We start from the raw sequence: 461,373 nt of genomic DNA on the forward strand, positions 1-461,373 counted from the left end.
TATAGCGTATTTGGGTTGAAATGCAAAGCAAACACGGTTGTCTACAGTGAATTTTGATTCATACTTGAATCGTCAATCAGAAAAGGCATTCATTTTATTTGCTATTTCAGATCTTTTGCCATTTACCTTTCCTGGCTTTTGAATTTATACTTTTGAATTTATTATCTTTGCAGCGTAAAATTTTAAAGTAAAAAATCAATGAATTCCTTTATAGAAGAATTAAAATGGCGTGGTCTGTTTGCTGATATGATGCCTGGAACCGATGAACAACTGAATAAAGAGGTAACAACTGCATATATCGGTTTTGATCCAACTGCCGATTCTTTACATATCGGAAGTCTTATTCAGATTAAAATTTTAGCTCACTTTCAGCAACATGGTCACAAACCCATTGCATTGGTAGGAGGAGCTACAGGGATGATCGGAGATCCATCCGGAAAATCAGCGGAGAGAAACCTTTTAGATGAGGAAACTCTTTTACACTATGTAGATTGTTTGAAAAATCAGCTTTCAAGATTTCTTGATTTTGCAGGGAATGAGCCTAACAAAGCGGAGCTGGTAAACAACTATGACTGGATGAAAAATATTTCTTTCCTTGATTTTGCTAAAAATGTCGGTAAGAACATCACAGTTAACTACATGATGGCTAAGGATTCCGTAAAGAAAAGATTCTCTGGTGAATCTGGTGCAGACGGAATGAGTTTTACTGAATTTACGTATCAGTTGATCCAGGGATATGATTTCCTTCACTTATATCAAAACAACAATGTGAAGCTTCAGATGGGAGGTTCGGATCAATGGGGAAATATCACTACCGGAACAGAATTGATCCGTAGAAAAGCGCAGGGTGAAGCATTTGCATTAACCGTTCCTTTGATTACAAAAGCTGATGGTTCTAAATTCGGAAAATCTGAAAGCGGAGAAAACTATTGGTTGGATAAAAAGAAAACGTCACCATACAAATTCTACCAATTCTGGCTGAATGCTACGGATGAAGACGCAGAAAGATTCATTAAATTCTATACCTTCCTTGGAAAAGAGGAAATTGAGGCATTAATTGAAGAGCATAAAACAGCTGCTCACGAAAGAAAGCTTCAGAAAAAATTGGCGGAAGAGGTTACAGTTTGGGTACACGGAAGAGAGGAATATGAAAAAGCGCTTAAAGCATCAGAAATTCTTTTTGGACGTTCTACAGCTGAAGATTTGGTAAGTCTTGATGAAGAAACTTTCCTTGAAGTTTTTGATGGAGTTCCACAAAAGGAAGTCGCAAAAGCTGATGTATTGGGAGTAAACATTATTGATCTTCTTTCTGAAAAATCAGAATTCCTGAAATCTAAGAGTGAGGCACAGAGAGAAATGAAAGGAAATTCAATTTCGGTGAACAAACAAAAAGTAAATGATACTTTTACTGCTAATGAAACGGATCTTATTGATGGCAAGTTTTTATTGCTTCAAAAAGGAAAGAAAAGTTATTTCATTGTAAAGGTTATTTAATTTTTAATACACTATAAAAAAACGGTGTTGGGTAAATTCCAGCACCGTTTTTCTTTTATCATAATTCTTAAGGTCATCTTATTTTGAAAATTCCCGGAAACGGTTAGCTCTTCTGAAAGTTCCCAGATCATTAAAGCGTACACCATATTTCCTTAATACATTCTGTGCCTGTTTTCTTCCTATGTGGCGCACATAAAATGTTTCGTTGACTACAAAATGATGAATACTGTGTGTCCATCCAAAAAAGAAACAAAATACCTGCATGGGAAAAGTCCACCATACATTCAAAACTTGTGTCTGTTCCATTACATTCCCTTCCTCCACATCGCCAAAATAATGCATATTGGAGGTTATAAAATGTAAACAGAATTGACGCAGCAGATTGGGAAGAAGAATCGTATAAATAACCACATGTAAGCTACTCAACAGATTTTCAATATAAGAGGAAAAACTGAAATGTGTTTTGAACCCTGTATTGATCAAGCTCAATAGCAAATCTGCAAAAAAGAGATACAAAACTACATGAGCAAAGATCGTTAAAGGTATTAAACTTAAAAATGTAATCCGTTTCAATGTTGCAGAAGTTTCTTGTTTTAGATTTCCGTTTTTCACTTCCTTATCCATGTCATTAAACATCTGATGAAGACGGAAAAGACCACCTAGAACAACGTCGGCCAGAGTCAATAACCGTTAACTGACCAGCGTTCACCATTCGTCACAGCACGCTCTTCCACGTCATGTAATGTTCCTGAAAATTTATGATGATGATAGTGTAATGTTCTTCTGATCCAGGGATTCACCGTTAAGGGACGTAGAATCCAAACACTTAGAAGCATAAAATGATGTATCGGTTTTTGTCTTTTAAAATAGAGCCAATGAATAAGATCATGTTCAATCTCATGAAGAACTCCCATAAAAAAAGCATTAACGATAATCATCAGCCAGGTTGGAATAATTGCCTTATACCAAGCTATAGATACAGCAACAATGACAATGATTGAAATTAAAAATATTGACAACCCGATGCTATCCTGCCTCTTCAAAAATGGGTAATCTTCTTTAAGCTGTTGATAAGATTGATTAATCTCTTTCCTGATCTGTCTGGATGTTTCCTGATGTTTCATCTTATTGTGATTTTATTATCAAAAATAATAATTTTTATTATTAACACACACATAAGTGAAAAATTTTAAATTAAATTTATCTAAAAATTAATATAGGTTTACTTTTCATTAATTCTCCCTCATAACAAATCCGGCGCTGAGACAAGTCTCAGCGCCGGATTTTATTTTGAAAGTATTAGTTTTTTTAAAATATATAACTTGCGGATGCAGATAAATACTGACCACTGGAAGTTCCTTCTTTTTTCAGTTCACCATCTACCCAAATCTGAACTTTTAAAGTAGAAGAAGCATCTACTCCAATTGCGTTTACCACCACATTAGCATTGTAAGCACCTGCTTCCGATGTTACTTCAGGGCTTGACCATGTTGTTCCGCTAAGACTTGTAGCAGATGTAGGATTACCATCAATTCCGTATACAGCGCCATCAATATTAGTTCCCGTGGAAGCAATTGCTTTAAAAACTACTTTATGGCTCTTTTTTGCACCGTTTACATTATCATCATCATCTTTACTACAAGAAGCTACAAACCCCATTAACATTGTTGCTAATACAACCACAAATGTGCCTCTCAAAAGTTGATTCATTCTCGTTTTTTTCATAATCTTTTTGTTTAAAATTTAGTTACTTTATATGATATTCTATGATTAGTGATTTGTATTTGCAAAGCTATCAGAGTCTCTATACTTTATCAATCCTGAATATTGTGTAATTTTTTCTACCTAAATTCAGGTATTTTTTATGCTAAAATTTTTAGTTAAATTGACCGTTTATAAAAAATATATCCTATTGAACTGATATCTGATGAAGAGATTATTGATCCTATTAAGCATATTATTGTCCTTTAGTGTACAATCGCAACAAATTATTCCACTTAATGAGAGGCCTTATTTAGACAGTTTACAAAACATTATAAGAAGTAATGAAACTCAGACGGCAAAAGCTAATGCGACTTTCCTTTTGTCTAATTATTACAGGAATATTGATTCTCTTTTAAGTAAAAAATATCTGGAAAACGGGAAGATATTCATCAAAGGAGATGATTTTCTCTCTGCTAAATATGATTTCTACGCGGCACAATATAATCTGGATCGTAATAAATCAAAAGCTGCCGCTTCTTATCAAAAAGCAATTAAAGCTTTATCAAAAATAAAAAATGAAGAATCTGATCTTCTTCAGGCATCGGCTTGGTACAGTTATGGAGTCACTCAAAAAGATAAAGAAGGGTATCCTTTTTTGGTAAAAATCATTCTTGAAAAGAGTATTCCACTGGCTAAAAAATATGAGAGCAGCAGAAATCTAGGTTTTTTATACACTCAGTTTGCCGTTATCCTTACCTACAATGCAGAATTTAAGAAAGCTCAGGAGTACAATACAAAAGCCCTGAACATTCTTGAAAAGAAATACCCCAATTCTACCGAATTGTTTTTCAATTATTTAAACTTATCCAATAATTTTTGCTATCAGGCTAAAAGTACGGAGGCTAAAAAGTTTTTAGATAAAGCCGAAGCCCTCATCAGTCCTTATCCTAATTCTTCCGTAAACGCATTTTATTATTACAGTAAAACCCTTTATTATATTACCACACAAAGAAACTCAGAAGCAGTATCTGTGATTGATAAAGGAATCTTCTATGCTAAAAGATTTAATCAGAATCTATTGGCACAGATGTTTTACTTCAACAAATATGATATTCTGAGAAAACTAAAGAAATACAATGAGGCAAAGGGTACTTTAGAAGATATTCTAACGGAGAAATCTCTCGCTCTTGACCTTAATAACAGAAAAACCATTTATAAACAACTGTCGTCTTTAACTGAAGAAATGGGAAATCTGAAGGAAGCTTTAATTTGGGAACAGAAATATTCTAAACTTAATGACAGTCTGAATACTGAAAATGTAAAGCTTGAAATCAATAAAATTGAGACTAAATTTAATACTGCAGAAAAGGAAAGGAAAATAGCCACGTTAAATACGGAAAAGAAACAAAAAGAACTGGAAGTCAATAAGAAGAACTCTTATTTATGGGGTTTAAGTCTTATTTTACTATTGGTGGTTAGTCTTCTGATATTCTTGTATATCATTTTTAGAAAGAATAAGAAAATATCCAAACAAAAGATCAATGAGATAAAGCAAAAGGAAGAACTTTCATTAACGAAAGCTATTCTTGATGGAGAAGAAAGAGAAAGAGAGCGTATTGCGAGGGATCTTCACGATGGCCTGGGAGGAATGCTCGCTGGAGTAAAGATCAATTTTTCAACATGGTCTGCCAGTCATTTAGATCCTGAAAAAGATAAAGGCTTTTATAAAATCCTGGGACAATTAGATAATTCCGTCAGTGAGCTTCGGCATGTCGCAAGAAACCTAATGCCTGAATCCCTGCTTAATTTCGGTTTAGAGACAGCTCTGAATGACCTTTGTGAATTTTACACCAGAAAGGATCTGGAAATAGATTTTCAAGCCATCAATATTGAAAAAAATCTTCCCCTTACCATCCAGCTCAATATCTATAGGATTGTACAGGAATTATTAGCCAATGCTATCAAACATGCTGAAGCCAGCAATATTTTACTCCAGTGTTCACAATCTGGAAAAGACTTTTTTATCACCATTGAAGATAATGGAAAAGGGTTTGAAAGTAATACACATCGAAAATCCAAAAGCATGGGTCTTAGCAATTTAAAGAACAGGGTTGATTATCTGAAAGGAAGTATGGAGATTAACTCTGACAATCAAGGAACAACAATTAATATAGAACTGAATATAGATGGAGAATGAAAAAATAAATATTGCCATCGTTGATGATCATCCTATCGTTATCGAAGGGCTGAAAATGATGCTGAACAGCCATCCTTCCTTCAATATTCCGGAGACATTTACTTCCGGCTCAGAAATCATAACTTTTGTGAATTCCAGCAAGGTAGATATCATTTTATTGGATATAACGCTACCCGATACCAATGGTACGGAACTATGCAGGGAAATCAAAAAAATATCACCAGATACTTCGGTAATTATGTTCAGTAACCGCTCTGAGAGAAGCATCATCATGCAATCTATCCAAACGGAGCCAGTGGCTATATTCTCAAGAACACATCCATTGATGAATTGGTCATTTGTATCAAGGGAGCTCTCTCCGGAGATATTGTTTTTTGCAGTGAAACTAAACAGATCATCCGTAAACCTCCTCAAAACGATCTGCCTATTCCCAGGCTGACCAAAAGGGAAAAACAGATTCTTCAGTTGGTAGCCCAAGGTAAAACAAGCAATAAGATTGCAGAAGAACTCTTTTTAAGCCCGCTTACTGTAGATACCCACCGTAAAAATCTTCTTCAAAAATTTCAAGCTAAAAATTCTACCGAACTCGTGAATCAAGCCATAGAATATAACTTGATTGAAAAATAAAAAAACCGCTCTGGGAGCGGTTTTTACTTTATATGGAATATTGTATTTATAGTTCAAGGAAACTGTATGCAACTTTTGCAACCTTGTTATCTCCTTTTCCTGTAACCTTCATCGTTTTGGCAACTTCTCCATCGATCAGAAGAGTAATGGTAAGATCAGAATTATCTTGTGGCAATACTGCATTAGCAGCAAAATTAATCTGTGCCTGGCTAGAATTCACCCACATCTCTCCACTCGTCCAACTTTCCTTCAAAGGAGCGGTAGGTTTATCGTATATAATATTCTGAGCAGTTCCTACCTGAGTTACTACAGAGATCAGCTGTCCTCCTGTAGAAGTTTTGGCTATGAATTGAACCACATGATCCTTAAATTCTTCATCCTCATCTTTTTTACATGAATTTACAACAGTAATCACTGAAAATAATAAAACGAATAAAGAAGAAAGCCTTAATAGACTTTTTAAATTGTAAAATTGCTTCATTTCTCCAAATAGATTTTTTAATGTTTCAAATATAAGTTTTTTATTAATATAAAAATATCTTTAATAAAAATTTTACAACATTTTTTTATAAAAAATATCAAATTAACAAAAATAGAATCCATATTAAAAAATCCAATAACACAACGTAATCCTCTAATCATTAAACATAAAACACTTTTATATTCAAAATTATTTTAATACTCATAAAAGCCTTAGCAAAAAATTCAAAAAAATGCCACTTATTTAAAGATCAGCCCCAAATTACCTCTCTCAAAATAATTTATTCAACTCCCTTACACGAATCATAAAAAGATAAGATTTACAATGTAATTTATTATTTATATTTGCTGTATGAATTTAGATTATTTAGTAAGAGAACCAGAAAATATTACCTCTACTACTCCTATACTTTTTATGCTTCATGGCTATGGCAGCAATGAACAAGACCTTTTCAGCTTTAGAGAAACGCTTCCAAAAGACTGGATCATTATCAGTTTCAGAGCTCCAAGAGCCACTCAATTTGAAGGGTATTCATGGTATGATATTAATTTCAATAATCCGGAAGAGTTCATTGATGTTCCCCAGGCTAAGGAATCTTTAAATGCTGTACTGGAAAGTATTTTAAAAATCATTAATAATTATGGTCTTACAGAAAGTAAAGTCCATTTATGTGGATTTAGTCAGGGAGGCGTATTATGCTATTCGCTGGCTTTAAAATATCCTGAATTGTTTACAAACATTGCTTGCCTAAGTTCATATACAGAAGAAAAAATTCTGGACGGAATTGTAAAGGATAAAAAGAAACTGGAAAAATTAAGGTTCTTTGTATCTCATGGTACAGATGATGCTGTTATCCCTATTGATTGGGGAAGAAAAGCGGCTGAGTTGCTTTATGACCTTAATTGCTATTTTACATTTAGAGAATATATGAGTGGGCATGGGGTCAATCAGAAAAATTATATGGATTTAATGGACTTTTTCTCGAAATAGCGCCCATTATCAATTAAATTCAACAAAATCCTACATTTCATTGTAGTTTATATAAACATTCCAGCATTTGGGATGTTTTTTTTATTATCATAAAGATAAATTCAGTAAATTCAGTAAATGAAACTAAAGCTTCTTTTATTGAGTTTATTATTAGGCATTCTTGTTCATGCCCAGAACTCTTTTCAACTCATAAATACTAAAAAAACAGTTATTCCTTTTAAGCTTATAAGTAATCTGATCTTTATTCCAGTCAATATTAATGGAGCTGAACTGACTTTTCTGTTGGATACAGGAGTAGCAGAAACTATTTTATTCAGCCTTGACAATAAGGAAATTAGATTGGGGAATGTTCAAAAGATAAAATTTTCCGGTCTTGGAGGAAGCTTAAGTATTGATGGTTTAAAGTCGGATCGTAATATTGGCAAAATTGGAGATAAGTTTATCAATTCAACGATGTCACTTTATGTAATTCTGAATGAAGAATTCAATATATCCTCCCACGTGGGAATTCCTGTAAACGGTGTTATTGGTTATCATTTTTTTAAAGATCATCCTATTGCTATTGACTATATTTCTAAAAAAATAACAGTCTACGAAAATATTGATGTCTTAAAAAATAAGACCAGAAGGTATGAAGAACTCCCAATAAGTATTGAAAAGGATAAACCTTATCTCAATGCTTATGTGGAAATGACCAATGAAAAGAAAGAATCAAAGCTTTTGATTGATCTTGGAAACAGTGATCCTATCTGGCTCTTCCCTACCCTTATTAAAGACTTTGTCTACAACAGACCCAATATTGATGATTTTCTGGGTCGCGGATTCAATGGAGATATTTATGGTAAAAGAAGTAGAATTCATAATTTTTATTTAGGTGATTTTAAGTTTGAAAAACCGCTTACAGCAATGCCTGATGAATTCTCTATTCAGCATGTTAATCTTGTAAAAGATCGAAAAGGTTCTATTGGCGGAGAAATCATGAGACGATTTTCCCTCATTTTTGATTATGCTAACAATAAGCTATATTTGAAAAAAAACAGAAGCTTTGACGATCCGTTCCATTTTAATATGAGTGGGCTGGATTTTAAACAAGATGGATTAGAATGGCAGGAAGACAGGGTAAGAATTGAAACCCAGGCTATGATTAATACAGGCAAAGTAAATGAAGTATTTGGAGAGTCATTTCAATATAAATTTAATCTAAAACCTATTTTTTCTATTGCAGGAGTAAGAAAAGATTCTCCATCTTATGGAGCAGGTTTAAAAACAGACGATAGAGTAATTAGTATCAACGGAAGTAAAACATCAGAAATGACACTGGAACGAATTTTAGAAATGATGAGATCATCTGAAGGAAAAACCATTACCATGACTGTTCAACGAAAAGGAGTAAACCTGACTTTCCAGTTTAATTTAGAAGACCCTATTCCCTATCAAGAATAAATATCATGACTACTGAAGAAACCACCTTAGACAGAATAAGAACCCGGCCAAGATTTAAGATGTTCACTCATCTTACTAAAGAAGAGTACGCCGAAAATCTGAAAAAATATCTCGCTGAGCATCAAAGTGAATTTTCCGGCAACATCAATAAAGAGGTTGCTACAATCTGGGTGGAAACAAAAGATAATAATTATTGGAAGCCCCACCTTGCTCTACGTGTTGAAATAGAAGATGATGAAACGGTGATACGCGGAGTTTTTGGTCCTAGCTCAGCAGTGTGGACATTCTTTATGTTCCTTTATTTTTCCTTCTCTATTTTTTGGATGACTTTCTTCACCATGTATTATGTAGAAAAACAAATAAAAAGCGCCGAATACCCTTGGGCACTGAGCGCTTCTTTTGTCATGTTATTTTTTATTCTTCTCACTTATATTGCTGCAAGATTTGGCCAGCATAAAGGAAAAGAAGAAATGCTTAAATTAAGACTATTTGCTGAAGAATCTACTTTACAGTTTGAAAAGAAGATTATTTAGACAAAGTATCGGTAGGTCTCTCATTCTGAATTGGAGGAGCCATTGCTCTTGCTGTTTTGATAGAATCAGCTACTTTTTCTCTGTTGGCTTGTTCCTTCAGCATTTTAGGCACATCCGGTTCTAACAATTTCGTGAGCTCTTCTACAGAAATATTATTGGCATTCGGATCATTCAGAAGTTTTTTCCATGGTCTTCTCCCGCCCCAGTTATAGTCTCCAAATACCATTACTGCGGTACCTCTTGCCTTTGTGGTAGCACCACCGGGATTCAAAATCCAGGTATCAGCATAAGAATACAGCCATTGAGCATCTTTTCTCAATAATCTTAAACAGGAATGTGAAGCCGGATATCCCGGAAGAGTATATTCATGCCAGCCAATCCCTCCTATATTGTGAATATTAAAGTTGTAAGGAAGTTTCCACTCACTGCTCACGGTAGAAATAGACAGTTTCTTTTTCCAATTGGCAAATGTAAGCCCTCTTGTAGTCTGCGCTGCTTTTTTACCCATACTCGTTGGTCCCCATTTAACAAGACCTCCGTTAGAGTATACTGCATAAGCTTGGATTGGATAAGAAAAGATTACGAATTTCTTCACCCCGCTTAATACATCAAGCTGCATAGGAAAAGGTGAATATGCCATTAAAGTAGTATCTATTTTAGCAGGAACTACCAATGTATCTGCATTCCATTTGCTTTTAGAATCCAATCGGTTTAAAGCTAAAATAGCAGTACGTTCCTTCTCATCATATTTTTTACTGAATTCTGCATATAGAGAATCCCGCATTTTTTTATCTTTTGGAAGGACAAAAGCATTATAAAAACCATTCTCCTGCATCATAGGCGGAGCTGATTCTTTTTTAACCACAGGCACTGAATCTTTCTTTATAGAATCTGTTTCTGCTTCCGGAGTTTCGGACGCAGAAACAGTATCTTTAAAAGTATCGCTTATCTTTTCTATTTCTTTCTTACAGGAAACAAGAAGCACTCCGCATAAGCAGGCGTATAGAAATGATTTTTTCACAGATATGTTCTTCATAAATAAAACAGGTCATTTAGTTTGGCTACCCAGTACAAATATCAGACCTAAAATTGAATCCTAAAAGACATTATAAAAAATACCGTAAAAAAACGGAGATTCAGTTTTTTTTTCTAAAGCAATTTGTTGCTTTTAGCATAAGATAAAGCCTCTGCAATATTATTGACTCCAATTTTTTCAAACAGCTTCTTACGGTGAAATTTTACAGTATCTGCCGTAATAAAAAGCTTATCCGCTATTTCACTGATCGTCAACCCACTCGCATACAAGCTTAGGATCTCATATTCTCTTGAAGATAATTTTATTTTTTCTCTTTTCTCCCATGTATCTTCTGTGAGATCATATTTCCAGATTTCATTAGACCCTTCTTTACTGAGGACTACATTTCCCGAAGAAGTGTTATTAGAAAGAGAAACAGCACACAAAGCTTTCCAGACCTGCCCATCTTCAGTAAGAAACATAGGAGCAAGTTTATGATTCACCAAAATCATATTCTTTTTACTATTGATAAGATAAAAATCATAAGAAATGGAATAGAGCTTTCTATCTTCTATTGGAATTTTATCATAGAATTTAAATCCTGCTTCATTGATCTTAATCAGCATTTCCACATCTTCTGGTTTCACATTCTGAAAATAGAACGCATAACCAAGGTTCTTTACTTCTTCTGAGGTTTTACCACATAGAAAAAGAGGATTTTCTGAAACATATTCAAAACCTTTAGTCTGATAGTTGATCACATAGAGACTCTGGTATGTAGTTCGGGCAAGAGCTTTTACAGCTTCCAAATAATCTCCGGCCTGGCTGAAATCAATGTCCGCATCTTTACTGACATCATTTTGTTCGTTAAAAAACCTTTTAATCTGTTCCATATTTTTTTAAAGCTTTCTCCAAAACTACACTAAAGTATAGTTTTTAGCTTCCATCCCACAAATCTACACAAAAGTGTAGCAATTCTCAAAATGCTGTGATATACATTTGCACATGATTTGCATGGTTGTACCATTTTTCAGAAAAAGCCATCAATAGGATGAGTCTGAAAAATATTGTACACAGGCTATCACCAAAAGCAAACCAACAATGTCATCAATAACCATGATATAGAAGTTGCCAAAAATTCGGTCCAAACAAAGTTGATTCGTCAAGTTTTTATCGTAAATAACTCAGACAATGACACCTAATTCAGACTAAATATTAAATAATTGACCGAATTAAAAAGCAACTCCAAAAGATCAGCCTTTTAAACAGCATAAATCTCTGCTTTAAATTACAAACTGATCAATCACCATATCACTGATTTTTACTATTACTGTCCTACAAGGCAGTAATTTTTTTGATCTATATATTTAATTATACAACTTCTGACTAGGCTATTGCTCTATTTTCTGACTAAAGTAAAGAGTATTGAATTTAGAATAATAAAATATCCAAAGGGCAAAATTTTGCGCATTTAATACCCCGATTTTTTTTAATACTCCACCAGTAAAATAAAGTAAGCCATCTTGTGGTAAATAAACAGATTAGTTATTACAATCTACATCTATTTTAAGATATTTATAAATAGAGAATGCTGTTGCAAAGTCTCCATAAAAAGATGATATTTTTATAAGATCTCCTATAATTTTTCTTTTAAATTCTTAATTAGGTTTTTGCCATAAAATCACTCGGAATAAGCTTTAGTAATCAATATTTTTATATTATATATTTGTATTGTACACATACAAATTATTATTGAGGAGCAATCCTTATTATTTAAATACTAATACAAAAACATATTAACAAAGCACCAAAACTTAGCGTATTAAATAAAAATTAAAGAGGCTATGTAAGAATGGTAAATCGGTAAAAATTTTAATAGGATAAATATGGTAAAACGAATGGAATTCTATGAGAATATTTTTGTTTTTACATGTAATTTTACTAAAATAAAAAACCTCAAAAAAATGATAAAAAAACAATTATAAATAAGAAAAATAATACATATGATGTATTAAATGAATTTTTCATCTACATAACAAATTTTAAGCCTCTCGCCCCTGAGAGACTTTTTTATATTAATATTTGTTATAGTTCTATAGAAAAATTTTTATATTTAAATTAATAAATCTCAAAAAACGATTTAAAAGCTAAATATTTAGAATATAAAAGAGACTGTCATTTAAGACAGTCTCTGGAATTTTAAATTAAAATATTTTACGCAGGACTACCATCCGCATATACCCAGTCTGCCAAGTTGTTTTTCTTAAAAATTGGTTTATTTAACTGTGTATCAAAATATACCAGACCAGTTATTGATTGATTAGGATCTTTTTCGGCAGTGCTTCCAAATCTTTTTACGCCGAATGCAGATCCGTCTCCATCTCTCCAAAAACTCCCATTCCATATGCCAACTTTACCATTTTTTACTAAAATATCATTTAGAAAAGGCTCAGATGGTTCATCTTGAATATATGGCCTTATCTGAGTGCGTCTATTTCTTTCAAATTTTTGATTACTAGAATCAGATAATGCAATTGGCATATGACTTATAAGATTATTAGCAATATAAATATTTTCAAAGTCATCCATATTGTCCTCAATAAATCTTTCCAGATATTCCTTAAGTAAAAACTTAAAAACATTATTTTTCGCCTGAGGATAAAATTTAAATCTAATAGGAGGTACTAAATTATTTGCTGTTAAATAAGTATTGGATTCAAATAAATTTTCTGAAGCAAAATCTTTAAATACTGCTATTCTGAATAATGGAAAATCAGGAGTAGTCTGATAAGAGCTTGCCCCTATAAAAAAACATCCTCGAACAATGTTTCCTGATACAAAATCATCAAAGACAATATTTTGTAAATCTCCTTCAAAATAACATTCGCTTATAGTAATATTTTTACAACCGGCACCTTCCAAAATTATACTGGAGGAAGATGTATTAAGGTAATTTAGAGGATTATTTATTGAAGGTTCATTTAAATATTTTGCTATGTTTTCTTCGAAAATACAGTTCTTCATCCAAATACTAAAGCTGTCTTTACAATGAATTCCTCGGGAATTCTTTCTAAACTCACAATTTTCAAACAAAACAGTAGTACACAATTCACGAGTTTCTACCCCAACAGCATTGCATGTAAAATAACAACTTCTCAGCGTTTGATAATATGTACTTTCATACAGTATACCATATCCTTCGAAACCCTTAATGAATAAATTATTTAATTCTACCCTCAACATTTTCGAAACTAATATTCCTATTTTATTAGGTTTAAAACCATTTGGTTTGTCAGGGAAGGCATCTGGTTCATCATCAAAATATTTTCCTCCAAAAGATAAATTAGTGATTACGGTTTTTCCTGCCTGCTCATAAATATCATTTGGATTTGTATTAGACTGTAAAATTTTTAACAGAGGCCCATCTATATCACCTATAATAACAGAGTTCAGTGAACTCTCGCCATATAAATGTCCACGTAAAGGAATATAGAAAGTATCGGTAATTTTATATCTTCCATTTGGAATATAAATTGATGAAATAGAAATCCCCTTTTCCCTTTGTTTAAAAACAAAATCTGATATTTTATTAAATGCTTGAGTATCATCTGAAATTCCATCTCCTTTTGCACCAAACCATTTTATATTAAGAGATGTTTTATTAAAAATTTCTTCTCGAGCATAATAAACGTTTGCAGCTTTTTTCCTGTAAATAGTACCGTCAAGATATGCAGATTCGTTGGATGAAATAGCCATATTATCAAGCCAGTTAGTTACTTTAACATAATTAACAATCTCATATGTAAAACTGTCTGTTAAAGTAACAACATCTGGATAAGTAGTTGAATTTGGACAACCAGATAAAAAAAATTCATCTGTTGTAAATAAATTTAAATTATAAACCATTTTTTTAATTTTAAATAATTAATGTTTTCTTTTAAAAATCTTGCAAGAAATTTATAGAGCAAATGTAAATGGCGATAACGACAAAATATGTCGTTTAATAATTATATTTATAATATATGTTTATTGAAATGAAAATGTTTTCTAATTATTAATATTTTATTATTTATCTTAGTAAGAATAAGAAAAGTCTTAAAAATGATAATATGAATCCATTTACTTTTAGAAAGCTTGAATTAAAATACGGAGATTTTATATTCTTAATAGATGAAAAGGGAGAAGGTTTTTCTGGTATGTATGAAGGAGAATATGATAATTCCACCGAAACTTTTAAATTTAATAATAGTTCAAAAGGAATTACAGAAACTATTTACATTGAAACCATTCAACATTTAGAACTAATTAAGTAGGAAAAATATAGATTTGATCTACAAAAAATAATAAAATTATGGCAGTAATTTTTTTGATCTATATATTTAATTATACAACTTCTGACTAGGCTATTGCTGTATTTTCTGACTAAAGTAAAGAGTATTGAATTTAGAATAATAAAATATCCAAAGGGCAAACCATGGCAGATTCGAAATAAAAAAAAGCAAAATCATTTCACCAGTGATTGTCAATTCTGCTATCAAAAAGAAAAAATATCCCAGAGAAAGTATCGGAAGAAGTAACCAACATAGACCAGACTTCATTTTAGTCTGAAATGGTTTTAAAAGCGACAGCAAACTACTGAATGACACCAGACTCATCAATACTATCCAAAATAAGGTAAGTCCATACACAATACCACTCATATCACAGTTTCTCGGATGCTCTCTCATCGGCTCTTTAGTCCAGATCATAAATAGAATAAGAAGAATCATAGAAACGACTGTTGAAATCAACCAGGTCTTCAATATGGATAATAAAATGTACTTCTTTTTCGACATCAAATTCAGCTTTAATTGCTAAAATAGTAATTACCATTCAATTTCACAAAAAGGTGACTCCGTTTATTTTCTGACTGATATTTAATAATTTGTTAAAGATACCATGCTCATATTATCGATAATTTTGACAAAATATCAGTTATCATGTTATACATCATTATGGTAGTTGTACTACAGGCACTTATCACTCTCACTTTATTACTTTATCTTATCAAAAACAGAGAATCTGTTCTGAATATGTTGTTATTGTATATTGGAGTGGTTGCATTGGACATGGGATATGAATATTTCATTATTCAACGATTTGGTTATGAGTCTGTACTCTATGAAATCCCGGGAAGTCTCAGGGTTTTCAAGGGACTCATTTTCTTATATATTGCTACTTACCTCATTCAAGCAAAATGGAGAGACAAGCTTAAGTATCTGATTGTTCCACTCGCATTAGTGGTTATTCATCATGTCATGGCTCTCACAGCAAAAATATTGGGCTTATCATGGGCAGATATGGCCATAAGATCTTATCAGTTCTATTTTAAATACTATAGCTATTATTGGATAATATGTCTTGTGACCTGTATTTACCTTCTGGCAAAATACCGTAAAAATATTACTCATCCGGTAGCTGATAACTTCCGTCATTTGGTTTGTTATGTATTAATAGGTGTATTGACTTTTTGGGCTGTTTATCAATTGGGTTGGAATACTCTTATCTATCAGAAGATTTATAGTCTTCTGTTCCTGTTCCAGTTTGGTTGGATTTTGTATGTTTATATTTTAACGTACCAGCACAGACTTCAGGAACAACAAAACGCCATTCATTTTTCAGCTCCTAAAGAAACCTATCAATACAAAGATCTTTCAAAAATAGATTTTAACGCCGTACAAAATGCTATTGTGTCTTTTTACAAGGAAAGCCATGTTTATCTGGATGAAGAGTTTACCTTGGATCAGCTTTCCAGCCATTTAAAAATAACTAAAGCCGATTTAAGTATTACCTTTAATAAGCACCTCAATACCAATTTTCATGAATACACCAACAGGAATCGTATTCAGCATTTTAAACAAATATTATCAGAAGATCCGTCTGTTAGTGTCATTGACCTTGCTTTTCAATGTGGTTTTAAATCTAAATCTACTTTTTATAAATATTTCAAGAAGGAATTTGATTGTCTGCCATCTCAGCTTGTTCACTAAGTTACAATTATTTAACATTAGTAATCAATTGATTTACAATAGAGTTCACTTCGAACTCAACAGAAGTGGTAGTCTGAAATTTAAATGAACTCATTCTTTTTTATGAGCTGACATCTTTGCATAAAATTTCACTAAGATGTCACGAGAAAGTCTTTTTCTAACAAAAGCCGCATTTTTTCTTTTGGGCCCATTGGCCTTTGCACAAACCTCAGTTCATGGAACCGTAGTAGACAACCAAGGAAACCTTCCTAATGCACTGGTATATATTGAAAACAGTGGACAAAAGGTTACTTCCAATACAGATGGATCCTTTGTTCTGAATACTGTTTATGATGGCAATTATAAACTTGTCGTAGAATACAAAGGGTATGATACCATCTACATTCCTTTCAACGTAATAGACAAAAAGGAAGTTGACTTTGGGTTGGTTAAATTTGGAACTAAACTTAAAGAAAACAGTATTCAGGAAGTGGTTGTTACCAGTGTATACAAAGCTTCACAAGCAAGAGCCATCACCATGAAAAAGAATTCCAATACCATCACAGAGGTACTTTCTGCTGATGCCATTGGAAAACTTCCGGATCGTAATGCAGCCGATGCGGTACAGCGTATGCAAGGAGTATCCATTGAGCGTGATATGGGAGAAGGACGCTTTGTTGCAGTAAGAGGAACACCTATACAATGGACAGCTTCTACTTTAAATGGCAACAGAATGCCCAGCGCGAGCGGTGACAATGCGAATCGTGGTGTGCAAATGGATATCTTTCCTTCGGAACTTATTCAGAACGTCCGCTTATCCAAAGCATTGACTCCGGATTTGGATGGAGATGCTATTGGCGGGAATGTAGATTTTATTACCAAAACATCTCCCAATAAAGAAACCTTAGCCATAAGCATGTCTTCCGGATACGTCAATATGTCTAAATCACCAACCTACAATTCTTCTATTGTTTACGGAAACAAGATTACCAATAAACTAAAATTCATCTCTTCTGCGGTAATATGGGAACGTTCTACGGCTATTGATCAGATGAGAAATATTTTCAATTATGGATTGAAAGACAAAACAGCCTCCTACTCTATCAATCAACTGCAGCTTCGCGATTATCTGGCTAACCGAAGAACACTTGGATTCAATTTAGGGCTGGATTATGAGATAAACAGCAGGAATAAACTATACTTTAAAGGCTTATACAGCCAATATAAGGACGGACAATCTGTAAGGGAAACCTATTTTAATTTTGATAATAAAAATGTAACCCTTCAGGCTCGTCATGCAGATTATCTTACAGATCTTTATTCTATGCAACTGGGTGGAAATCATCAGGTAGGACAGCGTTTGGAGGTGAATTGGTCATTATCTAAAGCCCGTTCAGAGTTTAGATTCAATTCTCCGGAAAACCTTGACAAAAATGAAAGAGGATATCCAATGGTTAATTTTGTACAGCCTATGACCTATGGCAATCTTTCTGCTGATGGAAGAAAATACATGGCTATGGATGCTCCTGATGGCATTGGAGATACCGGACGTTATACTCTGCCTTCTCATCAACAGGCAATAGCAGCCGATCAATTAAAATTAAATCAAATTATTCTCAGCCAAAATCACAATAGCGAAACAGACTTAAGAGGACAGGTAGATTTAAAATATAAAGTATCTGATACCTTTGAGCTTAAATTTGGGACAAAATATAACAATAAAAACAAAAACGTAGACAGTTCTTTACTGGTATGGATGCCTAAATCTTCTCTTGGAATTCCCGGAAATCCAGTCACCTATCTGAATCAGCTTAATCGTGAAGCATTTCCATACAGAGGAGGTTTTATGAATCCTCTTGGGAATCCTTACAATTCGGCGATCATTGATCAGATTACCAACGGACAGATTGATCAGATGTACAACCCAGCTACACAGAATCGGCTAGGTCTCATGCAGGTAAGCAGCAAAGACAGCAGTTCTAATATCACCAGTTCTTATCGTGGAACGGAAAATGTATGGGCAGCTTACGTGATGGGAACCTGGAAAGTGACTGATCAGCTTCAGGTATTGGGAGGTTTCAGAAATGAATATAATGATATTACATTTTGGGGCAAGAAAGTGGTTTCGGACAAGGATAATAAAACAGAAGATATTAAAGATACCAAAACCTACAACATTCTGCTTCCTATGGTGAACTTGAAATGGAATATCAGCAATGACCGCATTCTAAGGCTTGCCTACACCCGCTCTTTTGCAAGGCCAGACTTCAATGATCTGAACCCGGGAACCATTGTAAATGATATCACCAATACCATCACTCAGGGGAATACGAAACTGGATCCTACATTTCCAACAACTTTGATCTTATGTTTGAAAATTACTTTGGAAAACTGGATCTGATTACAGCGGGAGTATTTTACAAAGACATTACCAACCTCATTTATAAAGATCAGTCAGTAGCAGATATCGGCGGCAGAACTTATACCTTCACTGCTCCTAAAAATCTGGAAGGAGCAAAATTATTCGGTTTTGAATTGGGGGTCTCCAAACGTTTTGAAAATCTCCCTGGATTTTTGAAGAATTTAGGGTTTGAAGGAAATTACACTTACATCTCCTCTAAAATGAATATGCCCATCTATGAAAATGGCCAGCAGACAGGAACGATGTCCACTACTATTCCTAATCAGGCCAAACATATTTTCAATACCATCCTGTTTTATGAAACCAATAAACTGATGCTTCGGGTAGCCGGGAACTATAAAGGAAATTATGTAAGCGAGATCAGAGCTGCTGCAGGCGCAGATCACTATCAATATTTCGATAAAAACTTCACTGTGGATCTTTCTACCTCTTACAGCATTTCAAAGAAGGTTCGAGTGTTTTTAGAACTTAATAATATTTTCAATGAACCTAACCGCTATTATATGGGAACAAAAGACCGTGTAGAGAATATTTCCTACTCAGGAATGCGCGGGCAGCTAGGATTCACTTATAACTTCTAATTAAAAATTTATTTATCTATGAAAAAGTATATATACGGGGCTGCGTTTTGTATGACAGCATTATTACAGGCACAAAATCAATGTCAGAATCCCGCAATCAATCAACTGCAGATTGTAGGAACACATAATTCATATGCTCAACCGGCAGATCGCAAAGTGTTGGATATGGTAAGTCCTATCATTAACAAAATGATGCAAAAATATGACAGCATGATGTCTGAAGAACAGAAAGCTAAGTTTAAAGAATATCATCCATACGGAATGGAGATCAAAGAAGGACTAAACTACAACCATCCAGATTTTACAGAGCAGCTTAATGCTAATCTTCGTGGTCTCGAAATAGATGTTTATTATGATCCGGAAGGCAACAGATTCAGTCATCCTGCTACTTATGAAATTTTAAAAGCAAAAGGAGTAACAGATTTAGCACCCTTCAACACCAAAAGATTGGATCAGCCTGGATTTAAAGTATTACATATGGCGGATATTGATTTCAGAACCCATTATCCTACGTTAAAAGACGCCTTAGCAGCTCTTAAAACATGGTCGGACCAACACCCTGGGCACACTCCAGTCTTTATGATGATTGAAGCTAAAGATTCCGGATTCCCTATTCTTGAAAACAGTACAAAGGTTTTACCATTCGATAAAAAGGCTTATGATGATCTGGACGCTGAAATCATAAAATATTTAGGAAAAGATAAGATCATTACTCCCAAAGAGGTTCAAGGGAAATACAATACCTTAAAAGAAGCGGTAACCCATAATAACTGGCCTAAATTGAATGAGAGTAAAGGAAAGTTCATCTTCATGTTATTACCCGGAAGTGCAGGTACCTTATCTTCTAAAAACAATCCCTATCTTATTGATGGTTCATTAAAAGAACGAGTCATGTTTTTGAACAGTGAACCTGAGGATTCTTTCGCAGGTTTCATATTGCGGGATAACGCTATTGTAAGACAAAAAGAGATCCAGGATCTGGTAAAACAGGGGTATATCGTAAGAACAAGATCAGACATTGAAACTTATGAAGCCAAAGCCAATGATTTCAGCCGTTCTAAAGCAGCTTTTAGTAGTGGTGCTCAAGTAATCTCCACCGATTTTTTCCGTCCCGGAAATACCTATGGCACCCCTTACTTTGTACAACCTCCACAAGGGAAAGACTATCTTAATAATCCAATCAATACATCATGTAAGTAAAATAAAAACCCGGTTCTGAAAACAGAACCGGGTTTTTACATAATACTATTATGACTTGTTACACTCTTTACAGTAAATCACTTTTCCTTCTTTAATTGTTTGAAGTATTTTGATGTTTTTAATTTTCATCTTATCTTCTTTTAATAGATTTTCATCTATTTATAGAATTTTATTTATATGAATAAATTATCCATCATAAAAAATCACACTTATATAAAGCTAAAGAGAATAGAATATTGTTTGTAGTAATGGTTTTAAAGCAAACTCCGGAAACCAATCCTTATTCATTTTATACACGAGCAACTCCTGAGTTTGTATAAACAAAAAAAAGTCTTCTATTTCTAGAAGACTTTTTGCGATCCGGACGGGACTCGAACCCGCGACCTCCGCCGTGACAGGGCGGCATTCTAACCAGCTGAACTACCGGATCAATTTTTTTAAAAAGAAATTGAGAAAACTTCTGCGATCCGGACGGGACTCGAACCCGCGACCTCCGCCGTGACAGGGCGGCATTCTAACCAGCTGAACTACCGGATCAATTTTTTTAAAAAGAAATTGAGAAAACTTCTGCGATCCGGACGGGACTCGAACCCGCGACCTCCGCCGTGACAGGGCGGCATTCTAACCAGCTGAACTACCGGATCAATTTTTTTAAAAAAAGAAATTGAGAAAAACTTCTGCGATCCGGACGGGACTCGAACCCGCGACCTCCGCCGTGACAGGGCGGCATTCTAACCAGCTGAACTACCGGATCAATTTTTTTAAAAAAAGAAATTGAGAAAAACTTCTGCGATCCGGACGGGACTCGAACCCGCGACCTCCGCCGTGACAGGGCGGCATTCTAACCAGCTGAACTACCGGATCAATTTTTTTTAAAAGCAATTGAAAAACTTTTTGCGATCCGGACGGGACTCGAACCCGCGACCTCCGCCGTGACAGGGCGGCATTCTAACCAGCTGAACTACCGGATCATTGTTTTTTGTTAAAGAACTTCGTTTCTTTTTCGTGGTTGCAAAATTACACCTTTTTTTATTACCTGCAAATTATTTTTAAAAAAATGCCTCCCAATCGTGGAAGGCATTCATTATCAAACTTATTTTTTTATAAGTGAGCGCTTAATTTTTCAGCGATTACCTCTTTTGGAGCTACACCTACTAATTTATCTACTACTTCTCCGTTCTTAAAAATAAGAACTGTAGGGATATTTCTAATACCATACTGCATTGAAATCTCTTGGTTGTTGTCTACATCCACTTTCCCTACTACCGCTTTTCCTTCAAAATCTGATGCTACTTCTTCGATGATTGGTCCTAAAGTTCTGCAAGGTCCACACCATACTGCCCAAAAGTCTACTAAAACGGGTTTATCTGATTTTAAAACCGTATCCTGGAATGAGCTGTCCGTAATTTCTAAAGCCATTTTTTGTTTCTTTTATTTTAATTAATATTATTTTCTTGTTTTCAATTCTTTATTGAATGTTCAAAATTACGATTTTTACATCATAAGACTATCTATGCTCAACATTAGTTTTTTCTATAGCATAGTCTTTTGAAATCTCTTTTAAAGCATTCACCAATGCGTCTATATCCGCTTTTGTCGTTAAGTGACTGAAAGAGATACGCAATGGTGTACAATGATCCATTTCATCTTCAGAAAGAACCATCATCATCACCATAGAAGGTTTAGATGCACCAGAAGAGCATGCACTTCCCTGAGAAATTGCAATTCCTTTCATATCCAACTGAAGACCAATTAATGGGTTTTTATAAGGCAATAAAGCACTTAATACCGTATAAAGACTATTTTCCTTTTCAGCACTTCTTCCATTGAATTTTATCCCCTCAATTTCAGCAGATAGCCTTTCGATAGCATAGTCTTTAATATCTTGCATATAGTTGGTATATTCCTCTATATTATTCAAAGCAAGCTCCAATGCTTTTCCTAGTCCTACAATACCACAAACATTCTCAGTTCCTGCTCTAAGGCTTCTTTCCTGAGGTCCTCCTGTAATGATTCCTTTCAATCCTGTTGCCTTTCTGATGAAAGCAAAGCCGGAGCCTTTAGGTCCATGAAATTTATGGGCACTGCAAGAAGCAAAATCTACCGGGATATCAGATAAATCAAGCTGCATATGAGCCATCGTTTGCACCGTATCTGAATGGAAAGAGCATTATGCTCTTTACAAAGCACAGCTACCTTTTTAAGACCAATAAGATTTCCTATTTCGTTGTTGGCATGCATTAAGCTTACCAATGTTTTTTTATCTGAAGATTTTAATAACTCCTCTAATTTATTAAGATCAATATCTCCTTTTTCATTAGGGCGGATATAATTTACTTCTACTCCTTTTCTCGCTTTCATATCCAGAATACTTTCAGAAACACATTTATGTTCCAAAGGTGAACTGATGATTCTTTCTACTCCAAGATGCTCTACCGAGGATTTGATAATCATATTATTGGATTCTGTTCCACAAGAAGTGAAAATGATTTCAGCAGGAGTTACATGAAGATAGTCTGCAACCTGTCTTCTTACATTTTCAATAAGGATTTTGGCTTCCTGCCCAAAGCTATGAGTTGAAGACGGGTTTCCGAAGTTCATCTTCATCGTACCAACCATTGCATCTATAACTTCTTCTGCAAGCGGAGTGGTTGCGGCATTATCTAAATATATTTTATCCATTGTTATTTTGAATATTTTAATTCTACGGAGGTAAACTGGTAATCTGTGGGAACAGTAAAAATAAACCAAGGGTTGGAAAGAACCTGAATTTCCATGCCTCCAGGAGTAGACTCTCTACCCGGCACTTCTACATATAAAATATTGTTCTTTACAGACACCCCTTTAATTTCATTAATAGTGTGGCTGCCTGATCTGAAGCTTCCCAGATTGTATAAAACAACCTTTTTATCTTTTGGAAACTTTGGATAGTTAGTTGCAGGAGCTTTCCCTTCTTCTACAAGTTCAAAATCACTTTTTCCCAGAGCAACATATTCTTTTTCATCTTTTATGATCCTAAAGCCAGGCTGCTCAGTTCCTCCCTGAGAATTAGACACCAGAAGTTCTGCTTTTTGCTGCATCTCAGACGTTTTTTGTGAGGATGATGTTGTACTTGCGCAGCTCATCAGGATAGCTGTACATGCAATTAACAAACTTTTCATTTTTTACACTTTTATCACCCAAAATTAGTGAAAAAATTGGTAATGTCCCTCATTTGCCCATTTCAACATTGGCTTATCTCCGGATGTATCACCAAATGCAATAATTTTATCATACCTAGAATCGTGGATTTCTTCCTTTATTCTCACCAGTTTTTCTTTCCCGTTGCAATTTTTTCCGATGAAGTTTCCTGTGAAAATACCGTTCTTGAACTCGGCTTTGGTAGAAACGAGTTGCATTTTCAATACCTCGGCAAAAGGTTTTACCCAGATATCTAAAGAGGCTGTTACTAATAAACTTTGTGTATTATTCCTATCGATATTTTGAATAAAATCCAGGGCATTTTCCCTTACAATTTTAGGATAATGCAATTCAAAAAACTGTTTGGATTTCAATTCTATTTTTTCCTGAGTCTGTCCTTTTAAAATGGATCCGATAAAACTTTTCTTTACTTTTTCCGTTTCTGCCAGCTTCAGCTTCAGCAAAATAAAAAGCGGTACATGTCTTAAAAATTGTATTCTATATTTTGTAGAGTCGTAGAATTTAAGATACATAAACATAGTATCTTTATACGTTAGGGTTCCGTCAAAATCAAAACAATACAATTTTTTCATTTTTTAAAGCTTTAACTTTTTAAATATAAACTCAGGGATATTCCTGATAATCATCATAATAATATTCCAAATCGGCAAAACATATGCCACGTTCTTTTGTTTTTTGAACGCTTTATAAATACAAGCTGCTGCCTGTTTAGGAGTAGCCGTTAATTTTGGATTTAAAGGCAGACCTTCTGTCATTTTAGTTGCCATAAATCCAGGTTTTACCGTCAATACATGTACTTTTTTACTGAAAAGGTAATTTCTAAGTCCACTCAGGTAAGCTGTAAAAGCAGCTTTTGCACTTCCATAAATAAAATTACTCTGTCTTCCACGATCTCCTGCTACTGATGAAAGTCCGATGATCGTTCCAGACCTTCTGTTTTCAAATTTATGAGCAAAATAGTTCATTACCGGAATCAGTTTAGAATAATTGATATTAATAATACGTTCTGTATTCTTGTTATCATACAATCCTTCCTCCGTCCCTTCACCCAAATATCCTACGGCACAAATAATACATTTGAATTGATATAATCAAATCTGTTGTAATCTATTTCTTTCATCAGATCTAATTCTATTACTTCAGACTGTTGTAGAAATTTCACATCAATATGTTTTGCAAATCTTTCTGTCGTTTCTTTATTTGAGGTAAAAAGATAGATTTTTTCAAACTTTTCTCCTTCCTGAAGTGCTTTTTCCACAAAAGCCTGTGCTACTTCAGATGTACTTCCCAGGACTATCATTATGAATTGTTGTTTAAGATTCTTTTGTGCTGTAAAGACACAAATTTAGGACTTCGAATGTTTTTCAGGTAATTGGTTAATGAAGATCTGCTCATACTATCTTTAGTCAAATAAATCCTTCCTCCAAACTCCTGAACAATACTATCAAGCTGATCCACCAGCTTTTTCAGTTTTGAATTTACTTTAAAATCCAATGCCAATGTATACCCTTCCACAGGGAAAGAATTGTAAGCTTCCGGATTGTTTTTTCCAAAAAGTTTTAAAACTGCCAAGAACGAACCATTACCACTTTTGGCAATCGTTTCAAGAATTCTTTTCATTCCTTCTTTTCCTGCTTCTTTTGGAATCACCATTTGGTATTGTATAAAACCAGATTTTCCATAGATTTTATTCCACTCATTTATGGCATCTAAAGGATAGAAAAACGTTTCGTAATCGATAAAGCTTTTTACTTCTTTCTTAGATTGTTTTTTATAATAGAGCCAGTTGAAAATCTTTACTGTCAAAGCATTTAATACGAATCCCGGAAAGTAGAACGGAATAGTAGGCTGTAATTTACCCTTTAATCGTAAAGGTGATTTGGCCATATTCTGAGGCAATTCGTGCTGGAAAGCATGCTCTCCTCTCATCAGAATACTCCTTCCTATATTATTTCCTTTCTGAAGACAATCGATCCAGGCTACGGTATACGTCCAGCTTTCACTTTCGTCAAACAGTTTAAAGATTTCATCAAGATTCTCTGCTTTGATACTTTCCTGACGGATATAAGCAGATTCTATATTTTTAAGTTTAAATTTTGCAGTCAGAATGATTCCTGTAAGTCCCATACCACCAATAGTAGCCCAGAACTTTTCTGCATTTTCTTCTCTTGAACAGGTAATGATCTCTCCGTTTTCCACCATCAGCTTGAATTCCAATACATATTCTGAAAAACAGCCTTCTGCATGGTGGTTCTTCCCGTGTACATCTGAAGCAATAGCTCCACCTATGGAAACAAACTTTGTTCCCGGAGTTACGTACAGGAAATATCCTTGCGGAACTGATATTTCAAGCACATCCGAAAGCAATACTCCGGATTCGCATTCTATAATCCCGTTCAAACGGTCGAAACTGATGAATTTATTTAATTTCTTGGTGGAAAATATGGATTCCCCCAATGAAGCATCTCCATAACATCTTCCGTTTCCTCTTGCAATAACTTCATTGTGATTGAGTACGAATTCTTTTATGTTTTTGAAGCTGTCTTCAGATCTCATTTCTTTTTCTACAACCGGGTAGTTACCCCAGTTTGTAACTTTCTGTGTGAAATTTGGCTTCATTTCTTAAAGTAAATTTGAATTAAAAATGTGGCCACCCAAAGTAATAAAGTAACCTGTATATAACGGTCTCTGTACACAATTTTTGTGGGAGATTCTGTTCTATTGTACACTAATGTCTGCTGAAGATATCTTAAAAGAGCAAATACAACGAAAACTACTGTATAAAATACTCTTTCATGGAATCTTGCCTGAACTTCCGGTGAAAGGGTAAACATCAGATAACAAACAATAGCCAGTGTAATAGAAATAGATAAAGCAATATCTGCAAATTGTACATTATACCCATCCAAAGCTTTTCTTGTTTTTCCAGAAACCTGAGCATTGATAAGCTCTCCTCTCCTTTTTCCGATAGCGAGTACCAGTGCCAGTACAAAAGTCAGTAAGATCGCCCATTGTGAGATACTAATTCCTGTAATGTAACCGCCTGCCAGAACACGAAGTACAAATCCTATAGCAATAATAAAAATGTCAATAATTGGGACATGTTTGAGTCTGAATGTGTATGCAAGGTTCATCACCACATAAAAAGCAATAATGGTAGCAAATTTCCATAGTGGCTGATGAAAATACATTTGAGCAAAGCCTACAAAAGCAATATCTGCAATTACAAGCCCAATCAGAATTCCTATTGCTGTAGATTTTGAAATGGCACCACTTGCCAAAGGACGTTTTCTTTTTTCAGGATGTTGCCTATCTGCGTCAATATCATTATAATCATTAAGAATATAAACAACACTTGCAGCAAAAGAGAAAATGATAAAAGCAAAGATACTTTTGGTAAGTAAATCCAAATTGGTAATATTACCAGAGAAAAATAGGGGCACAAATACAAAAAGGTTTTTTACCCATTGCTCTACTCGAAGTAGTTTTAAATATTTCTTCATTTACGTTATTTCGATTACAAAAATAATAAATTAAAAATTGACAGGTATAAAAATACAAAAAAAACCGCCGGGGCGGTCTTTTACGAAAATATTTATATATTAAATTAATTACTGCCCTTGCTTGGCATCATTAATCATTTTTTCATTTGCAGTAATAGCGAATTCAACTCTTCTGTTTTTAGCTCTTCCTTCGTCTGTATCGTTGCTAGCAACCGGCATATTTTTACCTTCACCTTTAGTGAACATTCTGCTTCCTGCCAATCCTTTTCCTACTAAATAAGCCTTTACAGCATCTGCTCTTCTTTGAGAAAGCGCCACGTTATAAGCATCTTTACCTACGCTGTCTGTGTGACCATAGATATTGATATTGGTATCTGGATTATCAACCAATACTTTAGCTAATTTATCTAAATTATTTTGAGCAACAGAAGTAAGGTTTGAAGAGTCGAAAGCAAAGTTTACGATACTTTCATTCATCGTCACTTTAATACCGTCTCCTACTCTTTCAACCTGAGCACCTGGTAAAGTTTCTTTAATATCTTTTGCCTGCTTATCCATTTTGTTACCGATAACGTTACCTGCAACACCTCCGATAATACCACCTAATACAGCACCAATAGCACCGTTACCACCTCTTCCTACATTATTTCCAAGGATACCACCTAGTACAGCACCTGAAGCAACTCCTACAGCAGTACCTCTTTGTTGGTGATTTGAATTTTGAACTGCTTCACAACTTGTCAATAATAATGCTGATGACAAGAAAAGAGCTCCTACGTATGTTTTAGTAAATTTCATTTTTTTTATCTTTTATGTTATTTAATTATTTCATTCCAGTTCTTTCGAAATTGTAAACAACTTTTACATTTCCGCCTTCAAATGGAACGTCTTGCTGAAGTGAAAACTGATCTGTGTTTTGGTTGATTACCGATAAAGTATACCCCGCAGTATTCTGTTTTGCTTTTGTACCTGCAAGAACTTTCTTAAACATAAATGTATCACCGTTTTTTATTTCAAACTTGATAGGCTGTGTAATTGCCGGGCAGCTTCCGCCTCCGTTCAGAGTATAAGCCCCTGTCCAGTTGTTAGGAATTAATCTCCAATGACTTCCTACGAAGCACTGTGCATCTGCACCTTCGTCAAAAGGCTTAATTTTATACCCTTTATCGTAGTCTATGCTCACAATCTGCCAATCTCCTTTTAATTTAAGAAAATCAGCTCTTTGATTTTGAGATGTAGCTGCTTTATTCACAGAGGAACAAGACACTGCAAAAAGTGATGTTCCTAACATCCCTGCAAGTAGTAACTTTTTCATTTTGTTGTTTATTATTTTGTTACAATAAAGTTACAAAAAACCGTGCCAAAATTGTATTTAAAAAATAAAAAAGTCCGAAAAATTTCGGACTTTTTTATTAGCTATTTAAAAATGAATATTTTAACTATTTTTTTGAAAATAACAAAACAGTATGCAATCACGCTCTAACCGCTAGAGCACTGTACTCCATATTGATAAAACGGATATCATAATCATTTATGAATAATTATTTTTTAACTGCTTTTGTTGCTTTTTTTACAACAGGCGTTTTACTTCCTTTATAAAAGTTATTATAAGCATATTCTGCTGCTTTTTTCACATCAATCACTCCTCCTGCTGCAGAATAGTCTGTAAAACCGTTGGCTGTACTCAAATTACTTGATTTCTTCAACGATTCAATGATCTGGTCTGGCTTTAGCTCGGGCATATAAGCCAACAGAACTGCTGCTGCTCCTGATACTACCGGAGAAGCCATAGATGTTCCATCTAAATACTCATACTTACTTCCTTTAACTGTTGAATAGATTCTTTCTCCCGGAGCAAAAACATCTACCATTTTCTTATTGAAGTTGGAGAAGCTTGCTCTAAGCGCATTGTTGTCATTTGTACTTGCCCCTACTACTACTACGTTATTGACAAATGGTTTTTCATCATTCACATTTTTATAATTGGTAGGATATGCCAGGTGTTCTGCTACATCTTCATTTTCATTACCGGCTGCTTTCACTAAAAGTACTCCTTTGTCTTCAGCATATTTGAAGGCATCCCAAACCACATTCTTACCTGGAGAAACAGGTTTACCAAAACTCATATTCAGAATTTTAGCTCCATTATCTACGGCATATTTTATTGCATTAGCCACATCTTTATCTCTTTCATCACCATTAGGAACAGCTCTTACCGTCATAATTTTAGCTACTCTTGAGGCAATACCATGCTGTATTTCTTTTCCTTGTGGGAGTCCTGCAATGATTCCGGCAACGTGAGTTCCGTGTTCTGCATCAGGCCCTTCGTAGTGATTGTTTCCGTAATTCTTTTCAGAATAGTCGTCATAGTTATCTCCTACAATTTCTTTTCTTGGATCATATGAAAGATCATATTGTTTTGCTGCCGGTGCATAATGATCGATAGCTTCTTTCATATCCTTTTTCATTTTATTTTCGAAATCTGTTGCAGAAACTCCTTTAAAATCCGGACTTTGAGAAACCTGTCCTAAGATTTCCAAAGCAATTGCTTCCTTTTGATCCGCAGGTTTCTTAATCGCTGCAAGATTTTCTGCAGTCACTGATTTCCCACCCAATAGTTTAACCATAGTTGGAACCAGCTCATTAATCATAGAATAGGTTCTGAAGTTTTGCTGAGCCTCAACACTCTTCTTTGTGAAAAGATCCTTCGCTTTCATATACATCGCAAACTCCTCAGGCATTTTAGCTTGATTAGCTTTGTTCTTTGCAGAATCATCCCCTTCAAAGAGAGGCTTGTATTTGGCAACAACTCTTGTCACTTCCATATTATCGATGTCTATATCACCGTTTTTCCCTCCTATAAAGTTCCATCCGTGAATATCATCGATATATCCGTTTCCATCATCATCCTTTCCATTTCCAGGTATTTCATTGGGGTTAGTCCACATATTTTTCACCAATCCCGGATGATCTACCTGTACACCACTATCTAAAACTCCAACGATTACTGTTTTAGGTTTTAATCCTTTTGACTCTAAATATTTATATGCATTTTCAGTATTAACTCCATATATTTTTGAAGTTGCAAAATCTTTATGATACCACATCATCAGATTTTTATCTTCATTCGGGTCAATACTTTTAGCTTTTGATTCCTGTGCAAAAGAGAATCCAAAACCGGTCAAAAAAACTGCAGCTAATAATACCTTTTTCATATACTGATATTTGTTTTAAAGTCATATGCAATCGTCATCTGTTTTTATTTGCAATGAAATTCTGATCGTGACGATTTTATATTAATGTTTTATATTTTTTATGTAAACAAGTGATTCTGGGCCTTTGTTACAAATAAGATCCACAACCGATAAATCTTCCAAAAATCCTAATTTGTCTGAGAAAGTTTGGTAATAGCTTTCCATTTCAAACTCTGAAGGAAGTTTTGCAGAAAATTTCTCTCTGAAATTGATTCCTTCTGGATTTTTGATATATTCTTCATTCAAAGAGTGTGCCTTTTCTGTTTTTAATATCTGTTGGATGATTTCTAACCCTTTAAGGTTAAAATCCAAAAGAAACTTTTCTTTCAAATCAAAGATCTTTCTGAATTTATCTTCATAGTACTCGAAATAAGGTGAACTCTGATATGCTGTTTGAATAGATTTCCAGTGAAGTGTTCTCCAGTCTTCTCTGTAAGAAATCTCAATATCTTTAAATTCTCTTTTCCCATTATGATTAATAGGGATAATCAAAGATAATTTTCCGTTGGCTCCATAGATATTCGCTCTGTTTCTATAGGTTTGCTTTGGAAAGTTTTCAAACTGTTCAAATACAACTTCGCTTTCAGCATTTAAAAACACTGAAAACCATGAAACCGGTGGCATATAAAATACCGGCAATAAAACATTCTTCATATTCATAATACAAAAATGAAGTATTTTTTCAAATACTTCATTCTATTTTAAGTTTAATTTTATTTATAACTCGTCTTCTGTTTTTTTCTTTTTGAATAATTTCACAAAATACTCCCAACCGAAGAATAATATTAAAATCATTGCGGCAATCCACCAGTATGAAGTTTTATTAGCTTCTCCTGTATTGGTTGCCTTAAACATTCTGTCCCAACGGATCTTGAATGGTGCCTGATATGTAGAACTGCTGTCTGCAAAAGCTCCTTGAAGACTCATCCATGTAAACATTGGTTTTCCAACGATATTTTCTTCCGGAACGAAACCAAAAAATCTTGCATCTAATGAAGCATCTCTGTTATCCCCAACCATCATATAATAATCTTGCTGGATTGTATATTGATTGGCTTCTTTTCCGTTGATAAAGATCTTTCCGTTCTTTTTCTCTAAGCTGTTATGCTCATATTCGGAAATAATCCACTGGAACATTGGAAGCGTTTCATTGTTGATGGCTACCACATCACCCTTCTTAGGAATTCTTACAGGGCCATACCAGTCCTGATTCCATGGCTTATTTACTGGAAATATAGACTGTGTTGTATCAATTTTTGTTCTGGCATCATCTCTATAAGCGATTGCAGCTTCTCCTTTCACAGAAACATCTTCTTTCATGTCAACCACGTGAGGAAGTTCTTTGATATCTTTAGCAATTTTATCCGTTAGACCTTGGAAGCCATAAATAAATCCGCCGTTGTTCTGCTGTATTTCCTGTACCGGTAAAAATCCGTAAGCTTTATATAATGTAGGAATGTCTAACTGGCTGTCAGTGGTTACAATATATCTGTGTTGTACTTCCTGATCTCCTAAAACAACTTCCGGCTTTCCATTCACGAAAAGTCTTCCGGCTCTCATTTCAAAAGTATCTCCGGCAGTCGCTACGCATCTTTTTACATAAGGATCTTTTCTATCGATAGCAGCATGCACTGAATCCTGAGGATAGTTGAAAACAACTACATCATTTTTCTGTGGTTTATTGAATTGCAGGATTCTTGTATATGGTAATTTTACTCCGTCTACATAAGATTTAGGATCATCTTTTGGATTTCCTTTCTGTCCTGTATCCATAATCGTTCCCTGAAGGAAAGGTATTGCCAAAGGACGCATTGGAAGTCTATATCCATAGCTCCATTTATTTACGAAAAGGAAATCTCCTACCAATAATGTTCTTTCCATGGAACCTGTAGGAATTCCGAACGGCTGTGTTACAAAAACGTGGATAATGGTTGCAAATACTACGGCGAAAGTAATAGATCCCAAAAATGTATCTTTCTTTTTAGCCTCTTTTTCTTCATCTGTAAGATACAGATCATTAGCATTTTCATCTTCCAGTTCTACCTCTTTAGAATAGTTGATAGTTGCCATATAGATGAACGGAAGAATCACAGTAAGAATCTGATCCTTGAAAAGGGTTTTTCCGAACTTCTTCACTAAATAAAGATGGAAAACAGACATCATGATGGGGCCTACAATCGGAAGATAGGAAAGGATTGCCCACCATTTCGGATGTTTCGTTTCTTTCAGGATAATGAAATAGTTATAGAAAGGTATAAATGCAAATAAAGGGCTATACCCCATTTTTTTAAACAACTTCCATGTTGAAATCCCCATTAATACGGATAAAATGAGGACATACACTGTATACGTTAAAAAATAATTCATAATTTTTTTGTGCCTATTCTTATGATATAAACGATAAATGATGAGTAATAAACGAGAATAGCTGTTCTGCTATTAACAATTCACTATTCATCATTTTCATATTGGTCTGCAATTTACAGAATTTGTTACAATTAAAGTCCTAAAACATCCTTCATTCCGAAGTTTCCTTTTTTGTCTTTGATCCACTCAGCTGCAACTACCGCTCCTAATGCAAAGCCATTTCTGTTGAATGCAGTATGTTTGATCTCAATTTCATCCACTTCACTTCTATAGAAGACACTATGAGTTCCAGGTACTTCATCTTCGCGAATTGCGAAAATTCCAAGCTGAGTTCCTTCTGTTTCTTCCAGTTTCCACGCGTCAAATTTCGAATTGTTATTGATAATTCCTTCTGCGATAGAGATGGCAGTTCCGCTTGGGGCATCTTTTTTATGGATATGGTGAATTTCTTCCAGCTGACAAGAGTATTCATCTACATTCTTCATCAGACCAGCCAGTTTTTCGTTTAAAGCAAAAAATAAGTTAACGCCTAAACTAAAATTCGAACCATATAAAAATGCGGTATCATTATCTACCGCTAATTTTTCTATTTCAGCTTTTTTCTCCAGCCATCCTGTGGTTCCGCAAATTACCGGAGTTTTATTTTCAAGGCAAGCTTTGATATTGTCGTATGCAACTTCCGGTAAGGAAAATTCGATCACAACATCTGGATTGTTAAGATTTTCAGCAGTTGGGGTTTCCTTCAGGCGGGCAACAACTTCGTGACCTCTTTTCTGTGCGATCTCATCAATGATCTTACCCATTTTACCGTAACCAACTAATGCTATTTTCATGTAATCTTTTTTATTTATTGTTACATTCAACCTTTCGGTTCTCTGTATGTATTATATATTAAAATCTATAACTTAAAGCGAATCCTGTTTTTGGAGAATCAAAACCATATTGGTCCTGAATCACAGATGGCTTAAAAGTCAGATCAGGGTCATGGCGGCTTTCATAAAGATGAGCGTCCACTACTGCATCTACAATATTTAAAATATAGATCAGTCCTGTAATGGCAATAGCATAATCTCTTTGTCTTTTTGCCCTATCCTGCGCATTTCCTAACGCTTTCTTATCTAGCCAAGGGCGAGCATCCACGAATTCATTAGGTGTGCCATTTAATTTGGCCACATAATATTCGCGGTATTTCCTGTATTGATTATCATTCCATACAGCAATACCTACTCCAGCTCCTACTGCTCCCCAAACAATTGGGATCTTCCAGTATTTCTTGTTGTAGAACTGCCCTAATCCCGGCAATACTGCAGAATACAATCCTGCTCTGGTAGGATTAAGTTTATCGTTTTTTTGGTAGGCCCATTGGCTTTTTCCAGATCTTCGATAATCTTTGCTTCTGTTTTGGTTGGTTTTACCAAACGAAGTTCCTCTTTCGGAGGTGTCTGTACCCGAACAGTATCAATAGGCGCAACTTGTGAGTAAGCCAATACAGCAATACACAAGAAAAATGTGAAAAATATTTTCTTCATTTATTTAATATGGGATAAAATATATTCCAGTTCTTCTTCATTTTTGAAGTCCAGGACAATTTTACCTTTTTTACCATTTCCAGAAGCTTTGATCTCCACTTTTACATCCAGGATGTCAGCAATGGTCTTCTGAGCTCTTTTATAGTTATTGGATAACTCGGCACTTACTTTTTTAGCAGCCGGAGATTTTGGATTTTTAAATGCAGCCGCAGCTTGTTCAGCCTGACGTACATTCAGCTTTTCTTTAATGATCAGATCGAATAAAATCTGTTGGTTTTCTTCACTTTCAAGACTGATGATTGCTCTCCCATGTCCAGCAGAAATTTCACCGCTTCTGATAGCATTCTGAATATCCGGATTCAATCTTAACAATCTGATTGAATTGGTAATTGTACTTCTATCTTTCCCTATTCTCTGGCTAAGATTTCCTGAGTAAGACCTATTTCTTCTAAAAGCCTGTGATAAGTAAGAGCAATTTCAATAGCATCAAGATCTTCTCTCTGAATGTTTTCAACAAGAGCCATTTCAAGAAGCTCCTGATCATTTACTAAACGGATGTACGCAGGAACTGTCGTTAAACCAGCAATTTTACTTGCTCTGTAACGTCTTTCCCCGGATATGATCTCAAATTTCTCACCGTCTTTTCTTAAGGTAATTGGTTGGATGATCCCTAAGTTTTTAATAGACTGTGCTAATTCCTCTAATGCTTTTTCATCAAAATAAGTTCTCGGCTGCGTCGGGTTCGGATATATATCTTCAAGCGCAACTTCTACAATATTTCCCACGAACTTGTCTGCTCCCTCATCTGTAGCGGAGTTGACAGTTGCTTTGGATTCTGCACTTAAAATGGCGCCCAAGCCGCGTCCCATAGCTCTTTTTTTGTCCTTCATAGATATAATTGATAAATGATGTTTGTTAAGTGATGGCTACCATTCACCTATTGGCCATTATTATTAATTTAATTCTTTATTAAGTTTTCGTTCTTTAAAAGAACTTCTTCAGCTAACTGAATATACTGAACAGCCCCTTTACTTTCGGCATCATAGTTCAGGATACTTTCTCCGAAGCTCGGAGCTTCACTCAATCTTACATTTCTGCTGATGATGGTTTCAAAAACCATTTCCGGGAAGTGAAGATTTACTTCTTCTACTACCTGATTAGATAGTCTTAATCTGCTATCATACATGGTAAGAAGAAGACCTTCTATTCCAAGATCTTTGTTATGGATCTTCTGAACGTTTTTAACGGTGTTCAAAAGCTTCCCAAGCCCTTCTAATGCAAAGTACTCACACTGAATCGGAATAATTACCGAGTCTGCTGCTGTAAGGGCATTTACTGTAATCAAACCTAAACTCGGTGCACAGTCTATGATAATATAGTCATAATCATCCCTTACACTCGCTAATGCTTTTTTCAGCATATATTCACGATCTTCTTTGTCTACCAATTCGATTTCCGCTGCTACCAAGTCAATATGTGATGGAATAATATCCAGATTCGGCGTTGCCGTTCTTTGATACAAACCCTTGTATCCGCACTATGCTCCAGTAGATTATATGTGGAATACTGAACATCTTCTACTCCCAAACCAGATGTAGCATTGGCCTGAGGGTCAGCGTCAATGATCAATATTTTTTTTTCCAATACTCCTAATGCTGCTGCCAAGTTTACAGCGGTAGTAGTTTTTCCTACCCCACCTTTTTGATTAGCAATACCTATGATTTTTGCCATTATTAGAACTTTAAGTTTCAAAAATACACTTTTTTCTTTGCTCCCGATAGATGGAGAAAATCAAAATTGAGTTAAAATATTGTTAATAAGCAATTTAACGATAAAAAAAATTATCCACAAAAAAAATTCTTTGTGGATAACTATTAAAAATTGATTTTTGATATTAATTATCAAACTTCATGGAGATTGGAAACTTGAAGTAACTTCTTACAAATTCACCTTTTTTATTTTTGGCAGGAATCCAGATTCCTTTGTTTGAAATTGCCTTCACTGTTCTGATTGCCTCATTGTTAAAATCGGCATTGGTTCCGTTAGCTTTTACCCCTGAGATTGTTCCGTCCATTTCTACAATGAACGTAACCGTAGTTTTTATTAGTTCTTCTGATTCAATACTTGATCCATCGAAGTTGTTCATCACTTTGTTCTGAAAGAGTCTATACCGCCTTTAAAGCTGGCTTCTACCCCAAGATCGCCTGCGTCTACAATCTTAGTCTTATCTACAGGATCCTGAATGGCTGGCGGCGGAGTATTGATTACCGACCCAGTAGGTACAGTTGTCGTTACATGGGTATTCGGAGTCACCACCTCGCCTTTAAAATGATCTGTAAAGCCTGCTACAGCATCATCCGGAACAGGATCTTTTTCACATTGTCCTGAGCTGTACTTGATGGTGTTGGAACTGTGCTGTCAAATGTTTTTTTATCAGGCGCAGATGCTGGTTTTACAGGTGTAATGGTCACAGGTGGATCTTTCTCCGGTACATCAACCACATGAAAGATTCTCTTTCCGTCATCTCCGGTTCTCTGGACAGGTGCGTCTGTTTTAAAGGCAGAAATTACCGCTGGTGTTAGAGAGACTGCCGCCATTAGGCTTACTCCTATAAAAAGTGCTTTGGTTAATATTCTATCTGATTCGTTTCTTAATACATAGGCACCGTATTCTTTGTTTCGGTGCTCAAAAAGAACTTCGTTGAAGCGAAATTCCTGGTTTTGATTCTGGTGTTTCATCACTATTACTATTTAAACTGTTAAAAAATGTGATTATTAGTTTGATTAGTTCTTATCGATAAGCAATGTTTCAATATCAAAAGATCTGCCAGAATTTTATCAAAACAACATAATATTATAAAATTTTATGAAAATGTTTAAAATTTAACATTTTAAACATTGAAAATACACACCTAAAATCCATCAAAATATTGAGTTACGTAAAAATCATCAGTACCATTATCAATGGTATTAATAATCCCACCGCATTGATAATAATGAGAATTACTGAACTGATCTTTGTTTTTTTATAGCTTTTAGCGGCAAAATATATAGCAGCAACACTAAACAGCAAACTACAAACAACAAATAACATCAGCAGAAAATTACTGCGGATATTTATTGGGAATCCTAAATAAACACTTAGTAAAACAGCATATGCAATCGTAAAGTATAAGCTAATTACAATATTGTCCAGAAAACGCTGGGGTATTTTATTTTCTTCCATATATTTCATTTACGCTTTTTCTTAAAACAAAAGTATACAAAAATTCAAAACTGAAATTATTCCCTTACAGTTTAAATGTACTCTTAATAAATTGTAAATATTTAAAATAAAAGAGGATTATAAAATGAGTATTGCCAAGTAAAATCTCAGTACAACCATGTCAAGGTTTAAAACCTTGACATGGTTGGATAAGCAAAATAAAACGAAAGCTCATTCATTTTTAGACAAAAAAAGAGACCATCAAATCGGACAGTCTCTTTATACTTTATTATGTTCTAAGAATATTAGAATAATTCTTTTCTGATAATGTTCTGACTTCTTTCAGGACCTACAGAAACTAAATATACATTAATTCCTAAGTATTTTTCAATAAACTCGATGTACTTCTGAGCATTGTCTGGAAGTTCATCATAGCTTCTCGCTTTTGTGATATCTTCCGCCCAACCTGGTAAATCCTGATAGATTGGCTCATAGTTATACAACTTCTCTGTTGACGAAGTAAAGTAATCAATAATTTTTCCGTCTTCAGTTTTGTAGTGCGTAACGATTTTAAGGTTTTCAATTCCTGTAAGAACATCAAGCTTGGTAATAACAAGGTTATTGATTCCGTTGATCATACAAGCATGCTTCAAAGATACAAGGTCTAACCAACCTGTTCTTCTTGGTCTCCCTGTAGTAGCACCGAATTCACCTCCAATTTGTCTGATTTTCTCACCTAATTCATTATCTAATTCAGATGGGAAAGGCCCGTTTCCTACTCTTGTACAGTATGCTTTTGCCACACCGATCAGGTTTTGAAGTGACGTTGGTGGAACTCCTGCTCCTGAACAAACTCCTCCTGTAGATGGAGAAGATGAAGTTACGTATGGATAAGTACCGAAGTCAATATCAAGCATTAATGCTTGAGCTCCTTCAAATAAAACATTTTTACCGTCTCTGATCGCTTCGTTTAATTCTAATTCAGTATCAACGATTCTATCCTGAAGCTGTTTTCCGATTTCTAAATATTCATTATAGATCTCTTCAACATCTAAAGCTGGTTTTCCGTAATATTTTTCAAAAAGAGAGTTCTTAACTTTTAGGTTTTTCTCAATTTTATCTCTTAAAATCTCAGGGTTTAATAGGTCAACCATTCTGATTCCGACTCTTGCGATTTTATCTTCATAGCAAGGTCCGATTCCTTTTTTGGTTGTTCCGATCTGAGTTCCGCCGTGTTCCTCTTCACGGTAAGTATCCAAAAGGATGTGGTAAGGCATGATAACATGCGCTCTTCTGCTGATAAAAATGTGATCTGTTCTCAAGTTTTTGCTCTCGATCTGACCAACTTCTCTAATAAAAGACTTAGGGTTTACCACTACTCCGTTCGCAATGATACATTTCCCTTTGCATTGAAGAACTCCTGAAGGAAGAAGGTGTAGAACGAATTTTTCCTCACCAACATAAACCGTGTGACCTGCGTTGTCTCCCCCTTGGAAACGCACTACATAGTCTGATTTTGCAGATAAAACATCCGTGATTTTACCTTTACCTTCATCTCCATACTGAAGACCTACAACTACATAAGTTGACATATTTTACTTTTGTTTTAAGATTCGTGCAAAATTACTTTTAAAAAAAATGACAGCCAAATTATAGGGGATATTTATTTTGAGCCAGGGTGAAAATCATAGAATTGGAAGCCTAAGACACCTATACAAATTCATTGATTAACAATATTTTATAAATAAAAACCCATAAAACCATCACTCCTGAAGATCAATTCTGCTTTTATGTTTATTCCAAATGGTCTATATTTACTATACAATAAATTTACCTATATGAAATTTAAAATTCTGTTCCTATTTCTGATCATTCCTATATTTTGTTTAAAAGCACAAAATAAAAATAAGGTGGATGAATATTTAGGAATACCTAACCCTATCAATATAGGACAAAAGGTTTATAACCTGGTTTGGAGTTCACATCCTAATGAGGTCTACTTCAAACAGGAATATATAGAATCTAAGGACAATCTTAAAAAGTACAACAGCATGGTCTTGATTGACTTTATAAAAGGGGATTTTAACCTTAAAGAAGTTATTGACCACAAAATAACTGAACTTGACGAAATGAAAAAAATCAATCCGATTGTTAATTACCAAGTTCTTGAAAAGAATGGAGAATATATTTTAGATTTTCTGATCAGTGAAAATTCAAAAGATGGAAAGGAAATTCTAATTGCGGAAAGAAACGTCTACCGCTACAAACTTATCAGCAATAGTACCAACAATGGGCTTTTGCTTTTTGCAATAAGCCAGAGAGGATATAAAGAGAATATGGATCAGTTTTTTAAAAATCTGAAAGCGAATCCTAATCAATTGATTGAAGCTGTAGGAAGCTATAAACTTCCTGACATCAAGATAAAATAGTATAATATTTAAACACTTCTAATGACTACATCTCAAAAATCAGCATACCTGCCATCAAATATAAACAGTAAATCCCAGCTTTTCCATACTCTATTTTCTCCGGAAAACACAAAAGCCACCCTTCTCATCGTTCACGGCATGCAGGAACACAGTGGAAGATATACAGAAATAGCAGAGTATTTTGCAAACCATGGCATTGCAGTACTGACGTATGATCATCTGGGTCATGGAAAGTCTGTAAAAGATAAAAGCGAGATTGGTTTTTTTCAACTTGAAAAACCGGATGAAAGATTGATTGCTGATGTGGAAATGATGGCCGATCATCTTGCTGGGCAATATCCGAATGTTCCTCATTTTATTCTGGGACATTCTATGGGATCTTTTATTACTCGTTGTCTTCTTCAGAAAGCTAGTAATAAGTTTACAGGAGCCATTATTACCGGAACTGGTGGCCCTTTGCCTGGTATTGATCTATTAAGAAGTTATTTATCATTAGCCAATATGATCGCTCCAAAGCATCGTACTTTTTTAAATTCTATTTTTACAAAAGTAAATAATAAACAGTTTAAGAAAGATAAAGATTTTGGTGATACAAGCTGGCTCAGCATTAATCCTAAAAACAGAAAAGCTTTTGAACAGGATAAATTGTGTGGAATTCCTTTTACTCACAATGCTTTTTATACTTTATTTACAGTCTATAAAAGAGCTACATCTAAGAATTGGGCTGCTTCTATTTCGCCGTCATTTCCTTTTCTATTTGTAAGCGGGCAGAATGATCCTATTGGTGATTTCAGTAAGGGAGTTATGCTTACTGTTCACAATCTAAAATCTGATGGATTTCAGGATGTGGATGCAAATATTTATCCGGAAATGCGTCATGAGATTCTCAATGAGGAAATACGGGAACAGGTTCTGAATGAGATTTATGATTGGATATTGAAGCATTGTAAATAGACTCTCGCTGGTTTTGCTAATTATGCAGATTAAAATTATATGAAAAACATCTGCGAAATCTATGAGACTCTTTCTATATTGAGATTCTTCATTCCGTGCGCTCCATCTAAAATGACGGATATTGAGTTTACAAATTGAGCGGATTAGTATTTATACAAGTCTGTGAGAGATAAAAAATATTGCAACTGAATTTCTAAAGATTGCTTCGTAAGCAATGGCTGTCATATTCCTAATAATTTATATTTTTGAAACTCATGTTTTAAAATAATGAACAGAATTGACCGTCTGATTTCCATACTTACCACTTTACAATCTAAAAAGTTTGTAACTGCTGATTATATTGCTGATAAATATGAGATCAGTATCAGAACAGTTTACAGGGACATTAAAGCGCTAGGTGAAATTGGAGTTCCTATTGATTATGAGCCACAGAAAGGCTATACCGTCTTACAGGGTTTCTTTCTTCCTCCAGTTCTTCTGACCAGTGATGAAGCCAATGCTTTGATCATGATTTCCAAATTGGCTGAACGTTATACAGATAAAACAATACAGAAAAACGTCTTCAATGCAATAGACAAGATAAAATCTGTTTTACGATATTCTGAAAAGGAAAAAGCAGATCAACTACAGAAAAAGATTGGCATCTATGTTTCCCCTGAGACTGATCGCAGTAAAGATCATCTTACCATTATCCAGAATGCTATTGTTGATAAGCAGATTTTAAAAATAAGTTATCTCAATAACTCAAATGAAGCCAGTGAAAGGGAAATTGAACCCATCGGAATGAGCTTTTACACCAATCAATGGCATCTGATCGCATGGTGCTGGAAAAGAAATGAATACCGGGATTTTAAAGTTTTACAGATTCAGGATTTGAAGAATACAGAACAGTCATTTAAAAAAGAGGTGCATTTTACTCTTGAGGAGTATATTAGTTCTTTGACGTAGTTAGGATGGAAGCAGGAAGAGGGAGGCTGGAAGTTTCTGCTAGATAAATGTCTTCTGAAAATCTTTGTAATAACTATTTTTTAAAATTAAATGAATAAATAGACTATACACTCCTACTTCCAATATCCATAACTTCCCTCTTCCAGCCTCTAGCTTCCAAACTTTCGTATAAAAAAATCAGACTGACATAGGGTTGACAGTCGCCCTATTTACTTTTGTCCAAAATATCATACAATATGGATAAAGTATACAAAAATTGTCAGAGCTGCGGAATACCTCTGAAAAAATCACCTAATGGAGGCGGAACTAATACAGACGATTCTATAAGCACAATCTATTGCGATTATTGCTATGAAAAAGGACAGTTTAAACAGCCAGAGATCACAGCAATAGAGATGCAGGAATTTGTAAAAAATAAAATGAAAGATATGGGCTTTCCAGGTTTTCTGGCCGGTTTATTTTCAAAAGGAATTCCTAAATTAGAACGCTGGAAAAATTAAAATCAATACCATGACTATAGAAGACCTTTTTAAAGACAAAACCACCAAAGCCAAGGAAAAGACAGATATCATCAGTAAATGGATTATCGACAATTCACTTCCTACAGACGAATTAATAGCCTTTGCTGAAAAAGCAAAAGATCCAGTAAAAGGAAGCTGTATAGAAGCTATGGAATATGCTACCAAACAGAATCCTAACCTAGCCGATGAAACCGTATTCACATTTGTTACCCAAACTCTTACTGAAAAAGCACCCAGAATAAAATGGGAAAGTGCTAAAGTAATTGGCAATACCGCTCAATTGTTTCCCCAGAGCCTGAATCTGGCCATTACCAATTTGATTACAAATACTGAACATGAAGGAACGGTTGTCCGCTGGAGTGCCGCTTTTGCATTGGGAGAAATTTTGAAACTGAAAACACCACATAATACAACGCTTCTTCCGGCACTTGAGAATATCAGTGAAAAAGAGGAAAAGAACAGCATCAAGAAAATTTATCTGGATGCGATTAAGAAAACAAAAAAGTAATTTTTGAATCGACAGATATAAAATATCCTGGAAGCTATTTCCAGGATATTGTTTTTTATGTTTGGGCTAAAGCCCATTGAATTTGATCATTTATTTTATAGCGGGCTAAAGCCCGCTCCTATTGAATTTTCTTACAGCTTTTACAGATAAAAACACTCATAAAGTTCTGCCAGATCCATCAAATCTGCGAGAAATAAACTATTCCAGCACAACTTCCCAGCCAATTCCAATCTCTTCCAGAAAAACTTCATCATGTGAGATCACCAGCAATGTTCCAAGATAATCCTTAATAGAATTGGTCAGAATTTCAACATTTTGCAAGTCCAGATTATTCGTAGGTTCATCAAGAATAATCATATCAGGAGTTTTATTACTGATGGAAAGCCCGCACAAAAGTAACCTCAGACGTTCTCCTCCACTTAAAACCCCACATTTTTTATCCCATGTATCCTTATAGAACAGAAACCTGGACAACAAAGTCTTCACTTCTGATTCCGGTAATGCACTATCATTAAAGGTTTGTACAAAATCATCAACTGTCAGATTATTATTAATCAGGGAATATTCCTGATCAATATAAATACTATTGAATTCTGCTCTGTTAATATTTCCAATGGTAGGTTTAATATTCCCCAGTAACATTTTTATCAAGGTTGTTTTTCCTGAACCATTGGAGCCCTTAATGGAAATTCGGTCACCACTTCGCACTTCAAAATCAAGGTTTTCTTTCCATAATTTTTCATTTCCATAACTAAAATTAATACCTTCAGCTGTAATTAAGATTTTCCCGGAATGCAACCCGGAATCATTAAAATTGACCTTCATCTGATCAGAATTCTTTACAGAAGAACGCAAATCTCTCAATTCTCCTGAAATTCCACTGATCTTTTCTGTATGGACACTTTTCAGCTTTGAGGTATTTTTCTCTGCATTATTCCTAAGGGTATTCATCATAATTCTGGCAACACCTGATTTTTCCTGTTTTTGTTTGCCTCTGGCATCAAGCTTTTGCTTACGTTCTAGGGTTTCGCGTTCTTTTTCTTTTGCCTTTTTCAATGCCCGTTCCTTGGCATGAATGTCGTTTTGTAAAGCTTCATCTTCCACTTCTTTCTGTTCTGCATAGAAATCAAAGTTTCCTCCATATGTAGCAATTCCCTGATTACTTAGTTCAAAAATTGCATCTACCAGATTGAGCAATGTTTTGTCGTGACTCACCATTAAAACAGTAGCATTTACCTTTTCAATAAGGTCATACAATAGTTTTCTTCCTTCTAAATCCAGATGATTGGTCGGCTCATCCAAAATAATGACATCAGGTTGATTGATCTGGATTCCGGCAAGAAAGACTTTGGTCTTCTGGCCACCACTTAGCCCTTCTAGCTTTTGGTTTAAATCAAAATCCTGAAGATTCCAGTATTGTAATACGTTCTGGCAACGTTCTTCAATATCCCAATCGTCATTGAGGACTTCAAAATATTGCTCATGTACTTCCCCACTCGTAATTTTTTCAAGAGCAGCAAGCTTTTGATCTATATTCAGACACTCTGCGATGCTTAAATGATTAAAATTCCCAAACATTTGGGGAATATAAAAAATATCGCCCTGAATGTTTATCGTACCATTCAATGGCTGTATTTCGTTCGCTATGATCTTCAGCAAGGTAGATTTTCCCGTGCCGTTACTCCCTACCAAAGCTGATTTGGTATTAGATTGTATTGTTAAATTGATATGATTAAAAAGGAGATTTCCTCCCGGAAACCCAAAGGATATATTTTGCAGTAAAATCATGATTTCTTTCTTAATAAAGGTTAAACACCGGTAACTCATGGGTTACCGCTTCATTGAATCTGAAAGAAATTATATCCTACATGTCTGTATTTATGGGTTTTGAAAGAACAAATATAGTATAAATCTGTGATTAAACACAAAAAGATTTTAATGAAAAATCAAAAATCCGTAACTTTGCCGCCTACTAAAAATTTTTATGGAAAGTATTAAAGTTCACGACAAAACTTTCGTTCCTTATTTAAAGGATGCCGAAATTCAGGAAATTGTAAAAGAGACCGCATTAAGAATTTATGAAGATTACAAAGACGAAGTTCCTGTTTTCATTGGTGTTTTGAATGGAGTTATCATGTTCTTCTCAGATCTTTTAAAATATTATCCTGGGGAATGCGAAATCGCTTTCCTACAAATGAGTTCTTATGTAGGAACTGAATCTACAGGAATTGTTTACCAAAAAATGGAGCTTACAAAAGATGTAAAAGATCGTCACATCATCCTTGTAGAAGATATCGTTGATACAGGAAATACGGTTGAAAGTCTTTTCAAATATTTCCAGGAAACACAACGTCCTAAGTCTGTAAAACTAGCAAGTTTCTTATTGAAACCTGAAATTTACAAGAAGGATTTCAAACTGGACTATATTGGAAAAGAAATTCCAAATAAATTTGTTCTTGGTTATGGATTGGATTATGATGAATTAGGAAGAAACCTACCTAATTTGTATCAATTAGAAGACGGACAAATCAATCATTAAATGCCTATAGCTATTAGCTACTTGGCTTTTAGCTTTAAATATTAAATAAAGTAAAATATTAACTAAATAAAGCTAAAAGCAAGAAGCAGCCGCTCATTGCCGGAAGCGAAACAACATTATGATAAACATAGTTCTGTTCGGCCCTCCAGGAAGTGGAAAAGGAACACAAGCTCAGAATCTAATCGAGAAATTTAATCTAAAGCAGGTTTCAACAGGTGATCTTTTCAGATACAATATGAAAAATGACACTGAACTAGGAAAACTGGCTAAGTCATACATCGATAAGGGAGAATTGGTTCCGGATCAGGTAACAACAGATATGCTGATTGACGAGATCAGAAAACCTACCGACACTAATGGTTTTATCTTTGATGGTTATCCAAGAACGACTGCGCAAACAGAAGCACTGGAAAAAATCGTTAAAGAAGAACTTAACGACGAGATCGACATCTGTCTTTCATTGATCGTAGAGGATAAAATTTTGGTGGAAAGACTTCTGAAAAGAGGAGAAACCAGCGGTAGATCGGATGACAGCAATGTAGAGATCATTGAAAACAGAATTAAAGAATATTATACTAAAACAGCAGAAGTAGCCGAACTTTACAAACAACAAGGTAAATATGTTGAAGTAAACGGCGTAGGGGAAATTAACGAAATTTCCCAGAAACTTTTCGCTGAAGTAGAGAAAATTAAATAATCGAGGTTCGGGATACGGGATTCGTATTTTTATCCCGTAGCTCGCAACTCGTAACAAATACTATATGTCTAACTTTGTAGATTACGTAAAGATCCATTGTAAAAGCGGACACGGAGGTGCTGGTTCTGCCCACCTTCGCCGTGAAAAGTATATTCCTAAAGGTGGTCCCGATGGAGGCGACGGAGGTCGTGGAGGACACGTTATAATGAGAGGAAATGCTCAGGAATGGACTTTACTTCCGCTTCGATACACCCGTCACATAAAAGCAGAACGTGGTGAAAACGGAGCAAAAAACCAGCTTACCGGTGCTGACGGTTCTGATATTTATATTGATGTTCCTATCGGAACGATCGCTAAAAATGAAGAAGGAGAAATTATCGGCGAGATCCTTGAAGACAAACAGGAAATCATTTTGATGGAAGGTGGAAAAGGAGGACGAGGAAATGAATTCTTCAAATCTTCTACCAATCAAACCCCAAGATATGCTCAGCCTGGAATGGACGGACAGGAAGGCTATATAGTCTTCGAACTTAAAATTTTAGCCGACGTAGGACTGGTTGGATTTCCTAATGCTGGAAAATCTACACTTCTAGCTTCTGTTTCTGCAGCAAAACCTAAGATTGCCAACTACGCCTTTACAACCCTTACTCCTAACCTTGGGATCGTGGATTACAGAAATTACAAATCATTTGTAATGGCTGATATTCCAGGAATCATTGAAGGAGCAGCAGAAGGAAAAGGTTTAGGACACAGATTCCTTAGACATATCGAAAGAAACTCAATCCTGTTATTTTTAATTCCTGCAGATTCTGAAGATCACTTCCAGGAATTCAAGATTCTTGAAAATGAATTGAAGGAATATAACCCTGAGCTTTTAGATAAAGATTTCATTGTTTCTGTTTCAAAATCCGATCTTTTGGATGATGAGCTGAAAAAAGAGATCGCTGCTGAATTCCCAGAAAATAAACAGCCTTTATTCTTTTCTGGAGTTACCGGAGAAGGCCTTGTAGAACTGAAAGATGCTATCTGGAAACAACTGCATGGATAATATCAGATTTGAAATTTGATTTAACAATATAAATAAAGAGAAGTAAAATTACTTCTCTTTATTTTTTTATTCCAAGGGTTGAATTTTTATATTTCCAGTTGACAATTAATTTTCTTTTCAGCTTATTTTAAATTGGAACAATTATTGAAAGAGTGTCTATAAAATTGTAAGCTATGAAATATGTCCTAGGCCTTTGTGCTTTTATATTTATATTTTCCTGTACTTCTCAGAAAGTCAATTCAAAATATTCTAAAATTGAATACCAGGCAACTCCATGTTTCGGATTCTGTCCTGTATTTACAATGACGATCAATCCGGACAGAACAGCAGTCTTTGAAGCAGAACATTTTAATTTTAATGATAAGCCTTCAAAAGATGAATTTTCAAAACCTCGTGAGGGAACTTTTAAAGGAACCATTAAAGAGTCTGATTACAATAAACTCATCAGTTTACTGGATGGTTTAGAGGTAAAAAATCTAAATGACAAATACGGTAAAAAAAACATTACAGATCTACCTACCTCTTATTTACGAATCAACTTTACTGATGGTACTTCAAAAAATGTAGAAGATTATGGCAAACGTGGAAGCCAAAAGCTTTCTGAAGTCTATCAATTTTTTGAAAACTTAAGAAAGAATCAGAACTGGACTAAGGTACAATAGTACTTTTTAAAATATTTAATTTACTTTTGCATAATAATTCCTTTCTACAAGGAATTATTTTTTTATAAAACTATTAATCAAGAAACATGAAGAAAAACTTTTTTTTCATTTTATTATTGGCTGCTTCGGCCTTTAGTAATGCACAGAACTCTTCAAAATCCATAAGCTTTGGAGTAAAAGGAGGCTATTCGTTATCCAGTATGAAATTTTACGGAGAAAAACTGGATTCAAAATCTTATTTCTATGCTGGTATAGTTGCTGAAAAACCGATCTCATCTCAATTTAGTGTACAGGCAGAAGTATTATATACTCAATTAGGGGGCAGTATTTCATACCCATGGACCCAACTGGTAGGTAATGAAATTGTAGATGTAGGGGATATGAAATTTGATTATAAAATTAATCAGGTACAGGTTCCTATTTCAGCAAAATATTATTTTATTCCAAAATTTTCTGCTTCCGTGGGAATGAATATCGGATTTAATATTTCATCAAAAACAAAAATCAGCACTATGTTTGGTGAAGATACCGGAGAATCTGAAGGCTTAAAAACAGTAAATCTTTTCCCTTTCCTTGGTGCAGAGTATAAAATTACTGAAAAGTTCTTTGTGGATGCCCGATACAATTTCAATTTCTTTGAAATGAATAAAAGTAATACCGTGCCTACAAAAGTTGGTTTTCTACAAGCTGGTGTAGGATATCGATTTAAATAAAACATACATTTTCAATAATATACGACTGTTCCTGCCTGGAGCAGTCTTTTTTTGATAGATAAATGAGCTGAACTCTTTCCAAAAAACAGGTTATTGAAGCTTAAAATCAAATTCTTAAAATTTTAAACTACCTTTGCAGGATGTAATTCTTTCAAACCGAAGGAATTTTTATTTAAATTTTAAAATAATTCATTTGAATTTTACAGACTTAAACTTAATAGAACCTATTGCTAAGGCAATCCAGGAACAGGGATATACGACTCCAACACCCATTCAGGAAAGATCTATTCCTGAAATATTACAAGGCAGAGACTTTTTAGGCTGTGCACAAACCGGAACAGGAAAAACAGCAGCATTTGCTATTCCTATTTTGCAGAATCTATCTAAAAATAAAATACCGAACAAAAATATTAAAGCTTTAATCCTTACGCCTACCAGAGAGTTGGCAATCCAGATTGAAGAGAACATTAATGCTTACGGTAAATATCTTCCGTTAAAGGAACTTGTTATTTTCGGAGGAGTAAAACAAGGAAACCAGGAAGCTGCTCTAAAAAGAGGGGTTGATATTTTGGTGGCTACACCAGGAAGACTTCTTGACTTTATTGCTCAAGGAATTATCAGCTTAAGAAATCTTGAAATATTCGTTCTTGATGAAGCAGACAGAATGCTTGACATGGGATTTGTACATGATGTAAAAAGAATCATCAAGCTATTGCCACAGAAAAGGCAGACTTTATTCTTCTCTGCAACAATGCCGGGAGAAATTCAGAAACTGGCTAATTCTATCCTGAACAATCCTGTAAAGGTAGAAGTAACCCCTGTTTCTTCTACTGCAGATACTATTCAGCAATCTGTTTACTTTGTAGAAAAGGAAAACAAACTGAATCTTTTATCTCATATTCTTCAAAATGACATTGCAGATTCTGTATTGGTATTTTCGAGAACAAAACATGGTGCTGATAAAATTGCCAGAAAGCTTCAAAAAGATAATATCTCTGCAGAAGCGATCCATGGGAACAAATCTCAAAATGCGAGACAGAATGCCCTTAATAACTTCAAATCAGGGAAAACCAGAGTTCTTGTTGCTACCGATATTGCTGCAAGAGGAATTGATATTGATGAATTAAAATTCGTTATCAATTTTGAGCTCTCTGACGTTTCTGAAACTTATGTACACAGAATCGGAAGAACAGGAAGAGCCGGAGCTGAAGGATCTTCTATTTCTTTTGTAGATGGACTGGATCTTCTTAATCTGAAAAATACGGAGAAACTGATCGGAAAGAAGATTCCTGTTATCAAGAACCACCCATTCCATACGGATGATCTGGTAGCACAGAAAAGAGATTCTAATAACAAACCAGCTTCTGCAGGTTCTGAGAGACCACAAAGGCCTAGCAACAACTCAAGACCTAACAATAATAGAAATAAAAAGAAGCCAACATCTTCTGAAACTCCTTCTACCGGATTTAAAAAGCCTAAGAACAAAAATTTCACCAGAAAAAAATAAAAAGCAAACCCCTCTCATTTTGAAAGGGGTTTATTTTTTATTATAACTTATTAATTTCTATCCAATTCTTTTCGTTTGGTATAACAATATCCTATAATACAAAAAGGTAAACAGGCTGCCAGATAGGTAGTAGAAAAGAAATTACTCTGAAAATCAAAACCCAAGATCAAATATTTCTCGGTAACAAAACTTACCATGACTAAAAATGTAATATAAGCTGAAAAAGAAAATACAGTTTCTATTCTTTTAGCATAAAATGATGCCAGAATAGCCAACACAATAAAGAATAACATCACATATTTATTGCTTTGTCCCTGAAGAGTTAAAGGGTTATACTGTAACAAATGATCCATATTTTTGGCTGGTAGAAAAACAGTGGCTAATAATATGGCTACAGTGAGCAGATAACTTATTCCAAATTTAATTTTCTTTTCCCAACCAGTGTTCATAAAAGGTCTTAACAGGAAAATAATCAACGGAATAATGGCTACACTTCTGGTAAGACACAGAATACCGATGCCTATTCCAAGCAAAATCGGCTTTTGAAAATAATTATGTTTAAATTGACTATGCCAAAAGAGCATAAAGGCTGCTACGGCAATAAAAGAAGCAATAAAATCACTTTTACAGACTACATCGTAAATGTACGCTAAAGATACGCCTAGCATCAATATGCCAATAAACCTGATAAAATTATTTTTAAATTCAAGACAGATCGTGTATGAAAACAATAAAAATGCGGCTACCTGAAGGTATCCTACATTTCCTATAAAATAGAATATACTGGCCAGAAGCAACTGCCCCGGAAGATAGGAAGACAGATTCCCCATAAAATTCGGGGTATCATAAATATATTTTCCTTTGGTCCAATATTCTAAAGAAAACTCTAAAGTCTGCCATCGGTCTATATTCATTTTGTAAGGATCTTTCATCACATGACATAATGCAATATAAGCCACAGCTATTCCTCCAATCAGGATATATACCAACTTTCCCGATATTATTTTCTTAAGCCTTTCCCATTTTCCCGCTAAAAACAAAAATAAATTAGCTACAGAAAAAACAACAACTAAGATGCTGAGAGGAACAAAAGATTGCCTAATGCCATATTTTGTCAGGAATAAAAGATTAACAACAAAATAAACAGCAAACAGAAGAATACTGTTAAGCTGGTTACCTTTTACAAACTTTTGAATTCCGTTCATTATGAGTCGGCTTTAAAAAGATTTCGCGCATTTTCTGTAGTGATCCTATCTATTTCGGAGAAGTCCTTCCCGTAAATATTCACTAATTTTCCGGCAACAAGATCAAGATAAGAACTTTCATTTCTTTTTCCTCTGTGCGGCACCGGTGCTAAATAAGGTGAATCTGTTTCCAAGACAATTTTATCTAAAGAAATTTCGCTCAAGAACTGATCTATTTTTCCATTTTTAAAAGTCACTACTCCACCAATTCCTAAAATAAAGTTCAGGTCAATTGCATGCTGAGCCTGTTCCAGATTTCCGGAAAAGCAATGGAAAATTCCTCTTAACTTTGGATGTTTTTTTCTTTCCAGTACTTCGAACGTTTCATCAAAGCTTTCTCTGGTATGAATCACAATCGGCAGGTCTTTTTCTATTGCCCAGTCGATTTGCTGTTCAAAAGCTTTTACCTGAATGTCTAAAGTGGTCTTATCCCAATACAAATCAATTCCTATCTCTCCAATGGCTGGAAAATGTCTCTGGTCAAGATAATTTTTAACGATTTCTAATTCTTTTTCCCAAGACTCTGGCTTTACATAACAAGGGTGAAGTCCCATCATTGAAAGAATCTGTCCTGGATATTCAGTTTCCAGCTGCAGCATTTTCTCATGAGATTCGGAATCAATAGCAGGAAGGTAGAATTCTGTAATTCCTTTATGTAAAGCTCTTTGAATAGCTTCTTTTCTATCTTCATCAAATTCTTCCGCGTATAAATGGGTATGTGTATCAATCATTATATTTAAAATTTCAATAGATCTTCATAAGGATTTTCAAGTCCAAGCAGTATTCCAAATGCCGGTTCTGTTTTGATTCCCTGTTTTTTAAGCTCTATTATTTTTTGTTTAAACTCTTCTCCTTTTTCCTGTAATATTTTGTGTTCAGCAATCATATGAAGATAGGCGTTTTGCTGAGTGGTAGGTTTATTCTGTCCGAAAATTTCAATAGGAAATCCTTCTAACATAAAATTTAATGTAATACATTTTTCACCATTTACGATAGGATATTCCACTTCTACATCATGAGGAATAAACCGACTAAACATTAAATCATCTAGAAAATCTTCTTCAAATGCTAGATCCACCTCAAAAATAAGATCCAGATCACTTCCTTCTATATCAATTTCAATAGGAATAGTTCCTGCTAAAATGGGTGAATAATCTTTTAATTTTCCAAGAATACGATGCTTTGTAAGAACTTCATAAGCTCTTCTCTGCCTTTCGTTTCCATTTTTCAGATAATCAATTCTGGTAAAATCAGGCATTTAAAATATTTTATGTTTTACCTTTTTGCGTTGAATATCGATTCTCTGATCTAATTTTTCTCTGAATTCGATAAATTTCGGATCTTTTGTATCGTTCGTCCTATGCTCCAGTGCTCTCATGATCTTAAAATTTTCTTTAATGAATTCTTTAGTCTCTTCTGAAAAATAAGAGTCTCCAAACTTATCAAAAATATAATTAACAGCTTGAGTACTTGGATGGATCATATCTTCTTTATAAAAACGATAATCCCTAAGGTCGTCCATCAAAATCTCATAGACAGGCAAATAATGACAGTCTTCAAACAGTGATATGGACTCATGAATTGCGGTAATCAATTTGGATTTACTCAGCTGATTCTCCACCATTCCGTCTTTAGTATGTCTTACCGGAGAAACGGAAAACAAAATCTGAACGCCTTCTTTACATATATCCTTAAGTTCCAAAATAGTATTATAAATGGAGCCTGTAAGTTCCTGATGTGACAATAATCTCTTCTCAAAAAACTTCTGTGGAATTTTATGACAATTGGCGACTAGCTTGTTCTTGGGAACAAATTCATAGATGAAAGAAGATCCGTAAGTAATAATAATCCAGTCTGCTTCCTGGAGAAAGGCATTTCCCTCTTCAATTTCCTCATTGATCCTATCCAGTGTTTGATGAATATACCTTGTATCAAAACTGGTATGATGATCCAGAGAGATGTATTCTTCATTATAGGTAATCAGTTCTTCTTCCACATAAAAAGCAGAATCATGAAGTCTTTTTACTGCATTATTAATAGAAAAAGGATTAAAAATTGTTCCAAAAGGATTATTAAAGGTCTGAAGCTGTCCATTTTTAAGCAATTCTGTCATTTCAGAGGCAAAACAGGAACCGATTGAAAATATTCTATCTTCAATTTCTATCTTTTTCTCTGATTTTGGAATATCAACTTCTGTTCTGAATTTCATAATAACAGATATAGGATGGCAAATCATAGGAAGCAGGCAATTCTACTACCTGCTTCCTATCATCTGCAACCTCATTTAGCTTTCTCTTCTTAAAAGGTAATTTGCAAGCTCAATAAACGGCTTTTTCTTTTCTTCCGGAATATCAATTTTCTGAAGGTAGCTTTGACCAATCTCATTATGCTTTTCGATCAGACGAAGGGCTTTTTCATCTACTTTTGTTCTTCGGAAGATCTTTTCAACACCGTAGATCTTATCAACGTTGTCTGTCTTTTTTGAATACCAGTAATCAAGCTCTTTTCTTTCTTCTTCCGTAGCATGTTCTCTTGCTAATAGGTAAAGAACCGTTTTTTTGTTCTCATAGATATCTCCGGCGTGTTTTTTACCGAACTGAGCCTGATCTCCGAATACATCAAGATAATCATCCATAATCTGGAATGCAATTCCAATATGTTTTCCGAAATTGAAGATCGCTTTTGCATCTTTAAAATCAGCTTTAGCGATTAAAGCTCCGATCTCAAAGGAAGAAGCACTCAATACTCCTGTTTTATAGGTAATCATTCTGATATAATCATCAAAAGTTACATTTTCCTGAGTTTCGAAATTGATATCATACTGCTGGCCTTCACATAAAAGAAGTCCTGTATGCGTAAAGATTCTGATACAAGCCTTGAAAATTTCAGGTTCAAGGTCTTCAAAGAATTTATACGCCTTAAGCATTAATCCGTCTCCTGAAAGAATTCCAACATTGATCCCATGTAATGTATGAATTGTAGGTTTATTTCTTCTTAATGGAGCCTCATCCATAATATCATCATGAATCAGGGTGAAGTTATGGAAAAACTCGATAGCCAAAGCAGGTTTTATAGCCTGTTTAAGGTCACCCCCAAACAGATCACAAGCCATCAGCACCATAATGGGACGAAGACGTTTTCCACCGTGGGAAATAATATAATTCATCGGCTCATATAACTCCGTAGGTTTATCTTTAAAAGTGTACTTATTGATGGCTTCCCCAACAATCTGCTGGTATCTGTCTAAAAATTCCATAAAATCTTATAATTTGAACAAAAATACAATTTTTCAAGGCTTTATAAAACAAAAAACTTTGCCCAAATGGACAAAGTTTATATGATAATTGTGATTTTTAACTTATGAAAGGAAAGTTACAATCAGATAAGTGATACCTGCTACTATTGCTGAAATCGGAATGGTTAATACCCAAGCCCAAAGTAAGCTTACAGTAATTCCCCATCTTACTGCTGAAATTCTTTTCGTTAATCCTACCCCAATGATAGAACCTGTAATCGTATGTGTTGTAGATACAGGAATACCGAAGTGGTCTGTGATGAATAAAGTAATCGCTCCTGCAGTTTCTGCACTTACTCCTTCTAATGAAGTTACTTTAGTAATCTTTGTTCCCATTGTTTTGATGATCTTCCAACCCCCACTCATAGTACCTAGAGCAATGGCAATAAATGAAACTAAAGGAACCCAAATATAATGTTGTGCAAAGTAATCAAAACGTCCCGCAGAAGGAATATCCAAATACTGTGTATCCTGAAGCATATTAACGTGATAGTAAATTACCGCCGCTCCAATGATTCCCATTACTTTCTGAGCATCATTCAGACCATGTCCTAAACTAAACAGGGCTGAAGAAACCAGCTGCAATCTTTTGAAAGATTTGTCTGCTTTGTGTGGGTTTGATCTTTTATAAAGGTGAACAATAATTAATGTAATAATGATTGAAATAATCATCCCTATGATAGGTGCCATGAAAATGAACAAGAAGATAGGAATAACTTTATCAAACTTCACCACACCCTGGTGAGTTACCTGAATGAAAGCTTCTTTAATGGTCTCCCACATCCCAAGTCCTGGCTGTGCTGCCGCTACATCATGGTAGTCCATCATAAAAGCATGCGTTAAAGCGGCTCCCAGGAATCCTCCGATCAATGTATGCGATGATGAGGAAGGAATTCCAAACCACCATGTTAAAAGGTTCCAGGCAATAGCTGCCATCAGACCGGAAAATATTACTTCAAGCGTGATAAAATTCTCGTTAACTGTTTTGGCAATTGTATTACCAATTTTGAATTCTCCAATAATGTAAGCAGCAATAAAGAAAGCTGCAAAGTTCCAAAGTGCCGCCCAAAGTACAGCCTGGAATGGAGTTAAAACTTTTGTAGAAACTATAGTTGCAATTGAATTGGCAGCATCATGAAAACCATTGATATAATCAAAGATCAGCGCCAACGCAATAATAACTACAAGTAAAATCGGAAATTCCATTTTTTGCTATGTATTATTATCTTTTAGGCGTATTTAATCATGATGTTCTCAATTGTATTGGCAACATCTTCTGCTTTATCCGTTACGATTTCAAGATAGTTCAATACAGAAGAAACCTTAATGATGTTGATAGCATCGTTGGTTTCAAATAATTCTACCATTGAGTTAGAAAGCAGGTCATCTGCAATGTTCTCAATAGAGTTTACTTTAATACAAGCTTCTTTCACCTGCTCCATATTCTTAAACCCTTTAAGGTTTTTCATTGCATTCTGGATTTCAAGACATGCTTTGTGAATCAATAGAGAGAAATCTGAATACGCTTTCATCTCAGGAGATTTGTATAAGAAGATATATTTTGTAGAAGCATAGATATAGTCAGCGATATCATCTAGTCCTGTTGCCAATGTGTGAATATCCTCACGATCAAAAGGAGTAATGAAGTTTTTTCCTAGTTCTACGAAGATTTCGTGAGTAAGCTCATCATTTTTATGTTCGAAATCACTCATTTTTTTCAACATTGAATCGTCATTAAGATCGAAATCCTTGATCCCGGTGTTGAAATCTTCAGACATTGCAACTAGGTTTTCAGTTACCTTTTCAAAAAGTACAAAGAAGATTTTATCTTTTGGTTGAAAAGCGTGGAAAATATTACCAATTCCCATTTTTTAGTATTTATAATTCGAGTGCAAATTTCCTAAAAAAGGATTGCCCATGAAACTATATAACATTAAGTTTTGTTAACATTCGCTTACCTGCTGATTATCAAATAAAAAAACCGGCATTACTGCCGGTTTTGTATAGTATAAAAAGGGATTAGTTAGCTACTTCAGCTCTCATATCTTTTCCTTTAAATTTCATTGACTGAATGTTACTTAAAACATTGTCTTTGAATGATTTTTCAACTTCAAAGAAAGAGAATTTCTCTAAAATCTCAATATCACCGATTTCAGCTCTTTTCTTACTCTTTCCGTCAGCAGTAGCCTTATTGATAATATCTAAAACATCAAGCTTCTTCAAATGGTCTTTTTTACCAAGGTTGAAGAAGAATCTTACCATGTTTTCATCTCTTCTTCTTGGTTTTCCACCACGATCTCTATCTCTTCCACGATCTCTGTCTCTTCCGTCTCTGTCTCTTCCTCTATCTCGGTCTCTCTCACGTCCACGGTCTCTTCTTGAATAGTCATCATCTCTGCTGCTCAGTTTTTGCTCAGCAAGATCATGTTTATCCTTGTAGTATAAAGCAAGATCCTTCAATTGGAATTGTAACAACTGGTGTACTAATTCTTCTTTTGTGAAGTTGCTAAGATCTGGAATTAAGCTATCATCAAATTCGAAAAGATCTTCGTGTTCCGTCAATAATTTTTCGAAAACACCTCCAACCTGAGCTTTAATGATATCTTCTCCTGTAGGAATGAATTTTTCGTTAATTTCAATCTTAGTAGCAGATTTGATTTGCTTCAGTTTTCTGCTTTCTTCAGGCTTGATTAAAGCCATGGAAATACCGTCTTTTCCTGCTCTCCCTGTTCTTCCACTTCTGTGAACGAATACTTCAGGATCATCAGGTAAAGAGAAGTGAATAACGTGAGTCAGAGAGTTTACATCCAATCCTCTTGCCGCAACGTCTGTTGCTACAAGAATATCGATGTTTTTCAATCTGAATTTCTTCATTACCGTATCTCTTTGCGCTTGAGAAAGGTCTCCGTGAAGAGCATCAGCTGCATAACCGTTCTGCATTAAGAAATCTGCAACTTCCTGAGTTTCCATTCTTGTTCTACAGAAAATAATGGAATACTGATTCGGGTTAGCATCAATTAATCTCTTTAATGCTTCTTTTTTCTGACGGTATCCTACCACATAATATTCGTGCGTAATGTTCTTCTTCACTTCATTGATAGAACCTACTGAAATACGGTGTGGTTTTGTAAGATAGTTTTTGGAAATTCTTTCCACCTCTTTATTCATCGTAGCCGAGAATAAGAAAGTTTGTTTCGTTTCCGGAGTTTCGCTTAGAATGGTTTCCAATTCATCCTTGAATCCCATTGAAAGCATTTCATCAGCTTCGTCTAATACTAACCAATGAATCGCAGAAAAATCTAATGCTTTTCTGTTGATAAGGTCAATGACCCTACCTGGAGTTCCCACAATGATCTGTGGTTTGTCTTTTAAAGATCTCATTTGCTCTACAATACTGCTTCCACCGTAAACTGCTGTAGTTTTGATGTCTTTCATGTACTTAGAGTAATTCTTTATGTCTTTAGAAATCTGAAGACATAATTCCCGTGTCGGACAAAGCACCAATAATTGGATTTTGCGACTCGTATCGTCAATCATATCCAAAATCGGAAGCGAAAACGCTGCTGTTTTGCCTGTCCCTGTTTGCGCAAGTGCGATCAAGTCGCGAATATCTGAAAGAATAAAAGGGATAGTCTGTTTTTGGATTTCTGTTGGGCTTTCGTAACCCAGTTCGCCAATTGCCTTAAGGATATCAGGACTTAAATTGGTTTCCGTAAATAAATTCATTAACTATTTTAAAATTTTTGCAAAGATACAATAAATATTTGATTTGTTTTTGAATAAATTTTTAAATATCCAAACTTAAATTCAGAATCCTTTAATACTTTTTTAATATTTAAAAAATTTAATCTAAAAAAACAAGCTCTGGGTTAAAAATTTGTTAAACATTAGTTTTTTTTATTAAATTGGATTGATTTTTTCTGGATTATTTATGAATTTTCAAAAACAAAACTATGAAACGCAAATTTTTCTTTTTGATATTCTCATTGATAACGCTTGAAATATTTGCTCAGACTCACAATTATCCTACCCGTTGGACTCTGGATCATTGTATTGAATATGCAAAGGAAAATAATATTTCTATCAATTCATTAAGGCTTTCAAAAAATTCAGCTCAGCAAGATCTGCTTCAGGCCAAAGATGCAAGATACCCTAACCTTAACGGAACTGTTTCTCAAGGCCTTTTCGCACTAAATGGCAGTAATGGTCTTCATGTAACTGGTGCCCAAACCCAAAGTATTGGAGCTAACTCTTCCATGACACTTTACCACGCCAATTACATTAACAATAATGAAACTTCAAAAAATCTATTGGTTCAAATGGCTGATTTATCCGTACAGGAGTCTGAAAATAATATTACCCTGAGCATCACCCAGGCATATCTGAATATTCTAATGAATGAAGAAAATATTGTTTCTCTTGAAAATGTCTTAAAAACAACCCAGACCCAATTAAAACAAGGTGATCAGCTTTATAAAGCAGGAAGTCTTTCCAAGCTCAATTATCTTCAGATTCAATCACAGGTTGCCCAGGATCAATATAATCTGACCTCAACTCAAAATAACTTGCGGACTACGATTGTGAATCTAAAGCAAATCCTTCAATTGCCCACTAATTATGATTTCCAGATTGTAAAACCGGACAGTATTATTGTTGATGACCATCTAAAATCTTTACAGGATGTTCAAATCTGGCACAGAGCCAACGTCCGGAAGTCAAATACGGAGAACTTAATGTAGAAAATTCTAATACCAATCTTAAAATGTCCCAGGCTTCTATTCAGCCTACCTTAAGTGTAGTTGGAAATATTTCAACGAACTATTCTAATGGAAATGGAGATTATTTTAATCAATTAGGTAACAATTTTTATATGCCTATCGGTTTAAGCCTCGGAATTCCGATTTATAATAATAGAATTTATAAGACCCAGATTGAAAAATCAAAGATTGCCATCGAACAGGCTAATCTCGATCTCCAAAACACCAAAACTATTCTTAATCAACAGATTGAGCAATCTTACATCAACCTCCAGAATGCTTTAGCCCAATATGATTCTGCCTCTAAACAAATGGATATCAGCAAACAGAGCTATGACATCGTAAATGCACAGATGAAGATAGGCAGCATTGATTATGTACAACTTCAACAGCAGAGATTGCTTTACATTCAGTCTATTCAAAACTATCTGCAGGCCAAATATACTGCAGTTCTCAATAAACAGATTTACGAATTCTATGCAGGTAACCCTATAAATCTAAAATAAACTATGAAAACAAAGAATAAAAAATGGTTGTATTGGGTTGTGGGCGGCATCATTGTGATTGGTGCAGTCTGGTTTTTCTTCATTAGAGAGAAAGAAATAAAAATCCAACTGGAAACAGTGAAGCCTGAAATGGGAGAAATTTCCAATTCCATTACCGCTACGGGAACCATTCAGCCTGTGGATACTGTTGCAGTAGGTACTCAGGTTTCAGGAATCATTAAAAATATTTATGTAGATTTTAATTCTACCGTGAAAAAAGGACAGCTTTTGGCTACTTTGGATCCTGATCTCCTCAAATTTCAATCTGAACAATACCAGGCTAATCTACAAAATGCAAAAAGCAACCTTGCTTATAACGAAATTAATATCAATCGACAATCACAACTCTATAAAGTAGGAGCCATCAGCAAAGCAGACTATGACAATGCTACCAATCAATACAAAATAGCACAAGCACAAGTAGGTACTGTAACCGCTCAGCTTTCTACTGCAAATAAAAACCTGTCACTTACGAATATTTATTCCCCGATCGACGGCACGGTTCTCAACAGAAATGTGAGTGAAGGACAGACCGTAGCCTCTAGTTTCAGCACACCTACTCTATTCAGTATTGCAAAGGATCTGACGAAAATGAGAGTGCGTGCTTCTGTGGATGAAGCAGATATTGGAAATGTAAAAGTGGGACAAAAAGCCACCTTTACGGTAGATGCTTTCCCTGATGAAACATTTGATGGTGAAGTTTCTGAAGTTCGGCTTCACCCCACCGTTTCATCAAATGTCGTGAATTATACAACGATTATCAATGCTGATAATTCCGGTTTAAAATTAAAGCCAGGAATGACCGCTAATATTACAATTTACACGCAAGTTTTGAATAATGTAATGAAAATTCCAGTAGCTGCAACAAGCTTTAGACCAGATAGTCTGGTTATCCAAAAATACAAAGTCAATTCTCCGTTTGCTAATGGAAAAAAACACGAAAAAGGACAATGGAAAAAACAAAGCACAAAAGGAACAGACAAAAAAAGTGAAGCCGGAGTATGGGTTATTGCTAAAGACAGTACCCTATCGCGTAAAAAAATCAAAACAGGAATGGATAATGACACTGAAATACAAGTAATTTCCGGATTGGATAAAAATGACAATATCATTACCGGTTATAAAGTCTTATCTAAAAAAACATCTGGCGGACAGGCAAAAAGCCCATTCATGCCTCAAAGAAGGGGAGGCGGGAACAATAAAGGCGGCGGTGGCGGTGGGCCAAGATAATAGAAATATCTAGTCCACAATTTCATCTAATTAAAGCAACTAGCAAAACGAAAAGTCATGGCAGAAAAAATTCTTGATATCATGGATCTGAAAAGAGAATTCAGGATGGGTGAAGAAATTGTTCATGCATTGAAAGGGATTACTTTTTCTGTAGAGAGAGGAGAATTCGTGACCATCATGGGAAGTAGCGGCTCAGGAAAATCTACTCTACTTAATATCCTGGGATGTCTGGATAAGCCGTCCAGCGGAGATTATATTCTGGATGGGGTGAACGTTAAAGAGCTGGATCGTGATGAACTAGCAGTATTAAGAAATCAAAAAATAGGTTTCGTATTTCAATCCTACAATCTTCTTCCCAGAACGACTGCACGAGAAAATGTAGAACTTCCTCTTCTGTATAATTCTAAAGTTTCGACAGAAGAACGTCATAAAAGATCGTTGGAAGCGTTAACTGCTGTAAAACTTGAAAGCAGGGTTGATCATCTTCCTAATCAAATGTCCGGTGGGCAACAGCAAAGAGTAGCTATTGCCCGTGCTTTAGTGAATGAACCTGTTATGATTCTTGCGGATGAAGCTACCGGAAATCTTGATACCAGAACGTCTTATGAGATTATGGCACTTATGCAGGATTTAAACAAACAGGGACGTACCATCGTCTTTGTAACGCATGAACCTGACATTGCCACTTTAGCAGCAGAACGGTAACACTGCGAGACGGAAAAGTAATTAAAGATGTTAGAAATGACAATATCAAGTCTGCCAAAGAAGCCCTGGATAACCTTCCTACCAATGATGATTATCAATAGTTCAACTAAAAACCCATTGTTATGAATCTCTCGAACCTCTTCAGAATTGCCTGGAAAGCTCTTTTAAGAAATAAGCTGCGTGCATTTTTAACGATGCTCGGGATCATTATTGGTGTAGCATCGGTAATTGCGATGACCGCCATTGGTGAAGGTTCTAAAAAGAGTATCAGTGATCAGCTTTCTTCAATGGGCTCTAATATGATCACCATTCGTCCTTCAAGCAATGTGAATGTTTCGGGAGGAGCAAGAATAGGTGCATCCGGACTACAAACCCTGAAACCTCAGGATGCCGAAGCCATCTCTAAGGGAGCTCCCGATGTGGCATACGTTTCTCCTGCTGTACAGACCAATGGACAATCCATCAATGGTCCTAATAATTGGCCTACTCAATTACAAGGAGTGAATGAAGAATATTTTCAAATCAGAGATTGGAGTATATCCAGCGGCAACCTTTTTACTAGAAAAGATGTAACGTCTTCTAATAAAGTTTGTCTCCTTGGTCAAACTGTTTATACAAACCTATTTCCCAATGGAGAAGATCCGGTTGGCAGTATCATCAGATTCAATAAAGTTCCCATGAAAATTATTGGAATTCTTGCTCCAAAAGGCTCCAATGCTTTCGGACAAGATCAGGATGATGTCATTATTGCTCCTTTTAATACCGTTCAGCGAAGATTTTTAGGAATCACCTATGTTCAGACTATGTATGCTGCTTCTACCAATGCAAACACATCACAGCAGGCTACGGATCAGGTATCAGAGATTTTAAGGAAACAGCATAAACTTCCTGTTGATGGCAGCAATGATGATTTCAGTGTACGAACTCAGGCGGAGCTTATTTCTACCATGAGCTCTACCAGCCAGCTTCTCACGGTACTGCTTTCTGCTATTGCTGGGATCTCACTTATTGTAGGAGGAATTGGGATCATGAATATTATGTATGTTTCTGTCACCGAAAGAACTAAGGAAATTGGTTTAAGAATGTCTATTGGTGCCAGAGGAAAAGATATTCTATATCAATTTCTGATTGAGGCAATACTCATTAGCATTACAGGAGGAATTCTGGGGGTTATTTTAGGAATCCTCACTTCGGAACTGGTCACCTTCTTCTTATCATGGCCTACTTTCATTACAGAATCCTCGATCATTATTTCCTTCATTGTTTGTGCCGTTACCGGAGTGTTTTTCGGATACTACCCTGCCCTGAAAGCATCAAAACTTGATCCTATTGAGGCATTGAGATATGAATAGTTTTATGTAAATTTGAATAGCGTTGCTGATACGAGATGCAGGTTTGGAGTTTCGGGATAATGAAATATAAAATTTGGAATACCATAATCAGTAACCAGCAAAATTAACAAACACCAATACCTTATGTCAGTAAGCATTTCTTCCAAAACCTTTGATTTCCTAAAAAAATTAAGTAAAAATAACAATCGTGAGTGGTTCAATGAGAATAAAAATCTCTATACAGAATCTCAGGAAAATGTCATTGAATTTCTAGATGATCTGATAAAGGATATGTCCGGATTTGATGAAGAACTTGCTAAAATCGACAGTAAAAAGTCATTATTCAGAATTTACCGGGACACCCGATTTTCAAAGGATAAATCTCCGTATAAAACGAATTTTGGAGCTTCACTCGGAATGGGAAAAGGAAATCAAAAAGGAGGATATTACCTTCATATGGAACCTGGTAAATCTTTTCTGGCTGGAGGAATCTATATGCCTGAGTCTTCGGTATTGAAAGAAGTCCGAAAAGAGATTTCTCTGTATGGCGATGATTTTCTTACCATTCTAAACAATAAGGATTTCAAAAAGCATTTCCCGGAGCTGGATCAGGATGACAAATTAAAAAAAGTACCTCAAGGTTTTGAAAAGGAAGATCCTATGGCTGAGTACTTAAAACTCAAAAACTTTATTGTGGTATACTCCCTCAAAGATGAAGAGATCTTAGATAAAAATGCAGTAAAAAATATGAGTAAGATCTTTAAACTCATGAAACCGTTTAATGATTTCCTGAATACCCCTTTTCATTAATCCTAAAAGAACAAGTAACCAAAACAAATACCCTATTCAATTATTGAACAGGGTTATCACGATCTATCTCTTTAAAAAGGCTTTCTACCTGATCATTTCTTAATGCTTCAAAAACCTCTTTTATGTTTTTTAATATTGTTTCTTCATTATTGGCTTTCCAGATAAAATCTTCATACTTCTTAAATTTCATTTCTGAATTTTTAGAATACTCCATGACATAGTTATCATTTTTCCCCAATGGGCCATCTAAAAAATTAAAATACTTCTGTAGAAGATCGCACAACTTTCCTTTGTATTGTTTTTTTATTTTATCACCTGCTCCTTTCCATATTGTCAAACCAATTCCCCATTCATAAACTAACGCGATATCATTCCAGCCATTATTAAGATTAAACCTTAGATCACTATTACTTACGTTATAAAAATACCAATTTGAACCAGCCGCCAATGTATCAAGCTTTTTTATAAAATCATCACTCCAATTTTTAATCAAGCTATCTTTATATTGGCACATTTCTACAAAGCTATTCCATTTTTCTTCATTGTTATTCAACTCTTCTTTAAGTCCTTCCATAAAAAATTCGTTTTTAAAACGGGTGTTATCCCAAAATTGTAAATAATCTTCAATATAAAGTTTTAATCGATGCTTTTCATGTAAGGATTCTGCGTTGATACAGTCTTTAAGCCAGCTTTTTATCTCCTCAAAATAAGTCCAATTCGTAATGAATCCTTTTTCTTTATCCAGCATCGGATAGTCCAGATTGATAAAATCAGGTTTTCGGATTGAAATTTCAGAAACAAACTTATCTGTATAACCGCTTGTAAGGTAAATGATCCTGCATTTTGACCGATCCTGTGATTTCTTCAAATCATGATCAAACAAGTTATAAATATGTTCATACCAATATCTGTACAGCTGATTATCCTGATCAACAGCTTCATTAGATTTGTTTTCAATGACAATACTGATCTTTTCAGAACCGATGATACTGATTGCCTTAATAACAATATCTGCATTTCGATCTTCTGTAGTAACTCTCCATTTATATTGGTGAATAGGATCATTAAGTTGCAGCCCTTCTATCTTTTCCAAAAATTTATTTAAAAACAACTTTCCTTGTCCATGGGATTCTTCAGGGTCAAGAAAAAATGCTAAAAGTTTAGTGTGCTTTGTTTCGGAAATACCAAAAATTGAATGGATAAGGTTAAAAGAATTAAATTCAATTCCTTCTATCTTTTTACGATTAAAATCATCTTCAAGAGACTGATAGTGCTGCAGGAGCTGAATGCTTGTTTCAGAGTCTGAGTTTTCCATAGTGTATTAGCTAATAGCAAAGGTAATCCTTTCTCTAATTTTTCCTGTTTTCTCCTACATTTTCTTACTCAAATAAAAATTTAAGGTAATAAAAAAGCACACAAAATCTTTACAACATTCTATCTTACAAGGCGTTTCTGTGACAAATTCAAAATTCACTATCATTCAGCTTCTTATAAAACTAACTATAAAGTCTAGTAATTGAAAATCAATCTATTATATTTAACATTTTTTAAGACAAGTTTTACATTTTTGCTTATCTTTGCTGTTCGTCAAAAAGCTAAGGATGTCTTTATACCAAAAAATTGCAGAAAAACTACAATATATAAGTCCGGATTTTTATAAAAAAAGGTATTTTAAGAACTTAAACAATCTTAATAAAGATAATTTTTCGGAGCGCAATGTAGAACCGGAGCTGGTATGGATCAAAGAATACCTTCCTAAAAATGCTGTAATACTGGACATTGGTGCCAACGTAGGAACTTTCCTCTATCAATTGGAAAACAAATTGGATCATGAGCATATCTATGCCTTCGAGCCCAATAAAAAGCTTTACACCAGACTGAAAAGATTATTCCCTACGATGCGGGTACTTCCTTTGGCTCTTTCTGACGAAAACACGATAGCGGAATTCAAAGTTCCTATTATCAACGGAAAAACCATTGCTTCCCGTGGAACCTTAAACACTGCTTACAAAGAAAAAGGCGAAGAGAAAAGCTATACTGAGAAAGTAAAGGTCATCAAACTGGACGAATGGGCAGCTCTGGAACATTTCAACAGACTGGATTTCATCAAAATTGATGTTGAAGGTAATGAAATAAAAACGCTGTCGGGTGCCAAAGAAACCATCAAACAGTTTCTTCCAACCTTAATGGTTGAAATGGAACAAAGACACCACCAAACACCAATATGGAATGAGATCTCTGAAGTGCAAAGCTGGGGATATGAAGTAAACTATTTAAACAGAAATAGCTTCACCCTAGAAACCCTTACAGAGGAGATTCTTTTGCAAAATACAAACGACGAAAAAAATAAAACTCAGTACATTAACAATATTATTTTTATACCTAAAAACCCTTAAAACAACTTTATGAGTGTAGTAGCGAGACAAGGCTTCAAATATTCCATTATTGGCTATATTGGTTTTTTGCTGGGCACAGTTTCCGCAATATTCATTTTCCCGAATGATTTTGAATTTTATGGAAAACTTCGCTATAGTATGCAAACAGCAGAAATGCTTGTCCCTTTTGTGGTTTTTGGAATTTCTTATGCGAATGTAAAGTTTTTTCATTCTTTGCAGAAAGATGGTAAAAATCAGAATATGCTTTCGCTATCGCTAGTCACTATTTTAATCAACTTTCTTATCTTTTCCGTCGTCTTTTTTATCCTTCCTTATCTGTATCCAAAGTTTATTCACTCGGAAGCCTGGAAGATTAAAGGAATTATCTTACCTCTTATTTTAGTTTTATCTCTTTGTGCTATTTTCAATAAGTACACTTCCAATTACAAAAGAATTGTTGTTTCTAACATCTTTGATAATCTCCTGCCTAAAATAGCCAATTTAGGAGCCTTTTGTCTTTTCTTTTACTTCTCTCTATCACAGAATATAGCACTTGCATTTTTCTTTGGAGTATTTGCTCTAATGCTTTTCGGGTACATTTATTACACCAATAAACTTGAGAAGATCCATTTTGATATCAGCACGGATTATTTTAAGAAAGACAACTTCTGGAAAGAGTTTTTAAACTATAGCTTCTTTGGTTTTTTAGGAACATTTGGAAATTATCTTGCCATCAACAGCTTTATGATCGGAGAATTTATGGGAATGGAGGAAAATGGTATTTATTCCGTTCTGTATGCTCTTATTTCTTTAATTTCCATTCCACAATTAGGGCTGTTTAATATTTCTGCCCCTATTATTAGCAAACACCTTGCTGATGGGGATATTGAAGGGCTTGATAAATTTCACAAAAAGACGTCATTAACTTTATATTTTCTGGGAGCTGTTCTGTTCTCATGCATCATGGTAGGATTCCCTTATCTTACGCAATTCATGCCGAAAAACGGAACGATGCTTAGAGAATATGAGCCTGTAGTATGGATCTGGGGTTCTGCAGTTTTAATTGATTTAGCCACCGGATTTAACGGAAATATTATTTCCCTTTCAAAATATTACAGATTCAATATTATCGTTATGCTTCTATTAGCGGGATTAACGATTGGACTGAATTATTATTTTATCAAGAATACTTCTCTGAAGCTTATTGGAATTGCCATGTCTACCGCGATTTCCCTGATCGTTTTCAATGTTATTAAAATTGCATTTAACTACATCGTATTTAAGGTCTCTCCTTTAACGATTGAAATGATATTTGTTTCCATTATCTGTACATTGGCAATCACTGTAGCTATTGTTCTTCCTAATTTGACAGCAATTTTATCAATCTTATTTACAAACCTGCTGTAGTACTGGCATTGATCTTTGTTGGAAATTATTTCACAAAGATTTTCCCTATAGAAGATTACCTGAATATGAGATTTATTAAGAGTGTTTTTAAAATTAAATAAGGTTCACACAAATAAGACAAACACAGAAATAATTCCAGGATTATCTAAAGCAAATCTACTTCTGAATAAAGATAAGGCTATTAAGCAAATCTTCCAGTCTTCTTTGTACTTCTGCCTTACTATATTGATTTTGAAAATCAAAATGTATTTTTGAAAGCTCGTTTAACTGGTCAAAGATATTTTCTTTTTCCGGTAGAATAAAATTGAGTTTGGAGGAATAATTTCCAGGAAAAACAGCCAGTTTCCCATAGCCGATAGAATCACCTAAGTTTCCGGTCATTTTTGTTTTCCCATAGGTTTCTTTGATGCTGAAGAATTCTGTTTCCTGTTGAATCGGACACCAAAGAACATCTGCTTTTTCCATCCATTTTTCAAAGTCTTCAGTAGAAACTCTTTCAGAAAAATAAGTAATGGAAATAGGTTCTGGCAAGTTTGAAGATAAATGTTCAAGTTGCCTTAGCTCACTCCCCTTGGCTTTTCCAAGAAAAATAAATTCACATTTTTGATCTGTTTTGATCTCTTTAATCGTTTTAAAAATATGATTGTAATCTCTCCTCTTCTGCGAAACTCCTCCAGGAATAACGATCATTAGATTTTCATGGTGAACTTTGTCAAAATCTCTTGTATAAAAAAGGGGTAAAAACTGATGTTTATTGGAAATCAACGCTTCATCCAACACCACAAGAGCTTTTGAATTTTGATATACTTTTGTTGCATACAGCAATCCTTCCTTCCACCACAGTTTCATTCGGTACATAACATCTCCTTTGAATACACTCTTTATCAAATCTAGTTTTGAAGCTTTGGTAAAGTTGAGATTATGGGTAATAACAGCAGTATTATACCTATTTGTTATCGCTAAAAATGTATTGAAAAAACGATGGACTGTTCCAATAATAACCAGATCATATTTTTTAGTCTTCAGCTGATCTAAAATCATAGAACTATCTGACAGAAAAATTTCCGTCTCTGTTTCATTCACCTGATCTTTGATTTTTTTTGAAAAATAATAATCTACACTGAAATGTTCAGAACCTTCCATGACATTCATAAAAGCTTGTGCAATTTCTGCATGGGTATCAATTTCTATGTAGGCTATCTTTCTCACTGACCTATTGGAATTATTTTTAGGTTTTTGGCTAAAGCCAATTGAATTTTATTTTTTTTGTTAAACGGGCTAAAGCGCGTTCCTATTGATATATTTGAGTTACATTCTCAGCCATTTCTTTTTCAACATTTTCCAACGTTGATCATTGACTGCTTGTTGCTCTTCTTTTGTGATTTTAAGTTCTAATTTTTTGGATTTACAACCTTCATAGGACTTTATAATATCAAAGAAAAATGATGGAGATTTACTTTTCATCGCTTCCTTTGACGCAGCAATATAAGCCAGAAATCTGCTTAATCCTAAAAAATAGAAATAACGACCGTAATAATCTGCCGGTCTTATGGTATAGTCAGCTCCTTTTACCTTAATAAGCTTTACATGAAGTTCAGATAAGACAACTTCCTTCCAGCCTAAATGTTCCAATAAAATAGAATCGATGTTATCCCAACCTAATGTTTCCCTTAAACCTCCCATTTGAACAAAACATTCTTTTCGGTAAGCCTTCATTGGCCCTCTGACATGGTGCTTATTGGAATTACCTTCATAGACCCAAATTCCTTCTTTTTCCACATAAAGCAATCCTCCAACCAATCCATATTCAGAATTATTGACAAACGCTTGTTCTACCGTTTCCAGATAATTTTCAGGGAGGATAATATCAGCATCAAATTTACAGATGATATCAAATTCGTCTACAGATTGTGTCTGCAAACCCTTTTTAAAGGCATGAACCACCTTTGAACCAGGTTGATGTTCTGACTTCTGAAGATTTATAGTTTCAAAACGGGAATCAGTCTCTGTATATTTTCTGATCACTTCAGGAGTACGATCTGTGGATCCGTCATTAACGACGACCACTTTAAAGCCCTTACTAGTCTGCTGCTGTAAGGAATCAAGAGTGAATGAGAGGTTCTGCTCTTCGTTATGGGCAGGTATAATAATTAAAAACCTCACGGAGTATTGTATAAGTGATGAATGATAAGTGATAAATGATGAAAACACCATTTATCACTTATTGTTTTTTTGTTACTTGTTATGCGGCTTCAGCATATTTTTGGGATCAAGGATTTCATCAAGTTTTTCTTGTGAAAGAATTCCTCTTTCTAAAACAAGATTATATACACTTTTTCCGGTTTCTAATGCATCTTTTGCAATCTGTGTAGATTGTTTGTAACCGATATAAGGATTTAATGCCGTTACAATTCCGATGCTATGTTTTACCATATTCAGGCAAACCTCTTTATTGGCTGTAATTCCTACCACACATTTATCACGAAGGGTATCTAATGCATTGCAAAGGAAGTTGATATTTTCCATAATAGCATGAGAAAGTACCGGTTCCATTACATTAAGCTGTAATTGTCCTGCTTCTGCAGCAAAAGTTACAGTCAAATCATTTCCAATTACTTTAAAACAAACCTGGTTTACCACTTCAGGGATAACAGGGTTTACTTTACCAGGCATAATAGATGATCCTGGTTGCATGGGTGGAAGATTGATTTCAAAAAGCCCAGCTCTTGGCCCTGATGAAAGTAATCTTAAATCATTACAGATCTTTGATAATTTTACAGCAAGACGTTTCATAGCCGAAGAATAGATCACATAAGATCCGGTATCTGGTGTAGCTTCTACCAAGTTAGGTGCTGAGATGATTGGGAATCCCGTAATCTGAGCCAGATTTTTAGCACAAAGGGTTGCATATCCTACCGGAGCATTCAATCCTGTTCCGATAGCTGTTGCCCCCATATTTACTTCCACAAAAAGATTAGCATTATTATCCAGCTTGGAGATGTCTTCTTCCAATGTAGCGGCATATGCTTCAAATTCCTGGCCTAATGTCATAGGAACTGCATCTTGAAGCTGTGTACGTCCCATTTTGATAACATCATGGAATTCCTGCCCTTTTGCACGGAAGGCATCAATAATTTTCTTTAGTCTTTCTACCAATCCGATGTTCATATGCAATAGCCCCATTTTAATGGCCGTAGGATAAGCATCATTCGTTGATTGTGAAAGATTAATATGGTCGTTTGGTGAACAGAATTCGTATTCGCCTTTATTTTTTCCTAATTTTTCCAATACGACATTCGCAATCACTTCATTTGCGTTCATATTGATTGAAGTTCCTGCTCCGCCCTGGATCATATCTACCGGGAATTGCTCATGATATTTCCCTGCAACAATTTCATCACATGCTTCTGCGATCTTGAAATATAGGTTTTCATCAAGAAGTCCTAATTCATAATTGGTTTTTGCGGCTGCTTTTTTTACGAAAGCCAGTCCTTTAATAAAATCCGGGTATGAAGACAATAGCTGTCCCGAAATCTTGAAGTTGTTGATTGCTCGTTGCGTTTGCACTCCATAATAAGCGTCTAATGGTACGTTCAATTCGCCCAATAGATCACTTTCTTTTCTGAAATTTTCCATTACAGATATTTTACTGTTTTTGATCGTTTAAAGATAGCAAAAACGCATCGATTCGATGCGCTTTAATTTGAATTATTTTCCTGAATATTTTAAGTTTAAAGCTTGCAGTATTGCCCATGTCTCGGCATCCATAATTCCGTCATAATTTTGCGGACGGAAATGGTACTGAAGTGCTTCAATAGTCTTCTTTGTTGCATCATCCCATTTTCCACTAAGTTCTATTCCATAACCGAATTTTTGCAACGCAGTCTGTACCATAAAAATAAAAGTTGTATCACTATATCTTGTAGAAAGTTCTGTTTGTGCAAGGTCAAAATAATTTTGCTTAGCAGCTTCGTCATACCACATTCCTATTTGGTATTCATCATATAGTCTTTTCCATGGAAACATTGGCCCCGGATCTTGTTTTCTTGTAGGAGCAATATCAGCATGACCAATCACATTGGTTGCCGGAATCTGATATCTGGTCACAATATCTTTTGCCAACGCGGCTACTTTTCTTATCTGCGCTTCGCTGAAAGGAACAAAAACTCTTTTGCCTGTAGCATCAGTAGTAAACCCAGGATTAACAATTTCAATACCTATAGAAGTATCATTAAGATTCTTATCAGCTCTCCATGAACTTACTCCAGCATGATATGCTCTCTTATTTTCATCTACCAATTGGTAGATCTCATTGTCTCCGGTATTGTTTACCAGATAATGTGCGCTTACTCCCGGCTGAGTAAGAACAGTGATAGACTTGTCATCAGGTAACACGGTATAGTGCATGATCAGGTAACGTTGTCTGAAATTCTGTGCCATCGCAGGGAAATAAGTTTTCACGACTTTATATCCTGCAGGTTTTGCAGAGACAATAGAACCATAACTTGCCGTATTATCATTTTTTGCTGGGTCTGCTATATTAGTAGTAAAAAAGTCTACTCCATGATCACTTACAACTTTTGGTTTTGAGACTTCCGGAGTGGCGGTCTTAACAGCAGTTTTTGGCTGTACCACGGGGGTTTTCGATTGGTACGTATTTTTTTTCACATTTTTTTGGGAAGTACATGAAAAAACTAAAGTGCTTAATCCGATGATATATAATGTCTTACGCATCAGTTTGGTTTTTTATCAATTTATTACTTCAAAAATACACAAAAATTTCTTGAAATTTATTTGGTAAATAAGGAAATCTATTCTATATTTGCACTCGCAATAACGGAACAACGATCATTAAAAAATAAACAAAAAGGAGGGTTGCCAGAGTGGTTAATGGAGCAGTTTGCTAAACTGTCGACGCGAAAGTGTCGCAAGGGTTCGAATCCCTTACCCTCCGCACTCTATATATCTCGGGGCGTAGCGTAGTCCGGTCATCGCGCCTGGTTTGGGACCAGGAGGTCGCAGGTTCGAATCCTGCCGCCCCGACTTTTTTAATGTGCTTATCACTAAGCAAAAATCAACTTCTAAGGGTGCGTAGCTCAGCTGGATAGAGCATCTGCCTTCTAAGCAGACGGTCAAAGGTTCGAATCCTTTCGCGCTCACAAAAACCTCATCATTTTTATGGTGAGGTTTTTTGTTTTTTATCATCTCATTCTCCAATTCATAATTAGAACAATCAAAGTTTAAAACCTTCTCCTATTACAAAAACAACAGATTTTTATTTTATATTAGATCATGTGTTATTGTTATATACTTTATTCTGTGTCACTTGACAAATATTATATTGGGCATTCTTGTGAAGATTTGCAAGAAAGACTTAGAAGACACCTTTCAGACCACAAAGGATTTACATCAAAAAGTCAAAGACTGGATTATTATTTATACTGAAAGCTTCAATTCTAAAATTGATGCTTATAAAAGAGAGCGAGAAATAAAAGAATGGAAAAGTAAAGCTAAAATTACAGCGCTTATTAATAGTAGCAACCGGATAGAGCATCCCGATCGTTAATCGGGACGGTCAAAGGTTCGAATCCTTTCGCGCTCACAAAAACCTCATCATTTTTATGGTGAGGTTTTTTGTTTTTTATCATCTCATTCTCCAATTCATAATTAGAACAATCAAAGTTTAAAACCTTCTCCTATTACAAAAACAACAGATTTTTATTTTATATTAGATCATGTGTTATTGTTATATACTTTATTCTGTGTCACTTGACAAATATTATATTGGGCATTCTTGTGAAGATTTGCAAGAAAGACTTAGAAGACACCTTTCAGACCACAAAGGATTTACATCAAAAGTCAAAGACTGGATTATTATTTATACTGAAAGCTTCAATTCTAAAATTGATGCTTATAAAAGAGAGCGAGAAATAAAAGAATGGAAAAGTAAAGCTAAAATTACAGCGCTTATTAATAGTAGCAACCGGATAGAGCATCCCGATCGTTAATCGGGACGGTCAAAGGTTCGAATCCTTTCGCGCTCACAAAAACCTCATCATTTTTATGGTGAGGTTTTTTGTTTTTTATCATCTCATTCTCCAATTCATAATTAGAACAATCAAAGTTTAAAATCTTCTCCTATTACAAAAACAACAGATTTTTATTTTATATTAGATCATGTGTTATTGTTATATACTTTATTCTGTGTCACTTGACAAATATTATGTTGGGCATTCTTGTGAAGATTTGCAAGAAAGACTTAGAAAACACCTTTCAGACCACAAAGGATTTACATCAAAAGTCAAAGACTGGATTATTATTTATACTGAAAGCTTCAATTCTAAAAATTGATGCTTATAAAAAGAGAGCGAGAAATAAAAAGAATGGAAAAGTAAAGCTAAAATCACAGCGCTTATTAATAGTAGCAGCCGGATAGAGCATCCCGATCGTTAATCGGGACGGTCAAAGGTTCGAATCCTTTCGCGCTCACAAAAACCTCATCATTTTTATGGTGAGGTTTTTTGTTTTTTTATCATCTCATTCTTCAATTCATAATTAGAACAGTCAAAGTTTAAAATCTTCTCCTATTACAAGAACAACAGATTTTTATTTTATATTAGATCATGTGTTATTGTTATATACTTTATTCTGTGTCACTTGACAAATATTATATTGGACATTCTTGTGAAGATTTGCAAGAAAGACTTAGAAAACACCTTTCAGACCACAAAGGATTTACATCAAAAGTCAAAGACTGGATTATTATTTATACTGAAAGCTTCAATTCTAAAATTGATGCTTATAAAAGAGAGCGAGAAATAAAAGAATGGAAAAGTAAAGCTAAATCACAGCGCTTATTAATAGTAGCAGCCGGATAGAGCATCCCGATCGTTAATCGGGACGGTCAAAGGTTCGAATCCTTTCGCGCTCACAAAAACCTCATCATTTTTATGGTGAGGTTTTTTGTTTTTTTATCATCTCATTCTTCAATTCATAATTAGAACAGTCAAAGTTTAAAATCTTCTCCTATTACAAGAACAACAGATTTTTATTTTATATTAGATCATGTGTTATTGTTATATACTTTATTCTGTGTCACTTGACAAATATTATATTGGACATTCTTGTGAAGACTTGCAAGAAAGAATTAGAAAGCACCTATCAGACCACAAAGGATTTACCTCTAAAGGTAAGGATTGGAGTATTATAAATTCCAAAATATCATTTTAAGCTTTAAATTGTACTTTTATTATGACTTTTCTTGCAATAATTAGGGCGGTTAAAATTTGTTAATTTTAACCGCTGTATGATAATTAATATCAAATTTGTACAACAACATAAAATATTATTGATATGAAAAATTTAAAAAAACTTCAAAAAGCAGAATTAAAAGCCATTCTTGGAGGTGGGAATTGTATAAGGTTATGTTTTGTAAATGACAAATTAACCTGCGTTCCCTATAAGTCATGTGGTGATCTTGGACTCGAACCATAAAAAGAGCTTGAATAACATCTTGTAAAGCATCTCAGTAAGGACAAATCTAATCGTAACAGATCTGTCCTTACTCATTACAGACAAATACTACTATTTAATCAATGTATAATTACCAGTAGTTTCATTTTTCTTTATTGCATATCCGTCAGCCAGATCAAGAATCCAACCATCACCGGATATCTTTTTATCTTCCACTTGAACAGGATTAGATATTGAAATCTTATCCCAATTTGGACTCATTAATGCACCGTTTTCAACCGTCAAAATTCCCCATTTGTCCGTAACTCTTATATTAGGGTATACGGTTCCTTTATTTTCAATAGGCACTATATTTCTTGGATCAAAAGAAACATTCATCTTTTCAAATTTTATTTCAAAATGTGGGTTCTCTATAAATTTGAGTTTGTATTCAGCAATACGCTTTTTTGTTTTCTCTTCTCTTTTAGCTTCTTCTTCAAAGATAGTTTTTCCTTTGTAATGATCCGATATCTTTTTTACAACAGTATTTACATTATTAGGAATAATAATATTGAATGCTTTGATAAAATAATCAGTCAGGTCTGTTTTTGCTGTAATTTTTTTATTCCAGTTCTTATCCTTGTTATAGAGTAAATACCCATAAACAGGAATGGTATGATAAGGAAACGATCGAACAAATGTTGCATTCTTAAAAAAATCATTAATTCCATTGGCTAAAAAAGCAGTTGTTTGAGCTTTATTTCTGCCACTCACTACAACTCCGGTAAACTCTGCCATGCCTTCATTAAGTTCCAAAAGATTTTCATGGGAAGCAGAGCCTTCGTAAAGACTATGCCGGTATTTTCTAAAGGTAAGTGCATTGGTAAGATGTTTCTTCAACTCCTTTTCCGAATCTGATTTCACTGCTTTCTTCAAAGCTTCCAGCTCTAAACGAAGATAAATTCGCCCCTCTTTCTGATCCAGATGATTGCTCTCAACATTGTTTAATTCAAAACCTAACAATGGCTGTAAACGATGAAATGATTCATGAGCCAACAAACCGATCCTATCATATTTATTTTGCGGAAGTGGAAGCATAATCATCGCCCATTTTTTCCCATTCCAATTCAAGGCTGTATTGGCAATATTAATATCATTAGGAAAAAAGTCCATTTTATCAGATTCATTAGTGAAGAATTCTCGGGTTTTAGGATCAATTAAGATCATTGCTCCATACAAGTCCTGACCCCAAAGTCCAAAATTCTTCTTGGATGCAGTCTTTATCTCATCAAAATAAACAGCAATACTATCGTAAGAAATATTCTTTTTTTGACCACTTATATTTTGGATCAGCAAAACAAACAACAATATCGAAATGATGGATCTCTTCATGATTAAATAGTTTACTAGCATTCATTCCTCCTATCTACTTTAGTCTATCAATAACAAATAAGAACTAGAAATGTGAACATTACAAATATAACAATTTAGATCCCCTAACAAATCTTACATAAAAAAAGCCTTGAAAATATCATTTCAAGACTTTTTTTATTAAGCAGCTCCTTTTATTTTTAATTGAATTTTAGAAGCTTCATTTCTTTTATTTTTCGATTCTTCCCTTTTCATTTTACGGTACTCCCAAGGTGCAACAGCATGAATATCCTGCCAAAGCCCGATCTTATTTTGCTGAGCTTTTTCTTGCAGTTTCCCTAAAGAATCATCCTTAGAATAGGAGAAATACCACCATCCCATTCCAGCTTTTATCAGCTCTTTTGAGAGGTATTTATCTTTATCGTAATATACTTTAGCAATGGAACGTCCATAGCGATCCGTACTGGTTTCAGTGAATGTAACTATTTTCCCAAACACCTTGCCAGATGTGAATTGTTTGGCATTTTTACCGAAGGCCTGTCCACTTTCCGGGCAATCTACATCTGCCAATCTTAGTTTCTTCTGCTTATTACCTTTTAAAAGTACTGTAATGGTATCCCCATCCGAAATCTTTACTACTTTTCCGCTTGTCTGTGAAAACAAAATAACCGGAAAAAGCAAGCTCATCAACATTAATCGTTTCATGAGGCAAATATAGGGATTAACGAGAAATAAAGGAAGTTGGAGGATGAAAGCTGGAAGTAATGAAGTTTGAAAATAAAGTTCAGAGCTGTTTTAATTACATAGGATTGAATGTATTAAAATGACAAATAAAAGATTCTATAACAGGAAAAAAGCCATTATCTTTTAGCCAAACCCGGTAGTCCACAATAAATTATTTAAAATAAACCTATCCACTATAAAATCATCGGGATAATTTTTAAACCCCTCTTTCTTTTTACAATGATCAACAACCTCATTTGCCAGCTGTTCATCTAAAAAGATACCAATGATTCTCTCATCGTCTAAAAAGGTATGGATAGTATAAGTATGACTCACTTGAAAAATATACTGTAAGTTCAATTCTTTGATTGATTCACTTCCCTCACTCATTACATCTTCTTTATTTAAATAATCCCGTCCAATTTCTCCCACAACACTATTAAAACCATTTTGCCAATGGATTTTATTTAATTCATATTTCCTTGTAACAACTCCATCAGGATAAGTTCTAAATCCAGGAAGAGTCAATGCCTTTTCTTTTGCTTTTTCAAGCAGTTCTAAATCATCAAAATATCCCAGAAATTTACAAGCTGTGTGAGATTCATCTGTATAAATATGTTCTAGTGCATATACAAAATAGTTCATAGTATTTTATTTTGTTAGAAGTTGACCTCATCATTTTGAAGCGCTTTTTCCAAAGTGGGGAGGTCTATTTTATAAAAATCCTGAGTTTTCATATTTCTATTTTTAAAAAATTGTAAGGTCAAAATTCACTGATAGACCAAGGAGCTGCAAAAAAACTTAAAATTTTTCAGAAAGCCTAAATCCATGGTTATTAATCAAGTAAAGTTAACAAAAAAGTTTCCCAAAAATTTAATTAAAAATTATCCTTTAATTTATTTTTTTATTTCAAAAAGTATTGTACCTTTGCAACCGCAAAAACGAAGTAAAATTCGTTATTGATGACCTTTAATCGGGGCGTAGCGTAGTCCGGTCATCGCGCCTGGTTTGGGACCAGGAGGTCGCAGGTTCGAATCCTGCCGCCCCGACTTTTAAGATTTTCAAGGGTGCGTAGCTCAGCTGGATAGAGCATCTGCCTTCTAAGCAGACGGTCAAAGGTTCGAATCCTTTCGCGCTCACAAAAGTATCACTATTTAAGTGAAACTATATATTTAAATTTTGGAGGCTTTTTGCTTTTTAAAATTTAAATTATGAAGTCAAATTCATTAAGGATGACATCTCGGGGCGTAGCGTAGTCCGGTCATCGCGCCTGGTTTGGGACCAGGAGGTCGCAGGTTCGAATCCTGCCGCCCCGACTTTTAAGATTTTAAGGGTGCGTAGCTCAGCTGGATAGAGCATCTGCCTTCTAAGCAGACGGTCAAAGGTTCGAATCCTTTCGCGCTCACTGAAACCTCACAGTTTTTTACTGTGAGGTTTTTTGGTTTTTTAACCTTTATTATTAATTGTAAAAACTTAGAGGTACAGATAGAGCATCCCGATTTTCTATCGGGACGGTCAAAGGTTCGAATCCTTTCGCGCTCACTGAAACCTCATAGTTTTTTACTGTGAGGTTTTTTGGTTTTTAAACTTTATTTATTAATTGTAAAAACTTAGAGGCACAGTTAGAGCATCCCGATTTTCTATCGGGACGGTCAAAGGTTCGAATCCTTTCGCGCTCACTGAAACCTCACAGTTTTTTACTGTGAGGTTTTTTGGTTTTAAAATAAGTTGAATATTCTGAGCTCATTATAAATTGAGGAGAGTCAATCTGCATCGAAAATAGTTGTAATAAAAATCAAATTGTTATAATTTTGCTCTCTCTATTTTAATTCAATGAAAAATTTCAAGTTCATTATCGCAAGCTGTGCTTTTGCATTGACTCTTTCGTGTAAAACAGCTACTCCAGTTTCCCAAATATCTATTCAGGATGCACCTTATCAAAATCTTGGGCGTGACGGGAAAATATATGCAGCATTTTATCAGCAACGTTCTGCAGAATATGAAGCTCTTTGCCTTCAAGCTTACAATATCGCTAAACTTCGTTTGGATGAAGCTTTGGCTCAAAAATCAGAGAAGCCTTTGGCTATTATCTCAGACATTGATGAGACCTTTTTAGACAACTCTTATTATGCCGTTGAGCGTGCTAAGATGGGAAAAGATTACGATCAAAAAACATGGGAAGAATGGACGGCTAAAGGCATCGCCAAGCCATTGACTGGTTCTCAGGAGTTCTATCAGTATGCAGCAAGTAAAGGAATACAGGTTTTCTATGTGACCAACCGTTTGGAACAAGAGCGCACAGGAACTTTAAACAACTTAAAAAAATACAATTTCCCTATTCAAAAAGAGACTAATCTTATTGTTCGATTTAAAGAAAGCAGTAAGGAAAACCGTCGACTTGATATCGCTAAAAACTATAATATTGTTTTATTACTAGGCGATAATCTTGCCGATTTCTCTAACTTATTTGATAAAAAATCTGAAACTGAGCGATCAGCAGCAGTGAAAAACTCTGCTAATGAATTTGGTAAAAAATTCATTATTATTCCTAATGTAGGATATGGAGACTGGGAGGCTTCATTTTACAATTACAAATATGATTACACCCCTTCGAAAAAAGACTCTTTAATGTACAATGCTGTAAAGGCAACTCCTTAACAGATAATCTGACATTTATTATATTTTCAAAAATACAAAACCCTTGCAGCCTTTTACTGTAAGGGTTTTATTATTTCAGAACCAAATGATCCATCTTACTTATTTTCATCCAAACGATTCCATTTCATACTATCCTGCCAGTTGATAATATCAATAGAATCATCTGCCTCCAGGAAATGATTTCCATCTTCCAAAGCATCTTCATGGAGATGATATAATTCTTTATCCAAATCTATGATAAATTGGTGAACCAAATCACGTATAGAATCAGCGACCAACATCCCCACTTCATACTCATCATCAATAAAAATCACTTGTCCATAAGTTCCTCCAATACCTGGATCCAAATCAATATATAATCCAGTGTGTGCCCCATCAAACGCAAACCTGATCCAATCAGGATTACAAATATTATCTGGTTTAATTTCCTGATCGTTTTGTTGTAAAGACACTTGTTCTCGCTCTCCTCTATTTTCTTTATCCTGAAGCATTTCTTCTACAGTATAAAAACTCATTCCATAAAATAAACTTCCAAGATTTTCATCATCATTCATCCCATTATGCCATAAATAAAGTTGTTTAAAGTCATCCGGCAAATCTTTGCCTATGCTTTTGTTAAACTGACCCCACTGTTCTTCTGCAACAGGAGGCTGTAGAGAATTCGTTACAATTTTTGGAGCATTTTCGGAGAGCCATCGTTCAATTGTCCTGAAGGATTCTTTCATAGCAGATATATTTATCTCTAAAATAATCAATTGATTTTAAATCAAATAAGTCTATATTTACAATAATAATGAATAAAATCAGTCAACATCAATTTTCTTCTATATTGGGTGGTATCTCCATCTCTTGTCTGATTATAGTAATTGTTTCCTATTTTGGAGGCTTTAAGGGTGTTGATTTCTTATTAGGAATACTACTCCTTATCATATCTACTGTTTCTGTTTCAATAGCTATTATTTTAAACAAGCGTCATTCGCTATGGTGGATAATCCTTTTAATGAATATTACGGTCTTTATTCTCTTTATCTTTCTTTTTTATCATTTCTCACTTCCCAATTAGTATTATTTTCTAGTGCAGCAATAGTTCCATACGGTTCACCGCATGAAAATTACGTTTCATTGGTCTATTTTGCGGAATCAGATGAACTTTTATGCAGATGAACTTCAATTCGTGGTACTTTTACAGGGATAATCTTTAATCGGGAGACCGTTATAAAAGTTAGTTTTAATTAGTATTAAGGAAACATTGGTTAAGCATCAATAAAAATCTTTTTTGTGCAAATATTCCTTGTAGCCATTTATGGCTAAACTATACACTTAATCATGTTTGGGTAGGATTGGTTTATTCCAATCCTATTTTTGTTTTTGCATACCTATCGTTTAGCCTAAAACAAAGCCTTCACATTGATGTAAAGGCTCTTTTATTTTTAAAACTTAAATTCGTCTATGGCGGGATCATTCAATAGTATTTTTGTACAGATCTCATGATTTTTGGCAGCTCCCTGTACTCTCCACATTGCTGTATATTTTTCTCCACTTCTCATTTGTTTTCCTCTGATAGATTTTAACCCATTTTCTTTAAAAAGGGTTTCGTATCTTTCCATAACCCCATCTTCATAAGGAAGAGTGATCTGATAGATATATCGGGTACTGATCCTGTCAATAATACCCTGGATATATTTGAACATAATAAGCAATAAAAACACAACTATTGAACCGATTGTAGCTTCCTCATAATATCCAGCTCCTATTGTCATCCCCAATGCCGCGCAGATCCATATCGTAACAGCCGTTGTAAGCCCCGAAACTCGGTTATCTTCCTTAAAGATTACCCCAGCTCCCACAAAGCCTATTCCTGTAATAATATTGGCTGCAATACGATCCGGGCTTCCCGACTCACCGAGGTTCATAGAAAGCATGGTAAAGATACAAGCTCCCAAGGTCACTAATATCATGGTCCGCAACCCTGCCGATTTCAGTTGATATTCTCTTTCAATCCCAATTATACCTCCTACAACCACCGAAAACAAAATGGGAAGGATGTTATCTAACAAATTCATTTGCTTTGTTTTTTCTCTGGTTAAATGTATTTGATTTTTTTCAATTGAGAAATAGGTATTTTGATCAAAAAAACCGCTGTATAATGACAACGGTTTTATTTATTTTAAACAAAAAAGCTTACTTAAGTTTATAAGAACTTCCATTCCAAAGATAAGTTTTGGAAGAACGTTTTTTCTTCTCTCTATCTTTATCATCTGTTTCCATATCTTCTACCTTCAGGATAAATGCATTAGAAATGCCTCCTTTATCATTAGGAAAAACATATTCTTCACTGTGATAATATGCTCCGGCATCACCTACATTCATCAGTTGAGGTAGCGTAATAAGCTTTTTATCCTTATAAAGCACATATTGATCATAGGTTGCAATACCACAAGCCTCACCGGACACCATTGCCTTTAAGGTAAATTCTATATCCTGTAATTTATGGTTGCTTTCAATGCCAAAAGAAGCTGTACTTAATTCCTCTCCTTTCCGGTATCAAAATATACCTCATCAATGAGGGTATTACCTTCCATCACTTTTATTCCGGCAATGTTCTGTTTATCAATTTCATTCAAAGTCTTAGTTTTTCTATTTACAGTCTTTGAAAGTCCGAAAAGAAAGTCATATCCATTTTTATTGCGGTATCCCACACATAGGTTTCCACCCCAAATATAGCCGTCAGTCATCATCTCTCCTTTCTGATAAGAAATTTTATACCAGTGAGCTCTTCTTTCTCCCAATTGCAAGACGGGTAATGCCTCTTCTTTTTCAAGGATCATTATCTGTTGATTGCTCTGCAATGAATCCAAAATCTGTGCATTCACACCCGGTTCTTTTCTTACCCTTGTCCAATCTGTAAAAATCTTCTGGCTTTTATTTTCCGGAAAGTTGAAAACACCATCTGCATATACTTCATTTTCCTGTGCTGCAAACAGCTGCAACATCAATAAAAATAAAGCCGTTAATAAGGTTTTCATATTTGTATTTCGTTTTTTATTTACTTTTCAAGCAACAGGCTTACCCATTCTTCTCTCTGCAACTGCTTCTTCAATGTAAGACCACTTTCTTTGCATACTTCCAGAATATCATCCACATCAAAGAAACAAAGCCCCGAAAGCAATAATTTCCCACCATCGTTCAATACCGAAACATAGGTTGGAATGTCTGAGATCAGAATATTTCTATTGATATTAGCTAGAATGATATCGAAATTTTCACTTCCTAAATTATCTGCAGTTCCCTGCTCAATTTCCAGCTCAACATTGTTTCTTACTGCGTTTTCTTTCGAGTTTTCTACAGACCACTCATCGATATCAATAGCTTTTGTATCACCAGCTCCTTGTTGTTTTGCGTAGATTGCCAATACAGAAGTTCCACATCCCATGTCCAAGACTTTCTTACCCTTGAAATCAATATCCATCATCTGCTGGATCATCAGGTGTGTTGTAGGGTGATGCCCTGTTCCAAATGACATTTTAGGTTGAATGATAATTTCATGCATTCCTGGTACCGACTCATGGAATTCTGCTCTGATTAATACTTTATCATCAATGTTGATAGGTGAAAAGTTTTTTTCCCACTCTTCATTCCAGTTGATATTAGGCATTTCTTCAAAGGAATACTCAATTTTTACATTTTCATTTTCAAAGATCGGAAGTGCTTTAAGCTGATCTTCATTAAATAAATCAGTCTGGATATATCCTAAAATTCCGTGAATTTCTTCTGTGAAACTGTCAAAACCTATTTCAATAAGCTCTGCCATTAATATCTCGTTCCAAGGTTGCAATGGAGAAATCTTGAAATTGAATTCTAAATAATTTTGCATGTGAATAATTTGCTGCAAAAATACTAATGTTATCACGGTTAAAAAAATGGAAAAGGTAAGTTTTGAATAAAGCTGGAGGATTTTGTGTTCTATTGAATGGCTAAAACCTGATTCTATTGATTTTTTATCTCTCACGGATTATGCAGATGATGTGGATTGAAAACTGTATGGTATATTTAGGTTTTGGCTAAAGCCATTGGAATTGCATATTATAAAGAAAGCGGGCTAAATCCCGCTTCTATTGAATTTTTATCTCTCGCAGATTATGCTGATAACGCAGATTGGAAACTGTAGGTTGTGTTTAGGTTTTGGCTAAAGCCCATGGAATTTGATATCATAAAGAAAGCGAGCTAAAGCCCGCTCCTATTGAATTTTTATCTCTCGCAGATTATGCTGATAACGCAGATTGGAAACTGTATGGTCTATTTAGGTTTTGGCTAAAGCCATTGGAATTGCATATTATAAGGAAAGCGGGCTAAAGCCCGCTTCTATTGATTTTCTTTAGGTATCATTTAAAATAAAATTGGATGAGTTGTTTTACGACAACTTTAAACCTTGAATTTTAAACTTTAAACCTCTTATGGATTGGTAGAGAAAATAGAGCCGTTAGCAATTAATGCTCTTCTGTTCATTTTCAGGATATCTCTCACCCATTCTGCAAAATCTTCAGGTTGTAAAACTTTGTCAGGATTTCCGTCTGTAAGCCCACCTTGGATACTCATATCAGAAGCGATGGTACTTGGCGTAAGAGTGATTACACGGATGTTTTGCTTTCTCCATTCCGCCATCATTGACTGAGATAAAGAAACTACTGCTGCTTTTGAAGCTGCATATGCAGACATATTTGGTCCCCCTTTTAATCCTGCAGTAGAAGCAACGTTTACGATATCTCCTTCTCCTTTCGCCTTCATGAATGGATGAACTGCTTTAGCGGCATAGTATACTCCAAATAAATTGGTTTTGATTACCTGCTCCCAAGTTTCAGATGGCATCTCTTCAATTGTTCCGAAATCTCCGATTCCTGCATTGTTTACAAGAATATCAACCCCACCCAGTTTTTCAGCTAAAGTTTCAATTCCTGTTTTTACTGCTGCTTCATCATCAATTGTAAATACTGCATATGCAGAGTTTACTCCTAATTTTTGGATCTCGTCAACTGTATTTTTAAGATTTTCTTCGTTTCTTCCTGTAATGGCAACGTTCACACCTTCATTCGCCAGAGCTAATGCTACAGCTTTCCCTAATCCTCTTCCACCACCTGTTACAATGGCATTTTTTCCGTTTATATTCATAGTGTAATACTTTTCGTAAGACAAAGTTACGAAAGAACATTTTTATGGAATGGAAAGAAAGGATATTTAATAGTTTTTTAATGGTTTCTAGAGGAATATTGAAAACTTAGATTTTAATAAAACCACAAAAGGCACAAAAGTTTAAAACACTTTAGTAAAATAAAAGCTATCATAGATGCTGTTGAGAAGAGCACTTAAGTTTTATAAAAATCTATGATTTTATCTTATGTGAACTTTCATACAAATCTTTACTATTCTAAAAACAATACAATAATCTTTTGTCGCTTTTGTGGTTCATCATTTTTAAGCCCCAGCAAAAAATAAAACCGGCTCATGATGAGCCGGTTCCAAAATCTAAAAAAAGTATAGTAAAAAATGAAAAGCTTAAGGAATCTGAATGGCATTCTGTACTTCAAATTCTTCTGAAGCGGAGAATTGATTTCCATACATATCTACGGCTCTCACCTCAACTTTATGTTTTCCTAATGTCAGTTTCTTAGGAAAGTCTGCTTCCCAGATATGTTTTGACATTTCAGGGTTAGAAGGTCTTCTTCCTGGTAGGATTTTCTCAGTTGTATCCCATTTGAAAACGGAAAGCGCAAAGTTGGGATCTATGGTTTCGTCGTATTCCATTTGTTCCCATTTTCCATTATCTATTCTGTACTCCACTTTGTCTTTTTTGCTTCCCATAAAGAAGTTGGCCAACACTTTAGCAGAGGTTTTGGAAGGGAACGGAATTACTTTCGGAACATATAATTTGATCTGATAATCCTCCGGCTTTCCGGCTGTCTTGTATTTTACTTTGTATTGGTTATCGGTAAAGCTGATAAAAGAATAGCCTTTTGCTGTCCCATCTCTCATGGTTGAAGTAGGAAGCCCTTCTTCATCCGCTGTTCCGGAATACCAGTCGCCACAAGTGGTTCCAACGTTATATTCATGAAGTTCTTTACTCCCGTTCCAGCCTGCTTTTTACCATAGAAAATCTGCTGCTGAATGTGGGTATGTGCTGATAAAAGCAATACATTTTGGAAAGGATTCAGGAAATCAAATAATTTCTGACGATCTGCATTTCTGAAGCTATCTTCGTTATTATGCTCCAGCGGAATATGGAAAGACACTACGATCAGTTTGTTTTTATCAACCAATTTCAGGTCATTTTCAATAAACTGAAGCTGATCTTCACGGAATCCACCCCAATATCCTTTTCCGTCTCTCGGATCGGGATATAGGATATCATCCAGGATAATAAAGTGTACATTTCCGTAATTAAAAGAATAGTTGGCAGGACCAAAATTGGATTCAAAGGTTTCGTCTGAAAGCTGATCTTCTTTGGCATCATAGTTCATGTCATGATTTCCCATCACATTATACCAAGGCAATCCTACTTCTTTCATTACCTCAGCATAAGGTTTCTGAAGGCTTAGGTTATCGCCTACCAAATCTCCTAAACTGATTCCCAACACCGCATTTTTCTTGGTGTTTCTCACTTCGTTTACGATTCCTCTTTTGAAATAATCCAGCTCTTTCTCTGTATAAGGCTGTGGATCCCCGAAAACCAGAATATCAAAGTTTTTATTTTCATCCTGTTTGTAAAGCGGAAAGTTCAGTTCTTTGGGTAGCTCACCTGTTGGAGCAACGCCTTTGTATTTAAAATCAGCCGGAGAACCTTTTGGCTTATGATGATAATAAAATTGAGGCAAGTTATTGCTGTTTAAAGCTGTTTGGTATCCTGAGGGCTTGACGACAAAAATGGTCTGATCTTCCTGAATAGGTAAACTGTAACGTCCATTTTTATCCGTTAAGACTACCTGAACTCCATTAGAAACAGCTACTCCTTCAATTCCTTTTTCACGGTTTTCTTTCTTTTGATTCTTATTACTGTCTTCATATACATATCCTGAAACCGAAGACTGGGAAAAAGCCATTGCTGACACCAGCATACAAGGCATTAAAAATTTTATATTAATACTCATCTTTTATTTTTTTTATTGATTATACTTATTTACTCCACCAAACTTTTACATTGATATCATCACCGCCCATCTGCTGAACTGCTGCCTGATAATTCTCTTTGTTTAAAACTCTTGTATTAGGTGGATACATCAATCTTTGAGGAAGATTCCCGCCATTTAAGAGCCCGCCATTATTAGGAAGTACCGGCAACCCTGTTCTTCTCTTTCAAACCATTGCTGATGGTCTACAAAAAATAATGCAACATATTTCTGAAGCATAATTTTCTTCATATCTCCTGTTCCAAATGCTACCACGGGATTATCAAAATAATTAGCAGGAACTACAGCTCCCCATTGTTCTATAGCTGCTTTTACTCCATTTTCGTAAAACGTCTTTGCACTTCCCTGGATGATTCCTTTAAATGCCAATTCTGCTAATGTAAACTGAAGCTCAGCGTATGGATATACTAAAATTTTAAGAGGTGCCTTCGCCAGGTTTTGGTTAAGGTTTGATGGCTGATAGGTAAATACAGTACCTTGTGCATATCCTGATGGTGCTCCTAAATATCCTAAGTTAGCATTCGTTTTTGGGTCTTTTGCCTGCGAGAAAAACAATGCCATACGTGGATCATTATTGGCCTTCAATGTCTCTACAAAGAATTCTGAAGCGGCTCTACCTGTCGTAAAATCCTGAGGTCTTGCAATAGGCGGCATCAATGGGAAGATTCCAGTAAGATCAACTTTTGCTCCTTCTGCATTATTCTGGAAAATGGGATATGTTGTCGGGTTATTAATAATTTCCTGAATTCTTTCTCTAACATTTACTTCACCATCTTTATTTAAGATCCTGATCAAAAGTCTTAGAGAAAGAGCATTACAGAATTTTTTCCAGCCAATGATTCCATTAGGATCTGAATCTGCTTTAAAGAACAAATCTCCCCCGGTAAGTGTTTTATTGGTAATGAAAAGAGAATTGGCTGCTTTCAAATCATCCAATAATTTAATATAAATATCTTTTTGTCTATCGAACTTCGGATACATGACCTTATCATCCAGTTGTGACGCTTCAGAAAATGGAACATCTCCATAAGTATCGGTAAGATTGGAATAGATCCAGGCATTTAATACCATCGAAATGGCCTGATAATTTTTGTCCCCTTCAGAAATCGCTGCTTTTTTAAGGTCATCTACCTGTTTTAGCCATCGGTAGGAATTGTCCCAGAAGCCGTTTCCTGTTTTTTCTGTTAAATAATAGCGGCTCAAAGAGTTTCCTTCGTTCGGAAAATCCAAAGAAACCTGCATGATATCAAAGGTAAAATCGTTTGCTCTATTGTAGCCTACAGTTGCCATATTATATTGGATAGGAACCAACAATGCACTGGCAACAGGCACATTAATTCTACTGGTATCTTTATTGATCTCATCAAGGCTTCTGTCGCACGAAACAGTACTGCCCACAAGAGCTAGAAATGAACATATATAGATTAACTTTTTCATTTTTTTTGATTTTAAAATTTAACGTTTACCTGGAAACCAATAGTTCTGGCCTGAGGCATCTGCCCCATCTCAATTCCTGGTGTGATTGTAGAATCATCTAAAGTAGCGGCCTCCGGATCAAATAATGGGAATTTCGTCCACATCCAAAGGTTTCTTCCAAATACTGCAAGGGTAATATCTGTAACTTTTAAAGGTTCCACAATTGATTTTGGGAAAGAGTAAGAGATTCTGGCATCTCTTAACTTAAGGAATGAAGTATCAAATGAGTTGGTTTCCACATTGGCTCTTCTGTAATAATCTCCATAATAGGTAGCAACCGGAATTCCTTTTGTATTGGGAGAAAAAGTTCCGTCAGGATTTTGCACAACTCCCTGTCCAACGATCAACCCTCCAGGATTATCTCTTCCTACAAGGGTATGAGTAAGCTTCCCTTGCTCTGACATTTTGTGATGGGAATGAGAGTAAGCAATTCCTTTGTACTGCCCATCAAATGAGAAACTCACTGTAATATTTTTGTATCTGAATTCATTTTGAAGGCCTGCTCTCCATTTCGGATAAGCATTCCCTATCTTCTTCATTTCCGTTGATTTGGCCGTTAATCCATCTTTCGCGTCATAAATTACCTGTCCATCCGGTGAATACAATAATCCTGCACCATACATATCTCCAAGAGAACCTCCAACTACGGCATCATAGAAAACTACGCTTCCCACACTTGCCATTGTATAAGGTTTCCCCTGATATTCTTCCGGAAGGGAAAGGATCTTGTTTCTGTTCATGGACCAATTAGCACTTATATTCCATGAGAAGTCTTTATTCTTGATCGGATAGGCATTTAAGGTCATCTCAATCCCTCTGTTTCTCAGTTCACCGGCATTGATAATTCTCTTGTTATATCCTGTTTCAAGCAACATCGGAATAATAATAGACTGATCCTTGGAATTATTCTGATACGCTGTAAAATTGAATGTTAATCTGTTTTTAAGAAGAGTAAAATCCATACCGCCTTCAATATTGGTAATCATCTCCGGCTTCAGATTCGGATTCGGATATAATAACGGAGATTCTACAGATCCTACAAAACCACTATTTTCATAATACTTGTCCAACATATAGGTATAAGTATCATTTCCTACTTTAGACCATGATAATCTCAGCTTCCAGAAATTTAAATTGTCTGATTTTAGCTTAAAGATATCCGATAATATAAAGGATGATGATAAAGAGGGATAGAAATAAGATCTGTTATGAGCAGGAAGTGTGCTGCTCCAGTCATTTCTGGCTGTCACATCAAGGAAAATCATATCTTTATAACTGAAATTGGCCAATGCGTACACACTGTTCACCTGATTGTCATTAGGTTTTGGCAGCTTATACTCTACCTGAGTAGCATTAGACAGCTGATAAAGACCTGCTTTATTAAGTCCGTTTCCTCTGTAATCATTCATCGTATATTCATGATACCTGATATTTCCTCCGGCAGAGGCTGTTACCCCAAAGTTTCCGAATTTATTTTTATAGGTGAATAAAATATCATTATTCAGATCCATATATCGGATGTATTGTTCTCTATAATATCCCTTAGCATAGTTGGCAGAACTCCATGGTCTTCTTTGAGTACGAAATTCATTGTTCCATTCCAGCCCTGTTTTATAGGCTACATCAAGGTTTTTTGCCAGCTGGTAACTAAGATTAATATTTCCTGTAATTGTTTTTTTATTGGTACCATTCAGGTTTCGTACGCAATCAGGTAAGGATTGTCAATATAAGAACTGAAAGGATGAATCTGATCTACCTGATCCTGTCCTTTTTTCCAGATAGGTCTATACCAGGCAAGATCTACGTTTGGATTCTGGAAAATCATAAAATAGGAGATCGACTGATTGTTGTAACCTGTTGCAGGAAGATTATCACTTTTTGTCTGACTAAAATTGACCTTAGTTCCTATTTTCAATCTGCTGCTTAGTTTATGATCTAAGGATAACGCTGCACTAAATCGGTCTAAACCTGTATTCGGCATCATCCATTCATTTTTCAGGTAGGTAAGTGACGTTCTGAATGCTGTCGTTTCATTAGAATGTTCTATTGATAAACTGTTTGAATAATTGGATCCTACCTGCCAGAAGTCTTTAATGTTATTTTTATACGGTCTCCAAAGCTGTCTTTCCAGGCTTTGGCCTTCTATAGTTGGATCGTATTGGAAAAAATATTGTCCTGCAAACTTTGGTCCAAAGGCACTACTGGTAGAACCTGTATTTACCCCATCAGCAGAAGCTCCATAAGAATAATAGTAGTTCCCATTTTTATCTTTCTGTTGGGTTCCTTGCCCATATTCATACTGATAATCCGGCCATTTCAACACTGAATCATAGCTTGAATAAGAATTAAAAGCAACCTGAACTTTTCCTTTTTTATTTTTCCCTGATTTGGTGGTAATCATGATGGCTCCTCTGGAACCTCTGGAACCGTACAATGCTGATGCTGTAGGCCCTTTCAAAATAGAAATGGATTCAATATCATCAGGGTTAATGCTATTGAAGCTGTCTCCATAATCAATGGGTAAATCCCCCCCCGAACCGGCTCCATAAGCTGCTGTTCCGGTTCCTGTTTTTCTTCCACTCAAAGGAACGCCATCCACAACAATCAAAGCATCATTATTCCCCATACTCATAGAAATATCTCCACGAAGCGTGATTCGGCTTGTGCCTAAAGGCCCTGCTCCAGCGGTTTGAATCTTTAAACCAGCTACTTTACCTTCTAAAGCCTGCGCCCAGTTATTATTCTGAGTTCTTAAAACCTCATCAGAACTAATAGTCTGGGTAGAGTACCCTAAAGACTTGTCGTGCCTTTTGATTCCCAAAGCAGTCACCACTACTTCATCAAGTCCTTTAATCGTATCTTTTTTAGCTTTCTGCTGAGCTGTCAGATTAACGCTGAATAATCCTAACAGTGACAAAACCAACAACTTTTGTGTCTCTTTACGCATATCCTTTTGTTTGCGCAAAATTAAAACGACATTATGAGTATGATTTTAACAACCTTTTAACGTTTATTAAAGGTTTATTGAATAATATATTAAATATTCCTTAACAACATTAGATACAATATTGGCTAACAATCGTTTAAGAAATTAAGAATTTTTAACACTATTTCCAGATCTTGTTTATTTATGTATCTTTATTGTCTTGCCCTGAGATAATAATCAAGAAATCCTCTAACTTATTTTTGTAAGTGCAGATCCTTTATGAGCGGCAATATGCTCCGATTTATCACTTTTAATTTCATATTGTGGACTGCTTTCTGTAGCATGATGAGTATATCCTTTATAATTAAAGTCTTTTGTATGAATTCTGATGATGGTTCCGGATACTTTCCCCGCTTCTGAGTTCCAGCTCACTTTATCTCCTATTTTGAACTCTGTATCCATAACTTTTATGTTTTAACCGATGAGAATAAAGTTACGATAAATACTGTTGAAATTTTATGATCTGATAAGGCTCCAGAATTACTATAAAACAAAAGCCTACCCTTACAAGGATAGACTTTGAAAATTATTGGTTGCTGTTTTAGCTTCTATTATTTATTTTTCAGCTGCTCAGGAATGTTTGTTGTGACAAAGCCAATTCCCTGCTTTTTTAATTCATCATATATTGCCACATCATTCACCGTCCATGAATTGGTAATAAGTCCTAAAGCTTTTGCTTCAGCAATCCATGTTGGATTTTTCTGGAAAATACTGTAGTGATAATCCATCCCATCTAATCCTTCTTTTTTGATCTGCTCAGGTGATAATTCTCCGTTCAGATATTGTACTTTAAATGCTGGTGCCAGTTTTTTGATCTCTTTACAGATATTCAGGCTGAAAGAAATGAATTCACTTTGGGATTCCAGTTTCATATCCTTAATCATCTTGATGGTCTTCTGGGTGATTTCATTTTCGATTTCAGGAGTTTTAGCTGGTTTTATTTCTACAATCAGCTTTAGAGATTTATCTTTTTTCCCTTGCTTTAAATAATCTTTCAGTGTAGGAAATTTCTCTCCATTTGATAATTTTAAAGCTTCCAATTCTTTAAATGATGTTTCAGAGATTTCCATTTTACCGTGGTGCTCGTCATGGTTAATCACCAATACACCATCTTTTGTCATTCTCACATCGAATTCAGATCCATAAACCTTCAAATTCTGAGCATTCTCCAATGATTTAATCGAATTTTCAGTTGTAGGCGGTTGAGCCTGAAAATATCCTCTATGTGCGATAATCTGAGTTTGTGCTTTCATCAAAACTGTACTTAAAACTGCTAACCCTAAGATAAAATTTTTCATAATATAATTTAGATAATTAAAACAAAGTCCTGAAACTTTTGATAAAGGTAATTATTATTAGGACTTATTGAGAAATATAAACCACAAAAGAAAGGCCTTAATAAAGTATTTTAGAATACCATTCTTTAAGAAACCTGTCTTTTGTGGATACTAACTATTGATTAAAAACTATACTTTGCTCCAATCTGAATCTGATATGGATTTCCGGACAGAGGTGCTAATCCGTTACCACTCACATTTTTTGTATATTCAAATCTTTTGGTAACCGGATCAAAACTTTTGATTCTATACATAGAGGTATTTCCATAGGACTCATTCACGCCCCATTCCTTATTAAGCAGGTTGGCTACGTTGAAGATATCAACTGAAAGTTCAAATGCACCTACTTTATCAAATTTTATTTTCTTCGCGATACGCAAATCCCAAACTCCATAAAATCCATTCTTACCACCGTTACGTTCTGCAATTTTACCATTGTATTCACTCACATAATCTTTCAATGCTTTTCCTACATTAGGATCATCCAGGATAGATTGGGCTATATTCGGGAAGATATACGCAAGGTCATTGCTATCCACAAAATCTCCGTTAATGTTTCCTCCTGCCGTCATAGAGAAACGCGTTCCACCGATTCCAGAATATCTGATTCCGAGTGTAAATCCAGCAATAGTAGGTGAGTTACCATAGATAACCACCTTATTACGGAACTGGTTATCAGAATATGTCATTCTCAAATCTCTCGGATCTCCTTGAACCATTGTAGATAATGTGGCTGAATTCGCTACATTTCCGTTGTATGAAGTATTGTCTTTAATATCAGACCAGGTATAACTTGCAGTAATTTCTCCATCTTTCCAATAACGGTAACTGGTATCTACTACAAATGAAAACTGATTGACTTTACCATCACTTACCAGCTCCAATACTCTTCCGAAATTATTATTGATTCTTCCTTTTTTCCAGTCAATTTTTGCGCCGTCTATTGCAGAGGTAGGAACATACACTCCTCTTCCCCCTTCATTATCCAATGTAAAGAATGGGTTCGCAACCATATTTCTGTCATAGTAATAATAGTTATTTCTACCCAAGGCCATATAGGCTGCCAATCCTGCTCTGAATCTATCATTAAAGAAGTGGGTATAAGAGATATTCGCTTTGTAAACGATTGGGATTTTAGCATCTTTACCGGTATAGTTGATGGTTGGAACCTGATCCTTAGTAAGTGTAGGAACTGATCCGTAATTATTCCTATAGCTATTGAAATCCGGTGTCAGCCCAGCAACTGCAGGATCTACATCTACTGTTGCCAAGTGCTTTCCGTCAAATACCAGATTATTGATAATCATATAATTGTTGATATCTGAAGAGAATACCCCTGCTCCAAACTTCAGGAAGTCTTTATTTTGTTCGTTGATATTCCATTCAAACTGGAATCTTGGCTGAATGACGAAAGATTTGATCTTATTATCCGTTCTGATCCCCATTTCATCAAGCAATTTCTGATTGAGTTCTGCTTTTGGATATCCTCCATAATCTAATCTCAGACCAGCCATCAAATCTAAGCCTTTTGCAATTTTAGTCTGGAATTGTCCATAGACACCAATATTCCAGATATTAGATCTTACAGACGGATCATCCATTAAAGGTACTTCTCTATAAAACCTGTAAGGCTTAAGATTATCAAAATTATCAAGACTGCTTATTTTTTTATCCGGATCATCTTTAAAGTGGAATCTTCCGTTGACCTCACTTCCGTAAACAGATTTCGAAGTGGTATACATCAAATCTGCACCGAAGGTATATTTTACTTTATCTGTGTTGTAGTATAAATTATCTACAATCTGGAATACATTATTTCTAAAGCTTTCCTGAGCAAAACGATGTCCACCGATTTGGATATTCGTAGACCCGGCACTTGATGCTACTCCTTCAACAATAGCTCTTGGTACAGGTCTTCCTAATTCATCATTTTGATAACTATTCTGGAAAGTATATAAATACTGTGCTTTCAATTCATTCGTTAAATTAGGCTTTAAGTTTGATCTTAAAGTCAATAACAAGCTGTTGTCAAGGTTTTTATCATTTCCGTATGATTCAAAAAAATTGATACTGGTGTTATCACCAAGTCCATTTTTATTCAGATCGTAAGTAAAATTGTTTCTTAAAGTCAACAAATGTTTCTCATTAATCTGCCAGTCTAAACGTAGAAATGCAGCATCAGAGTTTCTTACTTTATCAAAGCTTCCGAACTGTGGAGTGTTTCCTACTCCATATTTAGATCTTGCAATGTCTAAAAATTTATTAAGCGTTTCAGTGGTGGTATTGAATCTTTTTTCATCATCTTTAGACCTGATATCTGCAATAATCAAAGGTCTTGAATCCAGCTGGTGATCCCATGCTGCAAAGAAGTGAAGTTTATTTTTGATGATTGGTCCCCCTAAAGAGAATCCGAACTGGGAAGTAGAAAAATCATTCTGTCTTTTATTTCCTCTGATGTCATAAGGACTAGAAAGCCAATTAGCTCTTAAGTATTCCCAGGCACTTCCGGAAAATTTATTGGTTCCTGATTTGGTAACAGCACTTACTGTACCACCACCACTTCTCCCCAGTGTCACATCATATTGGTTGGTGGTAATTTTAAATTCACGTACAGCTTCAATTGAGATAGAAAAAGGCGCACCACTTCGGCTGGTTGTAGATCCTGCAGATGTTGGGTTTTTAGCTGTCATCCCGTCAATGGTAAAGTTGGTAGAAGACCCCAGTTGTCCGGAAAGGTTTCCACCTTTGCCACTTAAGGGGGATAGCTCTGTAAGATTAGTAAAGTTTCTTCCGTTTACTGGTAAGATACCGATGTTCTTCGCAGAAATAGCTGTTGCGGCTCCCAGGTTTCCGATTTTGTTTTTCAGGTTTCCGGTAATCTTTACTTCTTCAATATGTTTTTCATTACCCAAATCCATGTTCACCGTTACCTGATCTCCGAAATTTACATTGTAGCCTTCTCTTTTATCATCATTTACGATCACCGTATAAGGTCCTCCCAAAGGAATCTCTTTAAAGATATATTCTCCTTTTGAGTTCGTTTCTGTTTCCGTTCTGAATCCTGTAGATTCATTCACAATGGTCACTTTCACTTTTTCCTGAGCAGAACTCCCCGGTCCGGTTACTTTTCCTACAATAGAAGCTTGCGTAGTCTGTGCATACGCTATTGTTCCAAATCCTAAAAACAACAGCCCCAGTACAATCTTTACTTTTTTCATTTCTTCAAATTAGATGTGCAAAGGTATTTTTACTTTAAGAGGCATCTGTTTAAGGGAGTTTTAACATTTTTTTAATTAAATTAAAACGATATGTTAAATTATTTTAAACAACTGTTTTATTTATTACAAAACCAGTTGATTGAAGCATATTACAGATTCTTAATTTTCCTATACTATTTAATTCTATTATTTTTTAAATGAAATTACTTTAGCTATTTTTGCTCAAAAGAGATAAACCCGATGTCTGAAAACATTCAACAAAAAATAGAACAGCTCCGTAAAGAGCTGCACCAGCATAACGAAAGCTACTACCTTTTGGATACTCCTACTGTTACAGATTACGAATTTGATATGTTATTGGAGGAACTTCAGGATCTGGAAGCCAAACATCCTGAGTTTTATGATGAAAACTCACCAACCATGCGTGTAGGTGGTGGTATTACAAAGGTATTCCCTACTATTCAGCATAAATTCAGAATGTATTCTCTGGATAATTCCTATGACTTTGATGATCTTGAAGATTGGGAAAAGAGAATTATCAAAACCATTGATGAACCTGTAGAATTTGTAGCCGAACTAAAGTATGATGGTGCTTCTATTTCTATTCTGTATGAAAACGGAAAGCTTACACAGGCTGTAACTCGTGGCGATGGTTTCCAGGGTGATGAGATCACTCCAAATGTGCGTACGATTTCTGATATTCCGTTGACATTGAAAGGTGATTTTCCTTCGCAATTCTTTATGCGTGGTGAAATTTATTTAACGAGAAAGAATTTTGACAAGCTTAATAAACTTCGTGAAGAGGAAGGATTAGATCCATTCATGAATCCTAGAAATACGGCAAGTGGAAGTTTGAAAATGCAGGACAGTGCTGAGGTAAGAAAACGTTCTCTTTCTTCTGTATTGTATCAATTTATTTCTGAAGATATTCCTGCTGAAACACACTGGGAATTGCTACAAAAGGCACAAGGCTGGGGATTCAAAACATCTCAACAGGCAAAGCTTTGTAAAACATTGGATGAGGTAAAAGAATTTATCACATTCTGGGATACAGAACGTCATAACCTACCATTCGAAATTGATGGAATTGTACTAAAAGTAAATTCTTTACAGCAACAAAGACAGCTTGGATACACAGCCAAATCCCCGCGTTGGGCTATGGCTTATAAGTTTAAAGCCGAAAAGGTAGAAACTGAGCTTCAAAGTGTTTCTTATCAGGTAGGAAGAACCGGAGCGATTACTCCCGTGGCTAATTTAAAGCCTGTTTTGTTGGCTGGAACGATTGTAAAAAGAGCATCTCTGCATAATGAAGACATCATCAAAAAGCTTGACCTTCATGAAAATGACTTCGTCTATGTAGAAAAAGGAGGCGAAATTATTCCAAAGATCGTTGGCGTAAATACGGATAAGAGAACGGATGAAAGCAGAGAGATAGAATATATCAAACACTGCCCGGAATGTGGAACGGAACTGGTAAAAATTGAAGACCAGGCGATTCATTTCTGCCCGAACGAACTTCACTGCCCGCCACAGGTTGTGGGAAGAATGATTCACTATGTTTCAAGAAAGGCTTTGAACATAGATAATCTGGGAAGCGAGACGATTGAACAGCTTTACAGAGAAAAACTGATTGAAAATCCTGCTGATTTCTATGTTTTAACGAAAGAACAACTTCTCCCACTGGAAAGGATGGCAGAAAAGTCTGCTCAGAATATCATCTCAGGGATTGAAAAGTCTAAGGAAATTCCATTTGAAAAAGTATTGTACGGAATCGGGATCAAGCATGTAGGTGAAACGGTTGCTAAAAAACTGGTTAAAAACTTCCCTACTATAGAGGAATTAAAAGCTGCTACTGTTGAAGAGCTTTGTCAGGTAGAAGATATTGGTGCTAAGATCGCTGTAAGTATTGTAGATTTCTTCCAGAATTCTGAAAATATACTGATGATTGAGCGTTTAAAATCTTATGGAGTACAACTTGAAAAAGGAGAAAGTACCAATGAGATTTTGTCTAACGTTCTTGAAGCAAAAACATTCCTTTTCACCGGGAAATTATCACTATTTACCAGAGAAGCTGCTGAGGAAATGGTAGAAAAACATGGCGGAAAGAATATTTCTGCCGTTTCTAAAAACCTCAACTATCTTGTGGTTGGAGAAAAAGCAGGAAGCAAACTGAAAAAAGCTCAGGATATAGGAACGATTGAAATTCTGGATGAGCAACAATTCCTGGATTTGATTGAGAAACAATAATAAAATTCAAATAATTATTAAATAAGCCACGAAATCTTTCGTGGCTTATTTATTTTCACAAAAAATACAATCGATTAGCAACTAAACCATAATAAAATTTTAAAAAAAATAAAATCAATTCATTAAAAGTTTATTTTTGTTAAAAATTAAACTAAACCATGAAAAAAATTTACTTAGTCTTTCTGATGACTATGTTCTCCGCCCTACAGGCACAAATCGTTACGATTCCTGATGTTAAATTAAAAAACAAACTTTTATCTTCAACGGCTACAAATAATATTGCAATAAATTCCACAGGAAGCAGTATTAAGATAGATGCCAATAATGATGGTGAAATTCAGCTGTCTGAAGCTCTCGCCGTTGAGAAACTGTACGTTGAGAATTCTACAATCGTTAATATAAGTGGTCTTGAAGCATTTTCAAATGTGAAAGAATTAAATTTAATGAGTAATAATTTAATCTCAGCATCTCTCAGTTTTCCTGAACTTAAATCTCTGAATATCTCTTATAACTATCTGACTTCTATAAATATTACTAATTGCCCTCTTCTCCAATCAATAGACATCACAAACAACAATCTTTCAACACAGGCTCTTACCAATAACTCTTTAGTCAATTTATATACCGGCGGTGATGAGTTGCATCATTTAAATCTACAAGGAATTCCAGCAGTAAAAAAAGTATCGATAAGCTATTCTAATCTTGAAACAATTAATGCCGCAAATATGCCTTTTTTGGAGGAACTTGAGATAGGCAATGCTCCAAATCTTTCACAATTTAATGTGAGCGGATCTTTAAAACTTAAGACTTTAAACATGAAATTTGTAGGTTTGAGTAATCTGGATCTGAGTAATCTTACAGGCCTTAAAACACTGGACTGTACCAATAATAAATTTCAGACAGCGATTCTTGACGGTTGTACTGCTCTTTCTTATGTCAAAATAGAAGACTGTTTCCTTACAACCATCAGCCTCAACAATGTTCCTTCGCTCAGTGTGGTGAGTCTTTCTAATAACAATCTTACTTCTGTAATTTAAATGACGTTTATTATCTTAATTTTTTAGAATGTAATAATAACCAACTTACGAATCTTACCATCAATAACGCACCTAATCTTTTAACACTGCATATTAATGTCAATAAGCTTTCGGCTCTTAATTTGTCTACAGCAACCAAGATCAAAAATTTAACATGCAGCACCAATAAACTATTAAGTCTGGATGTCAGCATGCTTACCAATCTTATTTCATTGCAATGTTCTGATAATCTACTTTCAGAGCTTGATTTCTCCAAAAATAAGGCAATGCAAGATGTAGCTTGTAACCACAACCCCAACCTCCAAAAAATCTCTTTAAAGAACGGGACATCTCAGGCGTCATATCTTACTTACTTATTTCCTAATCCAAAGCTTGCTTACATTTGTTGTGATGAAGATGAAATCAATTTTTTCAATATCTCTAATAATATTTACAATAATAATACAGAAATCAATTCATACTGTTCATTTACTCCTGGAGGAACATTTTACAACATCCAGGGAAACATAAAGGTAGATGGCAATAACAATGGCTGCGATGCCAATGATACCAACAAGGCTTCGCAAAAGTTTATCATCACAGGAAATGGTATTACAGGGACTGCGATTGCCAATACTTCCGGCAATTTTTCTATTCCGGTTCAGGCAGGCACTCATACGGTGACTCCGGTTCTTGAAAATCCTGCCTATTTCAATATTTCCCCTGCAAGTTTTACAGCAAGCTTCCCTCAACAGGTAAGCCCGTTTACTCAAAACATCTGTATAACTCCTAATGGTGTTCATAATGACTTGGAAACAGTCATTATACCTGTAACAGACGCTGCTCCGGGATTCGAATCAACCTATAAAATCATTTATAAAAACAAAGGAAATACCACACAATCAGGCAATCTGATATTTGCTTACAATGATAGTGTAATGGATTATATAAGTGCAACATTGTCACCATCTTCTCAATCTTTAGGAACATTGAACTGGAATTTCACCAATCTTCTTCCTTTTGAAACCAAAGAAATCGTCATTACAGTTAAGCTAAATACTCCAACACAAATCCCTGCTTTAAATGGTGGCGACATTCTGCATTATACAGCAAAAATCAATGGAGCAACAGATGAAACACCAACAAACAATAGTTTTACTTTAAATCAACTTGTGGTCAATTCTTTTGATCCTAATGATAAAACCTGTCTTGAAGGAACTTCTATTGCAAAAACCAAAGTGGGAGACTTTGTACATTATCTCATTCGATTTGAGAATACAGGAACAGCTAATGCCAGAAATATTGTAGTAAAAGATGAGATCGACACTTCGAAATTTGATATTTCTTCTTTAGTTACTTTGGATGGAAGTCACAGCTATGTCACAAGAATAACTGATCCTAATGTGGTAGAATTTATTTTCGAAAATATTCAATTACCTTTTGATGATGCTCATAATGAAGGATATATTTCATTTAAGATTAAAACAAAATCTACTTTAGCAGTGGGTAATAGTTTCAGTAATACAGCCAAGATCTATTTTGATTACAATTTTCCTATTGTCACCAATACTTATACAACATCTGTAATGGGTACATTGGCTACTGATGAGATCAAAAATGAGAAGAGTTTAATGAGTGTTTATCCTAATCCTGCAAAAGATATACTACACATCAATTCACCAACTGAAGTAATTAAAGCTGTAATCTACGATTCAGCCGGAAGAGTTGTTACTTCTATGGGTATAAAAGAAAACACTGTGAATATTTCGGAGTTGCCTAAAGGAAATTATCTGATTAAGATATTCTTAAAAGATAACGTTTCTGTTCAGAAGTTTATTAAAGAGTAACCCTTTAAAAATCGTTATTTATTAAAGATCAAAAGCTGTGAATTCTTCACGGCTTTTTTTAATTATTGCTACCATACCCATACTTTCTGTAAGTACAAATACCGGACTTAAATACTTTAAAATAAATACACTTAATTTTCAACAATAAGATTCAAATATTAAATTAAAATCAAACAAAATAGAATAATTTTAATTTAAAACATTAAAAATGAGTAAATTATTCATATATTTACATTAACCAACATCACTAAACCATGAAAAATATTTATTTTTTTGTGCTCTTACTAGCACAAGTATCTGCAGCTGCGCAGATCATTAATTTTCCAGATCCTGCATTCAAAGCAAAACTCGTCTCAGCAACTTCGGGGAATTATATTGCTTATAATCTCAATGGATCAGCGACTGCCATAGATACCAATAACGACGGAGAAATTCAGATAAGTGAAGCTCAAAACATCTCAAAGCTGTCATTTAGTGGTACTTCTATTACTGATATTATGGGAATACAGAGCTTTACTAACCTTACCTCTCTTAGTGTAATGGGAAATCCATTACTTACGACAGTGAATGTGAGTAATATGACCAATCTAAAGAGTTAGTTCTTTTCACCAACACCTTAAATGCGATCAATACACAAGGGTGTAACCAACTCGAAAGCTTCTCTTTTAGTGGCAATAGTGGTTCTATTTCGAATCTTAGTTTTTTACAAAACCCTTCTTTGAAAAAGCTTATCATGATGAAAAATACCAATTTGGACAATGTAGATCTTTCTAATCTTTCAGGGCTGGAAGATCTTTTTATTGGGGAAAGCACTAATGTGAACTTCACTAGCTTAAACCTATCTAATAATCTCAATCTAAAAAAGATTCACATTGACAAACCTAATCTAACTTCACTTATATTAGGTACATTAAACCAACTTCAACAAGTAATTATCAATAGAACCCAACTTACTTCTCTTGACTTTACCAATACTCCCCAGATCACAAATCTGACTCTTGATAAAAATCCAGCAATTAGTACACTTACGATTCAGAATAATAACAATTTAGAGTATGTACGAATTCAAAACAGTCCATTGCTTGCTTCAATCAGCGTTCAGAATAAGCCTACTTTACTAGGATTCACTCTATCCGCTACCAATGTATCTTCTTTAAATTTTTCAGGATCACCCAAAATATTCAGTATATCATTGGGCGATAATAAAATCTCCTCCTTAGATGTGTCACCCGTTACAGATCTTATCTTTCTCTCCCTAGGTGAAGATTTTCTTACAAGCATCGATGTAAGTCAAAATGCAAAACTGAGTTCTTTAAATGTAGCTGGTAATGCAATGACTACTGTAAATGTGAAAAATGGAAAACCTAATACGGAATTCAATGCCAGCCCGAAATCATTGACCCCGAATTTAGCTTATGTATGTTGTGACCCCAATAAAGTAAAATCAATCACCAATATGCTGCTTAGCTATGGACAAAATAATGTAGTTGTTAACAGCTATTGTTCTTTCGCTCCGGGAGGAACAACTTACCTTGTTCAAGGAAATACAAAACTTGATGTTGATAACAACGGTTGCGATATAACTGACCCTATTAAGGCATTCCAAAAATTCAATATTACCAATGGAAGCAATTCAGGCAGCTATATTGCCAATAACACAGGAAATTATTCTTTGCCTTTGCCAGCAGGTACACATACCATCACGCCTGTTGTTGAAAACCCTTCTTATTTTACGATCTCTCCTGCAAGTATTACAGCCAATTTTCCTACTCAGGCAAGCCCTTTATTACAAAACTTCTGTCTTGCTCCAAACGGAATTCACAACGATCTTGAAGTCGTGATTATCCCGACAACGTCTGCCATTCCAGGTTATCTTTCTCAATATAAGATGGTATATAAAAATAAAGGTAATTCGGTACAATCAGGAACGCTAACATTGAACTATAATAATAGCTTATCCAACTTTCAGTCTTCAACCCTTGCTCCAAGTACACAGTTACCGGGAGTTCTAAATTGGAACTTCACCAATCTTCTTCCTTTTGAAACGAAAGAGATTACAGTCACTTTAAAGTTGAATACCCCTACACAAACTCCTCCATTAAACAATGGTACTATTTTACAGTATAACGCTCAAATTAATGCAGGCACCGATGAAACCCCCAATGACAATATTTTCACACTGAACCAAAACGTTATCAATTCTTTTGATCCTAATGATAAGACTTGCCTTGAAGGAACTTCTATTGAAAAAATACAAGTGGGAGATTACGTTCATTACCTGATAAGATTTGAAAATACAGGAACAGCTAATGCTCGTAATATTGTGGTAAAAGATGAAATCGATGCCGCAAAATTTGATATTTCATCTGTGGTTGCATTAAGTGGAAGTCATAATTTTGTAACCCAAATCAGCCAACCTAATGTTATTGAGTTTATTTTCGAAAATATCCAGCTCCCTATTGATGATGCTAATAATGACGGATATGTTTCATTTAAGATTAAAACTAAATCTACATTGAATATTGGGGACAGCTTCAGTAATACCGCAAATATTTACTTTGATTATAATCACCCGATCATTACCAATACTTTCACTACAAGTGTTCTGAATAAAGAAATTCTCGCAACCTCTGAAACGAATGGAAAAATTGATCAGTTCATCATCTATCCAAATCCGGTAAAAGATATTCTCCATATAAAAACTAAAGAGGCAATCAACAAAATCGAAATTTATGATACTGCCGGAAGAGTTATTTCCTCTATAGGAACAAAAGAAAATTCAATTAATGTTTCGGAGCTGCCTAAAGGCAATTATCTGATTAAGCTATTCTTAAAAGATAAAGTTTCTGTACAGAAATTTGTAAAAGAGTAAACTTATCAAAACTACTGTATAATAAAGGCTGCGAATAGTTTTCACAGCCTTTTATATTTTAACAATGTATTTTAAAACACGAATGATAAAAGAACTCACTTAATTAGAGAACAAGCCGAATAAATGGCAGATTATATTTCTATTTAAGTTTATGGTCTTCCAGGAATTCTTCATACTCTTTTGCCTCTTTACCTAAAAAATCATTTTTTCTTTGGATAATTATGTTTATACATTTATTATAAATATCTGTATTATTAAGTATTTCAATCCCTTTTATCATAAAGCGTAAATCATTTATTTTTTTATTGACTTTCACTCTTTCAATCAAAACATCCTTATTATTGAGTATAACTGAATTATCTTTTAATTCCGAAATAAAAGAATCCAGATACAGACAATCAATGTTCTCAAGTGAATTTCTAACTGCTCTATCGTATAGAGTATCGGAAATTTTTTTCGTTTTCTCAAGGAGTTTAATTAATCTCAAAGTAGGGTCAAATGTAAGCTCATCGGTTAGATTATCCAGATTATCATCCAAATCATATTCATTAAAAGCTATAATTTCTGCTTCACCAGGTTTTAAAAATCCTTCTGACAGAAATTTTTCAACATCCTTTTTTGTATGCGTCTTTTCATAATATTCAAGGATATCAAAAGAAATTATCTTGTCTGTAAGCCACAGGTTTGCCAGCAATGGATAATACAATGTACATTTTTCCTTATATACCTGTTGATATATAGTAGAAAGGCATGCATTTCCACAATCGTTTTTCAAATTCTCTTTTTTATGATGTTCAATAGCTTTTATTACAATTTCCTTTGCCTCCTCACTACAGAAATTAGATAAAGCAAACATAAAAGGAAAATCCTTAGAGTCTTTTACATGTTCTTTCATAAATGGCAGAAATTGTGGATCTGGAAAAGCTTCTATAGCGAAATAAGCATCTTTTCCAAAGCTTTTTATAAGTTCAATATCTTGTGGTTTTTTATATCCTGCAATAATAGCCAACAGTACATCTGATCTCATCTCAACAACATGTTTTCTAAGTTTAGAATACATTTCTTCACTTTTCGGAGCGTCTACACTTATAGCTTCCAGTAATTCTCTATTTACAGGCTTGTGATCCAGAACATCAAAAAGCATTCTTCGCTTAAGGTTTTCTTTATCATCTTCGGAAAGCTTACTTCTGTTTAATATAGCTTCAAAAATATGAGTACTTAAAAGATAATCACTGGAAAGACAAGATGTCGTTCTAACAATCTTCTCTTCCGAATATATATGTTTATTAAAAATGTCTAAAAGTTTACTATTATCTTTTTCAGAAAGAACATTAATAGCAATAGCTTTTATATATGCATTAGATCCTTTTTCAGCTAAAAAATAAAGTTCCTTGATATCAGCTTCTTTATAGAGTTGTTCTTCAATATCTCTTATCTTTTCTTCATCAAGTATGGAAAAAGATTTTAATTTTTTAAGGGGCTTAATAAGAGAAGCAGTTCGATCTGAAACCTGTGCAAAGACAAGAAAAACGATTAAAAATGCTATAAGACTGAAAGTCCTTTTCATGATAGTTTTTGAATGTATAAATGTAAAGAAATTTGATTATTTAATTTTGATAAATCATAATGCCAATCATATCACTTAAAAACCAGAATAGCATACCGATTATTCACATCTTTAGGGGTAACCAATCTGATATGAAAATCCGTCAGTATTGCTTATGCTACTGGATCTATGCTTGTTTGTTCAAAGCTTTTTCAAAAAGTAAAATTTGTTCCTGGCTCAGATCATTCAAAGAAATTGTACGTTTTGCGTTCAGTAAATGATTAGGATAGCATATAAGCTCAAGAGAATTTGCATTCATTTGAAACTCTCTGAGGACTGTTGGATTTTTTGTATTCCTTGTATCCATTTTAAATCTTAGATTAATGCAAGCTTGGGGGAAAATATAATAGCTCCGAGGGAACAAAAACATGGAGTTCTGATTCAAAAGAATATCAAGACTAGCCCATTGGAAGCTTTTTTTATATTGCAACCCTCCTTTCGTTACGGTAGTTATAGTTCCATTAATATTTTTTATAATTACTGCATCCGGCTGTTTATACTTTTCAATAATCTTACTTTTCTGTATAAAAAAGAAAATTCCTGAGCCAATAAAAAATACGGGAACGGCTATAATAAAATAGAAAAAAAAATCTGTGGGCATTGAAAATTTTAATAGAGAATAAATCGAATATTTTAGTGGTCAAATATATAACAATAATCCTTATAAAACAGGCAATCTGAAGAAGAAAGTACTTCCATTATTCAAAGAACTTTTAACCCCAATTTCACCATTTTGTTTTTCTATAAAATTCTTTGAGATCGCCAGCCCAAGACCTGTTCCATTCTGGTGTTCACCCGGAACCTGAAAATAACGATCAAAGATCTGTCTGTGGTACTTTTCATCAATTCCACTTCCTGTGTCTATAATATTGAACTGAATGAATGACTCTACTTTTTCCACCATAATCTGAATTTCTTCGTCCTGAAAAGAATGTTTTACAGCATTGGTTAGGAAATTATTCATCACCCATACTGTTTTGTCAAAATCAGCAGCCACAAAATCTGTATCCGCCAGCAGATATTCTGCATGGATAGAGATATTTTTCTGCTCAGCCAGTTTTTCAACATTTTTCATAGCAGTCTGTACAATTTCCTTAGGTAAACATTTTTCAATGGTTAGCCGTATATTCCCGGATTCTACTTGCGAAAGGTTAAGAAGCTCACCTGTAATATCCAACAAACGCTGTCCATCTTCATTGATGCTTTTCAATAATTCCTGCTGTTGCTCATTCAGTTCACCGAATTTTTGATTTCCAAGCAGCTGTACTCCCATTTTAATAGCAGAAATCGGTGTTTTCAGTTCATGGGAAATGGTTGCAATAAAATTGGTTTTAGCAAAATCCAATTCTTTGAAAGGCGTAATATTTCTTAATAAAATCACCTTACCAATATATTTCTTCTCCTTCTCCCCTGTTTTTACAATATTGATCGGAACAATATCCTGTTCAAAATAATTTTCTTTATTATCTCTAACAATTTTGATGGGATCTTTTACCGGATGATCAATATTTTTCAGCAGCTCCCGCATCAAATCATTATTGACAGCCACTTCGTGAGCCGTTTTGCCTATAATTTCTTCTTTATGCAGGTTGGTAATCTTCAACGCTTCATCATTGATCATGTAGATAAATGGTTTTCATCCAGACCAATGACTGCATCATGCATATTGTTCACCAATGTTTCGATCCGTTTTTTCTCCATCAGCTGCTTAGACAGGTTACTGCTTTCATATTCCTGAAGCTTTTCTGCCATCACATTAAAAGAGTCTGCAAGGCTATTGAATTCTTCACTTCCTTTAAAATGAACTCTTTCATTATAGTTTTTATCTGCAATCTGCCGGATACTGAACGTAAGCTGGTTAATAGGTTCTGCAATGGTTTGAGGAAGGTTAAAAAGTAAAATAAAAGCAATCAGAAAGCACACTGTTCCGAGACTTACAATCCAGAAGGTTGCATTTCCCGCTGTAATGATCGCAATATCACTCTTACGTTCAATACCTTTCATATTCAAAGACATAATCTTGGCAAGATCTTCCCGGATCAGTTTCTCTTTATTAAAGGTAGGTTCTTTTAAATAGCTATTGAAATGCAGATTCAGATTCTGGGTAGCTTCCTTTTCTCCAAACTCTGTAAGGTTTTTCTCCTGAAGTCTGTTATTTTTCTGAAAATCAGCCACTGCAACGGCACTGTCTGTATCTATATGATCCAATGCCAGGAGCATATTTTTAGAGAATTCAAGGCTGTTATAATTGGCTGTAAGAATCTTTTCAGTATCCGATTTCAGTTTATTAATATATATAGAACCTATTACTGAAAGCAGAACAATCAGTAAAAATAAAAGGCCAACGCCTAAGGTGAGTTTCGTTTTAAGTTTCATATGAAGATACTTATTGTTTTTTAAAAGACATATGCAATCGCCTTATGATTTCATTACTTTTAAGATAAAATAATAATATCTATTTGTCTTTCATTCAGTCTGTTCATCAGCGTATAAATCCAGCTATATCCAAGCACGCGCTGCCAAAATTTGGCATGAGGTTTTCCGATACAAACCGTAGTGATATTATGGGCAATCACAAATTCAAGAATACCATTATGCACGCTGCTTTCTTTTATCCTGACAACCTTTGCCCCTAATTCCTGCGCTAAATTAAAATTATTAATCAAATACCGCTGCTTGTCTAACGCTATTTTTTCAGGAGTCTCTGAAGGTTTTTGAATGTAGAGAACCGTCCATGGACTGTTGTAATAGCTTGCCAGTCGGGCTGTTTTCCTGATGATGGTTTTTGCAATTTTCTCATTACTGCTGATACAGGCTAGAAATTTTATAGGTTTAAAATTCTCGGTTTTGATTTCAGTTTCCACTTTCCTTTCCACATGCGTCGCTACTTCTTTTAAAGCAAGTTCACGAAGCTGGAGAATATGTCCGCTTTGAAAGAAATGACTAAGTGCTGTCTGAATTTTTTCTTTTTTATAGATCTTCCCTTCTTTTAGTCGGGTAAGCAACTCATCAGCAGTAAGATCTATATTAACTACTTCATCTGCCAGTGCCAAAATTTTATCCGGAACTCTTTCGGCGACTTCAATACCGGTTATTTTCTTAACTTCTTCGTTCAGGCTTTCAATATGTTGGATATTCATCGCACTGATGACATTGATTCCGCTATCCAGAATCTCCAACACATCCTGCCATCTCTTTTTATTTTTAGAACCTTCCACATTGGTATGAGCCAATTCATCCACAAGTACCACTTCCGGATGTTCATTGATAATGGCCTGAAGATCCATTTCCTCCAGATTTTTACCTTTATAAAAGACCGATTTTCTTTCTATTTCCGGAATTCCTTCTGCAAGAGCTACCGTTTCTTCCCGATCATGGGTTTCTATATAGCCGATCTTTACATCAATTCCATTTCGAAAAAGAGCATGTGCTTCCTGAAGCATTCGGAAAGTTTTTCCGACACCTGCACTCATCCCGATATAAATTTTGAATTTCCCTTTTCGGGATTTCTGGATCAGTTCTAAAAAATGTTTCGCTGATGACATTGCTGATTACTTTTCAGTATTATGTTATTATTATTTTTAAACACTTAGTCATTCTAAGTTACTACTAACTTCTTTATAAGGTCACTTAAGTTATTTAAAATCGAAGAATTTCATCTTCTGTATACTTATAAAAGCAACTTTGTCAAATTACTTAAGTGATCTAAAGTGTTTTAAAATCTTTTATGACTTCTGTATTTTCCGCGTTCTAGTTTCTAGCCTCATTTTGATTAAAACCAAACTGCTAAACTTGTTGTCACAAAAAAATTCCCTTGTTTCACACCATCATTTTTCACAAAAATGGCATCTTTAGAGGTAAATCCTCTTGCTTCAGTACGGAAAACAACATTTTTGAAAACAGCATAATCTACATTCAATGAATATCCAAAGGTTTGAAAACCATTTGGAGTTCCGGTACTGATAATCACTCCATTTTTATCATTATAATATTCTAATCTGCCTGCCAGCGCCCATTTAGGATCAATCTGATATTTTGCCTGTATATTAGGACTATACCAGATATTGTACTGCTCACTTCCTTTTGATTTCTGTTCTGCTCCTATATCAAATCCCAACAATGCAGAAAATTGATCTGTCAGCTGAAAACTTCCATACAAATCATGGAAATAACGCATTCTTTTTTCATTCTTAGCTTTATCATTTCCAATAAATGAGCTGCTGTTCAGCGTAATCTTATCATTTGGCTTGTACGTTACCTGATGCCCAAAGGAAATACTCTGATTACCTTCTGCTTTAGTAATACGCTGCCAACCATTCAAAACCAATCCACTTAGAAACCATTTCCCATTGTCTGAGGTATACGAGATCTTGGCTCCTGTTTCAAAATAAGGCGAATTTTCTGCAGCAAAACTTCTTGTCAGATTGAGATTATCTTTCCCTATTGCACTTTCCCAACCAATATGAGAAGGCATGATTCCGGCATCAATCCATAGGTTTTTATTTTTTGAAATTTTGATTCCTATGTTGGCTTCATTGATGTATCGTAAAGCACCCTGTTCTGCTGCCATATTATCCTGTGCGTAGGTTCCGCCCATTAAAGCAAGGTTGGCTCGAAGGTTTTCACTTTGATAATTGGCTTTTACCAATCCCAGATTAAGGTTCAATTCATTGTGTCTGTTATAAGAGTATAAAAAATTTTGACGAAAATGGTTTCCCGGCTCATTAAAATCATAGGTATAAAAGAGTTCTGCATACGCAGAAAATGTAAGTTTATTTCCTGTTTTTAATGAGTCTGATGATTGTGCTTTTGAGAAAAATGTTCCCAACATGGCACCTATAAATAGATATTTTTTCACGTTAATTTAGGGGATGGTAACCCTGTCAAGGTTTAAAACCCTGACAGGGTTAATAGTTAGTTACTTTAATTGATCCAAAGCGATGTTAAGTTTTAAAACATTCACTTTCGATGGCCCGAATAGTCCTAAAAATGGCTTTTCAGTTTGATTTTTAATTAAATTATTGATTTGATCCACTGGAAGGTTTCTCATCTTAGCAATTCTCATTGCCTGATACAATGCGCCCTCTTCTGAAATATCAGGATCTAATCCGCTTCCGCTTGCAGTTACCAGCTCTACAGGAATTTTTACATTTTGCATTTCCGGATTCTGTAATTTCAAAGTATCCATTCTTTTCTGCACAGTCTCCAAATATTCTTTATTGCTTGGCCCTTTGTTACTTCCTCCACTTCCTGCTGCATTATAATTTATAGAAGAAGGCCGGCCATGAAAATACTTCTCAGATTTAAATTCCTGACCGATATTGGCATAGAACTTCTGTCCTTTATAATTAATGATCTCTGCATTTCCCTGGGTAGGCAATACTTTTGATCCTCCATAGACAATCCCCAAATAAATACCTACAACAACCAACATAATAAGAGTTAATCTGAATGCTGAAACAATATGATTTTTCATTTTTTTAATTTTAATAGAATAAACTAATCAGTAAGTCAATGATCTTAATTCCGATGAATGGAACTATCACCCCTCCTAAGCCATAGATCAAAAGGTTTCTTCTCAGTAGTGCACTCGCACCAATTGGTTTATAGGCCACTCCTTTTAAAGCTAATGGAATAAGGAAAGGAATAATCACTGCATTGAAAATAACCGCTGATAAAATGGCTGTTTCCGGGCTGTGAAGATTCATGATATTCAACTTCTGAAGGGATGGAATAAAGGTGATAAAGAGCGCTGGAATAATGGCAAAATACTTCGCAACATCATTGGCAATACTAAAAGTCGTTAATGTTCCACGGGTCATTAGCAACTGTTTCCCAATCTCTACAATTTCAATCAGTTTGGTAGGGTCATTATCAAGGTCTACCATGTTTCCTGCTTCTTTGCTGCCTGAGTACCACTGTTCATTGCTACCCCTACATCAGCTTGTGCCAGTGCCGGGGCATCATTTGTACCATCTCCCATCATGGCTACCAATTTTCCTTCCTGCTGTTCTTTTTTGATGTAGTTCATTTTATCTTCAGGCTTGGCTTCGGCAATAAAATCGTCTACCCCAGCTTTTTCGGCGATGAACTTAGCGGTTAAAGGATTATCTCCGGTTACCATGACCGTTTTCACGCCCATCTTTCTCAGTCTTTGGAATCGTTCCTGGATGCCTGTTTTGATAATATCCTGAAGCTCGATAACTCCCCATACTTTTTCATTAACGGCAACGACCAGAGGAGTTCCTCCATTTTCAGAAATTTTGGTAACGGCATCCTGCGTTTCCTGTGGGAAAAGATTCCCGGCTTTTTCAGTCAGTTTTTTTATCGTGTCGTAAGCCCCTTTTCTGATTCTTGTTTCTTCAAAATCAATTCCTGAAGTTCTGGTTTCAGCAGTAAAGTCGATATACGTTGGATTAGGAACCAGTAAGTCTTCGGATTTGAGATTACTCAATTCAATAATAGATTTACCTTCCGGTGTTTCATCAGCTACAGAGCTCAATGCAGAGGCTTTAATAAAGTCCTCAAGCTTAATTCCATCTGCAGGATGAAATTGAGTAGCTTTACGGTTTCCGATGGTAATTGTTCCGGTTTTATCAAGTAACAATACATCAATATCCCCTGCTGTTTCTACAGCTTTTCCACTTTTCGTGATGACATTTGCTCTCAGCGCTCTATCCATTCCTGCAATTCCGATGGCTGAAAGAAGCCCACCAATTGTCGTTGGAATAAGACAAACAAAAAGGGAAATAAATGCTGCAATGGTAATGGGAGTCTGTGCATAGTCTGCAAAAGGCTTTAAAGTGAGAGTTACAATGATAAAAGTTAAAGTAAATCCAGCTAATAATATGGTTAATGCGATTTCGTTAGGTGTTTTTTGTCTTGAAGCGCCTTCTACAAGAGCAATCATTTTATCCAGGAAAGATTCTCCCGGTTTGGTGGTCACTTTTACTTTAATTCTGTCTGAAAGTACTTTGGTACCTCCTGTTACCGAACTTTTATCTCCGCCTGCTTCACGGATTACAGGTGCACTTTCTCCTGTAATAGCCGATTCATCAATGGTGGCTAATCCTTCAATGATCTCTCCATCCATCGGAATCTGATCTCCGGCTTCACAAAGAAAGATATCACCGAGTTTCATTTCGGCTGACATTTTTAAGCTGGTTTCTATCTGAAATCCAGGTTTATTATCAGTAACTAGTTTAGCAGGAGTTTCTTCACGAGTTTTTCTCAAAGTATCAGCCTGAGCTTTTCCTCTGGCTTCTGCAATAGCTTCTGCAAAATTGGCAAACAACACTGTAAAAAACAGGATGATGAATACCAAGAAATTATAAGAGAAGCTTCCCTGAGTCTTATCACCAGCTAAACTGAACATGCTTACGATAAACATGACCACTGTTCCGATCTCCACCAGGAACATCACTGGATTTTTAAACATAATTTTCGGATTCAATTTTACGAAAGACTGTTTTATCGCTTCGTTGACTAAATCTTTTTGAAACAATGTTTGTGATTGATTTTTCATTTTCTTGAAAGAGTTTATATCATTAAATCAATAATAACCATCAAGGTAAACCAGTTATAAGGAGTAGGAATGGATAATATTATGAGTGAACGTTTCGGTAAGTTTTAGACTAGTTCCCTAAACTATTCGATTTCCTTAATGGTTGAATATTGATTTTAATTTTTAATGTTCACAATTTATTTAGAGAAATACTGTATTTGCTCTGCAATAGGCCCCAAAGTAAGTGCCGGGAAGAATGACAAAGCTGCGATAAGTAAGATGACCGCCAGGGTCATAAAACCAAAGGTTGCCGTATCTGTCTTCAGTGTTCCTGAGCTTTCCGGGATAAACTTTTTCTGAGCCAATAAACCTGCAATGGCTACAGGGCCAATGATGGGGATAAACCTTGATAATAGCAGTACGATCCCTGTTGAAATATTCCACCATGGTGTATTATCTCCCAATCCTTCAAATCCTGATCCGTTATTAGCCGATGAAGAAGTAAACTCGTATAGCATTTCACTAAATCCATGAAATCCAGGATTATTTAAGGTTTTGGCACCTAATTCTGGCATATAAGCCGTTAAAGCAGTTCCCACAAGAATTAAGAATGGATGGAATAAGGCTACAATCATTGCAATCTTCATTTCCTTGGCCTCTATCTTTTTTCCCATGAATTCCGGCGTTCTTCCTACCATTAACCCACTAATGAATACAGCGAGAATGATGAAGATAAAATAATTCAGAATCCCTACTCCACAACCACCATAAAAACAATTGATCATCATGGCAAGAAGTTCATTCATCCCTGAAAGAGGCATCGTACTATCATGCATTGAGTTTACCGAACCTGTAGAAATTACTGTTGTGGCAATACTCCAATATCCTGATGCAGCGCTTCCAAAACGAATTTCTTTACCTTCCATAGCACCAATACTGCTATCAGCACCCATTTTTGTAATCAAAGGATTACCTCCTGTTTCATTCACAATATTGGGAACAGCAAGAGCCAGAAAGCCAATCGTCATTACCGTGAAAATAACCCATGACAGTTTTCTTTTATTTAAATAGAATCCAAGTGCAAAAACCAATGCAAAAGGAATGATCATTTGAGTGACCATCTCTGTCATATTTGTCGTATAATTAGGGTTTTCAAGAGGATGAGCAGAATTAGCTCCAAAAAAACCACCTCCATTGGTTCCCAAGTGTTTGATCGCTACAAAAGCAGCTACAGGGCCTCTGGAAACATCAATTTTCTGACCTTCTAATGTTGTAATATGATCTTTACCCTCAAAAGTCATCGGACTTCCGTTGATAGAAAGAATTAATGCAACTACTACACTGATTGGAAGTAAGATTCTGATCATTGATTTGGTAAAATAATCATAAAAATTACCAAGTTCTGTAGCCGTTTTTTCTTTAAAAGCTTTAAAAAGAACCGCCATGGCAGCCATTCCTGTTGCAGCCGTTACAAACTGTAAAAACATCAGATAAAGCTGGCTCAAGTAGCTTACTCCTGTTTCTCCTGAGTAGTGCTGAAGATTACAATTTACTAAAAATGAAATGGTTGTATTAAAAGCCAGATCTGGAGACATATTTGGGTTTCCGTCAGGATTTAATGGTAGCCAGGCCTGAGTTAGGAGAAGGATAAATCCTATAACAAACCAAACCAGATTTATAGTCAGCATGGCATACATATTCTGTTTCCAGGTCATCTGACGATGGGGATTAATTCCCGATATTTTATAAATTAACTTTTCAATGGGGTTAAAAACCGGATCAAGAAAAGTTTTTTTGTATCCATAGACATTAGCAATATATTTACCTAAAAATATTCCGATAACTAATGTGATAGCAAACATTGCTATGATGCCTAAAATTTCTGTATTCATGATCTCTAAAATTTTTCAGGTTTCATTAAAACATAACAGATATACACAAAGGCAAGTATTGAAAGAAAAAATAAACTCCACATAATTTTATATTCTATCAAAAAATTCAACTGATTTATATAAAAGCCCGAACAATACTGCAAAGAGCAGAATTAAACTTATAAGCATCATATCTTTATTATTAAGGTTAAAAGAGTCAACAATACATACGATACAATCAGCAAACTAAAAGTGGAATGCTCCCGTTTTTTAAACGTTTTTCTTGAAATTGTCATTTTTAAATATTTTATTCAATGACTATATGCCAAAAGAAAGTCCAATTTGGAAATAAATAATTTAAAAAGCTGGTAAACAACATATTAACCCAAAAACAAAAGCTCTATAAAAACAGAAAAGCCTATCAAAATGATAGGCTCTTTATTAAAATGATAAAATATTTATTTTAATCCGTATTCTTCGAGTTTGCGATACAGCGTGGCAATTCCAATTTCAAGGAGCCTGGCCGCTTCTGCCTTATTACCTTTTGTATACTGTAAGACTTTTTGGATATGAATTTTTTCCAATGAACGCATACTTAGAGAATCACTTTCCTGAACCGTCTTATCTGCATAGTGCGGAAGGCTTTCTGCATCCAGGATATTATCATTCATTAAGATAAGGCTTCTTTCTATAGCATTTCTTAATTCTCTGATATTTCCTTTCCAGTCATTTTTCTCCAACATTTTGTAATAATCCGGGTTTATCTGAATGGATGATAAATGTAATTTATGGGAGAATAAATCAATAAAATTCTTAGTAAGCATTTTTAAATCCTCTTTTCTGTCTCTTAAGGAAGGAAGTGTAATTTCGAAAACATTCAATCTGAAATACAGATCTTCTCTGAAATTTCCCTGCTTTATTTCTTCTTCCAGATTTCTATTGGTGGCAGCAATCAACCTAAAATCAGATTTAGAAACTTTGGTTTCACCCATTTTGATAAATTCTCCGGTTTCCAAAACCCTAAGCAGCTTTGCTTGAAGCTCAATGGGCATTTCACCTATTTCATCCAAGAATAAAGTTCCGTCATTGGCTTCTTCAATCAATCCTTTCTTATCTTTTAGAGCCCCTGTAAAAGATCCTTGCTTATGCCCGAAAAGCTCACTTTCCAAGATCTCTTTACTAAAAGCAGAACAGTTAATGGCTACAAAGTTATTTTTCTTTCTTTCACTTCCCTCATGAATCGCATTAGCAAAGACTTCTTTTCCAGTCCCTGTTTCTCCCGTTAAAAGCACAGCTGCATCTGTTAATGCTACCTTTTCTGCTAATTTCTTAGCATGTAAAATCAAAGGAGAATTACCGATAATACGCTCAAAACCTTTTAATAAGCTAGTTGGTTGAACTGTTCTCGTTCTATTGTCCTTTACCTTATCAAGAGCTTTATATACCAAAGGAATTATTTTTTCATTGTCATCACCTTTCACCAGATAATCATACGCCCCATTCTTCATCGCCTGTACAGCGTCGGTAATATTTCCGAAGGCAGTCATTAGAATAATTTCCAAATGTGGGTATTTTGTTTTAATAGATTTTACCAGTTCTACCCCAAAGGCATCAGGAAGCCGGACATCGCTCAACACAACATCAAAATCATACTGCTCCAACATTGTCATAGCAGATCGTGCTGTTGAAGCTTCTTTTACATTAAAATTCTCTTGGGAAAGGATCATTCCTAATAACTTAAGGAGCTTGATCTCATCATCGATGATCAGAATGTTTCCTGACATTATAATTCTTTTTGGAAAACTGATACAAACTTATTGATTTTATTCGAGGAAATGAGAGAATAGGGAGAAAATAGTTTTTAAAAATGAATGATAAAGAATTGATGAATATTGATATTGATCTGTAAATTGAATAGGAACACTTTATGATAAGTAATAATAAGCAATTCGGAATTGTGGTAATAAAACTCTTTGTTACCTATTCACCACCTTGTCATCCCGTAGGGATCTAGAGTTAGACCTATCTATCTATCTATCTATCTATCTATCTATCTATCTATCTATCTATCTATCTATCTATCTATCTATCTATCTATCTATCTATCTATCTATCTATCTATCTATCTATCTATCTATCTATCTATCTATCTATCTATCTATGCAACATTCATTCAATAGAAGTGGGCTTTAGCCCGCTTTATCATTAATAACAATTCCAAAAGGCTTTAGCCAAAACCTAAATAACGAGGAGGAATAGGGCTAAGTATACAGTGATACCAGGAAATATTAGTGAGAAACAAGAATAAAGAATAAAGAACAAAGAGTAAAGACTTCCATGAAGAGCAAGTAGCAGGATGAGGATGAGAATCAAGAATCAGGAACGAGGAACTAAGCTTCGGATTGCTCACTGTTTATTATTGGTTAATGAGTACGTATTACTTATTGTGGGGGATTACAGAGGTAAGGTATATAACAAAAAAAATCCTTTATCTTGCGATAAAGGATTTTTAAAAATAAAATAAAAACTGGCGGCGGCCTACTCTCCCGCGTTAGCAGTACCATCGGCGCTGGTGGGCTTAACTTCTGTGTTCGGAATGGGAACAGGTGAGCCCCACCGCTAAAACCACCCTAAAGGTTGTATATAAGATGTCAGATGCAAGACATCAGATCTCAGACGAATTTGTCTGATATCTGAGATCTAATCTCTGATATCTGTTTTAAGCGATAAAAACTTTCACAAAGAGCTAACCTTGCTGCACTTTCGAGCGGCCATATCAGGCTATAAATCTACGGGTAATTAGTACTACTCGGCTATGACATTACTGTCTTTACACCTATAGCCTATCAACGTGGTCATCTCCCACGACCCTTAAAAGATGTCTCATCTTGAGGCGAGTTTCGCACTTATATGCTTTCAGTGCTTATCTCTTCCAAACGTAGCTACTCAGCAGTGCACCTGGCGGTACAACTGATACACCAGAGGTTTGTTCAATTCGGTCCTCTCGTACTAGAATCAAGCCCTCTCAAACATCTAACGCCCGCAATAGATAGAGACCGAACTGTCTCACGACGTTCTGAACCCAGCTCGCGTGCCACTTTAATGGGCGAACAGCCCAACCCTTGGGACCTTCTCCAGCCCCAGGATGTGACGAGCCGACATCGAGGTGCCGAACCTCCCCGTCGATGTGAGCTCTTGGGGGGAGACTAGCCTGTTATCCCCGGAGTACCTTTTATCCTATGAGCGATGGCCCTTCCATACGGAACCACCGGATCACTATGTCCTGCTTTCGCACCTGATCGACTTGTTGGTCTCACAGTCAAGCACCCTTATGCCATTACACTCTACGCACGGTTACCAAGCGTGCTGAGGGTACCTTTGAAAGCCTCCGTTACTCTTTTGGAGGCGACCACCCCAGTCAAACTACCCACCACGCAATGTCCTTCTAAAAGAAGTTAGGCTCCAAGTAAGTAAAGGGTGGTATTTCAACGTCGGCTCCACAGACACTAGCGTGCCCACTTCATAGCCTCCCACCTATCCTACACATTACTTACTCAAAGTCAATACGAAGTTATAGTAAAGGTTCACAGGGTCTTTTCGTCCCATTGCGGGTAATCGGCATCTTCACCGATACTACAATTTCACAGAGCTCATGGTTGAGACAGTGCCCAGATCGTTACACCATTCGTGCAGGTCGGAACTTACCCGACAAGGAATTTCGCTACCTTAGGACCGTTATAGTTACGGCCGCCGTTTACTGGGGCTTCAGTCAATGCCTTCGGTTTTAACCCTAAGCACCTTCCTTAACCTTCCAGCACCGGGCAGGTGTCAGACCCTATACTGCATCTTTCGATTTTTGCAGAGTCCTGTGTTTTTTTGATAAACAGTCGCCTGGGCCTCTTTACTGCGGCCACCATTGCTGATGGCGTCTCTTCTCCCGAAGTTACGAGACTATTTTTGCCTAGTTCCTTAACCATGATTCACTCTAGCACCTTAGGATTCTCTCCTCGACTACCTGTGTCGGTTTTTGGTACGGGTTGCTTCACTTCGGCTTTTTCTTGGAAGCACTTTTCCCTACAGCAGCTTCGCCCGAAGGCTAGGCCTTGACTATTCCGTCAGTCTCCAGTAAGTACGGCACTCCGTCCCCCTTTTTTTAGTGTGAGCAAGTATGGGAATATTAACCCATTGTCCATCCACTACCCCTTTCGGGTTCGCGTTAGGTCCCGACTAACCCTCAGCTGATTAGCATGGCTGAGGAAACCTTAGTCTTTCGGTGAGGGGGGTTTTCTCGCCCCCCTTTATCGTTACTTATGCCTACATTTTTCTTTTTCTATCCGCTCCACAATACCTCACAGTACTGCTTCGGCGCAAATAGAATGCTCTCCTACCAGATGTATCTAAAATACAAATCCATAGCTTCGGTAATATGTTTATGCCCGATTATTATCCATGCCGGACCGCTCGACTAGTGAGCTGTTACGCACTCTTTAAATGAATGGCTGCTTCCAAGCCAACATCCTAGCTGTCAATGCAGTCCAACCGCGTTGCTTCAACTTAACATATATTTTGGGACCTTAGCTGTTGGTCTGGGTTCTTTCCCTCTCGGACATGGACCTTAGCACCCATGCCCTCACTGCCGTAGAACATTTATTAGCATTCGGAGTTTGTCAGGAATTGGTAGGCGATGAAACCCCCGCATCCAATCAGTAGCTCTACCTCTAATAAACTTATATACGACGCTGCACCTAAATGCATTTCGGAGAGTACGAGCTATCTCCCAGTTTGATTGGCCTTTCACCCCTACCCACAGGTCATCCGAAGACTTTTCAACGTCAACCGGTTCGGTCCTCCACTCTGTGTTACCAGAGCTTCAACCTGCCCATGGGTAGATCACAAGGTTTCGCGTCTAATCCTACTAACTATACGCCCTATTCAGACTCGCTTTCGCTCCGGCTCCGGTACTTAATACCTTAACCTCGCTAGTAAAATTAACTCGTAGGCTCATTATGCAAAAAGGCACGCCGTCACAGCTTAATGCTGCTCCGACCGCTTGTAGGCGTACGGTTTTCAGGTTCTATTTCACCCTTCTATTCGAAGTGCTTTTTCACCTTTCCTTCACAGTACTTGTTCACTATCGGTCTTTCAGGAGTATTTAGCCTTGGAGGATGGTCCCCCCATATTCAGACAGGATTTCACGTGTCCCGCCATACTCATTTATCATCTTAATATACCTTTCGAATACCGGGCTATCACCGTCTATGGCCGTTCTTTCCAGAACGTTCTTCTAAATATATAAAGACTTTTTGGGCTAATCCGCTTTCGCTCGCCACTACTTACGGAATCTCTTCGATTTCTTTTCCTCCGGGTACTTAGATGTTTCAGTTCTCCGGGTTTGCTCTCCTTGCGGAGTGACATGTCTTCAACATGCCGGGTTGCCCCATTCGGACATCTGCGGATCAATTCGTGTGTGCCAATCCCCGCAGCTTTTCGCAGCTTACCACGTCCTTCGTCGCCTCTGAAAGCCTAGGCATCCGCCATACGCCCTTAACGATTTCTTTCCTAATATTATTATTAGTTCAGTATTTTTCTAGATAATTTAAATTATCAATATTTTTGTAAACTTCGCACTCGAAAGTGCTCGGTTATCTCTTTGTGATGTCTTTACCGTTAATGTCAATGATCGTTATGCTATTTCTGATCTAATTCGCAAATATTGTTTTTGGCTCTATCTGCTTATTTAATATTAAACCATCTATATGTGGAGAATAAGGGAGTCGAACCCTTGACCTCCTGCGTGCAAGGCAGGCGCTCTAGCCAGCTGAGCTAATTCCCCCTCTAGGTCAAGATTTAAATATTTAATGATTTTTATCATTTAAAAAAATTAAACGCTGCTAATTTTTAAATCTTTAAATTCTTCAATCTTTAAATCCCTTTAATTAGTAGTCTCGGGCAGGCTCGAACTGCCGACCTCTACATTATCAGTGTAGCGCTCTAACCAGCTGAGCTACGAGACTGTCTATTAGACGTAAAGATGATAGACTGATAGATAATAGACTAATTTCTTCGTCTTTCTCTCTCTGCTTTTTATCTTCTTTGTCTCTCTCAATCCCTTTACTAATTTCTAGTGGGTTTTGTATTTTTAATATAAATCAACCAAACAAAAAACTAAAGCTTTACTTTGAATAAGTACTTGTATCTCTCGATACTAATTTTGTTTATCGTCTAAAAGACGCTCTAAAATGAGATGTTCCAGCCGCACCTTCCGGTACGGCTACCTTGTTACGACTTAGCCCTAGTTACCTGTTTTACCCTAGGCAGCTCCTATTACGGTCACCGACTTCAGGTACCCCCAGACTTCCATGGCTTGACGGGCGGTGTGTACAAGGCCCGGGAACGTATTCACCGCGCCATGGCTGATGCGCGATTACTAGCGATTCCAGCTTCATAGAGTCGAGTTGCAGACTCCAATCCGAACTGAGACCAGCTTTCGAGATTTGCATCACATCGCTGTGTAGCTGCCCTCTGTACTGGCCATTGTATTACGTGTGTGGCCCAAGGCGTAAGGGCCGTGATGATTTGACGTCATCCCCACCTTCCTCTCTACTTGCGTAGGCAGTCTCACTAGAGTCCCCCAACTTAATGATGGCAACTAGTGACAGGGGTTGCGCTCGTTGCAGGACTTAACCTAACACCTCACGGCACGAGCTGACGACAACCATGCAGCACCTTGAAAAATGTCCGAAGAAAAGTCTATTTCTAAACCTGTCATTTCCCATTTAAGCCTTGGTAAGGTTCCTCGCGTATCATCGAATTAAACCACATAATCCACCGCTTGTGCGGGCCCCCGTCAATTCCTTTGAGTTTCAAACTTGCGTTCGTACTCCCCAGGTGGCTAACTTATCACTTTCGCTTAGTCTCTGAAGCCGAAGCCCCAAAAACGAGTTAGCATCGTTTACGGCGTGGACTACCAGGGTATCTAATCCTGTTCGCTCCCCACGCTTTCGTCCATCAGCGTCAGTTGTTGCTTAGTAACCTGCCTTCGCAATTGGTGTTCTAAGTAATATCTATGCATTTCACCGCTACACTACTTATTCCAGCTACTTCAATAACACTCAAGACCTGCAGTATCAATGGCAGTTTCACAGTTAAGCTGTGAGATTTCACCACTGACTTACAGATCCGCCTACGGACCCTTTTAAAACCCAATAAATCCGGATAACGCTTGCACCCTCCGTATTACCGCGGCTGCTGGCACGGAGTTAGCCGGTGCTTATTCGTATAGTACCTTCAGCTACTCTCACGAGAGTAGGTTTATCCCTATACAAAAGAAGTTTACAACCCATAGGGCCGTCGTCCTTCACGCGGGATGGCTGGATCAGGCTCTCACCCATTGTCCAATATTCCTCACTGCTGCCTCCCGTAGGAGTCTGGTCCGTGTCTCAGTACCAGTGTGGGGGGGATCACCCTCTCAGGCCCCCCTAAAGATCGCAGACTTGGTGAGCCGTTACCTCACCAACTATCTAATCTTGCGCGTGCCCATCTCTATCCACCGGAGTTTTCAATATCGAATGATGCCATTCAATATATTATGGGGTATTAATCTTCCTTTCGAAAGGCTATCCCCCAGATAAAGGCAGGTTGCACACGTGTTCCGCACCCGTACGCCGCTCTCTCTGTTCCGAAGAACAAATACCGCTCGGCTTGCATGTGTTAGGCCTCCCGCTAGCGTTCATCCTGAGCCAGGATCAAACTCTCCATTGTATGTTTGTCTGACTCACTCAAAGTTTTTTAACGCTTTAGTTTTTCCTTACTTGGTTGTTATATTGTATGTCAATGATCTTTTCTTCTTTCGCTTTGTAACGAAGCAATCTTTCTGTCAGTGTCGCTCCGTATTTGCGAGTGCAAAAAGTAAAAACTTTATTTCGTAATGACCAAATGTTTTCGAAAGAAAAATTTTTAAAGTTTTTTTAAGTAACCTTAATTCCTCCCTTAACCTCAATCTCTATACTCCTGCGCTCCCTTAATTGGGACTGCAAAGATACTAACTTTATTTTATCTCACAAGTTTTATTTACTAAAACTTATAAAGCTTTTTCGCTTATATCTTATCAAGTATCATATTGTTTTTGCTTATCTAAAAGCCCTTCTGCGCTTACCGAATCTCTTTCGTTTTTCAGTGGGGCAAAGATAACAACTTATTACCACGCAAAACAAACTTATTTAACATAAAATTCATATCTGTGTAACATTTTACTTCTAACCCCCTGATACCTTGAGAGAAAAATTTTAAACATTTGTTTGGAAATTACAATGAGAGGGTTTGGGAGTAGTGGAATTATAGGGAGATGGGCGTTATCACATACAAATGGGAGTAATAAATTTATACATATATACTATAAAGGTAGGTTTTCAGAATCATTTTGAAATAGGTTTGGGCTAAAGCCAAAGGAAAAGGACTTGTTTATTTATTTATTTATTTATTTGAGTGGGCTAAAGCCCACTCAAATAGACCAAGCTTAACATGTATTTATAAGAAGATACTATGATCCTGTACAATATTTTCTAGTTATTATATTGAATAAAATCATTCAATATATATTACATGTCAAGTATTACACATCACGTCAACAAGCATTACTTATTACCTATTACCTATTGCTCGTCATTTATACTTATGTCCCCTACCCTAGCCCCCGATGTTCTATGTTAATTTGCAAATTATTTAAGTTAAAAATTTTTATCTTTTTTATATAATCAGAATTATAAGGGACTTTGTTTTTTTAACTACTCCAAAGCATATTCTTAAAAAGTTTATTGCATACAGCGATGAGTGCTACTTTTTTTAGGTTTTCCTTTAGCTAACAACCTTAAATAAAGTTCTTTACAATGGGGATTGTGTTTAATCGCCGTCCATGAACACACATACAATAAACTTCGTATATGAGTCTTGGAAGTGCGACATTTTCCAGGAGAATACGATTTTTTTCCAGATTGATATATTCTAGGAGCTAAACCAAAATACTTAACTAATGATTGTGCTGAATTAAAATTTTTAAATCCTGAAGTAGCCGTCATCAATTGTAAAGAGGTTTTTTCTCCAATTCCGGAAACGGACTGTATAAGTTCTTTAGTTTTCTTAAAGTCTTTATCCTGAAGTTGGGGAAGGCGCTTTTCTACTTCTTTGATTTCTTTATCCAAATGCTTAAGCTTTCTTTCATAATGCTTCTCAGTATCTGGATTAATTTGTGAATGGTAGCGTAATGCTTTAAGCCTTGCAGCATAACGTCGCTTCTCCTCTTCGAGATCAGTCAGAAGTTTGATCTCCTGATCCAGATATTCTATCTCCATACTTTTGGGTACATAAAGAGCGGGGCTGAACATCTCTCCATAAAGCCTGATTAATCTGGCATCTTCCGCATCTGTTTTACTGATTATATTTTTCATTCTTGCAAAATGCTTTACAGACATACAATTGATCAGACTTACTTCTAATCCATGGCTCAAGGATAAATGAAGAATACGGCTGCTGAAATTCCCGGTTGCTTCAATAACAAGGCTATACTCTTGGGATGATATTTTTCTTATAAAAGAAAGAATCGAACGCTGGTTATTTTCTATATTGAAAACACATTCTTGATTTTGTTCATTAATAAAGCTTAGCGTTAAAAATTTAGCGCCAACATCAACACCGATAACTTTTTTTGATATTTTTGACATAAGCAATGACTTTATTAAAGAGGTTTTCTTCTGATCCATCATGGTAAAAGTTATTACCAAACAATGTTCTATCCGGATTTAGAAGAAAACAGCAGCAGGGGGATAAAATCAGGGGCGATATCTAGTATCTGAGAAGCGTCTGCCTTAATCCTGCTGCTTTTACTCTTTAGGTTTAATTTTTACACTAATTTACTCAAGTATTTTAAGTAATGTAAACTTACCATAAAAGCGGTTACCCCACAGCATGAGTTGGAGAGTGGATGGCATTAGCATGGGAAAGGTTCGCGCGAGGAGTATGAGCGGATAGCGGGAAATAGCTCCTCACTCAATACATTTTTATTACTTTTGCCAACGTAACTAAAAATCATCGAATGCAGTTCAGAAATGATATACAAGGGATAAGAGGTCTTGCTTTCTTATTAGTTTTTATTTTTCATTTACATTATCATTGGCTGCCCGGTGGTTTTATCGGGGTAGATATTTTCTTTGTCATTTCAGGATTCCTTATGACTTCTATTATTATGGGAGAAAAGGAAAAGTCTGATTTCAGTTTTTATAATTTTTATCTGAAGCGTCTAAAAAGAATATTTCCGGCGTATCTATTTCTCCTCATCATTGTAGCTTCTGCCGGTTTTTTTATATATCTGGACAGGGATTTCTGGGGGTTTCAAAAGTCTGTAGCAGCATCATTTTTATTTGTTTCGAACGTACTATTTGCCAGGGGAGATTCATATTTTGGGGCTAGACTAGAGGATAATCCGTTTCTACATACATGGTCGCTTGCTGTTGAAATGCAGTTCTATCTTGTGTTGCCCTTGATTCTTATATTCATCAAAAGAAAGTTTCTGCCGGCTGTTATTATCCTTCTTATTGTTGCTTTAACAGTTTATGCGAATATTTCAATGTATATCAGCCATGATACGTCGGTTAGGTATTTTTCACTTCCTGCTCGAATTCCTGAATTTTTAATTGGTTCATTATATAGTCTTACTTTAAAAAATAAAATCAATTTCAGCAGAGCAAATAATAATATCATAGCAGCACTGAGCTTGAGTATATTAATTCTATCTGCGATTCTGATTGATAAAAATACTCCATTTCCTGGCGTAGCAGCTTTAATTCCAACTCTTGCTACCGCCAATCTACTGGTTACAGGCAGCAATTTTATTTCTGATTTTTTTGCTAAAAAGATTCCCAGCTATATTGGGGAGCTTTCTTATTCTCTTTATTTGTGGCACTGGCCTTTTATTGCATATATCCGGTATTATAATGATGAATACACCCTTACTACCAATGAGATTATTTTCGTCTGTGTTTTCACTCTTCTTCTGGCCTGGTTTTCTTATCGTTTTATTGAAAATTATTTTAGAAAGAAAAGTAATCCCGTGTTTTTGCGATATGCAGTTTCCGGCTCTGTCTTCCTGGTACTTCTTACCATATTCCTTCCTAAAGTTGCGGAGTTCTATAAAATTCCGGATATCTACACCTCTCCTTCATTCGGTGTAGGTTCTCATAATCAGAAAAAGACCGAGTTCTTTGGCGATAAGAGTGCTAAAAACCCTAAAATACTATTGATAGGAGACAGCCATGCTCTTACTATCAAACCTTTTTTACATTATATTGGTGAAAAGAACCATTTTTCCTTTACTACTATCACTACTGACGGGATTATGGCTCTTGATGGGATAAAACGTAGCGAAATTCCTTCTTATGGGATGAAATTCTATGATGCAGCCCAACAGCTTGCCCCTTTTACAGAAGAAAACATTAGCCAGAGTAAAATAATTATGATTAATTGTTCTACGTTTATCAGTCCACCATCAATTTATCAGGCTGTAGAAAAATTAGCTCATGGTCTAAAACCTGATCAGAAGCTCATTGTCTTTGAAACCTTTCCTAGCGTTGATCGTGATCCTATAAAGGTAAACAGAGACTATATTAAAAGAACTTCAAGAAAGTTTATAGTCACAGTAAATGAAAAAAATAAAGCTGCTCTCAAAAAACTGGTAGCAGATAACAAGAATATCTATTTCTATGATCTTTCAAAAAGCAAGGTATTTAAAACAGCTCCTTTTTATAAGGATACTTTAATGTATTATAATAGATCGCATCTGAATGTATACGGTTCTGTTTCTATGGCTAAGGACTTGGAAAAGGATTTCATGTCTTTCTTTACTCCTCTTCTGAATGAAGAAAAATAAAACTATCTTTCTACTCTGTATTGGTAGGAAAATAAAAAGAGCTTCCATCAAAATATCAGGTTTGTGAATGCTGGTTTTACTCTAATAAAGCTTAATTCATAAAAATCAACCATGAAAAAAATACGTATATGATGTATTTTTTTCTTGTTATATAGGTTTTCAACTATAATCATAGATGTAATAGTCATAAAAATCGGGAGCATTTTTTTTTGATTGCTTACATTTGTATTACATTCTTACTATAAAGAGGATGAAATGAATTCATATATGATAGACAGAAGATATAAAGAAACGGTTCATACAGATCCAAACCATTACGAATATATTACCCTAACCCACGATAAGAATAAAGTAAGAATCTATACATTAAAGAACGGACTAAAGGTTTCCTTGCCCAAAACTTTGATGCACCCAGAATACAAACTTTTATTCCGGTAAAAACAGGAAGTAATAATGATCCTGCAGATAATACGGGATTGGCTCATTATCTTGAGCACATGATGTTTAAAGGGACTTCGAGATTAGGAACTCAAAACTGGGAAAAAGAAAAAGAACTTCTTGATCAAATCTCCGCTCTTTATGAGGATCATAAAGCTGAGCAAGATCCGGAAAAGAAAAAAGAAATCTATAAAAAAATAGACGATATTTCTCAGGAAGCCAGCCAGTATGCTATTGCGAATGAATATGATAAAGCGATTTCTTCTTTAGGAGCTACGGGAACTAATGCCCATACCTGGTTTGATGAAACAGTTTATAAAAACAATATTCCGAATAACGAACTGGAAAAATGGTTAAAAATAGAAAAGGAAAGATTTTCTGAAATGGTTCTTCGTCTTTTCCATACGGAACTAGAATCGGTGTATGAGGAGTTCAACAGAGCTCAGGATAATGATTCGAGGCTGGTGAACTATGAATTGATGGCCGCTCTTTTCCCCACTCATCCTAACGGGCAGCAAACCACACTGGGAAGACCCGAACATTTGAAAAATCCTTCTATGAAGGCTATTCATAAATATTTTGACGAGTATTATGTTCCCAATAATTACGCTATGGTATTGGTTGGAGATCTTGATTTTGAAGAAACTATTCAATTGATAGATCAGTATTTTGGGACTCTTCCTTATAGAGAGCTTCCGAAAAAGACTCCGATTGTTGAACAGCCTATTACCGAAATTGTTGAAAAAACAGTGAAAAGTCCTACTACTCCGCGGGTTCAATTGGCCTGGAGAACGGATAGCTATGGAACAAGGGAAGCAATGCTTGCCGATGTTGTTGTGAATATTCTGAGTAACAGAGGCGAAGCTGGCTTATTGGATCTCCATATCAACCAGACGCAAAAAATGCTGTGGGCTCAAGCTTTCTCCGTAGGGTTGAAACAATATGGTTATTTTTCTATTGTTGCGGTTCCAAAGGAGACTCAAACCTTAAAGGAAGCAACAGATATGGTTCTGAATGAGATAGAACTTATCAAGAAAGGAGACTTTCCTGACTGGATGCTTCCGGCCATCATCAATGATTTCAAACTTCAAAGAATGAAGGGTCTTGAAACGGCAGAGGGTCTTGCTACTACTCTATATGATATTTATATAAAAGGAATAAGCTGGGATCAGGAACTGAATGAGATGGATGAATATGCCAAATTCACGAAGGAAGATGTTATCAGTTTTGCCAATAGCTTCTTTAAGGATAACTATGTTGTGATTAACAAAGAAAAAGGGGTTAATGATCAACTGATCAGGGTTGAGAATCCGGGAATTACTCCGATAAAGATCAACCGTGAGGAACAATCTGAATTTTTAAAGGAAATATTATCTGAAAAAACGGAAGATATCAAGCCCGAATTCATCGATTATCAAAAGGAGATTGCTACGGATGAGATCAAAGGGAAGAAAGTAAGTTTTGTAAAAAATAAGTACAACGATATTGCTCAGGTTCATTTTATTTTCCCATTTGGAAGTGATAATGACAGGGATCTTGGTATTTCAACTCAGCTGCTTCAATATTTAGGTACGGATAGTCTTTCTCCTGAGGATCTGAAAATGGAATTCTTCAAAATTGGAATTAGTAATGATTTTAAAACATCCAATAATCAGCTATTAATCACTCTGAGCGGATTGGAAGAAAATATTGAAAAGGGAATTTCACTTCTGCAACAATGGATGTACCGTGTACAACCGGATCAGGAAATCTACAATCAATTTGTAGGAACTGTTCTGGAAAACCGTCAGGCCATCAAAAAAGATAAAAACCGTATCATGACTGCGCTGACTACTTATACTAAATTGGGAAGCACTTCACGTTTCACGGACATCATCTCTAAAGAAGAGCTTGAAAGCAGTACGCCTGAAATATTTACAGACCGCATGAAACAGCTCTTCAAATATCCTTATCAGATTTTCTTTTATGGGAAAGATTTTGAAGCATTCAAAGGATATATTGGGGAATACACTGAAACTGAAAGCCTTCAGATTCCTGAACCAAAGCTATATCCGGAACCTGCCACCGGAGGACATGTCTATTTTATCAATTATGACATGGTTCAAATGGAAATGAGCAAAGTTGGAAGGGGAAATAAGGTAAATCCTGCTAATTTTGGAAAGATGAATGTCTTTAATGAATATTTTGGACGAGGATTATCTTCTATTGTGTTCCAGGAAATTCGTGAGAGTAAAAGTCTTGCCTATTCTGCCTATGTTTCATATTCTGCCAATGCTGAATTGGGGCACCCTGATTACATTACTACCTATATCGGAACTCAACCGGATAAATTGATGATCGCTGTTGATACGATGAATGAGCTGATGAGTGAGCTCCCTGAGGTTACCACTCAGTTTGAAAATGCTAAAAATGCAGCTTTAAAACAGATTGCGTCTACCAGAATTACGAGAAATAATATATTTTTCAACACGTTAAGGTTAAAAAGACTGGGCATCTATCATGATTACAGAAAGGATGTTTTTGAACAGATCCAAGCACTGAAGTTTGACGATATCAGGCATTTTTATCAATCGGAGATTCAATCCGTAGATTTTAATACAGCCATTATTGGAAAAAAAGAGAATCTGGATATGGAAGCTGTAAGTAAAATGGGAACTTTTACAGAAGTAAGTCTAAAGGATATTTTCGGACATTAAACATAAAAAAGCCGCTCAATACTTATATTGAGCGGTTTTCATTTTATAATTCTAAAATCGTTTCTAATTTCTTTAGGTCATCATGCAATCACCATCTCCGTCCTGGAAATAAGGATTGAAGGTTTCAGGAAGGTTTTTTACTAATTCTTTATGAAAAAGATACTCCCGCTTGGAGTCCCGTTCATAAATCTTCGGAAATCCACTAGAGTGAGATATGGCTTCATTCAGCTGAGGATGATAGCAAGTAAGCCCTTTTATTTTATGTTCAATGATGAAATAACTTAAAAACCGTACGATTCTATCGTAATCATTATTTGAAAAAAGGTAAGGTATTTTAAGGTAGCCGTCCCGAATCTGAAGCAGGAGACAAGCTGTAAGTTCATCGTTATCATTATAAATTTTTACCCAAAAGTACATGAAGACCTCAGCAAAGCTTGAAAAATAATACTTTTCATCTTTTTTACCTTCCAAAATCCAGGGATGATCTATAAAGGTATTGATTTCCTCTGCATTCCGATTTTCTGAAAATCCAGCTACAAAATCTATACTTTCTGCATCTGCATGGTCAAGGATTTCATATTTGAAATTTGGCTTTTTTATACCCAGGTTCTTTATTGAGATTAAAGAGTTCGCTATTGTATCCAAAGCATAAAAAAGAGGTTTCCCTATTCTTGCTTTTGGCTTTTTCTCAGGAATGATTTCTGTAGCATCTGTTCTGAAATAATACCTCTTCCCTTCTTTAGGAAATGCATAATCAAAAACACCCATAATGATGTATAAAGCTTCAGCCTCTTTGGTAAATTCTGTTATAGCAATTTGACCATTGTATTCTTCAAAAACTTTCTTCAATAGTTTTTTCGCTGGTCTTTTCTTTTGAAACACAGGATTGATATAGAGCGTGCTCAACCAGGCGTAGTGTACTTTCTTTCCCTCTACAATAAAATAATCAGGAAAACATCCAACATATCCTGCCAGTTTTCCCTCAAAGAAAGCTAAAATAAGAAGTGTCTGATCATCCGATGCTTTGGGATTATTAATCTGCGAGATCGCCCGATGTGCTGTAATAGGGAGAAAATCATACTTACTGAATTCACCAGACGACACAAAATCCTCCAGTTCTTTTCTATTAAATGTCTTCAGCTCTATCATTTTCTCACAATGGTATTTTTATTGATCAGCTTTTTCAAATTGAAATAAGCGATTTCTTTTTTCAGGATTCTTTCTGCGTTTTCACCCGTTTCCATCGGAATTCTTTGGAAATTTCTTTTCACACTGTCCAGTTTAATGCCTGCAGTTCCAAAGGTGCAATACATTTCTTTGTTTTTAAAAAGTTCTTCAAAGAAGGCATTTTTCACTCCAAAATCAGTGAAAGGAAAGGCAAAACTTTCATACAGGAAATCATTTTCTTTTAGGTAAGCAAAGGTTTTATGGATAGAATCCATCTGTTGTTCCAGAGATAATGTTCCAAATTTTGGATGATCCCAACTATGAGAAGATATTCCAAAGCCTCTATCCGTCAAGTTTTTCAATTCCTCTCCGCTTAAATAAGGTCTATGTTCTTTTAAATAGGATTTAAAATCCAATTCAAGCTTTTCAGCGAGCTGATCAAGAATCTCCTTTTTCTGATAGGTAACTTTTAAAATTTCGTTTTTTAAAGTGTTCTTTGTAATACTTCTGTCAAGAGATAAAATATCATATAACTGGGGATTAATATCTTTCTTATTTTCAATAGTCTCTATAAGAAGACTGGCTTTGCATCTGAACATGAGCTCCTTATTATCAATGAAAGCCGGATTTATAAAATTACAGGCATAAATTCCTTTGCGTTCCAATATAGGAGCAACAATATCATAAAATTCACTGAAACCATCATCAAATGTAAGAAGGGCTATTTTTTTCTTAGGCTTGAAGTTCCCGGCAGTAAAGTCTTTGAATTCTGCCCAGTTTACCCATTGAAAATGTTTTGAAATACCTTCAAGATCTTCTTCAAACTGTCGGGTATTTTTATACTGGATCACATGTTTAATATGTGAAAGATTCTCATCGGAAACACAGTGATAGACAGGTAAACAGTAATTCAGCGGAAAAGACTTCCCGAGATGATCTGTTTCAAAAGCAGTAAATAGATTAATGAGACTGTCTTTCATCCTAAAATAAAAAAGAATCTATTCAAAATAAATTCAAATAGATTCTTTAAAGGTATAACTTTTAAAATTATTTTATCACTTTCATTTCATCAACAAGCCATTTAGCATCTGCAAATTTCTCAACGATGAACAGTATATATTTTGTATCCACCATAATGTTTCTACTGAAACGTGGATCGAAGTTAATATCACTCATAGTTCCCTCCCACTGTCTGTCGAAGTTAAGACCAATCAGATTTCCGTTGGCATCAAGAGTTGGGCTTCCTGAGTTTCCACCTGTTGTATGGTTGGTTGCTGTAAATCCTACAGGAACGTCACCTGTTTTATCTTTATACATTCCAAAATCTTTCTTGTTGTAAAGCTCGATCAATTTTTTAGGAACGTCAAATTCGTAATCTCCAGGAACATATTTCTCCATTACTCCTGCAAGGTGAGTCTGGTATCCATAAGAAACAGCATCTCTTGGAGTAGATCCTTTGATTTTACCATACGTTACACGAAGAGTAGAGTTAGCATCCGGGAAGAATTTTCTGTCTTTATCCGTTTCCATCTGCTGCGCCATAAACTTCTTCTGTAAGGCATCAATTTTTGCCTGAAGCGTAGTATACTGTGGATCTGCCGTTTTCATGTAAGTCTCCTTCATAGAAACATAAAGCTGATAGATAGGATCTTTTTTCAAAGTTTTAATCAACTTATCCTGATTAGAAAAAGCCTTATCAATATCTGCAGTTAATGTACCTCCGTTTACAGCTGTTCTTCCTGTAATGATAGAGTTTTTAGACATATCTTCTACTACAGGAATGTTGGCATTCTCATCTTTATATTTGTTGAATCCTGCCGGTAAAAACTGTGGAGCTGTTTTATTGGTATATAAAGCCAATAGCTTTGCTGTTACTTTAGCATCAAGTTCTGCACTGTAATCTTTATAGAATGAAGTCAGTTTTGTTTTTAGCTTGGTAAGCTCTTTATCATCCATTCTTCCAGCTTCTACAGTAGATACGAAGTCATAGTAATCTCCTGCTAGCTTCAAAGTCTCAGCATTTCTTACCACTTCTGTATAATAGGCATTATTCAGAGCGTAAGGAGCTTGTTCATTGTAGAGTTTGTTCAACTGGTCTAAAGTAGTTTTAACTTCAGGATTTTTAGCCACTAAAGATCCTTCATACATTACTTTTTTCTCAACAGCGTTGGATTTCTTTAATCCTTCTACTTCACCAATCCATTTTTTCCAGTAATTGGCTACAGAAGCATATTTGGAAGCATATTTAATACGTGTTTCGTTATCTACACGCATTTTTTCGTCCAATGTTTTTAATGCAACATCACGTACAGCAATTCTTGCAGGATCAATATCCTTCATGATTTTCTCTACGGCAACTGAAGGAAGATATTCTGTAGTTCTTCCCGGGAATCCGAATACAAATGTGAAATCATTTTCATTCTTGTCCTTGATAGAAACAGGTAAATAATGTTTCGGTACGTAAGGAACGTTGTCTTTTGAATATTCTGCAGGCTTGTTGTCTTTGTCTGCATAAATTCTGAACATAGAGAAATCTCCGGTATGTCTAGGCCAACCCAGTTATCGGTATCACTTCCGAATTTACCAATGCTTTGAGGTGGTGCTCCAACAAGACGGATATCTTTATACGTTTCGATTGTATAAGCATAGTACTTGTTTCCATAGTACATTGGCTTAATCATAATCGATTGGTAAGATTCAATTTTTTGAGAATTTTTGTAAACCTCAATATTGTTATTGATCTTCTTGGTAAGCTCAGGTTCAGTAAGATGATCTGTTCCTTCTAGAATCTGGAAGCTAACATCTTTTATATCTACGATAAAATCTACTTTTACTCCTGGATTTGGAAGTTCTCCATTCATATTTTTAGCCCAGAAACCATTGGAAAGAAGGTCGTTCTGAACTGTAGAATGTGCTTGAATTTGTCCAAATCCACAGTGGTGGTTAGTCAGTAATAATCCCTTAGGAGAGATAATTTCTGCGGTACATCCACCGTTAAACTGTACAACTGCATCTTTTATGCTCGGCTTCTGAGTGTTGAAAATGTCCTTTGCGGAAATCTTCATTCCCAAATCCTTCATTTCCTTTTCATTCAGTTCTGTAGGAATCCACATTCCTCCATATTGTTGTGCAAATGCCATTGCAGCCGGCAAAAGAAATACGGATAAAAGTATCTTTTTTGTCATAATCAAAATTTTGCCCGAATTTACGAAGAAAAATAGGAATAGAACCTATAAAACAAGGGTAAAAATGGCAACACCCGATTTTTGCATTGCAAATGAATCGTGAATAGCTGCTCGTTGTTGATAAAAACAAATATTAATAAACGAATGAACCATCTCCTTTTTTCCTTCCCAAATTACCAATCGCGGAACTCTCATCCTCATATCTTCTTGGCTCAATTTTTGTTTATAGCTTGTCAGTTTAATAAAAAACATACTTAAATTAATTATTATGATGAAAAACAAAACACTTATCCTTGGGATTGGAGCAGCTTTATTCCTTGCTTCTTGTTCTAAAAAAGAAACTGTTGACACTAAAGCTTCAACTAGCGACTCTGCTGCAACTGCTGTAACTACAGACAGCATCACTCATCCTATCACAAGCGCACAAGGAGACACTACTGAAAACTCGTTGGATTGGAATGGTACTTATGAAGGAACTGTACCATGTGCAGACTGTCCCGGAATCAAGACTTCATTAACCTTGAACAATGATAAAACTTTCAGCATTACTGAAGAATATCTTGAAAGAAAATCCAAGAACGAAGATAAAGGAACTTTTACATGGGATGCTACAGGAAGTATTATCACTTTAAAAGGTAAAACAGCTGACAATAAGTATAAAGTTGTTGAAGGCATGATTATCCAATTGGATATGGAAGGAAAAGAAATCGATGGGCCTAACAAGGATCTTTATATATTAAAGAAAAAATAAAAATAAAGGCTTCGGCCTTTATTTTTTTGCCTTATCCTAAAACTGATACGCGATGATCTTTGAATCATCAATAAGGTCTTTCATCAGTTTTTCATGCTGGGTATTCTTCCCTGTAATTCTCCAGGTAACCGTAATATTTCCCTGAGTGTATTGTTGTTTGATTAATAAATACTTCAAGTGATGCTCTTTAAATAGCTCTTCACAATGTCTGGCATCTTCTGAATGGCTAAACCCAATTTTATATTCCCTTACTTTGTGATAGTTATCTATAAAACTCTGAAGATAAGTTAAAGCACTTAGAATAATAAGCACCAAAGCTGTTCCCAGAAGAGAAAAGTAGACATATCCGGAACCTACCGCCATTCCTATAGAGGCTGTTGCCCAAATAGTAGTAGCTGTTGTAATTCCTTCAATCTTATTTTCACCTTTAAATATTACTCCAGCTCCCAAAAAACCTATTCCTGTAATGATATTGGCTGCAAGACGATCCGGATTAGCAACTCCTATTTTAATAGAAAGAATTGTAAATAGGCAAGCACCAAAGCAAACCAGAATAAAAGTACGCAACCCTGCAGATTTATTACGATATTCTCGTTCAGCACCAATTAATAATCCCAGGATTACAGAAATAAAGATCAGTAGCAATTCATTTTTGACCACATAATGGTCCTGTAGAAATTCCATTTTTAAAATTTAAGAATAGAATAAAATTACAATAAAAAATTTTACGGAACTATTTTTGATGCCCAACTTTGCGTGCCACGATCCAAAAATTCTGATCTAACGAAAAACTTTTGTAATATTACATTTCCAATTGAAAAAATAAGAAGCATTCCATCTATTATTTCAACGGTAAAAGGAATTCAAAAGGTCTAATCACTTGGAAAATACATTTTAAATAACTATATTAAATAATACAACAAACAATACATTATGGACAAAGAAATTTCTCACTTCTGGCTGGGGTATTTTAAAAATGAAGAAGAATTTTATGCTTTTGTAGAAGAGGATGAAAATTATTATCTGGAAGAGGAAAATGATGATCAATATGTTTCAAAATTTGCAGAATCTCAGAATATCAAATGGTTTGATGATGACTTTATAGAATATGGTTTTGAAGATGAAAGATTGGGATTGGTTGAAAAGTTCTCAGAATATTCATACGCAGACCAATGGCTTCCGATTTTAGAGCAAAAGCTTAATGAGATGAGTCTGGATACTCCAGTAAATGCCATCGTTTTTGCCAGCAGATTTGTTATTCCTAATCCTGTTTCTGTGGATGGTGAAGAAAACAAGCTGTATTATATTGGTGAAATTGAATTTGACGTTTAAAAAATAAAAAACTTCTGCTTATGAGCAGAAGTTTTTTATTTATCGTTCAAGTAAGTTTGGATTATTAATGGGCTTCCAGCCAGTTATCCCCTACTCCAATTTCCACTAATAACGGAACTTGTGTTTTCAAGGCATTTTCCATTTCGGTTTTGATCAATTTTGAAGCGGATTCAATCTCGTCTGCCGGAGCTTCGAAGACCAATTCGTCATGTACCTGAAGTAACATTTTGGTTTTCATTTGTCGTTCTTCCAATTCTCTGTCTATTTTAATCATTGCCAACTTTACAACATCGGCTGCACTTCCCTGTACCGGAGCGTTTACCGCGTTTCTTTCTGCATGCCCCCTTACGACAAAATTGTTGGAATTAATATCTTTTAGATGACGTTTTCTTCCCAGAATAGTTTCAACATATCCTGTCTCACGGGCTTTATTCACCTGTTCCGCCATATATTTTTTCAATTTCGGATAGGTTTCAAAATAGGCTTCGATCATCTGTTTAGCTTCTGTACGGGATAATCCGGTTTGTTCTGCCAATGCAAAAGCTCCCTGTCCGTAAATGATTCCAAAGTTTACGGTCTTCGCCTGACTTCTTTGGGTTTTTGAAACTTCTTCCAAAGGAATTTTAAAGAGCTTTGCCGCTGTAGAGGCGTGAATATCTTCTCCATCCTGGAATGCTTTTATCATATTATCTTCTCCTGAAATTTCAGCGATAAGACGAAGTTCGATCTGCGAGTAATCGGCAGAAATGATCTTTTTCCCTTCTCCGGAAACAAAGGCTCCACGAATCTGCTGGCCTCTCAACGTTCTGATCGGAATATTCTGAAGGTTTGGATTCACACTTGCCAGACGGCCTGTAGCCGCTGTAGTCTGAGAGAAGTTGGTGTGTACTCTGTTATCTAATTTATCGATCTGCGATGGCAAAGCATCTACATACGTTGATTTAGTTTCTGATATGTTCTGTATTCCAGAATATGCTTAATGATCTCATGCTTTGAAGCCAGCTTCTGAAGTACATCTTCTGATGTAGCATATTGTCCTGTTTTTGTCTTCTTGGCTTTGGGATCAAGCTGCATTTTTTCAAACAGAATTTCGCCTAACTGTTTAGGTGAATTCATATTGAATTCTTCTTCTGAGAGTTCAAAAATTGTTTTTTCTAAATTTCTCAGGTCATTTTCAAGATCAATACTTTCCTGTGCCAGCCATTTTTCATCTAAAGAAATTCCTGCAAGTTCCATTTTGGCCAAAACTTCCATCAGTGGCATTTCAATATTGAAGAAAAGCTCTTCCAGATTTTCTTTTTTCAGTTGTGGGGCAAATAACTCATACAACTGGAATGTTACATCGGCATCTTCTGCAGCATAATCTGTCTGCGTTCTAAGGTCAGCATCCCTGAAAGTTCCTTGTTTTTTCCCTTTTTTCCCAATAATAGTTTCAATGGAAACAGGTTTATAATTTAAATATACTTCAGAAAGATAGTCCATACCATGTCTTCCATCAGGATTCAACAGATAATGAGCTATCATAGTATCGAACATGGCACCTTTCACGGTGATGTCGTACTGTTTTAATATTTTATAATCGAATTTTAAATTGTGAGCGATTTTTAGTAAGTCCTCTTTCTCAAAAAACGGTCTGAAGATTTCAAGAGTCTGCAACACTTCTTCCCTGTTTTCGGATAAAGGAATATAATATGCCAACCCTTTTTTATAGGAAAAACTCATTCCTACCAGTTCTGCTTCCAGCTCGTTCAATGAAGTGGTTTCTGTATCAAAGCAAACAGTTCTCTGTTTCAAAAGATTGTCTACCAGTTTTTTTTGAGCTTTTGGATTATCAACAAACTGATAGAGGTGATCGTTATGCTCAATAGAAGATTTTGTAGAAGTTGCCTGATCCAGCTCTTCAAAATTAGCAAAAAGATCAAGCTGCATCACCTGTCCTTTCATTTCTGTTCCTGCCGGAGTCTGCTTCACTTCTACTTCACTTACCACAACAGTTTCTGTAGCAGCCGGAGCAAAAGCTCTATAAAGATTTTCATATAATCTTCGGAATTCGATTTCTTCGAAAACTTCTTTTACTTTTTCAAAATCGGGAGTTTCAAGATCATATTGTTCTTGATGGAATTCTACAGGAGCATCACAGATAATGGTGGCCAATTTTTTAGACATTATTCCACGTTCTGCAGAGGCTTCTACCTTTTCTTTTAACTTCCCTTTTAGTTTGTCGGTATTAGCCAATAAGTTTTCAATGCTTCCGAATTCTTTAAGGAATTTCATCGCTGTTTTTTCACCTACTCCTTCTAATCCAGGGATATTATCTACAGCATCTCCCATCATTGCCAGATAGTCGATCACCTGTTTAGGGTCTTCGATCTCATATTTGGCCTTGACTTCTTCTACGCCGAGAATTTCTATATCTCCTCCTTTTAAACCTGGCTTATAGATTTTGATTTTATCTGTAACCAGCTGTGCAAAGTCTTTATCGGGTGTTACCATAAAAGTGGTATACCCTTCTTTTTCTGCTTTGCAAGCGATGGTTCCTATTACGTCATCTGCTTCATAGCCTTCAACACCCAGGATCGGGATATGCATTCCTTCCAGAATTCTATGAATATATGGAACAGCAATTTTAATAGCCTCAGGGGTTTCACTTCTATTGGCCTTATAATCAGCAAAGTCATCAGTTCTTACGCTTGCTCTTCCTACATCAAAAACAACAGCCAGGTGAGTTGGTTTTTCTCTTCGGATCAATTCGATCAAAGAGTTCGTAAAGCCAAAGATGGCAGAGGTATCTAAACCTGTGCTGGTTAACCTTGGATTTCTGATCAGTGCGTAATATCCTCTGAAAATCATCGCATAGGCATCGATGAGAAACAGCCTTTTATCTTGTGTTGCGTCCATATTATCTATAATGAACAAATATAAGAAAATAGGAGGATAACTTGCTAGTTTTGGGATTGGATTCGGGGTGTTCGAAACTTGATTCGGGATGGAAAAGGATTGGTTAATTAGCTTTGCTTGTCTAGTCTGATGGTTTGTGTCGATTTACTATAGACTTGTTTGATACCTGTAGGAGTGTTGGTATTTATTTGAACCACCCCGTCAAATTTTCAATTTGACACCCTCCAGAGGAGGGGAATGATGGCAGCCGTTCCTAATATACAATAGTTGATAGGATTAAGACAAGTTTCTTATTTCTTTTTACCTATCGTTAGCAATCATGGTTTTCATAGTTTAACTGTTCCATTTTTTTCTCGTAGCTTTCCATGTCTTTTTTGCCCATGTTAACCTTTGTAAGCTGTACCGGGATCTGCTTTTTTCCATCCGGGCTGATCCAGGTTCCATTCATGGCATCTCCTTCTTTTTTTAGGATCATCAGTCCTGTAAATCCTTCTTCTACCATCGCAAACTGCTGGTTGGCTCCTTCTGTAACATTAAGTTCCAACCAATTGCTTACTTTCTCGTAGCGGTACATGGCATTATAATAAGGATCTCCACCACAGCCGTTTTCTACGGATTGTAAAAATAAGGTTACCGGCATTTTCCCGTTTACTGTGCCTTTGTATAGAGAAGAAGTATTCTGTGCCTGGAAGATGGCAAATGACATTGTAAAAGTGAGAATCAATAGAATTTGTCTGAACATTTTTATATCGTTTTTAGTTGTGTATTGAATAAAAAACAGAACAGCATACTCCATGAGTATACTGTTCCATTAGTTTTTTTAAGTGTTGTTGTTCTGGCTTATTTACCAGCAGATGGCCAAAGCCCAGCGTACTGAGAAGTACCATAGTCAATAGTTTCAGCACTGATTACGAAGCTGATTAACATACTGTTGCTATCGATTGCATCAAAGTCTACTTCGTGTTGGATTACATATCCGTTCTCCCATTTCAAAGTGATTAGTGTTCCTTCTTCGTGAGATTTGTTGAAAACTACTTCTCCTACTGTTGGCTTATATTTTCCGTTCAATAAGCTTTCTAGGATGTCTGATTTTTCAGTAGCTTCTACTGTAACTTTGATAAGTGCGTTAGAAGGATCTGAAGCTACACGTCCTGATACGTCAGTAGATCTTGATACGCTGTAGTTCATTTTTAATAATTTCTGACCTTCTCCGTTGTTGAATTTTAAGATTCCTCTTGAATTTCTTTCTGCCATGATTGTAAATTTTAATCGTTAGTAATATTTTGTTATTCAATAATTGTAAGACAAAGATAAAGGCCTCCAAGTTGAAAAAAAAGCTTTTGCAAGGAAATCTGAAAAATTGTAGTAGTTCTACGATTTTATGTCGTAATTCTACGACAATGGAGTTAAAGATCGACCCAATTCCTTATTAATAAATATTTTAACCATAATTGCAAAATAAAAGCAAAACATAAACTATCACACCATTAGGAGAAATATAATCTTTAAAAAGAGCCTTTTAATAGTTGAAAAATCAATAGAACCTCATCAATATTAATAACTATTTTTATTGTGGAGTCAGATATTTTAAAAACTATGAATCTCAGAAATACCATTTTTGTTCATGAATGTTCTGTTTTTTGTATAATTATCATAGTTTGGGTTCTGCTTTAAGGCAATGGCTTATTTAATTTGATTTCTCTCCAGGGAATCGAGAATATTGAAATTTCTTTCACTATATGAGTTACCCAATTTTCTTGATTCTTCCATGAAGAGCCTGCCTTTTTTATATTCTTTATCTTCAATATAAGCACGTCCTAATAGGTTGATAATCTTCGTATGATCATCCATACTATAGTTTTTATTTTGATAAGCAGGTTCCAAATACCGAATGGCATTATAAGGTTCTCCCACTTGCAGGTAAGAATTGGCTAATGGAATTACAATTTCAGGGTGTTCTTTTAAATCTACTGTTACAAATTGAGCAATTGCAAAACTATATTCTTTACGTTCATAAGCCTTCCAGCCTTTATCAAGTCTTTCACTGTCTCCAAAAGAGAAAGCATAATGAGTATTAGAAATCGTTAGAATTCCTAAAGCCGCAATGAATCCTATGATGATAGCTGCTGTTTTTTTCATATCATATAAACAATAGCTACTTATTTTCTCATTATATATCTTATTATCAATTCTGTGCTGCATTGATTGTAACTCCGCCCGCTGACTGGTTTGCAAACGAATCTGCTAATACACTAAAAGTCCATTCGTTGAGAGGCGAAACCAGTAAAGGAAGTACCAATCCTGCCACATTTATTGCGCCTCCAAAACCTTCAGCAGCCTGACCTTTCATTGCTTTATTGGTTTCAGCCCGATGTTCATTAATTACTCGATTACCTTTATTACTTGTTTTTTCTCTTGGAAGAATTTTTCCACTACCTTTTCTTTTCATGGCTTCTACTGCCTGAGCTCCGGATCGGGTTTTCTTCATTTCTGCGACTATTTCTGCTGTTCTAGCTTCCCGTTCTGCACGGGTACCCTTCAGATTCATAATCTCTTTGATATACTTTTCATTCTGATTTTGTCGATATTTATCATAAGAAAGATTGAGTAGCTCTCCAGCAGCACCAGTTTGTGATGTTCCGATATATGGATCATCAGGAGAGTCTACCGTAAAGGAACTTTCCATTTCTTGGCGTGATGTCAGCATCTGATCATAAGTAGTATTACCATCACCACTGTATATTCCCTGCATTCCCTGTGCCTCCCAAGTAGAAATGGGTTGAAAAATAAGATAGGCTCCTACAATTCCTACTGCAGCTTCTTTTCCACCTGCAAAAAGACCAGGTCCCAATGCGCCTAATCCACCACCGGCAGCAACAGCCGCAGTTCCAGCTGAAAGCCCGACACCGTATCCGAAAAGTCCACTGATTACAGCTGTTAAGCTAACTTCACCCCAATTTCTGAAAGCCACATTTTTTGCTGCAGACTTTGCTTCTGCTTCATCAAGAAATGGAGTAAGAATTCCCGGACCGGCAGAACATTTAAGAAATGATTTTTGAGTAAGGGCTTTATGTCCTTCAAATTTCACACTTGAATGAGGGTTTATCCATTCTACAAGATTAGGGTTACATTTTGTACTGTTTGATGCAATAAGCACTGTTGCAGCAACAGCTACTGCTCCTAAAACAATAGCTCCTACCCCAAAAGTACAAATTGAAAATGCTACAGCCAATCCCAGTGCTAAACCAGCTACCAAAAATGACCAGCCTGCAGCCTGCCCCCAATTGCTCTTGCATTCAAAATCATCTTTTAAAACTTTATCTACTTCTGTAAGCAGGGGTTGTTTCTCTGATTTATAGACTACAGAACGATTCCACATTTTAGGATCTACAAGTAATGCTCCTGGAGAGGGATTCATCTGATAGCTACAAACTACATGTGTTTCCTGAGGAAGATACCTACTCATAATTTATAAATTTTCTTTATTTGATTTTTATTTGTTCCAACAGTAATTTCTGGAGAAAAACCATCGAGCTTCCAATAATTACTAATAGAATTTACAAACTTCGGTGTCACAAAATTTAATGAATATGTGTTTTTATCGGTTGTATAAAACAATATCCGTAAAACCTTTTGATCCGCCGCATTCTCTACTACGTGAACTTCATGAATTTGTTTTTTAAGTAAAATAAATTGTTGAGAACCTTTAAAAGTCAAAGCATCTCTTGTTAATTCAATGACTTTAATTCCCGAAGTAAAATAAAAGTAGATATATACCAGAGAACAATATAAAAACAGGAAAGGAAGTGTTACCAAGATTTCCAAGAATGCATTTCTTGTCCTTGTTATTATTCCTATATCATTTTTATAAGGTGCTATTATATTTCTAAATAATAGCATAAAAGCGAAACCAATTATAACGAAAATGATGAATTTAACTTTAGGATTTTTGATCAAAAAAGAGCTTACCGGAATCTGCTCGCCCGTATTGATTATCTTACTTTCATTATTTCCATTCAGATCCATTAAAAAATCATTGTATTCCTGTGTACTGCTATGAAATGGATGTCTTGAAACAGTAATTTTATTACCCTCAAATGGAAACCGGATTTTATGATCTTCTATTCTTATTTCATTTTTAGGGAGTGTATAGCTTTTCTTTTTGTAATCTATACTTATAGATTGATCAATAAACCTGATACTTCCTTTTGACGAAAAAATATACTCTAAAATCTTATAGATAATAATACCATGAAACAGGTAAAATAAAAAGAGTACAAAATATAGAAAAGTACTATTAATATTAAGATTAGGTGAGTGAATTACGTCAGCAAGATATTCCCAACCCGGTACAAAATAAGAATACAACAGCACAATAAGGAGTGTTAAAATCACAACACCCACCTTTTTACTATTGTCTAATGTCTTTATAAAAATCATATTTTTCCAGAATTAATGAATGCTTTTATATTTTTCTCAGATTAAATATACATTCAGATTTTATATTATTCTCTATATTTTCGATGATTGACAGCTCTGCTTTCTCCAATGTTTTTGTCTTCAGATTATAAGTAAACAGATTTCTCATATCAAGTCTATACTCAGAAAATTTATATTTTATAAGAGGCTGATGATACTTTTCATAGCCTTTGGTTACTTTGTCTAACAGCTCTTCAGATTCAATCGTCTCCCAAACTTTTCTGATGGTAATCAGATCTTCATCTTTTTTCAGTACATCATACCTCACCGTCATAGGGACAACCACATCCGGAAAAAGCTGTGATTGATAGGTATATTCTTCTGATTCCATATTTTCATCTGCATTATACAGATACTTATCTAGCAGGGTAAGATAAAAAAGATCTCTGTTATAATCTTTTTCGTCATTATACTGACTGGAAAACTGTAAATCACCTTCCTGGATAAGCTTCACATACTCCTGAGGTTTTGTTTGTTTTACTACTTTGATAAATTCAATTTCGTTAAGCTTATTTTTTTTAAACTGTTCCCAATTTTTCTTTATCTTATTTTTATCAGCAATTTTACTGAATCTTCCAAGTGTATTGATTTCTACCAAGCAGTCGTTTCTGATATAATCTACTTCGGATACAAAGTCGAAAACACGGGATAGTGCCGGTGGATTAAATTCATAAAAAAAATCGCAAAGCTTAACTTTCACCAGGTGATTTGTTAAATTAAAATCTACTTCATATTCTTTTTTAAGCTGAGAATAGCTTTTTACTTCGTCTTCTATTCTGGTTATATTCAGTTGTTCAGCTCTATATCTGTTTTTTTTTTCGAAAGATGTATAATCAATGTTTTTTTTCTCTTCTTTATCTTTTTGCAGTGGTATTATCACTGTATCAATATGAATGGGCAGATAATTTCCAAAAAACTGCTGAGTCACTGGTGAGTGTGAATTATGAAAAGCCATCAGCTCCTTCCCTGTCATTTGATATTTTTCCGCTATTGACTCTAATGAATCTCCCCGTTTTATCTGATACTTGCTGTATTCCATACAATGGATTTCTATTATTAATAATTAAAAAAATTCCTGTTCCCGTTCTGACTGGAAATTTATTGATGAGGATTAATTAATATCTACTTGAGCTCCTTTAACGGTCACATTACCATCTATAACTATTCCTGGATTTCCTGCTTTTTTCCCAACATTGGTAAGACTAATTCCTTCTATATTTACCGTATCAGCCTTCACAGTAATAGCAGTTTTTGAGATTTCAATACTACTGTTTCCTACTTTAATCGTTATTTTTTCAGCTCCGGTTAAATCAATAACTCCGGCATTATCCATTTTAAATACGCTTTTTCCTTTTCCTACATCAACTTTATGCGTATTACCAACGTCTGCGGTATGATCGCACCCTACTTCAAGTTTCTTATTGTTGCCAATTGTATCAGTTTTGTCATTGCCTACTGTCTTGTTGCTGTTATTATTGGCATTATGAACTACATTTCCAGAACCATCAAAAAACATATGAGCTCCGCCCTGATCTTTAAGATTCATGGATCCGGATCCGTTGTCGTATTTAATTCGGCACCACTTCTTCCGCTAAAGCTCATTACATTATTTCCGGTACCACCTCCGGCACCAATGCCACCATGGAACATTCCTCCCATTACAAACGGGCGGTCAGGATGTTGATGAACAAAATTGATGATAACCTGGTCACCTACTTCAGGGATAGACATAAATCCACGGTTTTTGTTTACTTTATCACTGCTTCCTGCATCCGGGGACATCACACGGATAAATTCTGTAATATCCGAGCCATTCTGCCAGTCAAATTGTACCTGAACTCTTCCCTGATTCTGAGGATCTGTATTGGATATTACTTTTGCAAACTGAGCTTCGGCTCTTGGTGTTTCAAATTCCGGACGTGGGATATAACCCGTATCTGCCGCAATCGCTTCAAATTTACCATCATAATATCCTCTGGCATCTACCTCATGGGTCACCTCGATAATCATTAGTTTGGTAAAATAAGAAGTTTCATTGCTATCGGATTTACGCATTTCAATATCTGCAGTACATCCCGGATATAAGAAAGGTACAGTAGTAGTTCCGGAAGTGATAAAAACCTCAGAAGCCTTACTTCCGGCTGTTCCTTTTTGGGAAGCATCAATATCCATAAAGGATGTGGCCTTTATCGGAGCCACTCTTAAAGATGGAGTGGTAAACGTTTTTTCTGAAATTTCGTAAGCACGTCTTGCAATATCTGAAGTATGATTGATCTTTGAACTTCCCCCCGTCATTTTTTCGTTTTTACTGCTGTTATAACCATAAAAACTAGGGCTTACATGCTGGGCTTTCATTTTGATAGCAATATCACTTACGCTACTTCCATAGGTAAGTTTCACAGGTTTTTCCTGAGGTGGAAGTTTTCCAAAGTGCAATACCTCCCCATCATAGTAAAACTGTTCTCCGTAAGCTTCAGCCATTCTTGCCAGGTAATTGTAATGCGTTTCTTCGTATTGTGAACTGTAGGAAACGTTTCCATGCTGAGCGTCTACTCTGAAATCGAATTTATTCATCCCCAGTCCTTCACTGATGACATGATACGCAATGCTGTTCAGACTGATCGGCTGGCTGCCTCCAAAACTTTGAATGTGAGGGGCTGCATCCAATAATACAGTAGGACTGTATCCTTTAAGAACGATATTTCCAAGACTTCCTTTTTCCTGGCTGAACCCAACTTCTGTGACTACGCCAACAAAATTACGTTCAGCCCCCTGTATGATATCTTTATATTTGAAAACTACTGTTATCCTTTTGCCCAAGAAATTCTGGGCTTTCTCAAGGTTATGGTTCTCGGCGCTCCCCAATGTGTCATGAGCCAATGTCAGGCTAAATTCATGATGTTTGGCTGCACTCTGTACTAATTTAAAATGTTTAAAATGCTTGATAATTTGTCCTTCAATAACTACATCCAGTTTCACCACTCGGTTGATTCCGGCAATAATACTTTGAGGAATAGCTTCAGCATTATGTATTTTTGAGGTAGGCTGTTTAGCCCACACTTTATTGTCAACGATAGAAGGGTTATTAGGAACAAAAGTCTGATTCATGAACATGTTTGTTCCCTGTACAGCATTCATTCCCTGTTGTCCGGCTTTTACAGCCTTCTTTACTTTATCACCCGATTTATTCAACTTTTCTTCTACTTTTTTAGCAACATTTTCCTTTGCATCTTTCAATTGCTTCTGACTGCCTATAAGGTTATCCTTTGGGCTTTCTACTTTAATTGTCTTGTCATCCTGAAACATAGTATTTTGTGTTTAAGTTAAATATTAAATAAACTGCTGATCATACAGCAACAGAATCAAAAAATATAAGGTTTGATTTCCGCAACCTGCTTATTAAGAGAATAGTTGCACGAAATCCGTTAACCTTTATGAAAAAACAGGACAGCATACTCTTCCGAGCGCACTGTCCTGTACCAATTTTATTTTTACTAAGATGATGAATAGGCTTATTTACCTGCTGATGGCCAAAGCCCAGCGTACTGAGAAGTACCATAGTCAATAGTTTCAGCACTGATTACGAAGCTGATTAACATACTGTTGCTATCGATTGCATCAAAGTCTACTTCGTGTTGGATTACATATCCGTTCTCCCACTTCAAAGTGATTAGTGTTCCTTCTTCGTGAGATTTGTTGAAAACTACTTCTCCTACTGTTGGCTTATATTTTCCGTTCAATAAGCTTTCTAGGATGTCTGATTTTTCAGTAGCTTCTACTGTAACTTTGATAAGTGCGTTAGAAGGGTCTGAAGCTACACGTCCTGATACGTCAGTAGATCTTGATACGCTGTAGTTCATTTTTAATAATTTCTGACCTTCTCCGTTGTTGAATTTTAAGATTCCTCTTGAATTTCTTTCTGCCATGATTTGTAAATTTTAATCGTTAATAATATTTTGTGATTCGGTGATTGTTTAGCAAATATAGAGGGTCTTTTTTCGGAAAAAAAACTTTTAAGTATAAATCTGAGAAATTGTAGTAGTTCTACGACTTTTTGTAGTAATTCTACGACATTGGATTTAATAACTCCACTCAAACGCTTTAAAACATTGAATTTTTAAACTTCATAAAACACTGACCAAAAGGAACATTTTCCACATCAATGAGAAATATTAATACTTTTTAGTATAACATTAACACATTTTAACTTTTACTTACATACGATACAATAAGAAAATTAAATGAAACTATTCAGTATGATAAACGTTTAAAATTCCTTCGTTTTGATCATGAATTCTATAGCTTTTAATATATCTATGAAACATTTCTTATTTCCTTCTTTATTTTTTTAGAATATTAGTCATAAAGAATTTCAAAAAAACCAAACCGTAAATTGGTTTGGTTTTTTAATATTGTTGACTTGTTTAAGGTTGTACACTGGAATCTGTCCCTGCACTTTCTTTTATTGATCTGGTGAGGATCTTATTTTTTCTAAGAAGAAAATCAGGCATCAAATCGGTAGGGAGATAAAAAGTACTTTCTCCTTTTCTTCGCAATTCTTCTGTAATCCCAGGATTCCAGGCAAGAATCTTGTCTACTTCTACATCAAGTTCATCAGCAATTACATTTAGGCTAAATCCGGCATTGATCTCCGTTTCTGATAGTGTTTCATTAGGTATCTTTCTATTTCCATCTTCAAAAAACACCTTATTGATCCTTGCAGAATTGTAATTATTTAATACACTCTGAAGTTCTCCTGTTGCATAACAGGCATTCAAGTATTTTTTTACGTGATTAACAGTTTCTGCAGGAAGATATTTATAAAATTCATGGTATTGGCTGGAACCTGCTGCCTGCATAGCTTTGGCAACATTTCCTTCTCCACAGTTGTAAGCGGCTACTACTGTTACCCAGTTATCGTACTTCTTGTAAAGGTTTGCCAGGGAAATGACTGCTGTTTTTGTACTTTTATACACATCTGTACGCTGATGCTCTGCAAGACCATACTGATTAGCATGTGCTGTCATCAACTGCCATACGCCTACAGCTCCGGCTCCAGAGGTAATATTTTTGTCAAAATGGGATTCAATAAGGGCTAAGTTTCTTAAATGCTTTGGAAGTCCCTTCTGGAGAAGTAGTTGTTCAATAAATTCAACAAGATCTTTGTTGGAATTAATGATTCCCTGATATTTTCTCACACTGCTTTCTGAAGTATCTGATGCAGCAAGAAACTGTCCGTTTACTAAAGCAACAGTCCCCAAAAGCATTATTCCCGTAAAGATATTTCTGACAATTGTTTTCATTTTAATGTTATTTATAAAGCAAGAAGGCGAATTGTATCAATTGGCCTTCTTGCTATTTACTTTCTTATTAATCTACTTTCCAGCTTATTTTTTCTTCCTCTTTATTCCAGTCTACATGGATGGTTTGCCCGGATTTCACTTCTTCTCTTACGATCATTTTGGAAATAGGTCTTGCCAGTTGTGCACGGATGACTCCGGAAATTTGTCTGGCTCCATATTTACTACTGAATCCACCCAAAGCTAAGTTTTTCACTGCTTCATCACTGATCTTTAAAGCCATTCCTAATCTTGTTAATGATGCATGAAGTGACTTCAGCTGAATATTGAAAATTCTCTCTGCAATGGATTCTGTAATCGGTGCAAAAGGAATAATTTCTGTAATTCTGGCTAAGAATTCAGGTCTGAATCTTCCTGAATTCGACATGATCTGCATCAGGGAAGATGATTCAGGAATTTTTCCTTCTTCAAATTGTTTTACAATCTCTTCACTTCCGATATTGGAGGTAAATAAGATCAGAGCATTGCTGAAGTCTCCTTCTTTCCCAAGTTTATCATGTACCTTCCCTTCATCCATAATTTGAAGGAATACATCAAATACGGAATGGTGGGCTTTTTCAATTTCATCAAACAAAACAACAGTATATGGCTGTTGTCTGATCTTATTGACCAGCATTCCTCCTTCTTCATATCCTACGTATCCTGGAGGCGCTCCATATAACAATGCAGCTGAATGTTCTTCTTTAAATTCTGACATATCGAAACGAACCATCGCTTTTTCATCGTTGAACAGGAGTTCTGCCATTGATTTTGCAAGTTCTGTCTTTCCTGTTCCGGTAGGCCCTAAAAGGAAGAAAGATCCGATTGGCTGGCCTGGTTTGTTTAATCCACTTCGGTTTTCAACAATAGCATCAGAAAGGATTTTTAAGGCATGATCCTGACCTACTACTCTGTTCAGTAGAAGCGATTCCATATTCAGGAGTTTTTCTTTTTCCTGCGCCTGAATCTTTCCGATCGGAATATTAGTCTTCGCAGCCATTACTGCAGCTAGTTCTAAACGGTCTACTTTCTCTCTTTTCTTAGCGGCATGCTGCAAAAGCTCTGCATAAGTATCTTCAATAATCTTTTGGATCTGATCTACTGGCATTGCATTATCCAATGCAGGCTGCTCACTTAATGATCCCCATAAAATAGGGCTTATTTTATCTCTCAATAAATTATAAGTCCAGATCAATTCATCTGCCTTGTCTTTATTGTCCAGGTATTCTTCTTTTAAAATAGCGTCATAACTTACTTTCCAGCTGTCTAATTCTTTTTCAGAAAGTTCATCCAGCATTTTAATAGCTGCCATGGTTCTGTCTAGCAAATCAATAGCAGCATCTGGCAATTTTTTACCTTTTGCATATCTTTTAGCTAGTCGTACACATTCCGGAAGGGCTGCTTTTTCCACTTCAATTCCGTGGTGTTTTTTGTATCCTTCAAGAAGAACATCAATCATTTTTACGCAAGTCTGCTCATCCGGTTCATTTACAGTTAATACCTCAAAACGACGGTTGAAAGCCTGTTCCGGTTCAATAATTTTTCTGTATTCTTCCTGAGTTGTAGCTCCAATAACGGTAATCTCACCTCTTGCCAATTCAGGTTTAAGAAGGTTGGCAACGTTTCCGATACTTCCTTTTGGATCTAAAAGGGTATGGATCTCATCAATGAAAAGAATAGCTTTTTCAATTTTCTTACATTCATTGATTACTTTTTTCAGACGGTCTTCTATTTCTCCTTTGTATGAAGTTCCTGCTAATAATGCTCCGGTATCCAATTCTAGAAGGGTTCCGTTTTTAAGCATTTCGGGAACGTTTCCTTTTGTAATTTCGATAGCAAATCCTTCTACCAATGCTGTTTTTCCAACTCCCGGTTCTCCGATGATAATTACATTAGGTTTGCTTCTTCGGCAAAGAATCTCTACCAGCATTCTCAGCTCTTTATCTCTACCGATAATATTTTCAAGATTCCCATTTCTAGCTTGTGCTGTTCTGTCTACACAATAGCTTTTGATGGATGGAAAAGATGAATCTGTAAAGTCTGACCCATTTGAGAATAGTGATGCAAAATCTCCATTTTCAGAAACAGTAAACGGAGTATCTTTTCTATACAGGTTGAATATATCATGTTCTCTTAATGGCAATGACTTCAATTGCTGAAGTGAAAATACCACCTGAGGTTTTACAATAGCAGTAAGGATACAGATCGGCGTAATCTCATCCAATCCTAATTTTAAGCGTATATCATCTGCTTCTTCTATAAGAGTATCTACAGCATCATCCTGACCTACCTCATCGGGAAGATGACTGGTCTTAGGATATTCTTCAATACGTACATCTGCCCACTCGTAAAAATAACCGGGATCTTTATCTATGCTTTTTAGAAATTCGTTAAGACCAATATCTTTATGCATTAGAGCCTGCAAAATATGAGGGCCTCCGTATGTTCCATTATAATTTTCCCTCGCTATCGACTGAGCAATATGAAATAGCTGCTTTACTGTTTCGTTGGTTACTAGTACTCCCATTTATAATTTTTCTTATATTAATATTTGCGTTCTGTTGTTTTGTTCTTTCAGATTGATTTGATGTTCTTTGCTTTTGAACGTGTATATTTTCATCGATGATGATTCATGAATCAAAAGCAGTTCTTTTATTTTGCTAAAATTAAATATTTTATTCTAAATGTGATAAAGATAGTTAATTCTTCAATTAGAGAAGTAATGACGGCTTTTTTTATCTTTTTTATCCTGATCAGCCTGATCATAAAATCTCAATTTTCTGACACTGGAGCTATATTTTCAGAAAATACATCAGGATCAGACTTAGCCACTGCAATCCGATATAGATATAAAAAAGCATGGCTGAAGGTACTGCTAATTCATGCAATTTTTCAATCAGAGTAGTTTTGATAATATCGTAGAAGTCTACGTTTTCATCCCCTAAATTCAGTTCATCAAATTTAATTTTGTTCAAAGCATATCCCAGAATACGTTTAAGTATTTTGTTTTCTGAACTATTTTTAAATTCATTCAATAATCTGACTTTTGCCAATGCATAGTCTGTGCTGTTACGAACTACCATCGGCTGATTATTTTTAATTTTATTAATAATCTTATCGATAAAGGGTTCCAAAATCGTTTTAGAATGATCCTGTACAAGTCTGCTGATAATTCTTGACATTCCATATTTTGTAGAGAAAATACCAATGCAAAAAGGCGCTGCTATCATTAACAAATAGAAAAGACCCGCAGACAATGGTTTTGCCATCACCGTTACTGTTAGAAATGCAATCGCCCCACTATGACCTAATGAAGAGCCCAGACTTTCTGCCAATATATAGATTCCTAGACAGAAAGTAATGACTGTTGACAGAATTCCTATGGCATAAATTTTAAATACACTGAAGATAAAAACAGCGGATAGTTTTGAGAAATATTTGAGATGATCTGTAATGTTGATTTTATTCATTAATATTTAATTTGATGACATGGTATTGTTTGTAAAAGTATTTCTTTATGAAGGATGCAATATAATCAATATTTTCATTGTAAAGGAATCCGTAATAATCCCATTTTTTAAATCAGGATTTGAGCTTATAGAAATATATTCTTGTTTGGATTCATCAAAAACAAATTCCAAATTTACTATATCATCAGTCTGCATTTCCAATACGTTATCAGAACTCTCTGTATTAAGCCAGCCAAAGCCAAACTCACCATTATAAGTAGATAAAGGTTAAAATTCAATAAACGGAGGCTGTCCATTAGAAGCGTACAAACTCCATCTTGTAACCCATTCTGGCTAAATTGATCACCTATCGAAGCATTCTCTATATTTTCCTTTGCATAAACTTTACAGCTTCCCCCGGTAGTTTCAATATAGTCTCCATCAATATAAGATTCTTTGCATACGCTCATAATTAATGATTTTTAGATTTCTCTCCTGAATTGTTTTGCATTTCTTTTTCTGAATGTTGTTCATGAGAACCAATTCTTTGAGTTGTTATTTTTCCATTACTTACTCTCAGCCTATCTTTTTCCGTATGAGATTCTTTATTTCCTGTAATAAATTCTACCATTTTCCCAACCACATTTGTCATAAAATTAGTTCCTACAGAAATATTCTTCATCATTCCTACACTCTCAACATGATTCATCGAAACACTATCAGATTTATTCATTCCCACCGTTGTATTCATATTTTCACCGACATTGATGTTCATATTCTTACAGTTGAACGTCATGGTCTCCGGTGCTGTAATGGTGATATTGCTTCCTGTAGTATCCAGGTGAATCTCATTTCCACTTTTATAAGTGATGATAATGCTTTCGTCTTCGGTGAAGACAACTCAGTGTCCGCTTCGTGTTTGGATAGATTTTACAACGACATATCTGGAAATATTATCAATTTTTTATTACTTTTGGGCTAGACAATAGTATAAAAAAAATCAGAAATTGGAATTCTGATTTTTTAAACCGTGTAAGTTTTATTTTAATTCTTCCACTTTTCCGGTTTCTCCATCCATAACATAGACAACAGGTAGAAAAGCAGGGGGCTCTCCCATTCCATCAAAAGGTGGAGAATTGGGTTTTCCTTTTATGATAGTGATAATATATTTCTTTTTTTTCTCATCGAAATTAATTTCAAAAGTAGAATTACCGTCTTCATCAAATCTTCCGCTCCCACTGGAAAGATTAATTACTTTTTTTGTTTCTAAAAATTTCAATACATCTTGAAGCTTTATTTTACCAAATTTCTTGTTTTCATCTATTATTTCTACGTTTCCGTTTTCTTCAAAATATTCTGAAGTATTTACTTTGGTTTTTTCACCGATATATGTTTCTTTTCGTTTTAAATACCCATCAGCATAAAATTCTTTGTAATCTGTAAGAAATGAAGGCTTAGCAAAAATTTTCTTTTCAGTAAAGCCTCCTTCTCCTTTACTACCATTTATAGTAATTAAATCTCCATTTTCTTTTTTTTCTGTATACTCATATGTAAAAGCATCAGAACTAATGGGCACTTTTTTCGCTTTTTTATCTAAAGAATTTAAGTCTAGTTTTTCTCTCATTTCAGTTTTATCAATTTTTCCCTTTTCTTTATCTTGACCATTACAACTTAATACAAGCAAAATGGAAAGTAGCAATAATCTTTTTTTAGTTTTCATTACTTAATAATAATTTTGTTATTGAGGACTTTCTATTGCCAAATATAAGTACAAAACCTTTCTATATTGGCTAAATGACTATAATCCATTAGATTGTTTGTTTTTGTTGCCTGATAAGTATAATCTCTAACTAGATTTGTTTCATCAACACTCGCAAATGTGTGCGGCAACTTCATTGCATGCATTGCTTCATGGGCAATAGTAAGGCTGAATTCGTGATGACAACTTGCTTTTTGTTTAAGGGTAAAGTGTTTGTAGTACTTAATAATTTTTCCTTCCACAACCAGTGATAGTTTGACCAACCGATTGATCCCTGCATGGTGATTTTCAGAGATACCGTCTGCATTTTGAGACGGACGGAAAGATGAACCTTTTGTCTTTGCTTCAGTTTTCATATGCTTTGTGTTTAGTTTATTGAAGATAGTAATATTATATAAAACAACCATCATATCAATAAAATACAAAACAGCTGATTAGTATAAAATTTTCACCTTAGGCAAAAAAAGACCGTCTTTAAAGGGGGCAGTCTTTTTTTGTATGAATGTTGATAAATATAATCCGTAATTCTGAAGTCCTTTCACATTACTTAGTAATCATAGCTCCTATCTTTTTAAACACTTTAATAATAAAACTCTTGTGTTTTCACAAGCTCTTTCTTATTATAGACCTCTTGTTTTATGATTCTTCCAATATTATCTAATCTGTATTTAATTGTTTCAGAATCTAGAAGCTCTTTATTTTTTTCTGATTTGCCTTTTGCTAAAGTGATAGAAAAACTATATTTATTAATATCAACATTTATTTCATTTGATTGATAAGAATATTTTTTTTCGATCCCTGATAACGGAATTTCTGATTGATCCTTAAACTTTTGCCAGCCTAGTTTCTTTTGTTCTTCAATAGTTATTGGGATCCACTTTTTATTGGTAAAAACTGAAGAATTTATAATATGATATTCATATTTTCTCTCTTCTGTAATCTGATTATCATTGTAAGTGTATACTGTTTTGGTAAAATGATTTATCCACTTCTTTGTATCATTTTTATCTAAAACACCATAATATTCAATAATGCTAATGAGTTTATCACCTGTTGGATTATATTCAAAATCAATAACGTGATCTTCGTTTTCTGTATATTTTCTTACAATTTGCCCCTTATTATATTGATAAAGGAGAGTATATTTTCCATCTTTTATTACTTTACCATTAGAAGCCACTTCCTTTTCTTTTATACTTTCCTTTATTATATTATCATTCTTATCATAAGAAAATTCTCTTTCTAACTTGGTATCTTTATTATCTTTCTTTTGAGAAATAAGCCTCCCATTTTCATCGTAAGTATTCTCCAGTAGCATTTTATCTATCATTTTATCTTCAACAATTTTCAATAGTTGCCCATATTTATTGTATTTATATAGGTACTTATCTTTGCTATCCGGAAGATTTTTCTCGATACTTTTAATTAGTCCAAGTTCATTAAATTCTATAGTTGTAAAGAAATCTCCGCCTGCAGTTCCACTTCTTCCAATAGGATATTTATAAAAGGTAGAATATTTTTCTGGTAGAAAATACATAGAATGGCTTATATCCAACAAATGATCGGTATTGAAAAGAGCCACATTTTGTATATCAAAAAGGTGCGATTTCAAATTTACCTTTGCATACATTTCATGTTGTTTTCCTGATGCAAAAAACACAATCTGATCTCCGTTTTTTTCAAAGGCAGTCTGATGGTTTGGAAACTGTTCTTTAATTGTAAACTGATTAGCTATAGTATTTGTTTCTTTATTATATTTCTTTGACTGGCAAGAAATCATAATCAAACAACTATTGGAAGTCAGTATAAATAAAATTAAAACTATAAAGAAATTTTTACTCACCCTGTTCTATTTAAATAAGTTCTGATATTGTTTTTCCAAATTTTCTTGAGAAATCATTTGTTTATAAAACCCAAGCTTATCGTTTTATTAGTATTAATGTTCCCATTACAACTCTTGAAAAATACTATTATACTTATCAAAATAGTGTTCGCTTTTTACAATCTTACCAGAACTATCATCTACAAGAATTACAACTCGCTCACATTTTTTATCATCAGGATTATCATAATGAGCTTTATTCAAACCTATCTGCCAATATTTTTTACCATTATTTTCTTTTCTCCATATTTTAATATATTCTTTCTTCCACTGTTGATCAGCATTAATTACTGCGTCTGCTGATACATCAATTTTGTAATTATATTTTTCAATATACTTTTTTGATATTTCAGTAATCTTTTCGAATGAAGTCTGCCAACCTTCATCAAAATTTATTGTTTTAGTTAATTTTCCATTTTCGTCAAACTCATACATTAACCCATAATCTCCTGGTGAAGTTTTATTATATATCCTTTTGGATTTTATATTTCCATTTGAATAGTATTCCTTTTGGATATTGAACCAGCCTTTTGGAAGAATAATTTTTTGTTTTATCCCCCAATAATTACCCGAAACAAATTGTTCCGTACCATCACCTTTAATAGTTTTATAAGATTCATAACTAAAGTGTTCCGGCTTATCATATTTTTGATCTGATTTCTTCAAAATACTAAGGTCAAACTTTTCGTTAGAAGAGTCTATAAGCTTGACATATTTATTTTTATTCAAATTTTCTTTTTGTGCATCACATTGAAAGAATATAAAGCATGAGAAGAAACAATATATTAATTGGGTGCGTATCCTCATTGTTAATGACTTAGTAAAATATTTATTTTTAAATAAATAGTCTTGGTACTTTTATAGCTTTTTCAATTCCCTGTTTAGGAGGAAATTTAAGTGGTTTATATGTTTTTGTTGTGAACAAGAGTTTGTGAAAAAGTATAAATAAGATTATAAAGTATCTCATTTCATATATTTTCATTGACAGTTCTCATTTGTACAAATAATCCATTATATTTTTGAGAGAGAGTTGTCAAGATCTCCAAAAATCAAATCAATCTAATAACAAGGTTCATTTTTATTAAAAATACAATAAGGAAAACGGATATCTACAGCATCCTTCAAAGTATAAGTTTTAATACTGTCTATTCTTCCTTCTTTATTGTAATATTTCCATTCTCCAACTTTGAAATTGTTTTCTACTTCTCCTTCTTCTTTTAAAACTTCTTTACTAAAACTTTGATTTTTCCCATTCCATTCACCATAATAATAATTTTTTATAATACCGTTTCCTTTGTGAAGATAAATATGCTGTTCAATAAAATTATAATTCAAATTCCCATCCTTATCATAAGTCACAGAATACATACTTGGATTTGGATTATTATTTACATCTATAGTATATCCTGTTGGTCTACCATTAATAATATATACAGAATAATTAACATTCTCACTTTGGCGATAAAAAATCAAAAGGCTATCCACTTTCTTTCCATTATAAAACAAAATATCTTTTTTTATTGAATATTGTTCTTTAACTCTTTTTAAATTTTTGGATTTTTTAAAATCATAATAAGCTACTTTATTGTCTACATATTTTTCATTGTACCAATTATCTATTTTTTTTATTTTTATTTCTGATCCACAAGCAAGTCTATATTTTATATCTGAAACAGGCTTAACTTTGGGTATTTGAGGTATTTTTTGTGCCTGGCAAGCCACAATAAAAAAAATACTTATTAATAACGTTATACTTTTCATTATATAAGAATTAGTGATAATATGACTTAAAAGATTCGTAATCTTTCCCATATAATCCCTGAGGTTTGTGAGTTCCTAAAAACAAAATATTAATAGGAATTTATTCCCATTTCATAAGCATAATAAATAATACCTAAAGCCACACCAGCTGCTATTGCCGCTCCCCGACTGTGTCCAACAACAGTTACCGGTTTATATTGTGGTGAATAAGTAAGCGCTCCGGGATTCTTCTCTTTTATTTTTTCTTTTTCTTCTTTTTCTTTAATATTCAATTTTTTCCTAGAATAGAATCTCTGACTTTGTTTTTCAGTATAAATATTTTTTCTCCTTTGAATAATTCTTTTTGCTGTTCACCATTTTGAATTTGGATCGAAGATATACTATCCTGATAATCGGGTTTCTTTTGGAAAATTAAATTGGAAGAAATATTATTATTTTTAAGTAACTTAAAATATCCTCTATGATCTGTTACCGTCTTAGTATCATTTACTAAATCCAAAACCTGCATTCCGGATATTGGTTTTTTATCAATAGCGTCATGTACGTACCCTTCATAGTAATACTGCTGCTTACATCCAATTAAAAATAAAACAAATAACAATAATTTCATAATATCTCAACTTTTGTTAACCATAATAAAATTAAAACATCTTTTTCCACCGCTATGCGTCTGAGAAAATAATTAGGTTGTTTATGTTCATCTCCTAATATATTATCTCTATAATATGGCATCAAATCAATTTCACCGCTTAAAGGAAACTCTGGTGCATCATCTTTTGTATGTTGATCAAAAGAGTATAATTCTGAACTTTCAAGAATAATCAACCCCTCCATAGGATTTTAATATTTCATGTCCAAGTTCAGGAATCGCTACGTAACCACGATTTTGGGTAATCTGATCTGTTCCTCCTGCATCAGGGGTCATCACTCTTACAAAATGCTTGGTATCATTCATCTGCCAGTCGAATCTTATCTGCACGTCCTGATCCACATGAAATAAACCTCTTTGTTATATATTATCAGCCAATTTGATTTTTTTAATAAAAAACCACAATAAAATCACACTGATTATTGTATATAAATATGATGATGAAATAACCCCCATTAGCTCCCCTTCAAATGAAAAAGAGCTCCATGCTGAAACTCTGTCAACAAAAATATTATAGTTATTGATAAGAACAGATATTAAAAAAGTAATTATGACTACAATAGAAATAAGCTGTTTTCTTTTTACGACCTTTTTAACAAAAAAAAAGAGTATCATTATTATTATTGAAGAAAAAAAAGAAAAAATTAAAACATCTCTTAAGTAAGAACAATCAACACATGATGCAGATACATCACTTGAATATTCTTTCATTGAAAAAAATGTGGTTAGAAAAAGTAATGTATAAACAATAGCAAAAAGCATTATATTTTTAATATATCTCATTATTTTTATTTATTTTTTCGTTTCTTTTTTATCTTTTTCAAAAACAAACATTCCACCCTGTAATAATCCCGAAGGAGATTCTCCTGATTTTGGAAGTAAAAATGCACCATCGGGATTCCAAAGCGCTTCATCCCATCCTTTTCTAAACCAATCTTTAGGATTTAACGGATTACTTACATTTTCATCTTCTATAGTCATATATTTAGATTTGTAGTCTTTATTTCCTCCATCCAACCAAGTAGGAGTATAATTACTTCTTCGCAAATAGGCATACACCTTTGCATTTAAATGATCAGCTAATTTTTGAGCTAGACTTTCATTAGGTTTTACCAAATTTATTGATTGGGTATCATATTTATAAGAAGGATTTAAAGTTACAGTTCTCCCATCACTATTCCCCGTTCTACACGCATATGAATAAACCTCCGGCCTTTCCGTAAATACTTCTTTTTTCAGCTGAGATACATGTTGAATTTTAAAACGTTGAGACTCTTCATTAGCACCATCCAAACCAAAATCTAAAACACTTGGCAGACCATGTGAGAATATTTTTATCGTAGAAATTTTAGTTCTACTTCGTGCAACTGTTGCATCTCCATTATTTATATATGTAATTAGCTCAGATACAGAATTAATCTTCTTAAAATATAAATCAGTATTCCATTTTTTTGCATCTCTTTTAATAATACTTAATTGCATTTCAGTAAATTCATCTTTGAAAATAATTATATTGACATGCTTGTGATTCTTATAGTTTTCTCGAATCTCCCTTACAGCCTGTGCAGGAAACATTAATTTGTTTCCATAAGTTTGAGAATGCTGCTCAGTTCCCACAATTAATAATACTTCTCCCTGAATTATTTCAGCCTTAGTAAAAGTAACAGGATTTTGAAAATATGCATATATCTTGAGCCTTAGATTTGTAGCACTTGTAAAAACCTGATGTACAATTTCATCTTTTTCCCTATTAGACACATCTGATAATAAATTCTTTTTACCAGTTTCATCATACTCTGATGCCCATTTTAACATTTTTAATTCTCGTTTTTCTGGCTCTCTGTTAAATTTAGCTTTGTAAGTATACCATTTTCCTTTTTCAATTGTATCTACTAATTTATTTTTCTCATCAAATGGACCCTCAATTTTTATAACCTTTAAAGCTTCTTTCCTCAGTTGATTCACATTATTATTTATACCATCACCACTATTTTGTATACACTTTCCACCTGCTGAATTCTTCGTATATCTGCTCTCTTCCAATATACCCCCACTTGCTATTCCTTTTATATTTCTAGCACAAACACTTATTTGTCCTGTTTTTTTTGCTTCGTTGGCCATATCTAAAGTCTTTATGCATTATGTCCTTTTTCACCTGACAAATTGTGAATTGTCTGCTCACTATTCTGTACATAATCCTTTGAAGCCGCTACTTCAATTCCTTCTGCAGCATTTTTATGAATATCTTTCGCTTCATAAGAATAATTCTCGCTCGCAATCTTAAGTATATTAGTCGCATTTAAACTATAATCTAATGTCGCATTCTGCCAGATATTTGCTCCTGCAGTATCCATAATATTCATCCCTACAGAATTACTTTTATTCATTCCCACCGTTGTTGTCATATTTTCACCGACATTAATATTCATATTTTTTCCCGCTGTAAATGTGATATCATTGGGAGCGGTCACTGAAATATTTCCGTTTCCATCCATAAAATAGGTATTTCCACTTGGGTCAATGATTGTTACACTTTTTTCATCATCATTCATCAGAACTTTGATTTCACTTTTGGTTTGGATAGATCTCATATGGTTGTTTACTCCACCACCAAGACCTATTCCACCATGGAACATGCCGCCCATTACAAAGGGACGATCAGGATGACTGTGGACAAAATTAACCATTACCTGATCTCCTACTTCAGGAATCGCTACATAGCCACGATTTTGAGTAATCTGATCTGTTCCACCGGCATCAGGGGTCATCACTCTTACAAAATGAGTGGTATCATTCATCTGCCAGTCGAATCTTACCTGTACTCTTCCCTGACCTTCAGGGTCTGCATTGGCAATTACTGTGGCGATCTGAGGTTGCGCAGTAGGAACTGTAAATTCAGGTTTGGGTAAAAATCCGGTATCGGCTGCTATGGATTCAAAGCTTCCGGTATAGTGACCGATTGTATCAATTTCATGAACGGCTTCCGTTACCATCACTTTGGTAAAATAAGAGGTCTCGTTGCTATCTGGCTTTCTCATGTGGATATCCACCACACATCCAGGATGAAGAAAAGGTACTGTTGTTGAACCGGAAACTGAAAATACATTTACCCCTTCGCTTCCTGCTGTACTCTTTTGTGAATTTTCTACATCCAAATGAGTAGACGCTTTAATAGGCGCTACCTGAAGAGCAGGTGTCTTATATATTTTATCGTTATGACTATAGGCGGTCTTGGCAAGATCTCCTAAATGGCTTACCGGAGTTTCACCGGAGGTCAGTTTTTCATTTTTACTGCTGTTATAACCGTAATATTGAGGTTTTGTATGAACAGCCTTTAATTCTACCCTGATATCATCGGCATTGCTGCCATAAATTAGTTTTATAGGCTTATTCTGAGGCGGAAGTTTTCCAAAGTGAAGAACTTCACCGTCATAGTAAAATTGTTCGCCATAGGCTTCTGCCATTCTTGCCAGATAATTATAATGCGTCTCGTTGTATTGGCTGCTGTAGATGATCTGGGAAAAATCGTTGGTATCTACTCGGATATCAAAACGACTTTTATCAATTCCTTGTTTAATGACTTCTTCTGCAATAATTCCCATATTCACAGATTGCCCGCCTCCAAAACTCTGGATATGCGGAGCTCCATCCAATAGAATCGTAGGACTGTATCCGGAAAGAACTATATTTCCAAGACTCATTTTTTCCTGACTGAATCCTACTTTAGTGATCAATCCAATGAAGTTTCTTTCAGGGCTGTTATCAATATCTTTGTAAGAAATAATAGCGGTAAGACGTTTTCCCAAAAACTTATTAGCCTCCTCCAGGGTATGGCTCTGTCGGTCTCCCAATGCATCGTGAGCCAGGGTAAGACTGAATTCGTGATGATGACTTGCTTTTTGTTTAAGAGTGAAGTGTTTGTAGTACTTAATAATTTTCCCCTCCACAACCAGTGATAGTTTTACCAAGCGGTTGATCCCTGCATGATGGTTTTCAGAGATCCCGTCAGCGTTCTGGGACGGACGGAAAGAAGATCCTTTAGTTTTTGTTTCGGTTTTCATGTGCTTTGTGTTTGATTTAGTATTAAAGATAACAACATTTTACGAAATAACCATCATATCAATAAGATATGATCCGATAAATCAATATAAAAATTTCATCTTAGGCGAAAAAAGACCGTCTTTAAAAGGGACAGTCTTTTTTTGTATGAATGTTGATAAATGTGTGTAAGAATTTTTAGCTTGTTGGCCAAAGTCCAGCATATTCGGAACTACCGTAGCTGATTGTTTCAGCGCTTATTACAAAGCTAATGTACATACTGTTACTGTCTACAGCATCAAATTCCACCTGATGCTGGATCACGTAACCGTTTTGCCAGTTCAAAGTGATTAATGTACCTTCTTCGTGAGATTTGTTGAAAACGATTTCTCCTACTGTTGGCTTATATTTTCCGTTTAATAAACTTTCTAAAATATCTGATTTTTCAGTAGCTTCTACTGTAACTTTGATAAGTGCATTAGAAGGGTCTGAAGCTACACGTCCTGATACATCAGTAGATCTTGATACGCTGTAGTTCATTTTTAACAATTTCTGACCTTCTCCGTTGTTGAATTTTAAGATTCCTCTTGAATTTCTTTCTGCCATGACTTGTAAATTTTAATCGTTAGTAATATCTTGTGATTCAGTGATTGTGTAGCAAATATAGAGGGTCTTTTTCTCTAAAAAAAACTTTTTACAAGAAATCTGAAAAATTGTAGTAGTTCTACGACTTTTTGTAGTAATTCTACGACAATAGATTTATAAACACATTCATAAATGCCACTAATAAAGCATTTTAAGTTTTATCTCTATTTAAGGAAAAAGAATACTTTTACACTCAAACGAGAAATAAACAGTATGATAAGTTCAAAAAAATGACATTTTCATCTCAAAATACAACCTTGGAAATCATATGCAAATGATCTGTTTTTATCACAGAACCATCAACAAAAAAAGCAGAAGTATGATACTTCTGCTTTTATATGATGTTACTAACAATTAATGTTTTGTGTATTCCGGAGCCTCTGTTGGGATCATTGTAGGAGTAAAATACTCGTTTAGCCAATAGAAAGTCTGTCCGTTTTGCTGGATCTTCACTGCTGGGTTATTTCTGTGGTTCAGCATTCTTTCTGTCAGATCTTTATAACGATGGAAATAATTTTTCACTGTTTCATTACGAACTATTTTAGATTTTCTCCATCCTTTAAGCTTGTATTTCGCCATGATCTCTTCTTCAGTAAGATCAAATCCTGTACTCATTCCAACAGCGTAAGACATTGGTAATTCATAAAGATCACCTTTATCCAGGAATTTAATGGTTGGATTGTATTTCTTCAACAATCTTACATATTCCTTGATCGCTCTTGATTGGTTAAAATCCGGTTTATCAGGAGCAGTATTTCTATACACTTCAGAATAGAAAGCTTTCAAATTGTCAAATTCTGATTCAGAAATAAGAATCCCTTTCTACACTTGGAGTAATCTCTTTCAATTCTTTTGGCAGATATCCTTTTACAAGGAACGGGTTTCCATAATTGATCAGCTGTGCTGCGATTCCTGCGGAAACAGGGTTGGTAAGTCCTGGATACAGATATTTATATTTTAAATCTACATCTGTTTTTCCTGCTCCTACAGAAGAATGGAAATAATCATTAAGTGATTTATCTACACTCTGATTATCTAAAGTAACCTGAGCAATAAGGCTATCTACAGATTTTTTCAGGAATCCAGGAGTCGCTACATCTCCTTTTTTAGGGAAAATTACAAACCCCTGAGACATACTCTGCTTAGGATAAGCTAAAGAGAAGAATCCTTCATCGCCTTCTACCAGACTGAAATTGTTCTTGGTAAGAACGTCTGATTGGTTGATAATTTTTTGTTTTTTAAGCTCTGCAATATTTTTAGCAGTATTAGTAACCACGTTTTCGGCCATCAATACAAAATCATTGTAGGTATCAGATGATCTTGCACTGGTCTGGAACATAATCAATCTGGCTTGCGCCTGAGTAAGTGAGCCGATCACACTGTACATATTTCCACTTTGATTTGCAGAGGTTCCTACAGTTACCACGATATTAGTTTCATCAGGAACATTAGAAAGGAGGTTTCCGGCTGCAGAAGGGCCTCTCCTACCGGCTGATAACCACTATTGCTGGTGCAATTCATTTCGTTGGTCTTCTGATCGATAAATGTTGTGATCTTACTGTAGTCAGAACTTAAATTAGAAACTGCGGTGTTTGTACCACAAGTGTTATTTTTATATAAAACTACCCCATATTTTACATTATTGAAATACGATGGTTTTTCAAATCTAAGCTGAAGATCCTGTAACAATGATTTTACAATGGGAGCATAAGGGGCATTCCCCGCGCTTATATCCAATGCAAAAACAATATTGATGTTTTTATCTCTATCTGTAATCTCTCTGTAGCGATCAAAGTAAATAGGCTCTCCTAAAACATTAAAGACATAGTTTTTACTATAATCAAGAATATTGGTAAAGTATTTTGTTTTAGAATCCGGAGTTGGAGCTTCGTTTAGAGCAAGAGTTACCGGGAAGATATTTTCTAAAGGTTTTCTTTTGTTTACGTCGGTAAGAAGAATTGCTGTTTTATTTTCAGCATCTGACCCTGATGCTCCGGGATATCCTTCGCGTACTCCCAGTTCAGTATCAGTAATTCCTGTGTTATTTTTAAGCTTAATAGCGGAACGCTCACCCCACGTAGAAACTACATTGGAACTTACCCATCCATAAAGGCCTTTACCGATGCTATCGATATCTATAGATGGTTTTTTACCTACCAGGAATCTCTTGTTATTTTCAGCTTGTTTGTAAACATATACGACTTGTCCGTTAGGAATCTTAACATTAGCTGTTTCAATAAGACTCGGCGAGTTGAACACCATGATCGAGTCATTTTTGTAGTATCTTTCAGCACTTCTGATAACTTCGCTGTTATTAGGTACTACCGCTACTCTTACAGGATATCCTGTTCTTTCGCTCTTAAGAGAATGATTCCATAAAAGTAGGTCAGATTCAGGAATCCAGCCATAGGTTTTAATAGATTTTGAAGAGACCTTTTTCATTAAAGCATCTGGAACATATTCCGCGACCTTTACCATTCCGTCTCTATGTTTCAGAACCATTAAAGGCTCCAGAAATTTTACTTCTTTGTATGATTTCTCATCGTCTTTATCCAGGTAGGCCGTATTTCTTGATCTGTCTGAAATAACGATCCATGGAACGGACTTTTTAGGATAGCCATTGACAACTGTTGAATTATCAACTTGTCCATATTGAGAAGGCTCAGGTGTTTTTTTCGACGGAAGCTTTACCTGGCAACTCGTCAACAATACTGATAATCCTATATAATATGCTGCTAGAGGAAATTTATTTTTCATCCTATTTTATCTTTTTATGATTGGCACATCCGGAGAACCGGATGGTATTATTTGCTTTGGTTTATATCTACTTTTGTTACACAGTTTTGTGTATCATCCAAATTCACCTTTACAGTCTGGATCACAGTATTCTTGTCAAACTGAAGACCTGCACAGTACATGTAGAAGTTATTTACTTTACTGTCATTCACTTTTACCACTGTATTTTCATTGTTACACAGATACGTTTTCAACAGGTAATTGTAGTGCATATTGAAACTATTTCCATTGGCAATTTGCTGTAAATGATATTTGAAATCGTTATCAACTTTCGCGTAAGAATCTTCTACAGATACTTCCTCTTGTTCCAATGAGTTATAAGCAGGAAGAATTTTGATACGGTGGTAGATAGGCTCCTGGCTTTCTTCCGTATATAGGGTTACTAAATAATCTCCCGGTTTTTTATAAGCATAGATCGCCAGCTTATCTTTAGAATCCGTATTTCCTGTTTCTCCAAACTTCCAAGCGAATTGTGAAGCGTTGGAAACAGCACGGAACTGTACGTTCTCATTCTGCATGGCCTGCGTTTGAGCTTCTATAGTTGTTTTAGCCTTTGCACTGTCTTTAGGCTGTTTGATACTTCTTGCAGATACCATTACAGGAAATGACTTGGTATATTTGCTGTCAACGATCAAACTTACCTGGTAATATCCAGGTTTATTATAGAAGTGGATCCCACTATTTTTATCAGAAGTTGTTCCGTCTCCAAAATTCCATCTTTTGGTTTTGGCAAACTGGGTTTTATCTTCAAATAAAAGTGTATCTCCTACCGACAATGTAGATGGATAGACTACTCCAACAATATCATCAGCAGAATGGATCACTTTTTTCTGCAGCCATAGTGCAACAAGAGCTGCGATGAGCAATGTTGCAATAACACCGATAATAATGTTCTTTTTGTTTTTTTGAAAATAATTCATAGTTAATAATTGTGATGTGTTTTATGTAAAGTTCCTAAATTTATTGCTAGTTTACTGAGTACGAGCATTCATTTCATTTTTGCGCAGATAAATCTTTTCTTGTTTATCTTTAAATCCTATTCTACATTCCTCTACTTGCTTCTCAAACCGCTTGATATCTTCTGAAGTAGTGGAAATCACCTTTTTATCTTCATAGTACATCTTATAAAATTTAGCAATCTGCGGATAAGCATCTTTTCTGGTATCAACAATATCGTGGCCTTTAAAATAGCCATTCAAGTCATTTACTCCTACAAAGATATTATTTTCTACAAAAGGCTGTGGGGTCTCGTCAGTAAGTTTAGTAATCATGGTATAGGTACTGTCCATGATTGGAATAATGATTTTTTGGTGTTGTTCAAACTCTGCTTTCTGCTCAAGATTTTGAATTCCTCTTACATCTTCATCAGAAAACGGGGATTCAAATCCTTTTAAGAAGAGAACTCCAAGAAATATCATAGCTGTTACAAGCATCAGTATTAAATAAAAAAACTGATAATGCCTTTCCTTCTTAGATAGTGTAATTTGTCCTTGCATATCTTTATCTTTTATCTTTTTCTACCTCCAGTAAAATTTCGTGTAGGGTCTTTTCTAAGCTCATTATTGGCTCTGTTTACTTTTCCCATACATTCATCCAGATCTCTGAGAACTGTTTTCTTTTTGAATTCTACGCCTATGATTTTGGTCTTTAAATTAATCATCGGGCCTATTTGTTTCATTAATGTAGCATAGTGTTTAAAGCTTCCGGTACTGTCTTTTCCCATAATACTTTTAACGTTTCTTACGTTGTCCATAATGTTTGTCCTAAGAAAAACATCATTTTGCACCTTGTTCATATCAAGCTGGGTCATTCTTTCGTAAATATCATCTACATTAATCTTCAATAGATCACTTCGGCGCATTAATTCCTTGTAAGCTTCCGCTTCGCTACTTATCCCTTCACGCTGTATATCATAGCTCTTAAAGAAGAGATAGAGACAACTAAAGGATACCATAGACAAAACAGCAAATGAAAGGATAAACTTCCAAATGCCCATTCTGACGTCAGATTTGTTCAATTTTTTTTCCCTGTTCGAAGACATATATTTGCGATTTGTTTGGCCTGTGAAAGTATAAAAAAAATTTTTTATGCACAATACGTATTTTCCCTGTGGCAGTTTCGTAAAATCCCGGTTTAAATTAATATTAATTTAAACTTTAATAAGTTTTTCATAAATTAGGCCTCTGAATTTTAAATATCATTCGCCAAATCGATATTAAGAATGAGTAAAATATTATCTAATACCGTGCGTTTCTCCATTGCTGACAGTGATTTTTATTTTAAAAAAATAATGATCAAAACCTTGATGGAAAACCCTTTCTATATGCTTTTGAACGATTGTAACAATGGCCACGAACTCGTGAACAGAATCTACAGAAGACAAGAAGATGTATTCATCATTGAGCTATTTATGCCGGTATTAAGCGGAATTGAAGCTATTAAATACATAAGGAAAAACAATGCAGAAACGCCTATTATCACCTATTCCGGGACTTACCAGGAAGATATGGCTGAAATTCTGTCGAGAATTCCTAATATCTATTACTGTCAGAAAAACAGTACCATTATTAAGGATATTATTAAAGGAAGTATAGCTTCTGATGAGTTTGATTATGAAGCGTATTCGAAAGAATGGGAGCAACAGCCACTTGCCGTACAGGAATATATGGACAGGCAAAAGAAAGGCCAGGAAGAGCTTTCGCCGGCTGAAATACAACTGATGAGATTCTGCTATGAAGGTTTCAGTAATAAGGAAATTGCAGAAAAGCTAAACCTGAGTACAAGAACGATTGATACTTATATCAACCGCCTAACGGAAAAACTAGGACTGAAAACAAAGCTTCACCTGATCCGTTTTTGTGTGGAAAATGGATACTACAATTCCAGTTTATAGCAATTATCAGATACGAAATGAGTGATATAAAGCTCTATTAAGTTTATCGTTACTTACTTCATTTTTTTATTATTCTCGATGTTTTTTTATCATTGTATTGCAATATTATTTTATTATTAAATTATCTTCAAGTAGCATTAACATAGCATATACATTAATATCTCAACTCATTGAACAAAAATATTTTGCCACTAATTTGCTAGTATTCAATTTTTTTAACTAAATTTGCACACCTAAAATTTAAAATTAAAATAAGGAAATGACAAAGGCAGAATTGGTAAACACCATCTCAAATAAGTTGGGAACAGAAAAGAATGAAACACAGAAAGTTGTAGAAGCTTTTATGCAGGAGATCAGAACTTCTATGTATAATGGGGATAACGTTTATCTGAGAGGTTTTGGATCTTTTATCATTAAAACAAGAGCTGCTAAAACAGGAAGAAATATTTCTAAGAACACTGCGATTGAGATTCCTGCTCATAACATTCCTGCTTTCAAACCTTCAAAATCTTTTGTTGAGAAAGTAAAAACGAAAGTTGCAGTAAAATAAGAACATTAACTGAATATTAACTAGTTACTAAAAAATTAAAATTATGCCAAGCGGAAAGAAAAGAAAAAGACACAAGGTTGCGACTCACAAAAGAAAGAAAAGAAGAAGAGCGAACAGACATAAGAAAAAATAATCTCTTCTTCTCGAGATTTACAATATAATAATATAGTTGGTGGTTTTAAGTTTTTAAGGTTCACCGACTATATTTTTGTTTGCAACTATAAGATTCCGCGGAAAACGGATGGTTTCAAATATTATTTTAACAAAAATATAAAGGCTTTCATTCTAAATCCTTATATTTAATAGACAAATTAATCGAGAACATTACCAATTTCCTAAATCTTAACAATTTTATCTTATAACAAAATGAAGAAAGAACTAATAGTTTCGCATGAAGATGATCTTACAAAGATTGCACTGCTGGAAGACGGAAGACTATGTGAACTTCATGAGCAAGAGGACAAAAGCGATTTTATAGTTGGAGATCTGTTTATAGGAAGAGTAAAAAAACTGGCCCCCAATCTGAATGCAGCATTCGTAAATATAGGATATGACAAGGATGCATTCCTGCATTATCAGGATCTGGGACCACAATATCTTACTTACAGAAAATTTTTAAAAGATACGATCTCTAAGAAACAAAACACTTCAAGCTTAAAAAATTTCGAGATACAACCCGAAATAGATAAAAATGGAACGGTAGATAAAGTCATTGCAAAAGATGACATTGTTCTTTTACAGATCACCAAGGAGCCTATTTCTACGAAAGGGCCTAGAATATCTACCCAAATTTCATTAACAGGACGTTTTTTGGTTTTAATTCCATTCGACAATAAGGTTTCCATTTCCAAAAAAATTAAAAGTTTTGAGGAAAAGGAAAGATTGAGAACTCTGATCGACAGTATCAAACCTGAAGGTTTTGGAGTTATTATCAGAACTGTAGCCGAAGGAAAAAAGGTAGCCGACCTTCATAACGATATGAATCAGCTGATTCAGAAATGGGAAACCACCTTTAAAAATATCCAACGAAACAAAGTTCCGTCTAAAGTTTTAAGCGAAGAAGACAAAGCTTCAGCTATTTTAAGAGACAATTTTAATCAGGATTTCGTGAATATCATCTGCGATGATGAGCAAATGGTAAACGAAATGGAAAATTACATTGAAGTAATAGCGCCTGAAAAGAAAAATATTGTCCAGTTTTATGATTCCCATATTCCACTTCTGGAATATTACAATGTTGAAAAACAGCTTAAACAGAGCTTCGGAAAACACGTAAACATACCAAGCTCCAAAGGTGCTTATCTTGTTATTGAACATACTGAAGCCCTACACGTCGTAGACGTTAACTCCGGAAATAATATTACTACCGGAACCGCTGTCAATAAAGAACACGCTCTTAAAGTAAACAAAATGGCAGCCACTGAGATTGCCAGACAACTTCGCCTCCGCGATATGGGAGGTATCATTGTGATCGACTTCATCGACATGCCCAATTCAGAGCACCGAAGAGAGCTCTTTGAACATCTAAAAGAGGAAATGAAGCGCGACAAAGCTCGCCACAAAATCCTTCCTCCAAGTAAATTCGGTCTGATTCAGATTACCCGACAAAGAAACCGTCCGGAAAAACAGATCGAAACTAAAGAAGAAAACCCGAACAAAGACGGAGAGATTGTTGCTCCTATTGTCATCGTGGAAAGAATGGGTGAAACCCTAAGAAATATCCTGCAGAAAGAAAAAGGAAAAATCTACCTGCATGTACACCCATTTGTAGAAGCCTATTTAACAAAAGGCCTTATTAAAAGCATCCAAATGAAATGGTTCATTAAATATAAAAAATGGGTAACCATTGTTCCAAGGGATTCTTTTAAATATTTAGAATACAAAATTTACAATTCTAAAAAAGAAGAATTGATAGAATTTTCTAATTAAGACAAAATTTAAAACCTTCAGTTTTTACTGAAGGTTTTTTTTATTATATTTGTAAAAACACATCAAAATAAAATACAAATGAAAAAAAACACCCTCAATGGGATTCCTTTTATTTGGGATACCTATACCCAATTTCTCACTTATCTACAAGTAACAATCTCCCTTTAAACCATTCAAAACTACCATAAAGTAATATTTGATTGCAGTTTAAAAAACTTCTGTTTTTCAAGCACACCTAAGGTTTTACCCTTAAAAGACTGCTCTGAAAAACAATAACACCATTGAAAACTTTTAAAATTAAATACGATGATTAAAAATTTATTACTACCATGCATTTTGATGATTCAAAGTGTATCCGCTCAGATTATCTCTTATGACAACAGCTTCGCCTCAAACGGAAAATATACTATTGCAGGCTCCAATACTAGCTATAATACCAAAATCGTTCAAAACCCCGACAAGAGCTTCTATTTTACTTATGCCAAAGATAATTCATCTTCAAACATCGCTGAATGTGTTATTTCAAAACTTAATGCTAATGGAACTGTAGATTCTTCTTTTGGAAATAATGGAGAAACGATAATCAGTAATTATTATACCGCTGTAGACAGTCAGCTTACCCGACAATCAGACGGCAAGCTTTTGGTATTTGGTTTCAATACTGATGGTTCCGTTATTACCAGAATCACCTCCAATGGACAGCTTGATCCCACATTTGGCAGTAATGGCTCTTCAAAGATTTCAAATATTTTCACCGATTTTAATGGCGCTGGCTATGGCTTATACCTTCAGAATAATAAAATTATTATCTATGGATTGTCAACTGATGGAACCTCTAATTTTTATAAAAGTATTTACAGGCTCAACAATGACGGAAGCATAGATAACACTTTCGGATACAATGGTTCTGTAAAGACCATGGGGAACTTTATATTTTTAGACAATCAATCCAATATTGTAAGCTTTATTACCGATTACTCCAACACGAACTCTAATGTAACCTACCCTAATGGAGGAATGGAAAAATATAACAGTAACGGACAACCTTTGACAACTTTTGGAAACAATGGAGCTCTTGTTTTCACGAATAGTCCCGGAGTTACAGGAACAGCCTTCATGGACAGCAATAATTACATTGTATGTGCCAATGTCCTTAACAATGAGATCTTCAGAATGACCCCTAATGGAATCCGCGATAATACTTTTGTATTTGACAATACTGCAGCGCCATTCAATGATGGTAACCTATCCTCTTCTATTACTGAGAAGAATGGAAGCTATTATATCTCATGGATAACAGGAACAAGCGGAGAAACTTTTTTAATTTCCAAACTTACTTCAACAGGAGCTATAGATCCTCTTTTTAATTATTATTCCGAAAATGCGGTGGGTTCTCTATTTATTGGAAACATGATCGTGAATGATGGAAATATTTTTGCTACAAGAGGAAACCAAATTTTAAAATTTCTATTAAATAGTAACGCTACTTTAGCTACTGCAGATTTTTCTAAAGCCAGCAAAACTGCCATTTCATTTGAAAATCCAATTAAGCAAGATTTAATTTACCATACAAAGGAAACTATACAATCTATAGAGATCTACTCTTCAACCGGAAAGCTTGCCAAAACTGTTAAAAATAACCACTCAGACCTATCAGCTCTTCCAAGTGGAGTTTATATGCTAAAGATCCGATTTACCAATGGAAAAGAAACGACTAAAAAACTAATAAAGAAATAAGAAAGGTATTATTAAACTCAAAAAAATCAAATGACAAAAAATTTATTTATCGCACTGCTTTTTGTAGTACAAACAGCTTTTGCACAGATCATTTCCAAGGATCCGAATTTTGCCACCAGTGGAATATATACAATGCCCGGAAATCTCACTTGGTCAATGGTTCAAAATCCCAATGGGGAAATTTACTTTACTCATAATACAAATACATATCCTGGTCTCAATGTTACCGAATCTTATGTATCAAAGCTTACAGCCAATGGGATACCAGATACAACTTTTGGAGTTAACGGACACTTACAATTACCTCACAACAGTTACTTAAACGAAGGGAAACTACAATCAGATGGGAAATTGATCATTTTTGGTTTTATCAATACAGAATCAGTGGCAATATCCAGAATACTTCCAAACGGTCAACCAGATCCTACTTTTGGAACCAATGGTACTGTAGTAGTTCCTGACCTAGTTCCTGATCAGAATTACGCTTCGTATGGAATCCTTATACAAAATGATAAAATACTTGTTCATTCGATCAAATACATTCAAAACATTCAGAATAGGCATGTCATTTTCAGACTTAATTCTGATGGCAGCTTGGATCACACTTTTGGTGACAATGGTTATGCGTCTACACAAGGAACTCCTCCCGGCAGGACATTTGTAAGAATGGACTATCAATCTAATATTATTTGTTTTAGTAGTAATGGTGGGTTTATTCAAAAATTTAACTCAAATGGATTACCTGTAACAAACTTTGGAAATAATGGTGTTATATCGTTGCTTGATACAAATGGCTATGGTTATGGAAGTACTAATACTGTACTGGTAGATACCAATAATAAAATTCTTTCTCATTAGCTTCAGAGGATAAAATTATAAGAATCAATCAAGACGGAACAATTGATAATACATTTAATTATAGTTCGAATGCGAATTCTGGCTTAAATGGAGGCTCATGGGTTCAATGTATTGTTGAAAAAGGAGGTTCTTACTATATTGGAGGAGCAGGCAATTCCAATAATTTAATTTCTAAACTTACTCAAAGTGGTTCAGTAGATCCTCTTTTTAGTAATTATTTACAAACAGATTCTGATGTGGAGGAAATGATCATCAATAATGGTAATATTATTGTAAGAGGAAACGGACATATTGTAAAATATCTGCTTAGCAATGGTACTTTATCAACGGTAGATACAAAAAAAGAAGACCAAAGTATTTCTTTTGAAAACCCTATCCAGCAACAGCTTGTTTACCAATCAAAGGATAAAGTGAGCAAAATTGTCATCTATTCTCCTGATGGAAGAATTATAAAAACCGTAAAGGATTCCAGGACTTCTGTTTCAGATTTATCTAAAGGCTCTTATGTGGTTAAAGTTACTTTTGAAAATGGAAATAGTATCAGTAAGAAACTTATTAAAAATTAATTCAATACAAACCTCTGGCTTTACCAGAGGTTTTTTTGTTACCTTAGTCTAAAGAAGAAGACATGCTACCCCTTTTAAGTTTTGGCTAAAGCCATTGGATTTATTTTATATATTTTAAGGTGGGCTAGAGCCCACCTCTATTGATGTTAATACGTGTATGGATAATAGATTTTTAATGACAAGATCTTTTATCTTTTATCTTTTATCTTTTATCTTTAAATTATGAAAAACCACCACTACAAAACCACGATTCAATGGACAGGAAATAAAGGAACCGGAACCAGTGGCTATAGAGATTACGAAAGAAGCCATACCATTTCGGTAGAAAACAAAGCGATTATTGAAGGTTCATCTGATCCGGCATTCCGGGGAGATCAAACCAAACACAATCCCGAAGATATGTTTCTCTCTTCTCTTTCGTCTTGTCACATGCTTTGGTATCTTCATTTTTGTTCTGAAGCGGGGATTATTGTAATAGATTACATTGATGAAGCTATTGGGATTATGGCGGAAACAGCTACTGGAAGTGGTCATTTTACAGAAGTTACTCTACATCCTACCGTTACAGTTGCTGAGGAATCAATGATTGAAAAAGCAAAACAGCTCCATCATAAAGCGAATGAATTTTGTTTCATTGCCAATTCCGTTAATTTTCCTGTAAAACATATCCCTACTGTGTTAATTAAATAATAAAAAAATATTTTTTTTAATTCTTATAAAACACCAATAAAACTCGCAATCCAGCAACAATAACTCTAAAATAACACGTCAAAATTCAAACAAAAGAGATTTATTTATTAAATAATCAATAAAAATAATATTTTATTAAAGAATAATCATAATTAAAGTCAAAATATTCATCATTTTTATTTAAAACATAAAGTTTTTTTCATACATTTATATAAACAAAAACTAATTATGATGAAACCAAGATTAACTATTTTTGATGAACCGATGTTATATACAGAAGGCTTATCAAAATTACTAATGCAGAGCAAAATTTTTAATACAATAGACATCTGTAATTCCTTAGAAACTCTCTCTAAACATTTAAAAGATGAACCCCCTGAAATTCTCGTCATGAGTTCTAATATGCTCATGCTTACTGAACTGAGTAAATCTGTAGAAAACATTATTTCAGAGTACAACACTATCAAAATTATCATCATTGGCAATTGTTATGATGTAATCGATATTCGAAAACTATTCAACAAAGGCATCAAAAGTTATCTTGATAAGACCTGTAGATATAATGAATTTCTAAAATCCATTAATGCATTACTATTGAATGAGATTTATATTTGTGATCAAGCAAAAGAAAGAATGATAAGTTTCATCAGTAGCGAACAAGGGAAACAAAATTTTCATATCAGAGATCCACTTACCCGCCGCGAAATGGAAATTTTGAAACATATATGTGATGGATTCAGCAGCAAAGATATTTCTGAAAAGCTATTTATCAGTATCAATACGGTAGAAACACACAGAAAAAGAATTCTTTTGAAACTCAATGTAAAAAACATAGCAGGTGTTGTAAAATATGCTATTGAAAATCATATCATCGACTGAGGAAGAAACCATCAAATAATAAAAATTCCGGATCCTATGATCCGGAATTTTTTGTTCCTATTCATTATATTTAGAATGATAATAAGACCAGAGATCAAGAGTCAGAAACTTTTTACTTCTAAGACTTAAATCATCTTTGTCTTTCTTTACTCGTAATCCGGCATTTCAGCATTGCTGAAAAGTGCAGCTCTTGAAAGGTCTGTCAGGTTACTATTCAAATCTATAACCATTACATTTCTTTGAGAAATATTATCATTGGAGGTATTCATAAAGATGACCTGTGCATTATTAGGTGAGAATCTTGGATCCAGATCATTGGTTCCCATTGCCTTTTCGCTTGCTTCAGAAATATCACTCATATTATTATTTGTAAGATTGTAAATAAAGATATGGGAATCCAGCTGGCGATAATTACCACTTCCATCCTGATATCCTGATATATCACGGGTAAACATAAGAAGTTGTCCGTCTACTGAGAAATTAAGACCTCCACTCGCTCCTGCAGAGCCTGATAATACTGTTTTAAGAATATTCCCCATCATATCAATGACATATATATTTGTATTATAGCCATTGTAATCATTGGTTTTTATGGCAATTTTACTGCCGTCGTAGCTCCAGTCACATTCTGAGATCATACTTCCGTCCGGAGTTGTATATACCAGAGACAGTCCACTACCATCTTTATTGATCCTATACAACTTATTAAAATTTGAATAAATAATTTCCTTACCATTGGTACTCCAGGCAAAATCCATTTCATAATTATTAAAACCTGCTACGGGAACGGTGGTGACTTTAAACGGGTTAGAACCATCAGGATTTGCAGTATAAAGATGGGTACTTCCACCTTCAGTTCTAAGAAATGCGATGAGACCTGCATTATTATTCATCCTTGGTCTCCAGCTGTTATAGGAAGAATCGGTAAACTGAAAACTATTGCCTTGCTGATCACTTGACATGATCACAAAATTACCGTTCAGCTTTCTTACATAATGATACCTGTTGGAAGGAACTGTATTGGTGGTAAATTTACTGATCAAACTTAAAACTGGCTGGTGAATGCCGTCCGAAACAGACACCTGCCAGAAGTAACTTACACCAAACTTCAGATTTGAAAGCGTATAATGATTAGCCGTCAAATCGTTAACCTGAATCACATTAGTGTCAAGATTATTTTTAATTGTTAAACTATATTTTAAAACATCTGCTGTATCCGGATCTGTTGCACTCCAGGTTAATTCAACACTCAATGGTTGATTTACCGCGTTATCTATCGGACTTAAGAGCTGCGGTGTTGTAGGCGGAGAATTCAGAGAGGTATCATCACTCATTTCAAACACGACTGTTACCAGCTGATTCTGGCTCTGCATGTTGACAGACTGAAAGCTTGTAATATATCCTGAAAGTTCTGCTTTACAGAATAATTACCTACCGGCATAGCCGTAATTTCAAAAGAGCCGTCAGCACCACTGAAAACCGTTTGGGTTGTAGGGGTTGTAAATATCTTTACATTAGCCAGCGGTACATTACTCCCTCTTTTTACTACTTTTCCTTTTAAAGTTCCTGTTTGAGCCTGTTCTACAAGGTCTTCATTACATGAAAACAGACAAAAAGTAAGGATGAATATGCTGAGTATTTTGATTAAAGTTTTCATAATTCGTGTTTTTATTTGTTTCCAATGTAAAAATTGATTCCTAATGCAAAGCGCAGCGCCTGATCTTTTCGTTTTCCATTGATTAATCCTTCCCAATCATCTTTAAATCCAAGATCATATTGAGCAGAAGCTCTCAGTGAGAAGTTATGACCAACCATATATTCAAGGCCGCCTCCGACTTGTCCTTTATACTGAGGGCTATATTTGGAATACATCGCTCCTACCCCGCCATAAATGTATGGGCTGAATCTATATTTTGGAAAAAGCAGATATTCGAGGTTAACTTCAGGGCCGAAGAAATTTCGTTTCACAATATTTTCATTCTCAAGAGTAAAATAGCTTCCGTTGATCTCAACGTTAAAATTAGGAGTGAGGAAATATTTGATTCCTACCTTTCCGCCGATATTCATTTTAGGGTTTACATAATCATCTTTTACTTTCTGTGCTTCTACATTCGCAAATACGGAAACTTTTTGTCGGTAATTTTCGGGATATCTGTTTCCAATTGCCCTTCCGTTATTATTTTCCTGTTCTTTATGGTATTCATTGATCAACGCTTGATAACTTGTTGTGTCATCAATTGCTTTTCCCCATATTTTATCCTGAATACCTTCTACGATAAGTGATTTTACAGCTTTTTCAATAGCTTCGGTTACGGCTAACTGAACGGGTTCGTTTTGGGTAAGCCCTACCTCAGCTTCCAGAAGTCTTTCTGTATCTATATATCTGAAAAAGCTACCATTAATACTGGTTGAAAGAATGGTTTTGGAAGTATAAACCGTTTTAAGAATTTCTCCATTGAGAGTGGAAACAGCACGCAGATAAATAGTAATTCTATCTTGTCGATATTGTGTGGAAGCGCCAATGCCAAAATAACGGGCACCAAGGCCTCCGGTCAAAATATTACTGTCATAAGAAATAACTCCTCCTTCCAGAAGAATTCCGGCATATAGAAGTGGAGGAAGTGATTGAGATGTTTTATCCGCATCTTTTATATATTCCTGACGGGTAGATCTGATAATCTGTCTTTCATTAAGCAGATTAGCAATGTTTTCTCTTTCGATAGGGATAAACCAGCGGCTATCTTCAAGTGCTTTAATAAGAATCGTTGTGGTACCCTGGGGAACCGCCGTGCTCCAATTATTCCCATTTTCAGAAGGTTTATACTGGCCTGTTTGGTCTCTGAATTTATAAACTCCTATCACTATTTTTTCTTTAGGCAGCGGGAGTTTCTTCAATTCTTCTGTGGAAGAAGTGACTTCTCCCATCGTTGGCTTTTCAGGATCTGAGGGTAAACCAAAGATCGAACTACAAGCCTGTAAAACACATAGCAGAAAACTACAGAAAAAAATTCTGGTGTAAGTGTAAGTTCTCATGATAAGTTTGGTTTTAAATTTTTTTTTATTTTGGAATGACGATCTCGGACTGATCACCTGTACTGGTATCCAAAATATTGATTAAAAGTCCCTGATTGGTATTGGTAACCTGTAGGTACAATGACCCGAAAAGGTAGTTACCTGGTTGTATCTTTCCATCACCAAACTGCTCATCAAAGAGTTTCCTTGAAAGCTCACTGAGAATTTGCCTATTGAGGCTCTGAGTAAAACTATCAAGGGAATTCACTTTATCAAGCAGATTGCTGTAATCATTTTTTTGATCAAACTGATTCTGTGCATTCGCTGAGCTTAGAAGCCATTGGTAATTAAAAGTATCACCTCCAAATGCAGGATTTATAGGCTTATAAACAAGTTGTTGAGATTTTCCTGAGAAAATACCCGCAACAAAAATTAAAAGAATAATAAAAGTTTTCATGGCGGACGTTTTTAGTAGATAAATTCATTTTTTATGAGATTTTTCTTTGCTGTAAATTCTTTGATATATTTTAAACTATAGGCTAACTGTTCCTGTAAATAGTCTTCTCCAGGGTTGGTCATAAAACTGTAAATGATCTTATCATCAATCTGGATATTGATCTGACCGCTTGTTCCGCGGAGAGGAAGTTCAGAAATAGTGACGGCACTACTACTCTTGTCCGGAAGCTGACTATATTGAATGTAAAACATATCATAAAAGTCTTTCCCTACTTTGGTTTTAGTTTCGTCAATAGCAAGACCTCTTAGTTCGTAAACAGCATCGTCTTCTATTTTGGCTGTTTTCTTTTTAAAAAGATCACTATTCAATTCAAGGCTGTCCTTAGCTACTAAAGCTTTAGATTGTTCATCTTTTATGTAAAGAAAAGCTTTTAAGGCGTCTTTGGTTTCAAGATTTACGCTGATTTCAGACAACACCTTCACTTCATTCGGATTGATAGAAAACTTACCACTTTGTTGATTATTGGAAAGATTTCCACCGTTTCCTTTTTTTATCGATATTAAAAAATAATTCAACTCTTTGTAAACCGCTGTATTATTGACAACAACTGCCTTTATTTTAATCTGGTTTTCCAGTATACTGCTTTCAATTCTTGCGGTTACTTTTTTATCCTCCTGCCCATAACCCAATATCGACAGGAAGACAAAAAAAGTGACTAAACTCAGGATAGATAAGGATTTCATCATTTATGATTTAATAATTTCTCATGAAAATAGTTTTATTATCACCCTTTACATTGATCTGAATTCCATCAGAAATACTGTTGCTTCCCGTAACATCAATAATATTATTATTCCCTTGTGTCGTAATGGCCGTTTTGGAACCCTTCTCTGAAAATGAATTTATAAAATAAAGAGTATTAAAGTCTCCAAGCTGCTTTACGGTAATATATGTTCTGCTGTTAAGTGAAAGTTCTGCATTGTTATTGTCACCCATTTGAATGATATTGGAATAGCTGGTATTCTGATCTGTATACTGTTTGGTGATAAGATTGAGGATTGTATTACTGTTGACCTTATCCCAATCGATTTCCTGAGCATGCAATGGTATTATCATACAAAAAATTAAAATATTCCATCTCAAGGTAAACATGACATTCGTGTTTTATTTAAATTAAAGATACATTCATCGTCAATGGAGGAAAACACACCCGGTAGTCATCAATATAGACTATGATTTCCTGGTATATTACATCTTTAGGTAAAAAAGGAGAAACCAACCTGTAGCTTCTCCTTCTACTTTAAAGATTACAGTATTTAAAAGGGCTTAATTTGACTGATTCACAATCATAGAGTTTCCGTTACCTATCTGAGTACCAAGGTGAACATGAGCATCACCTGTTTGAGTTACCCCAGTGAAGTTACCATTACCCGCTTGAAGATCAATAGCTGTATTAGAGTTCCCCAATTGTGCTTGGTATAATTGGTTTCCACTACCAACCTGTACTCCCATACTTGTATTATCATTACCAATCTGAGCTGCAACAGCAATATTACTACTACCTACCTGTACATTACTGGCGCTGTTATCATTACCATCTTGATATTGAATAAGCAGGTTATCAGCTCCTATCTGAAGTCCACTAGCTTCGTTTCGTCTTCCTGCCTGAACCTGATAAGCGGCATTACCACTTCCTAACTGAACAGCTGAAGCTACGTTTCTTCTTCCATCCTGATATTGAACTACCGAGTTACCTACACCTAACTGCATAGAAGAAGCATCATTTCGTCTTCCGATCTGAGTTTGCTCAGTTGAATTAAACAGACCCACTTGCCATGTTGAAGCTTCATTTCTATTTCCTATCTGGGTTACCGTGTTTACGTTCCCAATACCTATTTGATCTACATCAACGGAGTTTCTGTTTCCGGTACTTATTGCAGTATTTCTATTAAAAATACCTACCTGATCAATATCTGCTGTGTTACGATTTCCATTCTGTGTCAAAGAATTAATGTTCAAAAGACCAGTTTGGTCTACTGTTGCAACGTTCAAGTTTCCTGTTTGGGTAGTCACATCAATATTAGATTGAGCAAACCCGAAACTCATGGCGATTAGTGTCAATACACCTGTAAGTAAATTTTTCATTTTAGTAAAAATTAATTGGTTAATAGTGAGACAAAGGTATATGCTATATCAAAGTGAAAAACCACCATCACAGTGTAAATTTTAAAAGTCACTGTTTACCATTCCTAAACTCACTGTTTTTGGGATTGATTGTGTCACGGATTTCAGTTACGTAGAAATACGGTATCTGGAATATGAATGGTGAATAATCAATTCGCTTCACTTGTCAATTTTATAAGGAATGGTTATTCACTATTGGAGTTTAAAGTTCAAAATTTAATATTGTCGGTTGAAGTCACAGTCAACAGACATTCATCATTCACTTGTAAAGCAAAATTCACTATTACCCTTCCCTATTGGTTAATTAATGTTAAGGCCTTTATTTCTTCAGGAATATATTGTTAAATTTGAGCTATGGAAAATTTTGGAAAAGATTTATTACGGAAAATAAAAAGTATAGAACTTCCCGGTGCACCTGCCCATGGAGTGTTCTCTCCTCCCTCGCGTCCCGTTTTTACATATGATGAAGTGCTGGCTAAAAACCCAAAGTTTGCAGCCGTCAACATTGTATTGTATCTGAAGGATAATGAATGGTATTTTCCTTTGATCCAAAGAACCATCAATGAACATGACAGACACAGTGGACAGATCTCATTACCTGGTGGAAAGCGTGAAGAAATGGATCAGGATTTTGCAGAAACTGCCATTCGTGAAACTTCCGAAGAAATTGGAATAGATAAACATTATGTGAGAATTATCAGAGAAATGTCACCAATCTACATTCCGCCAAGTAATTTCTATGTTTATCCTTATATTTCATATACTAAAAAGAATCCTCTCTTCGTTCTTCAGCAGAGTGAAGCCGTGGAGACGATTGAGTTTCCAATCACTTCATTTTTAAACCTGTCTGATACCCCCGAGATCATGGCGCTTCCAAGTGCCGGCGGAAATGAAGTTCCGGTCATCAATTTCAATGGATATATTATCTGGGGTGCTACAGCAATGATATTAAGTGAATTCAGCCAGTTGCTGAAAAAAATGTAACTTTGCACAACCGTGTTTAATTGAAAAATGGCGAAGAAAAATATTTTCACCGATGCATTCGGAACACCTTATTTTTTAAAAAGGTTTATTATTTTTATTTTAGGAGTTGTATCATACAGAAGATTCAATGGCTTTAATAAGTTAAAAATAACCGGAACAGAGCACCTTGTGGATCTTCCGGACTCCAATGTATTGTTTGTATCTAACCATCAAACTTATTTTGCGGATGTAGCTGCAATGTATCATGCATTCTGTGCCGTAAACAATGGGTATTTAAATACGATTAAAAACCCGATCTATCTGTTGAATCCAAAGATCGATTTTTACTATGTAGCAGCAGAAGAAACCATGAATAAAGGTATTCTTCCTAAAATTTTTAAAATTGCAGGAGCTGTAACGGTAAAAAGAACCTGGAGAGCAGAAGGAAAAAATGTCAACAGAATGGTAGACATGAGCGAGGTAGACAATATTATGAAAGCTTTGGATAATGGCTGGGTAGCGACCTTCCCACAAGGAACAACTTCTGCCTTTGCCCAAGGACGAAGAGGTACTGCTAAACTCGTGAAGAACCAGCGCCCTATTGTTATCCCTATCAAAATCAATGGATTTAGAAGAGCTTTTGATAAAAAAGGACTCCGTGTAAAAGTAACCGGTGTAAAACCTACCATGGAATTTAAGGCTCCTCTGGATATCGATTATGATAATGAAAAAGCACCAGAAATTTTATTGAAGATCATGACTGCTATTGAGCAGACTGAAGACTTCAATCTACTACACAATTATGATGAAGAACTTAAAGCTAAAAAATTAGAACAAAAGGACTCAAATAATTAAAAATTATGAACAGAATAATCGGAATTTTATTCGCTATCATAGTATTAGTTTCGTGCAACAGCCAAAAAGTATATTCTGATTTTGATATCAGTTATTCGAAAAGTGGCGGCTTTGCTCCTGTATATGAAAATCTGCTAATCAAAGGAAATAATGTACATTACTCTTTTGAAGGCCAAGGAAAAAAATACAAACAAGATTTTAAAATTTCAAATGAAGATCTGAAGAAACTGGATCAGGTTCTTTCTCAGAATAATTTCAGAAGAATACAGGAAGATCGTAAAAAATTGTACGATAATATCTCGACTTCGATCAATATTAAGAAAGGGCCTAATGAAGGCAGCAAGACAGATGCCAGTATGATCATTCCCAATTATCAGACTAACTGGAATAACATCCTTGAAGCTTTTCAGCAGATCATTAATACTAATATTAAAAAACAGTAAATACAATTGAAAACCCACTTCATTGCCATTGGCGGAAGCGCCATGCACAATCTAGCCATTGCATTAAAAGATAAAGGATATCAGGTTACCGGTTCAGATGATGCTATTTTTGAACCCTCTAAATCCAGATTGGAGAAAAAGGGAATATTACCTCAGGAAATGGGTTGGTTTCCGGAAAAAATCACCTCAGATATTGATGCTGTGATTCTCGGAATGCATGCTCACCAGGACAATCCTGAATTGGCAAAGGCAAAAGAATTAGGGTTAAAAATATATTCTTACCCTGAGTTCCTATATGAACAGTCTAAGAATAAAACCAGAGTAGTTATTGCCGGATCTCACGGAAAAACAACCATTACTTCTATGATCCTTCATGTTCTGAATTTCCATCAGAAAGATGTAGACTTTATGGTAGGGGCACAATTGGAAGGTTTCGACTGTATGGTAAAGCTTACTCAGGATAATGACTTTATGGTATTGGAAGGTGATGAATACCTTTCCTCTCCTATTGACCTGCGTTCAAAATTTTTATTATATCAACCTAATATTGCTTTAATGAGCGGTATTGCATGGGATCATATCAACGTTTTCAAAACTTTTGATGACTATATCGATCAATTCAGAAAGTTTGTTGCAAGCATTACAGCTGGCGGGGTTTTGGTATATAATGAAGAAGATCCGGAAGTAGTGAAAGTAGTAGAAAACGCTGAAAATTACTTCAGAAAGATTCCTTATAAAACGCCTGATTATGAGATCAGCAACGGAAAAGTGTATTTAAAAACAGAAATGGGAGATGTTCCTCTTTCTGTGTTTGGAGCACACAACCTACTGAATATGGAAGGAGCGAGACATATTTGTCAGCAACTTGGGATTATGGATGAAGACTTCTATGAGGCAATTATGAGCTTCAAAGGAGCTTCAAAACGTCTTGAAAAGGTAGAAAGAGAAGACAAGGGAACATTATATAAAGACTTTGCCCATGCGCCAAGTAAGGTAAAAGCTGCGGTAAAAGCATTCAAGGAACAATTTAAAAACGAAAAAAAATACGGTTTCCTTGAACTCCATACTTATTCTAGCTTAAATCCTGCTTTTTTGGAGCAGTATGACCACGCTATGGACGGATTGGATGAAGCCATCGTTTTCTATTCTGAAGATGCTTTAAAAATTAAAAGAATGGAACCTATTTCTCCCGAGTTTATTAAAGAAAAATTCAAGAATGATCATCTAAGGGTTTTCACCAATGCTGAAGACCTTCATGCTTACTGGAATACTTTGGATAAAACAGACGGGGTTTACCTCATGATGAGTTCAGGAAACTTTGGCGGATTGGATCTGACAAAATAATTCAAGTTGAAATATAGAATTAAAACTCCTTTCAGTGATACTGGAAGGAGTTTTTTATATTATAGTCATTCCATAATAGTATTTGAAAACAAATTTCCTGTCCCTAAATAATTTTAGTATCTTTCATTTAGTATTTAATCCATCATTTATAGCATTTTTAAGTAAATTTTCAAGTCACTATTTTACAAACTATGATTAAGCTGTTCACCGACATATTCTTATTCCTTTCTTCAAAAAAAATATTTCTTTCAGTTACTTTTTTATTATTTATCTCTTGTAATCAGATTACTAAAAAGGATGAAAATAGAAATTTTGACTTGTCTTTATTGGAAGAGAACAACAAATTGCGTAATGCAGGGGATTATAAAGCAATTTTCCAGCTTAATAAAAAATATTATAAGCAAGCAGAGAATATTGGATACAAAGACGGGCTTGCCCATTGTCTTATTAATTTTGCTGTTGCTGATATAAGTTCAGGCAATTATAAAAATGGGATCTTCTTTTTAGAACGGGCCGAAAAATTACTCTCAAAATCAGACAATATCCCATTGAAAGCTTTACTCTATAATGAATTGGCTTCATTAAACAATGTAATGGGTCTCACAGATAATGCAGAAACGTATAGCAAAAAATCTATTTTCTATACGGAAAAATCTAATATGGAAGACCAGAAAGGCTATTCTTTGGGGAAAATATACATCTCTAGAGCCGCCCTGCTAGATACACAAAAAAAATATGATTCTGCTGTAATTTACTATCACAAAGCCATCAAGGTAGCCCCTTTTGCTCTTTCAGAAATTATTCTTGCACAGCATTATTTATCTTACAATAAGAACATGGATTCTGCCCGTGTTTATGTAAATAATGCTATGAAAATGGTTTCACAGGAAAAACAGTTAGGCGCCCAGCAAATAGGCGTTTACATAATAGCTGGAGATTTTTATATGGAAACCAAAGAATATCCAAAAGCAGAAACGACTTATAAAGCTGCTTTGCAAGCAATGGATGCTACCAAAAACATGTATTCTGAATATCTGAATTATATTTATCAAAAACTTGCAGAGCTCTATAAAACAAACGGAAACACAAAAGAGGAATACTTTTATCTGAATCAATACAACAAAACAAAAAAAGACTTTGATAAGAAAAAAGAAGGCGCAATAAATCTTCTCGCCAATAAATTTATTGCTGATCTTAAAAGCGAAGACAAAGAAAATCAGAAAAGAAACTATATTTATTGGTGTTTAGGAGGTATTTTACTTATTTTCTCCGGTCTATATGCATTTTGGAAAATAAAAAAATTGAAAACCAATAAGGAGGCCTTGAAATCCCAGACTGAGGTATTAAAAGACAAGCTTGAAGATAAAAATACTGAAGAGCTTATTGAACTTGCCCGAAAGAATGACTCCTTTTTTATTATAAAATTCAGAGAAGTGTATCCTCACTTTATTGCAAAATTACTTACCATCAACCCTGATCTGGAAAATAGTGAACTTGTTTTTTGTGCAATGCTCAAACTCAATTTTTCTTCTAAAGAGATTGCACAAAATATGACGATACAACACACTTCTGTACAAAAAAGAAAAAGCAGAGTAAGAAAAAGATTGAATATTTCTAGCGATGTAGATATCTATGATTTTCTCAATCAATTAAAGTAACTCACCTCACAACCTGATATAAAGAAAAACTCCCTTTAGCCTGAGCCAAAGGGAGTTCTTTATTTTTTATTTAACTCTTCTGAAATATCTTATTACAACATCATTCTTTCCATCATCATCTCTATCTTCTGTATTATCTTCTGTTACCAGTTCAGTCACAGTTAGTTTAGTAACCTTATAAACTCTGTTAGAATTATTATACCATAGTTTCTTATCATTTTGGTCATAAGTATATTTGGCATTATGATAATCAGATGGAACACATACACCATCTTTATTCAACGAATATCCAACAGTATTCACTTCGGTTTTATTGTATTCAAAAATATTTTCTGATTCACAGCCTGAAGGATAAACTGCTTTTGTTTTGTTATCAGAAGTTGTATAAACATCTGCTTTATACTGATTCCATGTTCCTACGATTGGAGATACCTCTTCTTTTTTAGAATTATCATCATCACTACTACATGAGATAATTGCTGAAAATGCGGCAAGTGCCAGAAATAATTTTTTCATGATTAAAGTTTAAAAATATATTTAAGCCCCGAAGATAATACAATTTCAATTACTTCTCTTCTATTTGAAATATGAGATTTCTCAGAATTTCTTCAGTAGAAAGTTCACTATAATCATGGATAGACTGCCCAGCCCAAATACCTACAAAATCCGGATTCTGTTTAGATTTTGCTGCTTTACGAAGTCCGTTTGTTAGTTTATTCTGATAAGGATAAGGTAAAATATATTCAGAATTTTCAACAGCTTCTATATATTTGTTTCTTACTCCTCTCGCATATCTGCCTGAAAAACTCTTCGTTAATATAATCTCATCTTCTTTCACCTTTTTAAGTTTTTCCTTTTCAAAAGGCTGCATAGCACTTTCTTGGGAACATAATAAAAGATTTCCTACCTGAAATCCCTGGGCTCCCAATTCTTTTACAGCTTGTAAAGTTTTGCCACTATAAATTCCTCCTGCATAGATGAGCGGAACTTTCACATGATCATATACCTGCGATAATAAAGATAATCCTCCGATCTGCGGAACATGGTCAGGATCAAAGTCCCCCTATGACCACCCGCTTCTGTTCCCTGTACACAAATAATATCAATTCCTGATCTTTCTAAAATCAATGCTTCATTCACAGAAGTACAAGTACCAATTAATGTAACTCCATTTTCTTTTAATTTCTGAATGCTTTGATCATCCAGATTACCAAAAGTAAAACTTAAGATCTTACACTTTTCTTTAATGATTGCTTCTACCAATTCATGATAAGATCTCACTTTAAGATCTTCCAGCTCAGGAAGACTGACTTCAATATTGTTCTCTTTTGCCAGTTGTTCTAAGAACTTCCTGGTGTTCATAAACTTTTCTTTTAAAGCATCTGTTATTTCAGGAATATGATGAACAAAGATATTTACGGCAAAAGGTTTATCCGTTAGCTTTCTTGTTTCCCTGATCAGTTCAATAGATTCATCTGCTGAAAGATCAGCTAATGCCAAAGATCCCAGACAACCTGCACGAGTAGCAGCAGCAACCATTTGTACAGTACTTACGCCAAACATCGGAGCCTGAATGATAGGATATGACATTCCTAATTTTTTACTGATTGTATCTGGCCAAAACATAGAAATTATTTTAAATAAAAAGATACAAAAAAATAAGAACAGCTCACTTTCAACAGAATATGATATTGCTCACTCCTGAACAGAAAATAAAATCCCCACAGATCCCACAAATTTCACAGATCAAAATCTGCGTTATCCGTGGAATCTGTGGGAATCCTATAATTTTGATTAAATATCTGCTACAGACTTCAGCATTTTCTGCTCCCATTCCGGATCTTTCGGATCAAAGAACAATCTTTTCCCTGTATCTAAAGAACGAACAATGTTAATTTCATCCGCCGTTAATTCAAAATTAAATACGTTAAAGTTTTCTTCAATTCTTGATGGAGTAACAGATTTTGGAATAACAACAAAACCTTCTTGTAAATGCCATCTTAAAATCACCTGAGCGACTGTTTTACCATATTTTTCAGCAATTGCTTTCAGATCAGTATTATTTAAAAGATCTGCATTTCCATTTCCAAGTGGACTCCAAGGCTGTGTTACAATATTATTTTCTCTGTCATAAACCTGCAATTCTTTTTGTTGAAATACCGGATGCAGCTCAATCTGGTTGATTACCGGAAGAATCGTTGAATTAGCCTTTAGTTCTTCAAGCTTTTCAATCGTAAAGTTACAAACACCGATTGCTTTGATCTTTCCTTCCTGATACAACTCTTCCAAAGCTTTCCATGTCCCAAGGAAATCACCATATGGCCAGTGAATAAGATACATATCCAGGTAATCCATCTGCAATCTATTCAATGTTCTCTGGAATGCGCTTTTTGCTTTTTCATACCCATGATCCTGAACCCAGACTTTAGAAGTAATGAACAATTCATCTCTGTCTACTCCACTATTTTTTACTGCAGTTCCTACAGCCGTTTCATTTTGGTAAATAGCTGCGGTATCAATCATTCTATATCCCGTCTGAATAGCTTTTATGACGGCATTTTCACATTCTTTCAGGTCTTCCATCTGCCATACCCCAAAGCCTAAAGCAGGAATATCCACTCCGTTATTTAAAGTTACTACAGGTTGTCCTGCGTAGGTTTTCTTTTGCATAAATCTTTATTTTAATGATTAATATAAAGTGATTAAACAAATTTGCGATAAAAAAACGGAATCTGTACTTACCAATTTTACTGTTTTTTGTTAAAAAATGTTATTTGATGAGTGTTTGAAATAGGTTGAAAAATGCGTAGATACAAAGATTTTATCGGCGATACAATGAATTCTGCATATTTAATTGCCACAGATGCACGAATAAAATTGTATATGAACCGTCTTATCTATAAAATCTATGTTGCTATGTGGTTTAATTTTTTTGAACCACATAGCAACATAGATGATAAATGCAGATAAAATTATTCGTGCATTGGTGGCGAAATATCATCAGCATCACACTACCGAAAATCTTCGATTTTCTTGCGCCTTAAGACAACATATTATTTAAAATTATTTCCGCCTTTGCGATTTCACAACCTCCAAATACTTACCACTCTATCTATGACTGGGTTCAAGCCTCTATTTTCCTTATTTTTGTATACATTTCAAATCATTTTACAGAAAAAGATGATCCAATTATTTACATGAGTTTGTAGATGGAAGAATATACTTTTAATAAAATTGCCCAAGATTCAGAGATCCCTTATGAATTGTTACTGTTAGCTGACGAAACCGTTGAAGCTATCAATCAATACATCTTTAACTGTGATATCTATCTGTTACATGACGGAACAGAAAACATTGCCGTTATGGCTTTATATAAAAACAGTGATACTGAACTGGAGATTAAAAATATTGCCGTAATTGAGAGCTACAGAAGCAAAGGAATCGGGAGTATTTTAATGAATAAAGCCAAAGAAATTGCCCGTGATCATCATTATAAAATACTGAGCGTAGGAACTTCAGACACAGGATTTCAACAGATCAGGTTTTATGAGAAAAATGGGTTCAAGAAAACAGGGATACGCGAAGATTTTTTTATCAAAAATTACCCATCCCCGATTTATGAAAATGGTATACAAATGAGAGATATGATCATTTTAGAATATATTTTACTTTGATCTTTCAACACTGTACATTACTCCTTTCTGCCCGTTAAAATCGAATTCCTTATCAAAGGTAAGTCCCAGCTTCTGCAATACTTTTATAGAAGCTATATTTTCAGACATTGCTCTGCCTACGATCTTTTTAAGATGTAACTTATCAAACCCATACTTCAGACAACCTGCTGCACTTTCCGTAGCTAATCCTTTGTTCCAGTTCCTTTCAAAAAATCTAAACCCAATATCTGTTTCGTCTTTAAATTTATCATATTTTAATCCACACCATCCCAGAAATTCAGTGTTTGATTTATCAATAACAGCCCATCTTCCATATCCATTCTCATGATAATCTCTATAGTTTTTCAAAAAAGCCAATGCTTCTTCCACATTTTCAAAAGATGAATCGCCTGTATATTGTATTACATTTGGATTTGAATTAAGCTCATAAAAATGATCAGCATCCTCAGTCGTTAACTCTCTTAAAAAAAGTCGGTTAGTTTCCAATATATTCTTCATTACACTGATTTAATCTTTACCCATTACCTTGCGAAATAATTCTTTAATATGTTCTATTTCAGATTGATAATTGGTCTTTTTTCGACATCCGAAATATAAGGTATTTTCCAACTTTTTCTTTCCTTCCCAGATTAGCTTCACTTCTCCACTTTCAATTGCATTCTTGCATAAAAAATCCGGAACAACGGCTAATCCAGAGCCTCCTTTCAGACAACGAATGATAGAATTGAGATTAGGAACAATATAGTTCGGTCGGAAATTCGGTTTATGACCAAAGTTTAAAGTCCAGAACTGGAAAAGATGTTCCATATCTCCGGTGGTTCCGTACCATTTTTCATTCTTTAGCCACGCTTCAATCTGTTCCGCATCTTTTGTTTTTAAAACCTTTTTAAAACTCTCAGTATCTACATCTTTTCCTCCCACCAAAATAATCTGTTCGGAAGAAAATGCTTCATGTTCAATATTAGGTGAAGATCCTTTTTTGGGAGTAATGATAAGATCTAAGATTCCTTTATCCAGCTGATCCAGCATTTCAGGATATTCTCCAAAGCTGATAATCAGATTGAAAGGCAAAGAAGAAACATATTGCTCTAAAGTCGTTTGAAAAGTTTCAAAACACATTCCCACACTGATTGTTGGAGTATGCTTTTCGGTAGATTTCTGAAAATTTTTCTCTACATCTTCCAGCTTAGTAAGTGGTTCTGCTATGGCATTAAATAATACTTTCCCTCTCTCTGTAGGAATCATTTTTCTACCCGTTCTGTCGAACAATTTGTATCCAACATAGGCTTCCAGCGAACCCAAATGTAAGCTTACTCCAGGCTGTGAAATAAATAGGGCATCCGCTGCACCTGTCAATGTTCCGGTTTTATAGATCGCCTTAAAAGTACGATACCATTCTAAATTGACCATGACTTATTTATTAATATTCTGATATAAAATTACAAAATAATTATAATACTAATATCATTTTTAAAATATAACAATTCGTTATTCATTTTAATAAAAATAAGGGTTCATCTATTTTTGTTTTAATAAGATCAGAACACCATAAGAGGGAAGCTAGTTTTATATTCCCCTCTTATATCTTCAGTCTCTTTATCTGAATTCAGATTATTTTAATGTCTGAATGATGACATTCTGAAACTTTTCTGGCTCATCTTTATGAATCTGATGTCCAGATTTTTCGAATAAGAATAAGTCTTTCTCAGGTGCTTTTACTTTTTGAAAATATTCAGTTGTAATTCTGGTAGAAGTTTGAATATCGTTTTTACCCACAAAAAAATAAATAGGACATTCTACCTTTTTTAAGGTTTTTGGAAGGTCGATATTCATGACTTCATTCCATGCAGGTGACCACGTTTTTGACCACTGTAGAAAACCTTTCTTGAAATCATCACCTGTTACATACTGTTTACCATCTTTATAAAAAAGCCATTTTCTTAAATAAAATAAATCTTCATCAACTTTGAAAGGAATCTGTACACTTGCCAATTCTTTACTGGCAACAGGATCTCCTTTAAAATGATCTTTTAAAATATTGAGCAATTCTTTTTCACTTGTCAATTGACTAACAACCGGATTGACTGCAAAATAAGCATATAAAAGTTCAGGATGATTTCTAACAATATAAAAACCTAAAGCATTTCCCCAAGAGCTCCCCAAGAGATATATCTTTTCCTGCTTTAATTCTTTTCTCAAAAAATTGATAACCTGATAGGTATCTTTCCCCATAAGGTCGACTGAAGGCTGAACAGGAGAAGGATTTAATTCAAGCGTCTTTCCGGCATCTCTCTGATCCCATTGAACAATGGTAAATTTATCTTTTAAAAGAGTTGTAAAAGATTCCGCATTTTTTCGCATTGAACTTCCCGGTCCACCTGATAAAAATAAAAGTACAGGTTTATCAGAGTCATTTGTTTTAATATCAATAGCTTGTTTTATCCCGCCAATCTCAGGGGTTAAGAGGGTATCAATTTTTACTTTCTGTAATTGTGCTAAACCAAGTACGGACATGAGTAAAAAAATAAAAAGATTTGCTTTTTTCATGATTTCTAAATTTTAATTTGACATTGATTCTAATTGTCTATTGCAAATATCCTTCAGAGAATTATTAAAAAAGTATCAATAAAAATAGTCGAACTCATTTTATTGAATAAAATGAGTTCGACTATCTACAAACGGAAGTACGAATAAATACAAAGTACTATATATCAATTAAATGAAAAGATTCCACTGATATATTTTATCACAATATGAAAAGATTATTTTGAATAAAAAACGGCCTTGATATGAACTTTTCAAAATAGAATATTATTTTCTTGAAGAAAAGTACGGGTCTTTTAATAGCGTACTCGTTCAAGAAAATAAACAAAAGTTAATTGATAGGAACAAACAAGTATAAAAACAGTATTCTAAAAAGGGAATAACCATCTTTTATTATTTTACTAAGATTTCTTTATTCCTTAAAAAGTCCGCATAATAATTAGGAATTCCACTCTCCTTGATCTGACGGGCAGTCTCTTCAATAGGATAGCTCAACTGCACCATTTCAGGAATGATCTTTTCTTCATCTAAAGTGAGTATGACATAAGAAGCTAATCTATTTTCTTCTTTAGAACGCCCTACAGAACCACAATTGATCGCCCATTTTTTATTTTCAAACTGTTTTGTAAATGACAAATGGGTATGTCCCATGATGACCACATTGGCTTTTGAATCTTCCAATATATTCATAAAGACCTCATCATTTTCCGATTCGTATAAATAGGTATCATTACTTTCCAGACTGGAATGCACCAACTGGATATTCCAATGTTTATTTCCTATTTTATAGTTTAATTTCAAATGAAATGGAAGTTCAGAAAGAAACTTTTTGTTTTCTTCTGTAATATGCTTTTTAGAATGATCGATGGCAATAAACCTTGCTTCCGTTTCTTCTTCAGAATGCTTAGACAAAGGAAAAACAGGCAGATCAAAAGCAATTCTTTCATCATGATTCCCCAGTATACAAGGTATATTCAAGCTTTTTATCCTTTCTATCACTTCATTTCCCCAGGGTGCAAAATCTACAAGATCACCCAGGCAAAACCTTTGAGAAATTCCTCTCTGTTCAATATCCTTCAACACCACTTCCAATGCCGGAAGATTCCCATGTATATCACTGAAAACTGCTATCTGTATCATTCTCTGTCAATTTGTTAATCAAATTTACAAGACAAACGGGAATTCCAATTCAGATATAACATGACATTTTACCATGAAACAGCAATTATTGAGAATGAATTTTTGCTTTGTAAAGTGAATCATCAATTGGCCTAATCTTGAATAATCACTAGCCATAAAAGCTAACAAACGAAAAGGATTCATATCTACAATAAGTATAAATATTCTGATACTTCACTATAAATTATATTATTTTAATTATACAAACATCTACTCTAACTTTGCAGAGTAAAATTTAAACAATCATAAAAAAATGAAAAAAGTACTCATCATTAACGGAGGCCAGAACTTCGGACATTCCGGAGGAAAATATAATCAGACTGTTGCAGAAAACACGTTATCCGTTCTTAATGAATTTGATAATGTAGAAGTAAAGATCACCAACGTAAGCGAAGGTTACGACAAACATGAAGAAGTAGAAAAATTTGTTTGGGCAGATTATATCATTTACCACACTCCTATCTGGTGGTTTCAGCTTCCTAACGGATTGAAAAAATATATAGATGAAGTTTTCACAGCAGGTCATGCCAGAGGTATTTATATGAGCGATGGCAGAAATGCAGCCAATCCAGAGATCAACTATGGTACTGGCGGAATGCTTGACGGAAGAAAATATATGCTAACAACAAGTTGGAATGCTCCTGCTACAGCCTTTACCCTTCCAGGTGAATTCTTCGATGAGAAAAGTGTAGATGATGGGCCTTTATTTGGATTCCACAGAATGAATGCCTTTGTATCCTTAGAAAAAATGGAAAGTTTCCACTTTCATGATGTGGAAAAAAATGCCAACATAGATCGTGATATGAAGCTTTACAGAGACCATGTGAAAAACGTATTTGAAAAAGAATTAAAATCAGAATTAGTATCATGAAAATTCATCTTACCGCAGTTATTAAAGCCAAAGAAGAACATCGTTCAGAAGTAGCAGAAGTTCTTCAGAATATGGTAAAAGAGACAAGAAAAGAAGAAGCTTGTGAACTCTATACCCTTCATCAAGGAATTGAAGATAAAAACCATTTTGTATTCTACGAAATCTGGAAAAGTGAAGAAGGATTAGCACAACATAATGAGCAACCTTATATTAAGGCATTTGGAGCTTTAATTAATGAAAAACTTCAGGAAAAACCCCAGATTTACATGACCAATCTTATTTAAAAATGAAAAAACTAACCCTTTTATTTCTTAGCCTTTTCACAATAGGATCTGTTCAGGCACAACATCAAAAATCTATTGATATGAAAAAGAAAATTTTATTTGTAGTAACCAGTCATGATAAAAAAGGAAATACTGAAGAAAAAACAGGCTACTATTTGGGAGAAGTTTCTCATCCATGGGAAGTACTTCATCATGCAGGATATGAAATTGACTTTGTAAGTCCTAAAGGAGGAACTCCGCCAGTAGACGGATTCGATTTAAAAGATCCTGTAAATAAAGAGTTCTGGGAAAACAAAGAATACAGAGATAAAATCGACCATTCTTTAAAGCCATCACAGGTAAACCCTAAAGACTATTCAACAATTTTCTACGCAGGTGGGCATGGAGCTATGTGGGATTTTGCAGATAATAAGGAATTGGCAGATATCGCTTCAACCATTTATGAAAATGGAGGAATTGTAGCAGGAGTATGTCACGGGCCTGCAGGTTTGGTGAATATCAAACTGAATAATGGGAAATATTTGGTAGAGGGGAAAAAGATCAATGCTTTTACCAATGAAGAAGAATCAGCTGTAAAATTAACAGATATTGTTCCTTTCTTATTAGAAAACAAATTAAAAGAAAGAGGAGCAAAATTTGAGAAATCCGGACTTTGGCAAAATCATGTCGTTGCAGATCAAAGAGTAATTACCGGACAAAATCCCCAATCCGCTAAAAGCGTTGGAGAAACAATTTTAAAAGAATTAAATAATAAATAAAAACAAAGAAAAATGGAATATAGAAGATTAGGAAACTCAGATTTAGAATTATCAACAATCACACACGGAGCTTTTGCCATCGGCGGTAATATGTGGGGTGGTAATGAAAAACAGGATTCTATTAACTCTATTCACGCCTCATTGGATCATGGAGTAACGTCTATTGATACAGCACCTTTTTATGGTTTTGGACTAAGTGAAGAAATGATTGGTGAAGCCATTAAAGGAAAAGATCGTTCAAAGATTCAACTGTTAACAAAGTTTGGTTTGGTATGGGACGGAAGCAACAACGAAAAGGGAGAATTTTTCTTTGATGCAGAAGATGAAGGCAAAACAATTCCAGTGTATAAATTCGCTTCTAAAGAAAACATCATTAAAGAAGTAGAAGAAAGTTTAAAAAGACTGGGAACAGATTATATCGACCTTTTACAGCTTCATTGGCCAGACAGTACCACAGCCATCAGTGAAACTATGGAAGCTATGGAATTATTGATCCAGCAAGGAAAAATTCGCGCTGCGGGGGTAAGTAACTATAGTGTTTCACAAATGGAAGAGGCTAACAGAACTATGAAATTAGCAAGCAATCAGGTTTCTTACAGTATGCTGAACCGTTCTATTGAAAGTGACCTTGTACCTTATTCTTTAGAAAACAATTCAGGAATCATCGTATACAGTCCAATGGAAAGAGGCCTATTGACAGGTAAATACTTCAAGAATAACAAGTTAAAAGACAATGATCACAGAAATGGTTATTTCTCACAATTTGATTTAAATAAAGTAAAAAATTTCCTGGAAAAAATAGAACCTATTGCTCAGGAAAAAGAAGCCAGCCTTTCTCAATTGGTATTAAGATGGACTACTTTACAACCAGCCATTACAGTCGTATTAGCCGGAGCCAGAAATGCAGAACAGGCTATTGATAATGCAAAAGCAATGGATATCAATCTTTCTCAGGAAGAATTAACATTCATCAACGCTGCTTTAAGCGAGATTTAATAATAAGCTGGGAGCTGGAAAAGGGAGGATGGAAGTACTTTCAGGTTATTGATAATTTTTCACTCCTTTGAACCCAATTATTATCAGGCTGTAAGATGGAAATATGAAGTTGAAACACTAGCGTGTAATGTTAGCTTACAGTCTGTAATTTGAATAATTACAACAACCTGATCAATAAAATATCACTTGCTTACAGACTTCAACAACGCCCCTCTTCCAGCTTCCAACTTCCCTTCTTATTTAACCTATACATCATAAAAAAATGAAAAAGAATCTGATCAAAATGTTCGGAGTAGTCACCCTATTGACTATAAACAGTATTTCATTAAACGCTCAAACCCTTATTAATCCAGAAGATCAATCATGGTATCCTTCTGCTTACGGAGCTCAGGATGAAATCGGAGCGGCTAATTTATTAACACCGGAAGTCGTAAAGCAAGCACTTGGATTGGTAAAACAAGGTAAAACATTAGCACTTGCCGTTCCTATTGATAAAAATTTACCCGCTTTCAGACACAGAAGTTTCAATCTATACAACATCCAACCCGGAGAACAAGGTGGAAAAAGCATAGGTCCTAACAAGTTTACATTCAACGACGAATTAGTCAATGGGTGGACCGGCGTAGGAACTCAACTGAATGGGATTGGACACATCGGGATTGATAATGTTTACTATAACGGAAATAAAGCAACTGATTTTGTAACTGTAGAAGGCGTAAAAAAGCTAGGTGTTGAAAAAGTACCTCCATTCGTTACCAGAGGTATAGTCCTTGATATGGTGGCTCATTATGGAAAAGCAATTGTGCCTGGTGGTACAGAATTTACCGTTGAAGATATCAAAACTGTTTTAAAGAAACAAAGTCTTACATTAAGAAAAGGAGATGTTATTCTTTTCAATACGGGGTGGCTTGAACTGATAGGCAAAGACAACAAACAGTTCTTAGAAACTGAACCGGGAATCGGAATGGATGCAGCCAAGTGGCTTGCCGATCAGGGCATTGTTGCTTTTGGTGGTGATACCTGGGCTTCTGAAGTATATCCAAATCCAAAAAGTAAAGAAGAATTTCCCATCAACCAATATATGCTGGCTAAAAAAGGAATCTATAATCTGGAACTGATTGACAGTCGTCCTTTGGTTAAGCAGAAAATTTGGGAGTTTTTATTTGTACTGGGGCAGCCTCTGTATGTAGGATCTACTCAAGTGAATGTAAACCCTGTCGCTATTTACTAAAGATAGAGATCTCGTTTAAAACCTATAACATACTATGAAAAAGAGAGACAACGTAATTCCGGTTTTGAAAAAATAAAACTAACCTTTAGAATTTATTTTTAGAATTAATATTTAATACAGGGTTACAATGTCATTTTGCTCCTTTCATTAAAATGGCCTTTCAAAATTGAAAGGCCATTTTGTTAAATAAAATAAATGTCTGTAAATGATGCTGGCTTCATTAATATCCCATTCCTAACTTCCAACATTCTTATGTTGTAATTATTTTGCAACGGGAAGATGAGTACTCACTGCAATCCTATTCCATGCATTGATGGTCACAATTGCCATAATAATCTGTGCAATCTGAGCTTCATCAAAGAATGTCTTAGCTTTTTGGTAGGTCTCCTCGGTTAATCCTTTATGGCTGATCAGGGTGATTTCCTCTGTCATGGCCAAAAGCACCTGCTCTTCTTCTGTAAAAAATTCTTTTGCTTCTGTCCATCCGTTAAGAATAAAAATTCTTTGAGGCGTTTCACCATATTTGATAGCATCTTTTGTATGCATATCAAGGCAGAAAGCACATTTATTGATCTGTGAAGCTCTGATTTTAATTAATTCCTTTTGAATATGGGTTAAAGAAGTTGTTTGTAAATACCCTTCTAATCCTAGCATTGCTTTATAAGCTGCTGAATCTACTGTTGCAATGTTTAATCTTGCGCTCATTATATTTATTTTTTGGTTAATTGATCTATACTAAAAGAATACCCTTGCTGAACAGCTAATAAGAGAGCTGCTGCACTTCCCACCCAGACTGAATAATCGAAAGGTGCCTTAGGCCCCAATGCTATAGCCATTGATACTGCAAAAATCAATAATAAGAGACTACTTCCATAAGCTGCTAATCTGGTTTTAAAACCTATAATCAACATCAATGGAAATAGAATTTCTAAACATGTGGCTGCATAAGCTGAGAAAGTACTCAACGCTTCAGGAAGAAAAAAGGTCAGCGATCTTGTATACTCTTCAAACTTGGTCATGTTTCCCCATGAAGAATTTTCTGCGCTCCACCACCCGAATCGGTCGGCTACTGCAGAAAGCATCGTTACAGAAATAGCTAATCTTAAAAATAGCTGTGGAAATTGATTTTGTGTATTTGTCATTGCATTAGCGTTTAATCACATGGCAAATTTCCGATATCTGATCCGTAAAAAACTTAAACTGGTTTAAGAACGTAATTTTGCTTTAATTTCACTTAAATATTCCGGGGTAAAACCAAGAAATGAAGCGATAAGATATTGAGGAATCCGTTGAATAAACCAAGGATATAATGTACTGAAATGAACGTAAAGCTCCTCTCTTGAATATTCCGCTATGTAACGGAGCTTCCTTTCAGAAGCCGCATAGGCTCTTTGATAGATAATTCTGAAATATTTTTCCATAACCGGATGTTTCTCCAATAATAATTCCTGACTTTTAAAATCAATGACAAGAATGGTAGATTTTTCTACGGATTGAATGTTGAAATCCGTCTGCAATTGTCTCTCGTAGGCAAACGTATCGGTAATCCACCAATTTTCTATGGCAAACTGAGTGGTATGTTCTACCCCTTTTTCATTAATAAAATATTTTCTCAGGCAGCCTTCCACCACAAAATACATGTTCCTGCAAACTTCAGCCTCCAGCATCAGATTTTGCTTCTTCTTTACCTTTAATACTTCAAAAAATGAAAAAATTGACAGATACTCATCGTCAGATATAGTAATGAATTTATTTAAATGTGCTTTGAAATTATCCATCTTTAGAATTGAATACTCAAACTTAACTTTATTTTTTTAGTTTTACAATGACAAAAATATTAAATCATGGAAGTCATTGCCAAAATACTGATCGCTGTTGTTGCATTAGAACACCTCTATATCCTTTGGATGGAAATGTTTGCATGGGAAACCAAAGGCAAAGAAGTTTTCAAAGCCGCTCTCCCTGCAGAAATGTTCAAACCCACAAAAGGTTTAGCAGCTAATCAGGGATTATACAATGGTTTTCTGGCTGCCGGATTGATCTGGTCTTTTTTTATTAAAGATCCGCAATGGCAGGATAATATCGCTTTATTCTTTTTAGGATGTGTGGCAGTGGCTGGAATATATGGTGCCGTTTCTGCTACGAAAAAGATATTTTTTGTTCAGGCGCTACCTGCAATATTGGCTATTATTGCTGTTTTACTGAAGTAATTCTATTCGTCATATTGTACAGATTTTTCTAAAAATCATCTGCGTGATCAAAACACTTTTATCGGTAATGGTAAGGGGAAATTTACCATGAGTACATCACTTCATAACCTGACTTAAAACCAGCTTCTTAGGCCTTCAAAAATCCATTTAAAATAAAATTCGTAAATTTGCAGCGTCGTAAAAAACTGATACACAGGTTTTTTATAATATTCCGCATTTTGATGAAATGTAGGAATTCAAGTTGTTCTGTACACATATCTTTTATTACCTCATCAGTAATTTAATTGTAGAATCCATGTAAAAGATTAATTTCTTTTTACACATGACACTCTTTTTCTAGAGTAAAATCTATTGAAATATTTAAAATAAACATAAGGCCATTTGCTTTATGTTATTATTTTTTGCTAGAAGCTTTTATCATTATTAGCTCGGCAAATTATTTTGTACGCTCGTCACCAAAAGAACAACACCAAAAGTTAAATGTTTAATCATGTAATTGTATACAATATGGTATAGCAATTATTAATTGAAAAATTCTGAATATGGAAAAAAATGAAAACGGTAGAAAAGTAAAACTCAAAGTTGAAGATCTGACTATTATTTTTGGTAAAAACAAAGAAAAAGCACAGGAACTTTTAGACAAAGGTTTTTCCAAAAAAGAAATTCTTGAAAAAACAGGTTGCACTGTGGGAATCAACAAAGCAAGTTTTGAGATCTATGAAGGGGAATTCTTTGTTATCATGGGATTATCCGGAAGCGGAAAATCCACATTGCTGCGTTGTCTTAACAGGCTGAATGAGCCTACTTCGGGAAAAGTATATATCAATGATGATAATATTACCGGTAAAAACAACAAAGAGCTTCTGGAAGTAAGAAGAACGGAGATGAGTATGGTATTTCAAAAATTTGGATTACTGCCTCATCACAACATCTTAGATAATGCAGGTTTCGGGCTTGAGATCAGAGGAGAAAGTAAAGCTTCCCGCGATGAAAAAGCACAGAAAGCTCTGGATATTGTTGGATTAAACGGTTTCGAAAATCAGTATCCTTCCCAACTTTCGGGAGGAATGCAACAGAGAGTAGGATTAGCAAGGGCGTTGGCCAATGATCCGGAAGTATTACTTATGGATGAAGCTTTCTCTGCGCTGGATCCTTTGATAAAATCTGAAATGCAGGATCAAATGCTGGAACTGCAAAACACTTTACAAAAAACCATCGTCTTCATTACCCATGATCTGGACGAAGCCATTAAAATTGGGGATCGTATCGTCATTATGAAAGATGGTGTCATAGAACAAATAGGAACCGCAGAAGATATTTTAACCAATCCGGCAAGCGATTATGTAAAAGCATTTGTAGAGAAGGTAGACCGTAAAACAATTATTACCGCCAGATCTTTGATGTTCGATAAAGCTACAGTAGTACGTTTTAGAAAAGATGGTCCCGAGGGAGCCTTACGAAAAATGAGAGCTACAGGGTTAGAAAACCTGCCTGTTGTTGATTTTCAAAATAAATTTCTTGGTTTTGTAACGCTTAATGATGTTGTCAGGATTGCCAAAAAGAAAGAGCCTACAGTAGAATCAATTATCAACAACAATGTGCCTTCAGTTTATCCCGAAGTTACGGTAGAAGAGATGTTACCCTTAATTTCGGGAAGTAAGTCTGCCATTGCTGTCGTGGATGAAAACAATAAGTTTTTAGGTCTTGTTACTCAATTATCTCTTGTCATAGAAGCTACCAAATTTAACGAAGAAGAAATCATTGAATTAAAAGAAATCGCAAACAATCAATAAGATGAATAAAACTATAGATATAGGTCAATATGTAGAAACTGCAATCAATTGGCTCACAGAAAATGGAAAACCTGTATTTGATGTCATAAAACATGTAGGAAATGCCTCCATTATGGGGATTGAATGGGTATTGATAAATACTCCTTTTTATGTAATCATCCTCTTCATTACACTTCTGGCATTATGGAAAGCCGGAAAAGGTATCGCTATTGTTACCGCAGCAGGGTTGAGCCTGATATTTTTGATGGGATTATGGAAAGAAACTATGGAAACACTGGCGCTTATCTTCGTAGCCACCATTACAGCCCTCGTCCTTTCTATCCCTTTGGGAATTTTAGCTGCTAAAAACAAAATCGCAGCAAAAATTATACGCCCTTTACTGGATTTAATGCAGACCATGCCCGCGTTTGTCTACCTGATTCCAGCAGTTCTGTTTTTCAGCATCGGAAAAGTGCCTGGTGCTTTTGCAACAATCATTTTTGCAATGCCTCCAGCGGTACGTTTAACAACATTGGGAATTGAATCTGTACCGAAAGATATTGTAGAAGCAGCTCGTGCTTTTGGAGCAACCAACCGTCAGATCCTATTTAAGGTGGAACTTCCTCTGGCCATGAAAACTATTTTAACAGGGATCAATCAAACCATCCTGTTATCTTTATCTATGGTTGTGATTGCCGGAATGATTGCCGCAGGTGGTCTAGGTGAGAAAGTACTGGAAGGAATTAATAACCTGGATATCGGATTAGGATTTGAAAGTGGATTATCTGTTGTGATTTTAGCTATTATCCTCGACAGGATTACCCAGGGATTTGTAAAGAAAAAACAATAAGATGAAACAATTAAAATATCTATTCTTCCCCATTTTAATGCTCGTATTAGCTGCATTAAATTCATGCGGAAACATAAAAAACTCCAAATATATTACCATAGGAATGGTAGATGGCTGGGCAGAAGATGTAGCCATGACCCATGTTACCAAAGCTATTTTGGATCAACAAGGGTATCATGTCATCATTCAGAAAGCGTCTACAGATATGATTCTGGCTTCAATGAATAATGAAGACACAGACCTTTTCATGGGAGTTTGGCTTCCTTACACCCATGCTAAAAAACTGGCCAAATTTCCGGGATTAACACATCTTGGAACCAATTATGACAATGGTCGTATAGGATTGGTCGTTCCGGAATACGTTCCCATTCAGTCTATTGAAGAATTAAACCAGCATCAGGAACAATTCAGTCACAGAATCATTGGGATTGAAAAGGGTGCAGGATTAACAACAGGAACAGATAAAGCCATTATCGATTATAAACTTGATTACAAACAGATCAATTCCTCTACTATTGCCATGATCACCGAATTACAGAACGCCATACAGCGTAAAAAATGGATTGTGGTAACAGGATGGCAGCCCCACTGGATGTTTGGTAAAATGAAGCTTAAGTTTCTTGACGATCCCAAAAAGATATATGGTGAAGCAGAACAGATTAAAACCTATGCAAGAAAAAGCTTTAGTACAGATCATCCGGAGCTGGCAACATTCTTTTCTAAATTCCATTTTGATGATGAAACAATGTCTGATCTCTTGATCCAAATGGAACACAGTAAAAATAAAGAAGCCACTGCACAAAAATGGGTAGAAGAACACTCTGAATTGGTCAATACATGGTTAAATAAAAAATAATTTAGCCTATCTTTTATTACAACTAAAAAATCCTCAACTCTATCGGGTCTGAGGATTTTTTATGACCCCATCCTATAATTCGGAAGAGCCCATCGAAGCTTTAATCTTCTCCCGATGAAGTATTCCCCAGTTCACGAGTGTCTCTGTTACCGGAAATACTGATTTCCATATTCTGTGACGGCATACACTACAGTAATCGGTTTTGTATCCTGAATTGTTCTTGTAATCAGAAGATTGGTTTCCAGCTCTTTCAATTCTTTACTCAACATTTTAGCAGAAATTCCGTCAATGCCGCGTTCCAGCTTTTTAAAATGAATCTGCTGATCGGGTCTGTTGGTCAGGTATCTCAAAATCATTAATTTCCATTTCCCTCCCAACACATCCAGGCTATCACGCATAGCAAATAATTCCTCAGTACAGGTTGCTTCTCTTTCAGTTCCGTTTTCAATAATTTTTGCCATAATAGTTTCATCAAGGTAACTAGTAACCATTTGTTAACTAGTAGCAAATATAAACTATTCCCGTTTTACATTTGTACATCAAATTAACAATATGAAAGCAATTATTTTAAATAAAAACTTTAAGCTTGAAGATGGTTTTACTGAAAAACCTCAGCCTAAAGCTCATGAAGTTCTGATTCAGATTAAAGCCAGTGGTTTTAATCCTATTGATTATCAGATGCTGGAAAATGAACTGGAACAGAAATTAATCAGTTCGCCAATATTAGGAAGAGAACTCTCCGGAATTGTTGTAGAAAAAGGAGCTGATGTCACTCAGTTCAATATCGGAGACGAAGTATTCTGTGGCAGCGGATCTATGGGAAGTAATGGAACTTATGCTGAATATATTTCAGTTCCGGAAGTTATTGTTGCGCTCAAACCAAAAAATATTTCCTTTGAACAGGCAGCTTCTATTCCATCAGCAGGATTAACGTCTCTGCAAATTTTTAAAAGATTGAATTTACAGCCGGAACAAACAATTCTCATCACCGGAGCAGCCGGAGGAGTCGGTTCATTTTTAATCAAAATTCTATTGGCTCATTATAAGCACAACTTCGTAGCAACTGTAGGCAGCGAGGAAAATAAGCAGATGCTTCTCAAACTGGGAGTAAAAGACCATCAGATTGTCAATTATAAAGAAGAAAACCTTGCAGAGAACATTCTAAAAGCCAACCATCATCAACCATTCGATATTGGAATTGATCTGGTTGGAAATTATATGGCAGAAGTGACTGCTGAAGTATTAAAAATCAACGGAACTTATGTAGATGTAACAGCACTTATTACCAAAGAAGCCCATGAACATCTCTTCAACAAAGGAACTGTGATTATGAATATCTCCAATTACGCTTACAGCATGATCAAGAAATACGATTACTATAAAAAAAGTCTGGAAGAAATTACAAAACTTATTGAAAACGGTTCAATGATTCCATCACAATATAAAGTAATAGGTAATCTTTCTCTTGAAACGGTTCTTCAAGCACATTCTATGCTTAAAAATAATCAAACCCAGGGTCATAAACTGATCATGAAAAATTCATAATCCGATGAACAAAATACCAAGACGAATCGTAACCGGAATCAAAGATGGAAAATCCATCATCATAGAAGATCAACAGGTTGAAAATGCCATAGAACATTTCCCAGGATTGATTATTTCAGATATATGGAATACTCAAACTACCCCTGCCAGCCTTGATTTTGAAACCAGAATTCCCAATACCGGATTTCCACAAACACCCAAAAACGGAACCTACTTCCGATATGTAGTTGTCCCACCAGATAAAGATTTAGGAGTTGAATTCAAAAAAGGAGAACCTCATCCGATGATGCATCAGACACCAACACTAGACTATATCATCATTCTTTCCGGTGAACTTTATTTGATTATGGAAGAAGGAGAAACACTCCTGAAACCAGGAGATATTGTGATCCAAAGAGGAACTAATCATGCCTGGAGCAATAGATCTGATCAACCATGTATACAATTGGCTGTTTTAATAGATGCTAAAGATTAATTTTTTTTTCACAAATTTTATAAATAAAAAAGATCTGCTAAACCTGTTCAATCTGTGAGAGTTATTTTTTTGTTGGAAATCGCAAAGACGCCAGATCTTAAAATAATATACTGCTTTAAGGCGCAAGAAAATCGAAGATTTTCAGCAGTACAACACTGTTATTATTTTGCCACGAATGCACGAATAATTCTTATACAGTTCAAAGCCTATGTGCCTAAGTGGTTTCAAAAGATTGAACGACATAGACACATATATTTTATTTGTGAAATTATGCAAGTGCTATTTTATTAGTGCATTCGTGGCATTAAAGCGGCATTCAAATTTTATCACAGATAAAATCCTGGCGCCTTAAAAATATATCAAAAAAGAAAAACCTTCGCGCATTAGCGTATTCCAACACATTACAACGTCGAAATCTCTTTCAATTTCTGTTTCATCTTTTCAGGCGTAATCAATCCCTCCTGGTAGTATACTAAATTCTGATTCTTATCCAAAAAAATCCACAACGGATACACAGGCTGCTCTTTATTTTTAGACAAAGCCAGCGCCAGTTCATGAATTCCGGAGCTTCCATTCGATAAATATCCAAATTCATGACCTTGAAAACTGACTTTTTCTCTTGTTTTCTCAGCTTCAAAATTAATCAGGTAAAATTGGTCGTTCATTATCTCGACCAGGTCTTTATCTTTATTTAAGCGGAAAGTTTCTACTTTACAAACTGAGCACCAATCTGTATAGAGATGTATGACCACAGGTTTTGGAAATTCTTTCTGCAGATGTTCTAACTCAGAAAAAGTCCCTGTCTTCATCTGAGACAAATAAAGACAGGGCACAAACATTAAAAATAAAATAAAAGGTCTCATTTTAGGGTATATTTCACTCCCAAGAATCCTCTGATACGCTGCATTGGAGCATAACCATATGCGGTATCGAAAGTATAATGGTTGGGATTGCTGATAGGGTCATCAACATGTTTATCAAATGGATCAAACGGCCTCATCAGAGGATCTTTAGGAGTAAAATTGAATAAATTTTTCACCCCACAATACACTTCAAATCCAGACTTAAAGCTTTTTGAGACCTGAATATTAGCTAAAGAATAAAATGGCGAATATTCAGGACGGAAGTCATTGGGTAAAACAGGAAGTCTCATTGGTCCATAAAACTGTCCTGTGAAATCTACAGTTAGGTTACTTGGAAATTTATACGTCAGACTATAGGTTCCACTCCACTTTGGCGCGTGAAGTTGCTGTGTTTTTTGATTTTCATCATTATATTTTTGGTAGACATCAAGATAAGTAACTCCCAAATTAACGCTTAATGGAAACGAAAAACTGAAGTCTACATTCAAGGAAGCTCCTCTGGAAATTCCATATCCGTGAAGATTATCATAGATGATTTTATTCGGATCAGAATCAAAGTCACCTACGATTTTATTACTGAAATAGGTATAGAATGCAGAAGCATCCAGATTCACCATACGATTTCCAACAGGAATTTTCCAGATATAATTTAAATTACCATTTACTGATCTTTCAGGCAGAAGATCCGATTTTACAACCACTTCTCTGGAACCCGTTAATGCAGCATGATCTTCAGTAAAGAGGTTAACGACTCTAAATCCTGTTCCAAAATTAAATCGTAAAGTATGATATGGATTTGGGGAAAATTTCCATGCAAATCTTGGAGAATGTACAGAATGATGCACTTTATCGTAATCATAGCGGTATCCTAATAATAAGGTATTTTTATCATTGATCTCCCATTGATCCTGAACAAATACACCCCATATCGGTGACTTCATCGGTGCATTGGTTACTCCATCAGAAGCCAGCGTTCCCGGAGTATTGTCATCATAAAAAGTTCTTTTAAAAGTAACTCCGGCAGTAATATCATGCTTCCCAAAACTTCTGTCCCAATAGGTTTGTACAAAGGCGACTTTCTGAAGAGCATTAAACGGATTCGCACCATAAAAAGAATTCTGATCATGGTAATTATAGGAAAACTGCGTCACGATATGTTCCTTCATTGGCCACTCATACAGCCCAAAAACTTCTGCTCTATTTGTATAAATACTTTCTCCATACACTTCATCGCTTCCACGGAAAGATTTATTCCATTGCATTTCACCACCGAAACGGTCTTCATACAAATATCTTACAGCAAAACTGGCTTGTCTGTTTTCCTTTCTTTTAAAATTCCATTTATTAAAAACAGAAATTCTGCTTTGTAAAGTAGTATCTGTAAAATTATCTTTATTCTGGTCTATCTTTTCCTGGAAGCTGAAGTAATTTAAACTTAATAATGAAGCAGCATTCTTTCCTATATTAAACTTTGTGGAAAGATCAAGATTATTTTCCGCCCATGAGCTGGTCATCATATCCACACTCAGCTTTGGAGCCGTTAATGCATTTTTTGTGATGATATTAATAACGCCACCCATTGCTTCAGAACCATAAATAGAAGAAGCCGGACCTTTTACCACTTCTATTCTATCTACTAAACTATTAGGAATTCCACTCAATCCATATACTGTAGAAAGTGAACTTACAATCGGCATTCCATCTATCAGGATCATTGTATAGGGGCCTTCCAGACCATTAATATGAATATCTCCTGTGTTGCATACGGAGCAGTTCAATTGCGGTTTTACACCGTTGACCATACTGATGGCTTCAAAAATACTTGGAGTAGGATTTTTCTGGAAAAATTTCTGGCTATAGATCTCAACAGCTACAGGGCTTTTGGATCTACTCATCGGTTTTATGGTTCCGGTAACCACTACATCATCAATATTACTTGTCTTGAATTCCTTTTTAGAAACTTTTATAGAATCAGTGTTTTTATGTTGATTGACACTTAAACTATCTGTCTCCTGGGCAAAACAATATGAAGATAAAAAAGTAATAGAAAATAATATTCGCTTCATGAAATTAAAATTGTTAGACAAATCTAACAATTATTTTTGAAACACAAAACTTATATATAAATAATTTAGATTAAGCCAATTCATGAAAAATGATTAAATTTGAGAAACTACATATGAAAGTAAAATGAGATATCATCTATCGGGAAACATCCCACAAAAAAGACATACCGTCTTTAAATCTCCGGAAGATAAATTTTACTATGAACAGCTTTTCGGAACGGAAGGCTTTCACGGTATCTCTTCTCTGTTATACCATATTCACCGTCCCACGCAAATCAAGTCAATTGGAGAGCCGAAAGATGTGACCCCCAAAATAGCGGTGGAGAAAAATATTACGCCAAGAATGTTCAAAGGAATGAATGTAACTCCTGAGGACGATTTTATGGACAGCCGTAAGATCCTTTTGATGAACAACGATCTGAAAATGGGATTGGCTAAGCCAAGAAAATCAATGGATTATTTCTACAAAAATGCAGAATGCGACGAACTTTTATTCGTCCATGAAGGAACCGGAATTTTAAAAACATTTGTGGGAGATCTTGAATTTGGTGTTGGTGACTATCTTATTATTCCAAGAGGAACTATTTATCAGGTAGAATTACAATCTGAAAATACAGTGTTCTTCGTACTGGAAAGCCATTCTCCTATTTACACTCCGAAGAGATACAGAAATGAATTCGGACAGCTGTTGGAACATTCTCCATTCTGCGAAAGAGACATCGTTGCTCCTGCTTTTAAAGAACCTAAGGATGAAAAAGGAGAATTCTTAATTAAAGTAAAAAAAGAAAACCAGATCACAGATTTCATCTATGCTACACACCCTTTTGATGTTGTAGGCTGGGATGGATATTTTTATCCTTATAAATTTAATATCAAAAACTTTGAACCTATTACAGGTAGAATTCACCAACCGCCACCGGTTCATCAGAATTTTGAAGCCCATAATTTTGTAGTATGTTCATTCTGTGCAAGGATGTATGATTATCATCCGCTTGCAGTTCCGGCTCCTTACAATCACTCCAATATTGATTCTGATGAGGTATTATTCTATACAGAAGGTGATTTTATGAGCCGTAATCATATCGACTTAATGGATTTTACTCTTCACCCGGGAGGAATCGTTCACGGGCCTCATCCAGGAGCTATGGAAAGAAGTATCGGAAAAAAATTCACTGAAGAATATGCCGTAATGGTAGACCCTTTCCGTCCTTTAAAAATTACGGAAGAAGCTTTAAAAGTGGAAGATCCGTCCTACAAAACTTCATGGTTGGAATAAAACAGGAGAAGATCTTTCTTATCATTGAGAAAAACTATTACTGAATACATACAAAAGACGCTTTAAATCCTTTATTTGAAGCGTCTTTTTTCGTAAATTTGTAAGGTATGGTTCACATATATACCATCATTATTTTTCATAACGCATCCTAAGTAATGGTGGTTTAACAAAAATCAATATTACATGTTAGAAAGAATCAGATTAGAAAGCTTACAAGAAAAGGTAACTACAGCCGAAAATGCTGTAAAAATGATTAAAGACGGTATGATCATAGGATCTAGCGGCTTTACAAAAGCGGGTGACAGCAAAGCCATTTTGCCGGCGCTTGCTGAAAGAGGGAAAACAGAAAACCTTAAAGTCACTTTAATGACCGGCGCTTCATTAGGCCACGGTACCGATGGAAAACTGGCTGAAGCTAATGTATTGAAGAAAAGAATGCCATTTCAGGTAGATCCTACTTTAAGAAACAAAATCAATAACGGTGAAATTCTCTTCATCGATCAGCATTTAAGTGAAAGTGCCGAACTCCTTCACACCAAAAATCTTCAAAGCATTGATATTGCTATTATCGAGGCTGCTTATATCGAAAGAGACGGAAGTATTGTACCTACCACTTCAGTAGGAAATTCAGTGACGTTTGCAGCTTTGGCAAAAAAAGTAATCATTGAAATCAATACGGAAGTTCCGGAAGAAGTATATGGAATTCACGATATTTACCAGGCTGAAGATTACCCTTACAGAAATGTAATTCCAATTGTAGCTCCATGGAACAAGATCGGAAGAAAAAGTATTCCGGTTGATCCCAATAAAATTGAAGCCATAGTTTTCACTAATCTTAAAGACAGTCCTGCTGATATTGCAGAACCGGATGAGAAAACAACAGCCATCGCAAAACATCTTCTTGGATTCTTTGAAAACGAAGTACAGTTAGGACGTCTTACAGACCGATTACTTCCGCTTCAGGCAGGAATTGGAAAAGTAGCCAATGCTGTACTTACAGGATTTAAAGACAGTAATTTTTATGATTTAACCATGTTCTCTGAAGTTCTTCAGGACAGCACCTTTGATCTGATAGATTCCGGTAAATTAAGTTTTGCCTCAGCCTCATCCATTACCGTTTCTAAGGAATGTTATGAAAGAGTTTTAGGAAACCTTTCAAAATATAAAGACAAATTTGTTCTAAGACCTCAAAACATTTCAAATACTCCCGGATTGATCAGAAGATTAGGAGTTATTGCCATCAATACAGCCATTGAATTCGACATCTATGGAAATGTAAACTCAACTCATATTGGTGGAACAAAAATCATGAACGGAATCGGAGGTTCCGGAGACTTTGCAAGAAATGCTTACTTAAGTATTTTTGTAACCCAGGCGGCTTCCAAAGGAAATAATATCTCACACGTACTTCCAATGGTTTCCCACACAGACCATACAGAACACGATGTTGATATTTTGGTTACCGATGTAGGATTAGCTGACTTAAGAGGACTGGCGCCTAGAGAAAGAGCCCAGAAAATCATTGATAACTGTGTTCATCCAGATTATAGAGAAGAGCTACAGTCTTACTTTGACAGAGCTTGTGAACGAGGAGGGCATACTCCTCACTTACTGGAAGAAGCTTTCAGTTGGCATTTGCGATTTTCAGAAACAGGAAGTATGAAGCAACCGATAGCAGCCGAAGTTTCCAATTAAGAATTTCACAATCCAATTAAACCCTATAAAAGGATCAGATGTCATGCATTTGATCCTTTATTTTTTATTAAATTTATATAATTCGAATATGATAAAAGTCTTTCATTATCCTTTAAAATATTTGAAATAAATAGGGATATAAAGATTATCTTTGAGAGAGGTTAGGCATTTTATGAAATAAAAATTAGTCAGGAATTTTATAATAAAAAGATAAAATATGAATAATTACATCAGCGCAGAAGAAGCGATATATACAATAAAAAGTGGTAACCGTGTATTTTTTCACGGCAGTGCATGTACTCCCAATTACCTGATCGATGAACTGGCAAGACAGGCTCACCGATTAGACAAGGTAGAAATGGTTTCTATTACACAACAAGGAAATATAGAAATTGCAAACCGGAGTATAAAGACAAATTCTTTGTCAATTCCTTATTCGTATCTACACCGGTTCGTGATGCTGTAAACTCAGACAGAGGCGACTTTGTTCCTGTATTTCTAAGTGAAATCCCTATTCTTTTCAGAAAAAATATACTCCCGTTGGATGTGGCACTGATAACAGTTTCTCCACCTGATAAACATGGCTTTTGTACGCTAGGAACTTCGGTAGATATCGCAAGAGCAGCTGTAGATACTGCAAAAATCGTAGTTGCAATGGTAAACCCAAGAATGCCGAGAACCCATGGAGACGGAATGATTCACATCAGCAGAATCCATAAGCTGGTTTGGCATGAAGTAGAACTTCATACAGTAGACTATAGTTCAAAAGTTGGCCCTGAGGAAATGCTTGTGGGAAAAAATGTGGCTAACCTTATCGAAGATCGTTCTACTCTTCAAATGGGAATCGGAACTATTCCTGATGCCGTTTTGCAATGTCTGCATAATCATAAAGATCTTGGTATTCACACTGAAATGCTAAGTGACGGCGCCATCGATTTGATTCAAAATGATGTAATCAATAACAAATATAAAGGTTACAACGACAATAAAACCATTACCAGCTTTTGTTTCGGAACCAGAAAGCTCTATGACTATGTAGATGACAATACGGTATTTGCCTTCAAAGATGTAAGTGAAGTGAACTTCCCTATCAATATTATGAAGAATAAAAAACTGGTAGCCATCAACTCAGCCATTGAAATTGATCTTACCGGACAGGTTTGCGCCGATTCTATCGGAACGCTGCAATACAGTGGTATTGGGGGGCAAATGGACTTTATGCGTGGAGCTGCTTTAAGTGAAGATGGAAAACCTATTATCGCGATCACTGCAAGGACAAAAAAAGGGATTTCCAGAATCGTTCCTTTTCTGAAACAAGGCGCAGGCGTTGTAACCACCAGAGGGCATATTCATTATGTGGTGACAGAATACGGAACAGCTTATTTGTATGGAAAAAATCTCCGCCAGAGAGCACAGGAGCTGATTAGCATTGCTCACCCTGATGATAGAGAAATGCTTGAAAGAGCAGCTTTTGAAAGGTTTAAGCATTGATAATCAAATAGTAACAGATTTTAATGCTATTTTTTATTTAGAATTTAAAAATATATCTTTAACTTATACCAATAAATCATAAAAAAGCCTTAATATTTTGGCAGTATTTTTGATAAAAATCTTTTTAAAACAAGGAAATTGAAGACTATATACAATTCAATACGAGAAGAAGTTGTAAAGCATTCGAAGGTAAGGAATTCTGTTTTGGGGAATGTGAATGAATGGAAAAGAAGCCATTATATTATTCTTTCCGAAATTATTAAAGATGAACTATCTGATGCAGAAGAACTTAAAGGAGGCAAAAAATTTGAAATCGGAAATACTATTTCCCATGTTACCCTACAGCGTTTTTTTGAAAATGATTATCAGGACAAAACCCATAGTGATTTAAGATTCTTAAAAACCCTGGATAAAATATGTATTTTTCTGGGCTATAAAGACCTCAATGACTATATTCTTTCTATAAGACATTCCAAAAAAAATAAGGATGAAAATGAAGATTTATCATTTATGACCAGGTTGGTATATGATTATTGTGCGCAAGCTTTTGAGTTCTGTAAACAATTTCCTGATCATAATACCGAACTTTTCAAAGAACTGGTATTTGATGATTCTCCATTTTTAGAGAGAATTTCGCAGTTCAGCAAAGAACTCTGCGACAAAGAGTTTCAGCTGGTAACGAAGAACAATAGATCTAATTACGAAGTATTTGACATCCATATTGTTACAGACGATCCCGAAAAAAAAATACTGGAAACTCAGGAATTCTGGAATCTTTTATTCAAAGTAGGTGAAACCGGAGAAGAACATTTTGTGAACCAACTCAGTACGCAGATTTATTTTTTTAAAAAAGTAGATAATACCTGGAAAATCTGGGACAACTATAATCCGGACGCAGGAATGCTCAACAGAAAGATAGAAACCCCATAAAATAAGAAAGCCGCAGATAATCTCTGCGGCTTTCATGTTCGAAATATTTTTTTCTCACTTGTTTTTTGTATTACAAATGTAGTCAGCTTATTTCAAACTTAAGAAACTTAAATATACTTAAGTGAACACTTCTTGAACTTTATGTTAAATATCTTCAATGAATCAGCCATAATATTTTCGCTATGTCCAAGAATTTTGTAATTTGCATACCAATAAAATAAAAGTAAAAAGAGAAAATATGTCAACACTTACATTTGCCGAGAAGATTGCTCAAGCAGAGAATTTCTTACCGATCAACGGTACAGATTATATTGAGTTTTATGTAGGAAATGCAAAACAGGCTGCCCATTATTACAAAACCGCTTTTGGTTTTCAGTCTGTAGCATATGCTGGTCCTGAAACAGGAGTGAGAGACCGCGCATCTTATGTGCTTCAACAGGGAAAGATCAGATTGGTACTTACTACAGGACTTAAATCGGACTCTCCTATCAACGAACACGTAAAAAAACATGGTGACGGAGTAAAAATTTTGGCACTTTGGGTAGATGATGCTTATGCAGCTTTCGAAGAAACAACTAAAAGAGGTGGAAAACCTTATTTAGAGCCTGTAACTTTAACTGATGAGCATGGTGAAGTAAGAATGTCCGGTATCTATACCTATGGAGAAACCGTTCACATGTTTGTGGAAAGAAAAAATTACAACGGAGCTTTCATGCCTGGATACGAAAAATGGGAAAATGCCTATAAGCCTGAAGAAGCTGGTTTATTGTATGTAGACCACTGTGTAGGAAACGTAGATTGGAACAGAATGGTTCCTACGGTAGAATGGTATGAAAAAGTAATGGGATTTGTAAACATTCTTTCTTTTGATGACAAACAGATCAATACAGAATATTCTGCATTGATGTCTAAAGTAATGTCAAATGGAAACGGATATGCAAAGTTCCCTATCAACGAGCCTGCAGAAGGTAAAAAGAAATCTCAGGTAGAAGAATATCTTGATTTTTATGAAGGTGAAGGTGTACAGCACATTGCTGTTGCGACAAAAGACATTATCCATACGGTAACTGAGCTTAAAAAACGTGGTGTAGAGTTCCTTTCTGCTCCACCAGAAGCTTATTATGATATGGTTCCTGAAAGAGTTGGTCATATTGATGAAGATCTTAAAAAACTTCAGGAGTTAGGTATACTTATTGATCATGATGAAGAAGGATATCTATTACAGATCTTTACTAAACCTGTAGAAGACCGTCCTACTCTATTCTTTGAAATCATTGAAAGACATGGTGCACAGAGTTTTGGTGCCGGAAATTTCAAAGCATTATTTGAAGCATTAGAAAGAGAACAGGAAAGAAGAGGTAATCTTTAATTTTACATTTTAAAAATATAAGTTTTGTCAGGATCCTAAATTCTGGCAAAACTTTTTTATAAAACACAGCATAATGAGAAAACTTTTAATTGGAATTTTATTCTTTGGAACCTTAGGGGTAAAAGCACAATATGGATCATTGAATGCAATTCTAGACAGACTTGAAGCAAGAAGAGGCATTAATCAGCACCTTGAAAAAGTAGACATCGATAACAAAAAGTTTGTCTTCATTAAGGATGAAGCAGACCACACAGAAAGAGATTTTATCGTCATTAAAGGGAATAATGCAACTTATGTAGAGGTTTTTGACGATAAAGCTACTGGTGAAAGCAGTTCCAATGTCTTTACCGGTGATATTGTCAGAAAAAAGAACATCGTTTCCTTACGCGCAGATGTACTTGAAGGTAAAAAAATCCCGATGCCTGTCACCAAAACATTATTGCTTACCCAACAGGACAATATTCTTTATCTTATTGATGTCAATACCAGAGATCGATGGATCGATGAAGTATCTTACTCAAAAAAGGCAAAATAAATTTTCCGGGGAAAGTTTCTCAGGATGATATTTTAATCTAACTAAAATCTAAACTTATGAAATCATTTGTAGACTATTCCTCAAATTCGGATTTTTCTATACACAATATTCCTTTCGGAGTGGCAGTATTCAACAAAGAATATATTGGATGCTGTACTAGAATCGGAGATCAAATTGTTGATCTCGCCACCCTTTATGATCTTGGTTATTTTGAAGACATCGAAGGATTGGATGACAATGTTTTTGAAGCCTATACAATCAACGAATTTATAGAATTAGGTAAACCTGTTACCAACGTAGTTCGTACAAGAATCCAGACATTATTACAGGAAGGGTCTGCATTATCAAAAGACCAAAAAACAATTGAAGAGGCCTTCTACGACCTTGATAAGGTAAAAATGATGATGCCGGTTCACATTCCAAACTATACAGATTTCTACAGCAGCATTGAACACGCTACCAATGTAGGAAAAATGTTCCGTGATCCTGCCAATGCTTTATTGCCTAACTGGAAACATTTACCGGTAGGTTATCATGGCAGAGCGTCCTCTATTGTTGTTTCAGGAACGGATATCAACCGTCCAAAAGGTCAGACAAAACCTGCTGATGCGGATAAACCTGTTTTCGGGCCTTGCAAACAATTGGATTTTGAACTGGAAATAGCTTTTATCGTCAACAAAAATACAGAGATGGGAGAAAGTATCTCCATTAAAGATGCGGAAGATGCGATCTTCGGAATGGTGGTATTCAATGACTGGTCTGCAAGAGACATCCAGGCATGGGAATATGTTCCGCTAGGACCATTTCTTGCGAAGAACTTCGGTTCATCTATTTCTCCATGGGTAGTTACCCTTGAAGCTTTGAATCCATTCAGAACGACTTCTCCTACACAGGATCCGGAAGTTTTAGATTATTTGAAATTCGAAGGTGACAACAACTATGATATCAATCTTGAAGTCTACATTCAACCTGAAAACGGAGATCAAAATCTGGTCTGCGAAAGTAACTACAAATACATGTACTGGAATATGCTTCAGCAGCTTGCTCATCACACGATAAACGGCTGTAACGTAGAAGTGGGTGATATGTATGCAAGTGGAACGATCTCAGGAAGCGATCCAAAATCTTTCGGTTCTATGATGGAATTAACATGGAGAGGCCAAACCCTTTATCATTAAGCAATGGTGAAGAAAGAAAATTCATTGAAGATAACGATACCGTTACAATGAAGGCTTGGGCTGAAAAAGATGGTGTGCGAGTAGGTTTCGGTGAAGTTTCAGGTAAAATTATCCCAACACTTTAATAATTATTTAAACACTTAAGTTTTTTAAGTTATATGATAATGGTAAAATTAAGTTCACTTTAGTTTTGAAAATCTTCGATTTTCGTTTTCTAAACATTATGATGACTCAAAAATTGATTAACGATCTTTCCTACAAAATTGTTGGAGCTTGTATAGACTAGCAGGCCCCGGTTTGTATGAAGAAGTTTATCATCAATGTTTAGAAAAAGAATTTAATCTGTTAGGTTTAAAATATCAAAGTGAACTTGAAATACCATTCTTATATAAAGGAAGCCATATAGACTGTAAAGTAAAATGTGATTTTTTGATTGAAGAATTAATTGTTCTTGAATTAAAATCAGTTACTGAAATTCATCAAATTCATAAATCACAAACTATGAACTATATGAATCTTTTAAAAGTACCCCGTTCAATCTTAGTTAATTTCAATGTCACAAACCTTTATTATGAAGGCTGTGAATTTTTTGCCTCTAAAATATTTAAAGAGCTTCCCAAAGAATGAAAATCGTAGATTTTCAAACTTAAGTGACCTTCTATATGCAGGTTTAGAAATAACTAAAATAACTTAAGTGTTAAAAAGAAAAATATGAAAACAGTAATTCCCACTGAATTAACCTCCGTACAGCTTCAGACTATTATGCAGACGGCCGTTTCACCACGCCCTATTGCGTTGGCTTCTACGGTGGATAAAGATGGTAATCATAACTTATCTCCATTCAGCTTTTTCAATATGTTCAGTACAGTTCCTCCGATTCTGATCTTTTCGCCATCAAGGAGAGTGCGTGACAATACCACGAAACATACGCTGGAAAATGTATTGGAAGTACCGGAAGTTGTGATTGGAACAGTAAATTTTCCGATCGTACAACAAATTTCTTTAGCTTCTACAGAATATGGAACAGGTGTTAATGAATTCGTGAAATCAGGTCTTACGATGAAAGATGCAGATCTTGTACAACCTAAGCTGATTGAAGAATGCCCTGTAAATTTTGAATGTAAAGTTTTAGAGGTAAAATCTCTGGGCGATCAGGGCGGAGCAGGAAATCTGGTGATCTGTGAAGTTCAGAAGATTCATATCCGTGAAGAATACCTGAATGATGCTGGAAACCTTGATCAACAAAAATTGGATATGGTAGCTCGCTTAGGCAGTAACTGGTATTCCAGAAGTAATGAAAACAGTTTGTTTGAAGTTCCTAAACCTTTGGTAACAAAAGGAATTGGCTTTGATCTTTTGCCGGATGTTATCAAATACAGTAAAGTATTTACAGGAAATGACTTGGGAATGCTGGCAAACGTTGAGATATTACCTTCAGGCGAATGTTTTTCAGAAGAACATATTCATCAAGATGCTCAAAAGCTATTGTTGGAAAGTAAAATTGAAGAAGCCTGGAAGATTTTAATTAAATAACACAAACACAATTACACACATGAAGAAAAAAATCTTATTCCTTGCTCTATTAATCACTTTACAGTCCTGCCAGATTACTCATGTCAAAAAAGATTATGGGATTTACAGTAAATCATTAGTATTTTCAAAAGACAAAAAATGGCTGATTAACAACATCAAAACCGGTGTAGACTCTGATCACAGAGAAATGATGAGTAAAGAAGTGATGAAACTTTTTCAAGATCTAAGTAATGGCAATGCTTATGATTTAAAAACAGCCAAAGCAGAAAATATAATCCAGAACAGCATTCCATTTGAACCGGAAATGGAAGATCTTGAGACCTTGAAAAACAACTCTGATTTTAATTATCTGGTCAATATTTATACAATGAAAGTCAATAACGGTTTAGATCGTGCCGCTGGCGAGCTGTATGAATATAAAAAAAATGAAACGTTTGCTACTATGGACATCTATGATATTAAAACCATGAAAAAAATATATTTATTGAAAGCATATTCTGAACTCTCAGTGGATAAAGGTGAAAAAGTAAACATTTTCACTCCGACAACCGAAATGATGACCATGAAAAACTTCAGGAGTCTTTTAAAGTCGATAAAAAAGAATGCTGTAAAAACCGAACAATAATTCAATAAAAAAAGGAGTGAAAATTTCACTCCTTTTTTGCTGTAACGAACACTAAATCATTATTTAGTATCCAATGTTTTTGAAACGGTAATTTTTCCCTTTTCTGCAAACTCAGTTACTTTACCATTTTTATCAATGGCAACATTTAGATTATCATTTTTAGAATCATAATAAACAGAAGTAGCATATCCGGGGCAATCATGCTGTTTACATCCATGAAGTTTATAAATCCCGTTTTCAGAAACGATAGGACTTTCTACATCGAAATTTTTTATCATTTCATCATAATCTTTTCCTACCAATTTTTTCAATCTTTCAGTTAAGCTCTTGTCTTCAAATAATTTGATATCATGAGGATACTTTCCATCATTTTTGGTAATAATTTCAACTGCAGCAGTCTTTGAAGGAGCTGCAACCGATGCTGAATCTGTCTTTGGTGTCGCAACAGAATCTTTGGGCTGTACAGTGGCCATTGTATCTGTGCTTACAGAAGATTCTGTTTTAGCTTCTTTTTTACAAGAAACTACAATTCCTGTAAGTGCTAGCGCTAATGCGCCCATAATAAGTTTTTTCATAATGATATTGAGTGTGTGATTACTATATTACAACGTGATTCTGTATTGTTTTATTTTAAGTCTATATACGCTGGAACCCTTTAGTAATGATTCTCTACTTTATATTTTTGATCAAAAAGTCAATACATTTTTCCGTTACGGTATTCAGGTCTTTGGGTAGATCGGAATCTGTCCAAGGTTCTTTCGCTCCAAAAGTATGATTCCCATTCTCAATAAGAAAGAGCTCTGAATTTGGATGTAAGAGATGGAGATGCTCTGCCTGTTTCACGCCTACAGCCTCATCCTGAGTTCCATGAATAATGAGCATGTGAGCTTTAGCCATTTCTGTTGCCCTTTCTACATCAAACTGATGGATATTTTTTTCATAATCCTCATAAAACTGATAATAATGAGGCATCTCCTGTTGGGTACGTCCGTTTAAAGCATAATAAACGCCTTCTTTTTTCCAGTTTTCGAAAAATTCTCCTTTTGGAAAACGGTCTAAAGTACCTACACTGGCCAGCGTAATCAACCCATTGATCCTTTCATCCTCAAAAGTTTTAATAATGGAAATCCCTCCTCCTCTGCTATGCCCCATCAGAATAACCTTTTCCTCATCTACGTTCGGATTTTGAATAAAATGATCAATAACAATCCCCAAATCAGACAATTCTTTAGAGTAATTGTTATTCCCAAAAGCTTCCAGATCAGCAAAATGATCAGGATTATCTACGGTTGTTCCATTATGGGAAAAATTAAATTTCACGAAGAAAAAACCTGCTTGGGCAAACTTTTCGGCCATTAAATCCCAAGCTCCCCAATCTTTATAGCCTTTATATCCATGAATAAAGATCACCAAAGGTCGTTTTTTTTGAACGTCATTGTAAAAAGCATCAGCAAGAAAACCTTTTTTTTCTTTATTTTCTAAATAAATATTCTTTTCACTCGTCAAATTCATAAAATAAGTAGCTTTTATTATTCTCTGTATTTAGAATACTAATTTAATTAGAAATTTCTGAAAAAGACCCTACCTTTTATTTTTAATTACCAGGATCAGGAAGAAAGTGTCCTTTATTGGAAATAGATATACTCTTACTGCATACAACAGATTCAGGATATATCTTAAATCTTTATTATTTACCACCGGTAATTTATTTTTAAAAATATAAAACAGGAGAAAAGGAATTCACAAAAAATTATAAAAAAATAACCTTATTTTTGCTTCATGCAGAATTTAAGAACAGTAACGGTAATGCGTTATATTCTGCCATTGAGAGAGGGAGGTTCTCTTCCCGCTCTGGCAGAAGCTGATGATGATTTTAAATATGTCTTAAAATTCCGTGGCGCAGGTCATGGAGTTAAGATGTTGATCTCTGAATTTATAGGTGGAAAGATTACAGAAGCTATGGGATTAAAGATTCCTGAACTTGTATTGATTAATCTTGACGCAGATTTTGGCAGAACGGAAGCTGATGAAGAAATACAGGATCTATTAAAATCTTCTGAAGGTTTAAATCTTGGTTTACATTATTTATCCGGTTCTATTACTTATGATCCGAGTGTAAAAGTTGATCCTCTTTTAGCTTCAAAAATAGTATGGCTGGATGCTTTTATTACCAATATTGACCGTACGTTCAAAAATACCAATATGCTGATGTGGCATAAAGAGCTTTGGATCATTGATAATGGAGCATCATTTTATTTTCACCACTCATGGCAAAATTTTGACGCTGCGGCAAAAACGCCATTCAAGTATGTGAAAGACCATGTTCTTCTTCCCAAAGCTAACAAGCTGGATGAAGCGGATAAGTTCGCTCATGAAGTATTGAATGAAACTCTTTCAGGGAAATTGTGAACGCGATTCCTGAAGACTGGTTACACTGGAATGATGCTGATGAAACTCCTGATGAGATCCGTGAAATTTATTTCCAGTTCCTGAAGACCCGATTCGAAAATTCTCAAATCTTTTTAAACGAAGCTAAAAATGCAAGAGGATAAAATATACGAATACGCGGTAATACGCTTAGTACCAAAAGTTGAGAGAGAAGAATTTTTCAATATCGGACTGGTCATGTTTTCTAAAAAGGAAAAATTTATCAAAATAGAGTTTTATTTATGTCCTGATAAATTCAAACTTATGCACAGTAAACTGGATTATGATGATATCATTCAAAATCTGGAAAGCTTCCAAAAAATAGCGAATGGTGAAAAAGATGGTGGTCCTATTGCTCTGCTTGATATTCCTGAGCGTTTCCGTTGGCTTACTGCTGTAAGAAGTGCTGTTGTACAAACTTCCCGACCTCATCCCGGAAAATCTAAGGATCTGAATACTACTTTTGGTAAACTTTTTGAGGAGTTAGTAAAATAAGATTCCCTCAAAAAAAATAGTATGAAATTATTTAACTCCATATCAACGAACAGGTTTTTTAGAAGCCTGTTTTTTATTGTATTATTAAGTTCTTCCCAGATCGCTTTTTCTCAATCATTTTCTCAATCTCCTGAGAAAGTGAAGCGGGTAAAAAGCACGCTCCTGCCGGAAATAGCAACAGTAACTGAGAATATTGTCTATAAAACAGGTAAAAAAGGAGACTCTCTTGCTTTGGATTTGTATACACCCAAAAATTCCTCTGGTAAACTTCCTGTATTAATCTATGTTCACGGAGGCGGATGGATAGAAGGAAATAAAACCGTGCACGCCGACGATTATCTTGAAAATACTATCGTTAAACTTATGGCGAAGCAATATGCTGTGATCACTATCAATTATACTCTTCTGAATGACAGCACCCACTTTCCTCTCCCATTGGAAGATACCAAAGATGCAATACGATGGGTAAGAAAGAATGCTGAAAAATATAACTTCGACACCAGCAATATAGGTCTCTTCGGTGCATCAGCCGGAGCACACTTATCTCTAGTAGCCGCCTATACTCCAGATGATACATTCAAAGGAAGCCCTGATCTTTCATCTTATTCAGCAAAGTAAATTATGTAGTGGATCATTACGGGCCTGTTGACCTCAACAAACTTTTCCATACCAGACTGGGAACCATTCCGGTGGCTTTGGTCGGAATGGTTTCAAAAAAGATTGTAAACTTACAGCAAGGGTTGGTAAAAGGAATCTCAGGGTATGATTTGAAAAAAGATCAGGACAGAGCTATTGATTATCTAAAAACCATCTCTCCATCAACGTATACTAAAACAGGTGTTCCAACTTTAATTGTTCAGGGAAACAAAGATAAAATTGTTCCGTTAAGTCAATCTAAAAAATTATACAGAAAGCTTAAGCGAGCAAAAGTAGATACCTCATTAATTATCATTGATAATGGAGTACATAGTTTTTCTACAACCGATAAAGCAGCCCTTGATAAAATGGTAGATCAAACAGTGGATTTTATCGTTTCTCAGAAAAAATAAAACACTACATCTGATCTACCCAAATAGTTCCAACTCCCAAGATCAGAAATACGATAAAAATAAAACAACAGTTTCACTCTGAAAGAAACTGCATGATTCGTCCTTCGCACGGGTAAAAGGGCTGGTAGAGAGATAATATGCTTTGTAAAATCTGTAAAAGGTTTTTGCTTCCTCTGATAATTTTTATACATTTGTTTTGCTTTAGGGGTATTCTGAAAAGAATTGAGAGAGTCCCTTTGAACCTGATACGGCTTACACCGACGTAGGGAAAAGCAAAATGACACGACACCTCTTGTCTTTTGTTTCGGATTTTTTCCTAAAGCTATTTTTATCTTTAATCATAACAATGGAAAAAAATCTTTGGGAACAAGTTTTACTTGTACGACAAAAGTCTCCTCTTGTTCATAATATAGCCAATTATGTAGTGATGAACAATACCGCCAATGCACTTTTGGCTGTAGGAGCTTCTCCGATTATGGCGCATGCACGCTCTGAAATCAAAGAAATGATCAATATTGCCCATTCATTGGTGATTAATATTGGTACTCTTGATGAATACTGGGCTGAATCTATGATGATGGCTGCTGAGACTGCAGATACTCTTCATAAACCATGGGTCTTGGATCCGGTAGGTGCAGGAGCCACTTCTTTTCGTGATCAAATATTACACAAACTTTTACAATTTCATCCAACCGTGATCAGAGGTAATGCGTCTGAGATTATTGCGTTGGCTAAAACCAATACAACAGTAACCAAAGGCGTAGACAGCACAGCAGAAAGCAATGACGCTGTTGAAGCTGCACAAATCCTGGTTAATCAATACAACACGATTGTATGTATTTCGGGGGAAACGGATATTATCCTAAGTAAAAATCAATCGATACACATCAAAAACGGGCATATTCTTATGACCAAAGTAACAGGTCTGGGATGTTCTGCTACAGCATTAATTGGTGCATTCATCGGAGTTATAGAAGACAAAGTATCCGGAACAGCTGCTGCTATGGCATTATTGGGGATCGCAGGTGAACTGGCTGTTCTTGAAAGTAAAGGCCCCGGCAGTCTTCAAGTCAACTTGATTGATAAGCTCTACAATATTACCGAAGAAGAATTTACAAGCTATTTAAAAATAGAAAGATCATGAGTAACATTACTTTCCCTTACTCATTATACCTGGTGATTTCTGAAGCAGATTGTATGGGGAAAAACTTTCTGGAAGTTGCAGAACAGGCCATATTAGGTGGTGTAGATATTATACAGCTTCGCGAAAAAAAAGACAGCACCGAAGTATTTCTTCAAAAAGCCCTACAACTTATTGAAATTACCAATAAATATAATATTCCGCTTATTATCAACGATAATATCATCGTTACCGAAAAAACCAATTCAGCAGGAATACATGTTGGCAATAGTGATGCAACACCTCAGGATCTTAGACAACGACCTCTAATCGGGAATAAAATAATTGGGTATTCTATAGAGCACCTGACCCAGCTTGACAATGAACAAACTTCAGTAGCTGACTACCTGGGAATAAGTCCTGTTTTTAAAACAAAAACCAAAACAGATACTATTACCGAATGGGGACTAGAAGGGATTACCCAAATCAGGAAACTTACGAAAAAGCCTTTGGTTGCAATAGGTAATATTCACCTGGACAATGCAAAAGCAGTCATCAATGCCGGAGCTGATTGTCTCGCAGTAGTTTCCGCAATATGTAGTGCTGCTGATCCTCAAAAAGCGGCTTATGAATTAAAAAATGAAATTGTAAAATGAAAAAATACAAATACCCTTCAGTATTAACTATTGCAGGTTTCGATGGAAGCGGTGGTGCCGGTATTCAGGCAGATATTAAAACAGCCTCTGCTTTAGGTTGTTTTTCCACATCCGTATTAACAGCTTTACCTGTACAAAACACCCAGGGAGTACGAAAAATATATCCTATTCCTGTAGAAGCAGTTGCTGATCAGATCAAAGCGATTCTGGATGATATTGTTCCTGATGCTATTAAAATTGGAATGGTTCATACTCCTCAACTTGTAGAAACCATTGTTTCCACATTAGCGGAATATCCTAAAATACCTATTGTCTTTGATCCTGTAATGGTTGCTACCAGCGGACATCGTTTGATTGAAGAGGAAACTATTACAGCGCTCACAGAAATATTATTTCCCATTGCTGATGTTATTACTCCCAATATGGATGAAGCTGCAATCCTAGCAGATATGAAAGTCGAAACGCTGGAAGATTTATATACTGCCGGCACCAGAATCAAAAAACTGGGCTGTAAAACGATTCTTCTTAAAGGTGGCCATCAGGAAGCCTCAACCATCACTTCTCTATTTTATGATGAAAATGAGAATTTCCATTCTTTTGAAACACAGAAGTTTAACACCAATAACACCCATGGTTCAGGCTGCACCCTTTCCTCTGCTATTGCTGCCTACATTGCTCAGGGCAAAACCCTTTATGAAGCCGTTTCTCTTGGACAACTATATATCTATCAGGCTATAGAAAACGGAATAGATGTACAAACAGGCCATGGAAACGGTCCACTGAATCACTTTTTTAATCCTCAAAAACTTATCAAAAATGAAATGGTCTGAATCAACCTGGAATGATATACAAGAATGCTATCAATCTATTCTGAATATGCCTTTTATCAAAGAATTATCAGAAGGTAGTTTACCACAGGATAAATTCCGTTTTTATATGGCTCAGGATTCTTTATATCTGGAGCATTTTGGAAGAACTCTTTCTCTTATTGCAACAAAGATACCTGATCTTCAGGATGTACTTACCTTTATGCGTTTTGCAGAAAATACAATTGTTGTAGAAAATGCCCTTCACGAATCATACTTCAAAGACTTTGGGCTCACTGATAAGGGTATTTTACAACCAGCATGCCATCATTATATTCACTTTTTAAGAAGTACTGCAGCGCTGGAATCTGTAGAAATTGCGGTGGCGGCAGTTCTCCCTTGCTTCTGGATCTATCGTGAGGTAGGAAATTATATTTATGAGATTCAAAATACAGTAAACAATCCGTATGAAAAATGGATCGCCACCTATGCCGGAGAGGAATTTTCAGCAGCAGTGGATCAGGCAATTGCCATCTGTGATAAAATAGCCGAAAAAAGCACTGAAGAAACCCGAAAAAAAATGACAGAAGCCTTTATTACCGCATCCAGAATGGAATATCATTTCTGGGAAGCAGCCTATGATTTGAAAGTCTGGAAGTAGGAAAACTGGAGAATGGAACCTATTGAAGTCCTACCGGTATTTTGGTATTATTTTATAAATAATTCAGAAGTTAGTATTGATTATAATAAAAAACGGAACCTAAAAGTGGTTCCGTTTTTATTGAATTTCAGTATTGATTAAAAATTGAAATTAAGCCTTGTGAAAACATACCTTCCGTTTTGTCCAAACTGTGAAGTGGAACGAGAGTAAATAAATTGATCGTTATTACTTGATGCCGGTAAATTTTTAGTTGGATAAATATCAAACAGGTTGTTTACTCCTAAAGTTAATCCTACATTCTTTGTAAACTGATAGGCTGCTGAAATATCAGTAATGATTTTATCACCGATTGTTTGGTGCTCATCAAATCCAATGATTCCATCTCCGTTCGCATCAAGAACATCTGCGCCGGTCACTTTTCCGAAATAGGTATTTCTAAGATAGAAAGTAGCTCCCTTCCATGTCAAAGTATGTGATAAACTTGCTTTTACTCTTGGTACCGCTTCTTCCAGATATACTCTTGATTTTTCAGAGAAATATACTTTTTCAAGATTCGGAGATTTTAACAATCCTGCAGAGTGAATTTCTCCTACCTGTCTCGTTTGATTCAGGTTGATGGCAAAACTATTATCTAGTTTTACACCTGAAAATCTAGCATTATGAGCAATCACAATATCCAAACCTTTTGTTTCCGTATCGATGGCATTGGTGAAAAACTGAGCCGCATTTACATTTAGCTTATCAAACTCTATTTGAGCTTCCGTAGGAACATCTTTTCTTAAGAACTGATCGGTCAGAATGATTCTGTTATCAATTTTAGTGAAATATCCGTCGGCCGTGAATGTTAAGTTAACAGATGGAATTTTATACGTAAATCCTACACTTGCAGATTTTGAAGTTTCCTGTTTCAGCTTTGGAATATTTAATTGTCCTGCCAATCGGGAATCATTGCTGTATGTTCCCACTTCAAGAAGCTGCCCGCCAGTAAATAAGGTAGACGTTACATTATAATAAATCTGGTGAATAGATGGAGCTCTGAATCCTGTAGAACCTGCAAATCTCACATTGAAATTAGGAGCTACTTTAATTCTTGAAGCTAGTTTATAGTTAAATGTAGATCCAAAATCAGAATAGTTTTCATATCTAGCTGCTGCATCTACCAAAAGCCAGTCCGTAAAGTTAAGCTCTACATCTGCATAAGCGGCTAGCGACTGCCTGTTCTTATTCACTGCATTTTCAGGCTTAAATCCACTGAAGACTTGTGAGCCTCCCGGAAGAGCCTGTCCAAAGAAATCGGTTGGTCTTTTGGTTGTATTGTTCCAAGGGTTTCCCAAAACATCATATACTGTATAAGAGGCTTCTTCCCCTGCTGTCATTTTAAAGTTTTCGAAACGGTGTTCGCCACCAAATGCCACATTCAGTCCTTCCAATACATCATATTTTTTTGAAAAATCTAGATTGATGGTATTTTGGGTAAACCTTAATCCTCCTGCATCAAACTCATTCGGAGAAGCAAATCTTAAAGAAGTGTTTCCCGTATTTCTGATATTGTATGTAAAGGAGTTTTGCCCGAAAGTATTACTGAAATCAATATTCCAGCCCTCCCATTTTCCTTTGATTCCTGCAGCCAGGGAAATATCCTGAATATCAGTTCCTATCTGTGGTAGGTAACCATTAGGATACAACCCTGTAAAAGTTCTGTTTTCTCTTGGTCTTCTGTAGAATCCTCCGGAAACACCATGTCTTAAACTATATCCGCCAAAAGTATATACCTTCCAGTTCTCACTTACAGGAACCTCAGCATTAATGAAAAGCTGATGGTTGTTAAGCTTAGACTGCCCTACCTGCATATTGAAATCTTTTCTTGTTTGTCCTCTGTAAGCAAGCTCCTGATCAGTAATATAATTCAAATAATTGGTTGTAAACTTAGTAGGATCCGACAAAACTTTCTGTAAATCACCAATCGTATTGGCAGCCTGTATATTATTTTGTAAAGTTTGATCAAAGTAACTTACCCCCTGAGCATACTGGTGAATATAGTTTACAATTTGCTGAGAATTGGGAGTATTTCCAATATCTGTAAAGAGAGAAGAAAGATTTACTCCATCATTTAAAGCACGTTGCTCAATGGCATTATATGCGTTATAAATAGGAGCATTTTCAGTTCCCGCTCTGTAGGTTGGGTTTCTGAACTGTGAAGACCAGGTAATATTGAAAAAACCGCCTTTAGTTCCTATTTTTTGACCATAGTTTAGGTCTAACTGAATATTCTGGCCGTCAAAATTCCCGGTATGGTCATTGGCTGCAGGTGTTAAATTTCCACCATAGCTGATCTGGCCAGTCAGTTTTCCGGTATCTCTTTTCAGTTCGAGGTTCATTACTCCGGCAATGGCATCAGATCCATATTGTGCAGCAGCTCCATCTCTTAAAACTTCTATTCTGTTTAAGGCAAATGAAGGAATGGCATTCAAATCGGTGCCTACGGTTCCTCTTCCCGGTGTTCCGTTTACATTGACTAAAGCAGAAGTATGTCTTCTTTTTCCATTAACCAAAACCAGTACCTGATCTGGTCCCAATCCTCTTAATTGTGCAGGATCCAAGTGGTCAGTTCCATCCGAGTTCGTCTGAACTGTAGAGGTAAAAGACGGGGCAATGGCATTTAGAATTTGTCCTATATTAGATTGAGGTAGTACTACTGAAGCTTCCTTTAGATTAAATACATCTACAGGAACCGGGCTGTCGGCCTTTGATCTTGCCCCAGCTCTGGAACCCAGAATAACAACTTCTTCTACATTATTGGTTTTAACGGTGTCTTTTTTTATAGTACTGTCTTTTTCCTGACCGTAAGTAAAAACTCCTAGAAAAAAAAGAACGGATGCTGAAAAAATAGTTTTTTTATTGCTCATATCATTTCATCAATTTGATTAGACATTTATGTTTTTTGCAGGTGCAAATGTAAAGCATATTTATTAGTCTACAAAAATAATAGACTTTGTTTTTGTAAAAAATGATATTCGTTTCTTTCTATCCCTTATTAAAATTACTATTTTTTCGACTAACTTAGAGGTATTTCATCAAAAAACGGACTCAAAAAATGAATCCGTTACTTATTATTTAAAAAATACTTTACAATATTAAATTTTTGTAAGCTTAGCATATTTCAAAATCAGGTTCTTCTCCCCTTCATGGATGAATACTACTTTTGCTTTGATATTTTGAGGATCTGTTCCATCTAAGAAAATAACCTCCCCAATTCCGAAACGATCGTGTCTTACTTTATCTCCTACTTCAATATCCTGAGAGGAAGCACCGCTTGGATTGATAATTCTTGCTGTACTTACCGGCTTAAGTTTCTTTGGTTCAGGAGCAGGTTTTGAATTATCACCTCTATCAATTGTCTTTTTCTCAACCTTTTTGAAAGATTTCATTTCAGATGGATGTTCATCAAAAATATTGGATTTCACTCCTGCATTATTGATAAATCTCTTCTCCAAAACAGGATTAAGGAACTCTATATATTCATCATCAATCTCACTCAGGAATCTTGATGGCTCCGCATCCGTAATTTTTCCCCATTGAAAACGAGAAACAGCATAAGAGAAGAATACTTGCTTCTCGGCTCTGGTTAATGCGACATAAAATAATCGTCTTTCTTCTTCGAGATCTTCTCTGGTTGCAGAACTCATGAAACTTGGGAAAAGGTTTTCTTCAAGACCTACCAGGTGAACAACAGGGAACTCAAGTCCTTTGGAAAGGTGAATGGTCATCAATGAAACCATATCATCTTCCAATTGTTTATCCTGCGTATCTGCAGAAAGAGCAATATTTTCAAGGAAATTAGAAAGGCTTGGATCTCCATCTTCCAACTGCATCTGTTCTTCAATAAACCCTTGCATGGAATTCATCAATTCCTGAACGTTTTCTACTCTTGAAATTCCTTCCGGAGTCTGATCATCTTTTAAAAACTTAATCAAACCGCTTCGCTTGGCAACTTCCATCGCAACGCTATAGGCCGTTTCAGTCTTTAGCAGTACCTGGAATGCTTTGATCATTGACCAGAAATCATTCAGTTTGTTTAACACCCCATTATTAAGCCCTAATTGAGGAGCATACATTGGCAGATTGTCCAGCACTTTTGATACTGCAATATTTTGAGCATCAGCAAAAACAATCAACTTATTCTGCGTAGTTTCTCCAATACCTCTTGTAGGATAATTGATGATTCGCATTAAAGCTTCTGAATCATTTTCATTGATTAAAAGACGAAGGTAACCGATTAAATCTTTTACTTCTTTTCTTTGGTAAAATGAAAGTCCACCATATACTTTATAGGGAATATTTTTACGTCTCAGGGCATCTTCAAATGCTCTGGTTTGGGAGTTGGTTCGGTATAAAATAGCAAAATCACTATATTTTCTCTGGTCACGGTTACGAAGTTCCCAGATATTCCCTGCAACAAAGTTGGCCTCATCCGCATCAGAAAGCGAACGATATATTTTGATCTTATCTCCCTCTTCATTATCACTGAAAACATTTTTCTTAAACTGCTGTAAGTTTTTAGCAATAACAACATTCGCAGCATTTACAATGTTTTGTGTAGAACGGTAATTTTGCTCCAAAGATACCGTAATAGCATCCGGATAATCCTTTTTAAAATTCAGAATATTATAAATATTAGCACCACGGAAAGAGTAAATGGACTGGGCATCATCTCCTACCACACAGATATTTTCAAACTTAGAAGCCAGTGCTTTTACAATAAGATACTGAGAATGGTTGGTATCCTGGTACTCATCTACCATGATGTATCTGAACCTGTCCTGATATTTGGCTAAAACCTCAGGAAAACGAGTCAACAACTCATTGGTTTTCAGTAGCAAATCATCAAAATCCATCGATCCGTTTCTGAAACATGCTTCTACATATTTTTGGTAGATCTGCCCAATAAATTTCATATTTGCTTTTTCATCAGCTTCCATTAATTCCGGATTGTTGAAATAAGCTTTTACTGTAATCAGGTTGTTTTTATAAGTTGAAATTCTTGCCTGAACTTTTTTAGGTTTATAAAGATCAGCATCAATGTTCATATCCTTCAGTACTTTCCTGATCACATTCAGGGCATCCTGCTGATCATAAATAGTAAAATTGGAAGGATAGCCCAAAAGATGAGCTTCAATTCTTAAAATCCTTGCAAAAACCGAGTGAAATGTTCCCATCCAAAGGCTTCTTGCATTGCTGTCTCCTACTACCTTTGCGATACGTTCTTTCATTTCACGAGCTGCTTTATTGGTAAAGGTAAGCGCCAAAATATTGAAAGGGTCTATTCCATTATGGATAAGGTGAGCAATACGCATGGTAAGCACACGTGTTTTCCCGGAACCAGCTCCTGCAAGCACCATCAGAGGGCCTTGTAAAGAGGTAACGGCTTCATATTGTGATTCGTTGAGTCCTTTCAGATAATCCATACAGCAAAAAAATTTTTGGAACACAAAATTAAGATATTCAGAGGAGAATTCAAATTATGAAATGTCAATAGTCAATTTTACTTCGCAAGTCAGTAGTGAAGTGACAGCGCATCATAATAACTATACACCTTGAATCTTAAACTTTAAACCTCAAAATTTGTGTAACATTTAATTCATTTTTCCTACTAATTGTTAAACAATTTCTAACTTTATGAAAAAGCGATTTCTTTCGGCTGCTGCCGTAGCTTTCTTCGGGCTGGTGATGAATGCACAGCAAATCAAATTCGAAGAATATGATCTTCCCAATGGTCTTCATGTAATTCTTCATCAGGATAATTCGGCTCCGGTAGTAACTACAGGGGTGATGTATCATGTAGGAGCAAAAGATGAAGTAAAAGGAAGAACCGGTTTTGCCCACTTCTTTGAACATCTTTTATTCGAAGGAACTCCCAACATTAAGAGAGGAGATTGGTTTAAAATTGTTTCTTCAAACGGAGGACAAAACAATGCCAATACAACCAATGACAGAACTTATTACTACGAAACTTTCCCTTCCAATAACGAGCAACTGGGACTTTGGATGGAATCTGAAAGAATGCGTCATGCAGTCATCAACCAGGTAGGAGTAGATACACAAAGAGAAGTCGTAAAGGAGGAAAAAAGACTAAGAATGGATAACCAGCCTTATGGAAATCTTTTCACAACCATCCAGAAAAACCTTTTTACCAATCACCCATACAACTGGCCAACTATAGGGTCTATGGAAGACCTGAATGCAGCAAAACTTGAGGAGTTCCAGGCTTTCTACAAGAAATTCTATATTCCAAACAACGCTACTTTAGTAGTGGCCGGAGATATCAAGACTGAACAGACTAAAAAATGGATTGAAGAATACTATGGTGGTATTCCAAAAGGAACAGTGTATCCAAAGGATTTCCCTAAAGATGCTCCCATCACTCAGGAAAAAGAAATAACGGCAACGGATCCGAACATTCAGCTTCCAGCTTATGTTTTTGCATACAGAACTCCTGCTAATAAAGAAAAAGACGCTTATGTTTTAGATATGTTGTCTTCTTATTTAAGCAATGGTAAATCTTCTGTTTTATATAAAAAACTAGTAGATCAGGATAAGAAAGCACTTCAGGTAGCAGCTTTCAACCAAGGGCTTGAAGATTACAGTATTTTTGCCTTCTTTGCAATTCCAATGGGGCAAACGTCTAAACAAACTTTACAAACGGACATTGATGCAGAAATCAAAAAACTTCAGACGACTTTAATTTCTGATGAAGATTACCAGAAGATTCAAAACCAGTTTGAAAATCAATTCGTCAATCAAAATTCAAGCATTCAGGGAATTGCAGCTTCTTTAGCCACCAATCATGTTCTGATGGGAAATACGAATCTTATCAATAAGGAAATCGACATCTACAGATCCATCACAAAGCAAGATATTCAAAATGCAGCTAAGAAGTATTTGAATTCCAACCAAAGAATCATCATCAACTACGTTCCTGAGAAAAAATAATTTACCCATGAAAAAGCAATTCACTTATATAGCAGCGGCATTTTTATTTGCAGGAATGCTTTCTGCCCAAAAAATCGACGTTAATGCAATGCCAAAACCAGGACCTACTCCTGCCATTAACATTGCCAAACCAAAAACTTTTCAACTTAACAACGGATTAACCGTAATGGTGGTTGAAAACAATAAACTGCCAAGGGTAAATACGACTCTTACGATGGACAGGCCTCCTTATCATGAAGGAAATATAACCGGAGTAAGCATGCTTATGGCAGAGCAGCTCGACAATGGAACAACCAATCTAAGCAAGGATGAGTTTAATAAAAAAGTTGATTTCCTTGGAGCTAATATCAGCTTTTCTTCCAGCGGAGCTTCTTCAAACTCACTTTCAAAATATTTCCCTGAAGTATTAGGATTAATGGCTGATGCTATTGTTAATCCAAAATTTTCTGCACAGGAAATCCAAAATGCTAAAGAAAGAATTATTGAAGGATTGAAGGCTGATGAAAAAAATGCATCATCCATTGCTGAGAGAGTATCCAATGCTTTGATGTATGGAAAGAACACCTCAAGAGGAGAATTCACAACCATTGAATCAATCAACAAAATTCAATTGGCGGATGTACAGAATATTTACAATAAATATTACGCTCCGGATAATGCATATTTAGTGATTGTGGGAGATGTAAAATTCGAACAGATCAAACCTTTGGTTGAGAAAGCCTTTGGAAACTGGAAAAAGTCAAACACTAAGTTTGCAGCTTTAGAACCTGCCGCGAATGTTGCCAAAACAGAAATTAATGTGGTGGATGTTCCATCTGCTGTACAATCTGTATTATCTGTAAGCAACCTCACCAATCTTAAGATGAAAGATCCCAATTACTTCCCTGCTACTATGGCCAATTATATTCTTGGTGGCGGTGGTGAAGCAAGACTTTTCATGAATCTTAGAGAAAAAAACGGATTTACTTACGGAGCTTATTCAAGTATGAATGCGAGCAAATATTCACCGGACTTCTCGGCGGAAACCAGTGTAAGAAATGAAGTAACGGATAAAGCCGTTAAGGAAATGATGAATGAACTTAATGCAATTTCTACCGTAAAACCTGAAGAATTAGAAAACGCTAAAGCAAAATTGAAAGGTTCTTTCATTATGTCCTTAGAAAAACCTGAAACCATAGCAAGATTTGCGTTGAATCAAAAAGTTCAGGATCTTCCGGCCGATTTCTATACCAATTATTTAAAATCTATTGATAAAGTTACTGCAGCTGATATTTCTAACGCTGCAAAAGCAACTATTCTCCCGAACCAAAGCAGAATCTTCATTGCTGGTAAAGCATCTGACATTGCTGAAGGTCTTGAAAAACTTGGCTATCCGGTAAAATATTTTGATAAAGAAGCCAATCCCGTAACCAAACCCACAGCACAAAAAGTGGATGCTAATGTGACCATCGGTTCTGTAGCTGATAAATACATCAATGCAATCGGAGGTTTAGCAGCTCTTCAAAAAGTAACTTCCATTACAGCTGATGCGACTACCAAAGTTCAGGGAATGGATATGAACATGAAACTGATTCAAGGAAAGGGCGGAAAAATGATGATGGATATGAAAATGATGGGTAATACCCTTCAAAAGATTGTTTTTGACGGTAAAGACGGCTATATAGAAGCGCAGGGCAAAAAAATGCCTTTAAATGACAAGCAGAAAGCTTCTATGGCAGAACCGGAACTTTTTCCGGAACTTACTTTTGCAGCCTCCAAAGAATTAAAATTAGCAGGAATCGAAAAGTACAATAACGAAGATTCTTATGTGGTAAAAGGACCAAAACAAACCTATTATTACAGCGTAAAAACCGGATTGAAAACCGGAGAGATCAAATCAGGAGAAGGAGGTGCTATGCCTACAAGCTTCGCTGATTATAAAGACGTATCGGGAGTGAAGCTTCCTTTCACCATTATCCAAAATATGGGTGGAATGGAAATTAATCTTGCTGTACAGTCTTACCAGCTTAATCAGGCTAAGGATACAGATTTTAAATAATAAACAAACTATATTGATAGAAAAGCTATCTCAAAATTGAGATAGCTTCTTTCTTTTTCTGATTTTGCAAATGCTATTATTAATCAATTTGGCAAGAGAAATTGCAAGCAGTTCATGGTTGAATCCGATTATTCCTACCCTCTATTTACTTCCCCTTGCATTTTAAGCATAAAATCATTGTTTATTTTTTATTTTTTTGCTGTTGTGCCATATTTACCGATATCTTTTTTTGTCATTCAGTAAAAAAAGATTAAATTTGCCCATTCAAAAAGATATCAGAATTAATGGATACTATATTTACACTATTGATGGTTCTTATTATGATTGCCAGTATTTTATTGGTAATTGTTGTTATGGCTCAAAACCCAAAAGGTGGAGGTCTTTCCAGTACTTTCGGAGGGGCATCTTCTGCTCAGTTTGGAGTACAAAGAACCAATGATTTCATGGAAAAAGCAACATGGACTCTAGGCGGAACTATCATCGTTCTTATCCTTATAAGCGTTGTCGTTACTGGTAAACCATCACAAGTGGCTCCAGCTCAACAACCCGTTAAAAAAGAAGCTCCGGCAAAACAATCTGCTCCGGCTTCTTCTACAACAACTGCTCCGGCATCAACTCCAGTTGCACCGGCTAAATAAGAAGATTATTTTTCGACATACAAAAAGCAACTCTCATTGAGTTGCTTTTTTATTGTAATATATTTTTAATATTTAATGTGCAAGATTATACTCACCGTCATTCCGACGAAGCAGGAATCTCATCCATCATTTAAATTCTCCACTCCATTCGGAATAACATAAGCGGATAACGTAAACCGTATAAAATCGTATTTCTTTATATAGAGGTTATAAAGCACATGATAAGTACTTCAGACATCCATAACCTCCAACTTCCCTCTTCCAACTTCCAACCTACTTACTTCAGCTTAATCTTCTCAATCTGATAGCGGAGTTTCAGACCGGCTTTTAGAAAGGAATACTGCATGGGTTTTGATTCCTTATAATATTTGTCTATAAAGATCTGCATGGCACCATAGAAACGGTTCAGATAAACATCATTCTTTATGGTACTTTCTCCTTTATGATGAAGAAGAGAAGCCTTACCATAATAGTAGTTTTTGTATCCATTTCTTATTAAAGTATAACAAAGGTCAATATCTTCACCATACATAAAATAAGCTTCATCCAAACCACCTACTTTTTCATACACTTCTTTTTTCAGCAAGAGAAAAGCTCCTGTCATTACTTCTACTTCAGCAATAACATTTTCCTCAAGATCATTCCTGTAATAGGATTTCGAATTATTTTTCTTAAAATTAGTAAATAGCTTCTCAAAAGAATTGAACATATCCGGAACTGAACGTTTACTTTCTGGCAAGAAATGCCCATCCGCATCATGCATTCGTATTCCAAGGCATCCGAAATCCGGTTGGCTATCTGAAAAATCTAATACCTCTTTCATATAAAAACCTTCCAGTTCCGTATCAGGGTTTAAAAGCAATATGTATTCGCCTTTTGCAGCTTGTATCGCAGTATTATTAGCCTTTGAAAAGCCTCCATTAATCTCTGAAGCAATAAAGTGTACCTCGGGAAATTCCGTGATAAGATCCTTCCATGAACTATCTGTAGAAGCATTGTCTATCACAATGACCTCATACTCCAAATCTTTTACGTATTTCTGAATAGATAAAAGGCAGTTTCGGAGCAGTTGGGCAACATTATAATTAACAATAATAATAGACAGCTTCATATTAATCCTTTTCGTTATATGGTAATCTGTTGATAATAGATCTTCCCAGTGAAATTTCATCTGCATACTCCAGCTCATCTCCTACTGAAATTCCTCTGGCAATGCTTGAAAAATTTACATTGAATTTTTTAAATTTTTTGTAAATATAATAAGCAGTTGTATCTCCCTCCATAGTAGCACTCAACGCAAAAATAAATTCCTTCACGACCCCTTCATTCAGTTTTCTCTCAATACTTGGAATGTTCAATTGGCTTGGCCCGACTCCTTCCATCGGAGAGATTTTTCCACCCAAAATAAGATACTTCCCGCCATACTTCCCAGTATTCTCAATAGCAATTACATCTCTTACATCTTCAACAATACAAATTAACTCACCGCTTCTTTTCTCATTGCTGCAAATCTCACAGATGTCAAAATCAGAAAAATTATGACACTCTTTACAATATTTTATATCGTTGACAAGATTAATCAGTGAGTTTCCAAGGCTTACCGCTCTGGAACTAGGTTGTTTTAATAAATGTAATGCTAATCTTAAAGCTGTTTTTCTTCCAATTCCAGGTAACCCTGAAATCTCATCAACCGCCTTTGCCAGCACTTTACTTGGATAATCCATAGTACAAAAATAAGGATTATTTGAGGAAAATGATCTATCCTAACGGGGAGTTTTTGAGTTTCGGAATATGAAAAGTCAATTATCAATTTTAACCACCAGAAGTCATTACTTATTTACTTCCACAACAAAAATTCACCATTAACGTATAAAAACCAAAGTAACTTTTGCTATTTTAAGATTCCCATAAATTATCTATTATCCATCATTTCTAACCCTCTTTTTTCAAACTTCCACTTCTCCAATGTCTCATTCCGATATTTTAATTCCCTATTCCGTCCCTATATTCCATAACTCTAAAAAAACCGTTATATTTGCGGCTTCAATTAAATATGAAAAAAATAAACTAACACATGGTACTTAACAACTTAAATTATCCACTAGATTTCAAGTTTAAAATTTCGACACTAGCCAGTGACTTCAACATTACTGACAAAAATGGAAATTACGTAGCATACGTACGCCAGAAAATGTTCAAATTAAAAGAAGACGTTATCGTTTTCAATGACGAAAGCAAATCAAAAGAACTTTTCAGAATCAGAGCGAATCAATGGATTGACTTTAATGCTTCTTATTCTTTAAATGATATTGTAGACAACAAAAGCTATGGGAGATTGGCAAGAAAAGGAATGCGTTCTATCTGGAAAGCAAGTTATGATATCCTTGATTCTAAAGATCAACCTAAATTCAAAGTACAGGAAGACAGTGCATGGGTAAGATTCTGGGACAGCTTCGTAGGTGAACTTCCTATTATTGGAATGTTTACAGGATACTTCCTGAATCCATCATATACTGTTACCGGTATTGACGGAAAGCATATTTCAAACTTAAAAAAATGCCTTCGTTCTTTGGAAGAAGATTCCAATTAGACAGAATGATCGACATTGATGATGAGGAGGAAAGTTTAGTAATCCTTTCATTATTAATGATGACCCTTCTTGAAAGAGCAAGAGGCTAATATTTCAAAACCACAAACACATGAAATACCTAATCATTTTATTTTCTGCACTTCTGCTAGTTGCTTGTAAAAAAGACAAAGAAACAGTTTCTGCAAACACTACAACTGATTCTTCAAGCATCACTAAAGATTCTGCTACAGCAAGTATTCCTTCTGGAAAAATCCAGATTGAAACCATTTCATTTCCTGAAGAAATTAAAGAATGTTCATGCTATTTCGCAAGAAACAAAACTGATTTTGAAGCGGAAAAATACATCTATGCAGATGATGCCGGAAAAACAGCCTATATGAAGCTGGATGGTAAAAGGCTTGCCATGAATCTTATCTCTTCAAGCGATATGGAAGTGGATGAAGAATTGACCAAAGAAATCGAAAATGAAGGTTATAAGATCTCTGTAAAAGGTAAAAAGATAAAAGGCGAAGAAGCTTTACTCTTTGAAGGTACCTTAACCATTGAAAAACCGGATGGTAGTGTCATTACGACACCGATCTACGGAGAATGTGGATGTTAACAACAAAAAAGTGGATAAGCTCACTTTAAAATTTGCTTATTCATTCTTTTATAACTCATAAAAATGCTTCTGTATTCCACGGAAGCATTTTTTATTTTGTAAATTTGAGAAAAATAAATTTCAATGGAATTATCTAATATAGAACCGCAGATAATCTGGAAAAACTTTTCCAAATTAAATGCAGTTCCAAGACCATCTAAAAAAGAGGAAAAAGTAATTGCTTTCATCAAAGGGTTTGGTGAAGATCTAGGCTTAGAAACTACTGTAGACGAAGTAGGAAACGTAATTATTAAAAAGCCTGCTACTGCAGGAATGGAAAACCGTAAATCTATTGTGCTTCAGTCACATTTGGATATGGTTTGCCAGAAAAACAATGACGTTAATTTCGATTTTGAAACAGAAGGGATCAAAATGGAGATTGATGGAGATTGGGTAAAGGCAAAAGGAACTACTTTAGGGGCTGATAACGGTTTAGGGGTAGCTACTATTATGTCTATCCTTGAAAGTTCTGATATTCCTCACCCTGCATTAGAAGCTCTATTCACGATTGATGAAGAAACCGGAATGACAGGGGCAATTGGTTTAAAGCCAGGACAACTTACAGGAGAAATCTTATTAAACCTTGACACAGAAGAAGATGATGAAATTGACATCGGTTGTGCAGGAGGTGTTGATGTTACTATTACTCAAAACTATGCAACAGAAGCTCCAAAAGGACAGGTTGTAAGAATTGAAGTAAAAGGATTACAGGGCGGTCACTCAGGAATGGATATTCATAAAGGTTTCGGAAACGCCAACATTATCTTAGGAAGACTTCTTTACAAAGGATTGGAAAATCAAAATGTAGAATTGATCTCTATTGATGGTGGTGGATTAAGAAATGCTATTCCAAGAGAAGGTGTTGCGATCATCTCTGTAAGAAATGCACAGGAATTCATTCAGGAAGCTACTGCTCTTAAAACAGAAATTTTAGAAGAATTTGCCTCTGTAGAAGCAGGTCTTCAAATCAATATCGAAAACTCTACCTCTTCTGACAAAGCTATTTCAGAAGGAGATTCTAAAAAAGTTATCCTTACTTTAAAAGGTCTTCACAACGGAGTATACAGAATGAGCCCGGATGTAGTTGACCTTGTAGAAGCCTCTAATAATGTGGCTAGAGTTGAATTGAAAGGGGGAGAATTGAAGATTCTTAACCTTACAAGATCTTCAGTAGACTCTTCTAAATATTCTACAGCAGAACAATTGAAATCTGTAGCAGAATTAGCAGGAATGAATGTAGTATTCAGTGGTTCTTACCCAGGATGGAAGCCAAGACCAGGTTCTGAAATCGTACAGATCATGGAAAAGATCTATACAGAGAAGTTCAATGAGAAGCCTCATGTTGTAGCTTGTCATGCAGGTTTAGAATGTGGTATCATTGGAGCTAACTATCCGGAAATGGAAATGGTAAGTTTCGGCCCTACCATCAGAGGAGCACACTCTCCTGATGAGAAAGCAAACATTCCATCTGCTCAGAAATTCTGGAGCTTCCTGAAAGATATTTAGCGAATATTCCTCAGAAATAGAATAGTAAAATAACTATATTAAATATCCAAAGTCTTATGATTTTGGATATTTTAATTTAAACCATTAAGACATTTAAAATATGAAAAGTATTACAGTATTCTGCGGTTCAAGTTTCGGCACAGATACAATCTATGAAGAGCAGGCATTTTTACTTGGGCAAACGTTAGCAAAACAAAATATACAACTCATTTACGGTGGCTCAGAAACCGGTTTAATGGGAACTATCGCCAACGGAGCATTAAGTGAAAATGGAAAAGTAACCGGCGTTCTCCCTCACTTTTTACAGGCTAAAGAAATTGCCCATAAAAACCTTACTGAACTGGTTCTCGTTGAAACAATGCACGAAAGAAAAACCAAAATGAATGAGCTTTGCGATGGCGTGATCGTACTTCCCGGAGGTTACGGAACGTTGGAAGAATTTTTTGAAATGATTACCTGGGCACAACTTGGTCTTCATAAAAAGCCTATCGCCATTTTGAATATTGAAGGTTTCTACGATGATCTCATCAATTTGATTGAAAATATGGTGAACAAAGGATTTCTAAAGTCTGTAAATCGAGATATGCTTTTAGTAAGTGACAACATAAACGACCTGTTGGAAAAAATGAGAAACTATCAGGCTCCAACCGTTGGAAAGTGGATTTCTAAGGAAGAAATATAATCTCTTAATAATATAAAAACAAAACCCGTCCGGAAGATCCGAACGGGTTTCTTATTAAGATTAAAAAATATTTTCTAAGGATAAGGAGCAATTTCCACTTCCAGCCCTTCCATGGCATCTGCAATATGCAACTGGCAGCCTAATCGGCTGTTGTCTTTCACATGGAAAGCTTCAGCAAGCATTGCATCTTCTTCATCTCCCATTGGTTCCAAACCAGGATCATTGATTACGTATACCTGGCATGAAGCACACATCGCCATTCCGCCGCATACACCAATAGTACCTTCTTCAGCCAATTCATACGAACGAATGATCTCCATTAAGTTCATGGACATATCCGTAGGAGCTATAACATCGTGGATTACACCTTCTCTGTCGGTGATTTTAATATTAATATCTGACATAATTCTGCAAAATTAGTCAATTTTTTTCACAACAGCCTTCTCTGCTTCTTTACGGCTTCCGTCAAATCCGTCTACTCCACTTACGGTAGTATATTTTAATACGAATTTTTTACCAGGATTGAGTCTGTTATAAACGCTCTGACACATCAAAGTAGCTTCGTGGAAACCACAAAGGATCAACTTCAATTTACCAGGATAAGTATTAATATCTCCGATAGCATAAATACCATCAATATTAGTTTGATAATCAAGTGCGTTGTTTACTACAATCGCATTCTTCTCAATATTAAGTCCCAGTTTCCGATCTCACCTAATTTTGGAGTCAATCCGAATAACGGGATGAAATAATCTGTTTCAATTTCAAAAGCATCCTCACCATCTTTTTGTACAGTGATCGCTTCTACCTTTCCGTCACCTTTAATACCGATAACTTCAGCTGGAGTAATCAATTTGATTTTCCCTTCGTTTTTCAAATCCTGAACTTTCTCTACAGAATCCAAAGCTCCTCTGAACTCATTTCTTCTGTGGATCAAAGTTACTTCACTCGCTACATTGGAAAGGAAAATACTCCAGTCCAGAGCAGAATCTCCACCTCCTGCAATCACTACTTTTTTATTTCTGAAGTGCTCAGGTTCTTTAACGAAATATTCCAATCCTTTCTCCTCATAATCCGCTACATTTTCGAAAGTAGGTTTTCTAGGTTCAAAAGTCCCTAACCCACCTGCAATAGCAATAGCTTTACATCTGTGAACGGTTCCTTTGTTCGTAATCACCTCAAACCACTCATCATCTACCTTTGTATAAGAAACTGCCGTTTCTCCCAAGGTAAACCCAGGTTGGAACTGCTTGATCTGCTCCATCAAATTATCTACCAATTCTCCAGCGTTTACTGAAGGATACCCCGGAATATCAAAAATAGGTTTCTTAGGATAAAGTTCAGCCAATTGCCCTCCCGGTTGTGGAAGTGCGTCAATAATGTGGCACTTCATTTTTAAAAGACCCGCTTCAAAAACGGCAAAAAGCCCTGTAGGCCCTGCACCTATGATCAATATATCAGTGGTTATCATAATTTAAGATAATTTAATTATACATGTAACTGCAAATTTACTAATTTTAATGCGAAGCATATTTAATTGATTCTAAATAAAAACCTGAGATTTGTCAAATATCTAACAATTAAGATTTTAAATTTGGCAATGTTTTTGTAAACGACATAACATGAAGAAACTTTTCAACTTTTTAGCAGTCTTTATATTCTTTCTAGGTTCAGCCCAGATTGATAACGTAGCAGATGGTGAATCTATTACCCTAAGAATTCACTATGGATTCTTAAATGCAGGGACTGCTAATCTCACCACCAAAAAAACAACATACAAAGGAGCACCCCATTTGTACGTAAAGGGTACAGGCCAAACTACAGGTGCTGTAAAAGCGTTCTTTAAAGTAGAAGACTTATACGAGAGTTTTATTGATTCTGCCACAAGTTTACCCAGCTACTATGTCCGAAATGTTAGGGAAGGAAGTTATCGCCAGCATTTTGAAACAGCCTTTAATCACGATAACAATACTTTAATTTTAACAGATAAGAAAACGCCGGCAAACGGCTCAAAGGTTATAAAGTCTGTAAAAGGAGTGCAAGATATGCTTTCATGCTTCTATTATCTCAGAAGCAAGAGCCAGGATGAATTGAAAGTAGGAACAGTAATCAATATGAATGTATGGATTGATGACGAGATGTTTCCTTTCCAGCTTAAGGTTATAGGAACTGAGGATTTAAAGACAAAATTCGGTACCATCAACTGTTTAAAGATCATTCCATCTGTAAAAAGCGGGAGAGTCTTTAAAGAAAAAGAGGGAGTAACGATGTGGGTTTCTAATGATGCCAATCATATCCCTATGCTTTTAAAGGCTGAACTGGCAGTAGGTTCATTGAAAGCGAGTATTGATGATTACAAAAACGTAAAATATCCTTTAAAATTTACCAAGTAATACTAATGAATAAAGAAACAGAGAATCTAAAAATAGATTCTCTGTTTTTTTTGTATTAAAATTATTTTGTGTTTTAAAATCTATAGGCAACACCTGCTTGTGCGATCCCTTTCATTCCGATATTGGTTTCTACAAAAACACTTAGATCTCCTCCATATCTTAGCCCAATGGGAACCACATTAAATCCGAATCCAGTACTGCTATCTTTATTCTCCTTTTTATTATTCTTATTGACATAAGTGGTACTGGTAAAATTAACACCGATACTACCTCCTGAGTATAATCCTAGTTTATTCTTTCTAAGCCAGAAATAATCTACTTTTGGAAGGATTGAGGTTATACTTTGTTTCGAAACAGATTCTGTTTTTCCAAAGAATTCATTGGTAACATCTATCCCATAGCGCCAGTTCATATTTTTACTGTACACCATTACTCCAAGAGCAGCAACACCATTACTTGAAGGACTTTTTGTATCGGAGAGACTTCCAACAATAGCAGAACCTAGATCATAAGCAGTCCCATACACAGAAGGTGTTCCATAGCTGGCTGCAATTTCAATTTTTTGAGCATTAAGGCTTGCTCCCGCAATTAGAAGCGGAAATAATAATTTTTTCATCACGTTTATTTTAACTGGGGTCAAAAATAAACTTTCATCAAATTAATTACAACAAAAATACAATTTTAACAAAAAAAACGCCCATTTTACTCAATATTCCCTAAACAGTTAGAAATAATTAAACTTTTAATGAGCTTATGTAATATATTTTCAATTCAAGTTGTCTTAATAATAGAAGCAGCAAAGGGGCTGCGATGTCAATACTTCGTTGAAATACCTTCGTAAAGTATGGACATAAGAAACAGGCACGTGTAAATTTTCAATAAAATCAGTTTTTAATTACGTTTTGTTTCTTAGGTCAGTAATTAAAAACAAAAACCTCCGGAGCTCCGGAGGTTTATTTTTTATAATGTCTTGAATTGTTCCAAGGTTCTTATATCATTTTCAAAGAACATTCTGATGTCACTCATTTGGTAAAGAAGCATTGTAATTCTTTCAATACCCATTCCGAATGCATATCCTGAATATTTCTCAGAATCAATGTTTACATTCTTCAATACAGCAGGATCTACCATACCACACCCCATGATTTCTAGCCATCCTGTTCCTTTTGTGATTCTATAATCGGTTTCAGAGTTGAGCCCCCAATATACATCGATCTCAGCACTTGGCTCAGTGAATGGGAAGTAAGAAGGTCTCATTCTGATTTTAGACTTTCCGAAAAGCTCAGTCGTAAAGAACTGAATAGTTTGCTTTAAATCGGCAAAGCTTACATTCTCATCAATATATAATCCTTCAATCTGATGGAAGATACAGTGAGAACGTGAAGAAATTGCTTCATTTCTGAATACTCTTCCTGGAGATAAAATTCTGATAGGCGGCTGATTTTCTTCCATATAACGAGTCTGCACAGAAGAAGTGTGCGTTCTCAAAAGAATATCCGGATTCTGCTCAATGAAGAACGTATCCTGCATATCTCTTGCCGGATGATATTCCGGAAGGTTCAATGCGGTAAAGTTATGCCAGTCATCCTCAATCTCAGGACCATCTGCCACTGCAAATCCAATTGATTTAAAGATTTCAATGATTCTATTTTTAACCAGGTTGATCGGATGTCTTGACCCCAAATCCAATGGAAACGCTGGTCTTGTAAGATCTTCTTTTTCTAGCGCAATAGAAGATGTGGAAGCACTTTTCAAATCTTCCAATTTCACAGCAACTGCTTGCTTCAAAGTATTGATCTTCTGCCCGAATTCTTTCTTCTGGTCGTTAGGAACTTCTTTAAATTTTTCAAAAAAATCATTCAGAACTCCTTTTTTACCGTTGTACTTGATACGGAAATTCTCTATCTCTTCCTTAGAGGTAGTATTGAAGCCGTTTACTTCGATCAGTAGTTCTTCTATCTTTTCTATCATTATTTTTACCCTTTCAAAATGTTTTGCAAAAATACAACTTTTAAGTTGAATAATAAGTCCGTCATAAAAAAATCTGCCTCTTTTTCGGGAGGCAGACTTCAATCACTTATTTCACTTAAATAAAAAAATTATTTCTTTTCTAAAGCTTTCACGTTGATCTGAAGAGTTACCTCATCTTTAATCACTCCGTTTTCAGCAGGAGCCTGGAATTTCACCCCAAACTCTTCTCTCTTGATATCCTTAGGCTCAGTAGCAATACTTACGTCTCCATCTTTCACAGAAACATTCGCTTTAAACTGAACAGGTTTTGTAATTCCTTTAATTGTTAAATTACCATCCAAAAGAGTATTATAATCACCTTCCGGAGCAGGAGTAACCTTTGTAATTTCATAAGAAGCTGTTGGGAATTTTTCTACTTCAAAGAAATCACCACTCTTAAGGTGACCATTTAATTTACCCATATCTTCAGGACTGTCTTTCAAGTCTACAGAGGTAAGGGAATTCATATCAGCAACAAATTTACCGCTTTCTAGTTTTCCGTCCTTCACTGTTACATCTCCACTTTCAAACTTGATGGTTCCGAAGTGGCTCGTATTTTCAGATTTAAATACTTTGTATCCTTTCCATTCAACCTTACTGTTTAGCGTATCCAAAGTGTACTGGTTACCATCTTTGGTTGTAGTCACTTCATTACCTTCACTGGTAAGCGGTTTATCTTTTTTACAAGAAACCATTACGGCAGCAACGAATAAAGCAGGAATAGCTAACGAAAACAGTTTTTTTCTCATTTTTGATTTATTTTTATTACTCCCGCTAATATAATAAAAAAAATTATGTTTTCATAAAAACCTTACATTTGTAATATGCTTTTAGAAATAAACAATTTATTCTTCTCTCACACCAAAGAAAAACCGCTGTTTCAGAACCTTAATTTAAGATTTGAAGCCAATAAAATCATTGCTCTGGCTGGAGAAAGTGGATGTGGAAAATCTACCCTTTTAAGCCTGATGTATGGATTATTAGATTGGGAAAGCGGAGAAATTATCTTTGATGGAATGAGACTACTGGGACCCAAAGGAAATCTTGTTCCCGGAGAAGCTGAAATGAAGTTTGTAGCACAGAATTTTGACCTGATGCCTTATGCTACTGTTGCTGAAAATGTAGGTAAATTTATTTCAAATATTAATTTAACAAAAAAAAGAGAAACCGTTCTGGAACTTCTTGATGTGGTTGGGCTTCAGGAATTTGCAGATGTACTTCCTAAATATTTAAGTGGTGGCCAACAACAGAGGGTTGCCCTTGCCAGAGCACTTTCTGTTTTACCCAAACTCCTTATTCTGGATGAACCATTCAGTAACCTGGATTTTCCAAGAAAAATAGAGCTTAGAGAAAGGCTTTTCCGTTATGTAAAGGAACATCAGATCTCGTTGATTATTTCTACCCACGAACTTCAGGACATTATGCCATGGCTGGATCAGATCGTTATTCTTCAGGATGGAAGACTCATTCAAATAACAGCCCTGAAGAAACGTATCGAAATCCTTACAACTCTTATGTTGCTAAATTATTTGGAGAAGTAAATATCTTCAATGAAACTGAAGCAGCCAATTTTGAACTTTCAAAGTTTTTCTATTACCCGAAGGGAATAAAGATCTCCGAAAACGGTCTTGAATCAGAGGTTTTGGAAAGTAGATTTGCAGGAAATTATTATTGGAACAAAATAAAAGTAAAAGATAAAGAGCTGGTAGTTTATACTGATGAAAAACTACATGGTTCTGTCACTATTTCGTTTATCTAAATCAAAAAAACAGAGATTAAAAAAAAGTGAATTTGCAATACTATTTGTTTACTCCAAGGCCTTTATTTACTCAATTTTTCAAACCTCCTCACTTTTCAAAACAACACATAACTCATACATTTACTTACACTTACCCATAAAAAAAATACAAACATAAGAATCTGTTATTAAACTTTTTCTTACATTTGTATTTCCACAGCATAAGGAAATTATTGGTTATTTCTCTTTCTGCCTTCTAGACGGACATTAGCAATCTTGCAATTAAGTCTTTTGAAAGATTACACTGTCCAATTCTTTCCTTTTTTTTTATGGATATTCAGCTAAAAGCTCAGTAATAGCTATTAAGCTTTCTTCACAAATTCTGACTTTAGAGCCATTGCTCCGAAACCATCGATCTTACAGTCGATATTATGATCACTTCCTGGTCTTAAGCGGATATTTTTAACTTTAGTACCAGCTTTTACCGGCTTAGGTGCCCCTTTTACAGGAAGATCCTTTACTACCACTACAGAATCACCATCCTGAAGCTCATTTCCGTTAGAATCCAATATCTTTCCCTCATTAGCGGCCTCAGAAGCTGCCTCCTCAGGATTCCATTCATAGAAACACTGAGAACATACCATCATATTATCGCTCGGGTAAGTAAATTCGGAGCTACATTTCGGACAAAGTATTGTATCACTCATATTTTTAATTTTTGCAAAGGTAGGACTTTTTAAAGGTTGAAGTCAAGAGGTAAAGACCAGTATAGTAGATAATAAACACTGAATAATTCACTTATTTATTTTACACCAACTAGTGAATTGAAGCAATATAGATAAGTTAACCGTAAAGAAAATAAAGTATATTAATGAACAGCTTATATTTTATTCATAAAGACATTTCATTTAAGCAAAGATATATGTTCATTCATCTTTAGATGAAAGGCTGTTATAACTGTATAAAAAAATATGAATCTTCAGAAAAAAATTTACAGGCTCAACATTTTTTATCATTTAAAAAAGTAACTGACTCATTCATCATTCACGCTATACCTACAACTCTCCTACTCTAAGACCCTCTTACTCTAAAAACCCTCTGCTACTTAAACTCTGCAACTCAATTCTAAACTCTCAACTTTAATTCGTATTTTTGCAGATTCAAACAGCGAAGCAAACTTATGGAACTTATTCACAGAAACTTGGCAATCGGAATTCACGATGCCTTACAGGAGACATTTTTTGAAAAGAACAAATATGCCGATAAAGTTATTGAAAGACTTTTAAAGGCAAACAAAAAATGGGGAAGCCAGGACAGAGCCGTTGTTTCTGAGATTTTCTACAATATCATCCGTTGGAAAAAACGCCTTGAATACTATATGGGCGAAGGGGTAAAACCAAACAACATCTATAAACTGATCATTGCTTATCTTCTTTGGAGCAAGACTAATTATAAAAAGTTTGAAGAGTTTGACGGAATCAAGATTGCGGATATCCTTACCAAGCTTAAAAAGAATACAGTTCCTACAAAAGCAATTGAACATTCTATCCCAGACTGGTTGGCAGAAACTTTGGAAAAAGAATTAGGAGCTAACTGGGAAAGAGAAATGATTGCTTTAAATGAGCAGGCTCCTACCGTTTTAAGAACAAATTCATTAAAAACAACAACAAAGGAGCTTATTTCTGACCTTTCAGATGAAGGGGTTGTATCCTTCACTATCAAAAATTATCCTGATGCAGTACAGTTGGAAGAGAAAAAGAATGTTTTCCTTACTACAGCCTTTAAAGAAGGATTGTTTGAAGTTCAGGACGCTTCTTCTCAGAAGATCGGATATTTCCTTGATGTAAAAGAAGGACAAAGAGTTATTGATGCATGTGCGGGTGCCGGAGGCAAAACGCTTCACCTGGCTGCATTAATGAAAAATAAAGGACAAATCATAGCTTTAGATATTTTCGAATGGAAATTAGCTGAATTGAAGCGTCGTGCTAAAAGAGCTGGAACACATAATATTGAGACCCGTATGATCGCAGATAATAAAGTGATCAAACGTCTTCATGAGAAAGCAGACAGATTATTGATCGATGCACCTTGTTCAGGTCTTGGAGTCTTAAAAAGAAATCCGGACAGCAAGTGGAAAATCGATCAGGACTTTATTGACAGAATAAAAAAAGAGCAGCAACAAATCCTTCAGGATTATTCTAAAATGCTTAAAAAAGGAGGAAAGATGGTATATGCAACCTGTTCTATCCTTCCATCGGAAAATAATCTTCAGGTAGAAGAATTCCTTAAAAATAATCCTGAATTCAAAATGATTAAGGATGAAAAGGTAATGCCAAGTACAGGATATGACGGATTCTATATGGCCTTAATTGAAAGAGTGTCTTAATCGACATTACAATACAACTATAAAAACTACTCCAAGGGGTAGTTTTTTTGTTTTTAGGCCATACTATGTAACAATCTTCCCATATTCCCTACTAACTCTATAGATTAACCGTTTTGATGTTGTAAAGTAAATTTATAAATTATAATAATTACTTTATGCAAATGATATTATGAATAAAAGAACTGTACTTACTTTCGAGACTAACTTTTTACCATTCCTGTCTTCTAAACAGGTTTATGGAAGCTGATACCTCAGTTCTTATCATGGAATAGTATATTCTATTCATTAACACGAAAACCGTCCGGAATTCATCCCATAAAGAATACAAAACGTTTACTCATTTGAAAAACTGACTCACAATGCTCACTCCTTGCTTTTTTAAAGTAGAGAAACGCATTACAAGGTCTGAATCTATCTGTATGAAAAGAAATCTTTAAGTACTGATGGAATAAAATGACGATAAAAAAAGTCTATAAAAAACAAAACCTTCTTGCATGAGAATTGCAAGAAGGTAAAAACACAAATGATGAAAAAAAATTATTTCGAGCCACAAAGTAAGGGCTAAAATTCGCAGAATAAATTATCATATATTAAGAAATATGTCATTTTTATTTCGTATAGAGGTTACAATCATTTTAACCTGGCGAAAAAAATCAATTAAAAACATATTAATCTTCTCAAATAGTTAATATTTTTCTTTAAAATATATTAATTGATTAAAAATTTTAACTTATACATATTTTTAATTGTTATTTATAAACATCCCCAATACATTTGTCTCATAAATAATAAAAATATGTGTGGAATAGTATGTTTATTTGACGCCAAGCAAAAAACCGAGATATTAAGACCTCAGGTTTTAGAAATGTCAAAAAAGATTCGTCATAGAGGACCGGATTGGAGCGGAGTGTATCAGGATGAAAAAGTAGTTTTCTCCCATGAAAGACTTGCTATTGTAGATCCTACTTCCGGAAAACAACCTTTATTTACTAAAGACGGAAAAGTAGTATTAGCCGTAAACGGTGAAATCTATAACCATAGAGAATTAAAAGAAGAATTTACCGATTATGAATTTCAGACCCAATCTGATTGTGAAGTCATTCTAGCGCTTTACCAAAAATATGGAAAAGATTTTGTTGAAAAACTGAACGGGATTTTCGCATTTGCCTTATATGATACTGAAAATGATATTTACCTGATCGCCCGTGATCACATGGGAATCTGCCCTCTTTATCAGGGATGGGACAAGAACGGGAACTATTATGTAGCCTCAGAGCTAAAAGCGCTGGAAGGGGTATGTAAAACTATTGAAACATTCTTGCCAGGTCATTTGGTATACAGCAAGGATGGCATTGAACTTCAGCAGTGGTACTCCAGAGAATGGGAAAGCTTTGATCATGTAAAAGAGAATGATACAGATATTTCTAAATTAAGAAAAGGTCTTGAAGATGCAGTACACAGACAATTGATGAGTGATGTACCTTATGGAGTATTGCTTTCCGGCGGATTAGATTCCTCCGTTATTTCAGCCATTACAGCTAAGTTTGCAAGACAGAGAGTTGAAAGTGGTGATACTCAGGAAGCATGGTATCCAAGATTACACAGTTTGCGGTAGGCTTGGTAGGATCTCCCGATCTGGCTGCGGCACAAAAAGCTGCAGAACATATCGGATCTGTTCACCATGAGGTTAACTTTACCGTTCAGGAAGGCTTAGATGCGGTACGTGATGTAATTTATCACCTCGAAACTTATGATGTAACTACCATCAGAGCATCCACCCCAATGTATCTTTTAGCAAGAGTTATCAAATCAATGGGGATCAAAATGGTGCTATCCGGAGAAGGTTCAGATGAGCTGTTCGGTGGTTATTTGTACTTCCATAAAGCTCCTAACGCTAAAGAATTTCATGATGAACGGTAAGAAAACTTGGGAAGCTACACTTGTATGACTGCCTGAGAGCCAACAAAGCCCTAATGAGCTGGGGAATAGAAGGAAGAGTGCCTTTCCTTGACAAAGAGTTTATGGATATTGCAATGACCCTTAACCCTCAGGATAAAATGATTAACGTTGCTGAAGGAAAAATTGAAAAATGGGTATTAAGAAAAGCTTTTGAAGATATTCTTCCAGCTTCTATCACATGGAGACAAAAAGAACAATTTTCAGATGGTGTAGGATATTCATGGATTGATACTTTAAAAGAGGTAGCTGAGAAAGAGGTTACGGATGAGATGATGGCTAATGCAAGATTCAGATTCCCTTTAAACACGCCTCAAAACAAAGAAGAATACCGATACAGAACTATTTTTGAAGAGCATTTCCCTAGTGAAACTGCGGCTGCCACTGTTCCGTCGGTTCCATCCGTTGCTTGTTCCACACCAATCGCCTTGGAATGGGATGAGGCCTTCAAAAAAATGAATGATCCAAGTGGAAGAGCTGTGAAGGTACACGAGACATCGTACTAGAAGTTTGAGGGTTTGAGAATGGGAGTGCTTTAGAGTGAATAATGAATGGTTAATTTGATACACCTATCAATCAACAACTTACCATTCAAGCTTAAGATGTAAGGCTATTGTAATACTCAATCAATTCACGATCACTTGTGAAGTAAAATTGACTATTAACATTTACCATTTAAATCATACACTTTTCCCTCTTGTTTTTAACTTTCATCTCAATAATTTATTAATCCTGTAGCAATACGGGATTATTTTTTGAATTAACTATAACAATATGGCATAATTTAACTGACAATCAAAAATAATATCTAATAAATAATTATATTTGGAAAACGAAAATATCAATTATAAAAAAATGAGAAGAAACCTTACTGTTTTATTTGCCTTATTATCCATCAGTTTTGCTTTTGGACAGGGAAAATATGGCAAATATCTGAACTCAAAAAAGCTTGCTTTAGCTTATAAAAGCGTGAAAGATGCTGATAAGGATGATTATTATCAACAGTTTTACTGGCTGGTAAAAGCTGAGCAACTTAAGACTTATCCTCACCTAAAGGATATAAAGCCTGTAGTTTTATATGAATTTGTAAAATATGTCAACCCTCAAAATCCAACAAAAAAACTGGATAAAAGAGATAAAGAGCTTAGAGCGACTGCAGAATTATCTTTAAATCAATACTTCAAAAACAAGAATTTTGAAAACAACTCAGTTCTGATGTATAATCTTGAAACGTATGTAGACCCATCAAAAGGACAGTTTTACACTAAGGTAGATCCTGAAAAAATTAAAGAACTGGTTCCAAAAGAATTATTTGCTTTTAATTCATTCAACAGAAACTTAGGCGAGGAAAAGACTTATTATCTTTGGGTTGATAAGAAAAAAGATGATCTGAATATTGTAGATATTATTCCTAGCGAGAAAGATGATAAATCATTCTACACAAGATTAAGACAATATCTTCCAAGTTATAAGTTTTCAAAATATGTTCCGACTGTAAAAAAAGGAAATAAGACCGATAAAACAGATATAGAATATTATTATATCATGCCTTTCGAGCAGAATACCGATAATATTGAATACAAAACAAAGGATTTCAAAAATTTCACTTTAAGCCAGTATAGAAAAGCAGGTGACGAATGGAAAGGAGTAGAAAAGACTAAAAAATAAATCAAAAAGTCCTGTGATATTTCGCAGGACTTTTTTAATTTTATATGGATTTCTTTATCTAAGGATCAAACCGCTTAAAGTAAGCACTTTCTTCACATAAAATAAGTCTGGATATTTTTGAATATTTCAGCCTATACAAAATGACAGAAGCGACCCCTCAACAGGCACCAATAAAGAAAATTCTCCCATTAATTCTGGCCACAGCTATTTTTATGCAAATGCTGGACTCAACGATTCTGAACACCTCTCTCCCATCCATTGCCAAGGATCTTCATGAATCTCCACTGAATATGCAAAATGCCATTATCAGTTATGTATTGACATTAGCCGTTTTCATGCCTGCAAGTGGATTTCTGGCTGATCGTTTCGGAACTAAAAAAGTATTTATTTTCTCGCTGTTATTATTCAGTTTAGGATCTTTATTCTGTTCTTTATCTCAAAACCTCACGCATCTTGTTATTTCCAGAGTAATTCAGGGGGTTGGAGGAAGCTTGATGACTCCGGTCGGAAAGCTGGCACTTATTAAAACTTTTGATAAGAATGAATTGCTTAAAGCAATGAACTTTGCTATTATTCCTGCACTTATAGGGCCTGTTTTAGGGCCTCTAGTTGGTGGTTATATGGTGGATTATCTATCATGGCACTGGATATTCCTCATCAATATCCCAATTGGGGTGTTAGGAATTATTTTAGGATTAAAATTCATGCCCGATTACAAATCCAGTGATGTAGATTTTGATTTGAAAGGATTTTTAATTTTTGCAGCAGCATCTCTCCTCCTTTCTGTTTCACTCGAACTTTTCGGGGACATGCAAAATATAACGCCGGTTCTCATTGTATTTATCCTTGGATTCTTGTTTCTTTATTATTACTATAAACACGCAAAAAAAGAAGGTCATCCGATCTTTCCTTTAAATCTGTTTCAGGTAAGAACGTTCCGAGTAGGAATTATAGGAAATCTTGCCACAAGACTAGGGATTAGCTCTGTTCCCTTGTTACTTCCCCTGATGATTCAGATTGCTTATAAACAGTCTGCGGTAACTTCAGGCTGGATCACTGCTCCTATGGCTCTAACGGCTATATTCGGGAAATCATCGGTAATTAAAATTCTTGATAAATATGGTTATCGACAAACATTAATGGTGAATACATTTATCATCGGAACGTTGATCTGTATGTTGGCTATTCCTGATATTCATACCTCTTTATATTGGTTTGTTCCTATTATTGCTGTTCTCGGATTTTTTAACTCGATTCAGTTCACCTCAATGAATACGATTTCCATTGCAGATCTTAGAAATTTTCAGACCAGCAGTGGCAATTCTTTAATCTCAGTTAATCAGCAGCTCGCTATTGGTTTCGGAATTGCTTTTGGATTAATTGTTCTAAAGATATTTGAAAGTTCAGACCTCATCCAGGGGGAAACACACAATGCCTTCCGATACACTTTTCTTACCGTAGGAATATTGACGATCCTATCGGGATTCGTATTTAGAAGACTCCATATTTCGGATGGAAAAAATATGAAATCGAAGGAAGAATAGCCCAAAGGGAGAAAGTTGAAAACTATTTTTATTTTTCAAACTTTCTTGCTTTATAACGGTTCAACATTTTCTGTTTTTACGAACTTATCACAGATCAATGCATTTGCCTTTTAAGTATGGTAATTTTGTTTACATAAAATCAACAATATTATGACAACTAAAAAAGTAGAAATGGTAGTATCTCCAAGACCTGCCCACTTTGTAGGTGACGGTTTTAGAGTTCATAATTTTATTCCAGGCGTACATGGATTAGATATGAAAAGAATGGATCCTTTCATTATGCTTGATTATAATTCAAAATTTCATTTCAATGGTTCTGATAGACCAAGAGGGGTAGGTGTTCATCCACACAGAGGTTTTGAAACGGTAACCATAGCATATAATGGAAAAGTAGAACATCATGACAGTGCCGGAGGCGGTGGCGTTATTGGAGAAGGTGATGTACAATGGATGACGGCAGCAAAAGGAGTTCTTCACAAAGAATATCACGAAACAGAATGGGCTAAAGAAGGCGGAATCTTTCAGATGGTTCAGCTTTGGGTGAATCTTCCTGCAAAAGATAAGATGAGCCATCCAAAATACCAGGCTATCGAAAATTCTAAAATGGAAAAGGTTGATCTGGGTGAAAATGGTTTTGTAGAAGTGATTGCCGGAACATATGATGGTCATAAAGGTCCTGCATTTACCTTCACTCCTGTTCATATGATGAATGCTAAGCTTACATCAGGTGGTAAGGCAGAATTTAATTTTCCTGCCCACTTCAATACTGCAGCTTTGGTGATTGAAGGGAATATAACCATTAATGGAGAAGACCATGTGAAAGCAGATCATTTTGCACTCTTTAAAAATGAAGGAGAAGCCTTTACTATTGAGGCCGGAGAAGATTCAGTCGTTTTAATTATCAGCGGTGAGCCCATTAATGAACCGATTTTTCCTCATGGGCCTTTTGTAATGAATTCCAGAGAGGAAATCATGCAGGCATTTGAAGATTTTAATACAGGAAAATTTGGATATCTTGAAGATTAGAAGAATAGAATTAAATTTTCCTTAATCTTAAATTGCTCCTTTTTTATTAACTTTAACTATCATTATATTGGGTTAAAGCGTAAAAGATTAATATTACATACATTGCAGAGAGATAAACCTTATAGGTTTTTGAAACCTATAAGGTTTATTTTCTTAACAAGATTTTTCACAGAAAAACAAAAGATATCAATCTCTTACAACTTCACCTATCAACTTGTAATACAAAAAAATTATGAAACCGGAATTTGAAAACATACCTCTTGTAAAAGCTGAAAAAAGATTTGAAATAGAATTCAATGGACATTATGCCTTTATTGATTATCGCGAAACTTCTCATCAGATAGCTTTGATCCATACCGAAGCAGAACCGGAGCTTGCAGGAACTGGTGCAGCAGCGGCAGTCGTGGAAAAGACTTTGAATTATATTGAAGAGAGCGGTAAAAAACTTCTTCCTTTCTGTCCTTATGTTTTTGCCTTTATTAAAAAACATCCTGAGTGGAAACGTATCGTAGATGAAAAATTTGACGGATACGATAAACTGTAGCTCTTTATCAACAAACATTAAAGTAACATTTTAAAAAGCATTACATCATTATGTCAAATATTGGACTTATCATCGAAGAAAAAGCAGCAGATATCGGGAATTTTCTGGTAGGAAGACTTCTTCCTTTCCGTGAAAAAAGAGCTGTGGGGCCTTTTGTTTTTATTGATCACATGGGGCCTTCGGAATTAAAGGATTATCAAAATCTAGATGTTCCACCGCATCCACATATCGGACTATCTACCTTAACTTACCTGCTTGAAGGCTCTATTTTCCATAGAGACAGTGTTGGCAGTGCACTTGAGATCAAACCTGGTGCTGTCAACTGGATGACTGCCGGAAAAGGAGTAGTACATTCCGAAAGAACTCCTGAGTATTTAAGACACAGTGATAAAAGACTTCATGGATTTCAGATCTGGGTAGGCCTTCCTAAACATCTTGAACAGTCTGAACCTACCTTCCACCATATTGAAGAAAATGACATTCCGGTTTGGGAAGAAGATGGAATTCAATATAAATTAATTGCCGGAGAAGCATTTGGAAAAACATCTCCAGTTCCTGTACACAGCAAATTATTCTTCATTGAAATCAAAACCAAAGAAGCTAAGAAAATCAGCATTGGAAAAGATCTTTATGGAGAAGCAGCAATGTATGTTCTGGATGGAACAGTAACAACGGAAGGGAATTCTTACGGCTCAAAACAACTGATGATTGCTAAGGATACTAAACTTTGTGAATTCGATATGAGTGAAAACGGCACCGTATATCTTTTCGGAGGTGAACCTTTCGATGAGGAACGTTTTATCTTCTGGAACTTTGTGAATTCTGACAAGGAAGCAATCGATCAGGCTAAAGTAAATTGGAATGATCAGAATCATGATGCATTTCCACTGGTTCCGGGTGATGAACAAGAATATGTTCCTCTTCCCAAGGCAATTTTAAACAGAAAATAACCCCATTGAGAAAAAACCATGAAAATATTAGCATTTGCAGGCAGTAGTTCTTCTACTTCCATCAACCGGGAACTGGTAAAGTTTGTTGTAAAGGATTTCCAGAATGAAGAGATCAATCTCCTTGACCTTAATGACTTTACAATGCCTGTTTTTTCTGTGGATCTTGAAAAGAAAGGATTTCCGGATGAAGCCCATCAGTTTCTCAAGGCCATTGAAGAATGTGATGTTATTATTTGCTCTCTTGCAGAGCATAACCGATCTTATAGTGCTGCTTTTAAAAATGTTTTTGATTGGGCATCAAGGATTAATGTAAAAGTTTTCCAAAACAAGCCCATGCTTTTGATGAGCACTTCTCCCGGCGGATATGGCGGCGGAAATGTGATGAATACAGCTAAAACATTTTTCCCACAATTTGCAGCCGATATCAAGGATACTTTTTCACTACCAAAGTTCTATGAGAATTTTGATCTTGAAAGCGGAATCATCAATCCAGATATACTAAGCGAGCTGAAAACAAAGATTGAAAACTTTAAAAATACAATTACAACCAATGACTAAGGGAAGACTGGAAGCTTTCAGTGATGGAGTCATGGCTATCATTATCACGATCATGGTTCTTGAACTGAAAGTGCCTGAAGGAAGCAGCTGGACAAGTCTCAAACCTCTTCTTCCTAAATTTTTAGCCTATATTTTCAGTTTCATTTATGTAGGTATTTACTGGAACAACCACCATCACTTGTTTCAGACGGTAAGAAAAGTGAATGGCAGCATTCTTTGGGCGAATCTTCATCTTCTATTCTGGCTTTCTATGATGCCTATTGCTACGGAATGGATTGGTACCACAGGTTTTGCGAAAAATCCTGTTGCTACTTATGGAGTCGCCTTAGTAATGTGTGCAATTGCTTATACTATTCTGGAGAATCTTATCATCAAATATGAAGGTGAAAGTTCTAAGCTAAAGGAAGCTATTCATTCAAAATATAAAGAAAATATATCCATTATATTTTATGTTCTGGGGATCGCTACTTCATTTTTTTATCCTTATATTGCCATAGGTTTTTATTACATTGTGGCTCTTATATGGCTGATTCCGGACAGAAGAATCGAAAAAACATTAAAAGACAATTAATATGGAAACACACGAATATCCCAACGGCGACATTACTGTCATCTGGCAGCCTCAGAAGTGTATCCACTCGGCTGTATGTGTAAAAATGCTTCCCAAGGTCTATAATCCGAAAGACAGACCCTGGATAAAAGCAGAAAACGCAACCCCGGAAGAACTAAAGGCACAGATAGATCAATGCCCATCAGGAGCATTAAGTTATAAATTCAATACTGAAAAATAATGGCAGTAACGGTAAAAGCAATTTTAGGAAAGACAAAATATTACACAGAGGTAACAGCGGGAGAAAATACAATTATTACCGATGAACCTATAGATAAAGGCGGACAGAACAAAGGTTTCAATCCCATGGAAATTCTGGCGACATCTTTGGCAAGCTGTACGGCAGCTACTCTAAGAATGTACATCGAAAGAAAGGAATGGGAGGTGGAAAACATCAATGTAGAAGTGGAACTTGAAAATTATCCGTTGACCAAAAGAGCCATCTTCAAAAGAGATATTACCTTTGAAGGGGTCTTGGATGACGAACAAATGAAAAGACTTCATACCATTGCTGATGCATGCCCTGTACATAAAATATTAACCAACGACATAGAAATACTAACTAAATTCTCATAAAACATGATCGAAGTAAAACAAAACAACGACGAAAAACACGGAAGTTTTGAAGCTTTCATAGATGGAAGACGCGCAGGAATGATGACGTACACCTGGGCCGGAGAAGAAAGATTTATTATTGACCACACGGAGGTGGAAGAAGCTTACAACGGAAAAGGGGTAGGTAAGGAAATGCTTTTGGCAGCTGTAGATTTTGCAAGGAAAAACGGGAAGAAGATCATTCCACTTTGCCCTTTTGCTAAAGCCAGTTTCCAGAAGAGTGAGGAATTGCAGGATGTTTTAGTGAATTAATCACGGTTTCCACCCTTACAATACAAACCTTTCAGAGTAAATCTGGAAGGTTTTTTCTTTAAATGGGAAATCATTTTCATTTTAACGCTAAGTTCGCAAGGGTTTTATTTAAATTAATATAAAGAGTTCGCAAGGGCGTTTCACTTAGCAAAGCTCCTTATTCCACACTAGGTTCTTTCTTAACGCAAAGTTTATTTTGGATTATACTAAATTTTAAATGAACAACGAGAGAATCGATTTGATGAAGCCAACGGTTATCATTAGCTTAGAAATAGTATATAGTTTTAAGATGAAAACATAGAGAATAATTACTTTTAGAAGCTTCATAACTCCCTACTTCCAGCTCCCAGCTTCCAAACTTTCTGAAAATATACGTTTCATCCCAAGCTTAGATTACTTCCCTTGAGTAATTATATAAAAATTGCCCATGAATTAAATTCACGATTCACGATGGTTCTTTTTTATATATTTGCTAAAATTTAAAATCTAAGCATGAATTCAGGAACTGTCCTTTTGCTGTTTGTCTTTATCTACTTTATCGGCCTTTTGGTAATTTCATATTTTACCAGCCGAAATTCTGACAACCAGTCTTTCTTTATTGGTAATAAAAAAAGTAAATGGTGGCTTGTTGCATTTGGAATGATAGGCACCAGCTTAAGTGGTGTTACCTTTATTTCAGTTCCGGGAACTGTTGGAAAAATGACCGGTTCCGAATATATTTATGGAGGTTTTGAATATTATATGATGGTGATTGGTTTTTTCATCGGATATTTTATTGTAGCTGCTATTCTGCTGCCTCTGTATTATAAGATGAACCTCACCTCTATTTATACGTATCTGGGAAAAAGATTCAATGTAGAAGCGCATAAGATTGGATCTATCTTTTTTATTATTTCAAGAGCGATTGGTGCTACAGCAAGATTATATCTGGTGGTGAATGTATTGCAGATCTTCCTTCTTGAAGGATTAGGAGTTCCTTTTTGGGTAACTTCAATGGTTCTTTTGCTAATGGTTCTTCTCTATACTTTTGAAGGCGGAGTAAAAACTATTGTCATTACGGATACTTTACAGACTTCTTTTATGATTATCAGCTTGGTGGCCTGTATCGTCTATATTTTGTCTAATCTGAACCTGTCTTTTGGTGAAGCTTATACGATATTAGAACAAAAGAATTATACCCATTTTATCAATTTTGATCCTAATTCCAAGACTTTTTTCCTTAAAACCATCCTCGGTGGAATTTTCATTACCATTGCCATGACAGGACTGGATCAGGAAATGATGCAGAAAAATATCTCTGTAGACAATCTTAAAAATTCAAAGAAAAATATGTTAACCTTTGCAGGAACCCTTCTGTTGGTTAATCTTGCCTTCTTATTCTTAGGGGGGCTACTCTATCTTTTTGCTTTGCAACATGGTGCAGAATATGGAACAACAGGAACAGATCCAATTACCAATATTTTTGGGTTCAAAGATGCAGCAGGAAATATCAAGAATATTATGGGGGATGATCTTTTCCCTGCACTATCTCTTAATGGGCATTTCCCAATGATGATTTCCGTTATTTTTATTATCGGATTGATTTCAGCATTATTCCCTTCTGCTGATGGAGCTTTAACGGCTGTAACAAGTTCGTATTGTGTAGATTTATTAAATCTAAACGAAGATAAAACGAAGACTGAAAAAGAGAAGAAAAGGCTTCGTATGAAAGTCCACTTAACATTCACTGTGATGTTCTTCATCCTGATCATGGTCTTCAAAGCTCTGAATGACAAATCTATTGTCTACTTGATTATGGAAATTGCCGGATACACTTATGGGCCATTATTAGGACTTTTTGCTTTCGGAATCTTTACTAAGTTCCATATCTCCAAAAAGTATTCAATTCTTATGGTGACTATTTTAGCCCCTATAATCACTTATTTAATCAATTTTGCGGTGACAACCTACACCGATTACAGAATTGGTGTGGAGCTGATTGTTCTGAATGGATTATTGACATTCATTGGGCTATGGCTGGTGAAAGATAAGCAGCATTTGAGAGTTGTTTAGATGTAAAAACTTCAGGATTCCAACTTTTGGATCTTTATAAAAAGTAAAAAGGCTGTTTTCTTTTGTAGAAAACAGCCTTTTTATCAATTGATATTATTTATTCTTTAATCCATTTTATGGTTCTTTCAAAAGTTTTCGTTTTAACTTTAATCAAATAATCTCCTTTTATAAGCTGAGCTACATTAAAAACACCTAGGTTATTGTGATCCGGCTTATTATTCAACTTATTCAACACCAACTTCCCGCTTACATCATATATCGTGAGATCATATCCTTCATTGGTATTTGGAAATTTAATATTAAGAATTCCTTTACCTGGGTTAGGATATATGACAAATACATCTTTATTTCCGGCTACTTCATTTACAGCCAATACATCTTTACTGATTGTAAAATTAATCAGATTAATATTAAAAAATACATTCCCTGCTCCTACTACCATAATTCTGGCTGTTGTTGTATTGATGTCAGGAATAGTGATGCTCTCAGAACCATCATTTGGAGTGGAAGCTACCAGAGTAGTTGGGTAAGTAAGACCTCCATCTGTTGAAAGTAAAATACTTACATTGGAACAATTTACAGGGGCAGCGGTGGTATTGGCTACATCCCAAGTTATCGTCTGTGTAGAGTTAGCAGTCCATGTTACTGCGGTATTAGGGGCAGTTACCTTAAATGGACCAGAGTTTCCATCCACCGTAATGATTGCATCATCATTGGCTACTCCTCCACAACCTGCATTATTATCTCTTACCGTAAGCCTAAATTCCATTGTTCTTGCATAAGATGGCAGAATTTCTCCTTTTGATGTGGTATTATTGATAATACTTGTCAGTCTTGGAAAGTACCTATAGGAAACCGTTTCCGGCACAAATGACCTGAATATAGCCGCATTTCCAGTTGGAGTATTCCAGTTTCCTTCAGGCCCGTTATCATTTTGTTCCCAGCAATAAGTAAGTGCATTGTTTTCAGCATCTATTGCAGAACCCGTAAGCTTAAATGGTGTTCCTTTCGGTATTGTATAATTACTTCCTGCATTCACCGTAGGAGCAGTGTTGCTAACAGGATTTGTCACCTGGCAAGTTGTTGATGCTACTGCTGTGGTAATAGATTGAAATGACCGGGTATGAAAAATAGGAATACTGTTATTTGCCAGATTATTTAAAGTTCCGCAAATTCCGGCATATGCCATAATTGTAATTCCGCTTCCCGGTTCTACAGCATCACTCGCTTCCCGGTTACCGTTACAACTTCCTGTTACTGCATTAAAAGTATGTGGTCCCCAAAACTGATGTCCTACTTCATGAGCAACATAATCAATATCATAAGGATCACCCACCGGGTTACCTCTACCCGTGATCCCTTTTCCTTTATAATCAGGATCACATATACCATAATAAGCTAATCCGCCGCCGCCTGTGCTAAAAGTATGTCCTATATCATAACTATTAATTCCAATTATGGCATTAATCTGAGTCTGGCTTTCCTCAATCAATACATCTGAATCGTTATTACCATTGAAAGGATCTGTATTAGGATCTGTAAAAACAAGACTGGCCTCATTAGGAACTAATATCAATCTCACAGCCACCTCTTGCTCATAAACACCATTTACTCTGTTCACAGTCGTTACAATGGCAGACAGCGTTTGAGCTACCGTAGGAGAAGCTTGTCCTGTTGCAGCTTTTGCATATTCACCTGTACAAGCTACTGCAAACCGGAAAATTCTAATTTGGTTTCCTACGCCCGGAGTAACGCTTTTTTGGGCATTTTTTTTTTCTACTTCAAATTTTTCATCTTTGGTTCCGCAAATCATGGGATTCTTATTAATTAAATCCTCTTTTTTATAAATAATATAATGATCAATATCATTTTTTGCATAAGGATCAATATAGGTATCCCCTGTCACCACAGATTTTATCTGAGCATGAAATCCCAACTCTGTAAAGTCTAATTTTAAAGTTGCGTATTGATCATCAACTCCTTGCCCTGTAAAAGTAACCAACTGGGGGAATTTATCAGCTAGCTCAGGAGCCATTACTGCAGATTTCCAGATTTTGAATTTTGCTTTTGTTCCATCTGGCATAGGCAAAATAATAATGGGAGCTTTATCTTTATAATCAGTATCCCTCAACTCCGGAACTGATTGAAAATAGCTTTTCATGCCGGCTACATCTAATTTGTAGGTGAGAAATCTTTCCGGCTGTATCAATCTGTCACCTTGCTTAGCACTGACAGATCTTTCACTAATTTTTGTAAAAAAATCCTGTGCCTTCCCTAAAGAAATGGATATCATAAATATCCCTAGATAAAGTAATTGTTTAATTTTCATTGTTTATGTCGTTTGATTTTAAATAAATAATTATAAATCTAAACAATAAACACATACAAAAAAACAAACATTCTCATTTATTCATAATAACAATATAAATTATAATTATCTGTAAATTAAATATGTAAAAACAATTAACATCATGAAAAATATTAATAAAACCATCCTATTTCCGCCCCTTAAATATTAAAATGATCTCCTAATTGTATCGGAAAATCACCCAATATTTCATCATTTTCCCTTATAAAGGGATCTATTTTCAATATCTTTGAGGGCAAGAATTAAAATAAAAAAACAGTATTAAAACTATGAAAAAAATTATTTCACTTTTCGTCTTTATATTAACATTCGGTTCTGTAGCAGCTCAGGAAAATTTTGAGGTGTCTACTTTAAGGATTGGGCCTTACAAGATCTTCATGGAAAAAAGTGAAGCAGAAAAAATTGCAGGGACTACAATCAAAATTTCCGACGGACAGCAAAAGAGTTTTGTAAAATACAATGGTGAGGCTATTAGTATTGAAGTTTTTCAGGGATATGGCGGAGCTGCAAAACCAGATGCTGTTACCATTGCCGGAATGACCACTACCAGTAAAAAATTTAAAACCAAAAGTGGAATGGGTGTTGGAAGTACCAGAGATGAGCTTATCAATGCTTACAAAAACTACCCTATATTCAGTGTTCGTCCTGAGGTTGATGAAAATGGCAAGCGTATTAAAGATGCAGGATATTTTAATATTGAAGACTATGATGCCGGAACTCAGTTAACATTTAAATTTGTTAATAATATTGTCACTGAAATTACTGTTTATATCAACGAAGGCTGTTAAAAGCAGGAAAATATTCAAATAAAACAAAATCCGGGTTTTTATATCCGGATTTTTGCATTTCCATAAGCCGGTAAAAAATTGTAAATTCGCGTGCAAATAAATCAGATATAATGAGTAAAAGTATCGAAGAGTTAAAATCTCTTACTACGCAGATCAGAAGAGACATTTTAAGAATGGTTCACGCTGTAAATTCAGGACACCCGGGAGGAAGCTTAGGCTGTACAGAGTACTTTACAGCACTTTACGGAAAGGTGATGAACTATCATCTTCCTTTTACGATGGAAGGCAAAAATGAAGATCATTTTTATCTATCAAATGGACATATTTCTCCTGTATACTACTCTACTTTGGCAAGATTCAACTTCTTCCCGGTAGAAGAGCTGAAAACTTTCAGAAAGCTTGATTCAAGATTACAAGGCCACCCAACTACTCACGAAGGTCTTCCAGGGATCAGAATTGCTTCAGGTTCTTTAGGACAAGGGCTTTCTGTAGCTTTAGGAGCTGCTTTAGGTAAGAAAATGGACGGAGATCAATCTCTTGTTTACACTCTTCACGGAGATGGTGAACTTCAGGAAGGTCAGATCTGGGAAGCACTGATGTTTGCTGCTGCTAAAAAAGTAGACAACATTATTTCTACCATCGACTACAACGGACGTCAGATTGACGGTGATACAGATGATGTATTAAGCCTTGGAAATCTTCACGCAAAACTTGAAGCTTTTGGATGGATTGTTTTAGAAGAAAAGAACGGTAACGATCTTGAAGCTGTAATCGGTATTCTTGAAAGAGCAAAAGCTGAAACAGGAAAAGGAAAGCCTGTAGCAATTATGCTTCACACAGAAATGGGTGCTGGAGTAGATTTCATGATGGGATCTCACGCTTGGCATGGTAAAGCTCCTAATGATGAGCAATTGGAAACGGCATTCAAACAATTGTATTTAGAAGCTCCTGCTGACTACTAATATCTAACTATCTGTTAAAATCTCGATTAATAAAAATAAAAATGAAATATACATATACAGAAAAAAAGGACACACGTTCAGGATTCGGAGCAGGATTAGCTGAGCTTGCTGACAAAAACCCTAATGTAGTAGCACTTTGTGCAGACCTTATCGGATCTTTGAAAATGGAGAAATTCATTGAAAAAGCTCCTGAAAGATTCATCCAGGTGGGTATTGCAGAAGCTAATATGATGGGACTTGCTGCAGGTCTTAGCATCACTGGGAAAATTCCTTTTACCGGAACTTTCGCCAACTTCTCTACTTCAAGAGTATATGACCAGATTCGTCAGTCTATTGCTTACTCTGGAAAGAATGTAAAAATCTGTGCATCTCACGCAGGTCTTACATTAGGAGAAGATGGAGCTACTCACCAGGTATTGGAAGATATCGGGATGATGAAAATGCTTCCAGGAATGACTGTAATCAACCCTTGTGACTACAACCAGACCAAAGCGGCTACTCTTGCTATTGCTGATTTGAAGGCCCTGTATATTTAAGATTCGGTAGACCAACTGTTCCTGTATTTATCCCTGAAGACATGCCTTTCGAAATCGGAAAAGGAATCATGCTTCAGGAAGGTACTGATGTAACGATTGTTGCAACAGGACACCTTGTATGGGAATCTCTTGTAGCTGCTGATGAGCTTGAAAAAGAAGGTATTTCTTGTGAGGTGATCAACATCCACACTATTAAGCCTCTTGATGAAGAGATCATCTTAAAATCTGTTGAAAAAACAGGTAAAATTGTAACGGCTGAAGAGCACAACTATCTTGGTGGTTTAGGAGAATCTATTGCGGGAATGCTTGCAAGAAGAAGACCTACAAGACAGGAATTCGTAGCAGTAAATGATACTTTCGGAGAATCTGCAACGCCTGCTGAATTGATGAAGAAGTATAAGATTGATGCAGCAGCAGTAAAAGAAGCTGTAAAGAGAATCTTAGCTAACTAATGATTAGCATTATCATAAAAAGCTCGGGCGGTTTCTTCGAAACCGCCCGAGTTTTTTTATTGAATCATTTAATGTCAGAGTTTGAATGATGAACCACTCCTCCGGTGGCGGGGAATGGTTATGCATAATTGTCATGGTTGTAGCTTCTACCCTACTTATTGTTTGTTTTTATGATTCCGGTTGATTCAAAGGAACTCCTACTGCTATAAGGATTGGACATAATATTTCTGTGATATATTCTTCTTGTCTTCTGTCAGAAGCTTTTGAACCTGAAAAGTAATTGCTGATTCTATAGTTTTTCACAAACTGATTTCGTTTTTTTCCGATGGAATAGTAATATCCTTCTGTTTCATCATTGATAAAATAGGTCATTTCATCAAAAGTCATGATCTTTTTGGAAAGAATCCATTTTTTGTAAATACACTTCTCCGATTTGTCAAAAATATACTTTACAGGAATCCTGAAAAGCAGGTCAAACAGGAAATAGATCATATAAACACTCCATATCACCAGGCCAATTTTAAACTGATCTGCAGACATCTTATCCATAAAGTAATAGATCATTACGAAAAGAGCGATAATTCCCAATGCCAACCACCAAATTAAAGTCCGAAAGAAGCTGTAATTGGGCATGATGCTTATTTCACTCCCGTTCTCTTCAAATTTATAACGGTCTATTACGTTCATTTCCTGAATCGTTAATTTTCATGATGTCTTCTGTTTCATTTACCATCTTTTGGATTCCTTTTTGTGTTAAAGCCTGTCCGATAGTTAAATGTTTCTCTTTTCCGTCTACTTCAAAGTAAATAGACAACACTACATTGGTGGTAATAAACCCCATATACTTTGTAGCCAAAACATGGAAATTCGTAAAATCCTTTATATCATAAGTTCTGGCCGGAACAAAAATGGTATGCTTACCCGTAATGGTCTTTCGGTCCATATCAATGACAAACTTTTTGGTAAAGAAGTTGATAGCGATAAGTACGACCAATGCAATAAGAATAAGACTGAGGATTCTTACATCTTTAAAGACCAATCCTGCTATTATTAAAAAGAAAAGACATAAGACAGATACGAAAACCGGTTGATTTTTAAAAATATATTGGTTTCCTTCCTGCTTGTAAAATTGATAAGAATTCATAATAGATTGTTTTTTTTATATATTTTGATTTAGGTGTTATAAGACTTGATCTATTTTTACTCAAAACGTTGAGCAATTTCATCTTCGTTGATCGTTTTCAAGGTATTTAAATCTGTTCTAAAATACGTATCATGAATAGAAAAGTAGGCATTTATTTTAACATTTGTATATTCTGATGCTTTTTTCCAGCAATCAAAGAACCATTCTTCAAATAACTTATATTTTTCATCATCATATTCATCAAGGATATCATCAAAATCATCTCCTTCATAATGATCCTGAAAATCGGAGGCTGCCTTCCATATTTTTTCTGGAATCAGTGCATCCCATCCTTCATTTTCATCAGCACTCCTGAGCTTTTGAGTAGGCAAAAAAATGGTACTCGTAACTATTTTTCCTTTGCTGTCTACTCCCCAGCATACAATATCAAGATATTCATATTCATACTCAAAATAGAATGCCTTGATATCTCTTTTCCCATTATGATCAAGATAACCGATGCTTTCTCCATTCAACAGATGAATCAGGTCTTCTGTAAGCTGTATACTGATCTCTTTCAGATATTTTTCAAATTCAATATTGAGTTTTTTAAGCTCTTCCATAACTGATTCTGTTTAAAAGATTATGATCGGTCAATTTTCCTTCCGACTAGCTTTTCCAATTCAGAAAACATTTCATCGATAGGGAATGCCAGCAAATCGGGATGGTTTTTCAGCCATTGTGAATGCAATGTAATGAAATCTTCTTCCAAACTGTAAAACGAACTGTTTTTCAATTTGTCTCGGGTCTTATTAGGTCCAAAATATTCGCTTTCCAGGTATTTTTCGAGTTCTCCTTTTTCCAGATTTTCTACTTTTGAGCACTGCTCAAGAAATAGATCAAGGTGTTTTTGAGCACCTATCTTTCTTAACCCTTCTTCAATATCTCTGTTGAGCTCCGGCGACCATCCTGAATTCCATACAAACTGGGAAAAGTTCCCATTGGAATACTGCGCAAAGTAGTAATCAAGATAGTAACTGATGATGGAATCTTCATGCATATTTCTCTCTTCAAAACCTTCTTCATTCAGGAGATTCACAACAGAAATATTGGAAAGGATCAGATCATAAGAATCGTTACTATGATAAGATGTGTCTGAGACAATTATTTTATCTTGCTTCATATTATATAATAAAATGTGTTTTTTTATTCATCCTTTTAATTGCCCCAGGTTTCCATCCACTCCAGATATTCACTTTTATATTCATTATCATTCAGCCTGATAATAATATCTTTCAGATCCTGCTTCTCAAATTCATAATCTGAAACGGTAAAAATCAAGAAAATATCTTTCCCTATACTATTTTTAAAAAAGTTTTCATTTTTAAGTTTTTCCAATACCTCAATGCAAGTCGCATACAGCTTGGCTTGAAATTCTCGGAACCACTCATCATATTTGTCTTCATCCTTATATTGATCTTCATATTCCTCAAGCGTTGTACGCAGAACTTTACATATATCATTAAATTCCTGATCTGCCCCCTGCATTTCATATGTCCATTCAGCAGGTTCATATTTATAATAAACAGCATCATCATTATCCATTTTCTTAAGAGTTTCCATGGTATTAGACGAAGGACACACTGTCATTGCCCCTTCATCGCTGTACAAGGCAAAACTGTAGATATTCTCAGCACCATGCTTTTCATACATTTCTAAAAAAGCTTTTTTCGTAGCTTCTTCTATCTGTTGTTTCAACATCTTAAAATCCATGCTCTGGTTCTTTTTTTAAAAGGGGCGGTAAAATTACTCTTATCCTTTGAAATCAGAACACTCTATTTATTAAAAGTCCAGCCAGTTTCATGATTATAGCTAGTCATTTTTCCATCCCTCAAGGTTATCTGTTTTTGTTATACATGATCCATCCTGGAATTAGAATTGCTCCAGCAATAAGTAATGGAAGTAATTCTCCATAGCCGAACAGCCAGGAAGTTTCTTTAGATGAGCCTATTTTTACAACAACAGCCAAACAGAAACCTACGATGATCATAATAATTCCTAATGTCTTTTTCATATGATTCAGTATTAATTTTTATCAGTAATTTAGTCCACAAAATTGTTATAGCGGCTCAGCATAGTACCTGCCTCACTTTCAAGATTATCAAGATCTTTATTCAGTTCACTATTGTTTTCATTCAAACTTCTTTGGACGATTCGCATTTTTCCAAGAAAATCATTCACCGAATTATTAAAAGCGATATAGCTTCCTTCTTTCTGTTTTTCAGACGATGGAATCTTTTCATCAACATTTTGTTTATATAAGGTTTCCATTTGTTGATACTGCTGGGCAAACTTCTGCTTATAGACATTTACATCTTTGATATCATAAGAATCATCAATGATCTTTTGGGCAAGCTCCATTGTTTCTTTGGAATGGATGATTTGGTCTTTCAATGGATGGTCTTTAAGAACTGCAATTTCCGCTTTATCAGCCTTTGGAGAAAGTTTGGTAAATAGCTCATTGGCTGCATTACGATTCTCTTGAATCAGTTTATTCGCCTTTTCATTGATCTCAGTAATTTTTTTTCCTTTGTCATCCTTCCAGTCTTCTCCATTTTTATAAGCTTCCAGTTCTTTTTTTAATGCTTCTAACTGAGTAGCCGTGTTTTTCATTTTATCAACAAGAACCTGATAATCTTTTCCTAATGCATCCGGCGCTTTAATGTCCTGATTCATCCACATCATAATAGTAGGTGTAAATATTGGAGACATCCCGATATACTGTGGGTTTGTCGCTACACTTTTCACATATTCGTCCATCTGGTTCAATGATTCCTGAAAATTTTTAATAAAATCAGCCTGGGCATCATCCATTTTTACCATCTTATTATTAAAGGAAACAATATCTCTGTTTTCGTCCCCAGAATTGACGTTAAAAGGATTTACCTGATTATTATTCCCGGTTTGTGAAAGTTTTTCTTTGATTTTCTCAAGCTTATCACAAGATATCATCGAAAGTCCTATGCTAAGTATTCCTGCAATGATTAATACTCTTTTCATAATCTAATATTAAAAGTTAAATAGAGTTATTTTGTACCTCCCATTAAGATCATCCAATTCATTCACCACTTCCTGCATGATTTTCTTACTGAAAGATTGAGATACTACAGGACGCTTAAAATGTGAAACATTTGTAAAGTTACCATACAGATAATACCCTAAAGGAATAAATCCCATTCGAATTGTCTGTAATTCATATCCTTCAAAATCTTTGAAATCATAAGTAAATTTTCGACGATTTAATCCTGTATTAGCAATGGTAAGACTCTTTAACACCGGATCAAAATAAACTTTTGGAGGCATAAAGGAAACAAGGGTTAACAGTCCTGAAAAGATCAACATAATGATTCCTGTTTTAAGATAACTGGTATTAACAATCACAATGACCGAAATCAGTACCCAGGCAATAACTATGACATGTTGTAATGATAAGTATTGTCTCACCCGATAGCCTGTCCCTTCTTTTTTTAAATGTTTAAAATCTTCCATACCTGTAAGCATCTGATGTTTCTATCCGATAAATGAAAATTGGTCTTCAGCTATTTTCCCAATCAATGGTAAAGGCTTTTCCACCTCATTAGCGGCATTAATTGCTCCAATAATCATCAATACCAATGGCAATACACTCAATATCCCCAAAATACCAATATGAGTTACCGAAATAAGAATCCCAAGAAGGGTTGGTAAAATAAAAGAAAGAATTGCCGCTCCAAGAGATTGCTTAAGATGATACCTTAAAAGACTATCAGCCTTTTCTTTTCCTGATATAAAAGCAATCAACCAACCGATAATAGTAATGTATGATACAATAGATAATGTTTTGTTGTCCATGATGAAGTTTTTTTAATTAATATTTTAGTGATTTTTTATCTGACTCAAAATTGCAACAGAAAATTATAACTCCAATTTCTCAGACAACTACAAAATAACCTCAACACAAAAACAAAGCGTCTACAAAGCGTCTACACATTAACACAACAATCTAAATAACAAGCATTTAAACATCATGTCCGATTTCATTTTTTTACATGAATCATTGATACGTGTCTGCAATTTTTGTACTTTCACCTCATGAAACAGCTGTTCACTTTTTTTTATTTTTTATTCTTCACCTGTATTCTTTGTCCGGCTCAAAATGCATTTATTGATGGTCTTAAAAATCAATTATTGGGTAATAGTTCTGCTGAAGAAAAATTTAAAATTTATAATGAACTTACTGAATATTACAGAGTCAGTGATCAGTATCCTACTGCTGAAAAATATATTCAGGAACAACTGAATCTAGCTAAAAGTGAACATCATTATACTGAGGAGGTAAAAGCCTTGGTCCAGAGTGGGATTATTAAACTTAATCAATCACAATATGACAAAGTTCCAAAGCTTATTGATGCTGCTAATACCATTGCTCAAAAAGCGAATGACAAAACGGCTTTGTTATATGCTGCTTATCTAAACATTTACTATAATAATACCCTGGGAGAAGCTGAAAATACCATAAAACTTATTCAGAAAACACTTCCACAGGTTGAAAAACTGCCTTCAGAAGTTTTACTGAATGCAAAACTCAACTATCTACTCTATGGCATCCACTCTGAATGGAATGATGCTAAAAATGCTACGTTGTATGCTCAAAAAGCAGTGGAACTAGCCCAAAAGTCAGGTAATAAAAATATGCTCAGCTCAGCTTATTCTGCTATGGCCGTCTGTTATTATTTCCCTTATGAGAAAACCGGAGACTCAAAAGACTTAAAGCAAGTGATAGAGATGTGTAAAAAAGCGGTTGCTCTTTATCATCAGTTTCCGGGACAGGTTTCTGCCCATGCCCATGCTATGGCTTTATTAAATCTGGCTAATTACAATCTGAGCTATCCGGTTATTACTCCGGAAATTCGTAAGGAAATCCAGGATAATACTCATGAAATACTCACGCTCACTCAGCATACTACCTTAAACCAAGGAATTCAGGCCGGAGCATTAGGAATTCTTAGTAATCTTGCCACACGTGACCAAAATGATGCCTTATCAGAACAATATCTTTTAAAAGCCGAACAGATTTCGCTTACTCAGAAACCTGTATATTACCATGTTATGATCAATATAGTTAGTGATTTGGCTAAACTGTATGAAAAACGGAAAAACTATCAAAAGGCCTATGAATATCAGACTAAGGTAACTGAATACAACAATGTTCTTTATAATGAAGGACAGGCGGAAACAGCCAAAAGGCTTGAAGCTCAGTTTCAGTCTCAGAAAAAAGAATCTGAACTGAAGACCCTCACAGAAAAAACAGCAAGTCTAAAGAAAGAGAAATTCCTCTATATCGGATTGGGAATCATTGGATTAATTGGAGCATTTTTCATGTTTCGTTCTTATCATTATAAGCTACGGTACTCTATAGCACAAGAGAAAAAGCTAAATACAGAAAAACATAAAGCTGAAATGCTGATAAAACTTAAGGAAGAAGAACAAGCCAGACTGAAGGCAGAACAAGAACTTCTTACTTTACAGCAGCAAAAGTTGCAAAGTGAAGTACTGGCCAGTCAGCTTCATATTCAGCATAAAAATGAGGTTCTCCAGCAGCTTCAGACCCAACTTTCGGATACAGATATTAATATCAGTCATGTTGTTAAGGAACAAAATCGTGTGGATAATGATTTTGAAAAGATCAGATTTACCATTCAGGAATTGCATCCCGATTTTTTTAAAAACATCAATGAAAAGGCCAAACAAAAGCTTACACCGCTAGATCTGAAATACTGCGCTTATATTTACCTGGGAATGGATACCAAGCAGATTGCTAATCTTCTGAATGTAGAACCTAAAAGTGTAAGAATGACCAAATACCGACTGAAAAAAAAATTCGGATTGGATGAAAATATGGCTTTGGATACTTTCTTTCAGGGTGTATTTTCTGAATAAATGATGATTCTTCTTATGTAAACACTTGACCATAATCTAACCTGTGTGATTATATCTTCTAAAATCACATTATGAGATCATCTTTAGACTCATATAACTTTTTCTGTACTTTTTAATCACTTCATTGTAGCTAAACATCCTCCTTCTTAAGCTCAATCTGGCAAAGTGCTATCATCTCATTTTTGCATAATTTATAAATAATGATACAAGTTGTAATTTGTGTATGATTTGTGTACAATAGAAAATAATACAGATTTTTACGCATCATTACTTTGATTTTAAAATATCTTACTAAACAATACTTCACACCATTTCTCTTTTTTTTACAATTCCCTTATATACTACTTACATTCAATGAGATAAATTGGCCAAATTGAGTACACATTACGGATTTCCGTAATAAAATATTACAATACATATACAAATTTAATCACGAAAAAGTGATGTAATATTTTTTAGTTTTGAAAATATCAACGTTGAGAAAATTCTGCATTTAATACATATGTGTACAGTATTGATTAAATATTAGAATGACAGCCCATGTCAGGGATTGTATGACAACTTAATTTATTAAATAATAAAAATATCAAAAAATGAAAAAATTAGTTGGAATGAAGAGAAACTTCTCTTCTACAGAAAACAGAAAGATCAACAGAGATGATTTGAAATTAATTCAGGGAGCTGGAAATTACAGCTATATAGCAACAGATGGCGGTGCTGAATGTTATGATAAACAGACTTGGAAAGATTCTCAACTACAAAGTACATTATATGTAGGAAATTGTTAATACTCAATAAACCATAGAGGGTAATTCCTCTATGGTTTTACTACCCCATTCAAACCGCTTATTTGTATCAATATTATACTAAAACTAAGATCTATGTGGAAATCTATTTTATACTTTCTTTGTATGACTATGTTATTTGTTCTTTCTTCATGTAAAAACAGAAACTTAAATTATATTACTTACTACAACAAAGTTAATGATATTGACAGTATTTATCGTTTTAAGAAAGATACCCAGACCGTTATAAAGCAATACAAAAAGTTATTCAGACAATATCCACCTTTAAATCAGTATCGTATTGAGGAGTATGAAACTTATATAAGACTCTCCGATCTGCAACATAAAAATTTTGGAGGGAAAAAAAATCTTCATAAACTTATGATGTTGATTGCGCCCTATTGGGAATATAAAAAAAAGGATAGTACCTTGATGTCTTTACTTAAGAAAAACAATATGAGCAGCAAGGAAATGGAACAGGATATTAGCCAATGGAAAAATAAACATAATAAAATACTTATAGATTCTTTTACTGTTGCTTTTAAGCGTGACCAAGACAGCCGTAAAAATAATTTTGATATCATTAAAAATGATAAAAAGAATGCTGAAATGCTTAAATGGATGTTTGCAAATGAAGGGTTTCCCAGTATCCAGAAAATAGGTCTATGGAATAAAGATCTCTTTATCCCTACTGGCCCCTTATTACTTCATATGGCTGATTATGATGAATATCATCAATTTTTTAAAAACAAAATATTAGAATATGTAAAGTCAGGTGAATGTCCACCGCGGGACTATGCTGCAATGATAGATCGCTACTACCTTCATGTACTTAAAAAAGAGGTTCCTTATGGAGTGTATATAGGGCATCAAGAGATCAAAGATTCTGCTACGGTTAACCGCAATCGCAAAAGTATAGGTTTGCCTACTTTAAATCATACCCAGCTTATTGTCAAAGAAAACCTTCGAAAGAAAAAATGATTCTAATTATCTCACAAAATCAAGAAACTACTACTACAGAGGTGATAAAGTGGCTAATAAAGATGAAGAAAAAATTCATTCGTGTTCATGAAGATGAAGTTTTTAAAATCAAAACAAGAAATGGAAGAATTTATATTGAAAGCTATAGAAATTGTTTTTTTATCGATGCTATCACTAGTGTTTGGTACAGAAGAGGAGGTTTAAAATTCGATCGTTTACACTATAACAATAAATCTATTAATCTCAATATGGATGAGTATCAGTATTGGCTGGAAGATTATGTTAGAAAAACAATAGAATCAAAAAAAAGTATTAATAAAGAAAGTACTAGTGATATTAATAAATTGTGGGTGCTGGAACAAGCGCAAAAAGCAGGCTTAAATGTTCCTCAATACTTCCTTGCTGATAATACTGATGATGTGAAATTGGGCAAAACTATCATGAAAACTATAGGTGAAAATCCAAGAATAGAAAATATTATCAAAAATTCCAGCGGCATGATGTATACTTCTATCGTTCAAGAACGTGAAACCACAACTTTCTTCACAACCTTCTTTCAGGAAAAAATTGAAAAAGATTTCGAAATCAGAAGCTTTTATCTAAATGGAAAAACTTGGTCAACAGCCATTTTCTCTCAAAATGATGAACAAACTAAAATTGATTTCAGGAAATACAATACTAAAAAGCCAAACAGAAATGTGCCTTATCACCTTCCAAAAGATATAGAAGAAAAGATGCATTTATTAATGGGATCATTAGGACTCAACTGTGGTTCACTGGACTTTATTAAGAGTGGAAATAAGCATTATTTTTTAGAAGTAAATGCAGTAGGCCAGTTTCTTGGCTTATCAATTAAATGTAATTATTCATTAGAAAAAGAAATAGCAGAATATCTATGATAAGAAATTTTATATCAAAAGAAAAAAAACAACTTCCTCTTATTTACAAATATGTAGAAGTGGTAAAAAATAAAACAAGAGAAAACCCTACTGCTGCTACCATAGAATGTGAAAAATATCAGACAAATCGCTACGTAAAACTAAAACCCAGTAAATTTTTGGTCAGAATTTTATGAAATATTTTAATTTATTTACTAACGTTCTGATGACAAAAGGTGCTACAAGAATCCTTGTATCAGATTTGCAGAGAAATACATCAGAATTGTATCCGTTAGAATTTTATGAATTGATTGAAGATTTAAAGGTTCATTCTATTGAAAACATTCTTAATCATTACGATGAGGAATCTCAAGAAATTTTGGATAGCTACCTCAACCTTCTTCTTGAAAAAGAATATGGCTTTATTACTGAGAATAATTGGGCTGATAATTTCCCATCATTATCTCATGAATATACTGATTCCAGTACTATTTCCGATATTTTTATAGAATTCCACAATCTGGATTTTCTTTGTAAAATAAAACATTCAATGGAAAATTTAAGGATCAGACACCTGATTATATTCTCCGAAAATAATCTTACTGAAGACGAGATTCTGGCAGTTGATTTTCTGTTTGAAAATACACCTTTAGAAAACATTGATATTTATCTCCCTTATCATAAGCAGATGGATGCTCATTGGTTTCAAAAACTAAATGAAAAAGTATCCAGAATAAGCAACCTTATAGTATACCGTTCTGTATTGCGATCAATTAAACTAAACAATAAACTTCGTTTCGTTATTACTTTTACAACAGAAGACCTAAAGATATCATGCTGCGGAAAAGTAGACATCAAATATTTCAACACCAATCTTCCCAAAGTCTTGGAAGCCATCAATCATAATTCATGCCTGCATAAAAAAATAGGTATTGATAAAGAAGGTAATATTAAAAACTGTCCTTTAATGCCCGGAAGTTTTGGGAACATTCAAAAAATAAGCCTTGAAGAAGCATTAGCTCATCCTGATTTCAAAAGATACTGGAATATTACCAAAGACAGTATAGAAGGCTGCAAAGAGTGTGAATTCAGGTATATCTGTACAGATTGCAGGGCATATACCGAACGTTCTCATAGTAAGGAAGACATAGACGTTTCAAAGCCCTTAAAATGCGGTTATAATCCTTATACCAATGAATGGAAAGATTGGAGTAAAAACCCGCTGAAAGAGAAAGCCATTCAGTATTACGGTTTGCAGAGAGTAAAATAGCTTTTAAACGGTGTTTAAAAGCTATTCTTTATGTAGTAACAAGAGGTCTGATAAAACTCCTTATTTAAAAAACTTCCATTTTGGAATAATGGCCAACATTCCAAACCCTGTAAAAAGGAAAAGATTGGTAACATCTGTATACAGGAAAGTAGACAGATAGTAATTGTGCATAAAAAAATGCAACACCAATAGGGCTGGGAACATGATAATTCCTACTTTTTTGTAGAAGAACATGAGTATCAGTCCTATCATCATCAATGCATCTATTGAAAAGATAATGTAAAAGTACCATCTCGGGATGTCCAGGTACTCATGCTGAAGATATTCATCAACATCTATTCCCAATCCCATTACTGTAAACAACATCAAGGCAGCAAATGCCAGTACAAATCCCCATCCTTTCTTCGGATCTTCGTCAAAATAGCTGTATTCTTCCATAGGTACAAAAATAAAGAACTTATGAGAGATTTCATAAGTTCTTTTATAGTTATTCGTTTAAAATTTGAATTAAATAGAGATCGCGTTAATCAGTCTATTTTTATCACTTAGGAATTCTTCCATAGAGATCATACTTTCAGTTCTCATTACGTCCTGAATGTCGTCTATCTGATAAATAATTCTTTTAGCATCATCAGTATTCTTAGCTCTTACTTTACAGAAAATATTATATTTCCCGGAAATAACGCTAGCCTCGATTACGTTAGGAATAGTTGACAATTCTTTCAATACTTCCTGAGTACGGTTTGATTTTGTCAAAAGGATTCCGATGAAAGCTGTAAAGTGATAATCCAGCTTACCATAATCGATGTTTAGAGATGATCCCAAAATAATACCTGCATCTTCCATCTTTTTCACTCTCACGTGAATTGTTCCAGCAGAAACGTCCATCTGCTTAGCAATTTCAGTAAAAGGCATTCTTGTGTTTTCTACTAAGAAATCAAGAATCTTCTTGTCTATTTCGTCCAGTTGATAGTTCATATTAGTTAAATTACAATTTCTTTAAAAAATCTATGTATTTTTTGCAAATTTACGAAAAATAATTTAACTAAAAAAAATATATCAAATATTAACAATAATTAACACGGATGATAAAAATCATTAAAATATTCCGATTATTTAGCATTCGATTTTATAGAATCTGTTTTTATTTCAGTTTTATCTCCGGTTGTTTTTTTATCTTTTTTCTTCTTTTTAAACAAAGAATTAAAGCTTTTACTCCACATCACCCCTACTCCATAGGCTTGATTAGCAGTTCCGTTTGTACTGATCATACCGATGTTTGTAGGCTTAGAATACCCCCTTACCAATAAAGTTCCATCATTCTTTTTAGACAAATCATACTCTATGGATCCTTCTCCTGAAAGATAATTATTCTGAGCTCCGGTAGTACTTGCTTCTGTTTTGGATAGGGGAATACCCAATCCGGTTTTGATGTTCATCCTTGGGGAAAGAGCCACACTAACTCCTGCATTTGCTCTGTCTGCCGTATTTGAATTTTGATCACCTTTACATAGTTCAGGTCAATCTGAAATTCATTACTCATGGTATTAAGAACGGAGCCCAACTGTTTCAGAAGCATGTTATATCCTTGCGATTCTGCAACGTTACCCACATTCACTTCTACTCCACCACTATTGGATACGTTAAAGGTACTCAACAAAAGAACAGAACCAAATTGGAGTACTTTTTCTCCTTCCTGGCTCATTTTTGCGGCCAATGTTTCTCTCACCTGGCTGGAAACATCCATTGCCGTCACGTTCAACTCCACTTTAGGGTCTACCAACGACTCAGTAATATTAGCCTGCAAGAGAATACTGATAGGTTGCAGTTTTCCCATACTCAGATATTCCCCTGCATTGGAAACCATTCTTACATAATTAGCGGTAATATCCAATGCCGGTTTCATAGCATCACCATCCCATCTGATGCTGCTATTTTTTTGAATCTGGAATGTCTTATTAAGAATTGCCTTAGAAATAAATGTTCCGTTATCAACTTTATAAGTACCATTCATGGCAATGTTTCCCTGTCTGTTCATATGGAACCTCAACGGCTCAGCAATTCCTTTTACGGTAATACTACCCACATCGTCTCCAATAAGTACATTTACAGTAGTTCCTTTATCTACAGCCAAATTGAAATCAATATCCATATTGGCACCAGTTTTTTTCTTTTCTTCCAGGGTTACCAGCCCATCTTTTCCTTCTTTCAGAAACCTCAGCATTTTAAATTCTTCAACATTTGAAGTAGAACCTGAATTAAAGGTGAAAGTACTTCCATTAAGCGCTTTCATATTGGGTGTATTTATACTTAATCCGGATACAGGACCAGACACATACAAGTCACCTTGTCCGTAAACTCTTCCCCAGAACAAATCAGAATCTTTTTGTGTAGAATTCAGTACTAAAAGATTATCTGCTCTCATGATCAGATCTACCCCCATTGAAGAAAGTGTTTCAAATCGGATCGCTCCGGAAATGTTTCCTTTAGAATTAGATCTTCCATCATGCACCTCAATATTGTTGAGAATCGCAAGTCCTTTGCTAAGCTGGATCACGGTATCATCGAATGAATAATCTACTCCGGTAAATAAGAGTTTTAATCCAAAATCCTTCAAGGCTATATCTCCACTATAGTCTAGATTTTTAAGCTTTCCATTAATTTTAAGATTCCCGGTTGCTTTTCCTCTGAGATTCCCAAAAATAGTATGAACAAACTGTTGGGTAAATGCAAGGTCAAAATCACGCATTTCTGCCGTCAGATCAATATCAGGAGAAGCAGTATTGTTATTAACGGTACCTGTAATACTTAAGCTATTATTTCCTAAAATCCCTGCAGAATGAACCTTTATATCAATATCATATACGTTGAGTGAGAATCCGTTGGTAGCAGAAATTGAGATGTCTCCCATATCGTTACCATTCATCTTAATATTATCTACTGTAAGATCTACTAAAGGCTGTAAAGTGCTTTTATCCATTTTGATCTTTACACTTCCGTTAGCCAATCCTTTGATGTCCATTCCATTTCCACCGGACTGCATTTCCAACAGTTTTTCTATTTCGAAATCACTGATGTCAGCATCTAAATAAAAATCTTTGATGGATTTAAATTGTGCTTCTTTGATAAACAAAGCACTCTTATCAGAATAAACCCGTAGGTTCCTGATGTCAAAATCTCCGGTTTGCTTTCTATAGGTAATGGAATGATTCAATTCCGGACTCGTATCAATGGCCCAGGAACTTCATTAAATTTAACTTCGGTAGGTTCAAACCTGAAGACATAATCACCCGCAGCATCTGTAGACTGATCTACATTAATTGCATACTCCTTAAGTTTTTCGTTGATCTCATCATCTGGACTTCCATGTTTGAATACGGTAGCAAGATGTAAAGTATTTCCATTCTCGTTATTCCCTTTAAGCTCGAAATCTTTGATGATATTTTTATTGTACTCCAACCTATTGACTCTTGCATACAACTGCTGAGCAAGGTTTGCTGTATTGATCCTTACTTTAAGACTATCTACCATAGCACTGTCTTTGCTAAGATTTTTTCTGCTGTTGATCTGATAATCAGAATTAGAAGTTGCCAAAGCATTATCAGCATCAGTAATTTCTTCTTCTTTGGTCATGATGTATTTCAGAGCAGTTGCATCCAGATTTAGAATCAGATTATTTGAATCCCCATTATACTCGCCTTCCACCAAAGCTCCATGAGGCAGTTTCAAATCTGGTAAAAAGTAATTAACCAATCCCTGCTGAACATCAAATTTCATTGCAAAATTCTGTCCTCGGTATAGTTTTCTTGGTGGCGGCCCTACAAGAATTCGTCCTACTCCATTCTCTACCATCCCTACAAGATCCGTAAGACTATATTTACCTGATATTTTCCCCATTGCAGCTCCTGGTGCATCTACATCAATAACACGTCCTCCTGCTTCAATAAAGGTTTTTAATTTGGCATTAGGAATATTATATTTCTGAGTGGCAGTTGCAAAATGAAGATTATTAGCATTAACGTCTAATGTAAGATCATTAATGGATGACATAGACATCTTACCCTCTACCTGGCCACTTACGATCTGGCTTCCCGGTTTATTGGTAAAATAATTCATATTCAATTGAGTAACATCTGCATTTACATCCATCATAATTTTGGAGGTACTGAAGTCTATTAACCCTTTGACAGTTGCTTTTGCCTGTTCATCATTTACGGTAATCAGTCCGTTGTATTTTTTATGATCCAATAAGCCGTCCAAATAAAGATTTTTGATCACTTTATCCATGATCTCAATACTGGAAATCTGAGATTTGGTGGTAAGACGCATGGTATTCACATCAAAACTTTGCCCGTTGAGCTCAAAATTACCGGAGATCAAGCCTACCGATTTATTTTTAGTGATCACAGAAGTATTAAGATCTTTTACATCAAGATGCCCTGAATATTTAGGCATGGCAGTGCTGTATCCCGTTAACGAAAGTTTAGAAATCTTCGCCTGTCCTATCCCTGTTATTAGATTCCCGTTATCAACATACACCTGATCAGGGTTTACTTTTGCTGTTCCGTTATATTTTAATTTTCCAAAATCATCAGCAAAATTCTTCATCTTACTGGAGATAAAAGTAGGCATCATTGCCTTTAGATCTTTGTAGGTAAAATCTGTGGAAAGATCTTTGGTTTCAATAGAAAAGTGCCCATTCAAAATATTATCAACCTTCATTGTTTTGGTAGCAATGTTCACATCAGGATTTCGAATCAGAAAGTTCTCTAAATGGAATTTATTTAAAGGGCCTGTCATTTTTCCAGAAAGGTTGAAGGGTTTGATATTATCCCAGTTTGTGACAAAATAGCTGATATCATATCCACTCATCTGACTTCCCTGGTTAATATTCATATCCCATCGTACTTTATCGGCAAAGTCTGCCCATGAGCCATCATGAAGATTAAATTTGATATCTCCCTGAAGCAAAGTATGATCTGTATTTAAGGTGAGGTCTTTTAATGACAAAAACTGCTTGGTTAAAGACAGTTCGGTTGAAAACGTATCTACCGTATGTGATTTTCCCCATCTGGTAGTAACAAAGGACATATTATTAATCAACGCCGAAACATTAGGTCCATTGACCTTAATATTGGGGGCTTTTAAATTGAAATTTGTTGCTGTAAGCCATTTCCCATGATCTCCGGGAGAGTTTTCGTTAACAATAGATACTTTAGAATCCTGGATCTGAATCCTGGAATTCAGCTGAAAAGGAGGCTTTTTGGGATCTCTTTTCTTTCCGTCATCAAATAATTCTGTGAATCTGACAAAGTTGGAAATACTATCTCCTTTATAAGTAATAACCTTTACGTCTGCATTTACAAGAGTAAGAGAATTAAAACTTAACGAATTACTTTTCCCTGAAATAGCATTTGCTGCAAGAGAAAGCCAATCTGAATCTGCGCGAAATTCACGGGCCTGAATAAACTCTAATCCTTTATAATCTTTTACTTTTAAACCCTTGATGGTAACATCTCCAAAATAATTTACATCTACGCTTTCCGTAGAAAAACCGGATTTAAAATCATTGTTCACAAGCTTCAAAGCTTGATCCGCTGCCCATTGCTTGGTAACCGGAAGGTTGATGGTGATAAGAACTCCTGCAACAAGAACTATTCCCAGCCAAAAAAGAATAAGGAGAAGTTTTGCCCACCAGGTATAGCTGGTGACATCTTTCATCGCCTGTTTTCCAAATTCTTCAGCTGTTTCCACAGGATGATTGATCGCATCTGAAGCCAGTTCAGACGCTTCCTTCACTGTTTCCCGCACTTTCCCCTCTACATTTTCAACAGTTTTCTGTACCTGATCCCCTAGGTTTTCAGCTACAGATTTTTTATTCTCATTCTCGTTATTATTCTCTAACTTTGCCATTATTATGAGCGACTCTATAATTTTAGGTATTGAATCGTCTTGCGACGACACCTCAGCAGCTATCATCAAGGGGAATTCTATTCTTTCAAATATTGCTGCGAACCAGACTATCCATAAAGAATATGGAGGTGTGGTTCCTGAATTGGCTTCGCGAGCCCATCAACAAAACATTATCCCCGTTGTTGAAAAATCTTTTACCAAAGCAAATATACAACAAAATGCAATTTCAGCTATAGGATTTACACGCGGCCCCGGACTTTTAGGATCACTTCTTGTAGGAACATCATTTGCTAAGTCTTTGGCTATGAGTCTTAATGTTCCGTTAATTGAAGTAAACCACCTTCAAGCTCACATTTTGGCCCATTTCATCGAGGATGCAAATCCTGTGCCGCCTACTTTTCCTTTCTTATGCCTTACCGTAAGTGGTGGTCATACCATGATTGTATTGGTAAAGGATTATTTTGATATGGAAATTATCGGAAAAACAACTGATGATGCGGCTGGAGAAGCCTTTGACAAAATTGGAAAGATTTTCGACCTGGATTATCCTGCAGGACCTATTATCGACAGGCTTGCCAAAGAGGGAAATCCTGATGCTTTTAAATTCAACAAACCAAAGCTGGACAATTATGATTATTCTTTCAGCGGAATTAAAACTTCTGTTTTATATTTCATTCAGAAAGAGGTAAGAAAAAATCCGGACTTCATTAAAGAAAACCTGAACGACCTTTGTGCTTCCGTACAAAAATGCATCATCGAGATCCTGATGAATAAACTTGAAAAAGCAGCTAAAGATCTTAATGTAATAGATGTAGCTATTGCGGGAGGAGTTTCTGCCAATTCTGCATTAAGAAGGGCTATGGAAGACAACAAAGAAAAATTAGGATGGAATATCTACATTCCAAAGTTTGAATATACTACTGATAATGCTGCGATGATTGCCATGGTAGCACAACTGAAGTTTGAAAGAGGTGAATTTACGGATCTGAGAACTTCCGCTACAGCAAAATACGACTTATGAAAATACTCTTAGAAGAAAAAGTACTGGGAACGCATTCTAAAAAGAATTCAAAATATTATTGGGTTTTAGAAACCGTTACAGGAAAAAATGAAGATTCGGAAGACCTTAATGATTATTTCCCTGCAAGCTCTGAAACAGGATACATTCAGGATATAAAAGAGGAAATTATTGAGAAAATAAATTCAGAACACCTTTTTAGCTTTCCTTATACCCCAAAAGAAGGCGATTATTTATCTATAAAGAATAACTTAAGAAAACAGGAATATTTAAACCTGATTTTCCTTAATGATAAATGGATTGAGGAAATATATATGTGTAGTTACCGTGAGTGTGACACCGATATTTACACAACCATCAAAACAGGAGTTGCATTCTTAACTCAGGATATATGAAATTATTTTACGGAGAAATAACTGGCAATAAAGTGATCATCAATGATGAAGAACAACAACATATTGTAAAGGTTCTTCGGATGAGAGATGGTGAGGAAATTCACGTCACCGATGGAAAGGGAGGTTTGGCTTCAGGAAAATTGGTCATAGAAGGAAAGAAGGCGGGTCTTGAGGTTTCAGAGATCAAAAACAATCTTCCAGACTTCAATCCCAGACTTCATATCGCTATTGCCCCGACGAAGAATATTGACCGTATCGAGTTTTTTGTAGAAAAGGCTGTAGAAATGGGTATTTCTGAAATTAGTATTATTACTACAGAAAAAACGGAACGTAAAAACATCAATATTGATAAAATCAGAAAACAAGCTATTGCGGCCTCTAAACAAAGCCTAAGGTTTCATTTTCCAGTGATCAATGATGCTGTAAGACTAACGGACTTTTTAAAAGATATTCATCCTGAAAATACGTTTGTGGCACATTGTCATGAGAACCTGGAAAGAATGGAACTAAAGAGCATCCCTACCATGAAGGAAATTACTTTTTTAATTGGCCCTGAAGGAGATTTTTCTGAAAAGGAAATCGCGTTTCTTGCTGAACATAAAATCAAAGCAGTTTCATTAGGAAATCAAAGGTTAAGAACTGAGACTGCAGGTTTATTTGTAGCTGCATGGAATTATTATAATATGATATAGTGAATGGATTTTTAATTCATATAAAAAATAAAGGAGGTGTTTAAACACCTCCTTTATTTTTTCAAATTGATTATTTCCAATCAATATTATTTTCACTTAAATATTTTTCAAAAATCTGCTGGCCACTTCTTATGGAATTTACCGTCCAAAGGATTTTCATTCTTAACAGTTTTTCTTGATCTAATTTATAATCAATCCCAGATTTTATAAGCTTTTGTTTCAATTCATACATGCAAATTGAAGCCGCTACAGAAACGTTAAAACTTCTTGTAAAGCCATACATCGGAATCGCCAGTGTTTCATCTGCAAAATCCAGGATTTCCTGAGAAACGCCTTCCATTTCTGTTCCGAAAACCAAGGCTATAGGCTCTGTAATTTCATATTCTGGCAACATGGTCGCATTATTTTCCAATGAAACCACCACAATTTTATATCCTCTGTCTTTAATTTCCTGAAAGGATTGCATATTTCGGGGAAGTTTTTCCACTTCAACCCAGGTATCAGCCCCTTTGGTAACTCTAAGGTTGGGCTCAAAACTATATTCTTCCTGCAAAGCCACTACTTTATGAAAACCACAGGCTTCTACAGAACGTACAATGGCTGCGGCATTCCTGAACTGGTAAATATCTTCGACCACCGGAAGTACAAAGTCTGAACTTTCCTGAGAGAAATGTTCAATCTTTGACAATCTTTCTTCTGTTAAAAACTGTTTTAAATATTCATAAGTTTGCGCTAAATCTTTCATCTGCATGTAGTTATTTTTTCCAATAGCTCTATGTAACACCTATAATTCGTTTTATTCTTATAAAATTTCCCTCTAAGTGTTCCATTCATTTTCAAATCTTTGCAAATTAACGTAATTTTGGGCTATGATCCTTAACCGGGATTAAATTCTTAATTAAAAATAATACATGAAGCGAAAAGTCCTACTCATCTATACCGGAGGAACCATCGGTATGGAAAAAGATTATGAAACCGGAAGTCTCCGTGCCTTTGATTTTGGAAATATCTTTGAAAAGATGCCTGAAATGAAGCTTATGGAATGTGAAGTTTTCGTACATCCTTTTGCTAAACCACTGGACTCTTCGGACATGGGGCCTGAGGAATGGAGAGTAATTGCCAACTATATTCTCAAAAACTATAATGATTATGACGGATTCCTGATTCTTCACGGAACGGATACCATGTCTTATACTGCTTCAGCATTAAGTTTTATGTTAAAAGGATTAAGAAAACCTGTGATCATGACAGGTTCACAGCTTCCGATTGGTGATTTGAGGACAGATGCCAAAGAAAATCTGTTGACCAGTCTTTATTATGCCAGTTTATATGAAAATGATGAAGCTGTCATCCAGGAGGTTGCCATTTATTTTGAATACAAATTATTGAGAGGAAACAGAACATTAAAGTATTCTGCTGAATATTTTGATGCCTATGCAAGTCCAAACTATCCTATTCTTGGCCAATCTGGTGTTCATTTAAATATCATTAATGACAATCTTTTCCGTTGTGATCCGGAGGTAGAATTTCATGTGGATGAACATATCTCTGAGGATGTTCTGTTCTGGAGAATTTTCCCGGGAATGCACCTCAGCCATTTCAGAGAAATTCCTAAAATGAAAGTTCTGATTCTGCAGGTCTTTGGTTCTGGAACGATTTTTAGCAGTGAAAAGACTCAGGAAACTCTTCAGGAGATCAGAAATAATGGGACAGAGATTGTAGTAGTAAGCCAGTGTATTTCCGGTGGAATTTCGTTCGGAAATATGAAAACAGCAATATCTTCTCAAGAATCGGAGCGATCAGTGGCAGAGACATGACTGCTGAGACTGCTATTACCAAAGCAATGCATCTTATTGATAATCCAAATTACTCCGGAAGTTTCGCGGATAACTTTACCCAAAGCCTTTGCGGAGAAATTACTGCTGAAAAAATGCAATAAAAATTTGGTATTTAAAGAAAATATTCTATTTTTGCAATCTCAAATAGAGAGGTGTCCGAGTGGTTGAAGGAGCTACCCTGGAAAGGTAGTATGCGGGTAACTGTATCGAGGGTTCGAATCCCTTCCTCTCTGCAAAGAAAAGTCTTAAGTTTTATACTTAAGACTTTTTTGTTTTTACAACCTTATTATTCTCAAGTAGTTGTATACTTCTTATTCTTAAATACTCTATTTTACAATCAATATATGATATGACACGTCAAGTTATGGCGTATCCCTTATCTAGCTTTGCTTTAGAAACATTTAAACAAAATATTAATTACTAAAACACAGCTTATGAAGAAACTATCTGATGATGAGTGGAGTGAAGATCTCTCTGAATTCAAGGTCATTTCCATAGAAGATTTAAACAAAGGATTCGTAGGAGATAAGAGTGCTTTGGGTGATACTATCATCAACAAAGATAATTTTCCTGATTATAGAAGTCCATTCTATGATTACAGAAACATACCTTTAGGACATTCTTCTCTTACTGATAACCCCGTATCAATATTTGCTTCAACAGGAGTCAATGACAAAGGAGAAAAAGGATATGAATATTATGCAGAAGTTCTGCCCTGTGAAACAGGTTCACAGGTATATGGAACCTATCAGGCTAATGCCAGAAAAAAACAAGCTTTATTTCTTTTCTATGAAAAGCCCAATCCTAACAAATCTAACTTCTCTGGTGACTTTTATATTGCCAAGATGGGAGATTACTTTGTACGGCTTTTCAAGAGGTTCCCAGAACCATTATCCTCCAATGTAAATGGTCAGTTTTTCAGGAATATCACCTCTATGGAAGATGAAGCCGCTTATCTGACACAGTTGGCTTATACTTTTGAGAAAGATAAAATAGATGCTACTCTTGTTCATCAGGCTTTAATGAGGGAATATCAGTTTTATACAGGAGACAGAAGATTTGAAGAGATTATAGGCAATATTTCTTCTATTCCTGCTAATGCCATTGGATGGTGTGCTGAAAAGCTGGAAGTTTTTAAGCCTACAGAGAAGAATTATAATCCTCAGGCTAAAGATTATTCTCCATTAATCCCTATTGTAGGAGGTGTTGCAGTTCCTGTTAATATAAATAAAGCTGCACAGTTCTTTGAGAATTTAGGTGATAATCCTTTTGTTCAAGGGGCAGAAGCTACTTTTTCAAAGATTTGGTCATTGGTAAGACAGGCTGCAAGTAAGGTTAAAGATGTTTCCATAGAACATCTTCCTAATGCCTTTAAAAAGCTGATTAACAAAATTACAGGTGTCATTAATGATATTAAATCCTTTCTTACTGATGTAGCTGATGACATTAGTGAGATAGCTAAACAAGGAGTAGAAATCCTTAAACTGGCTAATGCTTTTTATTGTGGTGTTAATAGTGGTCTAATTAGTCTTATACAATGTTTGCTGTATATTTTAGAGTTTCTTTTACAGCCTACAACTACTTTCTCCTATCAGCAGTATCTTGAAAGAAGAGACTTGATGGAAAAAGCCGAGGATGTACTGGATTGGGTAACAGAGAATGTCCCTAAGTTCCTGCAGGGGGTTAAAGACCTATTCAAAGCCAGTGGAAGTATTTCTCAATCTGATATGGAAGGAATACTGGATAAGATGAAAGAGTATTTTGGTGATGTTTCAAGATATACAGTAGCTTTTTATGTAGGCATTTTTGCCTTTGAACTACTAATTAATATTCTGCTACTTATTTTTACAGAGGGTGCAGGGAATGTGGTAAAAGGAACTACTTATGTCCAGAAAGCAGCAAGTCTATTAAAGGTTCTTGCAAGAGAAACTGTTTCTGTGGCTACATTAGGAATTACAGATTTACTGGCTTTTCTTTCAAGATTTATTATTAGATTTGGAAAGGCTTGTACTAAAGGGTTTGCGGGCTTTACCAGATTCATTGAAGAATTATTACAAGGTGCTAAGAATGGTGCTAAAGCAGAGGAACTGGCCGATGAAATTCATGATATAGAGGAAGTAATAATCAAAGGAAGAAAACTTCAAAAAGGAGGTGGTGATGCAACCAAGTCTTTTGCTGAAAATGCAGGAATTAAGATAGAAAGTTGGATAAGTAAAACTAAGGTCTTTGGACAATCTACAGATTATACTTGTGCTGCTACTTCTTTGAGAATGACATTACATGACAAAGGTATTTTACTATTAGAAGATGAATTGGTAAGAGCATTAAAAACTGATACTAATGGGGCTTCAATTTTAGATATCCCTGAGGCTCTATATTTCAAAAGATTGGAAGATCAGGTAACAGCTATTGCTGAAAAAGATATTAAGTTATCAAAGTTATTAGAGAAATTAGAAGACGGAGATAAAGCAGTAGTAAGTATTGGTACAGCAGAGTTTAAAGGTCATGCTGTAGTACTGGAAAAAGTGGAAAATGGAAAGGTATTTTTACGTGACCCCTTACCTATGAATCAAGGAGCTTCTTATTCTATGAAGATAGAAGACTTTGAGAAGATATTTAACAAAAAAGCAGTAATTATTAAAAAATAAAGTAATGACAGAACAAGGAAACATACAATATAACACAAAAGGAGAAACACCTTTAAAAGGCTATCAGATTGTTAGAGTAAGAAATATAGTCCACTCAAAAGAAGTATTAGACAATTTTAAGAATGCAGTTCTAACAATCTTAAAAAATAAGAACTTAAGTGATGAAGATCCTAAGTGGGAGCAATTATTACCGCAAGGTATAGTAAAAAAGATAAAGCAATTGGATGATAATGATAAGAAATATGATGAATTTCTGTACAGTATCAATTCAAATATCGATGATTATCAAAGACTTAGAGATTGGGAATGGTACAGCTCAATAGAAATAGAAAAAGGATTTGATATCATTGTGAAAGGCAAATTTAATAGTTGGAAATTCATTAATTTTATTCACTGTCAAAATGTTCCTTTAGATAATATCAGAATTATAGATGCTGATAAACAAGAATTTTATGAGCTAAAAACTATCAAGGATTATACTTCTTATAAAATACTAAAGTAGAACTTAAAACATCTGCTTTAACTAATAAATAGCCCCATTACTACTGGATAAATGGGGCTATTTATATTCTTTTAAATTGTCAACATTTTTAAAAAGGTAATAAAAGAGGCTAAAAATGGATTAAATATAAAGGTGAATTTACCTTTTTACTCAGTTTGTCCTAAAGAAACTACAAATTAATTTGACTCAAAGTTTTATAATAAAAACCTTATGGCTCTAAGGATGCTAAGAGGAGCCACTTCGTCACTTATGAAGCTATATAATATGGTTTTACATACATTTCATAAGAACGACCTTGTTCATTCAGTCTTTGTTTCCTATACTCTACAAAATATAATCATAAAACTTTGTGTTAAAAAAAGAATTACCAGCCTGTATGAATACTCATATCACTCACAAATCTTTCTGTTTCTTTCTTAAAAACTTTTTCAGGAGATCAATATCTCATTCATCTAAGTATTTCTACTCAAATACATAATTGGTCATTTATACTCTACAGCATCTGTTTTGTTCTTCGTTACTTTGGTTTATAAAATAACCACAAAACCTATCTGATATGACATCAACAAGCGTAAACGCAAATTCATCCGGCCAACTCCAATTGGGAGGTGGTGCACAGTTCTGGGTATATCTTTCCCCTCACAACGATACTGCTAAAATGATTACCAAATGGCGTGTAACATTTTCACAGGGAAATTGGAGTGATTCTATTTCAAGCGACAATCCAACAAAACAAATCCAAACTCCTAACCTTTCGGGAATCTTTGAGATTAAAGTCGAATTATTGAATGGTTCTACTGGAACATGGAGACAAATTCCGCCTCAGGCAGGAAGCTACAATGAAATAGGATGCAATTCTAATTGTGCATCAATGGTAGGAATTGTTGCAGATAGCACTAATCCTCCTATTGGTTCTATTAATGCTCATTTCTGGACTACCTGGGATGCTCTATGCAGAGCAAGCGTATAAAGCAAAATCAATCATTATAATCAAGTGAGCTGCGGTATTTTTTAATATCGCAGTTTTCATAATAAAGCTACACACCCTATGATACCTTTTTCCTTAAATTTGTAATATCAATATAATTCAAATAAAAATGTACACAATACGAACAGCATTTTCTTCGCTGTTATTTTTTGCAGTTTTTCTATTCCCATCTCTTACAAAAGCCAGTTCCTATTGGATGGAGATTCATGGGTCGGGGAAAATAAAAGAACAGGTTAAGATTCAGGTATGCTATGGCTTTATTGATGAGCTTAGCGAACGACACCGAACGACTGGCGCTGAGTTTGAGAGAATCAAAAATTTCAATTTCTTTCTCTTCAATACCAAGGGTGAAAAGCTAAAGATCACATTACAACCTAAAGGAGATCATTGGGAAGGAACATTTACGCCTAGCCAGGAAGGAACTTATCGAATTTAGGGATGAACGATCAACAGCCTGTTTTAGTACGTTCTCAAAATCCACAGGAAAATGTAAGACCTATTGATTTTATGTGCAGCGCTTATCAAGTGGGAGTTCCATCGGGTAGCATCGCTCCACTTCAGTTTATGGATATTAGCCTTCAAGAGAAAAATGGGGTCTACACTATTTTTCCTTACCGAAATATGAAGCCTGTAGAGAAAGGCACCATACTTAGGATTTTCAACCCTGAAAACTGGGAAAAAAACATTCCAACAGATGAAAATCATCAAGCCGTTTTCAAACCTAGCATGCCTGGGTTGTATGTCATCAGACAGGATTGGCAAGATAATACTCCGGGAACATTCCAAGGGACATCTTATGCCAAAATAAGATATCGTAATAATTATTGCCTTTGGATTAATTAAAAAGATGGAAGCGGAAAGATGAAGAATGGATTTATCTCAGACAGAAAATTGGATCAAAATTTATTAATGAATAGATTCAAGATAAAAGTTCAGAAAGTCTTTATAAAATAAAAAGTCCCGGATTAATAAATCCGGGACTTTTTTGTTATCAATTATTAAAATCTCATTTTAGAATTTCAGGGAAACACTCCCTAAGAAACGCGCTGGTGCTTGTGGTGTTAAACGCACTGACCAGGCTTTTTCGTTGGTAATATTATCAAATTTCAATCCTACTCTATATTTTGGCTGGTCATAGAAAATTCCCAGGTCAAACATCGTATACGATGGTATAATTACTTTGGCTGTTTGTGTATTTGTCTGATATGAAGATGATCCCATGTTTCCGCCACCTCCTACTCCAAGGCCTTTTAATTTACCTTGGGGAATTCTGTAGCTGATCCAGAAATTAAACATATTCGCAGGGCCTGACAATGCTGGTCTTAGACCATTAACGGAAGGGTTGGCATTGGTAAATTTACTATCGTTGTAAGCATATCCGGCAACAATATTTAATCCATCAAAAGGATTGGCAGTCAACTCAGCTTCAAATCCTTTGCTCAATTGGGTTCCATCCTGAATAGAATAGTTGATATCATCAGGATTTGTTCTCAATATATTATCAACACGGATATTATAATAACTTAAAGTTCCTACAAGTCTGTGGTTGAAAATATCTGCTTTTACTCCCAACTCCAATTGATTAGCATACTCAGGCTTGAATGAATTTCCGTTAATATCTACTCCACTTACGTTATTGAAACCATTCATATAGTTTCCAAATAGGGACACTTTATTCTTCAATATTTCATAAACAAGACCCAATTTAGGAGAAAGCGCTGTCTGTCCATAAGGTCCGGTCTGCGTTCCGCTGTTACTTAAGCCTCCTTTTATTTGACCTGTAGCAATATCATAAACTCCTTTAAACTGGAATCTGTCTACTCTTAAACTAGCCATTACCATTAACTGATCTGTTACATTGAAGACATTCGACACATAAGCTGCATAGGTATTATCACTATTATTCTCTCTTCTCGCTACAGAAGTTGCGGTAAGTGCATCAATTGTATTTTGGTTGACTCTGAAGTCTGCCGATGGATGAACAAAGTTAAATACTTTTGTATTGGTATGATAACGGTCAAAATGATTAGAATTGTTATAATAATCCAATCCCACAACCATTCTGTTTCTGAATCTTCCGATATGGAAATCACCGATAAAATTCTGCTGGATATTGGTTGCTATAAATGAAGTAGTTCCTACCATCACCTGAGCACTTGCCGTAGAATCTGTTTTCCCATTAATAGCAGAAATATAGCCATTAATGGTAGATCTTGCACGGGATACAATCGTCTGAGATGTCCAATTTTCTGAAATTTTATAGTTCAACTGGGTAAAGATATTCATCATCTGCGTTTCATAAGCCAGATCATCTCCCAGGAAGTTCTTATAATACGGAAACTTCATATCTGCAATAGACTGTGTTTATTGCTTCCTGTATAAGGATTAAAGCGTACCACTGAGGTTCCTTTTGCCTGATTGAATTCTATATCCAAAAGAAGCGACATACGGTCATTGATCTGATATGAGAAACTTGGGGCTATAGCCAATGAATTGGTAAATCCTAGTTCTTGAAAACTTTTTTCAAAAGTTCCTGCTGCATTCAGACGGAAAAGGGCTGTTCTATCTTTATTAACCGGAGTATTCACATCTACTGTTACTCGGTTGTAATCCCAGCTTCCACCAACATATCCTACTTCACCACCAAAGTTATTATAAGGCTTTTTCGTCACACGATTGTAAACCCCACCATAACTGCTGGCTACACTTTTTCCGAATAAAGTAGCCGAAGGACCTTTTATTGCTTCAATACGTTCTAGGTTGACAGGATCAATTACTGAAAATGCAGCACCTGCCACTCCATTTCTTGCATTAGGTTCGGTTTCAAAACCTCTTGAACGAAAGGTTACTCTTCCCTGATTGGCAATCATAGGAACTCCTGCTCCCGGTACATTCTTAGAGATACTTCCAAGATCTACAGCAACCTGTTCCTGAAAAAGCTCTTTAGTTACAGTGTTATATACCTGAGGGTTTTCCAGGTTCTTTAAAGGAAGTCTTGCCACAAACCCACTTTCTTTTTTAGAAAACCTATTGACATTTTTCATGATCACAACTTCCTGTATCGCCTGAATATTTTCTTTGGTCAGTTGATAATCCAAGGTTGTGCTTTCTCCTGCTTTTACTTCAACAGGAATACGTATTTCTTTAGATCCTAAGATTTGTAACTTTATGGTATAAGAACCTGCATTTACATTGGTAAAACGATAGTTTCCCTCATCATCCGTCAAAGTTTGGCGATCAGTTTCCAATAATGAAACAGAAATTGCTCTTAAAGGCTGTCCATCCACCATATTAATCTTACCGGCTATTCCACCTTGAAGATCTTGTGCATAGAGTTGGGTTAAACTTATCAGGGAAAGAAGAAAATTAGAAATGGTTTAGACCATTGTAGTATTTTATCTGTTTGAACGTCCTTTTGTTCTGCTTCATGGACATGAGTAATCGACTTCATCAGAAGTTTACATTCACTTAGTTGTATCATTTTTCAGCCTTATTTAAAATAATTATAAATAAAGTACAAAATAAAGGATAAACAAACTTTCCCACAATATTAATTTGAATTATTCTAAATAAAAGATAAAAATCATCATTTTAATAATCGTACTCTAGTATGTTCTACAAGCTATTTTAATAGATGTAAAAAAGTAAAAAATCGACTTTTCCACATTTTACTAACAAGTTATTCACAATCTGTATACCCATTAAATTATCTTTCATGAATGAGTTTTCATCATTCCTAAATTTTTCCTAAATCAAGTCTTTATTTTGTCATGTTTTTAAACAGTATTGAAGGATTTTGAATAAACATTCTATTCATAAAGCTTCATACATTTGTTTTTGACAAAGTATTTTCTCTGCGTATCTCTGATATCTTTATCTAACCTTATGATTTCGCAGATTTTAACACTAATCGTAAAGCAGTTATCATGATGTTCGATATAAAAAAAGTATTTATCATAATAGGTATAACAGGATGTATGGGAAGCCTGGCAAAAGCACAGATCAGTCCACCTGGTCTTGGAGATGCCAAGACTGCATTCTGGTCAGCATTTGGAGTCAAGCACAATCTGGACTCTCTGGGAAAAAAACAAACCATGAGTTATATTGCCATTGGGCGTAAAAGTACTCCGGATAACGATAATTTATTGGCAAAGCAGGCTATTTTTGTATTAAACCATGAGGTTTATCACTCTTTTGCCCCCCATCAGCAATACAGCTATGCCTTAAGCTATCGTCGACAACCTGAATATGAAAAGGAGGTTCCTTATGATAAAGAAGGTATAGAACAGGAATTCAGAGTGTATGGGCGATATGCTTATACTTTTAACCTTGGGAAAAAGCTAAAGCTTAAAAATACAGTTCGCCAGGAATTCAGAAAGTTCTTTGATGCTGATTTTCATAAAGTAGATGAAGATTTTCAGTTGAGAACGCGTATCAAAAGCCAATTGACCTATAATTTATCCCCCAAGAATAATCAGAAACTGGCATTGAGTGCTGAGGCTCTATTTTCCATCAGTCACCTCAATGAACATAACCAGCACTGGAATTCTTACGGATATCGGGAATTAAGGCTTGCCGCTTATTATATGTTCAATATTCCCAATTCTCCTTTTACGGTAGATATTGGATATATGGATGATCTGATCAGAGGAAGCCAAAGCATTCATCATGGCGGAGTACATTATCTGGCCGCAGACCTCATCTGGAATATTCCTTACAAAAAGAAAGAAATTACCAACGAAGATCATCTTGACTAAAAGATATATTCACTCATTAAAAATCCCAACCATTTCTGGTTGGGATTTTCGTTGGAAAATATAGGATTCTCCGCAATATAATTAAGTATGAATGTTGGTGTAAAACTTTAGTTGCACAACGTTAGAAACTGGCGGCTCATTTGTACTTTGAATTTTGCTTCTGCTCTTGACTGGGCATAAATAGTATGTTCAAAGGCTTGAATAATCTTTAATTTCTGATCGATAAATTCGGCGATCTGTACAATAGAAAAAATAAAATCCCGATACAGTGCCATATCTACAGTCTGCCCATAGTATGGAAGATAAGCCTTAAGAAAAGGAATGGTCATCTGGTGTTTATTGTAACTGACACAATATCCTACTCCTTCACGAGAAGTCACAATATCATAATCATTGATATAATCCAGAATATTTCTGCTGCCACTCAGTGCTTCTTTGTTTTTGGAGCAATGACGATTGATCTTATCCAGAATATGTTGGGCATATTCCATCATAGAAATAGCCTTCCATTCAAAAACATGATTCATTCCTTTTTTGGGTGATTTTCCGTTTTCACAGCCTGTACAGAAAGAAATTCCTATCTTTTCATGATAGGGAAAGAAGCAGTCTTTAATTTCAATGGTTGCATCAGCCTGTAAGCTGTCATTAGCAAAATTGTAATAAAGATAAGGGCTATATAAATCTGCAAGGGCTTTCAGATAGTCTGCCTCACTAGCATTACAGTATTCTTCAAACCATTTTTCAAGATGATCGTAATAATGGTTTTCAAAGTCGTTAAAGTTTAAGTAAAATGGCAATTCCATAGCTCTGTAATTTTGATATGACAAAGCTATTACCGTAATGCGACAAAACTTGACGCTTTATATTTTTTTAAAGAAAAAGAAATCTGGAGAAAGATAAGAGACTTTGAGATTGGGGACAGAGATGAAACTTAAAATGTGAATAGGAAATTAGTGTTGTTCATAAAAAATGCCCACTGACTTACCTACTTCACCTCAAAACCCGGATCACGGACTTCACTCCTCGCACTTCATCCTACTTATCATAATTTTTCATCATAAATTCAAAGTAGTGAATCATCTTCAGGTAATTGTCTATACTAAGATATTCGTTGGTACTGTGAATACTCTGCTGTTCTGAGCTATTGATTCTAATAGGCATGAATCTGTATACGTTTTTGCTTACAATTTCATATTTACCGGCATCTGTTCCGGCCATGGTAAGATAAGGAGAAACAATAGCCTCCGGATAAATCTCTTTTACACCTTCTTCAATACGTTTAAATGCTTTTGTTTTGGATGATGATACAGCTGATGCTTCTCTTGTATTATCAATTTCTTCTACTTCAACATCAAAACCTTTAGTTGCTTTTGCAATATGTTCCCGAACATCTTTCACTGTATTTCCTGGAAGAAGTCTAAAGTTAACAACAAATTCTACTTCAGGAGACAGCACATTGGTTCCGTCACTTCCTTTCATCATCGTTAATGCTGTTGTAGTTCGTACTAGCGCATTGGTGGTATTATTTTTGGTCAGCTGCGAGATCAGCACCGGTTTTAAAAGCCATTGATTCGCCAATGCCATTCTCGTTGTAAATGGCATCACTCCGCCTATATTATCGAAAAATTCTTTTACCAATGGAGTAATGACAGGTTTCATCTGATGATCTTCCAGTCTTTGCATAATCACAGCTGCTTTACCGATTGCACTTTCCATAGGTGGCATTGAAGAGTGTCCTCCAAGACCTTTCACCTTTATTTTGGCAGAAAGAAAACCTTTTTCAGCACATCCCACCACGGCAACATCAGCATCTACACCTGCTACATTTCCTTTTCGCATAATCAATCCTCCTTCATCATACACCGCATCGAATTTCAATCCTTTTTTCTTAAAATATTCTGCAATCTGAATAGCTCCATTCTTTCCGCCTACTTCTTCATCAAAACCAAAAGCCAGGTAGATGTCACGTTGAGGAATTTGCTTGCTTTTAATCAGGTTATTCATAGATTCCATTAAGGAAAAGAGCATTCCTTTCATGTCTATTGCTCCTCTGCCATAGATTCTTCCATTAGCTACAGCTCCCGAAAAAGGGGAAAATTCCCAATCTTCAGCTACTTTCGAAACAGGATCTAGCGGTTTATCATCTGGTCTGAAAATATTTTCTTGTGTATTTTTTACATCTGCATCTCCCGGAGGAACCACATCCATATGAGAAAGGAATAGAATAGGCTCCAGTTTTGAATTACTGCCTTTCAATCTGAATACTAATCCATATTTGTTGACCTCAACATTTTCAGTATTTTGATATACCAACGGATAGGTGGTTTTCAAGTATTCTTTAAATTGATCAAAAGGTGCATAATTGAATTCACCCAAACTTCCTGTAGAAACAGTAGGGATCTTTATTCCTCCTGAAAATCTTGCTACTGCTGAATCATTTTTTACAGGCTTCCATCCTTCTGCATTTCCGGATGGGCCTTTTTTAAAAGGATAAGTATATGTTTTAATCACTACGACTGCAGCCAGAATAATGAGAATTCCAAGAAGAATTAAAAGAACTTTTTTCATAACAGGATGATTTTGTGAAATGGTTTGGTTCTATAAATATACTAAAGTATTTGATCTTTAACAATTTTGATCCTTTGCTTTTCACCTATTCATCAATAAAAGGCTGTTTCCAGAGAAACAACCTTACTATTTTATAAAGGCAAAGTATTCTTATTTATTTCTAACCTGCAGTATCCAATGGATAATATCATTTAAAACAAGTTCCGTATTTCCGATATTACAATGGTTTTCCGCCAAATCATTCTTCGTATACATCTTATAAGTAAGAGATTTTACATTAGGTAAAGCATCAATGACTCTTTTATACAATTCAACGGGAATAAAGTGGTCACCATTGGAACCGAGCAACAAAAAATCTTGTGTAATCTGCGATCCTATACTTTCCATTTCAAAATCCTGAGCCTTTTTAATGTAATCATATGGAGTTTCTACATTCATACTGAACATTCCATGCTGCATGGCCCATTGTACCAAAGGATCTATTTCCATTTTCCTTTGAATCAATTCATTGACCTTATTTTTGTCTTCTGCATCCATTAACATTCTTAGTTCATTAGGCACTTTGGTGAGGATCACCTCATAAAAACTAGGCATAATTCCCCACGCTACTACTCTTTGAATGCGACTTTCAAATGCAGCTGCTCTAGGTGCCAACATTCCTCCTAACGATAGCCCGATAAGGGTTACATTGTCCAACTGATAAGCATCCAGAATAGCTTTAATAGGTTTTTCCCATTCATAGGTATAATAAATACCCGATTCTCTTAAAGCTCCGCCCTGCCCCGGGCCATCAAAAATATACACAGCAATTCCTTCGGATACCAAACGCTGCACTACCGGTAAAAATTCTTCCATATAAGAATCATTTCCCCCATGAATAATCACCGTGTCTTTTATATCTTGTTTCGGAAGACAGATCCAAACGGGTAGTTTTCCATTTTCATAAGCTACCTCATCCCTTTTTATTTCCTGTTCAAAAGTGATTTTGTGGTAGTCATAAAATAAAGATTTTGATTGAGCATACAATCGCGATTTTTCCGCCGTTCCATCAGCCTCAAAAAACTCTGCCATTCTGTAATATCCAATGGCTTTAGGAATCTGTTGGCTAGCTTCTGCTTCTTCAGCCAGGATGCTCATCTCTTTTACCCAATCTTCTGTAGTCCTGATTCTAGAGGCCATTGTTTTTATTTCTTCAAGATTACCACTCCCCCACATTAAGGTTCTGTTCAGTTGAAAATTAAAATTAGCTTCATCATGTAATTGATAGGTTCCTTTTTTCATTATGTTTCTATTTTGGTGAAAAATGGTATGCTGTATTTCTTTAATTCAGCCATACCTTTATTAGCTAAGCTTTTTCGAAAGTAGTCTTAAAGTTTAGCTTTTTTTTTCGCCTAGATTAAAAAAGGATTATTTCTGCTGAGCTCTTACTTTACTCAATTGTTGCTGGGTCATTCCAAGATATCCTGCAATGTATCCCAGATTAATTCTCTGAAGCCAATCCGGATGAGCGACCACAAAATCATTGTAACGCTGATCTGTTGTTTTGATCTGCTGATCCATCAGTCTGTTTCCCATGGTAATTAAACTTTGGGCAAATAGATCTTCCATGAACTGCTGTATTTCCGGATTGCTTGATTTCAGCTCCAAAAGCTGACGATAAGGCAATCTGAATATTTCGCTATTGTCTTCGATGACTTCAATTCCAAAGGGAACCGCTTTTCCGGATAACACACTTGAAAATAAGGCTATAAAACTATGATCTGAACTGATCCAATGGGTATGATCCTGTGCTTTATCATCGTAATAAAAGATTCTCGCTACTCCTTTTTTAATATAAAATAAATCGCGGTGAACCTGATCTATATCCATCAATATTTCTCTTTTCTTATAGGTCGTACTATCAAACAAATGAGTGAAATTTTCGATGATCTTAAGGTTCTTTTCACTGATCATTTTTGTATTATTTGTTGAATAAGGTTAAGGACAGCATTCTAACACTCACTCCTTTCACAGGCAAGATAAGTTAATGATTAAAATATGTTTAAAAGTGAGTATTAAGTCTTGATAAAAAGCAGATCTATCAATTCAAAATTTCATTCATCTGCGTTAGAATAACGGGTTTTCCATCGGTGATTAAAATGGTATGTTCGTGTTGCGCCATATAGCCGCCTTTATTTCCTACCATTGTCCAACCGTCTTTCAACTCTACAGCCAGGTTTGAGGAAGTAGAAATAAATGTTTCAATAGCCACTACAGAATTTTTCTTAAAACGTCTGGTGTCAAAACGATTTTTATAATTCAATAATTCATCGGGTTGTTCATGCAAACTTCTTCCAACCCCATGTCCGGCAAGGTTTTTAATCACTTTAAAGCCTCTTTTCTTTGCTTCTGTCTCCATCAAAAACCCAATATCAGCTATTTTCACACCTCCTTTGATCTTATCAATGGCTTTTTGAAGAATATCTTTAGAAGCATCTACGAGTTTCTGATGTTGGTTGATATCTTTACCTATCACAAACGAACCTCCATTATCTGCCCAATATCCGTTCAATTCAGCTGAAACATCAATATTGATCAGATCACCTTCCTTCAAAATCCTTTGATCTGTTGGAATACCATGACAGAATTCGTTATCAACACTGATGCAAGTCCAACCCGGAAATCCATACGTAAGGTAAGGTGCAGATTTAGCGCCAAAATCAGCAAGTATTTTCGCTCCGTATTCATCGAGTTCCTTTGTGGACATACCAGGTTGCGCATATCGCGTCATCTCTTTCAAGGTATAAGCCACTGCTTCACTCACTTTCTGCATTCCGGTTAACTGATCTTCATTGGTAATTGACATGATTTTATTTTTTAATTGAGTATAGATTCCAATACTAAGAAATTTCTATAGCTATTGAAAAGCACAAAGTTAAAGAAAAAAGATTCTTTTATTAAGAAAATATAATGTAAATAGTTATGAATGAAATTCTTGACATTGTCATGATTCTTTTTTTTATTCTTTTCTAAGCAAAATTTTTCGATTTAAGCGACAGCGTAAATCATTTACATTTTGAGACAGGTATAATAAGAAAATGTGCTCAATAAAAAACCATTGTATGATCAGCACTAGCTTTTTATTGAAAGCACGAACATGAGGCTCGCATCACTGCAGTAAGTTATAAAACCGTTTTCCTCATTATTAAAATTATTATTGCAATCGAATAAAGTATCAACAAAAAAGAGCTTATTTTAAAACTTGGATAAAACCAGCTTTTATTTATTGTTCTTACAACTCCAGAATGATGTTTTGTATATTTTAAATAATATTCAATAATTCTATTAGGAGAGCATAGACCTATTATTCCCCATATTAAAATTAATATCATAAAAATAATTGTTAAAACATAAGATATATCCATAATTACTATTTGTTAAATAAATGTATCCGGAGTATAATTATATGAAACTCCAAATTGTGGTGTATAAAATATCAGGCTTGTGACTATTCCATTTCCAAGAGAATATGAAATCTCCAGATGGGTATGAGCATCTTGTACCTGCCAAACAATAACAACTTAAAATCAACTTATGTTCAGTATTCTTAACCAGATCTAAAGATATTCAATTTTATAAGACTTTGTGAACAGATTATTGAAAACACGAGCATGATGCTCGCCTTTACTTTGTATCTATAAAGGAGTGAGACGCTCCTACCAGTCGGGGATAATCACCAATTAATAGCGTAGGTCAAAACTCCCCAAATTATAAATATTATTATAACCACTGAACCAGTTAGAATATCTTTTTTTTCTTCTTTATCAAAATCTACCTGATGTACTAAATTTTGCTTTTTTATACTACATTTATAAATAAATATAAGCCTTATTATGCTACCCACAAGTGCAATCATATTAATATCCAAGCCCATTTAATTGTTCATTTTCCATTGTTTTACTAATTGCAGTTTTTGTAGCTGCCTTAATTCCTATTTTAAGAGCCATATTGGCTGCCGTATTTATCCCTCGTTAGCGCGAGTGTTATTTATCAAAAAATAAGTAATACGCTTAATCTCAGATCAAGTAATCATAACTTATATTACAAAAGCAGGTATGATTTTTCACTGTAAAAATAATTAAAGATAAATACAAAACCCTCACTATGGTGAAGACTTGTTATTTATTTTAGCACGAGCATGATGCTCACGATGTACATAATATACTTATTTGATACTCAAATAATCATTAAATTCTAAGATCTTTAAATCTACAGCTCTTCCTAATTTCTTTTTCTTGCTAATTCCAATTAAGGACTTCAACTCTTTTTCATTGATTATCTTTTCAAGTTCAAAATTTATTATATAATTAAAGAGCCTAATGTGACTTCTATAATCATCTGTCTTTTCCAAACTTTCTAAAAGTTCACCAATGTACATATCTCTATTTTTTGGAAAAAATATTAGATTATTAATTATTATTTGATTCTTAACTATGAGCCTACTACGATCAGTTTTCACTAAATCAAAATCTACAGATTTATACATTTTCTTATAAAAAAGAAAGTTATTTACAAAATAGTCTAAGACAGAAAGCCTGAATAGATAGTTTTTTTTCAAATTCAAATAATTCAAATACTTTAGATACAATTTTCTATCAACTATGTTAAGTTGATCTGCTAAAGCAATTATTAAAGTATTATACCAATCATTATTTGTGATTTCAAAATCAAGAATAAAAGATTTGAAATAACCAAAATTAATTTTGTCATTAACAAAATTATATTCTTCAATAAATTCTATCCTCTTACTTAAATATCTATTTTCAAAATGGTACTTTAAGCAATTATCGCCTCCCTGTACCTGTACCTCTTTCTCCACTTTTTTCTGTTTATTTCTAGTTGTTCTTGCCTTTTGTTCCTTAGTCAGTTTTTGTTTAATGCTTTTTGCTCCTTAGATAAATTACCCCTTAATCCTGCTAATTCAGTTGCAATATCTTCATCTGACCAACCAACAAGCCTTGAATCTCGTTGATTACCTCTTGCAACTTTCGAAAAGGGCATAAAATTCTCTGACTTATTATTACCCTCTTGAGGAACATTTTGACCATTTACATCTTTATCATCACCAGAATCCGATTCAGTGTTCCCCTCGCTAGCGCGAGCTTCTAGCTCGTGTCAATTATCAAAAAATATATGTAATAGGCTTAATCTCAGATTTAGTCATTACAAAAAGGATGTATTATTTATTCGTTGTAAAAATAATTAAAGATAAATACAAAACCCTCACTATTGTGAGGGCTTGTTATTTATTTTAGCACGAGCATGATGCTCGCGCTAGCTAGAGGAATATTAATTATTCCCTTCAAACCATCTTCTTATTTTCCCTTCTAAAGATGAACTTTCTCTCTGTTCTATCAAAGGATTTCTTTTTTTTCCAAATATTTTTTCACGATTGACATTGGATAAAATAAGAAGTGAAATTCCTAAAAAAATGAGAGTAATAATAATATATACTCCTCCCTTTTTATCCTTTTGAAAGCCATATTCTAAAAATCTTTTATCCTTAACAAAAAAATAATAATTAATAAAACCAATAATAACCATAAATAAAATCATATAAAATTTATTTGGATACATTGGTAGTAAATCAAAATAATTTAGTAGTCCATGAAAAAAAAATAAGACTAAACTAATAATTAAAGTACTAATAGCAAAAGCACTAAATATTGCCTGAAAATCATTTTCGTTCTGTTTATCTTTATAATATCTATAAATTCTAAATAATAAATAATAATATGCTTTCATCAATTAATTTTATTTTTTTATGGGTTTATCAAATAATGTATCACCGGTTGAATATTCATATAAAAATTTTCCACCGAAATAAATAAGACTTACAGGAGCTCCCCCATGGAGTAAAACCTATACCTCCCATAAATAAATCAACAGTAGCCTCGGTTCCTGTAATTTGACCATCAAAATATTGATAGACTGTAGCTCCTATTCCGACAACACCTACAACTTTCCCTGCTACAGAATAAACAGAAGAGGCTTTCCCTGCTGCTGCATATCCGTTTCTCAACCCCTGTACTCCTCTTACGAATTTGCCATTAGCTCCTTTTTCTAAGATTTTGGTAGATTTAATGATTCCTTTTGCATCTACCCAGTGTTGTTTGCTATAAATACTTTTTTCTAAAGCATAATAGCTAATTGCTCCTGCTGTTGCAGCATTTCCTAAGTTCCCCCAGTCAAAAAAGCCATTTTGGCTAGGTATATAAAAAGACGGTTCTCTTATCTCAGGAATACCAGATTTATTAAGATTCAACATATGTGCTACCATCTCCTGTGCTGTATTGGCATCTCCTTCTGCTCCTCCTGTCCACCAGCTCATATAACCATTATGATTACGCAGTGAATACTCGCCTCCATTAGCAAATACTGAGACTAAATCTTTATAAGCCTGGGTCTGTCCAAAGGTGGCACCTCCACCAAAATTAGTATTTCCACCCAAATTCCCAGGATAATAGCTCGTAGTCAATCTTCCGCCACCGCTCAACATTTGCCCCATCACTCCACCGCCTTGGCTTTGAACAAAAGTGTTATACTCTGCCTGCATTGCCTGATAGTCGTTAATCAATGCCTTTCTGCCATCAGGATCAATGAACATCATCGGATTATCTAATGCATAATTGTAAGGAGAAAATCTGCGCGATGATTCTGCCAGAGGATCTGCTACGCTCCATCTTCCAAGATCAGACATATACATTCTTGCTCCATAATCATACATTCCTGTTTCCTGAAGCTCTTTCCATTGTATTTATAGGAATAATAGCTCCCGAAATTAGAAGTGCCAAACGATCCCTTTATATGGTTTAATCCAAAAGGATAGTAATTATTAGTATCGGTAATCTCAAGAGCGCCTTCGCTGTTTTTAGCAAAGCTTACCCGGGTATTTCCAAGGTGGTCTTTGTATTGGTAAATATAATGCTTAATATAGAAGAAAATCAGAGCAGAAAAGTTTTCTTCTCTGATTCAGATTTATAAAGTTATTGGAATCCAATGTTAATAAGAAGCTCAAAGTCCAGAGACTTTGTGCAGCGGGGTAACCTTTGTATTAATAGATATAATTATTTTCTAAGATGAAAAAACCATTGCTAGATTAACGAAAGCACGAGCATGATGCTCGCGCTAGCAGGGTGGTTATCTTATTCATGCTTCATTCCAAAAGGATAAAAGTTGTTTTCTTCAAGAACATCTGCACTGTTTCTAATAAAACTTATTTTATCAAATTAGAATATTGAACTTTCAATACTCCAATTGTTCACAATATTACAAAAAAAGGTAGCAACTCCAGTTATGTCATAGTAATCTTTAATACGTTACCCCAATAGCACAAAACTAAGTATAAAAAATATTACTATTCCTAGAATTATACTAAAACTGATCCAAGCCCACTTACGTTTTACTTCTTTAGATTCCTTATCAAATTCATCAAAGTATTTTAAATATTTACCATTCTTAAATAATAATTTCTCATTAATAAACCAAGGCATAGCTAACATTCCTATTATAAATATCCATTTATATGAGTTTCCTGGTTCCCAAACGAATTGGATTAACGATTTACCTAATATTATCTGGAGAACATTGAATAATCCATATTCTATAAGAATTATTAAACCTCCAATATGAACACCTGCAAAGGCTATACTCTTACCATATGACGGATTATTTGATAGATCTAAGGCGACATCATCAATATCTTTAAATGAACTGCCTCTCCTTTCTAAACCTTTTTTAAGAAATTTAATTTTAGTAATAGGACTAAAGATAAAATTTAAAATATATCTAAAAAGATATGTTGCTTTGACTTCAAATTTATAAATGAAATAATGTACACGATTCCAAGTTCTTTCCATAAATTTTCTAAAGTTTGCTTACTATTTTATATAATAGCAGAGAAATAACAATATTAATTCTATTCTACTATTTTTACTTCAATTATATTTATCAATTTATTATTTTAGTTGATCGGGTTTGTTTAATATACCACTAGCCCAATCCTCAGCATAGTCTCCACCATACTTACCCCCTAATATTCCTCCTACAATACCACCAATTAACCCACCAATTGCAGCCCCCGGCACTGCCCCGACTCCTTCAAACCAAACACCTACAGTTGCTCCAGTTTTCATTCCCATCCATGCTCCTGCTTCAGCTCCCATCCATGCTCCTGCCATGCCTCCTGCTACATTTGCTGTTGCTAGTTGAGCTTTAACTCCAAACTTTCCTTTATCTTGATAAACTCCATAACCTATTTGTGCCGCACTAATTGCATAACCAACATATCCTGCTCTTGTTGCATATTTACCATACATTGCTGTAGTATTGACATAGCTACTTCTCAATCCTATTAATGATCCTCTTGCTCTGCCTGCATAATTAACACTTCTTGTGTTTCCTAAATTATCTATCCAATATCCACTATTGTAAAGATCTGTTCTTTGCTTTACAATATACTCGAGTCCTCCTTTCATTGCAGTTGAACCCCAGTCTGCCCAATCTTTATAAGCATCCAATGGTATTCTATGTAGTATTCCTAAGTCTAAATTAACATTTGCTTCCCCATTTATTAAAGATCCAGTTACACTTGTTATTCCTGTCCAATAGGTTAAATAACCATTTACATTTGTTATACTGGTTGTACGTCCTACCATTAAATCCCTATAAGCTTGGGTCTGTCCAAAGGTGGCACCTCCACCAAATTAGTATTTCCACCCAAATTCCCAGGATAATAGCTCGTAGTTAATATTCCGCCACCACCCAGCATTTGCCCCATTACTCCATTTCCCTGGCTTTGAACAGCAGAGAAAAATTCTGCCTGCATTGCCTGATAATCGTTAACCAATGCCTTTCTCCCATCAGGATCAATGAACATCATTGGATTATCTAATGCATAATTGTAAGGGGAAAATCTGCGCGATGATTCTGCTAGAGGATCCACTACTCCCCATCTTCCAAGATCAGACATATACATTCTTGCTCCATAGTCATACATTCCTGTTTCCTGAAGCTCTTTTCCATTGTATTTATAGGAATAATAGCTCCCGAAATTAGAAATGCCAAATGATCCCTTCATATGGTTTAATCCAAATGGATAATAATTATTAGTATCGGTAATCTCAAGAGCGCCTTCGCTGTTTTTAGCAAAGCTTACCCGGGTATTTCCAAGGTGGTCTTTATACTGGTAATATATAATTATTTTCTAATCTAATAGAAGTAAACCATTGCAAAATCAACAATGGTTTCTTTATTATTTTATAATTGAAAGCTCTAGATGATGCTTGTGCCAGCGAAGGAGTTTCAGTCAGTAGATTAACTATGTTCCATCTTTCCTAATTATCATAAAAAATCATTCCTAAGATTATGCTAAAATCTTCATTGCTAAAAATAGAACAACTTTTTTTCTCCCCATCAATAACAGATAGTCTAACATTTTCTAAATCTGAATTTTTCATTCGTTTCACAACTTCTCCGTGTCCATCAAAATAATGTTTTGTATGAATACTATAATCTAATCTGTCATTATAAATATCATACAAATGTTGTCTGGTTTCTACAAAAGATATATTAAAAATGTCTTTTTGACCTTTAATTTGTTTAATGTAATCGACAACCTGATCTAAATAACATCTTATATCATATAGATCATTTATTATTTTATCATTCATTTTTATCAATTTTATTTTATATATGGTGTCCAGATTCCTCTATTCCATGGACTGATTTTTTGTACACCGAATACCCCTTGCTACCGAATGAATCCTTTCATGTGGTTAAAAAAGAATAAATTAAACATTTTAAATTGTATTCTTATTCAAGATATTTTTTCCTTAGAATAATTACTCTCTGTTATATTTGTCATTTTTACTCATGCAATGTTAAAGATATGAAATGGATTACTTAAGGGAAGTAATCTATTAAAAAATGCCATACGAAAGGATTCGTGCGGCAGCTTGTGAACAGACATGCCTCTATTTTATCATTGCTACAAAAGGCTTTACAGCATTTAAAAACTGGAGAAAGTTCGCTTGCTATTCTGGGGTAGTTCCTTTTCAATACTCCTCGGGTTCAAGTATAAAAGGAAGAACAAAAGTGAATCATCTTGCAGATAAAAAATGAAATCTTTACTACAGATGTGTGCATTGACAGCTATTAAATATGACAGTCAAATAAAAGAATACTATTACAAAAAGAAACAAGAAGGTAAAAATCCTATGCTTATTTTAAACAATATTAGATGCAAACTTATAAGCAGGGTATTCGCCGTGATTGAAAGACAAACTCCTTATATTAATACTTATAAATTTGCATATTAAATTTTAACATTTTTTATTTGCTTCGTGTCATAGAATGCGCAGCGGGTATTATTATATCTTTGGAATTACTAATCAGTTTGAAATATTATTTCATCATGCTCTAAGTTTAAATTATAGTCAAAAATCCTGTCTTGGTTTATCCATGAATTTTTTCCTATTAAAAGCCCCCCAGCAATAATGTAATATTTCTTACCTGCAGATTCTAGTTTGAAAATTTTCATATTATATTTCAATAATTCTTTATCAATATCTATAGATAGTTCTTTTTCTGTTATTTCATTAATTGTAATTTCATAAAGATAAGCAGGTATATTAATATAACTTACTGCCCAAAATTCGAGATCAATATTATATGCCTGATCTTCTGAATAATCATCTTGATCAGAATATTTCATTTCACTACGTAATAGTAATGAAGAATGGCTTACAACATAAGCCCACATCTTAAATTTTCTATTTGAATAAAACCTCATAAAGTCTATATATTTTAATAAAAAGAAGGTATGATTTTTCACTGTAAAAATAATTAAAGATAAATACAAAACCCTCACTATTGTGAAGGCTTGTTATTTATTTTAGCATGAGCATGATGCTAGCGCTAGCGGTTTCTTTATTTACATCCTTAAAGTTACAAACTTTGTGGAGTGGATCCTTCTTCTAATTTCATAATAAAATCATTTTCAATTTCAGTAAGCTTATCTTTTGGAATTTTTTGACTTATAAAATTATTTTCTTGTAAAGACTCCTCAAAATTATTTTCTAGATAAAAGTTTTTATCATTTTCTAAGTAGTAAATTAAATAAGATGGCCATATCCAATTACCATCAGTGTAATATATTTGAGATCCAATAAAGTCTTGACTTTCTACATTAATAAAAACACCCATCCAAGCTAAAGCTACTTCTCCATTTTTTAAATAATCAAGAATTTTATTTTTATTTACACTATTATATATTTCTTTATTTCTGTATGTTTCTAACTCCAAAGCTTCAGGAATTGTATCATATTCTTTTATAAACCCTATATATTTCATTGTTATTTTATTGTCGTATTATAAAATGTTCTAAATCTTTCCCCTCGCTAGCGTGAGCTTCTAGCTCGTGTCAATTATCAAAAAAAGTAATAGGCTTAATATCAGATCAAGTAATCATAACTTATATTACAAAAAGGACGTATGAATTTTCACTTTAAAAATAATTAAAAATAAAATACAAAACCCTCACTATGGTGAAGGCTTGTTATTTATTTTAGCACGAGCATGATGCTCGTGCTAGCGGGTGTCTACGGATATTCTACTGGATAAAAATATTGTCGCTAAAATTTTAGATATACAAAAACTAAAAGAGAACGATAGACAGCATGTCTTCGCTCTCCTGAATGCGTTCCTTAAACAAACTAAATTGCAAAGCATTTTATAAAACAACAAAGCCACTCGTTTGAGTGGCTTTGTTGTTAGAAAACTATCCAATAGTTTCCTGAACATAATCATCAGATTTATAAAAGTCTCTTAGCTTTTGACCACAAAATGGACAATGATTTATAACCATTTTTTTAATACTAAAATCAGTAATCAGTCCACTATAACCATCAGTAACAAAGTAAGCCTTATCAAAAATATCTTCTATTTTTTTATTATATAATCCAGCTTCTTTTTCAAGAAATTTCTCACTATATTTTACTATTCTAAAGTTTAATCCCATTGTTTTTTCACCATTATAGCGAAATTCAAATTTTTCACAACAAAATTTTTTATTATTCATAATTTTAAATTTTTATGGATTATAAGGAGTTGCTTTTCCATTGATTGTTTTTACTAAATCTTTTCCTTTAAATAAGTATTCTGTCGAAATAGTAGTAGAACCTGTATTTATTCCTGTTTTAAATTCAAGTTCTCCTGTTTTTTCCAACATATACAATCCTGAATTACTTAAATCATATTGCATCACTTGTTGACCATTTTTCACATAGCTTTGTGCTACTTCGACATTATCTGTAAGGTAAATTTCACTTTTAATCGCTTCTTTACCTGATAAACCTCTATATAAAGTTTTTGAAGGATCAAATTCACTAGTAGAGGTTAACATTTTGCCGTAGTCTACACTTTCAGAAGCTCCTGCTACAGTTTTAGCTGCTGTTCCTCCTGCTTTTGATGCTATATTTCTCACAAGGCTTGCTGCTCCTTCTGTTGCTACAGCCATTCCTCCTTCTATCACCGCTGTTCCAAGGGCCTTTCCTGCAATATTACCTGCAACTGTTGCATCTCCTTTTTTTACACTTGCTCCAGCAATTGCTGGAAATGCGGCTACTGATGCCATCAGATTGGTTGACTTTGAAATACCTGATTTAGAGCTCCACCTGGATTACTTGCTAAAGATTTAGCAGATTCTATAGGATGAGTTACCACCTGCTTAACACCTTGATAAGTTCCTGTTGCAACACTTTTTGCACCTTGATACATTCCAGAATAATAAGTTTTAGCAAGATTCCACAAATTACCACAACATCCCTGAGCTTCTCTTCCATCAGGATCAACAAACATTATAGGATTATCTAATGCATAGGTATAAGGTGAAAATCTTCTCGATTTTTCTGCTAGTTCATCTGCAACGCCCCATCTTCCAAGATCCGGCATATAAAATCTTGCCCCATAATCATACATTCCCGTCTCTTGCAACTCCTTCCCATTGTACTTGTAGTTTTTATACGTACTCTGTCCAAAAAATGCATTTCCTGACTTCAAATGATTCATTCCAAAAGGATAATAATCATTGGCATCGGTGATTTCAAGAGCGCCTGCGCTGTTTCTTCCGAAACTTATTCTCACATTGCCAAGATGATCCTTATACTGGTAAATATACTGATCTTTTTGGTAATCATAATACCCTTCTGCAGTAGGGAAAAAAGATAAATTATTATTCTTTTTCTCTACAATTCCTCCTTCAATTGGTGGATTAAGTCCTAAATCAACAGGAATAATAGTATCATTGAGCGTATAAGCCTGTATTTCCATGGCCTTAGACATTTCCCGGCTTTTAGACAATAACTCGGTCTCTCCACCATTACCCCTGTTTGTTGAAGTACTCATATACTGAAAGCCATCCAAATAATCTGAAACAGCATTGACAGTATAGCAATCTACAATACCGCATTCATAAGTTGAATTTATTTTCTGAAGTTTTGTACCGTTGGCTCCATATAAGTAAGTAAGACCCACTCCTGACTCTAACATACTCATTTTAACAGGAAGATTGAGAAAGTTGTAGGCTATGGAACTAATCCCTTTATCCTGCATATTTTCCATATTTCCATTAGCATCATAGGTAATTGTATTTCCGCCGCCTTCATAGCCTGAGGGGTTATTTCTCGTATCATGAACATTGGTGAGCTTATTACCGGAATAGATATAATTAAGTTCATCAATAACAGTAGCAGTATTATTATTTTCAATAGTACTGGTTCTGTACATCTTCGAAATATTCCCATTCAGATCATACCCTATAGACTCCGTATTTTCTTTACTGTAGGCATTGGTAGGGCTCTGGTAATATCCTGCGATCAATCTATTTAAGCTATCATATGCATAGCCATATCTTTTGGGAGTAATTGAAGGGTTAGCTCCTATACTTGTCACTGATCTCCAGTCTACTTCTGCGATATTGCCATTGTACCTGGAAACTACATTTTTCCCTGCAAACTGAGCCGGATCAGGGTTGTCAATTCCATCTTTCTGATTGTACTTAATTTTGTAAGCAAATAATTTCCCTCCCAAATCAGATAACGGCATCTGGGTAGGGTTAATATCTGTCATCCAACCCCGGATATTATAGGCATAATCAATACTCTGCAAATTATTTCCTACCTCTTTATTGACCAGTTGTGATAATTCATTATAACTGTTTTTTGCTAATAATTGCTCAGGATTACTATCTACCTGGTGATAATGTTCCTTTAATCGGTTGCCATGATCATAAACAAAACGTTCTCTTACTGATACTCCTGCTTCTCCTGATTTTCTTATATGATAAGTATAGACTGCTTGTGGTATGCCTGCAAAATCCAGTTTAATTTCTTTTTTAGTATAGCCGCCCAGATGATTAAAACTTTTCTCACCTATTTTTCGTCCTTTGGTATCGTAGTAGAAATAGGTTTTCGTCCAGCTATCATCTTCAATGTTTTTTATATAAGTGGCTGTGGGAAAAGTTAGTGTATTTATTCCTCCATTTAAAGACTTTGAAGATGTAATCACAAATTGGTCAAGAATCTTGGTGGGAGTAGGTTCTTTCTGATCCCGCGGATAAAAATCATAATAGTTTACAGTCAGAATTGTATTAAAATTTTGAAAAAAGTTATTGGTATAATATACCAATTGACCATTTTTAGTAAATCCACCTACTATAGTTTCTTCGTTGATAATCTGATCTCCTATCTGGCTTTGCATGTCTATTCTGCTTCCGCCCGAAAGTATCCCGGTATAAACAACCCGGTTTAAACGATCATATTTAGAAAGCAGCCATTGTCCTTTATTTTTCAAATTAACATCCTGGGAAAGTATAGGGCGGTCAGCACCATCATACACCACAGATTCCCAGTCCTCTCTTCCCGGCAATCTCTTTTCTACCTGCCGCCCTCTGCCATCGTAGCGGTACTGGTAACAAAACGTTTCTAAAACATTCTGTGTCAACGTATTATTATTCTGTTCAATCCGCTCTACTGCTTTAGGTGGAATAACAAATACCTGTTGTCCATATTCATTGTAGACATAATAGGTATCAACGTTCTGCGTACCATCTGTACGTCGTATCAACAACACCTGCCCACGACCATTGGTAAACTGAATCACAGGAGTTCCATCTTCATCTGTCACGGTATTTTTGTATAAAACTCCGGGATCATAAGAACCTACTGTAGGAAGTGATGACACCGTATTGCTAATGGTTCCTACTGTATTTGTAGTAGTATTGGTTATAAACTTCTTTATATCCCCTGAGGCATTGGCCTGGTATTTATATTGAACTGTGTGCCCACCAACCATCTTCCATGCATCTCCCGGATGAGCCTGCTGCAATACTTTGTCCAAAGGAGAGTTTTCAATCTCTTTTTCGGCATAGGCATTAGCAACACCATAGTAAGAATTAGCGGGACTCTCATTAACAATCCCGGTATGAATGGCAGCATTGAGAGAATTGGCAGGCACCGGAAGAATATCTTTTGTTTGCCTTCCATAAGTATCATAGGTAATTGGAATAACCAAATCTTTGCCTGTAGTCGTAGCTTTTACCCCTACAATCTGTTTTGGCCTTCCCAACCCATCAAAATAAGTAACAGATTCTGTTTTTTTGCTGCAATCATCATTCAAACAGGTTTTGGACTGTATATAATTTTCAGATGTGCTTTGGGCGTAGGTTGCTGAAACTGTAAACAGCAGACCTAATAATTTTATCTTTTTCATAATGTGTTTACTGTTTATAGTTATACTTAAACTCTTTGACGGTTTTAATGACATAATTACCAGCATTGTCCCGCTCTCTTAGCTGAATCTCCTTTAATCGGTTGGCAGTATCATATACATACTGTTCTCTGATCCCTGAAGGAGGGGTTATGGTGGTTACTCCAACCAATGGATCATAAGTATAAGTGGTTACGATCAACCCCGATTGATGAAAATTATCTAAAGCTGAAAGGAGCGCAGCCTCTTTTGTAGGGTCAGCAGCGTCTTCATCAGACTTCGCTACAATATCTGCAATCTCATTATCTAATGAGCCATATATTACCCCTACAATCTTAGCAATAGGTTTTGTCTTTTTGTAGCCCCAGACTATAGTGACAGGAGTACCATCTTTGGTGGTATACTTCACAATATTCCCATTTTCGTCATACTTGTCAAAACTTACATCTTTGTAGGATTGAGAAGCATTCAGGTTATCAAATGAGTATTCTGATAATGGAAGCACCAGGTTCCCGGTTGCTGCATTGGGTAGTGTAGTAGGATAAATGGTTTCATCACGGGAAGTTAATTTGGTAATATTTTCAACCGTTTCCTGCTCCCTTGTTTCCAATGGAATACCCACCATATTTTTACTAATCAATAACTGGTTGTTTTTCTCGTACGCATAATCATAATTGATCTGTGTAGAAGACAAATCCGGGAAAATCGTTTTTTTACCCGTCAGTTGGGTATGCTTGGGATTATTGTAGAAATACTGGGTTTCCGTCTTCATCGCAGTCCCATCCACATAATCTGTAGTTTTCTGTGATTTTAGGTACTCGAAATGGGAAATGTTTTTGTACTGTACAATATCAAGGTTATCCAGCTGCTCATCAAATGTTACTACCTGTCCTGCCTGAAGCCCAAAACATCTGCCATTATATTCCGTGGTCACATTATTGGCGCCAATAGCATAGCAGTTTTTATATCCATCCGTAGTAATATAATGATGAGAATGATTAGTGGAACACATGGTAAATGGAATCGTCGTTGCAATATCCTGAGCATTACAAGTATAAGTTACGTTTTTGGGATTCGGATTCTCATAGTTTCTTCTGATAGAAAAACCATCTACCTGATATTTCCTGTTTTGATCTTCTTCATAATTCATTTCAACAGTACGTACCACTTTATTGTTGCCATCCAAGTATTTCGTTGAAAGTTCTCGGCCATTGTTCCAACCCAGATTCGACCACACTGAGTTTCGGATATTATTGCCATATAATACTTTTCCAAAGTCATCGGAAGCACCAGAGTAATAATGAATAATATTAGATTTTCCTTCCACAATTTCCTGAACTGTTTTGTAAAATACATTCGGGTGGGTAGCATACAACTGGTTAATGTTGGTGGAAGTTATCGTGTAATAAGGAAATTTCTCCACTCCAACGGGAACATTACCACCAGTATGTGGGTTATTGACATAGCAGGTCTTGTAAAAATCTAATTGTTCTTGGAATTCCGGGGTTCTCAAAACAACAGCCTGTGTGGTCTGTTCATTCAAATCCCGGTAAAGAAATTTTCTGGTTGTTGCAATTCCATTCTCTGTTGTATCTACAATCTTGGCTATTCGCAATCCGCCGATAGGGACTTCCTTATCTCCGTACACAGCATCTTTGTAGGAATAACTTGCAGCAACAGTAGAGCGAGTACAAAAAAATAAAGTTCTCAGATTAAGTGTCAGTGGTTCATCTTTATTAACAAGCGCATAAAAACTTCCAACTACGAAAGGAAAGGTCGCCGAAGTCCCTATACTAGTGAGGATTCCAGACGTATTTTTGGTATATAATTCAACTGACTGCCCATTTGTCTTCTTCAAAGTAGCCATAGCTCTATTCTTATTAATATTGCTATTCGGATCACAATCTGAGTTAAATAAGCCCCGCCTCCTAAACGAATTTCCTCTGTTTTAATAGGCGTAAATGTTACTGAATTTTCCATATGTGGACTGCTATCCTCAGTAGAAGTTGCTTTTATCTGAACTCCATTTGTTTCAGCAGGAGCTAACAGTACATTTTTGTCTATTCTTGTATGATTCTCATAAAAGAATTCTGTAGATCCTTTGGTGGGATAAATGATCTTTTTTAAGATCCCGATAGCTGTTTTCTCAGGAACTACACCGGTTCCTGCTCCTACATAGGAGCTCCATGCTGATACTTTTTCAATCCGTGGAACCAGATTCGTATTACTATTGACCTCATTATAATAACCCCAGCTATCCCTGCTAAAGGCAAGTCTTGGAGGGAATTTATCAGGCAGATTGTATTCAAATCCATAAGTAGTATTTAAACACTATCTGTTACAGAGGAAAGGAACAACCTGTTGTTTCCGGTTAAATTGTAATTTAAAGCAACATTATTAATAATACTGTTATTTACTTTTTTGGTCACTTTTTGCAACCGTTTATAATCTTCACTGCCCCCTGATTGCAAATAATCAAAAATAATTTCTCCATAAACCGGATTATTGCTGTAAATCCTTTTAATCTGCTTTCCATTGACATGCTGATTATGGCTAATCAACTCACTCACTGCAGGATACATAATAAATGGCGAATTTTTACAAATAGATAACATTGGCCCACCATTAGGGGAAGTATAGGAAAGTGTCTGCGACTGACTTATTGTGGTATTATACCCTCCATCTGTATTTTCAATAAATACAATTTCACCGGTAGATACATCTTCTATTTTTGTAAGATACCAGGCTGTGGGAGAAATAGATATCAAAGAATGTCCAGCTCCAGCAGTACGGTTTGAAGTCATTTCCTGATCAGCAAAATAAAATTTCATCCCATTATCTGTTGTGATGGTAAAAGCTGAGCCTCCGCTTCTCCCCTCAATAATAACATCTTTTTGAGAGTACACCACAGGCATTCCTCTTCTGTCAAAGACAAATTTAATCTGCATACCACCAAAGCTGGCCATGTACAGATCCTGCTCAGTATCTACATCGTCATTGGCAGCATCTTGAAAGAACTGCATAACAGTCGGATGATAAGGCCCTAGTGCATCAATATCGGTTGGAATTGTTACATTGGTCAGATGTTCTTCATCGGGGACATCCCGAACAACTCTTGTAATAACTCCTCCTGAAATAAGATTCCAACCTAGTCCTGTAGAACCGTTCATATCATCTACTTTATTCCATTGGAAAAGTAATTGAGCTTAATAGGAAGGCTGATGTTTTTGGTTTGAAAACTTGTTATTGGAATATCTACATTGGCATTTCCCGTAAACAGGCTGACAGGAATATTTCCAAAAGCACCTAATTTATAAGACTCCGATGAGGGGGGGATAATATTGGGAAGTGTAGACTGTTTACTTCCTGTAGTTTGCGCCACTGCAGTACCCAAGGATAAGCAGAAAAACAAACTGGTTATATTCTTTTTCATGATTAATGTTTTTTTATTTTTTGATCAGCTTTGCACTCGCTGTTTTATTATTATCCGTTTTTATCGTCACCAGATAAGCTCCCTGTACCAAGGCTTGGGTATTTATCTTAGTCACTCTGTTCTTTGTTTTGAAGTTCTGAAGCTGTCTTCCGCTCATATCATACAGCATAATATCAGCTTCCTTAAAGTCAAAGCCAATTTCTACATACGCGTAATCGGATACAGGATTCGGGTAAATTTTAATGTCATATTTTTCAATCAGATCATTGACCTGCTTATCACCCAGCTTTACAATTTTCCAGTTTTCTTTCCCTAATTCTTTTCCACTGGTTCCGGCTAAAATGATAGAACCATCTCTGTTCAGTTTCAGATCTGAAAGTCTTTCTTCTTTCTGTCTGGATTCTCCACTCACATGTTTTCGCCATTGTTCGTTTCCGTTTCCATCCAGATACAGCATCCAGAAGGTCTCATCATCTTTTTCTATTCTTCCTTCTGCCTGGGTATAACCGCCTAAAAGAATTCCTTTTGAGGATTTGTCATCCGCTGAATGAATCACACTCATTCCCATCAGGATATCACGGTTTTTGAAGTTGTAGGACTTTTGCCATTGTTCATCCCCTCTTTCATTAAGAGCAATCAGCCATAGGTCTGTTCCTTCTTCAATCCCTACCGTTTTGTTTCCTGATCTTTCGGATCTGGATTCACCACCAATGATGTAGCCATTTGAAGTTAAAGCCAAAGTTCTGATATGATCGTCTGCTTTACCCCCAAAGTTCTTTTCCCATTCTACTTTTCCGCTTTTATCCAGTTTAACGATCCAATAGTCGCCTTCACCGAAATTTTCTGTGGATTTTGCGTTGCGGGCTGTGGGGGTTGTGGTGCGAGGTTCGGGATTTGGGGTGGTTTCACGAGGTTGATCTCCAGATCTCGGATCCCGAACCTCGGAACTTCTTGAATAAATCCCCAGGAGAGCTCCACCATCTTTCGTCGGAATCATTTTCTCAACTTCGTCTAAATCTTTTCCGCCTAATACAAGTTGGGAGAGTTCTTTTCCATCTTTGTCTAGTCTGATGATCCAGACATCTTTAGAACCGTACCCTTTGGAAGAATTTTGTACATTTCCGGCAACGAAAAATCCTAAATCTGTACTCTGAATGACTGCTTTGGCTTCTTCATCGGAAGAAGTTCCTAATGTTTCTGCCAGATTTCATCGCCAAATTCATTGATTCGGATCAGCCAGATATCGGATCCACCTTTGGAATCCTCTTTCTTATCCAGTCCTTTTCCTGAATAAGAGGTTCCCGCTAAGAGAAATCCTCCGTCCTGAGTGCTGACAGTAGCTGATAAGTAATCATGATTATTTCCTGAGAAAAACTTTTCCCAGGCTTCTTCTCCTTGTTGGTTCAGTTTAACCAGATGGAAATCGTATCCGTTATTCTGTTTACTTCCCGAAGTCTGTTGTTTATCGCTTTGGATAGAGCTTCCTGTAATAAGATACTGCTGATCGATAGTGGTAGTGACCTGGCTTAGAAAATCCTGAGTAGAGGATTGGATATCTTTCTGCCAGAGAATATTCTGAGCAGACACGCCCAGAACTGTGCATAAGGTTAATGCACTGAGATAAATCTTTTTCATTCCCGTGTTTGTTTTTGAGTTTAATGATTAGTTTTTAAATTGCCGCAAATTTAACTTTTTTTAGTTCACACAAATCATACTGAAGTGACTTAATTTAAAATATTTACAAAAATAGAAATGTTTTATTATATTCTATATCCTTCATTAATCCTACAAATCTACTACAGTGTTGCGACAGAGTATGTCGTATTATTTACCACATAATAAAAAAAGGGCCAACTCCGAAGAGCCGACCCTCAAAACATTAACTGTTTATTGATTGAATTATGATGTTTTTTTATTTCCAGCCACCACCTAAACTTTTATAGATGTCTACAACTGTACTCAGCTGCTTTTGTTTTGCTTCTATCAATTCCATTTTAGCATCCAGCGCATCTCTTTGGTTCAAAAGAACTTCAAGATAATCTGCTCTTGAGTTTCTGAATAATTGGTTGGCGATATCAATAGATTGATCCAAAGCCTTAGTTTCCTGGGATTTCAATTGATAATACTGATCTATATTTTTAACTTTTGACATCAGATTAGCCACATCCAGATAAGCATTTAAAATGGTTTTATCATATTCATATAATGCTTGAATCTGTTTAGCATCTGCAGTCTGAAAGTTAGCTTTAATGGCACTTTTATTAATAAGTGGCCCCGCTAACTCTCCTACTAGATTATAAGCAATAGACTCAGGCATTTTCACCAAATAAGAAGGTTTGAACGCTTCTAATCCTAATGTAGCAGAAATTTCCAATGATGGATAAAATTCTTTTCTTGCTGCTTCTACATCTAATTTTGAAGCCTTTAATTCTAATTCCGCCTGCTTGATATCAGGACGATTAGCCAGCAATTGTGACGGAATTCCCGTATACACCGTCGGCGGAATGGTTGACATAAAATTCTCCTTTGTTCTGACAATCGGTTGCGGATACCTTCCCAACAGAGCATTGATTTCGTTCTCTTTTTCAGTAATTTGCTGACGGATGGTGTATTCTGAAGCTTTGGACTTAGCCAATTCTGCTTCAAATTTTTTCACCGCCAGTTCCGTTGCTGCCGCTGCTTCTTTCTGAATCTTGGAAATTTCCAACGCTCTTTGCTGAAGTTTGATATATTGCTGTATAATATCCAATTGATTATCTAAAGCCAATAATTCATAGTAACTATCCGCGACTTCTTCAATAAGATTAGACAGAACAAAATTTTTCCCTTCTACTGTAGAAAGATAATGAGCCACAGCTGATTCTTTTTCTGTTCTCAGCTTTTTCCAGATATCAATTTCCCAGCTCGCATTTAAGCCTGCTTCAAAATTGCCTAATGGATCAGGAATAGGCTTTCCTGGTTCCATTTCTGTGCTTGCATCTCCGGCTCCTTCACTCGTATAACGGCCTGCTTTTTTTAATCCGGCTCCTATTCCTGCAGAAACAGTAGGTGTTAATCTCCCTTTTTTAGCTAAAACCCCACTTTTAGCAATTTCAATTTCCTGAAGAGTAATCATGAGCTCCTGATTGTTTTTTAAAGCAGTTTCAATAAGCGTCACTAAATTAGGATCTGTAAAAAACTGTCTCCAAGGTGTTGTTCCACTATTGTTATTAGCATCCTGCTGCTCTTCCTGATTGAAGTTTTGAGGGATATTTGTTTTTACCTCGTCTTTTATGACGGTCGCCATTGGCGCCTTACAACTTGCAAGAACAAGCGATAAGGCAATGGCTGTTATTATATTTTTAGTCTTCAAATTTTCCATCGTGTTCGTAAGGTTCAGTTTGTTCTGTTAAAGGATTTTCTTCTTCATATCTCGCCAATCTGGATTTTTCTGCAATGGTTCCGAAGATATAATACAATCCTGGAATAATCATCAATCCAAAGATGGTTCCTATCAGCATCCCCCCTGCCGCAGCAGTTCCAATGGTACGGTTTCCAATCGCTCCAGGTCCTGTTGCAATTACCAACGGGATCAACCCCGCAATAAAAGCAAATGAGGTCATTAAGATCGGTCGGAAACGGATTGCAGCCCCTTCAATGGCTGCTTTGCCACCGGAATGCCTTCTTCAGCTTTCTTCTGTACAGCAAATTCCACAATCAATACAGCATTCTTACCTAAAAGCCCGATAAGCATTACCATAGCTACCTGAGCATAGATATTATTTTCCAATCCTAACAATTTTAAACATAAAAAGGCTCCAAAAATACCTGTAGGAAGGGATAAGATAACTGGTAACGGAAGAATAAAACTTTCATATTGTGCTGAAAGAATCAGGTATACAAATCCAAGACATACCAAGAAAATAAATACGGCTTCATTTCCACGGCTTACTTCATCTTTGGAAATCCCTGCCCAATCGATCCCGAAACCTCTCGGAAGGGTCTTATCCGCAACCTCCTGAATCGCTTTAATAGCTTGTCCACTACTGTATCCCGGTGCCGGAGTTCCACTTACTTCTGCAGAATTGTACATATTATGTCTTGTAATTTCAGACAGTCCATATACTTTTTCAAGATGCATAAAGTCTGAATAAGGTACCATCTGATCCTTATCATTCTTCACATACAGCTTTAAAAGATCTGTTGGTAACGCACGATATTGCGGCCCTGCCTGAACAATAACCTTATATGGTCTGTCAAAACGAATAAAACTGGTTTCATAGTTTGAACCGATAAGTGTTGACAGGTTATCCATAGCTTTTGCAATTGTGACTCCTTTCTGCTCTGCAAGGTCGTTATCCACACGAAGCATATATTGAGGAAACTCGCAGAATAGAACGTAAATGCAGATCCCAATTCCGGACGTTTCTTCAGTTCCTTTACAAAGTCATTACTCACCTTCTCCATTTTATGATAATCACCACTTCCCGCTTTATCCAGCAAACGAAGTTCAAAACCTCCGGCAGCTCCATAGCCAGGAATAGATGGCGGCTGGAAAAATTCAATATTAGCTCCCGGAATATTTTTAGCCTTTTCTTCAAGCTTTTCAATGATTTCTGCAGCAGATTCTTTACGTTCTTCCCAACTTTTAAGATTGATAAGACAGGTTCCTGAGTTGGATCCGGTACCTTCTGTTAAAATCTCATATCCTGCTAATGAAGAAACAGATTTTACACCATCCACATCTTCAGATTCTTTCAACAATTCCCTGGCAATCTGATTGGTTCTTTCCAAGGTAGATCCCGGAGGAGTCTGTATAATCGCATAAATCATCCCTTGATCTTCTGCTGGAATAAATCCTGTAGGAAGAGAATTACTCAGGAAGAATGTACAGGCACAAACGCCAATAATAACGGCAACGTGATTCCTTTCTTGGTAACAGTCTTCTTCAGCATTCCTTCATACTTCCCGGCTCCTTTTGTAAAAAGGTTATTGAATTTATCAAGGAAAGCAGTAATCAGAGTTTTCTTTTTAGCTTTCCCGTGGTTATTTTTTAGGATTAAAGCACATAATGCAGGGGTCAAAGTCAAAGCCACTACTCCCGATAAGATAATGGATGAAGCCATGGTAATCGAAAACTGACGATAAAATACCCCAACCGGCCCTGACATAAATGCAATCGGAATGAATACGGATGCCATTACCAAAGTAATTGCGATAATCGCTCCACTAATTTCGTGCATTGCTTCTTCTGTAGCTTTTAAAGGAGATAGGTTTTTCTCCTCCATTTTGGCGTGCACTGCTTCAATTACCACAATGGCATCATCGACTACAACCCCGATTGCCATTACCAAGGCAAAGAGCGAGATCATATTCAGCGTAATTCCAAATGCAGACATTACAGCAAAGGTTCCTACCAGTGAGACCGGAACAGCTAATGCAGGAATCAAGGTTGAACGCCAATCACCAAGGAAAAGGAATACCACAATAGCTACCAATATAAAAGCCTCAAATAAAGTGTGAATTACTTTTTCCATAGAAGCATCCAGGAATCTGGAAACGTCATAACTGATATCATAATGCATTCCTTTAGGAAAATTATTTTTTTCCAGATCTGCCATTAAAGCTTTTACGTTTTTGATAACGTCACTGGCATTAGAGCCATAAGACTGTTTTACCGTAATCGCTGCAGAAGGTTTCCCATTTAATGTGGAATAAATATCATACATCGAGCTTCCGAATTCAATATCAGCAACATCTTTTAACCTGATGGATTCACCATCGGGTTTTGCCCTTAAGATGATGTTTCCATAATCCTTTTCATTATTAAAACGCCCTGGATATTTTAATACATATTCAAATGATTGCGAGCGTTTTCCCGAACTTTCCCCTGTTTTCCCAGGAGAAGCTTCCAAACTTTGTTCGTTCAGTGATTCCATCACTTCATCTGCTGAAATGTTATAAGCTGTTAACCTATCCGGCTTAAGCCAAATACGCATTGCATATTCACGGGTACCCAAATATCGGCAAAACCTACACCACTTACCCTTCTCAATTCAGACATTACGTTAATATCTGCATAATTGAAAAGGAATTTCTGATCAGCTTTAGGATCATCACTGTACAGGTTAATATACATCAACATGTTAGGTTCTTCACGGGTAATTTTCACCCCTTCACGAACTACCAAAGGGGGTAATTTATTTACAACGGAGGATACACGGTTTTGAACGTTTACTGCTGCAACGTTGGGATCTGTCCCCAGATCAAATACGATCTGAATGGAAGCTTCCCCATCATTTCCGGCATCTGAGGTCATATATTTCATACCCGGTACCCCATTCAATCCTCTTTCTAGAGGGATAACAACAGATTTAATCAATAATTCGTTGTTGGCTCCGGGATATTCTGCGGTAATATTTACTTTAGGGGGAGAAATAGAGGGAAACTGTGTCACCGGAAGCTTTACCAATGACAGAATCCCCATAAACACAATAATCAATGAGATTACAATAGACAGAACGGGTCTGCGGATGAATTTCTTAAACATACTTCTTCACTTTAGAGACCACTACTCTGCTTTTAATTTCAATGACTGAAGAACCTTTTTAGGATCCTGGAATTTTGTTTTTACTTTTTGGTCATCCTTCACTTTCTGAACGCCTTCCAAAAGAATCTGATCGCCCTTTGAAATTCCTGAGCTCACTACATAAAGATCCGGAAGTTCATAGGCTATTTTAATATTTTTAGATTTTGCCGTCCCGTTTTTATCAATAACGAATACATATTTCTGATCCTGAATTTCATAAGTAGCTTTCTGAGGAATAATAAGAGCATTGTGTACCGGCATTGTCATTTGTACTTTCCCGGTTTCCCCGTTTCTCAGAAGTTTATCTGGATTGGGAAACTTGGCTCGAAACGCAATATTTCCGGTTTCATTATCAAATTCCCCTTCAATAGTCTGAATTTCCCCTTTTTGCGTATACATTTCTCCATTGGCAGTAATCAAAGAAACCTGATTACTTCCTCTGTCTGCAGCATGAGTCTGATAGCTGAGATATTCCGGCTCAGAGACATTGAAATAAGTATAAATACTTGTATTATCTGATAAAGAAGTTAACAAATCTCCTTCATCCACAAGACTTCCTAATTTCAAAGGAATTCTGTTGATAATCCCTGAAAACGGAGCTTTAATATCCGTAAAAGACAGGTGAATTTGTGCCAGTTTCATTTCTGCGTTGGCTGCATCAAGTTTAGCTTTAGCCATTGCTTTTTCATTTTTGGATACAATATTATTTCCCGCTAAAGTGCTTGCATTTTTCAATTCAATAGAAGCTTGTTCTACTTCTGCTTTTGCTTTTAATAATTCTGCCTGATACAGCTTAGGCATAATACGGAACAGGGTTTGTCCTGCTTGTACATACTGGCCTTCATCTACAAAAATTTTCTCAAGGAATCCTTTTTCCTGAGCTCTCACTTCAATATTCTTTACAGATTGAATCTGAGCTACATATTCCTTATTAATCACAGTATCCATTACTACCGGTGATGTTACCGGGTAAGTGGTTACTTCTTCTTTCTCCTCCTTTTTGTTATTGCAGCTTACGGCCAGTAAAAGAACGCTAAGCGCAATACCTGAGGTAACTCTTATCATCATAATTCTAGAGTTTTATAAATCGTTAATGTTTTGAATAGAAATAAATGGTAATAGAGAGATATTACGTTGTGATGATTACCAACATACACAGCGCAAAGCTTTCCCACCTGAAATCAGGCAGAAGATCAATAGAAAGAAATGAATTTTTAAATTCTAATAGAACGAATCAGAATAAACTTTTTAGCAGTGAGCCCAAATATTAAACCGTGAATATCCGGTCTAAACTGCTTCTTGCTTTTGAGTCCAAAAATATAGACAAGACTGAAAATCCCTGCAAAAACAATAATAGTCTGAAATATATCAGAAAGCTGGAAATCATTTTCGGCAAGTTCTAAAATAGAATTATCATCTATGGTATCGGAGGTCATCTGCTGAATAGATAGCTTTTCATAAGTCTGGTTCAGTCGATTCGCTCTTTTAGGGAGATGATGAGAAACATGACCGGAATAGTCATTTCGAAGTGTTTTAACATTGAGCTTGCTTTCTACTACAAAGAGCAGAAATAGACCCGTTAAAAAAAATACTATAAAGTTTCTCATTTTGAAGTGGCAAATGTACACTTAGATTATCATATCTTCATAATAGATTAACAAAATTTAACTCTCCTTTAAATTACCTGAATTAACAATCTCACTGAATACGGAATGCCATGAAAAACAAATATTTATAAAGCAACAAGTTCCTTATTACGATCACAATATCTCTAACTTCTACATTTCTCAATAGGTTCATGTCCCGTTTTTCGACATTTTATTTCGAACATTCTTATTATTTAAAGAAAACATCAACCTAAAAAACTAAACTTTATCATGATTTCAAATTATTAGGATAAGCTTATTGTTATTCTCTAAATTTTGAATTATTTTTGCCGAAAATTTACACAACAAATGAACAAAGAAAAAACGCCTTCTATTCTACTGACTATAAATCGGTTAAAAAAAACATCAAAATTCCCTCAACCACAAATTTCTTATTTTAAATAATCTGTTTTTCGTTTCACTGAAGAATATTTTAAAAAGCTGGAAAAAACCCACGCAATTAAAATACAATGTTAGTTTATGTAAAATTAACATATAATTATCAGAAATATTTGTATTTTTATATAATATTAACACCATAATTCATGAAACACTTTAAAATCACTTATCACTATGAAAAAATTATTTACATCCCTCCTTTTCGGACTAGCAATTCTTTCCTCAACAGCATGTAAGCATCCCGGAAAAGAGGCTGAAACTATTACCGCTTCTACTCCTGAAAATACAGATGACATTTCTAAAGAGGTGTACGTTGACAGCTATGGAGAAAAAATAGAAGTCACTATAAATCGTACCAAAAATACGGCAACGATTCATTTAAACGGTAAAACTTATGACCTTAAAAAAAGCGATGCTTTACCAGACTATACGGCCTCCAATGAAGAGTATCAATACTCTGAAATTAAAGGCAATATCACTTTTTTAAAGAAGAATGTAGACATGGTGCTTTTCCATCTTAAACAGGCAAAAAAAGAATCAGGCCCGGCAAAAATGGCATCGTATTAGCATATATACAAACAGTAAAATTAAAATTTAAAATTTATGAAAAGCTTGTATTACTATTTATCCGCTCTTTTTCTAACTGTATTTCTAGTTTCTTGCCAGACACAGACCGCACAGAAATCAACAACAGATATTACAGGAAAAACTTGGAAATTAACGGAGCTTAATGGTCAGCCAATCAAGTTAAAAAATCAAAAAAACAATCCTTACTTCAAACTTGATATGAACGGGATGAGATATGAAGGTCATGCAGGATGCAATGGATTAGGTGGTACTTTTGAAATCAAACAGGATGTTATGAGAATCAAATTTAACCAAGGAATGTCTACTATGATGGCTTGTGAAGATCTTGATATCGAAAATCAGTTTACAAAGGCAATTCTTGCAGCTGATAACTATTCTGTTAACGGAAACACGTTAACTTTAAACAAAGCAAGAATGGCTCCTTTAGCGAAGTTCGTTCTTGAATAAGAAAGACAATAATTAGATTTAATATAAAAAGACGTCCTTGTATGGGGACGTCTTTTTTACTTTTTGTTGTATATCATATAACAAATTAAAAGGCTGATATTCACCAAAACGGCAAATGAATTTGATAAAATAATAGGAAGTTCATCTTTTACAAAACCATACCATACCCATAAAGACAACCCTGAAATAAGCACCAAAAGCATAAGCAAAGAAATGTCTTCCACATTTTTCTCCCGTATTACTTTTATAAGCTGTGGAATCATAGATACTGAAGTGAGTACACCTGCAATGATTCCTAATAGATTTTCATTCATGAACTAAGCACTTTAAGATTACAATTCTGATAAATAATTATTTGAATCTATTCAATGAAACTTCTTCATGTAATGGAATGCCTTCCTCAATAAAACGGAATAAATCTCTTGCAAAGTAGCATCCATTCAAAATTCCTCTTGCTCCCAGTCCATTGAAGACATACAAATTATGATGGGTTTCATGCCTTCCAATGATAGGTCTACGATCTTTCACTGTTGGCCTGAAACCAAAATTAACTTCCTTCACTTCAAAGTCATAAGGATAGACTTCTGACAACCCATTGACAAGCTGATTAACCGCCGATTCATCAATATGTAGATGAAGCTGCTCGCGATCATATGTTCCTCCATAAAAATAAAGACCATTATCTGTTGGGAAAAGAAAATGTTTCTTTTTAATGGTTATATCTTTCGGGATTGGCTGAGAGAGTTCAACTTTTATATGATGTCCCTTATTGGGGTTCACTGCAATTTCTGAAAAGTAAGGATTATCTTTCACTCCCATTCCTTCACAGAAAATAATATTTTTAAAATTAAAATCTTTATAAGAAGATTCTGATGGCTTCAATTTAGCATATTCAAATTTTTCACTGATAAGAAAACCATTTTTTTCAAAATACCTAAATAAACCTGTGAAAAATCCATTAACATTTAGTCTGGTAGACTGATTCACCTTTCCGGTGAGAAAGTCGTTTTTTACCACATTTAAAGACTCAAAATTTTCTTCTAAAAAGTTCCTTAATTCTTCATTTTTAGATTTCTTAAGCCATAGCTTCTGCTCATTTTCATCGTGAAAAATTCTGTGAATAGGTGCATTAATCAGATAATTCTCCCCGGTATATGTCTCTATTTCCTTCAGACTGCTCTTCAGAAAATCAATTTGCTCCTGAGCTTTCCAGAAGGTGGTAAACTTTTTAAGTACAACAGGGTTAATAATACCTGCCGAAACTTGTGAAGCGCTTTTCCTTCCCTCAGAAAAAATCACGAAAGATTTGTTGTTCTTCACCAGTTGATGTGCTAAAAAAAGCCCGGCATATCCGTCTCCTACAATAATATAATCTACATTTTTCATATGAGCAATTTCATTTATTTAAAGGTCATATGCAATCGCCTATATCATTGATTATTGATTAGCAATAAACAAAGGGCGATTTCATAATAAAAAAAACCTGAGTAAAAATACTCAGGTTTTGTATAAATATCAAGTGAAATTTAGTAATTCCACATATCATTTTCCATTTCTAGAATTTGCGCCTTAATTCTGTCGCTTTCTTCTAACTGATCATCAGCATCTTTAGGGATATAGTCTTTAATAGTTCCATCACCTAAACCAGCTGAAGATTTGTAGATTACAGAAGAGAATCTTCTTGCATTGATAATATCATCAAAGGATAAATCTGCAGAAGAATTTTTTCTATTGTAAACATAATTGTTTGCTAAAACATCTCTTGCATTCGGATAGAAAATCCAGAATAGGTCGATAAGATCATCATTGCTGGCAATTGGTTTACCATCTGGACCTATTACTCCTTGTACTGCAGGGTCTGGACCCATTGCAGCAATACCAAGAGGTCTGTATTTCATTTGCCCGTCTCTTTTATCTACGAACCACATTCCCATAATTTTAAGCACTTTTACTTTTTCAGTAGTCGTCTTAAATACATCGGTATATTCTTTTTTCTCCTGTTCAGTTAATTGTCTTCCAGAGTTTAGAATATCGATTGCAGCATCGTTAATTCTAACATTCTCCAATCTTTTTTGAATTCCTTCCGGTGAAAGCTTTAAAGTAAAGTTTTCATCGTCATACACCTGCTCAATTTTACCACTTAAAGCTGCATCTAACAATAATTGGTATAGTGATCTTGTAGGGGTAGAAAGAAGACCATCTGGATTATCATAATAAAATGGTTGATTGATCTTATCATTCATATCGATGATTTCCCAAACAAACATACTCTTAAGGATGTCTTTATCTTCTACAAATCCATATTCAAGAGGCTTTACTGTTTTATCAATAATAGTATCACCAACTTTTTGTTTGTTCTCCGCTCTCATCTGTCTAAACTCTTCTGGTGAAGAAGCGTTCAGAATAGTCTGGGAAAATGCAAATCCCGAGACTAATACTAAAAGGGTGCTAATATATTTTTTCATAATAAATTACAATTTTAGTCCTATTGAACATTAATAATTATAGGAGTAATGTTTTTAATCTGTTGACCTTCCAGTCCTTGAGCTGTTGCTTTAATATCGAATACAGATACTACATCTCCTGTTCTCAGATTTTTCATCAATCCTGCAGCTTCACTTAATGTACTTCCGTGGATCAATAATGCTGCTCTACCAGGTACTCTTACCATGAATTGTGTTACGGTAAACGAAACAGGGAAGTCAAAGTCAGGAATAGCTGCCTGTACAGATTGATTCGGGATAGAAGTTGCCGGCATCGACAATACATTCTGTCCTCTCATCTGACCTTGCGGTGGCGGAACATTCTTAATTCTATATTCAAATACCTGAGATACAGATTTCCCGTGAGGGTCTACTCCAGATAATGTCAATTTAACGGTAGTACCTGTTGAAGGTTTTACAATCCATTTACCAGGGCCTGTATTTCTTACAGAAGCTCCCGGAGCTGATAATGAAAGTTTAGAATTATCTGCACCTAAGATAGATCCTGATACAGGGTTCTCAAGTCCTCTATACATTACATTCATTTTATCAGCAGAAAGTAATAATCCTTTTTCAAGTTTTACTTCTCTTGGTCCTGCAATTACATTATAAGTATGCGTCCATGGGAAAGATTGTGGCTTTCCAGAAGCATCTGTTAATGTGATTGTTCCAGACAATTTATGTTCTCCGATACCAGCTCCTGAAATAGGAATGATACCTTTACCATTTTCTTGCTTGCTTACTCCAGAGATACTGATCTTATTACTGTTAGAATAAGTACCTAACATTACTTTTACTTCAGCTTGTTTACCCGATTGAATATCTGTAGGTCCAGAAACAATTGGTTCATAGCTTGTAAATTTGATACTTGCATCTACTTTTTCCTGAAGCATTAATGCTAATGCATCAGATTGTACATTTCTGGCATCATTTTGGATAATTTCCAAATTAGATATCGCAGCAATTAATGGCTGATGATAAAATTTATTTTGAAACCAAGTTTTCTCATTCGGAGATTTTCCTTTCGGATATTCCGCAATAAGAGATTTGTTAGCTCTATCTACTAAGTCTTTAAGCTGTTCATTATTACCAAAAGTTTTATTGATGTAATCTCTTACGTCATCAATTTTTGCTTTTAGGTCTAATGCATTTTTTGATGGAGAATTTTCGTCTCCTTCTTTAAAGAAATATTCCGTGGTAGCTTCGTTGTTGTTTAGTGCAGCGAAGTTTTCACTTACATCAATATCTTTTCCAGTTTTAGGATCCTTATCATGAAACTCAGATTGTTTCTTTAACAGATCTTTGATTTCCTGAGCATGTTTTACTAATCCATCAATCTTAGTTTTCAATGTTTTGTATTGTTGCCAAGGCTGTGCATAAGTATCTGGAACCTGTTGTGCTTTAGCTTCCAGTGTTTTTTCGAAAATCTTTTCGTTTTTATTTTCCGTTAAACGTCTTGTTTCGTTTAAGGCTGTAGTTGAGTCATAATATGACCTGATGATTTCTGCATCGATGTTTAGGGCCATCATCGCGATGAACACCAGATACATTAGGTTGATCATCTTCTGACGAGGGGTCTGTTTTCCTTGTGCCATTCTCTTTTCTTTGTTTTTTGATTAAATAGTTTAAGTTCAGAAATGGTTAGGAATTAAGACTTCATAGCAGTTAACATACCACCATAAACTCTATTTAAATTATTAAGATTAGAAGTTAAACCTTGAAGCTCTTGATTGAATTTTTCAGAATGTTCAACAGATTTCTGCATGTCAGAAACATATTTAGTAGCAAATTCTGCTTGTTTCTTACCGCTTTCCAACTGCATAGCATATAATGCATTCATACTTTCCATATGCTGAGCAGCCTTGTTCAACTGATCATTATATTTATGAGTAGAAGCAGAAACGTCAACAGTTTGGTTAATTTGATCTACAGAACTTGAAAACTTGTCAATTCCAGTTCTTAGTCTTTCAAATAATTGAACATCTAATCTTGCATCTTCAAGCATTTTATCCAATTTAGTAGAAAGAGAATTTTCTAATTCTGCAAAATGGTTACCTGTATTTCTAGTAGTTACATTTGAGTGTAATGGGTTTGGGTTTGCATGTTTATCTAATAATTCAGGATAAACATTTTCCCAAGCATAAGACTCTTCAGTTTTTGGAGGGTCGAAAGCGAAGATAATAAAGATAATCGCTTCTGTAATAAGCCCTACAGTAAGCGCTATATTACCATTAATTGGTCCCAGGGTTATGTGAGTAATTTAAGCCAAGCTCCAAGAATTACAATTGCAGCACCGAATGAATAGAAGAAATTCATCCAAGCATCTTTAGTCTTAAACATATTGAGTTAGTTTTTTTAATGTTAAATAAAATTGTATTGAAAAATAATTGTTTTGATGATTATCTGTTAACTCTTCTTGGCTTAACAGCTGCTTCAGGAATATCCTGTACAGTTCTAAATCCGATATAGCTTCTTGCTGAATCTTTTCTTTCCCAATCTCTTGCCCCCGTCATTAGTGCATATCCTATATCTTTCCAAGATCCACCTCTTACAGATTTTTTAGTATCCTTTTTATCTTTAGTAGAAGGATTTAATGTAGAAGAGAATCCATAAGATGAGTTGTTATAAGCAGATTCTGTCCATTCAGAAACGTTTCCAGCCATATCAAATAACCCAAATCCATTTTTCTTAAATTTCTTAACTGGAGCTGTATATGTATAAGTACCTTTTTTCTCGTCTTCCATATAATTACCTCTCTTAGGTTTGAAGTTTGCTAAGTAGCAACCTCTGTCATCCATTAAATATGGACCACCCCAAGGGTAAGTGGCATTTTGCATACCTCCTCTTGCAGCATATTCCCATTCGATCTCTGTTGGAAGACGGAACTGCAATGGTCTTTGTTTTTTTCTTTTTAAACTTTCGTTATAGTCAGTTTTCAATTTAGATCTAAAGTTACAATAAGCTCTCGCCTGATCCCAGGTAACTCCCACTACAGGATAGTTTTTGTAAGCTTTGTGCCAAAAATACTGTTCAAATAATGGCTCATTGTAAGCAAAGTGGAAATCTTTTACCCAAACCGTAGTATCGGGATAAATCGCGATACTTTGGCTTTTCAGGTAATTGGCTCCTCTTTCGTTATCTGCAAGTGCAGCATCCATATCGCCCCAACGGTACGTATATTTCAGTTTACTTACATCTAAAATTCTTTCGTTTCCAATTCTTGAAGAAGCAGGCAGATACAAAGATTCCAGAACTTCTGCGTATTCTACATCCGGGTATTTTGAAGTACTCCAGTGCAAAGGAATTTTCCAGTCTAATCTTTTGCTTGCGTCATAGGTTCCGTCTTCACGGCCCCCCTGACCTTCCATATATTCTTGATAAGGGGTTAAATTTTCTTCTTTTTTAGCAAGGTATGCATAATCTCCTATGCTTGCCCCTCTACGACCACCTTCGTCGCCACCTTCTCCGGCAGCTTCAGCGAGTAGAGTTCTTGCGATAGAATCTCTTACATAGTTGATAAATACCCTGTATTCTGAGTTGGTAGTTTCTGCTTCATCCATGAAGAAAGAAGAAACAGTAACTGTTTTCAATGATGCTTTTTCAGGCGTATTTGTTGGATCCTGGTCTGCTAAACCAGCAACAAATGAACCTGCAGGAATTGCAACCATTCCGTATGGTCTTTCCGCAACAAATGATTTAGTTTTTTCTCTTGGTATCAATTCACCTTTTGTTCCTGGCTTCCCTACAGAAGAGCTGCCACCACCTGAACAAGATACCGATGCTACCGACGCAGACAATAATAAAAGAAATATCCTTTTCATGTTAATTTTTATAATTAAGCCGTAAATATATAATTTTTTTAAGAAACTTTTAAGATTTTTTTTGAAATAACGGAAGAAATCTAAATTTATTTTATTTACAACTAATTTTTATTCCACAGTTACAGATTTCGCCAGATTTCGAGGCTGATCTACGTTTGCTCCTCTATATACTGCAATATAATAAGCAAGTAACTGTAAAGGTACTGATGCTACAATTGGAGAGAAACATTCTGAGGTTTCAGGGATTTCAATAACATAGTCTGCCATTTCGCTAACCTGACGGTCACCTTTATTCACAACTGCTATTACTTTCCCTTTTCTTGCTTTAATTTCTTGAACATTACTTACAATCTTATCATAGTGCCCTTTTTTAGGTGCTATAATAACTATTGGCATATTCTCATCAATCAAAGCGATTGGTCCATGTTTCATTTCTGCAGCCGGATATCCTTCTGCATGGATGTATGAAATTTCTTTTAATTTCAAGGCTCCTTCTAGGGCAGCAGGATAATTGTATCCTCTTCCTAAATAAAGGAAATTTGTAGCTTTTACAAAATCCTTTGCAATATTTTGAGTCAGCTCATGAGTAGCACTCAATACTTCTTCAATCTTCTTAGGAATAGCATCAAGCTCAGCAATTAAGCTCATAAATTCAGCATTTCCTAGGTTTCCGTTATGCTTTCCTAGTTTAAATGCAATCAAGGTAAGAATTGTAAGCTGTGCTGTAAACGCCTTTGTAGAAGCCACCCCAATTTCAGGCCCTGCATGGGTGTATGAACCTGCATCTGTAATTCTCGCAATAGATGAGTCTACTACATTACAGATACCATATATAAATGCCCCTTTTTCTTTTGCCAATTTTAAAGCAGCCATTGTATCCGCTGTTTCTCCTGATTGAGAAATAGCAATTACAACATCTTTATCAGTAATAATAGGGTTTCTGTATCTAAATTCTGAGGCGTATTCTACTTCTACCGGAATTCTTGCGTATTCTTCAATAAGATACTCTCCGATAAGACCAGCATGCCATGAAGTACCACAAGCAATAATGATAATTCTATTAGCATTTTTGAACTTTTCTACATGATCCCAGATTCCTGCCATTTTGATTACCCCCTCATCTACAAGAAGTCTTCCTCTCATAGTATCGTGAATAGATTTAGGCTGTTCAAAGATTTCTTTCAGCATGAAATGCTCATAGCCTCCTTTTTCAATCTGTTCTAAGCTTAATTTAAGCTCTTGAATTTCAGGCTCAATTTTAGAGTTATCATTGATTGTTCTGATATCTACTCCTGTTTCTAGGGAAATAGTAGCCATATGACCTTCCTCAAGGTAGATCGCTTCTTTTGTAAATTCCACAAATGGAGATGCATCAGACGCAATGAAATATTCTTTTTCACCGATTCCAATTGCCAATGGAGAACCTAATCTTCCTACCACCAATACTCCAGGGTGATCTTCATGAAGCACTGTAATCGCATATGCTCCATACACTTCATTTAAAGCATATCTCACAGCTGTAGGAAAATCAATCTCCGGATTAAGATCCATAAAATATTGAATAAGATTTACCAATACTTCTGTATCTGTTTCTGATTTGAAAGTAAATCCTTTTTCGGTAAGCATTGTTTTAATAGTATCATAATTTTCAATGATTCCATTATGTACAAGTGCTATTTTTCCATTATTTGACAAATGTGGGTGTGAATTTCTGTCACTTGGAACCCCATGAGTAGCCCAACGGGTGTGCCCCATACCAATATTGGCAGTTCCTTTTAATTGTTCCGAAATATTCACCAAATCCTCTACTTTACCTTTTGTTTTTTCAACTTCAAACTTATTGTTTGGACCTTCTAAAACAATCCCGGCACTATCATACCCTCTGTATTCCAATCTTCTAAGACCATTAATTACGATCTCATAAGCATCCTGGAAACCTGTATATCCTACTATTCCGCACATATTTATTTTATCTTGTGTTTATTGTGTTTTATTTATTGTTTGCTGTTGAATAAGTAACTCTCAGCCTAATTCTCTTATCACTTTTATCTGATCCAATCATCACTATTCTGTTCATATCAATAGCTCTGGTTGTAAATCTTGGTCCATAAGCAGCTCCTTTAGAATCTCTCAGGAATGATCCTGCATTAATTAACAATGGATCATTTGAAGCAAATGTTTTTTGAGTTTGACCTGTAACAGTCTTACCTTCAACAATGTCTTTAAGGGTTTGCGTTACTACAAAATCATAGTATTCAGATGAAGTTACGTGATAATATATTGGGAATCCTTTACTCGTATCTGCAGAGAAACTCCATTTTGAGTAATCGATTGTATTATCTGCTTTATAAGTGAATGGAGTAAGTATAAACTTGCGGTCAGCATCTATAGCATGAGGCTTAGTCCATGTTTTATCTTTATCCATATACACTCTGATTGTAGCTCCTACAATACCAGCTTTATTTTCAGCGAATCGTTTTTTCAGCTCATCAATGGTATTATCAGAAATTTTAACTCCTACAGAAGGTCCACCCATTCCTTGAAGATAAAGCAGCTTATCACCATCAGTTTTGTTGACACTTGCTAACGCTGAAGAAACAGCAGTATTACTTCTGTCATATTCATACTGCCCGATATGAGCATTTAAACTCCCCAGATTAAATTTAACTGTGGTCTGTGGTCTTGTCACTTTACCATTATCCGTTAAATCATATTTGTAATACATGATAAGTTCCATATCATTAGCTGAAATCGGGAAAAGATAACCGTCTGTATTTTCAACTGAAAGTCTGATTCCTTTAAAATATCTTGTAAAGTTAGCAGCATCCTGAAGTTCTGGTTTTCCTTTTTTATCTACAATACGAGTCTGGAAAAAATCTTTATCTAGTGGTATTCTGAATCCTAGGTTTCCTGAAAACACATTTGAATTATCAGATTTTTTGGTAACTGTTACTGTACTTACATTTCCATCAAAATTAGCTGAACCCAACAACGCCCCTGTATTTACATTTACATTGGAACGTGTGAAAACATTTATATTATTGATATCCAAAAAGGTAGTAACTTCCTGTACATTAATTTTCATTGATTTAACAACCTTACCATACTTACGAATTGGATATGATTTTTTCTCTATTGAAACGGGTACTTTTTCCCCATTGATCATGAAATCATTATTATCGTAAGCACCAGGTGCTTTTAGTGAATCTGCAATATAATATGTATTATTTGCTGTATTTGCTGGTGTTCTTAAAACTAAAACTACTGAATCCACCTGTGGTTTTGGACCGCTAAAGTCGAAGTTATCCACTGGCATTCTCAATTGCGTAATATAAGAAGCTCTCTGCATTCCGAACTGCCCTTCATTAAAGGCTCCTAAAACAGCGGCAAGAGTTGATCCTGCATCAGTAACTTCACTTACCAATCTTGAAGCATCACTTCTGATAGAGTCATTATTACTGATATTATAAGCTACAACATCATATAGGGTTTCTGTACCTACTGCTGCATCTTTATCAAAGAGTTGCTGACCAAGGGAATCCGGATCCGGTTCACAGTTATAAAGTATTGCACTTCCGAAAACCGCCAATAAAAGCATGGCGAATGTCCTTTTAAGAGTATGAGTCATTAAAAATGTGTTTTTTAATAAAGTTGATTTATAGAATCTACGTCAAGATACTCCGACTTTTGAGTCGCTGTTTCATTGAAAGCCTTATCAAGGTCTTCATCCAGGAATTCATCTCCTTTTACAACAGTATCTACATAGTTCATACTTTCGATAACGAAACTTTTGATCGTCGGGTTATCTAACGCTTTTAGTCCTGAAATATTATCAAACTTCAGCTTTTCATCGATCTTTTTATCAAGTTCAGCTTCTTTCTCATTGTATAAAGAAAGAACAATTTTTGCGTCCTTGAAGTAAGTGTCTGATTCGTAATAAGTTTTAAGATAAATTGGAACAAAAGAAGACATCCATCCATTCAAATGAATAACATCCGGAACCCAGTTCAGTTTCTTGATGGTTTCAATGACTCCTCTTGCAAAGAAAATAGCTCTTTCGTCATTATCGTCGAAAGGAGTTCCCTCATCATCGAAATAATATTGCTTTCTTTTGAAGTATTCTTCATTGTCAATAAAGTAAACCTGAAGTCTTTCCCCCGGAAGAGACGCTACTTTAATGATAAGTGGCTGATCCAGGTCATTGATAATAATATTCATCCCTGAAAGACGGATCACCTCATGAAGTTGGAATTTTCTCTCACTGATTTGTCCAAATCTTGGCATAAAAACTCTTACATCATTGCCTTCATTGTGCATCTTAAGCGCCATTTTGTTTACCACAGCGGCCATATTTGTATCTTCCTGGTACGGATACATCTCTGTAGTAATGTACAGTATTTTTTGATTCGGCATAAACTTTCTATCTAATTTTTGTAAAAATGCTTTAATGTGCAAAATTACAAAAAAACATCCAACATTATTTTAATTAACATTTTTTTACGAAAATTCCCTTTCCCAAATTGGTAAAAACACATTTTATTATATGATATTTTTAGTATTTTTGAATAAGTATTAAAATAAACTATGGAAGTTATCAAAAACAGGAAAACCCTTCAGGATTTCATTGAAAGACAGAAAGAAATGGGAAAAAGAATTGGCTTTGCCCCTACAATGGGAGCTCTGCACCAAGGACATCTTTCCCTGTACGAAGAAGCAAAAAAGGAGAATGACCTTGTTATTTCTTCAATTTTTGTAAACCCAACCCAATTTAACAATCCTGAAGATCTTGAAAAATATCCTAGAGACGTCAATAGAGATATTCTGATTCTGGAAAAATCCGGACTTGTAGATGCTGTTTATATTCCGGAAGTAGCTGACATTTATCCTGAAAAAGCAGAAAGCCAACACTATGATTTTGAAGGATTAGAAAATGAAATGGAGGGTAAATCGAGACCCGGACATTTTGATGGTGTAGGAACTGTAGTAGAAGAGTTATTCAGACAAGTACAGCCCGACAATGCTTATTTTGGGGAAAAAGATTTTCAACAATTGGCAATTATCAGGAAAATGGTTGATAAAAAACATCTTTCTGTTAAAATAAAAGGAGTTCCTATCTACAGAGCAGATAACGGATTGGCATTAAGTTCAAGAAACCAAAGACTGCATGAAGACAGGAAAGAAGCTTCGAAAATCATTTATGAAACCTTAAATAAAGTAAACGACTGGTTCAGAACGGTAAGTATCCCTGAAATCAAAGAGAGAGTAACCGATATTTTTGACAACCAACAAGGGATGCAGTTAGAATATTTTCTGATTGCGGATGAAAACACTCTACAGGAAACTGATTTTTTCTATAAAGACAGAAATTTCAGAGCTTTTATCGTAGTGGTTGTGGACGGAGTGAGATTAATTGATAATATACACCTTGACTAGTATTTACTTTATAAATATGATGTCTTAAAAATATGCCCTGATCTATATGGTCAGGGTTTTTATTTCAATCACCATTTAAAGTAATTAGGTCTTAATATAAAAAATCAAAGGCCTCCGGAAGGAAGCCTTTGAAACACCAAATCACAAAATATTAATATGAAAAAAATTTACTTTTCAGTAAACTTGTGACCCGGCTGGGATTCGAACCCAGGACCCATACATTAAAAGTGTATTGCTCTACCAGCTGAGCTACCGAGTCGGCCACAATTAGGAATAAATATAAAAAAATATTCTTAATTATAAAATTTTTCTTTGCAGTGCCTGCGACTGGACTCGAACCAGCACATCCTTAGGAAACCACCCCCTCAAGATGGCGTGTCTACCAATTTCACCACGCAGGCAATAAAATTACAAATTTAGTAATCTTTATTGCTAGTGACCCGGCTGGGATTCGAACCCAGGACCCATACATTAAAAGTGTATTGCTCTACCAGCTGAGCTACCGAGTCGGCCACTTATTATAACAAGTTTTCATTTAAGTAATGTCCCTTGTTTTAAGTGGTGCAAAGATATAACTTTTTTCTTTATCTCAAAACTTTTTCGCAAATTTGTTTAAAAAAAATTCATGATAATTTCACTAATTGGATACATGGGCAGTGGCAAATCTCACATTTCCAAAATATTAAGCGACAAAATAGATTTTAAACTCATTGATCTTGATAAAGAGATCACCAGGAAAAATAAATTAACCATTCCTGAAATTTTTGAAAAAAATGGAGAAATTTATTTTAGAAAGCTAGAAAGAGAAGCTCTTGAAGAAATATTAGCTTCTGAAGAGAATGTTGTACTAAGCCTTGGAGGCGGAACTCCTGTTTACTATAATAATATGGAAATCATTAACCATAATTCCAGAAGTTTTTTCTTAAGAACTTCTGTGGGAACATTGGTTGAGAGACTTTCTAAACAAAAAGAAAAAAGACCTTTAATTGCTAATATCTCCGATGAGGATCTCCCTGAATTCATTGCCAAGCATCTATTTGAAAGAAATCAGTTTTATAGTAAAGCTCAATTTACTGTGGGTACTGACGCCAGAGAACCTGAGGATATTGTCAAAGAAATAATAGAAAAGCTCTATCTCTAGAGCTTTTCTATTTTAATTATCTTCTTCGGATTCACCATCGGTTTCTCCAAAGAAATCATCCCAGTCGGTAAAGTCCCCATCAATATCGTTACCTACATAATCATCCATATCTCGTCTGTCTTTCTTCGTAGGTCTTCCTTCTCCTTTATTTCTATAATAGTCCTGAGACATTTTACGAAGTTTAAGAAGCTCATATTGTTCCTTATCTGTGACATCCTGTATATGAAGCGGAACCAATTTTGCTCCGATTCTGCTTTTAGGAATCTGGAGTACTTTTATCTTATAATCAATCTGATTCTTACGAACCTTAATGATATCTCCTTCTTTTACCTCCTTAGATGACTTTACGGCAGACGTTCCAATAGAAACTCTATTCTTTTTAATCTCCTCAGCTGCAATACTTCTCGTCTTATAAAAACGAATGCTCCACAAAAATTTATCTATTCTCATATTTTTTTATACTTTTGCCGTTATATTATTTGTAAAGTAATTAAAGTTTTTGAAATGAAAAAAATATTTTTATATATCCTTGCAGGATCTTTGAGTTTTACTGCTTGTAAAAAAGATGATGATTATGTAGTGTACATAGAGCCGTCGGATGTCAATGTGCAAAACAACTATGATGATCAGGCCATTAAAAAGTTTATGGACGAAAATTATCTTGATGCACAAGGAAATATAAAAACTTTTAGTGCGACAGATACTGCTGATGACCATCAAAAGAAATTATCACAATTGAAGCCTCAAACACTTCCTTCAGGAACTATCTATATCATGAGAGATGGTGCGCAGCCAGATGCTGGCAAAGGGAAAGCAATAAATGACAATAGTGTCATTAAGATAATGGGTAAAATTAATGCTTTTGAAGCAAGGGATAATAATGGAGTTCCTCAATTTATTTCGATCACTCCATTTTTAAATACTATAGACGGAAGCACACTTCCATCGGTTGATCCTATGTATTATTATTCAAAGGCAAGTGTAAGAGCAACATCTGGTAAAGACAGAAGCTATTATGAAATTGCAGGGTTCAGGGAAGCATTGCAAAAATTTACTGCATTTGATAATATGCCAAGTGAAGCCCCTTACAACCTACAAGGAGTAATTATTGTTCCATCGAGAGCAGCATTTGCAAGAAATCCTTTCTACCCTTATTTGGGAGGAGATTATAGAAATAAAACATTTGTTTTTAATTTCCAGATATACGATAGCAGAGACAGAGTAATTCCTGGTGAAGATTAAAATATAAACCGCCCAACCAGGCGGTTTTTTTATTGATGATTCCAGCTATTAATATCCTATTATTTCCTTATTTTATTTAAGAGATATTGGTAGGAATCTTCAGAACTCAGATCATCGTATTTTCGATATAAGATATCAGTCATAAAAAAATCAGATTAGAAAAGTTCTAATCTGATTTTTTTATGAAAACTGTTCTTAGAACAGCTTATTTTTTTTCATTAATTAAGGTCTTGCTTTTTGCTTTACATTCCCTAAAATATCCGGGAAGTAAAGATCTGCAAGGTGATCAAATTCATCTCCTCTCATAAACATTGTAGCATCTACTTCCTCATAAGAGCTTCTTCCTGCTGCTCCAATCAGTTCATTGCAAGTATGAAGGGTATTTTTGTGGAAATGATATACTCTTTCTGCCTTATCCGTTACATCAAGTCCTTTAATAAGCATTTTGTCTTGTGTAGCTACTCCTGTAGGACAATTGTTGGAATTACATCTTAGAGCCTGAATACAACCAAGAGAGAACATAAATCCTCTTGCATTGTTACACATATCTGCTCCCATTGCAACAGCTCTTAAGATATCTAAACTCGTAAGTACTTTACCGCTGGCAATAACTCTTAGTTTGTTTCTAAGATTATAATTATTAAGAGTTCTGTTAACAAAGATCAGAGCTGGCTCCAAAGGCATCCCTACTCCATCTGAGAATTCTGGTGGTGCAGCACCTGTTCCTCCTTCTGCTCCGTCAATCGTAATAAAGTCCGGATAGATTTCAGTACATTCATTTGCACGCAGACATCTTCAAATTCTTTAGTATCCCCAATACAAAGTTTAAACCCTACTGGTTTTCCACCTGAAAGTTCTCTTAATTCCTGTACAAACCTCAACAATCCGGCAGCATTAGAAAAAGCAGTATGTGATGGTGGCGAAATAATGGTCATCCCGGGCTTTACATGACGGATTGCAGCAATTTCCGGTGTATTTTTCACTCCTGGAAGTACTCCTCCGTGTCCTGGTTTTGCCCCTTGAGATAATTTGATCTCAATCATTTTCACGTTAGGAAGTATTGCATATTTTGTGAATAATTCAGGATTAAATTTTCCTTCTTCATCACGGCATCCAAAATAACCTGTTCCAATCTGCCAGCATAGGTCACCGCCTTCCAGATGGTGAGGAGAAATACCTCCTTCTCCTGTATTATGGAAGAAATTACCTTTTTTCGCTCCTCTGTTCAGTGAAATTTGTGCTCTGTCACTTAATGCTCCAAAACTCATTGCTGAAATATTAAATAAAGAAGCATGGTAAGGCTGTGTACATTGTTCTCCTCCTACCCAAACTCTTGGAAGCTCTTCTGATGGAGATTTTGCATAAATAGAATGCTTAATTCCCTCATATTTTCTATGATTAACTTCCAGCTGTGTTCCAAAAGCTACAGTATCACTAAGATTTTTAGCACGTCTGTATACTGCAGAACGCTGATTTCTTGGGAAAGGTTTCCCGTCGGTTTCCCTTTCGATGAAATACTGTTGCATTTCGGGTGAAATACTCTCAAAAAAGTACCTGAAGTATCCCAATACCGGAAAGTTCCTCAGAATAGCATGTTTCGATTGGTAAGCATTGTAAACACCTAATGCATAAATAGCGGATAACAATGTTGGTATCCAATAGTGCGTTCTGATCAGTAGTGCTACAATCCAGGTAGCAACTACTAATACAATTCCCCAAGATAAAAACTTATCTCTCATGAATGTAGTATTTAAAAGTTTAAAAATAAATTTAGTGGAAATTTTGCAAAGAGCCTATGCTTTTGCTAAAAAATTTTGGTAGGAAGATTGCACTGAGACCGTGCCATCTGACAGGATTTTTTCTAAATTTAGAAATTCGATTTGATTTACGGATGCAGGATCAAAGTCTTTTTGGACTCTCACATAGTTTTCTGTGAAGCCAAACATTTTCCCATCTTTATTTTCGTGTTCCCAAAGTACAGGAAGCGTTTTTCCAAGTTGAGTCTGATAAAATGCCATTTTCTTCTTTTCAGAAAGAATTCTAAGCATTTTATTACGTTTTTTTCTTTCCGCTACAGGAACGATTCCTTCCATTGCAGCAGCTTCAGTATTTTCTCTTTCAGAATAAGTAAATACATGAAGATAAGTAATTGGAAGTTCATTAAGGAAGTTATACGTTTCCATAAATAAGTCCTCTGTTTCTCCGGGAAATCCTACAATGACATCCACACCAATAGCTGCGTCAGGCATTACCTCACGGATTTTATTCACTCTGTCATTATAGAGCTTAGTAAGGTAACGACGTTTCATTTTTTTCAATAAATCATCGCTTCCTGATTGTAACGGAATATGGAAATGCGGAACAAAGCTTCTGCTTTTAGAAACCAGTTCTATACTTTCGTCCTTTAAAAGATTAGGTTCAATGGAAGAAATACGAATTCTTTCAATTCCTTCTACTTTATCCAGTTCTGAAATAAGATCCAGGAAAGTATGCTCGTGTCTTTTGTTTCCAAATTCACCCTTACCGTAATCACCAATGTTTACTCCGGTAAGAACAATTTCTTTAATGTCTTTTCCTGCAATTTCTGTAGCATTTCTAAGAACATTTTCGATGGTGTCCGAACGAGAGATTCCTCTTGCCAATGGAATAGTACAGTAAGTACATTTGTAATCACATCCGTCCTGAACTTTCAGGAATGCTCTTGTTCTGTCTCCAATTGAATAACTCCCGATAAAGAAATCGGTTTCTTCAATCTCACATGAATGAACGATCCCTTCGTTATCTGATTTTTCTAAATCATCGAGGTAGCTTAGAATATTAAATTTTTCTTTAGCTCCTAAAACAAGATCTACTCCTTCAATCTGAGAAATTTCTTCAGGCTTCAATTGTGCATAACAACCAACAATTACGACCAATCCATCAGGATTAGATTTCATTGCTCTCTTGACGTGAAGTTTACATTCACGGTCAGCATTTTCAGTAACTGAACAGGTGTTGATTACATATACGTTGGCCTTTTCATCAAAGCTCACCTTATCATAACCTGCATCTGTTAATTGACGGGCAATAGTAGATGTTTCTGCAAAATTTAATTTGCAGCCAAGTGTATGATACGCGGCAGTTCTTTGAAAAGTAGACATGTGTTACTCCTGATTTTTATGGGTGCAAAGATAGTAATTTTAATAAGAATGCAAGATTGATTCAGTCTATTGTTTATATTCGTCTCTTACTTCAGGGCTGTTTTGAAAACAGACAGGTGACGAATTATCCTTCCGTTCTTCCTCTGAAAATTTGCTTTTCATTTCAGCATTAAACTCCTGGGATTTGTTTCTGGCAATAGAAAGCGTGTTCCAATTTTGATTTTTAATCATTTTAGCGATATAAACTATCTGCCCGATATGGTATGGGTAATGAGCCAGTTGTCTGAAAATAGCATCCATTATAGTATGTTCTTCTCCTCTGATATAGATTGTAGAATAAAGGTTTCCTTCATTCACCTGATTTAACGCTTCAAAAAAGCATTTCCAGCCTTTTTCCCAAAATGCAAGAACTTCATCTTTGGTCTTAAAAGTATTTACAAATTCTTCATCACGGTGGCGCCAGGATTTTTCACCATCTTCAGTAAGGAAATTAGTCCATCTTGATAACATATTTCCTGCAAGATGATGTACAATAACCGCAATGGAGTTACTTTCTTCATTATATTTCCAAAAAATCTGTTCATCAGATAACTGTTCAAATGATTTATCACCCAGGGATTTATAATATTCAAAGCGTTTTACGAAAAGGTCTTTCATTCTTTCTATTTTGATGACTAATGTAAAAAAAATGAAAAGAAAAACCACCTCTTCCGAAGTGGTTTTATCTATGTACTTTATCTACAATAAGAACTATTCCCGGTTTTTAACCAATACCCATCCTGTAAATTTAACAGGGGTATTTCTTTTATCATTCTCATTCCATAATACGGAATACCAGTAGGTTCCGGTAGGTATTTTTCTTCCTGCTACTGTCCCATCCCACTTATACCCATTAACTTTATCAGCTTGATGGATTTTAGTTCCATATCTATCAAAAACATTAATAACGAGATTTTGCTTACCGGCTAATGCTGAATAATCAATTACATCATTTACACCATCTGCATTTGGAGTGATTACATTTACCAGATTGGGAACCACAATTTCAACGATTATAGGATCACAATTATAAGTATCTTTTACAAATATCTTATACACTCCTCTTGAAAGATTGGTAAAGGTATTAGAATCTTGCCATACCATTTTATCCAATGAGTATTGATAAGAAGGATTACCTCCTATGACAGATACCGTCACCGTAGTATTGGTAACTTCAATATCAGAAATAACAGGCTGTTCGGCTGGTATTACTTTTACGGTTTGTTTCGTAAAACAGTCTCCGGTTTTAAGCTTCACCCAATATTCCCCGACTCCAACATTAACAGTTTGGGTAGTAGCTCCTGTACTCCACAGATAACTTTTGAATCCCGGCCCGGCATCCAGAGTAGTTTTACTTTCTACACAAATGATTTTATCTTTAAGCACGTCAGAATACTTCGGAGGGGTCACTATTAAAGTCACTTTAACCACAGCATAACACCCTCTGGCATTTGTAACTCTTACATATACTACTCCATTAGGGGCAATATAAGTCATTGGATTCAGAATTTCATTAGTCTGATGGAGGGCATTAGCTTCGGATGGATAATATTTTTAGTATTGTCTGGAGTAGTTACCGGAGCGTTTGCAAGATTAAAAGATCCGGTACTCGGGTTAGATTCTATGAAACATTCTGTAAGTGAAGCATCTTTGGCAAAAACTACCGGATGAAATTTTAATATAATCTTTGCAATACCTGTACAACCATACTCAGAAGTCACTTTTACATAGACAGTTCCTTCCGCAGAGGTAAATGCAGTGGGATTGGTGATCTCATTAATTCCCGAATTAAGATCAAACATACTGTTATAATACTTTTTCGAAACATTGGTTGCTGCTATCACATCAGCTGTTGTCAGATCATACAGGGCTACTCCTGCATTATTATTGTTACACTCTATTAATGTTGCATCTTTTACGGTAATAGAACCGTCCTTAAATTTAAACATTCCCGTTTGTTTACATTTATTAAGTGGGCTGTTTGGATTAGTAGGGTCTGTATAACTGATACTATAATAGTATACTGTTGTAGTATTAACCTTTAAAGGAGCTGTAATAGGATTATTTATCGTTAATGCATCATTGGCATTGGTATGATAGCTTACACTAAAACCGGAATTCCCATTAATAATTCCAGCTGATAATGTTGCCAAATTAAAGATAACAGGATTTCCACAAATAATAACTTCTCTCGGATCAGCAGGATTAGCTGCCGGAATCCCAGGAGGAATGAAAGGATTAGGTTGAATAGTAGGATCTGTAAATGGCGACGCCAGGGTTGCTGTTCCGCCCCATGTTAATGAAAAAGGAGCTGTTGTACTACTCGTACTGCTCACCCAGTTATCAATAAACAGGTAATAGGTTTGTCCTGGTAAAACATCCAAATACCGACAATAAGGAGTTGTTGATCCTCCTATTCCATTGGTAATGGTACTGGTCATATTTAATCCGGTAGATGCCCCCACTCCAACCACTGTTGCAGCGTTGCACCGTATGGCAGATCCCAGACTTCCACAATTCACGTTAGGACCAAAGATAGCCCAATCATAATCAGCATCAGGGTTATTAGGTACCAGATCAAATGTAAGAGTACCTCCTGTGGCAATCGTAATTTTATACCAGATCGAATTATGCTCCCCTGTTATATCTATACAAGTTCCAGAATTTACCATCTCTTTGATATTACCATATCCTGAAGGGCTGTAAGTAATATTTGAATTTCCGCAAACAGCCAATGCTGTAGCACAATCTGCCTGGGAGTATAAGAAATGGGAAATGTATAAAAAAGTAAATAGTAAAATTTTTCTCATAGATATATTTGATTTTTATGGTTAAGTTATTTTGAGTCAGACAAATACCCAACTCCAACCAAATATACCTATTTATTTAATTACAAATAAACAAAATCAAAAAATTTTTACGACATTTAAAATAAAAATTACAATAAATTACCAAATTAATACCAAAACCTATTATTTTATACTCGTAATATTCCCACAGAGGTTTTCCAGATGAAAAATTTTATGGAAAGGGCTTTTCACTTCTTGTAAGTGCTCCTTATCCTGAATAAATGTATATCTTGATGCAATGGAGTTCATATCTGAAACAATCACCAGCCAGCATTCATCTACAGTACTATCATAATAAGGGAATTTTTCATTTTTCTTTTCGATAAGATCCAGAATTTTATCCGAGCAGAGTTCATCGAAAAGATTCATACTGTATTCATGAGTGATAAAAACATTTCTTCGGTGAAAAGATTTCCTCACGCTTTTCACACACCCTATTCCTTTATTCTTTTTGATACTTTTGTAAATATTGATAATATTTTCCTCCTGTTCTTCCAGGTTATCCAACTTTACATTAGGGTGAAACTCTAAAAAATAAACACCACGATATTTCGTAGTGTCTTCTTGTTCTAATAATATTTCTGCCTGACGGAACATTTTATTCAAAGTACTTTCTACCTTCTTCATTTCCAGATGATTGATCACCTCAGTCAATTCTATTCCGATTTTTTTGTCGTTTAATTTTGCGATAAAGTCTGGACTCTCGCAGGTAAGATTTTCAAATTTCACATCAGGAAAATGATGCATAAAAGAATTGAGTAGAAGGATCTCTGACTTCTTTCGGTATTTTTCACGATCATGAAGCGGAGATTCATCTATGGTACGGTGATACTTTTCTATGGGCTTTTTTTTCAAATGCCGATTCAGGTAATATAAACTTAGGTTCTTGATCAGATCTTCATCAGAAAACGTCTTTTTCATGTGTGATTTTTTTATTTAATTAAACACATGCAGCCATTGGCTTTCATCATTAAAAGTTTTTGATAATCAAAATTTTACACTCTTAAAGGTAAGTAAAAAAACTATTCAACGCCTACTTTTAAAATTAATTTATCGATTAATTAATGTAAAGTTTATTTTCATTATTAATACCTTTGTCTTTTCAAACACAAACAGCATTCTATGGATTTTAGGAATTTTAAAATACCCTACAGCATCAATCCCCAATATTCAAAAAAAACAGCCTATTTCTCAATGGAATTTGCCCTTGAGCAGGTGTTAAAAATATACTCCGGCGGACTTGGCTTTTTAGCGGGATCTCATATGAGAAGTGCTTACAATCTAAAGCAAGATCTTATCGGAATTGGTATCCTTTGGAAATTCGGATATTATGATCAGGCCAGAAACCATGATCAAACCTTACAGCCGGTATGGACAAGAAAGATGTACAGCTTCCTTGAAGATACAGGAATCAAGTTTCAAATTGAAATTCACAGTGCTCCTGTTTGGGTAAAGGTATGGTACCTTGATCCCGAAATTTTCAATACGGCACCTATGTTTTTTCTTTCTACAGATGTTCCTGAAAACGATCATGTTTCAAAAACAATCTGCCACAAGCTGTATGATGCCAATGAATCTACTAAACTGGCTCAATATATATTACTTGGAAAGGGAGGTGCTAAATTATTAGATGAAATGAACACCGAAAGAGATGTTTACCATTTAAATGAAGCTCACGGACTTCCGGCTGCATTTTATTTATTAAGAAAATACAACGGTGATCTTAATAAAGTTAAAGAAAAGCTGGTTTTTACCACGCATACTCCGGAAGAAGCAGGAAATGAAAAACATAATTTCAGACTGTGCTATGATATGTCTTATTTTTCTGGCTATAGCATGGAAGAGGTAAAGGCTATTGAAGGAACAGATGATGAGCGTTTCAACCATTCTCTTTGTGCTCTGAGAATGGCAAGAATCGCCAATGGTGTTTCTCAGCTTCATGGAGTAGTTTCGCGTACTATGTGGAATAAATATCAGGGAATTTGTGAAATCACCTCTATTACCAATGCTCAAGATTTTAAATATTGGGCAGACAAACCACTTTACAATGCCAAAGACGAAAATGATGAAACTGTTTTCGATTATCGTAAAAAGCATCTAAAGAAAGAACTATTCAGTATAGTAGCAGACCAGACCGGAAATCTTTTCAATCCTAATATTTTCACCATTGTATGGGCGAGAAGATTTGCGGGTTATAAACGTGCAGAGTTACTTTTACATGATAAGGACAGGTTCTACAGACTTCTGAACAATCCAAAATACCCGGTACAGATTATCTGGGCAGGAAAACCTTATCCCATGGATTATTCAGCAATTTCAACGTTTAACACATTGGTTGAAGAGAGCAAAAATCATAAAAATATGGCTGTTCTTACGGGATACGAGCTTTCTCTAAGTAAGTCATTAAAGCAAGGTTCTGATCTTTGGTTAAACAATCCAAGAGTTCCAAGGGAAGCTTCTGGAACTTCAGGAATGACGGCTGCTATGAATGGCTCTGTCAACTTATCCACAGACGACGGCTGGATCCCGGAATTTGCCAAACATGGAGAAAATTCTTTCGTAGTTCCAAAAGCAGATTACCTGAATATGAGCATCTACGAACAGGACAATTATGATTTAAACAAATTATATGAGATCCTTGAAAATGAAATCCTTCCTATGTATTATGATCAGCCGGATCAATGGAGAAAAATCCAACACAATGCAATGAACGATGTAAAAGATCAGTTCAATAGTGATAGAATGGCCGATGAATATTACAGAATATTGTATAATCAGATCAATAATTAATCTGCATTAGCATACCCATAGAAAAATGCCCGGAAAATTTCCGGGCATTTTTCTATTTTATTTACTTTTCTTTTTGGGAGGTACTTTCAGACCTTTTTCTCTTGCTTCAGAAATACCGATGGCCACCGCCTGCTTTCTGCTTGTCACTTTCTTTCCGGAAGAAGATTTCAGTTTTCCTTCCTTGAATTCGTGCATTACTTTTCCTACTTTGTCTTGAGCCTTATCTGAATATTTAGTCTTGCTCATGATAATTTTTTTAAGATTTTGGTAGGGATACCCCTAGTTCATAAACTCTGGCATGTTTCAAATATTTTGAACGTTCTCTTGACGTTACCGATTGGAACTGATCATTTTTGATCACAATGATCGGATCTTCTATATTTTCAATCTCAAAATTGGCAAAATATCTTTCATCCGGACTCGTTTTATCATTTTTTGCTTTAATTTTCTGCAGTTCTTCTGCATATTTTCTAAATCCGGGATCAGAGGAATGGATAAATTTATACTCATCGCCTGCATACACATAGTAATGAAGTTTTTTTTCTATCAACCCTGCTTCATCTGTAATTTCGGGGTTATCGTTTCCATCTTTAAACCCTACTTCCACTAATATTCCGTCTTTTTTGTTGGCACATTGCTGAGCGTCATCAAAACTGGAAAAACCTGTATAAACAATCCTGTCGTTCAACACATAACGGTTCAGTTTCTGGTTGTATGCATTCGTTTCCATAATTATTCTTTTTGATTGATTGGTAGTTATATATATTCAATTTTTTTGCCAAATTGGCTTTTTTATAAAAATTATGTATCATCTTCTGATTTTGTTTTCTATGGTTATGTAAGTAAGATTCATTAAATTTGGAATCATTAAAATTAGAAATGAAAAAACTACTCTTAACTCTTACTATAGCAGCAGCATTTCATCATGTGTCTGCACAGGAAATTACCTTAGATAAAATATATTCAGGATACTACCGTGGTAAAGGTATTGCAGGGATTACTTCCATGAAAAACGGAGAAAATTATTTGGTAATTGAACCGTCAGGAATTGCAAAATATTCTTACAAAACATCTCAAAAAGAAGGAAATCTTGTAGATGGAAGCTTTGAAAGCTATATATTTTCTGATGATGAATCAAAAATTCTTTTACAGGTTGGAAGCCAGCCCATTTACAGACATTCTTTCCTTGGGAAATTTGATGTTAAAGATTTAAAATCAGGAAAAGTAATCAGTTTAAATGAAGGAAAGCCAGTTCAGGAACCTAGTTTCTCACCGGATGCTACCAAAGTAGCTTTCATTGTTGATAACAATTTATTTTATCAGGATCTAACTTCCGGAAAGATTACACAAATTACTACTGATGGTAAGAAAAATGCTATTCTTAATGGGTTAGCAGACTGGGTATATGAAGAAGAATTCGGACATGCAAAGCAATATGAATGGACGAAAAACTCTGATGCTATTGTATTTGTAAAATCTGACGAAAGCCAGGTTCCGGAAATTTACATTCCTATTTATGGAAAGAGCCTTTATCCTACTGAGATGCGTTACAAATATCCTAAAGCAGGAGAAAAAAACTCTATCGTTTCTGCCCAGTTATATCGTGTTGATACAGGAAAAGTAATGCCATTAAGCTTAGGTTCTTTCAAAAATTATTATATTCCTAATGTTTTTCAGACGGCAAAACCGGACGAAGTAGTGCTGATCACATCCGAAAGAATTCAAAATGCTTCAGATATATTAAAAGTAAATACTAAAACAGGAGCAGTACAAAAATTATTCACAGAAACCGATGCTCAATGGATTGAAAACGATAGTCCAACCATTGAATTTCTTGATGATGATTCTTTCCTTTGGGCCTCAGAAAGAGATGGAAACCGTCACTTATATTGGTATGATAAAGATGGGAAACTTAAAAAACAAGTTACAAAAGGAAATTGGGAAGTAACAGATTATTATGGTTTCAACCCAAAGTCTAAAGAAATCTATATACAGACTACTGAAAAAGGAAGCATCAATAAAGTAGTTTCTAAAGTAAATATTGAAAACGGTAAGTCTCAGCTGATCTCTAATGCAGAAGGAAATAACTCTGCAAATTTCAGCAAAAATTACAATTATTTCATCGAAACATCTTCTACGGCAGCCAAACCTCATACTTATGTTTTAAAAGATGGGAATGGTAAATCAGTAAAAGAACTTCAAAACAATAACGATCAGCTTCAGAAATTGAAAGCAGATCATTTTGTTGAAAAAGAATTCATCACCATTCCTAATGCGGTAGGTGATCAAATGAATGCATGGGTAATGAAGCCTAAAAACTTTGATCCTAATAAAAAATATCCGTTGTTCATGTTCCAATATTCTGGACCAGGTTCTCAACAGGTAGCAAATTCCTGGGACAATGGAAATACAATGTGGTTCAATCACCTTGTACAAAAAGGATATATCGTTGCCTGCGTAGATGGACGTGGAACAGGTTATAAAGGAACAAAATATAAGAAAGTAACTTATATGAACCTTGGAAAATATGAGATCGAAGACCAGATTACCGCTGCAAAATGGTTTGGAAATCAATCCTATGTTGATAAGAGCAGAATCGGAATGTTTGGATGGAGCTTTGGTGGTTATATGACCAGTTTAGCAATGACAAAAGGAGCTGATGTTTTCAAAATGGGAATTGCAGTAGCACCGGTAACCAACTGGCGATATTATGATTCTGTATATACGGAAAGATTCATGAGAACGCCTCAGGAAAATCCTGACGGATATGACAAGAACTCGCCTACTGAATATGCCAAATTATTGAAAGGAAAATTTCTTTTAATCCACGGAACTGCTGATGATAATGTACATTTCCAAAACTCTATGGAATTATCTGAAGCTTTGATTCAAAACAAAAAACAGTTTGATTTCATGGCATACCCGGATAAAAACCACGGAATTTATGGAGGCCAGACAAGACCGCAACTGTATCAGAAAATGACAGATTTCATCCTGAACAATTTATAGATCAAGCTTCGGCTTTATACAATCTAATATAAAGAAGGCGTCTCACGAGGAGACGCCTTCTTTATATTTATTTCATTTATCATTTAGGGTTGTATTATTTATTTTATCAATTGGAATTAAAAACTTATTTTTGGGGGAATTGAAATTTGAATATATGAAGACTAAACATCCTAAAGGGCTGCCTTACCTTTTCTTTACAGAAATGTGGGAGCGTTTCGGGTACTACCTGATTCTTGGAATCTTTGTTCTGTATGTTATTGAACCTACCGGTATGAAAGGAGGTTTGGGACTACCTGACAAAACTGCTGATGACATTTTCGGAACTTATATTGCATTAACTTATCTCACTCCATTTATTGGAGGATTCTTAGCTGATAGAGTTTTAGGATACATCAAGTCTATTTATCTTGGAGGTTTCTTAATGGCTGCCGGATATATCGGAATGGGTGTTTTCAAGGATTTACCTTTATTTTACTCATCCCTTGCATTAATTATCATTGGAAATGGTTTCTTTAAGCCTACTATTTCTACCCTTTTAGGAAACCTTTATTCTGAGGAACCTTACAAAGCCAACAAAGATTCAGGGTACAATATTTTCTACATGGGAATCAATATCGGGGCATTTATCTGTAACATTATTGCGGCATTTATGCGAAACAAATTCGGTTGGGGTGAAGCCTTCATCACTGCCGGAGTTGGGATGTTGATTGGTATGGTTATTTTTACCATCGGAAGAAAACATTACATCCATGCTGCTCAAATGAAGCCTGTACAGGAGGGTGATACAAAACTTTCTGAGATCATGCTTAAAGTATTTGTTCCTGCTATTGCTTTCGGAGCTATCGGATGGTTTATTCCCAATAATATTTTTGGAAGTGACAGTACAGATGCCTTTATTTTTGCCTGTGTTCCTGTTATTTATTTCTATGCTTCTCTTTACTTTAAAGCTAAGCCTGATGAAAAGGCGTCAATTGGTGCATTACTTTCTGTATTTCTGATCAGTATGTTCTTCTGGGCCGTTTTCAAACAGAATGGTACTGCTTTAACAAGATGGGCTAATTATTATACAGACAGAAGTGTTCCTGCTTCTTTAGAGAAACCTTTGGAAGGAATCTATATGGTTGAAGGAAAAAGCTACGAAAACAAAGAGGTTCCTGTGTATGACAACCAGTTCCGTTCTCAAAAAGACGACAATGGAGATACTAAAAAAGAAACAGGAAAAGATGTTTATTTTAAAAATATCTCTGCTGAGCAACGTGCTGCCCTTGAGAAAAACCCTGAAAGTAAAGTCTATTTATATAATACGGAATTATTCCAGTCTATCAACCCATTCTGGGTCATTGCATTAACTCCGGTTGTGGTAGGATTCTGGGCATTGTTAAGAAGAAAAGGAAAAGAACCTTTAACTCCTACTAAGATCGTTCTAGGGCTATTTATCTCAGGATTATCATGTCTTGTAATGGTTTTAGCGGTAATGGCTGGAGATAATGGATCTGTAAAAGTTTCTCCATTATGGCTAGTAGCAAGTTACGGTGTAATCACTATTGGGGAATTATGTCTTTCTCCAATGGGACTTTCTTTTGTTTCCAAACTTTCTCCTGCAAGGATTACCGCTTTAATGATGGGTGGATTCTTCCTCGCGAATTCTGTAGGAAACAAACTTTCTGGAATTCTGGCAAGCACATGGTATAGCTATGAAAACAAGACGAATTATTTCCTTGTGAATTTCGCTTTGTTAATATTTGCTACACTTTTAGGCCTTTCCATGTTAAAAAGATTAAATAAAATCATGAAGGAAAAAGGGCATTAATCCCTGATCTTATAAAGAATAGCAAGCTGCGGACTACGTCCGCAGCTTTTTTATTTAAAAATAAAATTAAAATCTTGCCAAAAACCCAAAATAAACTATATTTGTCAGTCTTAACAAAAATTAACAATAGAAAATGGATAATATTGAAGCAATAAGTCCGAAACCGGATGAATTGGTAGAGAATAAGAGCTCCAGACATCCAAAAGGATTATGGGTTCTATTCGGAACGGAAATGTGGGAGCGTTTCAACTTTTACGGAATGAGAGCACTTTTGACGCTCTTTATGGTAAATTCCTTATTGATAAAAGAAGCTGATGCAGCGATTATCTATGGTGGATTTTTAGCTTTATGTTATTTAACACCGCTTTTAGGTGGGTTTATTGCTGATAAATATATCGGAAACAGATTTGCTATTATTGTGGGTGGAGCCCTTATGGCAATTGGCCAATTCTTATTGTTCATCAGTGCCTCAACTTTCTCTGCGGATATTGGAAGTGCTAAAATGATTATGTGGTTGGCACTATTTGTTATCATTTTTGGTAATGGATTCTTCAAGCCTAACATTTCCTCAATGGTAGGGAGCCTTTATCCAAAACAAGAAAAATCTAAATTAGACTCTGCATTCACCATTTTCTATATGGGGATCAACATCGGAGCATTCTTAGGTCAGTTTATTTGCCCTTACGTAGGAGACGTAAAAGATGCTACAACAGGAGTAAGAGATATTTTTGCTTTCAAATGGGGATTCTTAGCAGCTTCCATTGCCATGTTAATTGGAACTATAACATTCTTTATCCTTAAAAATAAATACGTAGTAACTCCTGAAGGTCGCCCTATTGGAGGATTACCTAAAAACAGTACAACAGCTGATTTTGAAGAAGGAGAATCTCAAACTGCAAAATTCTCAGGTCAATCTTTAGGAATTACCGGAGTTTTATTTGTCGCTTTATTCTTCGTATTTAGATATTTATTGGTAGGTGAATTTGGATTTAACTCAGTAGAAATGGGACAAATGATTAAAGGAATTATTTATCCATTCATCTATGCAGCGGGTATTTCCTTAGCATTCCTGATTATGTCTTCTGCTGAAAACAAGATTGAGAAACAAAGAATCTGGGTAATCTACATCGTTTCTTTTTTCATTATCTTTTTCTGGGCAGCTTTTGAACAGGCAGGATCTTCATTAACATTCATTGCAGATAACCAGACTGACAGAAATATTTTCGGATGGAATATGCCTCCTTCAATGGTTCAGATTTTCAACGGAATCTTCGTTGTTATATTAGCCGTTCCTTTCAGTTTGTGCTGGGATAAGCTAAGAGCCAACGGAAAAGAGCCTGTTTCTCCCTTAAAACAAGCTATAGGTCTTGCTTTAATTGCTTTAAGTTATTTCATCATCGCCCACAACGTAAAAGATTTGGGAAGTTCAGGTCTATTGGCCATCAAATGGTTAATGCTTTTATACTTCATCCAAACTTGTGGAGAGCTTTGTTTATCTCCAATCGGATTATCATTGGTTGGTAAGCTGGCTCCAAAGAGATTTGCCTCTTTACTATATGGTGTTTTCTTTATTTCTAATGCTGCGGGATATGCATTAGCAGGGACATTAGGTTCTATTCTACCTGCAACTGGTGATAAATTTATGACTGCTAAAAAGCAAGGTATTGATTTACAAGCTGTGTTAGATAAAAAACATGATGCTTCTCCTAAGGAATTATTTGTTTTGGCACAATATAACCTTGCTAAAGTAGATAAAGAAGCTCTAGATAATGCGGGAATCAAACTTGATAAAGTTATTGAAGCCAATAACAAAACAATCAATGATATCAAGAAAGCAGATAAAAATGCAGAAATAAAACCTGAACAGCTTTCTTATCCATCAGATACGGAATTGGCAAAGTTAAAATCAGACAATATAATCAAAGTAGAATACAACAAATTTGCAGGATTTCAAATCCATAATTTATTTGAATTCTTCATGGTATTTGTGATACTTTGTGGTATTGCTTCTGTAATCTTAGGTTTACTTTCACCTATCTTAAAGAAAATGATGCATGGTGTAAACTAATTGCGTTAACAAAATATGAATAAAACCTCTGCTAAGTCAGAGGTTTTTTTTATTTTCGTATGATGGAAATTTCCGAAGATTCTTTATTCCAATCCGTAAAGGAAATCATTAGACAATCGCGCGAAAAGATTTTTCGAATAGCGAATTCTACGTTACTGCTTACCTATTGGCAGATTGGAAAACTAATTGTTGAAAATGAACAACAGGGAAAAGAACGCGCTGAATACGGAAAATATACTTTAAAGAATCTCTCTCAGAAGCTTACTTTAGAATTTGGAAAAGGGTTTGATGAAAGTAATTTGAGAAATATGCGTTCTTTTTATCAAACTTTTCCAATATATGACGCACTGCGTCACGAATTGAGCTGGACGCACTACAGATTATTATTTAAGATAGATAATACTCAGAAAATCAATTACTATATAGAGGAAATTATTCAAAATAATTGGAGCTCAAGAGACTTAAAAAGACAAATCAATTCCCTGGCTTACGAAAGAGTTTTAGAACATAAAAAATCTTCCACTGAAAGCATTCACAGTGTTTTAAAAGATCCTTACATTTTTGAATTTCTTGGTTTAAAAGCGGATGAACAATTTTCTGAAAAAGAAATTGAAACCGCAATCATTGACCATATTCAAAAATTTTTGCTGGAATTCGGAAAAGGATTCGCTTTTGTAGCAAGACAGCAACATATCTCTACAGACACCTCTGATTTCTATATTGATTTGGTTTTTTACAATTATATATTAAAATGTTTCGTCATTATTGATCTGAAAACCGGAGAACTTTCTCATCAGGATATCGGGCAGATCGATATGTATGTAAGAATGTATGATGATATGAAACGAGGTGAAGGAGACAATCCCACCATTGGTATTTTACTGTGTTCCGAAAAGGATGAAACCATTGTAAAATATTCCGTACTCAATGATAAAAATAATTTATTTGCCAGCAAATACCTGCTGTATCTCCCAAAAGAAGAAGAATTAAAACAAATCATCGATCAGGACAGAATCCGTTTTGAACTGGATCAGGATAATAAAAACCCTTAATTAAAACAATCATATATCATTATGAGCTTAACTCTAGAAGAAATACAAGATTTCAAAGGAAAATATCCAAAACAGCTTTGGACCTTATTCACAGTAGAAATGTGGGAACGTTTCTGTTTTTATGGTATGCGCGGAGTTCTTACCATTTTCATGGTAGATCAATTAGGACTACTGGAAGACAAAGCTAATTTACAGTATGGAGCCATACAGGCTTTTATTTATGCATTTACTTTTATTGGAGGTATTTTTGCTGATAAAATTTTAGGCTTCAAAAAGTCTCTTGTTTTCGGAGGTATCATCATGTCAGTTGGAAATCTTATTATTGCTCTTTCTCCACACGACTTCTTTTATTTTGGGATCACCTGTTCTATTATAGGTACCGGATTTTTCAAACCTAATATATCATCTATGGTTGGTGAGCTTTATAAAGAAGATGATCCAAGAAGAGATGCCGGATATGGACTTTTCTATGCCGGAATCAACATTGGAGGACTTCTAGGTGGAGCGCTGTGTGTTTATCTTGGAAAATATCATTCTTGGTCATGGTGCTTCCTGGCTGCTGCTATTGTCATGGTTTTAGGTCTGATCACTTTTTTTGCTACCAGAAAAACATTAGGCCCTATTGGTGATTCTCCATTACAATTTATTCCAAAATCGAAGAGAACATTACGTGAAGTATTGGTATATATTGGTGCGCTATTAAGCATGCCTCTTATCTTTATCATGGTTAAAAATACAAGTTTTACAGACTATTTCATGTACTTAATTGGTATTGCAGCGGTAGGTTATTTTATCATGGAAACTTTAAAACAAACCTCTTCTTATCAAAAGAAACTGATTGCAGCATTTGTATTTATATTCATGTATTTTGTTTTTAATTCAATTTATGAACAAAGTGGCGGATCTCTCTCTTTATTTGCAAAAGATAATCTAGTACATAGCTTACTGGGGTTTGGGATGGATCCGAATGTTATTAACAACAGTGCCAATTCTTTCTTTATCATTATTTTTAGCCCCCTTATCGGCCTGGCTTGGGTTGGCCTAAACAAAAAGAAACTTGAACCAAACACCATTAATAAGTTTGGAATTGGATTCTTATTTCTGGCTGCAGGGTTCTTCTTATTCTATAGTCTAAGATATTTTGCAGGCGCTGATGGAAAATCTTCACTTAACTTATTTACATTTACATGGCTTGTAATTACTTTCGGAGAATTATGTTTAGGGCCAATTGGTATGTCTATCATTACCAAATTATCTCCTAAAAAAATGTTTGGAATGATGATGGGGTTATGGTTCTTAGCAAGCGCATTCGGACAGTTTGCTGCTGGAAAAATTGGAGCCAGCTTATCTGAATCCAATACAGGAAATACTAATATGAGTAAGCTATTAGCATACACAGATGGATACAAAACACTGGGTATTTATGCATTAATTGCAGGAGTGGTATTAATATTGCTTTCTTCACTCGTGAAAAAATTAATGCAGGATGTAAAATAAAAAAATAAGTAATTATGCTTATTTTTATGTAAATATCAAATTATGAAGAAAATTTTAAGCATAGTTCTCTTATTATTATTAAATTTTAGTTTTGCACAAACTAAATGGATGACTATTGAAGAGGCTCTAAAAGCTCAGAAAGAAAATCCAAAAAAAATTCTTATTGATTTTTATGCAGACTGGTGTGGCCCGTGTAAGATAATGGACAAAAAAACATACGGACATGCTGTTCTAGCACAAATCCTCAATGAAAATTTTTATCCTGTAAAGTTTAATGCAGAAGAAAAAAAGAGTATTGAAATTTTTGGAAGAACATTTTCCAATCCTAATACAGAACAAAAAAAAGGAAGAAATTCCCTTCATGAATTTACTCAATATATGAATGTAAGTGCTGTTCCAAGTACTGTATTTTTGGATGAACACGGTGATCCGATCACTATTCTTCAAGGAGAGCTATCTGCTAAGGAATTGGAACCTTATCTGGAACTTATCTCAAAGGATCTCTTTAAAAAGATCCGTACCAGAGAGCAATGGGAAGATTACCAGAAAAAGTTCAAATCTAAAATCAAAGACTAAATAATTAACGTTTTTAAACTTTAATTACCTTATATAAACTAAGACTTTCAATTTTTTTTGGAAGTCTTTTTTATTTTACCGAAATTCGAACCTTTGTTTTTCATACAATATTCGATTCTCGAATCTCAGATAAGAAAATGACTTTAGAAACTTCCATAGAATATGTAAAAGGAATAGGTCCGGAAAGAGCCAAACTCATCAAAAGTGTGTTAGGGCTAACCACTGTAGAAGATATGCTCAACTTCTACCCTCTTCGTTATCTGGATAAAAGTAAAATCTATAAGATTTCTCAGCTTCATGAAGAAACCAGTCAGGAAATTCAATTTAAAGGAAGAATTACACAGGTTCAGGAAATTCAAACTGGAAAAATTAAAAGGCTGACTGCCAAATTCAATGATGATACAGGGAGTATGGATCTTGTATGGTTTCAGTATTCAAAATGGTTAAAAGAGCAACTTCCTATTAATCGTGAGGTCTATATTTTCGGAAAAATCAATGTTTTCAACCGTCAGTTTTCCATGCCCCATCCTGAGATTGAGGTCGAGGAAAAGAAAGAAGGTGAAACCCGACTCAAGCCGATTTATCCAAGTTCTGAGAAACTGACTAAAAGAGGGCTTAACCAAAGGTTTTTTCAAAATGCTTTAAGAAATATCTGCAAAGAGATTCCTAATCTTATTGAAGAGAATTTTCCGGAATATCTGATGAAAACTTTCAAATTTATGTCCAGACAGCATGCTTTCCTTAATGTTCACTTTCCTAAGGATCAGGAACATTTTGATAAGGCAGATTTTAGGCTAAAATTTGAAGAATCTTTCTTTTTTCAATTGGGATATGCCTTAAAAAAGCTTCACCATAAAACACAATCTTACGGCAATCCTTTCCCTATTATAGGTGATCATTTTAATGATTTCTATGAAAATCATCTTCCATTTGAACTTACCGGTGCTCAGAAGAGGGTTTTAAAGGAGATCCGAATGGATATGAAAAGACCTATTCAGATGAACAGGCTTTTACAGGGTGATGTAGGTTCCGGAAAAACTATGGTTGCCTTATTGACCATGCTTATTGCTATGGATAATGGATTCCAAAGCTGTATGATGGCTCCTACTGAAATTTTGGCCCAGCAACATTATAATGGAATAAAAGACTTGCTTGAAAAAACAGGAATCAATGTTCGCTTGTTGACGGGATCCACCAAAGTAAAGGAAAGAAGAATTATTCATGAAGAACTGGAAAATGGTACACTTTCTATTCTTGTAGGAACCCATGCCATTCTGGAGGATAAGGTTAAATTCAAAAATCTTGGCCTCGCTATCATTGATGAGCAACATCGATTCGGAGTAGCACAAAGGGCTAAACTTTGGGCAAAAAATAAGATCCCACCCCATATTCTTGTGATGACAGCAACACCTATTCCAAGGACATTGGCGATGAGCTTTTATTCTGATCTTGATGTTTCTGTGATTGACGAAATGCCTGTTGGAAGAAAACCGATTATTACCGCTCATAGACGAGAGAAAGACAGGTTGTATGTTTATAATTTCTGTAAAGATGAAATTAAAAAAGGAAGACAAGTCTATTTTGTATATCCATTGATTGAAGAATCTGAAACTTTGGATTATAAAAACCTAATGGAAGGGCTGGAACACGTCATGGACTTCTTCTCTGATTACAATGTCACCATGCTGCATGGGAAAATGAAACCGGATGAAAAAGATGCGGCTATGGCTTATTTTGCATCGGGAAAAGCTGAAATTATGGTAGCAACAACTGTGATAGAAGTAGGGGTAAATGTTCCTAATGCTTCCGTAATGGTTATTGAAAGTTCTGAAAGGTTTGGCCTTTCGCAGCTTCATCAGCTTAGAGGACGTGTAGGAAGAGGTGCTGAACAGAGTTATTGCATCCTTATGACTTCTGATAAGCTATCTAAAGAAAGCAGAACTCGTATTAAAACGATGACTGAAACAAATGATGGCTTTAAAATTTCTGAAGTAGATATGCAACTTCGTGGCCCCGGTGATATTTTGGGAACTCAGCAAAGTGGTGTTGTAGATTTTAAAAGGCTGGATCTGGTGAATGATTCTGCGATTATTAAAACAACCAAAAATACGGTTGACAAAATATTGGAAGCAGACCCGATGTTGACAAGACAAGACAATCTGATGATAAAAAATTACTATATAAAGTATTACAAAGGGAAAAACAAATGGAGTAAGATTTCATAAAAAAAAACCACAGAAAAAATATTCCTGTGGTTCCCTTATAAAACTGTTATTTAGAAGAAATTACTTTTGGTCTGCTTAAAAAATTTATTTTAATAGCTCATGCTTAATATTTTGTGATGTGGTGTGAAAATATCTATATATTATTTGAAGATAGCCTTCACTATTAAAATAAATTATAAAAAAACAAAATGAATTATTTTTCCAACTTGCTTATTATAAAAACTAACTGTGTCTAGCTGGAGATGAGGGAATGAAACGAATAAAAATATCTCCAACTATTTCAAGTTTTCATGATTGTACCGTTTTGTTTAAAGATCTTCTATGCTTTAAAATTGGAAATGAATATAACTCATTTTGTTTACATCGTGATTTTATATATTTTCTGTAGAAACAATTACTTTTCATTCATCTGTATCTTCATCTATATATTTAAATTTGTGTCACTGAGTTTACATTTACAAATGTCCGAATATTAACGCTCTTCTTTTTTATATTATTTCAATTATTAGTTATAAAATTTTCACCTTAAAGTGAATATTATACATTAAATAGCTTTTACTTTTCTGAAATAGAAAAGCAAAAAACCATCTATTCATCATACTTTTAGAATAAAGTTATCTTTATTCAATCCTGAAGTATGATACTGCCAGTTTATTGTAATAACATCTGTAAGTACCTTCTTTAAAGTTTCAAATCAGAAGGTTTTCTTATACAGATATTGTTTCCTTTTACGAAGGCTTCCTCAATTTCATTTTCAGAAATATCATCATCATAAATAGCGGTCACCATGTTACTGAACTTTGGGTTGGCTTTTACCTCATCAATACATTCCATGCTGTTTTTTCCGGGAATAGTATATTTAATAAAAACGATCTCGGGAACTACAGCATCTTTATTATTCAGATATTCCATGAGACTTATACCGTTATGGAAACATTGAATTTTTATAGAAATTTTCAGCTCTTTAAATATATTTTTAAAAAAAATTAAAGTATTTTCATCGTTATCTGCTACAATTACGTTCAGAAATTCTTTATTCATACTGCATTTTAGGGTTTATTGCCGTGCTTTGGGCTCTTCTTCTTCTTCCTATGATCTTTTGAAACTGTGAGGGGGTAATTCCTGTCGTATTTTTAAACTGAGTACTTAAATGAGCCACACTCGAATAATTCAGCTTATGAGCAATCTCAGTCAGGCTTTGCTTATTTCTTATAATCAGTGCTTTTGCATGTTCTATTTTCTGGAGAATAATAAAATTCTCTATGGAAGTGTAAGCAACTTCTGAAAACAGATTGGAAAGGTACCCATAACTGTGATTCAGTTTTTCAGAAATATAAATGGATGCTTTTACCGGAATAATTTCTTCGGAAAAGACTAGTTCTACAATGGCATCTTTTATTTTCTGTACCAAAGCTGTTTTCTGGCTTTCTATGATCTCAATACCATAATCTCCAAGATTTTTCTTGAAAAGATTATGTTGTTCTTGCGTAAAGGGTTCATAGAACTCCACCTCACCGAAGTTCAGCAACCGGTATTTCAACCCGTGCTCCTTCAGCTTTTCGTCCAATACCTTTTTACAAAGGGCATTGAAATCAAATTTAACGTACATTTTCATCCTGGTATAAGTAAGCCTATTTTTTTAGTAAATATAACAATTTATTTCAATTAAATGTGAAATAGAAAATATTTTTTTAACATAATATAAATACGCAAAAACTCCTGTATTCGAAAATACAGGAATTTAAACACTAAGGATGAAAAAAATATACTGATAAAAAGCTATGTTAGCTCAAAACCAAGCATATGAATGTATTATTAAATAAGTGATTTGGTTCTGAAACAAAGATGATTCAAAAATAGAAATCACCTGTTATAGAATTACGGGATAAAGTTACAAAATTTTAAGTCAATTATTCGTGAATTAGGAATTCCATTAAGAAATCATCCATTACAAATCCATTCCCAATATCGAATACTCCCTCACCGTAAACCTTGTAGCCTTGGGACTCATAGAAGTTTCTTGCAGCATTATATTTATTTACATTAAGGATAATTCTCTTATTACCGTTTTCAGAAACTTTATCATTTAAAAACTGAAGTGCCTTTTTCCCCAATCCTTTTCCTTTGCTTTCCGGAACCAGATAAATCCGGTGAAGCTTTGTGGTTTTATCTTCATAATGATGTTCATATCCAATAAATCCTTCATAAGAATCATTATTTTCATCTAAAATCAGATAATAATGATAGTTGGGATTCTGAAGATGACTTCCAATCTCTTGTTCCGAATACATTTCAGAAAGCATATATTCCATTTGTTCTTCTGAAAGGATTTCTGCATAGGCATTTTTCCATGACCTTTTTGCCAGATCCTGAATCAAGGGAATATCCTCCCTTGTTGCTTGTATTAATTTCATATTTTATGGATTATGATTAAAAAAAGTGAAAAGCCTGAACTTTTCACTTTTATATTTGATTAATGATTTTTCCCGTTAAATAGTTGAAATACATAAAGAACTTCAACGTTTAGCGTTTTCATCCATTAAATGTTTGCCATTTCAGCTTTAATTTTTGCATAAAGTCCTTCTGATGCCTGAACTAATGGAAGTCTCAGATAATTTTTGATAATTCCTTTTTCAGTAAGTACTACTTTAATTCCGCAAGGGTTACCTTCTGCAAAAATCAATCGGGTAATTTCAACCAGTTTATTGTGAATCTCATAAGCTTCTTTTATTTTACCATCAAAAGCCAACTGTACCATAGTTGAGAATTCTTTTGGATACCCCTGTCCTATCACAGAAATCACACCATTTCCACCTGCTAATGTTACAGGAAGTGTAAATTCATCATCTCCGGAAACCAACGAGAAGCCTTCCGGTTTTTTTCTAAGAATGTCAAAATACTGCAAGATATTTGGTGCAGCTTCTTTAATCATTAATAGATTCGGGAATTCTTTGCAAGACGAATTGTTGTATCTGCATCAATATTTTGTCCTGTTCTGGATGGAACATTGTAGATGATAATATTTTTACCCGTAGAAGCTAATGCTTTATAATGTTGGTAAAGACCTTCCTGGTTTGGCTTATTATAATATGGAGACACAGAAAGTACAGCTTCAAATGCAGAAAGATCTGCTTCTTCAATCTGTTTCTTGACCTCAAGAGTATTGTTACCGCCTATTCCTAAAACTAAAGGAAGACGTTTATTATTCACCTTAATGATATGCTCAATTACCTGTTTCTTCTCATCATCAGAAAGCGTTGCGGCTTCAGCCGTAGTTCCTAATACTACCAAATAATTGGTTCCGTTATCAATGTTATAATCAATCAGTTTTGTTAAACTGTCGAAGTCAACGGATAAATCTTCATTAAAGGGTGTTACCAACGCAACACCTACTCCTTTTAAAATGCTCATCTGTTCGAATTATTTTTGCCAAATTTAATCATTTACAATAAGAATTTATAATAAATAATAATGTTTTATTATACATATAGTTATATTTGCATATACTAAAAGATATTATGAAATCGCTATACCTTAGATTGTTTACAAAAACATTGAAATAACCAGCGATTGCATATGACCTTTATAAAAAATAATTTACAGCATATGAAAAATAAATTCTTGTTACTAGGAATTGCTCTGGCATCTCTTACTGCATGCAAAACGGCTTCTACGCCGCAGCTTGTGAATGTAAAGACCCAGAAGAATATTTCTATTAATAATGAGCTAAAGAATGATGAGGAGTTTGTAAAATTTATTGAACCTTATAAGCAAAAATTGGATAAAGAGATGAACCAAAAAATCTCACATACCAATACAGACCTTACCAAACAGGGAGATAACAGCAATCTGGGGAATCTTTTAGCAGATTATACACTTGAAGGAGGTGATGAATGGACAAAAACCCATCTTAAACAAAATGTAGATGCAGCTCTAATTAATATTGGAGGAATTCGTACCACTATTGGGAAGGGCGATATTATGCTGAAAAATCTTTTTGAGGTAATGCCTTTCGAAAATGAACTGATCATTGTAAAGATGAAAGGAGCAGATTTATCGGGGCTTTTTCAATATTACGCAAAAACACAGGTGAACAATCCGGTTTCCCATTTATATATTGAAACGAAAAACGGACAATTAACCCAATCTTTAATTAACGGAAAAGAAGTAGATCCGGGGAAAGACTACTACATTGCCACTTCAGACTATCTTGCTCTGGGAGGTGACAATATGAGTTTCTTTGCAAAAGGAGAATCAATTCCTACAGGAATTAAACTTAGAGATTTATACATTGATTATTTCAAAAGAAATCCTGAGATCGTTTCTCCTACAGATGTACGTTTAAATTTTATCGGTAAAAAGTAATGGATAGAAAAAGTTTTTTAAAAGCAATAGGTGGTGGATCTTTAGCAATGGCTTTAGCTCCCAATATGATGATGGCGGAAGAATTAAAAATTCTTGACTTAAAGTCTGCAAATAAACTAACCATTCTTCATACCAATGACCAGCACAGCAGAATAGAACCTTTTGATGCAAGTTATACAAAAAATCCTAATCAGGGAGGTTTTGCAAGAAGAGCCAGCTTAATTCAGCAAATCAGAAATCAGGAAAGCAATGTTTTGCTTCTTGATTCAGGAGATATCTTTCAGGGAACGCCTTATTTTAACTTTTTTGGTGGTGAGCTGGAGTTCAAATTAATGTCCATGATGAAGTATGATGCTTCTACCATGGGAAATCACGATTTTGATAATGGGCTTGAAGGCTTTTTAAAAGTTCTCCCCAATGCACAGTTTCCTTTTATCTGTTCAAATTATGATTTTAAAAATACCATTCTGGACGGAAAAACATCTCCATATAAGATTTTTAACAAAAACGGAATCAAAGTTGGGATTTTTGGAGTAGGCATTCAATTGGATGGGCTGGTAGGTAAAAAGCAATATGCAGAAACGGTTTATTCTAACCCGATTGAGGTAGCACAACATTATTCAAACTTTTTAAAAAAAGAGCAGAAATGTGATCTTGTCATTTGTCTTTCACATATTGGATATGATTACAAAGATGAACCGAATAAAATAAGTGATAAAATTTTAGCTGCCAGCACAGAAAATATTGACATTATTCTGGGTGGGCATACTCATACATTCTTACCAGAACCTCAGACATTCACCAACAGACAGGGCAAAAATGTTCTTGTTAACCAAGTGGGATGGGCAGGGCTTCTTTTGGGTAGAATAGATTTTTATTTTGATACAAACAAAAACATACAACATATTTCCTGGAATAACCAGGCGATTGACAGCAGCATAATAGCATAACATGAAAAAACTCTCTCTAATTTCTCTTGGTATTTTAGCCTCTCTGCAGTTTACAAAAGCGCAGATCATTTCGTCAAAAAAATGGGCAGATCTCTTTTCTTATAATAATGTCTTAGCGATGAAGGAAGACAATGGGAAAATTGTAGCTGCTACAGAAAACGGGATATTTTATTATACCATATCAACAGGAGAAATTACGAAGTTGTCTAAAGCAAATGGTCTTCATAATATAGGGATAACAGCCTTTGATTATGATCCCAAAAGTAAAACAGCGCTTATTGGTTATGAAAACGGTGCCATAGATGTAGTAACATCTAATGAAGTAAAATATATTGTTGATATTCCTATTGCTGCAGGCTATAATGGAAATAAAAAAATTAATCATATCTCTATTTCTGGAGATAAAGCAGCAATTTCCGTAGGGTATGGAGTATCTATTTTTAATATAAAAAAGAAAGAATTTGGAGATTCTGCATTTTTCCTGAGTGGTGGCGTATTTGAAGCCAGTAATGAAGCTACAATTTTCGGGAACAAGGTATATTCTGTAACGAACTCTGGTTTGAAGAGCCATGAAATGAATAATACTTTCCCGGCATATTCTACATGGGTGACTGAGATTCCCGGAGCATTCAAACATATCGACTCTGAATCAGAATTAGCATTTTCTTCTGCTACGGCTGCATTCATCTACAATAATGGAGCTCCTATACAATTACCGATCAACCTTGCAAATATTAAGGATGTGGTTGTAACAGATAGTAATATCGTAGTTACAGACAGCAGAGTATATACTTTTGGACTTAATGGAACTTATGCTAATGCTGTAGATTTTGGAGAGCAATGTAACACCTCTATCGTAGCAGGTGGAAGACTATTTGGAGGAACTGTATTATCAGGAATAAAGGATGAAAGTAATCATACTTATAAACCGTCAGGTCCTCATTTTAATTTTGCTCATAAAATAAGCCTATATGAGAATAACCAGATTCTGGTTTCCAGTGGTGCAAGAGCCGGAAGATATAACTTCCCTGTAGACAATCCTAAAAGACCTGGTTTTTATTATTTTAATGGCACAGAATGGATCTATCCTTCTTATTTTAATACATTTCCAGGAGAAATAGATATTTTAGATGCTATTTTAAACCCTCTTGATCATAGTGAAGTACTCTTCACCAATTATACTATGCTAAATCAGGGAATTTATAAACTAAAATACAATACAACCAATAAAGATTTTGATTTTGTAAAACGCTATAGCGTACAAGCTACAGATTATAGCCGACGAACTGTAGGTCTTGCTACCGATACAAAAAATAATATTTTTGCAACTTTTGCTTTTAATGATGGTGGCCCAGCGGTAGCCATGTATGATAAAGCTACCGATGATTTTGTTCTTAAAGTTTTTGCTTTCAAAAGCCCTGCAGTACAAAAGCCGGTAGCATATGAAAATATGTTATGGATTCCTTTACCAAGAGCTAACTCTTTTTGGGTATATGATTATAAAGACGCGGTCAACCTTTCCGATGATACAGATTATATACTAAAGGAATCAAATGGGTTTTCAGCTAATGCAGCAGGTTCAATATGTGTAGCTTTTAGTAAATCAGGAGATGCATGGATTGGTACAGACAGTGGCCTAAGAATTTTATCTAATGCTGCTAAAGAAATAAAAAGCCCAGAACCTAAAGTTGAGCCAATCATTATAGAGCAAAACGGTCTTGGTGAGGAACTTTCAGAGATTCGAGTATTCTTCAGGTGGAAGTGGATGCAGGAGATTACAAATGGGTTTCTATAGAAGGTGGTGGTGTTTATTATCTTTCAGCAGATGGCCAAAAGACCATAAAACACTTTACCATGGAAAATTCTCCTCTTCCTACCAATAGTGTTACCGATATAAAGGTCGATAGAAAAACAGGAAAGGTATATTTTGTAACGTATAATGGGATTGTAACCTATCAGGGAGATGTATCTGATGTAACTTCCGGTTTCGGAGATGTAGTAGTGTATCCTAATCCTGTTGTGTATTCTAATTTCAAAGGAAAAGTTACCATCAAAGGATTGGCAGAGAAAACCAACATCAGAATTACGGATGCTGCAGGAAATGTTGTACATTCGGCAGTAGCGCGAGGAGGTTATTATGAATGGGATCTTAATAATCAGAAAGGTACCAGAGTGGCATCAGGAATTTACTTTGTATTAATGACCAATGAAGATGGTTCTGATAAAGCGACAGCCAAGATAGGCGTAGTCAATTAATGAATACACAAAACTGTTTTTTACTTTCATTCATCAAATATGGGGAGAACGATGCAGTGTTGCATTGTTTTACTGAAGAGGATGGTTTTCAGTCTTATTTTCTAAAAGGAATTTATTCCAGAAAAAATAAAAAGAAAGCCTTCCTACAACCCTTGAATAAACTTAACTTCTCCATTAGCCCTGTAAGAGGTAATGGAATACCCACGATCTCAAAATTTGAACTTGTAAAAAGTAATGATGTGTCTGCCGATATCAAGGCCGGTACTGTCATATTCTTTATTGCAGACTTTTTGAATCAGGTTTTAAGACTTGAAAATAAAAATCCTACTATTTTTCTGAGTATAGAAAGCTTTATTCATGAACTTGAACAGCAAAACTATCAGTGTCATTTGTTGTTTTTGCTTGTCATATTAAAAGTACAAGGTGTTGCTCCATTAATAGATGAAGGCAACTTTTTAGATCCGGAAACCGGAACATTCTCTCCAATTCTAGCCCATCAGCTCTTCAATGAAGAAATATCTATAATCTGGAAGAACATCATCAGTGCTGAAAATCTTTACAGTGTAAAAATACATTCTTCCTTAAGAAAAGATTTTCTGGACAGTCTATTGGTATATTACCATTACCATATTACAGATTTTAAAAATCCTACATCATTGGAAGTCATTCAACAGATATTTGAATAATATAAAGGCAAAGAAAGCTGATTGATAAAGTATAAAAGACAACTTACAGTATTTCCCATATATGTTTTTGTTTTTTACAACCTCATCTATAGAAGTATTCTTCACTATTTCAGCTTCCTCAACCTTTTTAATTTTTTTTATCTTCTTCAACATCTTCGGGCATTTCTGTTTCAGATTCAGCGATCTCTTTTTTGGAAAACCTTGGCTGTAGTATTTTGGCAATAAGTCCTGTCCAGCCTGTTTGATGAGACGCTCCTACTCCACGACCATTATCCCCATGAAAATATTCATAGAATAGAATATAATCCTTAAAGTCAGGATCGGATTGAAATCTTTCATACTGGCCATGAACAGGTCGTTTCCCGTTTTCATCTTTCAAGAATATCTTAGCCAGCCTTTTGTTTAAAGAATCTGCAATCTGATCCAAATTCGAATATTTTCCACTTCCGGTAGGATATTCAACCAGAAAATCCGGGCTATAATAAAAGAAAAACCGCTGAAGACTATCAATAATCAGGAAATTGATAGGAAACCAAACCGGGCCTCGCCAATTGCTGTTTCCTCCAAACAATCCACTATCACTTTCTGCTGGAGTATACCTTACACTATAATCGGTTTCATTGAGATTTATTGTATAGGGATTCTGTTCATATTCCTTAGAAAGTGCTCTTACTCCATATTCACTTAGGAATTCATCGGGATTCAGCATTCTGGCCAGCAATCTTTTTAATCGATGTCCTCGCAACAAAGATAAAAGATGTTTAGAATCCTGCCCTTTCACTTCCCATCTTGAAACTAATGCTGCTAATTCCGGTTTATTATCCAGTACCCATTTCATTCTTTCTTGAAATTAGGTAAACTTTCTAACATTTCGTCATCTATCACCTCAACAGCAAACATGGGAATTAATCCTACAATCGTTCTTAATCGTAAATACATATGAGTACCATCATTGGAAGCAATAGCATCATAAAAGAATTCATCTTCTTCATCCCATAGGCTAAATTTTTCATCCCCCATATTATCTAATGAATTGGCAATGGCCAGAAAATGCTCAAAAAATTTCATCGCCATTTCTTCATACACATTATTATACAAGGCCAGTTCCAATGCAATCCGCATCATATTCAGGGCAAACATGGCCATCCAACTTGTTCCGTCCGACTGCTCCAACTGTTCTCCATTGGGTAAAACGGAATTTCTATCAAAAACACCTATATTATCAAGCCCTAAGAATCCCCCTTCAAAAATATTATTTCCATTGATATCTTTTTTATTGACCCACCAGGTAAAGTTCATCAACAGCTTTTGAAAAGCACTTTCTAAAAATTCCAGATCTGGCTTTTCTTTTAAATATTCATCTATTTTAAATACTCTGAAAACTGCCCATGCATGTACCGGAGGATTCACATCACTAAAATTCCATTCATAAGCAGGAAGCTGCCCGTTGGGATGCATATACCATTCAAACAGAAAAAGTTTAAGCTGATGCTTCGCAAAATCCGGATCAATTAATGAAAAGCTGATGGTATGAAAAGCGAGATCCCAGGTTGCATACCATGGATACTCCCACTTGTCGGGCATAGAAATAATATGCTCATTATTAAGATGCTTCCAATCATAATTTCTTATTTTTTCCCGGGATTTAGGCGGGGGCATTTCTGCCGGATCACCTTTCAGCCATTTTTCGACATTATAATGGTAAAACATTTTATTCCAAAGCATTCCGGCAAATGCCTGTCTTTGTATTAATTTTTCATCCTCGGACTTAATTCCTTTCTGTATATCAGCATAAAACTCATCTGCTTCTTTATGTCTTGCCTCAAAAGTAGATTCAAAATCACTAAATGGATCTTTTAATTCCTTATCAGAAATCCTGAATTCATATACTTTGGATTCTTTAGCTTTAAAATAATCATCAATAAAAAAAGAAGCTTTTGTCCCTGTATTGCTAGGGTTGATTGATTGAGAATTGCCGGTAAGAATAAAATCATTGATCCCGTCTTTACAATATCCTGACCCATTGGAAGACTGATAAAGCCTTTGATTATTGGTCTCATTATCACAAAATAAGGTCTTTAAAGATTGTTTTGCATACATATTCTTTACTTCAAGATCCTGATGATTGATCCTTATATGATTGGCTTCCTCAGCAGATAATTGAGGTTTGTAGTCATCATATCCCCAATTCCAAGTATTTCTAAACCAGATTGTCGGTAAGATGACGAGAGCTGCATCCTTTTCGGCTTTATTAACAATGGTTAGTCTAACAAGAATATCGTTCTGACTTTCTTTCACATATTCAATAAAAATATCAAAGTATTCGTTCTGTTCAAGAATTCCGGTATCGATTAATTCATACTCAGGTTCATTTTTGCTTCTTTCAGCATTGGTATTAATCAAATCATCATAAGGAAAAGCATTTTGAGGATACTTATACAACATCTTCATATAAGAATGAGTAGGTGTTGAATCCAGATAATAAAAATACTCCTTTACATCTTCTCCATGATTGCCTTGTCCATTGGTAAGTCCAAAGAACCGCTCTTTAATCATTTTATCTTTTTTATTCCAGAAACCAACAGAAAAAACAAGCTTTTGAAGATCATCACAGATGCCACAGATGCCTTCCTCACCCCATCGATACGTTTTGGCTTCCGCTGTATCATGGCTGGTATAGTTCCATGCATCACCATTTTCACTGTAATCTTCACGAACAAGCCCCCATTCACGATTACTGACGTAAGGTCCCCATTTTTTCCATGAAATATCCGAAACTCTCTGTTTTTCTGACATAAGCGTTAATTATGAGTAATAAGTAATTTGTTATAAAATGTATTGATAACAATAATTCTTAAACTTTAAACCAAAAAATCCTATCCACCTGTAGAGAAACTCTCAAACGTAGTCATTCCTCCATCAACGAAAATACTGGTACCGGTAATATAATCAGCAAGATCACTGGCCAAAAATGCAGCCAGATTTCCTATATCCTGTGGTTGTCCGATTCTGTTATAAGGAATAAGTGTGAGAAGTGAATTGAGTGCTTCCGGTGTACTCCATGCATCTTTATTGATGGGTGTTTGGATCGCTCCCGGACAAATAGAATTAACACGGATTTATCTGCTCCATATTCCTGAGCTAAAGTCTGCATCAGCATTCTGATTGCTCCTTTACTGGAAGCATAATTTGCATGCCCTGCCCAGGGAATAATTTCGTGTACAGAACTGATATGAATAATTTTTCCACAGGCAATAGAACGAGATGGATCTATTCCTCTGCGGAGAAATTCCTTAATCGCTTCCCTCGCACAAAGAAACTGCCCGGTAAGGTTAATTCCTATTACAGCGTTCCATTGGTCTAAAGTCATTTCAGTAAACTTAGCATCTTTCTGAACTCCGGCATTATTGACCAAAATGTCTACAGTTCCAAATTCCGAAATGACATTCTGAAACATCTTAATCACCTGATCTTCCTGAGAAACATCACATTGATATGTAATTCCCTGTCCTCCCGCCTCTGTAATTTCTTTCAATACAGATTGGGCTTCACCCTGAGATCTTGGTGAAGAATGATTAACAATAACAATGGCGCCTGCTGAAGCTAATGATTTTGCAATGCCGGAACCAATGCCACTGGAAGCTCCTGTAACTACTGCAACCTGATTGTGAAGTGATATTTCCATATTTGTAAATTGATGTTACTCAAAGTTATGGAAAGAAATCAGCAGTAAAAAGATTATAATTTTAAAATTTTATTAAAGTTTTTTATGCATAAGGTATTGAGGCCCGCTTCTTCCGACTCTCGTTTTACCATCATAGATATAACCTGCCTTCAAATAGATATGATATGCTGAATCATTTTTCTGATTAACAGCCAAAACGATTTCATCACAATGTTTAAAATGATCTCTTACAAATTCATCTAGTTTCATCATTGCTACCTTTCCTATTCCCTTGCCCTGCATATCGGGATTTACAGATAAAGATCTCACTAAAACGGAATTTTTATTATCTGTAAGCTCAAATTTATCCTCACCAAAATCAAGTACAAAGAAGCCTGCAGCTGTAGTATCAAACAGGATGGTAACAGGAAACGCATCATGTCCATTCCTTTCCCCAATATTTTTCAGGGCTTTGTCTACTGTAGCAGTAAAACGCTGCTGTTCTTCATCTAAACCATAGCTAAGCTCAGAAAGATGTTTTTCAGGCCTAAAAAATTCTAACCTTACCATAATTAGTGGTGATAAATATCTTCATACATTACCCCTGCCCGTATTTCTATCGGAAGTTTATTTTCCTCAGGAACAATAGGGCAATTATAATCGTAAGCATTATAAGCGCAATATGGATGATAAGACTGGTTAAAGTCAAGAACAATGGTATTTCCTTTTGGAATTTTCAGATCCAGGTACTTTCCACCGCCATATGTTTCTTTTTCATTCGTTGCATCGCGGAATGGCAGAAAAAGGTCATTTTTATATTTTTCCTGTTTGATCAGACCCAGGCTTTGATACAATGTTAATGTATAAGGCTTTCCATCAAATTGGAATGTTGCTTTTCCGTATTCTCTATAGGATTTTGTTTTTCCTGAAGACGTTGGCAATTCAAAAGGCTGAGGATTTTTAGTCTTAACAAATGTAGCGATCACACGATATTTCATATCAATCGGAAAAAATGGATGCTTTTTAAAATTCTTAAAATTATCTCCACGTAAAGGAGTTTCCTTTGGATCCAGGTATTCTTTATCAAGATCTTTTTGGAATTTTTTTACCGCGATTATTTCTTTAGAATCTATTTTTTGTGAAAAGACCAATAGGGGTAACAGTAAAAAGATCAAAATATATTTTTTCATGCGCTTTTAAATTATAAGTAAAACTATGAATTTTCAGAGTATGAAAAGTTAAAACTATACTAAAAAAGCATAATCTGTTTTAAATAAAATCCTGCCTTACAAACATAGCATGCTTTTTGACCTCCACAGCCCATGGATAGAAAGAGTTTCATCAAAACGGGCTTACTTGCCGTTTCAGGTTTTTATTTTCTGCAATCGGATCTTCTTCAAGCTGCTGAACGAAGAACCAACAAGGTAAAAGAAACTGTAGATGCTCCTATTATTATCGTTGGAAGTGGCTATGGGGGTGCTGTCTCGGCTTTGCGTCTCTGTGAAGCCGGAAAGAAAGTTGTTTTACTGGAAATGGGGCTTAATTGGGAAAAAGCAAAAATTCCTTTTTCTAACCTTTTGAAACCTGGGAAAAGTTCAGCTTGGCTTAAAAAGAAAAGCATTGCTCCTTTCATGAATTTATTTTCTCTGACTCCTTTTACCGGAACCCTGGATCGTCTGGACTTTGAGAACATTAACATTTGGGTAGGAAGGGGTGTGGGCGGAGGTTCATTGGTTAACGGCGGAATGGCAGTCACTCCCAAAGAAAGTTACTTTAAAGAGGTTTTCCCTCATCTTAATGTTGATAAGTTTTATAGTTATTATTTTCCTCTGGTACGAGAGGAACTCAAAGTAAATGTGATTGATGAACAATTCTTAAAAGACTGTCCCTATTATAAATTCACCAGAGTAGGTGAAGAAGAAGCCCATAAAGCAGGATTCAAAACCATACGGGTACCCAATGTATATGATTTTAAATATATGGAAAAAGAATTTCGAAATGAAGTTCCCCGCTCTGCCCTTAACACGGAAGTCATTTATGGAAATAATCATGGAAAAAACAGTTTAGATAAAACCTATCTGAAAAAAGCACTGGCAACCGGAAATCTTGAAATACTGGATCTTCATTGTGTTGATCATATTAAACTGAATGATGATAAAAGCTACACATTACATGTTCATCAAATTGACACCTCAGGAAATAATGTTGCAGATAAAGTTTTCAATTGTAAAAAACTGATTCTCTCTGCCGGAACTATGGGAACCCTACAACTTCTGTTACATTCCAATGCAGTAAATAACCTTCCAGTTCATGAAAAAATCGGAAAGAATTGGGGAAACAATGGCAATTTTATGACTGGTAGAAACTGGGTAAAGCCATTATCCGGAGGCACAGGTTCTAAACAATCTACAATTCCTGTGGGCGGAATAGATAACTGGGATGATAAAGACCATCCATTTTTCACTGAAATTGCTCCTTTGCCGATGGGAATGGATGTCGCTACGGCATTATATTTACTCATCAACAGAGTAGATAAAAAAGGTGAAGTGCTTTATGATACTATTAATCAGAAGATGATCTTGAATTGGGATGAAAGCAATACCGTCAAAATGAGAGAGAATGCCAAATATTTTATCCGAAAAATGAATAACGCCAATGGGGGTACCAGAAGTCATCTGTTATTCAAGAATGGTTTTGGAGCAGATATTTGTTATCATCCACTTGGCGGCTGTGTTTTAGGTGAAGCCACCAATGAATTTGGAAAACTAAAAGATCATGAGAACCTGTATGTATTGGATGGCTCTTTAATTCCCGGAACAATTGGAGTCAATCCGTTTGTAACGATTACAGCCATCGCAGAATATTGTATTGAAAATCTCATCAAACAAAAGGAGTTTTCTTGAAATTAAGGAATGGCTTTTACTTCGGTAAGATAGTTCCGGATATCATTTTCGAGCCGAAGAGGATAGGTAAAATGTAATCTTTCTGCTAAAACTTTTCCAAGTTCATGGACAAGATCAGCAAAAGCAAACAAGGCCGTCCAGTTTTCCTCAATATCACTTCCTGAAAAAGTAGCTTCTACCCTATTCCATAATTCTGGAGAAAGATATTTTTTGAAGAGTCTTCCGTGTTTGTTGGTGGTTATATTATTCCAGTCATAGGAGCTTGCAATATACCATTCGATTAAAGGAACTAAGTAATCTGTCCTCAATATATTTTCAGACATGAATTTAGCATAGAAAAGATCTCCTCTTTTAAGACATTTTGCCACATAAGTTGTATCCCACCAAAAATCATTAAGCAACTGAGAAAATTTCTTTTCTGTTGGCTGATGGATCATAATAGATTGATACGTGGGATTCTTTATATCTTTCGTAAGACTATCTTTATCAATCAAAACTTTATATCCCAGATCCCAATCATCAGGAAGTACTTCCTCCTGAACTTCCTTACAAAATTCAGAGACCTGGTACAGTTTGAAATCCACTTTTATATGGTCTTTGTACAACACCATCTTCATGGCATGTTTTCCATCAAAGACGGTATCATTTTCTTCGATCATGGAAATGGGTTCTCCAAAAAGCTGAATCCATTCATGATGGTCTTCGTAAGCCTGTCTGCTTTCAAAAACGAGTTCTACATCAAGGTCACTAAAGTCATCTACCGGAGCATAGGGATTTACCAGTGAGCTGGTTAAAAGAACAGCCCGGACATCCGGATTGTTTTCTGCCCAATGAATAATTTGTTCCAGCTTTTCGTCCCTTACTTTCATATCAATAAGATTCTGATATTTTTACACGATAGACATCTGAGGAATTTCTTTTTATAGATTCCACAAAAAAGCCACCCTCTTCAGGGATCACTTCTTTAAGATCGAAACTTTTACAATCCTTTGGTAATCCTGAAAAGATTAAAGTAAACCAAAAATCCTGCATAAAAGGTACAGGCGTCCAGTAAGGAGAAATTGAAATATTCTCCGCATGAATCAGTTTACTTCTATGCTCAGACTGGTTATCAAAAAGATAGGTTGAATGCCAGATCCTGATCAGATTTCCTAAAAATGGAGAGGCAGGAAAACAGCAGTGCACGATCACCTGTTTCTCTTCTTCTACTTTTGTCTGAAGAGCTTCCAGGAGTTCTTTTGCAATGACCGGCTTTATAACGATTTCTTCCAACTTTATAAGCAATAAGTGATGAGCAATGAATAATGCTGTTTATGCTGCTTATTATTCATTGCTCATTATTAATATTAGTATTCTAATTCTAGCTTTTCCTTCGTATATTCTCTTACTTTTTCAGTAAGCTCAGGATTCTCTGCCAGTTTTTGGCCATATGACGGAACCATTTCCTGCAATTTGTCTTTCCATTCTCCGTGAAGCTTCTCAGGGAAACATTTTTCAATAACGTTAAGCATTGCCTGTACTGCTGTGGATGCTCCCGGTGATGCTCCTAATAAAGAAGCAATTGTACCGTTTTTATTCACTACTACTTCAGTTCCGAATTCCAGTTTTCCTCCTAGTTTATCATCTTTTTTAATGATCTGAACTCTTTGGCCTGCTACTTTCAATTCCCAATCATCTTCTTTAGCATCTTTAATAAACTCTCTTAAATGCTGCATTCTTTGCGATTTGGTCATTGCTACCTGCTGGATAAGATATTTAGTCAAGGGAAGATTATGCCACCATGCCCCAAATAAAGATTTTAAATTTTTGGTATTAACGCTTTCTGGCAAATCCAGATAGCTTCCTTCTTTAAGGAATTTTGTAGAAAATCCTGCGAAAGGGCCAAAAAGAAGTGCTTTTTGACCATCGATGATTCTAAGGTCAAGGTGAGGAACAGACATTGGCGGAGCATCTACTGTTGCTTGTGTGTATACTTTAGCCTGGTGTTTTTCTACCAATTCTTGATTATGAGTAACCAACCATTGTCCGGAAACCGGAAAACCTCCATATCCTTCACTCTCTTTAATATCTGAACTATCCAATAGTGGAAGCGCATATCCTCCGGCACCAATGAATACAAAGTCTGCAGTCACCTCTTGTTTATGGCTGTGGATTCTGTCCTTTACCTTCATATCCCATTTTCCATCTTCCCTAGGGCTAATATCTTTTACTTCGTGATATAAGAATACTTCAACTTTTGAATCCTCTAAAAGGTGTCTTCCCATTTTTCTGGTCAATGTTCCAAAGTTAACATCAGTTCCCATATCCATTTTGGTAGCCGCCATTACTTCAGACTTATTTCTTTTGCTCATGACCAATGGGATCCATTCTCTCAGCTTATCATGATCTGTAGAAAATTCCATTCCGGAAAAAAGAACAGATTCAGACATTTTATCATGACGTTTTTTAAGATACTCAGCATCTTTTTCACCAAATACCAAGCTCATGTGTGGGCAAGAGTTGATAAAATCTTTTGGTTCCTGGATATATCCTTTCGTTAGTAAATATGCCCAAAACTGTTTTGAAATTTCAAACTGCTCAGCGATACTTTCTGCTTTCTTGATATCAATAGTACCATCCGGATTTTCCGGTGTATAATTTAGCTCACAAAATGCGGAGTGACCTGTTCCGGCGTTGTTCCAAGCTGCTGTACTTTCTTTAGCAAACCTTCCTAATCTTTCGAAGATGGCAATTTCAAGTTTTGGATCAAATTCATGAAGCAGCGTGGCTAAAGTAGCGCTCATGATTCCGCCCCCTATCAGTACAACGTCGTATTTAGGTTTCGGTGTTCTGCTTGTAAGCGATTGTGACATAATTTTAAATTTTAGTTCAAATTTCGGGAAAAGTTTTAAAAAGAGAAACGCGTTTAACGATTTTAACACGTTATTTTTTGAGTTAAACACACTTCTTAATTATGCAACATTATCTCATGGAAAGTATCGATAAAGTAACATTGAAATGATTAATAATAACAATTGCAAATATTAAATTTTTATTAAGATTCATTATTTTTTACCTCTACTATAATTCACCAAAATGTAAGTAATTATACCCTTTATTTCTTATTTAAATTTAAGTTCATTTAAGTTTATAACATAAAATACTTTAACCATAATGGTTTACGTTAATATATTTTTTCAAAAATAGGTGAAAATTATTTACAAATAAAAAGATAAAACTCACATTTTATTGATAAAAACATAATTTAATCGATTTAATTCTATAAAAAAATCATAAAATAACCATTTTTTATACGTACCTTTCAATTGATTTAATACCATATTCCTGTGTATTTAATTAAAATTATTTCGTAAACATAGTAAAGATGAAAATTGTTAACTTCGTAAGTACATTTTTCGCAACAGTGGCATTAGCCCAAAGCGGAAGTGTAGGAATCAACACGTCCAAACCGGACCCCAGTGCAATTTTGCATATCGAAAACTTCAATGGTGTTTCTGCAACGGCCACTGCCACAATATCTGGCGGAGCCATAAATGGAGTTACCATTACCAACGGCGGAAGTGGGTACACTACAGCACCTACTATTAATTTTTATGGTGGCGGATCTATTGTAAATGGCGGCACAAAAGCACGTGCTACAGCCAATCTTACTAATGGTACCATAACCAGTATCACTATTAATAATGGAGGAAGTGGCTACACAAGCACGCCAACAGTAACCATCTCAGGAGGAAATAAAGGAATACTTTCCCTAACCTGAATATTACAAATCTTGGTAGTACAACTTCTCCCGTTCCTTCTCCTGCTGATGCTCTTATTGGCTTTAATGGCGGCAATAATACCAATAATAAAGCCTTACATATTTTTAATGGCACGACTAAACAATGGCAAAGTACAATTGATGCTGAAAATACCCCTAAAGTTGCTTATTTAGATTTCACGGGAAGTCTTTCGGCATTAGATAATGCTGTTGCCGGTGCCAACACTCAATTATTGGTTAATCCTCCGGCAATCTCCGGTGTATCCAACATCAATGGTTTTAAAATTGTTCAAAATACAAGCACAGGAGGCTATTCTCTGGTTCTTCCTCAGGGAAACTACCTGGTAGAAGTAAATCTTAATTTAAATTCACCTCAAGAAAGTCCTTCCGGGCAAGGTGGTACAGCTCCTCTTTCCGGTAGTACTTATTATCTGATGGGGTATTTTATAGATTTTACCAACGATCAGTATAATAACACAACCAATACATTTGTATCAGGAGCTAATACAAGAAAAGAAGTCCCGATTGTTTCTAAAGTAAACACCAACCATTTGGCGACATGGTCTTACTATTATACTGTACCGGCTAATGCTAACGCCAATATCATTGGAGGGCTAAGATTACGACTGGGACGAATGCAAAATAGTACTTTTTATGATCTAGTCAATGTAATGCCAACCGGATCCTATATTAAAATTTCACAACTTTAAAAACAAAACACATGAAAAAAGGTTATATCCTCCTATTATTAATTATAGGGCAAATATTATATGCGCAAGTAGGAATTGGGAAAACCGCATTAAACGCCTCAGCTGTATTGGAAGTATCTGAATCTACCAATAAGGGAGTTCTTCTTCCAAGGGTTGATATCATAGACATATTGAACAATAGTACTCCTGTAGCTAATCCCGCAGAAGGTCTTATCGTCTACAATAAAGGAAACTCCATTAGTCCTGGTCTTTATATATGGAAAAACAACAGATGGACTCAGATGGCTGATACCTATAATCTTGTAAGTTATATGATTCTTCAACGTTCTACAGATTATACGATGCTGGGAAATCTTGCCAATGGTACTTTTAAAAATTTCACGGATGCTTCTTTTACAGTACTCTCAAATGATATCGGAGCATCTTACAACACCACATCAGGAGCAATTACGCTTCCTGGAAACAGTGGCTATCTGGTTAATATATGTCTTAATATAAAGACTACATTGGAAAGTAACACGGCTGGAATTGGAGGCACTCCTATTCATTTGCATCAATATCTTGTAAAACTTGTTGACCCAGTTTCGGGCACTCAATATGGAAAAACGATAAGCATCAATGCACAATCCATAGCAAGTAATAAAACCCATACCTTAAATATGAGTTTTTCCTTTGTTTCTACTTCCACAACTCCTATTACATTAGTTCCGTCTATTGCTCATGATGCAGGAGGAACTTATCAATCGGGATCAGGAGGAACCACTCCCAATAACGGAGAAATTATTATTACCAATACTAAAGTTGATATTCAAAGATCAGCCCTTAATCAATAATTAATATTACAATGAAAAAACATATTTATATTGCTTGTATGGCTATCATGCTATTAAGTACGTCCATAAAAGCGCAAGTTGGTATTAATACAAGCACTCCTAATGCAAGCAGTGTCTTGGATATTAATTCATCCAATAAGGGAGTACTTTTCCCTCAATATGATCTTACTGTACTCAACAGTACAACCACGCCAATTGCTAATCCTGCAGATGGTCTGATGATTTATAATAAAGGAGGAGTTTCTACTTTTCCCAAAGGATATTATGTATGGGTCAGAGATCAATGGCAGCGTTTTATACTTGCAGGAACAGAGCCTCAATCGATGTCTTTAATCATCAATTCTGGTGTCTTAATTCCTACCGGAAGTACTAATAATACCCTTACCAATTTTACTGTAGCAGCTAATAAAATTACAGCAGCTTCACTAGGGACAGATACGTCTACGATTACTTTACCAGCTGGTACCTATATCCTTCGATATTCTGTAGATTCCAGTAATGCCAATAACAATAACGGAACTACCAATACCCAATATCTTTCTCAAAATTTCACCTGTACACGATCATATATGATTAATGCAGTAACGGGAACAAATATTACAGAAACCAATAGGATGTGTCAGTTATCAAGCTCTTTTACCTTTTTTCAGGGAAGCTATTTTTTAACTTTAACGGCTCCAACCACTATTCGTCAAAAATTTGAATTTGATACGGGAAACGGATTTACGGCCAGTAATCTGAATATCCGTTCTTCATTGGCTCTTATTATCACTAAAATGAGCCAATAAAAAAAGACTTAAGTATAGAACTTAAGTCTTCAATATAATTTAAAAAAACAGGGTTCTGTTTACAGAGCCTTGTTTTTAATTAAGTTTTGCTGTGAGTTTCTTAAACTGTTTTTCTGCATTTTTACCTTCATAAAGAATAGCATATACGGTATCAATAATCGGTAATTTCAGATTTTTCTGTTTTGAAGTCTTATAAATAGATTGTGCAGCATAATATCCTTCTGCCACCATATTCATCGATTGGATCGCTGATTTCACAGTATATCCTTTTCCGATAAGATTTCCAAGGTTTCTGTTTCTTGAGAAAAGTGAATAAGCAGTTACCAAAAGATCTCCCAGATAAGCACTTTCATTTACATCTCTTGGAGCTTCATAGATTGCCTCCAGGAAAATTTCCATTTCACGGATCGCATTGGATACAAAAACAGCCGTAAAATTATCTCCATACCCTAATCCACTTGCAATTCCTGCTCCGATGGCAAAAATATTCTTAAGAATGGCACTGTATTCATTTCCGAGAATGTCTTTGCTCGTTTGTACCTTAATGAAATCTGAGCTGAAAATTCCTTCCAGCTTTTCTGCTGTTTCATCTTCTACCGTAGCAATGGTAAGATAAGAAAGTCTTTCCATCGCAACTTCTTCAGCATGACAAGGCCCTGCAATTACTGCCTGATTCCTAAAACCAATTTTAAATTCATCACGCAGATAATGGGCTACCACATCATTTACCTTAGGAATAATCCCCTTAATTGCAGAAACAAAGATCTTATCTGAATAATCACAAGTCATCTTGTCCATTGTATCGGAAAGATAAATGGAAGGTGTCGCCAATACAATGACATCACAGGCAGAAACCAGTTCGTTGATATCTGTGGTCAATTTTAAACTCTTCAGGTTAAAATGAGCAGCGGTAAGATAAGTCGGGTTATGTCCACGAAGCTCAATCGCTCCTTTTACAAACTCACTTCTTACGCACCAGTGCACAACTTTGCAATTTTCAACAAGCATTTTTACGATAGCAGTTGCAAAACTTCCGCTTCCTACTACTCCTACAGAAACATCCTTTTTAGTCTTTTTTGGATTCGAAGATTCTGAAATAATTTTCTTTTTAGCCATAATTGGAATGTGAACTGCAAATATATTAAACATAGATTTAACAAGATGCCTGAAGGTATGATAAAAACGATTTTCTGAAAAAAATAATGCATCAACACAATTAAATATACAATTTAACGTTAGATACAGAAAAAACTGAATTTTAACTAAGAATAACTAACAAACCTTATTTTTAATTAAATTTACAGCCCTAAAACCGTTTTAAATATTCTAAGAGAGGAAATATGAAAAAATTTCTAAACAGCAAGAAGAACGTAAACATTCTCCTGGGAGGACTTTTACTAGTAGTTTTTGCACAAGGTATCTTTATTGCCAAGCTCTTCTCAGAAAGAGATGACAAAATGTATGAGGTAAACCTTGTAAAAATAAACACTGAAAAAGACAGTGTAGATTACCTGAAAATGAAAACTGATCTTACTCTTGTAGATCAGACAGTTTCTCAACTGAACTCTTTCCTGAAGTCTAAAGACATTTCGAATGAAAAGCTCATGATGCTTGATCAGGACAGTATTGCCAATTCTATTTACCTTTCCAAGCAAGCCAACCGATATAGCCAATATCTGATGGATCTGCAGAAAAAACTGATGCAGGTTCCATTGGGAATGCCTACTGATGGATATATTTCATCTAATTTCGGAATAAGAAAAAATCCAATTCCATTTAAAACTGTTTTTGCTTCGGTAAGGCCAAGTGCTGCTACCGAAGCTAAATCTGTTGCTGTGGCAGCTCCAAAACCTGAAGTAAAAGCTGAGCCTGTAGAAAAAATTGTTGAGCTTACAGACAGCTATGGAAATAAAAGAGAAGTGAAAGTAATGGTAACTCCAAAAGCGGCGCCTGTAGCTTCTGCACCGGCAGCCTCAGCTCCTGCTACAAAAGCAGTTGCTGGAACAGCCACTTCTAAAACAGCTCCTATGGAAAAAAATAATCCTCCTGCTGAAGCGGATCAGATGCAGTTTCATAAAGGATTGGATATTGCTGTTGCATTCGGTTCTGATGTAAGGGCAGCCGCTGCCGGAACGGTTATTTTCTCCGGACAGAAAGGAGGTTACGGAAACTGTGTCATTGTTTCTCATGGAAATGGATTAGCAACACTTTATGGCCATTTATCACAGCTTGTTTCTAAAGTGAATGATAAGGTAAAAGTAGGTCAGGTAATTGCAAAATCCGGAAATTCAGGTCGCTCTACCGGCCCTCATCTTCATTACGAAGTACATAAGAACAATACTCCGATAAATCCGAGATTGTTTATGAATCTATAAAAAATAAGGCTGCCCAATCATGGACAGCCTTTTATTTTTATTATGCAATATCTGTAAACAATAGAAGTTTGTTATGGAAATTCAAGATTTAAAAGTTTTTTAGTCTTTCTATTGAATACAAGGTTAATAAAAGGAAACTTAGTATCTCTCTTACCTACTTCCCGGATTAATATTGTACTCCCTAAATTCGAATCATCAAAAAATTCAAATCCCTGAAATTGTATTTTTTCAATGGAGCCCAATTTTGAATCTATGTCAGCAAGTCCATCTTTTAGGAGCTTATCCTGCGGTTTAAATTTAGGATCAAACATTTCAAGAATTTCATCATAATTTTTATTTATTAAAGCCGAATTCAACCTATCAATTTCAGGATAAATATTTTTAATTTCATCTAATTCTTCTTTAGAAAAGGATTTCAAAATATTGGTACCATCAGATAAAATTATTTTTGTTTTAATGATATCATATTTTTCTGCATTTTGGTTTTGATAAATTATATAGGCAATATTAGCAGCATTTGATATTGATCGATCAGGCTGCCTATTCATAAGCTCGCTTCCTTTAATGCTTAACTCAAAATAATTATTACTTTTACTATTAAAAAATTCTGCCCCTTTTATAGTCTCTACACTACCTCCATAGAATTTTTGAACTTCTTCAATGGATTTTTTATCTTCGGGTGTTGTGGCTATTTTGCTACAACTCATCAAAAGCAATAATAAAAAAGGTAAAATTTTAATTGATCTCATATTGGTTATTCTTTTATTGATTAAAAATCAGTACCATTTCAAAGCCTTATACAAAAGGAATTTTAAAGAAAAGCACCAGCCAGAAAAGCGAAATCAAAGATATACAAATTGTTTACCCTTTCAATTCCAAATATAAAAAAAGTACATACATTGACTGTATGTACTTTTGAAAATTACTTTTTATTTTAAAATCTTAAGAGTCCCTTTAGGATGAGTGAAAGTACCGTCTTTTCCGGCAATATTAGAATACACTATATTTTTGTTGTAATCCTGAATATGAGTTACATTGAATCCCAGGTGAGGTTCATGCCAATACACCATAAAAATATTCTTTGCTACTTCTACTGCAGTATATTCTACAGTATCTGTACTGTTTATTGAACTTCCGGCAGTTCCGGTAAATGTCATTGTTTTATTATCTTTAAAATCTAAAAGGAATTTTACCGCTCCAAAGTCAACTTCTACCTTCTTCCCGATGACCGGATATGGTGATTTTAAATCCCAATCCATTTCGCCCAAGAAAACTTTTACGCCCATTTCCAATTCATCTTTTCCGGGAAGATTAGGAAATCTCTTTACCATAAAATTTACAATGGAAGATGAAGTTTTATTTTCAGTAACGGCTTTCTTGTAATTTTCAAGATACGCTTTTACGAAATCCAGAGAGGCTGGAGACAAAGACTGTTTTGCAAAATGTGATGGAATAACCTGTTGAGGTCTTAGAGAACTCATTGCAGCAATCTGTCCGATCCATTGGTCAATAGCTTTTACATTCTGAGTATCTGCCATCCAAAGATGTGAATCTATGGAAACTGAAATTCCGCCTGCAATCGTTTCGATAGATGGAATCCAAAGAAAGCTGTGCGCCGGATCTTCAGGATTTTGTTTGATTTCAATTTTGTTTCCTTCAAGATCAGGGATGGAAGTAACAGCTTCCGGAATAATGATTTCTGATGGAGCATCTGCTTTTAACTGTGGTTTCCAAACAGCCATTTTATCATCCTTTGAAGCGGAAATAAGATAAGCCGTCTGTGCTGTAGAAATAATTCTTACGTTAGGAAAAGCTTTTTTAATCACGTCCAATCCAAAATAGAAATCCGGATCACTGTGAGAAATAAAAACGGTCTTCAAATTTTTTCCGGTTGCTTTTATTTCTTGTACTAATTGTTCAGCATATTGCTTTTGAAACTGAGCATCAATAAGCATGGCATCTTTGTCTCCATAAATAAGGGTAGACGTAATTGGAAAAATAGCCTTGGTTCCGGGATTGTATACTTTTACTTTCAGATTTCCTGCAAATATGCTGATGAAACCCAGAATGGTCATTAATGATAATAACTTTCTTTTTAACATTTTGTTCTTTTTAGATTAATAAGCGGCTGTAAAACGTTCGCGGATATGGTTGTTCTGCTCAAGTTCATCCACCAAAGCTACCGCTACATCTTCTACTGAAAGACGGCTTCTTCCTTCTGCATCGAATACAGGAGTTTCCAGTGATGTTCTGTATTTTCCTGTTCTTGAGCCTACGTTAGCCTGATTCATTTCTACTGCAGGGCTGAAGAACGTCCAATCTAAAGTATTATTTTCTTTGATCTTATTTAAATAATCTCTTGCAGCGGTTGCTCCCGGTTTGTAAGCATCCGGAAAGTCAGGGGTGTCTACAATCTGAACATGATCCGGTGTGTAAAGACTTCCTGCTCCTCCTACAACGATCAGTCTTTTTACTCCTGACTCTTCTACTGCTCTTTGAATATTTTCAGAACCATTCAAAAAGTCGTTGTAAAGATTAGGGTTTGTCCATCCTGCATTGAATGCACTGATTACCGCATCACTTCCTTTTAATGCATCAGCTAATTCTGCCACATTATTTACATCTACGCTTTTTGCTGTTACATTTTCTTGTGTTTTTACCTTCGATGCGTCTCTTACTACAGCTTCAACTGCATATCCTCTCTCTGCTAATTCTGCTACGATGTGTGCTCCTACAAATCCTGTTGCACCAATTACTGCTACTTTTTTCATAATGTTTTATTTTTTTTAATTAAATTGTAATAAATTTTGTTACATTTAAGGGTAAAAAATTTTATTCGAACTGATCTGCGAATTTTTGCAAAGATTTGTCTCCTAAAAAGTTACTTACCAACTGATCTGTCTCTTCAAATAATGTATTTAAATGACTATTGATTTCTTTTCCTACACTACAGGCAGGATTAGGATTTTGATTTTTCTTTCCCAATACTTCTGTATTCTTTACGGATCTGTAAATCTCAGAAATTGTAATATTTTCTGCGTCTTTTGCAAGCTGACTTCCTCCTTCTTTTCCTTGTCTGCTGATAATCAAACCTGATTCCTTTAATACACTGATTTCTTTACGTACAATGACAGGGTTTACATTAATACTCCCGGCAATCCAATCAGAAGTAAGCCACTCCTGAGGACTTTCGCCAATAAGGTCATGATATGTATTGCCGTAGCAAATCTTGTATTGTTCATTGTAATTACTCTGCAAAGATACACAAATTTTAATTGTAACAAAACATATTACAGTTAAATTTTTCTTAAAGGATTAATTTATCCAGATCCAGCAGTAAATAATTGATGTTTTGATTGATGGTTCTTGTTGCCGATTGCATCTGATTGAGCATAGCCGCCCGATTATGAAGATCATCTGCCCTATAAAATCCACCATCACTGAAAATAACAGACTGATCTGCTGCCGCTTTATTATCATCAAATTGATAATGCAGCCATCTTTCTTTCATATTTCCGATAATGGATCTTTCTTCCCTATTGGAAAATTTTTTCTCAGTATACATATACCATATAAACGGCGGAAAGTTTGGAGATTCAAGTTTTCCACGCCATATATCTCTCAAAAGGTTTCTCTGATGAATAAATTCTACTTTTTTTCCTTTCGGATTAAGAGTTGCCAAACCGAAGCCTGCTCCCAAAACCCCACCTCCAATTCCAATAGCATTATCCCAGCCATCGCTTTTCACAATTCCACCGGCAATAGATGAGGCTGCTCCTGCAATAATTGAATATAAGATCAATTTATTATTTCTGGATGAATTAAGATTATCTACATAATTGCCTATTTGTGCTACTCTCTCCCCTTCACAATCAAATTCTGCTGCAACGGCATCCAATTCTGTCAAAGCAATTGTAATTCTGCTGTTGATTTTGCTTTTAAGCTGTAAAATTTTAACCTGAGAAGCCAGAGATGAGTCTTTTTTAAGATCAATAATTTTATGGACTTCATCCAGGTTATTCAATGCATTTAAGATCAGAATACTCTGGTCGGAAAACATTTCTTTAAGCCCATTATTAGCTGTTAAAATAGAATCGGAGTTGTAAGAAGGAACTTTATTACCGTAATTATACTTAAAGGGAGCTTTACAATAGCTGTCCTTCAAGGTAAGTATATTCTGTTGGATGAGCTGATTCTTCTTGGAAACACAAGAAGTAAGCAGACCCAAAGCGATAAAGAGGGAAAAAAGCTTTTTCATGCAAACTAGTTTTTGTGCAATACTGAATCATTGTTAGAAATCATCCATTAATTTCAATATAATTCATCAATACGAATATAATACAAATAAAAAAAATTACCTGAAATCAGGTAATTTTTTAATCTATTTTTAAGCTGGATTATTTAATACCCAGTAATTCTACTTCAAAAATAAGAGTACTGTTTGGTCCGATCTCTTTGCTGATTTCCTGATCGCCATATGCTAAATGCGGTGGAATAATCAGTCTCCACTTACTTCCAACAGGCATTAGCTGAAGTGCTTCCGTCCAACCTGAAATCACTCTGTTCAGTGGGAAAGATGCCGGAGTACCTCTTTTTACAGAGCTATCAAAGACCTTTCCGGCGATGGTAGTTCCATGATAATGGCATTTTACAGTAGATTTAGGCCCTGGTTTTGCACCTTCACCTTCAGTGATAATTTCATATTGCAAGCCGCTTGGTAATTGAACAACACTTTCTCTCTTACCGTACTCTTCCATATATTCTTTACCGTCCTTAAGGTTTTTTTCGGCTAATTCTTTTTTACGCTTAAATAACAAATCTGCTACTCCCATATTATAATTTTTTACAAAGATAAGGCTTTTTTAGAGTTGAAAGATGGGTGCTGAAAGACCGAAATCTAAAATTCATCTCATGAAATGGCTATCAGCCTTTTTCTAAATCCTTTTGCCAATCAGGTTTAACAAATTACATTAATAACTAATTATCAATACATTAAATGAAACAATAGTAAAAATTCAAATTTTACGGTATTCCATTTTGCCAGCCCTTTTATCAGGCTTACTTAAAATTCAAATAATTGTAATAATCTCTTAACACAAATTCCGAAACTTGGCGTTATAATTGGATTTAAAAACTAAATGCCAAATCCGATAATATATAATAAGAAGTTTGATGAACTTAATGAAGAGGAGAAAAAACTTCTTGAGATCAATAAGAAATCAATTGCAGATTTTGTTGAACAATCCTCTTCCATTAGTGATGTCAATTATGCTACAAGAAACGCTCATGCGAAAACTTATGCCGTAGCCAGGGGAACATTTTGGGTAGATCCGTCTATTCCGGAGTTTTTTAAACCTTTTTTTGATAGTGAAAAATTTGATTTATTCATAAGGCTTTCCAATGCACAAATGAAGATTAAAAACTCAAAAAGAGATCTTCCCGCTTATGGTTTTGCTGTTCAGATCAGAGATGAAAATAATAACCTGCTCTCCAATTATCCATTGGCGAACTTTCCGCTATTCCCGGTTAATTCTGTTTCTACCTTTTTAAAATTGTTTACAGCCATTAATGAATCTTATATCAAAAGCTGGAGCAGTCTGTTTTCTTTGATCATGCAAATCATCAAAACCATTCCATCTGTTTTAACAGTTTCATTTATCAGAAATGCTTTAAAATTGTTTAGCAAGAGAAATGATTTTATCCTCTCTTTTGACTATCATTCTGTGGGGGCTTATCGTCTCGGTGATTATATGATGAAAATAAAGCTGAGCCACAAGTCTGTTAATAAGAATATGGATAAAAGACAAAATATGAAAAAGGCTTTAAAAAATTATTTCCAGAATAATGATTTTACGGCGGATGTTTTGATTCAGCTTTGCTATGATCTGAAAGACCAGCCTATCAATAAGCTTAATACAGAGTGGAAAAATTCGCCCTATATTAAAATTGGTGAGGTTAAAATAGAGAAGAACTCTTTATTGGATCCCCGTGATTGTAGCAATGAATTGCTTTCATTCAATCCTTTTGAGAGTAAAACGATATTCCAGCCTGTAGGAAAGATCCAAAAATTACGGGATGGCGCTTATAAAGTATCTATTCAGACCCGAAGAAAGATCAATACCCTTTTGCATGGAAAAAAGAGTGAGTTATAGATTTTTTGGCTGTTAACCTTTTAAAATACTATGAATACACAAATTAATTCCACTTACATACAACCCCTATATATTTATGTGGTTAAATATCATCACCACACAGTCAATACAAAGAGCATTTGTATGCATTTTCATTGCTGAGAATCTTTGATTCTCTTGCGTCTTAAAACAGTTAGTTTTATAATTCTTTGCGCCCTTTCGTTTTCCAACAATAAGACTTTCTTAAATATTGCTGATTATACAGATCTTTATTCTTTTACTTAAACTTTCGTTCTTCCTCTTTTATAGCCAGATCATTAATGCTTGCATATCTTTTAGCCATCAAACCGTTTTCATCAAATTCCCAGTTTTCATTACCATATGCTCGGAACCAATTTCCTTCTTTGGTTTGGTATTCATATTCAAAACGAACAGCAATACGGTTTTCTGTGTGTGCCCAATATTCTTTCTTCAATTTATAATTGAGCTCTTTTTCCCATTTCTTCTGAAGAAATACAACAATTTCTTCTCTTCCATTGACAAATGTATCTCTGTTTCTCCATTCGCTGTCTATTGTATAAGCTTTGGAAACTTTTTCAGGATCCTGACTGTTCCAGGCATCTTCTGCCATTTGAATTTTTTGCTTCGCCGTTTCAAGAGTGAAAGGAGGAAGCGGATGTTTCTGTTCCATTGTTTAAGGGATTAAATTGGTGATTATTTTTTTTGATTTTTCAATCAATTCATTCGATCTAAATAGCTGGCTTTCTATAATACTGCTTTCAAAAAGCATATAGATATGATCGGAAACTACCTTATCTTTTATCAATTCTAAAAAATAATTCCTAAGATCTGATTTGTGAGACTGAATCACATTCAGGATTTTAACATTATCCATGGGGATTTCCGATAAAATATTAAGAAAACTACAGCCTCTGAAGCTCTCTTTTCCATTCATATAAATCAGAAAATCAAAAGCGCTAATAATCTTTGAATGGAGGTTTTTTGACTGGGCAGAAAAAGTATGAAGTTCATTAAACCAATACGTATGTCTTACGTTCAGAAATTCTACACAAAGATCTTCCTTCGATTTAAAATGAAGATAAAAGCTTGCTTTGGCAACCTCCGCTTCTGAAATAATCTGGTTAATTCCTGTAGAATTATATCCTTGTTTGGCAAATAAACTGAATGTGGTTTCTATAATTCTTTCTCTTGGAGTCTTCATATTATTTTTATTCTGTAAGGCAAATATAGAACAAAAAAACACAATAGACAAACTTGTCTGTCTGTTCTTTTTTTTTAGATGGAAGATAGAAGATGGAAGATAGAGGTACTGTTTGTACTGTTGATAACTATTCAGCTTCTTATTATATTATTCCTGCTAAAATGCAGATCAGTTATTCTTTCGTCTATAAGAACTTCCCTCTTCCAGCCTCCATCTTCCATCCTTATCAAAATGCTCATTCGTTAAAATACAGATCAATTAATCTTTCGTCTATAAGGTCTTCCAGCTCCCATCCTCTTCTCCACAAAAAAGCCCCCAAGATTAATTCTCAGGGGCAATAATTTATATATCAATATACTTAGTCCAACTTCTCTTTTTCCTCTTCTTTATCAGGAAACATAATGGATAGAATAACCGAGATCACCAATACACCCCCTACAATTCCTAATGAAATCGGTGATGAAATATGATACCATGGTGCAATAAGCATTTTAACTCCAATAAATGACAGGATAATAGCCAATCCATAAGGAAGTTTGCTGAACATATGAATAAAGTTTGCCAATAGGAAATATAATGATCTAAGACCTAAAATCGCAAAAATATTTGATGTATAAAGAATAAATGGATCATCTGAAATGGCGAAGATCGCTGGAATAGAATCTACAGCAAAAAGAACGTCTGTAAACTCGATAACTCCTACTACCACTAATAGCGGTGTTGCCATTTTAATCCCGTTCTGAATGGTGAAGAACTTATCTCCATCATAATTGTCAGAAACTTTCCAGAAGCTTTTAATCAACCTTGCTCCCGCAGTATTGCTGTAGTCTTCATCATCGTCATCGTCTCCGTCGCCCCACGACTTGATCCCAGCATATACAAGGAATAAACCAAATAAGGTCATTACAATATTGATTTTCACTGGAGTTCCGAAAATATCCATTTCAGGAAGATAAGTAAGATTGATCAATCCCACACCTGCAAAAATGAATATCGCTCTGAAGATCAATGCTCCAATAATTCCCCAGAAGAGAACCTTATGATGAAGGAATTTCGGCACTTTAAAGAACCCGAAAACAAGAATAAATACAAATAAATTATCTACGGAGAGGGCTTTCTCAATCCAGTAAGCCGCCTGATACTGGGTAAACTTCTCTACTGCCAGTGCATGGCTTTCAGGGGTTCCATCTGTATTGAAAACCCAATATACCACTCCTGAAAAGACCATGGATAATGAAATCCACACGATAGTCCAGATCGTAGCTTCCTTAGACGATACTTCATGACTTTTTTTGTTGAAGATTCCTAAATCCAGAAGCAGCATGATAACGACTGTTATCGCAAATCCCCACACCAGACCTGGGTGCAGTTCTAAAATACTTTGATGTTTTTCCACTTGACTAATGTGTTATTATATGATAAAAGCAATAGATGTACAAAGTACAAATATTGCTATTTTATTTACATTTTGATGTATAGACAATTATAAGTAATTCATCTGAACCGTTTGGATCGTCTGCTCCAGTTTTCTATCAGCAGTTGGATCTCCAATGGCGTTGAATTTCCATTCTCCGTTTCTTCTGTAGAAAACTCCCATTACCATCGCAACATGTCCTTTGAAAGAAGCATCATTAGCGATATCATATTTAGCAAAAACTTCTTTTACATTGGTAGGAGTTCCTTCATAAATACGGATAGAAGCAAAAGGAATGGTTCCGAAATCCTGCCCTTTATAGCTGTTCAATACCATTGCCACGTGATCTACATTAGCATCCAGATTACTAAAATCTACAGTAATCACTTCGTTATCTAAACCATCATCACCGTTTACGTCACCTGTAAGATCGTCTCCACTGTGTCTTACAGATCCATTTTTGGATTTCAGGTTTCCGAAATAGATTACTTCTGTTACATTTTTGTTTGAATCGTATAAAATACAGCTTCCATCTAAGTCTACTGCTTCTTTTTTAGTTCCGAATAGTCCTTTTTTTTCAATTGCTCCCCAGTTGATTCCTACACAAGCTTGGGAAAGTTCAGCTCCGTTTTCTTTTTTAAGGTTGATTCTCTGACCTTTTTGTAAGTTGATAGCCATCTTTTTATGTTTAGTTGTTATTTACATTTTTGCGAAAATATCATTCGCTTTTTTCAAATTTCGTTTTACTGATTATTCAGGTTTAAATTAAGCATTGCCCGCAGAATATTCGTTTCTTCATCAAAGTCAAATATTTTGCTCATAATATCTATATTTTCAAGATTTCTTAGATAATCTTTCAAGACAGCTTCTACCTCGGGAGGTAAATTGCGTTTTCTTTCATTCATAGTATCTTCCAGCTGTTCATTTTTATTTTTCAGCTGATCAATAATGGTACTTTGATTCGATTGATTCTCAGAAATATCAAGTTTATCCAGTTCTTTGTCGAAAAGATAAAGCTTTTTATCATCCACACTGAAAATAAAATGATCATCTGTCTGAAAGATCTTGAAAAGTTCATATTCATGGGTTCCAATAAGATAGCCACAAACAAAACGGACTTTAAATCCTTGTATATTTAACCTTCCCAATAGTTTTCTCTCAATGGAATAATCTCTGTATTGATAAGCGGGAAAATTTTCAGCTTTTAGCAGAGATTCATCTGCTTCTGTTCTGTAAAATTCTTTAGCATACTTTTTATGAAAATACAATACATTATCCCAATTGGCTGTAAAAATATCTTCTGTAAGGTCTTTATACAAAGTTTTCAAGTGTTGTGAGAATATACCACTGTACATTTTCCTGTCAGTCTGAAAACTATCTACCTGTCTTTCTTCAAAGCTTGAAATATATTTTTTATTGATGTCAATTTCATTAAGAACCGCCAGCATATCATTTTCCTTTTGCCTTTTTATCTTCGTCAAAAGTTCTATGAGACTGTCGGTATACTGCAGGTGAAAAAGTTCCAGTTTATTATAATCCAGAGCCGTATTTTCCTGGAACAGATTGTGGATAATATCAGTTTTGATGTAAATCGATATTATGTCAATATGTTCAAAAAAATTAGCCAGAAGCTTAAGTCTTGTTAACCTTCTTCTGCTCTGTGACAATATGGTTGCTGCATCTTCCCCCACCTTAGTACCCTAAAAATTAACCTCTGACATTTGCTTTCAATTCGTGCTCCAATGTCTGAAGATCCTGATCCAGCTTTCTTCTATTGTCAGCTCCTTGTTTCTGAATCTGTTTCACTTCATTTAATGTATTGATCAACATTGAAGTTGTTTCTCTTAATGTTTCCACAGATACAATAGTTTGTTCATTAGCTCTCGCTACATTCACTGAGTTCTGACCGAGACGCTCTGCATTCTTTCTTAAAATTTCTTCTGTAGTAGAAGATACTTTCTGCTGAATTTCAATACTCTGCTGCTGTCTGTACATCGCAACGGCAAGTGAAAGCTGATTTTTCCATAAAGGAAGCGTAGTGGTAAGAATAGTCTGTGCTTTTTCTGCAATAGAAACGTTGTTATTCTGAACCAATCTAATCTGAGGAAGTGACTGCATCATGATTACACGCACCACTTTAAGATCAGCCATTCTTCTGTCTAATCTTGCAATGAAATCTCTCTTATCTGCAATCTGATAGTCCTGAAAATTCTGTGGAGCAGTTTCCATCTGAGCTAACTCGACAGCGGCTCTTTCCATTCTGATATTTCCTGCAATCACAAGTTCTTCAATTTGTTTGATAGAATTTACATTGCTTTCAAAAATCGTCTGAAGAACTGCGTTATCCTTTGTAGAAGTAATGATTCCTGCATTTACTTTATATGAGATCTGCTCAATATTGTTAATGATTTTATCATATTTTGTAAACAGGTTTTCTACCTGAGTTATTACCTTCTTCATGAATGGTAATTTGCTCAGGAAGCTTTTTACTTTATTTCCATTAAGCTCTTCTACGTCTACATAGTTCAGCTCTACCAACAGGTCATTGATAAGCCCTCCAACTTCTCCCGAGTTTGATCTTCTTACATTTCCTAAGAAGCTATCACTCTGGTTAGTTAATGTTTTCTGAAGTTCTGCTCCAAAATTCACAATAGATCCCGGATTAGCTTCATCAATAGAGTTGGCTAAAACTTCATATTTTTGGCGTTCTTCCGACTGTAATTGAGTCAGGTTTACATTTCCCTCTCTATCTACAAGCACTGCTGGTGCTGCATTTTGAACAGGCTGCGCCGGTGTTGGCGGAACCATTGGTGTAGGTTCAAATGTTCTAAGAGGTTCAATTGATCCAAGTGGATCTATAGGTTGATTTTCTTGATTGTCCATAATTACTTTTGATAAATTGATACAAATTTCTCAAGGCCGTCTCTTTGTCCTGCTCCTACAGCCTCAAATTTCCATTCTCCATTTCTATTGTAGATTCTTCCGAATTCTACAGCCGTTTCGATGGAAAAGTCTTCGTCTAATTCATATTTTAAGATCTCTTCATTCGTATCGGTATTGAAAATTCTGATGAAAGAATTTCTTACCTGCCCGAAGTTTTGTCTTCTTGAATCAGCGTCGTGAATGGTTACTACAACTGTAATTTCCTTTATTGAATCATCAATTTTTGTAAGGTCGATCTTAATTTGCTCATCATCTCCCGATCCTTCTCCTGTAAGGTTATCTCCAGTGTGGATTACGGCTTTGTCCGGAGACTCAAGGTTATTATAAAAAATAAAGTGATTATCTGAAACTAATTTTTTGTCGTCACCTAATAAAAATAAAGAAGCGTCAAGGTCAAATGCAGTTCCTGTAGAAGTATTATTGATATCCCATCCTAAACCTACAGTGAATTTAGGTGCGTTGATGTTTTCTCTTTGTCCTTTTTGTAAGTTAATAGCCATAATATAATTCCGTTTGTGTTAAAGTATTGATGTTATTTTTATATTCTTTTATTAAATGATAATTGTTACTGATGGCAAGCTCCAGCAGGAGGTCCATCTGTTCCTTTTTTACTTTAGACGTAAGATAATCAAAATTACTTGAATCCAGGCCTAAAATATATTTTACAATCCTTGTATTGAATTGAAAACTGGATTTATTCATTACTTCTACAATATGCTTTACATTGCTTACCGCATAATAATTGAAAAAGTTCTCAATTTTAGGATCGAGATCAAAATTCATCAGTTCAGCATAATACAGGAACATAAAGTCTGCTTCCACATCGTATTCATTCAGGATTCTGTTCACCGTATATTCATGACTTCCGGTAATTTTTATATCGTCTATAAAAATACAAAGTTTTCCTCGTAAAAAGTCTTTATCAATATAATAAGTATCATTGGCTATCAGATTTTTACGATCTTCAAAATTAAGATTCCCATAATCTGTAATATAAGTATGATTTCTATTAATTTTAGATAAAATACTGGATTTTTTTTCTTTCTGAAACAGATAATAATCTAGATATTTTTTAAAATAAAAACATAGAAAATTGGAAGCTGTAGGAATCGCCATATAAGGACTTGGAAGTACTACGATTTCTTTATCTGTATTGAAAAGCTCTTCATTTTCGGAAACAAATCCGTCGAATAATTCTTTTGCAAATTTTTCAGCATACGACTTATCGCCATATTTGAAATAGCTGTATTCTGCCGGTGAGAAAGTAAACTCATCCGCTGAATGAATGTGGTGTAAGCTGTACCTTTTGTTCATGTTTATGGTTAGTGTTTAAGTAAATATGCGCTGAACCCGAAGTCTGTAGCTCCTTTATAATCGGCAACAGGATTGTCTCCGATGTGCAGGATCTGGCTTAACGGAAGATCCTGATCTTTAATATTTTTCTGTACTTCCTGAAAAATAAGCGGGTTCGGTTTTGAACAGTTGATTTCGTCTGAATAAATATGGAAATCTATATACTGATCCAGGTTTTCATGAATCAGGAACTTTCTCATTGTTTTTCCTTTGATAAATCCTGTGTTACTCAGTATATTGATGGTTTTTCCTTGATTTTTAATATTATCAAAAAAATCATGAATATCATCAAAAATAATAACAGGTTTATATTCTAAAAACAATTCTTCACTTTTTACATAAAACTCGTTCAGCTTTTCTTTGTTTAAAAGCTTTATATCCACATTCAATGCGCCAAGAATCATCAGATAAATCTCAAAAGTGTCTATATTCCCGCCTGTAACCTCATTAATTGTATTACAAAGATCGTCGTAATATTTTACAGCTTTAGCAACTTCATCAATGGGTTTGTCTACATTAAAAAACGAGGCGAACAGCTCAACTCTTTTTGCTTTAAATTCAGGATGAGATTTGATTAGGGTAAGCCACAAGTCAAAGGAAAAATGACAGTGGTTGTGAATGTCGATATCTGTTTTCAATATATTTTAAGTTAAAAGTTTTATTTAGCTTTCTTGAAAAAGATTTAAAATTTATTAATCATCAACAAGTGTTTAGTTCTCTATTCTTCCCAAAGATAAAATTTTTATCATAAATGTGTTACTTTGTATCTCCGTTTTAAGATATTTTATGATTTGAGGGAAAAATAAAAAAGAAGGACTGTAGATTTTTCTTACAGTCCTGTTATCATTATAGAGGTTAGTTATTATAATTTGATTCAAAGTTGAAGGCTTAAAGTTACTTGCTTTTTCACTTTTCATCTCACTTTTCAAATCTCTTCCTCTTGTCTCACTTTTTACGTTCTACTTTTCCGGTATTACCTTATACGTAGGGTCTTCCTGAATATTGACTTCTACTACGGCTTCGGCATTTTGTAACATTTTGCGGCAGTCTTCACTAAGATGACGAAGTAATATTATTTTTCCTTGCTGTTTGTATCGTTTTGACAATTTATCTACTGCATCAATGGCACTCATATCTACAATACGGCTTTCCTTAAAGTCTACAACAACTTCTTCAGGATCATTCATAGGATCAAATTTATCAGCAAAGGCCGTTGCAGAGCCAAAAAATAATGGGCCATATATTTCGTAATGCTTAACACCATTATCATCAGTATATTTTTTGGCACGGATTCTCTTGGCATTATCCCATGCAAAAACTAAAGCGGAAATAATCACTCCTACCAACACAGCAAGGGCAAGATTATGCAGAAGTACGGTAATTAAGGCTACGGTAACTCCCACAAATATGTCCGACTTCGGCATTTTATTCACAATTCTAATCGAAACCCACTGAAAGGTACTGATAGCCACCATCATCATTACCCCTACTAAGGCCGCCATCGGAATTTTCTCAATGATTGGTGCTCCAAACAGAATAATCAATAAGATCATGATAGAAGCAATAATTCCCGACAGGCGTGCTCTGGATCCCGCGTTCAGATTCACTAATGTCTGGGCAACCATTGCGCATCCTCCCATTCCACCAAAAACCCATTGGTAATATTAGCTAATCCCTGTGCTACTGATTCTTTGTTGGCACTTCCTTTCGAATTGGTAATCTCATCCACCATAGATAAAGTTAACAATGATTCAATAAGACCTACCCCAGCCATAATTAAGGCATAGGGGAAAATTATCTGCAGGGTTTCCAGAGAGAAAGGAATCTGTGGGATATGAAAACTTGGAAGATTGCCACTGATATGTGCAATATCTGCTACGGTTTTCGTCGGAATATTAAATCCAAGAACTACAGCAAATACAACAATAATAGCAGCCAAAGAAGCAGGAACGGTTTTGGTGAGTTTTGGAAAGAAGTAGACTACGGCAATAGTAAGTGCCGTTAAACCTCCCATAATGTATAAAGGTACTCCCTGAAGCCAGTTTACAACTCCATTGGCATTTGTAATTTTAAACTGCTCAACCTGCGCCATAAAAATAATGATTGCCAATCCGTTCAGGAATCCATACATAACCGGTTGTGGAATAAGCCTTACAAATTTGCCTAGTTTAAAAACCCCAACAAGTATCTGAAGTATTCCAGCCAAAGCTACTGTAGCAAAAAGGTATTCGATCCCGTGAGATTTTATGAGCGCAATCAAAACTACAATCGTTGCTCCGGCTCCTCCTGAAACCATTCCCGGCCGGCCTCCCAAAACAGCTGTTACCAACCCCATCAGACAGGCAGCATACAATCCGGTAAGGGGCGAGAGCCCTGCCAGAATTGCAAATGAAAGCGATTCGGGAATCATGGTCATAGCTACCGTAAAGCCTGCCAATAGTTCATTTTTATAATTTATTTTCTTCGATAAATCGAATAAGCTGATTGTATTTTTCATTGCAATGCAAAGGTAAATACTTACTGAATGGTATCCAATTTTTCTCTTTTACCTTTTATTATTCTTTTTTATTTAGGATAATTCACACTTCTGTTCAAATAATATGTTAATTTTAATTAAAATTCGTCCATAAACAAACTTTTTTATATTTCTCTTTGTCTTCGCTTTTAATTTTTGTTTAAATTTGAAAGCAATTAAGCAGATTATTTGGTACTAAAGAAGATATTCTAAACATAAGAAACTGGTTGTCAACACACATACAACCATTCAACACAAAAGCTTAACGTAAATAGAATTGCATGAAACAAGTTTAATAGGCTATATATTATTTACACAAATGGTAGAAAAAAGAAGTTTGAAAAAGAAGATGAGCGATTACCCGTTGGAAATAAAGCCTATACCTAAAATATCTTTTTAAGATTAAGCTGTCCTAACCTATTTCCAAAGACTTTATAAGTCGCATTAAGGAATTCAATATTTTGAATGTATCCTGTATTCTCTGATTTCAAAATTAAGTGAATTACACGTTGTAATTATAGAATAATATATATCACCTATTTTGCGTTTTCTTATGCATAAGTTTTAATAATATAGATAATATTAAATAAAAATGTTATACAAAGAAATCCATATTGGAAAGTTTATTAAGGAGAGGGTTGATGAAAATGAAATAACCATGGAGAGGATATGTAAATTCCTGGACAAAGATGAAGATGCTATAGAAAGGATGTACAACAGTAGATCAATAGAAGTGGATCTTCTCCTGAGATGGAGTAAATTATTAGAATATGATTTTTTCAGGCTCTATAGTTCACATTTAATTTTATATGCTCCGCCTGCAGCAGCCAATAAAAGTCCGCAAAAATCTGACAAGATCCCTTACTTCAGAAAAAACATTTATACTCAGGAAATTAAAGAATTCATCATGAAAAGGATTCTTTCGGGGGAAATGACGCAGAGTGATGTCATTAAGGAGTATTCTATTCCTAAAAGCACCCTTCACAGGTGGCTTCAGAAAACGGATATTAACGGATAAATTAACAAGAGATGCGTCCCAATTATAAAAAGATATACCTGGACATGCTCAAAATGGAGTATCCTGATAAACTAAAAGATCCTAAGATAAAGGAACTTCTCGGAAAGCTGGATACCAGTGAAGATGTACTGAAGTTCAATGACAGACTTTTCAAACCTTCTAAGGAAAGCCAGAGAAACAATCAAAAACTTAAGACTTACGACAAAAAAACGATGCTTAAGCTTCTTGAATATCAAAAGAAGCATGGTCATTCTACCAGTTATATGTCTAAAAAATACAAGATAAGCAGAACAACTCTCTCAAAATGGAAACTCATGTTTGAGGAAGAGCTGGATGATGCCATGAAAAAAGCCGATAAATAGTATATCGGCTTTTTTTATAAGGTAATAATAAGAAAAACTCGGGGCACACGTAAGCCGGAGTCGAACCGGATAGCCTTGCCGGAGTAACCGACTTCGCTATTCCTCCCCAATAGGTACGATGAAGTTTTTTCTAACGACACTTATCATTTAGAAAGGAAGCTGGAAGTGGGAAGAAAGGAGGTTGTTAAAGTCTGAAAGAATAACTTGTCGGACTTTTTAGAAAATTACGATACAAAGATGAGTTCTTCCTCCCCGCTTTTGGCTTCGTTTATTTAATTTTTTGTAAATATTTTATTTTAAATAATAAAACAAGGCGACAGGTAAATAGTGATGTCGTGCTCTAACCAGCTGAGCTACTCTTCCTGTATTTTGAGTGGAAGAGACGGGACTCGAACCCGTGACACCGTCGTGATGAATGAAGTAGCACTATTCTACGGCACTTGTTTGTTTTTATTTTTCTTCTTCAGCTATATAGGCTTTAACGATAGGATGAACTCAGGATTTTTCAGGGTGATACCTTAACCCAAAACTACTCCAACCAGAAGACCAATAGAGAATTCTTTCTTTCAGACAAGGAATATCTTTGGTTTCATCATATTTAAAATTTTCATCAAATATTTGCTGAACCTCATCAATAAGTTCCGGATAAAACATTTGGTCTTCTTCATCAAAGACCTCTATATGAATATCAAGATGACTCATTAGCTCATTTAATAAATAAGTTCTGAAATCCCAGCCCATAACAATAATATCAGAAGACCCCATAGAAATAATTGGCTTCCATTTAAGATTTTCATCGCTTACAATATATCGAAAACCCGTCAAAGGTAAAAGAGCCGGAACATGAGAAAACCATTCTTCAAAAATTTCTATTCTCTTATCCAAAGATTCAGGTTTTAATCCCCACGACTTCAGCCAAACCTGACTTTTTTCATCAACATCGTACTTCAGCCAATTATAAGAGCTTTTTATTATTTCCTCAACTTCCTTTTCATCAGCAAGCCAATTATAGAAAAAAGAACATTCTTCTATAATCAGTTCTCCTTCATCTTCATATTCAACAATTTCTTTTTTGTCGATAGTATGAAGAATTTTTAGAAATTCTTTGTGTTCAGGTGTAAAACTGACCTCATATTTTCTCTCAACCTGATCAATCTGCTCTTCAGAAAGCCCTTGCCATCTGGCACCATAAAATCCTTTAGGACAATTTTCATCATCTACAGACCACAATTTTTCTGTACGTTCTTTGACCCAGTATAAAAATTCAGTCAGATTACTTGGTATATCCATTGTTATTAATTTTAAAAATAAAAAGAGGCAAGATTCGAAAAGACTTGTACAAGATCACTTTCATGACCTTCTGGAGTTGAACCAAATTAAACCGAAGTAAGCCTTTTCTACGGCACTCTTTCTTATATACAAATCAGGGTAATTTTTTTAGAATCGTTCATGCATTTGCTCTACCTGCTGAGCTACCTCTCCTTTTCGAGGGAAAAGGCAGGATTCGAACCTGCGACCCAATGTTTATTCAATCTCGAAGTATGATTCTATGACGACACCTGATTTTTAACTTTTTCATTTGTATTCGTTTCAAGTAAGATCCCTTATGAACATTTGAAAACAGCAAGGCAATCAGTCAAACAGACTCGTATTAACGGTGTGCTATCTTTACACCACGTACTTCCGCACAACAGGACTTGAACCTATACCTCTGTTACCCCACGAAGTAATTCTGTTTTACGGCACTTGCTTTTAATTTTTCCATTGGGTTCTTCTGTATTTCTTCCAGTTTCGCTGAAACTTGGTATCCTTTGCGTTTACCACTTCTAAACCATGTGGAAAACAATATGAACACCCCAGGTCATCTCCGTGTTGGATTCTTGAAATCTGTATGCCGGAAATTTTCTTCGGAAAATCAATCCATTCATCTTCATTGATTCCGAATTTTTGTCTTAATGTTTTAATTTTTTTCATGAGTATTGAGTATTAACCTCAATACACTGCTTCTTTAAGATCTGCTTTATAACTATTCATGGTTATTAGTTTATGTTACAAATTTATAGGGTTACTGCGCATTCTTTTTACGCAGTTCTTTTTTTTATAAAACCAAGCAATAAATCATAAGAGTAATTAATGTTTCAATTGGAAGTTGACGATGAAACTCTTATTAACGGCATTGGTTTGTTTTTACTGGGTAATTTGACGAAAGACACTGTCAGTTTTGGAATCGAAGTAAGTCTTTCTGACGACACCGGTACTATTAACACTGCAAAATTACATTGCAGGTACGCATCCTTTTTACGTAGTTTATTTTTTTAATAGGAAAATAATGATTTTATCAGTTCAAAAAATTTGACAACGCCTAAAATAGGAAGTGATATCAGAAATACTATCAATGCGGCAATACATATTTTATTTACAAAACTTGCTGGGTTTTCAATTTCTGAATACTTTCCTTTCTCTCTGTTTTTAGGTTTAAAATCAGGAATATGCTTTGTTTTTTTGAGGCTATCTTTCTCAAGTTCAGCAAAAATATTCATGGCATATTCATTAAGCTGAGCCTTACTACCTCTGAAAACAATATCTTTTAAAATAGCATTTCCGGAATTGCTTAATGTCTTTCTGTAAAGCTCAACAGCTTTTTCCATTTCCTCATTTTCAGGTTCAGACAAAATCCAGAACTTTCCGGCTTCATCAAGAAATCCTGCGTTATAATAAATCTGGCCTAATTTAGTTCTCAAAGAAAGATCATCTGGAAACTGATTGATTAAATTTCTTAATCTGTCACAAGCTTTTTTCTTTTTCCCTTCTTTCAGATCCAGTTCTACTTTATCAAACAAATTTCCCATAGTTTAATTTTTATTCAATGCCGGACATATGTTTTGAAATTTTTTCAGCATTATTAATATTCATTTTTTTCAAAATTTCTAAAATTCTATTTTTAAAACGAAATTGATGTTGGATCACTTTTCCCAACTCGGTTTGAAACTCTGATTCTTCAACTTCAAATTTTATTTTTACATTTTTTACCTCATTGATATTGGCGTCTGTATAATCTGAAAAACTAATCACTCCGTTTTCTCTTTTATACAAAATCCAAGGATGTCCAATCCACATTTCTGCCCAGCCGAAAGATCTATTATCAACCACTTTCTGCCAATTTTCTACATTCTCAAGATCCCCACAACAACTTGGCTGAATAAGCACCTCATCATCTTTTTTTAGCACGACTCCACCGTCAAAAGATAGGACAAATCCATTCTCATCGGGATCATCAAATTCTACTTCGCTCAGTTTTGCCGCTACAATAGCCTGCAAACTTTCGTCATCAATCGTTTCAATATCTACCAAATTGGAACCTTTTTGAATGCCATTAAAATTAAGGGTAAGTCGGGAAGCTGTTTCTGTCCATTTTAAAAACCATTCTTCAGGATCGGGATAATCCGCAATTTCAGGTAATTCAAAGTCTTCTTTGGCATACTTTAATGGATTAACTTCAATGGTATTAATAAGCTCTATCATATTGTATCTCTTCATTTATTAGCCCCGATTGCAGCGACATCCTTTTTCTGAATTGGCCTAAACCAGGGGAAAAAGATATAGCGGAAAGCGGGAAAAAGCTTCTAATATACTAATTTTTATGAGGCTTATTTTATTTTTAAATTTCTATGAATAGCTGAGCTCTTTTTTGAATAACATTTTCCACGAATCTTTTAAAAACAGGATAATAATATTCTTCAAAATCCTGATCTGCCTTTTGACTATTCTTTATGGATTCTAAAGTTCTCAGAAAATCATCAGCGTCTATTTCTTCGGTTTCATGATCACACCATCCTATACACTCTGTGTAATGCCTTACAAATTCGGGCAATTGTCTGTATTCACATAAAGGAATTCCTTCATAATACCAATAATTAAGGTAGCTTCCGAAGCTGCCGCCGCCAAAAGTTACAGATTCTTTTTGTCCTTCAAATTCTGTCCACAATGCATATTCGGCACCACAATCAGGGGCTCCGCAAACAGAGCATATACAGAGGTGGGTAAGATCTTCTACGATTTTTTCCATATTAATGATAATGAATTGGGTATAATTTAACTGATACAAAATCTTCCTTTTCGGACAAATACTTCATAATAATCCCAGGCATTAAGCTGGTTAATTTTTTCCAGAACATCTGTTAATCTTTCCCGTTGTCTGGATTTCAGACCTGTCTTCAGTACATCATCTGTGCAATATTCATGTATCTTATTTCTAAATTCAGGGCTCATTACATGCTGACGCATTTTTTCCAGAACCTGCATTCTAACGGTTAACAATAATTCATCCTCCCAGTCCTTTTGTTCTTTTTGAACATACATGGTATCATACCTTTCAAATTCAAACGGAGAAAAGCTTGTACACCAATCACCCCAGAGGTATTCTTCAGAACTTCCAGTAAAGATCTCCATGGTATTGCCATCAATCGTAATGACTGAATCCATATTCATCTGGTCATCTTTTATAGATTTAATCCATTCTTCAGCATCCTGATGAATCTTTAAACCATGGAAGTTTACTACAAAAAAATCTTCTCCATAATCGAAGCATAGTGATTTCTTAAATTTGAATTGAAAAGATTCTTTCCCTATTCGTACAACATTTACAAACACGGGATATTTATTGATAATCTTCATGCGTTTATTTTTTAAAAGTTGAGGATCATTGAAAATGCAGTGCCTTTTACAGCACTACTTTTTCAATCATTTCGATAGCTGATTTTTGATCTTCCAAGGCATTCAATACATCGAAAATCTTGTCTGACCAGCCCGCAATGAGATATACATCATTTCTTTTGACATCAATAGGCTGTCTGCCGTATCCTGCCAAATCAAAAATATAAAGTTTAGCATGAGGAGCTATCGTCTTATACTTGCTCCATGTATCTTCAAAAGAGTTTCCTCTTCCGCTGCTATCCCACATTTGTGTATCGGTAAACAGCATTACTTTATCTACGATTTCTTTTCTTTTGATCAAATCTTCGATCACCAGATAACCATTCGTAGAGTATCCTACTTCGCCTTCTCGTTTGTAGAAGGCATCTACATTGTTCAGAATGCCTTGTTTGGGCATTGCAACACGCAACCATCGGTCACCAAAGATTCCTGTAGTCACATTCTGACACTTCGACTGTAGAATCATAGACATCAGTAAACCGATATCATACAACAACACTTTGCTCTTAGGAGAAACCGATTTCTGCATAGAACCTGAAACATCGGCCGCAATCACTACCGAAGTACTGAATCCGAACCTTTGATATTTTGCGCACTTACCACTACAGCTTCTTCCAATGCACTCCAAACAGAGGATAGATAAGGGGAATCAATTTTTTTTAATTCTCTGTAGGCAGCCAGAAAGCGGAATGGCAATTGTTTTGAATTGCGCACTGCTTTTTCATCTGACAAATAACTACAAACCTTGCTCATGGCCTCAGGAGATACTCCTGCTTCAAGAATATTTCTTAGGTTTCGCAAAGTAGCCATATATCCTAGTTTATTACTGAAAATCAGTTCTTCCCATTTGCTTTTGAAAGCCTGTTTCTTTTCAGTTTCATTGGCAAATTTCGTCTGACCCAATACTGAAAGTTCTACTTCCCATGTATAAGGAGTTTCTAAAATATCATTGACAATCTTGTTGAAAGTAGTCTGTTGATTTTCATCTTTTGCTTTTGGATGAACCAGAAACAAAGCATCTTTTAAGGTTACTTCTCCTTTTCTGTTGTATTTAGCAAACTGATATTCATCAAATTTATTGAAAGATTTTACCAGACCTTTCTGGATTTGCTTTGACAATCTGTTCAGTTTTTTGGTATCTGCTCTTTCATTAGCGAGTTGATAATATGCTAGTAATTCTGTAATTTCATCAGCTCTCTGAACCACACCCTCTACAGTTCTACTCACCAGATCTGTACCGGAAGTTTCCTTCGCTAATTCTGTGGCTAAAACTAATGGAATGGAACGCAAATGCATATCTTTTCTTGCATATACAGCTAGCTTTGCAACAAATTCAGGATTATTTTTCTGAATCAGAGATTGTATTCTCTCTAATCTGTCATTTCCTTTTTCGTAAGTAATATCTGACAGTCCTGTTGTCACTACAGCACTGTACAATTCTTCTGCCGGTGTCATCACATATGCTTTCGCACCTTCGTGGTTGGTTACCTCTATTTTTTCTTTTCTTAGAAAGTTAAATTTCATGAGTTACTGTTTTTATTGTTAAACATAGGAAGAGTTTTTACTTCCTCTCTGATTTCTGATGCAAAGTAAGAACAGTATTACGCAGTCTTTTTGCGTAGATTGTTTTTTTGAAAAAATTTTATTTTTTATTTCAAAAAGCTTAAAAAAGAGATTTGAAATTCTTGTAGATTTTGCTGATGAGAGAGGTTTTTAAGTTTTGGCTAAAGCCAATGGAATTTGATGGTTTATTTGTTTGGCCGGGCTAAAGCCCGCCCCTATTGATGTTGATATCTGTATGAATAATTGACGTTTAATCCACAGGATGGGCTAAAGCCCACCTCTATTGATGTTGATATCCGCATGGATAATAGATGTTTAACGATAAGATCTTTTATCTTTTATCTTTTATCTTTTATCTTTTATCTTTTATCTTTTATCTTTTATCTTTTATCTTTTATCTATGATTCATTTTTATGAAAGAAATCGTTATTATAAGGCTGTTATAAGAGTCTTTTCTAGCTTTGTTGTATTAAAATTAAAGCTATGATTAAAGGATTATATGAGACCCACGTTCAGGTAAGTGATTTGGAAAAAGGTATTCAGTTTTATACTGAAGTGTTGGGATTGAAATTGGCTCATAGAGATGAAACAAGACCTATAGCCTTTCTTTGGGTTGGGGAAGGAAAGGAGTTTATGCTTGGATTATGGGAGCAAAAAGAAAACCTTCAGACAAGGCATTTTGCATTTACAAGTACTCAAGAGGACATTTTGAATTATTCCGTGGAGTTTTTAGAAAATAAAAATTTAAAACCTTATAATTTTTTGAAGAATGGAAGTGTAGAACCTATGGTATTTGCATGGATGCCTGCGTTAGCCATCTATTTTAATGATCCGGATGGTAATCAGCTGGAGTTTATTTCCATTCTGGAAGGAGACAGTAAGCCTGGGCTGGGCGTACTTTCTTATGAAGAATGGATGAATCTTCAATAGAACTTAAAAATGAATTCAGATATCCTTCACACACAAGATATCAGTCGGTTTCTGGCTGCAGTTCCGCAAAAGAATAATGATTATATTGTTTTGCTGTGTTTGAAGGGCTATACTTCGATCAAAATCGGGCATCATAGTTTTGAACTTGGCCCGACTATGATCGCTATTCTTTCCCCGGGCAGAATATTTTCGACAGAAAAAACATCAGCTGATCTGGAAGTGATGCAGCTGCATTTTGATCAATCATTTCTCAACAAAACGTTTATACGGGAAGAAGTTATCAATCAGCTGCTGGAACTCAATCCCGACTACCCGCCTGTATATTCTCTTGAAGACTCTTTCCCACGAGTTTTGGAAAAATTCAAATGTATAGAAAATGAACTGATGACACAATCAGCCTATCATCTGGATGTTGTACGCCTGATTACTCTTGAAATCCTATACGAGTATAACAGAGCCTGCGAATTTTGTCTTCTTGGTTTTAAAAAGAATATGAACCGTAATTATCAACTTACCTATGAGTTCAAAAAACTGGTGGATCAACATTTTATCCATTGGAAAACAGTGGCAGACTATTCTTCATTTTTAGGAATCAGTGCCAAGCATCTTACTGAAGTTGTAAGAATTGAAACCGGAAGCACCGCCTTACGCATTATCCATGAAAGACTATTACTAGAAAGTCAATATTTACTCAAGCACACCACTTGTTCTATAAAAGAATGTGCTTATCAGCTAGGCTTCGAAAGCCCCTCTTACTTTACTCGTTTTTTTAAAAATAATACCGGCATGAATCCGAATGCTTATCGCTCTCAGCCGCAAAATGTGATAGACAAACCACCGTTTTGATATTGTCATTTTTTACCCTTCTTATGAAATTTGCAATCATCTATTTTATGATTATATGAAGGGTACAAACAATCAATCAACTACTTTAGACAATACCTCATGGTATGCCTTATTCTCCAATGGAAACGGAATAAAAGCCATTACTTTAGCATTGGGAGTTATGCTCCATGCTACGAATGTCTATCTTGCAACTACCGTGATGCCGTCTATTATAAAAGAAATCGGCGGATTAGAATATTACGCCTGGAATACTACTTTATTTGTTGTAGCATCCGTAATTGGTTCTGTGGTTTCTGCCAATCGGATATCCAAACTGGGACCCAGAAAGTCTTATCAGACTGCTATTATTATTTTTTCATTGGGCACTTTACTCTGTTCATTAGCCACATCTATGCCCATTTTATTATTCGGACGTTTTATACAGGGACTTGGAGGTGGATTGCTATTTGCGCTGTCTTATGCAATGATCAGAATTATATTTAAAGAAAATTTGTGGCCGCGTGCTATGGCTCTTGTTTCCGGGATGTGGGGAATTGCTGCTTTTTCCGGTCCTTTTATTGGAGGATTTTTTGCAGAACATGATAAATGGCGATGGTCATTTGGTTCTCTTTTGATTATATGCCTGATTATATTGATTATTGCATCAACCATTCTCCCTAATAAAAAAGGTAAAAGTATAGCTCCATCCGTTCCTGTTTTAAAGTTATTGATGCTCGTTCTGGCTTCTTTTTCTGTTTCTGCAGGAAGTATTTTTGAAAACAGTCTGCTGAATATTACAGGAGTTGTGCTTGCTCTTTTTTTCCTATATGTTGTAAAAGTCAGTGAAAATAAAAGTTCCGGGGCACGACTTCTTCCTTCTGGATCTTACCTGCTTTCATCTCCATTAGGAAAAGTATATGCTGTCATGTTTCTTCTGACAATTGCCACTTCCATAGAGATTTTTGTTCCTTATTTTGCCCAGATCCTTAATGAATTCACCCCTATTCAATCAGGATACCTTACGGTACTGATTGCTATTGGCTGGACTCTATCCTCTTTGATATTTTCCGGGATAAAGTCTCAATTTTCTAACCAATTAATTCTTACAGGATGTATTATTATGCTAATAGGGCTAGCTGGACTTACCTTAATTTCATTTCCCATCAACATAACACCTATTTCCAAACTCATTTTGAACTGTTTATTCCTACTGGCAATAGGAATGGGAGTTGGAGCCGGATGGCCTCATCTATTAACCCAAATATTCTCTTTGGCACCTAATGGTGAAGAAGAACTTACCTCAGCTTCCATAACAACGGTACAACTTATCGCTACTGCATTTGGAGCAGCTCTTGCAGGGCTAGCCGCAAATATTGGAGGCATTACAGTTCCTGGAGGGATAGAAGGTACACAAAATGCATCTTTAGTTTGTATGGTACATTTTCACTGGCTCCTTTTCTTGCTATTATTGTTCTTGTCTCTGGTAAAAAATAAATGTTTATTAAATCTATTGTCATGCTAACGAACATCGGCAAGCCTTTTAGGCTTGCCGATGTCTTTATATTTAATGTACAAGATTTATTATTTTCTTTACTGCCAGAACATGTTTACAAGGCCCTCTTTCACCTTGATACTTGCTAAACCATTCACAGGTACAGCGTTCTTTATCTTCTTCAAGAATTACAGTATGATGTACTCCCGTGCCTTCTACCCTTGCCTCAGTTCTTTCTTTAGTATTATTTAAAATTTCCACTTTCCCATCTTCAATTAGCTTTTCGGCATTTTTCATGCGAGGGTTCAAACCTAAGATACGACTTAACTTAAAAGGTAATCGGCGGTAGAAAAATTCATTTTCATCAAGGTCATATCCGAGTAAGCCCATTGCGGCCAATCTTTTTGTTAAATGATCTGTTTTGCTCAAACTAAGATTCTCTTCTATTGCCAGAGTTGTTGCATTGAATGACTGATTGGCATAAGCATATTTATCTAATGCATCCATCCATTCATCAGGGATTTCAGTTGTAAGGCTGTTCAATACAGCACCTTCGCCTGAGAATCCACGCCAGCTTTCTCTTGATAAAGAAAAACTGAATCTTATATTTCCCATATAAAGCTGCCAGGTCGTAGATTGCATATTCGGATGTGGAAATACCTGCATAGCATCAATATAAGGAAGCAGAGGCTCCAGCAAACGAAGCCTGTGAAGGCCTCCAATACAAACTGCATCAATCGATCTTACCGGAGAAACATAGGTTTATTCCCTCTTACTATCAGGTAATAATCGGACTTCACGACCCCTTTCGGCATTCCTCTGAACAACTGTTGGGTCTGAATCTTATTAAAGGTATGTTGTTTTTCAGATTCGGAAAGATAAATTTGTACTGTTCCCAGACCTTTGATCCATTTTATCGGTAGCGGAACTTTTCTTTCCACTACTTTTTTTTCTTCTTTATACAGTCCTACTTCTTTTTCTCCCACAGAAAGCATGATCTGTTCATTAGGACGAATGCTTCCCAAAGCAGTGATCATCGTCTGATTAAAATCTACATTGGTTGTTCCGTTTTCTAGAAACTCACCATCCAATCCGCCAGGAAGGACATCCACACGGGCATATACTCCGGCACAATGAGAAAAACCTTCAAAACGAAGTCTTTCATTCCCCGCAGTCACGATCGGGTCTTTAAGAAGTGTCATTTGAAATGGTGATAGACTGAAACTCGATTTCACAATATTGGAAAGTGTAATCAGGCAACGAGCCAATATAAAAGGTTGTTTCACATTCCCCCAGAAAAAACAGGGGACATCCGTTTTTTTCTGTATCTCGCTGTATTGCGCAAGAAACAGTTCTTCAAGAGCATCTTTCTTTACGAATGAGGATGATCTTGAATAATTATAAGTAAGCATATCTTCCATAAATCTATTTTTTTAGAAGATGATTGCAGATTTTTTTCAGGCTCGAGTTTTCTTTCCAGTCGTTAAGTTTTTCAATTACTTTTTTATTAGCTTCCGACTGGTTTAAAGCTAATACTTCATGGTAAACTTCCAACAGCTTCTTCAGATTGGTAACAGGTTGATCCATCTGAAGGAGAATATTAGAAATTAATTCTTCCAATGCAATATTATGATTTTTACTGACATTCAGCATCTGATGTTGAATAAGATCTGTAAATCTTTTTACCGGTGCCCATTCCAGTTTTTCGTGCGTTCCGATCACTTTTCCTAGTTGTGCATTGTCTATCATCTTATGAGAGACATGTTCCAGCCAGATTTCTGCAGCAGTTCCACGGATTGTTTTATCACCATCCAGGAAAATAGTTCCCAGAAACAGATATCCCATTTCCGCTAAAGGCTTTTTAACCTGATAAAGGGCTTGTGCCGTATTGAGTACCAGATTTCTTTCGTAGACTTCTGCAATACCTGAATAGAAAAGACAGCTTTTAATCACTTTAGCCAAAGCATTCCCCAAGGTATTCGGAAAGCACCACATCATCCCTATTGTTTCAGAAAGCTCCCTTGGCTCAGCAATAAAATACTCCAAAAGCAATGGTTCTTTTCTTTTTTCAACGTGATATTTTGGAATGGTAATATTCAGCTCAGCCGGATAATAGGAATTTTTCTTGCTATCAATAGTTTTCCATTGATAAGTCCCTGAGAAGAATTCAAAGGGAATTGTATCATATCCAAAACTGCTAAATTCTTTAAAAACAGTTCCCGGAGAACGTGTAATTCCAGCGGTCATCCACCATGCAGGATGTTCAAACTTTCCTTTTGGCTGTGCATTTTTACCAAAGAAGAAAAACAAAAGCTCTTTATATTCTCCTTTTAGTTTTGCTTCAGCAAGTTCTAATGCTTCAGAAGTATTATCTAAAGCACATCGTTGTAACGCCAACTGCATATCCAGATGGTGAGGTTCTATATCCTTATCCTGATATACCTGCAGTCTTTCTACCAAAGTGACAGGACAGATCCAACAAGGAGCATGGGTAATGGCAAATAGTAAAGGAACGCTGTCCCCAGCATTTATTTTTTCATAAGTATATATTGCCAATTCTTTAAAAGCTTTCATTACAGGACTTTCTGCTCCCACTTTTGCAATGGGACCAAGCTTTTTTTGGTAGTTTAAATAACCTTCTCTTGCAGCTTCCTCGTTACTGGTTTTATGATATATTTTTTCCAGATTTTTAAGTTGATCAGGATATTTTTCTAATAAACTTAATCCATAATTAATAATGAGATTGCATATCAGGACATTCAAATATGGAACTTCCCATTTTGCAATGGTTTTACAGGCTTTAAGAAATACGGGTTCTATTAATTTTACAGACTCTTCATTGATATCATTAGCAAAGCGGGCAAAGCCGGACAAAGCCGTATCACAATGATGGCTGTATGGATCTTCTATGGCTAAAGGAAGGAAAAACATCAGATCTTCAAAGCTCTCCAATACCTTAACTTTATTTTCTTCTGTAGTTAAAGATATCTTTTCTGAAACTATTGCTTCCAGTTCCTGAAGTTCTTCCTCTATATATGGATCTAAAAGCGTCCGTACATTCGTCAGAATATTATCTGAATAATGAGAAAGCGATTCCTTTATCGTTTCGGATGGAGGAATATATTTCAGAATAATCTTTGCTGCTTTTGACTGTATGCTGTCATCTTTGCTTACAAATGCAGAAGTTAAAGCAATTCCTAAGATTTCAGGATCAAGTTTTTTATGTTGAAAGATCTTTTCTGTTAAAGTAAGGCTGGCCATCACCACTGTTTTAACTTCCTGACTCAACAAATTAGGAAGATAATGAGCAAATTCATCATTTTTAAAAGCAGGGCTTCCTACCATTTTCTTCAAATGTATAAGAATAGTATTGACTGCTTTTGATTGTGAAGAAGCCAATCCGGCTAATAATTCATCCTGAAGTCCTACCAATTCATCCTCTGATGGTTTTAAAGCTGTAAAAGCATCCATAAACCAACCTGTTACATTCTTATTAAAATTTCTGTTGGAAGCCAGTAGACATTCTCTTAAAAATCTTTTTCTGTCAACCTTTTGTTCTGTAACAAGTTTTTGCACCAATGGGAACCATTCTCTCTGGAATGGTAATGATTTGGATGGATATTCACACAGATACCAAAAATGGGTATTGAGTGTTTCGGGATGCTGATCGAGATCTGCCGGATAATTGCTCAGGTGATGTCCCAGCAACTCTGGCTTAGGTTGAATATAGCCTTTTTCTGCCCAGCCTAAAATATGCTGATAATTGAAAGCTGTAAACTCGGCATCAACAGAATCATTGATAAAGTCGGAAAACCAATCTGGGCATCCCCATTCTAAGATCTGCTCTGTTTGTTCTATATTACGAAAAAGACTCCAGTAATTTTTACCAAAGTTTTTTTGATCCATACAAACAAATGATGCAATATCAATAATTGAATGTTGATTTACAGAACCTGCTGTATGGTAAGAATTTTTAGTCATGATGATCTTGTTGATCTCACGATCTATTTTTTTTATCGTAGGTACTAATGTCTGCTTTTCTTCTGCAGTAAGCTGCTTTAGAAAAGGGACTATCTCATGTATTTTTTCCTCATTAAGGATCTCATAAAGTCTTTCTTTCATGTGTTTTAATTTGATGTATAATTTTTTTCAGGTTATTCTCATTTTCCCATTCTTTTAAAACTTCTGCAACTGTTTCGTTTACCTCAGTTCTGTTTTGGTTCAGCAACTCATAATAGAGTTCTAAAAGTTTTTTGATATTAAAAACCGGTTTTTCAACTGTTGAAAGAATGGATATCAACAGTTTTTCAAAAACCTGGTTATGTCTGGCACTCAGATTAATAAACCCAGAAAGGATATCTGTAAATCGTTTTACAGGTGCCCATTCAAAATTGATCTTCTTGCCTATGATAATGCCCAGTTCCAGAATATTAAAATCCTCCGAAACCGCCTTGTTTACTAGGGCTTCAAAAGCCATACCAGAGAATGTTTTATCTTTGTGAAACAATCCTGCCGACAGAAGCAAATAATGCACATCCTGAAACGGAAGATTAAGTTTCATCCAGGAATCCAGGAATTCTATATTTCCTTTTATGTCATACTGATAGGCAGAACAGGATAAATCACCATTGTATTTTCCTGCAGCTAATGATCCCGAAAAATAAGGGGTGGTATATAAAGCACGAATCAGATCATCCTGGTACATCGTATGGTAAGAATTGAAAATATGATCCAGAAATGAAGCATTTTCAGGAAGTTCTTTAGTATTTTCAATAGAGATTAATGACTCAGGAACTTCTTCTGTTCCATTCCATTTATAGATCTTTTTATATCCCAGCTGCCAGTCGAAGCTGCCATCAAGAAATTCTTTTTTATAGCGTTCTGAAAAATAGTTTTCCTCCCAAATTGGCTTAAGAAGATCAAAATATTCCTCATTAAGCTGCTCTTTTGCATATTGTTCTCCTTTTTTCAGATTCTCTTTTTTCACCCGAAGTAAGGCAATCTCCAGATCAAAAGGAATAGGCTTCTCCTTTTGCAGTTGATAAATTTTTAATTTATCTACAAGAGTATTCACCGTAATCCAGCAAGGTGTATGCTCCGGAACCGAAAGTAACGGAAGTTGTTTATTCTCTTTTAAAAATTCAAATATCCCTAAAAGAAGCTTTTGATATGCTTTAAAAATAAAGGGTGTTCTTTTCTCACTCCAGTTTTCAAGCGTAGGGAAGCTTAAATAGGCATCCGATACTACTTTCGATTTATTTTTCTGTTTCAGCAAACCATAATTAATCACAAAAGTCGCCATCAAATGTTGGAATCCTACCGCTTCTTTTCTTTTGAATGCTGCATTAAAAGTAGGTTCAAGCTGATTAAAATTTTCTTCTTCAAAAGTATCGTTAAATCTTATCAAAGCATCCAAAAACAGATCAATATGGTAAATCTCATGATTATTAAAGATCTGAGAAGCCAGGAAAATAAAATCATCTGTAGCTTCTATAGGAGTAATAGGCTGTGAAATATACCATGAAGCCTCTTCATAGCTCTGCATTTCTTTCCTTTCAAGAATCTCATTTCCTTTCAAGAATTTCGCCAGCAAAGATTGAGCATCAGAAAGAAGGGATGCTGTATAAAATGTCAGTTCTGTTTTTATTTTTTCTGATCGAGGATCTCCGTATTTAACAATGAGCTTTGCTCCTTTAGTTTGAAGTGTTTTGTCTTTATTCAAAAAGACAGGCATCAAAAACAAGCATACTGTTTCATGATATTTTTTATCATCTTTTGCTATTTTTTCCAGTACCTGAAGCAATGCATTGACAATATTCTTCGTTGGAAGGGTCATTAAAGTTGCTGCAGCCTGTAGAAAGTCTTGTGTTTTAAAACCTTTTTCTGCAACGATCAAATTGATAATCTTTAAGACTCCCGGAAACAAGGAATGTTGTGTGGAATGAAAGATCATAAATACTTCATCCTGTAAATTCAGAATTTCTTTATGAGTAGGTTCCAGATAAGCAAAAGCTTCCAGGAACCAGGTATTATGTTCTTTTGAAAAATTAAAATTGATTGCAGCAAGACTGGCTTTCAATATTCTTGAACGGTCAATTTTCTTTTCTTCAACAAGGTTTTTTAAAATATCTTTCCAACTTCTGCTTTGATAAATAGATGTAATACTGCATTCATGCTCAAACAAATACCAGATATGGGATTCCAGAGTTACCGGATAGGTAAACAGTGTTTCTTCTGTCCTCGATGATGAAGAAAGCAAAGAAGCCCAGATTTCATCCTGAAGAGTCAGATAACCTTTCTGTTCCCATTCCAACACTTTCAGATAATCGAATCCATTGAGAAACAGATGACTCTCTCCAATCCAATCAGGAATATCGGTTTCAAAAAGTTCATCAACAAGTTCTACCGGAATGGAATGGAATCCCGGTCTCATCTTTTCATATTCCTCCTTCGTTGTACTGCATGCCAAAGCAGCCAACACCGATATCGTATTGTGCCCCCATTCTTTATTGATGTGTTTCTTCAAAATGGCAGCGACTACTCTTTTATCTTTAGGTGTAAGCTTTTTAAGGAAAGGAATAATTTCCTTGATCTTATAGTTTAAATATATAACCTTAAACTGCTCGTCAATAAGCATAAATTCATTCTTGCCCGGCTAAAATAAAGAAATTTGATTGTCCGGAAGTAAATTATCCCTAAAAAGTGAATTTTTTAACAAAATTTTAAGTTAATAAAAGTACTTCTATCACTTGTTTTGACTCAATATTGAGTTCTCCCATTGTAAAGATATATGAAATAAAAAATCATTAAAGCCCGTCTAAAGCTGGTACTTTTATTAATATATTTTTGAAAAAAGACTGAGGATTGAAATGAAAAAATGAAAATTACGATTCAGTTATCAAATCACAACATATTCATAATTTACTGAAAATCAATAATATCAAGTCATTTCTATATGCAAAGTACTTTTTACCTCTACTTTCTGTCTTACAATGTTATTGAAAAAGAATATATTCATAATCTTCAAAAAAAAAATAAATTAATATTTGTAAATCATTAAAATTTATATATTTGCAAAATAAAATTACTTGACAACTCAAATACTTTTCAATGATAAGCTCTGAATTATTATTTTTAATGAACATCAACAAACTCCAATCGGTTATTGCCCGAAAATTTGATTCCCTGAGTATGCATGGATTGGGTTTTAATGATTTTGTGATTCTTTATATCCTTAGTCAATCTTCTGAAAGTAAAATGCGCAGGATTGATCTGGCTGAAAAAATAGGAGTTACGGCTTCTGGTATCACACGTTTACTAAATCCTCTGGAAAAAATAGGATTGGTAGCAAGAGAAACTAATGAAAGAGATGCCAGAGTAAGCTATGTTGTTATTACTCCTAATGGGAAGAAAATATTTGAAGAAGCGAAAGTAATTGCTGAACATTCAACTAAGGATATCATTTCCTCAAAAAAAAACAAAGCATTGCAAACAGCAACCGAACTTTTATCCGAGTTGGGTGGAAATATTAAATAGATCAATATGAAAAATGCTATAAAACAACAACTTCGTGAAAAAGCGAAAAACCATGTTATTACAATGGGCGTACTTACTGTGAAAAATAATATAACCGGAAAACAATATATCAAAGGAGCATTGAATCTGGAAGCCCTGGTGAATAAAATGAAGTTTGTATTGCAGAGTGGTTTATACACCAATGCTCAGCTACAACAAGACTGGAATGAATATGGAAGTGAAAATTTCAGTTTTGAATTTATCACCGTCATCCCTACTCAGGAAAATAAGTATGTTAATTACCGTCAGGAGATCTTAAAGGCAGAACGAGCTGCTCTATCGGAAATTGACACAGAACTTTACAAATTATGAACCATATTGCTAAAATAAACGGAGTTGATCTTTGCTATGAAATCTTAGGAGCGGAACATCAACAGACTATAGTACTGATTTCAGGCTTAGGCAGCCAGATGATTCGCTGGGATGATCCATTTTGTCAATTATGGGTACAACAGGGTTTCAGGGTGATCCGGTTTGATAACAGAGATTCGGGGATTTCTGTTTTTCATTCTGAGAACCCATTGCATTTTACCGGAAATTATCAGACTTTTTTGTCTAATATGAAGGCAGAAGATATTCCCTATTCCCTGTTGGATATGACAAAGGATGTAACTGGCTTACTTGATTATTTACAGATTGATAAAGCACATTTTGTAGGCAGATCCATGGGCGGAATTATTGCCCAATTATTAGGGTCGTACTATCCTGAAAGGGTTTTATCATTAACCATTATCATGTCAACATCTCTGAATCCGGCTTTACCTTCTTCTAATCCGGAAGTTATGGCTATGATGATGAAACCTCCAGTGGATCCCATTGCAGATAAAGAAGGCTATATCAAGGATAAACTATTTTTTGCCAAAAGAATTTCAGGGGATTTATATAAACTGGATGAAAACTTAGAAATAGAAATGATTGAGGAAGAACTTAATCGCTCAACAACAAAAGATGGTATTATAAGGCAACTGCTGGCTATAGCTACTTATCAGTATGATCAGGAAGTTTTAACGAGAATCAAAATTCCAACTTTGGTTATCCATGGAAGCCAGGATCCTATTTTTCATCTGGATTGTGGAAAAGATATTGCAGATTGTATTCCCGATGCACAATTTATGCTGATTGAAGGTATGGGGCATTCTATTCCACAGGAACTCTATTCCTCCATATTTCAAAAAATTACAGGATTAACCTCAGAGATTGGAGCATAACTTTCAGGCAATATTATTGTTTAAAAGTTCTTTCTACTTCTGTCAACCCCATTTTTTCCAGATGTCTGTAGATGGTTGCCGGAGTAAGGTTGCGTTTTTCAGCAATTTCAAAAGGGGGCATTCCTTTATCAAATAGCTCAAAAGTGATAATATGTGTCGGCTTTTTAACAACTATTGTGGAGGTATCCATTTCAATTTCTTTATCAAATAAAAGTACATCCAACAGATAACAGGCTTTTAATCTTTCTATGTATTCTTCGAGATCTTGCAAAAAGAGTCTCGTTTCTTCATTGATTTTTTTTAAGCCTTTAGTTCCTACCATAACCGAATAAAGACTTTTCAAAGGCAATAAGAACTTTTCCGCAGTATTTTTGTAGAAAAAGCTCACAGCACCCTGGCATTTTTCTTCCATCTCACTCCATTGAATTTCTCCGGCTATAAAATCGGCTAACTTCAAACGGATTACTCTTTTAAACTTTTCAGATACTTTAAAAAGATGTTCGCTTTCTCTATCCAATTCTTCAAGCAAAGTATTTACTTTTTCCTGATCCGGAATCGCTGTCATTAAAGCTATCTTTTCCCAGTTCATGACAGCTTCTTTTATCCACGCTGCATCTACTGTCATCTGAACTTTATGCAATGTATAATCATATTTTTCATGTTCAATGATCTGTACAAGTTTGTCATTGGCATTAGTAGACATTTGAAAATCTTCAATTCTATGATCTTTGAATATGGCATTCTGTGAAATTTCAGATTTCAAAACAATACCACTCAATGTTCTGCAACGACTCAACGCAACATATACCTGTCCACTGGCAAAGGATCTTCCGGCATCAATGATGACACGATCAAACGTTAATCCCTGACTTTTATGAATCGTAACGGCCCAAGCCAATCGTATAGGATATTGCTCAAAACTCCCCAATACTTCTGTTTTAATGTTTTTATCAGCATCAAGGGTATATCTTTTCTGTTCCCAGACTTCGGTGGTTACTGTAATCTCTTTTTTACTTTCATCTAGCACAGCCTTTATGGTATCTTCATCGAGATAGGAAATTTCTGCCAGCTTTCCATTGTAAAAGTTTTTATCAGGCGATGAATCATTTCTTATAAACATAATCTGAGCACCTACTTTCAGTTCCAATGTTTCATCAATCGGATATTGGGTTTCTTTAAACTCCCCAATCACTGAAGCTTTGTAAAATAGCGATTCGCACTCCAGCTCTCTCAGTTTTTTCTGATTAATATGATCTGCGATACGATTGTGAGAACATAAATGAATATAGGTTTCATTTTCAGGTTCAAACCCGGGATTGTATCTGGAATTTAATTTTTCAAAATCCAGTTCATGGAAGTCAGCATGCCGCACGGCATTGAGTATTTCCAGAAATTCTTCATCCTGCTGACGGTATACTGTTGTTAATTCTACAGTGATTAGTCGTACATTTTGCAAAGCTTTCGCCGAAAAGAAAAAAGGAGTTTCATAGAATTTTGACAAAATCTTTTCAGAATCGTCTCTTACCACAGGGGGCAATTGATATAAATCTCCTATTAATAACAACTGGACTCCTCCAAATGGCAGCTGATTTCGTCTTACTCTTCTTAAGGAATGATCTATCATATCCAGTAAATCAGCTCTTAGCATGGATACTTCATCAATAATAATCAATTCTATTTCCCGAAAAAGATCAAGTTTTTCTTTTCTGTACTTAAAATGGGGAAACAGTTCATTGATATTCATCGCAAGATTAGGGTCAACAGGTTCTGTAGTAGGAACAAATGTTCGTGAAGGAATAACAAACAGTGAATGTATGGTTACCCCGCCGGCATTAATCGCTGCAATCCCGGTAGGAGCAACAATAATGTATTTTTTATGGGTCTTTTTTACAAAATCATTCAGGAAGGAGGTTTTTCCTGTTCCTGCTTTTCCTGTCAGAAAAACACTTCTGTTGGTATGTTCCAGTAGTTCGACAAGTTCCTCCAAGGGATACAATTTTTATCAAAGGTAAATTATAAAAAATAAAATAGTACATAAAAAAGAGACTGAACGCTTCGGTACAGTCTCTAAATATCAATTATTATCTATTTGCATTTTAATTATTCTGCAGGCACCAATGCAGAATCTTGGCAATATTTCTTGCATCATCCACTCCTCTGTGATGAGTTCCGTCTAATTTAAATCCAAGTTCATTCAATGCTCTTTGCATGCCTACACTTTTTCTTACCGTAGGATGAGTCTGTCCGAATAATGTTTTGACATTGATATGGTCATCACTTAAAGGATAATCCACATAAAATCTTCTGGCCTGGTTCTGAAGCATATTCAGATCATAGTTTCCATAGCTTGCCCAGGTCAGTTCTTCTGAGTCATATTCTGCTCTCAGAATATCAAATGCATCATCCAGCATGATTCCCTCATTATCCAACATATTTTGGGTAATAGTGGTAAGTCCCGTACAAAACGGACTCACTTTCGAGTATTGGGGTTTTATTAAAATCCCTTCATTTTGAGAAATTTTACCGGTTTTTGCATTCATGATACAAACTCCGATTTCGATGATCTCACTTTCCTGACCTCTCGGCGGGTAGTTTTCCCAACATGTGGCTTCAAGGTCTATAATGAGTATATTTTCTGTTGTTTTCATTGTTTTTTATTTAATGTTAAAAGATGGAGCCTATATATTATTTAAAGTTTGCTGCTTCCATCCAAATGATTATTCCAAAATCTTATTGAGAATTTTGGCGGTATTATAAGCATCGTCTGCTCCGCTGTGATGATTTCCGTCGAAATCCATTTTCAGATGATCAAGAGCTCTTTTCAAACCAATAGATTTATACAGTCTGAAATGTCTTTTGAATTCATACATCACATCAAGGTATTGCCCTGAAAAAGGGTTTTCTATTCCAAGCCAGTCGCTCTGTTCGATGATCTGCTCTCTGTCAAAATTTCCATAACCCGCCCAAGTGAGAGATTCAGGATTGTATTCATCTCTGATCTTTTCGCAGGCTTCTTCAAAATAGATTCCTTTTTCTTCTATCAATTGTGGTGTAATTCCTGTTAGCTTAGTACAAAATCTATTGATTTCTGATCTTTCGGGAATCACATAAATGCTTTGTTTTTGGGAAATGGTTTTGGATATCAGATCCAGCTTACAAATTCCCATTTCGATAATATCTACTTTTTGTCCGATTGGAATCCTGTCGTTTTCCCAACAGGTTGCTTCCAAATCGACAATTATTATTTCATTGGTTGTTTTCATGGTTGTGTAAAATGTATTAATGAGAGCTGGGGAAGCCAATCAATTAGGCAACAAAGATCCAAGATGTCATAGCTATGACATCATTTAGGAATTGATCCATTTCAGAATATGCTCTTCTTTTAAATTCTTTCCATCCAGACTCTCTTGCCTCTTATTCTCGAGGCTCAAATGGTGGTGTCCATTTTTTCTTTTTCATAATTTCCTTGACTTCTTCGTAGGAAATCGGATAAAAATCGTGGCAATCTACTCCAACATCGAAACTCAATGCCATTTCATCGTCCGGCAATGTCCCGTGTGAGTGCCCGTATAGCTGCCAGACACCGCGGTGTGAGCCATTCCAGGTACGCATGGCGTAATGAAAAAGAATAACTTTCTGCTTTCCATTGTTGCTGTCCGGTTCATCAATTTTCAATTCATGATAATCTCTGATGGAGGCAAATCGTTTAGGATACGTTAAAGCGGCTCCTTCGTGATTGCCTTTAATCAAATGAATATTTCCATTCAACTGATCTAAAATTTCCTTTGTAAAATCAGGCTTCCCTAGGCTGAAATCTCCTAAATGGTAGACTGTATCTCCGGGATTGATTCTTTCATTCCATCTTTTGATCAGTTCCTGATTCATCTGCTCCATAGACTCAAAGGGTCTTTCGGAGAATTTTATAATATTTTCGTGACCAAAGTGATGGTCGGCTGTGAAAAATATATTGGGTTTCATTGTTTTTTAATTTTTTTTGTTACCACCCCGTCAAATCCTAGATTTGACACCCCTCCGGAGGGGAATATCATGTCTTCAACTGAAATGATTGTGAAGGGTGGAATCTTAATTTTTTTAATTTTGAAATGCTTGATAAAAAGCAGTTTCAATTTCTTGTTGATCGTTTTCAGTATATCTTCTTGAAAAGTGAATCGGAATGGCCTCTTTTACCTTGCACTCATTCATAATTTTTCCTGATGCAGAGGCAAAACTGTGATAATTAATCTTTGCAAATTCCTGATCCGAATCCTTGTAAAATGTTTCAATATAGACTTTATCTGCATTATTGAAGACTTCTTTTATCTTTTTATAATTGTCTTCATCAGCAGCATGATCCATGATTACTCCTAATTTGTAACCTTCATTTCTGGTCAGCAAATGAAACAAATCTGATGCTTTATACAAAGTTCCTTCTATTTCAATTTCTTTATCCGAGTCATTATTTTCAAAGGCTGCTTTCAGTTCACTGATCCATTTTCCTTTCTTAAAATCAGAAGCATTTTCATGAAAAGTAACAGTATCCTTTTCTTTAAACAGGTACGCAATGGAATCTGTTTTGTGATCCAGAATGGCAAAATCTACATTTACATATTCATCTTCAAAAAGGAAATGCTGAGTCTTTACATATTCAATATTCCAGTAAGGAGGACGAATTGCATAAACCTTAATTTCTTCCTTGGAAATAATTTCATGGATTTGATATTCAATTGCATTTTCATCTATTAAATTCCACGTGTAAGATTTTAATCTTGCTCCAATTTGTTCATGAATATTTTGCGGCCCGCAGATAATCACTTTTTCTCCACTTCCAATCTGATGTCTGAAAATACCATCAAAATTGGCAAAATGATCGATATGGGTATGGCTGATGAATATCGCTGATATTGTCTGCGCTTCCTTTACCGTTAATAAACTTGCTTCTCCGCAATCACATAAATAGTGCTTTGCTGAGTTGGGAACTTTTATTAATATACTGATGTCTTCTTTTAAAAGACTTTTTATTTCTGCTTGTAACATTGTTTCTTTCTTTTTAAACCACCCCGTCAAAAATTTTTAATTTTTGCCACCCCTCCAATGGAGGAAAATTTTCACGTCTTCAATTGAGATTTTTGTGAAAATTATGAATATTCAAAGAATCTCCTCAAGGTATGGTTGAGTTTACATATAAAAAAGTTCCGGTAAAATAAATTACCGAAACTTCATCTTTATTTAAACAATAAGTTCTTTTATCGCTTTTCTATGTATACCAAAATCAGATTTCCTGATCTTACACATACGATTATCCGCTGTATGATGGAAAACAATACCTTCCATATTATTCTCAGGATTGCTCAAAAAGTTTTTGATACATTCAAAATCCAAACTTTCTAAACTCAGAATATTATTTCCGTGTTTTACTAATAAATGACCTTTAATATTTTCAGGGTTTCCCTGTACTTTCTCACCAATAAGTTCGTAAGTCCCCTCTTCTACTTTGCCCGATTCGGCCAATGCATTGAACCCTTCCCAGAAGTACTGGTCATCTTTTTTCTCCATGCTACACTCTACCCAATGCGGATGATGGCCTGTAGTAAGATCTGCTTCCTGACATGGAATTGCACCTTCAGGAGCTGTTTTACCTTTTTTGGCATCGTATCTTTTGTATAATTTACCATTGATCACTGCACATGCAGAACCATCAAACTTTTGCGTAGCAATAGCTTTTCCATCAAAAACCCAATTGTTTTCAGGATTAATTTCGTTAATAACTCGTCCTAAATTATTTATATCTTTTTTGAATAATGTACTTATCTTTTTCATTTTTAATTGCTTTAATGGCAAAAGCTCTTATTCATTGGCATCAATCCCAAACTATGCTTTTGCTGAATTTAATTCTTCTTTCACAATATCAATCACTAAAGAATTCAACTTTTTGTTGATCCTTTTCTGTTCTTCTTTTTCAATGGTTGTAAAAACTGCCGGAAAATCTTTTTCAAAATCTTCTAAAATGTCCTGTGCAAAAAGACCAATCACTTTTCCTATCATTTTAGGTTCGAATTCGCCAATTTTGCTCACCACATTATTCAAACGGTTCACGGTTGCATATCTCTGAATTTCGTTCCAGATATTCTGAGCAGTTTCGCTGAAATTAAGCTGTTTCTGAACAATTTTATCTTGTTTTTTGACCATTTTAGACTTTTCGATCCATTTTTCATTCTTATTTTTCAGAATGACTCTGGATCCGTTTCCAAAATATCTGGTTTTTAGAGTTTTGATAATGGTTCCTTCACACATATTGTTCATTTCCGGCAATCCTAACCAGGTTGGGATTTTAGAATTGAAAACATTCGGGAACATCAACGCTTCTTCTAAAGTTCCTTCAAATAAGGTTTTAGCATAGAAAAATCCGGTCTCCTCAAAAATTGAGTTGGCAATATCCGTATCCAAATAAGTCACCCCATTCAACTTAATGTCGAATGCATAAAAATCGTTGTAAGGTGCATATTCAATTCCTGCCTGCACTTTTATAGCCTCTTTTACGGGTTCTACTTCTTTATGTTTGTAACCGCCACCAAATAATTCTCCGTAGATGACTACAGTTTCAATATTCGGGTAGATTGTTTTCACTTTTTGAAACAAATTAATTACATTTTTTCTGTATTGTTCCAAAATTTTATGTGCATTGTAAAATTTTTCCTCTTTCTCAATGAAAGCTGTTCTTTTGGCTATTTTAATTTCCTTTCCGTCGGTAAAGAAAGAGAAATTAGCTCCATGAACTTTTTCCTGCACGATGAAAACCTCATCTCCAAAACCCTGTAGCCTGATCTGATCGATCACCCGGGTCTGGTAAGCATTTTCTATAGAGTTATATGTTTTGAAAATCATTTTTTTAATTTTTTGTCATTTCTGACTGGTTATTTTCCATTTGGGTAAGATGTCTTTGTGCGTGAAGTGAGAGAAAATAAATGTACTAATAGACATTGATTTTCCCCAGATCATTCACAGTCATGGTCGTTTTATAAAGGAGTCCTTCACCATTTTTCATCAATTCCAGATAATTCAGGCACTGATGATATTGCTGAGTGATCAGATTTCTGATTTCTATTAAACTTTGTTCTCCTTTTGGTTCCATGTGTTCTGGTCTTATCCATTCAAAGGCACCGTACTCACCCACTTTTTCAAAATGTTCATTATTGAAGCTGTAATTTCTAATTTCAGATTCCAGGTCAAGTTCTAAGGAATTCCGCATTGCTTTTTTTGAGCCTTTTTCAATGAGGATCAGCAAATAAAAATTCGTAAGATAGATATGCTCCAAAATCTGCTGAATTGTCCACCCACCGTTTGATGCCTGAAAATTCAATGTTGTACTATCTTTATCAAACCATCTGTCAACTTCATTAAAGCTGAGACTGAGATGATTTTTAATGTCCTGAATGAATCTGAAAATGTCCATTACAATTTTTTAAAGTTTTTTAAAAGTCTTTCTATATTCTCCTTTCCTACAGGGTTCATAGAATGACAGTAAAATTTCGGTAAGTCTAAATAGTTATCCAAACAATATTCTACCAGCCACTTTGCACAGTCATAGCCTGTTTTTTCCACAAACTCACCGGCATCCTGTTTCAGATAATGCTCATCTGCAAGATCATGATCAAAAGAAATCATTTCCGGAAGGCCTTTCTCTAGAATTCTATTGACAAACTGATCGTAATTCCGAACAATATGCCAGTCTCTTCTGAGAAAAATATCCTGTTTGGTATAACGATATGCCTCAATCGGATATCGTATATCATCCAGAAACAATAGTCTTTTGGTCATTTCCATCGTATTTTTTTTTAAAGTTCTGAGTTCTATCTAATCTTCATGAATCCAGTTTACAACGGTTTTCAGGAAGTGTAACCTTACCTCTTCAAACCTTGTAATATTGGGAATATGATTAATTTCCAATAAATGTTTATGACCGTTTTTCTGAACGATATAATCATTCGCGATCACATCCATTCCTATTTTTTCTTTTAACATCAGGGTATCCTGTAGAAGTTCTGCATCAATTTCCATGAATTGGGCATCGTCCGGATGTATGGATTTTAACCATGTTTCTCCTTCAAGCTTGATCTGCCAGGATTTTTCACCAATGTTTAAAATTCTTACAGCATCGCCTTCAAAATAAGGCTCCAATACACTGTTTTCTGTACTTTCCCAGCTTCCTGTAAATTTATGTTTGTTCTCTCCACAGTGCCAGTTTCCCCATTTTGCCACTAACTCGGTATCTGTATTCACATAAGCTCCTGCAGAGATAAATCCTCTTTGGGAATTAAATTTTGAGTACTTCATCGCTTTGGCAAGACAAGGAATTTTCAACCTACATTCGAGCATTCCGTAAGCGTTTGGGAAACATGGGCCGTTCCAAAGAGCCAATCCAGCGATAAGATCAAGGTCATCTTCAAAAATTCCATGATAAACAACCTTATCTACCGGAAGCATTCCTACTCCCTGAGCTTTTTCCACATATAATGTTCCATCCACTACTTTTATCATCGGAATGGATTGATGCCAGATCATAAGACCATCATAATGTTGTCGTATATATTCGTATTCCTGTTCGTGTAAGCCGATAACGGCTATTCTATTGTGAGTCATGTTTTTAGTTTTTTTGTGTTATTTTCTTAACACGTGATATAATAGTTTGGCGGTATTATAAGCATCATCTGCTCCGCTGTGGTTATTCCCTTCAAATTCAAGATTTCTGATCTGGAGTTCTTTTAAAAGACCTTTAGGCTTCTCTCCTTTCATTAAACTTATGAGTATTTTCAAATCAATATAAGTGTCACTGAAAGGGAATCTTGTCCCCAATTCTCTACATTGATCTTCAATAATTTCCTTATCAAATCCGCCGAAACCCGAATAGATTCTGATCAGAGAATTGTATCTGTTCCTGATCCTTGAACAGGCTTCCTGAAAAGAGATTCCTTCTTTTTCCAGTTTTTCTGCTGTAATTCCGGTCAGCTTTGTACAATATTCGCTTACTTCGGATTTGTAAGGTTTTACGAAATAACTTCTTTTATCTTCGATGCTTCCATCAGCCATATTCAGCTTGCAGATTCCGATTTCAATAATTTCCCTTTCCTGGTTTTCAGGAGGCTTTTCGTCTTCCCAGCATGTAGCTTCTATGTCTATTACTGTAATTTTATCATACAAAAGCATTGTTTTAATTTTTAATTGGAAAAGTAGAAATTCAAAGCTTTGATCACACTTTTCACGTTGGTATTGGGATAAAATCCGGAACTGTTGATGCAATTGATTTCAACGATTTTCCAATCTTTATCCGTTAAACAGATATCCATTACAAAGGCTTCTTCAAGAGTAAACAACTGAATCATCTTTTTTGCAAAATCCAATCCGTCCTGTGAAACATTTTCTTCGAAAGGAGCATTATCATTAAATCTGTAGTAGCCACCATCCACAATTTGCCCACCAACGATCCAAAGCCTTGCTTCTTTTACAGTTCGCTTAGCTTCAGAAGTCTGAATTAAAGAATCTTCTGTAATTCTGTTGCCTGTATCTTCCAGTCTTTCAAAAACGAAATCCTTCCACTCTGATTCTGTAAAAACTTTTCCTGTGAAAATTTTTGCTTCATTGTATGGTTTAATGAATTTCTCTTCATCTTTTTCCCATTGTAATGTTTCAGAAATTTTATGAACAGAAACCTTATGATTCAACAGGTTTTCACCATAATATTGAGAGTATACCTCATACAAATGATTTCCACCATAAAAAGAACCGAGAAACCAGTCTGAATTTTGTTTTGCCAGTCTTGCAATCGTCACTGAACCATAGACAAAAACATCTTTTCTATCTGTTTCAAAGTCTATTTTATCTGCTGTTGGAGGAATATTAATGACATCGTAGTCAATATTCAATTCTTCCAGGGCCTCAAAAATTTTGTAATGATCCGGATCTAAATACACATTAGACTGAATTAAAAAATACATGGTTATTGGTTTTAATCTTTAATTTTTTATCTTGTTATACCATCATATCTGCACAATTGGAACTTGCGAAGGCAAAAGGTTTTGCTTTAAACACATATCCCATTCCAAGAATATATCCCATGGCATCTTTTAGTGCTACATTGGATTTAAAATCCGGATCGGTATTAATGTCTGCGTGTACCTCCATTTCCACTCCATAAGTGTCCAATACAGAACAGATTGCATAAGCGATTTCAACAGATTTGTTGACTTCATTCAGCATTCGTTCTTTGATACTGATGTTCTGTATTTCTCTTTCTTTCTGATAAAGGTAAACGCTCCTTTTCCTTCACGAATAAATACGACTGCCGTAGCATAATTAATAGCTTCTCCATATACATGAGAGTCTGATCCCACACATACTTTCAAACGGTGTCCGTTTGCTTGTTCGCGAATAATGGCTTCTTCTACCAGCTGTGCGATAGAGTGTTGGAAAATTTTTCCGTTCATATTCTGCCATGTTTGTTGTTGCGTTTCCATTTTTTCTACATACTTTAATTTATAATTGATAATGATTGTTGATAATTAATTGGTGAATGTTCAATAGTAAATTTTAAAATTGACCACAAAGCGGATTAGCTATTGACTATTCATTTTTTGCACTCCGAACCGGACTCGAACCAGTACCATCAGTTTTGGAGACTGAGATGCTACCATTACACTATCAGAGTAAATATTGTTAATTCATTAGGACTCGAACCTAAACATCAAGAATCAAAATCTTGTGTGCTGACCAATTACACTATGAATCAGATTTAAATTCATGAGTAATAAGTAATTGGTAATGAGTAATGTTAAAAGACAGTCAAGTATCAAAGATGACTCATTATATTACTTATCATTCATGTTTTTGTGGAACAGACAGGAATTGAACCTGTACCTTTAGTTTTTCAGACTAACGTGCACACCAAGTACACCACTCTTCCGTATTTTATGAGTAATGATGAAACTACTTTTCTATCATTTATTGCTTATTATAAAAAGTAAAAGGTTGTCTCTTTTTATTGACTAAAGATCTTCTGCGCTTGACAAACCTTTTCTCTTTTCTTTATTTGTGTGAATGGCAACTGGCCAATGTTTTTTTAAATCTGAACTTTCATGGTATTAAAATCAATTCAATATTGACCAGTTATTCACATCCAGTACTCTATAAGGGAATCGAACCCTTGTTTTCTGCTCGAAAGGCAGGCGTCCTTACCGTTAGACGAATAGAGCATTTTTTATAAGCAATAAGTAATGGGTGTTTAGTAATCTATCATGCATTACTTATTGTTCATTATTAAAAAAGAACAAGCTTGTCTTTAAATTTGCTTAACAAAAAGAACTTCTACGCTTGACAAGCTTTTCTTTCGAAAATTATATTGAGCATTTAATATTTTCTTTGACCTACTGACTAGGAATCGAACCTAAACAACAAGAGTATATTTCCTGCATGCTGCCATTACATTATCAGCGGTTGGGTGGAAGTAGTAGGATTCGAACCTACTCAGCAATGAAGCAACAGATTTACAGTCTGACCCGACTCTCCAACTTCGGCGTACTTCCGGATTTTTTCATGAGTAATTGATCATTCATTACTTATTGCTCATTATTGATAAAAAGAAAAAGCCTGTCTGTATTCTGTGTTTTGGCTTAAAGATCTTCTGCGCTCGACAGACATTTTTCTTTTATTAATAAAGGATATTTCTTTATTCTCATAAGTGATGAATACTTCTTTCTGATCCCTTACAATTTTACTTTGAGATGGCTATGGGATTCAAACCCACTCAGCTTACGCAACGGTTTTGCAGACCGCCCCGACTCTTCCGCTTCGGCGAACCATCAGATATTAATATGAGTAATTTTTAATGCCTATTATTCAAAAAACAAAGTCTGTCTATATTTTTGTTTGAACTTCTGCGCTTGACAGACTTTTATTTTTACCTAAAATTGTATTAATCATATTTTTAGTTTCTAACTGTTGATGATTGAGAAAGAAAAAGCTTGTCTGTATTTTTGTGTTTGATGTAAAGATCTTCTGCTCTTGACAAACTTTTATTTTCTCCTGAAACAATTAACATTTAGTTACTGCGATTCTGGAAAGATTCGAACTTTCAACTTCTGGTTTAACAGACCAGCGCTCTACCATTGAGCTACAAAATCTTTTGTACGGGAAGAGGGATTCGAACCCCCAGCGCCTTGATCCTAAATCAAGTGTGTCTACCGTTCCACCATTCCCGCGGCTTCTTTTATGAGTTATGAGTACTATTGAAAACTACGTTTCTGCATAGTATTACTCATTATTTATTACTTATTATGTCGTCTGGAAAGCAAGATTCGAACTTGCGACCTCCCGCGTCCAAGACGGGTAAACAACCACCGTTATCTTTCCAGCTTTGGGGTTCACTTCTGTTTCTTTTCCGGGAGACAGCCGGATTGAAAAGTTTCGATGAACCATTTAGTAATCCCAGAAAGATTTGAACTTTCAACCCCCGGTTTAAAAGACCGGTGCTCTAACCCATTGAGCTATGAGATTTTATCTTTGCGGTCTATGCGAGAATCGAACTCGCAGTGCCCAAGAGACAGTCGGGCAGGTTACCATTACCTCAATAGACCTTTTTTTGCGGAGAGCAAAGGAATCGAACCTTCACTACTGTCGTAGAACTCATTAGCAGTAAGCCGCAACAAACCAACATTTGCCTACTCTCCTTTTGTGACTCCAACAGGACTCGAACCTGTAACCCTGGGTTTAGAAAACCCATGCTCTATCCAATTGAGCCATGGAGCCATTTGCCACCTCAGAAGGACTTGAACCCTCAACCTTCGGGTCACTTCCGATACTCTACCTTTGAGCTATGAGATGAATTTGGGTATCTCCGGGGATCGAACCCTGTTCTCCGGTTCCACAGACCGACGCTTTACCAAATAAGCTAAAGAAACCATAAAAAAAGCGCCTCTTTTGGGAGGCGCTCGTTTATATTCTGACGTGAAAGATCATTAACTGACCCACGTATATAAGCACCTTTTATCCACAATTTCACTATCATAAGCACACACTCTCCCTGCCGGCTCTTGTCCGAATATTTCTGAATACTGATTGAGTATGTTATGAAATTGTTTCATTTTATTTTTGTTTTGCTTTTAAATTATTTTTTGTTGAATCCTGAAAACTTGTTGCTTTCAATTTTCGGTTGCAAAGTAAATATGATTTTTTCTAATCTGCAAATAAATTTTTAAATTAAAATATTGATAATCAATCAATTACATCTTATTTTTAGAGTAAGCGATTTCTGTCCGCACTATTTTGCGGATATCTTAATTACCTAAATGACTGTCTCTCATTGGGTTGTCTATCACTCTACTTTATTGTATTAAAATTGCATTGTTAATTAAAAAATTTTCATGTTTATGGTTATTTTTTTTCATTCTAAATAATTTCTGACCTAAAAAACAAAAAACGCCTCGATTTTTCGAGACGTTTCTGCTATATTTTGTTTAAATTTTTACGGGTTTACAGTAAATAATTTCCAAAGTCAGCACATTTCGCCTCATTCCATATCATCCAATCATACACGAATAATCCCAGTTTTGATGGGCTTTCGCATAGTTCTGCATTGATATGTGCTCTTTGTATTGTCATAATTTTCTGGTGCAAAGATAAATCTTTTTTGGTATTATTTTATAATTCTCGCAGAGAAGAGTAATAAAAACCCTGTACTCTAATCTCTTTTAACAGTTCAATTACAGAGGTTTGAAACTTAAAAACTTTATTCTTTTTCTTCATCTAGTTTTTCAAGTTGGATGAATAGTTCACCCTGATAATCATAAAGACTTTTGTGCTCTGATGTTGCAATAACTACGACTTCTTTAGCTTCCATTAATGAAAATGCAGGAAATTTTTCCTTAACATCATTTATGGCATATAATGGAGATCTTCCTTTTGATATTATTTCTTGTGCAATTTCAAAGGGATTTTTATTATCATATTTATATTGGAGATATTTAAATGTATTATCCATTTCATTCTAAGCTTTAGTTTCTAAACATTTTATTTCTTCCGGTTTTAAATCGCGAAATATCTTTAAGAATCACTTCATCATCGGGATTAAAATATTTCAGCTCGTTAACAATTTCAGAGCGGGCTTCTACTTTTTCTGCAATGATCTCATAGGCAATTTTCCTGGCAACGGGTTGCAATTTAGGATCTTTTTTAAACTCATATTTCATCGCTTCCAAGTAGGTCATCTTTTTGTAAGCCGGAGTTTTTTCATAAAGACTTTGTATTTCTGCTTCCAGACTTTTAGTATCAAAGATATTGGCAAAATAGTTATTTAAACAGTTAAAGGCATCTTTATCTTCTTCCCAGCCTTTTAATAATACTTTTTGGGCTTCTTCCGGTTTTTCCATTTTCTTCCGATAAACCAACGAAGCTTTTACCATCTGATTATTAGCGGCATAGTCGTCTGCTACCATTTGATAGTAGATATGAGCATTGTTCAAATCATTAATCTCTTTGTAAAGATCTCCTACTTTTTCTTTCTGCTCCATTTCTTTGTACAGATCAATGGCTTTTTTGTACTGTTTTGCTTTTTCATAGCAATTGGCGGCATCGGATTTACTTTTTAGTTTTTTAAGATATACTGCTGCTGCCTCGTTATAGAATCCACCATCTTCAAGGGTTTTTGCTCCTCTGTAGTAATCCTGCAGCAAGTTCATATAGACTTTTGCTGCTTTTTTGTACTCTTTTTCTGCAATATATTTCTGAGCAAGATCTTCGTATTTACTTCGTATTCTGTCAAAAAGAGAATTTTCAAGATAAAAGTTTCCGCCTCCAGCTCCGCCTCTTTTTTTTGAATTCTGTTTATTTTGTTCTTTATCTTTTAAAAAAGCAATAACCATAAGGATGATAAATGCTACTATTAAAAAGATCATCAAATTTCCGACAACACTCCAAAAACGTTCATGGAAAAGCTCTGCCACGATTCCGATGACTTTAAACATGGCCAACAATACAAAAGCGGCCATAAACTTGTCTATAAATTTCTGTTTATTCATCATCGTCAGAGTTTAAAATGGTTTTATCATCCCTGAACAGTCGGTAAAGCAGTAGCATCACTCCAATAGCAAGTACCCATACAAACCAGTTGTAGCCAAACATCTTAACCAAAGGGTAAAAAAGATACACCAACATAGCTACCAGGATGATGATCAAAAAGAATTTCACCCAGCCCGGAATATTATCACCACCAAGGTTCAATGATTTATTTTTAAATAGGAAGGAATATAATCCTACTGCTGCAATCATCAGGATCACCATATACAAAATATCTGAAACAGGGGTCTCTTTCTTCAGTGAATTCCCACCAGATTCTATGCCTTTTACTTTAGAATCTTTGATGGGTGACGGAGGTGATATCTCGGATAGATCAATGGTTCCGTATAATTTACCTAAGGAGTCCTGCATCAGTACCTGTTTCTTCTTTAACAGATACTTCACAACATCTCCATTCACTGGTTTCCCTCTGGTATATTGTTTTAAAGAGTCTGAAATTTTACGTTTCAGTACTTCACTTCTTTCCTTAATCTGTTTTGTTATTTTTTGGGTATAAATGGTTTTAAGGGAATCACGGCTTTGTTGTTCCTTGCTGCTAAGCTTTTGAATATCGTGACCAATGGCGTTTACCTCTCTCCCTCCTTTCTTTTTGTATTCTTCTTTTTCGTTTTTCGACTTACTTTCCTGCAGACCTGCATTCAATAGTTCATTGGAAAGACCTTTCCTTTGATCAAAATACATAGAGTCTATCTTCTGATCTATTTCAGATACGCCGGAATGAAAAGCAATCATATCTGAGGGCGCTTTTATTGCATCCGAAACAATCTTTCCTGAAGAAACAACATTTTCTTCCTGAAGAGGTTCATCTTTAGATGGTAAGGCTATTTTTAATACAATAGCAATGACAATAACAGCCCAAAATATCCTGCGGAAGTTTCTTGTTCGCGCACTTTCTTGTTTGCTATTACTACCACCTCCAAATAATCCTTCCAGCCAGGTAAATTTAGCAAATCCATTTCCTCTGGAAGTCCCCATAATGTCTAAAGGAATTCCTAATTCGATGGCTCTCTCAGGGTATTTTTCAATGTATTTTAAATATTTTTCAATTTCTTTTTTATTTCCGGCCATTACTTTCTTCAGATCGAATGGCAGATTGTTGATCCATTCTTCTTCTGTTTGAGGTTTCTGTAATGCTTCAAGCATCTTTTCATCATCCATCTCAACCGTATAGCTTTCTATGGTTTGTGGAATTTTAACCCCATTCAAAGGTTTTCTGATGGTTGCTGCCATTTTCTCCGGTTCCTGAATCAGATCAATCCAATTGATCTGTTCTGATAATTTTACAAACCCAAATTCAGGATGCATGATGAGTAAGTCTGAACCTATTTTTTCCCAGTCCTCATGATTAATCTTTGGATAAAACGTGGTATTTTCCGGAATAAAGAATTGGTTATCCACAGATTGGAAATACGCATTTCTTCCAATTTCTTGTGGGGCATGATCCTTAAATACAAGAAAGCATCCATATAGAACATTGGGTGTATTATCTGGAATGGCAAAGGACTTTACCTGCTCTATATTGATTCCCAGTATTTCCATTTCCTGAAGCCATACCAGTGGTGAAGAACCTTTTATTAAAAGTCCTTTTTTAGGGTATATATTCTTTGGGAAAGGTTTTATTCTAAGCTCCATAATCTAAAATCTGTTCTATGAAGGGCTTTAAATATTGATAATACATTTCTTCTATAGTTCTCACCTTCAATAAAGTTTGTTCCGGAAGGTAATATTCTGACCCACCAAATTCTGTATAAGTAGCAAGAGCAAGGAACCCATAGGTTGTAGTAGGTATATAAAATTCCTCAATTCCTTTGTTACTGCTCCTGAATGTCAGCATTCCGCGGGAATCTGCAATAACTTCGCTCCCATCAGGGAAGGTGTATTTATTTTTATTTTGTTCTGCTAATATTTTGATCTCAAATCTGTTTTTATAGAGATTCAGGGTATTTTCATATACACTGCTTATTTCACATCCTGAAAAAACAAGATTATGATGGGTATTAATTCCAATTTTATTGAAGTTCCCAATGATTTTCAATCCGCTTCTATTCAGTTTGGACACTTCTGTATTGACTTTTGCTATATTTTTATCCAGATCATAATATTTGTTATCAACAGGTTCTACAGAGATATTTCCTTCAATATTTATTTTATACAATAGGCTATTATCAGGCTGATGCAGATAAAAAGACTGATCAAAATAAATGAGTTCATAGTCATCCGGAATATTCAATCCGGTAACATTGATATCAGAATATTCTTTGGTATTCAGGTTGAGTTTAGAGACTAATTTTATGGAAGATTGATATTGACAAAGAATAAAGTGTTTTTGTTTATTTTTTGCCAGAGCAAACTGCCCGGTTGGCTTTACAGAAACATCTTCGATCATAACTTCACAACCATGATAGGTTTCATAGTATTCATAGGAATGTCTGTCATAATAATTATCAGAAAGATACGTTTTCAACAATTGTTTTTTTGAACTCAGGATAAAAAATTCACCTTCGTACAAAAACTGAGCAATCTTATTGACAGGAGTTGGAAACAAAATCGGATAATTCAACGGAAGATCGGTTTTCTTTCCATTTGAATTGTTTTCTGTCTTTTTCTGCTGTGGTGGATTGGCCCACAATTCATGAAGAGGAAGTTTTATTTTCTGGATATGCTTCCGTGCTCCTTTATCGTGCTTATAAAAGTTTATTTCTCCATCTGAGGTTGTAGCTACCAAAAATTTAAGTTTATTTCTATTCTGATGAATAACTCGTTGGATTTTTTCGTCTTCAAGGTTTTCTTCATGGGTTATGAAAAATACTTCAATATCTTTTTGAGGATACTCTTCATTAAAAAACCTATCCAATGCTTCTGAAGCTTCCAGCACGGGGCTTACCTGATTAAGGTTTTCAATTACGGTTTCTACTTTATTCAGAGAAATGGGAATTGCAGCCTGTCCCAGAGCCATCACTTTACATTCTGAATGGGCTTTAGGATGTTTTATGATAGCTATCGCTGATGCGAAGGCCAATACTTTTGGGGTACCCCAGTTTCTAAGGGAAGTATCAATAAGGATAATTCTTTCAAAAATATTTTCTTCGGGCGGTATTTCCCTTTGAATATATAAAGCTTCATTATTCGCTACACGATTCATGAATACCTCATCTTCATTAGCAAATTCCGACAGAAGCATTTTATGAAAATCCCCTTTATTAGTCATATCAGAAACTCCCCCAATAGGTTGTTCTCCAGGGGAAAGATGACGCATTGGAATTTTAAGTCCGCTCCAGATCCTTTTAATCAAACTTCCTACCTGAAATGTTTTGGGTTCTTCAACTAATTCTCGGATAAAGTCTTTGGCTGTATCTGCAGTAGTTTCTTCCTCTACAATTTCATCATTCAGTTCTGGTTCTTCAATAAATCCTTTCATCGCATCAATGATGGATTGTGTGGTTGGAAATCTGTCATTAAGATCCAAAGCTTTAAATCTCTGCTTAAAGCGGATGACCCAGCAGACTTTTTTTCTGCACTGGCAACAAGTTCATGAGCTCTTTTGTAATAGATTTTCAAGTTAAGGTCCGCACTTACAGAAGATATTGTATTATGGCTATCTCTAAATAAAGTCTGTAACAGTACAATCTTGTTCTGTTTTTGTTTGTAAACTTTAGGAAGTGCTTTTATCTTATCAAGAAATTCAATCTCTTTTTCTGCATTAAATTCAAAATTTCCAACACTATACAATTTTGTGGTATGTCTTAAAGGGCTTGCAAAATCTGTATATCCTTCCTGCATGGCATATAAGACCATCAATAAAGCGCCGAATGGAGGCCATCCCTGGGGTTGAAGTTCTTTAAGAATTTCCATGACATAAGGCCTATAAGCAATTGCCCCTACTCCTGGAATGGAGAGGAGGTTGTTATTGTTATATCCGGAATCTCCGGGAACATCTTCATCGGTTTTCCATTCCCAGAAATAGTTTTCATAGGACTGGAAATAGGCCTTTAATTCCATTCTCTTGATTTTTCAGTGAGACGAAACGAGCTTACGGACAGGGGTCGGAAATCTGTTTTCTTTATTGGAAGATAGTTCCCATTTACATCCCATAACAGCCATTCGTCTGACTTTTTATTATATTTTTGCTGTAAAAATGTACTCAGATTTTTAAACTCAAAATCAAAACCGGAAGGCAAAAGATGTCCGTCTTTTGTCCAGTATGTTTTTCCCGGTAGACTTAATAATGGCAATCCTAAAAATAAAGCTTTATCTTCCATTACAACCCATTCTATTTTTTCCAGTCTGAATTTTGGTAATGCTACCATACTTTCTTTGATGTCTTGGATTTTGGCTATCAAAGCAATAACCGGATGTTCTTCATTGCTTTCTTTTAATTTGATCGAGACTTTTTCACTGATTCCAAAATAATTTTGGTTGGATGCCGGAAAAGTAAGTCTCAATGCCTTATCAATAGGCATCCAAAGCAATGCTGTGCTCATTTTTTTACTGGGAACCAAGGCTCCTTTTTTAAATAAAAGGCCATCCCGAAGTTCGTACAGCAAAAAGTTAGGCAACTGATGAAGCTCTGAAGCTGATGCCTGTTCATCTGTAAAACCTCTGAGCCATATGATTTCATCATCCGTTGCGATCTGAACATTTTTCCAGTCTCGTATAGAGCCTAGATAATCTTCATCGGCGCGGGGAATTTCGGCCCAGAATTCTTTTATATTGTCTGAAGAATTTTCTGCCATAAGCTTTCAATTTCTTGCTGAATGTATTGTTTCTGTTCAGGGTTTCTGATCCAGTCACATCGTGTCTGAAGGTACCTTAGTTTATCTTTGATCACGTTTTGCTCTTCAAAACTTAACTGTCCCTGATTCCATTTATCTACCAGTATTTTCACATCTTTCATCACCTCTTCCGGATTGGGGGTTTTGTTATGCATGGCCTGCGGATGAGAATTCGGATGATCGTCTTTCTCAATGGTTCGGTTGATGATTCCTTCCAGAATTTCAATTTGCTCTTCTGTATCCCAGATATGTTTTAGAACCCAAAGGTCTGAAAGAACGGCTTCATTTCTTCCGCAAATCAAGGCACTTGCAGCGATGAGGTTCTGAAGCTTCACGGCTCTACGGTCGGAAATGGCAATTCCTGTGTTTCGCAAGCTCATAATGGTATTCAGATATACTTCATAGATTGGTTTTAAATCTACTGTCCGGCACAGGTTCTGAAGTTGTCTGATCTGATCAGCATGAATTTCCGGAATTGCTGTTTCTTCTTCATTTTCCAGTTTTCTTCCTGCTAAAAGCACTTGTTGTAAGAGCTCCGGCTTTACATAATCTACATTAATTCTTATCAGAAAACGATCGAATAACGCATTCAAAGCTTCATCTTCCGGAAGTACATTACTTGCCCCTACGAACATCAAAGCAGGCAAATGTTTGGTTTCTTTCCTCTTTTGAAGATCTTTTCATTAAGAGCCATTAAAAGTGAATTCAAGATAGCGGAATTAGCATTGAAGATCTCATCCAGGAAAACCATGGAAGCTTCAGGCATCATTCCTTCGGTATTGGTCAAAAGTTCACCTTCTTTTAATTTTCTGATATCAAAAGGCCCGAATATTTCATTCGGTTCTGTAAAACGGGTTAACAGGTACTCAAAGTTCTTTCCGTCTTTTACGGTTTTGGCTAAGGTTCTTACAATAGCTGACTTTGCAGTGCCGGGAGGGCCATATAAAAAGGCATTCTCTCTTGCCAAAAGACAAATTCCCAACAGATCCACAACGTCATTTTTACCAACAAAGGTATCTTTAACATAGTTCAAAACCGTATTGAGTGTACTAATATTCTGTATCATTGATTTTCCTCAGTTATTATTTTTAATTCTCTCCAGAATGCTTCTTTATGCATTCCAAATTCTGCGATAAGTAGTTTATTGATAAATGGAATCTCTGCCAGTTGATAGTCTTTCTTCTCTACAATCCTTTCCATGTATAATTTCCGGTATGTTTTGTCTTTCAACTCTTCTTCCCAGTTCACTTTTTTCAGATCAAGATCATGTCCAATCCCTGAATAATGGAATTCTGTAAGGATCTCTTCAAGTATCTTAATGAGTGGATCTTCCGGATCTATTGAATTCAGGGCACTCATCACTTCAGGTAGAAATCTTAAGGATAAATCGGCAGATAAAACAGAAGAAATATCTTTTGTTCCTTTAAACTTCGGAATAAGGTTTTCAAGATTATAGGCTGTATTTTCTCTTATTAAATATAATTGAGCACTATGATACAGCACTTTTGCCGCCCAAACAGCTGTTGTTTTATTACATATTAACTGATCGGACAGAAATTCAAGTCTTTCTTTTTCAAATTCTGCTTCAAAATATTCTTCTGCTTCCTTCTCTTCATTGGAAGAAATAGTCTGGATATTGGAAAACAGCGTGATGCATTCATTTTTCCTTAGCAAAAAGATTGTATCTAAAAATGGTGATTTGGTTTCCATCATGTAACAAAAATAGAATTATTTCGTTGAGAATAAAACTTTTGAAGAGAGGATTGATATTAAATTATGCTGCTGATGGGAAAATGCAGTTTTTAAGGCTTCGAGTGGCGGATTTTTACTTTGAAACTTGTATGTTGGGAAACGACGCTAAGGCGCAAAACTTTTTATTTTTGATGCGTTTTAAGACGCTAGGATTTTATCTGCGATAAAATTGTATGCTGCTAAATAATTGCCACGGATAAACGAATAAAATCATAGTGTATTCTTTATAAAAATCATCAACAAAACTCTGTTATTCTTGTTGAAAATCTTCGATTTTATTGCGTCTTAAAAATAGTATATTATTTAAAAAACTTAGCGCCCTTGCGCTTTCCAACAAGTTATTTAGTTGCTCGCAGATCGCACAGATTTCGCAGATGTTTATGGTTAAATAATTGAGATTGTTATTCATTGAATGATGATGAAAAAAAGGATGGTGTTGGGAAACGCTAAGGCGCTATTCTTTTCCTTTCAACACGTTTTTAAGGCGCTAGGATTTTATCTGCGATAAAATTTATACTGCTAAATAATTGCCACGGATGCACGGATTATTGTATAGGATGTATAAAATCTATGTTTCTATGTGGTAATATTTTTTAACCACATAGAAACATAGAAAATTGTATATAAAACCTTATATAATCATATAATTTACTGGAAATTTTTGTTTTTATTGTGCAAAATACGTTTCAAAATATCTTTGTACTTAGTGTTTTTCAACAATAAAATTTTCCTCAAAAGAAAGAGATTGCTTCGTCGCTAGCGCTCCTCGTAATGACAGTTTAGGCTACAATTTCAATGATGTTGTTTTCCGGATCAAGAATGACGCTTTCATAATATCCATCCCCTGTTGTTCTGGGTTCACCAGCGATTGTATACCCATCTTTTCTTAGAATCTCTGTCAGCTCATTTACTTTTTCCTTACTTTCTACTGAAAAGGCAATATGAATGATCCCAAACTGTTGGAATTCGTAGGAATTACTACTTTCTCTAAGATCTGGTTTGTTCATGATTTCAAGGCGGCTGCCATTCTCAAAGCTGAGGAAATAGGATTCAAAATTTTTGATTGGATTGATGTATTTCTCATTGGAAACTGCTCCAAAATATTTCTCGTAAAATGCTCTGGATCTTTCAAGGTCTTTTACCCAGATTGCAATATGTTCTATTTTCATTTTTTAAATTTTAAGAATATTGCAAAAGTAACAGCCTGCAGTAAGGTATATCCGCTCTCTGTTATTCTATCTTTGTTCTGTATTTACTTGTTTTATTTTTGTTACAAAAAGATCAGCAAAAGCAAAGATTCTAATACTCTGGTTCGAAAGACCTCAACAAAATACTTATATACAATTATTTACCCATGATTTTCTTATAAAATGGCTTCATCATTTCAATTATCACAATCATGAGGTCAATATAAAAGTTATTATCTTTGTGCCATTCAAAATAAAATTATGAGTATTCACATCAGTGCAAAAAAAGGAGAAATTGCTAAAGTAGTATTGCAGCCGGGGGATCCGCTTCGTGCACAGTATATTGCTGAAAATTATTTAGAAAATGCAAAACTGGTAAGCAAAACAAGAGGTATTTTTTATTATACAGGTCTTTATAAAGGTAAAGAAATCACTGTAGGAGCCAGTGGAATGGGATTCCCTAGTATCGGGATCTATTCTTTTGAGTTATATACAGAATATGAAGTAGATACTATCATCAGAATCGGAACATGTGGAGCGTACAATACAGACCTTAAGCTTTTTGATATTTTAAATATTGAAAATGCAGCCAGCGAAAGTACATATGCTAAATATGCATGGGGAATTGAAGAAGACATCCTTCCTCACCAAGGGAATATCTTCAATACAATCAATGAAACTTCTAAAGAATTATCTTTAGATGCTAAAGCAATTAATATCCACAGTAGTGATATTTTCTATAGAAAAGATCCTAATACTCCTGAAATTGCAACAAGATATAACTGCCCGGCGGTAGAAATGGAGGCTTTCGGATTGTTTGCGAATGCTCAGCACTTAGGTAAAAATGCAGCTACTATTCTAACAGTAACTGATATTATCCCAACTCATGAAAAAATTTCTGCTGACGAAAGAGAAACAGCTTTGAAACCGATGATGGAATTGGCTTTAGAGTCTGCTATCAAGAGTTTATAAGAAAAGGATAAAAGGCAAATTTGCTAATTAATCTTTCAACAATATAATGAAAAAGAGCTTTACTGCATCAGTAGAGCTCTTTTTTATAGTCTGAAAAACTTCTCGGCAGTTTCTGTCGTTTCATCGGCAACTTCTGAAATGCTGATCTTCTTCAGATGGGCAATCGTCTGTGCCACATAAGGAAGAAATGAGGGTTCATTTCGTCTGTTCTGCATTCTCGGCATATTCTTCGGAAGCATGAAGGGTGCATCGGTTTCAATCATCATTCTGTCCAGAGGAACATATCGGATCACTTCTTCTAAATGTTTAAATCTTTTTTCATCGCTGATCGCTCCGGTAAAGCCCAGATAAAATCCTTTATCCAAATATACTTTTGCTTCGTTTAATGTTCCGGTAAAACAGTGTACCACTGCTTCCGGTAATCGGGAAAGATAATCATCTGTAATTTCATTAAACCTTTTAAAAGCTGACCTTTCGTGAAGGAAAAGAGGTTTATCAACTTCTATTGATAATTCTAATTGAGCTTTATAGCATTTTTCCTGAACAGGTCTTGGAGAAAAATCCCGATCAAAATCCAGTCCGCACTCTCCTACTGAAATGACGTGATCCTTTTTCAATAATTTCCTCAACTCGTTAATACTTTCATGATTGAAAGACTTTGCATCATGCGGATGAATTCCCGCTGTTGAAAATAAGACATCAGGATAATCTTCTGCTATTTCTGCTGATTCTTTGCTTCCACGAACGCTTGTTCCGGTGAGGATCATATAGTCTACTCCATTATCTAATGCACGATTAATAATTTCTTCTTGTTCATTGTAGAACTGTTTATTGGTCAGGTTAATGCCAATATCAATGTATGTATTCATTTGTTTTAAATTTTTATGTTTATTTAATCAGGCTGGAAGATGGGAGCCTGAAGATGGAAGTTATGAAAGTCATAACGAACGGCTATTACCTTTTTTATCAGACTTTTAGTCGTAATATTCCTAAAAGCAACTTCCAGCTTCACTCTTCTGGCTTCCAGCCTTTTAATTTTATTTTGCCCGGGTTACAATTTCCCAGTTTTCGTTTTGTTTAGGATTAGATTCTTTTGTCATGACAAGTCTGAAGTTGAGCTCCCCTTTGTTCTTATTAGTAAAAATATAAAAGGACAGATTCCCTGCTTTAACCTCATCCTCCGAAATTTTATGAGTCAGGTAATAATTTTGAATAACAGAAAGATCTTTCTGAAGATATTCATTTGTATTTTTAGCTAAAAAACTCAGAAACTGTTTGCTTTTCTCTCCAATAGATTTCAGGCTTGTATCTGCAGTCTCATAAGTTCCTTCAAAAATAATCACCAGATTATCACATCCTGACAATTCTGCTGAGGCTTCAAAACCATTTGATCTATATTTTTCTTCTATGGTTTCGGTATAATTGTGTCTGTCTATACTTCTATGTTGTTCAGCACTCGGATTAAAGATTTTTTTATCTTTCCATTTCGCAAGGGAACAACTGGTGAGATAAGATTCTTCGAAGACATTTCCATCTTTATAGATAAAAGAAAGTTCTGTAGATTCCAGACTGTCTATTGGTTTATCGTACGAGCGGTAGTTCTGTTGTGCTGTAGCTTTCAGCTTTCCGCCTTCATAGGAGATTCCGTCCAGAACATTGTATGAAAAAGGAGCTGATTCCTGTATTTCATGCCTTTGGCTGATTGTATGGTCTTTTCCCATGATAATATATAAAATCTCAGAATTGGTATTGGCATTTCCGCCCAACATTCCTTCGGAGTTTCTTTCTATAATATAGTCTGTGATTCCGTCATTATTAAAATCATCAGAAGCTATTTTATGGAAGGTCACGGTATATGGATCTTCATCATTACGAAAAGAAACCGTATAATTTTTATAATCTATTTCTTCAGGTTTCTCATTGCCTACTTCTTCGTCCAGCAATACTTTCAGAATGTCAAAGTCTTTTTGTGATTCTGTATTGGGAGCAGCTTTTACAGCAGTTAATGAATCTTTCTTCTCAACAGGCTTTCCGTTTTCTTTTCCTTTACAGGAGAACAATACCCATGCAAACGCTGAAAGTAAAATATATTTCATAAGCTATGATGTATAGGTTTTAATTTATTTTTAAAAGAAACAGACAGGGATCGAACCTGTGACTCTCCATCATTCTGGTATGCTTTTCCAATTAAGCTACTGTTTCTTATTTTATATTTCCACCTCTAAAAATCCGAAATATTCGGCTGGAGTAAGAGCTCTGGAAAACCCTTGGGGTGTTATTTCTTTTTTCAATTCACAAATTAAAATATTTCCCTGTCTTTTCAGGCATTTGATGTGAGGAATTATATTTTCATGAATTCTAAAGGTTGATGCAGCAGCTGTAAGTGCATCTCCATTATATTCTTTTTCTATCCAGTGCCAGTGCTCTTTTTCTGTAGAAGAACATGAACATTTTAAGACATAAGAATAACGTTCCGTATTCCAACTATTTAAAGATCTTAATGCAATATTATCGAGTTCATAAAGTTCGTAACAATTGATTCTTTTTATCTGTACCTTATTTCTCTGTTCGTCATATTCATGATGAACCAACTCTATTTCTTTTTCGCTGATCTTTGTTTTCTGAAAATGTCTCATCACAATACCGGCATCTGCATACAGGAAACATAATGCCTGAAAATACCGATCTTTTGAATGAAGGAAGTCTTCAGCAGCTACAGGGTCTACCATATCCCAAAGCAGATCTATTTTCTCCAGGATTTCAGCGAAAAGAGGTGTTTCATAGTTTTCCCATTTTGGATATTCCCGGATCATAAAGCTTTGAAAACTGTTATATTTCAATTTAAGAACAGCAATAAACTTCCTGATACTATAATGCTGGCACTTCTCTATAAAATAAAAACCATTCTTTGAAATGATGAATATATTTTTGGTAAGGTACAGCCATTCGTTAATTTTAAAATAAACATTGTCTGCCAAATATTCCATATGTTCATCTTTATCATATAAATAGTCTTTAATCCTTTTCAGTGCCGGAAATGAGTATGAAGGTTTTATCACGTGCCCACCCCATCTTCCGAGATATTCCAAAGATTTTAAATCTACATTATGAGAAGGCCCTTTCCCTGTGATACGTTTCAGTTTATCAAAACTCCCTTCAACATATCTGTTGATAATGATATCTCCTACTTCTGTAAGGTTGCCTGCTATGGTTTGATTAGTATTCAATAACCCTGTTACTTTTTTCAGTTCTGGAAGGTGACAAGTTTCAGAACCATAATTATTAAAATATCCATTTACTTCAGTCAGAACAGGAATATTGGCCGCAGAATGCATCCCTACCATAATACTTCCCGATCTTTCCAAAAGAGGTAAAGACACATAGGAACTATTTTGAAGAGTAATGTTCTTACTTTGCACCAGCAGAGGAAAGAATGCTTTTGTTTTTTCAAGGTTAATGTTCCCCATCATTTTTTTCAGTCTTGAAAAATCATGTGTAAAATGAAAACCGTCTTTATCCCTGCATTTAATACTGAGATCACTTTGAACAATTTCAAGATTGGGAAAAGAAACATTCTTACCCAGAACATTGATCTTCCCGTAGATTTCCCGATTCTGAACCACGATATCATCACCAAAAATATCGACGTTAAACATCCCATTTTCCGGAAGCTGATCTGCTTCATGCTGATGGTAAATAAGAATAACATCGTTTCTCTTCTCCAATTTCTGATTTCCAGCAAAAACCTTCGCCTTTTTTAAAGAAATACTTCCGCCAATATTTTTCAGATTTTCAAAGTTGAAATCAATGATGCATTTAAAATGTCCTTTTACCGTTTCCAGTTGATCTATTTCTGCCTGACAATGGAGTGTAAAGTTCTCATCAACGGTTTTCAATTGGGGTAAAGAGCAGTTTTCAGCATCTACAGAAAGTGAGCCTTTTACCTTTACCAGATTCGGAAAATGGCAATTTGATCCACGCAACACAAGATTTCCATTAAGCTCATCAATATTCCATGTAATATGTCCGGCATATACCTCAACTGTACTCTCTTGGGTAGGATCTATACCCTGAAGGTCTTCTTCAGAGAAAATCTTATATTTCTGTATGGGATCAGTAGTAATATGCATTTTTCATGATTTTTGAGATGGGATTATATTCTTGCTGAACGTATTTCACAAAGTATTCACTTTCGATCTGTAGTGGCTTTTCTTCTTTATGAAATACCAATGCATCTCCTGAAACTTTAAAGGTTTCCGTACTTCCGTCTTTATCTATCATTCTGATGTCTGAGGCTTTTAAAAGATGTGGATTTCCTGTATTTTCCAGACAGTATTCTTTGTAACTTTTTGTGTTTTTATAATAAGCAGGAGCTTCCTTTTTAATCTGTTCAGATTCTTCCTGAGGAAGCGAGTTTTCCGGAATACTGTTAACATCAGTTTTCTGTATTTCATTCTCTAAGAGAGGGTTTTCTCCGGAAGTCTTATTTGTAAAAAAGTTGATTATTTTTTTCAACATCGTTTTTGCTTTTAGGCTCAGATCATCTCTGAATGATAAGGCAAAGTTATTCCACAATAACGCAATCTTTTTGCGTAGTAGAAAAAATATGGGTTGAAGAGGTTTGAAGAGGTTTGAAGAGGGAATTTATGAAGGTTATAAAAGTAATTCTATTTCTTTTTTATCTTCTTAAAAATAGTGTATAAAAAGATGATAAGAATTTTCACGGCAAAAAGTAACGTCCAACCTCCTTCTTCCAGCTTCTAAACATTTTTTATTCATTGATAAACTTTTCCAGAAATCCTATCAGCTTTTTTCCGCCGTAATTCCAACGGATTCCGTGGCCTTCTTTTTCTCTGACTTCAAAAACAAGCTCATGCTTATAGTGAAAGAAGACATTCCACCAGGTTTTATTGTCTAAGATATATTGGATTTTCTGCATTACTTTTTCTTGTTTTTGCTGGTTATTTCCTTTGACTTCGCCCCAGAAATCATCTTCCGTTCTTCCGGTATGCTTTTCCCAGGCACGTTGGGCAATGGTCATTTCTTCATTAAAAGGTTCCTTGCAAGCTTCAATCAAAACTGAAGTCAACGGTGGAACTGCACTTTCATCACAAACACTGGCTGAAGTGAGCCTTTGTCCTAAAACAATCAGCCAATTTTCAAATGGAATAGCTTCCAGCTGTTTTGCCTTCACCTCATCTGTATCATGAGTACTGAAAATGGTGATAAATTGATTAAAAACATCTTCTCTTTTAATAGTAACTTCTTCATTAAAATAAGGGAGCTTCCACTCCAGAACGTTATCCTGAAACTTTTGAATATTCTCCGACAGAGTTTTTAAATGTTCTTCTGCCAGAATAGCCTGATATTTTCCCTTCCAGATATCTGAGATTAAAGGAATATACTGTTCAAACGTATTCATCATAACACTGTATCAGATTAACAAACAAATTTTCTTCTTTGATAAGGTATCCAACAAGATTGAACCAATCTTGACAATGATCCAGAATCCAGGCATCTGAAGAAATAACAGTAGCTGAACTTTCTGCAAGAAATTTATCCGGATTATATTGTAATTCCGCTTCCCAGTTAAGCTGATTTTCAACCGCAAAATTAAGAACCATCTGTTTTATTCTTCCACTATTGGAAACTGGCTGATCAAAGATCCAAACCAACTTCTGAATCTGGCTTTTTTGAAAAAATGCAGCGATAAGTTCTATCGCTCTCAAGGTTTGATTCACCCGCTTGTAGGTTCCATGAACACCGGAAAGATCCCGGAAACAGTTATCAACTCCTTCAAAAATATAGGCTTCTGACAACAGACTTTCCAGCAGAATCAACACATTAAAGCCATCAAGATAAAGAGTTTTGTCTTTCAAATCTGAAATATCCAGCTTTTTCAATTTTCTGTTATGAATTTGCCCTTCTGATGCTGAAGCTCCACGCAAGACTTGTATCTGTCGTGTTTTTAATCGGTATCTGTTTCCTACAAGATCAGACGCTGCTTTTTCTGCATATCCTCTTGTCAACAGAAATTGCATATCCTGAACAGCCAGTCTCAGTTTGCTGATCTGCTTTTCTGAACCGAACAATGTATCGTCACCTGTATTTCTTCCCCGGTTTCTGTTATTCATACTCAAAAATAGAGTTTTTAGAGATAAGATTCTTTACAATGACCTTCTAATGCGGAAACTTTAAACACTAATATCACTAATGTTTTTCACAAATGACACAATTGATATTGCATACAGAATATATCCACTAATGTCTAAAAGAAAAGATTAAAAAAAATAATTAACCACAAAAGGTACAAAAGATGTAAACACTTAAGGGATTTTAAGGTAAAAAATTTGGGCATAAAAAGCACACATAAGTTTTTGAAAATCTTTGATTTTCATATCCGCAATCATCTGCGAAATCTGTGTGATCTGCGAGAGACTTTACGATCTGCATCTTTATAATCTGTAAGAGAATAGTTTTTTCCTAAGGCAGTTTGTTGTACTTTTATAGGAAATGCACAAAGCTATGAAAATAAAGAACTCGTTTTTGTTTGTATTACTATGCTTCATTTTTTGTCTGTTAAGCTGTGAAAAGAAAACGAAAGAAAAGATCATTAACCTTACAGGTCTTGGTAAAAGCCAGGAAGTTCTGAAGACTCTTGATAACTTTGATAAAAACACTAAAACAATTCATGTACTTGTTGCCTTGTGTGATAATAAATATCAGGGAATTGTTCCGGTTCCTGAAAAAATAGGAAATGGTCAGGATCTTGATCAAAACTTATATTGGGGAGCCGCTTATGGAGTTCGAACATACTTCAAAAAGAGCAAAGACTGGAAATTTTTAAAGACCGAAAAAAAGGATTCAATAAGAATGGAAAGACTTATTTTCCAACATACTTCAAAGAAAAACTATTATCTGGTTGCCGATGCTTATGATGGACAATACATCAAAAACTGCACAAAAGATTTTTTCTATAGCAATTCGGGACAAATGAAGGATGTACTTCTCATTAATAATACCAAAATCGGACTTTACGGAAATGCTAAACTTGTGTCTTATGTAGGACATGACGGATTGATGGATTTCCAACTGTCTGAATCTTTTAAAAACACAGATGGACAAAAAAGGGATTGTATCATTCTGGCCTGCTATAGTAAACGATTTTTCTCCCCATTATTACAGGAAACCAAGTCTAATCCACTAGTTTGGTCGAGCCATCTGATGGCTCCTGAAGCTTATATTTTACATGATGCTTTAACGGGATATATCAATAGTGAATCAGGGGAACAGATGAGAAGCAGAGCAGCACTGGCGTATTCAAAATATCAGAAATGCAGTGTAAAAGCAGCAAGAAGTCTCTTGGTGACAGGCTGGTAATATCATATTATCTAACTGAATGTACTATTGGTTATATTTTTTACAACAAAAGAGATGTTTTATACAACAGTTTTATTATTTAATAGGAATAAGTTTGCAAAGACTTAAAAAAATACCCTTATGAATACACTGAAAAAATTATGTTATTTGTCTGCAGCGATACTTTTATCAGCTCCTTTCGTTTCATGCTCCAGCGATGATAACGAAATTATTATTGAGCAACAGACTCCCTCGCAGATTTTATCTTCTACTCCATGGGAAACTACAGGAGCTAAGGATAAAAATGGTGCTAATGTAGCCTTAACGGATGCTAGCGTAGCTGGTTATGTAGGATTTGCTTATTTCAAAGCAGATGGAAACTTTGCTATTTACAACTTAACCGATGTATTAAGATCAAGAGGAACATGGTCTGTAGATGCTCAAGGAAAAACAAGAACAATTGCTTCTTTAAATCCAGATGGAACAACTATTTTCACTCGTGATGTTGAAATTCTTGTTTTAAACAGAAATGAGTTCACATACAGAATCCGTCCTAATGCTGCCGATCCATCTGTTTATTATGATATTATCCATACTAAAACGGCTCATACAGAACCTAAAAACGGACAGCTAACGTTAGCTTCTACTCCATGGAAAACCACAGGTGCCAAGGATAAAAGCGGGACTGATGTAGCTTTAGACAATGCAAGCGTAGCTGGCTATGTAGGATATTCTTACTTCAAAGCTAATGGAACGTTTAAAATCTTCGGACTCAATGATGTCCTAAGATCTCAGGGAACATGGACTATTTCTCCTGATGGAAAAACAAGAACACTTGTTGCTTTAGATGCTAATGGTAATGTACTTTTCACTCGTACTGTGGATATTCTTGTTCTGAACGAAACTACATTTACCTACAGAATTACCCCTGACTCAACTAATCCATCTGTATTTTATGATATTATTCACACAAAGGATTCTCACAAAGAACCTCAGTAGTGATTATTTTTTGATAATAAGGAAAACCTGCTCAATATGGGCAGGTTTTAATTTTCTTCGCTAAGTATATTTGTTTTATTCTACCAGTATTCTTCCCACCATTTTTTCCAAGTTACATTTTCTAATTGATCGAGATCTACTTTTTCTCCTATAATGGGTAAAGTAATCGGCTGATTATTGTCTTCTGCATTTTTAGCGGCCAATTCTATCGGTTCAAACCATGCGTGCTGTGCTAATTTGAATTTTGAATGATGGACAGGGATAAAGTTTTTGGCTTTTAATTCTTGTACTTCTCCAATAAGCTGATCCGGTAATGTGTGAATGTATGGCCATTTTTCATTGTATTGTCCACACTCCAGTACAGCAAGATCAAATGGTCCATATTTATTTCCAATTTCGGTAAAGTGGTTTCCATAGCCACTATCACCGCCCAAAAATAGATTTTTAGTTGGGGTCTTCAGGACGAAGGAAGTCCAAAGAGAAATATTCCTGTTCAGCAGCCTTCCGGAAAAATGTCTTGCAGGGGTAAAAGTAATTCTAAAACCATCGGCAATATCGATGCTTTCCCACCAGTTTTTTTCAATGATTTTTTCAGGTGTCCAATCCCAATATTCAAAATGCTGACCTGTTCCCAATCCACAAATTACTTTTCCTACTTTATTTTTTAATGCCTGTACGGTTTTGTAGTCCAGATGATCCCAGTGATCGTGAGAAATCAATAGAAAATCTATATCCGGCATATGCTCTGATTTGTAATAATCTGCTCCCTGAAATGCTTTTATAGATCCAGGCATTGGCGAAGCATTGCCACTAAAAACAGGATCTATAAGGAACTTTTTACCATCAATCTGCATAAAATAGGAGCTGTGCCCAAACCATACCAGAATATTTTCTTCCGGAGAAAGGTTCTGTAAATCTGTGACGATAAAAGGAAGAGCTGATTTTGGCGAAGTATTTTCTACTTTACATAAACTATTAAAAAGAGCTTTGGTCATACTTTCGCCTTCTAATAAAGCTGGAGTAATAAGGATATTCTGAAATCTCCCATTGGCATAGTTGGGAAGTGTGCTGAAATATTCTTTTCTTTTTTCATCAGGAAACTGCCCGAGTTGTTTTACTAAATTCATTGCCTTATTTTTTTACATTCTCAGCCTTTCTTCTTCAAGATCCAGCCTGGTTAAATAATGTCTTATATATTCTTCGTCAATATTTGGATTGCGCCTGTTTTCTTCGCGAAGCCAGATGCGTTGTTGTTCCAGTGTTTCAAAATAAATTTCTTTAGCTTCATCAGACATCTTATGTACTGAATTTTCTTTGTCTTCCTGTTCCCATCGATCCATCAATTTATTGAAATATTCATTTTCACTTCGTCTCTCTTTATAGTTTTCATGAAGATAATCGAGAGCAACACGGCGCATTCCTCTTCGTAATAAATGTTCTGATTCTTCTTCAGACAGATACCCTCCTCCCGTATCCGATAAATGAAGTTTTTTGATCAATGCCGGCAGCGTAAGTCCCTGAATAATAAGAGTTGCCAAAATTACTATAAAAGTAATGAAAAGAATAAGATCACGATGTGGAAAAGGTTGACCGTTTTCCATCACTACAGGAATTGATAAAGCAGCGGCTAATGAAACCACACCACGCATCCCAGTCCAGCTCATCAGTATGGGAGCTTTCGTTCCTGGAGATCTATCGGCTACATTGATAAATTTCTCATAATCATCGTCACCAGAACGGCTCCAAAAGAAGATAGAAAACGTACGATGATCAGGACTGCCGTAATCAGTAATCCATACATGATTGCATCTGAAAGAGCTATTCCCTCTTTATCCAACCCTACCATGATTTCCGGAAGATCTAAGCCAATCAATAAAAAAACAATTCCGTTAATCAGGAATACAAAACTTTCCCATACGTTGGAACCTTTGAGTCTTGATTCTGAAGTCCTGAAGATTTCATGTCTTCTAATAGATAGAAACAATCCACCACTCACAACAGCCAATACTCCAGAAGAATGAACTTCTTCAGCAGCAATATACATTACATACGGCGCCACCAGGCTAAGTATAGCATCCATGTTGACATCGGTTGGAAATATTTTTTCAATTTTAAGAAAGATAAAAGCAAGTACAAGACCTATTCCCAATCCTCCGAATACCATCCATCCAAAGCTTACCACTGCATCCTGCCAGATAAACTGTCCGGTTGCTACGGCTACCATAGCAAATCTAAAAATGATAAGAGAGGAAGCATCATTGAACAGGCTTTCGCCCTCTAAAACAGTGGACAGATTTTTAGGGACTTTTACAAATTTCAAAATAGCACCTGCACTTACCGCATCCGGTGGAGAAACAATGCCTCCCAATACAAAACCTAATGCTAATGAAATCCGGGAATATATGAATTGGCTACAAAAGCAACTGATATAGCGGTAAGAAATACAACAATAAAAGCAAAACTGGTAATAATTCGCCTCATCTTCCAGATCTCCTTCCACGAAACGGCAAAAGCAGCTTCATATAATAATGGAGGCAGGAAAATGATAAAAATAAGCTCAGGATCAATTTTAATAGGTGGTAACCCAGGAATAAAACTGATCAGCAGGCCGGCAATTACCAATATTATGGGATAAGCAACTCTTAAACGATTCGCCAGCATAATGGCTCCAATAATGACCAGAACCAGTCCGAGATAATATATAAAATTCTCCACCATTTGTTTTTCAATTAATTGTGTGAATCTAATTTATATATTTTTTGAGAAATATGATTTGTTTTTTTGTCCGGTTTTCAATTCTGACAGAAAAATAAGTATACCTATTTTCTCCGGAATTGAATATGTTTCGCTTTTTCTGTTTAATAATTACTTTTTTCAGCTCTATTCTTCTTTCATTCTGATAGATCAAAGGTAGGAAGAGATGTACTTTGTAAACGGAGACACATTACCTGAAAACAGATACATTTTACTTTTTACATTTTCAGTTGTATAAAAATTTTCAATATTAAGTTTTGGCTAGAGCCGGATGATGTTTTATTTCTCGCAGATTGCACGGATTTCGCGGATGTTTGCGGATATGATTGAAAACAAAGTGTTAGTTTAGGTTTAATATTACTATCATTCATTACTCATAAATTAGCCCGGATAGTAACGGTTACCCCACAGCATAAGCCGGAAAAGCAGGATGGCCTGAGCCTGGAAGTGCGCTGGAGCGAGGAGTATGAGTGAATAGCCGGAAAAAGCTCCTAAAAAACAAAAGACAACCCATTGGGCTGCCTTTTATTATAGTGTATAAAATTGTCTATTGATTCCTGAAAACTTTGGGGGAAAGTCCTGTTTTCTTACGGAAGAACCGGGCGAAATAGTTAGGATAATCAAAGCCGAGACTATAGGATATTTCACTTATGGAAAGGCTTGTGTTTTTGAGTTTATCTTTGGCCAGTTTTACTACATAATCATGGATGTGATCTAATGGTGATTTTCCTGTAAAGTGCTTAATAAGATCGCCAAAATAATTAGGGGAAAGGTTACTTTTCTGTGCGAAATAAGATACAGACGGCAATCCTGCAAGATTTTCATTGTCTATGAAGTAATGATCCAGATTTTTGTAAAATTCATCGATTACTCTGTGGTAAATATCGCTTCTGGTATCAAACTGACGGTCATAAAAGTCTTTAACATAAGTAAGAATCAGATTGACATAGGAGATAATAACAGTTCTGGAATAATACTCTTTTTGAAATTCATGGTTTGCTTTTCTGAACAGATCCCATACAATAATTTCTTCTTCTTTCGTAAGAAAAAGGGCTTCATGGTTATTATAATGTACAAAATTATAATCTTTGGCATATTTTTCAAGGTACTTCGCACTTACCAGAATGGTATATCCGGATAATGGTGGGGCAATTTCCCATTCCAGTGTATTCTGGGGACAATCAACATACATATAGGAGGAAGCAGACTGATCTTCCAGAAGTTGATAAGCAGCCAACCTATTATCCAATGGAGGCTTAATTGCCAGAAGATAAAAATCTATGGCAACCGGTTCAGATTTTAGTCTGACTTCCTGTTTTCCGTCAAAATCAATAATATGAAGATCATCGCTTTTCAATCCATCAACATTCAGATAGTGGCAAAATTCCGATATGTTCAGTATTTTTATACTCATTGTGCAGGCTTTCAATAATTGTTGGTAAAATTAGATATTTTAAGCCTTGTTCTTATGATACATATTCAGGAAAAACGGATACATTTTACGGTTTGCGTTCTATAACTTTTATAACAAGGAATATCAACCCTTGTAATAGCAGCCTCGACTATGTATTTCAAATATATTTCTTGTCAAATGTAAATTTGATGGTAAAAATTCTTTTCTAAAACCTTCTTATATCTGTTCAAGATATAGAGAAATGGTCATAAAAAAAGCCACAGGATTACCTGCAGCTTTGTACAAAATTGAAAATAAGATATGTTCTTTAAAACTATGAGATTGTGTATTTTTTTTCTGTAGTCACATTATAAATATCGGAATTCACATTATCTACAAATCTCCATTCGGCATCTGAACTTCCAGCTGTAAATTTCACATGCAGATATCCTCTTTTATAAAGGTTAGCATATTCCAAATCATCGATCAGTGATGAAAATGCCTGAGCCAATGCGACAGCTTGGGTAGGATCTGATGTAATGCCAAGATAGCCTTCAAGACCTGGTGAAGAAACAGAACTACATGCCAATTCGGTTCCGATAACTTTTCCTTGTGCGTTGGTGAGTTTCCCTAGCCATGCATTGTGGGTATCACCAGCCAATACAATAATATTTTTACCTGTAAGAAGGGAATACAGCTGTTCTCTTTCCATGAAATAACCATCCCATGCATCCAGATTATAAGGTAAAGTAGTAGTAATTCTTGCTATTTCCTGTGGAGTAAGGGTGGGATCCTGAGCTTTGTACCTTCCTTTTATCACTAATAGCTGGGCAATTGTACTCTGAAGAGCCTGCATCGTAGCCGGTTGTGCACTTCCAAGTTTTTTTATTTCTGCTAAAATCTGATTGAGCAACATCAACAATTCTGCGGGAACCATCATTTTGGTCATCAGGATCTGTTGTCCCAATACTTTCCATTTTGCAGAATCGGCATTGATCTGAGAACCTAACCAAGTCATTTGTTCGCTTCCAATCAGCTTCCTGTTAGGATCTAAAAATGCTGTTTTAAATTTCACCTGATCAAAGTTTCCGGCAGCGTCTAAATAATCTGAATATTCTAATTGCTTATCTCTTGCAATCACTCTGGTATCCATCATATAAAGGGAAACAATATTTCCGAAGTTGAAGCTTCTGTAGATTCTGAGATCTTTTCCTGTTTTAAGAGGAATATATTCGCTGTATGCCTGAAATGCCGCTTTTTTTCTCAACTCAAAATCTCCTTCATCAGGCTGATGGTTCTCTGCTCCGGATTTATAAGTATCATTGGCATATTCGTGGTCATCCCATACGCAGATAAAAGGTTTTTTCTGGTGGGCTAACTGAAGGTTTTTATCACCTCTGTATTGCCTGTATCTTTCTCTGTAGTCGTCCAGATTCAGAATTTCTTTAGCCGGCTTATGAGCTCTTCCAAGTTGGTTTGTGTATGGATTGGTTCCGTATTGTCCCGGTGCATATTCATAGATATAATCTCCAAGATGTACCACTACATCTGCTTCAGATTTGGCAACGGCTCCATATACATTGAAAAGTCCTGCAGGAAAATTAGAACATGATACCACCGCCATTTTCACGTCATTTACCGAATCGGTCTTGGATGGTAATGTAATAGTTTCTCCCGTTACACTGGATTCTTTCGTTTTAAGGTTATAGAATCTGTAGTAATATTTGGTATTTGACGGTATATTCTGTACATCCACCGCCACAGTAAAGTCATTGATTGCTGAGGCATTAGCACTTCCTCTTCTTAAAATCTCAGAGAAATTGCTGTTTTTGCTTATTTCCCATGTAATTTCTGCATTTGTTCCTCCGGAATATCTTGTCCATATAATGATTCCTGTTGCTGTAGGATCAAAACTGGCTACTCCAGTATCAAACCCTGCATTCTTAAGATCATCAGGAGCTTTTCCATTGTCAGTAAAATCATCATCACTACAGCTTATAATCAGAGGAGCAATAAGAAGTCCTCCGGCAGCCAACAGTGAATTCTTTAGGAACCTTCTTCTGTT

At 35.2% G+C, this 461,373-nt stretch carries 406 protein-coding genes, 36 tRNA genes, 3 rRNA genes, 38 pseudogenes and 1 riboswitch (1 of these 484 cut by a window edge); of the genes and pseudogenes, 177 read left to right on the plus strand and 306 right to left on the minus strand.

The features are described from left to right. Positions 1-198: 198 nt before the first annotated feature. Positions 199-1,494, plus strand: coding sequence for a tyrosine--tRNA ligase (tyrS, locus tag QWZ06_RS19965; protein ID WP_290300743.1), 1,296 nt, complete (start codon positions 199-201; stop codon positions 1,492-1,494). Between the two features lie 78 nt (positions 1,495-1,572). Here the strand turns inward: tyrS and QWZ06_RS19970 are convergent, their stop codons facing one another. The 3 genes from QWZ06_RS19970 to QWZ06_RS19980 all read right to left on the minus strand — a co-directional run bounded on the left by QWZ06_RS19970 (position 1,573) and on the right by QWZ06_RS19980 (position 3,219). After that, positions 1,573-2,178: a hypothetical protein gene (locus QWZ06_RS19970; RefSeq protein ID WP_290300744.1), complete on the minus strand. Its 606-nt coding sequence runs from the start codon at positions 2,176-2,178 to the stop codon at positions 1,573-1,575. Further along, entirely contained in the window at positions 2,175-2,618 is a 444-nt protein-coding gene (locus QWZ06_RS19975) for a hypothetical protein (RefSeq protein WP_290300745.1), read from the minus strand. The genes QWZ06_RS19970 and QWZ06_RS19975 overlap by 4 nt, the downstream gene beginning before the upstream one ends. Positions 2,619-2,802: 184 nt before the next feature. Further along, positions 2,803-3,219, minus strand: coding sequence for a hypothetical protein (locus QWZ06_RS19980; RefSeq protein ID WP_290300747.1), 417 nt, complete (start codon positions 3,217-3,219; stop codon positions 2,803-2,805). 202 nt (positions 3,220-3,421) lie between these two features. Here QWZ06_RS19980 and QWZ06_RS19985 point away from each other — a divergent pair, with 202 nt between their 5' ends. Genes QWZ06_RS19985 through QWZ06_RS19995 form a run of 3 tightly spaced genes read left to right on the plus strand, consistent with a single transcriptional unit; the run spans position 3,422 to position 6,022 of the window. Then, positions 3,422-5,395, plus strand: a complete 1,974-nt coding sequence (locus QWZ06_RS19985) for an ATP-binding protein (protein ID WP_290300749.1) — start codon at positions 3,422-3,424, stop codon at positions 5,393-5,395. Continuing rightward, positions 5,385-5,834: a response regulator gene (locus tag QWZ06_RS19990; RefSeq protein ID WP_290300750.1), complete on the plus strand. Its 450-nt coding sequence runs from the start codon at positions 5,385-5,387 to the stop codon at positions 5,832-5,834. The genes QWZ06_RS19985 and QWZ06_RS19990 overlap by 11 nt, the downstream gene beginning before the upstream one ends. Positions 5,835-5,860: 26 nt before the next feature. Next, positions 5,861-6,022, plus strand: coding sequence for a response regulator transcription factor (locus QWZ06_RS19995; RefSeq protein ID WP_290300751.1), 162 nt, complete (start codon positions 5,861-5,863; stop codon positions 6,020-6,022). A 46-nt stretch (positions 6,023-6,068) separates the two neighbouring features. Here QWZ06_RS19995 and QWZ06_RS20000 read toward each other — a convergent pair whose 3' ends face one another. Next, on the minus strand, positions 6,069-6,503 hold the full coding sequence (locus tag QWZ06_RS20000; protein ID WP_290300753.1) for a hypothetical protein: 435 nt from the start codon (positions 6,501-6,503) through the stop codon (positions 6,069-6,071). A gap of 351 nt (positions 6,504-6,854) precedes the next feature. On the opposite strand from QWZ06_RS20000, the gene QWZ06_RS20005 reads away from it, so the two are divergent. From QWZ06_RS20005 to QWZ06_RS20015, 3 genes are all read left to right on the plus strand, one after another. Further along, entirely contained in the window at positions 6,855-7,493 is a 639-nt protein-coding gene (locus tag QWZ06_RS20005; RefSeq protein WP_290300754.1) for an alpha/beta hydrolase, read from the plus strand. Positions 7,494-7,610: 117 nt separating this feature from the next. After that, positions 7,611-8,936: a PDZ domain-containing protein gene (locus QWZ06_RS20010; protein WP_290300756.1), complete on the plus strand. Its 1,326-nt coding sequence runs from the start codon at positions 7,611-7,613 to the stop codon at positions 8,934-8,936. Positions 8,937-8,941: 5 nt separating this feature from the next. Continuing rightward, the gene (locus QWZ06_RS20015; RefSeq protein ID WP_290300758.1) at positions 8,942-9,469 is read left to right on the plus strand and encodes a hypothetical protein; all 528 of its coding nucleotides are present in this window, start codon (positions 8,942-8,944) and stop codon (positions 9,467-9,469) included. Here QWZ06_RS20015 and QWZ06_RS20020 read toward each other — a convergent pair. From QWZ06_RS20020 to QWZ06_RS20030, 3 genes are all read right to left on the minus strand, one after another. After that, complete coding sequence (locus QWZ06_RS20020) at positions 9,462-10,505, minus strand: L,D-transpeptidase (RefSeq protein ID WP_290300760.1); 1,044 nt, start codon at positions 10,503-10,505, stop codon at positions 9,462-9,464. The two genes, QWZ06_RS20015 and QWZ06_RS20020, sit on opposite strands and share 8 nt — an antisense overlap. 113 nt (positions 10,506-10,618) lie before the next feature. After that, entirely contained in the window at positions 10,619-11,377 is a 759-nt protein-coding gene (locus QWZ06_RS20025) for a response regulator transcription factor (RefSeq protein WP_290300762.1), read from the minus strand. Positions 11,378-12,698: 1,321 nt separating this feature from the next. Further along, entirely contained in the window at positions 12,699-14,390 is a 1,692-nt protein-coding gene (locus QWZ06_RS20030) for a glycosyl hydrolase family 28-related protein (protein ID WP_290300764.1), read from the minus strand. 203 nt (positions 14,391-14,593) lie between these two features. Here QWZ06_RS20030 and QWZ06_RS20035 point away from each other — a divergent pair, with 203 nt between their 5' ends. Continuing rightward, complete coding sequence (locus tag QWZ06_RS20035; protein WP_290300766.1) at positions 14,594-14,797, plus strand: hypothetical protein; 204 nt, start codon at positions 14,594-14,596, stop codon at positions 14,795-14,797. 90 nt (positions 14,798-14,887) lie between these two features. On the opposite strand, the gene QWZ06_RS20040 is transcribed toward QWZ06_RS20035, so the two are convergent. After that, positions 14,888-15,319, minus strand: a complete 432-nt coding sequence (locus tag QWZ06_RS20040) for a hypothetical protein (protein WP_290300768.1) — start codon at positions 15,317-15,319, stop codon at positions 14,888-14,890. A gap of 144 nt (positions 15,320-15,463) precedes the next feature. Here QWZ06_RS20040 and QWZ06_RS20045 point away from each other — a divergent pair, with 144 nt between their 5' ends. The 3 genes and pseudogenes from QWZ06_RS20045 to QWZ06_RS20055 all read left to right on the plus strand — a co-directional run bounded on the left by QWZ06_RS20045 (position 15,464) and on the right by QWZ06_RS20055 (position 20,695). Continuing rightward, a complete protein-coding gene (locus QWZ06_RS20045) occupies positions 15,464-16,513 on the plus strand; it encodes a helix-turn-helix transcriptional regulator (protein ID WP_290300770.1) in 1,050 nt (349 codons plus the stop codon). Positions 16,514-16,649: 136 nt separating this feature from the next. Beyond that, positions 16,650-19,495, plus strand: a pseudogene (locus tag QWZ06_RS20050) (TonB-dependent receptor). 18 nt (positions 19,496-19,513) lie between these two features. Continuing rightward, positions 19,514-20,695 carry a phosphatidylinositol-specific phospholipase C domain-containing protein gene (locus QWZ06_RS20055; protein ID WP_290300771.1) on the plus strand — a complete coding sequence of 394 codons (1,182 nt, stop codon included), beginning with the start codon at positions 19,514-19,516 and terminating at the stop codon, positions 20,693-20,695. A gap of 356 nt (positions 20,696-21,051) precedes the next feature. On the opposite strand, the gene QWZ06_RS20060 is transcribed toward QWZ06_RS20055, so the two are convergent. The 28 genes and pseudogenes from QWZ06_RS20060 to QWZ06_RS20190 all read right to left on the minus strand — a co-directional run bounded on the left by QWZ06_RS20060 (position 21,052) and on the right by QWZ06_RS20190 (position 39,345). After that, positions 21,052-21,125: transfer RNA gene (locus tag QWZ06_RS20060), tRNA-Asp, on the minus strand. Between the two features lie 33 nt (positions 21,126-21,158). Continuing rightward, positions 21,159-21,232 (minus strand) — tRNA-Asp (locus tag QWZ06_RS20065). A 33-nt stretch (positions 21,233-21,265) separates the two neighbouring features. Further along, positions 21,266-21,339 (minus strand) — tRNA-Asp (locus QWZ06_RS20070). Positions 21,340-21,375: 36 nt separating this feature from the next. Then, positions 21,376-21,449, minus strand: a tRNA-Asp gene (locus tag QWZ06_RS20075). Positions 21,450-21,485: 36 nt separating this feature from the next. Then, a tRNA-Asp gene (locus QWZ06_RS20080) sits at positions 21,486-21,559 on the minus strand. Between the two features lie 33 nt (positions 21,560-21,592). After that, positions 21,593-21,666 (minus strand) — tRNA-Asp (locus QWZ06_RS20085). 130 nt (positions 21,667-21,796) lie between these two features. Continuing rightward, a complete protein-coding gene (trxA, locus tag QWZ06_RS20090; RefSeq protein WP_027374941.1) occupies positions 21,797-22,114 on the minus strand; it encodes a thioredoxin in 318 nt (105 codons plus the stop codon). Between the two features lie 88 nt (positions 22,115-22,202). After that, a pseudogene (locus QWZ06_RS20095) lies at positions 22,203-23,377 on the minus strand (cysteine desulfurase family protein). A 2-nt stretch (positions 23,378-23,379) separates the two neighbouring features. Next, positions 23,380-23,856, minus strand: coding sequence for a hypothetical protein (locus QWZ06_RS20100; protein WP_290300776.1), 477 nt, complete (start codon positions 23,854-23,856; stop codon positions 23,380-23,382). Between the two features lie 24 nt (positions 23,857-23,880). Next, the gene (locus tag QWZ06_RS20105) at positions 23,881-24,468 is read right to left on the minus strand and encodes an HAD family hydrolase (RefSeq protein WP_290300777.1); all 588 of its coding nucleotides are present in this window, start codon (positions 24,466-24,468) and stop codon (positions 23,881-23,883) included. Between the two features lie 3 nt (positions 24,469-24,471). Further along, positions 24,472-25,196: pseudogene (locus tag QWZ06_RS20110) on the minus strand (SDR family NAD(P)-dependent oxidoreductase). Continuing rightward, positions 25,196-26,515: an FAD-binding oxidoreductase gene (locus QWZ06_RS20115; RefSeq protein ID WP_290300778.1), complete on the minus strand. Its 1,320-nt coding sequence runs from the start codon at positions 26,513-26,515 to the stop codon at positions 25,196-25,198. The pseudogene QWZ06_RS20110 and the gene QWZ06_RS20115 overlap by 1 nt, the downstream one beginning before the upstream one ends. Further along, complete coding sequence (locus QWZ06_RS20120; protein ID WP_290300779.1) at positions 26,512-27,399, minus strand: decaprenyl-phosphate phosphoribosyltransferase; 888 nt, start codon at positions 27,397-27,399, stop codon at positions 26,512-26,514. The genes QWZ06_RS20115 and QWZ06_RS20120 overlap by 4 nt, the downstream gene beginning before the upstream one ends. Before the next feature lie 108 nt (positions 27,400-27,507). Then, entirely contained in the window at positions 27,508-28,197 is a 690-nt protein-coding gene (locus QWZ06_RS20125; protein ID WP_290300780.1) for a YiaD family glycine zipper/OmpA-like lipoprotein, read from the minus strand. 25 nt (positions 28,198-28,222) lie between these two features. Continuing rightward, positions 28,223-28,714: a lipocalin family protein gene (locus tag QWZ06_RS20130; protein WP_290300781.1), complete on the minus strand. Its 492-nt coding sequence runs from the start codon at positions 28,712-28,714 to the stop codon at positions 28,223-28,225. A 226-nt stretch (positions 28,715-28,940) separates the two neighbouring features. Next, positions 28,941-30,614, minus strand: a complete 1,674-nt coding sequence (locus tag QWZ06_RS20135) for a S8 family serine peptidase (protein WP_290300783.1) — start codon at positions 30,612-30,614, stop codon at positions 28,941-28,943. Between the two features lie 81 nt (positions 30,615-30,695). Next, entirely contained in the window at positions 30,696-31,313 is a 618-nt protein-coding gene (locus tag QWZ06_RS20140; protein WP_378170927.1) for a WbqC family protein, read from the minus strand. Between the two features lie 57 nt (positions 31,314-31,370). Further along, positions 31,371-33,020 (minus strand): signal peptidase I, encoded by a 1,650-nt coding sequence (gene lepB, locus QWZ06_RS20145; RefSeq protein ID WP_290300787.1) that lies wholly within the window; start codon positions 33,018-33,020, stop codon positions 31,371-31,373. Between the two features lie 131 nt (positions 33,021-33,151). Further along, positions 33,152-33,853 (minus strand): 4-hydroxy-tetrahydrodipicolinate reductase, encoded by a 702-nt coding sequence (gene dapB / locus QWZ06_RS20150; RefSeq protein WP_290300789.1) that lies wholly within the window; start codon positions 33,851-33,853, stop codon positions 33,152-33,154. Between the two features lie 58 nt (positions 33,854-33,911). Next, entirely contained in the window at positions 33,912-34,337 is a 426-nt protein-coding gene (locus QWZ06_RS20155; RefSeq protein ID WP_435384130.1) for a DUF5683 domain-containing protein, read from the minus strand. Then, positions 34,310-34,549, minus strand: coding sequence for a hypothetical protein (locus QWZ06_RS28245; protein WP_435384131.1), 240 nt, complete (start codon positions 34,547-34,549; stop codon positions 34,310-34,312). The genes QWZ06_RS20155 and QWZ06_RS28245 overlap by 28 nt, the downstream gene beginning before the upstream one ends. Beyond that, positions 34,550-35,439 (minus strand): annotated as a pseudogene (locus QWZ06_RS20160) (ParB/RepB/Spo0J family partition protein). It abuts the gene before it with no gap. Positions 35,440-35,507: 68 nt separating this feature from the next. Then, positions 35,508-36,280, minus strand: a pseudogene (locus QWZ06_RS20165) (ParA family protein). A gap of 163 nt (positions 36,281-36,443) precedes the next feature. Next, positions 36,444-36,695: an energy transducer TonB gene (locus QWZ06_RS20170; protein WP_290300791.1), complete on the minus strand. Its 252-nt coding sequence runs from the start codon at positions 36,693-36,695 to the stop codon at positions 36,444-36,446. Further along, the gene (locus QWZ06_RS20175; protein ID WP_290300793.1) at positions 36,695-36,862 is read right to left on the minus strand and encodes a hypothetical protein; all 168 of its coding nucleotides are present in this window, start codon (positions 36,860-36,862) and stop codon (positions 36,695-36,697) included. The genes QWZ06_RS20170 and QWZ06_RS20175 overlap by 1 nt, the downstream gene beginning before the upstream one ends. Positions 36,863-36,894: 32 nt before the next feature. After that, the gene (locus QWZ06_RS20180) at positions 36,895-37,287 is read right to left on the minus strand and encodes a hypothetical protein (RefSeq protein ID WP_290300795.1); all 393 of its coding nucleotides are present in this window, start codon (positions 37,285-37,287) and stop codon (positions 36,895-36,897) included. Positions 37,288-37,483: 196 nt separating this feature from the next. Further along, a complete protein-coding gene (locus QWZ06_RS20185) occupies positions 37,484-37,774 on the minus strand; it encodes a hypothetical protein (RefSeq protein ID WP_290300797.1) in 291 nt (96 codons plus the stop codon). A 284-nt stretch (positions 37,775-38,058) separates the two neighbouring features. Next, the gene (locus QWZ06_RS20190) at positions 38,059-39,345 is read right to left on the minus strand and encodes an adenylosuccinate synthase (RefSeq protein WP_068941636.1); all 1,287 of its coding nucleotides are present in this window, start codon (positions 39,343-39,345) and stop codon (positions 38,059-38,061) included. Positions 39,346-39,591: 246 nt separating this feature from the next. Here QWZ06_RS20190 and QWZ06_RS20195 point away from each other — a divergent pair, with 246 nt between their 5' ends. The 5 genes from QWZ06_RS20195 (at position 39,592) to QWZ06_RS20215 (ending at position 43,113) form a co-directional block, all read left to right on the plus strand. Beyond that, a complete protein-coding gene (locus QWZ06_RS20195) occupies positions 39,592-40,182 on the plus strand; it encodes an HI_0983 family protein (RefSeq protein ID WP_290300802.1) in 591 nt (196 codons plus the stop codon). A 21-nt stretch (positions 40,183-40,203) separates the two neighbouring features. Continuing rightward, complete coding sequence (locus QWZ06_RS20200) at positions 40,204-41,136, plus strand: alpha/beta fold hydrolase (protein ID WP_290300804.1); 933 nt, start codon at positions 40,204-40,206, stop codon at positions 41,134-41,136. Between the two features lie 267 nt (positions 41,137-41,403). Beyond that, on the plus strand, positions 41,404-42,084 hold the full coding sequence (locus QWZ06_RS20205; protein ID WP_290300806.1) for a helix-turn-helix transcriptional regulator: 681 nt from the start codon (positions 41,404-41,406) through the stop codon (positions 42,082-42,084). A gap of 236 nt (positions 42,085-42,320) precedes the next feature. Further along, complete coding sequence (locus tag QWZ06_RS20210; protein ID WP_290300808.1) at positions 42,321-42,584, plus strand: zinc ribbon domain-containing protein; 264 nt, start codon at positions 42,321-42,323, stop codon at positions 42,582-42,584. Between the two features lie 10 nt (positions 42,585-42,594). After that, a complete protein-coding gene (locus tag QWZ06_RS20215) occupies positions 42,595-43,113 on the plus strand; it encodes a HEAT repeat domain-containing protein (RefSeq protein ID WP_290300810.1) in 519 nt (172 codons plus the stop codon). A 198-nt stretch (positions 43,114-43,311) separates the two neighbouring features. Here the strand turns inward: QWZ06_RS20215 and QWZ06_RS20220 are convergent, their stop codons facing one another. After that, positions 43,312-44,901 (minus strand): ABC-F family ATP-binding cassette domain-containing protein, encoded by a 1,590-nt coding sequence (locus QWZ06_RS20220; protein WP_290300811.1) that lies wholly within the window; start codon positions 44,899-44,901, stop codon positions 43,312-43,314. A 196-nt stretch (positions 44,902-45,097) separates the two neighbouring features. Between QWZ06_RS20220 and QWZ06_RS20225 the strand changes: the two genes are divergently transcribed. The 6 genes from QWZ06_RS20225 to QWZ06_RS20250 all read left to right on the plus strand — a co-directional run bounded on the left by QWZ06_RS20225 (position 45,098) and on the right by QWZ06_RS20250 (position 50,279). Beyond that, positions 45,098-45,652: a phosphoribosyltransferase gene (locus tag QWZ06_RS20225; protein WP_045494079.1), complete on the plus strand. Its 555-nt coding sequence runs from the start codon at positions 45,098-45,100 to the stop codon at positions 45,650-45,652. A 118-nt stretch (positions 45,653-45,770) separates the two neighbouring features. Further along, a complete protein-coding gene (locus QWZ06_RS20230; protein WP_103293606.1) occupies positions 45,771-46,349 on the plus strand; it encodes an adenylate kinase in 579 nt (192 codons plus the stop codon). 64 nt (positions 46,350-46,413) lie between these two features. Continuing rightward, entirely contained in the window at positions 46,414-47,397 is a 984-nt protein-coding gene (gene obgE, locus QWZ06_RS20235) for a GTPase ObgE (protein ID WP_290300818.1), read from the plus strand. Positions 47,398-47,570: 173 nt separating this feature from the next. Beyond that, positions 47,571-48,059: a DUF6438 domain-containing protein gene (locus tag QWZ06_RS20240; RefSeq protein WP_290300820.1), complete on the plus strand. Its 489-nt coding sequence runs from the start codon at positions 47,571-47,573 to the stop codon at positions 48,057-48,059. A gap of 86 nt (positions 48,060-48,145) precedes the next feature. Next, positions 48,146-48,772 (plus strand): porin family protein, encoded by a 627-nt coding sequence (locus tag QWZ06_RS20245; RefSeq protein WP_290300822.1) that lies wholly within the window; start codon positions 48,146-48,148, stop codon positions 48,770-48,772. A 193-nt stretch (positions 48,773-48,965) separates the two neighbouring features. Beyond that, positions 48,966-50,279, plus strand: a complete 1,314-nt coding sequence (locus tag QWZ06_RS20250; RefSeq protein ID WP_290300823.1) for a DEAD/DEAH box helicase — start codon at positions 48,966-48,968, stop codon at positions 50,277-50,279. 50 nt (positions 50,280-50,329) lie between these two features. Here QWZ06_RS20250 and QWZ06_RS20255 read toward each other — a convergent pair whose 3' ends face one another. The 8 genes from QWZ06_RS20255 to QWZ06_RS20290 form a co-directional block, all read right to left on the minus strand. Further along, the gene (locus QWZ06_RS20255; protein WP_290300825.1) at positions 50,330-51,484 is read right to left on the minus strand and encodes a hypothetical protein; all 1,155 of its coding nucleotides are present in this window, start codon (positions 51,482-51,484) and stop codon (positions 50,330-50,332) included. Beyond that, positions 51,484-52,254, minus strand: coding sequence for a TatD family hydrolase (locus tag QWZ06_RS20260; RefSeq protein ID WP_290300827.1), 771 nt, complete (start codon positions 52,252-52,254; stop codon positions 51,484-51,486). Before QWZ06_RS20260 ends, QWZ06_RS20255 begins: the two co-directional genes overlap by 1 nt. A gap of 5 nt (positions 52,255-52,259) precedes the next feature. After that, on the minus strand, positions 52,260-52,781 hold the full coding sequence (locus tag QWZ06_RS20265) for a DUF4269 domain-containing protein (RefSeq protein ID WP_290300830.1): 522 nt from the start codon (positions 52,779-52,781) through the stop codon (positions 52,260-52,262). Then, entirely contained in the window at positions 52,782-53,732 is a 951-nt protein-coding gene (locus QWZ06_RS20270; protein ID WP_290300831.1) for a GSCFA domain-containing protein, read from the minus strand. It abuts the gene before it with no gap. A 75-nt stretch (positions 53,733-53,807) separates the two neighbouring features. Beyond that, positions 53,808-54,779, minus strand: coding sequence for a polyprenyl synthetase family protein (locus QWZ06_RS20275; RefSeq protein WP_290300833.1), 972 nt, complete (start codon positions 54,777-54,779; stop codon positions 53,808-53,810). Positions 54,780-54,881: 102 nt separating this feature from the next. Then, positions 54,882-56,024: an inorganic phosphate transporter gene (locus QWZ06_RS20280; RefSeq protein ID WP_290300834.1), complete on the minus strand. Its 1,143-nt coding sequence runs from the start codon at positions 56,022-56,024 to the stop codon at positions 54,882-54,884. Positions 56,025-56,047: 23 nt separating this feature from the next. After that, positions 56,048-56,686: a DUF47 domain-containing protein gene (locus tag QWZ06_RS20285; protein WP_042723220.1), complete on the minus strand. Its 639-nt coding sequence runs from the start codon at positions 56,684-56,686 to the stop codon at positions 56,048-56,050. Between the two features lie 151 nt (positions 56,687-56,837). Further along, complete coding sequence (locus QWZ06_RS20290; protein ID WP_290300838.1) at positions 56,838-58,544, minus strand: DEAD/DEAH box helicase; 1,707 nt, start codon at positions 58,542-58,544, stop codon at positions 56,838-56,840. Between the two features lie 227 nt (positions 58,545-58,771). Here QWZ06_RS20290 and QWZ06_RS20295 point away from each other — a divergent pair, with 227 nt between their 5' ends. The 6 genes and pseudogenes from QWZ06_RS20295 to QWZ06_RS20320 all read left to right on the plus strand — a co-directional run bounded on the left by QWZ06_RS20295 (position 58,772) and on the right by QWZ06_RS20320 (position 64,196). Next, positions 58,772-59,557 carry a TolC family protein gene (locus QWZ06_RS20295; protein ID WP_290300840.1) on the plus strand — a complete coding sequence of 262 codons (786 nt, stop codon included), beginning with the start codon at positions 58,772-58,774 and terminating at the stop codon, positions 59,555-59,557. Beyond that, complete coding sequence (locus tag QWZ06_RS20300; RefSeq protein WP_290301392.1) at positions 59,509-60,081, plus strand: TolC family protein; 573 nt, start codon at positions 59,509-59,511, stop codon at positions 60,079-60,081. The genes QWZ06_RS20295 and QWZ06_RS20300 overlap by 49 nt, the downstream gene beginning before the upstream one ends. 3 nt (positions 60,082-60,084) lie before the next feature. Further along, entirely contained in the window at positions 60,085-61,350 is a 1,266-nt protein-coding gene (locus QWZ06_RS20305; protein WP_290300842.1) for an efflux RND transporter periplasmic adaptor subunit, read from the plus strand. A 57-nt stretch (positions 61,351-61,407) separates the two neighbouring features. Beyond that, positions 61,408-62,156: pseudogene (locus QWZ06_RS20310) on the plus strand (ABC transporter ATP-binding protein). A 21-nt stretch (positions 62,157-62,177) separates the two neighbouring features. Then, the gene (locus QWZ06_RS20315; RefSeq protein WP_290300844.1) at positions 62,178-63,407 is read left to right on the plus strand and encodes an ABC transporter permease; all 1,230 of its coding nucleotides are present in this window, start codon (positions 62,178-62,180) and stop codon (positions 63,405-63,407) included. A gap of 123 nt (positions 63,408-63,530) precedes the next feature. Then, complete coding sequence (locus QWZ06_RS20320; RefSeq protein WP_290300845.1) at positions 63,531-64,196, plus strand: DUF2461 domain-containing protein; 666 nt, start codon at positions 63,531-63,533, stop codon at positions 64,194-64,196. A 40-nt stretch (positions 64,197-64,236) separates the two neighbouring features. Here QWZ06_RS20320 and QWZ06_RS20325 read toward each other — a convergent pair whose 3' ends face one another. Beyond that, positions 64,237-65,511, minus strand: a complete 1,275-nt coding sequence (locus QWZ06_RS20325) for a PD-(D/E)XK nuclease family protein (RefSeq protein WP_290300847.1) — start codon at positions 65,509-65,511, stop codon at positions 64,237-64,239. Between the two features lie 286 nt (positions 65,512-65,797). Here QWZ06_RS20325 and QWZ06_RS20330 point away from each other — a divergent pair, with 286 nt between their 5' ends. After that, positions 65,798-66,592 carry an FkbM family methyltransferase gene (locus QWZ06_RS20330; RefSeq protein ID WP_290300849.1) on the plus strand — a complete coding sequence of 265 codons (795 nt, stop codon included), beginning with the start codon at positions 65,798-65,800 and terminating at the stop codon, positions 66,590-66,592. A 9-nt stretch (positions 66,593-66,601) separates the two neighbouring features. Then, positions 66,602-68,079 (plus strand): annotated as a pseudogene (locus QWZ06_RS20335) (lipopolysaccharide biosynthesis protein). A gap of 55 nt (positions 68,080-68,134) precedes the next feature. Here the strand turns inward: QWZ06_RS20335 and QWZ06_RS20340 are convergent. The 4 genes from QWZ06_RS20340 to QWZ06_RS20355 all read right to left on the minus strand — a co-directional run bounded on the left by QWZ06_RS20340 (position 68,135) and on the right by QWZ06_RS20355 (position 72,712). After that, the gene (locus QWZ06_RS20340; RefSeq protein WP_290300850.1) at positions 68,135-69,187 is read right to left on the minus strand and encodes a hypothetical protein; all 1,053 of its coding nucleotides are present in this window, start codon (positions 69,185-69,187) and stop codon (positions 68,135-68,137) included. Between the two features lie 99 nt (positions 69,188-69,286). Next, a complete protein-coding gene (locus tag QWZ06_RS20345) occupies positions 69,287-70,141 on the minus strand; it encodes a glycosyltransferase family 2 protein (protein WP_290300852.1) in 855 nt (284 codons plus the stop codon). A gap of 72 nt (positions 70,142-70,213) precedes the next feature. Next, positions 70,214-71,614 carry an aspartate ammonia-lyase gene (aspA, locus tag QWZ06_RS20350; RefSeq protein WP_290300854.1) on the minus strand — a complete coding sequence of 467 codons (1,401 nt, stop codon included), beginning with the start codon at positions 71,612-71,614 and terminating at the stop codon, positions 70,214-70,216. A 72-nt stretch (positions 71,615-71,686) separates the two neighbouring features. Next, positions 71,687-72,712, minus strand: coding sequence for an N-acetylmuramoyl-L-alanine amidase (locus tag QWZ06_RS20355; protein WP_290300856.1), 1,026 nt, complete (start codon positions 72,710-72,712; stop codon positions 71,687-71,689). Positions 72,713-72,847: 135 nt separating this feature from the next. On the opposite strand from QWZ06_RS20355, the gene QWZ06_RS20360 reads away from it, so the two are divergent. The 10 genes and pseudogenes from QWZ06_RS20360 (at position 72,848) to QWZ06_RS28250 (ending at position 75,472) form a co-directional block, all read left to right on the plus strand. Next, positions 72,848-72,932 (plus strand) — tRNA-Ser (locus QWZ06_RS20360). A gap of 14 nt (positions 72,933-72,946) precedes the next feature. After that, positions 72,947-73,021, plus strand: a tRNA-Pro gene (locus QWZ06_RS20365). A 42-nt stretch (positions 73,022-73,063) separates the two neighbouring features. Further along, a tRNA-Arg gene (locus QWZ06_RS20370) sits at positions 73,064-73,137 on the plus strand. A gap of 133 nt (positions 73,138-73,270) precedes the next feature. Continuing rightward, a pseudogene (locus QWZ06_RS20375) lies at positions 73,271-73,336 on the plus strand (GIY-YIG nuclease family protein); the annotation flags it as partial. After that, on the plus strand, positions 73,332-73,544 hold the full coding sequence (locus QWZ06_RS20380; RefSeq protein WP_290301405.1) for a GIY-YIG nuclease family protein: 213 nt from the start codon (positions 73,332-73,334) through the stop codon (positions 73,542-73,544). The pseudogene QWZ06_RS20375 and the gene QWZ06_RS20380, both read left to right, overlap by 5 nt. A 169-nt stretch (positions 73,545-73,713) precedes the next feature. Further along, complete coding sequence (locus QWZ06_RS20385; RefSeq protein ID WP_290300858.1) at positions 73,714-73,986, plus strand: GIY-YIG nuclease family protein; 273 nt, start codon at positions 73,714-73,716, stop codon at positions 73,984-73,986. Between the two features lie 169 nt (positions 73,987-74,155). Continuing rightward, positions 74,156-74,329 (plus strand): GIY-YIG nuclease family protein, encoded by a 174-nt coding sequence (locus tag QWZ06_RS20390; RefSeq protein ID WP_290300860.1) that lies wholly within the window; start codon positions 74,156-74,158, stop codon positions 74,327-74,329. 299 nt (positions 74,330-74,628) lie between these two features. Beyond that, positions 74,629-74,856 (plus strand): GIY-YIG nuclease family protein, encoded by a 228-nt coding sequence (locus tag QWZ06_RS20395; RefSeq protein WP_378170935.1) that lies wholly within the window; start codon positions 74,629-74,631, stop codon positions 74,854-74,856. Between the two features lie 187 nt (positions 74,857-75,043). Next, positions 75,044-75,208 carry a GIY-YIG nuclease family protein gene (locus tag QWZ06_RS20400; RefSeq protein ID WP_290300864.1) on the plus strand — a complete coding sequence of 55 codons (165 nt, stop codon included), beginning with the start codon at positions 75,044-75,046 and terminating at the stop codon, positions 75,206-75,208. Between the two features lie 123 nt (positions 75,209-75,331). Then, positions 75,332-75,472, plus strand: a complete 141-nt coding sequence (locus QWZ06_RS28250) for a bacteriocin-like protein (protein ID WP_435384132.1) — start codon at positions 75,332-75,334, stop codon at positions 75,470-75,472. Between the two features lie 90 nt (positions 75,473-75,562). Here the strand turns inward: QWZ06_RS28250 and QWZ06_RS20405 are convergent, their stop codons facing one another. The 3 genes from QWZ06_RS20405 to QWZ06_RS20415 all read right to left on the minus strand — a co-directional run bounded on the left by QWZ06_RS20405 (position 75,563) and on the right by QWZ06_RS20415 (position 78,169). After that, a complete protein-coding gene (locus QWZ06_RS20405; protein WP_290300865.1) occupies positions 75,563-76,822 on the minus strand; it encodes a hypothetical protein in 1,260 nt (419 codons plus the stop codon). A 159-nt stretch (positions 76,823-76,981) separates the two neighbouring features. Then, the gene (locus tag QWZ06_RS20410; RefSeq protein WP_290300866.1) at positions 76,982-77,506 is read right to left on the minus strand and encodes a thermonuclease family protein; all 525 of its coding nucleotides are present in this window, start codon (positions 77,504-77,506) and stop codon (positions 76,982-76,984) included. A 162-nt stretch (positions 77,507-77,668) separates the two neighbouring features. Continuing rightward, positions 77,669-78,169 carry a hypothetical protein gene (locus QWZ06_RS20415; RefSeq protein ID WP_290300867.1) on the minus strand — a complete coding sequence of 167 codons (501 nt, stop codon included), beginning with the start codon at positions 78,167-78,169 and terminating at the stop codon, positions 77,669-77,671. 329 nt (positions 78,170-78,498) lie between these two features. Between QWZ06_RS20415 and QWZ06_RS20420 the strand changes: the two genes are divergently transcribed. From QWZ06_RS20420 to QWZ06_RS20440, 5 genes are all read left to right on the plus strand, one after another. Continuing rightward, a tRNA-Pro gene (locus QWZ06_RS20420) sits at positions 78,499-78,573 on the plus strand. A gap of 16 nt (positions 78,574-78,589) precedes the next feature. Further along, positions 78,590-78,663: transfer RNA gene (locus QWZ06_RS20425), tRNA-Arg, on the plus strand. Between the two features lie 102 nt (positions 78,664-78,765). Further along, positions 78,766-78,840: transfer RNA gene (locus QWZ06_RS20430), tRNA-Pro, on the plus strand. 15 nt (positions 78,841-78,855) lie between these two features. Then, positions 78,856-78,929: transfer RNA gene (locus QWZ06_RS20435), tRNA-Arg, on the plus strand. Between the two features lie 428 nt (positions 78,930-79,357). Then, positions 79,358-80,182 (plus strand): 5'-nucleotidase, lipoprotein e(P4) family, encoded by an 825-nt coding sequence (locus QWZ06_RS20440; RefSeq protein ID WP_290300868.1) that lies wholly within the window; start codon positions 79,358-79,360, stop codon positions 80,180-80,182. A gap of 95 nt (positions 80,183-80,277) precedes the next feature. Here QWZ06_RS20440 and QWZ06_RS20445 read toward each other — a convergent pair whose 3' ends face one another. The 14 genes and pseudogenes from QWZ06_RS20445 to QWZ06_RS20510 form a co-directional block, all read right to left on the minus strand. Further along, a complete protein-coding gene (locus tag QWZ06_RS20445; protein WP_290300869.1) occupies positions 80,278-80,907 on the minus strand; it encodes an SMI1/KNR4 family protein in 630 nt (209 codons plus the stop codon). A gap of 705 nt (positions 80,908-81,612) precedes the next feature. Continuing rightward, positions 81,613-82,245, minus strand: a complete 633-nt coding sequence (locus tag QWZ06_RS20450; RefSeq protein ID WP_290300870.1) for an MgtC/SapB family protein — start codon at positions 82,243-82,245, stop codon at positions 81,613-81,615. A gap of 118 nt (positions 82,246-82,363) precedes the next feature. Next, positions 82,364-82,639 carry a hypothetical protein gene (locus QWZ06_RS20455; protein WP_290300871.1) on the minus strand — a complete coding sequence of 92 codons (276 nt, stop codon included), beginning with the start codon at positions 82,637-82,639 and terminating at the stop codon, positions 82,364-82,366. Between the two features lie 65 nt (positions 82,640-82,704). Continuing rightward, positions 82,705-83,208, minus strand: coding sequence for an SH3 domain-containing protein (locus tag QWZ06_RS20460; protein WP_290300872.1), 504 nt, complete (start codon positions 83,206-83,208; stop codon positions 82,705-82,707). 20 nt (positions 83,209-83,228) lie between these two features. Beyond that, the gene (prmA, locus tag QWZ06_RS20465; RefSeq protein ID WP_290300873.1) at positions 83,229-84,056 is read right to left on the minus strand and encodes a 50S ribosomal protein L11 methyltransferase; all 828 of its coding nucleotides are present in this window, start codon (positions 84,054-84,056) and stop codon (positions 83,229-83,231) included. 578 nt (positions 84,057-84,634) lie between these two features. Continuing rightward, positions 84,635-85,348, minus strand: a complete 714-nt coding sequence (locus QWZ06_RS20470) for a 3-ketoacyl-ACP reductase (RefSeq protein ID WP_290300874.1) — start codon at positions 85,346-85,348, stop codon at positions 84,635-84,637. Between the two features lie 384 nt (positions 85,349-85,732). Further along, positions 85,733-87,297 (minus strand): annotated as a pseudogene (locus QWZ06_RS20475) (calcineurin-like phosphoesterase C-terminal domain-containing protein). A gap of 49 nt (positions 87,298-87,346) precedes the next feature. Then, positions 87,347-87,511 carry a SusD/RagB family nutrient-binding outer membrane lipoprotein gene (locus QWZ06_RS20480; RefSeq protein WP_290300875.1) on the minus strand — a complete coding sequence of 55 codons (165 nt, stop codon included), beginning with the start codon at positions 87,509-87,511 and terminating at the stop codon, positions 87,347-87,349. Next, a complete protein-coding gene (locus tag QWZ06_RS20485; RefSeq protein WP_290300876.1) occupies positions 87,478-88,797 on the minus strand; it encodes a SusD/RagB family nutrient-binding outer membrane lipoprotein in 1,320 nt (439 codons plus the stop codon). The genes QWZ06_RS20480 and QWZ06_RS20485 overlap by 34 nt, the downstream gene beginning before the upstream one ends. Before the next feature lie 11 nt (positions 88,798-88,808). Further along, complete coding sequence (locus QWZ06_RS20490) at positions 88,809-90,530, minus strand: TonB-dependent receptor domain-containing protein (RefSeq protein ID WP_353960025.1); 1,722 nt, start codon at positions 90,528-90,530, stop codon at positions 88,809-88,811. Further along, entirely contained in the window at positions 90,527-91,783 is a 1,257-nt protein-coding gene (locus QWZ06_RS20495) for a TonB-dependent receptor plug domain-containing protein (RefSeq protein WP_290300877.1), read from the minus strand. The genes QWZ06_RS20490 and QWZ06_RS20495 overlap by 4 nt, the downstream gene beginning before the upstream one ends. A gap of 228 nt (positions 91,784-92,011) precedes the next feature. Next, a complete protein-coding gene (locus tag QWZ06_RS20500) occupies positions 92,012-92,224 on the minus strand; it encodes a hypervirulence associated TUDOR domain-containing protein (RefSeq protein WP_290300878.1) in 213 nt (70 codons plus the stop codon). A gap of 149 nt (positions 92,225-92,373) precedes the next feature. Continuing rightward, entirely contained in the window at positions 92,374-93,120 is a 747-nt protein-coding gene (locus tag QWZ06_RS20505) for a glycerophosphodiester phosphodiesterase family protein (protein WP_290300879.1), read from the minus strand. A gap of 161 nt (positions 93,121-93,281) precedes the next feature. After that, on the minus strand, positions 93,282-96,377 hold the full coding sequence (locus QWZ06_RS20510; RefSeq protein WP_290300880.1) for a TonB-dependent receptor: 3,096 nt from the start codon (positions 96,375-96,377) through the stop codon (positions 93,282-93,284). Positions 96,378-96,617: 240 nt separating this feature from the next. On the opposite strand from QWZ06_RS20510, the gene ligA reads away from it, so the two are divergent. The 5 genes from ligA to QWZ06_RS20535 all read left to right on the plus strand — a co-directional run bounded on the left by ligA (position 96,618) and on the right by QWZ06_RS20535 (position 104,359). Then, positions 96,618-98,624, plus strand: coding sequence for an NAD-dependent DNA ligase LigA (gene ligA, locus QWZ06_RS20515; protein WP_290300881.1), 2,007 nt, complete (start codon positions 96,618-96,620; stop codon positions 98,622-98,624). A gap of 158 nt (positions 98,625-98,782) precedes the next feature. Further along, positions 98,783-99,661 carry a leucine-rich repeat domain-containing protein gene (locus QWZ06_RS20520; RefSeq protein WP_290300882.1) on the plus strand — a complete coding sequence of 293 codons (879 nt, stop codon included), beginning with the start codon at positions 98,783-98,785 and terminating at the stop codon, positions 99,659-99,661. A 122-nt stretch (positions 99,662-99,783) separates the two neighbouring features. After that, entirely contained in the window at positions 99,784-101,487 is a 1,704-nt protein-coding gene (locus QWZ06_RS20525) for a T9SS type A sorting domain-containing protein (RefSeq protein ID WP_290300883.1), read from the plus strand. 254 nt (positions 101,488-101,741) lie between these two features. After that, positions 101,742-102,086 carry a leucine-rich repeat domain-containing protein gene (locus tag QWZ06_RS20530; protein ID WP_290300884.1) on the plus strand — a complete coding sequence of 115 codons (345 nt, stop codon included), beginning with the start codon at positions 101,742-101,744 and terminating at the stop codon, positions 102,084-102,086. A gap of 119 nt (positions 102,087-102,205) precedes the next feature. After that, a complete protein-coding gene (locus QWZ06_RS20535; protein WP_290300885.1) occupies positions 102,206-104,359 on the plus strand; it encodes a DUF7619 domain-containing protein in 2,154 nt (717 codons plus the stop codon). 139 nt (positions 104,360-104,498) lie between these two features. On the opposite strand, the gene QWZ06_RS20540 is transcribed toward QWZ06_RS20535, so the two are convergent. From QWZ06_RS20540 to QWZ06_RS20610, 15 genes and pseudogenes are all read right to left on the minus strand, one after another. Continuing rightward, positions 104,499-105,926, minus strand: coding sequence for a hypothetical protein (locus QWZ06_RS20540; protein WP_290300886.1), 1,428 nt, complete (start codon positions 105,924-105,926; stop codon positions 104,499-104,501). Positions 105,927-106,092: 166 nt separating this feature from the next. Continuing rightward, entirely contained in the window at positions 106,093-106,566 is a 474-nt protein-coding gene (locus QWZ06_RS20545; protein WP_290300887.1) for a hypothetical protein, read from the minus strand. A 60-nt stretch (positions 106,567-106,626) separates the two neighbouring features. Next, positions 106,627-108,341, minus strand: a pseudogene (locus tag QWZ06_RS20550) (ATP-binding protein). 59 nt (positions 108,342-108,400) lie between these two features. After that, positions 108,401-109,510, minus strand: a complete 1,110-nt coding sequence (locus tag QWZ06_RS20555) for a sensor protein KdpD (RefSeq protein ID WP_290300888.1) — start codon at positions 109,508-109,510, stop codon at positions 108,401-108,403. A gap of 227 nt (positions 109,511-109,737) precedes the next feature. Next, positions 109,738-110,796 carry a porin gene (locus tag QWZ06_RS20560; RefSeq protein WP_378171051.1) on the minus strand — a complete coding sequence of 353 codons (1,059 nt, stop codon included), beginning with the start codon at positions 110,794-110,796 and terminating at the stop codon, positions 109,738-109,740. An 87-nt stretch (positions 110,797-110,883) separates the two neighbouring features. Continuing rightward, entirely contained in the window at positions 110,884-111,441 is a 558-nt protein-coding gene (kdpC, locus tag QWZ06_RS20565; RefSeq protein WP_290300890.1) for a K(+)-transporting ATPase subunit C, read from the minus strand. Between the two features lie 10 nt (positions 111,442-111,451). Beyond that, positions 111,452-113,490, minus strand: a pseudogene (gene kdpB, locus QWZ06_RS20570) (potassium-transporting ATPase subunit KdpB). Between the two features lie 176 nt (positions 113,491-113,666). Continuing rightward, positions 113,667-115,361 carry a potassium-transporting ATPase subunit KdpA gene (kdpA, locus tag QWZ06_RS20575; protein WP_290300891.1) on the minus strand — a complete coding sequence of 565 codons (1,695 nt, stop codon included), beginning with the start codon at positions 115,359-115,361 and terminating at the stop codon, positions 113,667-113,669. 437 nt (positions 115,362-115,798) lie between these two features. Beyond that, positions 115,799-117,124 (minus strand): sigma-54-dependent transcriptional regulator, encoded by a 1,326-nt coding sequence (locus tag QWZ06_RS20580; RefSeq protein WP_290300892.1) that lies wholly within the window; start codon positions 117,122-117,124, stop codon positions 115,799-115,801. A 741-nt stretch (positions 117,125-117,865) separates the two neighbouring features. Continuing rightward, a 5S ribosomal RNA gene (gene rrf / locus QWZ06_RS20585) occupies positions 117,866-117,973 on the minus strand. Positions 117,974-118,119: 146 nt separating this feature from the next. Then, a 23S ribosomal RNA gene (locus QWZ06_RS20590) occupies positions 118,120-120,898 on the minus strand. Between the two features lie 201 nt (positions 120,899-121,099). Next, positions 121,100-121,173: transfer RNA gene (locus tag QWZ06_RS20595), tRNA-Ala, on the minus strand. 107 nt (positions 121,174-121,280) lie between these two features. Then, positions 121,281-121,354: transfer RNA gene (locus tag QWZ06_RS20600), tRNA-Ile, on the minus strand. Positions 121,355-121,577: 223 nt separating this feature from the next. Further along, positions 121,578-123,101: ribosomal RNA gene (locus QWZ06_RS20605) — 16S ribosomal RNA — on the minus strand. The 16S, 23S and 5S rRNA genes sit together here with 2 tRNA genes alongside, the layout of an rRNA operon. 1,049 nt (positions 123,102-124,150) lie before the next feature. Next, positions 124,151-125,056 (minus strand): transposase, encoded by a 906-nt coding sequence (locus QWZ06_RS20610; RefSeq protein ID WP_290300893.1) that lies wholly within the window; start codon positions 125,054-125,056, stop codon positions 124,151-124,153. 371 nt (positions 125,057-125,427) lie between these two features. Here QWZ06_RS20610 and QWZ06_RS20615 point away from each other — a divergent pair, with 371 nt between their 5' ends. Then, a complete protein-coding gene (locus QWZ06_RS20615) occupies positions 125,428-127,257 on the plus strand; it encodes an acyltransferase family protein (protein WP_290300894.1) in 1,830 nt (609 codons plus the stop codon). A gap of 267 nt (positions 127,258-127,524) precedes the next feature. Further along, positions 127,525-130,391 (plus strand): annotated as a pseudogene (locus QWZ06_RS20620) (M16 family metallopeptidase). A 72-nt stretch (positions 130,392-130,463) separates the two neighbouring features. On the opposite strand, the gene QWZ06_RS20625 reads toward QWZ06_RS20620, so the two are convergent. The 3 genes and pseudogenes from QWZ06_RS20625 to QWZ06_RS20635 all read right to left on the minus strand — a co-directional run. Further along, a complete protein-coding gene (locus QWZ06_RS20625) occupies positions 130,464-131,540 on the minus strand; it encodes a GNAT family N-acetyltransferase (RefSeq protein ID WP_290300895.1) in 1,077 nt (358 codons plus the stop codon). Next, positions 131,537-132,538 carry a polysaccharide deacetylase family protein gene (locus QWZ06_RS20630; protein WP_290300896.1) on the minus strand — a complete coding sequence of 334 codons (1,002 nt, stop codon included), beginning with the start codon at positions 132,536-132,538 and terminating at the stop codon, positions 131,537-131,539. The genes QWZ06_RS20625 and QWZ06_RS20630 overlap by 4 nt, the downstream gene beginning before the upstream one ends. Before the next feature lie 67 nt (positions 132,539-132,605). Next, positions 132,606-134,737 (minus strand): annotated as a pseudogene (locus tag QWZ06_RS20635) (S46 family peptidase); the annotation flags it as partial. A 274-nt stretch (positions 134,738-135,011) separates the two neighbouring features. Here QWZ06_RS20635 and QWZ06_RS20640 point away from each other — a divergent pair. Then, a complete protein-coding gene (locus QWZ06_RS20640; protein ID WP_290300897.1) occupies positions 135,012-135,494 on the plus strand; it encodes a copper resistance protein NlpE in 483 nt (160 codons plus the stop codon). A 36-nt stretch (positions 135,495-135,530) separates the two neighbouring features. Here the strand turns inward: QWZ06_RS20640 and QWZ06_RS20645 are convergent, their stop codons facing one another. Continuing rightward, complete coding sequence (locus QWZ06_RS20645) at positions 135,531-136,178, minus strand: MgtC/SapB family protein (RefSeq protein ID WP_290300898.1); 648 nt, start codon at positions 136,176-136,178, stop codon at positions 135,531-135,533. A 249-nt stretch (positions 136,179-136,427) separates the two neighbouring features. On the opposite strand from QWZ06_RS20645, the gene QWZ06_RS20650 reads away from it, so the two are divergent. Further along, the gene (locus QWZ06_RS20650; RefSeq protein WP_290300899.1) at positions 136,428-136,826 is read left to right on the plus strand and encodes an immunity 22 family protein; all 399 of its coding nucleotides are present in this window, start codon (positions 136,428-136,430) and stop codon (positions 136,824-136,826) included. Positions 136,827-136,890: 64 nt separating this feature from the next. Here the strand turns inward: QWZ06_RS20650 and polA are convergent. The 33 genes and pseudogenes from polA to tssO all read right to left on the minus strand — a co-directional run bounded on the left by polA (position 136,891) and on the right by tssO (position 168,538). Further along, positions 136,891-139,724 (minus strand): annotated as a pseudogene (gene polA, locus QWZ06_RS20655) (DNA polymerase I). Between the two features lie 310 nt (positions 139,725-140,034). Further along, on the minus strand, positions 140,035-140,466 hold the full coding sequence (locus tag QWZ06_RS20660) for a hypothetical protein (RefSeq protein WP_290300900.1): 432 nt from the start codon (positions 140,464-140,466) through the stop codon (positions 140,035-140,037). A 98-nt stretch (positions 140,467-140,564) separates the two neighbouring features. Then, positions 140,565-140,978 (minus strand): type VI secretion system tube protein TssD, encoded by a 414-nt coding sequence (tssD, locus tag QWZ06_RS20665; RefSeq protein ID WP_290300901.1) that lies wholly within the window; start codon positions 140,976-140,978, stop codon positions 140,565-140,567. A 429-nt stretch (positions 140,979-141,407) separates the two neighbouring features. Then, complete coding sequence (locus tag QWZ06_RS20670) at positions 141,408-141,863, minus strand: tetratricopeptide repeat protein (RefSeq protein ID WP_290300902.1); 456 nt, start codon at positions 141,861-141,863, stop codon at positions 141,408-141,410. 46 nt (positions 141,864-141,909) lie between these two features. Further along, positions 141,910-143,190, minus strand: a complete 1,281-nt coding sequence (locus tag QWZ06_RS20675) for a PAAR-like protein (RefSeq protein WP_290300903.1) — start codon at positions 143,188-143,190, stop codon at positions 141,910-141,912. Next, on the minus strand, positions 143,187-144,164 hold the full coding sequence (locus QWZ06_RS20680; protein WP_290300904.1) for a hypothetical protein: 978 nt from the start codon (positions 144,162-144,164) through the stop codon (positions 143,187-143,189). The genes QWZ06_RS20675 and QWZ06_RS20680 overlap by 4 nt, the downstream gene beginning before the upstream one ends. A gap of 25 nt (positions 144,165-144,189) precedes the next feature. After that, complete coding sequence (locus QWZ06_RS20685; RefSeq protein WP_290300905.1) at positions 144,190-145,242, minus strand: LysM peptidoglycan-binding domain-containing protein; 1,053 nt, start codon at positions 145,240-145,242, stop codon at positions 144,190-144,192. 72 nt (positions 145,243-145,314) lie between these two features. After that, the gene (locus tag QWZ06_RS28255) at positions 145,315-145,749 is read right to left on the minus strand and encodes a bacteriophage T4 gp5 trimerization domain-containing protein (protein WP_435384133.1); all 435 of its coding nucleotides are present in this window, start codon (positions 145,747-145,749) and stop codon (positions 145,315-145,317) included. Beyond that, on the minus strand, positions 145,746-147,509 hold the full coding sequence (locus QWZ06_RS20690; protein WP_435384134.1) for a type VI secretion system Vgr family protein: 1,764 nt from the start codon (positions 147,507-147,509) through the stop codon (positions 145,746-145,748). The genes QWZ06_RS28255 and QWZ06_RS20690 overlap by 4 nt, the downstream gene beginning before the upstream one ends. A gap of 206 nt (positions 147,510-147,715) precedes the next feature. Continuing rightward, a complete protein-coding gene (tssD, locus tag QWZ06_RS20695; protein WP_290300901.1) occupies positions 147,716-148,129 on the minus strand; it encodes a type VI secretion system tube protein TssD in 414 nt (137 codons plus the stop codon). Positions 148,130-148,627: 498 nt separating this feature from the next. Further along, a complete protein-coding gene (locus QWZ06_RS20700; protein ID WP_290300906.1) occupies positions 148,628-149,506 on the minus strand; it encodes a lytic transglycosylase domain-containing protein in 879 nt (292 codons plus the stop codon). A gap of 67 nt (positions 149,507-149,573) precedes the next feature. Beyond that, the gene (locus QWZ06_RS20705) at positions 149,574-152,069 is read right to left on the minus strand and encodes an ATP-dependent Clp protease ATP-binding subunit (protein WP_290300907.1); all 2,496 of its coding nucleotides are present in this window, start codon (positions 152,067-152,069) and stop codon (positions 149,574-149,576) included. 265 nt (positions 152,070-152,334) lie between these two features. After that, on the minus strand, positions 152,335-153,012 hold the full coding sequence (locus tag QWZ06_RS20710) for a hypothetical protein (RefSeq protein ID WP_290300908.1): 678 nt from the start codon (positions 153,010-153,012) through the stop codon (positions 152,335-152,337). Between the two features lie 176 nt (positions 153,013-153,188). Then, entirely contained in the window at positions 153,189-153,461 is a 273-nt protein-coding gene (locus QWZ06_RS20715; protein WP_290300909.1) for a hypothetical protein, read from the minus strand. Between the two features lie 2 nt (positions 153,462-153,463). Then, positions 153,464-153,766 carry a hypothetical protein gene (locus QWZ06_RS20720; protein ID WP_290300910.1) on the minus strand — a complete coding sequence of 101 codons (303 nt, stop codon included), beginning with the start codon at positions 153,764-153,766 and terminating at the stop codon, positions 153,464-153,466. Between the two features lie 264 nt (positions 153,767-154,030). Next, positions 154,031-154,711, minus strand: a complete 681-nt coding sequence (locus tag QWZ06_RS20725) for a hypothetical protein (RefSeq protein WP_290300911.1) — start codon at positions 154,709-154,711, stop codon at positions 154,031-154,033. Positions 154,712-154,743: 32 nt separating this feature from the next. Next, positions 154,744-155,106, minus strand: coding sequence for a hypothetical protein (locus QWZ06_RS20730; protein WP_290300912.1), 363 nt, complete (start codon positions 155,104-155,106; stop codon positions 154,744-154,746). A 224-nt stretch (positions 155,107-155,330) separates the two neighbouring features. Then, positions 155,331-156,530 (minus strand): hypothetical protein, encoded by a 1,200-nt coding sequence (locus QWZ06_RS20735; protein ID WP_290300913.1) that lies wholly within the window; start codon positions 156,528-156,530, stop codon positions 155,331-155,333. A 168-nt stretch (positions 156,531-156,698) separates the two neighbouring features. Further along, positions 156,699-157,361, minus strand: coding sequence for a hypothetical protein (locus QWZ06_RS20740; protein ID WP_290300914.1), 663 nt, complete (start codon positions 157,359-157,361; stop codon positions 156,699-156,701). 330 nt (positions 157,362-157,691) lie between these two features. After that, positions 157,692-158,444 (minus strand): toxin-antitoxin system YwqK family antitoxin, encoded by a 753-nt coding sequence (locus tag QWZ06_RS20745; protein ID WP_290300915.1) that lies wholly within the window; start codon positions 158,442-158,444, stop codon positions 157,692-157,694. A 38-nt stretch (positions 158,445-158,482) separates the two neighbouring features. Next, positions 158,483-158,665, minus strand: coding sequence for a hypothetical protein (locus tag QWZ06_RS20750; protein WP_290300916.1), 183 nt, complete (start codon positions 158,663-158,665; stop codon positions 158,483-158,485). Further along, complete coding sequence (locus tag QWZ06_RS20755; RefSeq protein ID WP_290300917.1) at positions 158,662-159,003, minus strand: hypothetical protein; 342 nt, start codon at positions 159,001-159,003, stop codon at positions 158,662-158,664. The genes QWZ06_RS20750 and QWZ06_RS20755 overlap by 4 nt, the downstream gene beginning before the upstream one ends. Then, positions 159,000-159,227 (minus strand): hypothetical protein, encoded by a 228-nt coding sequence (locus QWZ06_RS20760; RefSeq protein ID WP_290300918.1) that lies wholly within the window; start codon positions 159,225-159,227, stop codon positions 159,000-159,002. Before QWZ06_RS20760 ends, QWZ06_RS20755 begins: the two co-directional genes overlap by 4 nt. Further along, the gene (locus QWZ06_RS20765; protein WP_290300919.1) at positions 159,205-159,384 is read right to left on the minus strand and encodes a hypothetical protein; all 180 of its coding nucleotides are present in this window, start codon (positions 159,382-159,384) and stop codon (positions 159,205-159,207) included. The genes QWZ06_RS20760 and QWZ06_RS20765 overlap by 23 nt, the downstream gene beginning before the upstream one ends. A gap of 18 nt (positions 159,385-159,402) precedes the next feature. Continuing rightward, positions 159,403-159,825, minus strand: coding sequence for a hypothetical protein (locus tag QWZ06_RS20770; RefSeq protein WP_290300920.1), 423 nt, complete (start codon positions 159,823-159,825; stop codon positions 159,403-159,405). A 9-nt stretch (positions 159,826-159,834) separates the two neighbouring features. Continuing rightward, a complete protein-coding gene (locus QWZ06_RS20775; protein ID WP_290300921.1) occupies positions 159,835-161,163 on the minus strand; it encodes a hypothetical protein in 1,329 nt (442 codons plus the stop codon). An 11-nt stretch (positions 161,164-161,174) separates the two neighbouring features. Continuing rightward, positions 161,175-163,103, minus strand: coding sequence for a type VI secretion system Vgr family protein (locus QWZ06_RS20780; protein ID WP_290300922.1), 1,929 nt, complete (start codon positions 163,101-163,103; stop codon positions 161,175-161,177). Positions 163,104-163,278: 175 nt separating this feature from the next. Beyond that, entirely contained in the window at positions 163,279-163,686 is a 408-nt protein-coding gene (gene tssD, locus QWZ06_RS20785; protein WP_290300923.1) for a type VI secretion system tube protein TssD, read from the minus strand. Between the two features lie 393 nt (positions 163,687-164,079). Continuing rightward, on the minus strand, positions 164,080-164,511 hold the full coding sequence (locus QWZ06_RS20790; RefSeq protein WP_290300924.1) for a type VI secretion system protein TssR domain-containing protein: 432 nt from the start codon (positions 164,509-164,511) through the stop codon (positions 164,080-164,082). A gap of 16 nt (positions 164,512-164,527) precedes the next feature. Next, a pseudogene (gene tssR / locus QWZ06_RS20800) lies at positions 164,528-166,482 on the minus strand (type VI secretion system protein TssR domain-containing protein). A gap of 47 nt (positions 166,483-166,529) precedes the next feature. Next, on the minus strand, positions 166,530-167,441 hold the full coding sequence (locus tag QWZ06_RS20805) for a PKD domain-containing protein (protein WP_290300927.1): 912 nt from the start codon (positions 167,439-167,441) through the stop codon (positions 166,530-166,532). A 51-nt stretch (positions 167,442-167,492) separates the two neighbouring features. Then, positions 167,493-168,017, minus strand: coding sequence for a type VI secretion system transmembrane protein TssO (locus QWZ06_RS20810; RefSeq protein ID WP_160139314.1), 525 nt, complete (start codon positions 168,015-168,017; stop codon positions 167,493-167,495). 11 nt (positions 168,018-168,028) lie between these two features. Beyond that, entirely contained in the window at positions 168,029-168,538 is a 510-nt protein-coding gene (tssO, locus tag QWZ06_RS20815; RefSeq protein ID WP_290300928.1) for a type VI secretion system TssO, read from the minus strand. 204 nt (positions 168,539-168,742) lie between these two features. Between tssO and QWZ06_RS20820 the strand changes: the two genes are divergently transcribed. The 9 genes and pseudogenes from QWZ06_RS20820 (at position 168,743) to QWZ06_RS20855 (ending at position 176,623) form a co-directional block, all read left to right on the plus strand. Continuing rightward, positions 168,743-169,414: a response regulator transcription factor gene (locus QWZ06_RS20820; RefSeq protein WP_290300929.1), complete on the plus strand. Its 672-nt coding sequence runs from the start codon at positions 168,743-168,745 to the stop codon at positions 169,412-169,414. Between the two features lie 259 nt (positions 169,415-169,673). After that, positions 169,674-169,964 carry an HU family DNA-binding protein gene (locus tag QWZ06_RS20825; RefSeq protein ID WP_002984212.1) on the plus strand — a complete coding sequence of 97 codons (291 nt, stop codon included), beginning with the start codon at positions 169,674-169,676 and terminating at the stop codon, positions 169,962-169,964. Positions 169,965-170,330: 366 nt separating this feature from the next. After that, the gene (locus tag QWZ06_RS20830) at positions 170,331-171,893 is read left to right on the plus strand and encodes an Rne/Rng family ribonuclease (protein ID WP_290300930.1); all 1,563 of its coding nucleotides are present in this window, start codon (positions 170,331-170,333) and stop codon (positions 171,891-171,893) included. Between the two features lie 306 nt (positions 171,894-172,199). Beyond that, positions 172,200-173,630, plus strand: a complete 1,431-nt coding sequence (locus QWZ06_RS20835) for a T9SS type A sorting domain-containing protein (protein ID WP_290300931.1) — start codon at positions 172,200-172,202, stop codon at positions 173,628-173,630. A gap of 30 nt (positions 173,631-173,660) precedes the next feature. Beyond that, a complete protein-coding gene (locus tag QWZ06_RS20840; RefSeq protein WP_290300932.1) occupies positions 173,661-174,488 on the plus strand; it encodes an NHL repeat-containing protein in 828 nt (275 codons plus the stop codon). Positions 174,489-174,496: 8 nt separating this feature from the next. Next, a pseudogene (locus tag QWZ06_RS28320) lies at positions 174,497-174,544 on the plus strand (hypothetical protein); the annotation flags it as partial. Between the two features lie 189 nt (positions 174,545-174,733). Beyond that, the gene (locus tag QWZ06_RS20845; protein WP_290301395.1) at positions 174,734-175,054 is read left to right on the plus strand and encodes a T9SS type A sorting domain-containing protein; all 321 of its coding nucleotides are present in this window, start codon (positions 174,734-174,736) and stop codon (positions 175,052-175,054) included. A gap of 222 nt (positions 175,055-175,276) precedes the next feature. Next, positions 175,277-175,744: an OsmC family protein gene (locus QWZ06_RS20850; protein ID WP_290300933.1), complete on the plus strand. Its 468-nt coding sequence runs from the start codon at positions 175,277-175,279 to the stop codon at positions 175,742-175,744. Between the two features lie 228 nt (positions 175,745-175,972). Beyond that, positions 175,973-176,623 (plus strand): response regulator transcription factor, encoded by a 651-nt coding sequence (locus tag QWZ06_RS20855; protein WP_290300934.1) that lies wholly within the window; start codon positions 175,973-175,975, stop codon positions 176,621-176,623. Positions 176,624-176,769: 146 nt separating this feature from the next. Here QWZ06_RS20855 and QWZ06_RS20860 read toward each other — a convergent pair whose 3' ends face one another. The 7 genes from QWZ06_RS20860 to QWZ06_RS20890 all read right to left on the minus strand — a co-directional run bounded on the left by QWZ06_RS20860 (position 176,770) and on the right by QWZ06_RS20890 (position 182,237). Further along, entirely contained in the window at positions 176,770-177,996 is a 1,227-nt protein-coding gene (locus QWZ06_RS20860) for a hypothetical protein (RefSeq protein WP_290300935.1), read from the minus strand. Further along, positions 177,972-178,280 (minus strand): carboxypeptidase regulatory-like domain-containing protein, encoded by a 309-nt coding sequence (locus QWZ06_RS20865; protein WP_290300936.1) that lies wholly within the window; start codon positions 178,278-178,280, stop codon positions 177,972-177,974. Before QWZ06_RS20865 ends, QWZ06_RS20860 begins: the two co-directional genes overlap by 25 nt. Before the next feature lie 11 nt (positions 178,281-178,291). Beyond that, entirely contained in the window at positions 178,292-179,656 is a 1,365-nt protein-coding gene (locus QWZ06_RS20870; protein ID WP_290300937.1) for a CsgG/HfaB family protein, read from the minus strand. A 25-nt stretch (positions 179,657-179,681) separates the two neighbouring features. Further along, a complete protein-coding gene (locus tag QWZ06_RS20875) occupies positions 179,682-180,092 on the minus strand; it encodes a curli production assembly/transport component CsgF (protein ID WP_290300938.1) in 411 nt (136 codons plus the stop codon). A gap of 11 nt (positions 180,093-180,103) precedes the next feature. Then, entirely contained in the window at positions 180,104-180,838 is a 735-nt protein-coding gene (locus tag QWZ06_RS20880) for a CsgE family curli-type amyloid fiber assembly protein (RefSeq protein ID WP_290300939.1), read from the minus strand. Positions 180,839-180,845: 7 nt separating this feature from the next. Further along, positions 180,846-181,208 carry a hypothetical protein gene (locus tag QWZ06_RS20885; protein WP_290300940.1) on the minus strand — a complete coding sequence of 121 codons (363 nt, stop codon included), beginning with the start codon at positions 181,206-181,208 and terminating at the stop codon, positions 180,846-180,848. A gap of 210 nt (positions 181,209-181,418) precedes the next feature. Then, entirely contained in the window at positions 181,419-182,237 is an 819-nt protein-coding gene (locus QWZ06_RS20890) for a hypothetical protein (protein ID WP_290300941.1), read from the minus strand. Between the two features lie 393 nt (positions 182,238-182,630). On the opposite strand from QWZ06_RS20890, the gene QWZ06_RS20895 reads away from it, so the two are divergent. The 5 genes from QWZ06_RS20895 (at position 182,631) to QWZ06_RS20915 (ending at position 187,539) form a co-directional block, all read left to right on the plus strand. After that, positions 182,631-183,260, plus strand: a complete 630-nt coding sequence (locus tag QWZ06_RS20895) for an NUDIX hydrolase (RefSeq protein WP_290300942.1) — start codon at positions 182,631-182,633, stop codon at positions 183,258-183,260. 27 nt (positions 183,261-183,287) lie between these two features. Continuing rightward, on the plus strand, positions 183,288-184,094 hold the full coding sequence (locus QWZ06_RS20900; protein WP_068939518.1) for a lysophospholipid acyltransferase family protein: 807 nt from the start codon (positions 183,288-183,290) through the stop codon (positions 184,092-184,094). Between the two features lie 5 nt (positions 184,095-184,099). Continuing rightward, on the plus strand, positions 184,100-184,537 hold the full coding sequence (locus tag QWZ06_RS20905) for a hypothetical protein (RefSeq protein ID WP_290300943.1): 438 nt from the start codon (positions 184,100-184,102) through the stop codon (positions 184,535-184,537). Positions 184,538-184,543: 6 nt separating this feature from the next. After that, positions 184,544-185,881: a UDP-N-acetylmuramate--L-alanine ligase gene (locus tag QWZ06_RS20910; RefSeq protein WP_290300944.1), complete on the plus strand. Its 1,338-nt coding sequence runs from the start codon at positions 184,544-184,546 to the stop codon at positions 185,879-185,881. Between the two features lie 191 nt (positions 185,882-186,072). Next, positions 186,073-187,539: a tetratricopeptide repeat protein gene (locus QWZ06_RS20915; protein WP_290300945.1), complete on the plus strand. Its 1,467-nt coding sequence runs from the start codon at positions 186,073-186,075 to the stop codon at positions 187,537-187,539. 66 nt (positions 187,540-187,605) lie between these two features. Here the strand turns inward: QWZ06_RS20915 and QWZ06_RS20920 are convergent, their stop codons facing one another. The 4 genes from QWZ06_RS20920 to QWZ06_RS20935 form a co-directional block, all read right to left on the minus strand. Next, positions 187,606-188,055 (minus strand): lipocalin family protein, encoded by a 450-nt coding sequence (locus QWZ06_RS20920; protein ID WP_290300946.1) that lies wholly within the window; start codon positions 188,053-188,055, stop codon positions 187,606-187,608. Positions 188,056-188,104: 49 nt separating this feature from the next. Next, positions 188,105-188,533: an NAD(P)H-dependent flavin oxidoreductase gene (locus QWZ06_RS20925; RefSeq protein WP_290300947.1), complete on the minus strand. Its 429-nt coding sequence runs from the start codon at positions 188,531-188,533 to the stop codon at positions 188,105-188,107. Further along, positions 188,530-189,165 carry an NAD(P)H-dependent flavin oxidoreductase gene (locus QWZ06_RS20930; RefSeq protein WP_290300948.1) on the minus strand — a complete coding sequence of 212 codons (636 nt, stop codon included), beginning with the start codon at positions 189,163-189,165 and terminating at the stop codon, positions 188,530-188,532. The genes QWZ06_RS20925 and QWZ06_RS20930 overlap by 4 nt, the downstream gene beginning before the upstream one ends. Positions 189,166-189,333: 168 nt before the next feature. Continuing rightward, on the minus strand, positions 189,334-190,209 hold the full coding sequence (locus QWZ06_RS20935) for an aldo/keto reductase (protein WP_290300949.1): 876 nt from the start codon (positions 190,207-190,209) through the stop codon (positions 189,334-189,336). Between the two features lie 539 nt (positions 190,210-190,748). Between QWZ06_RS20935 and QWZ06_RS20940 the strand changes: the two genes are divergently transcribed. After that, positions 190,749-191,213, plus strand: coding sequence for a GNAT family N-acetyltransferase (locus tag QWZ06_RS20940; protein ID WP_290300950.1), 465 nt, complete (start codon positions 190,749-190,751; stop codon positions 191,211-191,213). Here the strand turns inward: QWZ06_RS20940 and QWZ06_RS20945 are convergent. From QWZ06_RS20945 to QWZ06_RS20960, 4 genes are all read right to left on the minus strand, one after another. Further along, on the minus strand, positions 191,205-191,711 hold the full coding sequence (locus QWZ06_RS20945; RefSeq protein WP_290300951.1) for a GNAT family N-acetyltransferase: 507 nt from the start codon (positions 191,709-191,711) through the stop codon (positions 191,205-191,207). The genes QWZ06_RS20940 and QWZ06_RS20945 overlap by 9 nt on opposite strands. A gap of 9 nt (positions 191,712-191,720) precedes the next feature. Then, positions 191,721-192,623 (minus strand): LysR family transcriptional regulator, encoded by a 903-nt coding sequence (locus QWZ06_RS20950; protein ID WP_290300952.1) that lies wholly within the window; start codon positions 192,621-192,623, stop codon positions 191,721-191,723. Positions 192,624-192,824: 201 nt separating this feature from the next. Then, positions 192,825-193,760, minus strand: a complete 936-nt coding sequence (locus QWZ06_RS20955) for an alpha/beta fold hydrolase (protein ID WP_290300953.1) — start codon at positions 193,758-193,760, stop codon at positions 192,825-192,827. 390 nt (positions 193,761-194,150) lie between these two features. Further along, positions 194,151-194,897 (minus strand): metallophosphoesterase family protein, encoded by a 747-nt coding sequence (locus QWZ06_RS20960; protein WP_290300954.1) that lies wholly within the window; start codon positions 194,895-194,897, stop codon positions 194,151-194,153. A 292-nt stretch (positions 194,898-195,189) separates the two neighbouring features. Between QWZ06_RS20960 and QWZ06_RS20965 the strand changes: the two genes are divergently transcribed. From QWZ06_RS20965 to QWZ06_RS20985, 5 genes are all read left to right on the plus strand, one after another. After that, positions 195,190-195,807 carry an NAD(P)H-dependent oxidoreductase gene (locus tag QWZ06_RS20965; protein ID WP_290300955.1) on the plus strand — a complete coding sequence of 206 codons (618 nt, stop codon included), beginning with the start codon at positions 195,190-195,192 and terminating at the stop codon, positions 195,805-195,807. Further along, entirely contained in the window at positions 195,804-196,091 is a 288-nt protein-coding gene (locus QWZ06_RS20970) for a putative quinol monooxygenase (RefSeq protein ID WP_290300956.1), read from the plus strand. Before QWZ06_RS20965 ends, QWZ06_RS20970 begins: the two co-directional genes overlap by 4 nt. A gap of 2 nt (positions 196,092-196,093) precedes the next feature. After that, entirely contained in the window at positions 196,094-196,849 is a 756-nt protein-coding gene (locus tag QWZ06_RS20975; RefSeq protein ID WP_290300957.1) for a type 1 glutamine amidotransferase domain-containing protein, read from the plus strand. 12 nt (positions 196,850-196,861) lie between these two features. After that, a complete protein-coding gene (locus tag QWZ06_RS20980) occupies positions 196,862-197,845 on the plus strand; it encodes an aldo/keto reductase (protein WP_290300958.1) in 984 nt (327 codons plus the stop codon). A 262-nt stretch (positions 197,846-198,107) separates the two neighbouring features. Then, positions 198,108-199,076, plus strand: coding sequence for a cyclase family protein (locus QWZ06_RS20985; protein WP_290300959.1), 969 nt, complete (start codon positions 198,108-198,110; stop codon positions 199,074-199,076). Positions 199,077-199,337: 261 nt separating this feature from the next. Here the strand turns inward: QWZ06_RS20985 and QWZ06_RS20990 are convergent, their stop codons facing one another. From QWZ06_RS20990 to QWZ06_RS21000, 3 genes are all read right to left on the minus strand, one after another. After that, on the minus strand, positions 199,338-199,781 hold the full coding sequence (locus tag QWZ06_RS20990; protein WP_290300960.1) for a carboxymuconolactone decarboxylase family protein: 444 nt from the start codon (positions 199,779-199,781) through the stop codon (positions 199,338-199,340). A 5-nt stretch (positions 199,782-199,786) separates the two neighbouring features. After that, positions 199,787-200,218, minus strand: coding sequence for a DoxX family protein (locus QWZ06_RS20995; protein WP_290300961.1), 432 nt, complete (start codon positions 200,216-200,218; stop codon positions 199,787-199,789). A 63-nt stretch (positions 200,219-200,281) separates the two neighbouring features. Beyond that, positions 200,282-200,854: a Crp/Fnr family transcriptional regulator gene (locus tag QWZ06_RS21000; protein WP_290300962.1), complete on the minus strand. Its 573-nt coding sequence runs from the start codon at positions 200,852-200,854 to the stop codon at positions 200,282-200,284. A gap of 66 nt (positions 200,855-200,920) precedes the next feature. On the opposite strand from QWZ06_RS21000, the gene QWZ06_RS21005 reads away from it, so the two are divergent. From QWZ06_RS21005 to QWZ06_RS21020, 4 genes are all read left to right on the plus strand, one after another. After that, on the plus strand, positions 200,921-201,286 hold the full coding sequence (locus QWZ06_RS21005; RefSeq protein WP_290300963.1) for a DUF1304 domain-containing protein: 366 nt from the start codon (positions 200,921-200,923) through the stop codon (positions 201,284-201,286). 542 nt (positions 201,287-201,828) lie between these two features. Then, a complete protein-coding gene (locus QWZ06_RS21010; RefSeq protein ID WP_123908767.1) occupies positions 201,829-203,079 on the plus strand; it encodes a quaternary amine ABC transporter ATP-binding protein in 1,251 nt (416 codons plus the stop codon). A 1-nt stretch (position 203,080) separates the two neighbouring features. Further along, complete coding sequence (locus QWZ06_RS21015) at positions 203,081-203,908, plus strand: ABC transporter permease (protein ID WP_290300964.1); 828 nt, start codon at positions 203,081-203,083, stop codon at positions 203,906-203,908. 1 nt (position 203,909) lies between these two features. Beyond that, positions 203,910-204,764 (plus strand): glycine betaine ABC transporter substrate-binding protein, encoded by an 855-nt coding sequence (locus tag QWZ06_RS21020; RefSeq protein ID WP_290300965.1) that lies wholly within the window; start codon positions 203,910-203,912, stop codon positions 204,762-204,764. A gap of 72 nt (positions 204,765-204,836) precedes the next feature. Here the strand turns inward: QWZ06_RS21020 and QWZ06_RS21025 are convergent. Further along, positions 204,837-205,225: pseudogene (locus QWZ06_RS21025) on the minus strand (winged helix-turn-helix transcriptional regulator). A 91-nt stretch (positions 205,226-205,316) separates the two neighbouring features. On the opposite strand from QWZ06_RS21025, the gene QWZ06_RS21030 reads away from it, so the two are divergent. Beyond that, positions 205,317-206,309 (plus strand): NADP-dependent oxidoreductase, encoded by a 993-nt coding sequence (locus tag QWZ06_RS21030; RefSeq protein WP_290300966.1) that lies wholly within the window; start codon positions 205,317-205,319, stop codon positions 206,307-206,309. 4 nt (positions 206,310-206,313) lie between these two features. Beyond that, positions 206,314-206,784, plus strand: coding sequence for a cupin domain-containing protein (locus QWZ06_RS21035; RefSeq protein ID WP_290300967.1), 471 nt, complete (start codon positions 206,314-206,316; stop codon positions 206,782-206,784). 401 nt (positions 206,785-207,185) lie between these two features. Here the strand turns inward: QWZ06_RS21035 and QWZ06_RS21040 are convergent, their stop codons facing one another. Both QWZ06_RS21040 and QWZ06_RS21045 read right to left on the minus strand, forming a co-directional pair. Further along, positions 207,186-207,593, minus strand: coding sequence for a thioredoxin fold domain-containing protein (locus tag QWZ06_RS21040; protein ID WP_290300968.1), 408 nt, complete (start codon positions 207,591-207,593; stop codon positions 207,186-207,188). A gap of 50 nt (positions 207,594-207,643) precedes the next feature. Continuing rightward, a complete protein-coding gene (locus tag QWZ06_RS21045) occupies positions 207,644-209,713 on the minus strand; it encodes a TonB-dependent receptor plug domain-containing protein (protein WP_290300969.1) in 2,070 nt (689 codons plus the stop codon). Positions 209,714-209,837: 124 nt separating this feature from the next. Here QWZ06_RS21045 and QWZ06_RS21050 point away from each other — a divergent pair, with 124 nt between their 5' ends. The 10 genes and pseudogenes from QWZ06_RS21050 (at position 209,838) to QWZ06_RS21095 (ending at position 220,345) form a co-directional block, all read left to right on the plus strand. After that, positions 209,838-210,989 (plus strand): homogentisate 1,2-dioxygenase, encoded by a 1,152-nt coding sequence (locus QWZ06_RS21050; protein WP_290300970.1) that lies wholly within the window; start codon positions 209,838-209,840, stop codon positions 210,987-210,989. A 183-nt stretch (positions 210,990-211,172) separates the two neighbouring features. Further along, positions 211,173-212,684, plus strand: coding sequence for a succinyl-CoA:acetate CoA-transferase ScpC (scpC, locus tag QWZ06_RS21055; RefSeq protein WP_290300971.1), 1,512 nt, complete (start codon positions 211,173-211,175; stop codon positions 212,682-212,684). A 217-nt stretch (positions 212,685-212,901) separates the two neighbouring features. Then, positions 212,902-214,175 (plus strand): annotated as a pseudogene (locus tag QWZ06_RS21060) (acetyl-CoA hydrolase/transferase family protein). 138 nt (positions 214,176-214,313) lie between these two features. Beyond that, entirely contained in the window at positions 214,314-215,105 is a 792-nt protein-coding gene (locus QWZ06_RS21065; RefSeq protein ID WP_290300972.1) for a hypothetical protein, read from the plus strand. A 238-nt stretch (positions 215,106-215,343) separates the two neighbouring features. Next, positions 215,344-216,474, plus strand: coding sequence for a 4-hydroxyphenylpyruvate dioxygenase (gene hppD / locus QWZ06_RS21070; RefSeq protein WP_290300973.1), 1,131 nt, complete (start codon positions 215,344-215,346; stop codon positions 216,472-216,474). A 73-nt stretch (positions 216,475-216,547) separates the two neighbouring features. Continuing rightward, positions 216,548-217,009 (plus strand): hypothetical protein, encoded by a 462-nt coding sequence (locus QWZ06_RS21075; RefSeq protein ID WP_290300974.1) that lies wholly within the window; start codon positions 216,548-216,550, stop codon positions 217,007-217,009. A gap of 56 nt (positions 217,010-217,065) precedes the next feature. Then, positions 217,066-218,312: pseudogene (fahA, locus tag QWZ06_RS21080) on the plus strand (fumarylacetoacetase). Positions 218,313-218,460: 148 nt separating this feature from the next. Next, positions 218,461-218,814, plus strand: a complete 354-nt coding sequence (locus QWZ06_RS21085; RefSeq protein WP_290300975.1) for a GxxExxY protein — start codon at positions 218,461-218,463, stop codon at positions 218,812-218,814. An 84-nt stretch (positions 218,815-218,898) separates the two neighbouring features. Then, the gene (locus tag QWZ06_RS21090; protein WP_290300976.1) at positions 218,899-219,720 is read left to right on the plus strand and encodes a flavin reductase family protein; all 822 of its coding nucleotides are present in this window, start codon (positions 218,899-218,901) and stop codon (positions 219,718-219,720) included. A 19-nt stretch (positions 219,721-219,739) separates the two neighbouring features. After that, complete coding sequence (locus tag QWZ06_RS21095) at positions 219,740-220,345, plus strand: hypothetical protein (protein WP_290300977.1); 606 nt, start codon at positions 219,740-219,742, stop codon at positions 220,343-220,345. A gap of 59 nt (positions 220,346-220,404) precedes the next feature. Here the strand turns inward: QWZ06_RS21095 and QWZ06_RS21100 are convergent, their stop codons facing one another. Further along, positions 220,405-220,920: an Ivy family c-type lysozyme inhibitor gene (locus QWZ06_RS21100; RefSeq protein WP_290300978.1), complete on the minus strand. Its 516-nt coding sequence runs from the start codon at positions 220,918-220,920 to the stop codon at positions 220,405-220,407. A gap of 94 nt (positions 220,921-221,014) precedes the next feature. Continuing rightward, positions 221,015-221,857, minus strand: a complete 843-nt coding sequence (locus QWZ06_RS21105) for an alpha/beta hydrolase family protein (RefSeq protein ID WP_290300979.1) — start codon at positions 221,855-221,857, stop codon at positions 221,015-221,017. Between the two features lie 267 nt (positions 221,858-222,124). Between QWZ06_RS21105 and QWZ06_RS21110 the strand changes: the two are divergent. The 8 genes and pseudogenes from QWZ06_RS21110 to tenA all read left to right on the plus strand — a co-directional run bounded on the left by QWZ06_RS21110 (position 222,125) and on the right by tenA (position 227,559). Beyond that, positions 222,125-222,897, plus strand: a pseudogene (locus tag QWZ06_RS21110) (HipA family kinase). Further along, the gene (locus tag QWZ06_RS21115) at positions 222,884-223,267 is read left to right on the plus strand and encodes a DUF3037 domain-containing protein (protein WP_290300980.1); all 384 of its coding nucleotides are present in this window, start codon (positions 222,884-222,886) and stop codon (positions 223,265-223,267) included. Before QWZ06_RS21110 ends, QWZ06_RS21115 begins: the two are co-directional and overlap by 14 nt. A gap of 21 nt (positions 223,268-223,288) precedes the next feature. Further along, positions 223,289-223,885 carry an alpha/beta hydrolase gene (locus QWZ06_RS21120; RefSeq protein WP_290300981.1) on the plus strand — a complete coding sequence of 199 codons (597 nt, stop codon included), beginning with the start codon at positions 223,289-223,291 and terminating at the stop codon, positions 223,883-223,885. A gap of 8 nt (positions 223,886-223,893) precedes the next feature. After that, on the plus strand, positions 223,894-224,316 hold the full coding sequence (locus tag QWZ06_RS21125) for a prolyl oligopeptidase family serine peptidase (protein ID WP_290300982.1): 423 nt from the start codon (positions 223,894-223,896) through the stop codon (positions 224,314-224,316). Between the two features lie 193 nt (positions 224,317-224,509). Then, positions 224,510-224,602, plus strand: a riboswitch (TPP riboswitch). 60 nt (positions 224,603-224,662) lie between these two features. Continuing rightward, the gene (gene thiM / locus QWZ06_RS21130; RefSeq protein ID WP_290300983.1) at positions 224,663-225,460 is read left to right on the plus strand and encodes a hydroxyethylthiazole kinase; all 798 of its coding nucleotides are present in this window, start codon (positions 224,663-224,665) and stop codon (positions 225,458-225,460) included. Beyond that, positions 225,457-226,092: a thiamine phosphate synthase gene (gene thiE / locus QWZ06_RS21135; RefSeq protein WP_290300984.1), complete on the plus strand. Its 636-nt coding sequence runs from the start codon at positions 225,457-225,459 to the stop codon at positions 226,090-226,092. The genes thiM and thiE overlap by 4 nt, the downstream gene beginning before the upstream one ends. Further along, positions 226,089-226,922: a bifunctional hydroxymethylpyrimidine kinase/phosphomethylpyrimidine kinase gene (gene thiD / locus QWZ06_RS21140; RefSeq protein WP_290300985.1), complete on the plus strand. Its 834-nt coding sequence runs from the start codon at positions 226,089-226,091 to the stop codon at positions 226,920-226,922. Before thiE ends, thiD begins: the two co-directional genes overlap by 4 nt. After that, complete coding sequence (gene tenA / locus QWZ06_RS21145; protein ID WP_290300986.1) at positions 226,909-227,559, plus strand: thiaminase II; 651 nt, start codon at positions 226,909-226,911, stop codon at positions 227,557-227,559. Before thiD ends, tenA begins: the two co-directional genes overlap by 14 nt. 137 nt (positions 227,560-227,696) lie before the next feature. Here tenA and QWZ06_RS21150 read toward each other — a convergent pair whose 3' ends face one another. Both QWZ06_RS21150 and QWZ06_RS21155 read right to left on the minus strand, forming a co-directional pair. Further along, positions 227,697-230,465 (minus strand): TonB-dependent receptor plug domain-containing protein, encoded by a 2,769-nt coding sequence (locus QWZ06_RS21150; protein ID WP_290300987.1) that lies wholly within the window; start codon positions 230,463-230,465, stop codon positions 227,697-227,699. A gap of 228 nt (positions 230,466-230,693) precedes the next feature. Further along, complete coding sequence (locus QWZ06_RS21155; RefSeq protein WP_290300988.1) at positions 230,694-233,024, minus strand: ATP-dependent helicase; 2,331 nt, start codon at positions 233,022-233,024, stop codon at positions 230,694-230,696. A 211-nt stretch (positions 233,025-233,235) separates the two neighbouring features. On the opposite strand from QWZ06_RS21155, the gene QWZ06_RS21160 reads away from it, so the two are divergent. From QWZ06_RS21160 to secG, 3 genes are all read left to right on the plus strand, one after another. Beyond that, positions 233,236-234,549, plus strand: a complete 1,314-nt coding sequence (locus QWZ06_RS21160; protein ID WP_290300989.1) for a M16 family metallopeptidase — start codon at positions 233,236-233,238, stop codon at positions 234,547-234,549. A gap of 7 nt (positions 234,550-234,556) precedes the next feature. Beyond that, a complete protein-coding gene (locus QWZ06_RS21165) occupies positions 234,557-236,587 on the plus strand; it encodes a M16 family metallopeptidase (RefSeq protein ID WP_290300990.1) in 2,031 nt (676 codons plus the stop codon). A 284-nt stretch (positions 236,588-236,871) separates the two neighbouring features. Continuing rightward, positions 236,872-237,225: a preprotein translocase subunit SecG gene (secG, locus tag QWZ06_RS21170; RefSeq protein WP_290300991.1), complete on the plus strand. Its 354-nt coding sequence runs from the start codon at positions 236,872-236,874 to the stop codon at positions 237,223-237,225. A 277-nt stretch (positions 237,226-237,502) separates the two neighbouring features. Here the strand turns inward: secG and QWZ06_RS21175 are convergent, their stop codons facing one another. Continuing rightward, positions 237,503-238,342 (minus strand): glycosyltransferase family 2 protein, encoded by an 840-nt coding sequence (locus tag QWZ06_RS21175; RefSeq protein WP_290301396.1) that lies wholly within the window; start codon positions 238,340-238,342, stop codon positions 237,503-237,505. Beyond that, positions 238,338-238,949: a recombination mediator RecR gene (recR, locus tag QWZ06_RS21180; RefSeq protein WP_290300992.1), complete on the minus strand. Its 612-nt coding sequence runs from the start codon at positions 238,947-238,949 to the stop codon at positions 238,338-238,340. The genes QWZ06_RS21175 and recR overlap by 5 nt, the downstream gene beginning before the upstream one ends. 350 nt (positions 238,950-239,299) lie before the next feature. Between recR and QWZ06_RS21185 the strand changes: the two genes are divergently transcribed. The 5 genes and pseudogenes from QWZ06_RS21185 (at position 239,300) to QWZ06_RS21205 (ending at position 242,643) form a co-directional block, all read left to right on the plus strand. Then, on the plus strand, positions 239,300-239,815 hold the full coding sequence (locus tag QWZ06_RS21185) for an LURP-one-related family protein (protein WP_290300993.1): 516 nt from the start codon (positions 239,300-239,302) through the stop codon (positions 239,813-239,815). Continuing rightward, a complete protein-coding gene (locus QWZ06_RS21190; RefSeq protein ID WP_290300994.1) occupies positions 239,782-239,904 on the plus strand; it encodes a hypothetical protein in 123 nt (40 codons plus the stop codon). Before QWZ06_RS21185 ends, QWZ06_RS21190 begins: the two co-directional genes overlap by 34 nt. Before the next feature lie 20 nt (positions 239,905-239,924). After that, on the plus strand, positions 239,925-240,416 hold the full coding sequence (locus QWZ06_RS21195) for a hypothetical protein (RefSeq protein WP_290300995.1): 492 nt from the start codon (positions 239,925-239,927) through the stop codon (positions 240,414-240,416). A gap of 123 nt (positions 240,417-240,539) precedes the next feature. Beyond that, positions 240,540-241,981: pseudogene (locus QWZ06_RS21200) on the plus strand (aminoacyl-histidine dipeptidase). 80 nt (positions 241,982-242,061) lie between these two features. Beyond that, positions 242,062-242,643 (plus strand): LOG family protein, encoded by a 582-nt coding sequence (locus QWZ06_RS21205; RefSeq protein ID WP_290300997.1) that lies wholly within the window; start codon positions 242,062-242,064, stop codon positions 242,641-242,643. 74 nt (positions 242,644-242,717) lie between these two features. Here the strand turns inward: QWZ06_RS21205 and QWZ06_RS21210 are convergent, their stop codons facing one another. Together QWZ06_RS21210 and QWZ06_RS21215 are read right to left on the minus strand one after the other, a co-directional pair. Continuing rightward, the gene (locus QWZ06_RS21210) at positions 242,718-243,047 is read right to left on the minus strand and encodes a 2Fe-2S iron-sulfur cluster-binding family protein (protein WP_290300998.1); all 330 of its coding nucleotides are present in this window, start codon (positions 243,045-243,047) and stop codon (positions 242,718-242,720) included. 12 nt (positions 243,048-243,059) lie between these two features. Continuing rightward, positions 243,060-244,114: pseudogene (locus QWZ06_RS21215) on the minus strand (NAD(P)/FAD-dependent oxidoreductase). A gap of 151 nt (positions 244,115-244,265) precedes the next feature. Here QWZ06_RS21215 and QWZ06_RS21220 point away from each other — a divergent pair. Beyond that, positions 244,266-245,036, plus strand: a complete 771-nt coding sequence (locus QWZ06_RS21220) for a DUF3108 domain-containing protein (protein WP_290300999.1) — start codon at positions 244,266-244,268, stop codon at positions 245,034-245,036. A gap of 73 nt (positions 245,037-245,109) precedes the next feature. Here QWZ06_RS21220 and QWZ06_RS21225 read toward each other — a convergent pair whose 3' ends face one another. From QWZ06_RS21225 to QWZ06_RS21235, 3 genes are all read right to left on the minus strand, one after another. Then, positions 245,110-245,652: a hypothetical protein gene (locus tag QWZ06_RS21225; protein ID WP_290301000.1), complete on the minus strand. Its 543-nt coding sequence runs from the start codon at positions 245,650-245,652 to the stop codon at positions 245,110-245,112. 344 nt (positions 245,653-245,996) lie between these two features. Then, positions 245,997-247,007 carry a phenylalanine--tRNA ligase subunit alpha gene (gene pheS / locus QWZ06_RS21230; protein ID WP_290301001.1) on the minus strand — a complete coding sequence of 337 codons (1,011 nt, stop codon included), beginning with the start codon at positions 247,005-247,007 and terminating at the stop codon, positions 245,997-245,999. A 128-nt stretch (positions 247,008-247,135) separates the two neighbouring features. Beyond that, on the minus strand, positions 247,136-247,795 hold the full coding sequence (locus QWZ06_RS21235) for a YceI family protein (RefSeq protein ID WP_290301002.1): 660 nt from the start codon (positions 247,793-247,795) through the stop codon (positions 247,136-247,138). A 75-nt stretch (positions 247,796-247,870) separates the two neighbouring features. Between QWZ06_RS21235 and QWZ06_RS21240 the strand changes: the two are divergent. Continuing rightward, a pseudogene (locus tag QWZ06_RS21240) lies at positions 247,871-248,805 on the plus strand (sulfate/molybdate ABC transporter ATP-binding protein). Positions 248,806-249,146: 341 nt separating this feature from the next. On the opposite strand, the gene QWZ06_RS21245 reads toward QWZ06_RS21240, so the two are convergent. Continuing rightward, positions 249,147-249,491, minus strand: a complete 345-nt coding sequence (locus QWZ06_RS21245; RefSeq protein WP_123859235.1) for a zinc ribbon domain-containing protein YjdM — start codon at positions 249,489-249,491, stop codon at positions 249,147-249,149. A 473-nt stretch (positions 249,492-249,964) separates the two neighbouring features. Between QWZ06_RS21245 and QWZ06_RS21250 the strand changes: the two genes are divergently transcribed. The 13 genes and pseudogenes from QWZ06_RS21250 to QWZ06_RS21310 all read left to right on the plus strand — a co-directional run bounded on the left by QWZ06_RS21250 (position 249,965) and on the right by QWZ06_RS21310 (position 262,945). Next, entirely contained in the window at positions 249,965-251,170 is a 1,206-nt protein-coding gene (locus tag QWZ06_RS21250; protein ID WP_290301003.1) for an RsmB/NOP family class I SAM-dependent RNA methyltransferase, read from the plus strand. A gap of 796 nt (positions 251,171-251,966) precedes the next feature. After that, positions 251,967-253,632 (plus strand): annotated as a pseudogene (asnB, locus tag QWZ06_RS21255) (asparagine synthase B). 319 nt (positions 253,633-253,951) lie between these two features. After that, positions 253,952-254,794: a hypothetical protein gene (locus QWZ06_RS21260; protein WP_290301004.1), complete on the plus strand. Its 843-nt coding sequence runs from the start codon at positions 253,952-253,954 to the stop codon at positions 254,792-254,794. Between the two features lie 140 nt (positions 254,795-254,934). Next, a complete protein-coding gene (locus tag QWZ06_RS21265) occupies positions 254,935-256,338 on the plus strand; it encodes an MFS transporter (RefSeq protein WP_290301005.1) in 1,404 nt (467 codons plus the stop codon). Between the two features lie 150 nt (positions 256,339-256,488). Further along, on the plus strand, positions 256,489-257,364 hold the full coding sequence (locus QWZ06_RS21270) for a pirin family protein (protein WP_290301006.1): 876 nt from the start codon (positions 256,489-256,491) through the stop codon (positions 257,362-257,364). Positions 257,365-257,596: 232 nt separating this feature from the next. Then, a complete protein-coding gene (locus QWZ06_RS21275; RefSeq protein ID WP_290301007.1) occupies positions 257,597-257,908 on the plus strand; it encodes a GNAT family N-acetyltransferase in 312 nt (103 codons plus the stop codon). Positions 257,909-257,958: 50 nt separating this feature from the next. Further along, positions 257,959-258,858, plus strand: a complete 900-nt coding sequence (locus tag QWZ06_RS21280) for a pirin family protein (protein WP_290301008.1) — start codon at positions 257,959-257,961, stop codon at positions 258,856-258,858. A gap of 18 nt (positions 258,859-258,876) precedes the next feature. Continuing rightward, positions 258,877-259,416 (plus strand): NADPH-dependent FMN reductase, encoded by a 540-nt coding sequence (locus tag QWZ06_RS21285; RefSeq protein WP_290301009.1) that lies wholly within the window; start codon positions 258,877-258,879, stop codon positions 259,414-259,416. Next, positions 259,409-259,987, plus strand: coding sequence for a TMEM175 family protein (locus QWZ06_RS21290; RefSeq protein WP_290301010.1), 579 nt, complete (start codon positions 259,409-259,411; stop codon positions 259,985-259,987). Before QWZ06_RS21285 ends, QWZ06_RS21290 begins: the two co-directional genes overlap by 8 nt. A 1-nt stretch (position 259,988) precedes the next feature. Beyond that, positions 259,989-260,207 (plus strand): (4Fe-4S)-binding protein, encoded by a 219-nt coding sequence (locus QWZ06_RS21295; RefSeq protein WP_290301011.1) that lies wholly within the window; start codon positions 259,989-259,991, stop codon positions 260,205-260,207. After that, a complete protein-coding gene (locus QWZ06_RS21300) occupies positions 260,207-260,602 on the plus strand; it encodes an OsmC family protein (RefSeq protein WP_290301012.1) in 396 nt (131 codons plus the stop codon). Before QWZ06_RS21295 ends, QWZ06_RS21300 begins: the two co-directional genes overlap by 1 nt. Before the next feature lie 3 nt (positions 260,603-260,605). Then, positions 260,606-260,893 (plus strand): GNAT family N-acetyltransferase, encoded by a 288-nt coding sequence (locus QWZ06_RS21305; RefSeq protein WP_002984420.1) that lies wholly within the window; start codon positions 260,606-260,608, stop codon positions 260,891-260,893. A gap of 492 nt (positions 260,894-261,385) precedes the next feature. Next, positions 261,386-262,945 (plus strand): sodium:solute symporter, encoded by a 1,560-nt coding sequence (locus tag QWZ06_RS21310; protein WP_290301013.1) that lies wholly within the window; start codon positions 261,386-261,388, stop codon positions 262,943-262,945. 97 nt (positions 262,946-263,042) lie between these two features. Here QWZ06_RS21310 and QWZ06_RS21315 read toward each other — a convergent pair whose 3' ends face one another. Beyond that, positions 263,043-265,274 (minus strand): reprolysin-like metallopeptidase, encoded by a 2,232-nt coding sequence (locus QWZ06_RS21315; protein WP_290301014.1) that lies wholly within the window; start codon positions 265,272-265,274, stop codon positions 263,043-263,045. 308 nt (positions 265,275-265,582) lie between these two features. Between QWZ06_RS21315 and QWZ06_RS21320 the strand changes: the two genes are divergently transcribed. The 3 genes and pseudogenes from QWZ06_RS21320 to QWZ06_RS21330 all read left to right on the plus strand — a co-directional run bounded on the left by QWZ06_RS21320 (position 265,583) and on the right by QWZ06_RS21330 (position 268,051). Beyond that, entirely contained in the window at positions 265,583-266,101 is a 519-nt protein-coding gene (locus tag QWZ06_RS21320) for a hypothetical protein (protein WP_290301015.1), read from the plus strand. 107 nt (positions 266,102-266,208) lie between these two features. Continuing rightward, positions 266,209-267,063, plus strand: a complete 855-nt coding sequence (locus QWZ06_RS21325; protein ID WP_290301397.1) for a transketolase — start codon at positions 266,209-266,211, stop codon at positions 267,061-267,063. A gap of 41 nt (positions 267,064-267,104) precedes the next feature. Continuing rightward, a pseudogene (locus tag QWZ06_RS21330) lies at positions 267,105-268,051 on the plus strand (transketolase family protein). A 168-nt stretch (positions 268,052-268,219) separates the two neighbouring features. Here QWZ06_RS21330 and QWZ06_RS21335 read toward each other — a convergent pair. The 9 genes from QWZ06_RS21335 to QWZ06_RS21375 all read right to left on the minus strand — a co-directional run bounded on the left by QWZ06_RS21335 (position 268,220) and on the right by QWZ06_RS21375 (position 273,065). Next, positions 268,220-268,738 (minus strand): hypothetical protein, encoded by a 519-nt coding sequence (locus QWZ06_RS21335; RefSeq protein ID WP_290301016.1) that lies wholly within the window; start codon positions 268,736-268,738, stop codon positions 268,220-268,222. Then, positions 268,716-269,195 (minus strand): hypothetical protein, encoded by a 480-nt coding sequence (locus QWZ06_RS21340; RefSeq protein ID WP_290301017.1) that lies wholly within the window; start codon positions 269,193-269,195, stop codon positions 268,716-268,718. The genes QWZ06_RS21335 and QWZ06_RS21340 overlap by 23 nt, the downstream gene beginning before the upstream one ends. Positions 269,196-269,251: 56 nt before the next feature. After that, positions 269,252-269,797 (minus strand): hypothetical protein, encoded by a 546-nt coding sequence (locus QWZ06_RS21345; RefSeq protein ID WP_290301018.1) that lies wholly within the window; start codon positions 269,795-269,797, stop codon positions 269,252-269,254. A 20-nt stretch (positions 269,798-269,817) separates the two neighbouring features. Then, on the minus strand, positions 269,818-270,357 hold the full coding sequence (locus QWZ06_RS21350; protein WP_290301019.1) for a DMP19 family protein: 540 nt from the start codon (positions 270,355-270,357) through the stop codon (positions 269,818-269,820). Between the two features lie 35 nt (positions 270,358-270,392). Next, complete coding sequence (locus tag QWZ06_RS21355) at positions 270,393-270,947, minus strand: DUF4303 domain-containing protein (RefSeq protein ID WP_290301020.1); 555 nt, start codon at positions 270,945-270,947, stop codon at positions 270,393-270,395. A gap of 124 nt (positions 270,948-271,071) precedes the next feature. Next, positions 271,072-271,248 (minus strand): hypothetical protein, encoded by a 177-nt coding sequence (locus tag QWZ06_RS21360; RefSeq protein ID WP_290301021.1) that lies wholly within the window; start codon positions 271,246-271,248, stop codon positions 271,072-271,074. A gap of 29 nt (positions 271,249-271,277) precedes the next feature. Beyond that, positions 271,278-272,234: a YiiG family protein gene (locus QWZ06_RS21365; protein ID WP_290301022.1), complete on the minus strand. Its 957-nt coding sequence runs from the start codon at positions 272,232-272,234 to the stop codon at positions 271,278-271,280. Positions 272,235-272,243: 9 nt separating this feature from the next. Next, positions 272,244-272,723, minus strand: a complete 480-nt coding sequence (locus QWZ06_RS21370; protein ID WP_290301023.1) for a hypothetical protein — start codon at positions 272,721-272,723, stop codon at positions 272,244-272,246. A 21-nt stretch (positions 272,724-272,744) separates the two neighbouring features. Further along, on the minus strand, positions 272,745-273,065 hold the full coding sequence (locus QWZ06_RS21375) for a magnetosome magnetite crystal formation protein family (protein WP_290301024.1): 321 nt from the start codon (positions 273,063-273,065) through the stop codon (positions 272,745-272,747). Positions 273,066-273,305: 240 nt separating this feature from the next. Here QWZ06_RS21375 and QWZ06_RS21380 point away from each other — a divergent pair, with 240 nt between their 5' ends. From QWZ06_RS21380 to gwsS, 5 genes are all read left to right on the plus strand, one after another. Next, positions 273,306-275,153: a helix-turn-helix transcriptional regulator gene (locus tag QWZ06_RS21380; protein ID WP_290301025.1), complete on the plus strand. Its 1,848-nt coding sequence runs from the start codon at positions 273,306-273,308 to the stop codon at positions 275,151-275,153. 593 nt (positions 275,154-275,746) lie between these two features. Continuing rightward, a complete protein-coding gene (locus QWZ06_RS21385; RefSeq protein ID WP_290301026.1) occupies positions 275,747-275,941 on the plus strand; it encodes a TIGR04139 family peptide modification target in 195 nt (64 codons plus the stop codon). A 123-nt stretch (positions 275,942-276,064) separates the two neighbouring features. Beyond that, positions 276,065-276,919 carry a hypothetical protein gene (locus tag QWZ06_RS21390; protein ID WP_290301027.1) on the plus strand — a complete coding sequence of 285 codons (855 nt, stop codon included), beginning with the start codon at positions 276,065-276,067 and terminating at the stop codon, positions 276,917-276,919. Next, positions 276,916-277,818, plus strand: a complete 903-nt coding sequence (gene gwsG, locus QWZ06_RS21395) for a grasp-with-spasm system ATP-grasp peptide maturase (protein WP_290301028.1) — start codon at positions 276,916-276,918, stop codon at positions 277,816-277,818. Before QWZ06_RS21390 ends, gwsG begins: the two co-directional genes overlap by 4 nt. Positions 277,819-277,990: 172 nt before the next feature. After that, positions 277,991-279,067, plus strand: a complete 1,077-nt coding sequence (gene gwsS / locus QWZ06_RS21400; RefSeq protein WP_290301029.1) for a grasp-with-spasm system SPASM domain peptide maturase — start codon at positions 277,991-277,993, stop codon at positions 279,065-279,067. A 60-nt stretch (positions 279,068-279,127) separates the two neighbouring features. Here the strand turns inward: gwsS and QWZ06_RS21405 are convergent, their stop codons facing one another. From QWZ06_RS21405 to QWZ06_RS28260, 3 genes and pseudogenes are all read right to left on the minus strand, one after another. Further along, entirely contained in the window at positions 279,128-279,505 is a 378-nt protein-coding gene (locus tag QWZ06_RS21405; RefSeq protein WP_290301030.1) for a hypothetical protein, read from the minus strand. Positions 279,506-279,574: 69 nt separating this feature from the next. Then, positions 279,575-280,045, minus strand: a complete 471-nt coding sequence (locus QWZ06_RS21410; protein ID WP_065400659.1) for an Lrp/AsnC family transcriptional regulator — start codon at positions 280,043-280,045, stop codon at positions 279,575-279,577. 134 nt (positions 280,046-280,179) lie between these two features. Next, positions 280,180-284,980 (minus strand): annotated as a pseudogene (locus QWZ06_RS28260) (translocation/assembly module TamB domain-containing protein). 4 nt (positions 284,981-284,984) lie between these two features. Between QWZ06_RS28260 and tsaD the strand changes: the two are divergent. The 3 genes from tsaD to QWZ06_RS21430 are packed head-to-tail and all read left to right on the plus strand — an operon-like array spanning position 284,985 to position 287,085. Further along, complete coding sequence (tsaD, locus tag QWZ06_RS21420) at positions 284,985-286,001, plus strand: tRNA (adenosine(37)-N6)-threonylcarbamoyltransferase complex transferase subunit TsaD (RefSeq protein WP_290301031.1); 1,017 nt, start codon at positions 284,985-284,987, stop codon at positions 285,999-286,001. After that, a complete protein-coding gene (locus QWZ06_RS21425; protein ID WP_290301032.1) occupies positions 285,998-286,393 on the plus strand; it encodes a hypothetical protein in 396 nt (131 codons plus the stop codon). Before tsaD ends, QWZ06_RS21425 begins: the two co-directional genes overlap by 4 nt. Beyond that, complete coding sequence (locus tag QWZ06_RS21430) at positions 286,390-287,085, plus strand: RsmE family RNA methyltransferase (protein WP_290301033.1); 696 nt, start codon at positions 286,390-286,392, stop codon at positions 287,083-287,085. The genes QWZ06_RS21425 and QWZ06_RS21430 overlap by 4 nt, the downstream gene beginning before the upstream one ends. Before the next feature lie 70 nt (positions 287,086-287,155). Here QWZ06_RS21430 and QWZ06_RS21435 read toward each other — a convergent pair whose 3' ends face one another. Next, a complete protein-coding gene (locus QWZ06_RS21435) occupies positions 287,156-287,836 on the minus strand; it encodes a TrmH family RNA methyltransferase (protein ID WP_290301034.1) in 681 nt (226 codons plus the stop codon). A gap of 160 nt (positions 287,837-287,996) precedes the next feature. Between QWZ06_RS21435 and QWZ06_RS21440 the strand changes: the two are divergent. From QWZ06_RS21440 to QWZ06_RS21470, 7 genes and pseudogenes are all read left to right on the plus strand, one after another. Then, a pseudogene (locus QWZ06_RS21440) lies at positions 287,997-289,024 on the plus strand (asparaginase). Between the two features lie 45 nt (positions 289,025-289,069). Continuing rightward, a tRNA-Ser gene (locus tag QWZ06_RS21445) sits at positions 289,070-289,156 on the plus strand. A gap of 201 nt (positions 289,157-289,357) precedes the next feature. Then, positions 289,358-291,571 carry a cysteine peptidase family C39 domain-containing protein gene (locus QWZ06_RS21450; protein WP_290301035.1) on the plus strand — a complete coding sequence of 738 codons (2,214 nt, stop codon included), beginning with the start codon at positions 289,358-289,360 and terminating at the stop codon, positions 291,569-291,571. Positions 291,572-291,575: 4 nt separating this feature from the next. After that, the gene (locus QWZ06_RS21455) at positions 291,576-292,073 is read left to right on the plus strand and encodes a hypothetical protein (RefSeq protein ID WP_290301036.1); all 498 of its coding nucleotides are present in this window, start codon (positions 291,576-291,578) and stop codon (positions 292,071-292,073) included. A gap of 556 nt (positions 292,074-292,629) precedes the next feature. Continuing rightward, complete coding sequence (locus QWZ06_RS21460; protein WP_290301037.1) at positions 292,630-293,043, plus strand: hypothetical protein; 414 nt, start codon at positions 292,630-292,632, stop codon at positions 293,041-293,043. 127 nt (positions 293,044-293,170) lie between these two features. Beyond that, the gene (locus QWZ06_RS21465) at positions 293,171-293,497 is read left to right on the plus strand and encodes a hypothetical protein (RefSeq protein ID WP_290301038.1); all 327 of its coding nucleotides are present in this window, start codon (positions 293,171-293,173) and stop codon (positions 293,495-293,497) included. A 2-nt stretch (positions 293,498-293,499) separates the two neighbouring features. Then, entirely contained in the window at positions 293,500-293,904 is a 405-nt protein-coding gene (locus tag QWZ06_RS21470; RefSeq protein ID WP_290301039.1) for a hypothetical protein, read from the plus strand. Positions 293,905-294,072: 168 nt separating this feature from the next. On the opposite strand, the gene QWZ06_RS21475 is transcribed toward QWZ06_RS21470, so the two are convergent. After that, complete coding sequence (locus tag QWZ06_RS21475; RefSeq protein ID WP_290301040.1) at positions 294,073-295,407, minus strand: TonB-dependent siderophore receptor; 1,335 nt, start codon at positions 295,405-295,407, stop codon at positions 294,073-294,075. Next, positions 295,404-296,351 carry a carboxypeptidase-like regulatory domain-containing protein gene (locus tag QWZ06_RS21480; RefSeq protein WP_290301041.1) on the minus strand — a complete coding sequence of 316 codons (948 nt, stop codon included), beginning with the start codon at positions 296,349-296,351 and terminating at the stop codon, positions 295,404-295,406. Before QWZ06_RS21480 ends, QWZ06_RS21475 begins: the two co-directional genes overlap by 4 nt. A 636-nt stretch (positions 296,352-296,987) precedes the next feature. On the opposite strand from QWZ06_RS21480, the gene QWZ06_RS21485 reads away from it, so the two are divergent. Then, complete coding sequence (locus tag QWZ06_RS21485) at positions 296,988-297,818, plus strand: DUF2490 domain-containing protein (protein WP_290301042.1); 831 nt, start codon at positions 296,988-296,990, stop codon at positions 297,816-297,818. Between the two features lie 107 nt (positions 297,819-297,925). Here QWZ06_RS21485 and QWZ06_RS21490 read toward each other — a convergent pair whose 3' ends face one another. From QWZ06_RS21490 to QWZ06_RS21545, 12 genes are all read right to left on the minus strand, one after another. After that, on the minus strand, positions 297,926-298,621 hold the full coding sequence (locus QWZ06_RS21490; protein WP_290301043.1) for a hypothetical protein: 696 nt from the start codon (positions 298,619-298,621) through the stop codon (positions 297,926-297,928). Between the two features lie 232 nt (positions 298,622-298,853). Then, positions 298,854-300,386, minus strand: coding sequence for a M20/M25/M40 family metallo-hydrolase (locus tag QWZ06_RS21495; RefSeq protein ID WP_290301044.1), 1,533 nt, complete (start codon positions 300,384-300,386; stop codon positions 298,854-298,856). 150 nt (positions 300,387-300,536) lie between these two features. Next, on the minus strand, positions 300,537-301,667 hold the full coding sequence (locus tag QWZ06_RS21500; protein WP_290301045.1) for an alpha/beta hydrolase: 1,131 nt from the start codon (positions 301,665-301,667) through the stop codon (positions 300,537-300,539). A 126-nt stretch (positions 301,668-301,793) separates the two neighbouring features. Then, complete coding sequence (locus tag QWZ06_RS21505) at positions 301,794-302,339, minus strand: Crp/Fnr family transcriptional regulator (RefSeq protein WP_290301046.1); 546 nt, start codon at positions 302,337-302,339, stop codon at positions 301,794-301,796. Between the two features lie 127 nt (positions 302,340-302,466). Further along, a complete protein-coding gene (gene map / locus QWZ06_RS21510; RefSeq protein WP_290301047.1) occupies positions 302,467-303,231 on the minus strand; it encodes a type I methionyl aminopeptidase in 765 nt (254 codons plus the stop codon). Positions 303,232-304,590: 1,359 nt separating this feature from the next. Continuing rightward, entirely contained in the window at positions 304,591-305,244 is a 654-nt protein-coding gene (locus tag QWZ06_RS21515; RefSeq protein ID WP_290301048.1) for a hypothetical protein, read from the minus strand. A gap of 470 nt (positions 305,245-305,714) precedes the next feature. After that, on the minus strand, positions 305,715-306,170 hold the full coding sequence (locus QWZ06_RS21520; RefSeq protein ID WP_290301049.1) for a hypothetical protein: 456 nt from the start codon (positions 306,168-306,170) through the stop codon (positions 305,715-305,717). Between the two features lie 55 nt (positions 306,171-306,225). Then, a complete protein-coding gene (locus tag QWZ06_RS28005; protein ID WP_353959994.1) occupies positions 306,226-307,152 on the minus strand; it encodes an RHS repeat-associated core domain-containing protein in 927 nt (308 codons plus the stop codon). 592 nt (positions 307,153-307,744) lie between these two features. Next, on the minus strand, positions 307,745-308,284 hold the full coding sequence (locus QWZ06_RS21530; RefSeq protein ID WP_290301050.1) for a hypothetical protein: 540 nt from the start codon (positions 308,282-308,284) through the stop codon (positions 307,745-307,747). 99 nt (positions 308,285-308,383) lie between these two features. Then, the gene (locus QWZ06_RS21535) at positions 308,384-309,082 is read right to left on the minus strand and encodes a hypothetical protein (protein WP_290301051.1); all 699 of its coding nucleotides are present in this window, start codon (positions 309,080-309,082) and stop codon (positions 308,384-308,386) included. Then, positions 309,082-309,627, minus strand: a complete 546-nt coding sequence (locus tag QWZ06_RS28010) for an RHS repeat domain-containing protein (RefSeq protein WP_435384142.1) — start codon at positions 309,625-309,627, stop codon at positions 309,082-309,084. Before QWZ06_RS28010 ends, QWZ06_RS21535 begins: the two co-directional genes overlap by 1 nt. A 133-nt stretch (positions 309,628-309,760) precedes the next feature. Further along, positions 309,761-310,096 carry a hypothetical protein gene (locus QWZ06_RS21545; RefSeq protein WP_290301052.1) on the minus strand — a complete coding sequence of 112 codons (336 nt, stop codon included), beginning with the start codon at positions 310,094-310,096 and terminating at the stop codon, positions 309,761-309,763. 256 nt (positions 310,097-310,352) lie between these two features. Between QWZ06_RS21545 and QWZ06_RS21550 the strand changes: the two genes are divergently transcribed. Then, on the plus strand, positions 310,353-310,547 hold the full coding sequence (locus QWZ06_RS21550; protein ID WP_290301053.1) for a transposase: 195 nt from the start codon (positions 310,353-310,355) through the stop codon (positions 310,545-310,547). A gap of 265 nt (positions 310,548-310,812) precedes the next feature. Here QWZ06_RS21550 and QWZ06_RS21555 read toward each other — a convergent pair whose 3' ends face one another. The 14 genes and pseudogenes from QWZ06_RS21555 to QWZ06_RS21620 all read right to left on the minus strand — a co-directional run bounded on the left by QWZ06_RS21555 (position 310,813) and on the right by QWZ06_RS21620 (position 327,798). Continuing rightward, entirely contained in the window at positions 310,813-311,259 is a 447-nt protein-coding gene (locus QWZ06_RS21555; protein WP_290301054.1) for a hypothetical protein, read from the minus strand. 113 nt (positions 311,260-311,372) lie between these two features. Further along, complete coding sequence (locus QWZ06_RS21560; RefSeq protein ID WP_290301055.1) at positions 311,373-311,777, minus strand: hypothetical protein; 405 nt, start codon at positions 311,775-311,777, stop codon at positions 311,373-311,375. 427 nt (positions 311,778-312,204) lie between these two features. Then, positions 312,205-312,504: a hypothetical protein gene (locus QWZ06_RS21565; protein WP_290301056.1), complete on the minus strand. Its 300-nt coding sequence runs from the start codon at positions 312,502-312,504 to the stop codon at positions 312,205-312,207. A 12-nt stretch (positions 312,505-312,516) separates the two neighbouring features. After that, the gene (locus tag QWZ06_RS21570; RefSeq protein WP_290301057.1) at positions 312,517-313,059 is read right to left on the minus strand and encodes a hypothetical protein; all 543 of its coding nucleotides are present in this window, start codon (positions 313,057-313,059) and stop codon (positions 312,517-312,519) included. Next, complete coding sequence (locus tag QWZ06_RS21575) at positions 313,059-316,193, minus strand: DUF6443 domain-containing protein (protein WP_290301058.1); 3,135 nt, start codon at positions 316,191-316,193, stop codon at positions 313,059-313,061. The genes QWZ06_RS21570 and QWZ06_RS21575 overlap by 1 nt, the downstream gene beginning before the upstream one ends. Before the next feature lie 7 nt (positions 316,194-316,200). After that, positions 316,201-318,057: a hypothetical protein gene (locus tag QWZ06_RS21580; protein WP_290301059.1), complete on the minus strand. Its 1,857-nt coding sequence runs from the start codon at positions 318,055-318,057 to the stop codon at positions 316,201-316,203. 457 nt (positions 318,058-318,514) lie between these two features. Further along, a complete protein-coding gene (locus tag QWZ06_RS21585; protein ID WP_290301060.1) occupies positions 318,515-319,360 on the minus strand; it encodes a hypothetical protein in 846 nt (281 codons plus the stop codon). 5 nt (positions 319,361-319,365) lie between these two features. Then, on the minus strand, positions 319,366-319,623 hold the full coding sequence (locus QWZ06_RS21590; RefSeq protein ID WP_290301061.1) for a hypothetical protein: 258 nt from the start codon (positions 319,621-319,623) through the stop codon (positions 319,366-319,368). A gap of 13 nt (positions 319,624-319,636) precedes the next feature. Beyond that, positions 319,637-320,620 (minus strand): T9SS type A sorting domain-containing protein, encoded by a 984-nt coding sequence (locus QWZ06_RS21595; protein WP_290301062.1) that lies wholly within the window; start codon positions 320,618-320,620, stop codon positions 319,637-319,639. Between the two features lie 191 nt (positions 320,621-320,811). Continuing rightward, complete coding sequence (locus tag QWZ06_RS21600; protein ID WP_290301063.1) at positions 320,812-321,258, minus strand: hypothetical protein; 447 nt, start codon at positions 321,256-321,258, stop codon at positions 320,812-320,814. Positions 321,259-321,535: 277 nt separating this feature from the next. Beyond that, complete coding sequence (locus tag QWZ06_RS21605) at positions 321,536-322,984, minus strand: TolC family protein (RefSeq protein WP_290301064.1); 1,449 nt, start codon at positions 322,982-322,984, stop codon at positions 321,536-321,538. Then, positions 322,965-326,152 (minus strand): annotated as a pseudogene (locus QWZ06_RS21610) (efflux RND transporter permease subunit). Before QWZ06_RS21610 ends, QWZ06_RS21605 begins: the two are co-directional and overlap by 20 nt. A gap of 21 nt (positions 326,153-326,173) precedes the next feature. Further along, entirely contained in the window at positions 326,174-327,256 is a 1,083-nt protein-coding gene (locus QWZ06_RS21615; protein ID WP_290301398.1) for an efflux RND transporter periplasmic adaptor subunit, read from the minus strand. A gap of 149 nt (positions 327,257-327,405) precedes the next feature. Next, positions 327,406-327,798: a hypothetical protein gene (locus QWZ06_RS21620; protein WP_290301065.1), complete on the minus strand. Its 393-nt coding sequence runs from the start codon at positions 327,796-327,798 to the stop codon at positions 327,406-327,408. A 612-nt stretch (positions 327,799-328,410) separates the two neighbouring features. Between QWZ06_RS21620 and QWZ06_RS21625 the strand changes: the two genes are divergently transcribed. Then, the gene (locus QWZ06_RS21625; RefSeq protein ID WP_290301066.1) at positions 328,411-328,803 is read left to right on the plus strand and encodes a hypothetical protein; all 393 of its coding nucleotides are present in this window, start codon (positions 328,411-328,413) and stop codon (positions 328,801-328,803) included. A 36-nt stretch (positions 328,804-328,839) separates the two neighbouring features. Next, complete coding sequence (locus QWZ06_RS21630; protein WP_290301067.1) at positions 328,840-329,271, plus strand: META domain-containing protein; 432 nt, start codon at positions 328,840-328,842, stop codon at positions 329,269-329,271. 56 nt (positions 329,272-329,327) lie between these two features. Here QWZ06_RS21630 and QWZ06_RS21635 read toward each other — a convergent pair whose 3' ends face one another. From QWZ06_RS21635 to QWZ06_RS21675, 9 genes and pseudogenes are all read right to left on the minus strand, one after another. Then, positions 329,328-329,585 (minus strand): SemiSWEET transporter, encoded by a 258-nt coding sequence (locus tag QWZ06_RS21635; protein WP_290301068.1) that lies wholly within the window; start codon positions 329,583-329,585, stop codon positions 329,328-329,330. Positions 329,586-329,622: 37 nt separating this feature from the next. Beyond that, complete coding sequence (locus tag QWZ06_RS21640) at positions 329,623-330,657, minus strand: NAD(P)/FAD-dependent oxidoreductase (RefSeq protein WP_290301069.1); 1,035 nt, start codon at positions 330,655-330,657, stop codon at positions 329,623-329,625. 140 nt (positions 330,658-330,797) lie between these two features. Next, a complete protein-coding gene (gene porN / locus QWZ06_RS21645) occupies positions 330,798-331,736 on the minus strand; it encodes a type IX secretion system ring subunit PorN/GldN (RefSeq protein WP_290301070.1) in 939 nt (312 codons plus the stop codon). A 20-nt stretch (positions 331,737-331,756) separates the two neighbouring features. Next, the gene (porM, locus tag QWZ06_RS21650; protein WP_290301071.1) at positions 331,757-333,349 is read right to left on the minus strand and encodes a type IX secretion system motor protein PorM/GldM; all 1,593 of its coding nucleotides are present in this window, start codon (positions 333,347-333,349) and stop codon (positions 331,757-331,759) included. A gap of 53 nt (positions 333,350-333,402) precedes the next feature. Then, positions 333,403-334,094 (minus strand): annotated as a pseudogene (gene porL, locus QWZ06_RS21655) (type IX secretion system motor protein PorL/GldL). Between the two features lie 59 nt (positions 334,095-334,153). Beyond that, positions 334,154-335,575, minus strand: a complete 1,422-nt coding sequence (gene porK / locus QWZ06_RS21660; protein ID WP_290301072.1) for a T9SS ring complex lipoprotein PorK/GldK — start codon at positions 335,573-335,575, stop codon at positions 334,154-334,156. A 108-nt stretch (positions 335,576-335,683) separates the two neighbouring features. Then, on the minus strand, positions 335,684-337,537 hold the full coding sequence (gene glmS / locus QWZ06_RS21665) for a glutamine--fructose-6-phosphate transaminase (isomerizing) (RefSeq protein ID WP_290301073.1): 1,854 nt from the start codon (positions 337,535-337,537) through the stop codon (positions 335,684-335,686). 28 nt (positions 337,538-337,565) lie between these two features. Continuing rightward, positions 337,566-339,203, minus strand: a complete 1,638-nt coding sequence (locus QWZ06_RS21670) for a DUF4270 family protein (RefSeq protein ID WP_290301074.1) — start codon at positions 339,201-339,203, stop codon at positions 337,566-337,568. A gap of 14 nt (positions 339,204-339,217) precedes the next feature. Further along, entirely contained in the window at positions 339,218-339,988 is a 771-nt protein-coding gene (locus QWZ06_RS21675; RefSeq protein ID WP_089738608.1) for a glycogen/starch synthase, read from the minus strand. 171 nt (positions 339,989-340,159) lie between these two features. Here QWZ06_RS21675 and panC point away from each other — a divergent pair, with 171 nt between their 5' ends. Continuing rightward, a complete protein-coding gene (gene panC, locus QWZ06_RS21680; RefSeq protein WP_290301075.1) occupies positions 340,160-341,008 on the plus strand; it encodes a pantoate--beta-alanine ligase in 849 nt (282 codons plus the stop codon). 186 nt (positions 341,009-341,194) lie between these two features. On the opposite strand, the gene QWZ06_RS21685 is transcribed toward panC, so the two are convergent. The 3 genes from QWZ06_RS21685 to QWZ06_RS21695 form a co-directional block, all read right to left on the minus strand. Beyond that, positions 341,195-341,267, minus strand: a tRNA-Lys gene (locus QWZ06_RS21685). Positions 341,268-341,326: 59 nt separating this feature from the next. Continuing rightward, positions 341,327-341,409: transfer RNA gene (locus QWZ06_RS21690), tRNA-Leu, on the minus strand. 35 nt (positions 341,410-341,444) lie between these two features. Next, positions 341,445-341,517 (minus strand) — tRNA-Lys (locus QWZ06_RS21695). 116 nt (positions 341,518-341,633) lie between these two features. Between QWZ06_RS21695 and QWZ06_RS21700 the strand changes: the two genes are divergently transcribed. Beyond that, positions 341,634-342,149, plus strand: a complete 516-nt coding sequence (locus QWZ06_RS21700; protein ID WP_290301076.1) for a shikimate kinase — start codon at positions 341,634-341,636, stop codon at positions 342,147-342,149. A 12-nt stretch (positions 342,150-342,161) separates the two neighbouring features. Here the strand turns inward: QWZ06_RS21700 and QWZ06_RS21705 are convergent, their stop codons facing one another. Next, entirely contained in the window at positions 342,162-342,599 is a 438-nt protein-coding gene (locus QWZ06_RS21705) for an RNA-binding S4 domain-containing protein (protein WP_290301077.1), read from the minus strand. Positions 342,600-342,653: 54 nt separating this feature from the next. Here QWZ06_RS21705 and QWZ06_RS21710 point away from each other — a divergent pair, with 54 nt between their 5' ends. Beyond that, on the plus strand, positions 342,654-343,391 hold the full coding sequence (locus tag QWZ06_RS21710) for a hypothetical protein (RefSeq protein WP_290301078.1): 738 nt from the start codon (positions 342,654-342,656) through the stop codon (positions 343,389-343,391). Positions 343,392-343,613: 222 nt separating this feature from the next. Here QWZ06_RS21710 and QWZ06_RS21715 read toward each other — a convergent pair. From QWZ06_RS21715 to QWZ06_RS21740, 6 genes and pseudogenes are all read right to left on the minus strand, one after another. After that, positions 343,614-345,130, minus strand: a pseudogene (locus tag QWZ06_RS21715) (FMN-binding glutamate synthase family protein). Positions 345,131-345,184: 54 nt separating this feature from the next. Further along, positions 345,185-346,531: a tRNA (N(6)-L-threonylcarbamoyladenosine(37)-C(2))-methylthiotransferase MtaB gene (gene mtaB / locus QWZ06_RS21720; RefSeq protein ID WP_290301079.1), complete on the minus strand. Its 1,347-nt coding sequence runs from the start codon at positions 346,529-346,531 to the stop codon at positions 345,185-345,187. A gap of 66 nt (positions 346,532-346,597) precedes the next feature. Continuing rightward, complete coding sequence (locus QWZ06_RS21725) at positions 346,598-347,188, minus strand: DUF1572 family protein (protein ID WP_290301080.1); 591 nt, start codon at positions 347,186-347,188, stop codon at positions 346,598-346,600. 93 nt (positions 347,189-347,281) lie between these two features. After that, positions 347,282-348,067: a T9SS type B sorting domain-containing protein gene (locus tag QWZ06_RS21730; RefSeq protein ID WP_290301081.1), complete on the minus strand. Its 786-nt coding sequence runs from the start codon at positions 348,065-348,067 to the stop codon at positions 347,282-347,284. 5 nt (positions 348,068-348,072) lie between these two features. Next, positions 348,073-349,380 (minus strand): FIDD domain-containing protein, encoded by a 1,308-nt coding sequence (locus QWZ06_RS21735; protein WP_290301082.1) that lies wholly within the window; start codon positions 349,378-349,380, stop codon positions 348,073-348,075. A 162-nt stretch (positions 349,381-349,542) separates the two neighbouring features. After that, entirely contained in the window at positions 349,543-350,340 is a 798-nt protein-coding gene (locus tag QWZ06_RS21740) for a hypothetical protein (RefSeq protein WP_290301083.1), read from the minus strand. 201 nt (positions 350,341-350,541) lie between these two features. On the opposite strand from QWZ06_RS21740, the gene glgP reads away from it, so the two are divergent. Next, entirely contained in the window at positions 350,542-352,209 is a 1,668-nt protein-coding gene (gene glgP, locus QWZ06_RS21745) for an alpha-glucan family phosphorylase (RefSeq protein ID WP_290301084.1), read from the plus strand. A gap of 57 nt (positions 352,210-352,266) precedes the next feature. On the opposite strand, the gene QWZ06_RS21750 is transcribed toward glgP, so the two are convergent. Both QWZ06_RS21750 and QWZ06_RS21755 read right to left on the minus strand, forming a co-directional pair. Further along, on the minus strand, positions 352,267-352,455 hold the full coding sequence (locus QWZ06_RS21750) for a DUF6496 domain-containing protein (RefSeq protein ID WP_290301085.1): 189 nt from the start codon (positions 352,453-352,455) through the stop codon (positions 352,267-352,269). 10 nt (positions 352,456-352,465) lie between these two features. Beyond that, positions 352,466-352,939 (minus strand): hypothetical protein, encoded by a 474-nt coding sequence (locus QWZ06_RS21755; RefSeq protein ID WP_290301086.1) that lies wholly within the window; start codon positions 352,937-352,939, stop codon positions 352,466-352,468. A gap of 149 nt (positions 352,940-353,088) precedes the next feature. On the opposite strand from QWZ06_RS21755, the gene QWZ06_RS21760 reads away from it, so the two are divergent. From QWZ06_RS21760 to recG, 7 genes are all read left to right on the plus strand, one after another. Beyond that, the gene (locus QWZ06_RS21760) at positions 353,089-355,218 is read left to right on the plus strand and encodes a S9 family peptidase (protein WP_290301087.1); all 2,130 of its coding nucleotides are present in this window, start codon (positions 353,089-353,091) and stop codon (positions 355,216-355,218) included. A gap of 154 nt (positions 355,219-355,372) precedes the next feature. Beyond that, the gene (locus QWZ06_RS21765) at positions 355,373-357,028 is read left to right on the plus strand and encodes a peptide MFS transporter (protein WP_290301088.1); all 1,656 of its coding nucleotides are present in this window, start codon (positions 355,373-355,375) and stop codon (positions 357,026-357,028) included. Between the two features lie 133 nt (positions 357,029-357,161). Then, on the plus strand, positions 357,162-359,096 hold the full coding sequence (locus QWZ06_RS21770; RefSeq protein ID WP_290301089.1) for a peptide MFS transporter: 1,935 nt from the start codon (positions 357,162-357,164) through the stop codon (positions 359,094-359,096). 59 nt (positions 359,097-359,155) lie between these two features. Further along, positions 359,156-360,148: a PDDEXK nuclease domain-containing protein gene (locus tag QWZ06_RS21775; protein WP_290301090.1), complete on the plus strand. Its 993-nt coding sequence runs from the start codon at positions 359,156-359,158 to the stop codon at positions 360,146-360,148. A gap of 21 nt (positions 360,149-360,169) precedes the next feature. Continuing rightward, on the plus strand, positions 360,170-361,645 hold the full coding sequence (locus tag QWZ06_RS21780) for a peptide MFS transporter (RefSeq protein WP_290301091.1): 1,476 nt from the start codon (positions 360,170-360,172) through the stop codon (positions 361,643-361,645). Positions 361,646-361,687: 42 nt separating this feature from the next. Beyond that, on the plus strand, positions 361,688-362,221 hold the full coding sequence (locus QWZ06_RS21785; RefSeq protein ID WP_290301092.1) for a thioredoxin family protein: 534 nt from the start codon (positions 361,688-361,690) through the stop codon (positions 362,219-362,221). Between the two features lie 137 nt (positions 362,222-362,358). After that, complete coding sequence (gene recG / locus QWZ06_RS21790; RefSeq protein ID WP_290301093.1) at positions 362,359-364,446, plus strand: ATP-dependent DNA helicase RecG; 2,088 nt, start codon at positions 362,359-362,361, stop codon at positions 364,444-364,446. A gap of 681 nt (positions 364,447-365,127) precedes the next feature. Here the strand turns inward: recG and QWZ06_RS21795 are convergent. The 4 genes and pseudogenes from QWZ06_RS21795 to dapA form a co-directional block, all read right to left on the minus strand. After that, positions 365,128-365,487 (minus strand): response regulator, encoded by a 360-nt coding sequence (locus tag QWZ06_RS21795; RefSeq protein WP_290301094.1) that lies wholly within the window; start codon positions 365,485-365,487, stop codon positions 365,128-365,130. Beyond that, positions 365,480-366,061: a helix-turn-helix domain-containing protein gene (locus QWZ06_RS21800; RefSeq protein WP_290301095.1), complete on the minus strand. Its 582-nt coding sequence runs from the start codon at positions 366,059-366,061 to the stop codon at positions 365,480-365,482. The genes QWZ06_RS21795 and QWZ06_RS21800 overlap by 8 nt, the downstream gene beginning before the upstream one ends. Positions 366,062-366,356: 295 nt before the next feature. After that, the gene (locus QWZ06_RS21805) at positions 366,357-366,860 is read right to left on the minus strand and encodes a GNAT family N-acetyltransferase (protein ID WP_290301096.1); all 504 of its coding nucleotides are present in this window, start codon (positions 366,858-366,860) and stop codon (positions 366,357-366,359) included. 125 nt (positions 366,861-366,985) lie between these two features. Further along, positions 366,986-367,857: pseudogene (gene dapA, locus QWZ06_RS21810) on the minus strand (4-hydroxy-tetrahydrodipicolinate synthase). Between the two features lie 195 nt (positions 367,858-368,052). Between dapA and QWZ06_RS21815 the strand changes: the two are divergent. From QWZ06_RS21815 to recO, 4 genes and pseudogenes are all read left to right on the plus strand, one after another. Beyond that, positions 368,053-368,811: a 5'-nucleotidase C-terminal domain-containing protein gene (locus QWZ06_RS21815; protein WP_290301097.1), complete on the plus strand. Its 759-nt coding sequence runs from the start codon at positions 368,053-368,055 to the stop codon at positions 368,809-368,811. Beyond that, positions 368,811-369,761 carry a bifunctional metallophosphatase/5'-nucleotidase gene (locus tag QWZ06_RS21820; protein ID WP_290301098.1) on the plus strand — a complete coding sequence of 317 codons (951 nt, stop codon included), beginning with the start codon at positions 368,811-368,813 and terminating at the stop codon, positions 369,759-369,761. The genes QWZ06_RS21815 and QWZ06_RS21820 overlap by 1 nt, the downstream gene beginning before the upstream one ends. A 1-nt stretch (position 369,762) precedes the next feature. After that, positions 369,763-372,017, plus strand: a pseudogene (gene porZ / locus QWZ06_RS21825) (type IX secretion system anionic LPS delivery protein PorZ). After that, a complete protein-coding gene (gene recO / locus QWZ06_RS21835) occupies positions 372,017-372,703 on the plus strand; it encodes a DNA repair protein RecO (protein WP_290301101.1) in 687 nt (228 codons plus the stop codon). Before porZ ends, recO begins: the two are co-directional and overlap by 1 nt. 127 nt (positions 372,704-372,830) lie before the next feature. On the opposite strand, the pseudogene QWZ06_RS21840 reads toward recO, so the two are convergent. The 4 genes and pseudogenes from QWZ06_RS21840 to QWZ06_RS21855 form a co-directional block, all read right to left on the minus strand. Continuing rightward, positions 372,831-375,499 (minus strand): annotated as a pseudogene (locus tag QWZ06_RS21840) (MGH1-like glycoside hydrolase domain-containing protein). A gap of 80 nt (positions 375,500-375,579) precedes the next feature. Further along, positions 375,580-376,388: pseudogene (locus QWZ06_RS21845) on the minus strand (glucose 1-dehydrogenase). A 72-nt stretch (positions 376,389-376,460) separates the two neighbouring features. After that, on the minus strand, positions 376,461-376,937 hold the full coding sequence (locus QWZ06_RS21850) for a GNAT family N-acetyltransferase (RefSeq protein WP_290301102.1): 477 nt from the start codon (positions 376,935-376,937) through the stop codon (positions 376,461-376,463). A gap of 2 nt (positions 376,938-376,939) precedes the next feature. After that, positions 376,940-377,557 (minus strand): DUF1684 domain-containing protein, encoded by a 618-nt coding sequence (locus QWZ06_RS21855; protein ID WP_290301103.1) that lies wholly within the window; start codon positions 377,555-377,557, stop codon positions 376,940-376,942. A gap of 132 nt (positions 377,558-377,689) precedes the next feature. On the opposite strand from QWZ06_RS21855, the gene QWZ06_RS21860 reads away from it, so the two are divergent. Next, positions 377,690-379,270 carry a GMC family oxidoreductase N-terminal domain-containing protein gene (locus QWZ06_RS21860; protein WP_290301104.1) on the plus strand — a complete coding sequence of 527 codons (1,581 nt, stop codon included), beginning with the start codon at positions 377,690-377,692 and terminating at the stop codon, positions 379,268-379,270. 2 nt (positions 379,271-379,272) lie between these two features. On the opposite strand, the gene QWZ06_RS21865 is transcribed toward QWZ06_RS21860, so the two are convergent. The 3 genes from QWZ06_RS21865 to mqo form a co-directional block, all read right to left on the minus strand. Then, positions 379,273-380,139, minus strand: coding sequence for an AadS family aminoglycoside 6-adenylyltransferase (locus tag QWZ06_RS21865; RefSeq protein WP_290301105.1), 867 nt, complete (start codon positions 380,137-380,139; stop codon positions 379,273-379,275). Position 380,140: 1 nt separating this feature from the next. Beyond that, the gene (locus tag QWZ06_RS21870) at positions 380,141-380,542 is read right to left on the minus strand and encodes a hypothetical protein (RefSeq protein ID WP_290301106.1); all 402 of its coding nucleotides are present in this window, start codon (positions 380,540-380,542) and stop codon (positions 380,141-380,143) included. Between the two features lie 74 nt (positions 380,543-380,616). Further along, positions 380,617-382,122: a malate dehydrogenase (quinone) gene (mqo, locus tag QWZ06_RS21875; protein ID WP_290301107.1), complete on the minus strand. Its 1,506-nt coding sequence runs from the start codon at positions 382,120-382,122 to the stop codon at positions 380,617-380,619. 512 nt (positions 382,123-382,634) lie between these two features. Between mqo and QWZ06_RS21880 the strand changes: the two genes are divergently transcribed. From QWZ06_RS21880 to QWZ06_RS21895, 4 genes are all read left to right on the plus strand, one after another. After that, positions 382,635-383,030: a hypothetical protein gene (locus tag QWZ06_RS21880; protein WP_290301108.1), complete on the plus strand. Its 396-nt coding sequence runs from the start codon at positions 382,635-382,637 to the stop codon at positions 383,028-383,030. 233 nt (positions 383,031-383,263) lie between these two features. Next, on the plus strand, positions 383,264-383,740 hold the full coding sequence (locus tag QWZ06_RS21885) for a hypothetical protein (RefSeq protein ID WP_290301109.1): 477 nt from the start codon (positions 383,264-383,266) through the stop codon (positions 383,738-383,740). An 11-nt stretch (positions 383,741-383,751) separates the two neighbouring features. Then, positions 383,752-384,573: a phage tail-like protein gene (locus tag QWZ06_RS21890; RefSeq protein ID WP_290301110.1), complete on the plus strand. Its 822-nt coding sequence runs from the start codon at positions 383,752-383,754 to the stop codon at positions 384,571-384,573. Between the two features lie 11 nt (positions 384,574-384,584). After that, positions 384,585-385,361, plus strand: a complete 777-nt coding sequence (locus tag QWZ06_RS21895) for a phage tail-like protein (RefSeq protein ID WP_290301111.1) — start codon at positions 384,585-384,587, stop codon at positions 385,359-385,361. Positions 385,362-385,436: 75 nt separating this feature from the next. Here the strand turns inward: QWZ06_RS21895 and QWZ06_RS21900 are convergent, their stop codons facing one another. Beyond that, positions 385,437-386,477 carry an NAD(P)H-dependent glycerol-3-phosphate dehydrogenase gene (locus QWZ06_RS21900; protein WP_290301399.1) on the minus strand — a complete coding sequence of 347 codons (1,041 nt, stop codon included), beginning with the start codon at positions 386,475-386,477 and terminating at the stop codon, positions 385,437-385,439. 224 nt (positions 386,478-386,701) lie between these two features. Here QWZ06_RS21900 and QWZ06_RS21905 point away from each other — a divergent pair, with 224 nt between their 5' ends. Further along, the gene (locus QWZ06_RS21905; RefSeq protein WP_290301112.1) at positions 386,702-387,736 is read left to right on the plus strand and encodes a M23 family metallopeptidase; all 1,035 of its coding nucleotides are present in this window, start codon (positions 386,702-386,704) and stop codon (positions 387,734-387,736) included. Between the two features lie 71 nt (positions 387,737-387,807). Here QWZ06_RS21905 and QWZ06_RS21910 read toward each other — a convergent pair whose 3' ends face one another. From QWZ06_RS21910 to bamJ, 6 genes are all read right to left on the minus strand, one after another. Then, positions 387,808-388,485 carry a hypothetical protein gene (locus tag QWZ06_RS21910; protein WP_290301113.1) on the minus strand — a complete coding sequence of 226 codons (678 nt, stop codon included), beginning with the start codon at positions 388,483-388,485 and terminating at the stop codon, positions 387,808-387,810. Between the two features lie 180 nt (positions 388,486-388,665). Beyond that, positions 388,666-389,838 (minus strand): MBL fold metallo-hydrolase, encoded by a 1,173-nt coding sequence (locus QWZ06_RS21915; protein ID WP_290301114.1) that lies wholly within the window; start codon positions 389,836-389,838, stop codon positions 388,666-388,668. A gap of 15 nt (positions 389,839-389,853) precedes the next feature. Beyond that, entirely contained in the window at positions 389,854-390,507 is a 654-nt protein-coding gene (locus QWZ06_RS21920; protein WP_290301115.1) for an NAD(P)-dependent oxidoreductase, read from the minus strand. Between the two features lie 61 nt (positions 390,508-390,568). Beyond that, complete coding sequence (locus QWZ06_RS21925) at positions 390,569-390,994, minus strand: Rrf2 family transcriptional regulator (protein WP_290301116.1); 426 nt, start codon at positions 390,992-390,994, stop codon at positions 390,569-390,571. A 49-nt stretch (positions 390,995-391,043) separates the two neighbouring features. Further along, a complete protein-coding gene (locus tag QWZ06_RS21930; RefSeq protein ID WP_290301117.1) occupies positions 391,044-391,994 on the minus strand; it encodes a hypothetical protein in 951 nt (316 codons plus the stop codon). Between the two features lie 139 nt (positions 391,995-392,133). Beyond that, on the minus strand, positions 392,134-392,568 hold the full coding sequence (bamJ, locus tag QWZ06_RS21935) for a BamJ family beta-barrel-assembly machinery protein (RefSeq protein ID WP_290301118.1): 435 nt from the start codon (positions 392,566-392,568) through the stop codon (positions 392,134-392,136). A gap of 306 nt (positions 392,569-392,874) precedes the next feature. Between bamJ and QWZ06_RS21940 the strand changes: the two genes are divergently transcribed. Continuing rightward, positions 392,875-393,888, plus strand: a complete 1,014-nt coding sequence (locus QWZ06_RS21940; protein ID WP_290301119.1) for a catalase family protein — start codon at positions 392,875-392,877, stop codon at positions 393,886-393,888. A 256-nt stretch (positions 393,889-394,144) separates the two neighbouring features. Here QWZ06_RS21940 and QWZ06_RS21945 read toward each other — a convergent pair whose 3' ends face one another. Together QWZ06_RS21945 and QWZ06_RS21950 are read right to left on the minus strand one after the other, a co-directional pair. Further along, positions 394,145-394,558, minus strand: coding sequence for a nuclear transport factor 2 family protein (locus tag QWZ06_RS21945; protein ID WP_290301120.1), 414 nt, complete (start codon positions 394,556-394,558; stop codon positions 394,145-394,147). Positions 394,559-394,561: 3 nt separating this feature from the next. Beyond that, the gene (locus QWZ06_RS21950; RefSeq protein ID WP_290301121.1) at positions 394,562-395,089 is read right to left on the minus strand and encodes a TetR/AcrR family transcriptional regulator; all 528 of its coding nucleotides are present in this window, start codon (positions 395,087-395,089) and stop codon (positions 394,562-394,564) included. A gap of 92 nt (positions 395,090-395,181) precedes the next feature. On the opposite strand from QWZ06_RS21950, the gene QWZ06_RS21955 reads away from it, so the two are divergent. Next, positions 395,182-395,430 carry a hypothetical protein gene (locus QWZ06_RS21955; protein ID WP_290301122.1) on the plus strand — a complete coding sequence of 83 codons (249 nt, stop codon included), beginning with the start codon at positions 395,182-395,184 and terminating at the stop codon, positions 395,428-395,430. Positions 395,431-395,447: 17 nt separating this feature from the next. Here QWZ06_RS21955 and QWZ06_RS21960 read toward each other — a convergent pair whose 3' ends face one another. From QWZ06_RS21960 to QWZ06_RS21995, 8 genes and pseudogenes are all read right to left on the minus strand, one after another. After that, the gene (locus QWZ06_RS21960; RefSeq protein WP_290301123.1) at positions 395,448-396,485 is read right to left on the minus strand and encodes a TerC/Alx family metal homeostasis membrane protein; all 1,038 of its coding nucleotides are present in this window, start codon (positions 396,483-396,485) and stop codon (positions 395,448-395,450) included. Between the two features lie 87 nt (positions 396,486-396,572). Continuing rightward, positions 396,573-397,181, minus strand: coding sequence for a TerD family protein (locus QWZ06_RS21965; protein ID WP_290301124.1), 609 nt, complete (start codon positions 397,179-397,181; stop codon positions 396,573-396,575). 65 nt (positions 397,182-397,246) lie between these two features. Next, a complete protein-coding gene (locus QWZ06_RS21970; RefSeq protein ID WP_290301125.1) occupies positions 397,247-398,194 on the minus strand; it encodes a hypothetical protein in 948 nt (315 codons plus the stop codon). A 16-nt stretch (positions 398,195-398,210) separates the two neighbouring features. Continuing rightward, the gene (locus QWZ06_RS21975) at positions 398,211-399,386 is read right to left on the minus strand and encodes a toxic anion resistance protein (RefSeq protein WP_290301126.1); all 1,176 of its coding nucleotides are present in this window, start codon (positions 399,384-399,386) and stop codon (positions 398,211-398,213) included. A gap of 2 nt (positions 399,387-399,388) precedes the next feature. After that, entirely contained in the window at positions 399,389-399,946 is a 558-nt protein-coding gene (locus QWZ06_RS21980; RefSeq protein ID WP_290301127.1) for a TerD family protein, read from the minus strand. Then, positions 399,936-400,760 (minus strand): phosphoribosyltransferase family protein, encoded by an 825-nt coding sequence (locus QWZ06_RS21985; protein ID WP_290301128.1) that lies wholly within the window; start codon positions 400,758-400,760, stop codon positions 399,936-399,938. The genes QWZ06_RS21980 and QWZ06_RS21985 overlap by 11 nt, the downstream gene beginning before the upstream one ends. Before the next feature lie 8 nt (positions 400,761-400,768). After that, positions 400,769-401,437, minus strand: a complete 669-nt coding sequence (locus QWZ06_RS21990; RefSeq protein ID WP_290301129.1) for an HAD family hydrolase — start codon at positions 401,435-401,437, stop codon at positions 400,769-400,771. 321 nt (positions 401,438-401,758) lie between these two features. Further along, positions 401,759-403,296: pseudogene (locus QWZ06_RS21995) on the minus strand (SulP family inorganic anion transporter). Between the two features lie 610 nt (positions 403,297-403,906). Between QWZ06_RS21995 and QWZ06_RS22000 the strand changes: the two are divergent. Beyond that, on the plus strand, positions 403,907-404,332 hold the full coding sequence (locus QWZ06_RS22000) for a transposase (protein ID WP_290301130.1): 426 nt from the start codon (positions 403,907-403,909) through the stop codon (positions 404,330-404,332). Between the two features lie 11 nt (positions 404,333-404,343). Further along, positions 404,344-404,694, plus strand: a complete 351-nt coding sequence (locus tag QWZ06_RS22005; RefSeq protein ID WP_290301131.1) for a helix-turn-helix domain-containing protein — start codon at positions 404,344-404,346, stop codon at positions 404,692-404,694. A gap of 495 nt (positions 404,695-405,189) precedes the next feature. Here QWZ06_RS22005 and QWZ06_RS22010 read toward each other — a convergent pair whose 3' ends face one another. The 9 genes from QWZ06_RS22010 to QWZ06_RS22050 all read right to left on the minus strand — a co-directional run bounded on the left by QWZ06_RS22010 (position 405,190) and on the right by QWZ06_RS22050 (position 410,931). Further along, positions 405,190-405,984, minus strand: coding sequence for a hypothetical protein (locus QWZ06_RS22010; RefSeq protein ID WP_290301132.1), 795 nt, complete (start codon positions 405,982-405,984; stop codon positions 405,190-405,192). Positions 405,985-406,183: 199 nt separating this feature from the next. Beyond that, positions 406,184-406,271: transfer RNA gene (locus QWZ06_RS22015), tRNA-Ser, on the minus strand. Between the two features lie 175 nt (positions 406,272-406,446). Continuing rightward, positions 406,447-406,668, minus strand: coding sequence for a phosphate ABC transporter substrate-binding protein (locus QWZ06_RS22020; RefSeq protein WP_290301133.1), 222 nt, complete (start codon positions 406,666-406,668; stop codon positions 406,447-406,449). A gap of 341 nt (positions 406,669-407,009) precedes the next feature. Then, a complete protein-coding gene (locus QWZ06_RS22025; RefSeq protein WP_290301134.1) occupies positions 407,010-407,543 on the minus strand; it encodes a DUF6584 family protein in 534 nt (177 codons plus the stop codon). A 10-nt stretch (positions 407,544-407,553) separates the two neighbouring features. Then, positions 407,554-408,231: a hypothetical protein gene (locus QWZ06_RS22030; RefSeq protein ID WP_290301135.1), complete on the minus strand. Its 678-nt coding sequence runs from the start codon at positions 408,229-408,231 to the stop codon at positions 407,554-407,556. Positions 408,232-408,352: 121 nt separating this feature from the next. Beyond that, positions 408,353-408,760 (minus strand): hypothetical protein, encoded by a 408-nt coding sequence (locus QWZ06_RS22035; RefSeq protein WP_290301136.1) that lies wholly within the window; start codon positions 408,758-408,760, stop codon positions 408,353-408,355. A 26-nt stretch (positions 408,761-408,786) separates the two neighbouring features. Beyond that, a complete protein-coding gene (locus QWZ06_RS22040) occupies positions 408,787-409,368 on the minus strand; it encodes a hypothetical protein (protein ID WP_290301137.1) in 582 nt (193 codons plus the stop codon). A 46-nt stretch (positions 409,369-409,414) separates the two neighbouring features. Next, positions 409,415-409,963, minus strand: coding sequence for a hypothetical protein (locus tag QWZ06_RS22045; protein WP_290301138.1), 549 nt, complete (start codon positions 409,961-409,963; stop codon positions 409,415-409,417). Continuing rightward, complete coding sequence (locus QWZ06_RS22050; RefSeq protein WP_290301139.1) at positions 409,963-410,931, minus strand: TROVE domain-containing protein; 969 nt, start codon at positions 410,929-410,931, stop codon at positions 409,963-409,965. Before QWZ06_RS22050 ends, QWZ06_RS22045 begins: the two co-directional genes overlap by 1 nt. A gap of 522 nt (positions 410,932-411,453) precedes the next feature. Between QWZ06_RS22050 and QWZ06_RS22055 the strand changes: the two genes are divergently transcribed. From QWZ06_RS22055 to QWZ06_RS22065, 3 genes are read left to right on the plus strand one after another with little or no spacing between them, the layout of a single operon-like run. After that, a complete protein-coding gene (locus tag QWZ06_RS22055; protein ID WP_290301140.1) occupies positions 411,454-411,900 on the plus strand; it encodes a VOC family protein in 447 nt (148 codons plus the stop codon). A gap of 9 nt (positions 411,901-411,909) precedes the next feature. Next, complete coding sequence (locus QWZ06_RS22060) at positions 411,910-412,746, plus strand: helix-turn-helix domain-containing protein (protein ID WP_290301141.1); 837 nt, start codon at positions 411,910-411,912, stop codon at positions 412,744-412,746. Between the two features lie 55 nt (positions 412,747-412,801). Further along, complete coding sequence (locus QWZ06_RS22065) at positions 412,802-414,247, plus strand: MFS transporter (RefSeq protein WP_290301142.1); 1,446 nt, start codon at positions 412,802-412,804, stop codon at positions 414,245-414,247. Positions 414,248-414,289: 42 nt separating this feature from the next. Here the strand turns inward: QWZ06_RS22065 and QWZ06_RS22070 are convergent, their stop codons facing one another. Genes QWZ06_RS22070 through QWZ06_RS22085 form a run of 4 tightly spaced genes read right to left on the minus strand, consistent with a single transcriptional unit; the run spans position 414,290 to position 420,854 of the window. Then, on the minus strand, positions 414,290-414,916 hold the full coding sequence (locus tag QWZ06_RS22070; protein WP_290301143.1) for an SWIM zinc finger family protein: 627 nt from the start codon (positions 414,914-414,916) through the stop codon (positions 414,290-414,292). Between the two features lie 44 nt (positions 414,917-414,960). Beyond that, positions 414,961-415,638 (minus strand): hypothetical protein, encoded by a 678-nt coding sequence (locus tag QWZ06_RS22075; protein WP_290301144.1) that lies wholly within the window; start codon positions 415,636-415,638, stop codon positions 414,961-414,963. 4 nt (positions 415,639-415,642) lie between these two features. Beyond that, positions 415,643-418,339: a DUF6493 family protein gene (locus QWZ06_RS22080; protein WP_290301145.1), complete on the minus strand. Its 2,697-nt coding sequence runs from the start codon at positions 418,337-418,339 to the stop codon at positions 415,643-415,645. After that, entirely contained in the window at positions 418,320-420,854 is a 2,535-nt protein-coding gene (locus QWZ06_RS22085; protein ID WP_290301146.1) for a DUF6493 family protein, read from the minus strand. Before QWZ06_RS22085 ends, QWZ06_RS22080 begins: the two co-directional genes overlap by 20 nt. A gap of 473 nt (positions 420,855-421,327) precedes the next feature. Between QWZ06_RS22085 and QWZ06_RS22090 the strand changes: the two genes are divergently transcribed. The 3 genes from QWZ06_RS22090 to QWZ06_RS22100 are packed head-to-tail and all read left to right on the plus strand — an operon-like array spanning position 421,328 to position 423,000. Beyond that, entirely contained in the window at positions 421,328-421,753 is a 426-nt protein-coding gene (locus QWZ06_RS22090; protein WP_290301147.1) for a MarR family winged helix-turn-helix transcriptional regulator, read from the plus strand. Positions 421,754-421,759: 6 nt separating this feature from the next. Next, positions 421,760-422,104 (plus strand): GIY-YIG nuclease family protein, encoded by a 345-nt coding sequence (locus tag QWZ06_RS22095; RefSeq protein ID WP_290301148.1) that lies wholly within the window; start codon positions 421,760-421,762, stop codon positions 422,102-422,104. Next, a complete protein-coding gene (locus tag QWZ06_RS22100) occupies positions 422,101-423,000 on the plus strand; it encodes an alpha/beta fold hydrolase (RefSeq protein ID WP_290301149.1) in 900 nt (299 codons plus the stop codon). The genes QWZ06_RS22095 and QWZ06_RS22100 overlap by 4 nt, the downstream gene beginning before the upstream one ends. 13 nt (positions 423,001-423,013) lie before the next feature. Here the strand turns inward: QWZ06_RS22100 and QWZ06_RS22105 are convergent, their stop codons facing one another. From QWZ06_RS22105 to QWZ06_RS22300, 39 genes and pseudogenes are all read right to left on the minus strand, one after another. Next, positions 423,014-424,987, minus strand: coding sequence for an AAA family ATPase (locus QWZ06_RS22105; RefSeq protein WP_290301150.1), 1,974 nt, complete (start codon positions 424,985-424,987; stop codon positions 423,014-423,016). 109 nt (positions 424,988-425,096) lie between these two features. Further along, positions 425,097-425,648, minus strand: coding sequence for a 3'-5' exonuclease (locus QWZ06_RS22110; protein ID WP_290301151.1), 552 nt, complete (start codon positions 425,646-425,648; stop codon positions 425,097-425,099). 69 nt (positions 425,649-425,717) lie between these two features. Further along, on the minus strand, positions 425,718-426,263 hold the full coding sequence (locus QWZ06_RS22115; protein WP_290301152.1) for a 3'-5' exonuclease: 546 nt from the start codon (positions 426,261-426,263) through the stop codon (positions 425,718-425,720). 151 nt (positions 426,264-426,414) lie between these two features. Next, positions 426,415-426,978 carry a metallophosphoesterase family protein gene (locus QWZ06_RS22120; protein WP_290301153.1) on the minus strand — a complete coding sequence of 188 codons (564 nt, stop codon included), beginning with the start codon at positions 426,976-426,978 and terminating at the stop codon, positions 426,415-426,417. Between the two features lie 114 nt (positions 426,979-427,092). Continuing rightward, entirely contained in the window at positions 427,093-428,034 is a 942-nt protein-coding gene (locus QWZ06_RS22125) for an MBL fold metallo-hydrolase (protein WP_290301154.1), read from the minus strand. Between the two features lie 192 nt (positions 428,035-428,226). Then, positions 428,227-428,817, minus strand: a complete 591-nt coding sequence (locus QWZ06_RS22130; RefSeq protein ID WP_068939881.1) for an RNA ligase 1 family protein — start codon at positions 428,815-428,817, stop codon at positions 428,227-428,229. A gap of 51 nt (positions 428,818-428,868) precedes the next feature. Next, positions 428,869-429,882: an RNA ligase, Rnl2 family gene (locus QWZ06_RS22135; protein ID WP_290301155.1), complete on the minus strand. Its 1,014-nt coding sequence runs from the start codon at positions 429,880-429,882 to the stop codon at positions 428,869-428,871. Between the two features lie 85 nt (positions 429,883-429,967). Continuing rightward, on the minus strand, positions 429,968-430,450 hold the full coding sequence (locus tag QWZ06_RS22140; protein ID WP_290301156.1) for a DinB family protein: 483 nt from the start codon (positions 430,448-430,450) through the stop codon (positions 429,968-429,970). Then, positions 430,450-430,821, minus strand: a complete 372-nt coding sequence (locus QWZ06_RS22145) for a cyclic-phosphate processing receiver domain-containing protein (RefSeq protein WP_290301157.1) — start codon at positions 430,819-430,821, stop codon at positions 430,450-430,452. Before QWZ06_RS22145 ends, QWZ06_RS22140 begins: the two co-directional genes overlap by 1 nt. A 30-nt stretch (positions 430,822-430,851) precedes the next feature. Next, entirely contained in the window at positions 430,852-431,637 is a 786-nt protein-coding gene (locus tag QWZ06_RS22150) for a hypothetical protein (RefSeq protein ID WP_290301158.1), read from the minus strand. Positions 431,638-431,655: 18 nt separating this feature from the next. Next, positions 431,656-432,201: a 3'-5' exonuclease gene (locus tag QWZ06_RS22155; RefSeq protein ID WP_290301159.1), complete on the minus strand. Its 546-nt coding sequence runs from the start codon at positions 432,199-432,201 to the stop codon at positions 431,656-431,658. 11 nt (positions 432,202-432,212) lie between these two features. Further along, positions 432,213-432,989 (minus strand): ATP-grasp domain-containing protein, encoded by a 777-nt coding sequence (locus QWZ06_RS22160; RefSeq protein ID WP_290301160.1) that lies wholly within the window; start codon positions 432,987-432,989, stop codon positions 432,213-432,215. A gap of 34 nt (positions 432,990-433,023) precedes the next feature. Beyond that, a pseudogene (locus QWZ06_RS28015) lies at positions 433,024-433,508 on the minus strand (ribonuclease H-like YkuK family protein). A 120-nt stretch (positions 433,509-433,628) separates the two neighbouring features. Further along, a tRNA-Trp gene (locus QWZ06_RS22175) sits at positions 433,629-433,699 on the minus strand. Between the two features lie 8 nt (positions 433,700-433,707). Further along, positions 433,708-433,780, minus strand: a tRNA-Gln gene (locus QWZ06_RS22180). A 101-nt stretch (positions 433,781-433,881) separates the two neighbouring features. Further along, positions 433,882-433,954 (minus strand) — tRNA-Phe (locus tag QWZ06_RS22185). A gap of 217 nt (positions 433,955-434,171) precedes the next feature. Continuing rightward, positions 434,172-434,243, minus strand: a tRNA-Glu gene (locus QWZ06_RS22190). A gap of 246 nt (positions 434,244-434,489) precedes the next feature. Continuing rightward, positions 434,490-434,573, minus strand: a tRNA-Tyr gene (locus QWZ06_RS22195). Positions 434,574-434,769: 196 nt separating this feature from the next. Beyond that, positions 434,770-434,851 (minus strand) — tRNA-Cys (locus QWZ06_RS22200). Between the two features lie 247 nt (positions 434,852-435,098). Then, positions 435,099-435,170: transfer RNA gene (locus tag QWZ06_RS22205), tRNA-Asn, on the minus strand. A gap of 5 nt (positions 435,171-435,175) precedes the next feature. Then, positions 435,176-435,248: transfer RNA gene (locus QWZ06_RS22210), tRNA-Leu, on the minus strand. Between the two features lie 81 nt (positions 435,249-435,329). After that, a tRNA-Pro gene (locus QWZ06_RS22215) sits at positions 435,330-435,401 on the minus strand. Positions 435,402-435,469: 68 nt separating this feature from the next. Beyond that, positions 435,470-435,543: transfer RNA gene (locus QWZ06_RS22220), tRNA-Lys, on the minus strand. 9 nt (positions 435,544-435,552) lie between these two features. Beyond that, a tRNA-Asp gene (locus QWZ06_RS22225) sits at positions 435,553-435,623 on the minus strand. A gap of 8 nt (positions 435,624-435,631) precedes the next feature. Beyond that, positions 435,632-435,716: transfer RNA gene (locus tag QWZ06_RS22230), tRNA-Ser, on the minus strand. Between the two features lie 5 nt (positions 435,717-435,721). Beyond that, positions 435,722-435,795: transfer RNA gene (locus QWZ06_RS22235), tRNA-Arg, on the minus strand. Between the two features lie 5 nt (positions 435,796-435,800). After that, a tRNA-His gene (locus QWZ06_RS22240) sits at positions 435,801-435,870 on the minus strand. Positions 435,871-435,874: 4 nt separating this feature from the next. Further along, positions 435,875-435,942, minus strand: a tRNA-His gene (locus tag QWZ06_RS22245). A gap of 576 nt (positions 435,943-436,518) precedes the next feature. Then, the gene (locus QWZ06_RS22250) at positions 436,519-436,647 is read right to left on the minus strand and encodes a penicillin-binding protein (protein WP_185155143.1); all 129 of its coding nucleotides are present in this window, start codon (positions 436,645-436,647) and stop codon (positions 436,519-436,521) included. A 127-nt stretch (positions 436,648-436,774) separates the two neighbouring features. Then, positions 436,775-437,026: a hypothetical protein gene (locus tag QWZ06_RS22255; protein ID WP_290301163.1), complete on the minus strand. Its 252-nt coding sequence runs from the start codon at positions 437,024-437,026 to the stop codon at positions 436,775-436,777. A 13-nt stretch (positions 437,027-437,039) separates the two neighbouring features. Further along, positions 437,040-438,065: a tetratricopeptide repeat protein gene (locus QWZ06_RS22260; protein ID WP_290301164.1), complete on the minus strand. Its 1,026-nt coding sequence runs from the start codon at positions 438,063-438,065 to the stop codon at positions 437,040-437,042. Beyond that, a complete protein-coding gene (locus QWZ06_RS22265) occupies positions 438,055-439,752 on the minus strand; it encodes an APC family permease (protein ID WP_290301165.1) in 1,698 nt (565 codons plus the stop codon). Before QWZ06_RS22265 ends, QWZ06_RS22260 begins: the two co-directional genes overlap by 11 nt. After that, positions 439,742-441,586: a hypothetical protein gene (locus tag QWZ06_RS22270; RefSeq protein ID WP_290301166.1), complete on the minus strand. Its 1,845-nt coding sequence runs from the start codon at positions 441,584-441,586 to the stop codon at positions 439,742-439,744. Before QWZ06_RS22270 ends, QWZ06_RS22265 begins: the two co-directional genes overlap by 11 nt. Then, complete coding sequence (locus QWZ06_RS22275) at positions 441,535-442,119, minus strand: hypothetical protein (protein ID WP_290301167.1); 585 nt, start codon at positions 442,117-442,119, stop codon at positions 441,535-441,537. The genes QWZ06_RS22270 and QWZ06_RS22275 overlap by 52 nt, the downstream gene beginning before the upstream one ends. Then, the gene (locus tag QWZ06_RS22280) at positions 442,110-442,853 is read right to left on the minus strand and encodes a hypothetical protein (protein ID WP_290301168.1); all 744 of its coding nucleotides are present in this window, start codon (positions 442,851-442,853) and stop codon (positions 442,110-442,112) included. Before QWZ06_RS22280 ends, QWZ06_RS22275 begins: the two co-directional genes overlap by 10 nt. Continuing rightward, positions 442,826-443,272, minus strand: a complete 447-nt coding sequence (locus tag QWZ06_RS28020; protein WP_353960026.1) for a hypothetical protein — start codon at positions 443,270-443,272, stop codon at positions 442,826-442,828. Before QWZ06_RS28020 ends, QWZ06_RS22280 begins: the two co-directional genes overlap by 28 nt. A gap of 117 nt (positions 443,273-443,389) precedes the next feature. After that, positions 443,390-443,958: pseudogene (locus tag QWZ06_RS22290) on the minus strand (AAA family ATPase); the annotation flags it as partial. Then, positions 443,955-444,605 (minus strand): conflict system bpX4 domain-containing protein, encoded by a 651-nt coding sequence (locus QWZ06_RS22295; RefSeq protein WP_290301172.1) that lies wholly within the window; start codon positions 444,603-444,605, stop codon positions 443,955-443,957. The pseudogene QWZ06_RS22290 and the gene QWZ06_RS22295, both read right to left, overlap by 4 nt. 818 nt (positions 444,606-445,423) lie before the next feature. Further along, positions 445,424-445,813 carry a VOC family protein gene (locus tag QWZ06_RS22300; protein WP_290301173.1) on the minus strand — a complete coding sequence of 130 codons (390 nt, stop codon included), beginning with the start codon at positions 445,811-445,813 and terminating at the stop codon, positions 445,424-445,426. A 279-nt stretch (positions 445,814-446,092) separates the two neighbouring features. Here QWZ06_RS22300 and deoD point away from each other — a divergent pair, with 279 nt between their 5' ends. Continuing rightward, complete coding sequence (gene deoD, locus QWZ06_RS22305) at positions 446,093-446,803, plus strand: purine-nucleoside phosphorylase (RefSeq protein WP_290301174.1); 711 nt, start codon at positions 446,093-446,095, stop codon at positions 446,801-446,803. Positions 446,804-446,886: 83 nt separating this feature from the next. Here the strand turns inward: deoD and QWZ06_RS22310 are convergent, their stop codons facing one another. The 7 genes from QWZ06_RS22310 to QWZ06_RS22340 all read right to left on the minus strand — a co-directional run bounded on the left by QWZ06_RS22310 (position 446,887) and on the right by QWZ06_RS22340 (position 452,937). Further along, the gene (locus QWZ06_RS22310) at positions 446,887-447,672 is read right to left on the minus strand and encodes a TatD family hydrolase (RefSeq protein WP_290301175.1); all 786 of its coding nucleotides are present in this window, start codon (positions 447,670-447,672) and stop codon (positions 446,887-446,889) included. 168 nt (positions 447,673-447,840) lie between these two features. After that, positions 447,841-448,899: a hypothetical protein gene (locus QWZ06_RS22315; RefSeq protein WP_290301176.1), complete on the minus strand. Its 1,059-nt coding sequence runs from the start codon at positions 448,897-448,899 to the stop codon at positions 447,841-447,843. Between the two features lie 35 nt (positions 448,900-448,934). Further along, positions 448,935-449,005, minus strand: a tRNA-OTHER gene (locus tag QWZ06_RS22320). 5 nt (positions 449,006-449,010) lie between these two features. Continuing rightward, the gene (locus QWZ06_RS22325; RefSeq protein WP_290301177.1) at positions 449,011-450,933 is read right to left on the minus strand and encodes a hypothetical protein; all 1,923 of its coding nucleotides are present in this window, start codon (positions 450,931-450,933) and stop codon (positions 449,011-449,013) included. Beyond that, positions 450,917-451,321, minus strand: coding sequence for a hypothetical protein (locus QWZ06_RS22330; protein WP_290301178.1), 405 nt, complete (start codon positions 451,319-451,321; stop codon positions 450,917-450,919). Before QWZ06_RS22330 ends, QWZ06_RS22325 begins: the two co-directional genes overlap by 17 nt. A 253-nt stretch (positions 451,322-451,574) precedes the next feature. Continuing rightward, positions 451,575-452,228, minus strand: coding sequence for a tRNase toxin domain-containing protein (locus QWZ06_RS22335; RefSeq protein WP_290301180.1), 654 nt, complete (start codon positions 452,226-452,228; stop codon positions 451,575-451,577). Then, the gene (locus QWZ06_RS22340; protein ID WP_290301181.1) at positions 452,212-452,937 is read right to left on the minus strand and encodes a DUF434 domain-containing protein; all 726 of its coding nucleotides are present in this window, start codon (positions 452,935-452,937) and stop codon (positions 452,212-452,214) included. The genes QWZ06_RS22335 and QWZ06_RS22340 overlap by 17 nt, the downstream gene beginning before the upstream one ends. A 391-nt stretch (positions 452,938-453,328) precedes the next feature. On the opposite strand from QWZ06_RS22340, the gene QWZ06_RS22345 reads away from it, so the two are divergent. Continuing rightward, positions 453,329-454,183, plus strand: coding sequence for a hypothetical protein (locus QWZ06_RS22345; protein WP_290301182.1), 855 nt, complete (start codon positions 453,329-453,331; stop codon positions 454,181-454,183). Between the two features lie 120 nt (positions 454,184-454,303). Further along, a complete protein-coding gene (locus tag QWZ06_RS22350) occupies positions 454,304-455,161 on the plus strand; it encodes a DUF4822 domain-containing protein (RefSeq protein ID WP_290301184.1) in 858 nt (285 codons plus the stop codon). Positions 455,162-455,241: 80 nt separating this feature from the next. Here QWZ06_RS22350 and QWZ06_RS22355 read toward each other — a convergent pair whose 3' ends face one another. From QWZ06_RS22355 to QWZ06_RS22370, 4 genes and pseudogenes are all read right to left on the minus strand, one after another. Continuing rightward, on the minus strand, positions 455,242-456,288 hold the full coding sequence (locus tag QWZ06_RS22355) for an MBL fold metallo-hydrolase (protein ID WP_290301185.1): 1,047 nt from the start codon (positions 456,286-456,288) through the stop codon (positions 455,242-455,244). Between the two features lie 12 nt (positions 456,289-456,300). Further along, positions 456,301-457,879: pseudogene (locus QWZ06_RS22360) on the minus strand (Na+/H+ antiporter). A 583-nt stretch (positions 457,880-458,462) separates the two neighbouring features. After that, positions 458,463-459,329, minus strand: coding sequence for a helix-turn-helix domain-containing protein (locus QWZ06_RS22365; protein ID WP_290301186.1), 867 nt, complete (start codon positions 459,327-459,329; stop codon positions 458,463-458,465). Positions 459,330-459,642: 313 nt separating this feature from the next. Then, a protein-coding gene (locus tag QWZ06_RS22370) for an alkaline phosphatase D family protein (protein WP_290301400.1) crosses the window boundary here: on the minus strand, positions 459,643-461,373 show its 3' portion. The gene runs 21 nt beyond the window's last position; 1,731 of the gene's 1,752 nt are visible here — the last part of the coding sequence; the start codon falls outside the window, past its right edge — the gene reads right to left on this strand; it ends in the stop codon at positions 459,643-459,645.

The sequence above is a fragment of the Chryseobacterium tructae genome (assembly GCF_030409875.1).
Taxonomy (GTDB): domain Bacteria; phylum Bacteroidota; class Bacteroidia; order Flavobacteriales; family Weeksellaceae; genus Chryseobacterium; species Chryseobacterium tructae.

Bases quoted from the DNA above. Each gene is read 5' to 3' on its own strand.
- QWZ06_RS20970 (WP_290300956.1), top strand. From the start codon at position 195,804: ATGAAAATTCATCTTACCGCAGTTATTAAAGCCAAAGAAGAACATCGT.
- QWZ06_RS22160 (WP_290301160.1), bottom strand. From the start codon at position 432,989: ATGTATTTTTTAATTCAGTCTAATGTGTATTTAGATCCGGATCATTAC.
- QWZ06_RS22030 (WP_290301135.1), bottom strand. From the start codon at position 408,231: ATGAAGAGATACAATATGATAGAGCTTATTAATACCATTGAAGTTAAT.
- QWZ06_RS21035 (WP_290300967.1), top strand. From the start codon at position 206,314: ATGAACAAAATACCAAGACGAATCGTAACCGGAATCAAAGATGGAAAA.
- QWZ06_RS22315 (WP_290301176.1), bottom strand. From the start codon at position 448,899: ATGAAATATATTTTACTTTCAGCGTTTGCATGGGTATTGTTCTCCTGT.
- QWZ06_RS20965 (WP_290300955.1), top strand. From the start codon at position 195,190: ATGAAAAAAGTACTCATCATTAACGGAGGCCAGAACTTCGGACATTCC.
- gwsS (WP_290301029.1), top strand. From the start codon at position 277,991: ATGAAATATTTTAATTTATTTACTAACGTTCTGATGACAAAAGGTGCT.
- QWZ06_RS20660 (WP_290300900.1), bottom strand. From the start codon at position 140,466: ATGTTCAGACAAATTCTATTGATTCTCACTTTTACAATGTCATTTGCC.
- QWZ06_RS20810 (WP_160139314.1), bottom strand. From the start codon at position 168,017: ATGCAAGGACAAATTACACTATCTAAGAAGGAAAGGCATTATCAGTTT.
- QWZ06_RS20055 (WP_290300771.1), top strand. From the start codon at position 19,514: ATGAAAAAGTATATATACGGGGCTGCGTTTTGTATGACAGCATTATTA.
- QWZ06_RS20220 (WP_290300811.1), bottom strand. From the start codon at position 44,901: ATGATTTTACTGCAAAATATATCCTTTGGGTTTCCGGGAGGAAATCTC.
- QWZ06_RS20485 (WP_290300876.1), bottom strand. From the start codon at position 88,797: ATGAAAAAGTTAATCTATATATGTTCATTTCTAGCTCTTGTGGGCAGT.
- QWZ06_RS20830 (WP_290300930.1), top strand. From the start codon at position 170,331: ATGAAGAAAGAACTAATAGTTTCGCATGAAGATGATCTTACAAAGATT.
- QWZ06_RS21280 (WP_290301008.1), top strand. From the start codon at position 257,959: ATGTCAAATATTGGACTTATCATCGAAGAAAAAGCAGCAGATATCGGG.
- QWZ06_RS20840 (WP_290300932.1), top strand. From the start codon at position 173,661: ATGACAAAAAATTTATTTATCGCACTGCTTTTTGTAGTACAAACAGCT.
- QWZ06_RS20140 (WP_378170927.1), bottom strand. From the start codon at position 31,313: ATGAATATGAAGAATGTTTTATTGCCGGTATTTTATATGCCACCGGTT.
- QWZ06_RS20185 (WP_290300797.1), bottom strand. From the start codon at position 37,774: ATGGAAGAAAATAAAATACCCCAGCGTTTTCTGGACAATATTGTAATT.
- QWZ06_RS21780 (WP_290301091.1), top strand. From the start codon at position 360,170: ATGAGCTTAACTCTAGAAGAAATACAAGATTTCAAAGGAAAATATCCA.
- QWZ06_RS21225 (WP_290301000.1), bottom strand. From the start codon at position 245,652: ATGAAAAAATTATTATTTCCGCTTCTAATTGCGGGAGCAAGCCTTAAT.
- QWZ06_RS20010 (WP_290300756.1), top strand. From the start codon at position 7,611: ATGAAACTAAAGCTTCTTTTATTGAGTTTATTATTAGGCATTCTTGTT.
- QWZ06_RS20390 (WP_290300860.1), top strand. From the start codon at position 74,156: ATGTGTTATTGTTATATACTTTATTCTGTGTCACTTGACAAATATTAT.
- QWZ06_RS20025 (WP_290300762.1), bottom strand. From the start codon at position 11,377: ATGGAACAGATTAAAAGGTTTTTTAACGAACAAAATGATGTCAGTAAA.
- recR (WP_290300992.1), bottom strand. From the start codon at position 238,949: ATGGATTATCCAAGTAAAGTGCTGGCAAAGGCGGTTGATGAGATTTCA.
- QWZ06_RS21605 (WP_290301064.1), bottom strand. From the start codon at position 322,984: ATGGAAAATTTGAAGACTAAAAATATAATAACAGCCATTGCCTTATCG.
- QWZ06_RS21710 (WP_290301078.1), top strand. From the start codon at position 342,654: ATGAAAAAAATATTTTTATATATCCTTGCAGGATCTTTGAGTTTTACT.
- QWZ06_RS21045 (WP_290300969.1), bottom strand. From the start codon at position 209,713: ATGAAGCGAATATTATTTTCTATTACTTTTTTATCTTCATATTGTTTT.
- QWZ06_RS21570 (WP_290301057.1), bottom strand. From the start codon at position 313,059: ATGGCATCAGTAGCCGCATTTCCAGCAATTGCTGGAGCAAGTGTAAAA.
- QWZ06_RS21975 (WP_290301126.1), bottom strand. From the start codon at position 399,386: ATGGACAATCAAGAAAATCAACCTATAGATCCACTTGGATCAATTGAA.
- QWZ06_RS20295 (WP_290300840.1), top strand. From the start codon at position 58,772: ATGAAACGCAAATTTTTCTTTTTGATATTCTCATTGATAACGCTTGAA.
- QWZ06_RS20530 (WP_290300884.1), top strand. From the start codon at position 101,742: ATGAAAAATATTTATTTTTTTGTGCTCTTACTAGCACAAGTATCTGCA.
- QWZ06_RS21730 (WP_290301081.1), bottom strand. From the start codon at position 348,067: ATGACTTATATTGCCCCTAATGGAGTAGTATATGTAAGAGTTACAAAT.
- QWZ06_RS20280 (WP_290300834.1), bottom strand. From the start codon at position 56,024: ATGGAATTTCCGATTTTACTTGTAGTTATTATTGCGTTGGCGCTGATC.
- QWZ06_RS21425 (WP_290301032.1), top strand. From the start codon at position 285,998: ATGAAAATACTCTTAGAAGAAAAAGTACTGGGAACGCATTCTAAAAAG.
- QWZ06_RS21165 (WP_290300990.1), top strand. From the start codon at position 234,557: ATGAAAAAGCAATTCACTTATATAGCAGCGGCATTTTTATTTGCAGGA.
- QWZ06_RS21335 (WP_290301016.1), bottom strand. From the start codon at position 268,738: ATGAACGTAATAGACCGTTATAAATTTGAAGAGAACGGGAGTGAAATA.
- QWZ06_RS20905 (WP_290300943.1), top strand. From the start codon at position 184,100: ATGAACAGAATAATCGGAATTTTATTCGCTATCATAGTATTAGTTTCG.
- QWZ06_RS21865 (WP_290301105.1), bottom strand. From the start codon at position 380,139: ATGAAAGTAAGGGACGAAAAGCTGGAACAAATTATTCATTGGGCAGAA.
- QWZ06_RS21590 (WP_290301061.1), bottom strand. From the start codon at position 319,623: ATGAAAAAGAATATAACCAGTTTGTTTTTCTGCTTATCCTTGGGTACT.
- QWZ06_RS21385 (WP_290301026.1), top strand. From the start codon at position 275,747: ATGAAAAAATTAGTTGGAATGAAGAGAAACTTCTCTTCTACAGAAAAC.
- QWZ06_RS21980 (WP_290301127.1), bottom strand. From the start codon at position 399,946: ATGGCTATTAACTTACAAAAAGGACAAAGAGAAAACATCAACGCACCT.
- QWZ06_RS20200 (WP_290300804.1), top strand. From the start codon at position 40,204: ATGACTACATCTCAAAAATCAGCATACCTGCCATCAAATATAAACAGT.
- QWZ06_RS21775 (WP_290301090.1), top strand. From the start codon at position 359,156: ATGATGGAAATTTCCGAAGATTCTTTATTCCAATCCGTAAAGGAAATC.
- prmA (WP_290300873.1), bottom strand. From the start codon at position 84,056: ATGCAAAATTATTTAGAATTCAATTTCAAGATTTCTCCATTGCAACCT.
- QWZ06_RS21150 (WP_290300987.1), bottom strand. From the start codon at position 230,465: ATGAGCAATAAAAAAACTATTTTTTCAGCATCCGTTCTTTTTTTTCTA.
- QWZ06_RS21195 (WP_290300995.1), top strand. From the start codon at position 239,925: ATGAAATACCTAATCATTTTATTTTCTGCACTTCTGCTAGTTGCTTGT.
- QWZ06_RS21295 (WP_290301011.1), top strand. From the start codon at position 259,989: ATGGAAACACACGAATATCCCAACGGCGACATTACTGTCATCTGGCAG.
- QWZ06_RS22095 (WP_290301148.1), top strand. From the start codon at position 421,760: ATGAAAAATGCTATAAAACAACAACTTCGTGAAAAAGCGAAAAACCAT.
- QWZ06_RS20105 (WP_290300777.1), bottom strand. From the start codon at position 24,468: ATGAAAAAATTGTATTGTTTTGATTTTGACGGAACCCTAACGTATAAA.
- QWZ06_RS21000 (WP_290300962.1), bottom strand. From the start codon at position 200,854: ATGGATAATTTCAAAGCACATTTAAATAAATTCATTACTATATCTGAC.
- QWZ06_RS21520 (WP_290301049.1), bottom strand. From the start codon at position 306,170: ATGAAAGCATATTATTATTTATTATTTAGAATTTATAGATATTATAAA.
- QWZ06_RS21770 (WP_290301089.1), top strand. From the start codon at position 357,162: ATGGATAATATTGAAGCAATAAGTCCGAAACCGGATGAATTGGTAGAG.
- QWZ06_RS22035 (WP_290301136.1), bottom strand. From the start codon at position 408,760: ATGGAAAAAATCGTAGAAGATCTTACCCACCTCTGTATATGCTCTGTT.
- panC (WP_290301075.1), top strand. From the start codon at position 340,160: ATGGAAGTTATCAAAAACAGGAAAACCCTTCAGGATTTCATTGAAAGA.
- QWZ06_RS21120 (WP_290300981.1), top strand. From the start codon at position 223,289: ATGAAATTATTTAACTCCATATCAACGAACAGGTTTTTTAGAAGCCTG.
- QWZ06_RS21245 (WP_123859235.1), bottom strand. From the start codon at position 249,491: ATGAGTGATACAATACTTTGTCCGAAATGTAGCTCCGAATTTACTTAC.
- QWZ06_RS20405 (WP_290300865.1), bottom strand. From the start codon at position 76,822: ATGAAGAGATCCATCATTTCGATATTGTTGTTTGTTTTGCTGATCCAA.
- QWZ06_RS21155 (WP_290300988.1), bottom strand. From the start codon at position 233,024: ATGGATTATCTGAAAGGACTCAACGAATCACAATATGAAGCCGTTACC.
- QWZ06_RS22135 (WP_290301155.1), bottom strand. From the start codon at position 429,882: ATGATTTTCAAAACATATAACTCTATAGAAAATGCTTACCAGACCCGG.
- QWZ06_RS22155 (WP_290301159.1), bottom strand. From the start codon at position 432,201: ATGCTTTTGTATGATAAAATTACAGTAATAGACATAGAAGCTACATGC.
- QWZ06_RS22110 (WP_290301151.1), bottom strand. From the start codon at position 425,648: ATGAAAACAACAGAAAATATACTCATTATAGACCTTGAAGCCACATGT.
- QWZ06_RS20355 (WP_290300856.1), bottom strand. From the start codon at position 72,712: ATGCGTAAGACATTATATATCATCGGATTAAGCACTTTAGTTTTTTCA.
- QWZ06_RS21765 (WP_290301088.1), top strand. From the start codon at position 355,373: ATGAAGACTAAACATCCTAAAGGGCTGCCTTACCTTTTCTTTACAGAA.
- QWZ06_RS20180 (WP_290300795.1), bottom strand. From the start codon at position 37,287: ATGAAACACCAGAATCAAAACCAGGAATTTCGCTTCAACGAAGTTCTT.
- QWZ06_RS21700 (WP_290301076.1), top strand. From the start codon at position 341,634: ATGATAATTTCACTAATTGGATACATGGGCAGTGGCAAATCTCACATT.
- QWZ06_RS20825 (WP_002984212.1), top strand. From the start codon at position 169,674: ATGACAAAGGCAGAATTGGTAAACACCATCTCAAATAAGTTGGGAACA.
- QWZ06_RS21365 (WP_290301022.1), bottom strand. From the start codon at position 272,234: ATGAAAAGAGTATTAATCATTGCAGGAATACTTAGCATAGGACTTTCG.
- QWZ06_RS20230 (WP_103293606.1), top strand. From the start codon at position 45,771: ATGATAAACATAGTTCTGTTCGGCCCTCCAGGAAGTGGAAAAGGAACA.
- QWZ06_RS22255 (WP_290301163.1), bottom strand. From the start codon at position 437,026: ATGGATAATACATTTAAATATCTCCAATATAAATATGATAATAAAAAT.
- QWZ06_RS20455 (WP_290300871.1), bottom strand. From the start codon at position 82,639: ATGGTGTCCGGTGAGGCTTGTGGTATTGCAACCTATGATCAATATGTG.
- QWZ06_RS20865 (WP_290300936.1), bottom strand. From the start codon at position 178,280: ATGAAAACTTTAATCAAAATACTCAGCATATTCATCCTTACTTTTTGT.
- QWZ06_RS22330 (WP_290301178.1), bottom strand. From the start codon at position 451,321: ATGTTGAAAAAAATAATCAACTTTTTTACAAATAAGACTTCCGGAGAA.
- QWZ06_RS22050 (WP_290301139.1), bottom strand. From the start codon at position 410,931: ATGAAATTTAACTTTCTAAGAAAAGAAAAAATAGAGGTAACCAACCAC.
- QWZ06_RS22335 (WP_290301180.1), bottom strand. From the start codon at position 452,228: ATGATGAATACGTTTGAACAGTATATTCCTTTAATCTCAGATATCTGG.
- QWZ06_RS20950 (WP_290300952.1), bottom strand. From the start codon at position 192,623: ATGGTCAATTTAGAATGGTATCGTACTTTTAAGGCGATCTATAAAACC.
- QWZ06_RS21600 (WP_290301063.1), bottom strand. From the start codon at position 321,258: ATGAAAAAGATTTATCTCAGTGCATTAACCTTATGCACAGTTCTGGGC.
- QWZ06_RS20895 (WP_290300942.1), top strand. From the start codon at position 182,631: ATGGAAAATTTTGGAAAAGATTTATTACGGAAAATAAAAAGTATAGAA.
- QWZ06_RS22055 (WP_290301140.1), top strand. From the start codon at position 411,454: ATGATTAAAGGATTATATGAGACCCACGTTCAGGTAAGTGATTTGGAA.
- QWZ06_RS20555 (WP_290300888.1), bottom strand. From the start codon at position 109,510: ATGTCATCAGCGAAACATTTTTTAGAACTGATCCAGAAATCCCGAAAA.
- QWZ06_RS21455 (WP_290301036.1), top strand. From the start codon at position 291,576: ATGACAGAACAAGGAAACATACAATATAACACAAAAGGAGAAACACCT.
- QWZ06_RS20845 (WP_290301395.1), top strand. From the start codon at position 174,734: ATGATCATCAATAATGGTAATATTATTGTAAGAGGAAACGGACATATT.
- QWZ06_RS20935 (WP_290300949.1), bottom strand. From the start codon at position 190,209: ATGCAAAAGAAAACCTACGCAGGACAACCTGTAGTAACTTTAAATAAC.
- QWZ06_RS22350 (WP_290301184.1), top strand. From the start codon at position 454,304: ATGAATACACTGAAAAAATTATGTTATTTGTCTGCAGCGATACTTTTA.
- QWZ06_RS21310 (WP_290301013.1), top strand. From the start codon at position 261,386: ATGAATTCAGGAACTGTCCTTTTGCTGTTTGTCTTTATCTACTTTATC.
- QWZ06_RS21410 (WP_065400659.1), bottom strand. From the start codon at position 280,045: ATGAACTATCAACTGGACGAAATAGACAAGAAGATTCTTGATTTCTTA.
- QWZ06_RS20780 (WP_290300922.1), bottom strand. From the start codon at position 163,103: ATGAAAACCGAAACAAAAACTAAAGGATCTTCTTTCCGTCCGTCCCAG.
- QWZ06_RS20520 (WP_290300882.1), top strand. From the start codon at position 98,783: ATGAAAAAAATTTACTTAGTCTTTCTGATGACTATGTTCTCCGCCCTA.
- QWZ06_RS20245 (WP_290300822.1), top strand. From the start codon at position 48,146: ATGAAGAAAAACTTTTTTTTCATTTTATTATTGGCTGCTTCGGCCTTT.
- QWZ06_RS21010 (WP_123908767.1), top strand. From the start codon at position 201,829: ATGGAAAAAAATGAAAACGGTAGAAAAGTAAAACTCAAAGTTGAAGAT.
- lepB (WP_290300787.1), bottom strand. From the start codon at position 33,020: ATGAATTATTTTTTAACGTATACAGTGTATGTCCTCATTTTATCCGTA.
- QWZ06_RS21860 (WP_290301104.1), top strand. From the start codon at position 377,690: ATGGATAGAAAGAGTTTCATCAAAACGGGCTTACTTGCCGTTTCAGGT.
- QWZ06_RS21450 (WP_290301035.1), top strand. From the start codon at position 289,358: ATGAAGAAACTATCTGATGATGAGTGGAGTGAAGATCTCTCTGAATTC.
- QWZ06_RS22000 (WP_290301130.1), top strand. From the start codon at position 403,907: ATGTTATACAAAGAAATCCATATTGGAAAGTTTATTAAGGAGAGGGTT.
- QWZ06_RS21100 (WP_290300978.1), bottom strand. From the start codon at position 220,920: ATGAAAAAACTTATTATGGGCGCATTAGCGCTAGCACTTACAGGAATT.
- QWZ06_RS21675 (WP_089738608.1), bottom strand. From the start codon at position 339,988: ATGCCGAATCAAAAAATACTGTACATTACTACAGAGATGTATCCGTAC.
- deoD (WP_290301174.1), top strand. From the start codon at position 446,093: ATGAGTATTCACATCAGTGCAAAAAAAGGAGAAATTGCTAAAGTAGTA.
- QWZ06_RS21265 (WP_290301005.1), top strand. From the start codon at position 254,935: ATGACAGAAGCGACCCCTCAACAGGCACCAATAAAGAAAATTCTCCCA.
- QWZ06_RS28005 (WP_353959994.1), bottom strand. From the start codon at position 307,152: ATGTATGATTATGGAGCAAGAATGTATATGTCTGATCTTGGAAGATGG.
- QWZ06_RS20670 (WP_290300902.1), bottom strand. From the start codon at position 141,863: ATGAAAAAAACAGCAGCTATCATCATAGGATTCATTGCGGCTTTAGGA.
- QWZ06_RS21460 (WP_290301037.1), top strand. From the start codon at position 292,630: ATGACATCAACAAGCGTAAACGCAAATTCATCCGGCCAACTCCAATTG.
- QWZ06_RS21630 (WP_290301067.1), top strand. From the start codon at position 328,840: ATGAAAAGCTTGTATTACTATTTATCCGCTCTTTTTCTAACTGTATTT.
- QWZ06_RS21315 (WP_290301014.1), bottom strand. From the start codon at position 265,274: ATGAAAATTAAACAATTACTTTATCTAGGGATATTTATGATATCCATT.
- QWZ06_RS28245 (WP_435384131.1), bottom strand. From the start codon at position 34,549: ATGAAGAAAATATTTTTCACATTTTTCTTGTGTATTGCTGTATTGGCT.
- QWZ06_RS20415 (WP_290300867.1), bottom strand. From the start codon at position 78,169: ATGAACTATTTTGTATATGCACTAGAACATATTTATACAGATGAATCT.
- QWZ06_RS20460 (WP_290300872.1), bottom strand. From the start codon at position 83,208: ATGAAAACCTTATTAACGGCTTTATTTTTATTGATGTTGCAGCTGTTT.
- QWZ06_RS21485 (WP_290301042.1), top strand. From the start codon at position 296,988: ATGATGTTCGATATAAAAAAAGTATTTATCATAATAGGTATAACAGGA.
- QWZ06_RS22310 (WP_290301175.1), bottom strand. From the start codon at position 447,672: ATGAATACATACATTGATATTGGCATTAACCTGACCAATAAACAGTTC.
- dapB (WP_290300789.1), bottom strand. From the start codon at position 33,853: ATGAAAATAGCATTAGTTGGTTACGGTAAAATGGGTAAGATCATTGAT.
- QWZ06_RS21580 (WP_290301059.1), bottom strand. From the start codon at position 318,057: ATGGCTACTTTGAAGAAGACAAATGGGCAGTCAGTTGAATTATATACC.
- QWZ06_RS20975 (WP_290300957.1), top strand. From the start codon at position 196,094: ATGAAAAAACTAACCCTTTTATTTCTTAGCCTTTTCACAATAGGATCT.
- QWZ06_RS21530 (WP_290301050.1), bottom strand. From the start codon at position 308,284: ATGGAAAGAACTTGGAATCGTGTACATTATTTCATTTATAAATTTGAA.
- QWZ06_RS20285 (WP_042723220.1), bottom strand. From the start codon at position 56,686: ATGGGAATTGGTAATATTTTCCACGCTTTTCAACCAAAAGATAAAATC.
- QWZ06_RS28255 (WP_435384133.1), bottom strand. From the start codon at position 145,749: ATGAATCTTAAAGATCAGGGCGGAGCTCATATGTTTTTTGATGGTTCT.
- QWZ06_RS22025 (WP_290301134.1), bottom strand. From the start codon at position 407,543: ATGGGAAATTTGTTTGATAAAGTAGAACTGGATCTGAAAGAAGGGAAA.
- QWZ06_RS20015 (WP_290300758.1), top strand. From the start codon at position 8,942: ATGACTACTGAAGAAACCACCTTAGACAGAATAAGAACCCGGCCAAGA.
- QWZ06_RS21705 (WP_290301077.1), bottom strand. From the start codon at position 342,599: ATGAGAATAGATAAATTTTTGTGGAGCATTCGTTTTTATAAGACGAGA.
- QWZ06_RS20640 (WP_290300897.1), top strand. From the start codon at position 135,012: ATGATGAAAAACAAAACACTTATCCTTGGGATTGGAGCAGCTTTATTC.
- QWZ06_RS20205 (WP_290300806.1), top strand. From the start codon at position 41,404: ATGAACAGAATTGACCGTCTGATTTCCATACTTACCACTTTACAATCT.
- QWZ06_RS20400 (WP_290300864.1), top strand. From the start codon at position 75,044: ATGTGTTATTGTTATATACTTTATTCTGTGTCACTTGACAAATATTAT.
- QWZ06_RS20700 (WP_290300906.1), bottom strand. From the start codon at position 149,506: ATGAAAACAATTGTCAGAAATATCTTTACGGGAATAATGCTTTTGGGG.
- QWZ06_RS21095 (WP_290300977.1), top strand. From the start codon at position 219,740: ATGAAGAAAAAAATCTTATTCCTTGCTCTATTAATCACTTTACAGTCC.
- QWZ06_RS20125 (WP_290300780.1), bottom strand. From the start codon at position 28,197: ATGAAATTTACTAAAACATACGTAGGAGCTCTTTTCTTGTCATCAGCA.
- QWZ06_RS21275 (WP_290301007.1), top strand. From the start codon at position 257,597: ATGAAACCGGAATTTGAAAACATACCTCTTGTAAAAGCTGAAAAAAGA.
- QWZ06_RS20510 (WP_290300880.1), bottom strand. From the start codon at position 96,377: ATGAAAAAAGTAAAGATTGTACTGGGGCTGTTGTTTTTAGGATTTGGA.
- QWZ06_RS21670 (WP_290301074.1), bottom strand. From the start codon at position 339,203: ATGACTCATACTCTTAAAAGGACATTCGCCATGCTTTTATTGGCGGTT.
- QWZ06_RS20445 (WP_290300869.1), bottom strand. From the start codon at position 80,907: ATGAAAGAATCCTTCAGGACAATTGAACGATGGCTCTCCGAAAATGCT.
- QWZ06_RS21910 (WP_290301113.1), bottom strand. From the start codon at position 388,485: ATGAGATCAATTAAAATTTTACCTTTTTTATTATTGCTTTTGATGAGT.
- QWZ06_RS20500 (WP_290300878.1), bottom strand. From the start codon at position 92,224: ATGGATACAGAGTTCAAAATAGGAGATAAAGTGAGCTGGAACTCAGAA.
- QWZ06_RS21405 (WP_290301030.1), bottom strand. From the start codon at position 279,505: ATGGAAGAATACAGCTATTTTGACGAAGATCCGAAGAAAGGATGGGGA.
- QWZ06_RS21955 (WP_290301122.1), top strand. From the start codon at position 395,182: ATGGAAGATAGAGGTACTGTTTGTACTGTTGATAACTATTCAGCTTCT.
- scpC (WP_290300971.1), top strand. From the start codon at position 211,173: ATGTTAGAAAGAATCAGATTAGAAAGCTTACAAGAAAAGGTAACTACA.
- QWZ06_RS21890 (WP_290301110.1), top strand. From the start codon at position 383,752: ATGAAAAAAGGTTATATCCTCCTATTATTAATTATAGGGCAAATATTA.
- tssD (WP_290300923.1), bottom strand. From the start codon at position 163,686: ATGGCAGAAAGAAATTCAAGAGGAATCTTAAAATTCAACAACGGAGAA.
- QWZ06_RS21340 (WP_290301017.1), bottom strand. From the start codon at position 269,195: ATGAATTCTTATCAATTTTACAAGCAGGAAGGAAACCAATATATTTTT.
- QWZ06_RS20540 (WP_290300886.1), bottom strand. From the start codon at position 105,926: ATGAAAAGGACTTTCAGTCTTATAGCATTTTTAATCGTTTTTCTTGTC.
- QWZ06_RS20495 (WP_290300877.1), bottom strand. From the start codon at position 91,783: ATGCGTAAAGAGACACAAAAGTTGTTGGTTTTGTCACTGTTAGGATTA.
- QWZ06_RS20645 (WP_290300898.1), bottom strand. From the start codon at position 136,178: ATGGAATTTCTACAGGACCATTATGTGGTCAAAAATGAATTGCTACTG.
- QWZ06_RS20255 (WP_290300825.1), bottom strand. From the start codon at position 51,484: ATGAACGGAATTCAAAAGTTTGTAAAAGGTAACCAGCTTAACAGTATT.
- QWZ06_RS28250 (WP_435384132.1), top strand. From the start codon at position 75,332: ATGAAAAATTTAAAAAAACTTCAAAAAGCAGAATTAAAAGCCATTCTT.
- QWZ06_RS21360 (WP_290301021.1), bottom strand. From the start codon at position 271,248: ATGAAAAAGACATTAGGAATTATTATGATCATCGTAGGTTTCTGTTTG.
- QWZ06_RS20690 (WP_435384134.1), bottom strand. From the start codon at position 147,509: ATGTTTCAGGATGACAAGACAATTAAAGTAGAAAGCCCAAAGGATAAC.
- porN (WP_290301070.1), bottom strand. From the start codon at position 331,736: ATGAAAAAATATATTAGCACCCTTTTAGTATTAGTCTCGGGATTTGCA.
- QWZ06_RS21640 (WP_290301069.1), bottom strand. From the start codon at position 330,657: ATGAAAAATGTAGATTATATTATTGTAGGAGACGGATATGCCGGGCTT.
- QWZ06_RS20725 (WP_290300911.1), bottom strand. From the start codon at position 154,711: ATGAAAACTAAAAAAAGATTATTGCTACTTTCCATTTTGCTTGTATTA.
- QWZ06_RS21350 (WP_290301019.1), bottom strand. From the start codon at position 270,357: ATGAAGCAAGATAAAATAATTGTCTCAGACACATCTTATCATAGTAAC.
- QWZ06_RS21235 (WP_290301002.1), bottom strand. From the start codon at position 247,795: ATGAGAAAAAAACTGTTTTCGTTAGCTATTCCTGCTTTATTCGTTGCT.
- QWZ06_RS21880 (WP_290301108.1), top strand. From the start codon at position 382,635: ATGAAAATTGTTAACTTCGTAAGTACATTTTTCGCAACAGTGGCATTA.
- QWZ06_RS20720 (WP_290300910.1), bottom strand. From the start codon at position 153,766: ATGAACATCAATGTCGGTGAAAATATGAATACAACGGTGGGAATGAAT.
- kdpA (WP_290300891.1), bottom strand. From the start codon at position 115,361: ATGAATACAGAAATTTTAGGCATCATAGCAATGTTTGCTATCACATTA.
- QWZ06_RS21370 (WP_290301023.1), bottom strand. From the start codon at position 272,723: ATGGAAGATTTTAAACATTTAAAAAAAGAAGGGACAGGCTATCGGGTG.
- QWZ06_RS20440 (WP_290300868.1), top strand. From the start codon at position 79,358: ATGAAAAATTTCAAGTTCATTATCGCAAGCTGTGCTTTTGCATTGACT.
- QWZ06_RS20545 (WP_290300887.1), bottom strand. From the start codon at position 106,566: ATGCCCACAGATTTTTTTTTCTATTTTATTATAGCCGTTCCCGTATTT.
- QWZ06_RS21565 (WP_290301056.1), bottom strand. From the start codon at position 312,504: ATGAATAATAAAAAATTTTGTTGTGAAAAATTTGAATTTCGCTATAAT.
- QWZ06_RS22125 (WP_290301154.1), bottom strand. From the start codon at position 428,034: ATGTTACAAGCAGAAATAAAAAGTCTTTTAAAAGAAGACATCAGTATA.
- QWZ06_RS20735 (WP_290300913.1), bottom strand. From the start codon at position 156,530: ATGATTTCTTGCCAGTCAAAGAAATATAATAAAGAAACAAATACTATA.
- QWZ06_RS20855 (WP_290300934.1), top strand. From the start codon at position 175,973: ATGATGAAACCAAGATTAACTATTTTTGATGAACCGATGTTATATACA.
- QWZ06_RS20020 (WP_290300760.1), bottom strand. From the start codon at position 10,505: ATGAAGAACATATCTGTGAAAAAATCATTTCTATACGCCTGCTTATGC.
- thiE (WP_290300984.1), top strand. From the start codon at position 225,457: ATGAGTAACATTACTTTCCCTTACTCATTATACCTGGTGATTTCTGAA.
- tsaD (WP_290301031.1), top strand. From the start codon at position 284,985: ATGAGCGACTCTATAATTTTAGGTATTGAATCGTCTTGCGACGACACC.
- QWZ06_RS22145 (WP_290301157.1), bottom strand. From the start codon at position 430,821: ATGGAAATGACCAAAAGACTATTGTTTCTGGATGATATACGATATCCG.
- QWZ06_RS21345 (WP_290301018.1), bottom strand. From the start codon at position 269,797: ATGGAAGAGCTTAAAAAACTCAATATTGAATTTGAAAAATATCTGAAA.
- QWZ06_RS22060 (WP_290301141.1), top strand. From the start codon at position 411,910: ATGAATTCAGATATCCTTCACACACAAGATATCAGTCGGTTTCTGGCT.
- QWZ06_RS20305 (WP_290300842.1), top strand. From the start codon at position 60,085: ATGAAAACAAAGAATAAAAAATGGTTGTATTGGGTTGTGGGCGGCATC.
- QWZ06_RS22065 (WP_290301142.1), top strand. From the start codon at position 412,802: ATGAAGGGTACAAACAATCAATCAACTACTTTAGACAATACCTCATGG.
- QWZ06_RS21850 (WP_290301102.1), bottom strand. From the start codon at position 376,937: ATGGTAAGGTTAGAATTTTTTAGGCCTGAAAAACATCTTTCTGAGCTT.
- QWZ06_RS22020 (WP_290301133.1), bottom strand. From the start codon at position 406,668: ATGAAAAAAATTAAAACATTAAGACAAAAATTCGGAATCAATGAAGAT.
- QWZ06_RS20860 (WP_290300935.1), bottom strand. From the start codon at position 177,996: ATGCAGAGCCAGAATCAGCTGGTAACAGTCGTGTTTGAAATGAGTGAT.
- QWZ06_RS21050 (WP_290300970.1), top strand. From the start codon at position 209,838: ATGAGATATCATCTATCGGGAAACATCCCACAAAAAAGACATACCGTC.
- QWZ06_RS20705 (WP_290300907.1), bottom strand. From the start codon at position 152,069: ATGGGAGTACTAGTAACCAACGAAACAGTAAAGCAGCTATTTCATATT.
- QWZ06_RS21185 (WP_290300993.1), top strand. From the start codon at position 239,300: ATGGTACTTAACAACTTAAATTATCCACTAGATTTCAAGTTTAAAATT.
- QWZ06_RS21490 (WP_290301043.1), bottom strand. From the start codon at position 298,621: ATGGAATTGCCATTTTACTTAAACTTTAACGACTTTGAAAACCATTAT.
- QWZ06_RS20035 (WP_290300766.1), top strand. From the start codon at position 14,594: ATGAATCCATTTACTTTTAGAAAGCTTGAATTAAAATACGGAGATTTT.
- QWZ06_RS21220 (WP_290300999.1), top strand. From the start codon at position 244,266: ATGAAGAAACTTTTCAACTTTTTAGCAGTCTTTATATTCTTTCTAGGT.
- QWZ06_RS20315 (WP_290300844.1), top strand. From the start codon at position 62,178: ATGAATCTCTCGAACCTCTTCAGAATTGCCTGGAAAGCTCTTTTAAGA.
- QWZ06_RS20615 (WP_290300894.1), top strand. From the start codon at position 125,428: ATGCAGTTCAGAAATGATATACAAGGGATAAGAGGTCTTGCTTTCTTA.
- tssD (WP_290300901.1), bottom strand. From the start codon at position 140,978: ATGGCAGAAAGAAATTCAAGAGGAATCTTAAAATTCAACAACGGAGAA.
- QWZ06_RS20470 (WP_290300874.1), bottom strand. From the start codon at position 85,348: ATGAATATAAACGGAAAAAATGCCATTGTAACAGGTGGTGGAAGAGGA.
- QWZ06_RS21915 (WP_290301114.1), bottom strand. From the start codon at position 389,838: ATGTTAAAAAGAAAGTTATTATCATTAATGACCATTCTGGGTTTCATC.
- QWZ06_RS21545 (WP_290301052.1), bottom strand. From the start codon at position 310,096: ATGAATGATAAAATAATAAATGATCTATATGATATAAGATGTTATTTA.
- QWZ06_RS20120 (WP_290300779.1), bottom strand. From the start codon at position 27,399: ATGAAGAAATATTTAAAACTACTTCGAGTAGAGCAATGGGTAAAAAAC.
- QWZ06_RS20650 (WP_290300899.1), top strand. From the start codon at position 136,428: ATGGACAAAGAAATTTCTCACTTCTGGCTGGGGTATTTTAAAAATGAA.
- mtaB (WP_290301079.1), bottom strand. From the start codon at position 346,531: ATGTCTACTTTTCAAAGAACTGCCGCGTATCATACACTTGGCTGCAAA.
- QWZ06_RS21550 (WP_290301053.1), top strand. From the start codon at position 310,353: ATGCCATACGAAAGGATTCGTGCGGCAGCTTGTGAACAGACATGCCTC.
- QWZ06_RS21480 (WP_290301041.1), bottom strand. From the start codon at position 296,351: ATGGTGGATGGACAGCCTTTAAGAGCAATTTCTGTTTCATTATTGGAA.
- QWZ06_RS21950 (WP_290301121.1), bottom strand. From the start codon at position 395,089: ATGAAGACTCCAAGAGAAAGAATTATAGAAACCACATTCAGTTTATTT.
- QWZ06_RS20580 (WP_290300892.1), bottom strand. From the start codon at position 117,124: ATGTCAGGAAACATTCTGATCATCGATGATGAGATCAAGCTCCTTAAG.
- QWZ06_RS21320 (WP_290301015.1), top strand. From the start codon at position 265,583: ATGAAAAAAATTATTTCACTTTTCGTCTTTATATTAACATTCGGTTCT.
- QWZ06_RS20320 (WP_290300845.1), top strand. From the start codon at position 63,531: ATGTCAGTAAGCATTTCTTCCAAAACCTTTGATTTCCTAAAAAAATTA.
- QWZ06_RS20890 (WP_290300941.1), bottom strand. From the start codon at position 182,237: ATGAAAAATTTACTTACAGGTGTATTGACACTAATCGCCATGAGTTTC.
- QWZ06_RS21015 (WP_290300964.1), top strand. From the start codon at position 203,081: ATGAATAAAACTATAGATATAGGTCAATATGTAGAAACTGCAATCAAT.
- QWZ06_RS19975 (WP_290300745.1), bottom strand. From the start codon at position 2,618: ATGAAACATCAGGAAACATCCAGACAGATCAGGAAAGAGATTAATCAA.
- porK (WP_290301072.1), bottom strand. From the start codon at position 335,575: ATGAAAAGGATATTTCTTTTATTATTGTCTGCGTCGGTAGCATCGGTA.
- QWZ06_RS22280 (WP_290301168.1), bottom strand. From the start codon at position 442,853: ATGGCAGAAAATTCTTCAGACAATATAAAAGAATTCTGGGCCGAAATT.
- QWZ06_RS20325 (WP_290300847.1), bottom strand. From the start codon at position 65,511: ATGGAAAACTCAGACTCTGAAACAAGCATTCAGCTCCTGCAGCACTAT.
- QWZ06_RS21250 (WP_290301003.1), top strand. From the start codon at position 249,965: ATGGAACTTATTCACAGAAACTTGGCAATCGGAATTCACGATGCCTTA.
- QWZ06_RS20005 (WP_290300754.1), top strand. From the start codon at position 6,855: ATGAATTTAGATTATTTAGTAAGAGAACCAGAAAATATTACCTCTACT.
- QWZ06_RS21815 (WP_290301097.1), top strand. From the start codon at position 368,053: ATGAAAAATAAATTCTTGTTACTAGGAATTGCTCTGGCATCTCTTACT.
- QWZ06_RS20225 (WP_045494079.1), top strand. From the start codon at position 45,098: ATGGAAAGTATTAAAGTTCACGACAAAACTTTCGTTCCTTATTTAAAG.
- QWZ06_RS22080 (WP_290301145.1), bottom strand. From the start codon at position 418,339: ATGAAAGAAAGACTTTATGAGATCCTTAATGAGGAAAAAATACATGAG.
- QWZ06_RS19985 (WP_290300749.1), top strand. From the start codon at position 3,422: ATGAAGAGATTATTGATCCTATTAAGCATATTATTGTCCTTTAGTGTA.
- QWZ06_RS21725 (WP_290301080.1), bottom strand. From the start codon at position 347,188: ATGAAAGACCTTTTCGTAAAACGCTTTGAATATTATAAATCCCTGGGT.
- QWZ06_RS21900 (WP_290301399.1), bottom strand. From the start codon at position 386,477: ATGGCTAAAAAGAAAATTATTTCAGAATCTTCGAATCCAAAAAAGACT.
- bamJ (WP_290301118.1), bottom strand. From the start codon at position 392,568: ATGGGAGTAGCAGATTTGTTATTTAAGCGTAAAAAAGAATTAGCCGAA.
- QWZ06_RS20955 (WP_290300953.1), bottom strand. From the start codon at position 193,760: ATGAAAAAAGCAAATCTTTTTATTTTTTTACTCATGTCCGTACTTGGT.
- QWZ06_RS21575 (WP_290301058.1), bottom strand. From the start codon at position 316,193: ATGAAAAAGATAAAATTATTAGGTCTGCTGTTTACAGTTTCAGCAACC.
- QWZ06_RS21750 (WP_290301085.1), bottom strand. From the start codon at position 352,455: ATGAGCAAGACTAAATATTCAGATAAGGCTCAAGACAAAGTAGGAAAA.
- gwsG (WP_290301028.1), top strand. From the start codon at position 276,916: ATGATTCTAATTATCTCACAAAATCAAGAAACTACTACTACAGAGGTG.
- QWZ06_RS21800 (WP_290301095.1), bottom strand. From the start codon at position 366,061: ATGAAAATGTACGTTAAATTTGATTTCAATGCCCTTTGTAAAAAGGTA.
- QWZ06_RS22075 (WP_290301144.1), bottom strand. From the start codon at position 415,638: ATGGAAGATATGCTTACTTATAATTATTCAAGATCATCCTCATTCGTA.
- mqo (WP_290301107.1), bottom strand. From the start codon at position 382,122: ATGTCACAATCGCTTACAAGCAGAACACCGAAACCTAAATACGACGTT.
- QWZ06_RS21375 (WP_290301024.1), bottom strand. From the start codon at position 273,065: ATGGACAACAAAACATTATCTATTGTATCATACATTACTATTATCGGT.
- QWZ06_RS20755 (WP_290300917.1), bottom strand. From the start codon at position 159,003: ATGAAATTATTGTTATTTGTTTTATTTTTAATTGGATGTAAGCAGCAG.
- QWZ06_RS20040 (WP_290300768.1), bottom strand. From the start codon at position 15,319: ATGTCGAAAAAGAAGTACATTTTATTATCCATATTGAAGACCTGGTTG.
- QWZ06_RS20730 (WP_290300912.1), bottom strand. From the start codon at position 155,106: ATGAAAACTGAAGCAAAGACAAAAGGTTCATCTTTCCGTCCGTCTCAA.
- QWZ06_RS21625 (WP_290301066.1), top strand. From the start codon at position 328,411: ATGAAAAAATTATTTACATCCCTCCTTTTCGGACTAGCAATTCTTTCC.
- QWZ06_RS20805 (WP_290300927.1), bottom strand. From the start codon at position 167,441: ATGAATTATTTTCAAAAAAACAAAAAGAACATTATTATCGGTGTTATT.
- QWZ06_RS20770 (WP_290300920.1), bottom strand. From the start codon at position 159,825: ATGAGATATATTAAAAATATAATGCTTTTTGCTATTGTTTATACATTA.
- kdpC (WP_290300890.1), bottom strand. From the start codon at position 111,441: ATGAAAAATCATATTGTTTCAGCATTCAGATTAACTCTTATTATGTTG.
- QWZ06_RS22085 (WP_290301146.1), bottom strand. From the start codon at position 420,854: ATGCTTATTGACGAGCAGTTTAAGGTTATATATTTAAACTATAAGATC.
- QWZ06_RS21470 (WP_290301039.1), top strand. From the start codon at position 293,500: ATGAACGATCAACAGCCTGTTTTAGTACGTTCTCAAAATCCACAGGAA.
- QWZ06_RS20270 (WP_290300831.1), bottom strand. From the start codon at position 53,732: ATGAAATTCAGAACAGAAGTTGATATTCCAAAATCAGAGAAAAAGATA.
- QWZ06_RS21430 (WP_290301033.1), top strand. From the start codon at position 286,390: ATGAAATTATTTTACGGAGAAATAACTGGCAATAAAGTGATCATCAAT.
- QWZ06_RS20625 (WP_290300895.1), bottom strand. From the start codon at position 131,540: ATGATAGAGCTGAAGACATTTAATAGAAAAGAACTGGAGGATTTTGTG.
- QWZ06_RS20760 (WP_290300918.1), bottom strand. From the start codon at position 159,227: ATGGAGGGGTTGATTATTCTTGAAAGTTCAGAATTATACTCTTTTGAT.
- QWZ06_RS21985 (WP_290301128.1), bottom strand. From the start codon at position 400,760: ATGAACAAAAGGTACAGCTTACACCACATTCATTCAGCGGATGAGTTT.
- QWZ06_RS21495 (WP_290301044.1), bottom strand. From the start codon at position 300,386: ATGAAAAAAGTTCTTTTAATTCTTCTTGGAATTCTCATTATTCTGGCT.
- QWZ06_RS20775 (WP_290300921.1), bottom strand. From the start codon at position 161,163: ATGGCCAACGAAGCAAAAAAAACAGGACAAATAAGTGTTTGTGCTAGA.
- QWZ06_RS20100 (WP_290300776.1), bottom strand. From the start codon at position 23,856: ATGAAAAGTTTGTTAATTGCATGTACAGCTATCCTGATGAGCTGCGCA.
- QWZ06_RS20195 (WP_290300802.1), top strand. From the start codon at position 39,592: ATGAAATTTAAAATTCTGTTCCTATTTCTGATCATTCCTATATTTTGT.
- QWZ06_RS20260 (WP_290300827.1), bottom strand. From the start codon at position 52,254: ATGATTGATACACATACCCATTTATACGCGGAAGAATTTGATGAAGAT.
- QWZ06_RS21615 (WP_290301398.1), bottom strand. From the start codon at position 327,256: ATGATAAGAGTTACCTCAGGTATTGCGCTTAGCGTTCTTTTACTGGCC.
- secG (WP_290300991.1), top strand. From the start codon at position 236,872: ATGGATACTATATTTACACTATTGATGGTTCTTATTATGATTGCCAGT.
- QWZ06_RS20190 (WP_068941636.1), bottom strand. From the start codon at position 39,345: ATGTCAACTTATGTAGTTGTAGGTCTTCAGTATGGAGATGAAGGTAAA.
- QWZ06_RS22345 (WP_290301182.1), top strand. From the start codon at position 453,329: ATGAAAATAAAGAACTCGTTTTTGTTTGTATTACTATGCTTCATTTTT.
- QWZ06_RS20995 (WP_290300961.1), bottom strand. From the start codon at position 200,218: ATGACAAATACACAAAATCAATTTCCACAGCTATTTTTAAGATTAGCT.
- trxA (WP_027374941.1), bottom strand. From the start codon at position 22,114: ATGGCTTTAGAAATTACGGACAGCTCATTCCAGGATACGGTTTTAAAA.
- QWZ06_RS22115 (WP_290301152.1), bottom strand. From the start codon at position 426,263: ATGAAAACAACCAATGAAATAATAATTGTCGATTTGGAAGCAACCTGT.
- QWZ06_RS22010 (WP_290301132.1), bottom strand. From the start codon at position 405,984: ATGGATATACCAAGTAATCTGACTGAATTTTTATACTGGGTCAAAGAA.
- QWZ06_RS20980 (WP_290300958.1), top strand. From the start codon at position 196,862: ATGGAATATAGAAGATTAGGAAACTCAGATTTAGAATTATCAACAATC.
- QWZ06_RS21735 (WP_290301082.1), bottom strand. From the start codon at position 349,380: ATGAGAAAAATTTTACTATTTACTTTTTTATACATTTCCCATTTCTTA.
- QWZ06_RS21435 (WP_290301034.1), bottom strand. From the start codon at position 287,836: ATGCAGATGAAAGATTTAGCGCAAACTTATGAATATTTAAAACAGTTT.
- QWZ06_RS21465 (WP_290301038.1), top strand. From the start codon at position 293,171: ATGTACACAATACGAACAGCATTTTCTTCGCTGTTATTTTTTGCAGTT.
- QWZ06_RS21115 (WP_290300980.1), top strand. From the start codon at position 222,884: ATGCAAGAGGATAAAATATACGAATACGCGGTAATACGCTTAGTACCA.
- recG (WP_290301093.1), top strand. From the start codon at position 362,359: ATGACTTTAGAAACTTCCATAGAATATGTAAAAGGAATAGGTCCGGAA.
- QWZ06_RS20710 (WP_290300908.1), bottom strand. From the start codon at position 153,012: ATGAATAAAATCAACATTACAGATCATCTCAAATATTTCTCAAAACTA.
- QWZ06_RS21285 (WP_290301009.1), top strand. From the start codon at position 258,877: ATGAAAATATTAGCATTTGCAGGCAGTAGTTCTTCTACTTCCATCAAC.
- QWZ06_RS20870 (WP_290300937.1), bottom strand. From the start codon at position 179,656: ATGAGAACTTACACTTACACCAGAATTTTTTTCTGTAGTTTTCTGCTA.
- QWZ06_RS22140 (WP_290301156.1), bottom strand. From the start codon at position 430,450: ATGGACATTTTCAGATTCATTCAGGACATTAAAAATCATCTCAGTCTC.
- glgP (WP_290301084.1), top strand. From the start codon at position 350,542: ATGGATTTTAGGAATTTTAAAATACCCTACAGCATCAATCCCCAATAT.
- QWZ06_RS21500 (WP_290301045.1), bottom strand. From the start codon at position 301,667: ATGAAAAAAGGAACCTATCAATTACATGATGAAGCTAATTTTAATTTT.
- QWZ06_RS22040 (WP_290301137.1), bottom strand. From the start codon at position 409,368: ATGAAGATTATCAATAAATATCCCGTGTTTGTAAATGTTGTACGAATA.
- QWZ06_RS20135 (WP_290300783.1), bottom strand. From the start codon at position 30,614: ATGAAAAAGGTATTATTAGCTGCAGTTTTTTTGACCGGTTTTGGATTC.
- QWZ06_RS19980 (WP_290300747.1), bottom strand. From the start codon at position 3,219: ATGAAAAAAACGAGAATGAATCAACTTTTGAGAGGCACATTTGTGGTT.
- QWZ06_RS21585 (WP_290301060.1), bottom strand. From the start codon at position 319,360: ATGAACGGTTCTACAGGACTAGGTTGGAATCTTATTTCAGGAGGAGTT.
- QWZ06_RS20915 (WP_290300945.1), top strand. From the start codon at position 186,073: ATGATTAAGCTGTTCACCGACATATTCTTATTCCTTTCTTCAAAAAAA.
- QWZ06_RS21905 (WP_290301112.1), top strand. From the start codon at position 386,702: ATGAAAAAATTTCTAAACAGCAAGAAGAACGTAAACATTCTCCTGGGA.
- QWZ06_RS21270 (WP_290301006.1), top strand. From the start codon at position 256,489: ATGACAACTAAAAAAGTAGAAATGGTAGTATCTCCAAGACCTGCCCAC.
- QWZ06_RS21895 (WP_290301111.1), top strand. From the start codon at position 384,585: ATGAAAAAACATATTTATATTGCTTGTATGGCTATCATGCTATTAAGT.
- QWZ06_RS21805 (WP_290301096.1), bottom strand. From the start codon at position 366,860: ATGAAATTAATACAAGCAACAAGGGAGGATATTCCCTTGATTCAGGAT.
- QWZ06_RS22325 (WP_290301177.1), bottom strand. From the start codon at position 450,933: ATGCATATTACTACTGATCCCATACAGAAATATAAGATTTTCTCTGAA.
- QWZ06_RS20875 (WP_290300938.1), bottom strand. From the start codon at position 180,092: ATGAAAACTTTTATTATTCTTTTAATTTTTGTTGCGGGTATTTTCTCA.
- QWZ06_RS22260 (WP_290301164.1), bottom strand. From the start codon at position 438,065: ATGATGAATAAACAGAAATTTATAGACAAGTTTATGGCCGCTTTTGTA.
- QWZ06_RS22340 (WP_290301181.1), bottom strand. From the start codon at position 452,937: ATGAATAACAGAAACCGGGGAAGAAATACAGGTGACGATACATTGTTC.
- QWZ06_RS22295 (WP_290301172.1), bottom strand. From the start codon at position 444,605: ATGATGGAAACCAAATCACCATTTTTAGATACAATCTTTTTGCTAAGG.
- QWZ06_RS20900 (WP_068939518.1), top strand. From the start codon at position 183,288: ATGGCGAAGAAAAATATTTTCACCGATGCATTCGGAACACCTTATTTT.
- QWZ06_RS20945 (WP_290300951.1), bottom strand. From the start codon at position 191,711: ATGAAGAATATATTGGAAACTAACCGACTTTTTTTAAGAGAGTTAACG.
- QWZ06_RS21855 (WP_290301103.1), bottom strand. From the start codon at position 377,557: ATGAAAAAATATATTTTGATCTTTTTACTGTTACCCCTATTGGTCTTT.
- QWZ06_RS20985 (WP_290300959.1), top strand. From the start codon at position 198,108: ATGAAAAAGAATCTGATCAAAATGTTCGGAGTAGTCACCCTATTGACT.
- QWZ06_RS21305 (WP_002984420.1), top strand. From the start codon at position 260,606: ATGATCGAAGTAAAACAAAACAACGACGAAAAACACGGAAGTTTTGAA.
- QWZ06_RS20820 (WP_290300929.1), top strand. From the start codon at position 168,743: ATGAGTAAAATATTATCTAATACCGTGCGTTTCTCCATTGCTGACAGT.
- QWZ06_RS21920 (WP_290301115.1), bottom strand. From the start codon at position 390,507: ATGAAAAAAGTAGCAGTAATTGGTGCAACAGGATTTGTAGGAGCACAC.
- QWZ06_RS21755 (WP_290301086.1), bottom strand. From the start codon at position 352,939: ATGGAAACGAATGCATACAACCAGAAACTGAACCGTTATGTGTTGAAC.
- QWZ06_RS20450 (WP_290300870.1), bottom strand. From the start codon at position 82,245: ATGAATTTGTTAGATAACATCCTTCCCATTTTGTTTTCGGTGGTTGTA.
- QWZ06_RS22265 (WP_290301165.1), bottom strand. From the start codon at position 439,752: ATGGAGCTTAGAATAAAACCTTTCCCAAAGAATATATACCCTAAAAAA.
- QWZ06_RS21075 (WP_290300974.1), top strand. From the start codon at position 216,548: ATGAGAAAACTTTTAATTGGAATTTTATTCTTTGGAACCTTAGGGGTA.
- QWZ06_RS20045 (WP_290300770.1), top strand. From the start codon at position 15,464: ATGTTATACATCATTATGGTAGTTGTACTACAGGCACTTATCACTCTC.
- QWZ06_RS20835 (WP_290300931.1), top strand. From the start codon at position 172,200: ATGATTAAAAATTTATTACTACCATGCATTTTGATGATTCAAAGTGTA.
- QWZ06_RS21160 (WP_290300989.1), top strand. From the start codon at position 233,236: ATGAAAAAGCGATTTCTTTCGGCTGCTGCCGTAGCTTTCTTCGGGCTG.
- QWZ06_RS21380 (WP_290301025.1), top strand. From the start codon at position 273,306: ATGAAACAGCTGTTCACTTTTTTTTATTTTTTATTCTTCACCTGTATT.
- QWZ06_RS21595 (WP_290301062.1), bottom strand. From the start codon at position 320,620: ATGATTCCGACGAAAGATGGTGGAGCTCTCCTGGGGATTTATTCAAGA.
- QWZ06_RS21760 (WP_290301087.1), top strand. From the start codon at position 353,089: ATGAAAAAACTACTCTTAACTCTTACTATAGCAGCAGCATTTCATCAT.
- QWZ06_RS22150 (WP_290301158.1), bottom strand. From the start codon at position 431,637: ATGACTCACAATAGAATAGCCGTTATCGGCTTACACGAACAGGAATAC.
- QWZ06_RS20240 (WP_290300820.1), top strand. From the start codon at position 47,571: ATGAAATATGTCCTAGGCCTTTGTGCTTTTATATTTATATTTTCCTGT.
- ligA (WP_290300881.1), top strand. From the start codon at position 96,618: ATGTCTGAAAACATTCAACAAAAAATAGAACAGCTCCGTAAAGAGCTG.
- QWZ06_RS21390 (WP_290301027.1), top strand. From the start codon at position 276,065: ATGACTATGTTATTTGTTCTTTCTTCATGTAAAAACAGAAACTTAAAT.
- QWZ06_RS21945 (WP_290301120.1), bottom strand. From the start codon at position 394,558: ATGGAACAGAAACATCCGCTTCCTCCTTTCACTCTTGAAACGGCGAAG.
- QWZ06_RS20275 (WP_290300833.1), bottom strand. From the start codon at position 54,779: ATGGAATTTTTAGACAGATACCAGCAGATTGTTGGGGAAGCCATCAAT.
- QWZ06_RS20885 (WP_290300940.1), bottom strand. From the start codon at position 181,208: ATGATAATACCATTGCATGCTCAGGAAATCGATTGGGATAAGGTCAAC.
- QWZ06_RS22100 (WP_290301149.1), top strand. From the start codon at position 422,101: ATGAACCATATTGCTAAAATAAACGGAGTTGATCTTTGCTATGAAATC.
- QWZ06_RS20680 (WP_290300904.1), bottom strand. From the start codon at position 144,164: ATGATTTTTATAAAGACATTAGACAATAGTAAAAAGGTGGGTGTTGTG.
- glmS (WP_290301073.1), bottom strand. From the start codon at position 337,537: ATGTGCGGAATAGTAGGATATACAGGTTTCCAGGATGCTTATGAGATC.
- QWZ06_RS20685 (WP_290300905.1), bottom strand. From the start codon at position 145,242: ATGGAATACAGCAAGTATCAGATAAAACGGGGAGATTCATTAGAGTCA.
- QWZ06_RS21505 (WP_290301046.1), bottom strand. From the start codon at position 302,339: ATGATCAGTGAAAAGAACCTTAAGATCATCGAAAATTTCACTCATTTG.
- QWZ06_RS21040 (WP_290300968.1), bottom strand. From the start codon at position 207,593: ATGAAGACAGGGACTTTTTCTGAGTTAGAACATCTGCAGAAAGAATTT.
- QWZ06_RS20940 (WP_290300950.1), top strand. From the start codon at position 190,749: ATGGAAGAATATACTTTTAATAAAATTGCCCAAGATTCAGAGATCCCT.
- QWZ06_RS28020 (WP_353960026.1), bottom strand. From the start codon at position 443,272: ATGAGCTTGCGAAACACAGGAATTGCCATTTCCGACCGTAGAGCCGTG.
- QWZ06_RS20675 (WP_290300903.1), bottom strand. From the start codon at position 143,190: ATGAGTAGGTATCTTCCTCAGGAAACACATGTAGTTTGTAGCTATCAG.
- QWZ06_RS20410 (WP_290300866.1), bottom strand. From the start codon at position 77,506: ATGAAACGATTAATGTTGATGAGCTTGCTTTTTCCGGTTATTTTGTTT.
- QWZ06_RS20290 (WP_290300838.1), bottom strand. From the start codon at position 58,544: ATGAATTTATTTACGGAAACCAATTTAAGTCCTGATATCCTTAAGGCA.
- QWZ06_RS20745 (WP_290300915.1), bottom strand. From the start codon at position 158,444: ATGGGAAAGATTACGAATCTTTTAAGTCATATTATCACTAATTCTTAT.
- QWZ06_RS20920 (WP_290300946.1), bottom strand. From the start codon at position 188,055: ATGAAAAAATTATTTCTGGCACTTGCCGCATTTTCAGCAATTATCTCA.
- thiD (WP_290300985.1), top strand. From the start codon at position 226,089: ATGAAAAAATACAAATACCCTTCAGTATTAACTATTGCAGGTTTCGAT.
- QWZ06_RS20850 (WP_290300933.1), top strand. From the start codon at position 175,277: ATGAAAAACCACCACTACAAAACCACGATTCAATGGACAGGAAATAAA.
- tenA (WP_290300986.1), top strand. From the start codon at position 226,909: ATGAAATGGTCTGAATCAACCTGGAATGATATACAAGAATGCTATCAA.
- QWZ06_RS21740 (WP_290301083.1), bottom strand. From the start codon at position 350,340: ATGAAAAAGACGTTTTCTGATGAAGATCTGATCAAGAACCTAAGTTTA.
- QWZ06_RS20000 (WP_290300753.1), bottom strand. From the start codon at position 6,503: ATGAAGCAATTTTACAATTTAAAAAGTCTATTAAGGCTTTCTTCTTTA.
- QWZ06_RS21535 (WP_290301051.1), bottom strand. From the start codon at position 309,082: ATGGTAGGACGTACAACCAGTATAACAAATGTAAATGGTTATTTAACC.
- QWZ06_RS21820 (WP_290301098.1), top strand. From the start codon at position 368,811: ATGGATAGAAAAAGTTTTTTAAAAGCAATAGGTGGTGGATCTTTAGCA.
- QWZ06_RS19990 (WP_290300750.1), top strand. From the start codon at position 5,385: ATGGAGAATGAAAAAATAAATATTGCCATCGTTGATGATCATCCTATC.
- QWZ06_RS21475 (WP_290301040.1), bottom strand. From the start codon at position 295,407: ATGAAGTTTCCGTATTATAAGAACTTCCTGGGAGATGATCTGGCTTAT.
- QWZ06_RS21965 (WP_290301124.1), bottom strand. From the start codon at position 397,181: ATGGCTATCAACTTACAAAAAGGTCAGAGAATCAACCTTAAAAAAGAA.
- QWZ06_RS20505 (WP_290300879.1), bottom strand. From the start codon at position 93,120: ATGAAAAATTTTATCTTAGGGTTAGCAGTTTTAAGTACAGTTTTGATG.
- QWZ06_RS22250 (WP_185155143.1), bottom strand. From the start codon at position 436,647: ATGACAATACAAAGAGCACATATCAATGCAGAACTATGCGAAAGCCCA.
- QWZ06_RS20030 (WP_290300764.1), bottom strand. From the start codon at position 14,390: ATGGTTTATAATTTAAATTTATTTACAACAGATGAATTTTTTTTATCT.
- QWZ06_RS20130 (WP_290300781.1), bottom strand. From the start codon at position 28,714: ATGAAAAAGTTACTACTTGCAGGGATGTTAGGAACATCACTTTTTGCA.
- QWZ06_RS22275 (WP_290301167.1), bottom strand. From the start codon at position 442,119: ATGGAATTAAAGGCCTATTTCCAGTCCTATGAAAACTATTTCTGGGAA.
- thiM (WP_290300983.1), top strand. From the start codon at position 224,663: ATGGAAAAAAATCTTTGGGAACAAGTTTTACTTGTACGACAAAAGTCT.
- QWZ06_RS21290 (WP_290301010.1), top strand. From the start codon at position 259,409: ATGACTAAGGGAAGACTGGAAGCTTTCAGTGATGGAGTCATGGCTATC.
- QWZ06_RS21105 (WP_290300979.1), bottom strand. From the start codon at position 221,857: ATGAATTTGACGAGTGAAAAGAATATTTATTTAGAAAATAAAGAAAAA.
- QWZ06_RS22365 (WP_290301186.1), bottom strand. From the start codon at position 459,329: ATGAGTATAAAAATACTGAACATATCGGAATTTTGCCACTATCTGAAT.
- QWZ06_RS20630 (WP_290300896.1), bottom strand. From the start codon at position 132,538: ATGAAAGACAGTCTCATTAATCTATTTACTGCTTTTGAAACAGATCAT.
- map (WP_290301047.1), bottom strand. From the start codon at position 303,231: ATGTCAATTACCAATGAAGATCAGTTAACCGGAATGCAGAAAGTGAGT.
- QWZ06_RS21020 (WP_290300965.1), top strand. From the start codon at position 203,910: ATGAAACAATTAAAATATCTATTCTTCCCCATTTTAATGCTCGTATTA.
- QWZ06_RS20880 (WP_290300939.1), bottom strand. From the start codon at position 180,838: ATGATGAAATCCTTATCTATCCTGAGTTTAGTCACTTTTTTTGTCTTC.
- QWZ06_RS21090 (WP_290300976.1), top strand. From the start codon at position 218,899: ATGAAAACAGTAATTCCCACTGAATTAACCTCCGTACAGCTTCAGACT.
- QWZ06_RS20715 (WP_290300909.1), bottom strand. From the start codon at position 153,461: ATGAGCGTATGCAAAGAATCTTATATTGATGGAGACTATATTGAAACT.
- QWZ06_RS21210 (WP_290300998.1), bottom strand. From the start codon at position 243,047: ATGTCAGATATTAATATTAAAATCACCGACAGAGAAGGTGTAATCCAC.
- QWZ06_RS20385 (WP_290300858.1), top strand. From the start codon at position 73,714: ATGTGTTATTGTTATATACTTTATTCTGTGTCACTTGACAAATATTAT.
- QWZ06_RS21560 (WP_290301055.1), bottom strand. From the start codon at position 311,777: ATGAAATATATAGGGTTTATAAAAGAATATGATACAATTCCTGAAGCT.
- pheS (WP_290301001.1), bottom strand. From the start codon at position 247,007: ATGATAGAAAAGATAGAAGAACTACTGATCGAAGTAAACGGCTTCAAT.
- QWZ06_RS20960 (WP_290300954.1), bottom strand. From the start codon at position 194,897: ATGATACAGATAGCAGTTTTCAGTGATATACATGGGAATCTTCCGGCA.
- QWZ06_RS20170 (WP_290300791.1), bottom strand. From the start codon at position 36,695: ATGAACAACTTCGATGGATCAAGTATTGAATCAGAAGAACTAATAAAA.
- QWZ06_RS21205 (WP_290300997.1), top strand. From the start codon at position 242,062: ATGAAAAGTATTACAGTATTCTGCGGTTCAAGTTTCGGCACAGATACA.
- QWZ06_RS21300 (WP_290301012.1), top strand. From the start codon at position 260,207: ATGGCAGTAACGGTAAAAGCAATTTTAGGAAAGACAAAATATTACACA.
- QWZ06_RS20265 (WP_290300830.1), bottom strand. From the start codon at position 52,781: ATGCCTGATTTTACCAGAATTGATTATCTGAAAAATGGAAACGAAAGG.
- QWZ06_RS20215 (WP_290300810.1), top strand. From the start codon at position 42,595: ATGACTATAGAAGACCTTTTTAAAGACAAAACCACCAAAGCCAAGGAA.
- QWZ06_RS22300 (WP_290301173.1), bottom strand. From the start codon at position 445,813: ATGAAAATAGAACATATTGCAATCTGGGTAAAAGACCTTGAAAGATCC.
- QWZ06_RS20115 (WP_290300778.1), bottom strand. From the start codon at position 26,515: ATGAAGCCAAATTTCACACAGAAAGTTACAAACTGGGGTAACTACCCG.
- hppD (WP_290300973.1), top strand. From the start codon at position 215,344: ATGTCAACACTTACATTTGCCGAGAAGATTGCTCAAGCAGAGAATTTC.
- aspA (WP_290300854.1), bottom strand. From the start codon at position 71,614: ATGGAAAATTTCAGAAAAGAAAGTGATCTATTGGGCGAATTGAACGTA.
- QWZ06_RS21940 (WP_290301119.1), top strand. From the start codon at position 392,875: ATGCCAAATCCGATAATATATAATAAGAAGTTTGATGAACTTAATGAA.
- tssD (WP_290300901.1), bottom strand. From the start codon at position 148,129: ATGGCAGAAAGAAATTCAAGAGGAATCTTAAAATTCAACAACGGAGAA.
- QWZ06_RS22355 (WP_290301185.1), bottom strand. From the start codon at position 456,288: ATGAATTTAGTAAAACAACTCGGGCAGTTTCCTGATGAAAAAAGAAAA.
- QWZ06_RS21930 (WP_290301117.1), bottom strand. From the start codon at position 391,994: ATGAAAAAGCTTTTTTCCCTCTTTATCGCTTTGGGTCTGCTTACTTCT.
- QWZ06_RS20990 (WP_290300960.1), bottom strand. From the start codon at position 199,781: ATGAGCGCAAGATTAAACATTGCAACAGTAGATTCAGCAGCTTATAAA.
- QWZ06_RS20930 (WP_290300948.1), bottom strand. From the start codon at position 189,165: ATGTTTTGGCCAGATACAATCAGTAAAAAATTAGGAATGTCATATCCT.
- QWZ06_RS21635 (WP_290301068.1), bottom strand. From the start codon at position 329,585: ATGAATGAAAATCTATTAGGAATCATTGCAGGTGTACTCACTTCAGTA.
- QWZ06_RS22005 (WP_290301131.1), top strand. From the start codon at position 404,344: ATGCGTCCCAATTATAAAAAGATATACCTGGACATGCTCAAAATGGAG.
- QWZ06_RS20330 (WP_290300849.1), top strand. From the start codon at position 65,798: ATGTCTTTATACCAAAAAATTGCAGAAAAACTACAATATATAAGTCCG.
- obgE (WP_290300818.1), top strand. From the start codon at position 46,414: ATGTCTAACTTTGTAGATTACGTAAAGATCCATTGTAAAAGCGGACAC.
- QWZ06_RS22130 (WP_068939881.1), bottom strand. From the start codon at position 428,817: ATGAAAAAGATAAGTACATTATTCAAAAAAGATATAAATAATTTAGGA.
- QWZ06_RS20210 (WP_290300808.1), top strand. From the start codon at position 42,321: ATGGATAAAGTATACAAAAATTGTCAGAGCTGCGGAATACCTCTGAAA.
- QWZ06_RS21005 (WP_290300963.1), top strand. From the start codon at position 200,921: ATGGAAGTCATTGCCAAAATACTGATCGCTGTTGTTGCATTAGAACAC.
- QWZ06_RS21190 (WP_290300994.1), top strand. From the start codon at position 239,782: ATGCCTTCGTTCTTTGGAAGAAGATTCCAATTAGACAGAATGATCGAC.
- tyrS (WP_290300743.1), top strand. From the start codon at position 199: ATGAATTCCTTTATAGAAGAATTAAAATGGCGTGGTCTGTTTGCTGAT.
- QWZ06_RS21030 (WP_290300966.1), top strand. From the start codon at position 205,317: ATGAAAGCAATTATTTTAAATAAAAACTTTAAGCTTGAAGATGGTTTT.
- QWZ06_RS22120 (WP_290301153.1), bottom strand. From the start codon at position 426,978: ATGAAACCCAATATATTTTTCACAGCCGACCATCACTTTGGTCACGAA.
- QWZ06_RS20610 (WP_290300893.1), bottom strand. From the start codon at position 125,056: ATGTCAAAAATATCAAAAAAAGTTATCGGTGTTGATGTTGGCGCTAAA.
- QWZ06_RS21795 (WP_290301094.1), bottom strand. From the start codon at position 365,487: ATGAATAAAGAATTTCTGAACGTAATTGTAGCAGATAACGATGAAAAT.
- QWZ06_RS21620 (WP_290301065.1), bottom strand. From the start codon at position 327,798: ATGAGAAACTTTATAGTATTTTTTTTAACGGGTCTATTTCTGCTCTTT.
- QWZ06_RS21785 (WP_290301092.1), top strand. From the start codon at position 361,688: ATGAAGAAAATTTTAAGCATAGTTCTCTTATTATTATTAAATTTTAGT.
- QWZ06_RS21355 (WP_290301020.1), bottom strand. From the start codon at position 270,947: ATGGATTTTAAGATGTTGAAACAACAGATAGAAGAAGCTACGAAAAAA.
- porM (WP_290301071.1), bottom strand. From the start codon at position 333,349: ATGGCACAAGGAAAACAGACCCCTCGTCAGAAGATGATCAACCTAATG.
- QWZ06_RS22090 (WP_290301147.1), top strand. From the start codon at position 421,328: ATGATAAGCTCTGAATTATTATTTTTAATGAACATCAACAAACTCCAA.
- recO (WP_290301101.1), top strand. From the start codon at position 372,017: ATGAATACACAAAACTGTTTTTTACTTTCATTCATCAAATATGGGGAG.
- QWZ06_RS20560 (WP_378171051.1), bottom strand. From the start codon at position 110,796: ATGTTGGGAACATTTTTCTCAAAAGCACAATCATCAGACTCATTAAAA.